Source organism: Mycolicibacterium wolinskyi str. Jessa 2025 (assembly GCF_049241375.1).
Taxonomy (GTDB): domain Bacteria; phylum Actinomycetota; class Actinomycetes; order Mycobacteriales; family Mycobacteriaceae; genus Mycobacterium; species Mycobacterium wolinskyi.
This window is the reverse complement of the sequence record NZ_CP185960.1, coordinates 338,498-788,191: the sequence shown is the minus strand read 5'-3', so window position 1 is coordinate 788,191 and position 449,694 is coordinate 338,498. Positions and strand designations below refer to the sequence as shown.

Sequence of the window (449,694 nt, the reverse complement as noted above, 5' to 3'; positions counted from 1 at the left end):
AGACGCCGAATCGGGCGCCTGCCGCAATGCAGGCGGGAACCAGCGTCAGCGCGACGGCCACCGCGACCAGAATGCCGATGGCGCCCGGAATGCCCAGTGGCTGGAAATACGGCAATCGGGTGAAGCTCAGGCAGGCAATCGCTCCCGCGATCGTGACACCCGACGCCAGCACCACCTTCGCGACACTGCGGTAGGACGTGAAATACGCGTCCACGCGGTCTTCGCCGGCCTGCCGCGCCTCCTGGTACCGGCCCGCGAAAAAGATCGCGTAGTCGGTGCCGGCCGCAATACCCACTGACACAAGCAGGTTGACAACGTACGTGGTGAGTCCGACAAGCCCGTGCATACCGAGGAAGGCGACGACCCCGCGGGCCACCTGAAGCTCGATGAACACCGTGAACAGGATGATCAGGACGATCGAGATCTTGCGGTAGAGCAGAAGCAGCATCACGAAGATCACGCCAATGGTGACCAACGTGATCAGGAGGACGGTCCGGTTCCCACTCAGACCCATATCCGCGACGATTGCCGCGGGACCGGTCACATAGGTCGTCACGCCCTCTGGTGCCGGAGTCCGTTTCACAAGATCTTGAACGGATTTCACCGATTCGGTCGCCTCGGCCTGCCCGAGCGCGCCGGCCAGCTCCAACTGTACGAAGACCGCTTTCCCATCGCGGCTCTCCGCCGCGCCCGCGGTTAGTGGGTCCCCCCAGAAATCCTGCACGTGCTGGACGTGCTTCGTATCCTTCTTCAGTTCGGCGACGAGCCCGTCGTAGTACTTGTGCGCATCGGGGCCGAGGGGTTCCTGCCCCTCCAGGACGATGACGGCCACACTGCCGCCGGTGGACTCCTCGAAGACCCGGCCCATGCGCTCACCGGCCTTGACCGACGGGGCGTCCGCCGGACTGAGCGAGACCGAATGCTGCCTTTCAACCACCTCGAGCGGCGGAACTCCCAGGGTGACGAGAACCGTGATCGCCACCCAGCCGATGATGACCAGTGCCGAAAAGGTCCGGATGAAAGAGGCGATTCGCGGCCGCCGTGTTCTGGTCTCGTCCGATTGCACGGCCGTCATCCGTTCTTCAGGAGACAAGACGTGAATGCATTTACGTTATTGGAGGTTCTCTCGGCCTTTACTTCGCCGTCGACGATGATGCGGCAGCCGATGTTGTCGCTGTCGCCCTGCGCCATGAGACTTCCGATTGCCGTCGTGCTGCCCATGTCGAATTGCAAAGTCCAGGGCAGGCTGATCCCGGTGATGTACTGCGGTTCCGTGTCTTTGTCGAAGTAACTGATGTTCGCAACCGTTCCCGGTGGGCCGAATACCTCATAGATCATCTGCTTCGGATCGTAGGTCTCGGATTCGTCGGCCCTGGTATCGGAGTAGGACGTGTGCTTCTCGGAACCGAAGATCCCGTGCAGCCGAGACACGGTGAACCCAGCGCCACCCACCACCACCAGCACGAGTAGCGGTATCCACAGGCGCTTCAACAATCCGAAAATGGTACGACTCCTCCCCTGCCGCCACACCCCCGAATGTGCTGCGGTCTCCCATATGACCATCGCGAGTGTTCGGCACCCAGTCGGGGTGCCGAACAGTGGCAGAAGAATAACCCATGCCCGAAACCCTTGTATGTGCTTGTGGCGGAACGATATGAGGTTGCGACGATTGCTGGAATGCTGCACCCAAGCATCGATCTTGAGCATCGCAGATGGCGTCAGGAAAAGGCGATTTGCCCATCTCGTCGACGCCTTCGGACTAGCCTGCACAGCCAACACCCAGGCACGATCGGAAGCGGCAGGCCAACCGACGTCAACTTGGTGACAGCCTAGCGAAAAAGGAACAAAACATTCGGTGAATACCTAGCCTGTCACGGTTGAATGCGGCCTCAGTAGCTACGGTGGCAAAGTTTGCCAATTACTGCTTAAACATGGCATCTGGCAATTTGCTGTCAACTAACCGTCGCGAGCGTGAAAGGCAGCACCTCCGGTGCCCCGGCGCCGCGCAGGTGCCGCGCCGCCATCGTCAGCGTCCAACCGGTGTCGGTCACGTCGTCCACCAGCAGCACCGGACCGTCGACGTCGACGTCGGGCCGCTCCCACGCGCCGTCGAGCGCGGCCACCCGATAGGCCGAGTTGGCGGCGGTGACTGGCCGCCGCCCGGGTGCGTACCGCATGGTCCCGAGGTTTTTCAGCCGGCCGAGTTCGGCCAACCGCCGCACGGTCGAGGTGATCAGCTTCGGACGCGTCGCCGAGTCCAGACCCATGACCGCGACCGGCCGCGTCGACCAGCCCCAGGTCTTCAGCACCGCGACCGCCGCACCGATCACCTCGTCGGGCACCTCGGCGTCGGGTTCGTCCAGCAGGCGCCGCAGCCGAACACCCCAGCCGAGGTCGGTCAACCTACCGATGGCCCGCCCGGGAGCGGCCCCGTCGCTGATTCGGCCCGACAACTCAAGGCCCAGCTTGGCGAGACCGGACGGCCACTGTTTACGTGGCGCCACGACGATTCCCGGGCGTCGCAGGCGTTCTGTGGTCGCCGCGAGCGTCGCGTCGTCGACTGCGGTCTCGTAATGACGACCAGTGCAGTTGTCGCACCGCCCACAGCGTTCGCTCGGTTGCAGGTCCGGGTCGTCGAGTTGAGCGCGCAGGAACACCATTCGGCAAACGTCGGTCGCCTGGTAGTCGAGCATGGCCTGTTGCTCGCGACGGCGGGCTTCATCCAGGGCGCGATAACGGGCCTCGTCGTACTCCCACGGCTCCCCCGTCGCGATCCATCCGCCTTTGACCCGGCGCACCGCGCCGTCGACGTCGAGCACTTTGAGCACCATCTCCAGCCGGGAGCGGCTCAAGTCCACGAGGGTTTCCAGCGCGGGCGTGGACTGCGGCCGGTCACTGTCGAGCGCGTCAATAACGTTGCGCACCATCGATTCCGACGGGAAGGCCACCGAGGCGAAGTATCGCCACACGTCTTGATCCTCGATGCCGGGCAGCAGGATCACCTCGGCGCTGTCGGTCGCCCGGCCCGCTCGGCCGACCTGCTGGTAGTACGCGATCGGCGAGGACGGCGCACCGAGATGAACCACGAAACCGAGGTCGGGTTTGTCGAATCCCATCCCGAGCGCCGAGGTCGCGACCAGCGCCTTGACCCGGTTGCCGAGCAGGTCTGCTTCGAGTTGTTCACGCTCCGCGGTGTCGGTGGACCCGGTGTAGGCGGCGACCTTGTGTCCACGCTCGGCCAGCAGCGCGGCGACGTCATGGGCCTGCGCCACCGTGAGCGTGTAGATGATTCCCGATCCGGGCAATGAATCCAATTGCGCGGCAATCCAAGCGGTGCGCTGCGCCGGATTGCCCGCCTTGACGACCGAGAGCCGCAACGATTCCCGGTCCAGCCCGCCACGCAACACCAAGGTGTCGCGGCCGCCGACGCCCAATTGCGCTGCGACATCGTTCACGACGCGGTCGTTGGCGGTCGCAGTGGTGGCCAAAACCGGTATACCGGAACCCAATTCGGCGATGAGCGTGCGGATGCGCCGGTAGTCGGGCCGAAAGTCGTGACCCCAGTCCGACACGCAGTGCGCCTCGTCGACGACGACCAGACCCGCATCGGCGGCGAGCGCGGGCAGGACGTTGTCGCGGAAATCGGGATTGTTCAGGCGCTCCGGACTCACCAGCAGTACGTCGAGATCGCCGTCGGCGACCCGTTGGTGGATCGCGTCCCACTCGGTGACATTGCCGGAGTTGATCGTTGCGGCCCGGACCCCGGCCCGCTCGGCAGCGGCCACCTGGTTGCGCATGAGCGCCAGCAGTGGCGAGACGATCACGGTCGGCCCGTGGCCGGTGCTGCGAAGCAGTTTGGCGGCGATGAAGTACACCGCTGACTTGCCCCACCCGGTGCGCTGAACCACCAGCGCCTGGCGTCGGCCGACGACCAACGCCTCGATGGCCGTCCACTGGTCGTCGCGCAATGTCGCCGTCGGCCCGGCCAACTGTTCGAGAACCGACTGGGCCTGCTCACGGGTCGCCATGGCCACCATACTGCCGGGTCGCACCGACGCCTCAGGAAACAGCATGAAATTGACAGGGGCGCCAAGCGATTCGCTTACCAGCGATCACTTCGGGGTCGCGGAGATGAGCACGCAACCAGATGACGGCCCGGGGGATGGAGCCGCCACCTGGTCACGCTGGCCTCAGAGGTCCTGCAGCGCCTCGGACACCGGCGTCGGATTCACCTCGACGCCGCACTGGGCGGACAGGTCAGCAACCGGCTGATTGATCGTCCTCAGTTCCTGCTCAACTTGCGGGTTCTTGTCGAAGAACGCCTGGTAGAGCCCGTCAGCCTGGTCGTCGGGCTGCTTGGCGATGTCCGACAGCGCCTGGTCCGCCTCGGGATGGGCAGTCAGGTACGTACTGGTCGACGCAGTAACCGAGCTGACGGTGCTGGCGACACCACTCTCGCTGCACTGATCCGGTGCGGCGTTGGCCATCGGCAGCGTGAATGCGGCGGAGACGACGCCGCCGGCGCACATTCCGTACAGGCAACGACGGACTGCGCGTGCGGACATCTTCTTCATCGAACTTCACTCCTTCGGTCGGCGATCGTGGTTGATCGCGCCCCGAGGATTAACGCAAAGCCCCGATGCTAAACACCCCTAGCGAGCGGCAGCGGCGTCCTGCTCGCGTTTGATCTCCAGTGCGATGTCGATGAGCTGGTCTTCTTGGCCGCCGATGAGCTTGCGCTGACCTGCCCGGTGCAGCAGCTGATGCGCCGGTACGCCGTAGCGCTCGGACTGACGGATCGCGTGCTTGAGGAAGCTCGAATACACCCCGGAGTAGCCCATGATCAGTGCGTTGCGGTCGAGCAGGCACTCGGCGGGCATCGCGGGCGCGACGACCTCTTCTGCGGCGTCGGCGATGTCGAAGAAATCGATGCCGGTCTTGACGCCGATCTTGTCGAACACCCCGATCAGGGCTTCGACGGGGGCGTTGCCCGCACCCGCGCCGAACCGCCGGCAACTGCCGTCGATCTGCTTGGCCCCGGCACGCACGGCCTCGACGGAGTTGGCAACCCCGAGCCCGAGGTTCTCGTGTCCGTGGAAACCCACCTGGGCGTCGTCGCCGAGTTCGGCGACCAGGGCGGCCACCCGGTCGCGGACGCCTTCCAGGACCAGTGCGCCCGCGGAGTCGACGACGTAGACGCACTGGCAGCCCGCGTCGGCCATGATGCGGGCCTGCGCGGCGAGCTTCTCGGGCGAGATCGTGTGGCTCATCATCAGGAAGCCGACCGTCTCCAGGCCGAGCTCGCGGGCCAACCCGAAGTGCTGGATCGACACGTCGGCCTCGGTGCAGTGCGTCGCGATCCGGCAGATCGAGCCGCCGTTGTTCTGCGCCTCCTTGATGTCTTCCTTCGTGCCGACACCCGGCAGCATCAGGAAGGCGATCTTGGATTCCTTGGCGGTCTCCGCGGCGAGCTTGATCAGTTCCTGCTCAGGCGTTTTCGAGAAGCCGTAATTGAAACTCGACCCGCCGAGCCCGTCGCCGTGCGTCACCTCGATGACCGGGACACCCGCGGTGTCCAAGGCCGCGACGATCGCGCCGACTTCGTCCTTGGTGAACTGATGACGCTTGTGATGGGACCCGTCGCGCAGCGACGTGTCGGTCATCCGGACATCCCAGATGGGGTTGAAGAAGATGTCTTTGGTGGTCATGCTTGCGCTCCGGATCCTGCGGAAAGGCTTGTTCCGAGTTTTTCTTTGGCGATCTCCTCGCCGACCTTGGTCGCCGCGGCGGTCATGATGTCCAGATTTCCAGCGTAGGGCGGCAGGTAGTCGCCCGCACCCTCCACTTCGATGAACGTGGTGACCAGGTGGTTGCCACCGTTGACCACCGACGGCTCGTCGAACTGCGGTTCGTTGAGCAGACGGTAGCCCGGCACATAGGTCTGCACCTCGGCGACGACATCCTTGATCGACTGCGCGATCGCGTCGTGGTCCGCATCCTCGGGAATCGCGCAGAAAATGGTGTCGCGCATGATCATTGGCGGTTCGGCGGGGTTGAGGATGATGATCGCCTTACCGCGCTGAGCCCCGCCGATGTTCTGCACGCCGGCACTGGTGGTCTTGGTGAACTCGTCGATGTTGGCGCGCGTCCCCGGGCCGGCCGAAGCCGACGACACCGAAGCGACGATCTCGGCATAGGGCACATCCACCACACGCGACACCGCGTGCACGATCGGGATCGTCGCCTGCCCGCCGCAGGTCACCATGTTGACGTTCGGCGCATCGAGGTGCGCGCGCAGGTTGGCCGGCGGGATGACGCCGGGCCCGACCGCGGCCGGCGTCAGGTCGATCGCGCGAATGCCCGCCTCGGCGTATCGCGGTGCGGCGTCCCGGTGCACGTATGCGCTCGTGGCCTCGAACAGGAGGTCGGGCTTCTCGTCGAGACCCAACAACCAATCGGCGCCCTCGGCACTGGTTTCCAGGCCCAGCTTGCGAGCGCGGGCCAGACCTTCTGACTCCGGGTCGATCCCGACCATCCAGCGCGGCTCGAGCCATTCCGAGCGCAGCAGCTTGTAGAGCAGATCGGTACTGATGTTGCCGGATCCGACGATCGCGACGGAGGCTTTGTTGGCCATATCGGCTCCTTATTCGAAACTCAGTCGTACTGAACCTAACCCGGCGAAGTCCGCGACGAAATCGCTGCCGGGAGGTGCATCTATCGCACGTGTGCACGAGCCCGGCAACACGATGTCACCGGCCTTCAAGCGGACACCGAACCCCTCGACCTTGCGGGCCAACCAGGCCACCGCGGTCACCGGATTGCCCAGCACCGCATCGCTACGTCCCTCGGCCACCACCTCGCCGTGGTTCGTCAGAACTGCGTCGATGTTGCGGATGTCCACGTCCTTCGGTGACACCCGGGCTTCGCCGAGCACCCAACCCGCCGACGACGCGTTGTCGGCGATGGTGTCGCACAACTTGATCTGCCAGTTGGTGATCCGCGTGTCGATCAACTCGATCGCCGGCGCGAAGGCCGCCGTCGCCGCCAGCACGTCCTCTTCGGTGCAACCGGCACCCGGCAGATCGTCGGCGAGGATGAACCCCACCTCCACCTCGACACGGGGGTAGAGGTAGTTCGACGACTTGACGGGCTTGTCTTCATAGACCTGCATCTCGTCGAGCAGGTGACCGTAGTCCGGTTCGTCGACACCCATCATGTCCTGCATGGCCTTGCTGGACAGGCCGACCTTGTGACCGATCACCCGCGCGCCTTCGGCGACCCGCTGACGGATGTTGATCAGCTGGATCTCGTAGGCGTCCACGACGTCGATCCCGGGATTCCCGTCGGTCAACGGGGTGATCGGCACCCGGCTGCGTTCGGCTTGTGCCAGGTCGGCAGCCAGTTGAGCACGCACCTCGTCACTGAGCATTGTGGTGAAGTCCCCTCACTTCTTTGACCGGGGCGGTTGTTGGATCGCCGGCCAATTCTATAACGTGTTCTACATGACTGGACAGGAGTACGACGTAGTCGTGGTCGGAAGCGGCGCCGCCGGCATGGTCGCCGCCCTCACCGCTGCCCACCAGGGCCTCTCGACAGTAGTCGTAGAAAAGGCTCCGCACTATGGAGGTTCCACTGCGCGGTCCGGTGGTGGCGTGTGGATCCCGAACAACGAGATTCTCAAGCGTGACGGCGTAACCGACACGGCCGAAGCCGCGCGGAAATACCTGCACGCGATCATCGGCGACGTCGTCCCGGCCGAGAAGATCGACACGTATCTGGACCGCGGCCCGGAGATGCTGTCGTTCGTGCTCAAGCACTCGCCGCTCAAGCTGTGCTGGGTGCCCGGGTACTCCGACTACTACCCCGAGACACCTGGCGGAAAGCCGACCGGCCGGTCCGTTGAGCCCAAGCCGTTCGACGCCAAGAAGCTCGGGCCGGACATGAAGGGCCTCGAACCGCCGTACGGCAAGGTGCCGCTCAACGTCGTCGTCATGCAGCAGGACTACGTCCGGCTCAACCAGCTCAAGCGTCATCCCCGCGGCGTGCTGCGCAGCCTCAAGGTCGGTGCGCGCACGATGTGGGCACAGGCCACCGGAAAGAACCTCGTCGGCATGGGCCGTGCCCTCATCGCGCCACTGCGCATCGGCCTGCGCGACGCCGGTGTTCCGGTGCAGCTCAACACCGCCATGACCGACCTCTACGTCGAGGACGGCGTGGTGCGTGGCATTTACGTCCGTGACACCGCGGCGCCGGAAAGCGCTGAGCCCGTGCTCATTCGGGCGCGACGCGGCGTGATCCTCGGTTCGGGCGGGTTCGAGCACAACGAGCAGATGCGGGTCAAATACCAGCGCGCGCCGATCACCACCGAGTGGACGGTCGGCGCGGTCGCCAACACCGGCGACGGCATCCTCGCCGCCGAAAAGTTGGGTGCCGCACTGGAACTCATGGAGGACTCGTGGTGGGGTCCGACCGTTCCGCTGGTGGGGGCGCCGTGGTTCGCGCTGTCCGAGCGCAACTCCCCCGGATCGATCATCGTCAACATGGCCGGCAACCGGTTCATGAACGAGTCGATGCCGTACGTCGAGGCCTGCCATCACATGTACGGCGGCGAATACGGCCAAGGCCCCGGCCCTGGCGAGAACATTCCGGCGTGGCTGGTCTTCGACCAGCAGTATCGCGACCGCTACATCTTCGCGGGATTGCAGCCTGGACAACGCATTCCGTCGAAGTGGCTGGAGTCGGGCGTCGTGGTCAAGGCTGCGACATTGGATGAGCTGGCCGCCAAGACAGGTCTGCCCGCCGACGCCTTCAAGGCCACCGTCGAGCGGTTCAACGGCTTCGCCCGGTCCGGCGTCGACGAGGACTTCCACCGCGGCGAAAGTGCCTACGACCGCTACTACGGCGATCCGACCAACAAGCCCAACCCGAACCTCGGCGAGATCAAGAACGGGCCGTTCTACGCCGCCAAGATGGTTCCGGGAGACCTGGGCACCAAGGGCGGTATCCGCACCGACGTGCATGGCCGGGCGCTGCGGGACGACGATTCGGTGATCGAGGGCCTCTACGCGGCGGGCAACGTCAGCTCGCCCGTCATGGGCCATACCTATCCCGGTCCGGGTGGCACCATTGGCCCCGCCATGACGTTCGGATACCTCGCAGCCCTGCACCTTGCCTCGGCCGGATCGGCCACATCGAACACGGAGGCCTGATATGCCCATCGATCTCGACAAGGCGCTGGGAGCCGAACTGGAACCCATCGAATTCTCGTGGACCAGTAGCGATATCCAGCTCTATCACCTGGGCCTCGGGGCGGGTGCCGACCCGATGGATCAGCGCGAGCTGCGCTACCTCGTCGACGACACCCCGCAGGTGCTGCCGACGTTCGGCAACGTCGCGGTCAGCTTCCACATGACCGAACCGCCGAAGGTTCAGTTCCCCGGCATCGACATCGAGCTGTCCAAGGTGTTGCACGCGAGCGAGGCCGTCACCGTCCCCGGGCCGATCCCGACCAGTGGGACCGCGAAGTCGGTGCAGCGCTTCACCGAGATCTGGGACAAGGGGAAGGCCGCCGTCATCGTCAGCGAAAGCACGGTGACCGACCCGTCCGGCACGGTGCTGTGGACCACCAAGCGCTCGATCTTCGCGCGCGGCGAGGGTGGCTTCGGCGGCGAACGTGGACCGTCGACGTCAGTCGAAATGCCCGACCGCGCACCGGATATCGAGATCGCTTTGCCGACGCTGCCGCAACAGGCCCTGCTGTACCGGCTGTGCGGTGACCGCAACCCCCTGCATTCCGATCCGGCCTTCGCCGCGGCCGCCGGCTTCGACCGGCCGATCCTGCACGGCCTGTGCACCTACGGCATCGGCTGCAAAGCCATCGTCGACAATCTCCTCGACGGCGATGTGTCCCAAGTGGCTTCATACGGTGCACGTTTCGCCGGCGTCGTGTTCCCAGGCGAAACACTGCAGGCCAACATCTGGAAGGAAGACGGCCGCTTCGTCGGCGTCCTGACCGCGCCGTCACGGGACAACACGGTCGTCCTGTCCGGTGTGGAACTCGTCCCGGCCTGAGTTTGTTTGGTGCGTGCGGTTGGCGGGTGTGCGTGCTCCGAGTCCCGTTGTCACGCCAGAGTGACGCTTGGCTCCCACAGCCACGCTGGCGTGACAAACGCGGGCGACTGCCGTTGTCTGCGAGTCCCATTGTCACGCCAGAGTGACACTCGGCTCCCACAGCCACGCTAGCGTGACAAACGCGGGCGACTGCCGTTGTCTGCGAGTCCCATTGTCACGCCAGAGTGACTCTTGGCTCCCACAGCCACGCTAGCGTGACAAACGGCTGGCACGCGCCGCGTGAATACGGCGAAGAATGTCGCCCCGACGCTCCCCCGCCGATACGCGAACATTGAGCCACCCAGCACGCTGCACCCGCTCAGCCCGCCGCAGATCCCACCGGTACTGCGAGTCATTGAGGCGGTGCTGTTCGCCGTCGTATTCGACGGAGACCATGAGGTCGTCCCACCCCATGTCGAGAAATGCGAACGGATCGCCGGGGCCATCGATTACCGGTATCTGCGTCTCCGGTCTCGGCAGGCCGTCGTCGAGGATCATCAACCGCAGCTGTGTTTCTTTTGGCGATTGAGCTCCGGCGTCCATCAATTCGAGCGCAACCCGTGCCCGTTGAACGCCTTGACGCCCGCGGTGACGCTGCAACAGAAGATCGACATCAGCCGGCTTCAGATCTGTCGCGGCTGCAAGCGCGTCAAGCGATTCCACCGCGAGATCCCTTGAATACCAACACCCCATGTCGAGCGCGGTGCGAGCCAGCGTTGTCACCGGGATGCCGCTGTGAAGCGTGATTTCGTCGTGTTCGATGCGCTCGGTCCGAACCTTCAGTCCTGCCATGGGATTGCGATTCGAGTGCAACATCTCCAGCGGTTCGTCCGGCCTTACCCACTTCGCCCCATAGAGTGCGGCCGCCGATCTTCCAGCGATGATCCCGCGCCGTCGCGACCACAACCATCCGGCGCGTGCACGTACCTCCGGAGTGAGTTCGGTTCCGGGACTTACGTAGACGTCACGAAACACTCGGGTGTATCTGGTGCGCAGCGCGCTCTTGAGCACCTCACCACGGGCGACGGCTGCACTACCGACAAATGGCTCCCCCATAACGAATGAGTGTGTCGGGCAAAGCCGTATCCGTCACATCGGTTATCCACAGGCACCATTGTCACGTTGGAGTGACGATGGTTGTCCACAGCCACGCTGGCGTGACAGTGGACAACAGAGGCCGCAGAAGCTAGCCCGGCCGCCCCGCCATTGTCACGCTAGAGTGGCGTGCGAGCTCGAGAGCCACGCTAGCGTGACAATCGCGGGCAAACTGCAATCGCCGCAGGCAAATCACGCACCCAACGCACGCACGCACGCAAACCAGGCGCAATTACATACGCCGTGCGAGATCGTCGTCGCCACCGCTGTAGCGCGGAGGCTCGTGGGGTGTGACGGGGACAGGTCCGGGTGCGGGCCGGCTTTTCGCTGGGGCCGGCGGCGCCGGCCGGCGGGGCCGTCGCGGCGGGCGGAGCGGACTGGGCCGGCGCCTGCGGTGCCGACGCCGAACTACCGGCTCCCGAGCGGTCGTTCAGCTGAGCCTCGCGGGCGTCCTGGCTGGCTTCGCGCTTGTCCTGAGCGATGTCGCGTTCGTTCTGCCGGTCTTCGCGTTCGTTCTGCTTCGCGTCACGGTCGTTGAGCCGTGCTTCGCGTTCGGCCTGTTGCTGTTGTGGGTTGGCACCCATCGGTGCACCACCTGGCGTGCCGCTGCCGGGTGCGCCGCTGCCCTCCGGACCACCGCCGCCCTTGGCGCTCTCCATGGCCTTCATGAGCGGCTCCATCAGTGAGCCGAACTGTCCGCCCATCTGGCCCGCTGCTTGTGCCGGCGTGGAGGCCATCTGGCCCATCTGCCCGAGCTGACCCATCATCTGGCCCAACTGGCCGACGCCTTGCTGGCCGGCCTGGTCAGCCTTCTCGTACGCGCCCTGCGCATCGCCGAGCTTGCCGTTGAACATGTTCTCTTTCGCCGCGAGCGCGGTGACATTCGTCGTGAGCGATGCGGCCAACGTCGGCAGTATGCCGGCGATGGTCATGCTCATGGCATCCTCGCCGGCCTGGATCGGCGGCATGTCCGGCAGTTGGATCGGGGCGGCATTCCAGTTCAGTCCGCCGGGGGTGGTGAACGGCGTATTACTCACCGGACGTCTCCTTCAGCATTGGTCGTGCGCCGATATGTCGCGGGCTCACCAGTCGTCATCGTCGTCGTCCACGTCGACTTCGTGCTCGAGCGGTGCGGGAACGGCCAGCGTCGCCGACGTGCCTCCGCTCGCGCCGCGCTGGCCCATCATGCCCATCGGCGCGCCCATGCCGCCCATACCACCGGCGGCCACCGGCGCCAGGCCGATCGCGGTGCTTCCGGCCGCCGCGGGATCGACCGAAACCGGGGTGGTGTTGCCACCGACGAGTTTCGACATCAGCGGCGTCTGGGATCCGACACCGCCGGTGCCCGGCAACGATGCGGCTTTCATCATGCCCGCGCCACTGCTCGGGCCCGATCCGCCGGCGAGCGGGTGGTTCGAGAAGGCCGAGAACGGCGACGGTCCTCCACCGGTGCCGCCGCCCTTGCCCACCGAGCCGAGCATCGACGTCAGCTGCTGCAGCGGTTGGGAAAGCTGCTGCAACGGCTGTGAGAGCTGCTGAGGGATCTGCCCGAGCATCTGCGGGATCTGACCCAGCATCTGCGGCAGCTGGCCGGCCATCTGCATCGCCTGCTGCACGCCTTGCTGCATGCCCTGTTGCGCTTGGGCGGTCGGCGGGGTGGTCATCTGCGGCACGTTGGCGACGGTGCCGAGGCTGCTCGCGAGCGAGGTGGTGCTGGCCGTGACGGTCGCGATGTTCTGCGAGAGCCCCATCTTGATGCGGCTCTCGATCAGTTCCTGCTTGTTACCGAACGGCAGCGCCTGTAGTGCCTCGACTTCGTGCTGGACTTCCTGGGCTGCGGCGTTGACGGCCATCTTCGTCTGGACGACGGCGGCGGCCATCTGGGTCAGCTGGGTGGCGATCGCCTGGGCCTGAGCTGCATTGGCCTCGTGGCCGGCGATCATCGTGGTGGCCTCACCCGATGCCGCGAGGGACCCGGCGCCCTGCCAGACCTCGGTCAGCTTCATCAGCTGGCTGGTCTGCTCAGGAACGATGTTGCCGCTGATGTTCGCGGCGAGCTTCTCGTACGACGCTGCCGCAGCCGTCAGCTGCTCTTCATCGACATTCGGCCAGGCCGGCCCCGTCACCGTTTGTGACCCAAACGGGCTGCTGTCGGGCATGATCCCCACGCCACGACCCCCCTTTCACGCGTGCTGCATCTGCAGCAAAGATTACCGTGTGCAGCGGGGGTAAGGACGCGCCTTTAACCGAGGATCAATCCCGAGGTCGGCACGCCGGTGCCAGCGGTGACCAGTACGTGTTCGACGTTGTCGACCTGATTCACCGAAGTGCCCCGCAACTGGCGCACACCCTCAGCTATCCCGTTCATGCCGTGGATGTATGCCTCGCCGAGCTGACCGCCGTGCGTGTTGATCGGTAACCGTCCACCGATCTCGATCGCGCCGTCGGCGATGAAATCCTTCGCCTCACCCTTGCCGCAGAACCCGAGCTCCTCGAGCTGGATCAATGTGTACGGGGTGAAGTGGTCGTAGAGGACCGCGGTCTGGATATCGGCAGGAGACAGCCCCGACTGCGCCCACAGCTGGCGGCCCACCAGGCCCATCTCCGGCAGCCCGAGCTCATCGCGGTAGTAGGAGTACATGGTGAACTGGTCGGCGCCTGCACCCTGAGCCGCGGCCTCGATGATCGCGGGCCGGTGCTTGAGGTCCTTGGCCCGTTCGGGCGTGGTGACGACGATCGCGACGCCGCCGTCGGTCTCCTGGCAGCAGTCCAGCAGTCGCAGCGGTTCGGCGATCCACCGCGACTTCTGGTGGTCTTCGATGGTGATCGGCTTGCCGTAGAAATGCGCCTTCGGATTGTTGGCGGCGTGCTTGCGGTCAGCCACCGACACCGCACCGAAATCCGCACTGGTGGCGCCGTATTCGTGCATGTACCGCTGCGCGATCATGGCGACCGACGCAGCAGGTGTGCTCAGCCCGTGCGGGTAGGACCAGCTGTACTCGACCCCGCGGGAGTCGGCATTGGTGGTCAGGCCCGTCATCACCTGGCCGAAGCGGAACTCCGAGCGTTCGTTGAATGCCCGGTACGCCACGACGACCTCGGCCACACCCGTCGCCACGGCCAGCGCGGCCTGCTGCACGGTCGCGGCCGCGGCACCGCCGCCATAGCCGATCTGGCTGAAGAACTTCAGGTCCCCGATCCCGGTGGAACGGGCGACGGCGGTCTCCAGATTGGAGTCCATGGTGAAGGTCACCAGGCCGTCGACGTCCGACGGCGACAGCCCGGCGTCGTCGAGTGCGTCGAGCACCGCTTCCGCCGCGAGCCTCAACTCGCTGCGGCCGGAGTTCTTGGAGAAGTCGGTGGCGCCGATACCGGCGATCGCAGCCTTGCCGGAGAGCATCAGTTGTCCCCCAAAGAAAGTGTGGCGGTGGCGATGACGTGGTCGCCGAGGCTGTTGCTGCCCACGACTTTCACGGTCGCGACGCCGTCCTCGATGGCCGTGACCTCGCCGGCGAACGTGACGGTGTCATAGGCGTACCACGGCACGCCGAGACGCAGCCCGATCGACTTGATGCGCGCCGACGGCCCCGCCCAGTCGGTCAGATAGCGCTGCACCAGGCCGGTGTCGGTCAGGATGTTGACGAAGATGTCCTTGGAGCCCTTGGCCTGTGCCTTGTCCCGGTCGTGGTGCACGTCCTGGTAGTCGCGGGTCGCGATGGCCGTCGAGACGATGAACGTCGGATCGCCGTAGATCTTGAGCTCGGGCAGTTTGGTGCCGACGACCGGCGTGACGGACGTCCCAGCCGCGCTCACTGCGCCGGCTCCCACGCGTACAGCGTCCATGCCGGACTGACATCGCTGTCGGGAAAATCGATATACGTTGCGCGCACCGGCATTCCGATCTGCACCTTGTCGGGGTCGATGTTGCGGAGCTCGCCGAGCATGCGCACGCCTTCGTCCAGTTCGACAAGCGCGATCACGAACGGCAGGCTGCGTCCCGGGACCTTCGGTGCGTGGTGGACGACGAAGCTGAACACCGTGCCCGTGCCGGACGCGACGACGTAGTCGACGGGCGCTTCTTTGTCCTGCCACACCGCGGGCACCGGCGGATGCTGCAGGGTGCCGTCGGGGCGCTTCTGGATGCGCAGCTCGTGGGCGTTGACGCCGTCCCAGAAGAACTGCGTGTCCCGCGACGCCGCAGGACGCATGAGCTTGTCCGGGTCCAGATCCTCGGGAACGGCCGGCTTCTGCTCCTCGCGTGGCTTGAACTTCATTATCCGCCAAGCCATTTCGGCGACGTCCTCGTCGCCGACCTGCCAGGTGATCTTCTGGTTGATGAAGTAACCCTCGCCGAGCGCGGTCTGCTTCGGGCCGATGACGTCGGTCAGCTCGGCGCTGATCGTGACTTCCTCACCCGGTTGCAGATACCGGTGATACGTCTGCTCACAGTTGGTGGCGACGACGCCGACATAGCCGGCATCGTCGAACAACTTCATCATCTGGCTCAGCGGATCGTCATCCGGCCTGCCCTGGCCCAGCCCGGCCATGGTCCACACCTGGATCATCGCAGGCGGCGCGACAATGCCGGGATGCCCGGCGGCCTTGGCGACCTCCTCGTCGACGTAGATCGGGTTGCGGTCCCCGATCGCGTCGACCCAGTGGTGAATCATCGGCTGATTCACCGGATCCCGGCCCGCGCGCGGCTTGCTGCGGCCGGCGGCCTTGATCTCGTCGACTGCTGCTTGAAGATCGCTCACCTTGGAACCCTCGGCACCTTCAGCCCGGACGCCGCGATCATCTCGCGCATCACCTCGTTGACACCGCCGCCGAACGTGATGACCAGATTGCGTTTGGTCATCTTGTCGAGCCAGTCGAGCAGCTCGGCGGTCTCCGGGTCGGCGGGGTTGCCGTACCTGCCGACGAGTTCTTCGGCGAGCCGGCCGACTTCTTGAATGCGTTCGGTCGAAAAGACTTTCGTCGCGGCGGCGTCGGCAACTGCGATGGTCTCACCCGATGCGGCGACCTGCCAGTTGAGCAGCTCGTTGATACGCCAGATCGACTTGATCTGGCCGAGCAGGCGTCGCGCGTCGTCGTGCTCGATGGGGATGACGCCGTTCGAACCCGGCTTCGACGCCCACGTCCGCACCTGGTCGTAGATGCCTGCGACGCGACCGGCGGGGCCCAGGCTCACCCGCTCGTGGTTGAGCTGCGTGGTGATGAGCTTCCAGCCACCGTTCTCCTCGCCGACGAGCATGTCGGCGGGCACGTGAACGTCGTTGTAGTACGACGCGTTGGTGTGATGGGCACCGTCCGACAGGATGATCGGGGTCCACGAGTAACCCGGATCCTTGGTGTCGACGATGAGGATCGAGATGCCCTTGTGCTTGGCGGCAGTGGGGTCGGTACGGCACGCGAGCCAGATGTAGTCGGCATCGTGGGCGCCGGTGGTCCACATCTTCTGGCCGTTGACGATGTATTCGTCACCATGGCGCACCGCCGTCGTGCGCAACGAGGCCAGGTCGGTGCCGGCGTCGGGCTCGGAGTAGCCGATCGCGAAATGGATGTCGCCGGAGAGGATTCCGGGCAGGAACTTCTTCTTCTGCTCCTCGGTGCCGTACACCTGAAGCGTCGGGCCGACGGTCTGCAGCGTCACCAGGGGCAGCGGCACATCGGCGCGGTTGGCCTCGTTGACGAAGATCTGCTGCTCGATCGGGCCGAAGCCCAGACCGCCGTACTCCTTGGGCCAGCCGACGCCCAGCTTGCCGTCCGAACCCATGCGCTTGATGACGGCGCGATAGGCCTCGTTGTGGCGATCGGACGACATCGCCTCGGCCTCTTCAGGGGTGATGAGAGTCGAGAAGTATTGCCGCAGTTCGGCTTGCAGGGCCCGTTGCTCGGGCGTGAGCTCGATGAACATTAGGCCCCCACCAGGTCCAGGCGATGCGACGGACCGCCGAGCAGTCGCGTCAGATCCTTGATCGACGAGTAGTAGCGGTCCATGGGGTATGTGATGTCCATACCCATGCCGCCGTGCAAGTGATGGCAGGTCCGCATCGCGAGCGGCGCCTGCGAGGTCAACCAGTAGCCGAGGATCGCGAGGTCTTCGTCGGCGTCGAGGCCCTCCGAGAGCCGCCACACAACCGAAGTCGACACCAGATCGATGGTGCGGGAGGCGATGTAGACCTCCGAAAGCTGTGCGGCCACCGTCTGGAATGTCGACAGCGGCCGACCGAACTGCTCGCGCGTCGCGACGTAGTCCGCCGTCAGTCGCAGCGCACCGGCTACGAGACCCGCGGCGAACGCACCCGTCGTCGCCAGCACGTGCTGGTTCACCCGCGTTGTCGTCGCACCGTCGAGCACACCGTCGACCTCGACGTCGGCGAACGTCACCACATACTCGTCCGAACCGTTGGCGGTCGGCGTTTTCGTCACCGCGACGCCGGTTGCCGTCGGCGAAACCACCACGACTGCGCTGTCGGCGGTGACCACAAGCCACTCGGCGGTATCGGCATACGGCACACCGACTTTCGTGCCGTTGATTTTGCCGCCAGAGAACGTTGTCCCCGGCCGGTCCGGAAGCGAGGCACCGGGCTCATTCAGGGCTGCCGACAACACCGAACCCTTGGCCACCCCGGCCAGGTAGCGGTCCTGCTGAGCTTCGGAGGCCAGGTCGAGCAACGACACCAGGCCGAGGCCGAGTGTCGCCAGCGCCGGGCTGATGGTGCCGTGCCTGCCGATCTCGGTGAGCGCCGTGGCCACCTCAAGCAACCCGAGACCGTCGCCACCCAGCCGGTCCGGGACGGCGAGCGCTGTGACGCCACCAGAAACCAGTGCGTCCCAACTGTTGTCCCGCTCCAGCACGGATGTCACCACGTCGGCGACGGCCTGCTGCTCGGGGTTCGGACTGAAATCCACCCGACTCCTCCTTGAGCCTTATGCGGTCAGTGAGCGACCGGGCACTTGCCGGTGTAGTCGACCTGCCAATGCTTGATGCCGTTGAGCCAGCCGGATTTCAGCCGCTCGGGCTGGCCGATGGGTTTCAGGTCGGGCATGTGATCGGCGACCGCGTTGAAGATCAGGTTGATGGTCATGCGGGCCAGGTTGGCGCCGATGCAGTAGTGAGCGCCGGTACCGCCGAAGCCGACGTGCGGGTTCGGGTTGCGCAGGATGTTGAAGTCGTGCGGGTTCTCGAAAACCTCTTCGTCGAAGTTGGCCGAGCGGTACGACATCACGACGCGCTGGCCCTTCTTGATCTGTACACCGCCCAGTTCGGTGTCCTCGAGCGCGGTGCGCTGGAAAGCCGAGACGGGCGTGGCCCACCGCACGATCTCGTCGGCTGCGGTGTCCGGACGCTCTTTCTTGTACAGCTCCCACTGGTCGGGGTGCTGCGAGAAGCCGATCATGCCGTGCGTGATCGAGTTGCGCGTGGTCTCGTTGCCCGCGACGGCGAGCATCACGACGAAGAAACCGAACTCGTCGTCGGAGAGCTTCTCGCCCTCGATGTCGGCCTCGATGAGCTGCGTGACAATGTCGTCGGTGGGGTTCTTCGCCCGCTCCTCGGCCATCTTCATCGCGTAGGTGATGAGCTCGAACGACGACATCGCCGGATCGATGTCGGCGTATTCGGGATCCTCACCCGCGGTCATCTCGTTCGACCAGCGGAACAGCTTGTCCCGGTCATCCTGCGGGACACCGAGCAAGCCGGCGATGGCCTGCAGCGGCAGTTCACACGAGACCTGCTCGACGAAGTCACCGGTTCCGGCCGCCGCGGCCTCTTTGGCGATGTTCTGGGCCCGCGCGTCGAGTTCGTCCTTGAGCCGTCCGATCGCGCGCGGCGTGAAGCCGCGGGAGATGATCTTGCGCAGCCGGGTGTGCTGCGGGGCGTCCATGTTGAGCAGCACGGCTTTCTGCAGATCGATCGCGTCGCGCGTCATGTCCTGCGGCCAGACCGGGATGGCACCGTCGGGCGAGCTGCCGAAGATGTCGTTGCGCTTCGACACCTCTTTGACATCGGCGTGCTTGGTGACGAGCCAGTAGCCCTTGTCGCCGAAGCCACCGGTGCCGCCCGGTACGTCGACCCAGTGGATGGGCTCGGACTTCCGCAACTCGGCAAGTTCTTCGACGGGCAGGCGCTCGAGGTTCAGGGACGCGTCGAGGAAGTCAAAGTCCTTGGGGATGTTCGGGCAGGCCATGTGACTACTCCTAGTGTCTGTAGCAGGCGTGATCTGGCTAATAGCACCTGACACAACGTGGTCTAGTACCGATTACGACCATTGAAACATGCCTTGACCGCAGATCAAAGGCGGTGTCGCATCGTCGCTTGTCAGAGTAATGAAACGTGTTCTAGCCTGGCGACATGGGTAATCCTGTCATCGTCGAAGCCACTCGCAGCCCGATCGGCAAGCGCAACGGCTGGCTGTCCGGCCTGCACGCGACCGAACTGCTGGGTGCCGTACAGAAGGCACTCGTAGAGAAGGCCGGGATCGAGGCGGGCGACGTCGAGCAGATCATCGGCGGCTGCGTCACGCAGTACGGCGAGCAGTCCAACAACATCACCCGGGTGGGCTGGCTGACGGCGGGCCTGCCCGAGCACGTCGGCGCCACCACGATCGACTGCCAGTGCGGTAGCGCGCAGCAGGCCAACCATCTGGTGGCCGGGCTGATCGCCACCGGCGCGATCGACATCGGCATCGCGTGCGGCATCGAGGCGATGAGCCGGGTCGGACTCGGCGCCAACGCCGGCCCGGACCGCAGCCTGATCCGCGCGTCGTCGTGGGACATCGACATGCCCAACCAGTTCGAGGCGGCCGAGCGGATCGCCAAGCGCCGGGGCATCACCCGCGCCGATGTCGACGCGCTCGGCCTCGCATCGCAGCGCAAGGCCAAGCAGGCCTGGGCGGAGGGCCGGTTCGACCGCGAGGTTTCGCCGATCTCGGCTCCGGTGCTCGACGAGAACAAGCAGCCGACCAGCGAATGGGCGCCGGTGACCCGCGACCAGGGTTTGCGCGACACCACTGCCGAGGGGTTGGCGTCGCTGAATCCGGTGCTGGAAGGCGGAGTTCACACCGCGGGCACGTCGTCGCAGATCTCGGACGGTGCCGCCGCGGTGTTGTGGATGGACGAAGACAAAGCCAGGGCACTGGGCCTCAAGCCCCGCGCCCGCATCGTCGCGCAGGCCAACGTCGGCGCCGAAACCTATTACCACCTCGACGGGCCCGTGCAGTCCACCGCCCGGGTGCTGGAAAAGGCCGGGATGAAGCTCGGCGACATCGATCTCGTCGAGATCAACGAGGCGTTCGCGTCGGTGGTGTTGTCGTGGGCGCAGGTGCACGATGCCGATATGGACAAGGTCAACGTCAACGGCGGCGCGATCGCGCTCGGGCACCCGGTCGGGTCGACCGGCGCGCGCTTGATCACCACGGCGCTGCACGAATTGGAGCGCACCGACAAGAGCACGGCGCTGATCACGATGTGCGCGGGTGGAGCCTTGTCCACCGGCACGATCATCGAGCGGATCTGAGCCCGTTCCGTGGCGATCTCAGATGCCGACCGGATCGCGGCGGCGCAGGCCTACATCGATGCACTGGCGACACACCAAGCCGACGCGGTGCCGTTCGCTCCGGACTGCATCCGCATCGAGATGGGACTGAAGACGGGACGGTCGGGAGATCACTTGCGGCGCAGTCTGAACAACGGTCCGCAGTTCAAGTTGATCGAGCAGGTCACGCCTCCGGAGTTCACGGTCGACGGCGACACCATCCGGGCCCGGTTCGACGTTTTGACCAAGCCGCGGCTCTTCGGCAGGCGGGTGTGTTCCCACGTCGACGAAACCTTCCTGATCCCGGCGTCCGATGGCAAGATCCACCACATTCACGCCACGCTCAAGCCGTTCATCAGTCGATAGGTTCCGCTATGGCAAACCCGCCCAAGGCGCTCAATTCGAAGCCCGTCGGCTTCCTCATCAAGCAGATGTCGCGCGCCAACACCTGGATCTTCAAGAAAACCAACGGCAAACTCGGTGACAAGTTCCTGCGCGGGGCACCGGTGGGCATCTTGACCACGATCGGGCGCAAGACCGGCGAGCCGCGCGAAAGCCCTCTGCTCTTCCTGCAAGAGGGCGAGCGGATCGTTCTCGTCGCATCGCAGGGCGGGCGCGCCACCAACCCCATGTGGTACCTGAACCTCAAGGCTAACCCCAAGGTGACCTTCCAGACCAAGACCGAGCACCTGGCCCTGATGGCGCGTGACGCCACGGACGCCGAGCGCGACGAGTACTGGCCGAAGCTCGACGCCATGTATCCCGATTTCGCGGCCTACCGGTCCTACACCGACCGGAAGATCCCGATCGTCATCTGCGATCCGGCCTGACCACGAAGTGCCAGCGGCGCCCCTGACCTGAGAGGTCGGGGGCGCTGCTCGTTTCGACGCAAGCTAATTACGCAACTCCCAGTAGCTGAATTGACGTGTGAACAAATTCTTGATTATGTTCTGTGAGCCCGCACACAGTGAACGGCAAGTGAGCGGCAGCCCACATTTGGTGAACCGATGGAGACCTTATGCAACACCTCAAGCGACGCCGGGCCGCCGGCGCTGCCGCGACCACTCTGACGGCTTGCAGCCTGTTCGCCGCGGCGACCCTGCCTGCCGGCGCGATGACCGTGACGTTCATCCGGCACGCCGAGTCGCAGGGCAACGCCTCCGGGTACATCGACACGAGCACACCGGGGCCGCACCTGACGAATGATCAGGTCAATCAGAACGGCGGTGCGACCGGCGAGGAGCAGGCACAGGCGTTCGCCGATGCTCAATGTCCGAGTGCGCCGTGCGATGCGTTCGATGCGGTCTACGCCTCGACCATGATTCGCACGCAGGAGACCGCAGCACCGTTGGCCGAGAAGCTGGGGTTGCCGGTCACGATCCTGGGTGCGTATGACCCGGAGAATCCCCAGCGGAACTCCGGCGTTCAGGAGATCAGTGCCGGCATCTTCGAGGGCCTGCCCGAAAGCGAAGGCATCGGCCGCATCGGCTACATCCTTGCGCCGTTGGCTTGGACATTGGGCCTGCAATTCGTCTCGATCCCCGGCGGTGAGAGCGGCCTGGCGTTCAACGAGCGCGTGACGAATGCCCTTGCCGACGTTGAATCGGGCACCACAGACACCAACGGCGACGGCGAGATCGACGCCGCGGTGTTCTCGCATGGGGCCACGATCATGATGTGGACGATGATGAACGTCGACAACCCGAATCTGCTGTTGATCGTTGAGCATCCGTTGAACAACACCGACACGGTCGTGGTCGAGAAGAATGCCGACGGCAGTTGGACCCTCAAGGAATGGGCCGGGGAAGAGGTCGGCCCGGCCAACTACCCGACCAAGATGTTCGTCAATGTCCGCGATCTGATCGTGGCGCCGCAAAAGGCCGTCTACGACATGCGTCTGCCCGTCCTGTCGCTTGACGCTCAGGGCATCGTGACGACCGGCGCCCAAGGCGTTCAGGACGTCGCCGCGGCCGGCGTCAAGTTCGTCAAGGATTCGATCACCGACACCGTCGATGCGATCACCGGCACCCCGGGCTCGTTGAACGAGTCCACGCCACAGGTGTCGGACCTCAGTACCCGCAGCGTCACCGCCGACAGCGAAATCACGCCTACAACAAGCGATCTCACCGAGAACGCCGAATCGGCCGGAGAGAACGCTACTGCGTCCGTCGAACAGAAGGTCTCGACGGTCCGGACATCCAACGGCGCGACGAAGCTGACCACCGGCAACAAGGTGGAGCCGGGCAAGGCCTTTTCCGCAGCGCGTGACCGGGTGAACCGGGCGGCAGAAGACGTGCGCGACGGGGTCGAGTCCTCCGTGCAGCAGGTTCGCGACACCGTCAGGAAGCTCGCCGGTGCCGACAAGGACAAGGACAACGCAGCGGACGGCGACGCGAAGGCTGCCTCAGAGGACGCCGCCTAGTTGCACGAGCGGGAAAGCTACGCGCCGTAGACCGGAACGGCCGGGCGGGCCTTGCCGAGGAGATCGGACACAACAGGGCCCAGCTCGGCCGGATCCCAACGCGCGCCCTTGTCGATTTCGGGTCCGTGCGCCCAGCCTTCGGCCACCCGGATCTTGCCGCCCTCTACCTCGAACACCTTGCCGGTGACGTCTTTCGACTCCACACTGCCGAGCCACACCACGAGCGGCGACACGTTCTCGGGCGCCATGGCGTCGAAGTCCTGATCCTGCGTTGCCATCATGTCGGCGAACACGGTCTCGGTCATCCGTGTGCGGGCCGACGGTGCGATGGCGTTGACGGTCACGCCGTAGCGACCCATCTCGGCGGCGGCGACGAGAGTCAGGGCGGCGATACCCGCCTTGGCGGCACTGTAATTGGCCTGCCCGACACTGCCCTGCAGGCCTGCCCCCGAGCTCGTGTTGATGATGCGCGCTTGAAGTTCGTCGGGGCCGGTGCTTCCGCTCTTCACCTGCGCGCGCCAATAGGCCGCCGCGTGCTTCATCGTGGCGAAGTGTCCCTTGAGGTGCACCGCGGTGACGGCGTCAAACTCCTCTTCCGAGGTGTTGGCGAACATCCGGTCGCGCACGATGCCCGCGTTGTTGACGAGTACGTCGAGCCCGCCGAACGCGTCGACCGCGGTCTGGATCAGGCCCTCGGCCTGAGCCCAGTCGGCGACGTTGGCGCCGCTCGTGACGGCTTCGCCGCCGGCAGCGACGATTTCGTCGACGACGCCCTGCGCGGCGCTGCCGCCGCCTGCCGGCGAGCCGTCCAGGCCGACCCCGATGTCGTTGACCACGACGCGGGCACCCTCAGCGGCGAACGCGAGCGCATGCGCGCGCCCGATCCCGCCACCGGCGCCCGTCACGATGACCACGCGGCCGTCGAGCAATCCCATGCTGTGTATCTCCTCTATTTGATCGCAGTTGTGGTCGCGAGGTAATGCGGTGGCTCGCCGCCGCCATGCACCTCAAGTGATGCCCCGCTGATGTATGACGCCGCATCCGAGGCCAGAAAGGCTGCGGCCCAACCGATGTCGGCCGGCTTCGCAAGGCGCCCGAGCGGAACGTTCTTCGAGATGGCCGCGATCGACTCGGCGTCGCCGTAGAACAGTTCGGACTGTTCGGTCTCGACCATGCCGACGACCACCGAGTTCACCCGCACCTTGGGCGCCCATTCGACGGCAAGCGTGCTGGTGAGGTTGTCGACGCCGGCTTTCGCGGCGCCGTATGCCGCGGTGCCGGGCGTGGGCCGGTGCCCGCTGACACTCGAGATGTTGACGATCGTTCCGCCGCCGTCCTGGTTCTGCATCACTGCGTTGGCGTGATGCGAGACCGACAGCGGGCCAAGCAGGTTGAGTTCGATGATCTTGGTGCTGAATTTCGCCGACGCTTCGGCCGCGGGCACATAGGGCGAGCCGCCCGCGTTGTTGACCACTACATCGAGGCGGCCGTGCTTGTCGACGACGGACTCGATGAGCGCCGCGACCGCGAAGTCGTCGCGCACGTCGCAGCTGTGGAACTCGTAGGGCAGCCCTTCGACGGGACGGCGGGCGCAGGTCACCACGGTGGCGCCCTGACCGGCGAAAACGGCGCTGATGCCGGCACCGACCCCGCGCACTCCGCCGGTCACCAGGACCACCTTGCCGGTCAATCCCAAATTGATCGCACCGGGTTCTGGCGTATCGGTCACTGTGCTAGCGTACCAAGCAAGTGCTTGCTTAGGTAGCGACCGCGATCAAGGGACCTCGATGACGATCACATCCACCACAGTCGAACCGGGCATCGTCTCGGTCACCGTGAACTACCCGCCCGTCAACGCCATTCCGTCACGCGGCTGGTTCGAGCTCGCCGACGCGATCACCGCAGCGGGCCGCGACCCGCGGACCCACGTGGTGATCCTGCGGGCCGAAGGTCGCGGGTTCAATGCGGGTGTGGACATCAAGGAGATGCAGGCCACCGAAGGATTCACCGCGCTCATCGACGCCAACCGCGGCTGCTTCGCGGCGTTCAAAGCCGTCTACGAGTGCGAGGTCCCGGTCGTCGCGGCCGTCAACGGGTTCTGCGTCGGCGGCGGCATCGGTCTGGTCGGCAACGCCGATGTCATCGTCGCGTCCGACGACGCCAAGTTCGGCCTACCCGAGGTGGAACGCGGCGCGCTCGGCGCGGCGACCCACCTGTCACGGCTCGTGCCCCAGCACATGATGCGCAGGTTGTTCTTCACGGCCGCCACGGTCGACGCCGAAACCCTGCACCACTTCGGTTCCGTGCACGAGGTGGTTCCGCGGGCCGAGCTCGACGAGGCCGCCCTGCGGGTCGCGCGCGACATCGCCGCCAAGGACACGCGGGTGATCCGCGCCGCCAAGGAGGCGCTGAACCTCATCGACGTGCAGAAGGTGAACTCCAGCTACCGCATGGAGCAAGGCTTCACGTTCGAGCTGAATCTCTCCGGCGTCTCCGACGAACACCGTGACGCTTTTGCCGGAACCGACAAGGGGACCAAATGAGCGACAAGAGAACGACTCTCGACGAGGCCGTCTCGTCGATCCGAAGCGGTATGACGATCGGTATCGGCGGCTGGGGCTCGCGGCGCAAGCCGATGGCCTTCGTGCGGGCGCTGCTGCGCACCGACGTCACCGATCTGACCGTCGTCACCTACGGCGGTCCCGATCTGGGCCTGCTGTGTTCGGCAGGCAAGGTCAAGCGCGTCTACTACGGCTTCGTCTCACTCGATTCGCCGCCTTTCTATGACCCGTGGTTCGCCAAGGCCCGCACGAGCGGTTCGATCGAGGCCCGTGAGATGGACGAGGGCATGCTGCGTTGCGGCCTGCAAGCCGCCGCACAGCGGTTGCCGTTCCTGCCGATTCGCGCCGGCCTCGGCAGCGACGTACGGGCCTTCTGGGGCGACGAGCTCAAGACCGTGAAGTCGCCCTACCCCACCGGCGACGGCTACGAGGAACTGGTCGCCATGCCGGCCCTGACGCTCGACGCCGCGTTCGTGCACATGAATCTCGGTGACGCACAGGGCAACGCCGCCTACACCGGCATCGACCCCTACTTCGACGACCTGTTCCTGATGGCCGCCGAGAAGCGTTTCCTGTCCGTGGAACGTGTCGTTGCAACTGATGAACTGGTCAAAGCCGTTCCGCCGCAGGCTCTGTTGATCAACCGGATGATGGTCGACACCGTGGTCGAAGCCCCGAACGGGGCGCACTTCACCACGGCCGAACCCGACTACAAACGTGACGAGAAGTTCCAGCGGCACTACGCCGAGGCCGCCGGCTCCGACGAGAGCTGGGCCGAGTTCGTCAAGACATATCTGTCGGGCAGTGAGGCCGACTATCAGGCCGCGGTACGGGAATTCAAGTCGGCCCAGGAGGCGAAATGATGTCTGTGTCCCGCGCTGAGGTGTGCGCCGTCGCGTGCGCCGAATTGTTCCGCGACGCCGGTGAGATCATGGTCAGCCCGATGACGACGATCGTGTCGGTCGGTGCCCGGCTGGCTCGGCTGACGTTCTCCCCCGACATCCTGCTCACCGACGGCGAGGCACGACTCATCGCCGACACCCCGGCGATCGGGGCTGCCGCCGCGATCGAGGGCTGGATGCCGTTCGGCAGGGTGTTCGAGACCCTGGCGTGGGGCCGCCGCCATGTGGTCATGGGCGCCAACCAAATCGACCGGTACGGCAACCAGAACCTCTCGGCGTTCGGGCCGCTGCAGCACCCGACGCGCCAGATGTTCGGGGTGCGCGGCGCGCCGGGCAACACGATCAACCACGCGACGAGCTACTGGGTGGGCAATCACTCCAAGCGCGTGTTCTGCGATTCGGTCGACGTCGTCTCGGGAATCGGTTGGGACAAGGTCGATCCCGACAATCCGGCGTACCGCTTCGTCAACGTGTACCGCGTGGTGACCAACCTCGGCGTGTTCGACTTCAACGGTCCCGACCACCAGATGCGTGCGGTGTCGCTGCATCCCGGTGTCGAAGCCGACCAGGTCGCCGAGAACACGTCGTTCGAGGTCCACGGCCTCGCCGACGCCGAGACCACGCGCCTGGCCACCGAAGAGGAGCTCAAGCTGCTGCGCGAGGTGATCGATCCGAAGTCGTTGCGCGACAAGGAAGTCAAGGTTTAGCCGATGGGCAAGCTCAAGACCCCGCTGACCGAATTGGTCGGCATCGAGCATCCCGTCGTCCAGACCGGGATGGGCTGGGTGGCCGGTGCCCGCCTGGTTGCCGCCACGTCCAACGCGGGCGGGCTCGGCATCCTGGCGTCGGCGACCATGACGCTGGAGGAACTGCAAACCGCGGTGTCCAAGGTCAAGGCAGCCACCGACAAACCTTTCGGCATCAACATCCGTGCCGACGCCGGCGACGCCTACGAGCGCGTCGACCTCCTGATCCGCGAAGGAGTCAAAGTCGCCTCCTTCGCTCTAGCTCCCAAGCCCGAGCTGATCGCCAAGCTCAAAGACGCGGGCGTGGTGGTGATCCCGTCGGTGGGCGCGGCCAAGCACGCCAAGAAGGTCGCGGGCTGGGGCGCCGATGCGGTGATCGTGCAAGGCGGCGAAGGCGGTGGCCACACCGGCCCGGTCGCCACCACCCTGCTGCTGCCGTCGGTGCTCGACGCGGTCGCCGACACCGGTATGCCGGTGGTGGCGGCAGGCGGCTTCTTCGACGGTCGCGGGCTGGCCGCAGCACTGTCCTACGGTGCCGCAGGGGTCGCGATGGGCACCCGGTTCCTGCTGACCTCGGATTCCACCGTGCCTGACGCCGTCAAACAGCGCTATCTGCAGGCCGCCCTGGACGGCACCGTGGTGTCGACCCGTGTGGACGGGATGCCGCATCGCGTGCTGCGCACGGGCCTGGTCGAGAAGCTGGAAAGCGGCTCGCGGGCCCGCGGGTTCACCGCGGCGGTGCTCAACGCGCAGAAGTTCAAGAAAATGTCGGGCATGACCTGGCGGTCGATGATCAAAGACGGCATGGCCATGCGGCACGGCAAAGAACTCACCTGGTCGCAGGTGGTCATGGCGGCCAACACCCCGATGCTGCTGAAAGCCGGTCTGGTGGAAGGCAACACCGATGCGGGTGTGCTCGCATCGGGCCAGGTGGCGGGCATCATCGACGACCTGCCCTCATGCGCCGAGCTGATCGAGAACATCGTCGCCGACGCCGTCGGGCATCTTCATGCGGCCGCCGCGCTCGTGCAGTAACAGCGAAATCCGGGCGTCGTCGCCCCGGCATTCCTAGACTCGCCTGGTGAAGATGAACGCGCCCGTGCTGTGGGACGTCAACGGCGACTGGAGCATCGAAGAAGTCGAGCTGGACCCGCCGCGGGACGGTGAGGTCCTGGTGTCCTTCCACGCCACCGGCCTGTGCCATTCGGATCATCACGCACGCACCGGCGACCTCGCCGGCCCGCTGCCGCTCATCGGCGGCCATGAAGGTGCCGGCGTCGTCGAAGAGGTCGGCCCCGGAGTCCGCGATCTACGGCCCGGCGACCACGTGGTGGCGTCGTTCCTGCCGGCGTGCGGCCGCTGCCGGTGGTGTGCACGCGGACGCCAGAACCTGTGCGATCTGGGCGCATTCATCAACACCGGGACGCAGCTCGACGGCACGTACCGCCGTCACATCGGCGACCAGGACATCAACGTCATGCTGCTGTTGGGCACGTTCGCGCCGTACGGCGTGGTATCCGAGGCGTCCCTGGTCAAGATCGACGATGACCTGCCGTTGTCGCGAGCGTGCCTGATCGGCTGCGGCATGACCACTGGCTGGGGTTCGGCGGTCAACACCGCGAACGTGCAACCCGGTGACACCGTCGTGGTGATCGGCTGCGGCGGCGTGGGCAGCGGCGCCATCCAAGGTGCACGCCTGGCCGGCGCGGAGAAGATCGTCGCGGTGGACATCGCTGCGGGCAAGCGGTACAAGGCTTTTGAGTTCGGCGCCACACATTTCGCGACATCGATGGCCGAGGCCGCGTCGCTCGTCGGCGACATGACCAAAGGCAGTATGGCCGATTCGGCGATCCTGGCCGTCGGACTTGTCGAGAGCCACATGGTCGGCGAGGCGCTCGACATCGTCAGCAAGGGCGGGGCCGTGGTGCTGACCGCGCTCGCGCCGGAAACCGATGTGACGCCGACGATGTCGATGGCGGCGCTGACCCTCTACCAGAAGCGCCTGCTGGGCACCCGGTACGGAGAGGCCAATCCGCGCAACGACATCCCGCGGCTACTGAGCCTCTACCGTGCGGGCAAGCTGTTGCTCGACGAGGCCGTCTCCACCGAGTACCAGATAGGCGACATCAATGCCGCCTACGACGACATGCTCGCGGGCCGCATCATCCGGGGCGTGGTCATTCACGAGCACTGATCGGACGCAGGTCGGTCGTGTCGCCCGGCCGGGTGAGGGTCAGGACCGCCCGCACGATCTCGGGGCGTGACTGCAGGGCGTCGGCGATCGCGTTGAGCCGGGTGGCGACGTCGGATTCGGCTGCGTCGCCGGTCAGGTCGACGGCCGCGACGAGGTAGATGCGGTCCGCGCCGACCCACTCCATGTGCAGGTAGCTGACCCGTTCGATGTCGTGGTGGTCGAGCAGTTGCCGCAGCACGTTGTCGCGTCCGCGAGGCGTGACCGCCTCGCCGGTGAGGAAGTCCATGTTGCGCCCGATCAGGAACAGCGCGACGCCACCGAGCAGCAGTCCGACGAGGATCGAGCCGATCGCGTCCCAGATCGCGTTTCCGGTCAGCTCGTGCAACAGAATGCCCGCCGCGGCGATCACGATGCCGATGAGTGCCGACAGATCTTCGGCGAACACCGCGCGCAGCATCGGGTTCGACGTGACCCGGATGTAGCGCAACGGATGGATGCGCCGTCGCACCGCACCCGAGCGGGTCTGCTGCAACGCCTGCGCGAACGACGTGCCTTCGAGCACGAAGGACACCGCGAGCACCGCGTAAGCCCAGCCGTACGACGTCGTCTCCGCCTCGCCGCCCAGCGACGAGATCCCATGCCAGATCGACACCACCGCGCCGACCGTGAACAACCCGAACGCGGCGAACATCGACCAGATGTAACCGGCGCGGCCATAGCCCAACCGGTGCTCGGCGTCTGCGGGCTTCATCGACTTACGGGTGCCGATCAGCAGGAACACCTCATTGCCGGTGTCGGCCCACGAGTGCGCGGCCTCGGCCAGCATGGACGCCGAACCCGTGATCCCCGCGACCACGGTCTTGGCAATCGCGATGAGCGCGTTGGCGCCGAGCGCGATGGCGACGGTGAGGAAGCTCTCGTCCTTGGTGGTGTTCTCGGCCGAGCTCATGTCACCACCCTCGCGCATCGCGCGCGCAGTTGCGAACTAGAGGCGCTCGATGATCGTCACGTTGGCGGTGCCGCCGCCTTCGCACATGGTCTGCAGACCGTAACGACCGCCCGTGCGCTCAAGTGTGTTGAGCATGGTCGCGAACAGCTTGGCACCCGTCGCACCGAGCGGGTGGCCGAGTGCGATCGCCCCGCCGCTGGGGTTGACCTTCTCCGGGTCGGCCTTGAGGTCCTTCATCCAGGCCAGCACCACCGGCGCGAACGCCTCGTTGATCTCGACGGTGTCGATGTCCTCGATCGTCAGGCCGGTCTTCTGCAACGCATACTGCGTGGCCGGGATCGGGCCGGTGAGCATCATGACCGGATCGGCGCCGCGGGCGCTGATGTGGTGAATGCGGGCGCGCGGTGTGAGGTTGTGCTCCTTGACGGCCTGCTCGGAGGCCAGCAGTACGGCGCTCGAACCGTCCGAGATCTGCGACGCCAGCGCGGCGGTCAGCCGGCCACCCTCCACGAGCGGCTGCAGCGAGGCCATCTTCTCCAGCGTGGTCTCGCGCGGGCCCTCGTCCACGCCGAAGTCGCCGACCGGGACGATCTCGTTGTCGAAGTGGCCGGCGCGGATCGCGGCGAACGCCCGCTGATGGCTTGCCAACGCGAACTGCTCCATCTCCTCGCGCGAGATGTCCCAGCGCTCGGCGATCAGCTCGGAGCCGCGGAACTGCGAGATCTCCTGGTCGCCGTAGCGGTGTCGCCAGTTCTCCGATTCCGCTGTGGGCGTGCTGAATCCGAGCTCCTTGCCGACGATCATGGCCGACGAGATCGGCACCCAGCTCATGTTCTGCATGCCGCCGGCCAGGATGATGTCGGCGGTACCGGACAGGATCGCCTGAGCGCCAAAGGATATGGCCTGCTGGCTGGAGCCGCACTGCCGGTCGACGGTGACGCCGGGCACCTCTTCGGGGTAACCCGCGGCCAGCCAGGCGTTGCGGCCGATGTTGCCGGCCTGCCCACCGATGGCGTCGACGCATCCGACGATGACGTCGTCGACCGCGCCCGGGTCGACGTCGTTGCGGTCGAAGATGCTGCGGAACACATGCACACCGAGGTCGATCGGGTGTACCTGCGCCAGCGACCCGTTCTTCTTGCCGACGGGGCTGCGTACGGCATCGATGATGTATGCCTCAGGCATGTTCAGTCTCCTTTGACCTTGTGAGCGGTTATGCCGCCGAGAACGATGGCGAGGTATTGCTGGCCGACCTGCTCGGCCGTCAGCGGTCCGCCCGGTTGGTACCAGCGGACCGAGACCCAGGTGGTGTCGCGGATGAAGCGGTACACGAGGTCGACGTCGATGTCCGGCCGGAACGAGCCGTCGGCCATACCTTCCTGCAGGATGTCGATCCACATCTTGCGCTGCTCTTTGTTGCGCGCCTCGACGAAGCCGAACTGCGGCTGTGACGACAGCCGCTTGGCCTCGTCCTGGTAGATCACGACCTGCGCGTGCCGGTGCTCGATGGCCTCGAACGACGCCATGAACAGGCCCTTGAGCTTGCCGAGCGGCGTCGGTTCGGTGTCGACGATCTGCTGGTAGCGGGCGAAGAGCCAGTCCAGGAAGTCTTTCAGCACTTCCTCGACCATCTGCTCTTTGGACTTGAAGTGGTGATAGAGACTGCCGGAGAGGATGCCTGCGGAGTCGGCGATATCACGGACTGTCGTCGCCTTCAGGCCGCGCTCGGCGAACATCGTCGCGGCAAGGTCGAGAAGTTCGTCGCGTCTGCTAGCCGGTTGGCTGGGCGTATCCGGCGCCATTGACACAGCATAGCAACCAAGCGCTTGCTAGGTCACGCACGGCTCGTCACCGGTACTGCGGATACGACCAGTACGCCGAGCAGTGCTCCGGCAGATCCCGGACCACCGGCCGATCGGCTCGGACGCGCGACAGGTTGAACAGGTACCACGCGTCGTGGCCGGCGCCGTCGGACTTCACGCACGCCCGGACCGACGCCGGCAGCCGGTGCAGCGCCGGATCGATGTCCGAGGACAGCCCGGACAGGTACTCGGCGTCGAGGTGCCCGGTCTGCTCGAAGCGATCGATGTTGCGGTCGGCGATCAACCGCTCCGGGTTGAGGGCAGCCAACCCGAGCAATGCCAGCACACCGGCGACGAGCACCGCACGCGGAAGCCAGCGTCCCGACATCCGGATTCCCGCCACGGCGACGAGCACGAACACCGCGCCCAGCCACACCTCGGTGGTGATGACCATCAGCCGCTCGGTGCTGAAGCCGTAGGCCTGCTGGTAGAGCCACATCCGGTGGATCGCCGAAATCACCACGACAACCGAAGTCGCACAGAGGGTTCCGACGAGGATGCGCAGCAGCCGCCGATCCGAGGCGGTGACGCGTGCGGCCACGCGGATCACGCCGCTGAGCACGAGCAACGTCAAGGCCGAAACCCACAACAACTGCCAGAAGCCCTGCCGCGCATACTCGGCGTAGGTCAAGCCCTCGGTCTCGAGCACATGGGTGTGGCCGCCGAACAGCACGGTCGCCTGCACCGCGACGAACGCGATGAACAACGCGTCGAGAACCCCGAGCGGCACGGCCCACTCCCACCGCGGCACCGGTTTCATGGGCGCCGGGGCCAACGCGTCGAGCCGCGGCGCGAACCGCACGAGGTAGGCACCGCCCAGGACGAAGGCCACGACGATTCCGAACACCACCACTCGTGCGATGAACTCGTCGCCGGCCAGGGACGGCACCAGGTTCTCGGTCAGGTGCGCGAACGCGGGGTCGGCCGCCGCGAACAGTGCGCCGAACACGAACACCAACGCCACCGTGACCCCACCGACGATCGCGACCCGTGCCACGCTCGGCATACCCGACCGGCTCGGCAGCACCCCTCTCACCGATCTGCCCGCCCACCCGCGGACCCGGCCTGCCAGCACCCACGGCACAAACGGTCCGGCGAACACCGCGGTCCACGTGCGGCCACCGACCAACGTGCACCAGCCGATCACCCACGCCGCCATCAGGCACAGCACGCCGACCCACTCGGCCGCCAGCACGCCCGGCACCGCGAGCAGCGCCAGAGTCAACGTGATCCCGAGCCACTCCCCACGCGTGGGGCGACGTTCGGCGGTCCCGTAGACGACACCGAAGACCAGAGCGCCCACGACGTAATAGCCGACGCTCAGCACCGAGGGGCGCCACAGCGCGGTCCCGACGAGACCCGCGACCACCGCGAGCAACATCACCGAACGAGGAGCCGCGGCAAGCGGATCAAGCGGCCAGACCCGGCGCGACCACACCGTCCAACCTGGCTCGCCGTAGCGCGGAAGTGCCGGGCCGACCAGTGGCGGGGGCGGCGGCATGAGCACATGCGGGCCGGGAACCCCTGGAACCATCGTCGTCATGCCAGCTCCTCCGTCGTTGCGGGAATGGTCACCCGGATGCGGCAGCCCACTCCGGAATCCATCACTTCGATTGTGCCGCCGTGTAATTCGACGGCCCAGCGAGCGATCGCCAGACCGAGCCCGGTCCCGCCGTCGGATGTGGCACCGCGGGTGAACCGCTCGAAAACACGCTCTCGCTCCGCCGGTGGGATACCGGGCCCGTCGTCGCTGACCTCAAGCCGTAACCCACCGGCGCGCGATGCCAGCACCGACACTTCACCACCGGGCGGGCTGTGCCGAATCGCGTTGTCCACCAAGTTGACAACCACCTGGCGTAGTCGCGCCGGATCGGCGACGGCCTTCAGGCTCGGCGGTGAAACCCGAACCGACACCTTGACCTCACCGGCCGACAGCGACGCGTGCTCGACGGCGTCGCGCAGAAAATCCTCGACTGCGAAACGCCTGAACTGCAGCGGAATCACGCCGCCCTCGACGCGCGAAAGATCGAGCAGATTCGTCACCAACTCACCCAGGCGCTCGGTCTGCGCGAGCGCCATCCGCATGGTTTCGTCATCGGGCTCGGCCACGCCGTCGGCGACGTTCTCCAGCACCGCCTGTAACGCCGCGATCGGAGTGCGCAGTTCATGTGACACGTTGCCGATGAGCCCGCGCCGGTATTCGTCAGCGGCACCGAGATCCGCCGCCATCTGATTGAACGCGGTCGCCAGTTGGCCGATTTCGTCACGCGACGTGGCACGCACGCGGATGCTGTAGTCCCCGCGGGCCATGGCGCGCGCGGCAGCCGTCATCTCACGCAGCGGTGAAGTCATGCCGTGCGCGAGGAACTGCGTCAAAGCCAGCGAGGTCGCAAGCGCCGCCAAAAGTGCATACCGGAACTGCCAGCTCGCGCCGATCCAGAACGTGAACGACGCCAGCAGAATCGCACCGCCCACGAGAAGTCCGGTCTTGACCTTGAACGACGCGAACGGATCCAGCGGCCGCGGCAGCCGGTCCCACAGTGCAGCCACGTTCATCGGGGCACCTCCAGGGCATAGCCCACACCGTGCACAGTTCGGATCAACTCCGATCCGAGCTTGCGGCGCAGCGCCTTGACATGGCTGTCGACGGTTCTGGTCTCGACCTCGGACGCCCAACCCCAGACGTGCTCGAGCAGCGTCTCCCGGGCAACCGCCGCCCGCGGCCGGCCCGCCAGGAACGCCAACAGGTCGAACTCCGTTCGGGTCAGGTGAATTTCATCCTCACCCTGGTGAACCCTGCGCTCGGCGAGATCGATGCGGTAGTCACCGACGGTGAGGGGCTGCTGGCCGCCGGCCCGCTCCACCCGGCGGAGCAGGACCCGAACCCGCGCGACGAGTTCGCGCATGCTGAACGGTTTGGTCAGGTAGTCGTCGGCGCCGACGCCGAGCCCGATCAGCATGTCGGTCTCGTCGGTGCGAGCGGTCAGCATGAGCACCGGAACCGGACGCTGCGCCTGGATCCGCCGGCACACCTCAAGCCCGTCGAAACCGGGCAGCATGACGTCGAGCACAACGAGGTCGGGGCCGGTGGCGGCCGCCGTTGCTACCGCCGACGGGCCGTCGACGGCGGTATCGACCGCGAATTCCTCGGCCCGCAGCCTCGTGGCCACCGCGGCCAGGATGGTCGGCTCGTCGTCAACCACCAGGATTCGCCTCACACCTCAAAACTGTAAGGGCTGGTTGTGGTGCTTTCGGGCAGCGATTGTGAAGATCCCGTGGAGATCGACCCGCCGGCCCAGGTCTTTGCTGTGCACACACGTCGGCGGATCTCGTTACGCTGGCCTGGGTCAGCACGCAGCGGAAGGATCACGGGTGGATCAGCAAACTGCTGGATGGTCCACCGACGAGGTACGCCAGTTCGCCGGCAAGGCCTATGCCGCCGGTCAGAAGCTGGCCGGAGCTGCCGGTTGGTCCAACACCGGCGCCACCCAGACGTTGCTGTGGGGAGATTTCCAGGGCAGCGGGCGCACTCCGTACCGGGTCCAGATCAACCTGGTGGGCGAAACGTACAAGTGCACGTGCCCGTCGCGGCAGTTCCCGTGCAAGCACGTCGTCGGACTCGTACTGCGGTGGTCCGGCGGCAACGTCGACGCGGCACCCGACGCTCCGGCGCCCGAGGCCCCCGCACCCAAGGCCCCGCGCGAAGTCAGCGCGAAGACCATCGCCGCCCGCGAGCGCAGTGTCGCCGAGGGTCTCGACCAGCTGAATCTGTGGATCGAAGATCAGGTCCGCAACGGTATCGCCGGCATCAGCACCGACCCGTACGGGTGGACCGAACCGATCGCCAAACGCATGATCGACGCGAAGGCGCCCGGATTGGCGCGGTGGTTGCGCAGCCTTCCGGCGCTGCTCACGCACGACGAGTGGCCGCGGATGATCATCGAAGAACTCGGTCTGATGCGATTGCTCATCGACGCCTATCGCAGCATCGCAACGTTGTCACCGGAGACCTCGGCCGCGGTGCGCCGCCACATCGGCTTCACGGTGTCGAGGGCCGAGGTGCTCGCCACCGATCCGGTCAGCGATACCTGGCAGGTGCTCGGCTACGCCGAAACACTCGAGGAGCGCTACACCACGCGGCGAATGTGGTTGAGCGGCAGACAAACCGGCCTGCTGGTCAATGTCCAGTCGACCGCGCCCAGCGGCGCGAGCTTCGACACCCGGCTGACACCGGGACGCGAGTTCACCGGTGGCGTCTACTTCTATCCCGGCGGTCCGTCGAGCTTTCGTGTCGCGATCCCGGACGGCGATGTGCCGACGGTCTCCATCCAGGAGATCGACATCGCCGGAACCCTCCTATCCGAGGCACTGGCCGGCCGGGCCCGCGCGATGACGGTCGATCCGTGGCTGGTGCGGTACCCCGCCGTCGTGACCGCCCGGCCGGTACAACATGGCAAGCCGAAGCGCCGGTATCTGGTGGACGCCGACGACCACGCCCTACCGGCCGTGTGTGACGACGATCGGTGGGCTCGCCTGCAGGCCGCGACCGGCGGGCAGCTCCACCCGATGCTGGTGGAAATCGGCATCCAGGGCGTCGATCCGCTGTCGACGCTGAACGCGGCCGGTCTCGTGGTGAGTGCACTGTGAGCGACTATCAGCGGATCATTTCCGCGGCGACCGTGGGCCTCGGCGCTAAACCCTTGCCCGAGGCGGTATTCGACGCGCCGGTCGACACCAGCGCGGCGACGGTGTGCGACGCCGACGATCCGATCGGATCGGTGCTTCGCATCGCCGGGTTATATGCCGTCGCCAGACGGGCCGGGCAACTTCCTGAACACGTCAAGCCCAACACCGATGCCGCACCGCCCGAGACCCGCCCGCTCATCACCGAAACCCACGCGTTCCTCATCGAACGGGCCGTGAGTGTCCGGCCCGTACTCGACGGTGTCATCGCCGACATCGCCGCGGCCGGTCTGCGCCTGCCACCGCGGCTGATTCCCGAACTGCTCCGGCTACACCAGAGTGCCGGTGTGACACCGGAACTCTGGGCGGCGATCGGTTCCGCCGGTCAGTGGTACGCCTTCGAGCACTACGGTCGCAAACACCGCGCACTGCGACACGTCATGCCTGTGCCCGGCGACGGATGGCCCGATGAGGCGGAGTTCACCCACGGCGACACCGCCAAACGCCTGCATTGGGTCGCTGCGGCGCGCCACATCGACCCCGACCGGGCCCGCGAAGTCGTCATGGCGCACTGGGATGCCGAAGACGCCGAATCCCGCGCGCTGTTGCTGCAAGCGTTCGCGACACCCGAACACGAAAGCGACGAACCGTTCCTGGAGTCGGCCTTGGACGACCGGGCCGGCGGTGTGCGGTCGGCCGCGATCGCCGTCCTCGGCAACCGCAACCGCAGCCGCTACCTGGAACGCATGAAAGAGCGTGCAGCGCAGGTCTTCTCGGTGAAGAAATCCGTGCTCGGAGTCAAGATCACCGCGAACGAACTACCTGAACCCGACGCCGCGGCCATTCGCGACGGACTCACCACCAATCAACCCGACGCCGTCGTCGAACGCACTCCGATCTCGTTCTGGGATGAGTTCTTCGGATCGGTCGGGCCAGAGAAAATGGTTCGCGCCGTGAGCGGCGACGCCCTCCTCAGAGCGATCACCGTGAGCGCGTTGCGGGGCAACGATCCACGCTGGGCAGTGCCGCTCCTACAGCGCTGCCTACCCGCCGACTACCCGAGCCACTACACGCCGGCGACAGCACATCCCGCGATCACCGCCGAGCTGATTCGCGCGGTCACCAACGTTGCGGAAGGTGCCCCGCTCGCCCAGATCGTCGCCGGGCTGCCTCGCCCGTTCGATCCGCTGGTGGCCGAGGCCCTGTTCGCGTCTCTCACCGGCGCGGGGTGGGGCACGCAGCGGCAGCGCCGCGAGGCAGCGGCCCATCTCGCGGCCGGCTATCCGCTCGACTGGCATGGGCGGTTCGCCGATCTGGTCGACCGCACGACCGACGAGGAACTGCACCGGTTCTGCGCGACGGTGTTCGAACTTCTCACCCTGCGAATCGACATTGCAAAGGAACTGCCATGACCCAAGCGTCTGCCCTACTGCGGCCACACGCCGAGCAATTGTTCGCCGCTGAGATCGACGTGCTGCGCGCGGCCGACGACAAACCCGTCCCGCCGAACTGGTCGATGTCACCGCACGCGGTCGTGCGTTACCTGCTGGGCGGGGAAACCGTTGGCGGAGTGCCGATCACACCGAAGTACATCGGCCAGCGCCGCCTCGTCGAAGTGGCGGTCGCGACGTTGGCCACCGACCGCGCGTTGCTGCTGCTCGGTGTGCCCGGCACTGCCAAAACATGGGTTTCCGAACATCTGGCGGCCGCGGTGTCGGGCGATTCGACGCTGCTTGTCCAGGGCACCGCGGGCACCGTCGAAGAGTCGGTGCGGTACGGCTGGAACTACGCCCGGCTACTGGCCGAAGGTCCGTCGGAACAGGCGCTCGTCCCGTCGCCGATCATGACCGCGATGCGTGACGGGAAGATCGCGCGTCTGGAAGAACTCACCCGTATCCCCTCAGAGGTGCAGGACGCGCTCATCACGGTTCTGTCCGAAAAGACCTTGCCGATACCCGAGCTCGGCACCGAAGTGCAGGCGAGCCACGGCTTCAACGTCATCGCGACAGCCAACGATCGTGACCGCGGTATCAACGAGCTGTCCTCGGCGTTGCGGCGGCGGTTCAACACCGTGGTGCTCCCGCTGCCCGCCACGCTCGACGACGAGGTGGAGATCGTGACGCGCCGGGTGGCCGACATCAGCGGATCGTTGCGGCTGCCCGAGGTACCGACGTCGGCCGACGAGATTCGCCGCGTGGTCACGGTTTTCCGCGAGCTGCGCTCCGGTTTGACGGCCGATGGACGCAACAAGCTCAAGCAGCCATCGGGAACCCTGTCGACCGCCGAGGCGATATCCGTCGTCACGCAAGGTATCGCGATGTCGGCGCACTTCGGCGACGGCATCCTGCGGCCTGCCGATACCGCGGCGGGCATCGTCGGTGCGGTGGTCAAGGATCCCGTCAACGACGCGGTCGTCTGGCTGGAGTACCTGGAGGCCGTGGTCCGCGAACGCGACGGCTGGGCCGACTTCTATCGAGCGTCGCGCGACGTGCTGAACTCGTGACTGAAACCCACGTTCTCGGCATTCGCCACCACGGGCCCGGGTCGGCTCGCGCGGTGCTGTCCGAACTCGACCGGATCCAGCCCGACGTCGTGTTGATCGAAGGCCCTGCCGACGCGGACCGCCTCACCGGTGACGTCGCCGACGCCGACATGGTGCCGCCCGTCGCGATCATGGCCTACGCGGTCGATGACCCGGCGATCTCGGCGTTCTGGCCGTTCGGCGAGTTCTCCCCCGAGTGGCAGGCCATGCGATGGGCGGCAAGCCATCGTGTGCCCGTACGGTTCTGCGACCTGCCTGCCGCGACCGTGCTCGCGCAACGCGACGAGCGTCACGGCGAACCTTCCCGCGTGCGTGTCGATCCGATCGCCGCACTCGCCGAGGCAGCGGGTTACGACGACCCCGAACGGTGGTGGGACGACGTCGTCGAATCACGCACCGACGGCACCGGATTCGAGGCCATCACCGAGGCCATGCGGACGGTGCGCGAGCTCGAGCCCGGTCACGACGACAAGGTGGAACGTCAGCGCGAAGCCTACATGCGCCAGGTGATTCGCAAGGCGGTAAAGGAGTACGCATCGGTCGTCATCGTCTGCGGTGCCTGGCACGCACCCGCGCTGACCGGGAAGTTCCCTGCCGCGACAGCTGATTCGGCGCTGTTGCGCGGCTTACCCAAGGTCAAATCCGCTGTCGTATGGGTGCCGTGGACGCATTCACGCCTTGCCGCCGCATCGGGCTACGGCGCGGGCGTGCGCTCGCCGGGCTGGTACCAGCATGTGTTCGCCGAGCGGGACCGCCCCGTGGAAACCTGGCTCACCCTGGCCGCCCGTGCGCTGCGCGACCGCGACATCTTCGTATCCTCGGCCCACGTCATCGAGGGGGTCCGGCTCGCCAATGCGCTTGCGGCGATGCGTGGACGTGCCCACCCCGGCCTCAGTGAGGTCAACGAAGCCACCGAGGCCGTGCTGTGCGAGGGGTCGGACGCCAGATTCGGGCTCATCCTGCGTGAGCTGGTGGTGGGTGAGAAGCTCGGCAGCATCCCCGAACATCTGCCGATGGTGCCGTTGTCGGCCGACATCACCAAGCGGCAGAAATCGTTGCGGCTCAAGCCCGATGCCACCGCCAGACAGGTGACGCTCGATCTGCGCAAGCCGAACGATCTGGCCAAATCACAGCTGCTGCATTGCCTTTCAATCCTTGATATACCGTGGGGGGAGCCTGACGACATCGGTGGACAGGGAACCTTCAAAGAAGCCTGGGTATTGCAGTGGCAACCCGAGTTCGCCGTGCAGATCATCGTGTCCTCGGTATGGGGCAACACCGTCTATCGCGCTTGTAGGGCCAAACTGACCGACAAGGCCGACAACGCCACACATCTGGGCCAGGTCACCGCGGCCATCGAAGCCGCGCTGCTCGGCGGTGTCGACGATGCGGTATCACAACTGCTCACTGTTCTCGAGAACAAGGCCGCGGTGGACCGCGATCTCACCGAGCTCATGGCCGCGCTGCCCGCGCTGGCCCGGTCGTTGCGCTACGGCGATGTGCGCCGCACCGACGCGGGCGCACTGGGCGTGGTCACCACATCCTTGCTTCGTCGCGTGAATGTAGGTTTGCCCGCCACACTCACCGGCCTGGGCCCCGATGCGTCGGCCGAGATGCTGACTCACGTCAACGCGGTCACCGAGACCGTCGACCTGCTCGAGTCGCAGGTCCGTGCCGAGTGGTTGACCACGATCGCGCGCTTGGCCGATCGGGGCGATCTGCACGGCAGTCTGGTTGGCCGGTTCGTCCGGATCTGTGTCGACGGCGGGGTTTTCAGCAACACCGAGGCGGCGGTACGTATGCGCCGGGCCCTGAGCGTCGGCGCGACGGCTGAGGAGAAGTCGGCGTGGATCGAGGGTTTCCTGTCTGGCAGCGGGCTGTTGCTCGTTCACGACGTCGAACTCCTCGGCGTCATCGACGAATGGCTGACCGGCTTGTCCGTCGACGAGTTCACGGATGTGCTGCCCCTCGTACGTCGCACCTTCAGCACCTTCGACGCGGGCATCAAACGCAACATCGGGCATGCGGTGAGCACCGCAGGTGCGGCGCCGCGCGCTCAGTTCGGCATCGACGCCGACCGTGCCCGCCCGGCCGTGCTTGCTGCGGCAGCGATCTTCGCGGGGAGTGTCGACCGTGACCGATGAACGTAACCGCCGCTGGCGCCTGGTGCTGGGGTCTGATGCCGATGCGTTGCCCAAACTCAGTGCGGACGACGTCGAGATGGACAAGGCGCTGGCCGCGCTGTACGACCGCAAGGGCGGGCTCGGTGGCTCGGCGCCCAAGGTGGCTCGCTGGCTCGGCGATATCCGGAAGTACTTTCCCAGCACCGTGGTTCAGGTCATGCAACAGGATGCGATCGAACGCCTGAATCTACGGACGCTCTTGCTGGAGCCCGAGATGATGGAGAGCATCATCCCCGACCTGTCACTGGCGACCACACTCATCAGCTTGGGCGAGGCAATCCCCGACGAGTCGAAATCGTCCGCCCGAGCCTTGGTGCGCCGGGTGGTCGAGGACATTGAGCGACGCGTGGCCGACGGTACGCGCGCCGCACTGCGCGGTGCGCTGTCCCGCAGCGCCCGGACCAACCGGCCACTCACTGCCGACATCGACTGGAACCGAACGATTGCGCGGAACCTGAAAACGTTTCAGCCCGAACTGAACACGATCATCCCGGAGCGGCTCGTCGGATACCGCCGTGCGGGCCGATCGATGACCAAGGACGTCGTGTTGGCGATCGACCAATCCGGATCCATGGGCGAATCGATCGTGTACTCGGCAGTGTTCGGCGCCGTCATCGCGTCGATGCGGTCCCTGCGCACGTCGCTGGTGGTGTTCGACACCGAAGTCGTCGATCTCACCGATCTGCTCGACGATCCGGTGGACGTCTTGTTCTCAACCCAGTTGGGTGGCGGCACCGACATCAACCGGGCTATCGCGTACTGCCAGAGTCTCATCACTCGTCCGGCCGACAGTATCTTCGTGCTGATCTCCGATCTGTACGAGGGCGGCATCCGCGACGAAATGCTCGCGCGCGTCAAACAACTCACCGACGCCGGGGTCCAGGTCATCGTGTTGCTGGCCCTGTCCGATTCCGGCGCACCGTCGTTCGATCGCGAGATCGCCGCCGATCTCGCGGCGATGGAGATCCCGGCGTTCGCCTGTACGCCCGACGCCTTCCCCGAACTGCTGGCGCTAGCCATCAACAAGGGAGACATTCGCGGCTGGGCGGATCGCGCCGGGCTCGCCGAGCGCGGCATGTCATAGTCGCCGCAGAGGGACGGGGCCCGGCGAACGAGAACCTCAGGCCCGCTGACTCGACACCGAGATCACTTCACCGGTCAGATAACTGGAGTAGTCGCTGGCCAGGAACGCGATGGTGGCAGCGACCTCCCATGGCTCGGCGGCACGGCCGAATGCCTCGTCCGACGCCAACTGATCCAGCAACTCAGCCGACGACGTCTTCTCCAGGAACTTGTGCCGCGCGATGCTCGGCGACACCGCGTTGATCCGCACCCCGTAGTCGACGGCTTCGATCGCGCTGCACCGCGTCAATGCCATCACGCCGGCCTTCGCGGCGGCGTAGTGGGACTGCGAATGCTGTGCACGCCAGCCCAATACGCTCGCGTTGTTGACGATGACGCCACCGTGGTCGACGTCGCGGAAGTAACGCAGCGCCGCGCGGGTTGCGCGCATGACCGAGGTGAGCGTGACGTTGAGGACGCGGTCCCACTCGTCGTCGGTCATGTCGATCACCGGCGTCTGACCGCCGAGGCCCGCGTTGTTGACCAGCACATCCAGCCGGCCGGCCTTCGCGACGGTCTCACTGATCAGCGCGTCGACGGCTTCGGTCGAGGTTACGTCGCACACCACCGACTCGACGCGCCCCAGACCGAGGCCCGCGAGTTCGTCGCGGGTCTCCCCCAGGCGGCGCTCGTGGTAATCGGACACCACGACGTCGGCGCCTTCGAGAAGGGCGCGCCGCGCGGTCGTCGAGCCGATGCCGGTGCCTGCCGCGGCGGTCACCAGGACCACCTTGCCGGTCAGGAGTCCGTGCCCGTCAATCTCTTTCGGAACTTCCGAGAGGTTCATCCCTTAGCTTCCCGAGGTAGGCCGAGCACGCGCTCGGCGATGATGTTGCGCTGAATTTCGTTCGAGCCGCCGTAGATGGTGTCCGAACGCGAGAAGAGGTACAGCCGCTGCCATTCGTCGAACTCGCCCTCGGGCAGTGTCAACCCGGCCATGCCCTGCACGTCCATCGCGATCTCGCCGAGCTCGCGATGCCAGTTGGCCCACAGCAGTTTGGACACGTTGTCCTGACCGGGCTGCTCGACGTCCATGGTCGCCAATGCATAGGACCGCATGGCCTTCAGGCCGGTCCAGGACTCGGTCAGCCGCTGACGGATCAGCGGATCGTCGGCCGCGCCGGTACGCTTCGCGAGCTCGACCAGGTTGGAATGCTCACGCGCATAGCGGATCTGTTGACCGAGCGTCGACACGCCGCGTTCGAACGTGAGCGTGCCCATGGCCACTCGCCAGCCGTCGCCGGGCTGACCGACCACCAACGACGCGTCGGTCCGCGCGTCGTCGAAGAACACCTCGTTGAACTCGGAGTCACCGGTCAGCTGGATGATCGGCCGGATCTCAACCCCGGGCTGATCGAGCGGCACCAGCAGATAGGACAGACCGGCGTGGCGCTTTGAGCCCTTCTCGGTGCGGGCGACCACAAAGCACCATTGCGCCCAGTGGGCCAGTGACGTCCATACCTTCTGGCCGTTGATCACCCATTCGTCGCCGACGAGTTCTGCCGTCGTCGACACATTGGCCAAGTCACTGCCTGCATTCGGCTCGGAGTAGCCCTGGCTCCACAACTCGGTGACGTCGAGGATCTTGGGCAGGAACCGCTGCTGCTGCTCGGGGGTGCCGTATTCGATGAGCGTGGGCCCGAGCAGTTCCTCGCCCAGGTGGTTGACCTTGTCGGGCGCGTTGGCGCGCGCGTACTCCTCGTAGAACGCGACCCGGTGTGCGACCGACAACCCGCGCCCGCCGTGCTCGACGGGCCAGCCGAGACAGGTCAGACCGGCGGCGGCCAGATGCCGATTCCACGCGCGGCGCTCTTCGAAGGCTTCGTGCTCACGACCCGGTCCGCCCAGGCCCTTGAGCGCGGCGAATTCACCGACGAGATTGTCTGCGAGCCACTGCCGGACCTCGGCCCGGAACTCCTGGACCTCTATCACCCTTGTAGGCTAACCTACCAAGCACTTGCTTTGTTAGAGGAGCACCATGACGAGCGCCCGCCGCACCGTTCCAGCGGTGCTGGACCGGATTGCCGTGCAGTTTTCCGACCATGACGCCCTGGTCAGCACCGATCGCAGGCTGACTTACTCGCAGCTGCGGGACGAGGTTAGGCAGGCCGCCGCGGCGGTGGTCGCGTTGGGCGTGCAGCCCGGCGACCGCGTCGCGATCTGGTCGCCGAACACGTGGCACTGGGTGGTGGCCTGCCTGGCCACGCACTACGCCGGCGGCGTGGTCGTGCCACTCAACACGCGCTACACGGCCAGTGAGGCCACCGACATCCTGGCCCGCACCGCGGCACCCCTCTTGATCGCGGCCGGCAAGTTCCTGGGCGCCGACAAGACCGCCGACCTCGACCGGGAGGCACTGCCGTCGTTGCGTCACGTCGTGCGGGTTCCGATCGACGAGGACGACGGCACCTGGGACGAGTTCGTGGCGCAAGGCAGCGATCTCGACGAGGTCGACCGGCGCGCCGCGGCCGTCCAGCCCGACGACGTCTCCGACATCCTGTTCACCTCAGGAACCACGGGCCGCAGCAAGGGTGTGCGGTGCGCGCATCGGCAATCGCTCGACGGGTCGGCCGCGTGGGCCGAATGCGGTCAGGTCACCAGCGCCGACCGCTACCTGTGCATCAACCCGTTCTTCCACAACTTCGGCTACAAGGCCGGCATCCTGGCCTGCCTGCAGACGGGCGCGACGCTGATCCCGCAGTTGACGTTCGATCCCGAGCAGGCGATGAAAGCGGTTGCCGAGCAACGCATCACCGTGCTCCCCGGCCCGCCGACCATCTACCAGACTCTGCTCGACCATCCGAAGCGCGGCGACTACGACCTCAGCTCGTTGCGGTTCGCGGTCACGGGCGCCGCCGTCGTCCCGGTCGTGCTTATCGAGCGCATGCAGAACGAGCTCGACATCGACATCGTCCTCACCGCCTACGGACTGACCGAGGCCGCCGGGTTCGGCACGATGTGCCGGCCCGACGACGACGCCGTCACCGTCGCGACCACGTGCGGCCGGCCCATCGCCGATTTCGAACTGCGGCTTGACGATTCCGGTGAAGTGCTGCTACGCGGACCCAACGTGATGCTCGGTTACCTCGACGATCCCGAGGCCACCGCCGCGGCCATCGACGCCGACGGCTGGCTACACACCGGAGACATCGGCACGTTGGACGCCGCGGGGAATCTCACGATCACCGACCGCCTCAAGGACATGTACATCTGCGGCGGGTTCAACGTGTACCCGGCAGAGATCGAGCAGGTGCTGGCCCGGTTGGACGGCGTGGCCGAATCCGCGGTGATCGGGGTACCCGACGACCGGCTCGGTGAAGTGGGTAAGGCATTCGTAGTGGTCAAGGCCGGGGCGCAACTCGACGAGGCAGCTGTGATCGCTTATGCGCGTGAGCATCTGGCGAACTTCAAGGTGCCGCGATCGGTGGAGTTTCTTGACATGTTGCCGCGCAATCCAGGTGGCAAGGTGGTCAAGCCGGTCCTGCGGGAAAGGGTGTAATGGACCTGAGTTTCGATGACGAGACCGAGGCCTTCCGGGCAGAGGTCCGTGAGTTCCTGGAAGCCAATCGGGAGTTCTTCCCGACGAAGTCGTACGACACGCTCGAAGGCTTCGAGCAGCACCGGCGTTGGGACAAGGTGCTCTTCGACGCCGGGTTATCGGTGATCGCCTGGCCGAAGAAGTACGGCGGCCGCGACGCGACCCTGCTGCAATGGGTGGTGTTCGAGGAGGAGTACTTCCGCGCCGGTGCACCGGGCCGGGCAAGCGCCAACGGCACCTCGATGCTCGCGCCGACGCTGTTCGCGCACGGCACCGAAGAACAACTCGATCGGGTTCTGCCGAAAATGGCCAGCGGCGAGGAGATCTGGGCCCAGGCCTGGTCCGAACCGGAGTCGGGCAGCGACCTGGCATCGCTGCGGTCGACGGCGACCAAGGTCGATGGCGGCTGGAAGCTCAACGGCCAGAAGATCTGGAGCTCACGCGCACCGTTCGGGGAGCGCGGCTTCGGCCTGTTCCGCTCGGACCCAGAAGCCCAGCGCCACAAGGGCCTGACCTACTTCATGTTCGACCTGAAGGCCGAGGGCATCACCGTACGCCCGATCGCCCAGCTCGGCGGTGACACCGGCTTCGGCGAGATCTTCCTCGACGACGTGTTCGTCCCCGACAACGACGTGATCGGTGGTGTGCACGACGGCTGGCGCGCGGCGATGAGCACGTCGAGCAACGAGCGCGGCATGTCACTGCGCAGCCCGGCTCGATTCCTCGCGCCGGCAGAACGCCTCGTGGCGCTCTGGAAAGACAACCCGGACCCGGTGTTCACCGACCGCGTCGCCGACGCATGGATAAAGGCCCAGGCCTACCGGTTGCACACCTTCGGCACCGTGACGCGGCTGTCCAACGGCGGCGAGCTCGGCGCCGAATCATCGGTGACCAAGGTGTTCTGGTCCGACCTCGACGTCGCACTGCATCAGACCGCGCTGGATATGCGTGGCGCGGAGGGCGAACTCATGGACTCCTGGACCGAGGGATTGCTGTTCGCGCTCGGCGGACCGATCTACGCCGGTACCAACGAAATCCAACGCAACATCATCGCAGAGAGATTGCTCGGCCTACCGCGTGAATCTGGAGGGAAGAGCAAGTGAACTTCGAGATAGACGAACAGCAGCGCGATTTCGCGGCAAGCATCGACGCGGCACTCGGCTCCGCCGACGTTCCGGCTGCCGTGCGGGCCTGGGCGGCCGGAGACACCGCGCCCGGACGCAAGGTCTGGTCACAGCTGGCCGACCTCGGTGTGACGGCACTGCTCGTGGCCGAGAAGTTCGACGGCATCGAGGCGCATCCGGTCGATGCGGTCGTGGCGTTGGAGCGGTTGGGCTACTGGGCGGTGCCCGGGCCGGTCACCGAATCCATCGGCGTAGCACCGATCTTGTTGGCCGACGACGAGCGCTCGGGAGCGTTGGCCTCGGGCGAGCTGATCGCCACCGTCGCGCTACCTCCCCAGGCGCCGCGTGCCGTCGACGCTCACTTCGCCGGCCTCATTCTGGCGGCCGGCGACGGCGAGGTCCGCGACGGCGCGGCCGGTACACAGCACGATTCGGTCGATCCCGCCCGTAAGTTGTTCGATGTCGACGCCACCGGTGACGCCCGGCCGGCCGACACCGCACGCGCCTACGAGTTCGGTGTGCTGGCCACGGCCGCTCAGCTCGTCGGCGCCGGCCAGGCGATGCTCGACCAGTCCGTCGAATATGCCAAGCAGCGCAGCCAGTTCGGCCGGATCATCGGCTCGTATCAGGCCATCAAGCACAAGCTCGCCGACGTGCACATCGCGGTCGAGTTGGCCCGCCCGCTCGTCTACGGTGCGGCGCTGTCACTTGCGGAGGGTTCGCCGGATACGGCACGCGACGTGAGTGCGGCCAAGGTCGCGGCTTCCGATGCCGCGCTGCTGGCCGCCCGGTCTGCGCTGCAGACCCACGGCGCGATCGGCTTCACGCAAGAGCATGATCTTTCCCTGCTGCTGCTTCGTGTGCAGGCGCTGCGCTCGGCGTGGGGAGACCCGACACTGCACCGGCGCCGACTGCTGGAGGTCCTCTCGTGAGCGAAGAACGCGAACTCTTGCGCGACACCGTCGCCGCGCTGGTCGACAAGCATGCGTCACCGGAGGCGGTGCGCGCGGCGATGGAGTCCGAACGCGGCTACGACGAGAAGTTGTGGCAACTGCTGTGTGAGCAGGTCGGGGCGGCGGCCCTGGTGGTGCCCGAGGAACTCGGCGGTGCCGGCGGCGAAGTCGCCGACGCCGCAGTGGTTCTAGAGGAGCTCGGCAAGGCCCTCGTCCCCACGCCGCTGCTCGGGACCACGCTCGCCGAGTTGGCGCTGCTGGCAACCGATCAAGCCGAGCCACTCGAGTCATTGGTTGAGGGCACGTCCATCGGAGCCGTGGTGTTCGACCCCGAGTACGTCATCAACGGCGACATCGCTGACGTCGTCATCGCGGCCGATGGGGAAAACCTCACTCGCTGGACCACTTTCACCGCCCTGCCCAAGACGACGATGGATCTGACTCGCCGACTGTCTGCCGTCACGCCCGGTGAGACCACACCCCTTGGCGCCGATCCCGGCCTCGCCGACACCGCCGCACTGTTGATGGCCGCCGAACAGATCGGCGCCGCGTCGAGGTGCCTTGACCTGACCGTCGCGTATACCAAGGACCGCGTGCAGTTCGGCCGCCCGATCGGCAGCTTCCAGGCGCTCAAGCACCGGATGGCCGACCTCTACGTCAAGGTGGCCTCCGCGCGAGCCGTCGTGCACGACTCGATCGCCGACCCGTCGCCCACCTCGGCCTCGCTCGCCCGCTACTTCGCCAGCGAAGCACTCTCCGCGGTGACCGCCGAGGCCGTCCAGATGCACGGCGGTATCGCGATCACCTGGGAACACGACATCCAGCTCTACTTCAAGCGTGCGCACGGCAGCGCCCAGCTGCTCGGCCCGCCCCGCGAGCATCTGCGCCGGCTCGAAGCCCAGGTGTTCTAGCCTGGCTGGGATGGACGTTTCGCTGCGCGCCGGTATCCCGCCCTTCTATGTCATGGACGTGTGGTTGGCCGCCGCCGATCGCCAGCGCACGCACGGTGACCTGGTCAATCTCTCGGCCGGGCAGCCCAGCGCCGGGGCGCCCGCACCGGTGCGCGAGGCCGCCGTCGCCGCACTGAACCGCAATCAGCTGGGCTACACGGTGGCGCTCGGCATCCCCGAGTTGCGCGCGGCGATCGCGGGGTCCTACCGCGTCCGGTACGGCGTCGACGTCGGCGTCGACGACGTCGTGCTCACCACCGGATCGTCGGGTGGATTCTTGTTGACGTTCCTCGCGTGCTTCGACGTGGGCGATCGGGTGGCGATCGCCAGCCCGGGTTATCCGTGTTACCGCAACATTCTCACGGCGCTGGGGTGTGAGGTCGTGGAGATTCCGTGCGGGGCCGAGACCCGTTTCCAGCCGACCGTGGCCATGCTCGATGAACTCGATCCGCCCGTGCAGGGCGTGATCGTCGCGAGCCCGGCCAATCCCACCGGCACGGTGATCCCACCCGACGAGCTGGCAGCGATCGCGTCCTGGTGCGATGTGTCAGGCGTCCGGCTGATCAGCGACGAGGTCTACCACGGCTTGGTGTACGAGGGTGCGCCGGCGACCAGTTGTGCGTGGGAGACCTCACGAAAATCCGTGGTGGTCAACAGTTTTTCGAAGTACTTCGCGATGACCGGATGGCGGCTCGGCTGGCTGCTGGTCCCCGCCGAGCTGCGCCGCGCCGTGGACTGCCTGACCGGAAACTTCACGATCTGCCCGCCCGCACTGGCCCAGCACGCCGCGGTGGCCGCGTTCACCCCGGAGTCGCTCGGCGAGGCTGAAGGTCTGCTCGCCCACTACGCCGACAACCGGCGACTGCTGCTCGACGGGCTCCGCGCAATCGGCATCGATCGGCTGGCGCCGACCGACGGCGCGTTCTACGTCTACGCCGATGTCAGCGAGTTCACCAACGATTCCCTGTCGTTCTGCTCGAAACTGTTGGCGGACACCGGTGTTGCGATTGCTCCCGGCATCGACTTCGACACCGTCCGCGGCGGCTCCTACGTCCGGCTGTCATTCGCCGGTCCGACGAGTGACATCGAAGAGGCACTGCGCCGGATCGGGCCCTGGCTGGGTGCCTAGTCGGGTAACGATCACCATCCCGAGATGCGGATGATGTCGGCGGCGATCTCGGCTACGGTGCGATCGTCGGTGGCGATGTGATGAGCCACGTCGCCGCCGGCTTGGAGGCGTGCACTCATCTCTTTGCTGGACGTGAGGTGCCGGTCGAGTGCGGAGCCGATCTCACGTTGCCTCAGACGTTTTCGCGCTGTGGCATCGGTACAGGTGAGCAGGATTGCGGTGATTTTCGGGTTGCCGCCGATGGCGGCGGATAGTCGTTTGATCTCTTCGGGCAGCACGCTCGCGGTGTTGGTGTAGAGCATGCGGTGGTAACCCAGTTCCCGGTAGTTCTGCCACATCGCCGCGAGGTTGCGTTCAGCGAGGTTGTGTTCCTGCGGCGCCGGATAGGCCATGTCGAGGAAGTCGCCGTCGATGAGGCAATGAGCGACCCCCGCGGCACTCAACTTGGCATGGACCTCGAAACCGACGCTGGTCTTGCCGCTTCCCGAACGCCCGCCGATGAACACCGCTTCGCTGACCATGAGATTGCAGTCTGCCCGCCATCGAATGGGAGTTGTCGGTGGGTGCGGGTAGTGTCGTCCATGTGTTCGAAAGTTTGTTCGACATCGATCCGGGGGCATCGGAGCAACAGCTGCGCGCCCTGGTCGAGAAGTACGAACTGCTGAAACCCGCACTCGCGGCCGCCCAGGCCCGCGCGACGGCGTTGTGGGATGCCAAGCGCCGCGCCCGCGAGGCCGCCGACGGAGTCCCGGCCGCCACACGCGGACGGGGTTTGGCCGCCGAGGTCGCGTTGGCGCGGCGCGAGGCACCCAAGAAAGGCGACCAGTATCTCGGGCTGGCCAAAGCACTCGTCCATGAAATGCCCCACACCCTGGCCGCCCTGGAAGCCGGGATGCTCTCGGAATGGCGGGCCACCCTGATCGTGCGCGAATCAGCCTGCCTGGACGTCGAGGACCGGCGCCGGCTGGATGCCGAACTGTGCGCCGACCCGACACGGCTGCAGGGCTGGGGCAACAGTCGGGTCAAGGCCGAGGCCCGCAAGATCGCGCTGCGCCTGGATGCCGCGGCGGTCGTCGAACGGGCGGCCAAGGCCGCCGCCGACCGCGGGGTGTGGATCCGCCCGGCCCCCGACACCATGGCGTATGTGACGGTGCTGTTGCCCGTCGCCCGAGCCGTCGCGGTCTACGCCGCCTGCAAAAACGCCGCCGACACCACCTACGACGAGCGCACCCGCGGCCAGATCATGGCCGACACCGTCTACGAACGCGTCACCGGCCGGCCCGCCCCCCAACCGGTACCGCTCGCCCTCAACCTCGTGATGGCCGACACCACGTTGGCCGGCGACGACGACGCAGCCGCATGGCTGGGCGACTACGGGCCGGTGCCCGCGGGTTTCGTCCGCACCCTGACCGGCGATGCCGTCGCCGACGCCGAGGTGAAAGCGACACTGCGGCGCCTGTACCGCCACCCCGACAGCGCGCAGCTGCTCGCCATGGAGTCGCGGGCCCGGATCTTCCCCAAAGGCCTGGCCAGGCTGCTCGAACTGCGCGACCAAACCTGTCGCACCCCGTACTGCGACGCGCCGATCCGCCACCACGACCACGCCGTCCCCACACATCACGACGGCCCCACAAGCGCACTCAACGGCCTCGGCCTGTGCGAAGCGTGCAACTACGCCAAAGAAGCACCCGGCTGGTCGGTCACCACCACCGACACCCACGGCAACCACACCACCCAATACCGCACACCCACCGGCGCGGTCTACCACTCCACCGCCCCACCACTACCCGGACCACCCATCAGAACGACGGTAAGCATCATCGAAGACCAGATCACCATCGACCTGGTCACCTTCGAAGCCGCCTAAGTCGCCCGGTAACGCCGCCGCGGGCGCCTACCCGCCGCTGAGGAAGACCTGCAAGCCCTCCTCGGGCGCGACAGCGTTGGTGACATTGGCCGCGACGACGACCAACATCAACGCCGACAGCGCAGCTGTCGACGCGGTGAATCCGACCGGCAGACGCCGACGCAAACACACTGCGACCACGACGATCAGGACAGCGGCCACGAGGGCGGCGAGCCCGGCCAATACGGCGTGGTATCGGGCGAAGTCCCCGACCATCACGGCAAGTGCGGTCTCGTGGGCGTCACCGACAACGGAATGGGCCTGCCTGGCTTCGTCTGACAGCATCGGCAACAGCGAGGCGAACGGTGCCGCTGCGCCCTGGACGTTCGCCATTGTCAGGATCGTCGCGCCCACGGCGAGCACTGCCGTCACGGCGCGGCCCCACGTCCTGCGCGACCGAAGGCACAGGACCGCGAGCACGGCCAGCAGGCCCGCGGCGATCGCGGCCTTGGCGACGTGATACCACAACCAGTAGTCGACTAGGTCTTGGAGATCTGATGTGCGTACCCCCGATCGCCAGTACGCGGCAAAGCTCTTGTCGAGCGCGTCGACGAGCGGCTGGTTGTCGTAGAAGCTTCCATATCCGCCGCCGGCCAACACGGCCGGTGCCACGACGAAGGCCACCGCAAGAATCGCGGCGGTAACCATCAACGACCTGTTACCGGCGAACAGACGCATACCAATCCAGCAGAGCCGGGTTGTCGACTGCGCTGCGCTCCACCACTTTTGCCGCGTCGGCGCCCTGGAAGAGCTTCTTGATCGGCACCTCGAGCTTCTTGCCCGTGCGGGTGTGCGGAACACCAGGGGCGACGATGATCTCGTCGGGCACGTGGCGCGGCGACACCTCGGTACGGATGGTCTGCTTGATGCGTTCGGTCAGCTCGTCGGTGAGTTCGACACCGTCGGACAGCACCACGAACAACGGCATCCAGTAGCCGCCGTCGGGTTGTTCGGCTCCGATCACCAGGGCTTCCACGATCTCCGGCAGCCGCTCGACCGACTGGTAGATGTCGGCACTGCCCATCCGGATGCCGTGCCGATTGAGCGTGGAGTCGGAGCGGCCGTGCACGACGATGCTGCCGTGGTCGGTGATCGTGATCCAGTCTCCGTGCCGCCACATGCCAGGGAACATCTCGAAATAGGCGTCGCGGTAACGGGATCCGTCAGGGTCGTTCCAGAAGGCGATCGGCATCGACGGCAGCGGTTTGGTGATGACGAGCTCACCGACCTCGCCCCGGACAGGGTTTCCGGCTTCATCCCAAGCGTCGAGTGCCACACCCAGGTACGGCGCAGACAGCTCCCCCGGCCACACCGGAACCGTCGGCACACCACCGATGAAAGCCGACACCACATCCGTGCCGCCACTGATCGACGCGACCTGGACTCGTTCACCGACGTTGTCGCGCAACCACAAAGCCGACGACGGCGGCAGCGATGATCCCGTGATGCCGACGACCTTCAGCGCCGACAAGTCGTGCTCCTTGCGCGGCACACAACCGGCTTTCGCGCAGGCCAAGACGTAGCCCGGACTCGTTCCCAACACCGTGGCCCCGACGCTGGCCGCGATACTCCAAAGCGCGTCGGGCTCCGGGTAGGTGGGGCTGCCGTCGTAGCAGACGATGGTCGCGCCCACGAGCAAGCCCGCCACCTGGAAGTTCCACATCATCCAGCTCGGGCTGGTGTACCAGAAGAACGTGTCGTCGGCGCCGATGTCGGACTGCAGTGCGACGGCTTTGAGGTGTTCGAGCACGACCCCTCCATGGCCGTGCACGATGCCCTTTGGTAAGCCGGTGGTTCCCGACGAGTACAGGATCCACAGCGGATGGTCGAATTCGACTGCCGCGGTGTTCAGTTCGGCATCGACGGGCGCAGACGTCGCGGCCCAGTCGAGCCAGTCGGATCGCGCCGCGCCCAAACGGGACACCAGCACCGACGCCTTCAAGGTGGGCAGGCCGTCTCGCAGCGCGGTGATGTCCTCGGTCTTGTCGTGCGTTTTGCCGCCGAATCGGTAGCCGTCGGCTGCCACGAGCACCGTCGGTTCCAACTGGCCGAGCCGGTCGAGCGCCGCCTTGGCGGTGTAGTCCTGGCCGCACGCACTCCAGATTGCGCCGATGCTGGCGGTGGCCAGAAAGGCGATGATCGCTTCGGGAATGTTGGGCAGATAGCCGACCACCCGGTCGCCTTGCTGCACTCCGAGCGAGAGCAGGGTGTCGGCGAATGCCGTTGTGCGCTGGAGTAGTTCATCCCAGGACAGCTCGCTGACGGCGCCGCCCTCGGCTACGTACAAAATCGCCGGGCGGTCGGTGCGGGCATTGCGCTTGATCTGGTCGACGTAGTTCAACCGGGCACCGGGAAACCAGCGGGCACCCGGCATCGCCGCGTCGGCGAGCACGGCGCCGGGCCGGTCGCCGAGGTCGAAGTAGTCCCACAGCGCGGCCCAGAACGCGTCGGGATCGTCGACCGACCATTGCCAGAGTGCGTGATAGTCGGGGGCAGCGATGCCTGTCCGCGATTCGACGAACCGGCTGAAGTCGGTGACCCGTGCCTCCGTGCGGTCCCGCTCGGTAGGGACCCACTGAGGTTCGGTCGCTTCGCTCATCTCGCGCTCCACCCGCCATCCATCGTGTACGACGCACCGGTCACCATGCGGGCGGCCGGCGATGCCAGCCAACCTACCAACGCGCCAACCTCTTCGGGCTCGACCAGTTGTTTGATGGCGCTCTCCTTGAGGAGGATCTGCGCGACGACGTCATCCTCGGGGATGCCGTGGATGCGGGCCTGGTCGGCGATCTGCTTGGTCACCAGCGGCGTCCTGACGTAGCCGGGGTTGACGCAGTTGCTGGTCACCTGGTGCGGACCGCCCTCCAGCGCAGTCACCTTGGACAGCCCTTCCAGCGCGTGCTTGGCGGTGACGTAGCCGACCTTGTACTCCGACGCTCGCAACCCGTGCACCGACGAGACGTTGACGATGCGCCCGAACCGTTGGCGATACATGTGCGGCAGCGAAGCTCTGATGAGCAGGAACGGCACCTCGACCATCAACGCCAGCAGCATCCGGAACTTGTCCGGCGGGAACTCCTCGATCGGGTTGATGCTCTGGACGCCGGCGTTGTTGACCAGGATGTCGCAGTCCAGTTCCAGCCGCTCCAACGCTGCCACGTCGAGAAGGTCTACGGCCCAAGGCTTTCCGCCGATCTCGGCGGCCAGCGCGCCTGCCCCATCGGCATCGACGTCGGCCACGGTGACCACGGCCCCGCGCGCGGCCAGTTCGCGCGCACACGCCGCCCCGATCCCGCTCGCCGCGCCGGTGACCAACGCCGTGCGGCCCGCCAGGTCCGTCACAGGACGCCGTGCTTCGCGAGGACCTCACGGTCGGCCTGGTCGATGCTCTCAAGGTCGGTACCCACCGTCTCGCGCATGAAGAGGGCTGCGACGAGCGTGACCGCGGCGGCACACGCGAGATAGATGGCGATGGGCACCCACGAGTCGAACACGTCGAGCAGTTTGACGGCGATGATCGGCGCCAGCGACCCGGCGACGATCGACGTCACCTGATAGCCAAGGGACACACCGGAATAGCGCATCCGGGTCGGGAACATCTCGGCCATGATCGCGGGCTGCGGCGAATACATGAGCGCGTGGATGATCAGGCCGATGATGATCGCACCCATGATCACCAGATAGTTGGCGCTGTTCATCATCGGGAAGGCGAAGAACGCCCAGACCCCCGCGCCGATCGCGCCGACGATGTACACCGGGCGCCGGCCGAATCGGTCCGACAGGCGGCCCACCGTCGGGATGGCAACGAAGTGCACGGCGTGCGCGGCCAGCAGCCACCACAGGATGTCGCTGGTGTCAGCGCCCACCTGAACCTTGAGGTAGGTAATGGAGAACGTGACCACCAGGTAGTACATGATGTTCTCGGCGAACCGCAGCCCCATCGCGGTGAAAACGCCACGGGGATAACGCGTGAGCACCTCGACGACGCCATACGACACCGCTTTGACCCGCTCGACCTCCTGCTGCGCGGCCAGGAAGATCGGCGCATCGGAGACCTTGGTGCGGATGTAGTAGCCGATCAGCACGACCACCGCCGACAGCCAGAATGCGACGCGCCAACCCCAGGACAGGAACGCCGCATCGGACAGTGTCGTCGTCAAGAGCAACAGCACGACGGTCGCGAGCATGTTGCCCACCGGTACGGCCGCCTGGGGCCAGCTGGCCCAGAACCCGCGGCTCTGGTTGGGGCTGTGCTCGGCGACCAGCAACACCGCGCCGCCCCACTCGCCGCCGACGGCGAAGCCCTGGATGAACCGCAACACCACGAGCAGCGTCGGCGCCAGATATCCGATCTGGTTGAACGTCGGCAGGCAGCCCATCAGGAAGGTGGCCGCGCCGACCAGCAGCAGGCTGAACTGCAGCAGCTTCTTACGGCCGTACTTGTCGCCGAAGTGACCGAACACCACCCCGCCGAGCGGGCGGGCGATGAAGCCGACCGCATACGTCACGAACGCCGCGAGAATCGCGTCGAGATCACTCGTGCTCTCGGCGAAGAAGACCTTGCTGAACACCAGCGTGGCGGCGGTTCCGTAGAGGAAGAACTCATACCACTCCACGACGGTGCCGGCCATCGACGCGGCGACGACACGGCGCAGGCCGGTCGGGATGGGCGCGCTCATCGGCGACTCCTTATGACGTGTGCCATCTGCGCCGGGGCTCTGTGATGCCCGCGACAGTTGAGGTGAGTATTCCTGCAGGTTCGCGCAGCTCGCAATGGCCAATTGTGCGCCGTCATTCTGCGAAAATGCAGATATGGACGTAGCTCGACGGCCCAGCGCCGATGACCTGCTGGTGTTGCTCGCCGTCGGTCGGTCCGGCCGTTACACCACCGCAGCCGACGAACTCGGCATCAACCACACGACCATCTCGCGGCGCATCGCCGCGCTCGAGCAGGCAATCGGCGGGCGCGTGCTGACGCGCGGCGCCGGGGGCTGGGAACTCACCGAGCTCGGACGTGCGGCGCTGTCGGCCGCCGAAGCCATCGAGTCTGCGGTGGACTCGCTGTCCGCGGGTGGCCTTCGTCAGCTCGAGGGCGTCGTGCGGATCTCGGCGACCGACGGGTTCAGCGCATACATCGCCGCGCCGGCAGCCGCCCGGGTGCAGCGGCGCCACCCCCTGATCGCCGTCGAGATCGTGGCCGCCACCAGACGCGCGTCGCAGCAGCGCTCCAGCCTCGACCTTGAGATCGTCGTCGGGGCACCCCAGGTACGTCGCGCGGAGGCGATCCGCCTCGGCGACTACTGCCTCGGCCTCTACGGCGCTCGCGATTACCTCGATGAGCATGGCACGCCGGGAAGCGTCGACGACCTCGCCCGGTTCCCGCTGGTCTATTTCATCGACTCGATGCTCCAGGTCGACGACCTCGACATCGCCACGAGCTTCGCGCCGGCCATGCGGGAATCGGTGACGTCGACGAATGTGTTCGTCCACGTCGAAGCGACCCGTGCCGCCGCGGGTCTCGGTCTGCTGCCGTGCTTCATGGCCGACCGGCACGCAGATCTGGTCCGGGTGCTGCCGGATACCGTTGCGGTGCAGCTCAGTTACTGGCTCGTGGCCCGGGCCGAGACGCTGCGCCGCCCCGTCGTCGCGGCCGTCGTCGACGCGATCCGCGACCGCATGGCCGATCAGCATGACGTCCTCCTGGGCGTCGGCTGACAGGTCGCGCAGGCATGATCGGGACATGCCGGACCCGCTTTCCATCCATACGAACCGTCGTCGTGCCGATTCCTTCGGAGCTGCCGCCGACGACTACGACCGTTATCGCCCCCGTTATGCCGGGTCTCTCATTACGAGCCTTGTGACCGGCGACCGCACGTCGGCACTCGACGTCGGAGCGGGCACGGGTATCGCATCCGAACAGCTGAGGGCGGCCGGCGCAGAAGTCCTTGCGGTCGAACCCGATCCGCGAATGGCGCAGGTCGCAGTGGGCAAAGGCGTGACCGTCGAGCAGGCGACCTTCGAGGATTGGGACCCGCGCGGAAGACACTTCGATCTCGTGGTGTTCGCGTCGTCATTCCATTGGGTGGAACCACGGCGCGCCCTTCACAAGGTCGCGACGCTGCTGAAGCCAGGCGGGCACCTGGCGCTGATGTGGAATCGGGTCACGCCGATGACGCCGAGCCGCGCCGAGCTCGACGAGGTGTACGCAGGGTTTCTCGATCCATCCGAGCGGCCCACCGTGGACGCCGACCGTACGCCCGAGGTCACCGCACTCATCGAAGAGTGCGGGTTCGCTGTGGAACTGCGGCGCATCGTCGAGCACCTGCACTATGACGCCACCGAGTGGGTGAACATGGTGGGTACGTACTCCAACGTCCTCACCTTGCCGGCGCACGACCGCCTCCAACTACGGGATCGGTTGGAGCAGCGGATCGGCTCGGCCGGTGTCGATGCCGAGAACGACGCCATCGCGGTTGTCTGCACACCGCGTTGAGGATCGATCAGACTGTTGTCATGCCTTTCATCGAGCACGAACGCGGGCGGGCTTACTACCGGCACTGGGCGGCCGCCGAACCGCGAGCCGCGGTGATCTTCCTGCACGGGTTCGGTGAACACACCGGCGTGTACCACCGCTACGGCTTCACTCTGAACGCGGCGGCCATCGACTTGTGGGCGGTCGACCAGTTCGGCCACGGGCTGAGCCCCGGCAGGCGCGGGGATTTCGGCAGGATCGAGGACAGCTCCTCGCTGGCTGACTCACTCACCGAACTCGCGGCAGCAGAACACCCGGGATTGCCGTTGATCGCACAGGGGCATTCATTCGGTTCGGTCGTCACGCTGTTTCGGCTGTTGGGTGAGCCCGACAAATACCGGGCCGGCGTCATATCCGGCGCGCCGCTCGTCCCGATACCGGAAATGCTCGACGCGGACACGTCTTTCGAGCTACACCCGACCGCGCTGTCGAGCGATCCGTTCTATCTGGATTCCTTGGAGAACGATCCGCTCGCGTTCGTCGACGCCGACGGCGCACCGCTGACCCGCGAGCTGGACCGCGGCTGGGACCGGTTCGGCACGGAGTTGCCGAAACTGACGGTACCGACGCTGGCCGTGCACGGTTCGGCCGATGTCATCGCACCGGCCGGTGCCGTCCGCGCGTATGCCGAGCAGATAGAGCCGTTGCAGTTCAAAGAGTTTCACGGCTATCGACACGACATCCTCAACGAGTCGGTGCACCGTGAGGTCGCCGCGGCGATCATCGACTTCATCGACACGCAGATCGGTCAGCGCGACGCTTCATAACCAGCGGTCAGCCACCGCATGGTGCGATCGATAGTCGGCAGGATGTCGGTCACCTCGATCTCGCCCGCGGCGAAGCGCCCGGTCAAGCCGAACACGAGACTCGACAGGATCGTGTCGAGGTCGGCGATGAACACGTCGTCGACGCCGGTCAGAATCTCCATCGCGGCAGGCACCACGGCGTCGAGACCACGCCGCACCAGACGTTCGCCACCCGGCGCGGACCGCGACCTGAAATACGCCATCAGCATGCCGGGATGCTTCTCCCAGGGTTCGAAGATGGTGCGAAACATGCGCATCATGCCGTCATATAGCGATTCGTCGGCCGGGTGCGGCTGGCCGGCCAGGCCCGAGTAGCGGTTCTCCTCCATCCAGCTGTCCAGCGCAGCGAGGATCAGTTCGTCACGGGTCGAATAGCGCTTGTAGATCGTGGCGAGCGAGGTCTTGGACCGGCGTGCGACCTCACGCAACTGCACGGCGTCATAGCCGTCGGATTCGAGGATCTCCACGACGATGTCGAGGATCCGGTCGCGCTCATTGGCCACTTCGAGAACACCCTTGCCGTCGGTAGATAACCCCGTTACCGTACCGGAGTAACTCAGTTACTGACATTCCCGGTGCGCAACGAAGCGAGGATCAATGGGGCAATTGGACGGCAAGGTCGCCTTCATCACCGGGGTGGCCCGCGGCCAGGGCCGCAGCCATGCAATCCGGCTGGCCGGCGAGGGTGCCGCGATCATCGGCGTGGACATCTGCGCTGACATCGCGTCGAACGGCTACCCGATGGCCAAACGCGCCGAACTCGACGAGACGGTCGCCCTTGTCGAGGCGGCGGGCGGCAAGATGGTCGGCTCGGTCGCCGACGTCCGTGACTTCCACCAACTGAAAGCCGCGCTCGATGCCGGGGTCGAGCAGTTCGGCGGACTGGACATCGTGTGCGCGAACGCCGGGATCGCGACGATGGCGTTCCGCGAGCTCACGATCGAAGAAGACCTCGAGATGTGGACCGACGTGCTCGACGTCAATCTGGTCGGGTCATTCCACACCGCCAAGGCAGCGATCCCCCATCTGATCGCCGGCGGCCGCGGCGGCGCGATCGTGTTCACGAGCTCCACCGCCGGCCTGCGCGGATTCGGCGGCCTGCAGGGCGGTGGCCTGGGCTATGCCGCATCCAAACACGGCATCGTCGGGTTGATGCGCACACTCGCCAATGCGCTTGCCCCTCACAGCATTCGGGTCAACACCGTACATCCGACCGCGGTCAACACGATGATGGCGGTCAACCCGGCCATGACGGCGTTCTTGGAGAACTATCCCGACGGCGGTCCGCATCTGCAGAACCCGATGCCGGTCTCACTGCTGGAACCGGAGGACATCAGCGCCGCGATCGCCTACCTGGTCTCCGATGCCGCCAAATACGTCACCGGGGTGACCTTCCCCGTCGACGCCGGATTCTGCAACAAACTATGACGGGCCGGGTAGCGGGCAAGCGCGTGCTGATCACCGGCGCAGCACGCGGTATGGGCCGAAGTCACGCCGTCCGCCTCGCCGAAGAAGGCGCCGACCTGATCCTGGTCGACATCTGCCGATCCCTGGACGAGATCGAGTACCCGCTCTCATCGCGCGAGGATCTCGACGAAACCGCACGGCTCGTCGAGAAGCAGGGCCGCCAAGCTGTTACGCATGTGGTCGACGTGCGCGACGGGGCGGCACTGGCGGCCGCCGTCGACGACGGTGTCGCACGACTCGGCGGGCTGGACGCCGCGGTGGCCAACGCCGGCGTGCTGACCGCAGGGACCTGGGACACCACCACCGCCGAGCAGTGGCGAACGGTGGTGGATGTCAACCTGATCGGGGCCTGGAACACGTGTGCCGCGGCGCTGCCCCATCTCGTCGAACGTGGCGGCAGCCTCGTCAACATCAGCTCGGCCGCGGGCATCAAGGGCACACCGCTGCACACGCCCTACACCGCATCGAAGCACGGCGTGGTCGGGATGAGCCGCGCACTCGCCAACGAGCTTGCCGCCCGGCATGTCCGGGTCAACACCGTCCATCCGACCGGTGTCGAGACCGGTATGCATCCCGCCTCGCTACACACACTGATCGCCGAACAGCGACCCGATCTCGCGCCCTTGTTTGGAAACGCGATACCCATCGTGATGGCCGAGGCGATCGACATCAGCAATGCGGTGCTGTTCCTGGTATCCGACGAATCGCGCTATGTCACCGGTCTGGAATTCAAAGTCGATGCGGGCGTGACGATCCGATGACAGTATTGGAGGCCCGATCACCCTGTCACTGCGGTGAATTCGATGTGGAGTTCAGTCAGGCCGCGCAGTAGGAACGTCGGCTCGTAGGAGTAGTGACGCTCGCCCGCCGGTCCATGTGCGTCCGCACTGATGGTGATGTCGCGCATGCGGTCCAACAAGCGGTGCACGGTGATCACCCCTTCCACGCGGGCGAGTGGCGCGCCGGCACACGTGTGGATGCCGCGCCCGAACGCGATGTGTTCGCGCACATTCGGGCGTTCGATGTCGAACTCGTTCGGCTCGGGAAACTTTCGCGGGTCGCGGTTGGCGGCGCCGAGGCACAGCATCAGGACGGTGCCGGCTTTGATGTGCACGCCGCCGAGCGTCGTGGTCTTGCGTGCGAGCCGGAAGTCGACCTTGGTCGGGCTCTGCGTCCTCAGCGCCTCTTCGATGAACGCCGGGATCAGCTCAGGCTTGTCGCGTAGCAGCTGTTGGTACTCGGGGCGCTCGCCCAGCGTCTGAACCGCTGCGCTGAGCAGCTTGGTGACGGTCTCCTGGCCCGCCGCGAACAGGAAAGTGGCCGGCCTGACCACTTCGAGCAATTCGGGAGTCGAGCCGTCGGGATAGGTCGCCGAGGCCATCCCACCGAGGACGTCGTTCCTGGGCTCGCGCCGCCGCTCGGCGATGTAACCGCTGAACTTGTCGTCGAGGTACTGCAACGGGTTGAGGCCAACGGGTTCGCCGTCGAGCGCCCCTACCCGGCTGCCCGGCTGCTTGCCCGCACCGAGGGCCAGCCGGAACTCGGCGCGATCCTCTTCGGGCACTCCGAGCAGATCGGTGATCGCGAGGGTCGCAAAGGGTTTGGCGTACTCGCTGAGGAACTCGCACCTGCCGTTGGCGATGAACTCGTCGAGCTGGCGGTCGGCCAGCTGCCACATATAGTCCTCGTTCTCTTTCAGCCGGCGCGGCGTCAGCAGCCTGCTCAGGAGAGAACGCGCCCGCTCGTGTTCGGGTGGATCCATGACGACCATGTGCTCGAAGATCGGGAACTCGTGCCGATGCGCCTCGATCTGCGCAGAGATGTCGTCCCCCTCGGGCTCGAACGGCAGTGGCGGGAACGGTCCACCGATCGCGTTGACCGCGGAGAACGAATCGGTGTCCTTGAACGCCACCATCACCTCCTGATAGCCGGTCACGGCGACGACGCCGTGGTGCGGCTCAGCGAAAACCGGCCCCTGGCTTCGCAGGTAGTCGAAGTACTCGTACGGGTCCTGCGTGATCGCCGGGTCGGAGAAGTAATCCACAGATGCCAGATCGGGCATGCTCAGCGGCCTTTCGTGGGCAGGGTTGAGAATGTGATGGCCTGGCGGGGACAGGCGTCGACGGCGGCTTTCACCCGACCCCACCGCGATTCGGGTGGCGTCGCATCGGCGGCGGCGACCTCGTCGTCGCCCAGTACGAAGACATCGGGTGCCAGGTCGATGCACAATGCGTGGCCTTCGCACAGGCGGCCGTCGACGCGTAGTTCGTGCCAGCTCGGATCTTCAGACATCGGTTCCCTCAGGCGACATCGTTTGATCGATCGATCAAACTGCTAGGATGGCTCATGCTTACCAGGTGCTATCGGGAGCGGTCAAGGGTTCCAAGCCAACCGTCATTTTGTCTGGCCCGCAATGCTTCTGAGAGTATCGGCTGATGCCCGCACCACGCGCAGCCAAGGACAAAGATGCGGGTACGCGACGACGGCTGATCGAGGCGACCGCTCAGGTGATCCGCGACGAGGGCTATGCCGCGGCGACCACCCGGCGCATCGCCGCCGTGGCCGGCGTCAGGTCGGCGTTGGTGTACTACTACTTCGACACCCTCGACGACTTGTTCGTCGCGGTATTGCGAAGCGGCGCCGACGCGGCGCTCACGCGGATGCGCGAGGCCATCGCCGACGAGGACCCACTCCGGGCCTTGTGGGTCCTCAACTCCGACTCGCGCCTGACCGGTCTCAACACCGAGTTCATGGCGATGGCCAACCACCGCAAGGCCATCGGCGCCGAACTCAAGTCCTATTCCGAACGCGTCCGGGACATCGAGACCACCGCCATGGCCATGGTCCTCCGGACACACGGAGTCGACACCGACGAGTATCCGCCCGTCGTGATGTCGATGCTGCTCACCCAGTCGGCGCGCAGCCTCTGCAACGAGGAGGCCGTCGGGGTGATGCAGGGCCACGACGAGTTTCGCGCGTTCATCGAGCGAATGCTGCACCGGTTCGCGACGAAATAGGCTGGGCTACTTCAACATACTGCCGGCGTCGACAGTGACGGGAAGGCCGGTGATGTAGCGCGCCTCATCGGAGGCGAGGAACAACACCGCGTTGCTGATGTCCACGGGCTCCACCCAGCCGATCGGCAGCACGTGCATGAACTGCGCAGCAAGGGCCAGATCGTCGGGTCCCGGGTTTTCCAGGTCGGGACGAAACAACTTCATGGTGCCCTCATTCATGAACATCGGCGTGTTCACGTTGGTCGGATGCACCGAGTTCACCCGGATCGAATGCTGACCCAGTTCGACGGCGAAACTCCGCATCAGCCCCACCACACCGTGTTTCGCCGCGATGTAGTGGCCGGTGTGCGGGTATGCCTTCAGCCCGCCGACCGAGCTCGTGAGAATGATGGATCCCCCGCTTCCTGATGAAAGCAGATGCGGCACCGCGGCTTTCACGGTCTTCCACACGCCGGACAGGTTGACGCCGATCATGTCGTTCCAGTCCTGCTCGCTGGTCTTGTCCAACGTCTCACCACCGTTGCCGATACCCGCATTCGCGACGATGATGTCCAGCCTGCCCAACTGCTCGACCCCGCCGTCGACGGCCGCCTTGAGCGCGTCGAAATCGCGCACGTCCACCTCTGCCGTGACGATCCTTCGGTTCAACGCCTTGACCAGATCGGCCGTCTCCGCGAGGTCGTCGGAGGTCGACGGCGGGATCACGCTGTTGCTGCTGACCTGCCGGCAGATGTCGACCGCGATGATGTCCGCACCCTCCTGCGCGAGTCGCACGGCGTGACTGCGCCCCTGCCCACGTGCCGCCCCGGTGATGAATGCAACCTTGCCTTCGACGCGCCCTGCCATCGCCAGCCTTTCCATGTTTTGATCGATCGATCAAAGATGTCAGCGCGTCGGCCACGCTGTCAATAGGCAATTTGATCGATTGATCAATCGACGGATCGGCGACAATGCGACTGAGCCCCCTCCGCGAGGAGGGGGCCCAGTCTTGTCAACGACATAAAGTTCTAAAGCCAGGTGTCCTGGGTGGTGGCCGTGAGGAACGCCTCCAGATCGTCACGCCACTGCGCCGGGGTGTTCTTGTCGGGTTCGATGCCGGTGTACTCACCGCGGTAGAACAGCAGTGGCCGGGGCTTTCGTTTGGGCACCTCCGACAACGAATGCACTGCACCGAACACCACGAAGTGATCGCCGCCGTCATGCACCGAATCGACCTTGCAGTCGATGTGCGCAAGCGCGCCGTCGATCACTGGAGAGCCGAGCTGCGAAGGCTCCCAATCGATTCCGGCGAACTTGTCGGGTTCTTTTGAGCCGAACCGCGCCGACACGTGCTGCTGCTTCTCGTGGAGGATGTTCACGCAGAACCGTCCGCTGGCCTCGATGGCCTGCCACGACCGCGACTGCTTGGTCGGGCAGAACAGCACCAGCGGCGGATCAAGCGACAGCGCGGCGAAGGACTGGCACGCGAATCCGACCGGCACCTCGTCATGCACGGTCGTGATGATCGTGATGCCGGTGCAGAACTGGCCCAGCACATTCCGGAATGTGCGTGGGTCGATCGGCTCGGGCTGCGTCACTTGAACCCGACGCTGAAGTCATGGCCCCACAGGCTGACTGCGGTCGATTCGCGGGCCACCCAGTCGTTGTCGTCGACTTCGAGTCCCTCACAACCGAATTCGATGTCGAACCCGCCCGGTGTCTTCATGTAGAAGGACAGCATCTTGTCGTTGACGTGGCGGCCCAGCGTCGCCGACATCTTCACCTTGCGGCGCAGCGCACGGTCCAGGCACAGGCCTACGTCGTCGGCCTCGCCCACCTCGACCATGAGATGCACGATGCCGCTTGGCGTCTGGCCCGGCATGAACGCCAGGCTGTGGTGGCGCGGGTTGACGCCGAGGAAGCGCAGCCACGCCGGCTCGCCGTCCGCGGGCCGGCCCACCAGCTGCGGCGGCAGCCGCATCGAGTCGCGCAGGTGAAAGCCCAGCACGTCACGGTAGAAGTGCAGCGTCTCGGCGTCGTCCTTGGTGGTCAGCACGACGTGCCCGAGCCCCTGCTCCTCGGTGACGAACTTGTGCCCGTACGGGCTGACCACGCGGCGGTGTTCAAGCGCGACACCGTGGAAGACCTCGAGCGTGTTGCCGGAGGGATCGTCGAAGACGATCATCTCGTCGACGCGGCGATCGGCCAGCTCGGTGGCAGTGGCTTCCTTGTACGGCGTGCCGTTGGCCTCAAGCCGGGTGCGAATGTCCTGCAGTTCGGCGGCATTCGCGGTTTCCCAGCCCGACTCCAGCAGCCGGTCGTGCTCGCCGGGGACGATCACGAGCCGCGCCGGGAACTCGTCCATCCGCAGGTACAGTGCGCCCTCGGTCTGGCCCTTGCCCTCGACCATGCCGAGCACCTTCAGGCCGTACTCCCGCCAAGCCGCGACGTCGGTGGCCTCGATGCGCAGGTACCCCAGCGACTTGATGCTCATGCGCTAGCCTCCCAGGAAATCGATGGTGAGCTTGTTGAACTCGTCGAACTTCTCCACCTGAGCCCAGTGCCCACACTGCCCGAAAACGTGGAGCTGCACGCGCGGAATCTGCTTGACCGCGACGAGCGCGCCGTCGAGCGGGTTGACCCGGTCCTCACGGCCCCAGATCAACAGCACCGGCTGGCGCAGCTTGTAGACCTCGCGCCACATCATGCCGAGCTCGAAGTCGGGTCCGGCGAAAGATTTCCCCATGGCCCGGGTGGCGGCCAATGATTCCGGTGTACTGGCGATCGCAAAGCGCTCTTCGACCAACTCCGGCGTGACCAGCTTCTGGTCGAACACCATGATGCGGATGAAGGCTTCGAGGTTCTCGCGGGTCGGCTCAAAGTTGAACTTGGCGAGCGCCTTCACGCCCTCGGTCGGGTCGGGCGCGAACAAGTTGACGCTGAGCCCACCGGGCCCCATCAACACGAGCTTGCCCGCGCGGTCCGGATAGTCGAGCGCGAAGCGCACCGCGGTACCGCCGCCCAGCGAATTGCCGAGCAGCGGAATGCGGCCCTGCAGCCCGAGATGGTCGAACAGGCCCAGCAGCGCCTTGGCGCTGTAGCGGTTGTACTGCTCGTGCTCGGTGTGCTTGTCGGAGTGACCGTATCCGGGTTGGTCGACTGCGAGCACGTGGAAATGCTCGGCCAGCACCGCGACGTTGCGCCCGAAGTTGGACCAGGCCGAAGCACCCGGGCCGCCGCCGTGCAGCAGCACGATCGTCTGCGCTTCCGGGTCACCGGCCTCGTGGTAGTGCAGGCGCATGTCCATCTCACCCGCGCGGACCTGCGCATACCGCGACGTGGACTCAAATGTGATCTCTTGCTGCTGTGCAGCTTCGGCGGCGAAGGAAGTCATGTCAGACCATCGTGTCCGCGGGCGGGAGGCCGAACTCGTTGTTGCCGAAGATCAGGTACGCGCGCTCGGGATCGTTGGCGGCATGCACCCGACCGGCGTGCGCATCGCGCCAGAACCGTTGCAGCGGAGCGCTGTTGGCGAGTGCGGTGGCGCCGGCCGACTCGAAGAGCCGGTCGATCGAGGCGATCGCGCGGCCGGTGGCACGCACCTGATCCCGACGGGCGCGGGCGCGCAACTCGAACGGGATCTCCTTGCCTTCGGTGAGCAACGCGTACTCGTCACCGACATTGCCGATCAGCTGACGCCACGCGGCGTCGATGTCGCTGGCGGCCTCGGCGATACGGACCTTGGCGAACGGATCGTCCTTGCCCTTCTCGCCGGCGAACGCCGCGCGCACCCGCTTGCCCTGATGCTCGACGTGCGCGTCGTAGGCGCCGTAGGCCATGCCGACGATCGGCGCCGAGATGGTGGTGGGATGCACTGTGCCCCAGGGCATCTTGTACACCGGAGCGGTGTTGGTCTGATAGCCGCCAGCGGTGCCGTCGTTCATCGACTTGTAGGACAGGAACCGGTGCCGGGGCACGAACACGTCCTTGACGACGACGGTATTGCTGCCGGTGCCGCGCAGGCCGACCACGTGCCACACGTCGTCGATCGTGTACTCGGTGCGCGGGATCAGGAAGCTGCCGAAATCGACCGGCCTGCCGTCCTTGATCACCGGGCCACCGAGGAACGCCCAGGTGGCGTGGTCACAGCCCGAGGACCAGTTCCACGCGCCGTTGACGAGGTAGCCGTCGCCGGACTCGGTCACCACACCCGCACCCATCGGCGCGTACGAGGAGGACACCCGGACCGTCGGGTCCTCGCCCCACACGTCTTCTTGCGCCTGCTGGTCGAACAGCGCCAGGTGCCAGTTGTGCACACCGATGATCGAGCTGACCCAGCCGGTCGAGCCACACGCACTCGCAATACGTCGCACGGCCTCGTAGAAGACCGTCGGATCGCATTGCAGACCGCCCCACTGCTCGGGCTGCAGCAGCTTGAAGAAGCCGACCTCGTCGAGTGCCTTGATGGACTCATCGGGGATCTTGCGCAGATCCTCGGTGGCCTGAGCACGCTCGCGCAGTTGCGGCAACAACTCGTCGATGCCGGCCAGGACCGCCTGCACGTCACGCTGTTCAATGGACGTCACTGAATGCCTCCCAAGAATCGCTTAGTCAGAGATTAGAACACGTTACGATTTGTGTCGAGTAGCGTGTTCATACAGCGGCTGGACCTGGGCAAGTAGGTTTTTGTAACCTGTTCTAGTTATGGCCGAATTGACGAGTAGAGAGGGCCACCGCCCGTGACCGATGAGCCACTGGGTAGCCACGTGCTCGAACTGCAGGTGGCTGCGGTCGTCGAGGAGACGCCCGACGCCCGCTCTCTGGTGTTCACCGTGCCCGAGGGTTCGACCATTCCCGCCGAGCGGTTGCGCTACTCCCCCGGCCAGTTCCTGACGCTTCGGGTACCCAGCGACCGCACCGGCTCGGTGGCCCGCTGCTACTCGCTGTCGAGTTCCCCGGTCACCGACGACCAACTCACCGTCACGGTCAAGCGCACCGCCGACGGTTATGCGTCGAACTGGCTGTGCGACAACGCGCACGCCGGCATGCGGATGCACGTGCTCGCACCGTCGGGCACGTTCGTGCCGAAGAACCTCGACACCGATTTCCTGTTGCTCGCCGCGGGCAGCGGCATCACCCCGATGATGGCCATCTGCAAGTCGGCACTGGCCGAAGGCAGCGGCAACGTCGTGCTGATCTACGCCAACCGCGACGAGAACTCGGTGATCTTCGCGGCCACACTGCGCGACCTGGCCGCCAAGTACCCGGACCGGCTGACCGTCATCCACTGGCTGGAGACCGTGCAGGGGCTGCCGAGCGCCCCCGCACTGGCCGGTTTGACCGCACCGTTCGCCGGCCACGACGCGTTCATCTGCGGGCCGGGACCGTTCATGGCCGCGGCCCAGGAGGCGCTGCGCCAGGCAGGCACGGCCGACGAGCGTATTCACATCGAGGTGTTCAAGTCGCTGGAGTCCGACCCGTTCGCCGCGGTGGTGATCGAAGAAGACGAGGACAGCGACAAGGGGCCGGCCACCGCCGTCGTCACCCTGGACGGTACGACGCATGAAATCCGTTGGCCGCGTTCGGCAAAACTGCTCGACGTACTCCTCGACAAAGGGCTCGACGCGCCGTTCTCGTGCCGCGAAGGACACTGCGGTGCGTGCGCCGTGCTGAAGAAGTCGGGCGAGGTCGAGATGGAGATCAACGACGTACTCGAACCCTCCGACCTCGAGGAGGGTTTGATCCTCGGGTGCCAGGCCACCCCGGCGTCGGATTCCGTCGAAGTCACCTACGACGAATAGCGTGCGGGCTAACATTCGCCGGACCGGAGGGAGAGCCGTGAAGAGGATTCTTGGGGTGCTGGCGGTGTCCGCGGCGGCGGCCGCACTCACGGCCCCGGCCGTCGCCGACGCAGCGGTCAACACTGCGGTGACCTCGATACCGACACCAAGCGGCCTCCTGGAAATGCACGCCACGGCCGACTGCGCCGGCGATCGCTGCAGGTTCAACACCCAGGCCAACCTGCTGGGCCCCAACGGCCCCATCGGGCTTCCCGGCGATACGTGGGCTCGGCAGACCATCACGCTGCGTAGCACCGACCGCAGTGTGTGGCAGGAAGCGTCCTACAGCGCACCGTCCGGTTCGCCGCGAGAGCTGCACAAGGGGGCCAACAACAACAACGTGTTGTCGCGGATGCTGAAGGCCACCAACAACGTCGAGATCTCGGTGACCTACTTCGGCGGCGGCCCCATCGAGCGCTTCCGAGTCGACGGCGATTCGCAACCGATCGACTGGCGCACCGGCCAACCTGACCGGGAGGCCGACTTCATCGCGTGCACCCAGATCCAGATTGTGTCCAGCGGGTGGAACCTCACGACGCCGACTGCCTGCGCCCAGACCAACTTCGGCTGAGCGCAGGCATCGCAGCGTCAGCGCGGCAGGCCCAGCAACCGCTCCCCAGCCAGGGTCAACAGGATCTGCTCGGTGCCGCCGGCGATCGTCAGGCAGCGGGTATTGAGGAAGTCGTGCACCTCCTGGTTGGCCACCACACCGCCGCCCGCGGACAGCTCCATCCGGAATTCCGACAGCGCTTGCCGGTAGCGCACGCCGATGAGCTTGCGGGCACTGGCCTGCGCACCGGGGTCCTGGCCGCCGACCGCGAGCTGTGCGATGCGCTGATCGAGCAGTGAACCCACCTGAGCCGCGAGGATCAGGCTGCCCAGACGATCCTCATCGGCCGGGTCGACGTCGATCTCGCTGACGGTACGCAGCAGTTCTTCCATCGGATTGCCCAGTGCCGTACCGCCTGCCATCGCGACGCGTTCGTTGGCCAGCGTGGTGCGCGCCAACCGCCAGCCGTCGTTGACGGTGCCGACCACCATCTCGTCGGGCACGAAGACGTCGTCGAAGAACACTTCGTTGAACAGCTCGTCGCCGGTGATCTCGCGCAGCGGCCGGATCACGATGCCCGGCGATTTCATGTCGACGAGGAAGTACGTGATGCCCTTGTGCTTTGGCGCATCGGCATCGGTGCGGGCCAAACACACGCCCCAGTGCGCCTTCTGGGCCGCAGAGGTCCACACCTTCTGTCCCGTGAGCTTCCAACCGCCCTCGGTACGAACGGCTTTGGTACGCAACGCGGCCAGATCGGAGCCCGCGCCCGGCTCGGAGAACAGCTGGCACCAGACCAGGTCACCGCGCAGGGTCGGCGGGACGAACCGGTCGATCTGCTCCGCGCTGCCGTGTTCGAGAATCGTGGGCACCGCCCACCAGCCGATGACCAGATCGGGGCGCTCGACCTTCGCCGCGGCGAGCTCCTGGTCGATCAGCAACTGCTCGGCAGGTGATGCGTTGCGGCCGTAGGGCTTCGGCCAATGCGGCGCCTGCAGGCCAGATTCCGCGAGCGCGATCTGTCGCTTCTCCACGGGCTGCGCGGCCACCTCGGCGACCGCGGCGCTGATCTCGGGACGCAGATCCGCGACCGACTCCAGATCGATCGTCAACTCACGGCGCACACCCTGCCGCGTCAGGCCTGCGACACGGCGCACCCACCGGCGTTGCCCACCCAGGAAATGCGCGATGCCGTATGCGCGCCGGAGATACAGGTGCGCGTCGTGCTCCCATGTGATGCCGATACCGCCGAGCACCTGAATGCAGTCTTTGGCATTGGCTTTCGCGGCGTCGACACCGGTGGCAGCGGCGACCGCGGCGGCAACCGACAGCTGAGGGTCGTCGGATTCGCCTGCGGCGCGGGCCGCGTCGGCCGCGGCGACCGAGATCTGCTCGGACCGCAACAGCATTTCGGCGCACATGTGCTTGATCGCCTGGAAGCTGCCGATCGGCTTGCCGAACTGCTCGCGGACCTTCGCGTATTCGGTGGCGGTGTGCAACGTCCACCTGGCCAGACCGGCTGCCTCGGCGGCGAACACGGTCGCCGCGGCGTCGTCGAATCGCTGCCGCGACACCGCGAGCACCTCGACGGGCGCCGAGTCCAGGACCACACGGGCCAACGGGACGGAGAAATCGGTTGCCGCGATGTGCTCGATGGTCACACCCTCGGCACCTGCGTCGACCAACAACACCTGGTCTCCTGCCGGCAACAGCAGCACGCCTGCCGCGTCGGCTCCCAGGACGTGCTCGACGGTTCCCGACACCCGGCCGCCGGCGACCTCGACCGACGCGGCGAGCGCCGCGCCCGCGGTGCGCTCCCCTGACATCAGGGCATCCAGCAGCGCGGCATCGGTGACGAGCAGGGTGGCCAGCGCCGTCGTCGCGACCGGCCCGGGCACCAGGGCCGCAGCGGCTTCGTCGACCATCGCGCACAGATCCTCGACGGTGCCGCCGGCGCCGCCGCGGTCCTCCGGGACGGCGACGCTGAAGATCCCTAGTTCGGCGAGGCCCCGGTACGCCGCCCGCCAGGCCTGCGGATCGTGTTCCATCTCACGTACCGCGGCCACCGTGCCGGCTGCCGCGGCCCAGCTTCTCACCAGCTCGCGGGCGGCAAACTGCTCGTCGGTAATCGTGGCTGACACCGTCAACTCCTAGCCGTAGTGCGAGAAGTCCGTGCTTCCCACTAGAACGTGTTCTAATGGTGACAGTGTTCGACCGTCAAGTCGACCCGAGTTATAGCAGGACACGTCCGTGTCTTTACCGGCCCGGAGGTGAGAAAAAGGAGATCGGCGTGCGTATCGTTTTCGATGAGGTACGCAGTAGAAGGAGTCGCCAACCCCATGGCCGGAGTGTCACAGCCAGCGCGCGACGAGCCAACCGGCTCGGACACGCGACCACGTGAGGTGACGAACGTGTCGGTCCTCGCCGAGTCCGAGCTCGGTTCCGAAGCGCAGCGCGAACGCCGCAAGCGCATCCTCGACGCCACGCTGGCCATCGCGTCCAAGGGCGGGTACGAGGCGGTGCAGATGCGCGCCGTCGCCGAGCGCGCCGATGTCGCCGTCGGCACGCTGTACCGCTACTTCCCGTCGAAGGTGCACCTGCTGGTTTCCGCGCTCGGCCGCGAGTTCGAACGCATCGACGCCAAGACCGACCGCGCGTCGCTGGCCGGTGGTACGCCGTATCAGCGGCTGAACTTCATGGTCGGCAAGCTCAACCGGGCGATGCAGCGCAACCCGCTGCTCACCGAGGCCATGACGCGTGCGTTCGTGTTCGCCGACGCATCGGCAGCAGGCGAGGTCGATCATGTCGGCAAGCTGATGGACTCGATGTTCGCGCGCGCGATGAGCGATGGCGAACCGACCGAGGACCAATACCACATCGCCAGGGTCATCTCCGACGTGTGGCTGTCCAACCTGTTGGCATGGCTGACCCGGCGCGCCTCGGCGACCGACGTGAGCAAGCGACTCGACCTCGCCGTGCGGCTGCTGATCGGCGCAGAGGACCAACCTAAGATCTAGCGGGTGAGCGACCTACCGGCCGACCTGTTGCAAGTTCTGTCCGAGGCGGCGGGGGCCACGCGGCTTTTGGTCACGTCCGACTTCGACGGCACCCTCGCACCGATCGTCAACAATCCCGGCGACGCCCGCCCGTTGGCCGATGCCGCCGATTCGCTTGTCGCGCTGTCCGAATGTCCCGACACCGCGGCTGCGCTGATTTCCGGCCGGGCGTTGACGGTCCTGCGCGAGTTGTCCGGGATGCCGCCGACCGTGCACCTCGTCGGCAGTCACGGAGCCGAATTCACCTCGGGCTTCACGCATGACATCGATCGCGACCTGCTGGACCGCATCACCGCCGAGCTGAACGCGATCGCCGCCGATCGGCCCGGTGTCACGGTCGAAACCAAACCGGCCAGTGTCGCGCTGCACGTGCGCAACGCCTCGTCCGACGACGCCGATGCCGCCCTCGCGGCGGCGCGTGACGCCTCGACGGCCTGGGCCGCACAACTCACCGAGGGCAAGGCGGTCCTCGAGTTCGCGGTCATCCAGACCGACAAGGGCGAGGCTGTCGACATCCTGCGTGATCAGGAAAACGCCTCGGCGGTAGTGTTTTTCGGTGACGACGTCACCGACGAGAAGGCGTTTCGGCGGATGCGGGACGGCGATGTCGGGGTCAAGGTCGGGCCGGGTGACACGCTGGCGGCATACCGGGTCCGGACGCCAGAAGATGTTGCCGCAGCGCTGAAGTACCTGCTGGAAACCCGCCGCGCACGGTGCTGACCGCCGACCAGCTCGCCGACCGCACGGCCCGGGCGGTCGCCGCCGCGACCGCCGCAGGAACCGAACTCGGACTCGACATCGACGAACCCCGCGTGCTCTACGACGTGTTCTCCGTCATCGTGCATCTCGCGCCGTCTCCCGTTGTCGCGCGCGTGCCCACGGTCCTGCCGCGTTCGCTCGTCGCAGATCCGGATCGGCAGACGGCACAGCAGAAATCGGAGTTGGCCGTCACGGGTTGGCTCGCCGACCGTGAGCTTCCCGTCGTACCGCCGAGTCCGCTCGTGCCCTGCGAACCCGTTCGGCGCGACGGGTTCTCGATGACGTTCTGGCAGTTGGTCGAGCAGCTCCCGGACGCCGAGCCGGATTGGGACAGCCGCTTGCGACAGACCGCACGACTGCACGCGGCGCTGCGCGACTACGACGGACCGCTCAGCTTCTGGGCGCCGTTCGGCACCTACATCCCCCAGGGCCTGGCCGAGCTACAGGGCCTGCCCGAACTGATCTCCGGCGCCGACCTCGAACGGGCACAGCGGGAGTGGGCCGTCCTCGCGCCGGTGCTGACGTCTCGCGCGGCTTTCGAATCAGCCTTTCCGGGTGTCGACCTTCAGCCGATCCACGGTGACGCGCCGTACTACAACATGATCGCCACGCCCGACGGCGAACTGTGGTCGGACTTCGAACTCGTCACGATCGGCGCCGTCGAATCCGATCTCGCCATGATCGACGCCGAAGGCATCGCCAGTTACGACGCGGCCGCGACCGAGCTGGGGCTGCGTCCGATCGACGAGCGGGTGCTGCGCGTCACGGAGGCCGCAGGACGTCTCGCGACGATCGCGGCCCTCGCGATGGCACCGGAACTGCCCATGCTCACCGAGCATCTGACGCCGGTGATCGACGCCTGGCGGGACACCCCGCCGGTGACCGAACTCTAGGCCGGCTGGCCCGACGTGCGCCCGCGCACGACCTCGGTGTCCAGCACGTCGATCACCGGCAACCCCGACCGCGGCGGGTTGTGCAGCAACTGTCCAGCGCGGCGGCCCTTTTCGACGCTGGACTGCACGACCGTGGTGAGGCCACGCCGCAACGCCTCCGGCACGCCGTCGAATCCGGTGACCGTCATCTGGCCCGGCACATAGATCCCGCGCGATCGCAGGTAATCCATCGCCGACAGCGCCAGTACGTCGGCCGTGCACATCAGCGCGGTGATACGCGGATTGGCTTCCAGCGCCACCTCGGCGGCCGCCCCACCCGATGTCGGCAGATGCTCGTAACTCTCGACGACGGTCAGCGACGCGGGTGCCAAGCCGGCCGCCACCATCGCGTCGTACACACCGTGAATGCGCTCGCGCTGCACGTGGAAGTGCGGGGACAGCACGCGTTCGGGGTCCGCCAGCGCGGGTTTCGGGCTGCCGTGCGGCCAATCTCGACCCAACCGCATCGTCAGCAGACCGATGTCGCGATGGCCGAGCTCGAGCACATACTCGGCCAGTTTCCGCATGCCGCCGCGATCGTCGATGCCGATCCGGGACACCCCGGGCACATCCTTGGGCTGGTCGACGACCACAACGGGCAGATGCCGCTGCCGCACGACAGGCAGATAGGGATCGTCGTCGGAGGCCGAGTACACCACGAAACCGTCGACCCCGGCCGACAACACCGCCGCCGAGCCGTCCTCGAAACTCCGGTTCGGGCCGACCGCCACCAAGAGCAGCCCCTGGCCGGCCTCTTCACATGATTCGGCAAGGCCCGCAACGAAATCGAGCGCCGCCGGATCGCTGAAGGAGTAATTGAGCGGTTCGGTGATCATCAGCCCCACGGCGCCGGCCTTACGGGTGCGCAGCGACCGCGCCACCGGGTCAGGGCCCGGGTAGCCGAGCCGCTTGGCGGCGTCGAAGATCCGCTCACGCAGATCGGCCGAAAGCTGATCCGGCCGGTTGTACGCGTTCGAGATCGTGGTCCGCGAAACCTTCAGTTCGGCCGCCAACGAGGCCAGGGTGGCCCGACGAGGCGGGTCGGGACTCCTGGACATGCTCTCTGAGGCTAGTGGATGGATCCCATCGCCGACCGCGTGGCACGCTGAGCCGCCCACACCGCAAGCCAGAACACGCATGCGATCGTCACGATGACGAAGCTCGGCGGCATGTTGAAGATCGCGGACACCGCGAGCCCCGCCCACACCGAGACCAGGCTGATTCCGGTGGAGATCGCCATCGCCGCCAAGGGCTGGGCGGTGAGCATGATCGCGGTCGCGGCCGGGGTGACGACGAGGGCGAACAGCAGCAGGGTGCCGACGGCCTGCACGGCCATGGTCACCGCAACCCCGAGCAGCGCCATGAACAACACCGAAAGCGCCCGCACCGGCACGCCCTTGGCCTCGGCCACCTGAGCATTGACCGAGGCGAACAGCAACGGGCGATAGACCAGCACAACCGTCGCGGCCAGCAGCACCAGGAGCGCGGTGAACGTCAGCAGCTGCTGGTGGGTGATCGCGAGGAGGTTGCCGAACAGCACGTTGGTCAGCGTCGACGAGTTCTTTGTCGCCAGCGAGTTGAAAAACAAGCCGAAGCCCGTGGCCAGGGCCAGGACGGTTCCCGTGGCCACCTCGCGGTCGTCGGCCCGCTTCCCCAGGGCGCCGATGACGAGGGCCCCGCCGATACAGAACACGCCGAGCCCGAGGACGACCGGAAGGCCCAGCAGCGCCGCACCGGTGGCTCCGGGCAGGCCGATGTGGGCGAGCGCGTGTGCGGCGAATGCGGTGTTGCGCACGATGATGAAGTAGCCGATCAAGCCGGCCGCGAGCGCGACGAGCGTGCCGCCGATCAGCGCATTGCGCATGAAGGCCGACGTCAGGATCTGCCACCAGTTGTGCTGATAGCCCAGCGCGAGATTGCTCTGGGCGAGCACGTATGTCGGCATCACCCACCGCTCCTCATGTACATCTGCCCCTGCAACGTGTTGGCCACCTGCACCTTGGTGCCGTACAGGTGGGTCAGCAGATCAGCATCCACCACTTCGTCGATCGCGGCGTGGTGGGCATGCCCGTCGAGCAGATAGATGGCGCTGTCGAGCACCGCGAGCAAGGGGTTGAGGTCGTGGGCGACCACCACGATCGTGATGCCGAGTTCGTTGTTCAGCCGGGCCAGCAGCTGCACGATCTCATGCTGGTTGCGAAGGTCGAGCGCGGCCAGCGGCTCGTCGAGGATGAGCAGCTTGGGATGCCCCACAAGGGCATTCGCCAGCGCCACGCGTTGCCGCTGACCGCCCGACAGCTGCGAGACCCGCATGTCGGCGAACTCCGTGGCCTCGACCCACTCCAACGCCTCGGCGACGCGTTCCTTGTCGGAGCGGGTGGTGCGGCTGAAGCCCCAGCGGCGCCCGGTGAGGCCGAGGGTGACCGCGTCGCGGGCACGGATGGCCTCCCCGGCACCGGCGACATAGTCCTGCGGAACGTAACCGATCAGGTCGTTGCGTTCGCCGGGACGGCTGCCGAGCACGCGCACCGAGCCCGATGCGACGGGCAACAGCCCGAGCACCACCTGCAGCATCGTCGACTTACCTGATCCGTTGGAACCGATCAGTGCGACGATTCCGCCTGCCGGGATCTCGAACGTGCCCTCCGACCAGATCAGGCGTCCGCCCCGGACCACGCTGACGTCGTCGAAGACCAGCGCGGGTTCCGATTCAGTGTTACGACTGGACACCAAGGGCCTTGGCGAGCGAGGTGAGTTGGTCCACCTGCCAAGCCTCGAACGAATCGGTTCCCGGCGCCACTGTTTCCGTCACATCGACGACGGGAACACCGGCGGCTTCCGCCGCGGACCGGATCTGCTGCGGCACCGAGCCCTCGGTCTGCGTGTTGTAGATCAACACGTCGACACCCTTGTCGGCCAGCAGGCGCAGGAAAGCGTCGAGATCGGCAGGCGACGGGTCGCTTTCGTTGGACGAGGCCACCTGGTAGCCCTCCGGCGTGCGATTGACCAGTCCGACCGCGGCGGCCATGTCGTCGAACACCGCCTCGGTGGCCGCGTAGGTCTTGCCGGATGCGTTCGTCTTGATGTCGTCGATCAGCTGGTTGTACGGCTTCATCGAGTCGGTGAACGCCGTACGCCGCTGCGCGAAGTAATCCTTTGCGTCCGGCGCCAATTCACCGAGCTTCGCGGTCACGGCATCGGCGACGGAGGTCACCGCCGCCGGGCTGTACCAGGCGTGGGGGTTGGTCCCCTCGCCATGGTCGTGGCCCTCTTCCTCATGGCCGTGGTCGTGAGTCTCGCCTTCGTGGGCCCCGGCGTCCTCGATCGCCGCGACGATCGGGGCGTTCGGAGCGGAGCTTTCGGCGAGCTTGGCGGCCCACTCGTCGTAGTGGCCGCCGTTGATCACCACGAGCTGGGCACCCTCGAATTTCGCCGCGTCCGACGGGGACGGCTCGAAGTCGTGCGGGTCGACCGAGGAGCCCGCGAGCACCGTCGTCACCTTCGCGCAGGCCCCGCCGAGCTCCGAAACGATGTCGCCCCATTGGTCGACGCTGACCACCACGTCGACCGGGGTGGTCGGACAGTCGCCGGCCGGCTCGGCGGTCGAGGTTTCGTCGGAGCCGCAGGCGGCGAGTGCAAGAGGCGCGACAAGGACGAGGCCGGCGGCCAGAGTGCGCAGGTTGAGGGGCGACATCACGCCGATAACGATAACCGTTTGCATTATTTGACGCACATCCGCATGATCCTTATTGAAAATCATTGTCGATAAGGAGCGCGATGCCCGACCTGCTGCCCGTCACCGTCCTCTCCGGGTTTCTCGGCGCGGGCAAGACGACTCTGCTCAACCACATCCTCGCCAACCGTGACGGCAAGCGCGTCGCGGTGATCGTCAACGACATGAGCGAGGTCAACATCGACGCCGCCCTCATCGCGGGGCAAGGCCACCTCGACCGCACCGAGGAGAAACTCGTCGAGCTCACGAACGGCTGCATCTGCTGCACCCTGCGCGAGGATCTGGTCGAGGCGGTCAGCGCACTGGCTCGCCAGAACCGGTTCGACCAGCTCGTCATCGAGTCGACCGGAATCTCCGAGCCCATGCCCGTCGCGGCGACGTTCAGCTGGGAGTTCGAGGACGGCTTCAGCCTCGGGGCGCTCGCCCGGTTGGACACACTCGTGACGGTGGTCGACGCATCGACGTTCCTCACCGAACTGGCGCGCGGTGAGGCGCTCGCCGAACGCGAGATGACGGCCGGGCCCGGCGACGCCCGCAGCGTGGCCGACCTGCTCGTGGATCAGGTGGAGTTCGCCGACGTCATCCTGCTCAACAAGACCGATCTGGTGACCGCCGAACGTCTCGGCGCCGTCGAAGCCGTGGTGCGCCGGCTCAATCCCACGGCTCGGCTGCTCCACACCGACCATGGTGTGGTCGCTCTCGACGAGGTACTCGACACCGGCAGGTTCGATCCGATCGCCGCGGCCGAGGCCCCGGGCTGGGACGAGGAGATCGCCGTCGGCCATACTCCCGAGACCGAGGAATACGGCATCGGGTCGATGACGTTCCGCGCCGACCGCCCATTCCATCCGCACCGCCTGGCCGAGGTGCTCGACAACGTGCGAGGCCTGTTGCGCAGCAAGGGTTTCTGCTGGATCGCGACACGGCCGTCGATCGCCGCGATCTGGTCGCAGGCCGGCCCCAACCTGGTCATCGAGCCGGCCCAGTTCTGGTCGTCGACCGAGTTCGAACCGAGCCAGGAGATCGTGTTCATCGGAATTCGCATCGACCATGACCGGCTCGACGCACAGTTGCAATCAGCGCTGCTGACCGACGCGGAGCTCGCTGCGGGAGAACAGGCCTGGCTGCGCTACCCCGATCCGCTGCCGGCGTGGAACGTCACGCACAGTCACTCGCATTGAGGCTGCGCAACGCCGAATGGCCACTTTTGACACGGGACTTCGATGTACGCGTGTCAGAAGTGGCCACTCGACGTTGTGACGCTAGTGTTCGTGGCCGACCGCGCCACTGAGCTCGTTCGGCGTCTGCTCCAACGTCACCGACTTCGTCACCTCACCCGATTCCACATCGACGAGATGCAGTTCCTTCGTCGCCGGCTCGGTGACGTAGACGTCGTGGCCCCGGGTGAACACAGTCGGCCGGGGCTGCTGCCAGTCGTCGGGTTCGGTCCACTGCTCGGTCACCGCAATGGTTTTGGTGGTATCCCCGGTATTCGGGTCGATGACGTACAACTTGCCATCGGTGCCGAGGATCAACGCTTCGGCATGTGGCCCGCGCGCCAGCGACCGGAACGAGTAGCTGACCGACTGCGGCAGCGTGACAAGGCGAAGCTGGTTGGTGGTGGTGTCGATGAGCGCGAACTGGTTGGGCCGTTCCAGCTCCGCGTCGGGATCGACCTTGAAGTCGCCGAGCGCCACCGGCGACTCCTCATGCCCGCGCAGGTTGCCCACCCTGCCGTACTCACCCGGTGCCGCGATCTTCGTGAACGCGCGGTCCGAGTACGTCAACACCCCGTTCTCGCAACCGAGTACGACGGTTTCCCCCTCGACGACCGTTTCTCCGTGCAAGCCGGGGCACTCGGTGTTGCGCGCGATCTCGGCCTGTCCGGAATCGAAGGCCACGGCGCCCGTGCGCTCATCGGGGTCTCCCTCACTGCGCACCCAGCTGCCGTCGGACAGCACGACCGCCACCCCGTGATGCGGCTTGGTCGACTTGAGTGTCTGGGTCTCGGGCTTGCCACCCTCCAGCTCGTGGGGGTCGAACACGGTGATGTCGCCCGATCCGTCGGCGAACAACGCGGTGCGCTCGCCGTGCGGTACGACGTGGCCGGGCTCGCTCGCCTCGAACGTGGTGTCGGTCAGTTGGCCTGCCGACGCGTCGAGCACCCGGAAGCCCTGGTCGGTCGACACCAGCACGTGTGCGTCGTCACCGGCCGGGTTGACGCGCAGGAATCCTTCCAACGGGATCGTCGACTTGACCTCGAGGTTGTCACCGTCGAGCACGTACAGGCCACCGTCGTAGGTGACCACGAGCGGCTCGACGATCGGCTCACTGGGCGCGTCGGCGGCGTCGGTTTGGCCGCCGCTTCCGCACCCGGCCAGCGCCGCGGCGAGAAAGAGTCCGCCGACTGCGGCGAGTGGTTTTTGCATCCGTTCTCCTTGATCGGTCAATTCAGTTGTTTGACAATGGTTTCGGTGTTGGCGCGCATCATGCCGAGGTACGTGTCGGCCGGGCTGCCCGGTTCGCTCAGCGATTCGCTGTAGAGCGATACGACGTTGACCTGCATGCCGGCCTGTTCGGCGAGGACGCGCGCCAGGCGGTCGGGCTGCGATGAGTCGACGAAGATCGCCGGTACTCCCGCGGTGCGGATCGCGCCGGCCAGCGACTCGAGATCCGATGCGCTCGGCGACGCGAGCGTGGTGCCGCTGGGGATGACCGCGCCGATCACCGTGAAGCCGAAGCGGTCTGCCAGGTAGCCCAGCACGTGGTGGTTGGTGACGAGCTTGCGCCGCTCGGCGGGAATCGCCGCGAACTGTTCGGTCATCGAGTCCGACAGCGCGGTGAGTTCGTCGCGGTACCGCGCCGCGTTGGCGGTGATTGCCGCACCGTCGATTCCGGGCAGCTCGGCAACGCGGTCGGCTATTGCATCGACCGCAAGCACCATGCGCTGCGGATCGGTCCAGAAATGCGGGTCGGGGCCGCTGTGTTCGGATTCCGAGAACTGCAGCGGTTCGACGTGTTCACCGACCGCCAACGTGGGGACACCGTTCTCGGCTGCCGCGTCGACATGGCGCTGCATGGACTCTTCGAGGCCAAGGCCGTTGTAGACGATCAGATCCGAACTGTTGAGCTGAGCCGCGTCCGCCGCCGACAGGCTTGATGAATGCGGATCGGCGTTGGGCTTCATCAGCACTTTCACGTCGGCAGCTTCTCCGACGACCTGCCGCACGACATCCCCGAGAATGGTTGTGGTGACGGCGATTTCCGGACGCCCGCCCGCTGAGTCCGGCGTGCTGCAGGCCCCCAGCAGGAACGCGAACAGACATATCGCGACCGTCATCCATCGCCGGATCATCGCCCGGTCTCCACCATGAATCCCGGCGCGATGGACGTTTTCAAAGTTCGCGCCAACCTGAGCCCGTCCCCGTAATCGACCTCGTAGACCACCCGCGCCGCGGCATCGTTGATGTATGCCCGGTCGGCGTCGACCTCGATTACCGGGCTGGGCCCAGCGGATGGCACCGGGCCACTGAAAAGCGGGACAGTTGCCGTTTGCGTACCGGTTTTCGTATCGAACTGGCGCAGTTCACCGTCGGCGGTGAGTACCAGGACCGAATCTCCCGAGACCGCGTTGGCCGCGATCGCACCGGGCACCCGCACCGACGCCCAGGCACCGCGCCGCCCGTCGAGCACCCACACCTCGTCTGCGGTCACGGCAGCCAAGGTGCTGCCACCGTACCGGTACGACAACCGACCGAGTTTCGTTGCAGGATGCGCATTTCCGAACGGCATCGGGTCGGCCGTCAGTTTCCCGGCTCGTTTCGCGATCCGCACGGCGCCGTCGGCGCAGCCGAAGACCAGCGCGCCGCCGACCATCGAGGCGCCCGTGGCGTCGGGACACTGCCCGAGGGGCTGCGCCGTGCCGTCGGTACCCACGGCACTGATGACACCGGCACGGGTCACCGTCACGAGTTCCTCTCCGAGCGGAGCGATCTCGGCAATATCACGCAGCGGGCCGAATCCGTCGACCGTGGTCACCCGATGCTCACCGAGTGCGTCGCGATCGAGCACGTCGACGGTGCCGTCGTCGCGGCGCAGCACGGTGAGGGTGCGCTGACCGACGGCATCGGCGAACCGGCCGTCGAGGTGACCTGCGAGACCTGCCGGTTCGACGTAGTAGTGCGAATGGTCGCCGTGGTCGAACGTCCACGAACCGCCGTCGACGACGGTGGTCGCGTCCGCACCGCGCAGGTAGGCGAACCGTCCGTCGCCGCTGATGCCGTCGGTCCTGCCGAACTCGCCCAGTGCGGTCTCGGTCTCCTCGGCGGCGTCGAACACCACGGTGGCACCGGTGTCCGGTTCGACCAACACCAGCCGCGTCACCGGATCCTTGCTCTCTTGGGCGTCGATTCCGGTGTCGTCGTGCGCCGCCGAAGTCGTTGACGCAGTGCGGGTTTCCGGTGATCCGCAACCGGCGAGCAGCAGGACGCCCATCATCAGCGCCAGGACCGCCCTCATGCCGTCACCCGCTGAAAGACCGCTGCGGCGATCACCGAGCAGAAGAACATTCCGACCGCGACGGCGGCGATGCTGGCCCCGCCCGCGGTGGCGGCGTGCCAGGACACCAGCAGGCCGAGCCACACCGACACCACACCGATGCCGGCGGCCAGCACCATGATCCGGCCGATCGAGTGGGCCCACAGCGTCGCCGCTGCCGGCGGGGCCACGAGCAGACCCAGCACCAGCAGCGTGCCGACGACGTGGAACGACGCGACGATCGCGACGGCGATCAGGACGGTGAGCGCGATTGCGGCGAGCCGTGGGTTGAGCCGCAGGGTGGCCGCCTTGCGGACGTCGAACGTCGCCGCGACGAAGGCCCGACGGCCGACGAATGCGACCGCGGCGATGAAGGCCAGCGCAGCGCCGAGCACCGCGATGTCGCGTGGCCGCACGCCCAGCACATCACCGAACAGGAAGGCGGTCAGGTCAACGGCGTACGTGCTGGAGTGCGACACCACGATGACGCCGACGGCCAGCATGCCGACCAGCAGCAGACCGATGCTGGTGTCCGAGGAGAACCTGGACGAACGGCTCAGCGCCGCAACACCGTAAGCCATGGCGAGCGCGGCGATCAGCGCGCCGACGAACAGATTCCCGCCGACCGCCGAGGCCAGCGCGACGCCCGGGAGCATCCCGTGCGACATCGCGTCGCCGAGGAACACCGAGCCGCGCAACACGACCCACGTGCCGACGATCGCACACATCAACGCCACCGCGGACCCCGCGATCGCCGCACGCACGACGACCTCGGAGCCGAACGGTGCACCCAACCAGTTCAGCACGGCTAAACTCTTATCATCAATGAAAACCATTTTCAACAAGGAGTTGGCTTGCATTCCATCCGGCTGAACCGAGTGACGTTCGGCTACAACCGAACTCAGGTGTTCACCGATCTCACGGTCGAGTTCGCCGGCGGCGCAACCACCGCCATCGCCGGGCCCAACGGATCCGGCAAATCCACGTTGCTGGGCCTGATCGCCGGATTGCTACGCCCCCAACACGGCTCGGTCGACCTGGCCGGGGCCGACGACATCGCGTTGGCCGTGCAGCGCGACCAGGTCGCACAGACGTTTCCCATCACGGTCGGCGAGGTGGTCGCGATGGGGCGCTGGCGCAGGCTCGGCCTGCTGCGCCGCCCGACGCGGACCGATCGCGACATCGTCGACTACTGGATCGACGAACTCGCACTCGATGGGCTTCGCCACCGCAGGCTGGGCGAGTTGTCCGGCGGGCAGCGTCAGCGCACGCTGCTCGCCCAGGCGTTCGCCCAGCAAGCACCCATCCTGCTGCTCGACGAACCGACCGCGGGCCTCGATGCCGACAGCGCCGAAACGGTCTACCGCCACCTTCAGCGGCTGGCCGCGTCGGGCACCACCGTCGTCGCCGCGACGCACGATCCGGATGCGCACGCCCGCTTCGACCACCACATCGACCTGACCGCCTTCGCGGCGGCGATAGGCTCAGGCTGTGCCTCGACATGCCTTCAGCCCCGCCGAACGGCAGGCCGTCTACCGGGCCATAACCGAGCGCCGTGACATGCGCCGATTCGTGCCCGACAGCACGGTTCCCGCCGACGTCCTCGGCCGGTTGCTGCAGGCCGCGCACGCCGCGCCGAGTGTCGGCCTGATGCAGCCGTGGCGGTTCATTCGCGTCACGGACGCCGCGCTGCGCACCAAGATCCACGCGCTCGTCGACGAGGAACGCGCCCACACCGCGGAGGCGCTCGGCCCGCGCGGTGACGAGTTCCTGGCGCTCAAGGTCGAGGGCATCCTCGACTGCGCGGAACTGTTCGTCGTCGCACTCGGTGAGGATCGGGAGCGCCACGTCTTCGGCCGCCGCACGCTGCCGCAGATGGATCTGGCCTCGGTGTCGTGCGCGATCCAGAACATGTGGCTGGCCGCGCGCGCCGAAGGGCTCGGCATGGGGTGGGTGTCGATATTCGAGCCGCGCCCGCTCGCGCATCTGCTGGACATGCCGGATGGCGCCGAGCCGGTCGCGATCCTGTGCCTCGGCCCGGTCCCGGAGTTCCCGGACCGTCCGGTGCTGGAGATCGAGCACTGGACCGTCGGCCGGCCACTGCCCGAGTTCGTATCCGAGAACGGCTGGCCGGGCTGATGACCACCGTCGACCTCAACGCCGATCTCGGCGAGAGCTTCGGAGTGTGGCAGCTCGGCGACGACGAGGCCATGCTGGGCGTGGTGACGAGCGCCAACGTCGCGTGCGGTTTCCATGCCGGAGACCCGGCGCTGTTGCTGCGCACCTGCCGGACCGCGGCGCAGCGTGGCGTGGCCGTGGGTGCGCAGGTCAGCTACCGCGACCTGGCCGGATTCGGCAGACGCTTCATCGACATCACACCCGAGGATCTGACCGCCGACGTCATCTACCAGATCGGCGCCTTGCAGGCGATTGCACATGCCGCCGGTACGACCGTGGCCTACGTGAAACCGCATGGGGCGCTGTACAACACGATCGTCAGCCATCGCGAGCAGGCCGCCGCGGTCGCGGCCGCGGTGGCGGCGGTCGATGCGGGGCTGCCGGTGCTCGGCCTGTCGAGTTCGGTGTTCTTCGCCGAGGCGTCCGCTCGTGGCCTGCGCACGGTGCCCGAGGCCTTCGCCGACCGGGCCTACCGGCCCGACGGCACCCTGGTGTCACGCCGCGAACCGGGATCCGTCCTGCACGATCCCGCCGAGATCGCCGAACGCGTCAGCAGCATGGTGACGTCGGGCCAGGTGACCGCGATCGACGGGACCACCATTCCGATCACCACGGAATCCATTTGCGTACACGGTGATTCGCCAGGCGCGGTGCAGATCGCGACGACCGTGCGGGAGCGGCTTGTCGCAGACGGGATCGAGTTGGCTGCGTTCACTCACGTTGGTTCGTAGCGGGTTGCCGGATCCTCGGCAGCGTGGACGACCGCCGCGAGCACGATGCGAGCCAGATGATCGTCGACGAGGCGGTACTTCACTTCCCGCCCGACACGTTCACCGGCTACCACCCTGGCCGCCTTGAGAATGCGCAAATGCTGGCTCACAAGTGACTGCGGGGTGTGCAGTGCGTCGACGAGCTCATGGACACAGCGGGGAGAACCGTTCAGTTGCAACACAATCGCAATCCGGACCGGTGCCGATATGACGCGAAGTAGCTCGCCCGCCGCGTTGAGAACGGCGACCGGCGGCTGCAGCGGAGGGTCCGGTTGCGCACACACTGTCGTCTCGACGCCCGCACCTCCTCGCCGTCAACCGCACCTCGTCACTGCGCCAAGTTACCGCGCAGCGTGACGCTTGTCGACAATCATTTTCAATAAGGTGGCGGATGTCAATTCAGCGCGATGGCGCTCTCGGTATCCGACGGCGTGTCACGACATCTCGGACACACTCCGTAAAGGTCGAAATAGTGCGTGACGTCCGTGTATTCGGACCGTCGGCCGAGCTGGCTCGTGTGCTCCTCGAATGCCGGCGCCGTGAAACCCACCGCCCGCCCGCACCGGCGACACACCAGATAATGGCGATGTTCGCTCGTCGTGCGCAATCGGTAGAGAACCTCTCCCTCTTCGGCGCGCTGCGTCTCGGCGATCTCATCATCGACAAGGGATCGCAGGATGCGATACACCGTCGTCAGCCCGATCGGCAGCGACCGGTGCTGGCGTAACTCGCGGTGGATCTGCTGTGCGCTGCGGAAGTTCTCGCTGCTACCGAGCACGTCCAGGAGCTCGCGCCGATTTCCCGTCCACCGCCGACGGCTCGGTGATCCGGCGTGCGCAGCACCGACCGAGTCCGTCACGCTTCGTTGTCCTCGTCGGCGAACTCGCCGGGCACCGACGGCGACACGCCCGCCCGCTCATGCGCGGAGCTACCCTCCAACACCCGCTCGGCCTGAAAAACCGCGAGCGCCACCAGTTCCCGTGCCCGATCGTCGACGAGCTGATAGAACATGCGCGTCCCATCCTGACGCACTCCCACAATTCGCCCCCACCTCAGTTTCGCCAGATGCTGCGATGTGGTCGTCGGCGTCTTTCCCACGATCTCGGCAAGTCGGTTCACCGACAGTTCGCCATGGTCGCGCAACGCAAGGATGATCCTGATCCGCGTCGGGTCCGACAGCAACCGAAACACTTCAGTGGCCAGATCCACATACGCACTCTCGGGCCCAAAGCTGCATGCCTTCTTATCTTCGGACATACGAAGATATTAAGGCAGTAACCTGCCGTTGCCAAGCATCTGCGCGGCGCCGGCAAGACAGCGTTTGCCGATGAGGCAAACCGCCTTGCGCGTGGGTCCGGCGGTCATGAGCATGGACTCATGCAAGGGAATGTGAACCGAACCGCCACACCGGATTACGACCCGGCCGGTGATCCGCAGGAGTTCTGGGAAACCGTCTATGGAGACACCGGCCAGTCGTGGAGTGGTCGGGTCAACCTGCACCTCACCGAGCTGGCATCGACCCTGTCGGCGGGACGTGCCCTGGACCTGGGCTGTGGCCAAGGCGGCGACTCGATATGGCTCGCCCAGCGGGGCTGGCAAGTCGTCGCGGTCGACGTCGCCTCCCGCGCCCTCGAACTCGCCGCACACCGCGCGCGGGAACTTCACGTCGACGGTCTGATCGACTTTCAGCGCCATGACCTCAGCGAAAGCTTCCCGGCAGGCACGTTCGACCTCGTGTCGGCGCAGTATCTGCATTCCCCGGTGCGGCTGCAACGCCCGCAGATCCTGCGGCGTGCCGCCGAGGCCGTCGGTCCGGGCGGAATTCTGCTGATCGTCGACCATGGCTCGGCGGCACCGTGGTCATGGGATATCCCCGAGCATCGGTTCTTGTCACCCGATGAGGTTCTGGACTCGCTGAAACTCGATGACGGTCTGTGGGATCGGCTCCGCGTGGCCGCGATCGAGAAGGTGGCCACCGGCCCGCAAGGGCAGGTCGCTACGGTGACAGACCACGTGATCGCCGTGCGCCGCCGTCCGGCTCAGCCGCGGTCAACTCATACCGGATGAGGCGAGCACTGTTGGCCACCACCGCAACCGAGGACGCGTTGTGGAGTACTGCGGCGAGCACCGGCGACAGCGCGCCGGCAGCCCCGACGGCCAGGCCGATGGCGTTCACCGCGATGGACATCGCATAGTTCTGCTGGATCACATCCACGGCACGGCCCCCGAGGTCGCGCACGTCGAGCAGCCGTCGTAGATCGTCGCTCGCCAGCGCGACATCAGCGGTTTCGACTGCGACGTCGGTGCCGCCCAGACCCATCGCGATACCGATGTCGGCTGCTGCGAGCGCCGGTGCATCGTTCACACCATCGCCGATGACTGCGACGGTGTGCCCCTCGTCGTGAAGCTCGCGTACCACTGCGAGTTTGTCCTCTGGCATCACCTCGGCACGCCACTCGGTGATTCCGAGTTCCTCTGCGACGGCGGCCGCGGCGTCCGGGTGATCTCCGGTCAACATCACCATGCGGCGCACGCCCGTCGCACGCAGGGCATTCAACACCTCGAAAGCCTCTGGCCTGACCTCATCTCGAAGGCTGATGAGGCCGATCAGCTTGCCGTCGACCGCGAGCAGCAGCGGCGTCTCCGCACGCTTGCGCAGCTTGTCCACCCATTCCGAGGCACGCTTGGTCACCCGCACTTTTTCCTTGCTCAGCAGCGACGGACTTCCCAGCAGAAGTGTTCGACCGTCGGCCCTGGTGCGCATTCCCAACCCGACGAGGACTTCGCACTCCTCGTGCGGCGGTATCACGATGTGGCGTTCCTGCGTCGACCGGATCACCGCCTCGGCCAGCGGATGACGAGCGTGGATCTCCGAGCTGGCGGCATAGGCCAGAACTTGCTCGGGCTCCCAATCCTTGTGGAAGGCAACGACGTTGGTGACGATCGGACGGCCGATCGTCAACGTGCCCGTCTTGTCGAACACCACCGCGTCAACCCGGCCGGCTTGCTCCAGATGCGAACCGCCCTTGATCAGGATGCCGCGGCGCGCGCCGTTGCCGATCGCGGCACTGATCGCCGTCGGTGTCGCCAGCCCCACGGCGCACGGGCAGGCCACCAGCAGCATCGTCATCGCCCGCCGCACATCCCGCGTCACGACGAGTGTCGCGGCCGAAAGCAGGAACGAGGCAGGGACGAAGCGTCGCGAGAAGTTCTCGCCGACCGTCTGGATGGGTGCACGATCCTGTTGCGCCTCTTCAACGCGGGTGATGATCCGGCCGATCGTCGTGTGCCGCCCCACCGCTTCTGCCCTGACCACGAGCTCACCACGAACCACGACCGACCCGGCGAACACCTTGCTACCGGCCGTCACTGCGACCGGTAGGTTCTCCCCGGTGATCGCAGACTGGTCGACGATCGCCTCGCCTTGACTGACCACACCGTCGACCGCGAGCGCCACTTGCTCGTGGACGACCACCTCATCGCCGATGCGCACAGTGTCGACGCCGACCTCGACCTCGGTCCCATCGGACATCCGCAGCCATACCGTGTCCTGCGTGCCCTGCAGCAGGTTGGCGATGGCGCGACGGGTTCGCCGCAACGTCAGGTCCTGAAGGTATTCGCCGATGTTGAGCAACCACAGAACCGTGAGTGCCACGACGTTTTCCCGCAGCACCAAGCTGGCCACCGTCGCCGCCGACACCAGCACATCGGTTCCGGCGGCGCGGCGACCGGCGAGAGTGCGCAACGCCCCACGCAGGAACGGATAGCCGGTGATTATGGTTGCCCCCGTGGCGAAGGTGCGGCTGGTCGGCCCGAGCAGCGGGGGACGTGCGAACCCGTAACGGCGAATACCCAGTAATGCCAAGGCGATAGCACCGATCGCCATCCGGACGATGTCGGCGTTGTGGACGTCGGCGGAGCGCGGCGTACGCACGGGCACCAGGTGTCGCGCCACCTCGGCAGCCGTCGTGATGGCAGACAGCACCGCGTCACGATCGCAGCGCTTCGGCGAGTACCACACCACCACCGATGCGGTGCGCGGAAAGGCGTGTACCGCACGCACGCCCGCTACCTGGTCGACGGCGTCCTCGACCGCAACCGCCCGCACCGCATCGCCGCGCAACCACGGAGCGCGCACACGCATCCGGCCCGCGGCATCGGACACCACCGTGAGGCTCGCCACGGGCTCAGTGGTCGTGCGAATGTCCGGCATCACCCACGGCAGGCGGCGGCACTTCCTCGCCGATCCGTTCTCGCGCCTCAGCCATCACATCGGCAACCTTCAACCGAGCGGACTCCGCTCCTTCTTCGGCCTTGCGTGCTCCACGCAACGCCCATGCGGTCGTCGTCACCGCCGCTTCACGAACGGGCGCTTTCGCGACCGCTTTACGAAGTCCCTCATACGCAGCGACCCCGACTGCACCGGTTACCACTGTCGTCGCGGCCTTTGCCAGCAAGCCATGCCACACCATTCGCCAAGCCTAACGCCAATTAGTGAAAATGATTGTCGACTGCCTGCCGCGGCGCGGGCCGATTCCCAAACACGCCTGGCATCATGGCCGCGTGGCCACGGACTCGGCGGTATCGCGCTTGCGGCCGAGTTCTATGCAGATACTCGTCGTCGGGATCATCGCGCTCGCGCTCGCCGGTAGCACGCTGCGCGCGTTCGTGGAAGGTACGCCGGATGTGGCGACCGCCGCGACGGTGTTCTGCGGCGTGTTCGTCCAGGCGCTGCCGTTCCTGGCCCTCGGTGTGGTGATCAGCGGACTGATCGCGGTGTTCGTGACGCCGGACCGGCTGGCCCGCTGGCTGCCCGAGCGCACCGGTGCGGCGATCCTGGCGGCCGGTCTCGGCGGCGCCGCGCTACCGGGCTGCGAATGCGGTTCGGTGCCGGTGGCGCGCAGGCTGTTCGGCGAAGGCGGTGTGGGGGCGGCGGCACTGACGTTCATGCTCGCCGCACCGGCGATCAATCCGGTGGTGCTGGTGGCGACGGCCGTCGCCTTCCCCGGCCATCCGCAGCTCGTGGCCGCCCGGTGTGCGGCATCGTTGCTCACCGCACTGATCATGGGTGCAGCCTGGGCCCGGTTCGGCAGGCCGGAATGGATTACGCGCCAGCTGCCGAAACTCCATGACGGCGACGGCCCACGCTGGGCGGTGTTCACCGAGGCCGCCAGACACGACTTCCTGTCCGCATGCTCGTATCTGGTGGTCGGGGCGGCTGCCGCCGCTGCGCTGCACGTGCTGGTCCCCGCCTGGGTGTACGAGCACCTGGCCGGCCAGATCGTGCTCGGGGTGATCACCATGGCCGTCCTGGCCGTGGTGCTCGCGCTCTGCTCCGAGGCCGACGCGTTCGTGGCAGCAAGCCTGACGATGCTGCCACTGTTGCCCCGCCTGGTGTTCCTGGTCGTCGGGCCTGCCGTCGACGTCAAGCTGTTCGCGATGCAGGCCGGGATGTTCGGTCGCGCGTTCGCGATTCGCTTCGCGCCCGCGACCTTCGTCGTGGCCACGCTGGTGGCCACGGCGGTCGGGCTGATCGTGCTGGGGCCGCGGTGAGCCGCGAGACCGAGAACGCGCTCCTGTTGCTGATCGGGGTCAGCACCGCGATCATCGCCGCCACCGGCGCGTACACGCGCTACGTCAAACCCTCGTTGCTGCCCTATCTGGTGGTCACTGCGGTGCTGCTGATCGCACTGGCGCTCGCGGCGATCGTGCGCGACATCCGGGGGCACGCCGATTCCCACGACCATCAGCACCGGCCCGGTGTCGCCTGGCTGCTGCTCATCCCGATCGCCCTGCTGGCCTTTGTGGTACCGCCCGCGATCCGCCCGGACGCCGCATCGGTTACCGAGGTGTCGACCGATGTGCTGCGCAGGCCGTTTCCGCCGCTGCCGGACGGAGCGGCGCCGGAAGTATCTCTGCCTGATGTGCTGATTCGGGTGGCTCAGGACACCGCGGGCACACTCGATGACCGCACGATCACCGTCACGGGGTTCACGATGCGCGACGGCGATCGCACCGATCTCGCCCGTGTGGTGATCATCTGCTGTGCGGCTGACGCGCAACTCGCCCGCATCCGCCTGTCGGGACCCGCGGCGGCCGACGTGGCGAGCTACCCCGAGAACACCTGGGTCCGGGTCGAAGGAAAAGTGCCTGCCGGACAGAGCGATTCGGGCGGCCGCACGATACCCACGATGACGGTGCAGCGGGTGTCACGCACCGATCCGCCACCCCACCCGTACGCCTATTGACGTCCTGCCAGCGCACAGTCCCGGCAGTGAGTTCCACCCGGCACCCGGTAGTACAGACAGCAACTGCGGCGGCGAAACGTCAGGCCGGTCAGCTCCCCGGTGCCCCGCAGAACGCCCATGTCCAACAACGATTCCGTCAGCGCCACCACCCGGTCACGCAATTCCGGCCGCGCACGGGTCAATTCGTCTGCGGCCGCGACCAGCGCGGCTGCGGCGTTGCCGTGCAGGAGCCGAGGTGCCATCTTGACGCGCATGCCCGCGGCGAGCGGCTCCAGATGGTCTTCGACGACGATCCGGTACAACCGGTTCGGCAGCGCATCGTCGAGGCAAGCGGATTCACCGAACGCGTCGGGCAATCTGAGCTCGGTTCCGGTACCGGACCGTTGGAGATGTGCGAGATCGGGCAGGACGCCATAGCCCGGCGTGCAGGCGAGCAAGGGTGACCACAGCCGTGAGGCATGGCTGAACTGCACAAGAGACGCGCCGATGCGAAGATCCGTCGTCCCACAGCGTTCGGCGGTCGCCCCGATGAGGTCGACGCAGCCGTCTGAGTAGCATTGCCGGACCGGTACCCAGCCGTCGGAATCACCACCCACGACGATCCCGAAAAATCCGCCGAATGTGGCGATTTCGGCGAGAATCTCGTCGACGTTCACGGTGCGGGGATCCTCGGCAGAACCGTGACCCGCGGCATACCCATGGTGTCATCGATCCGAGCGTCGACGCCGTACACCGCGGCGAGCAGGTCGACCGTGAGCACCTCGTGCGGCGTGCCAACCGCGACCATCTGCCCGCGATCGAGCACGCAGATCCGGTCGCAGTAGGCCGCAGCGAGATTGAGGTCGTGCAGCGCGGCGATCACGGTGGCCCCGGTCTCGCGCATCAAGTGCAGGGCGTCGTGCTGATGCCGTAGGTCAAGGTGATTGGTGGGTTCGTCGAGCACGATCACGTCGGTACGTTGAGCCAATGTTCGCGCGATCAGCGCGCGCTGCTTCTGACCACCGGACAACTGATTGAACGGCGCGTGGCCGAGTTCGGCGATGTCGAGGGCCGCGAGAGCCGACTCGATGATGTCGCGGTCGGAGGCGTTGTCGCCTTCGAACGACCGCTTGTACGGTGTGCGCCCCATCGCCACGACGTCGAACACGGTCAACTCGAAATCGCCTGCGATATCTTGCAGCACGGCCGCGATCCGCTGCGCCGCACGCTTGCCCGGGAGCCGCCACACATCGTCGCCGTCGACGAGAATCTGCCCCGCGGTGGGTCGCTGGGCCCGGTACAGCGTTCGCAGCAGGGTGGTCTTGCCCGCGCCGTTGGGCCCTACGACCGCCACCATCTCGCCCGGGGCGACGTCGAGCGAAACGTCGCGCACCAACGCCTTTCCGCGCATCGTCACCGACACCGACTGGATCGAGCACCGCGCCGTCATGCCGGCGCCTTGCGCCGCATCAGCCACAGGAAGAACGGCCCGCCGACGAGGGCGGTGAGAATACCGACGGGAAGCTCCTCTGGCGTGGCCACGGTTCGCGCGACGATGTCGCACGCCACGAGGAACGTGGCACCCAGCAGTGCGGCCGCGGGCAGGGCGCGGCGGTGGTCGGCGCCGACCAGCAGGCGCACGACGTGCGGCATGATCAACCCGACGAAGCCGATCGTGCCGCTCACCGCGACCATGGCGCCGACCATGAGCGCGACGACGACGAACATCGCGCCGCGGAACCGGTGCACGTCGAGGCCCAGCGAGGCCGCGGCCTCCTCGCCGGTGTAGAGCAGGTTCAGTGACCGCGTGACCGCCAAAAGGACGACCACACCGACGAATACGACCGCGGCGGGCACCCAGACCATCGGCCAGGTGGCACCGCCGAGTCCGCCCAGCATCCAGCGCACCGCGGCCTGCGCCTTGTGCGGGTCGTCGGACGTGACGATGATTAGGCTCGCCAGCGCGGACAGCACCTCGGCCACCGCGACGCCCGCCAGGATCAACCGCACCGTAGTCATCCGACCGCCGGATCGGGCCAGGAAGTACACCGCGACAAGCGCGGCCAGCGCACCACCGAACGCCGCGAGCGGAAGCGTGACGATCTGCAGGGCTCCCACACCGAGCACCAGCACGACGACCGCACCGACCGATGCGCCGGAGGACACCCCGAGCAACATCGGATCGGCAAGTGGATTGCGCACCACCGCCTGCAGCGTCATACCGCATGCCGCGAGGCCCGCGCCGATCACCGCGGCCAGCACCACGCGCGGCAGCCTGGCGCCCAGCACGATCGATTCGCGCACTGCCGGCCAGGACTGTTCGGCCAGTCCCGGATGAATGGCATGCGCGACGATCGCCCACACCTCACCCGGCGCGATGGGCACCGACCCGACTGCGACACCCGTGGTCATCGCAGCCGCCAACATCGCCGCGAGCGCCATCAGGACCAACCCGTACGGAATCCCGCGACGGCCGGCAAGGCTCACTAAAACCGCTCCGGATGCAGTTGCCTGGCAAGGGCTTCCACTGCACGGGCAATCCGCACACCCACCACCACCGACGACAGCGGAAGCACGGCGAACCGCTCGTCGCGGATCGCCGGGACATGCTGCAGCAGGGGGTGGCCCATCAGGAACTTCTTCTTCTGCTCGACGGGCTGATCGCCGTAGTCGTAGATCAGGATGACGTCGGGCGACCGTTCGGCGAACTGCTCGAAGGACACATCGGCCCACACCTTCGGGACATCGGAGAACAGGTTCACGCCACCGGCGGCCGTGATCATCTCGTTGCCGATCCCCTTGCCGCCGGACGTGAACACCGTCGCCTCACCACTGTCGTAGACGGCTACCGTGACGGGCGCGGCTCCCCGCACTTTCGACTCGGCCCGTTCGAGGTCGCGGTGCAACTGGTCGACCTGCTCCTCAGCGCGGTCGCTGATTCCGAAAATCCGTCCGATGCCGCGAAGTTCGGCGTCCACCGTGGACATCGTCGCGGGCTCGGACGAGCAGTCCTCGATGTTGAGGTAGGTGTCGATTCCCACATCGGCGAGCCGGTGCCGGGCGCGGCCCTCCTTCTCGTCGAAGGCACTGTCCCACCCGCCGTAGACGAAATCGGGCTCGACCGCCAGCAGTGCCTCATAGGACGGATACTCCTCGGCGAGCACCGGCACGCTGTCGTAGGCGGCCTGATACTCCGGCAGGATCCGGTCGTCCAGATAGGACGTGCCGACCATCGACTTCTCCAGGCCGAGGGCCAGCAGCGTCTCGATCGCATGCTGATTGAGGGCGACCGCGCGGGTCGGCGGCCGATCGTAGGTCGTGGTGACGCCGCAGTTGTCCACTGTCACCGGGAATCCCGGCGGAGTGCCGGCTGTGGTCTGCGTTGCGGCGTTACCGGCACATCCCGACGCCAAGAGCAATGACGCCATCACGACGACCATCCAACGACCGGTCATGGGCTCTCCCATCCTCTCTGGGGAGATCCGCCCCAGTGCTTGCGAGGTGGCGACTGCGGGGTGTGTCTGGCTCTCGCCGGTCAGCGCGCTGACCGAGCGATCACAGTGGCGGGACCGCGCCGGATTCACACCGGCTTCCACGTTCCGCAGTCGCCTATCGGTGTCGATAGTAGGTCAGCGGGTGCCCGCCACCGGCAGCAGTGCCATCTCCCTGGCGTTCTTGATCGCCGTGGCAACCTGTCGCTGCTGCTGTGGGGTGAGTCCGGTGACCCGACGCGAGCGGATCTTGCCCCGCTCACTGATGAAGGTCCGCAGCAGTTGGACGTCTTTGTAGTCGACGTGTGTGACGCCGAGAGCCTTGAGCTGATTGCGCCTCGGCTTCTTGAGTTCAATTGCTGGCGTGCGCTTTCGCGGAGTCTTCTTGGCCATTTACCAGCTCGACTTCCGCACGCCGGGCAGCTCGCCGCGATGCGCGAGCTCCCTGACCCGAACCCGGGAGAGCCCGAACTTGCGCAGGTGCCCGCGCGGCCTGCCGTCCACGGAGTCGCGGTTGCGCAGCCGCACCGGACTTGAGTCACGCGGAAGTCGCTGCAACGCCGAAACCGCCGCGGCCCGTTGTTCTCTCGTGCTCGCCGGATTCCGGATGATGTCCTTGAGCTCGGCCCGCCGTTCGGCGTAGCGCGCGACCAGCTTGTGCCGTTGCTCGTTCTTGACGATCTTGGACACCTTGGCCATCAGCGCTCCTCGCGGAAGTCGACGTGCTTGCGGATCACCGGGTCGTACTTCTTCAGCACGATGCGGTCCGGATCGTTGCGCCGGTTCTTGCGCGTCACGTAGGTGTAGCCGGTTCCCGCAGTGGATCTCAGCTTCACGATCGGCCGAATGTCGGTGCGCGCCATCAGATCTTCTCCCCTCGACTGCGCAGCCGGGCCACGACTGCCTCGATGCCGTCGCGGTCGATCACCTTGATCCCTTTGGCGCTGACCCGCAACCGCACCCGGCGCCCCTCACTCGGCAGGTAATAGGTCTTGTTCTGGATGTTCGGGTTCCAGCGCCTGCTACTCCGCTTGTGTGAGTGCGACACCGTGTTGCCGAAGCCGGGCGATCGCCCGGTGACTTGGCAGTGGGCCGACATTGAATCTCCTTCGCCTCGAGGTACCGTTGTTTAAGCATAATGATAATCGTTTTCAATAGTTAATCGGGAGGCCAGGTGAGAACGCCTGTTGTGCTGGTGGCGGGCCAGGGCGACACCGACCGCGTCGTCGAGCAGTTGAGCCGCAAGCCGGGAACCGTGCTGGTTCGCCACACCTACGACGGCCAGGTGGTGCTGCGGACGGTGGGCACCGCGGCCGACACGTCGGACTGGCCGCTTGAGCTGGCCCACGGCTGCGTGTCCTGCACGGTGCGCGACGACCTGCTCGTGCTCCTCCGCCGCCTGCACCGGCGCAGCGACGTCGCTCGTATCGTGGTGCAACTGATGCCGTGGCTCGAGCCGGAGCCGGTGTGTTGGGCGATCGACAACATCCACGTGTGCGTCGGCCCCGGCTACATCGACGGACCGGCCGCGCGCGACGTGAGTATCGAGGCGGTCGTCAGCTGTGTCGACACCTCGGCGTGGCTGCCTCAGGCGGTCGGCGAGGACGAACTCGATGACGGCCGCACGGCCGCACAGGTGGTGGTAGGCCAAGCCGAGTTCGCCGACGTACTGGTGCTCACCGAACCGGAGGCGACCACGCTGGCGGTGCTGCGCCGGCTGGCACCGCGGGCCCGCATCACGGTCGGATGCGACCGCGTCGAGATGGCGCTCGCGCATCTCGAACCCGACAGCCGGCGTGGCCGCGCCGCCTCTCCCCACGATCCACTGCTGGCCGGCGAGCCCCCACTCGACCGCGACGGCGAGGTCGGGATCGTCGAATTCACCGCAAGACGGCCGTTTCATCCGCTGCGGCTGCACGCGGCCATCGACCTGCTACTCGACGGCGTCGTGCGCACCCGTGGCCGAGCCTGGCTCGCGAACCGGCCCACCGACGTCATGTGGATCGAATCCGCAGGCGGTGGAATGCATTTCAGCAACGCCGGGAAGTGGCTGGCGGCAATGGATTCCAGCGAGCGCGCCTACGTCGACCCCGAACGGCGGGCGATGGCCGCCATCGACTGGGACGACCGGTTCGGCGACCGTCACGTATCCCTGACGGTCCTGATCTGCGGGGCCCGGCCCGACGACATCGTCGACGCGTTACGCGGCGCCCTGCTGACCGACGACGAACTCGGCAGGCCCGGCGAGTGGGCGCACTACCCCGACCCGTTCGGGGACTGGCACGAGGACCCGTGCGACGACCAACCCGGAGCCGGCGAGACCGCCGCACCGGGCCGCCATCAAGGAGAACAGCAATGAAACAAGGAATCCACCCCGACTACCACCCCGTCGTATTCCAGGACGCGGCCACCGGCAAGCAGTTCCTCACCCGGTCGACCGCGACCAGCACCCGCACCGTGGAATGGCCCACGCCCCAGGGCGTACAGACGCTGCCGTTGATCGTCGTCGACGTCACCAGCGACTCGCATCCGTTCTGGACCGGCTCGGCACGGCATATCGACTCCGCCGGGCAGGTGGAGAAGTTCCGCAGGCGTTACGGATAGGCGCCTCTATGGTGGGGCCATGCGGCTCAAACCCGGCAGGCCCGACCTGGCGTCCTACGCACGGTTTTTCGACGCGCCGGCGGCGGCCCCGCAATCCCCGGTCACGGTCACCTGGGCCGGCGTCACCACGCTGCTGGTGGACGACGGATCGACTGCCATCCTGACCGACGGATTCTTCTCGCGCCCGGCACTATTGCGGGTGGGCCTCGGGAAAGTCGCGCCGTCACTGCCCCGCATCGACGGCTGCCTGGCCCGGCTGGGCGTGCAGCGCCTGGCCGCCGTGTTGCCGGTGCACACCCACTTCGACCATGCGATGGATTCGGCAGTGGTCGCCGCACACACCGGTGCACAGCTCGTGGGCGGAGCGTCGGCCGCACAGGTGGGTCGCGGGGGTGGCCTGCCGGACGACAGACTCGTCACCGTGACCCCCGGCGAACCGGTTTCGCTCGGCGCCTACGACGTGACGCTCTTCGAGTCGGAACACTGTCCGCCCGACCGGTTTCCCGGCGTCATCTCCGAGCCGGTGGTGCCGCCGGCGAAAGCCTCGGCATACAAATGCGGCGAGGCCTGGTCGACGCTGATCCACCACCGTGACACCGGCAGGCGCCTGCTGATCGTGGGCAGTGCCGGCGCCGTCGCGGGCGCGCTGACCGGCCAGCGTGCCGACGTCGTCTATCTCGGCGTGGGCCAGCTGGGCCTGCAGCCCGAGCACTATCTGCACGACTACTGGACCGAAACCGTCCGGGCCGTCGGCGCGCGGCGCGTCGTACTCATCCACTGGGACGACTTCTTCCGGCCACTGCACAAGCCGCTGCGCGCGCTGCCGTACGCCGGTGACGATCTGGACGTCTCGATGCGCGTTCTGACGCGGCTGGCCGATCAGGACGGCGTCGCACTGCACCTGCCCACACTGTGGGAAGCGAGCGATCCGTGGGCGTTCAGCTGACCCGGTGATACGCCGGCGGCAGCGGCATACCCAGCTCGGCCATCACCGATCGGAGCCTGGTCGGGTAGTCGGTGATGATGCCGTCGACCCCCAACGCGATCTGCGCGCGCATCGTCTCGACGTCGTTGACGGTCCACGGAATCACCCGCAACCCCAAGCCATGTGCCCGGTCCACGAACGCGCGATCGGTGACCAGGCGGTAGTTCGGCGACAGCACGTTGGCGCCCACCACCATGGCGCCTGCGATGGGATCGCCGACCACGGCGGGATTCACCCCGGCCAGCCAGGGCGAATCGGGGACCCACGTGGTCTCGTCCCACAGGGCGACCCGGGGAATCGACGGTTCGGCCCGCTGCACGAGCGGCAGCGTGCGCCAGTCGAAACTCTGGATGTCGACCTTGTCCACCTTGCCGGCGGCGCGCACCGCGGCCAAGATGACGTCGACGAATTCCTCTGGGCCGGCCGATGTTTCGGGTTTGTCGGCCTCGATCTTCGTTTCGATGTTGAAACGGACGTCGGCCCCGTAGGAGTCGGTCAGCGCGAACACCTCGGGCAGGGTGGCGATTTTGTTGCCGCGCACCACTTCAGCGTCCGGGTAGCCGGACAGCAGTTTGCCGCAATCGAGTGTGCGGACCTGCTCAATCGTGAGATCGTGCACCAATTTGCCGACATAGGGGTACATGGGGTCGCCGGGGAACGCGGGCGCGGTGTCAGAACATTTGGCCGCGTCGATCACCGGGTCATGCCACACCAGTGGCTGGTGGTCCGTGGTGAGCACGATGTCGAGTTCAAGGGTGCTGACACCCAGCTCGAGTGACTTCGCGAACGCCCGCAACGATTCCTCTGTCGTCTCACCGCGACCGCCCCGGTGCGACTGCAGGTCGAACCCGTCGGGCGCGGCGACGGCCCGTGGAACTGACTGGAAGGTGGCGGCCAGTGCGAACAGCATGAGTAACGAGGCGGCCCTACGCATGGTTGACCACGCTATCCACCGGAACCGGTACCTTCAGGACCGCACGGGGCGACCGTGCGAATAGTCACCGAATGTTCGACTGGCCGAAAGGAACTGCCACGTGATTCTGGCGGTGGTGCTGTTGGCCGTCGTTCTGGTGTTCGCGCTGGCTCGACCCGAAGGCTGGCCGGAGGCCGCGGTGGCGGTCCCGGCGGCGGGCCTGTTGATCCTGGTCGGCTCGATCACGGTCGAGCAGGCCACCGACGAGGTGACCAGGCTGCTGCCGGTCGTGGGATTCCTCGCAGCCGTTCTGGTGCTCGCGCACATCTGTGACCGGGAGGGGCTGTTCCACGCCGCGGGAACGCTCATGACGCGCACGAGTGCGGGCAGCCCGCGCCGGCTCATGGCGATGGTGTTCGTGATCGCCGCCGCGACCACCGCCGCGCTGAGTCTCGACGCGACGGCCGTGCTGCTCACACCGGTTGTGCTCGCGAGCGCACGCGCGATGTCGGTCCCGTCGCGGCCGCACGCCTACGTCACCGCACACTTGGCGAACACCGCGTCCCTGGTGTTTCCGGTGTCCAATCTGACCAACCTGCTGGCGTTCACGACCGCGGGCATCTCGTTCATCCAGTTCACCGCGGTCATGTCGCTGCCGTGGCTGGCGGCCCTTGCCGTCGAGTTCGTGATCCTGCGTTGGTTTTTCGCTCGTGAACTGAGCCTCACCCAGCCTGCGGCGCCGCCGCCCGCGCCCGAGCTGCCGGTGTTCGTGCTCGTCGTGCTCGCGGCCACGCTGGCCGGTTTCGTCGGCACCTCGCTGCTCGGCCACTCCCCCGCGTGGGCGGCACTCGCCGGTGCGGTCGTGCTGGGGACACGCAGCCTGGTCAACGGCCGCAGCACCGTCACCGGAATCGTGCGCGCGGTCAACCTGCCGTTCCTGGCGTTCGTGCTGTGCCTCGGCATCGTCGTCGACGCGGTCATGCTGCACGGCCTCGACGAGGTGATGCGGGATGTGCTGCCAGTCGGCAACTCGCTTCCGGCCCTGCTCGGGTTGGCCGCCATCGCCGCGGTGCTGTCCAACGCCGTCAACAACCTGCCCGCGGTCCTCGTGTTGCTACCACTGGTCGCGGCGTCCGGCCCTGGCGCGATCCTCGCCGTGCTGATCGGGGTGAACATCGGGCCGAACCTCACCTACGTCGGGTCCCTGGCGAATCTGCTGTGGCGCGACGTGGTGCACCGCAACGGATTGCGCGCCCCGTTCACCGAATTCAGCTTCGTCGGGTTGTGCACGGTTCCACTGACGCTGGTGGCGGCGGTACTCGGCTTGTGGGCGGGGCTGCGAATATTCGGCGTCTAGCTGACGCTGTTCACTTGGCCGTGCCGCACCGTTCGTGTTGACCGGGTAGCACGGCGCAGGTGACCGACAACTCCGGCGTGAGCAGACGAACGTTGCTATTGGCGGGTAGCACCACCGCGATACTGGGGGCGGGCGTCGGCGTCGCCGCCGACGAGATCGTTCGGGCCACCACGAGCGGACCGGACCTGTGGCAGCGTGAAGACCCCAGCGGCGCACCGCGTATGAGCGGTCTGCATCTGCAATACGGCGCGGACGCCGCGTCCGAGGTGGTGGTGTCCTGGCACACCGACACGGCGGTCGGCAAGCCGCGGGTCATGTTCGGCACCCCGAGCGACGGCCTCGGCGAAACCGCAGAGGCCGACACCGTCACCTACCGCGACGCACAGTCCGGCATCGAGATCCGCGTCCACCATGCCCGGCTCACCGGCCTCCTGCCCGACACCGACTACGTCTATGCGGCCGTGCACGACGGCGCCAGTCCCGAACTGGGCACGGTGCGTACGGCGCCACGCGGCCGGGCTGCACTGCGCTTCACCAGCTTCGGCGATCAGTCGACGCCCACGCTGGACGCCATGGTCGCCGACGCGTTCGGCAGCGACAGCCTCGGATCGCCTGCGGCCGGGGACATCACCACCGCGGTCGAGCGTATGCGGCCGTTGTTCAATCTCGTCAACGGAGATCTGTGCTATGCCAACCTGTCCGGCGACCGCGTCCGGACGTGGTCCAACTGGTTCGAGAACAACTCGCGCTCGGCGCGTTACCGGCCGTGGATGCCGGCGGCAGGCAATCACGAGAACGAGCTCGGCAACGGGCCGATCGGCTACAGCGCGTATCAGACCTACTTCGCGCTGCCCGATTCCGGGGCCGACGCCGAACTGCGCGGCATGTGGTACGCGTTCACCGCGGGCGCGGTACGGGTGATCAGCCTCAACAATGACGACGTGTGTTACCAGGACGGTGGCAACTCCTACGTCCACGGATATTCCGGAGGCGCGCAAAGGCGTTGGCTGGAGCGCGAATTGGAGCGAAGCAGCGGAGACCCCGACATCGACTGGATCGTCGTATGCATGCACCAGACGGCGGTGTCGACCGCGGACCGCACCAACGGCGCCGACCTCGGCATCCGCGAGAACTGGCTGCCGCTGTTCGACCGCTACGGCGTCGACCTGGTGGTGTGCGGCCATGAACATCACTACGAGCGCTCACACCCGATCCGGGGCACGCTGCCGACCGACACGTTGACCCCGATACCGGTCGAACCTGGCGGTGGCACAGTACATCTCGTGATCGGTGGCGGCGGTACGTCGATACCGTCGAACCGCATGTTCTTCGCCGAACCGCGCTGCCGCGTGCTCACCGGGGTCGAGGCGCCCGACCCCGCGCCGAAGAAACGCAAACCGCGATATGTCGAGGAATCCGCACCGTGGTCGGCGTTCCGCGACCTCGACAACGCCTACGGGTTCGTGATGTTCGATGTCGATCCAGGCGTGCCGGGCGGTGAGACGTCGATCGAGGCAACGTATTTCGCGGTGACCGGTCTGTTCGGTGAGACGACGCCGGTGGATCGTTTCACCCTGCGCAAGCCGCGCAAGGCCTGATCTCAGCTGCGGCGCTGACGCGCGATCTCGGCGAGCACCACGCCCGCGGCCACCGAGGCGTTGAGCGACTCGGTCGGCCCGGCCATCGGGATCGACACCACCGCGTCACAGTTCTCCCGGACCAGGCGCGAGAGTCCCTTGCCCTCGGAGCCGACCACCACGACCATCGGGCCCGTGCCGTCGAGTTCGTCGAGCGTGGTGTCCCCACCGGCATCCAGCCCCACGATCTGCAGACCGGCGTCGGCCCAGCTCTTCAGGGTCCGGGTGAGATTCGTGGCGCGCGCCACCGGCGTGCGGGCCGCGGCGCCCGCGCTCGTGCGCCAGGCCACCGCGGTCACCGAAGCCGAGCGGCGCTGCGGGATCACCACACCGTGCCCGCCGAAGGCGGCCACCGAACGCACGATCGCACCGAGGTTGCGCGGATCGGAGATGTTGTCGAGCGCCACCAGAAGTGCGGGGGTGGCGTCCGCCTCGGCCGCCGAGAGCAGATCCTCGGGGTGGGCGTAGTTGTACGGCGGCACCTGCAGTCCGAGCCCCTGATGCAGCGCGTTCGAGCTCATCCGGTCCAGATCGGTGCGCGGCACCTCCAGAATCGAGATGCCGCGGTCTGCGGCGATCTGAACGGCTTCGGTGACCCGCTCGTCGGCGTCGGTGCCCAGCGCGACGTACAACGCGGTGGCCGGGACCTTCGCCCGCAGGCACTCGAGCACCGGGTTGCGGCCGAGCACCAACTCGGTGTCGTCGGTCTTGCGGGGCCTGCCCTGCTGTTGGCGCGCCGCCTTGGCCGCCTTCTTCGCGGCCGGATGGTTCGGCCGCATGTGCGCAGGCGGCGTCGCGCCGCGGCCTTCGAGCCCACGCCGACGTACGCCGCCGGATCCGACCGGCGGGCCTTTCTTCGTTCCCGATTTACGAATCGCGCCGCGGCGCTGTGAATTTCCGGCCATTACTTGGTATCCCGATCGAGTAAGGCCCACTGCGGGCCGTCGGCGGTGTCGGTGACCTCGATGCCGGCCTCTTTCAGGCGGTCCCGGATCGCGTCGGCAGCCGCCCAGTCACGGTTGGCGCGCGCTTCGGTCCGGCTCGCGAGGGCCCACTGCACGAGGACGTCGACGGCGGCCAGCGCGGCCGAGGTCTCGTCGCGCGACTCCCAGCGTTCGTCGAGTGGATCGCAGCCCAGGATGCCCATCATGGACCGGATCGCGGTGGCCTGCGCCATCGCGCCGTCGTGATCGCCCGCGTCGAGCGCCCGGTTGCCCTCGGCCCGCGCGGCGTGCACCTCGGCGAGCGCGATCGGCACCGAGAGGTCGTCGTTGAGCGCCGCCGCGAACTTCGGCGTCCAGTCACCGACCGAGATGCTGCCGACCCGGTTGCGCACCCGGTGGAGGAAATCTTCTATGCCGGTGTAAGCCTTGACCGCATCCTGCAGCGCGGTCTCGGAGAACTCCAGCATGGACCGGTAGTGCGCACTGCCCAGGTAGTACCGCAGCTCGGCGGCCCGGACGCGTTGCAGCACAGCGGGTATCGCGAGCACATTGCCCAGCGACTTGCTCATCTTCTCGCCGCCCATGGTCACCCAGCCGTTGTGCAGCCAGTACCGCGCGAACCCGTCACCGGCCGCGTGGGCCTGGGCGATCTCGTTCTCGTGGTGCGGGAAGACCAGGTCCATGCCGCCGGCGTGGATGTCGAACTCGGCGCCCAGGTAGGCCTCGCACATCGCGACACATTCCGTGTGCCAGCCGGGACGGCCGCGGCCCCACGGGGTCGGCCAGGACGGCTCACCGGGTTTGGCACCCTTCCACAGCGTGAAGTCGCGCTGATCTCGCTTGCCGGTCGCGACGCCTTCACCCTGGTGCACGTCGTCGATCCGGTGTCCGGACAGCTCGCCGTAATCGGGCAGGCTGAGCACGTCGAAGTACACGTCGCCGCCCGCTGCGTAGGCGTGGCCCTTGTCGATGAGTCGTTCGATGAGCTCGACCATCTGGGTGATGTGCCCGGTGGCGCGGGGCTCAGCCGACGGTGGCAGCACCCCCAGCGCCTCGTAGGCGGCCGTGAAGGCGCGTTCGTAGGTCGCGGCCCACTCCCACCACGGACGGCCCGCATCGGCGGCCTTGTTGAGAATCTTGTCGTCGATGTCGGTGACGTTCCGGATGAACGCGACGTCGTAGCCGTTGGCGGTCAGCCAGCGGCGCAGCACATCGAAGGCGACGCCGCTACGGACGTGACCGATGTGCGGCAGACCCTGCACGGTCGCGCCGCACAGGTAGATCGAGGCGTGCCCTGGCCGCAACGGCACGAAATCACGTACGGCACCCGTCATGGTGTCGTAGAGACGTAGGTCGGTGTCGGTCACTCTGGCCGACCGTTCGCTCCGCTCACGACGGGCCAGCTTACCGGGCTATTCAGCGGGAATTACCAAAGCGGTCGCGATGGCGGCCAATCCTTCGCCCCGACCGGTCAACCCGAGACCGTCGGTGGTGGTCGCCGACACCGAGACCGGCGCGCCCACCAACTCCGTGAGCACGCGCTGCGCCTCCTCGCGGCGCGGCCCGATCTTCGGCCGGTTGCCGATGACCTGAACCGCGGCGTTGCCGACGCGGTAGCCGGCCGACTGGAGCAATCCGTGCACGTGCCGCAGCATGTCGGCGCCGCTGACGCCATGCCATTCCGGGCGCCCGGTGCCGAACACCGTGCCGAGATCGCCGAGACCGGCCGCGCTCAGCAAGGCGTCACACAGGGCGTGCGCGGCGACATCGCCGTCGGAATGGCCCGCGCAGCCGTCGGCGTCGTCGAAGTGCAGGCACAGCAGCCAGCACGGCCGGCCCGCCTCGATCGGATGGACGTCGGTTCCCAGCCCGACCCTCGGCAGCATCACGTGTCGCGGGCCAGCACTGCTTCGGCGAGCAGCAGGTCCATCGGAGTGGTGATCTTGAAGGCGAGCGGGTCCCCGTCCACGATTTGCACGGGTGTACCGATCTGCTCGACGAGGGAGGCGTCGTCGGTCACGCCGCCCGCACCCGCCCGCCCGTAGGCGCGGCGCAGCACGTCGGCGTGAAAGCCCTGCGGTGTCTGTATGGCACGCAAACCGGCGCGTTCCGGCGTGCCCAGCACCGCACCGTTGGCGTCGACGGCTTTGATGGTGTCGGCCAGCGGCAGGCCGGGAACCACCGCCGCATGCCCGTCCCGCAGCGCCTGCACGACGCGGGCGATCAGGGCGGGCGGCGTCAACGCTCTCGCGGCGTCATGCACCAGGATGAATTCGGCGTCGCCGGCGGCTTCAAGCGCGAGCCCAACGGACGCGGTCCGGTCGGCTCCGCCGGCGACGATCTCGGCGTCGCCGCCGAACACGAGCTTCGACTCGTCGGTGAGTGCGGGCGGAACCGCAACCACGACCCGATCGATCACCCCGGAAGCACGAAGCCCCGCGAGGGCGTGCTCCAGCAGGGGCGAACCCCCCAATTTGACGAATGCTTTCGGTCGCCCCGCGCCGAGCCGCTCACCAGAGCCGGCAGCCGGGACGACGGCAACCGTTGCCACAGCGTGTCAGGACGCTGCGGCCAGAACCTCATCGAGGATGGTCTCCGCCTTGGCGTCATCGGTGTTCTCGGCCAGCGCGAGCTCACCGACGAGAATCTGCCGGGCCTTGGCCAGCATGCGCTTCTCACCGGCGGACAGGCCGCGCTCCTGATCACGACGCCACAGGTCGCGGACGACCTCAGCAACCTTGTTCACGTCGCCCGAGGCCAGCTTCTCGAGGTTGGCCTTGTAGCGGCGCGACCAGTTGGTCGGCTCTTCGGTGTGCGGCGCACGCAGCACCTGGAAAACCTTGTCGAGGCCTTCCTGGCCCACGACGTCACGAACACCGACATACTCCGCATTCTCTGCGGGTACTCGAACGGTCAGATCCCCTTGGGCGACCTTGAGGACGAGATATTCCTTCTGCTCGCCTTTGATAGTCCGGGTTTCGATCGCCTCGATCAACGCAGCACCGTGGTGTGGATAGACGACGGTGTCTCCGACCTTAAAAATCATCTGATTCGAGCCCCTTTCGCTACTCCATGCTAACACGGGCCTCGATCACACGCGGACCAACGGCGCAGGTCAGGGGCACTGCAGGTGAAGAGTAGGGGTTGACATGGTGACGAAACCGTGCAACCGCACCACCCCCGCCGGGCCCGAAAGAGACCGCCGCGCAAACTCGTTCCGAACATGTTCGACCGCAGATCGGGCCCTCCATCAAGCCCTCGTATTCCGCCTATCACCCCCACCTACTACTCTGCATAGTCGAAGATGGGCGACCCAGTTCAGGAGGCTTGAGTGAACCGCTTGACATTCCGCGCCTCGGCCGGTTTGGCCGCGTGCGGCCTGGCCGCCGCCGTGGCACTCACCGCATGTGGTGCCGGGCAGGTCTCCCAGACAGCCACGCAGGAGCCCGCGGTCAACGGCGTCAACGCCCAGGCCGGTCAGGTCTCGCTGCGTAACGTGCACCTGCGCGCGCCGCAGCAGGGTGACTACGTCGAGCCGGGCTCGGCGGTCGAGCTGCTGTTCGTGGCGGTCAACGACTCGCCCGAAGCCGACAACAAGCTGGTGTCGATCACGTCGGATGTCGGTGAGGTGTCCCTCTCGGGCGACAGCACGGTCCCGGCGAACGGTGTGCTCCTGGTCGGCGAACCCGACGGGCAGCTCGCTCCGGTCGAGGAGGCCGAGTCCGCCGACGCCGTCACGGCCGAGGTTTCGCTCACGAAGCCGATCACCAACGGTCTGCTCTACGACTTCACGTTCAACTTCGAGAACGGTAAAACCACTGTCGCCGTGCCGATCTCGGCGGGCAACGAGCCGCGCCGCGACCAGACCGGCGAGACGCAGGAAGCCGAAGGCGGCGAGGCGGGCGGCCACCACTAGGCCGCACCGGGTGTCCTGACCGGAAGTGTCGGTGCCAGCCGATACTGTCACTGCGTGGCCGGTTCGAAAGTACGTTCGCAGTACCGCTGCTCGGAGTGTCAGCACGTCACGCCCAAGTGGGTTGGCCGCTGCTCCAACTGCGGCACCTGGGGAACCGTAGACGAGGCAGCCGTGCTGTCCTCGGTCGGCGGTTCAGTCCGGCGGTCGGTCGCCCCGAACTCTCCCGCCGTCCCGATCACGTCCATCGATCCCGGCGTCACGCGGCACTACTCCACCGGTGTCAGCGAACTCGACCGTGTACTCGGCGGCGGGCTCGTCGCGGGCTCGGTCACGCTGTTGGCTGGCGATCCGGGGGTCGGTAAATCCACGCTGCTGCTCGAGGTCGCCAACCGTTGGGCGCACACCGGCAGGCGCGCGCTCTACCTGTCCGGCGAGGAGTCGGCGGGCCAGATCCGGCTGCGCGCCGAGCGCACCCGCTGCACCCACGACAACGTTTATCTGGCCGGCGAATCCGACCTGCAGATCGCGCTCGGCCACATCGACGAGGTCCGGCCCAGTCTGGTGGTGGTCGACTCGGTGCAGACCATGTCCACCACCGAGGCCGACGGGGTGACGGGCGGGGTCACGCAGGTGCGTGCGGTGACGACGGCGCTCACGGCCTACGCCAAGATGGCCACCGGAGATCCGGCGGTGGCCATGATCCTGGTCGGCCATGTCACCAAGGACGGCGCGATAGCCGGTCCCCGGTCGCTTGAGCATCTGGTCGACGTCGTGCTGCACTTCGAGGGCGACCACACGTCGAGCTTGCGAATGGTGCGCGGGGTCAAGAACCGCTTCGGCGCGGCCGACGAGGTCGGGTGTTTTCAGTTGCACGACAACGGGATCGAGTGCGTCAGCGATCCGTCGGGACTGTTCTTGGACCAGCGGACCGCGCCCGTCCCCGGAACGGCGGTGACCGTGACACTGGACGGCAAGCGCCCCATGATCGGCGAGGTGCAGGCGCTTGTGGCGGCGCCGGCCGGCCCGCCGCGCCGCGCGGTCAGCGGTATCGACTCGGCGCGCGCGGCGATGATCGGCGCGGTGTTGCAAACCCGGTGTGGTTTGCCGATCGGCGGCAACGACCTCTACCTGTCCACCGTCGGCGGTATGCGGCTCACCGATGCGTCGGCGGATCTGGCGGTGGCCTTGGCCATCGGGTCGGCCTACCTCGGCATCGCCCTTCCGATGAACGCGGTGGCGATCGGCGAGGTGGGGCTGGCAGGCGATCTGCGCCGCGTCACCGGCATGGAACGCAGGCTCACCGAGGCCGCCCGGCTGGGCTTCAACGTCGCCGTGGTGCCGCCCGGAATTAACTCCGTACCCAAGGGGCTGCGGGCCATCACGGTCGACAACATCAGGGCGGCGTTGCGGGCGCTCAAGGACATCGGAGAGGATGGCGCCAAATAGCGGCCGACAATAGGAGGGCTGATGGCCGTGAAGTCCGGCGGCAGAACCGGGCGCAACGTCGTGCACCTGGCCCGGCCGACGTTGCGCGAAACGCTCGGCCGGCTCGCCCCTGGCACGCCGCTGCGCGATGGGCTGGAACGCATCCTGCGCGGTAAGACGGGCGCGCTGATCGTGCTGGGCTATGACGACAGTGTCGAGGCCATCTGCGACGGCGGCTTCGTCCTCGACGTGCGCTACGCCCCTACCCGGCTGCGTGAGCTGTCGAAGATGGACGGCGCAGTCGTACTGTCCAGTGACGGCAGCCGCATCGTGCGGGCCAACGTCCAGCTCGTGCCCGATCCGTCGATCCCGACCGACGAGTCCGGCACCCGGCACCGCTCGGCCGAGCGCACGGCCATCCAGACCGGCTATCCGGTGATCTCGGTGAGCCACTCGATGAGCATCGTGACGGTGTACGTGGCGGGCGAACGCCACGTGGTGCCCGATTCGGCGACCATCCTGTCGCGGGCCAACCAGACCATCGCGACCCTGGAACGCTACAAGGGCCGCCTCGACGAGGTGAGCCGGCAGCTCTCGACCGCCGAGATCGAGGACTTCGTGACGCTGCGCGACGTCATGACGGTGGTGCAGCGGCTGGAGATGGTGCGGCGAATCAGCCTCGAGATCGACGCCGACGTGGTCGAGCTCGGCACCGACGGCCGCCAGCTCAAGCTTCAACTCGATGAGCTGGTCGGCGACAACGACACCGCACGTGAGCTCATCGTCCGCGACTATCACGCGAATCCGGATCCACCGACCGCGGCCCAGGTGAGCGCCACCCTCGACGAGCTGGACGCGCTCACCGACAACGAACTACTCGACTTCACCACGCTCGCAAGGGTTTTCGGATACCCGTCGACGGCCGAGGCGCAGGATTCGGCGATGAGCTCGCGCGGCTACCGCGCGATGGCGGGCATATCGCGGCTGCAGTTCGCGCACGTCGACCTGCTGGTGCGCTCGTTCGGATCGCTGCAGGGTCTGCTGGCGGCCAGCGCCGACGATCTGCAGTCGGTCGAAGGCATCGGGTCCATGTGGGCCCGCCATATCCGAGAAGGGCTGTCGCTGCTGGCCGAGTCGACGATCGCCGACCGGTTGGCCTGAGCCTGCTCAGTTACCGGGGACGGGCGCTTCCACGGCAGGCGCGTCAGCCGGCGGCGGCGCGGGCTGCTGCGGATTCGGCTGCGCCAATATGAACGGCACCGACGCCGATCTCAGGTTTCCGAGTTGCACGATCAGGTTGTAGGTGCCCGGTCCGATCGCCTGTCGCGGGAGCGGGCACTGCGGCGCCGAACCCATCCCGGTCCAGGTCACCTCCGTCGTGACCTGCTCGCCGGGGTTGAAGGTCTTCACCAGGGTTTCGTTGGACGGCGCGCAGTCCAGGTTCGACCAGAGCCGTGTGTTGTCCAGCGAGTAGACGTAGGCGGCGAGCACCGCGGCGCCGACGTCGCGCTGGCACGCGACCAGGCCGATGTTGGTGACCACCATTGTGAACTTCGGCTGATCACCGACCACGTACTCGGGCTGGCTGGTGATGCCCTTGACCGCCAGCGTCGAATCGGGGCAGTCGTCGCCCTCTTTGAGCACCGGCGGCGGCGTCACCGCGGCGGTCGGAGTGGGCGTGGGCGGCGGCGCCTGCTGCGCGGGCGGCACCACCGGGGTCTTGACTTCGGGGTTCTCACCGGGCAGCGGAGTCGGCGGGGCGGCCGTCGCGGTCGGCTGGTCGGCAGATTTGGTCTCGGCGCCCGAGCTGCTGGTGACGATCACCGCGACGATTGCGGCGATGACCCCGATGACGACTACCGCTAGTCCGATAGCCAGCGCCCTGCGCCGCCGGTAAATCTCCGGGGGCAGGGGGCCCTGAGGTTCGAGATCCAACACGACTTTCACGGTAAGCCCAGGTCATCCCTACTCGGCCCAGGCGCCCCGGCGTGTCGGCGGTGAGCTTTGCGTCAGGCCTCGCCGATATCGCCCAGATGGCTGCGCAACTCGACCCGGCCGTCGGCGAGATGGTAGGTCGCGCCGACGATGGCCTGAGTGCCCGCGGCGAGGCCCTGGGCGATCGCGGCCGAGCGCATCTGGAGCTGCGAGACCGTCTCCTTGACGTGCCAGGCCTCGAATTCGTCGACGCGGCTGATACCGGCGTGCCGGCCCATCAGGATCGACGGAGTCACGCGCTCAACGATGTCGCGGACATAGCCGCCGGGCACCTGGCCGTCGTCGAGTGCGTTGATGGCGGCCTTGACCGCGCCGCAGCTGTCGTGGCCCAGCACGACGATCAGCGGCACTTCGAGGATCGACACCGCGTATTCGATCGAGCCCAGCACCGCGTTGTCGATCACGTGGCCCGCGGTGCGCACCACGAACATGTCGCCAAGGCCCTGGTCGAAGAGAATCTCGGCGGCCACTCGGCTGTCGCCGCAGCCGAACACCACAGCGGTGGGCTTCTGTGCGTGCGTCAGGCTGGCCCGACGCGCGATGTCCTGGCTGGGATGCTGCGGTTCGCCTGCCACGAAGCGGGCGTTACCGTCCTTGAGTGCCTTCCACGCGGATACCGGATTCGAGTTGGGCATGCCTGACATTCTGCCTGAGGCGCCGATGAGCATCGACTCCGGTGAACTCGTGCGCTGGTATGCCCACGCCCAGCGTGACCTGCCGTGGCGCAGGCCCGGCGTCTCGGCCTGGCAGATTCTTGTGAGCGAATTCATGCTGCAACAGACCCCGGTCGCCCGCGTCGAGCCGATCTGGCTGGCCTGGATCGACCGGTGGCCGACGCCCTCGGCGACCGCTGCCGCGGGTTCGGCCGAGGTGCTGCGCGCCTGGGGCAAACTCGGCTATCCGCGTCGCGCCAAACGGTTGCACGAATGCGCCGTGGTGATCTCCGCCGAACACGGCGACGTCGTGCCTTCGGACGTCGAAACGTTGCTGACGCTGCCGGGCATCGGCGCCTACACGGCACGCGCGGTGGCCTGCTTCGCCTACGGCGCGAGCGTCCCCGTCGTCGACACCAACGTGCGCCGGGTGGTGGCCCGGGCGGTGCACGGCCGGGCGGACTCCGCTGCGAGCGTGCGTGATCTCGACGACGTCGCCGCACTTCTGCCCGCCGACGCGACCGCGCCGACGTTCTCGGCGGCGCTGATGGAGCTGGGCGCGACCGTGTGCACCGCACGGGCGCCGCGCTGCGGGCTGTGCCCGTTGAGCCGGTGCCAGTGGCGTTCGTCCGGTTACCCGGCAGGCACCGTCGTCCGCCGTGTGCAGCGGTATGCGGGTACCGATCGCCAGGTGCGCGGCAAGCTGCTGGACGTGTTGCGCGACAACAGCTCTCCGGTCACCCGCGCCCAGCTCGACGTGGCCTGGCTGACCGATCCGGCACAACGCGACCGCGCGCTGGACTCACTGCTCGTCGACGGCCTGGTGGAGCAGACCGCCGACGGCCGCTTCGCGCTCGCGGGCGAAGGTGACTGATCAGGCGGTGGCCTCGGCCGGTTCGACCTCGGATTCGTCCGTCGCACAAGCGAACCGGCGGCGATAGTCCGACGGCGTCACGCCGATCACGCGCCGGAAGTGATGGCGCAACAGCGTGGCGGTGCCGAATCCGGCCTGACCGGCGATCCAGTCGATGTCCAGGTCGGTTTCCTCAAGGAGCCGACGGGCGTAGAGCACCCGTTGGTCGGTGATCCACTGCATCGGCGTCGTGCCGGTCTCCTCGACGAACCGGCGCGCGAAGGTCCGCGTCGACATGGCCGCCCGCTTGGCCAGCGTCGAAACGGTGTGCGGCTTGTCGAGGTTGGCGATGATCCAATCAAGATGCGGGGCAAAGCGTTCCGAACATCGGACCGGGATCGGCTGGTCGATGAACTGCCGTTGGCCGCCGTCACGCTGCGGCGGCACCACCATCCGGCGGGCGATCTTGTTGGTGACCTCGCTGCCCAGTTCCCGGCGGACGAGATGCAGGCACGCGTCGATGCCTGCGGCGGTGCCCGCGCTGGTGATGAGATTGCCGTCATCGACGTAGAGCACGTTGCGGTCGACCCTGGCCGTCGGATACAGCCTGGCCAGTTCGTCGGCGTGCATCCAGTGCGTGGTGCACGGCCTACCGTCGAGCAGTCCCGCCGCACCGGCCAGGAACGCACCCGAGCAGACGGTGAGGATGATCGAGCCGGAATCGGCGGCGGCCCGCACCGCGTCCAGCGCCTCGGGCAGGTAGTCCGACCCGCCGATCGCCGGAATCGCCACGAGATCGGCGCCGACCAGGTCGTCGAGACCATGGTCGGGCGTGAGGGTCGCGCCGACCGACGTCCGCAGCGGCTTACCCGGCTCCGGACCGCAGACCTTGAAGTCGAAGTTGGGCACGCCGTCAGCGGATCGGTCGATTCCGAAGACCTCGCAGATCACCCCGAACTCAAAAATCGCTAGCCCATCGAGCGCTAGCGTCGATACGCTTTTAAGCATGGCAGCATTTTATCGCAAGGTGTCAGCGCTGCCACTGTTGGCGGGATATAGGTGCTACAAAAATTACTGCCATGACTGTTGCACTCGCCCTGTTGATCCTGATTTCGCCGTTTGCGGTCGCCGCAGCGCTGAGCTGGGCGGCGCACCGTAACGGCGCCCTGCGGTTACGGCTCGACCAGTTCCGGATGTCCGCGCCGATGGTGGGCCGGCTGTTCGAGAACGACCCGCCGGACTATGAGGCGTATCGCGTCGAACACGACCTCGATGCGATCCGCACACGCTTCGAGCACGATCCGGTCTGGCCGTCGGCCGGCGTCCTAGGTGAGCGCCGCTAGGAAGGCCGTGACGGCGTCGCGGTAGATCTGCGGCTGCTCGTCGTGGATCAGGTGGCCGGCCCCGGCGACGTGCAAATACGTTGTCCGGTGGCCGGTTTCGTCCATCTCACGCATCTGGCCGGCCGGCGCCACCGAGTTGCCCGCCTCCAGGAGCAGGGTCGGCACCTTCACCGAACGCCACTGCTCCCAGTAGTCGCGCCTGCCCCACTCGGCGGCGATGTCGAGCCACCACTGCGGATGGCCGTGCAGCCGCCAGCCCGTGTCGGTCCGGTCGAACGCCTCCAGGAAATACTGGCCGGCCACCGGACCGAACTCGTCGTAAACCTCTTGCGCGGAACGGAATTCGACCGGCAACGCATGCACCCAGGGCTCCCACGGCCCGGTGGTGCGGCCCCGGAAGTCCGGTGCCATGTCCTCGACCACCACCGCGGTGACCAGATCCGGCCGCGACGCCGCGAGACACCACGAGTGCAGTGCGCCCATCGAATGGCCGACCAGGGCGGCCGGGCGCGCCAGCGTGGCGACCGCGTCGCCGAGGTCCGCCACGAATCGCTCGGTGCTGATCGGGTACGGGTCCGGGACCTCACGACCGCGATGCCACGGCGCGTCGTAGGTGTAGACCTCCCCCAGCGCGGTCAGCCACGGCAACTGACGCGACCACGTGCTGCCACGCCCCATCAGTCCGTGCACCAGGACGATGGGGGCGCCGTGACCACCGCGGTGGGTGAGGAGATCTGTGACCATGCCGTTATCTTGCCGACGAGTCACGGTAGCCTGAACGGCATGCCCGTCGTGAAGATCAACGCCATCGAGGTCCCGCCCAACGCAGGCCCCGAACTGGAGAAGCGGTTCGCGCACCGTGCACACGCCGTCGACAATCAGCCGGGCTTTCTGGGCTTTCAGCTGCTGCGTCCGGTCAAGGGCGAAGACCGCTACTTCGTCGTGACGCAGTGGGAGTCCGAGGAAGCATTCCAGGCCTGGGCTTCCGGTCCCGCGATCGAGGCGCACAAGGGTCAACAGGCAAATCCCGTGGCAACGGGAGCGTCACTGCTGGAGTTCGAGGTTGTGTTGGACGTTGCGGGGCCCGGCGCCCAGGCGTAGCCGGGGCCGGGCGTTGCGCCGCGCGGCCGGTCTGGCGACTATCGTCGCGGTCGCCGCAACCCTGGCTTGCGGCTGTTCACACAGCGTGGCCCCAGCGGCCGAGGTGTCTTACGGCGCCCACATCGACACCAAGACCCCTCCGGGCCTGCGGGCAAAGCAGACCATGGACATGCTCAACTCCGACTGGCCCATCGGGCCGATCGGGGTCCGCACCCTGGCTGCCCCGGAGGCGGTCGACGAGGTCGGCACGAAGATGGATTCCATCTGGTGGGACCGCCCGTTCCGGGTGACGTCGGTCGACATCGGCGCCGGCCAGGCCACGCTGCACGTACTCACGTCGTACAACGTCGCCCAGGACATCGAGCTGCGCACCGACGATCTCGGCATGGTGGACCGCTTCGAGGTCAACACCGTGCATCCGACCATCGACAAGTGGTCCGATATCGACGAGGAGATCGCCAAGACCGGCGCCAAGTACTCGTATCAGGTGTCGAAGGTGACCGACGGCAAGTGCGAGACGGTCGCGGGTACCAACACCGATCTGTCGCTGCCGTTGGCGTCGATCTTCAAACTCTATGTACTGCTTGCGGTTTCGGATGCGATCAAGGCGAATACGCTGAGCTGGGACGACAAGCTGACCATCACCAAGGACGGCAAGGCGCTCGGCTCGGCGGGGCTGGACAAGCTGCCGCCCGGCGCCCAGATCACGGTCCGCACCGCGGCCCAGCAGATGATCTCGGCCAGCGACAACATGGCCACCGACCTGCTGATCGCGCGGATGGGCACCGGCGCGGTGGAACGCGCCCTGGTCACCGCGGGCCATCACGACCCGGCCAGCATGACGCCGTTCCCCACGATGCACGAGGTGTTCTCGGTCGGCTGGGGTGAGCCGAACCTGCGCGAGCAGTGGAAGAACGCCTCGCCGGAAGACCGGGTACGGCTGTTCAAGCAGACCAATTCCCGCCCCTATCAACCGGATCCGAACCGCACCCATACCCCGGCCTCCAACGATGGCCTGGAGTGGTTCGGCAGCGCAGCCGACATCTGCCGCGTGCACGCGGCGCTGCAGAAGTCGGCGGTCGGTGAGGCAGCGCCCGTCAAGCAGATCCTGTCGGCGCTGCCCGGTATCGACCTGGACCCGGCGAAGTGGCACTACATCGGCGCCAAGGGCGGAAACCTGCCCGGCGATCTGACGTTCAGCTGGTACGCGGTCGATCACACCGGGCAGCCGTGGGTCGTGAGCTTCCAATTGAACTGGCCGCAGTTCCGCAGCCCCACCGCGGCGGGCTGGTTGCTGTCGATCGCCAAGCGCGCGTTCGCGCTCGCACCGGTGGGTTAGTCGCTGCGCAACGTCCAGGCGTGGCCGCGGAAATGCAGCACAGTGCGGCTGACCGGGGCAATGTCGATGCGCCAGAACGATTTCGGCGGTGCGTCGAGGGCGACGAGGATGGCGGCGCGGATCACAGCCGGGTGAGTCACCGCGACGATCCGGCCCCGTAGCGCCGGCAGGGTGTCGAGCCAACCGCGCACCCGGTCGATCAACTCGACGACGGATTCACCGCCGTGCGGTGCGCGGGTGGGATCTGTCAGCCAGATCGCGAGGTCGGCCGGCAACACCCCGCCGAGCACCCCACCGCGCCACCGCCCGCAATCGAGGTCGGCCAACTTCGGCTCGACCTCGGCCTGCACGCCCAGCAGTTCAGCGGTCTGCCTGGTGCGTTTCTCGGGTCCGCAGAACACGTTGTCGGTGCGGCCCAGATCGATCGACGCGTCGGCCTGCCGGTGGCCGACCGGGTTCAACGGTTCGTCGGTGGGGAATCGTCCGGCTGCCATGGCATCGGTCATGGCGTGCGCCACCAGGGACAGCCGGACGACCTCGCTCACGCCGCGATGTCCGCCTGCCGACGGCTCGGGGCCTCACCGAGCAGCCGGGCCGCAAGCGGTGCGAACACCAACCCGATCGTCGCCCACATGACGAGTTGCGTCAGCAGCGAGTACAGCCGGAACTCGTACAGATCGTCAGCCGGAAACGCCCCCGGCGTCTCGTCGATGGTCGGCAGAACCAACATGACGACAGCCATCGCGACGATGTAGGCGCCACCCGCCAGCAACGTCGCATTCCACGTGCCGAACCGGGACACGAGCTGCCTGCCGAGATAGACCGCGGCCACCAACAAACCCGCCGACACCACGACCATCAGCAGGTACAGCAGCGTGCGCTGCTGGATGGTCTCGTCGAGGCTGACGGCGGGCGGGTTGGCCGGATACTTCAGCGACGGCACGACGTACAGCGACACGAACATCCCGCCGGCCAGCAGCACCGAGAACAGCCGCGGTGAGATCGCTCCGACCCGGCCATAGGCCACGCAGTACGCGACGGCGAACAACGCGCCCATGGCCACCGCGAACGCGATCACGCCGAAACCGAGCCCGATGTTGGCCTGCACCCCGCGGGAGATCAGTTCGACGCCGTGTTCGTGTGCCCCGCCCGCTGCCGCGCCGTGGTCGTGCGTGTGTGCGTGTGCCTCACCGCCGCTCTCCTCGAACGCGATCGCACGATCGATCACGGGCTCGACGAAGATCCGGGCGAAGATGAATGCGAGCAGGCCACCAAGGGCGCCGGCCAGAAGACCGCGCCCGATTATGCGCTTTTCCATTGTGCTGGGGTCTCGTCTGCCGTCAGTGGCAGGGGAAGCCCAGCAGGTGGCGGGCATCGTGCACGAACTCGTGCACGTAGGTGTTGTTACCGAACACCGAGGTGGCGCCCTGGTCAAGCCCGACGAAGTACAGCACCACCAATGCCAGGAAGGCGGTCAGCGACAGCCACAGTGCGGCCTTGGTTGCCGAGAGGTCGAGTGCGGGAGCGACGCTTCGACGTGTCGGAGAAGTCATCAGCAGTCCTTTCTGGGATTTCGCGTCCCAGTCCGAAGAAGTGACAGGCACAGGGTCTGACTGTGACAGTGGCGCGACCGTTCTGGACTTTCACCAGATTCCTTCGCCTGTCGATTACAGCAGTATCGTAAGCCACACAAAAGACCCCCGACGGATAGTCGGGGGTCTTTCGTGAATCAGCTGCCTACTCGCTGGATGCGGCGCCCGGCGAACCGGCCGCGCTCGCGCCCGCGAGATCCGGCTCGGCCGGCTCGGCGCGCTTGGGTCCACCGACGAAGGTGAACTTCGCGTCCTCGCCGGGGCCTTCGCCGTCCCAGCCTTCGACGTCGACCGTCACCAGCTGGCCCGGTCCGACCTCTTCGAAGAGGATCTTCTCCGACAGCTGGTCTTCGATCTCGCGCTGGATGGTCCGGCGCAGCGGGCGGGCGCCCAGCACCGGATCGAACCCACGCTTGGCCAGCAGCGCCTTCGCCTTGTCGGTCAGCTCCATGGCCATGTCCTTGGTCTTGAGCTGGTTTCCGACCCGGCCGATCATCAGGTCGACCATCTTGATGATCTCGTCCTGCGTCAGCTGGTGGAAGACGATGATGTCGTCGATACGGTTCAGGAACTCCGGGCGGAAGTGCTTCTTCAGCTCGTCGTTGACCTTCTGCTTCATGCGCTCGTAGTTGTTCTCCCCGCCGCCCTGGGAGAAGCCCAGCCCGACAGCCTTGGAGATGTCGGAGGTGCCCAGGTTGGAGGTGAAGATCAACACGGTGTTCTTGAAGTCGACCGTGCGGCCCTGGCCGTCGGTGAGTCGGCCGTCCTCCAGGACCTGCAACAGGCTGTTGTAGATCTCCTGGTGGGCCTTCTCGATCTCGTCGAAAAGCACCACGCTGAACGGCTTGCGGCGCACCTTCTCGGTGAGCTGGCCGCCCTCTTCGTAGCCGACGTAGCCCGGAGGGGCGCCGAACAGCCGCGAGGCGGTGAAGCGGTCGTGGAACTCGCCCATGTCGATCTGGATGAGCGCGTCGTCCTCGCCGAACAGGAAGTTGGCCAGCGCCTTGGACAGCTCGGTCTTACCGACACCGGACGGGCCGGCGAAGATGAACGAACCGGACGGGCGCTTCGGGTCCTTCAGGCCGGCGCGGGTGCGGCGGATGGCCTTTGAAACAGCCCGGACCGCATCCTCTTGCCCGATGATCCGCTTGTGCAGCTCCTCCTCCATGCGCAGCAGTCGAGTCGTCTCCTCCTCGGTCAGCTTGAACACGGGGATGCCGGTCCAGTTGCCCAGCACCTCGGCGATCTGCTCGTCATCGACCTCGGCGACGACGTCGAGATCACCCGAACGCCACTGCTTCTCCCGCTCGGCGCGCTGTGCGACCAGTTGCTTCTCGCGGTCGCGCAGGCTCGCAGCCTTCTCGAAGTCCTGCGCGTCGATCGCGGACTCCTTCTCCCGGCGCGCGTCGGCGATCTTCTCGTCGAACTCGCGCAGGTCTGGCGGAGCCGTCATGCGGCGGATGCGCATGCGGGCGCCGGCCTCGTCGATCAGGTCGATGGCCTTGTCCGGCAGGAACCGGTCGTTGATGTACCGGTCGGCCAGCGTGGCGGCCGCGACCATCGCGGAGTCGGTGATCGAGACACGGTGGTGCGCCTCGTAGCGATCGCGCAGACCCTTGAGGATCTCGATGGTGTGCTCGACCGTCGGCTCACCGACCTGGACCGGCTGGAACCGGCGCTCCAGCGCGGCGTCCTTCTCGATGTACTTGCGGTACTCGTCGAGCGTCGTGGCACCGATGGTCTGCAGCTCGCCGCGGGCCAGCTTCGGCTTCAGGATGCTCGCGGCGTCGATCGCGCCCTCGGCGGCACCGGCACCCACGAGCGTGTGGAGCTCGTCGATGAACAGGATGATGTCGCCGCGGGTGTTGATCTCCTTGAGCACCTTCTTGAGGCGTTCCTCGAAGTCACCGCGGTAGCGGCTGCCCGCGACCAGCGAACCCAGGTCGAGGGTGTAGAGCTGCTTGTCCTTGAGCGTCTCGGGGACCTCGCCGTGGACGATGGCCTGCGCGAGACCCTCGACGACGGCGGTCTTGCCGACACCGGGCTCGCCGATCAGGACCGGGTTGTTCTTGGTGCGGCGCGAGAGCACCTGCATGACCCGCTCGATTTCCTTCTCACGGCCGATGACCGGATCGAGCTTGCCTTCCATCGCGGCCGCGGTCAGGTTGCGGCCGAACTGGTCCAGCACGAGCGAGGTCGAGGGGTTGCCCGACTCGCCGCCGCGGCCACCCGTGCCTGCCTCAGCGGCCTCCTTGCCCTGGTAGCCCGAGAGCAGCTGGATGACCTGCTGACGCACGCGGGTCAGCTCGGCGCCCAGCTTGACCAGAACCTGCGCGGCGACGCCCTCACCTTCACGGATCAGGCCGAGCAGGATGTGCTCGGTGCCGATGTAGTTGTGGCCGAGCTGCAACGCCTCACGCAGGCTGAGCTCAAGCACCTTCTTGGCGCGGGGGGTGAACGGGATGTGGCCCGACGGCGCCTGCTGGCCCTGGCCGATGATCTCCTCGACCTGGCTGCGCACGCCTTCCAGCGAGATGCCGAGCGACTCCAGCGACTTGGCCGCTACACCCTCGCCCTCATGAATAAGTCCCAACAGGATGTGCTCGGTGCCGATGTAGTTGTGGTTGAGCATCCGGGCCTCTTCTTGAGCCAGGACGACGACCCTGCGGGCACGGTCGGTGAATCTCTCAAACATCGGTGGTTACCTGCTTCCATCACGTAGCGGTACTGACACGCGGCACTTCGCATGTAATACCTGCCGTCCACTCTAATGGGCGGCGGCTCCGGGTGCGGAGGTTGGCGGTCCGTTCTCGCTAGACAACCCGGTGCTGCAGATGAGCAACGTCGCCGGTAGGCGATTCGTTTCCGGAAATGGCGCGGGTGGGGTTCGCCGCTAGCGAAACGCCGGACCGGTCAGCTGACCCGGCCCGGCGTGCTGGCAACTATCGATTATGTTGCCGCGTGGAACGCATCGATCACGTCGGCGGGGATGCGGCCGCGGGTCGACACATTGTGTCCGTTGCGCCGCGCCCACTCCCGGATCGCCGCGCTCTGCTCGCGATCGATGGCACCGCGGCCCCGTCCGGGGGTGCCCGCCGCGCGGCCGCGCCTGCGACCGCCGACCCGGCGCCCGGCCTCGACCCACTGCTTCAGATCGTTGCGCAGCTTCGCGGCATTCTTGGAGGAAAGGTCGATCTCGTAGCTCACACCGTCGAGCCCGAATTCGACCGTCTCGTCGGCGGTGGCTTCACCATCGAAATCGTCAACCAACGTGACGGTCACTTTTTTCGCCATTACCCCGCACCGAACCCTTCTGCTTGCGCATTGGTGACTACTTAAGAGTATCCGCACCCCGGCCCCAATGTGCCACAGAGACGCGCCTTATTTCAACAAGACGCGTGTCGAAGCAGTTCAGTTGCTCTGGCGCCGAACAATCGGGAACAAAACCGTCTCTCGAATTGACAAGCCGGTCAGCGCCATCAACAACCGATCGATACCCATTCCGGTTCCAGTGGTCGGCGGCATGGCGTACTCCAATGCGGCGAGGAAATCGTCGTCGAGAACCATTGCTTCGTCGTCTCCGGCCGCCGCGGCCCGCGCCTGGGCTTCGAACCGTTCCCGTTGGATTACCGGATCGATCAGTTCGGAGTATCCGGTGGCGAGTTCGAAGTTGCGGATGTACAAATCCCACTTCTCTGTAACCCCGTCAATGCTGCGGTGAGCGCGGGTCAGCGGAGTCGTCTCGACCGGGAAGTCGCGGACGAACGTCGGGGCCCACAACTTTTCCCCGACCGTGTGCTCCCAGAGTTCCTCGACCAATTTTCCGTGACCGAAGCCACGATCGCGCGGAATCTCGAGCTCGAGGCGATCGGCAATCCGCCACAAGTCTTCGGCCGGAGTGTCGGGTGTGATCTCGTCCCCAAGTGCTTCGGAGAGTGACGGATACATTTCGAGCGTCGCCCATTCCCCGTCGAGGTCGTAGATCGTGCCATCAGGCAATGGCACCTGACGGGTACCGATCGCGTCGTCGGCGACTTCCTGAATAAGCTCACGCGTCACGATCGCGGAATCGTTGTAGTCACCGTAGGCCTGATATGTCTCCAGCATCGCGAATTCCGGCGAGTGAGTTGAATCGACACCTTCGTTACGAAAGTTCCGATTCAACTCGAAAACCTTCTCAAAACCACCCACGAGACAGCGTTTCAGGAACAGTTCCGGCGCGATGCGCAGGTACAGATCGACGTCGAGCGCGTTGGAATGAGTGACGAACGGGCGTGCCGCCGCCCCGCCGGCGAGCGTCTGCAGCATGGGCGTCTCGACCTCGAGGAAGCCACGGCGTCCCAGCGCCGACCGCACCGCCCGCACCACCGCGACGCGCTGCCGCGCGATGGTGCGCGCCTCGGGCCGCACGATGAGATCGACGTACCGCTGACGCACGCGAGCCTCTTCGCTCATTTCTTTGTGAGCAACCGGAAGTGGCCGCAATGCCTTGGCCGCCATCTGCCAGGAATCGGCGAGAACCGAAAGCTCGCCGCGCTTGGAACTGATCACTTCGCCGTGGACGAACACGATGTCGCCGAGATCGACGTCACTCTTCCACGCGTCGAGCGACTCCTGACCCACCTGCGCGAGGCTGATCATGGCCTGCAGTTGCGTACCGTCGCCCTCCTGCAGGGTCGCGAAGCACAGCTTGCCGGAGTTCCGGGCAAACACCACGCGGCCGGAGACGCCGACGATCTGCCCGGTCTGGGTGTCGGCGGGCAGCTCCGGGTATGCGCTGCGCAACTCTGCGAGGGTATGGGTGCGGTCGACCTTCACCGGGTACGGGTCACGGCCCTCGGCGAGCAAGCGCTCCCGCTTGGCCTGACGGATCCGGAACTGCTCAGGGAGGCCGGCCTGGGATTCGGACGTTGCGTCGCTGTCGGCTGGGGTCACGAAATGCCAGCTTAAATGAACACGTGACCGCACCATGGAGCGCGCCGAGCCTGGCCGCACTGGCCGAGGAGCCGATCGACTGGCGATTCAAGGGACTGCCCGCCTCGTGGTGGGGCCAGACGCCCGCGCAGATCGCCGCTCGCCGCCCCCGACTGTTCGACGACGACATCGTCGGCCCGGTATGCGTCCTGCGCGAATCCGCGCTCGCGCACAATCTCGTGACGATGGCGAACTGGTGCCGCGATCGCGGCGTCGAATTGGCCCCGCATGGCAAGACCCATATGGCCCCGCAGCTGCTGGCCCGCCAATTCCAGGCCGGTGCCTGTGCGGTGACCGCCGCGACCGTGAGCCAGGTGCGCGTCTTTCGGGCATTCGGCTTTCGCGATGTGGTCCTGGCCAACGAGGTCACCGACACCGCGGGCCTGCGCTGGCTGGCCGCCGAGCTCGATGCCAACCCCGATTTTCACGTGGTGTGCTGGGTGGATTCGGTTGCCGGCGCAGAGTTGATGGCGACGGCGCTGGCCGGGGCCGGGCGTCCGGTGGACGTGTGCGTCGAGGTGGGTATGGCCGGTGGGCGCACCGGATGCCGTAGCTCCGATGAGGTCGACGAGGTCGCGCGAGCCGTAACCGCCAGCCCGAAGTTACGGCTGGTCGGGGTGGCGGGATACGAGGCGGCCACCGGGCATGACGTGACGGCCGGTGCGATCGCCGACGTGCGGGCCTATCTGGGCGAACTGCGGGCAGCCGTGGTGCGGCTGGCCGGCCTCTTCGAGGCCGACGAGGTGATCGTGACCGCAGGCGGCAGTACGTACTTCGATGCGGTCGCCGATCTGCTCACCGGCGGCTGGCCGGAGGGTTTGACGGTGCGGACGGTGTTGCGCAGCGGGTGTTATCTCACGCACGACGACGGTCTGTACGCACGCACGTCGCCGCTGGAGCTGCGGGCCGCGATGCAGGTGTGGGGGCAAGTCGTCTCGCGGCCCGAGCCCGAACTGGCGCTCGTGACCATGGGCCGGCGCGACGTGTCATTCGACGCCGGGCTTCCGGTCCCCCTCGGTCTGCCGGCAAGCTCGGTGACAAAACTCAACGACCAGCACGCGTTCCTGCAATTGGGATCTGCCGATTCGGTGCGGGTCGGTGAATGGCTGCCGTTCGGAATTTCCCATCCCTGCACCACATTCGACAAATGGCAATTGATCCCGCTGCTCGATGACGAGGACCGCGTGATCGATCTGGTGCGGACGTTCTTCTAGGTCAACGCGCGGGCTTGAGCCGACCTCGCTGGTTGTCGCGGTTGCGTTCGAAGACCAGACGAAGCCCGTCGAGGGTCAGGTGGCGGTCGTAGTGTTCGACCGTCCGCAGATCGGGCAGCACCAGCGGAGCGGTATATCCGGTGGCGACGACCGCGACGTCGGTGCCCGCGAAGCCGTCGACGTCCTCTCGGACGCGATTGACCAGACCGTCGACCAACCCGGCGAATCCGAACACCGCGCCGGCTTGCATGCACTCCACGGTGTTCTTGCCGACCACCGAGCGCGGCCGGGTCAGCTCGACGCGGCGCAGTGCCGCCGAACGGGCCGCAGCGGCATCGGAGGACACCTGCACACCTGGGGCGATCGCGCCGCCGAGGAACTCGCCCTTGGCCGAGACCACGTCGACACAGATCGAGGACCCGAAGTCGACGACGATCGCCGCTGACCCGTATTTATGATACGCCGCAAGGCAATTCACGATGCGGTCGGCGCCGACTTCTTTGGGATTGTCGACGAGCAACGGGATTCCGGTGCGCACCCCTGGTTCGATCAGGACGTGCGGCACCGACGGCCAGTACTGTTCGAGCATCAACCGCACCTCGTGCAGCACCGACGGTACGGTCGACAACCCCGCCGCTCCGGTCAAGCGTTCCGAGTCGTCGCCGATCAGGCCGTCGATGGTGAGGGCCAACTCATCTGCGGTCACCTCGGATTCGGTCCGGATTCGCCACTGCTGCACCACCTTTGCGTGATCCCCAGATCCGGAGATCAGCCCGACGATGGTGTGCGTGTTACGGACGTCGATGGCGAGCAGCATTATCGCGGCGACATCAGTTCGGCGGCATCGGCAGGCACGAACGCCGGATCGTGACCGAGGTCGATCTGCTTGTTGTCGGCGTCGACGAACACCACGCGCGGCTGGTAGCTGCGCGCCTCGGCGTCCTCCATCACGCCGTAGGCGATCAGGATGACCAGATCGCCAGGGTGAATGAGATGCGCTGCGGCGCCGTTGATTCCGATGACGCCGGTGCCGCGCTCGCCGGTGATGGCATAGGTCACCAGCCGTGCGCCGTTGTCGATGTCGACGATCGTCACCTGCTCACCTTCGAGCAGATCGGCGGCCTCCATGAGGTCGGCGTCGATGGTCACCGAGCCGACGTAGTGCAGGTCGGCCTGCGTCACGGTGGCGCGGTGGATCTTCGATTTCAGCATCGTGCGCTGCATCAGTTCCTCCAAGGGAGTTCATGGTTGTCGTCAGAGACCCGTGGATGTCCGTCGATGCCCGCGGACGCTCCGATGTCGACGGCGATGTTGTCCAGCAGCCTCGTGCGCCCGAGCCGGGCAGCGACCAGGAGCCGGGCCGCACCTTCGTATGGCGCCGGGCCGAGCATGGGGTCGCGCACCTGCAGGTAGTCGACCTGGATGGCGGGGACCTCGTCGAGCACTGCCCGCGCGGCGTCGACCGCGGCGTCGGCACCGCCCGCGGCGGCATATTTGCCCGCGAGCAACGCCGCCGAGAGTGCACCGGCCTGTTCGCGCTCGTCGGCGTCGAGGTAGCGGTTGCGCGATGACAGGGCCAGCCCGTCGGATTCGCGCACCGTCGGGACGCCGACGATCTGCACGTCGACGTTGAGGTCGGCGACCATCTGCCGCAGCAATGCCAACTGCTGGTAGTCCTTTTCGCCGAAGTAGGCGCGATCGGGTCGCACGATCTGGAAGAGCTTGAGCACGACCGTCAGCACACCCGCGAAATGCCCTGGGCGAGAAGCGCCTTCGAGTTCTTCACCGAGCGGTCCGGGATGCACCGAGGTACGCGGGCCGGTCGGATACATGTCCGAGCCCGTCGGGGTGAACGCGATCTCGACACCTTCGGCACGCAACGCCTCAAGGTCGTCGTCGAGGGTGCGCGGGTACGCGTCGAGATCTTCGCCCGCGCCGAACTGCAGCGGGTTGACGAAGATCGACACCACCACAACCGCCCCGGGCACGCGTTTGGCGGCCCGCACGAGTGTCAGATGGCCTTCGTGCAGTGCGCCCATCGTTGGCACGAGCGTCACTCGTCGACCGCTGGTCCGCAGCGCCCGCGTGACCGCGGCGACGTCGGCGGGTGCGGAGTAGACGTTGAGTTCGCCTGGCGTGAACTTCGGCGCCTTGCTGATTGTCATTGTTCGCTCGCTTCTGCCAGCACGGCAAAGATCTCCTTGGGCGAGTGGGCCTGCTGCGCGGTGCGCAGTGAGTTGGCCCGATACGACTGTGCCAGTTCAGGATCCAGTTCCTGCAGGGCATTCAGATGCGCTGCGACCGCGGCCGCGTCGCCGCGCGCCACGGGTCCGGTGAGGGCGGCCTGCCCGCGTTGCAGCGCGTTCTCCAGCGCCGCGCGGGCCAGCGGGGCCACCACGCGTTCGGCGATGCCGCCCGGCTCGTCACCGACGAGTTCCTGGCCGAGCAGTTCCTGACCGCGCAATGAGGCGCGGAGCGCGTCGACCGAGTCGAGGACGAGCGTGACCAGATGATTGCTGGCGTGTGCGAGGGCCGCGTGGTACTGGGTTCTGGCGTCTTCCCGCACCCGGAACGGCTCACCGCCGATCTCCAACACCAGGGATTGGCCGATCGCGTAGCCGACCTCGTCGGCCGCGGTGATCCCGAAGCAGGTGTCGGGGAGCCGGGCGATGTCCTCGTCCGATCCGGTGAACGTCATCGCCGGGTGAATGGCCAACGGGATACAGCCTTGTTCGGCCAGCGGCGTCAGGATTGCGACGCCGTTCGCGCCGGACGTGTGGGCGACGATGGTGCCAGGACGGACCGCCCCGGTCGTGGCGAGCCCGGAGACCAAACCGGCGAGTTCGGCGTCGGGAACGGTCAGCAGGAGCAGCTCGGACCGCTGGGCGACGTCGTGTACCGGCAGGATCGCGGTGTCCGGGAGCCGGCGCTGTGCCCGCAGCCGGGAGGGTTCTGAGATGGCGCTGCAGGCCACCACGACATGCTCGGCCCGCTCAAGGGCGTAGCCGAGCGCGGTGCCGACGCGGCCCGCGGACACGACGCCGACGCTCAGCCGCGCCGGACGCAGTCCGTCAGGCGGACTCCACCCGCGCGCGGGGGACTGCTCCATTGCAGACGACCTCACAAGTCGAAGTGATTTCATACGTTCCAGTCCCGCGCTGCGGGTACCGGACGGTTGCCACGAGACTAACTCACTCGTCGCGGCGGCGGCGACGCCCGCCTCCCGTCGGTGCGGCCTGGAACCGGGCCAGCAGTTCGGCGGCCGACTGCCCGCCGGCGTGCTGACCACTCGGTTCGTCGTCGCTGCGGTGCCGTGAGGCCCGCTCGGGCTGGGGTGGCGGCGGGGGCTCTGCGGGCTCGGTTGCGAGCACGGGGGCGGGTTGCGCACCGGGGCGGCCGGGATCGCCGGCGTCGGCCGGGGCGGAGTGGCGGCCGCGGGGTGGTTCGGGCGCCGGGGCAGACATCGTCGGCGGAGCCGGCGCAGCGGCCTGGGTCGGCGGGGCGGGCTCGGCGGCGTCGGCAGGCTCCGGCGCCCGGCGCCGACCGACGTACTCGGGTGATGCCCCGTTTTCCTTCACTGGCGCAGACCAGTTGCTGCCCGGTGCACCTGCCGGAATCCACTGGCCCTCGGCTGGTGCGGGCGTCCAGCCGGCCGCCGCGGGTTCGCTGTGTGGTTCGGGCTTCGGTGCGTCGATCGTCGGCGACGGTTGCAGCGGCGGCATGGTCGGCGGCGGCGGGGGCGGCGCCCAGGCTGACTGGGGCTCGGGTTGCCGCGGCTCGGGCCGGGCGTCCACCGCGTGCCTGCGCGCCGCGGGTTCTTCGGCCGGACGCTCGGTCTGGCGTGCGGCGGGTTGCGGAGCGGGCGGTGGCGCGGGCTGTGGTTCGGGCTTGCGCGGCGGCGGTGCCTGCTGTTCTTCGGTCTGGCGCCGCCTGCGGCGTGGCTGCTCGGGGGCGGGCGGGCGCTGCGACGGGAACCGGTGTGCGCCACCGTCGGCCGGTGGCGTCGGCGGCCAGTCGTTCTCCGGCGGATGCGGTTCTGCCGGCACGTCGATGATGGGGCTTTCCTCGGTGCGGACCGAGCGGATGTCGGTGGCTTCGACGTCACGAACCTCGGGTACGTCGAGGCGGCTGGCCTTAACGCGCCCGGCGGATCGCACCGCACTCTTGTCGGTTTCGATCGCGGGACGGTGCGCGAGGTCGGTGTCGAACAGAATTTCCAGATTGGCCCGGAGCGCAGCCAGTTCGGCGCGCAGCGCGGCGACCTCGTCGGCAGCCTGGGCCCGCAGCTCTGAGGCCAGCTCGCGGCGCAGCTGGGTCTCGACGGTCAGCTCGTATTCGCGACGAGCCGAGATCTCGCGATCGAGCTGCAGGTCGTAGACCAGTTTCAGGTCCCGCGCCTTGGCCTGGTCGAGGTCACTCTGGCGGCGGTAGATGACAGAAACGAAGGCGGCCACCACGGCAGCCCACAACGCCAGAATGACGGCTAATTTCAGCAACTCCACACGGTCGGTGAACACCAGCGCCGAACTCGCCAAAATGGCGAGCACCAGCAACACCGTCAAGAGCAGCCAGCCTGGCCTTCGGCCGCCGCGCCGTGGCCGACCACCGCGGGGCAGAACGGTCATGGGCCGACTGTACCTGCCACTGGTCACCTAGCGTGTCGACCGCGGCGGCGATTCGGCGATCCAAGTTCGGCCTGCGTTCACTCCGGCGCCGCGTCACCGTTCTCCGGCGGCTCCTCCGGTGACTTGCAGCAATGCTGCAACCACAGCCCGGCGACGGCGAGCGCGAGCGCGCTGACGGCGGCGACCACCACACCCGCGGTGTCCTCGCCGGCAACGCGGATCGTGGCCCGTCTGGGCAACAGGTAGACCAGCACGCCGATCCACCAGCCCGCCACCAGTGCACCCACCCAGGCCGAGGCCTTGGCGATCACCACCGAGCGGGCCACCGCGAGCGGATGCAGCCTGCCCCCGCCGACCCCGATCTCACCGTCGTTGATCTTGGCCCGGACGTAGAAGGCCCAACCTGCCTCGGCGATCGCGACCGCGAGCAGCGACAGGCCGGTCCACACGGTTATCGGCGGGAACCACCGGTACAGCAAGGTGATCAGCAGATAGCCGAGCACGGCGACGACGACGGCGCCGGCAGTGAGGTCACGTTTACGGGTCGGGCCCATCAGTCGGGTGCCGGCTCTGTTCGCAGTTCGAGCACGAGGTCGGTGCGCGTGACCCCGGCTCGCTCGGCCGGATCGATCTCGGACAGCAGGCGCTGCACGGGACGCTGTTCGCCCGACACGGTCAAGGTGGCGTCGGGATCCACCGCCAGCCATGGAATGAGCACGAAGGCGCGCAGGTGGGCCAGCGGATGCGGCAACGTCAGCCCGTCGTCGCGGGAGATGATCTCGACGTCGCCGTCGTGGCATGTGACCAGGTCGACGTCGAGGGTCCGGGGACCCCAGCGCTGACCGCGCACGCGGCCGGCCGCCTGCTCGAGTTCCTGGCCGCGCCGCAACCAACCGTGACCGTCCAGATTCGGATCGTCGGCGAGGAGCACCGCGTTCAGGAACGGCCCTTGTTCCACGCCGCCCCAGGCCGCGGTCTCATACACCGGCGACACCGCCCGCACAGCCGGGCCGAGCCCGTCGAGCACGGACTGCAGCCGCGCGAGCCGGTCGCCGAGATTCGACCCGATCGACAACACGACGCGGCTCATTTCGTGCCCCGCTCACCCCGCCGCGACCGCCTGGCCACCACCGCGACATCGTCGAAGGTCAGTGGGATCGGCGCGCTCGGTTTGTGGACGACGACTTCGACCGCGTGCAGCCGCTCGTCAGCCATGAGGTCGTCGGCGATCTCGGCCGAGACCGTCTCGATGAGGTTGCGCGGCGGTCCGGCGACGATGTCGGCGGCGCGCTGCGCCAGCGCCCCGTAATCCAGTGTTTCGGCGAGGTCGTCGGTGGCTGCCGCGCAACGCAGGTCCAGCCACACCGTGATGTCGACGACGAAGTCCTGCCCGTCGCGGCGCTCATGGTCGAACACCCCGTGGTTGCCGCGAACCTTCAAGCCGCGCAACTCGATTCGATCAGCCACTCCGACCTCCCGAGTTCCAGGCGTCCAGGACCTTCAGCGCGTCGACGGAAGCTACCACGTCGTGCACACGAACACCCCATGCGCCGTGCAGGCCGGCAAGAGCGGATATCACCGCGGTGGCGGTTTCGCGGCCGCCGGGCGGTCGCGGCTCGCCGTCCGGGCCGGCCAGCAATGAACCGAGAAAGCGTTTGCGGGATGCGCCGACCAGGACCGGGATACCGGTCGCGACTAACTCCGGCAGCGCGTGCAACAGAGCCCAATTGTGCTGGGCGGTCTTGGCGAAACCCAATCCGGGATCGATGATCAACCGGTCGGGATCGACCCCGGCGGCGACGGCGGCGTCGACCGCGCCGAGCAGCTCGGTGCGCACCTCGGCGACCACGTCGCGGTAGCCCGGGACATGGTGCGGTTGGTCTGCGCCCACCGACCGCCAGTGCATGAGCACCCACGGCACGTTGGCGTCCGCCACCACTCCGGCCATGTTCGGATCGGCCAGCCCGCCCGAGACGTCGTTGACGATCTTGGCGCCGCTTTCCAGCGCCGCCCGCGCGACGCCGGCATGCATGGTGTCGATGCTGACGGTGATGCCTTGGGCGGCAAGCTCTCTGATCACCGGTGCGACGCGGGACGCCTCCACGGCCGGGTCCACTCGGACGGCACCGGGCCGCGTCGACTCACCACCGACGTCGATGATCGCTGCGCCCGCCGCGGCCAGCGCGAGGCCGTGTTCGACGGCGCGGTCACGGTCGATGAACTTGCCACCGTCGGAAAAGGAATCGTCGGTGACGTTCACGACCCCCATGACCTGCACGCGCGGTGATCTCACTTGCGCAGGATGAGTTCCAGCGCCTCGGCCCGAGATGCCTTGTCGGTCTTGAACTGTCCGCGCACGGCCGAGGTCGTGGTCACCGCGCCCGGTTTGCGGACTCCGCGCATGGCCATGCAGAGATGTTCGGCCTCGACGACCACGATGGCGCCACGCGGATCGAGCTTGCGCATCAGCGCGTCGGCGATCTGAGCGGTCAGGCGTTCCTGTACCTGCGGCCGCTTCGAGTACAGGTCCACGAGCCGTGCGATCTTCGACAAGCCGGTCACCCTGCCGTCGACCCCCGGGATGTAGCCGACATGGGCCACGCCGTGGAACGACACCAGATGGTGCTCGCACGTGGAGTAGAGCGGAATCTCCTTGACCAGTACGAGTTCGTCGTGGCCTTCGTCGAAGGTCGTGTTGAGCACCGCGTCGGGGTCGGTGTAGAGACCGGCCATCAACTCCTTATAGGCGCGCGCGACCCGGGCCGGAGTGTCGACCAGCCCCTGTCGGTCGGGATCCTCACCGATCGCGATGAGCAGTTCCCGCACCGCCGCCTCGGCCCGCGGCTGGTCGAACACCGGATGGTCCTTGGCGGCGTTGTTTGTCGCGGTGTTGTGCTCGCGAACCGACGTCATGAAGCCTCCGCTCTCGGATCAGCCGTGCGCCGGTGGATTTGACCGGTCACCGGTGTGCCCGCCGTCCTTGCCGGATTCCTCGTGCTGCCGTCCGGAGGGATCCGGACTGCCTGCCTGCTGGCCGGGATGCGGGTAGGGCTGATACGGGTACGGCTGGGGCTGTTGCCATCCCGACGGATGCGGCGGCGGATACCAATAGCCTTGCTGCGGCTGGTATCCGGGCTGCTGCGGTTGCTGTTGCTGCGGCGGCGGTGGCCAGCCGGGGGCATGCCAGCCGGCCGGGGCACCGTAATCGGGCTGCGTCGGATTGGGCGCGCCGTTGCTCGGCGCCCCGTTGGTACCCGCGCCGTTCTTCTGGCGGGCAGCCTCGGCCTCGCGGCTCGCCTGCGCGATCGCGGCCTTGAACGCCGGCTCGGGGACCGGCGGCGGCCACGGTTCGCCGCGTTCGATCGCGAGCTCGCCCGGGGTCTTGATCGGCGGCTTGTCCGACGGCACGCGGCCACCGAAGTCGTCGAACATGGTCAGGCGCGGACGCTTCTTCACCTCGCCGAAGATGGCTTCCAGTTCGGCGCGGTGCAGCGTCTCCTTCTCGAGCAGCTCACCGGCCAACGTGTCGAGCACGTCGCGGTACTCGGTGAGGATCTCCCACGCCTCGGTGTGGGCGGCCTCGATGAGCTTGCGGATCTCGTCGTCGATGATCTGGGCGACTTCGTGGCTGTAGTCGGCCTGAGTGCCCATCGTGCGGCCCAGGAACGGGTCGCCGTGCTCGGTGCCGTACCGCACGGCGCCCAGCTTGGAGCTCATGCCGTACTCGGTGACCATGGCGCGCGCGATCTTGGTGGCCTGCTCGATGTCGGACACCGCGCCCGTGGTGGGCTCGCGGAACACCAGCTCCTCGGCCGCGCGTCCGCCCATCGCGAACACGAGCCGGGCGATCATCTCCGACCGGGTCATCAGACCCTTGTCGTCCTCGGGCACGGCGACGGCGTGGCCGCCGGTGCGGCCGCGCGCCAGGATCGTGACCTTGTAGATCGGCTCGATGTCGGGCATCGCCCAGGCCGCGAGCGTGTGGCCGCCTTCGTGGTAGGCGGTGATCTTCTTCTCGTGCTCGCTGATGATGCGGCTCTTGCGGCGCGGGCCGCCGACGACGCGGTCGACCGCCTCCTCCAGCGCGGGGCCGGTGATGACCGTGCCGTTCTCGCGGGCGGTCAGCAGCGCGGCCTCGTTGATCACGTTGGCCAGATCGGCGCCGGACATGCCGACCGTGCGCTTGGCGAGGCCGTCCAGATCGGCATCGGGCGCGATGGGCTTGCCCTGCGAGTGCACCTTGAGCACCGCGCGACGGCCGGCCAGATCGGGGTTGGACACCGGGATCTGGCGGTCGAAGCGGCCGGGCCGCAGCAGCGCCGGGTCGAGGATGTCGGGCCGGTTGGTGGCGGCGATCAGGATGACGCCCTGGCGATCGCCGAAGCCGTCCATCTCGACCAGCAACTGGTTCAGCGTCTGCTCACGTTCGTCGTGGCCGCCGCCGAGGCCGGCGCCGCGCTGGCGGCCGACGGCGTCGATCTCGTCGACGAAGATGATGCATGGGCTGTTCTGCTTGGCCTGCTCGAACAGGTCGCGCACGCGCGAGGCACCGACGCCGACGAACATCTCGACGAAGTCGGAACCCGAAATCGTGAAGAACGGAACACCGGCCTCACCGGCGACGGCGCGTGCGAGCAGGGTCTTACCGGTTCCGGGCGGGCCGTAGAGCAGAACGCCCTTGGGGATCTTGGCGCCCAGCGCCTGATACCGCGACGGGTTCTGCAGGAAGTCCTTGATCTCGTAGAGCTCTTCGACCGCCTCGTCGACACCCGCGACGTCGGCGAACGTGGTCTTGGGCATGTCCTTGGACAGCTGCTTGGCGCGCGACTTGCCGAAGCCGAAGCCCATGCGGCCGCCGCCCTGCATGCGCGAGAACATCACGAACAAGCCGACCAGCAGCAAGAGCGGCAGCATGTAGATGAGCAGCGAGCCGAGCACGCTGCCCTGGTTGACGACGGTGTTGACCTTCGCGTTCTTGGCGTTCAGCGCGTCGAACAGCGTCACCGCGTACCCCGTCGGGTACTTGGTGATGATCTTGTTGCTGTCTTCGGTGGCGTCGTTGCCGCTCTTCAGATCGAGCCGTAGTTGCTGTTCACGGTCGTCGATCTGCGCACTGTTGACGTTGTCGCTGTTGATCTGGGCGAGTGCCACAGAGGTGTCGACGGGCTTGTAGCCGCGGGTGTCGTCACTGAAATAGAAGAACGACCAGCCCAGCAGCAGCACAACCGCGATCACGGTCAGCGTGCGGATAACATTTTTCCGGTTCATCGATCATCGGCCTTCGTTGGCTTCATCTTTGTCGGCCGCCCGGCCGGGGTCCTTCCTAATACGCGCAGCAAGGCAAGTTATAAGGCTACCGCTAGACCAACGCTCGGCAGTTCCCGACGGTGTCTGGCCCCCAGCCGTCGGCTGTGCTTGGGTGAGATCGTGATCACACCGACCGAACGGTTAGTCGATACCAATGGCGTCACGTTGCGGCTGACAGAAGCGGGTGAGCGGGGAAACCCGGTCGTCGTTCTGGCCCACGGATTCCCCGAACTCGCGTACTCGTGGCGACACCAGATTCCGGTTCTGGCCGAGGCCGGCTACCACGTCCTGGCCCCGGATCAGCGCGGATACGGCGGTTCGTCGCAGCCCAGCGCGATCGAGGACTACGACATCACCAAGCTGACGGCTGACATCGCCGGTTTGCTCGACGAAGTGGGTGCCGAGAAGGCCGTGCTCGTCGGCCACGACTGGGGTTCGCCCGTGGTGACCAACTTCCCGCTGTATTACCCCGACCGGGTCGCCGGCGTCGCCGCGCTGAGTGTTCCCCCGATCCCGCGGTCGCCGGCAGCCCCCACGCAGATCTGGCGCAACATCTTCGGCGACAACTTCTTCTACATCCTGTACTTCCAGGAGCCCGGCGTGGCCGACGCCGAGCTCGGCGGCGATCCCGCCCGCGCCATCCGCAGGATGCTGGGTGGCCTGCGTACCACCGGTGACGAGTTCGCCGCCGAACGCATGATCGCGCCAGGACCGGAAGGATTCATCGACCGCCTGCCCGAACCGGACGGCCTGCCGGACTGGATCACCGCCGAGGAACTCGACCACTACATCGCGGAGTTCAGCCGCACCGGGTTCACCGGCGGCCTGAACTGGTACCGGAACTTCGACCGCAACTGGGAGCTGACCGAAACGGCGCCCGCCACCACCATCGACGTACCCGTCCTGTTTTTGGCCGGCAGCGCCGATCCGGTGCTGAGCTTCACCCCGCGCGACCACGTGCGCGACGTGGTCACCGGCGAGTACCGCGAGGTGCTGCTCGACGGCGCGGGCCACTGGCTGCAGCAGGAGCGGCCCGACGAGGTCAACGCCGTGCTGCTGGAGTTCCTCGGGAGTCTGAAGTGAACAGGCCACTCAACTTCGGCGTCTTCATCACGCCGTTCCACCCCGTCGGCCAATCCCCCACCACCGCGCTGCAATACGACATGGACCGCGTCGAGGCGCTCGACCGGCTCGGCTACGACGAGGCGTGGTTCGGCGAACACCATTCGGGTGGTTACGAACTCATCGCGTGCCCGGAGGTGTTCATCGCCGCGGCCGCCGAACGCACGCGGCATATCCGGCTCGGCACCGGCGTGGTGTCGCTGCCCTACCACCACCCGCTGATGGTCGCCGACCGCTGGGTGCTGCTCGACCACCTGACACGCGGCCGGGTGATGTTCGGTACCGGACCGGGCGCGCTGCCGTCGGACGCCTACATGATGGGTATCGATCCGGTCGATCAGCGGCCGATGATGCAGGAATCCCTCGAGGCGATCCTGGCGTTGTTCCGGGCCGCGCCCGACGAGCGGATCGACCGCAAGACGGACTGGTTCACGCTGCGCGACGCCGCGCTCCACATCCGTCCCTACACCTGGCCATACCCGGAAATCTCAACCGCGGCAATGATTTCGCCATCCGGACCACGGTTGGCCGGGGCGCTGGGCACATCGCTGCTGTCGCTGTCGATGTCGGTGCCAGGCGGCTACGCCGCCGTCGAGACCACGTGGGACGTCGTGCGGGATCAGGCCGCCAAGTCCGGCAGACCCGAACCCGATCGCAAGGACTGGCGCGTGCTGGGCATCATCCACCTCGCCGATACGCGTGAACAGGCGATCGAGGACTGCACGTACGGGCTGCAGGATTTCGCCAACTATTTCGGCGCGGCCGGTTTCGTGCCGCTGGCCAACGAGGCGGAAGTGGCGCCGTCGGCCTACGAGTTCGTGGAAAACTATGCGTCCAAAGGCAATTGCTGCATCGGCACCACGGCCGACGCGATCGCCTACATCCAGGATCTGCTGGACCGCTCGGGCGGCTTCGGCACGTTCCTGATGCTCGGCCACGACTGGGCTCCGCCCGCGGCGACGTTCCACTCGTACGAGCTGTTCGCCCGCGAGGTCATCCCCCATTTCAAGGGCCAGCTGACGGCGGCGCAGGCCTCCCACGACTGGGCCAAGGGCATGCGGGATCAACTGCTGGGCCGGGCCGGGCAGGCCATCGTGAACGCCATCACCGAGCACACGAAGGAAGGGCAGAGCTGATGCGCGCCGCGGTTTTGCGCGACGGCCGGATGGTCGTGCGTGACGACGTGCCCGATCCCGTTCCCGGGCCCGGGCAGGTGCTGGTCGACGTGAAGGCGTGCGGGATCTGTGGATCGGACCTGCATTTCGCCGAGCACGGTGACGAGATGCTGGCCGCCGGCGCGCAGATGGAGGGGCTGCCCGACATCAACGCCGGCATCGACCTGTCCCGCGACATCTTCATGGGTCACGAGTTCAGCGCCGAGATCCTCGACGCCGGACCGGAAACCGAAACGCATGCGCCCGGCACCCTGGTCACGTCGATCCCCGCGCTGATCTCGACGACCGGAGTCGACATGATCGTCTACAGCAACACCACGATCGGCGGCTACGCCGAGAAGATGCTGCTTTCGGCGCCGCTGCTGTTGCCGATACCGAACGGCCTCGACGCGGACCGTGCCGCGCTCACCGAGCCGATGGCCGTCGGCCTGCACGCGGTGAACGCGGCGCGTATCGAGCGGGGCGAGACCGCGCTCGTCGTCGGCTGCGGCCCGGTGGGTATCGCGATCATCGCGGCGCTCAAGCAGCGTGGTGTGGAAAACATCGTCGCGTCGGACTTCTCTCCGGCGCGACGAGAGCTCGCGACCACCGTGGGTGCCCACGTCACGCTCGACCCCGCCGAGGATTCGCCGTTCCACCAGTGCCAGCCCAAGGTGGTTTTCGAAGCCGTCGGCGCACCGGGGATCATCGACGACGTGCTGCGGCGGGCGCCCGCGGGCTCGCGGCTCGTGGTGGCCGGGGTGTGCATGCAGCCCGACACCGTGCACCCCTTCTACGCGATCACCAAGCAGATCAACATCCAGTTCGTATTCGGCTACGACCCGGCCGAATTCGCGAACTCGCTGCGGGCGATCGCCGAAGGCGAGATCGATGTGGCACCGATGATCACCGGTCGTGTCGAGCTCGACGCCGTGGGCGACGCGTTCACCGAGCTCGCCGATCCGGACCGGCACTGCAAGATCCTGGTGACGCCCTAAGCAGTCAGGCGAAGGCCCGGGCATACCGCGGCGGGTGCGGCAGTGCCGCGCCGAGGTGTTGTGCCGCCTGCCACACCCACGCCGGGTTGCGCAGCAGCACCCGGCCCAGAAAGACCGCGTCGGCCTGCTCGCCGGCAACGATCTCATCGGCCTGGTCGGCCTCGGTGATCAAACCCACTGCCGCGGTCGGGATTTCGGCCTCCTTGCGCACCCGGGCGGCGAACGGCACCTGGTAGTTCGGCCCGACCGGGATCTTGGCGTCGGGTGCCGAACCGCCCGAGGACACATCCATGAGGTCCACACCGAGGCGCTTGAGCTCGACGGCCAACTCGATCGTGTCGTCGACCATCCAACCCGGGCGGGGATCGTCGGTGTCCCCACCGAGCCAATCGGTGGCCGACACCCGGAAGAACAACGGCAATTCGGCGGGCCAGCGGGTCCGCACGGCGCGCACGACCTCCAGTGCGAAACGCCTGCGGTTGGCCGGTGACCCGCCGTAGGCGTCGGTGCGATGGTTGGCATGCGGTGACAGGAACTGGTGGATCAGATACCCGTGGGCGCCGTGCAGTTCGAGCACGCGGAATCCGGCGTCCGCCGCGCGTGCGGCCGCGTCGGCGAACGCCCCTACGATCGAGCCGATTTCGCCGACCGTCAGCTCCGACGGTGCCGGCAACCGGCCGAACGATACCGGGCTGGGACCGACCGTGTCCCACCGGTTTTCGGTGCGGCTTGCGTCGGGCCACGGCCGCCCGGTAGACCCTTTGCGTCCGGCGTGCACCAGCTGGATGCCGGGAACGGCACCTTGCGCCGTCACGAAGTCGGTGATCCGCCGCAGTTTCTCGGCCTGGATGGCGTTCCACAGCCCGAGGTCGTAGTCGCTGCTGCGGCCCCGCGGGTCGACCGCGGTCGCCTCGACCATCACCAGGGCCGCACCTGCCGTCGCGCGCGATCCCAGATGGGCCAGGTGCCAGTCGGTGGCGGTACCGGTGTCCGGTCCGTCCGGTACCGCGGCGAACTGCATCATCGGCGACATCCACGCCCGGTGGGCGAACGTGACGTCACGGATTGTCAGCGGTGTGAACAAGTTTGCCATGTTCGGTCTCCTGGTCGGCGGGTGGGTCTTCGGGGAGCGGTGCGCCACGGGTTTCCGGGGCGAATATCAGGCCGAGCACGGCGATGAGCCCGAGCGCGGCCACCGATGCCGTGGCCAGTCCGAGGTTGCCGCCGAACCACGAGGCGGCGATCACCCCGGCGACCAGTGGACCGAATGCCGTGACATAGCGGCCCACGCTGTTGCAGACCGCAAGGGCCGTGGCGCGCACGCTCGCCGGGAACAGTTCGGGGCCGTAGATGAACGTGCCCGACAACGCGCCGAACAGACCGAACCCGAGAATCGGCATGGCGACGAGAAATTCGGTGTAGCTGCGGTCGAACACGAAGGTATAGACGATGGCCGCGGCGGACACCACGAAACTCAGCGCGAAAGTCTTTCGCCTGCCGATGAAATCGGCGAGGAATCCCCACGACGCGTAGCCGACGATGCCGCCCGCGTTGAACAGCATCGACGCGATGGCCACGCGGTGGTCGGCCACCTCGCGGCCGGACCCGGCCGCGATGGTGACCTCCCGGACCAGTTGCGGGTACCAGGTCGAGACGCTCCAGAAGGCGATCAGGGCACCGGTCGCCAGCGCGGTGCTCACCAACATCGGACGAAGCAGCGGCGGGGTGAACAGCCGGCGCAGCACGAACTGGTCGGCAGAGGTGTTGTTACCCAGGCGCTTACGCGCCTTGCGGGCCTCGATGTTGGCACCGACCTCTGGCGGTTCGGGCACGTAGCGGCGGATGAACCAGACCAGAACGGCGGGCAGCACGGCCAGCGCGAGCATCGGGCGCCAGCCGGCCGAGCCGAGCACCGCGTACACCGCGGCGGCGACGAAGAACCCGGCGGCGTAGCCCGACATCATGATGCCGCCTGCCCGGGCGCGGTAGCGGTTGCGCCAGGTCTCGGCGATCAGCGCCGCTCCGACCGGTGCCTCGACACCCGAGCCGAGGCCCGCGATGAAACGCAGTATGCCGAGCTGCCACCACGTGTCGGAGAACGCGGCAAGCGCGGTGAACACCGCGTAGGTCAGAATGCCGAGCGAGAGCACCCGGGTGCGGCCGAAGTAGTCGGCCAAGATACCGAAAAGGATTCCGCCGGTTGCCCATCCGAGTAAGAACAAGCTGACCGTCAGCCCGCCGTAGAATCCGATCGATGCCGGGGCCACGGCGATACCGCTGTGCGGCAGCAGCTCGGTCATGGCGGGCCCGAGGACCAGCACATAGAGGCTGCCGGCGAAGCCGTCCAGACCCCAGCCGAGCGTTGTGCCGGCCAGCACGAGCCACTGCACGCGGCTGATCTGTTGCGTAGGAGGCGATGTCACGTCAGAGCCTTTCAGTTGAGCCGGCCGTTGTCCTGCCGGCCGTACCAGTCGACGGGTTCGGCCGCGGTGCGCACCACGACGGTTTTGACCCAGGAGAAGTCGTCGAAGGACTCGGTGCCCGCGTCCTTGCCCGTTCCGGATTCTTTGACCCCGCCCCATGGCAGCGACGGTTCGAGGCGGTGGTGGTCGTTGATCCACACCATGCCCGCGACGATGCGTGCGGCCACCCGATGTGCACGGGACAGGTCGGTGGTCCACACACCCGCGCCGAGGCCGTAGCGGTTGTCATTGGCCATCGCGACGGCCTCGGCTTCGTCGTCGAACGGGATGACGACGGCGACCGGCCCAAAGATCTCCTCGGTGGCCACCGTCATGTCCATCGTCGCGTCGGCGAGAACGGTTGGCTGCAGGAAGAATCCGTCGCGCAGGGCGCCGGCCAGCTCGGGCACCTCGCCGCCGGTGGCGAGCCTCGCCCCTTCGCTGACCCCGGTGTCGATCAGGCCGCGGACCTTGTCGCGTTGGCGTGCACTGATCAGCGGCCCCATCTGGGTTTCGGTATCGGCCGGGTCACCGATCCGGATCTCGGCCGCCCGCTTGGACAACGCGGTGACGAAGTCGTCGTAGATGGCGCGGTGCACGAGGAACCGCGAGCCCGCCACGCACGACTGGCCCGCGGCGACGAATGCGGCGAACGCCGCGCCCTCGGCCGCGACGACCGGATCGACGTCGCCAAACACGATGACAGGGGTCTTGCCGCCGAGTTCGGCTGTGACCCTGGCGAATCGCGACGCGGTCGCCACCGCGGCCGAACGCCCCGCCTCGGTGCCGCCGGTCAGCGTGATCTTGGCGACCCCCGGGTGTTCGGTCAGCCGCACGCCCGCGTCGCGGCCGCCCGTGACGACGGTGACGACACCGTCGGGCAGGCCCGCGTCGGCCATGATCCGCGCCAGCGCCAGCGTGGTCAGGGGCGTGAGTTCGGACGGTTTGACCACCACGGTGTTGCCGTTGGCGAGAGCTGCCGACAGGCTGCGGGCGAGGATCAGCATCGGATGGTTGAACGGGGTGATGATGCCGCACACGCCCAGCGGTAGCCGCTGCTGATAGGTCAGGTACGGGCCGTCGCCGGGCAGCACACCGTAGCGCTGTGCGGCCAACAGACCGGCGTTGTAGCGGAACCACTCCGGCACTCGCGACAGCTGTGCCCGTGTCTCGGTGATCGGCCTGCCGTTGTTGCGGGTCTCCAGCCGGTACAGCTCCTCGGAGTGTTCTTCGATGGCGTCGGCGATGCGCAGCAGGAGGCGCGCCTGCTCGCTGCGGGTGAGCGCGGGCCACGCGCCGTCGTCGAATGCTGCCTGCGCGCGGGCCACGGCCGCGTCGACGTCGGCAGCGCCGTGCTCTGGAACGGTGTCGATGACCGTGCCGGTGGCCGGGTCGACGATGTTCCTGCTGCCTATCGAAGAAGTCATGGCTACGAGTGTCGGCACGGAGTGTGATGCGCATCAATGTTTTTCGAAACACAACTGCGCGCTCGCTTATGTGACGGGTGACAGCGTGGCTGTGTGACGTGCGACATCGGCGCGGCGGCGGGCCGGTAGGGTGCGGTCATGCCGTTCGCTGCGAAAACGAAGTTGCGGATCCTGGTCGTCGCGGGCCTGCTGGCAGTCGGCGCCACGGCGTGCGATGCGAACTCGGGTCCGGCCGGGTCGGGTGCGGGCGATCCGCGCCAGGTGACCGTCGTCGGCTCGGGTCAGGTTCAGGGTGTCCCCGACACGCTGACCGCCGATGTCGCGATGGAGTTCTTCGCGCCCGACGTGTCGGGTGCGCTCAACCAGTCGAGCCAGCGTCAGCAGGCGGTGATCGACGCGCTCGTCGGCTCGGGCGTCGACCGCACCGACATCGCCACCACGCAGGTCAGCGTGCAGCCGCAGTTCCCGCCCGACGGCACCGTGACCGGAGCGCCGACGGGGTACCGGGCCAGCAATGCGATCCAGGTGAAGATCCGCGACACCGCCAAAGCCTCCGACACGCTCGCGCTGATCGCGGGCACCGGCGGTGACGCCACCCGGATCAACTCGGTGGCCTACTCGATCGAGGACGACTCGGATCTGGTGCGCGACGCGCGTTCTCGCGCCTTCGACGACGCCAAGAGCCGCGCCGAACAGTACGCGCAGCTGTCGGGCCTGAGCCTGGGCAAGGTCATCTCGATTTCCGAGGAGTCCGGCGCCACACCGCCGCCGCCGACGCCGATGCCGCGCGCGGCCATGGAGGCGGTGCCGCTGGAGCCCGGCCAGCAGACCGTGAACTTCTCGGTGACGGTGGTCTGGGAACTGGGCTAGACCTCAGGCTGTGTAGACCTTCGGGTCGAGCGTGCCGATGTAGGGCAGATCGCGGTAGCGCTCGGCGTAGTCGAGGCCGTAGCCGACGACGAACTCGTTGGGGATGTCGAAGCCGACGTAGGCCACGTCGATGTCGGTGCGCACGGCCTCCGGCTTGCGCAGCAGCGTGCACACCTGCAGGGACCGCGGCCGCCGGGTCGCGAGGTTGCGCAGCAACCATGACAGCGTCAGCCCCGAATCGATGATGTCCTCGACGATGAGCACGTCCCGGTCGTTGATGTCGCGGTCGAGGTCTTTGAGGATCCGCACCACACCGGAGGACGATGTCGACGATCCGTACGAGCTGACCGCCATGAACTCCAGCTGCGTGGGCAACGGAATGCTGCGGGCCAGATCGGTGACGAACATGACCGCGCCTTTGAGGACGGTGATCAGCAACAGATCGTCGTCGCCGAGGTCGTCTCGGTAGCGTTCGGCGATCATCTCGGCGAGTTCGGCGGTGCGCGTCCGGATCTGTTCCTCGGACAGCAGTACCGACTTGATGTCCCCCGGATACAGCTCGGCAGAATCGGCAGCCACGTGGACAGCGTGCCATGCGATGTGCCCGCTGACCAATGCGACCGGCTAGACCTCTTCGACGTGCAACGCGAGCACGCCGTCACGACGGGCCGCGATGAGCCGCTGCCTGCGCAGCGTCGACCCGACCGCGACACCGCCCTGGCCACGCCACGCGGTCACCAACCGGTCCACGCCGCGAATCTGGATGTCGGTCAGATCGGTCGCGCCGCCGCCGAGCAGCCAGCCGCGGATCACCCGGCGCCGCACGGCGTCGGGCAGCCCGCTCAGCGCCGCGGTGTCGAGTCCGCCGTCCGGCGTCGTCGACTCCGCAAGGGCGCGCTCGGCGAGTTCGTCGAGGGTGTCGGTGTCCTCGCGCAACGCGGTCGCGGTGCGGCCGAGCGCCTCGGCCACACCGCCGCCCAGTACCTCCTCCAGCAGCGGCATGACGTCGAGCCGCAGCCGCGCCCTGGTGAACCGCCGCTCGAAGTTGTGCGGGTCATGCCACGGCTTGAGCCCGAGTTCGTCGCACGCCGCGTGCGTGACGGTTCGGCGCACGCCCAGGAGCGGCCGGTGCCACGGCGGGTCGTGCGGTCGCATCCCTGCGATGGACCGCGGCCCCGATCCGCGGCCCAGGCCGAGCAGCACGGTCTCGGCCTGATCGTCGAGCGTGTGGCCGAGCAACACCGGTGCACCGTCGCGCGCGGCCCGCAGCGCGGTGTAGCGCGCCTGCCGGGCCGCGGCCTCGGGCCCGCCGGAACGCCCGACCACCACAGGAATCACTTGTGCCGCAGCGCATCCCACTGCCAGCGCCTGCTGGCGCGCCGTTTCGGCCACCGCGCGCGAGCCCGGCTGCAGACCGTGGTCGACGATCAGCGCGGTCGTGGGCCGGTACTCGGCGGCGATCGCGGCCAGCGCCAGCGAATCCGGCCCGCCCGACAGTGCGACGCACCAGCGTTCGCCGTCGACCTGCGCCCCGAACGCCGTCACCACCCGCCGCAGCGTCGCTACAGCACCCGATCGATCCATCGCCGTGGTTCGTCGATTTCGGTTGGCAGCGGCAGCGTTTCGGCGTCGGTCCAGATGGTGTTGAAGCGAGCCATGCCGACGGTCGACACGACCTCGTCGACGAACGCCTTGCCGCGGGTGTACTGGCTGATCTTGGCGTCGAACCCGAGCAGTGCACGCACCACGCGTTGCACCGGGGGCTGTTTGCGTTGCCTGCGTTCGTCGAAACGCCTGCGGATCGTCCCCACCGAAGGCACGACGGCCGGGCCGACGGCGTCCATCACGTGGTCGGCGTGCCCTTCCAGCAACGTGCCGAGCACCAGCAGTTGATCCAGTGCGCGACGTTGCGGCTCGGCCTGCACCGCCCGCATGAGGCCGAGGATGCCTGCCGAGTTCGGATCCGGCGCCGACCCGTTGCGCTGATTGCGGACGTACTGCGCGAGCCGGCCGACGACCGCGGCGACATCCTCCCCCGCGTCCTGGGTGAGCACGGCCAGCGCCTGCGACATGTGGTCGGCAAGCCACGGATTGGCGCGGAACTGGACACGATGCGTGACCTCGTGCAGACACACCCACAGCCGGAAATCCGTTGGGGTGACGCGTAGTTGGCGTTCGACCGCGATGACGTTGGGGTACACCAGCAGTAGTTCGCCGCCGTCCGGACCGAACGGGTCGTACTGGCCGAGGATGCCCGACGAGATGAACGCCAGCACCGCACCGGTCTGCGCGCCGGTGACCCGCCCGGTGATGAAACCGGGCTTGTGGTCCTCGTCCCCGCCCGTCATCACGCGCATCGACCGGGTGGCGGCGCGGATCCACTCGGTCCGGTCGACGATGCGCGCCTCGGGCAACTCGGCGCCCTCGTTGAGGCCCGTCACCTCACGGACCGGAAGTTCTGCGGCGCGGGCACTTTCGGCCAGCTGGTCGATGGCCTGGCGGCGCGTGTAGTCGGTGGCGGCCGGGGCGGGGCGGGCCAGCTTCGCCCCGACCGTCGCGGCGAAGTCCCAGTCGACGGCGCGGCCCGCGGTCATGGTCGGGCTGCTCATGTGCCGCATCCACACGTGCGCAGCACCGCGGCCAGCGCGTCGATCGCGGTACGTCCGGTGGGCCCGGCGTTGTTGGAGATCAGGGCGAACGTCAGCACCCGGCCGTCGTCGTCGGTGACGATGCCTGCGAGCGCGTTGGTGCCGGTGAGCGACCCGGTCTTGGCCCGCAGCCAGCCCGCGGCGGCCTTGCCCCCCTCGGTGTCGAGGTAGCGGTTCGACAGCGTGCCGCTGCCACCGGCGATCGGCAGCAGGTCGACCAGCGGCCGCAGCGCGGGTTGGGTGTGGCCGGCCGCGGCGTTGACGACTTCGTCGAGGGTCTTGGCGGTGAGCCGGTCATCGATCGAAAGCCCGCTCGAATCGACGAGATCGGCGCCCGTGGTGTCGATGCCGATGCCCTCCAGCTGGTGGAGCACCGCGTCGACCCCGCCCTCGAAGCTCTGCGGGCGGTTGAGCTTCTCGGCGACTTCCCGCGCGATCGATTCGGCCATCACGTTGTCGGAGTCGTTCATCATCTGCCGCAGCCGTTCGATCAGCGGGGCGGACTGCACCTCGGCGATCTTGGTGCTGGGGCCGCTCAGCCCCGACGGCAACAGCGTCACGGTCTCGGGGTCGATACGAAGGGCGGCGGCCAGCGCCTTGCCCGCGTCGAGCGCCGGGCTCGTCGACCGCCTCGACTCCACGGTCGTCGGTTGCGTGCGTCCGCCGTCGAGCATCACCGACTCCATCGGCGCGATGTCGCCGCCTGCGATGTCGGCCGGATCCCATCCGGGCGCCATGGTCGGTCCGCTGTAGAGGCTCGTGTCGACGCGCACCGTGGTGGCCCTGACCCCGCTCTGCCTGATCTGGTCGGCGAGGTCGCTGATGCGGGCGGCGCCCTTGTACCAGGTGTCGGTATCGGCGGGGGCGGCCGAAAGCGTCGGATCGCCGCCGCCGTGCAGTACCACCAGACCCGGCTGCGAATCCGAGGCAAGCACGGTCGTGGTCAGGCGCGCGTCACGGTCCAGGGTGAGCAGCGCAGCCGCCGTGGTGAGCACCTTGTTCACCGACGCGGGCTGCATGGGCAGCTCGGCGCCCTGCTCCCACAGCTCGGCGCCGGTGTCGGCATCGGTGATGCGGCCGGTGACCATGCCCAGGTTGGGATCGGCCAGAGCCGGCGCCAACGCGGCTTCCAGACCGCCTTCGGTCGGGGTGGGGGCCGAGATGTCGACGGGGACGATGCCCGGGCTGGCGGTCGCGGGCGCCGGGACGGGCCGGACCGCTTCGGCGGCGTCCGACCGGTGCCCGGTGAACAACGCAGCCACCGCGACGACGGCCGCGACCAGCACAATGACCGCGACGCCTACCGCCACATGGGTGGACCGCCGCCACCGAGTGGGCCGCATATTTCCCCTGCTCTCGATTGTTCCGGACGAGCCACCCCTCATCGCCAGCCTATCGCTCATCTAATGTTGGCCCGGCGGGTCGACCCCGCGTCGTCGTCCGACGACCCCAGACTGAACGAAGATGCGAAGGAGCCGCGACGGTGGAGTTCGACGTCGTCATCGAGATCCCGAAGGGTTCGCGCAACAAGTACGAGGTGGACCACGAGACCGGCCGGGTGAAGCTCGACCGCTATCTCTACACCTCGATGGGCTACCCGGCCGACTACGGGTTCTTCGAGAACACGCTCGGCGAGGACGGCGATCCGCTGGACGCGCTCGTGTTGCTGCCCGAGTCGGTGTTCCCCGGCTGCATCGTCGAGGCCCGCCCGGTCGCGATGTTCAAGATGACCGACGAGGCCGGCGGCGACGACAAGCTGCTGTGCGTGCCCGCCGGTGACCCGCGATGGGATCACATCCAGGACGTGGGCGACGTTTCACAGTTCGAGCTCGACGCGATCAAGCACTTCTTCGTGCACTACAAGGACCTGGAGCCGGGCAAATTCGTCAAGACCGCCGACTGGGTGGGCCGTGCCGAGGCCGAAGCCGAGCTGCAGCGTTCGATCGAGCGGTTCAAGGTCGAGGGCCACTAGTCCGGCACTGATTTAGCGCCCCCGTAACACGGGGTAACGCCGCTGTGCTTTGCGGCTCCGATGATTGCCATGTGTTGATGCATCAGGGCATGGGGCTTGAGGCGTACAACGCATTGCCGATGCGGCGCGCCGTGCACGCCGTCTACGAGTGCTGCTACAGCGTGCCGCTGGCCGCCGACCTGGCTCGGGGACGGCCATACTCCGACCACGAGTCGTTGTTCCGCCAGGCCGACACCCTGCTGTTCAGCCTCGGCGAGGACTCGATCGACGGGGTGCTACAGGCCTATCCGCTCTTCGGCTGCCGCTGGGCCCATCGGCCCGACGCGACGGCGCAACTGGAGACCGCGATGGCCGACTACCGCCGGCGGTTCGGCTTCAGCTTCGTCATGTACACCGCCGACTGCGACGCCGACACCGTGCTGGCATGTATCGCTGACCGGTTACACAACGACCACGAGACCGAACGCAAAGTCGTCCGCAACGAACTCGCCCGCATCAACCGCGTACGGCTCGAACGCATGCTCGGACCCGAGGGCGGCTTCTACAACTGGTAGGCCCTGCTGTCCCGGGCTGTCCGACGTCAGGTTGCTGTGCTCACAGCAGCCCGCGGGCGGCGAGGCTTCGCATCAGGTCGGCGATGCCGAAGGTCCAGCGTTCACAGACATCGCTCGTACGAACCCGGTTGACGAGCGTTCCAAAGTGACTGGCGCTGATGGCAACAACATCGTCGAGGTGGTGCGTGAACCCCTGCCCGTCGGCACCACGGTCCTGCACCGGGGCGAACATCGTGCCAAGGAAAAGCACCGCGCCGTCGGGGTACTGATGGGTGCTCCCCATCATTTGTTGCACGAGATCCTCGGGGTCACGGCTGATCTCGTTCATGGAGGAGGTTCCGTGCAAGATGAACTCGTCGGTACCGCGGACGTCGAGGCGTACCACCGTCTCCCGCACATCATCGAGGGTGAAGGTGTCGTCGAACAGCCGGATGAACGGGCCCAGCGCAGCTGAGGCGTTGTTGTCCTTGGCTTTCGAGAGCAACAGTGCCGAACGTCCTTCGAAATCACGGAGATTGACATCGTTGCCGAGTGTCGCCCCGACGATGCGCCCGCTCGACGAAACGAGCAAGACCACCTCAGGTTCGGGGTTGTTCCACAACGACCCCGGGTGGATCCCCACGTCCATCGCCGTACCGACCGTGGACATCGGCGAGGCCTTAGTGAAGATCTCGGCATCCGGCCCGAATCCCACCTCCAGGTACTGACTCCAGGTCCCGGCCGCGACCATGGCTTCCTTCAGCCGAGCCGCCTCTGCCGAGCCCGGCCTCAGCTCATCGAAGTCACCACCGATGAGGTCCGCCATCTGGACCCGCATCTCGGCCGCGCGGGCGGAATTGCCGCCGCAGCGTTCCTCGATGACCCGCTCGACCATGGACACCACGAACGTGACACCGGCAGCCTTCACCGTTTGCAGGTCGATCGGGCTGAGCAGGTACACCCCTGCCGTCGTGCGGTGTTCGACCGGTGTGGCGGCAAGGATGTCTGCGACCGAGCCGAGCACCCGCCCCTCGGCCGCGTTGACCGCAGCCGCCGGCTGCTCGTGCTCCGCGAGATCTCGGACGGTCGCGAATGTGCTGCTGATGTCGACTACGGCCCGGTCGCGAACGGTGACCACACAAGGGCCTTCGGGCCCGAAGACCCGGCCCACCAGGGTGGCACGCTCATTGTCGACGGGAAGGCACGTCTGCGCATCGGGCGGCCACGCGGTCAGCGCGGAAGATGAGTGATCGGCAGTGTTCGCGACTGTGGTCATTTGTCTCCTACCCGGTGTTGCCGATCAAGGCCGGCGAGGTGCAACCGCGTCAATTCCGCGGCAAGGCGATCGGCGTTGCGGTGACTCAATACAGCCTCGCGAACGCACTCGGCGGCCCTGCGCTGAAAGGAGATCGCGCCATCGAAGCGAGGCCGGATCCATGCTTGGCCGATGGTGTCGGCGGTACGTGAATAGAAACCCGAAGATGCCTTGTCCACGAGGGGGTTTCGCCATGCGGCGAGCGCGGACGGTTGCCCGGCGTGCTCGGGTATGAACGTGGACTGTGTGGAGTCGTCGAGCAGCCAGCGTAAATGCTGCACGAGGTCGTCATCGGGTCGGCACCTGCTGCTGATGGCAATCCCCGTCCCGCCGAGGACCGAACCGCGACGACCACTGCGGCCCTTGGGCGCGTCGGCGAACAGCAGGGGTCTCGGCAGTCCTGCCTGTGCGTAGTTGACGTAGCCGTAGACAAGCGGGCAGTAGACCGGCCCGCCCGGCTGCGACATCTGTTCCAACACGACGATCGGGTTGTGCACCCTTGGCGGTGGCAGGCGTTGGTCGATGAATGCGGTGATCGTCTGCAGCCCTTCGGCTATCGCCTCAGCCGTCAAGAACTCGTCGTGTCGGCCCGGCTCCTCGCCGTTGGCCAAGGCGATCGAGCACAGGGTGAGGAACAGATGAGGGCCACTGGTCGGCAGGACGGTATCGACATCCCGAGCGAGCTCGACTGCGTCGGTCCAGGTCGTCGGTATGTCGATCGCCGGATCAGCGGCTACCGAGACCTGGGTGGCCGCATCCAACGGCAGAGCCCACGACCTGTCGTCCATTTGATAGGAGGCGAACGAGTCCCCTACCGTGCCGCGCTTCCAGTCGTCGAGTTCAGCTGAGTTGAAAACCTCTTCGAGCGGCAACAGCGCTCCGCATCGTAGCGCCTCGCCGAGGTGCGGATGGTCCAGCACCAGCAAGTCGTAACGTGCGGCGTTGTCGCAGATGGGCGCGGACTCGAAACCTTCCAGCGATTGTGTGTCCCAGACGATCTCGCACCTCGGTGCCGCGTCTTCGCGCACGGCCCGACGAAGGGCGTCCACACCGCGCGGGTGGTCCCAGGTCAGACCCCGATACGCGCCCATCATCGGCCAAGCACCGGCGAGAGGAGGTCCGCCGGCATGTTCTGGAATGCCACCGGCCGTGCAAACCGTTGAGCGGCAGCGGTTCCGACCGACGTTGTCGTCGGCGCCGTGGTTGCCGGCCACGGTCCACCGTGCTGTTGCGCATCGCTGACGGTCACACCCGTCGGCCACTGGTTGTAGATCACGCGGCCGGCGAGGTAGGACATCGCTTCGATGAGGCGCGGGGCGTCCGGGTCACCCGCGGTGGTGCCCTGGATTGTCGCGGTCAAGGCACCCGGTACCGCTCCGAGCACTTCGACGGCCTGCGCGATATCGCGGTAACTCACGAGCACCGATGCGGGCCCGAACATCTCGGTCGTCACGATCGCGGGATCTGCGAGAACGGCATCGGCATCGGTGCCCAGAACCGTGGCGGCCGGCGAGTTCGCACCGCGGGGTCCGGTGAGAAGCACCTTCACCGCCTGCCTGTCGCAGAGTTCATGCAGCGTTTGCTCGAACCCACGCGCGATCCGCTCGTCGAGCATCGGGTGAACCGGCTGCAGAGCCATTTTGTCGACGAAGGCGTCGCGATCCGGGACGAGGACGACACCTGGTTTGGTGCAGAACTGTCCGCAACCCATGGTGAAGGACGAGGTGAATCCGTCGACGATGTCGTCAGCTCGTTCCCGCCAACCTGCGGGCGTTATCACGACCGGATTTGTGCTCCCGAGTTCGCCGAAGAACGGAATCGGGTCGGGCCGCGACGCTGCGAGGTCGTAGAGGGCTCGTCCGCCCGCCTCCGAGCCGGTGAACCCGGCCGCCTTTATCCGGGCGTCCTGGATGGCGCGGATGCCGTCCTCTCGTGAGTGAATCGTCCCGAACACGCCGTCCGGAGCTCCTGCCGAGGCAAGCGACGTGGTGACGATGTCGGCGGTCGCCCGTGCCAGTTTCGGGTGCGCCTCATGGGTTTTGACCACCACCGGGCATCCGACCGCGAGCGCGCTGACGGTGTCACCGCCGGCAACCGAGAACGCGAATGGGAAATTGCTCGCCGCGAAGACCAGGACCGGTCCGATGGGGACGTAACCCCGGATCAGGTCGGGACGGGGTCCCATCGGCCAGTCAGGATCGGCTCGGTCGACACGCACATCGAGCAGGTCACCGGATTCGACTCGCTCGGCGAACAACCGGGCCTGGAACGTGGTTCGGGCGACTTCGCCGCGTAACCGCGGCTCGGGCAACTGCGTCTCCTCGGCCGCGAGCGCGACGAGCGTATCGCTGTGTGCGTCAAGCCCGTCGGCGATGGCGCGCAACCAGGCCGCACGCTCGGTCGTGCTCGCTCGTGCCGCCGGGATGCGGGCGATATGGGCTGCTTCAAGAACACTGTCCAGCGTGTTCACATCGGCTCCTCGGAGTTGCGCCGCTCGACGGCGACGATGTGGCGGCAAACCAGCACCGTCTTGCCGTGCTGATTCGTACCGGTGTAGGCCTTCGTGACCAGACCGATCTTCGGATTTCTCGCGTGCGGGCTGACGTCGACGACCTCGGAAACCGCCGCGACCGTGTCACCCGCGAGCACCGGAGCCGGAAAGCGGATCCGGTCGTAGCCGTAAGCAACCAAACGAGGATTGCGTTCCATCGTCAGGCCGACGACAACGGCGAAGCTGAGCACGCCGTGTGCCAGCAGGCCGCCGAAACGTTCCTTCGCGAACTCCGCGTCGGTGTGAGCGGGGTGGTCGTCATGGGTGAGACGGGCGAAGTCAGCGATGTCCGACGCGGTGATGACCGCCGAACCTCCCCGTTCGACCTGCCCGACGGCATAGTCCTCGAACCAGCGTTCCAGGAACGAGTCGGTGCCGGTCATGACTGGCCCTGAAGCGGTGTGCTCACCGCATGCGTGATGTGGTTGAAGCGGTCCGCGTCGTTCTGGTGTGCATCGGACCGGTAGTTCTTGGACAGGTGCACCGAGATGAACGCGATCACCGCCATGAAGACCATCCACACAGCGACGGGCCACCAACTGTCCGCCGCGGCGACGACCGCGGTGGCCACCAACGGAGTCGTTCCACCCAACACCGCTCCGCTCACCTCTCGGGCGAAGGCCACACCGGAGTACCGCTTGGCCGGGGGGAACAACTCGGCAAGGAATGCGGCCTGCGCGGCGTAGCAGGTCGCGACGGCACCGACGAAGCAGATCGACAACGCCGCCACGATGAGCACGGTCTGGCCGGTGTCGATGAGCAGGAACATCGGAAATGCCCAGGCGGCGCCGAATGAACAGCCGAACAGGAACAGGCGTCGGCGGCCGATCCGGTCACCGACGCGGCCGAAGACCGGCATGAACACGGCACCGAGGGTGAGCATGACCGCGTTGATCCCGAGCGCAAGCGATGCGGCGAGCGCGAGATTGTTGGTCAGGTAGCTCAATGCCCATACCTGCGGCACATAGGAGAAGCCGGACAACATGAAGTTCGATCCGAGCGCTACGGCCAGGCGTCCCTTGTCGGTCCGCAGGAGCGACAGCAGTGGTAGAGACTCGAGCTGCTCGGCCTTCGAGGTGTCTTCGAAGCTTTGTGTTTCCTCGACGCTGCGACGGATGTAGAGGCTCACCGCCAACATGGCGATACTGGCGAGGAACGGGATGCGCCAGCCCCAGGTTTCGAAGTTGTCGCCGGTCAGCCAGAGCGACAACTGCATGACGCCAAGGCCGAGCGCCGAGCCCAGCCAGACGCCCGCGCCGGACCAGGATGCGTAGAACCCTCGATGAGTCGGCGGCGATGATTCGGACGACAGTACGATCGCGCCCGCATACTCGGCGCCGGCGCCCAGGCCCTGCAGTACCCGCAGCACGACCAGCAGCACCGGAGCAGCCAGCCCGATGCTCGCGTAGCTCGGCAACAGGCCGATCAGTGCGGTGGACACCCCCATGAGTGCGAGCGTGAAGATCATGACCGGTTTGCGGCCGACCTTGTCGCCGAGGTGGCCGAAGATGATGCCACCGAACGGTCGCGCGAAGTATCCGACGGCGAACGTGGCGAAGGCTGCGAGGAGACCGGCCGTGGGGTTCTCGGCGGAGAAGAAGTAGGACTTGAAGATCAGCGCAGCAGCGGCACCGTAGAGCGCGAAGTCGTACCACTCTATGAGGCTGCCCACCGCGGACGCGGCTGCCGCGCGGCGCGCGTCGACGTGCGAGGGAATTGATGTGCTCATGACTTTCCTGGGACGGTGTGGGTGGCGGTCAGTGCGTCAGCTCGGGCGTGGCAAGGACGGCATCGCGGTGTACCACCCCGGCGCGCTCGAACTCGTCGATGTCGTCGTCGCTGTAGCCGAGTTCGCTCAGTACCTCGTGGGTGTGCTGACCGTTCAGCGGAGCCGGTCGGTAGATCTCCTGCGGCTGTTTGGCAAGGCGGAAGGCGAATCCGGGTGTCTTCACATGGCCTTCGGTCGGATGGTCGTACTCGACGAACGATGCGTTGTGCCGCACCTGTGGGTCGTCGACGACCTGGCGGTAGTCGTACACCGGTCCGACCCAAACGCCTGCCGCACCAAGAACTTCGAGCCAGTGTTGGGTGGTGTCGCGTTTCAGGTTCTCAGTCACCAGCGCGGAGATGGCATCTCGATGGGTGAAGCCGTCGCGCTCGGAGTCGAACGCCTCGAATCTCGGATCGTCGAAGACCTTTGCCAGCACGTCCATCTCGGCGAAAGAGAGCGCGATGAAGTCATCGGAGGTCGCGAAGACGCCGTACGGCGCGCGGATATAGCTGTGCGCGTGGATCTCGTCGGACGGCGTTTGGGCCACCCCACCGACCGTGGCGACGCTGAGTTCCTGCATCTGTGCGGCGATGATGGCATCGAGCATATTGACCTCGACCAACTGGCCCTCACCGGTGCGCTGGCGATGGAACAACGCGGCCATTGCTCCTTCGAACGCCGAGTAGGCGGTAAAGGCGTCGGCGAGAAAGAAGGGCCCGGGGCGTGGCGGCTCGTCGCCTCGCCGCGCACTCGCCAGACCACCGCTCATGGCCTGCAACAGCACGTCCTGACCCGGGCGGTTCGCGTACGGACCCGTCTGGCCGTAACCCGACATGCTCACGTAGATCAGCTTCGGGTTGATCGCGCTGAGCGTCTCGTAGTCGACTCCGAGCCGGTCAGCGACACCTGGCCGGTAGTTCTGCAGGAACACGTCGGCCGTTTCGACCAGGCCGGTGAGTATTCGCCGGCCGGCCGGGGACTTGAGGTTCAGTGACAGCGACCGCTTGTTGCGGTTCAGAGACAGGAAGGAGGCGTTGACGGTGTTCCCGCGAGCGCCGCCGGCGGACACGTGACGCTGCCATTCACCGGTGACCGGCTCCACCTTGATCACATCCGCGCCGAGGTCAGCCAATTTCTGGGCAGCGAACGGTCCTGCCATCGCGATGGATACATCGATCACGCGGACACCTTCCAACACCTTCACGTTGCGCTCCTCATGCTGCTGGCCGATGGCCCGGTTCTGTGGTGGCGGTTACGTTAGCGCTCACGTTAGCGCTAACGCAACCGTGATCGAGTGGCGGAGTGAACGCTCACCTTCACGGCGTGCGCTGCCGTCGACGGCGAGCCCGAGGCGGTAATCTGACGGCAGCGAAGGCGGGCTTGGCGAACGGGTGTCGACAGTGAACGAGCCGAACGGCGGCGTCCGGAGGCGGCGAGGTCGAGGGTCAATAAAGAGCGTGACCATGGCCGATGTGAGCCGGGCCGCCGGATTCTCGATGCAAACCGTCTCGCGAGCACTGAGCCGGCCAGAGACCGTCACCGACGAAACACTCGAACGGGTCACCAGGGCCGTCGCCGAGACCGGCTATGTACCGAACCTCGCAGCAAGCCACCTGGCGTCGAACCGCAGTCGCACCGTCGCGGCGATCCTGCCGGCCATCTCGACATCGGTCTTCTCGGACACGCTGCGGTCAGCGACCACGCGTCTGGCCCCGCACGGTTATCAGCTGATCGTCGGGTACACCGACTATCACCCTGAGCGTGAAGAGGAACTGGTTCGCAGCTTCATCCAACGACGACCCGACGGATTCTTCATCGTCGGCACGCGACACACGCCGGGAACCACTCGCCTGCTGAAGGGTTACGCGCATCCCGTCGTGGAGACATGGGACTGGAACGACTCGCCGACGGACACACTCGTCGGATTCTCCAATCGAAAAGCCCTCGCGGACATGGTTCGTCACCTCGTGACGCAGGGGCACCGGCGCCTGGCCTTCGCCGGGGTGATCACCGGCGGGGACGAGCGGGCACAGCGCCGGTTGGAGGGCTTTCAGGACGCTGTCGCGGACCTGTTGCCCGACGAGCCGGTTCGGGTCGTGGACCTGCCCGGCGAACCGATCGCGATGGACACCGGGGTACGGCTGCTGGAAGTGGCGTTGGAGAGGCATCCCGAGATCACCGCACTGGTGTTCCCGACCGACGTCTTCGCATCAGCCGCTGTGCTGGCTGCGCCGGACCTGGGCGTGGATGTACCCGGGCGGCTCGCCATCACCGGATTCGGCGACTTCGAAATGGCCCGGCATTTGCGTCCCGCGTTGACGACGGTGGCGGTCGACAGTCAGCAGATCGGTTCTCGCGCTGCCGATCTGCTCCTGGCGCGGATGCTCGACCAGCCGATCGACGAGCCGTCCGTCGACATCGGCTACCGCATCGAAGTGCGGCAGAGCGCTTAGCCCGAGCTCAGTACGGCGCACCGGGTAACTCGCTACACCACATTCCGCAGCGGCTCGCCGCGAGCGAGCCTGCCGATGTTGTCGGCGATGTCGGCGGCCCTGGCCGCGAAGGTATTCGTGGTGACACCCGATACGTGCGGGGTCATGAGCACGTTCGGCAGGGTGTGGAACGGCATGTCGCTCGGGCTGCCGTAGCCCGTGGCATCCGGGTAGCGGTACCACACGTCGATCGCCGCGGCCGCGATACCACCTGTCGAAAGTGCTTCGTAGAGGGCAGCTTCCGCGACCAGCGGTCCCCGGCCGACGTTGATCAGGACGCCGGCGGGCCCGAGTGCACGCAGTTCGGCCGCGCCGATCATGCCGACGGTTCGCTCGGTCAGCGGTGCGCACACCACCACGACCTCGGATGCGGTCATCAACTGTTCGAGCCGGTTGGTGTCGCCGGCCCAGGTCAGTCCCTCGGCTGCGGCGTCGACGCTGCCGCTGCCTGTCACCGCGGCGCCCTCGACGCCGAACGCCCGCAGCAGATTCCAGCTGCTGCGGCCGATGTGGCCGAATCCGACGAAACCGACGCGTGCGCCATGCAGCGAACTGGACTGGCCGATCGTGCGGTCATAGCCCGGGGTGGCCCACCGGCCGGTGCGCAATGCGCGGTCCTGCTCGGGCAGGTTACGGCGCAGCATGACGGCGGCCCCGGCGACATATTCGGCGATCGACTGCTCGTGGTTGAACGTGTTGGCCACCTGCACGTCCGGGCCGAGGCTGCCGAAGGCCACCTTGTCGGTGCCCGCACCGTTGACGTGCACGAGGCGCAATCGGCGTGCTGCTGTGGCCATCTCAGGCGTGAAGCGGCTGCCGACGAACACATCGGCATCGCGCAGGTCATCGATGACACCAACGTCGCCCGGCGTATGCCAGTGCACCGACGCGTCCTCGGGCAGGTCGGCTTCCAGCCGCTGCCGGTGCGGCACCAGATACGAATCGGCGATTACGATCTTCATCTCAACCCCGTTGCAGTGCAGGACGTTTGCTGTCGAACTTCCATCCTGGAATCAGGTATTGCATGGCCGCCGCGTCGTCGCGGGCGCCCAGGCCCTTCGCCAGGTAGAGCTCGTGCGCCGCGGCCACCCGCTCGTCGTCGAGCTCGACCCCGAGACCCGGTGTGGCGGGCACGTCGAGGTATCCGTCGACGATCCGGTAGGGCTGCTTGGTGATGCGCTGACCGTCCTGCCAGATCCAGTGGGTGTCGATGGCGGTGATGGTGCCCGGCGCCGCGGCTGCGACGTGGGTGAACATCGCCAGGGACACGTCGAAGTGGTTGTTGGAGTGCGAACCCCACGTGAGACCCCAGGCGTCGCACAGCTGAGCCACGCGCACCGAACCGCTCATCGTCCAGAAGTGCGGATCGGCCAACGGAATGTCCACCGCGCCCGCACGTATCGCGTGGCCCATCTCGCGCCAGTCGGTGGCAATCATGTTGGTGGCGGTCGGCAGGCCGGTGGCCCGTTTGAATTCCGCCATCACCTCGCGGCCCGAGAACGTGCCCTCGGGCCCGACGGGATCCTCGGCGTAGGCCAGGACATCGGTGAGTTGACGGCACGTGTCGATCGCGTCGGCGAGCAGCCAGCCGCCGTTGGGGTCGAGCGTGATTCGTGCGTCCGGGAACCGTTCGGCAAGTGCGGTGACGGCCTTGGCCTCCTCGGCGGCGGGCAGCACACCGCCCTTGAGCTTGAAGTCGCGGAAGCCGTAGCGGGCACGAGCCGCCTCGGCGAGCCGGACGACGGCCTCCGGGGACAGCGCCTCGTCGTGGCGGATGCGCATCCAGTCGTCGGCGCCCGCCGGTTCGTCGGCAGCCGACTGGTAGGGCAGGTCGGTGCGGTTGCGGTCGCCCACGAAGAACAGGTAGCCCAGCGCCTGCACGCGGTCGCGCTGCTGACCGTCGCCGAGCAGGGCCGCGACCGGCACCCCGAGGTGCTTGCCGAGCAGGTCGAGCAGCGCCGACTCGACCGCGGTGACCGCGTGCACCGTCACCCGTAGGTCGAAGGTCTGCGCGCCGCGACCCGCGCTGTCGCGGTCGGCGAACTGTCGGCGGATACTCGCCAGCACCGCGTGGTACTCCCCGATCGACCTGCCCTCGACGAGCCGGCGGGCATCATCGAGCGTGCGGCGGATCGCTTCACCGCCGGGCACCTCACCGACTCCGGTGTTGCCGTCGGAGTCCTTCAGGACCAACAGATTCCGGGTGAAGTACGGCCCGTGCGCGCCGCTGAGGTTCAACAGCATGCTGTCGTGACCGGCGATCGGGATCACGGTCATACCCGTCACGACGGGTGTGGCGGTCTTGGTGCTCATCATCTTCTCCTGGTGTTCATGCGAACCACTTGTCCCCGTTGGCAACCGGCCGGACGACGCGCGAAACCTTGTCGCACACCATGCGCAGGGCGTCGACGATTTCGCGTTCGCGGGCCGGCGTGAGCCGCGACAGCGGCACCGACGCACTGATCGCGTCCTGCGCGGGCTGCAGGTAGCGCAGCGAGACCGCGAAGCACTTTATCCCCGTGGTGTTTTCCTCGTCCTCGGTCGCGTATCCCCTGACCCGAGTCTCGTCGAGCGACGCCTCGAGTGCGGCCCGATCGGTCACGGTGCGCGGGGTGAGCGGGGTCAGCGTCGGCGGGATGTGCGCATCGAGCTCGGCGCCGAAGCGCTCGGCGAGCAGCGCCTTGCCGAGTGCGGTGGTGTAGGCCGGCAACCGGCGACCCACCTTGTTCGTCGTGCGCACGTACTGGCGGGATTCCCTGGTTGCCAGGTACACCACGTCATGGCCGTCGAGTCGGCCGAGGTGAAAGGTCTCGTCGAGGTCGCCGCGCAGATCGTCGAGAAAGGGCGTGATCATCGGCAGGTAGGGGTCGGCGTCGAGGTAACTCGTGCCGACGAGCAGCGCCCGGACGCCGATGCTGTACTGGCTGCCGGCATCGTCGGAGCGGACCCAGCCCTGAGCCACCAGCGTGCGCAGCAGTGCGTGTGCCGAGCTGCGCGGCATCTCCAGTGCCGCACAGATATCCCGGATACGGCACAGCTGGTCCGGCCGGGCCGCCAGGTATTCGAGCAACTCCACGGTGCGCACCGCGGACTTCACTTTCCGCACCGAAACACTGTCCTCGCCGGTCATTTCAGCCCCCGATCAACTGACGGACGATCAGCACCACCGCGCCGAGCGTAGAGATCACGATCGCGGCCCACCGTTGGCGCTGCCGGTCCAGATGGCGATTGACCCACCGCGACAACCCGTAGCCGGCGATGCACGCGGGAATCAGCATCGCGAACACGACGACTGTGTGGCGGTCGATGGATCCGGTCAGCGCGAGCACCACGAGCGACAGCACCGAGCCGACGAGGAAGAATCCGCTCATGGTTCCGCGCAGGCGGGCACCGGTGTTGTTCTGCCACACCAGCGCCATGGGCGGGCCGCCGATCGACGTGGCGGTGCCGAGCAGCCCCGACGTGGCCCCGGCCAGCACCAGATTGCGCCGGTGCGGGGCCGGTATCCAGCCGAAGCTCGTCAGTGCGACGCCACCGAGCACGACCGCGGCCAGCGCATAGGCCAGCGTCCGCTCGGGCAGCACCACGAGCAGCAGCGCGCCTGCGATGGTCCCCGGCACACGCCCGGCGAGTGCCCAGCCCGTGCCTGCCAGGTCGATGTCCTCGCGCTCGCGCACCACGACCATCAAGGTGACCATGGTGGCCAGCATGATCAGGGTGCCCGGAATCAGACCGGGATCGACGATGGCGACGATCGGCGCCGCCAGCATTCCCATGCCGAAGCCGATCGAGGCCTGCATGCATGACGCCAGCACGATGGCGGCGGCGATGATCACATAGCCGGCGATGCTCACGCCGAAACCGGCACGGCCGGCCGCAGTGGGTGATGGCATTCGGACATGTGGTCGGCGGCCTCGGCGTCGAACCGGGGATCGGGCGCCTGCGTCGCGCAGATCTCGGTGGCCTGCCAGCAGCGGGTGCGAAAACGGCACCCCGACGGCGGGTTCAGCGGCGAGGGCACCTCGCCGCTCAACAGGATCCGGTCGTTGCGTTGCGCCGCATCGAGTTTCGGTGCCGCCGACATCAACGCCGCGGTGTAGGGATGGCGGGGATGCTGGTAGACGTCCTCGGTGCTCCCGCTTTCGATCATGCGCCCCAAATACATCACCGTGACGCGGTCGGCGACGTGGCGGACCACCGAAAGATCGTGCGAGATGAAGATGTAGGAGATCTGCAGTTCCTGTTGCAGATCGTTGAGCAGGTTGAGCACCTGTGCCTGCACCGAGAGGTCGAGCGCGGACACCGGTTCGTCGCAGATGATCACGTCGGGGTTGAGCGCCAGCGCCCGGGCGATACCGATGCGTTGCCGCTGTCCGCCGGAGAACTCCTGCGGGTATTTGTTGGCGGCCTTGGCGCCGAGCCCGACCATGTCCAGCAGTCCCCGTATCCGCATCTCGCGGTCTTTGCGGTTCGGGTACAGCGTCTTGTGGGTGCGCCACGGCTCGGCGATGATGTCGCCCGCCGTCATGCGGGAGTTCAGCGATGCGTACGGATCCTGAAAGACCATCTGCACGCGGCGGCGGAACTTCAGCAAGTCCTTGCCGCGCAGGCTGAACGGGTCGATACCGTCGAATGTGACGCTTCCGGAATCGGGGCGCTCGAGCATCATCAGAGTCCGTGCCAGCGTGGACTTTCCGCAGCCGGACTCACCCACGAGGCCGAGCGTCTTGCCGCGGGCGAGGTCGAGGGTGATGCCGTCGAGTGCGGCCAGCCGGTTCTTGCCGACCCGGAACGACTTCCGCAGATGGCGGACGCTCAGCAACTGATCAGACATTGGTGACCTCCTCCGGGAAATGGCATGCGCTGCGCCGGCCGTCGCCTTGCAGCGCGGGCCTCGTGGTGATGCAGATGTCGCGGGCAAGCGGGCAGCGGTCCTGGTAGACACAGCCGGCCGGAATCGAGTGCAGGTCCGGTGGCGCACCGCCGATCGACTTGAGCGTCTCGCCGCGCACCGCGCTGACCGGCACCGAGTTCAGCAGGCCCTTGGTGTACGGGTGGCGGGGGTTGTCGAAAACCTCTGCGACCGGACCGGTTTCGACGACCTGGCCGGCGTACATCACCGCGACCCGGTCGGCCTCCTCGGCGACGAGGGCGAGGTCGTGCGTGATGAGCACGACGGCCATGTCGTACTCGGTGCGCAAGTCACGCAGCAGCGCCATGATCTGGGCCTGCACGGTGACGTCGAGTGCGGTCGTGGGCTCGTCGGCGATCAGGACACTGGGGTTGAGCGCAACGGCCATCGCGATGAGCAGCCGCTGGCGCATGCCACCGGAGAACTGATGCGGATACGAGTTCAGCCGGGTCTCGGGCTGCGGAATCCCGACGCGGGCCATGAGCTCGACTGCTTTGCGTTTTGCTTCCTTGGCGGACAATCCCCGATGGATCCGGAACGGTTCGGCCAGTTGGGTTCCCACGGTATAGAGCGGGTTGAGCGCGGTGAGCGCGTCCTGGAAGACGATCGCCAACTCGGTGCCCGCGATCTCGCGGCGCTTCTTGCGGTCGGCACTGAACAGATCGACCTCGCTATCTTTGCCGGTGAGCTTCGCGGTGCCCGACACGACGTCGGCGACCGGCTCCAGCAGGCCGACCAGGGCCGTCGCGGTCATCGACTTGCCGCAGCCGGATTCGCCGAGCAGCGCCAGGGTTTCGCCCCGCTCGGCCGAGAACGACACGTTGTCGACGGCGCGGACGGTACCGGTGATGGTGCGGATGTCGACGGACAGATCGTCGACCACCAGTGCGGTCATGACAGATCCCTTCAGGAGAGGCGCTTTGCGGCACCGGTGAAGCGGGACAGGCGTTTCTGCGGGACGGTGAGCCGCCAGCGCTGGCCGGGATCGGTGGCGATGCGCGCCCAGGCGGCGAGGATGGTGGCCGAAACCGTGGTGATGACGATGGCCAGGCCGGGGAAGAACGACAACCACCATGCGGTGTGGAGGTAGGTGCGGCCCTGCGACACCATGAGACCCCAGCTGATGTCGGGCGGCTGGATGCCGATGCCGAGGAAGCTCAGTGAGCTCTCGGCCAGCATGACGTAGCAGAAGTCCAGCGTGGCGACCGTGAGCAGGGTGGGCAGCACGATCGGCACGACGTGACGCATGATGATCGAGCTCGCGCCCGCACCGAATGTGCGTGCGGCGTCGACGAATACGCGGCTCTGCAGTTCGGCCGACTCGGCGCGTGCGGTGCGCAGGTAGACCGGGATCCTGGTGATCGCCAGCACCAGGATGATGTTGGCGGCACTCGGTGAGAACACGTAGAGGACCACGACCGCCAACAGCAGCGACGGGAAGCTCATGATGACGTCGGCGACCCGCATCGCGACGGTCTCGCGCCAGCCCCGGTGGAAGCCGGCCCACATGCCGATCATCGACCCGATCACCGCCGAGATGACCACGGCCGGAACGGCAACCGACAGTGTCGTGCGGCTTGCCACGATGAGCCTGGCCAGCATGCTGCGGCCCAGCGGGTCGGTGCCGAGAATGTTGGCCCAGCCGTGGGCGAGCGTGAACGGCGCCTGGTTGGAGTTGTCGAGGTCGATGTCGGTGGCGAGATCGCCGACCAGCATGGGCCCGAAGATGGCGACGAGGAACACCAGGGCCAGCACGGTGGCGGCGGCGGCCGCCACCCGGTCGTTGCCCAGCATCCGCAGCCATACACCGGGGTCGCGGCGGCGCGCCGTCTCGGTGTCCGCCTCACCGACGATCGCCGTCGTCGGCTTCACCGGCACCAGGTCGATTTGTGTGCTCATATCGCTGAACTCCTAAACCTTCGCTGGTTCCCGCACCCGGGCGTCGAGTAGCGCGTAACAGGCATCGATGACGATGTTGAGGATGAAAATGCTGACCGCGGTGAGCAATACGGCTGCCTGCAGGACCGCGAAGTCACGTTGCAGAATCGCGTCGATCATGAGCTTGCCGATACCGGGCCAGCCGAAGATCGCCTCGACCACCACCGCGCCGTTGATCAGGCCGACCGCGAGGTCGCCCGCGACGGTGAGGGCGGGGGCGGCCGCGTTGCGCAGCGCATGGTGGCTGACGACCCGCAGATCGCCTGCGCCCTTGCTGCGCGCGAGCCGGATGTAGGGCGCCGAGAGTGCCGAGACCATCGCGCCGCGCACCACCTGGGTGAGCACGCCGAGCGGGCGGATCATCAAGGTCGCGATCGGCAGGATCCACGACAGCACACCGCTGTCCACACCGGATGTGGGCAGCCAGCCGAGCAGGACCGCGAACAACCACACCCCGGTGATCGCGAACCAGAAGTCGGGGATCGACGCCGCGGTCATGGACAGCAGGCTGGAGAACCGGTCGGCCAGTGAGTTGGGCCGGTAGGCCGCCCAGCAGCCGATGATGACCGCGCCGATGATGGCCAGAAGCATTGTGGTGACGGCCAATTGCAGGGTTGCGGGGAAGGCGCGCAGCGCCATCTCCGACGCCGATTCCCCGGTCCGCAGGGATGTGCCGAAGTCGAGGTGGATGACGCCCTTGAAGTAGTCCATCAACTGGGCGAGCATCGGCTGGTCGAACCCGTTGGCGGTACGGAAGGCCTCGCGCTGCTCGGGCGTGGCCGATTCGGGCAGGTACAGGTTGGTCGGATCACCGGTGAGCCGGGCCAGCAGGAAGACGCCGAGCAGGACGATGATCAACGGGATGGCGCTCGTGTACATCCGGCGCCGGACGAAAGGGAACATTGCTAGGTCCTATTCCTCGTCACTGCTTGTCGGTGCGGTCGGCGGCGAACGTCATCTGCGACACCCGCATCTCGTCACCGGTCGCCGAGTCGGGTTGGTAATCGACACGTGGGGACTTCGCGAGCACACCGGTCATGTGTGCGATGTATGCGAACTGGCCGATCTCGTCGGGTTCGTCGGCGAAGATCTTGGCGTAGGCATCTTGGCGTTGTTGCCCGGTGAGCTCACCGGCCGCCTCGATCTTCTTGTCGAAAGCCGGTGTGCCGTAGGCACTCTGTGCACCGTCGCTGCGCATGTACTGATCCACGCTGAACGCGGCGTCTCCGGCCTGGTTGCCGTGCATGATCAGTGCGATGAACGGTCCGGCGCCGGCCGGGAACGGCTGCAACTGGTACTGCAGCTGTGCGGCGGTGTCCATCATCTCGATCTTGACGTTGAGGCCGATCTTGCTGAGCTCGTTCTGGATCACCTCGACGGTCTCGGTGACACCGGGGAACTGGCTGTTGCGGCCGATCAAGCGGATCTGGCGGTCGACCGGGACACCGTCGGCCCTGGCCTCGTCGACCAGCTGTTTGGCCTTGTCGGGGTCATAGGGCCACAGCTGCAGGTCCTTGTTGTAGCCGACGACACCCTCGGGGATCAGCTGCGAGGCCGGCTCACCCAGACCGCGGTAGATGGCTTTCACGATCCCGGTCCGGTTGACCGAGTAGTTGATGGCGTGGCGGATCCGGATGTCGTCGAGTGGCGCCTCGGTCGCCGTGATGCGCAGCGCCGTGGTCTCGTTGTTGGGGAACGGCACGCCGAGTTCGCCTGCACCGTCCTCGGGCCCCACCGACGTACCGATGTCGGCCTCGTCGTTGACGACCATGGCCGCCCGCACGCTGCCCTCGCTGCGCCACTTGTATTCCGCGCGAGCGAAATCCGGTTTCTTGCCCCAGTACCTGTCGTTGCGCGCCAAGACGAGGTTCTGCCCGTAGTCCCACCGTTCGATGGCATATGGCCCCGTGCCGATCGGCTCGCGCACCTTTTGGGTCATGCTGGTGGTCTTAGGCACGATTTCGACGAACGAAATACGCAGCGGCAGAATCGGATCTGGCTTGGGTGTGCCGACGACGACGGTCTTGTCGTCGGGCGCGGAGACGTCGAGTACGTCGTCGCCGAACACGTATCCGTCGACGTTGCACTGCAGGTCGGAGTTGACGGCCCGGTCGATGGAGAAGGCGGCGTCGGCGGCCGTGAAGGGCGTGCCGTCGGAGAACGTGACTCCCTGGCGGACATCGAAGGTCCATCGATCCGGCGCGGTTTGATGCCAGCCGGTGGCCAGCAGCGGCAGCAGGTCACCGGTCTGCGGATCGCGCTCGATGAGCGGTTCGGTGATGTTGGACCGCACGACCACGCCGGTGGAGGTCAGCGAGCTTTCGCAGGGCTCGAGCGTCGGTGGTTCCTGGGGTAGCACGATCCGCAGCGTGTTCGGGTCGTAGCCGCCATGCGAAGTGTTGGCGACGGTGCAGCCCGCCGTGAGCGAGCACGCGGCCAGCCCGGCAGCCGTAGCGACAAGGACGCGCCTCATGGATCCTCCAGATAGTGACGTCCACGTATGTGGATGCTGGTTGTGACCGCAGACACACGCTATGAATGGCCGCCAGAGGTCGTCAACCCGCCTAGATCGGCTGAAACGGGGGCATCGAGCCGCTGAGCCGGTGGGGTTAGGGCACCGTAACTAGCGCTCTGAGCTGGTATTTTACCGTCAGGAGCACCGGCCGATGCGGGCAATGCACTGGTGTGCGGGCAAATTATGCAGCTTGCGTATCAACCCATGCTATTTCCGTGTTGGACGGGTATTTGCAGGCAGGCTTAGCGTAAGTGCATCCCGACCTAGGAGAACGTGTGCCGACACCCGATTCCACCCGCCGCGTCCTGCAGGTGGGCCCGCTCAAGCCCTCACTGGCCGAGACCCTGCTCAACACCTACGACGCCCTGGTCCTGCCCGACGGCTCCGAGCGTGCGGCGTTCCTGGCCGAACACGGCGCCCGGATCCACGCCGCGGTCACGTCCGGGCGCACCGGCGTGAACGCGGAACTCATGGCGGCGCTGCCGAATCTCGGCGCGGTCGTGAACTTCGGAGTCGGCTATGACACCACCGACGTCGACGCGGCCGCCGCCAGGGGCGTGATGGTCAGCAACACCCCTGACGTACTGAGTGACTGCGTCGCCGATACGGCTGTCGGCCTGTTGATCGACGTGCTTCGCCAGTTCTCGGCCGCTGATCGCTACCTGCGCGCCGGACGTTGGCCCGCCGACGGCAATTACCCTCTGACGCACAAGGTTTCGGGTTCCCGCGTCGGAATCATCGGGCTCGGCCGCATCGGCAACGCGATCGCCACCCGCCTCACCGCATTCGGCTGCTCGATCAGCTATCACAATCGCAACGAACGCACCGACAGTCCATACGAGTACATCGCGTCTCCGGTCGAACTCGCCCGGCAGGTCGACGTACTGGTCATCGCGGCCGCCGGCGGCAACGCGACCCGCAACCTCGTCGACCGAGACGTGCTCGACGCCCTCGGGCCGAACGGCTATCTGGTCAACATCGCGCGCGGCAGCGTCGTCGACGAAGACGCACTCGTCGAAGCGCTGGCCGACGGCCGGCTCGCCGGTGCCGGGCTCGACGTGTTCGTCGACGAGCCGAACGTGCCCGAGCCGCTGCTGACGATGGACAACGTGGTGCTCCTGCCGCACGTCGGCAGTGGCACGGTCGAGACCCGGGCCGCCATGGAGGCACTCACCCTCGCCAACCTCGACAAGTTTCTGCAGTCCGGCGAGCTCGTCACGCCGGTGCCGATGCCCGCCGCGAGCAGGGGTTAACCGACGAAGTCCTCGACGAGGTCGTCGGTCGTCCACTCGCGCTGCGGCAGTACGTCGCGCAACAAGCGCAACAGGGCCGGATTGGTGCTGTCGCCGCGCCACACGGCGTCGAGTTCGACCGGGCGCTCCCGGAACGCGCCGATCGACCGGAACACCACCCCCTCCGGGTGCAGCGTCGCGGCCGACGCGGGCACCAGCGCGATCCCGATGCCCGAGCGCACCAGGACGAGCATGGTGTGCACCTGCGTGACGTACTGGACGTAGCGCGGCGTCGCGCCGGCGATCGTGAACGTGCTGATCAACAGTTCGTTGAAGTACCGGGCCTGCACGGGCGAATACATGACCATGTCCTGGCCGTCGAGGTCGTTGAGGGTGAGCTGGCGGCTCACATCCACCAGCGGGTGCGACGCCGGTAAAGCGGCGATGAGCTGTTCGTGCAACAACGGGCGGGATACGAGGCCGGGGCGCTTGAGCGGCGGCCTGGCCATGCCGAGATCCAGCTCGCCGGTCATGAGGCCCTCGATCTGAACGGCGGTGACCATCTCCCGCAGGTCAAGCTTCACGTCGGGAAGCTGCGCCCGCGCGGCGTCGAGCAGCGGGGGCAGAATCGCGTGCGCCGAGGCGGCGGTGAAACCGATCACCACTGTACCGAGATCGCCTGCGGGAACCCGTTTTACGTTCAGGGCGGCACCTTCGGCCAGCTGCAGGATGCGGCGCGCGTCGGGAAGGAAGGCCACCCCGGCCGGCGTCAGGGTGACCGACCGGGTGGTGCGGTCGATCAAATGCACGCCGAGTTCGTTCTCCAGCTGCTGGATCTGGCGGCTGAGCGGGGGCTGTGTCATGTGCAACCGTTCCGCGGCGCGGCCGAAATGCAGTTCCTCCGCGACTGCGATGAAACACGACAGCCTCGACAGTGAGAACATCGCTGCAGCCTAACGACCGCGCGCCCGATAAATGCGCTAACGGCATGAATCGAGACGGACGCCGCCCTGGCCGGGCATTCACGGGGTCGCGGCGGGAGAACGCGAGGTGTGAGTTTCCGCCATCGGGGGTAAGAAGGTGTACGGCGTCGAGGTCGATAGACTCGTCGCCAGTGCCATCAGGGGCCACGAACACGTCGGAGGTGACGATGACTAGCCAGCCAGACCCGGCCGTTGGAGCCAGCAGCGCTGCAGCGGCGGCCAGCTGTGCAGTCGAAGAACGCCGGATCGGTGAGATCAGCGTGGTATCGGTGGCAGGGACGGTGGACATGTTGACCGCTCCGCAGCTCGAAGAAGCGATCGGCTCGGCCGCGAAGAGCTCACCGACTGCGGTGGTGGTCGACCTGAGCGAGGTGGACTTCCTGGCCTCCGCCGGGATGGGCGTACTGGTGGCCGCACACGGCGACCTCAGCCCCGAGGTGAAAGTCGCCGTCGTCGCAGACGGCCCCGCCACCAGCCGGCCGCTCAAACTCGTCGGGATCGCCGAAGTCGTCGACTTGTTCGCGACGCTCGACGAGGCGCTGTCTTCCCTGGCGACATAAAACCGGTCGCAATCGGGTAGCCACCAGGTCGTTATGACAGACGCAGCCGAGTCAGCGAACTTCAGTAAGGTGGACATCACCGCTGCCCCCGAACGGGCCGCGCAAGTGCGGCATGAGTTTTCGGATTGGCTGCGAAGAAATTTCACTCTCGATCCGGTCAAAACCAGCGATGTGTTGTTGGCCGTCAACGAGGCGCTCGCCAACGCGGCCGAATTCGCCTACGTCGGGGCGGCCGAGCCCGGGGTCATGCATGTGCGTGCCGACTACGACCGGGACGCGGCCACCCTCACCGTCACGGTGACCGACGAGGGCGCCTGGCGGATCAGCGAGAAGACCGAAGACCCGGCCCGTGGCCGCGGCATACCCCTGATGCACGCACTCACCGACCGAGCCGTCATCGACTCGACAGCCGCGGGCACGCGGGTATCCCTGCAGTGGCAAGACATCTCGGCGATACCGACGGCAGTGGACGTGGCGGCTCAGAACTGCGGGAGCCGCACCACCTGAACGAAGAACTCGTCGATCTGGCGCACCGCACTCATGAACTGGTCCAGGTCAACGGGTTTGGTGACGTAGGCGTTGGCGTGCAGTTTGTAGCTACGCAGAATGTCTTCTTCCGCCGACGAAGTCGTGAGCACCACGATCGGGATGTGGCACAGGTCCGCATCGGATTTGATCTGCTCGAGCAGCTGCCGTCCGTCGTACTTCGGCAGGTTGAGGTCGAGCAGGATCAGATCCGGCCTCGGCGCGTTCTCGTACGCGCCGCGCCGGTAGAGGAAGTCCAGGCCCTCCTCGCCGTCGTGGGCGACGTGCAGGTTGTTCTTGATCTTGTTGTGCTCGAAGGCTTCTCGGGTGATGAGCTCATCGCCGGGATCGTCCTCCACCAGCAGGATGTCAATCGCTCGAGTGTCGGGATCGGTCATTCCGGTATTCCTTCCAGTTGGCCCGTGGGAACCTCGTTCGGCTCGGTGGTCGGTGTTGCGGGCAGGGTGAAGAAGAATCGCGTGCCGCCGGTGTAGGACGTGTCGATCCAGATGCTCCCGCCGTGGTATTCGACGATCTTCTTGCAGAGCGCGAGGCCGATGCCCGTTCCCCCGTACACGTCGCGGCCATGTAGCCGCTGGAAGATGACGAACACCTTGTCGACGAACTCCTCGGCGATGCCGATTCCGTTGTCCGTCACCGAGAATACCCAGTTGTCGGAATCGCTACCCGTACCCGACCAGTAATCGATGACGATCCGGGGCGCGACGTCGGCCTGCCGGAACTTCACGGCGTTGCCGATGAGGTTCTGCCACACCATCGTCAGTAGTGTCGGGTCGCCATCGATATGAGGAAGCGGCTGCGCCGGGCGCACGATCTCAGCACCCGACTCATCGATGGCAGTCGACAGGTTGCTCATGGCACGGTCGAGTACCGCGTCGAGATCCACTTCGGTGTTTGTCGCGTTGAGCCGCCCGACGCGAGAGAACGTGAGCAGATCGTTGATCAGCACCTGCATGCGTTTGGCGCCGTCGACGGCGTAGCCGATGTATTCGGCGCCGCGCTCGTCGAGCTTGTCCCCGTAACGCTTTTCGAGGAGCTGGCAGAACGAGGCCACCTTGCGCAACGGCTCCTGCAGATCGTGTGAGGCCACGTAGGCGAACTGCTCGAGTTCGGCGTTGGACCGCCGTAACTCGGCGGCCTGTTCGTCCAGCGCCTCGCTGGCCGATCGCGACGCGTCGAGCTCGTCGACGATCCGCTGCCGCATGTCTTCGACATCTGCCGCGATCGCCCGAATGTCCTTCGGGCCTTTGGGGACAATGCGTTCGCCGAAGTTCCCCTGGGTGATCCTGCGGCACGATGCCGCGAGGCCACCCAGCGGTCGCGTCACGGCGCTGCGCACCGACACCGCGATCAGCAGCGCCATCGTGAAGAAACCCGCGACCATCGCGATCAGCACACCGTCCCGCCAGCCGCGGACCTGCGCGAGATCGTCGATACTCGCGTCCCTGGCCTCGGCGAGGTGGTTGTTCTGGACGTCGAACAACGCACGCAGCCGGTCGAATTCAACCCTGCCGCCCTCTGCCATGCTGTTGTCAATGACGGTGGGCTGGCCGGGGGTCACACTGGCGACGAGGGGCTCGGCATACGTCGTCCGCCACGTGGCGGCGGCCCGCTCGATCGCGTCGAGGTCGGCGATCAGGTCGCTGCGACCGGCCAGTTGCCTCCGGATTTCCTCCGCCGCAGCCGCTTCCGCTTGCCGACCCTCGTCATACGGTCCAAGGAACTGGCGGTCCGCGGCGATCGCGTACCCACGGACCGCGGTTTCCTGGTCCCGCAGTGCCGCCTGCAACTGATAGGCAGCCACCCGGGCAGGCTGAATGTCGTCGATGAGTTCACTGGTCATCGCGTCAGTACGGTTCATCAGAAGGCCGCCTGCCACCGCGCCGGACAGGACGACAGCGCCCATGATCGACAACGCCAGGTTCAGCCAGCCTTGCACCGTGAGTTTCATGTCGATGATCGCTCCACACGGATGACCGCGATGTCGTCGGTGAGCCCGCCGTGCGGTTGCGCGCGGGATTCGGCCTGGCGGATCAGGTTGTCGACGAATTCCGGGCCGGGCAGGTGTGCCAGCGAGCGGGCCATCGTGAGCAGGCCGTCCTCGCCGAGCCGTTCATCCCCGTCTCCCGCGTGCCCCTCGAACAGCCCGTCCGTGAGCAGCACGATGCCGTGGCCCTCGTCGAGTTGCAGCCGGTTCACCGGCCACTCCGTGGCGCCGAGTCCGAGTGCCGCGCCGGCCGGTGGCTCAAGCCAATCCACGGTGCCCGTGCCATGCAGCAGCATGCCGGGGTGGCCGGCTCGGACGGCCGTGAAATGCCCGCTGGACGGATCCAGAGCCACGCTCAGCAGGGTCGCGAAGATCCCGCGGCCAGGACGCTCGGTCGTCAGGATGCGGTCGAGTTGGTGCATTCGTTCGTTGCCGCGCAGACCCGCGAAAGTCAGGGCCCGCCAACCGATACGCAACGCCACGCCGACAGCGGCCTCATCCGGGCCGTGGCCTGACACGTCACCGATCATCACGTGGACGGTGCCGTCGGGTGTCTGAACGACGTCATAGAAGTCGCCGCCGATCAGGGCGTCGCGCCGGCTCGGGAGCGACTGCGTGACGATTTCGACACCTGGGTTCTCATGGAGCAACGGGGACGGCAGCAAACCCCGCTCGAGACGCGCGTTCTCCTGCTCGCGCAGCCGGCTGGCGTGCAGGTCGACCGCGGTGAGTTCGGCACGTTTTCGTTCGATCGCGTAAAGGACAGCGCGCCGCAGCATCTCGGGATCGACACGGCCTTTGACGAGGTAGTCCTGTGCACCTGAGGCGACGGCCGAGATACCGAAGTGCTCGTCATTGAGTCCGGTCAGCACGATGATCGGGATCGTGGAATCGCGCCGGCCCAGCCGGTGCAGGGCGTCGATACCAGTCGCGTCGGGCAGGTTCAGATCGAGCAACACACAGTCGGGCCTGCGGTCGGCCACCATGCGCTCGGCGTCGGAGATCGACTGTGCCCAGATGAAGTCGATGTCTGCGGCGGCATCCGCGATCAGCTCTTCCACCAGCAACGCGTCCGCGCGATCGTCTTCGACCAGCAACAACGACAGCCGGTGGGCACCGGGCGTGCTGAAGACACCCGTGGTGGACGCAGCCATAAGCTGCGGGTCTAGCGGCGCGCGCATGGGAAATCACGTCCTTTACGAAATGCGGTCACCCCGGTCGCGCTGACCCCTGCTTTAGTGACAACTTCTCGACAATACCCAGTCACCGGCGTCAATTCAGCATCGGGAGCGTCTCACCCCGGCCAAGGGGCGGCGCCCTGCGCATGTCTGTATCGACTTCGGGCCGCACCGTCGACGCGACAGACGGTCCGTCAATCCGCGAGGTACAACGTGTAGTGGCCAGGCCCCGTCTCGTAGCAATACGAGTAGCTGTTGCCTGCAGCATTCGCCTGTTTCGCCGCGCTCTTGCAGGCCGTCTGATTCGTCCCGAAGTCGATGTAGTCGTCGGCGCCGGCCACCGCTGCGTCACTCATCGAAATGGCGGCGGCAAAAGCGCCGAAAAGAATCAACGTGCGCAAATGGTTCATCAGCACCTCCCCACGCGGGCCCTTCGGGCGGCGTTCGAGGCACTTTACTGGCAGCGGTAGACCGTGCGGAGCGTTTCAAGAAGCTGAGCGGCGTACCACAGGCCCTCCTGGCCGACCAGAATCACCAGCGCGGTGCGGCCGCCTCAAATGAGGGATCGACGCTGCGCATGTAGCCGGTGTCGTCGCGATCCCGGATGCCGCAACGCACGTACTGCTCGTGCAGCGCGGCCAGGCTGTCGTCGTCGATCTGCACGCCCAGGCCGGGCGCCGTTGGCACCGGCACCGATCCGTCGCGGAACACCAGCGCGCCGTCCTTGACGACATCCTCGGTCTTCCACGGCCAGTGCGTGTCGCATGCGTAGGTGAGATTCGGTGTGGCAGCAGCCAAGTGGACCATCGCGGCCAGGCTGATGCCCAGATGTGAATTCGAGTGCATGGACAGGCCGAGCCCGAACGTGTCGCAGATGCCGGCCAGCAACCGCGAACGCTGCAGCCCACCCCAGTAGTGGTGATCGGACAGCACGACCGACACCGATTTCTTGGCGACCGCGGGCGCGAGCTGGTCGAACGCCACCACGCACATGTTGGTGGCCAGCGGCATGGGCGCCTGCGCGGCAACCTCGGCCATGCCGTCAAGGCCCGGGGTGGGATCTTCGAGATACTCCAGGACACCGGCCAGTCCGGAGGCCACCTTGACCGAGGTCTGCGGCGTCCAAGCCGCGTTGGGGTCGAGGCGCAGCGGGTGATCGGGGAACTCGGCGCGCAGTGCCTCGATGGCCGCCATCTCCTCCTCGGGCGCGAACACGCCGCCCTTGAGTTTGATTGCGGTGAAGCCATATTCGTCGACGATGCGGCGAGCCTGCGCGACGATGCCGTCCGGGTCGAGCGCCTCACCCCAGCCGTCCGGTTCCGCACCGGGATGCCCCGCCCATTTGTAGAACAGGTAGGCGCTGAACGGCACTTCCTCGCGCACCGCTCCCCCGAGCAGATCCGAAACCGGCCGGCCGGTCGCCTGCCCCTGCACATCCAGGCAGGCCACTTCGAACGGTGACAACACCTGATCGACCGCGCTGGCGGAGGTGATCATGCCCGCGGTGCCGACCGCGGCGGTGTCACCGCGCAGCCGATCTGCGATGACCGCACGAATGTTGTTGAGCGCGAAGATATCCTGGCCGACGATGGCGTCTGCCGCCGCGGTGAGCCGCTCGAGATGGCGCGTGTCGGCGTAGGTCTCGCCGAGGCCGGTCAGCCCGGCATCGGTGTCGAGCTGGATGATCGCGCGCAGCGCATATGGCTGATGGACACCGACGGTGTTGAGCAGCGGCGGGTCGGCGAAGGCGACCGGCGTGATCCGAGCGCCGGTGATGCGGATCCGGTTTTCCGCCATCAGTGCACCAGGGCGTCGGCGATCACCGCACGGCCGGCAGCGAGGATGCGCTGCAGTTCGGCGACGTCGTCGGGGCTGGCGTCGACCAGCGGGGGCCGCACCGGCCCGGCAGGCAGGCCTTCCATCGTGACGCCGGCCTTGATCAGCGACACCGCGTAGCCGGGCACCTTGTCGCGCAGCCGTACCAGCGGGTGGTAGAACTCGCGCAGCAGCGCGGCGGTGAGCGCCTCGTTGCCGGTCTCCAGCGCCTGGTAGAACGCGAGCGCCAGATCGGGCGCGAACGCGAAGGTGGCCGACGAGTACAGCGTGACGCCGATGGCGCGGTACGCCTGCTGCGACACCTCGGCCGTGGGCAGGCCGTTGAAGAACTGGAACGGCTTGCCGCTGGGCGCCAGCGCATCGGTCACCGCCCGAACGATACGGGCGACCTGATCGAAATCGCCTGTGCCGTCCTTGAATCCGACGACATTGGGCAGCTGCGCGACCTCGACCGCCGATGCTTCGTTGAAGCGCGCGTTGTTGCGGTTGTAAACGACGAGCGGCAGGTCGGTGACGGAGCTGACCTCACGGGTGTAGCCGACGAGGCCCGCTTGCGGCATCTCGACGAGGTACGGCGGGAGGAGCAGCAGCCCGTCGGCTCCGGCTTCGGCGGCCACCCGCGCGAACGTCTTGGCCGACGCGATCGATCCGCCTGCGCCGGCGTACACCGGAACTCGGCCGGCCACGGCCTCGACAGCGGTGCGCACGACGGTGCTCATCTCGGACGGCTCAAGCGCGTGGAATTCGCCTGTGCCGCAACCGATGAAGACACCACCGGGCCCGGCGTCCACACCCTTGGCGACGTGCTGTGCGAGCCGGTCCACGTCCACCTCACCCGCTGCAGTGAGCGGTGTGACGGGGAAGAACAAGACGCCGTCGAGCATATTTCTACTCCTCAGATTTTCTACGGTGGTCAGTCTTTGGTGAGTTGGCCGTCGATGCGCCGCCACAGCCCGTCGGGATTTCCGTCCGCAACAGCACTGGGCAGCAAGGACTTCGGAGCGTCCTGGTAGCAGACCGGCCGCAGGAACCGCTCGATGGCGCGCGCACCGACCGAGGTGGTACGCGAGTCGGAGGTGGCCGGGAACGGCCCGCCGTGGACCATGGCGTGGCCCACCTCGACACCGGTCGGCCAGCCGTTGAACAGGATTCGGCCCGCCTTGAGCTCGAGGACCTCCAGCAGGTCACCGGCCTGGTCGTGGTCGGACTCGTCGGCGTGGATGGTCGCGGTGAGCTGCCCCTCCACGTTGGCGGCGACCCGGAGCATCTCGGCGGCGTCGGCGCACCGGATCACGACACCCGAGGCACCGAACACCTCGGCCTGCAACGCCTCCGAACCCAGGAAGGTCGGCGCGTCGCTCGTGAACAGGGCCGCCCGGCAGGACACCGCGGGGGCGTCGGCGTCGGATCCGCGGGCGATCAGCACTGCCTCCTTTTCGAGGGCTGCGACACCGGTGCGGAAGCTGTCGGCGATACCCGGCGTCAGCATCGCGGTCGGGGCGGTCGCCGCGACGGCCTCCCCGGCGGCGGCGACGAACGCGTCGAGCTCGGGACCGTCGACGGCGATCACGAGGCCCGGGTTGGTGCAGAACTGTCCGGAGCCCAGAGTGAGGGAGCCGACGAACGCACGGCCCAGGTCGGCACCGTGACTGGCCAGGGCACCCGGTAGCAGAAAGACGGGGTTGATGGCGCTCATCTCGGCGTACACCGGGATCGGTTCGCGCCGGCCTGCCGCGGCGGCCATCAGGGCCATGCCACCGCCGCGCGATCCGGTGAATCCGACCGCCTTGATGCGGGGATCGGTGACCAGCGCGGTGCCCAGCTCCGGCCCGTACCCGTAGAGCAGGGAGAAGGTGCCTGCCGGCAGACCGCACGCGGCGACCGCGTCGGTGATGGCGCGGCCGACCAGTTCGGAGGTGCCGGGATGGGCGTCGTGTGCCTTGACCACGACGGGGCATCCGGCGGCCAGCGCAGAGGCGGTGTCGCCACCGGCCACCGAGAAGGCCAGCGGGAAGTTGCTGGCGCCGAACACTGCGACGGGGCCGAGCGGCACGCTGCGCTGGCGGATGTCGGGACGCGGCAGCGGGGTGCGGTCAGGGAGAGCGGGATCGATGCGGGCCTCGTTCCAGCTGCCCTCGCGCAATACGCCGGCGAACAACCGCAGCTGGCCTGCGGTGCGCCCGACCTCACCGGTCAGGCGCGGGCGGGGCAAGCCGCTCTCGGCGTGTGCGCGGTCGACCAGGGCATCGCTGATCGACTCCAGGTTGGACGCGATGGCCTCCAGGAAGCGGGCCCGCGTTTCGATCGGTGCGCCGCGGTATGCGGCAAACGCTTCGGCGGCAGCGGCGCACGCGGCTTCGACGTGCGAGCTGTCGCCGTACGCGTAGGCGGGTTCGAGGGCGGCCGCGCTCTGCGGATCGATGCCGCGGATCTCGGTGCCGGTGCCGCGCACCGGCTTGCCCGCGATCAACATCTGCCCGGTCAGGTCTGTCGTCTGCACCATGGATGTCATAGTGGCACCGTACGACCCCAATAAATACATGTCCAAGTCAAGTTTGCGGCTTACTGATGCACTGGTTGTATTAGTTGGATTCGCATCGGCAAGCCTCGTCCTTCGCTCATGATGTGGCGATGGAAGACCTCGTGCAGGGCCACTGTGACCGCCGTTTCGCCGCCGTTCGCGACGCGCTGGCCGAGGCCGTTTCCACCGGTGAGGAAACCGGCGCGGCGATCGCCGTCGACGTCGACGGCGAACTCGTGCTCGACATCTGGGGCGGGTACGCCGACGCGGCTCGCACTGTTCCGTGGGCCGAAGACACCATCGTCAACGTCTTCTCGTGCACCAAGACGCTCACCGCGCTGGCGGCGCTGATGGTCATCGACCGTGGCGCGCTCGATCCGTACGCGCCGGTGGCCAAGTACTGGCCCGAGTTCGCCGAGAACGGCAAACAGGCCATCGAAGTGCGGCACTTGCTGTCGCACACGTCCGGGGTGTCGGGCTGGGACGCGCCGTTCTCGATCGACGATCTCTACGACTGGCAGAAGGCGACCGCGCAGCTCGCCCGGCAAGCGCCCTGGTGGCAACCCGGATCGGCCTCGGGCTACCACGCGGTCAACTACGGCCACCTGATCGGCGAGGTTGTGCGGCGGGTGACCGGAAAGTCGTTGAAACAGTTCGTCCGTGAGGAAATCGCCGAGCCGCTCGGAGCCGATATTCAGATCGGGGCGCGCGCCGACGACGACCACCGCATCGCCGAATTGATACCGCCGCCGCCGTTGCCCGTGGCGCTCGACGTGTTGCCGGAGGAGCATCCGGCACGCAAGACGTTCTCCGCGCCGCTGCCGCCCGACGCCAACGGCGCGGCGCTGGCCGAAACCACGGCATGGCGCCGCGCAGATATCGGCGCGGCCAACGGCCACGGCAACGCGCGATCTCTCGCGCAAGCACTGTCGCCAATCTCGTTGGGCGGCAAGCGCGACGGAGCTCAACTGCTCAGTCCGGAGACGATCGATCTCATCTTCGAGGAGCAATCGAACGGCATCGACCAGGTGCTGATGATTCCGCTGCGGTTCGGTATGGGCTTCGGTCTACCCGAACCGGTGAGCGTGCCTGCCATTCCCGACGAGAAGGTCTGCTTCTGGGGCGGCTGGGGCGGCTCGATGGTCGTCATGAACCCCGAGCGCCGCGCCACCAGCTCCTACGTCATGAACAGGATGGGTCCGGGCACCACCGGAACCGAACGCACGAACCGCTACGCCCAGCTGATCTACGAAGCCCTCGCCTGAGAACGAGCTTCCAACCGGCGCAGCACGTCGGCGGCCAATGCGCGCGGATCCGATCCGGGCGTGGCGGGCAGCAGCGTCACACCGTCGGCGACACCGGCCGACTCGATGTCGGCGATCAGGCCCGCCAGCCCGTCGACTGTGCCGACATAGCGCACCGTGGCGTCGGAACCGGCCAGTTCCAAGCCCCGCCGCGCGGACCGGTAGTCCCCAGCGACGGCCACCGTGACATCCAGCACGACCGAGGCACCCGCATCCTCCGATCGGATGCGGGTGCGAAGCCGACGGGCCTGCGCGAGGTCGGGCGCCGAGATCCGGACCGTCGGCTCACCGCCGTCGGTCAGCTCAGTCCAGGTCCCGGCGTCCGCCACAAAAATCCGCACCTCGCCACGCTACGTGCGAATACCGCACCTGCCCAGAGTTGTGCTCAGGCCGAATCCAAGGGACTATTTCGCGTCGCGCACTCGCGTCTTGTAGAGGCTCGCGACGGTCGTCACCAGCAGCGTCACGATGATCACGCCGAGGCTCGCGAGCGTCGGGATCTCGGGCACGTGCACCGGCTCACCACCGTTGATGAACGGCAGTTCGTTCTCGTGCAGGGCGTGCAGGATCAACTTCACGCCGATGAACGCGAGGATGAACGCGAGCCCCTGGGAGAGGTACACCAGCCGCTTGAGCAGGTCGCCGAGCAGGAAGTAGAGCTGGCGCAGACCCATCAGGGCGAACACGTTGGCGGTGAACACCAGGTAGGGCTCCTGGGTCAGGCCGTAGATCGCCGGGATCGAGTCGAGCGCGAACAGCAGGTCCGTCGTGCCCAGCGCGACGATCACCAAGAACATCGGCGTCATCAGCCGCGTGCCGTTCTCGTTGATCCACAAGCGCAGGCCGTCCCACTTGTCGGTGGTGCGCAGGTGCTTGCGGGCGAATCGCACGACCGCGTTGTCACCGTCGTCGTCGTGGTCGGTGTCTTTGACCAGACCGATCGCGGTGTAGACGAGGAACGCGCCGAAGATGTAGAAGACCCACGAGAACTGGTTGATCGCAACGGCACCCAGTGCGATGAAGATGCCACGGAAGATCAGCGCCAGGATGATGCCGACCAGCAGCGCCTGCTGTTGATAGATCCGCGGCACTTTGAAGCTGGCCATGATGATCAGGAAGATGAACAGGTTGTCCACCGACAGGCTGTATTCCGTCAACCATCCGGCAAAGAACTCGAGCCCGAACTGACTGCCGTGGAAGAGCCAAACCCACACCCCGAACAGGACCGCCATGCCGATGTAGATCGACAGATATGTCGCGGTCTCGCGGGTTGACGGTTCATGTGGCCGTCGCCCGATCACTATCACGTCGAACAACAGCACGGCGATCGTCACGGTGAGCGTGATGATCCATTCGAGCTGGGTTACCTGCATGCAAATACCTCCGGTCGCCAAACAACGCCGGAGGTCTCTTCCACCGGCGATCGACGCCGGCCTGCGGCACCGATCGGATCCATGACGACCGACGTGATGACGACACCGCAGCGAAGGAATACTCCCCTCCGCCGACAAGTGTGCCTGATGGTGAGCGCGATCCGAAATCGAGCGGGCACGCCGTGCACTATCGGGCTCCATCGACGCCGGCTTAGTAGTTTGTACCCGTGACAGCACCGGACGACGCAGATCGTGGGCACCAGATCCCCGCTCAATACGTGCTCTCACCGATGGCACCACAACCCCGCACGCTGGTGGACATCCTCTATGAGACGGCGCGCACATTCCCCGACGCGCCCGCGCTCGACGACGGCACGGTGCAACTCACCTACGCCGAATTGATCGCCGATGTCGAGGACAGCGTCGCGTGGCTGGCCGCGCGCGGCATCGGCCGCGGCGACCGGATCGGCATCCGGATGCCGTCCGGCAGCTACGCGCTCTACGTCGCGATCCTGTCGGCCCTGGCAACCGGGGCGGCCTACGTGCCGGTGGACGCCGACGATCCCGACGAGCGTGCCGAGCTGGTGTTCCGGGAAGCCAACGTGGTCGGCGTGATCACCGAGGCCGGCCTGATCCGCGGGCCCGGGTCGTCGCGGGGCTGGCGCGCCGCCGCACCGCTGGGCCGCGACGACGCCTGGATCATCTTCACGTCGGGGTCGACGGGAACTCCGAAGGGCGTCGCGGTGACGCATCGCAGCGCGGCCGCATTCGTCGACGCCGAAGCCCGAATGTTCTTGCAGGACAACCCGATCGGTCCCGGAGACCGGGTGCTGGCCGGGCTGTCGGTCGCATTCGACGCGTCCTGCGAGGAGATGTGGCTGGCCTGGCGCCACGGCGCATGCCTGGTACCCGCGCCCCGGTCACTCGTCCGCAGCGGCATGGACCTAGGCCCGTGGTTGGTCAGCCGCGACATCACGGTGGTGTCGACGGTGCCGACGCTGGCCGCGCTGTGGCCGGCGGAGGCACTCGAGGCTGTCCGGCTGCTGATCTTCGGCGGCGAGGCCTGCCCACCCGAACTGGCGCAGCGCCTCGCGGTCGACGGGCGCGAGGTGTGGAACACCTACGGGCCCACCGAGGCAACGGTCGTCGCGTGCGCGGCTCCGCTGGACGGGCAGGGTCCCGTCAGCATCGGCCTGCCGCTGGCCGGCTGGGACCTGGCCGTCGTCGACAAGGACAGCCGTCCCGTCGCGATCGGCGAGGTCGGCGAACTCGTGATCGGCGGCGTCGGCCTCGCGCGCTACCTCGACCCGGACAAGGACGCCGAGAAGTACGCGCCCATGCCGACGCTGGGCTGGAGCCGTGCGTACCGCAGCGGCGACCTGGTCCGGTTGGAGGCCGACGGCCTGTACTTCCAGGGCCGCGCCGACGACCAGGTCAAGGTGGGCGGACGCCGCATCGAACTGGGCGAGGTGGACAACGCGCTCGTGAACCTGCCCGGGGTCAGCGGTGGCGCGGCCGCGGTCCGCAAAACCGCGAGCGGCACCCCACTTTTGGTCGGCTACATCGCGAGCACGGATCCGTCGTTCGACTTGGCGGCGGCGCGCGCCGCACTGTCCGAATCGCTTCCGGCCGCGCTTGTCCCCCGCCTCGTGCTCCTTGACGAGTTGCCCACCCGCACGTCGGGCAAGGTCGACCGCAACGCGCTGCCCTGGCCGCCACCCGGCGAGACCGAGCAGGATGCGCCCGAACTCGGCGGCACCCTGGGCTGGCTGGCCGGGTTGTGGCGCGACGTCCTCGGCACGCCCGTCGACGGGCCGGAGGCCGACTTCATCGCGCTCGGTGGTGGCTCACTGTCGGCGGCGCAGCTCGTCGCCGCGCTGCGCCAGAAATATCCGCAGGTCACCGTGGCCGACCTCTACGACCATCCACGGCTGGGGTCGCTCGCCGGCTACCTCGACGAACTCAAGCCGCCGCCGCGCGTGGAGACGCGCGAGGTCAAGCCGACGCCGCGGCTCACCCAGGCCGCCCAGGTCGCGCTGTCGCTGCCCCTGGCCACGCTGACCGGTGTGCAGTGGGTGATCTGGCTGGCGCTGCTCAACAACGTGGCCGCCTGGCTCGGCGTGCTGCCGTGGGCGCATCCCGTCAACTGGTGGTGGCTGCTGGTCGGGTTCCTGGTGTTCATCACCCCGCTGGGCCGGATGGGCATCGCGGTGCTGTTCGCCAGGATGCTGCTGAGCGGGCTGCAACCCGGCACGTATCGCCGCGGCGGCCCGGTGCACCTGCGGGTGTGGTTCGCCGAACGGCTGGCCGACGCGAGTGGCGCCGAGAACCTCGCCGGTGCGCCGTGGATGGTGTACTACGCCCGCGCGCTCGGCAACACCGTCGGCAAAGGCGTCGACCTGCATTCGGCACCGCCCGTGACCGGCATGCTCAAGATCGGCCACCGCTCGTCGGTCGAGCCCGAAGTGGACCTCACCGGGCACTGGATCGACGGCGACCTGTTCCACGTCGGGCCGGTGTCGATCGGCAACGACGCCACGATCGGTGCCCGCACGACGCTGTTGCCCGGCGCGATCGTCGGCAAGAACGCCGATGTCGCGCCCGGGTCGGCGGTCGTCGGCAAGGTCAAGAACGGCCAGTACTGGAAGGGCTCGCCCGCGGTGAAGTCCGGCAAGGCGCGCCATCCGTGGCCCGACCACCGGCCGCGCCGCGCTCCCCTGTGGGTGGCGATCTACGGCCTCACCTCGATCCTGCTCGGCAGCCTGCCGCTGGTCGGGTTGGCGGCCGGGCTCGCGGTGATCGGCTGGGGTATCCACGACACCGCGTCGGCCGCCGACGCGATCGTGCCCGCACTGGCGTGGACGCCCGTCGCGGCGATCGCGGCGCTGGTGGTCTACGCGGGCCTGACCGTGATCGGCGTGCGGGTGCTGTCGTTCGGCCTGTCCGAGGGCTACCACCCCGTGCGCAGCCGCGTCGGGTGGCAGTTGTGGGCGACCGAACGCCTGATGGACGCCGCGCGCAACTATCTGTTCCCGATCTATGCCAGCCTGCTCACGCCGTGGTGGCTGCGCCTGCTCGGCGCGAAAGTCGGCAAGGGCACCGAGATTTCGACGGCGCTGTTCACCCCGAAGTTCACCGAGGTGCAGGACGGCGCGTTCTTGGCCGACGACACCATGGTGGCGTCGTACGAGCTGGGCGGTGGCTGGATCCACGTCGCGAAGGCGACCATCGGCAAGCGCGCGTTCCTCGGCAACTCGGGCATCACCCAGCCCGGCCGCAAGGTTCCCGACGACGGACTGGTCGCCGTGCTGTCGGCGACCCCGCACAAGGCCAAGGCCGGGTCGTCCTGGTTGGGCAGCCCACCGGTGCGCTTGCGGCGCAACGCCACCGCCGCGGACGCACTGCGCACGTTCCATCCCTCCACGCGGCTCAAGGTCCTGCGGTCGGCCGTGGAAACCTGCCGGCTGATCCCGGTGATCGTGACGTTCGGGATCGGTATCGCGGTGCTCGGCGTCATCCAGGCGCTGGCCATCCGGTTCGGCTACCTGTGGACGGCATTGGCCAGCGGCGTGGTGCTGCTGGCGGCCGGTGCAGTCGCCGGGGCGATCGCGGTGATCGCGAAGTGGTTGGTGATCGGGCGGATTCGCGCGGTCGAGCATCCGCTGTGGTCTTCGTTCGTGTGGCGCAACGAGGTGTCGGACACGTTCGTCGAGACCGTCGCCGCGCCGTGGTTCGCGCGTGCCGCGAGCGGCACCCCGGTGATGAACCTGTGGCTGCGGGGACTGGGCGCATCGATCGGCCGCGGAGTATGGTGCGAAACCTACTGGCTGCCGGAGGCCGATCTGGTGACACTCGGCACCGGCGCCACCGTCAACCGCGGCTGCGTGGTGCAGACCCACCTGTTCCACGACCGCATCATGCGGATGGACAGCGTTGTGCTGGAGGAAGGTTCGACATTGGGACCGCATTGCGTCGCGCTGCCGGCCGCACGGCTGGGTGCCGGGGCGACCGTCGGTCCGGGCTCGTTGGTGATGCGCGGCGACGAGGTACCGCCGTCGACCCGGTGGCAGGGCAACCCGATCGCCCCGTGGAACATGTTCGGCAAGAAGCGCGCCGCGGCAGCCAAGAAAACCGAAGAAGTACCTGCCGCGTGACGAGATCGAAGAAAGCCGCCAAGAGAGCATTCTCAGCCCCTGTCATCGACCCGTATCTTCCGGGCAACGGCAACTTCGGCTATCGGGTGTCGCGTTACGAACTCGATCTCGAGTACAAGGTGGCGATCAACCGGCTGGCCGGATCGGCGACCATCACCGCGGTGACACTGGCCGCGCTGCGCACGTTCACGCTGGATCTGTCCGACGCGCTGTCCGTGTCGAAGGTTTCGGTCAACGGCCGCAGGCCCACTCAATTCCGATGTTCGGGCGGCAAGCTGTCGATCGCGTTGTCCGCCCCACTGCCCGCCGGCGCGGCCATGACGATCGTCGTGCGCTACAGCGGTGTTCCGCGCCCGATCCGATCCCTTTGGGGCGAAGTCGGTTTCGAGGAACTGTCGAACGGCGCGCTGGTCGCCGGTCAGCCCAACGGCGCGGCATCGTGGTTTCCCTGCGACGACCATCCCAGCTCCAAGGCCAGCTACCGCATCCAGATCAGCACCGACAGCCCCTACCTCGCACTCGCCAACGGTGAGCTGGTGTCGCGCAAGGTCCGCGCCGGCCACACCGTGTGGACTTACGAGCAACCCGAGCCGACGTCGACGTATCTGATCACCCTGCAGATCGGCATGTACGAGATGCACCGGATGACCAAGTCCCCGGTGCCGATGCACGGCGCGGTGCCGCCGAGGCTGCGCCGCGACTTCGACCACGACTTCGGCCGGCAACCGCAGATGATGAAGCTCTTCGTCAAGCTTTTCGGCCCGTATCCGCTGTCCAACGGGTACACCGTGGTGGTGACCGACGACGACCTGGAGATCCCGCTCGAAGCCCAGGGCATCTCGATCTTCGGCGCCAATCACTGCGACGGGCACCGCAGCGCCGAGCGGCTGATCGCCCATGAACTCGCCCACCAGTGGTTCGGCAATTCCGTGACGGCGCGCCGCTGGCGCGACATCTGGCTGCACGAGGGTTTCGCCTGTTACGCCGAATGGCTGTGGTCGGAGAACAGCGGTGGCCCCACCGCTGCCGACTGGGCACGCCGCTACCACCAGGGGCTGCGCGACCTGCCGCAGGATTTGGTGCTGGCCGATCCCGGGCCGCGCGACATGTTCGACGACCGCGTCTACAAACGGGGCGCACTGACCCTGCACGTCTTGCGCAAGCGCATCGGTGACAAGAATTTCTTTGCGCTGCTCAAGGATTGGACCACGCGCCACCGGCACAGCACGGCCTTCACCGACGATTTCACCGGCCTGGCCGCCGGCTACACCAGTGAGTCCCTGCAGCCACTGTGGCAGGCGTGGCTGTACTCGAAAGCGCTGCCTCCGCTGTGACCGACGGCGGTGGCCCGCCCGCAACCGGACCGATAACCCGCAGCAGCGTCGCCCGCGTCGGCGTCGCGACCGCCATCACCGCGATCTGCGGCTACGCCGTGCTGTACCTGGCGGCCCGCAACCTGGAACCGGAAGGTTTCTCGGTGTTCGGCGTGTTCTGGGGCGCGTTCGGTCTGGTGACGGGCGCCGCCAACGGCCTGCTGCAGGAGGCCACGCGCGAGGTCCGGTCGGCTCGGCACATCGATCTCACGACCTCGCCTCGCACACATCCGATGCGCGTTGCCGCGATGGTCGGTGTCGTCTCGGCACTCGTGATCGCGGGCAGTTCACCGCTGTGGGGCGCGCATGTGTTCGCCGAATCGCAAGCGCTGAGCGTCGCGCTGTTGAGCGTCGGCCTGGCCGGGTTCTGCCTGCACGCCACGCTTCTCGGCATGCTGGCCGGCGTCAACCGGTGGACCGAGTACGGGGCGTTGATGGTCACCGACGCGGCGATCCGCGTTGCCGTCGCGGCGGCCACATTCGTGCTGGGCTGGGGCCTGGTCGGGTTTCTGTGGGCGACGGTGGCCGGTGCCGCGTCGTGGCTGATCATGCTGATCGCGTCGCCGGCCGCGCGGATGGCGGCACAACTCGTCACCGCGGGCGGCACCATGACGTTTCTGCGTGGCGCCGCGCACTCGATCGCGGCCGCGGGCGCCAGCGCGATCCTGGTGATGGGTTTTCCCGTACTGCTCAAGGCCACCTCGGCCGATCTCGGCGCGGCAGGCGGCGTCGTCATCCTCGCCGTCACCCTCACGCGGGCACCCCTGCTCGTGCCGCTGACCGCGATGCAGGGCAACCTGATCGCCCATTTCGTCGACCAGCGCAGCGCCCGGCTTCGGGCGCTCGTCGCCCCGGCGGCGGTGGTGGCCGCGCTCGGCGCTGTCGGCGTGGTGGCCGCCGGGCTGGTCGGCCCGTGGTTGCTGAGAGTGGGGTTCGGCGACGAGTACCGCGCCGACGGAACCCTGCTGGCCTGGCTCACCGCGGCGGCCGTGGCCATCGCGATGCTGACGCTGACGGGTGCGGCCGCGGTCGCGGCCGCACTGCACCGCGCGTACGCGCTCGGCTGGGTGATCGCGACGGTCACCGCGGTGGGGTTGTTGCTGCTGCCGCTCGACTTGGAGACGCGCACGGTGGTGGCACTGCTGTGCGGGCCGTTGGTGGGCATCGCAGTCCACCTGGGGGCACTTGCCAGATTGTCCCAGGCCTAGGGGTGTACGTTATGGGCCATCGACACGCGTTACCACGATGTTTGGATCGTCATCCCCGCCTACAACGAGGCGGGGATCATCGGCGACGTCGTCGCTGACATCCGCGCGATCTTCGCCAACGTCGTATGCGTCGACGACGGCAGCCACGACGCCACCGCCGATCGCGCGCTTAGCGCCGGTGCCTACGTCGTGACGCATCCGGTCAATCTCGGGCAGGGTGCCGCAATTCAGACCGGGGTGACCTACGCGCGACGCCGGCCCGGCGCCCAGATATTTGCCACATTCGACGCCGACGGGCAACACCAGGTCAAGGATCTCGTTCGGATGATCGACCGGCTCAGCGCCGACGACGTCGACCTCGTCGTCGGCACCAGGTTCGCGGGTGTTGTCACCCACATCCCGCCCCTCAAGCGCGTGATCCTGCGCACCGCAGCGTTTCTGAGCCCGCGGAGCCGCAGACTCGGCCTGACCGACGCCCACAACGGTCTGCGGGTGTTCAACCGCAAGGTCGCCGACGAACTCGACCTCACGATGAACGGCATGAGCCACGCCGGGGAGTTCATCTCGCTGGCTTACGAAAACCGTTGGCGGGTGGCAGAAGAGCCCGTCGAGATCCTCTACACCGACTACTCGAAGTCGAAGGGACAGCCGCTGCTCAACGGGGTCAACATCGTCTTCGACGGGCTGTTGCGCAGGAGGCTGACGCGATGAACTGGATTCAGGCACTGTTGATCGTCTCGGTGCTGGTGCTGCTGGCCTATCTGTTGCGGTCGCGCACCAGCGCACGCACCAAGGCGTGGGTGAAGGTCGGCTATGTGCTGTTCGTGGTCGCCGGGATCTATGCGATCCTGCGGCCCGACGACACCACCGTGCTCGCCAATTGGCTTGGGGTGGACCGCGGTACCGATTTGATGGAGTACGTGCTGATCATCGCGTTCGCGTTCACCACGCTGAGCACGTACGTGCGGTTCAAGGACATCGAGTTGCGGTACGCGCAGCTCGCCCGTGCGGTGGCGTTGCAGAACGTCCGCGTGCCCGGCGAGGATCCGTCGCGCTAACGGCTGAGCAACGCCGTCAGCAACGCGATCCGCGGACCTTCCAGTTCCGGTTGCGGCAGCACCGACCGCACGATCGCCGCACCGTCGAACGTGTTGATCAGGATGGCGACCGCCGCGGTGAACACGTCTTCCGGAAATTGCTCGGAACCCGGTACGGTCCTGGCGGTTTCGTAGATGTTGGTGGCGTACTCGCCGAGCATGTCGCGAAGGGCGGCCTTGAGCTTCTCGTCGGTGCGCGCCGCCACCATGAGTTCGTACATCACCGTGTTGGTGTCGTTGCCCGTGACATCGCGCAGGATGGTCAGCACCGCTTCGAGTGCGGGCTGCTCGGCGGGAATCTCGGTGACGCGCTTGGTGAACAGCTCGAGCTGACGGCGCATCACCTCGCGGCCGGTGGCCGCCATGAAGTCACCCATCGTGGGGAAATGCCGGAACAGCGCACCGTCGGAGACCGTCGCCCGCCTGGCGATCACGGCCGCCGAAGCTTTCGCATACCCGACGTCGATGATCGTGTCGATGCTGGCGTCGAGCAGGCGCGCGACGGTCTCCTCCCGGCGCTGCTGTTGAGTTCTGGCCATGTCAGACAGGTGTTTTCAGGGGCGTCTCGGAACCCGCACGCAGGTAGCGACCCGACTTCACGGTCTCACCGTAGCCGTCACGGAACTCGCCGTTTCGGAACACCACCGCGCCGTTCACGGCGGTCGCGACGATCGCCTCGTCGTTGCGGTTGACCATCCGGCTCAGGCCGCCGTAGAACGGCACGGACTCTTCGTGATAGGCATCCACGTCGTCATTGAGACCCTTCGGGTCGATCACCACGAAGTCGGCACGGTCACCTTCGCGCAGCGTTCCCGCGTCGACGCCGAACCAGTCGGCGACCTCGGCCGTCAACCGGTGCACGGCACGTTCGGTGGTGAGGAACGGCCGGCCGGCCAGCTGCGCATCGCGGACCCGCTTGAGCAGCCGCAGCGCGTAGTTGTAGAACGCCATATTCCGAAGGTGCGCACCGGCATCCGAGAATCCCATGTGCACCGACGGTTCCTTGGCGAGCTTGTCGAGCTGCTTGGGCCGGTGGTTGGCGACGATCGTGGTCCAGCGGACGTTGCGTTCACCGTTGTCGACCAGCACGTCGAGGAAGGCGTCGAGAGGGTGGATGCCGCGCTCGTCGGCGATCTGGCCGAAGGTCTTGCCGATCAGCGTCTCGTCGGGGCACTCGACGATCGTGGCGTCGTGGAAGTCGCGGTGCCACAACGTCGGTCCGAGCTTGCGGCGGTCGAACGAGCGACGGAACCGGCGCCGGTACTCGGGGTCGGCCAGCAGTTTGTTGCGCTCGAGTTGGTCGCGCAGGTGCAATGCCGCCGTGCCGGCACCGAACTCCTCGAACACCGGCAGATCGATTCCGTCCGAATACAACACGAACGGAACGGGCAGGTGCTGGAAGCGCACCTTCGCGTCGAGGATCCGGTTGAGCAGGCGCGTGCCCGGGCCGAGCACATGCACGGCGCCCGGCGAGGACTTGGCGTCGGCCGAGACGAGCAGGCTCATCTTCACCCCGCGGCGGCGGCCGAACAGGCCGCTGCTCTCCAGGAAGAAGTTCAGTGCCTCTTGCGCTTTGGCGACGTTGGGCGCGCTCTGGAGCATGCGGCCGCGCTTGCGCAGCACCTTGATGAGCCGCCTGCGTTCGCGCCAGGTGGCGAAGGTGGACGGCAGCGCCCGGGAACGGAAGCGGTCGCCGTCGAGTTTGTCGATCGCGGCGTCCATGCCGGACATGCCGAGCATTCCGGCGTCGAGCGCCTCGTCCAGTTTTTGGGCCATGGTCTCGAGTTCGGCGTCGGTCGGCGTCACACCGCGGGTGGTCGCGCGGTCCAGTCCGAGTACCGAAGCCCGCAGGTCTGAATGTCCGAGCAGCGACGCGATGTTGGGCCCGAGCGGCAACTCGTCGATGGCCTTGACGTACTCGGCCGGGTTCGACCACGTCTTGTGTTGCTGTAGCGCGCCGAGCACGTACTGGCGCGGCACCGCCTCGACGCGGCTGAACAGATCGGCAGCATCCTCGGTGTCGGCGTACACCGTCGACAGCGAGCACATGCCCAGCAGCACCGTGGTGACACCGTGCCGCACCGATTCGCGCAGGCCAGGATCGAGCAGGATCTCGGCGTCGTAGTGGGTGTGCACGTCGATGAACCCGGGGATCACCCACTTGCCCGAGGCGTCGAGAACCTCGGGACACCCGGTTTCGTCGAGCGGCTTCGCGGACACCGCGGCGACCACCCCGTCGCGAATGCCCAGCGTACGGACCTGCGGCGGCTTGCCAGTCCCGTCGAACCAGAGCCCGTTGCGGACGATGACGTCATAGGACATGGCGAACCTCCCTGTTCGGTTGCCGCCACGCTAGCGCAGAAAGTGAGTACTCACAATCTTTTCTACCGAGGGTTGTTGCGGAAGAAATCAACCGTCTTCTCGACACCGTCGGCTAGCTCGACCGCCGGCTGCCAGCCCAGCACCGTCCTGGCACGGCTGATGTCGAGCTTCGAGCGCCGCAGGTCACCCAGGCGCGGCGGGTAGAACTCCGGCTCGTCCGCGGCGCCGACGGCCTTCGCGATGGCCGAATGCAGTTGGCGCACCGAGGTTTCCACGCCGGTGCCGACGTTGAACCGCTGTCCTCCGCCCTCGGTCCCGGACGCTTTCACGAACGCGTCCACGACGTCGTCGACGTACACGTAGTCGCGGGTGTCGCTGCCGTCACCGAAGATCTTCGTGGGCCGGCCGGCCAGCAACGCCTGCGCGAAGATCGCGACCACACCCGCTTCACCGTGCGGATCCTGGCGCGGCCCGTACACGTTGGCCGGGGCGATGTGCGAGCAGTCGAGGTCATAGAGGTTGCGGAACATGTTGAGGTACACCTCGCCGGCGACCTTGCTCGCCGCGTACGGCGACGCCGGATCGGTGGGCATGTCCTCGCTGGTCGGATAGGCCGGCGGGGTGCCGTACACCGAGCCGCCCGACGATGTGTGCACGACCTTGCGGACACCGGTCTGCCGGGCTGCCTCGGCCAGCCGCACCGTGCCGACGACGTTGACCGTGGCGTCGAGCTGCGGATCGTCCACCGAGCGCTTCACCGAGATCTGGGCGGCCAGGTGGAAGATCACCTCGGGCTTGATCTCGCCGAGCAGTCCGATCAGATCGGCGTCGACGATGTCGCCCTTGACGAACTCGAAGTTCTTGTCGTTGTCGGCGTCGCTGAGGTTGTCGACGCGGCCCGTGCTGAGGTCGTCGAGTCCGACGACGCTGTGCCCGTCCGCCAGCAGTCGATCCACCAGGGCCGATCCGATGAAGCCCGCGGCTCCTGTCACCAGTGTTCGCACGGGCACACCATACCGACGGCGGCTGTGGCGCACCTTTGTCCGTACAGTCGGCAAGAGTGAACTGGGTTGCCCGTACCGCCGCCGCGCTGATCGCGCTGCAACTGGTGGTCCGGGCGGTGCTGGCTTTCGGGGGCTATTTCTACTGGGACGACCTCATCCTCATCGGCCGGGCCGGAACCCAGAGTCTGTTCTCGCCGTCCTTTCTGTTCGACGATCACGACGGCCACGTCATGCCCGCGGCGTTCCTGGTATCCGGCGCCGTCACCCGGCTGGCGCCGTTCTCGTGGGTATGGGCGGCGTTGAGCCTGATCGTGCTGCAGTTGCTGGTCTCGTTGGCGCTGCTGCGGGTGTTGTGGGTGATCCTCGGCTGGCGCCCGGTGCTGCTCGTGCCGCTGACGTTCGCGTTGTTCACGCCGCTGGGCGTGCCCGGGTTCGCGTGGTGGGCGGCGGCGCTGAATTCACTGCCCATGCTGGCCGCGCTCGCCTGGGTGTGTGGTGAGGCCGTGCTGCTCGTGCGCACCGGGCGGCCGCGTCATGCGGTTTTCGGTGTGCTCGTGTACTTCGGCGGGCTGTTGTTCTTCGAGAAAGCTGCGGTGATCCCGTTCGTCGCGTTCGCGGTGGTGGCCTTGCTGGGGTATGTCACGTCGACGTTCGGCCTCGCCGACGTGTGGCGACGCGGCGTCCGGTTGTGGGTGGCGTGCCTGGTGCTGACGGTTGCCTGGATCGGGGTGTACCTCGTCGTCGTCGACCAGAAGCGCTGGAGCTTCGACGTCGGCATGACGTGGGATCTGTTGAGCCGGTCGGTGACGCACGGCATCGTGCCCGGGTTGGTCGGTGGACCGTGGTCGTGGCAGCGGTGGGCGCCGGCCTCGCCGTGGGCCACGCCGCCGGTTGCCGTGATGGTGTTGGGGTGGGTGTGCCTCGCGGTCGCGGTGGCGGTGGTGCTCGTCCGCAAGTCGCGGATCTGGCCGGTGCTCGCGGTGGCCGCGGGCTATGCGATCGCTTGCCAGATACCTATCTATCTGATGCGCTCATCGCGGTTCACCGCGCTGGAGTTGGCGCAGACGCTGCGCTATCTGCCCGATCTGGTGATGGTGCTGGCGATTCTGATGGCCGTCGGGTTCTGCGCGCCGAACCGGTCTGCGCGGTTCTCGGCATCGCGTGGGCGGACTTTCGCGGTGGTCGGCGTCGCGGTGTTGTTCGTGGCAAGCAGCCTCTATTCGACGGCGACGTTCCTGCGGGTGTGGCGTGACAGCCCGGTGCCGTCGTACTTGAACAATGCGCGCGCCAGCCTGGCCGCCACGTGGGATGCACCGCTGCTGGATCAGGAAGTCGATCCGTTGATCCTGCAGCGCGTGGCCTGGCCGGAAAATCTGGCCAGCCATTTGTTCGCCCTCGCCCGGCCCAGACCCGAATTTGCCTCGGCGACAACAGATTTGCGGATGTTCGACCGGACCGGCACGCTGGTCGACGCGAAGGTGACGTGGGTGCGCACGATCGTCGAAGGGCCCGAGCCGCAGTGTGGTTTCCTGGTGCAGCCCGACGCCCCCGTCGTCATGCCGCTCGACGGCCCGCTGCTGCCCGCGGACTGGACCGCCGAGATCAACTACCTCGCCAACAGTGACGGGTCGCTGACGATGTCGCTGCCCGAAGGACCCGAGACCAAGGTGCCGGTGCGGCCCGGGCTGAACCGGGTGTTCGTGCGGCTGCCCGGGGCGGGCCAGCAGATATCCGTGCGGGCGAACACCTCGGCGCTGTCGGTGTGTATATCTCCAGGGCCCGTCGGATTCCTGGCACCGAGGTAGCGAAGTGTCGGTGATACTTCATCGGTGAGCCTGCTGGACGCGTTCCACACGACGTGGTCGCAGGCACGTGAGACGTTCGGTAAGGGTGATCCCGACGACGGTTTGCGTTCGATCAGCGGCCCGGCGGTCGGCTTCGGCGGCTGCGCCCGCACCGGCGCAAGCAGCCCCAGCGCTTTCGGAGCGACGTGGATGTGGTCCTGGTGCGGGTCGAGCCTCCGGACGATGCGGTTGAGCGCCCGGCAATCCTGCGCCTCACGATGCGTCCCGGAGGGTTTCGGGAGCAATCGGCAGGCGGCCGATCGTTCCGGCGCCGGCCTGCAGGTTGATGCGCCAGCTGTCAGGATCGGCGTTGTTGGGAACGCCGCCGGCCTTGCCGCAGGCGGCGTACCGGGATGCGGTTGCAAGGTTCGCAGACTCGTAGGTGTTTCAACGGCATTGGCCAGACTCCGTGGACTGAGGGCTGATTCAGGGCGCTTCCTCGGAGCGGGGAAGCTGATCGCAGAGCCAGTCCAGTCGGCGCTGGCTGGTGCACACGTCGCATCCGACATGCCAGTTCCCGTAGGGGATCTCATGCTCGGGTTGACGAGCCGAGCGAGGCGTCGCCGGGCCAGGGTGGCGTCAAGGCCGGAAAGGAATTGAGGGGGGCGGGTTTGATTGCGGCCATGGTGACCCTCGATCCGCTAAACGAGGCAACGCTGCCCGCAGGGGTGCGTGACGGCGTCCAGAAATGCGAAATGCGCCACCGAGTTGTAGAGACACGTGTAGCGCGAGACCCCCTGCCGGATGTTCTTGATGGCGGCAAGGACATCGTGATGCGTGTCGGTGCGGCGTGTGATCGCCCGTCCGACCACTAGCGTATGTATTACAGTTGTAATACACTAATGGCATGGCGATCACCTGGGAGAGCGACCGGGGCGAACACCTCGCGCGTCACGGCGTCACCATCCCCCAGGCCGAAGAGGCGTTCTACGACGTCGACGCCGTCGTCATCAACCCCGACTACGCCAGCAAGTCAGGCAAGAGCGTCCGCACCATCGGCTACTCGCCCAGCTTCGGCGACCTGCTGGCCGTCATCACCGTTCTGCACGGAGGCAACACCTACGGCGCAACCGCGTTCCGCGCCGAGGGACGCGACCGCCGCTACTACGAGGAGGCATAGAAGATGAGCAGCAAGGAACTGCACGCACTACTCGATGAAGAGGCCGCGGCCGCCGAGGCTGCGCGCAACCAGGATGATGACGCACCGCTGCCACCGCATGTGAAGGTGAGCCGGCCAAACCAGGCCCGCAGCAAGGTGCTACAGGTGCGCCTGACCGATGACGAAATGGCGACGGTGGAAGCGATCGCGAAGGCTCGAGGTCTACCGCCGTCGACGTTGGCTCGGGACTGGCTGCTGCAGAAGATCCGAGAGGACCAGGCGCAGCCGGGAACTGCGGCCGCATTGATTGACCAGGTGCTGTCAGCGGCAACGCAGTTGCGGGACCTACAGTGCGCCAGCGCGATTTCGCCTCTGGGGGTCCACGCCAGCACGATCAGCCCGACCTGATCGCTCACGGCCTTAAGTCAGCCTTCTAAATCATCCGAACCCGGAGACGCTGGAGCGGCATATGACAGATGACGACGATTCATGGGACGACATAATCGACGCTGCCGGGGAGCAGGTCGATAAAATCCGAATAACCATTGCGTCGCGCTACGAAGAAGACTCGCCTCTGTTTGTCGGACCCGAAGCACCTTTACTCGAAGCTGAGAATGGCTCACGTCGGCTACTTGCCGCCTACGTCGAACTACCCTGCGGAACTCAACGCGTTAATCGAAGCGCCCTCAGCGAACGAATTAGGAAGCTCGCCGCGGCCACCGCAGACGAATCAGCACCGACTCCGCCGGCGACCAACGTCCACACCGAGGTCATCCCCTCTGGAGGCGGATTTTTTGCCGACCAAGCTCTCCAGTTCGTTATCGACCTAGGTGACAATGCGTGGGACGGGATAGTCGGTGCACTCGCGTACGACTGGCTCATGAGAGCCCGCCAGAAGCTGGCAAAACCGCTCAAAGTTCCCGAAGCAGAAGTGAAACTACTGCGACACCAAGAAGCGATACAGAAGGGCCAAGATGCTATTGCAGAGCGCTTTGAGACAGCCAAGGATGAGCTCGGACCTGGGCCTGCAGTGATCGGAGAGTCATCCGTCAGCATCGTGTTCACGACCAAAGACAAGGCGAAGACGTTCGTCGTTCACTTCGAAATGGACACCGCAGGCAACACAGAAATAACCGTCATGCAGCTGTGAGCCGATGATGGTGATTCTCTGCCGATAAATGCTCACTACGTTCGGGGGCGACGGTGTCGCCCTCGGTATGTGCGCCGTCCTGATGTGCGCAGTAGCAGCGCATCGCAATTGGTGCATTCGGCGCCGTTGGCGTACATGAACCAATGGTGTCTGAAGCAGTCACCGGGCTGTCTCACTACGAGTGTTGATTGCTGGTGAACCGGGACCGCTGAGTCCGTGCGCATGGCTATTCTCACTACGTCAGGGATCTGGCGAGAACGGATTCGACTGTGTGCCCGTTGATCGTCATCTTCGAGGCGAGGCGCTTGGCCAGCGCGATCGCGTCGTCGAGGCTGTGGCGGTATGTCTGCTTGAACGCGTCGGTCCGGCTCGACGGGTTGGGTTCGTAGCGTTGCCGTCCTGTTTTCGAGTAGCAGTAGGCGCCGTTGGTCACGCACCAGCGGTCGCCCGGGCCGCGCCATTCAATGCAACCGAAAGACGTTGAGCCCGAGTCGCAACAACAAGCTCCAGGCCAGCACACCTTGCTTCCCGGGCACCATCGCCCGGGACGATGTCGACTTCCCGATGCAACTCGAGGCATAGCCGCCGATTAGTGTCTCTGCCGTAGCTTGACGTCGGCGATACTGAGGTTAGCTGTCCTGGCGAGGGGGTTTCCGTGAGTGCGCTTGATGGGTTCTATTCGACGTGGAACAAGGCCCGCGAGACGTTTGGGCAGGGCACTCCCGACGACGGCACCCAGTTCGACGGTAGCTCACGGCTGATGGAGATGAAGGCCAACGTCGACGCTGCCGCACCCGATGACCGCTGGCAAGGCTCCGGATCCCAGGCCTACGCGGCGGCCAACAAAGAACACGCCGCGGTGTACGAGAAACTCGCCGAACTCGACAAGAAGATGGCCGGCGAGGTCAAGAAGGCCGCCGATGTGGTGACTGTGGGACGGATCAACCTTGATACGTCCAAGGGCTGGGTCGAGAGCATGGTCAACTCACTGCCTGCCGGCCTGTCCGACACTGATCGCGAGAACAAGTTGATCCCGATCGCCAAAGCGGGCATCACCAAGGTCGACGACATCGTCAAGTCGGCCACCGACGACATGACAACCATCAAAGGCAACGTCGACAAACTCAAGGGTGAGTACGAGACGCTCACCAAACAGAAATTCGGGCCAGGGACGGAAAGACCCGACGAGAACAAGGACGGCAAACCGGATTCGATTTTCGGGATTGAAGACGATCCAGAGGCACGCAAGCGCGCGGAGGAGGACGTGCGTAATGCCCTCGCCGGTGACCAAGAAGCGGCAGGTCGGGTCGAAAGTGTTCTCGATTCATTGAGCCCTGAACAGCGTTCTGGAGCCGAAGACCTATCGTCGGAGCAAGGGTCCTACGTCAGCCAGCTCAACGCCCAGATGAAGGGCATGTCCGTCGAAGAACTCCATCGGGCAGAACAGCGGCTGGGCGACCACAAAGACATCATCGGCGATTCCTGGCAGCTCATGAGCAGCGACGACATCTGGTTCCCGACCACAGAGACCGAAGTGGGTGCATTGGACGACCCAGCCCACCGGACTAAGGGAGGTTTCGATCAGCTGCCAACAAGTGTGCAAGACGCGATACGGAATGCGGATTCGGTTTGGCATACCGAAGAAGGCAACCATCTATTTAATGCTGGTGAGCTAAGCAAGATATCTGAAATCGTCCAAGATGGCGACAAATCCCTGCAAACTGGCACCGAATTGGACCGAGAACTTATCCGCGCCGCCGACCGCATAATGGATTCGGATGCGAGCGCCCCGGCGCCAGTCGTCCAAGACATTTTCGATGCAGTAGGGAGAGATCACCAGATCGTTCATGATCATGTTGTCTATGGCGACGATCCAGATGACTTTCTAAACGATGTGAACCGAATGGAATGGACGGACAACGGAACCGCGGCCGGTTCGTTGTTCAGCTGGACAAACGAATCGCACGCAGGTACAGAGGAAACGATTGCCGCCGCAACAGCCGAGAAGTATGCCGCCTATATAGGCAATCATAAAGATCCCCTCATGGACATAAACGGCCAGACGGTTGGCCAGTTGAATCCAGAGCTGGTGCAGGCTTATGCGCACGGATTAGCTCCTTACGTCCCAGACATCGCCGGATTGTCCAATGCCGAGAAAGGCGACCCATTCGGCCCGATAGAAAACGAGGGAGCCGCTGAGCGGTCGGTCGCAAAGGGCATTTACTCGGTGCTCGCCACAGACAAGGATGCGTATGCGGAATTCAAAGGCGCCACAAATGCGAATGTGATGGCTTTGAGCCAATCATGGGCAGCAGACGCGAAGGATGGCACGGTTCCCGAGTTTGACAAACGCCTCTCCGATTGCGCGACATTAATGGCACTCGATTCAGTCGGTACTACAGAGGCTGTAAATAGGCTCCATTTAAATGCCCAGGAACTATACGATCAGAAAAAGGCCGCCTACGAAATTGGCCTTAAAATGCTGGCCGGTGTTGGTGGCGCAGCCCCTGCGGTCGGACCGGGACTTGGCCCGAGCGTGGACGTCGTAGGAACAGCTATGGAGAACATGTTCTTAGGCCCTGAGCCGAAAGACGGGTACGCGCCCGCAACCGTAACTCCTATGTTTGCAGAGGATCCAGCCCGCTTAGCCCTGAACGCCCTTTATGCCCAGGGAGCACAAGTCCAAGGAATTCCCGACAATTGGCTGGTTGATGTTCCCGTCGACCCAAATAATCCCGATGGACCAACGGTCAAACAGGTACAAACATTTGATGCCCTTAATCGCGCATACGAGGTGAGCCATGGTGATATGCAGCAGGACCTCAACGAAGTTTTGAATACGATCGTCGGCGAAGACGACAATCCGACGATAGCGATGATTCTTCAGTATAATGGAATTGCCGAGAATGCCGTACCAAACTCCTAGGGATCATGAGATATTCACGAGCGCTTGTATGCTGCCTGTTGATTGTTAGTAGCGTTGCCGGATGCCGCTCCGATGGCGGCCGCCAATCAGGCGATCTTGGATGGCCGGAAATCTTCAAGGAGCTTCGAATCCAGTGGAGCGCCGAACCCGGTATCGAACTAGTATCTGGTGTGGCGGTGCCCGCACGTGCTTACTTCGAGTCGAGGCTGCTGCTCCAATTTACCGGCGATCCCAACTATGCGTACCCTGGGTTTAGCGAGGCGGTCGCCCCCAACGAAGCAGCAGATAGCCCGAACATCGCCGCTCGCGATCGTCGGCCAGATCTGACGAATAACGAGTCGTCGCGGACCACAGTCGGCAATATTCGATTTCATGTTTTGTCGGATGAAGAAGCGCAAGGCACAACCACCGTTACCATATGCCGATACATTTATGCGGCGGGGGAACAGCGCAACGCGGACAACTTCGTCAGCGTCGTCGACTGGGGTCCCTCGGAAAGTCGGGGGATAACCGCAATGCGCGCGATGATCGCGCCTGTAAGTGAACCGACTGATTTTTCTGAACCTCAAGCTGGCCCGGAACCATCGCCTCGAACGGATGTATTTAAAGGTTGGAAGGTCACCGGGTTTCTTGCGTCGTCAGGATCCGACTATGTGAGCCAAGCATGGCCGGATTATCAAGCTGCGGACGCTGCGTGTCTCAAGAAGGCTCCCGATCCAACCGAACGACGCGAGTTTCTCACCACTGGCGAACACCCGCGCAGCGACTTCCCCACGTCACCACCAAGCCCCGGCTGGCCGGAGGCCCCAACCGAATAACCATGCCAAAGCTGGCACGCATGACAGATGTCCGTGAAGTGGGTCTTCAGGTCTTTCGTGAGCTGCTGCCGGAGGCGGTGCCGGAGAACGTCGAAGGGGATGGCTCATTCGGTGATGAGTTGTTGGGTATCGGGATCGACAACATCTTCGGCCGGTTGTGGAGTCGTGAAGGCCTGAGTCGTCGTGATCGCAGCCTCGTCACGATGGGGATCCTGATCGCCTCGCGCGCGACCGATGAGTTCGAGGCGCATGTCATGATCGCCCGCAACAATGGCCTCACCGAAGACGAGATCGCCGAGGTCATCTATCACGCCAGCGGCTATGCCGGATTCCCGAACGCCAACTCCGCGATGAAAGTGGCCAAACGGGTACTAGAAGAACCGTGAGCCCCGTAACCCACCACCGGATCACCGTCGACGGCGTCGACACGTTCTACCGCGCAGCCGGGCCCGTTGACGCCCCGGTCCTGCTGCTCCCCCACGGCTACCCGGCCTCGTCGTACGTCTATCGCAATCTCATGGCGAGCTTGAAAGACTGGCGGACAGTCGCTCCGGATCTCCCCGGATTCGGTTACAGCGCAACGCCTTCCGTCGATGACTTCGGCTACACGTTCGCCGCCTACAGTGAGTTCCTGCAGAGCTTCGTCGATGCCATGGGCCTGGACCGCTATGTGATCTGGTTGCACGACTACGGTTCTCAGTTCGGGTTCCAACTCGCCATCGCCAAACCGGAACGCGTCGCGGGCCTGATCATTCAGAACGGCGACATCTACGAAGACACGTTCGGCCCGAAATACGACTTCCTCAAGGAGTCGTGGAACAACCCCGGGCCGGACGCCCGGCGCAGGATCGCCCAGCACGTGACGCTGCACGGCTTCGAGACCGAGTTCCGCGGTGAACTACCCGCCGACGTGGCGGACCGCATCAGCCCCGACCTGTGGACCTTGCACTGGTCGCTGATGTCGACGCCGGAGCGCATCGCGAACCTGATCCGGCTCCTCGAAGACCAACCCAACACGCTGCAGTGGTTCCCCGCCGAACAGGCCTACCTCCGCGAGCACCAGCCGCCGGCGTTGATCGTGTGGGGGCCACATGACGGCTACATGCCGGAAAAATCGGCCAGGGCATATGAGCGTGACCTGCCCGGCGTGCCGATCCATCTGCTCGGCGGCGGGCACTGGCTGCTGGAGACCCATCTCGACGAGGTGCTGCCGCTCGTCGAAGGCTTCCTGACCCAGGTTTACGGCGATTGACGGTCCCACTGTCACGGCAGAGTGGCGGTGGATGCCGAGAGCCACTCTCGCGTGACAATCACGCCGCGGACGCGCCGCAGAAGCGCAAAAATATTGAGCCGCCCAGGGGAATCGAACCCCTGACCTATTCATTACGAGTGAATCGCTCTGCCGACTGAGCTAGGGCGGCGTGCTCGGCGAACCGGGCGGGACGAGTCTACGGCAGACGCCCGGCACCGCCAAAGTCAGTTCCCCCGCAGCGCCTGCCCGACGGTGGCGACCATCGCGTCGACCGCGAATTTCGGCTTGACGTTGACGGCAAGGGCTTCGCGGCATTCGAGCACCGCTTCGATGCAGCACAGCAGCTTGTCGGGCGGTGCGTGAGCAGCGAGCGCCGCGACTTTCTCGGCCATGTCGGGATGGTTGGCCGTGACGGCAGATGCACCCGAGGACACCAACAACGCATCCCGGAAGTAGGTCGCCAAGTCGATGAGCGCCCGGTCCAGCGCGTCGCGTGATGCGCGCGTCTGGCGGGATTTCTGCCGCTTCTCCAGCTCTTTGAGCGCACCGGCGGCCCCGCGCATCGTCGCGGCGGTGCCTTTACCGGTGCCACCGGCGCCGAGCGCGGTCTTGAGCTCCTCGGTCTCGGTCTCGTTGCGCCCCGCGGTCAATGCGAGGGCCTCCGCCTCGGCGACCGCGACCATCTCTTCAGCGGCCGCATACGCCCGTGACGGCGTCGCGGCATCCCGGGCCAGCCCGAGGGCCCGTTTGCGGCGCTCACGGGCCTCAGGATCGGTCGCGAGGCGGCGCGCCCGGCCGACGTGGCCCCCGCTGACCGACGCCGCCCAGCGCGCGTCCGCCTCGGGCAGCCCGTCACCGGAGATCAGCACGTCGGCGATGGCGTCGACCGACGGTGTCGTCAACGCCACATGCCGGCACCGCGACCGCAGCGTGATCGCGATGTCCTCGGGATCCACCGACGGCGCGCACAGCAGGAACACGGTCGACGGCGGCGGCTCCTCGACCACTTTGAGCAGCGCGTTGGCCGCGCCCTCGGTGAGCCGGTCGGCGTCCTCGATCACCACGATCTGCCAGCGCCCGGTTCCGGGCCGCCGCGACGCGATCTGGACGATCTCGCGCATCTCCTTGACCGCGATGGACAGCCCTTCGGGCACGATGCGCCGCACATCGGCGTGTGTGCCGGCCATCGTCGTCGTGCACGCGCGGCACTGCCCACACCCCGGCACCCCGTCTGACGTGCACTGCAGCGCGGCCGCGAAACACAGCGCCGCCACCGAGCGGCCCGAGCCGGGCGGGCCGGTGATCAGCCACGCGTGTGTCATCGTCCCGGTCGCCGTACCGTTGTGGGCAGAGTCACCACGAGCGGCCGCAGCCGCGGCCACCAGCTCCTGTTCGACCGCGTGCTGGCCCACCAGACGCGAAAAGACACCGCTCATCACCGCCAACACTAGTGGTCAAGCCGACACAACCTCCTGACAGCGGCGCTGAACGTCCCCGCGGCCCGATACGGTAAACGGGTGACCACGCAGCCCATCCCCATCGCGCGAATCGGTGCATTCGCGCGATGGGTGGCGCGTACGCCGTGGCCGGTGTTCACCCTGGGCATGCTGCAGGCCGACATCATCGGCGCGCTGTTCGTGCTCGGCTTCCTGCGGTTCGGCCTGCCGCCGGAGGATCGCATCCAGCTGCAGGACCTTCCCGCCTACAACCTGGCGATCTTCCTGGGCTATCTGTTCGTGTCGTTCATCATCGGCGCGTATCTGAGCCTGCGGCTGCTCATCCCGGTCATCCGCTGGCAGCGGCGCGACACGCTGCTGGCCAAGGGCGACCCGGGTATCACGGCCCTGGCTCGCGCCCGCGCGCTCAAGATGCCGTTCTACCGGACGCTCATCAGCGTCACGAACTGGTGCCTGGGCTCGATCGTGTTCATCGTGGCGAGCTGGCCGGTGGCCAGCCAATCCGCACCCGTCGTGGCCGTCGCCACCGCTCTGGGGGCGACCGCGACGGCGATCATCGGGTATCTGCAGTCCGAGCGCGTGCTGCGGCCGGTCGCGGTGGCCGCACTGCGCGGCGGGGTGCCGGAGAATTTCCGTGCGCCAGGCGTGATCCTGCGCCAGGTGCTCACGTGGGTGCTGTCGACGGGCGTGCCGATCCTGGCGATCGTGCTGGCCCTGGTCGCGAGCAAGTTCTCGATCCTGACCGCCCCGGCCGACCGGCTCACGACCCCGATCCTGCTGCTGGCCGTCGCCGCGCTGGTGATCGGGCTGTCCGGCACGGTGCTGGTGGCGATGTCGATCGCCGATCCGCTGCGCCAGCTGCGCTGGGCGTTGGGCGAGGTGCAGCGCGGCAACTACAACGCGCACATGCAGATCTACGACGCCAGCGAGCTCGGCCTGCTGCAGGCCGGCTTCAACGACATGGTGCGCGATCTGGCCGAACGGCAGCGGCTGCGCGATCTGTTCGGCCGCTACGTCGGTGAGGACGTGGCCCGTCGCGCTCTGGAACGCGGCACCGAGCTGGGCGGCCAGGAACGCGACGTCGCGGTGCTGTTCGTCGACCTGGTGGGTTCGACGCATCTCGCGTCGACGATTCCGGCGGCCGACGTGGTGAACCTGCTCAACGAGTTCTTCCGCGTCATCGTCGACACCGTCAACAAGCACGGCGGGTTCGTCAACAAGTTCCAGGGTGACGCGGCCCTGGCCATCTTCGGCGCGCCCATCGAGCATCCCGACGCCTCGGGTGGGGCGCTGGCCGCCTCCCGCGAACTGCACGACGAGCTGGTCAAAGTGCTGGGCACCGAGACCGAATTCGGCATCGGCGTCTCGGCCGGCCGCGCGATCGCCGGCCACATCGGCGCGAAGGCCCGATTCGAGTACACGGTGATCGGCGACCCGGTCAACGAGGCCGCCCGGCTCACCGAGCTCGCCAAGCTGGAGGAAGGCCACGTGCTGGCCTCGGCGATCGCGGTGAGCGGCGCGCTCGACGCCGAAGCGTTGTGCTGGGACGTCGGCGAGATCGTCGAGCTGCGCGGGCGCACCGTGCCCACGCAGCTGGCCCGGCCGGTCAATCTGGTGTTGCCGCGCGACCTCGCGAACGACATCAGCCAGAGCGACCTGACGGGCTAAGCCTTCTTGGCGGCTTTTTTCGCCGGGGCTTTCTTGGCGGGCGCCTTCTTGGCCGCCTTCTTCGCGGCTTTCTTCACCGGCCCGCGGGCACGGCGATCGGCCAACAGCTCCGACGCCCGCTCGTCGGTGATCGACAGCACGTCGTCGCCCTTGCGCAGGCTCGCGTTGGTCTCGCCGTCGGTGACGTACGGCCCGAAGCGGCCGTCCTTGATCACCATGGGCTTGCCCGACGCCGGATCGGTGCCCAGCTCACGCAGCGGCGGTGCGGCAGCCGCCTGACGGCCACGGCGCTTGGGCTCGGCGTAGATCTTCAACGCCTCGTCAAGCGTGATGGAGAAGATCTGATCCTCGGTCGCCAACGAACGAGAATCCGTGCCGCGCTTGAGGTATGGGCCGTAGCGGCCGTTCTGCGCGGTGATCTCCTCGTTGTTGGACGGGTCGACACCCACCACCCGTGGCAACGACAGCAGCTTGAGCGCGTCCTCGAGCGTCACCGTCTCGATGTCCATCGAGCGGAACAGCGAACCCGTACGCGGCTTGGGACCCGTCGGCTTCTTGCCCTTCTTGGCCGGGGTGCCCGCCTCGGGATCCTCCGGCGGTTCGGGCAGCACCTCGGTGACGTACGGCCCGAATCTGCCGTCCTTGGCGACGATTTCGTGTCCGGTCTCGGGGTCGACGCCCAGCGAGCGGCCCTCTTGCGGTGTGGCGAAGAGCTTTTCGGCGAGTTCGAGCGTCAGCTCGTCGGGCGTCAGCTCGTCCTTGAGGTTGGCGCGCTGCGGCTTGAGCTCACCGGGATTGTCCGGATCGGCGATCATGCGCTCCAGGTACGGACCGTTGCGGCCCACCCGCACCACGATCGCCCGGCCCTCGGAATCGTCAAAGAGCTTGATGGAGTTGACTTCTCGCGCGTCGATGCCTTCGAGGTTGCCACCAACCAGCTTCTTCAGACCACCGGCGCGCGCGATCGAACCCTCGACGCCGTGATCGCCGCCGAAATAGAAGTTGTTGAGCCAGTTGGTCCGTCGCTCCTGACCGTTGGCGATCTCGTCGAGCTCGTCCTCCATGGCGGCGGTGAAGTCATAGTCGACGAGCCGGCCGAAGTGCTGTTCCAGCAGGCCGACGACGGCGAACGCCACCCACGACGGCACCAGGGCGCTGCCCTTCTTCTGCACGTAGCCGCGGTCCTGGATGGTCTTGATGATCGAGCTGTAGGTCGACGGCCGGCCGATACCCAGCTCTTCGAGGGCCTTGATGAGCGAGGCCTCGGTGTAGCGCGCGGGCGGGCTGGTCTGGTGCCCGTCGGCGGTCAGGTCGGCGGCGTCCACGCGCTGACCCTGCGTGAGATTGGGCAGGCGGCTCTCGGCGTCGTCGGACTCGCCGCCGGCCAGCTCGTCGATGCTTTCGACGTAGGCCTTGAGGAAGCCCGGGAACGTGATGGTGCGGCCGGACGCGTTGAAGACCACCTGCTCGCCCGAGCGCGCGGCCCCGGCGATGCGCAGCGACAGCGTCGTGCCACGCGCATCGGCCATCTGCGAGGCGACGGTCCGCTGCCAGATCAGCTCGTAGAGCCGGAACTCGTCGGTGTCGAGCTGCGCGTGCAATTGGCCCGGCGTCTGGAACACGTCACCGGCGGGCCGGATGGCCTCGTGCGCCTCCTGCGCGTTCTTCACCTTGCGGGTGTACTGGCGCGGCGTGGGATGCACGTACTCGTCGCCGTAGAGCTGGCGGGCCTGGTTGCGGGCGGCGTTGATGGCCGACTCCGACAGCGTCGTCGAGTCGGTACGCATATAGGTGATGTAGCCGTTCTCGTACAGCCGCTGCGCGATGCTCATCGTGCGCTCCGAGGAGAACCGCAGCTTGCGGGCGGCCTCCTGCTGCAGCGTCGAGGTCATGAACGGCGCATAGGGCCGACGGGTGTACGGCTTCTGCTCGACGGAGCTGACGGCCAACTGAGCGCCCCGCAGGCCCGTCGCGAGCGCCCCGGCGCTGGCCTCGTCGAGCACCAGCACCTCGTCGGGCTTCTTGACCTGGCCCAGCGAGTCGAAGTCGCGGCCCGTGGCGACCCGGCGGCCGTCGACGGTGTTGAGCTTCGCGGTGAACTTCGGCGGCGTGGCCTGCGGATCGGACACGCTGGCGTCGAGCTCGGCGGTGACGTCCCAGTAGCCGGCTGTGCGGAACGCCATGCGCTCGCGCTCACGCTGCACGATGATGCGCGTGGCCACCGACTGCACCCGGCCCGCCGAGAGCTTCGGGGCCACCTTCTTCCACAGCACCGGGCTGACCTCGTAGCCGTACAGGCGGTCGAGGATGCGCCGGGTCTCCTGCGCGTCGACGAGGTCGTTGTCCAGGTCACGCGGGTTTTCGGCGGCGTTGCGGATCGCAGGCTCGGTGATCTCGTGGAACACCATCCGCTTGACCGGGATGCGGGGCTTGAGGGTCTCCAGCAGGTGCCAGGCGATCGCCTCGCCCTCGCGGTCACCGTCCGTCGCGAGATAGAGCTCGTCGACGTCCTTGAGCAGGCCTTTCAGCTCGGTGACGGTGCCCTTCTTGTCCGGGCTCACGATGTAGAGCGGTTCGAAATCCGCATCGACGTTGACCCCGAGGCGGGCCCACGGTTCGGATTTGTACTTCGCGGGCACGTCGGCAGCGGCCCGCGGCAGGTCACGAATGTGGCCGCGCGAGGACTCGACGATGTAATTGGAGCCGAGGTAGCTGGCTATTTTGCGTGCCTTGGTCGGCGACTCGACTATTACGAGTCGCCGGACATTACTCGTTCCCCTGCCGCCACCGCGGTCCAGGTCGTCGCCAGCCAACTGTGCCTACGCTCCACTTCTTTAGCTGTCCCGCCTTGCGAGACAACTGCCAATTTCGCATTCCGCGAGATCCTACGCAAACTGGCTCTCCGCTCACGCACTATTAAATACGTGGCCAATGCGCTAACGCCGCGGCGTCCCCCGGCGGTTCCCCCACGTTCTCGACCAGGCGCGACAGCCGTCGTCGACCACTGATCCGCAACGCAGGGCGCGAGCCGCGGGTGCCGATCAACGTCGGTGCGATACCCACTCGCATCATGGCCGATGCCAGCGGCGCGTGGGTGTCGGGGGCATGCGGATCCAGTCCGAGCAGATAGCGGTCGTCGGCTTCGGGCGTTCCGGCCGCCAGGGTCCACGCCCGCAACTCGCGCGATCCGGGCAGCCACTGCACGGGCACGGTCTTCACCGCGCCCCGCGTCCAGTCCCGCGCGATCGGCACCAGCTGCGGATCGAGCGCGGTACGCACCAGCGGCGTGTTCTCGTCGGTGCGGGCGATCTCGGGCTCGAGACCGGCCTGCGCGATCATGTCGGCCAACCCCTGGGCACGCCAGGGCTCGTCGACCACCACCGAAATCCGCGCCGCCTGTTCGGTGGAGCTACCCACCAGAACGATTTGTCCGGGGCCGGCCAGCATCCCGGTCAGGTCGGGTACCGCGGGCGGCACCGACTCGGCCGAGAAGAACGACAGCTGGCTCACGAATCGACACTAGGCCAGCCGAGGCCCCAAAAACGAGAACACCCCCGCGGTGTCCGGTGCGGGACTCTCGCGGAGGTGTCTGCGTTGAGTTTTTGTTGCTTGGCTCAGATGGCCCGAACACCCGTGGCCTGCGGCCCCTTGGGGCTCTGGCCGACCTCGAACTCAACCTTCTGGTTCTCCTCCAGGGTGCGGAAGCCGCTGCCCTGGATTTCCGTGTAGTGGACAAACACGTCCGCCGACCCATCTTCGGGCGCGATGAAGCCGAAGCCCTTCTCCGCGTTGAACCACTTCACAGTTCCCTGTGGCATTTCTTGATCTTTCCTTCTCTTCTTACCGGGTGCGGTCCACCGACTTCCGGCGTACCGGGCCCGTTCCGACCGCCATACCTTCGTGGAGTCGTCGGAACTTGACCCGACCTACAACCCTCGCAGGAACCGCGATCGCAACGACGATCCTGCGAGTGCGAGTACAAACACAGAAGCTGCGACCGTCGTAAGTCAATCATGTTCAGGGCTGCCGCGACAGTCTCGACTTGCAGTGTGTGGTGAACAATTCGTTTACAAACCCGAGCAGGCCCCGCCGGGATGGATGACAGGAGGTCGCGACGTGTCGGATCGGGGGCTGGATTTCGGCCGTGAGCTGCTCGCTTGCGCGGTCGAGGGCACGCCGGCCGACGAAGAACCGCTACGCCATGTCGCGGATTTACCTCCGCGTCAGGGCAAACCCCTCACCTGGCCGGACTGGGCACACCCAGATGTGGTGCGCGCGTTGCATGATCGGGGCATCACCGCGCCGTGGTCGCACCAGCTCGAGGCAGCACAACTCGCGCACGACGGACGCCATGTCGTGATATCGACGGGCACGGCCTCGGGGAAGTCGCTGGCCTATCAGCTGCCGATCCTGTCCACCCTCGCCGCCGATCCACGGGCCCGCGTGCTGTATCTGTCGCCGACCAAGGCGCTCGGCCACGACCAGCTGCGCACCGCGCAGGCACTGACCGAAAGCGTCACCGCGCTAGGGGATGTCGCGCCCGCGCCCTACGACGGCGACAGTGCGCAAGAGGTGCGGCGATTTGCCCGCGAGCGGTCGCGGTGGATTTTCTCCAACCCCGACATGATCCATTTGTCGCTGCTGCGCAACCACGCCCGCTGGGCGGTGTTCCTGCGCAATCTGAAATTCATCGTGGTCGACGAATGCCATTACTACCGCGGCATATTCGGGTCCAACGTGGCAATGGTGCTGCGCCGGTTGCTGCGGTTGTGCGCGCGGTATTCGCCCGACGAGGCAACGCCCACGGTGATTTTCGCGAGCGCCACCACCGCCGCGCCCGCCGAGACCGCCGCCGAGCTGATCGGCCAGACCGTCGTCGAGGTGACCGAGGACGGGTCACCGCAGGGTGCGCGCACGATCGCCCTGTGGGAGCCGGCCCTGCTCGCCGACCTCACCGGTGAGAACGGCGCCCCGGTGCGGCGTTCGGCCGGCGCGGAGGCCGCGCGGGTGATGGCCGACTTGATGACCGAAGGCGCGCGGACGCTGACGTTCGTGCGGTCGCGGCGCGGCGCGGAACTGACCGCGCTCAGCACCCGGGCCCGGCTGACCGAGACCGCGCCCGATCTGGCCGAGCGGGTGGCCTCCTACCGCGCCGGGTACCTCGCCGAGGATCGGCGCGAACTCGAACACCAACTGGCCGACGGCCGCCTGCGCGGCCTGGCCACCACGAACGCGCTCGAGCTGGGCATCGACATCGCCGGCCTCGACGCCGTCGTCATGGCGGGCTTTCCCGGCACCGTCACGTCGTTCTGGCAGCAGGCCGGGCGGTCCGGACGACGCGGCCAGGGGGCGTTGATCGTGCTGATCGCGCGCGACGACCCACTCGACACCTATCTCGTCCACCATCCGGCCGCGCTGCTGGACAAGCCGATCGAACGCGTCGTGATCGACCCGACCAATCCGCACGTCCTCGGCCCCCAAATACTCTGCGCTGCCGCCGAACTCCCCCTCACCGAGGCCGAGGTGCGGCGGTGGGACGCCGAATCGGTGGCACAGTCCCTAGTCGACGACGGGCTGCTGCGCAAACGACCGAGCGGGTACTTCCCCGCCCCTGGCGTCGATCCGCATCCCGCCGTCGACATCCGCGGCTCGATCGGCGGCCAGGTCGCCATCCTCGAAGCCGACACCGGCCGCATGCTGGGCAGCACGGGCGCCGGGCAGGCTGCTTCGTCGGTACATCCCGGCGCGGTGTATCTGCATCAGGGCGAGAGCTATCTGGTGGATTCGCTGAGCTTCGAAGACGGCGTCGCGTTCGTGCACGCCGCCGATCCCGGCTACACGACGTTCGCCCGCGAACTCACCGACATCGCGGTCACCGGCCCCGGCGAGCGAATGACGTTCGGCCCGGTCAGCGTTGGCCTGGTGCCGGTTTCGGTGACCAACACCGTCGTCGGCTATCTGCGCCGGGCCTTGGACGGCGAGGTGATCGACTTCGTCGAGCTCGACATGCCGACACAGACGCTCGACACCATGGCCGTCATGTGCACCATCACGCCAGAGGCACTGCAGGGCAACGGCATCGACCCGCTCGCGGTTCCCGGATCATTGCATGCGGCTGAGCACGCCGCGATCGGCCTGCTGCCGCTGGTGGCCAGTTGCGACCGCGGCGACATCGGTGGGGTGTCGACGGCCGTCGGACCGGTCGACGGATTGCCAGCGATCTTCGTCTACGACGGGTACCCGGGCGGCGCCGGATTCGCCGACCGCGGCTATCGGCGGCTGGCGACGTGGTGGGGCGCGACGGCCGCGGCGATCGAGGCGTGCGAGTGCCCGCACGGCTGCCCGTCGTGCGTCCAATCGCCGAAATGCGGGAACGGCAACGACCCACTCGACAAGTCGGGCGCGGTGCGGGTACTCCGCCTGGTGCTCGGCGCGCTGAGCGAATCCCAGCGCGACCCCCGACCGCGTTGACGACCGACCCCTCGACGGCCGACTACACGGATCGACATGAACTTCGGGCACGCCGAGCACACAGGCGTTGCGATGAACGGTCGGACAACGCGATCCGTTCCCAATCCCGGAGGCCGGGTGCAGTGGCAAATTACGTGAACTCACTCATGTTTGCAACTCCTGATCGCTCGGCGCGCCAGCTCGAAGGCACCGGAAGCGGCGATATGGTGCGGATTTCGTCGTCCTAAGGAGTGCGAACGACGACCTTACCGCCGGGTAAAATAACGCCCATGACCCACGACTGGCTGCTCGTGGAGACACTGGGCAGCGAGCCTGTGGTGGTCGCACGGGGCTCTCAAACGAAGAATCTCGTTCCGATAAGCGCGTTTCTACGCCGAAATCCGAACCTGATGGCCATCCAGAGTGCGATTGGCGAAACCGTACGCGCAGGTCAAGGCCTGTCCAGCATCACCCCGAAGAACGACCGCGTAATCCGCACCGAAGTGGTGCAGATGACCGACGGGCGCATTCACGGCGTGCACGTGTGGATCGGTCCGCTCCACGTAGAGCCACCGGAACGCCCGATCCCCGGCCCTCTCAAATGGGACCTCTCGACCGGCATCGCGACCGATACTGCGGAATCCATACGCAACAGCGGGCTGAACCCGGAAACCGAGGCCACCGAAGGGCGCGCGTTCGCCGATGATCTGCCGACGCGCGACCTCAATCCGAGCGAGGCCAAGGTGTTGTCGATGACGATCAAGCCGCAACCCGGCAACACGATCTGCACGACGTGGGACGTCACCGATTTCCGGGGTGAACCGATCACGGTGGGCTTCGTGGCGCGCGTCGCGCTCGAACCCCAAGCCGATGGCCGCGACCGGTTGATCTGCCGCGCGATGAACTGGCGCAGCGATCGCGTGGGACCCGCCGTCCCGGTGGACTACCTCGCACAGCGGATCCTCGACGGGCTCGCGCAGCCCGGCGTGCACCGCGCGCTCGTCGACCTCAACAACTGGAAATTGCTGAAGTGGCTCGACGAGCCGGCGCCGTTCTTCGACTGGCGCAGCCGCGAAGGCGGCCCCGCCCGTATCCATCCGGCCGACGCACGCCACATGGTCACGATGACAACCGAATTCGCGAGCGGCGTCACCACTGCCGTGTTGCGGATGCGGACGACCGACGGCGGCTGGTGCCCGGTGCACATGACGATCAACCGGGTCGAGCTGGAACCCGACACCTTCGCCGGGCTGCTCGCGTTGCGGCTGCCCACCGAAAGCGAGATCGCCGCGGCCGACCTCGACGAGGTGGACTAGGTCTCGACCGGACCCGCGCGGGCCACGGCACGAGCCGAGCCCGTGCCGAAGCGGCCGAGGCTGACTTGCACCTGCACGTCGAGCACCACATCGAGTCCGTCGACCCGGCACGCGGTGACGCTGGTGCGCATCGCCGAAGCGATCTCGCTCGCCCGAGCGCACGCCGCCGCCGGCCCGCCCGCCACGACGCCGGCCGCGGCGAGCGCCGCGAGATCAGCGGCCGCCTGCGCGCGATGACGAGCGATCACGGCGGCCCCGAGATACGCGGCGCCCGTCGTGAAGGCCAGCAGGATCGCGATCAGCGCGACGGCCAGCAGGCTCGCCGACCCCCGGTCATCGCACGCCCGGTTCGACAGCGGCGGCCGCCTCGGCCGAGATGGTGAGCCCCGGCAGGGCGGCGCGGGCGCTGACCTGGGCGAGGACCAATCCGCCGTCGCGACGCAGGTCGACTGCGGCGCCCCGGGGCGCGATGCGGCGCGCGGTGTCCGCCGCGGCGCGGTCATCGCCGCGAGCAGCCAGCCGGGCGGCCTCGCGTGCCGCGTCGACGCACCGAACCTGCATCGAAACCGCGCTGAGCCCGCCAACGCACAACACAAGGACGACCACCAGCGCCGCGATCGCGAAGGCCGCCTCGACGGTGACTGCACCTCGGTCATCTAGACGTTGGTGTTCAACGCACGGGTGATGATGTTGCTCAACGCGCTGACAATCGAATCCCCGGTCACCACCGTGTACAGGATGGCCCCGAATGCCGCCGCGGCGATGGTGCCGATCGCGTACTCGACGGTCGACATGCCCGACTCGTCGATCATCAACATCGTCATGCGCGCCTGGGCCCGCTGAAACACTTTGCCTGCCATTGGTTTTCCTCCCTGTTCTCACAACAAACCCGAACCGAGTACGTCGCCGGCCAGCCCGACGACCACGGGCACGATCCCGAGGCACAGAAACGCGGGCAGGTAACACAGCCCGAGCGGGCCGGCGACGAGCACCGACGCCCGTTCGGCGGTGGCATCCGCCGCGGCCGCCGCATCATGGCGGGATTGGCCGGCCAGCTCGGCCACGCCATGCGCGAGCGCGGTGCCCGACGACGCCGACCGCCGCGCCAGCCGCAGCAGCGCATCGACGTTCTTGTCATGCGGCAGAGCGTCGTTCGACCAGGCAATTGCGGGGTCCGCGCCGAGCGCAAGCAGATCGGCCGCCCGCGTGAGCAATGCGGCAAGTGACGGTGGGGCGGACGGTGCGGCAGCCGCCGCCGCATTCGACACGGCCATGCCCGCACTCAGGCATGCGGCGAACAGATCGAAGGTCGAAGCGGCCGCGAGTGGATCGTCATTGCCAGACCGCCGCGGTGCGCGTGCGTGAACCGTCGCAGGCGCCAACCGATTCCGCGTCGGACTCACTCCGATCATCAACGCTACCGCGAGAAGCAATGCCGCCCAGCTCATCTCATCGCCCCATCGGTTATCCGGTCGGACCAGAGCAACCCGCCACACGCCAGCAGCACACCGATGACCAGCAGCCAGCCGCCGACTCCGGGCGCCAGCAGAAAACCGATCGGATCGGCACCGATCAACTGTCCGAGCCCGATGCCGACGACCGGCAACCCGGCCAACACGGCCGCGGTGGTTCTCGGCCCTGCCATCGCCGCGCTGACCCGCGCCGAAAACCGTTCCCGCTCAACGATGTCCTGTTGTGCGGTGCGCATCAGCGTGGCGATCGACAGTCCGTGCGCCTGCGCCAACCGCCAGCACGCCGCGAGCCGTTCCCAATGCATCGGCAGCTGAGAGTCGCCTGCGACATCGTCGAGACCTACGGCCACGTCGGCGCCGAGGCGGGCACGGGCCGCAACTGCCCGCATGCCCTCGCCGACCGGCCCGGATACCTCGCCTGCGGCGGTGTCGAACGCGCTCACCGGATGGGCGCCGATGCGCAGTTCACCGACCAGTACATCGAGTGCGGCCTGCATTGCCGTGGATTCCCGCTCACGTCGTGTGCGCGTGGCGCTGCGGCATCGGCGCAACGCCACTGTCCCCGCGACTGCACCGGCCGCGAGCGCGATCGACACCGGCACCGTCAACGCAAGACCCACGCCGGCGACCACCCCGATCGGCCACGCGCGCAGGCGCCTCGACTGCACGCGCCTCATCTCGCTGAGCCGCCGCGGCGCGGCGGGCCAGATCAGCAACGCGGCCGCCAGGGCCAGTGCCGCCGCGGTCACCGGGCACCCCGATCGACGATGAGCTGCTGCAGAATCTCGGCGCCACAACCGAATCCGGTATCCGCGTGCCACGCGGTCAGAACGTCCAGTGCACCATCGCTGGTGCGGCGCAACACCGCGATCTCGGCGAGCCGGCGTCGCCCGGTGCGGTCACGGCCGACATGCAAGAGCACCTGCACCGCGGCCGCCAGCTGGCTGGAGAGCGCGGGCCGATCAAGACCGCCGAGCGCGCCGAGCGCCTCCAGCCGCGCGGGCACCTCGGCTGGACTGTTGGCGTGCACAGTGCCTGCGCCGCCGTCATGGCCCGTGTTGAGGGCGGCCAGCAGGTCGACGACTTCCGCGCCGCGCACCTCACCGACCACGATTCGGTCGGGCCGCATCCGTAGTGCCTGCCGGACCAGATCGCGCACCGTGATCTCGCCGACCCCTTCGACGTTGGCGCCGCGGGCGACCAGTTTCACGACGTGGGGATGTGCCGGCGCGAGTTCGGCCGCGTCCTCGACACATACGATGCGCTCGTGCTCGGCGACGCCACCCAGCGCAGCGGACAGCAGTGTCGTCTTGCCACATCCCGTGCCACCCGAGATCAAGAACGCGAGCCGGGCCGCGATGATCGCCCGCAACAGCTGGGCAGCCGGCGGCGCGATGGCCCCGGACCGCGTCAGGCTGTCGAGATTCTGGGTGGCCGGGCGCAACACCCGCAGTGATACGCACGTACCACCCGTGGCGACAGGTGGCAGCACCGCATGCAGACGCACCGTGAAAGCCCCGATACCGCTGAGCTGCCCGTCCACCCAGGGCTGTGCCTCGTCGAGGCGGCGGCCGGCCAGCAATGCGAGCCGCTGCGCCAGCCGTCGCACGGCGGCTTCGTCTGCGAATCGAATACCGGTGCGGCGCAATCCGTCCCCGTCATCGACCCAGACCGCATCGGGTGCGGTGACCAGGACGTCGGTGGTTCCGTCGGCGTACAGCAGCGGCTCCAGGATGCCGGCGCCGGTCAGTTCGGTCTGCAGGACCCGCAGATTGCTCAACACCTCGGTGTCACCGAGCAGCCCGCCGGATTCGGCCCGGATGGCCGCGGCCACCACGTCCGGACTCAGCGGTGCGGTCTCGGCGACCAGCCGCTCACGCACGCGGTCGATCAGCGACGTGCTCATGCGGCCTCCAGCGCGGGGTTCTGGGCCAGCACACCGAGGACCTGGCGCGCGGCAACGGCGAGCGGTGATCGTGGGCGCAGCCGCAACCCGCCGCGCTCCAGTGTGTCGTGCAGGCCAGGCTGCGGCCGCATGGCGGCCAGTAGCGGCAGATCGACGATGCGGGCGACCTCGGTTGCGCGCAGGCCGCCAGGGGCCGGGCCGCGCACCACCACGCCCGCGTTCGGGTTGCACGCCACGACCCACGGCCGGACAGCCGCGGCCGCCGCACACGACCGCACGTCGGCCGGCGTGACGATCACGACGAGATCGGCGGCATCCAAGGCGGTTTCGGCTGCCGCTGTGCAACGCCGCGGCACGTCACACACCACCGTCACTCCGCCGCGACAGCCCGCGTCGACCACCGCGCCGAGCGGCCCGGCCTCGATGTCGACACCGGTGCGCCCGCTCGACAGGACGCTGACCGCACCACGCCGCGGCAATGCGTCACGAAGAGCGGGATAGCCCAGCCGGCCCCCTTGCAGCGCGAGATCTGGCCAACGCAGGCCCGGCTCGTCCTCACTGCCGAGGACGAGGTCGATGCCACCGCTCCACGGGTCACCGTCGACGAGGAGCGCGGCGGGCGCCGACCGGGCCAGCGCGACCGCGAACACCGACGTACCTGCGCCGCCCCTGCCCCCAACCACGGCGACCGCAGGGCCGCGCCCGTCGTCGTCGCGATGTGCCGCGTCGGACAGCGCCGCGACCAGCTCGGTGTCGCCGCCTGGCAACGTCACGACTAGTTGCGCGCCGACCGCTATCGCCGCCTGCCAATCCGCCGGTTGGGGGTCCTCGTGGCCGATCAGCACCACCCGCTCACGGCGCGGCAGGGCCCTCTCGGCACACCGCCGCGCGGCCGCCGCGTCGAGCAGCACACCCGCTGCGGCGAGCCACACCTTGCGGCTCGATGGGTCGTCGACGTGCACGAGGCCGACGCCGGCGGCCGCGGCCGCCCGATCCACGTCCGCACGCAGCAGCGGGTCGCCGATCAGCGCGAGCACGGCGCGGGTCGAACTGTGTGACGGGGCCATGTCCCCACCCTGCGGCCACGTGGCGCGCCGGCACCATCACCAGATCGCGGATTGTGGATGAAGGACAGGCTGGGGATAACTGCTGACAGGTGTTAAAACAACGTTCCGCAACCGCCACGGCAATCCTGGCGGTGTTTGCGGAAGTGATCCTCCCCGGAAAAGAAGACGACCCCCGCCAGGGGGGGAGGAGGCGGAGGTCGTCGCGTATCAGCCCCGGGGGGTCGGGCTGATACACCCTCGGCATAAGCCGAGTAATGCTCACTATACACACGGAACTGCCAAAACATGCAAGGGATCGATCTGCGGGTTACCGCGAGCCGTTCCGCCGCGGACATTCCGCCGAATGTGTCGTGAACTGCCATTTTGTACTGTCGGTCGGTTATCGCCGTCCGGGTGCCTCTATGCTGGCGCTTGTGACCGCATCCGATCCGGCTGCCGGGGAGTCGATCGCAGTGCAATCCGGGCAGGACGTCGGCCGACCGGTGCGCACAGCGGCCTTCTTCGATCTTGACAAGACGGTGATCGCCAAGTCGAGCACGCTCGCTTTCAGCAAACCTTTCTTCGATCAGGGCCTGTTGAATCGCCGGGCTGTGCTCAAATCGACTTATGCACAGTTTCTGTTCTTGATGTCGGGCGCCGACCACGACCAGATGGACCGCATGCGCAGCTACATCACCAACATGTGCACGGGCTGGGATGTCGAGCAGGTCAAATCGATCGTCGGCGAGACGCTGCACGACATCGTCGACCCGCTCGTGTTCGCCGAGGCCGCCGAGCTCATCGCCGACCACAAGCTGTGTGGACGTGACGTCGTGGTGGTCTCGGCGTCCGGCGAGGAGATCGTCGCGCCGATCGCCCGGGCCCTCGGTGCGACGCACGCGATGGCCACCCGGATGGTGGTCGAGGACGGCCGCTACACGGGCGAGATCGCGTTTTACTGTTACGGCGAGGGCAAGGCCGAAGCGATCCGAGCGCTGGCCGCCCGCGAGGGGTATTCGCTCGGCCATTGCTACGCGTATTCGGATTCGATCACCGACATCCCGATGCTCGAGGCCGTCGGCCACCCCACCGCCGTCAACCCCGATCGCGCACTCCGCAAGGAGGCCGCCGCGCGCGGTTGGCCCGTACTGACTTTCACCAAACCGGTGTCGCTGCGGGACCGGATTCCCGCGCCGTCCGGCGCCGCCGTCGCCACCACCGCGGCCGTCGGGATCAGCGCGCTGGCGGCCGGCGCGCTGACGTATTCGTTGCTGCGCCGGTTCACCCTCTGAGCTACCGCCGGTAGTAGCTGGAGCCCCGGCGTAACGATCTGAAATCTGGGTGGCGTTGGGCCTTGATGTGACTGTGGTCACGTAGTACAAAGGAACCACGGAAGCTTGGCGAGGCCAAGATCTAGCCGGAAGAGAAGGCTAAATCTCCTGAACCAGGCTCCTAGCACGGATCCCGGCACCCACGCGGAGCACATGCCGCGGAATAGGCAAAAGTGTTGCGGGCCTGCGTGATTGCGAGAAGGCGGACGGCCACGACGGCTCCTTGGGTGGAGTTGCAGCCGAAGCGCATCGCAAGGACGCCGAGGCCACCCACGCAACCCACATTGCACGCTTGGTAACCGGGCATCCGTGCTAGCGGGCGGCGAGCCGAACATCGTTCGGAGCGCCGCCCGCTTCGCGTTGCTGGGGGTCTTCTATGACTGCGGCCCGTCGCGGTAGCCCATGGCCGATGAGATACGACCGGCGGCACGCCGCACGACGGGAACCAGACCACGCATCCGGGCGGCCGGCATGTACGGCCGGGTCGCCGAAACACTGATCGCGCCGACGATGGCCTTCGACGCGTCGCGCACCGGGGCAGCGACACACCGGATGCCGGGCTCGTTGTCCTCGAGGTCCATGGCGGCGCCCATCTTCGCGTAGGCGTGCATGCGGGTGCAGAACTCGGACCCGTCGGCACGCTTGGCCGTTACCGGCACCGGCACCCGGTCGGCGTCGAGCACATAGAGCGTTTCCCACCGGTCCGGCGAGTCGAGCAGCAGCGCCATGCCCACGCCGGTGCGCGTCAGCGGCATGCGGTGCCCGATCCGGGAGCGCATCTCTGCACCACGAGTTCCCGGCAGCTTGTCGAGGTACAGAACCGAGTCGCCGTCGATCACGCCGAGATGGACCGTGTCGTGCACTTGTTCCGACAATTCCTCGAGCACGGGACGCGCGACAACCGGCAGCGGATTGCCGTGCAGGGCCTTGAATCCGAGTTCGATCAGCGCAGGACCGAGCGTGTATCCGCCGTCTCCGTGACGCAGGAACTCTTCCCGCACGAGCAGTTGCACGAGGCGGTGCGTCGTGCTGCGGCCGAGGCCCGTGCGTTCGACCAGCGTGCGCAGATCGCGAGCGCCATCAGCGACGATCCGGATCACCGACAGCCCGCGGGCCAGCGTCTGTGTGCCGGGCGGGATGTCCGTGGGTGCGTTCATGACCTCAGAGTCCCACATATAGGGACGCTGTTGGAAATTTTGGGACCGCTTCCGCATTCTGCTCCTTGTGATGCACAACACGTCCCCCCGGCTGATCGCCCTGGACTGGGGCACCTCAGCCCTGCGGGCGTGGCTGTTGGCCGACGACGGGCGCATCGTCGACGCACGTCAGCGCGGTAGCGGGCTGCTCAACGTGACGGCGGGTGCGGATGCCCAGACCCGGGCTCGCGACTACGCGACCGCCTTCGCCGACATCTGCGCCGACTGGCTGCAGGCCTATCCGGGCCTGCCCGCGATCGCGTGCGGCATGGTGGGAAGCGCGCAGGGCTGGCGCGAAGCCGGCTATCTGACCGTGCCGACCGCGCTCGTGATCGACGCCCAATCGATGACGGCCGTGCCCCACGAGCGCGGGATCCTGCACTTGATTCCCGGGCTGCGTGTCGAGCACGACGGCACCGGCAACCCCGCCGACGTCATGCGCGGCGAGGAAACACAGCTGATCGGCATCATGGAGATGCTCGACCAACCGGCAGGCGAACAACTCATCGTGCTGCCCGGAACCCACACGAAATGGGTGAAAATCTCTGACCGACAGGTCATCTCGTTCAGTACGGCCATGACCGGCGAACTGTACGGGCTGCTCATGCACCACGGGATCCTGGCCCGCACCGCCACGGCCGGGACCGCCGACGCCGACGCCGCCTTCGCCCGCGGGCTCGATGCCGACCGGTCGCGTGGATTGTCCAGCGCGCTGTTCGGCGCGCGTGCGCTTGTGCTCGAAGATCAGCTCGAAGCCGCCGCATTGGCCGACTACGTGTCCGGCTTGCTCATCGCCGACGAGGTCGCGCACCTGCTGCCCGAGAATCTCGCCGAGCAGCGAATCATCCTGTGCGGCAATCCCGCCCTGTGCCGTCGGTACGAGTCCGCGCTCGCGCGCCACAACGTACGCCCCGCCGCGTCGGTCACCGAGGAAGCGGCTGCACGCGGCCTGTGGACCGTCGCCGTCGACGCCGGGCTGCTCAGCCCGGCCGACCCCAATGCCCAGCGCATCGAGGAGGTTTCATGAACGACAAGCCAACCGGGCTGGTGGCCATTCTGCGCGGCATCACCCCGGACGAGGTGCTCGCCGTCGGCAGCGCCCTGGTCGAGGCCGGCTTCACCGCGATCGAGGTGCCGCTGAACTCGCCGCAACCCTTCGACTCCATCGAGCGTCTGGCTGCCGCGACGCCCGCCGCATGCGCGGTCGGCGCGGGAACGGTGCTCACTGTCGACGACGTCGCCCGGGCACAAGACGCGGGAGCGCGAATCATCGTCGCGCCCAATGCCGATCCCGACGTGATCTCGGCTGCGGCAACCCGGGGCCTGCGCCCGTATCCCGGGGTGGCGACACCGACCGAAGCATTCCGGGCCGTCGCCGCAGGCGCCCGCAGCCTCAAGCTGTTCCCGTCCGACGCCGTCGGCATCTCCGGCATGAACGCGTGGCGCGCGGTGCTTCCGGCCGACGTCGAGATGCTGCCCGTCGGGGGCGTCGACGAGCACAACCTGGCCGACTGGGCCACGGCCGGTGCCGGTGGCGCGGGCCTCGGCTCGAATCTTTACCGCCCGGGAGACGACGCCGCCGAGGTCGGCCGACGCGCCCGCACCCTGCAGAACATCTGGTCGAAGGCAGAGAGGACCCTCCGATGAAGATCAAATCGGTGACGACTTACACCGTGCCGCCGCGGTGGTTGTTCCTGCGGATCGAGACCGACGACGGGCTGGTCGGCTGGGGTGAGCCGGTCTTGGAGGGCCGTGCCGCGACCGTCGCAGCCGCCGTCGAAGAACTCTCCGACTATCTGATCGGCCAGGCCCCGGCGCAGATCGAGGACATCTGGACAGTGCTGTACCGGGGCGGGTTCTACCGCGGCGGCGGCATCCACATGAGTGCGCTCGCGGGCATCGATCAGGCCCTGTGGGACATCAAGGGCAAGGCCTTCGGGGTGCCGACGTACGAGCTGCTCGGCGGCCGTGTCCGCGACCGCATCAAGGTCTACTCCTGGATCGGCGGCGACCGGCCAGCCGAAACCGCCAGGGCCGCAAAAGAAGTGGTCGACCTCGGCTTCACCGCGGTCAAGATGAACGGCACCGAGGAGATGCAGTACGTCGACTCGTGGGACAAGGTGGACCGCGCGGTGGCCAGTGTCGCGGCGGTCCGCGACGCGGTCGGCCCGAACATCGGCATCGGCGTGGACTTCCACGGCCGGGTGCACAAGCCGATGGCGAAAGTGCTGCTGCGCGAACTGGAGCCGTACCGGCTGATGTTCGTCGAGGAACCCGTGCTCAGTGAACACGTCGACGGTTTCGTCGATGTGCTGCGCCAGTCCCCCATCCCGATCGCGCTCGGTGAGCGACTGTTCTCACGCTGGGACTGCAAGACCATCCTGGCGTCGGGTGCGGTCGACATCATCCAGCCGGATCCGTCGCACTGCGGCGGTATCACCGAAGCCCGCAAGATCGCGCACATGGCCGAGGCGTACGACGTCGCGCTCGCGCTGCACTGCCCGCTGGGCCCGATCGCACTGGCGGCCTGCCTGCAGATCGACGCCGGCTGCTACAACGCCACCATCCAGGAGCAGAGCCTGGGCATTCACTACAACACGACCAACGATCTGCTCGACTATCTCGTCGACCCGGCCGTGTTCACCTACTCCGACGGCCAGGTGCGGATCCCGTCCGGGCCCGGCCTCGGCATCGAGATCAACGAAGAGTACGTGGCCGAACGGGCGGCCGAGGGACATCGATGGCGCAATCCCGTGTGGCGCCACACCGACGGATCCGTAGCGGAGTGGTGAGGCACATGACGCAGAACAAGACCGCAGAGGCCCCGAGTCTGGCCACTCAGGCATCGCGGGCGCGGTGGCTCATCGCGGTACTGCTGTTCGTCACCGTGGTGATCAACTACATGGACCGCGCGAACCTTTCGATCGCGATGCCGGCGATCGCCGACGAGATGGACCTGTCCAAGGCACAACAGGGCCTGCTGCTGAGCGCGTTCGGTTGGACCTACGCCGCACTGCAGATCCCGGGCGGATGGCTCGTGGATCGCGTGAAGCCGCGTGTCCTCTATCCCCTGTGCCTGGTGCTCTGGTCGCTTGCCACGCTGTTCATGGGTGTCATCGGCGGCTTCGTCGCGCTCATCGCGCTGCGCCTGCTCGTCGGCATCTTCGAGGCGCCGGCGTATCCGATCAACAACCGGGTCGCGACGGCATGGTTCCCCGAACGCGAGCGGGCCTCGGTGATCGGCTTCTACACGTCGGGCCAGTTCATCGGCCTGGCGCTGCTGACCCCGGTCCTGTCGTGGCTGCAGTCGGTGCTGAGCTGGCATTGGGTGTTCATCGTGACAGGCGCGATCGGCGTGGTGTGGGCGGCGATCTGGTACCTGAGCTACCGCGAACCGCGAGAATCCCGTGCCAACGACGCCGAGATCGAGCTCATCGAAAGCGGCGGCGGGCTCGTCGATGTCGTCGACGATCAACCGCAACGCGCAGCGGTGACCCGTGCCGACATCGCGACGGTGCTCGGCAGGCGCAAGCTGTGGGGCATCTACCTGGGTCAGTTCTGCCTGACCTCGACGCTGTGGTTCTTCCTGACCTGGTTCCCGACCTATCTGGTCGAGTACCGCGACATGGACTACATCAAGACGGGATTCCTGGCGTCGCTGCCGTTCATCGCTGCCCTCGTCGGGGTGTTGTTCTCCGGTGTATTCTCCGATTTCCTGCTGCGGCAGGGTGTTTCGCTGGGAGCGGCGCGCAAAGGCCCGATCATCACCGGGTTGCTGCTGACCATGGCGATGCTCGGCGCGAACTTCACCGACTCGACCGCCATGGTGGTGCTGTTCCTGTCGATCGCGTTCTTCGGCAACGGCCTGGCATCGATCACGTGGTCTCTGGTGTCGGCCCTGGCGCCGAAGCGGCTACTGGGGCTCACCGGTGGCATGTTCAACTTCATCGGCAATCTGTCGTCGATCGCCACACCGATCATCATCGGCCTGTTGGTCACCGACGAGAGCTTCGCGCCGGGCTTCGTCTACATGTCGGTGGTGACCGCGATCGGCATCGCGAGCTACGTGCTGCTGGTGGGCCGGGTCGAGCGAGTACCGGACTAGCCGGGTCGGTCGAGTGAGGCCTGCGCGATCTGCAGCGCTTCGCGCGCGCCGGCATGCAGGGCCTCACAGCTGAGCAGCAGCCAGGCCGTCAACCCGTCCGACGTGCCCGCGGCGAATCCACGCGCGGCCGCGCGGTAGTCCCCGGACTTGCGCATCCAATGCACCTCGGGCACACCGAGACCGTGCGGGTCGAGGCCGCTGGCGATCGTCACGAGCCTCGACACCGCCCGGGCCACCACGCCGTCCGCGGATCCGAACGGCGCCAACGTGAGAAGTTCGCCGTGGGCGACCGCCGCCAGGATCGGCGCGGGCACGCGCGAGCCACCGGTCAACATCTCGGTCAAGAGTTCCAGCCGGGGACCGACCTCGGGGTCGGTGCGGGGACGGCCGAGATGTTCGTCGTCGGCGAGGTCGGCGGCCGCGAGGGCATGCAGCCGGGCCAGCGCCTGCAGCGGCGCGCGCTGCCACACCCCCACCAGGCTGGTCGCGCCGCCCTCAAGCGCTTCGGCCACCCGGATCGCACCCGCGGTCACCGGATCGGGCTCGCCGTTCTCGGACAGTGCCGATCCCCCGGTCGCTGCGCTCCTGCCCACCGGAAGGATCGACCCGCCGTCCAGAACCGCCGACGCCTTCGCGGCCCGCAGCGCCGCCTCGGCGGCGGTCTGCGGCCAGCCCCGCAGATTCACCTTGTGCCGATGCGCCCGGCCCAGCGCGTCGCGGGCCTCGTCACTGGCGGCCGCCACCCCTGGCAGAGCGACGAGCGGCGCTAGTGGATCGCTGCTTGTCGACTCCTCGCGCGAGCGCTCGTCGGTCATAACGGTCACGCTAGCCGACCGCTGAACTCACGATCTCCGACCGTTCATCGCAGCAGGAGCGCCGTCCGGCAACCGGCATGTGAGGTCCCAACGCCAGTGCAACGTTTGGTGACTAGGCTCACAACCATGTCGAACCCGTCAGTGACGCACGCCGAAGTTCCGTCAGCCTATCCGCCGCCTGCCGATTTCGCGGCCAATGCCAACGCGACGGGCGAGTTGTATGCCGAGGCCGAAAAGGATCGGCTGGCGTTCTGGGAGAAGCAAGCCAACCGGCTGACTTGGCAGACCCCGTTCACCGAGGTTCTGGACTGGTCGGACGCCCCGTTCGCGAAGTGGTTCGTGGGCGGCAAGCTCAATGTCGCCTACAACTGCGTCGACCGCCATGTCGAAGCGGGCAACGGCGACCGGGTGGCCATTCACTGGGAGGGTGAGCCGGTCGGCGACAGCCGCTCGCTCACCTACGCCCAGCTCAAAGACGAGGTCTGCAAGGCGGCCAACGCGCTGACCGATCTCGGCCTGGTCGCCGGCGACCGTGTCGCGATCTACATGCCGATGGTGCCCGAAGCCATCGTGGCCATGCTGGCGTGCGCGCGGCTGGGGGTCATGCACAGCGTCGTGTTCGCCGGCTTCTCGGCGTCGGCCCTCAAGGCGCGCATCGAAGACGCCGAGGCCAAGCTCGTCATCACGACCGACGGCCAGTACCGGCGCGGCAAGGCCGCCTCGCTCAAAGCCGCGGTCGACGAGGCGGTCGATGGCCAGAAGTCGGTTCAGAACGTGCTCGTGGTGCGGCGCACCGGCATCGACGTCGCCTGGACCGAGGGCCGCGACCTGTGGTGGCACGAGACCGTCGATCCGGCCTCGACCGACCACACCCCCGAGGCGTTCGACTCCGAGCAGCCGTTGTTCCTGCTCTACACCTCCGGCACGACCGGCAAGCCCAAGGGCATCGTGCACACCTCGGGCGGCTACCTGACGCAGTCGTCCTACACCCACCACAACGTGTTCGACGTCAAGCCCGAGACCGACGTGTATTGGTGCACAGCCGATATCGGCTGGGTCACCGGCCACACCTACATCGTCTACGGGCCGCTGTCCAACGGCGTCACGCAGGTGGTCTACGAGGGCACCCCGACGTCACCGACCGAGCACCGCCATTTCGAGGTCATCGAAAAGTACGGTGTCACAATCTATTACACGGCGCCCACGCTGATCCGCACGTTCATGAAGCTGGGCCGCCAGATCCCGGCCGAGCACAACCTGTCGAGCCTGCGGCTGCTCGGCTCGGTCGGTGAGCCGATCAACCCCGAAGCCTGGCGTTGGTACCGGGAAGCGTTCGGCGCCAACAAGACTCCGATCGTCGATACCTGGTGGCAGACCGAGACCGGGGCCATCATGATCTCGCCGCTGCCCGGCGTGACCGCGGCCAAGCCCGGTTCGGCCATGACCCCGCTGCCCGGCATCTCGGCCAAGATCGTCGACGACGACGGCAACGATCTGGTGCCCGGCGCCGACGAAGCCGAGCACGTCACGGGTTACCTGGTGCTCGACAAGCCGTGGCCGTCGATGCTGCGCGGGATCTGGGGTGACCCGCAGCGGTTCAAGGACACCTACTGGTCGCGGTTCGCCGAGCAGGGCTGGTACTTCGCCGGCGACGGCGCGCGCTACGACTCCGACGGCAACATCTGGGTGCTGGGCCGCATCGACGACGTCATGAACGTGTCGGGTCACCGCATCTCGACCGCCGAGGTGGAGTCGGCCCTCGTGGGCCACTCCGGCGTGGCCGAGGCGGCCGTGGTCGGCGCGTCCGACGACACCACCGGTCAGGCGATCTGTGCGTTCGTCATCCTCAAGGCCAGTGCCCACGGCGGAACCGAGACCATGGTCGAAGAACTGCGTGCGCAAGTGGCGCAGGAGATTTCGCCGATCGCCAAGCCCCGCGAGATCCACGTCGTGCCCGAGCTGCCCAAGACCCGCAGCGGCAAGATCATGCGTCGCCTGCTGCGCGACGTGGCCGAGGGCCGCGAGCTCGGTGACACCTCGACACTGGTCGACCCGAGCGTGTTCGAGGCGATCCGGGCCAGCAAGTAGCGCAGCCGGGTCAACCGACCGGGACGAAACCCGTTCCCGGTCGGTTCTTGGCCGTGATGTCGGCCAGCTGGGTGTTGAACGACATCGTGACGGCCGGGGTGTGCAGGGGCACGAATTTCACGACGCAGGTCGGCAGGTCCTCGGTGAACGCGCCGTGGATCATGCCGACGAGTCGGTTGTTGACGGTCACCGGGGCGCCGGAATCCCCCGGCTGGCCGCACACCTGATTGACGATCGTGCCCGGATCCTTGCCGGGCCCCCACGTCACGCCACACGAATAGCCTGTGGTGCGGCCCAGCTTGCAGGCGACCTCGCCGAACACCGGATCGGGCCCGAGGCCGTCGATCTGGAAGCCGTTGACGTTCTTGGTCGGCGTGACCTTCGCCGGGTCGAACTGGATCACCGCATAGTCCAACGCGTCGTTACCGGCCACCATGGTGCCCAGCACGCCCGCGTTCTGGGCGCTTTCCGCGGCGACCGTGGCACCGGGACCGCCGCAGTGCGCCGACGTGAAGCCGATGAGCCGGCCCGCGTTGTCATGGCCGATCGTGGTGAGCGTGCAGAACGACTCGCCGTTGACGATGATCCCCGAGCCTCCGCCGAGGACGACCGGCGGTTCGGCGTGCGCAAAACCGGGAGTCAGCATCGCGACGAGAGCCATGATCGGTGCACCAACGAGCAACTGCCAGCGGCGCCTGGTCGCCAAGTGTCCTCCAATCGACGCGCCCGACCCGCGTAACCCAAGGGAATATCGGCAGTCTACTTGGGACCGGTTCGCTGGCCGGGATCTCTTACCTCGCGCCCGCATGGCAACATGAACCGCGATAACGCATTGGATCCGGGGAGGAAGTTTCCGTGAGCATTGGCGACCGCAAGAACGGCGTTCCGGCGACGGTGACCTCGATTCCGTTGGTAGATCCGCACGCCCCGAAGCCGGACCCGTCGATCGGGGATCTGGTCAAAGATGCCACCGCGCAGGTGTCCACGCTCGTGCGCGCCGAGGTCGAGCTGGCGAAAGCCGAAATCACCCGTGACGTCAAGAAGGGGCTCACCGGCAGCGTCCTCTTCATCGCGGCCCTGGTGGTGCTGTTCTACTCGACGTTCTTTTTCTTCTTCTTCCTGGCCGAACTGCTCGACACGTGGCTGTGGCGCTGGGTGGCGTTCCTGATCGTGTTCGGCATCATGGTGCTGGTCACCGCCGCGCTCGCGGTGTTCGGCTATCTCAAGGTGCGACGCATCCGCGGGCCTCGGCAAACCATCGAGTCGGTCAAGGAGACGCGCGAAGCGCTGACCCCCGGCCACGACAAGAACCCCGCGATCGGTGCCGGCCAGCGGCCCGCCACCGACCCGTCAGGCTGGTAATGCCGCCACCTGACCCGTCGATCACCCGCATCGACGGGCCATGGCGTCATCTCCAGGTGCACGCGAACGGCATTCGGTTCCACGTCGTCGAAGCAGCGGGCGAGAGCTCGGATGCGGTGGCCGGCACCGACCGGCCGCTGGTGATCCTGCTGCACGGCTTCGGCTCCTTCTGGTGGTCGTGGCGCCATCAACTCAAGGCACTGACGGGCGCGCGTGTGGTCTCGGTAGACCTGCGCGGCTACGGCGGCAGCGACAAACCGCCCCGCGGCTACGACGGCTGGACGCTGGCCGGCGACACGGCCGGTCTGGTACGCGCGCTCGGGCACAAGACCGCGACACTCGTGGGTCACGCCGACGGCGGCCTCGTCTGCTGGGCGACGGCCCTGTTGCATCCCCGCGCGGTGCGCGCGATCGCCGTGGTCAGCTCACCGCATCCGATCGCGTTGCGCGCGTCGGTGCTCACCCGGCGCGACCAGGGCCGGGCACTGCTGCCGTGGATGCTGCGCTACCAGGTGCCCATGTGGCCCGAGCATGCCCTCACCCGTCACGATGCCGCCGAACTGGAACGGCTCGTCCGCAGCCGGGCCGGCGCGAAATGGCAAGCTACTCAGGATTTCTCCGAAACGATGCGTCACCTGCGCAAGGCCATCCAGATACCGGGTGCGGCGCATTCGGCCCTGGAGTACCAGCGCTGGGCGGTGCGCAGCCAGCTGCGCGGGGAAGGCCGGCGGTTCATGAGGTCGATGAAACGCCCCGTCAACGTGCCCGTCCTGCATCTGCGCGGCGACGCCGACCCCTACGTGCTCGCCGACCCGGTGTACCGCACCCAGCGTTACGCGCCGCACGGCCGCTACGTATCGATCACGGGCGCCGGCCATTTCGGCCACGAGGAAGAACCCGACGCGGTCAACGAGCAGCTGGGGCGATTCCTGTCCCAGGTGCACCGCAGCTGATCAGGAGTTGATGCACGTCCCGGTGGCGACGCGCTGCGTGTTGCCGATCTTGGCGAGCTGGCGCTCCACTTCCTTGGCGGTCAGCACGAAGCCGGTGTCGACATCGTCGACCGCGGCACCGAACACCACGCCGAGCACCTTGCCGCTGCGGTTGATCATCGGACCACCCGAATTGCCTTGGCGCACGGTGCCCCTGACGGTGTAGACCTCGCGCGTGACGGTGGTGGTCCGGTAGATGTCGGGACCGTTGAGCTCGATGATCTCGCGTACCCGCGCCGGGGTGGCGAGGAAATCGCCGCCGCCCGGGTAGCCCATCACGACCGCATCGGTGCCCTGCGGCGCGGGGTCCTCGGCGAACGGCAGCGGCGTCGACGGCAGGTTCGGCACGTCGAGGATCGAGATGTCGGCGTTGGGGTCGTAGGACACCACGCCCGCGTCGTACGTCTGCCCGTCGACCTCGACGGTCACGCTGTCGGCCCCGGCCACCACGTGCGCGTTGGACATCACGCGGTTGGGTGCCACCACGAATCCGCTGCCCTCCAGCACCTTCTGGCAGCTCGGCGCGATACCGCGGATCTTGACGACACTGGGCCGCGTCGCGGCCACGACGGCGTCGGTGGCCAGCGCGGCGTCCGGGGCGTCGACGTTGACGATCGGCGTGCGGCCGAACGGCTCGAGCACGTCGGGCAGGCCCGAGGTGTCCAGCAGGCCCGACAGCCGGTTGGGCACCGAGCGCAGCCAACTCGGCGCGACCTTGTCGACCTCGGTCAGCACACGCGAACCCTTGACCGCCGCGGCGAGGTTCGGCTGATCCGACGACGTGAGCAAACTTCCCAGCAGCCACGCGGCCACCAGCACCGCGACGAGCATCAAGCTGACCCCGACCGCCGAATCGAACACCCGCAGCACACGGTTGCGGATGGTGCCCCGCACCGCGCGGCCCAGCACGACGCCGGCGATCTCGCCCACCACGACGAGCGCGAGGATCAGGAACAACGTCGCGAACAGCTTGGTCCGGTCACCGCTGATGTGCGGAATCACGTGCGGTGCCAGCAGCACCCCGGCCACGGCGCCGAGGACGACGCCGATGAACGACATCAGCGAGCCGAGCGCCCCGGAGCGCCAGCCCGAGATGGCCGCGACGAAGCCGATGGCCAGGACGGCGAAATCAAGCCAAAGAGAAGGTGTCATCAAATTCCAGTTCCACGGTGGGCTTCACCGTAGCCGTTCTCGTGCCCGACGAGCGCCATTGCGGCGTCGAGTTCACGTACATCGTCGGTGTTCCACGGTTTTGCCCAGCCCGCGACATCGAGGATTGCCGAGATGACCTGACCGGTGAAACCCCACACCAACATCTCGTTGAGCAGGAAAGCCGGCCCGGCGAAACGGCTCGTATTGGCGTCGCGGTAGACCATGAGCCGATTCTCCGGATTGACGAATGCCCGCACCGGAACGCGTGCCACGACCGCTGTCTCGGATTCGTCGACGACGGCCACCGGGCCGGGATCGGGCGAATACGCGAGTACCGGGACCACATGGAAACCCGACGGCGGGATGAACATGCGCTCCAGTGTGGCCAGCGGGTAGAGCCGTCCGGTGTCGATGCCGGTCTCCTCGGTGGCTTCCCGGAACGCCGTCGACACCGGCCCGGTGTCTTCCGGATCGGTGGCCCCGCCGGGGAAGGCGGCCTGCCCGGCGTGGTGGCGCAGTGTCGAGGCCCGCACGGTGACCAACAGGTCGGCATCGTCGGGCAGCGCACCCGGCGGCGCATCGGGCGGACCGGAGAACAAGACCAGCACGGCGGCGTCGCGGCGCGCACCGGCCTGCGCGGCCTGGTTGTTCGCCTCGACGATCGTCGCGAGCACGTCGGGCGGCACCCGACGGCGATAGGCGCGCGGCACGCCGTCGAGATTGTCGACGAGCGGCTTGAGCCACGCCGGGGCAGCATCGGGCCGCAGCCCGTCGGGCGTCGAACTCACCCCGCATGCTCCTGTCGACTCGGGCGAATCTTGTCATCGACCGCCGCCGCGATCTCGTCGGCGCTGACGAACGAGCGGGGCAGGATTTCGGCAACGCTACCGTCCGGACGCAGGGCCACGGTCGCAGGCATGACATTGGGCACCTTGAGCGCGGCCGCGACGAGCCTGCGCCCGTCCTGCAGTGTCGGCAGGCGCACGCCGAGTTCGGCCAGCCGGATCAACGCGGCCGTCTCGTTCTCGTCCTGGTGCACGGTCAGCACCAGGACGTCGGGGTTTCTGCGCTGGTATTCGGCCATCGCGGGCAACTCGTCGGCGCACGGCCCGCACCAGTAGGCCCACAGATTCAGCACGACCGCCCGACCGGCGAGCGCAGCGGCCACGTCGACGGGCTTGCCGTCACCGGCGCATTCCAGCGTGATCCCGCGCAAAGCCTCCGGGCCGGGACCCGTCCCCGGGCCGGGACAGGGCGGGAGGTCGGCGCGGGCGCGGGGGCCTTCGAGTGCCTCGGGGGTGTCGGCGTCGCGGTGATCGCGCGCGGTGGCGGGCCCGGTCCCGGGCGTGGCCGACGGATCGTCACGCAGCTCGAGCCAGAACGCGGCGCCCAGCGCCACGAGGACCACCAACACCGCTGCTGTCCAGCGGGCCGAAACGCTCACAACCCGGCCAGCGCCAGCAGATGCTCGGTTTCGGGGCCTCTGACCAGCGCCGCGGCGGTCGGCGGATCGGTGGGGCCGGTGCCGTAGGACGGGCAGTCCTTGGCCAGCACGCATATCCCGCACGCGGGTTTACGTGCGTGGCACACGCGCCTGCCGTGGAAGATCACGCGATGGCTGAGCAGGGTCCACTCGCTGCGCTCGATGAGCTCACCGACCGCGAACTCGACTTTCACGGGATCTTCCTCGGCCGTCCAGCGCCATCGGCGGACCAGCCGGCCGAAATGGGTGTCGACGGTGATGCCCGGGATGTCGAACGCGTTACCCAAGATGACGTTGGCGGTCTTGCGGCCGATGCCGGGCAGCGTCACCAGATCGTCGATGTTGTTCGGCACCTCGCCGTCGAACCGGGCGACCAGTTCCTGCCCGAGCCGGATCAGCGACGTGGTCTTGTTCCGGTAGAAGCCCGTCGGCCGGATCAGCTCCTCCATCTCGGTGCGATCGGCCTGCGCGTAGTCCAGCGCGGTGCGGTACTTCTTGAACAACGCGGGCGTCGTGAGGTTCACCCGCTTGTCCGTACTCTGCGCGGACAGGATCGTGGCCACCGCGAGCTCGAGCGGGTTGGTGAAATCCAGTTCGCAGTACACGTGCGGAAAGGCCTTGGCCAGTTCACGATTCATCCGGCGGGCACGACGAACCAGGCCGAGGTGTGTCTCGGTATCCCATTTCTTGGGACGCGCTGTCTTCCCCGCTCGGGCGGCACCCGCTGTCACGCATGTCAGCGTACTGATCCGCGCCGACAAACCGCGGATCCGACCGGTGACAATTCGTGACCCCGCTGAGACCTCCGGCGTGTTTACTACTGCCTTGTGTCGTGGTTGCTGGTGGCGCTCATCCCAGGGTTGCTCATGCTGGCGACGTTCGGGCTCGACCGACTCGAGGCCGACCTGGCCCGCGAACGAACTCCTGCCCGCGGTGTGCAACGGCGCCCGCAGCCGCCGCCCGCAGTCGTTCAAACCTTGCCCGCAGACCTCGACAGTGACCGTTTGCCGACGCTGCGGTACGTCGAGCACACGATAAATCCGGAGTTTCGGGCGACTCGACATGCCAATCGTGTGTAGCGTGAGCTAGTCGTAAAACCGCATACCTCTAGACTGATCAGGAATTATCAGTTTGAGGTAACTACCACCCAATAGCTTAAGAGGGGCAACGTGGACGAGATCCTGGCCAGGGCCGGAATCTTCCAGGGAGTCGAACCCACCGCCGTATCGGCGCTGACCAAGCAGTTGCAGCCCGTCGACTTCCCGCGCGGGCACACCGTGTTCGCCGAGGGCGAGCCCGGCGACCGGCTGTACATCATCATCTCCGGCAAGGTGAAAATCGGCCGCCGCTCGCCGGACGGCCGTGAGAACCTGCTGACCATCATGGGTCCGTCGGACATGTTCGGTGAGCTGTCGATCTTCGACCCGGGCCCCCGGACGTCGAGCGCCACCACGATCACCGAGGTACGTGCGGTGTCGATGGACCGTGACGCGCTGCGCGCGTGGATCGCCGACCGGCCCGAGATCGCCGAACAGCTTCTGCGCGTGCTCGCCCGCCGCCTGCGCCGCACGAACAACAACCTGGCCGATCTGATCTTCACCGACGTGCCCGGTCGCGTCGCCAAGCAGCTGCTGCAGCTGGCACAGCGGTTCGGCACCCAGGAGGGCGGCGCGCTGCGCGTGACGCACGACCTGACGCAGGAGGAGATCGCTCAGCTCGTCGGCGCCTCCCGCGAGACCGTCAACAAGGCACTGGCCGACTTCGCCCACCGCGGCTGGATCCGGCTGGAAGGCAAGAGCGTGCTGATCTCCGACAGCGAGCGGTTGGCGCGGCGCGCGCGATAGCTCGCCTACCGAAGCGCACTTTCAGGCCGCCGACGAAAGTTGGCGGCCTGAAAAGTTTGGTCAGCCGCGCAGGTAATCGAGCTGGGCTTGGACGCTCCACTCGGCGGCGTCCCATAGTTTCTGGTCGACGTCGGTGTACACGTGCTCGACGACCTGGCGGGCGCTCGCATCCTCGCCAAGGTCGCGTAGCGCACCGCGGACCTGGTCGAGCCGCTCTTCGCGATGCGCCAGATACATCGCGGCCACGGCCTCCAGGTCGTCGAGTTCGGGGCCGTGTCCGGGCAGCACGGTGCGGGCGCCGAGACCCTTGAGCCGGTGCAGCGAATCCAGGTAGTCGCGCAGGCTGCCGTCCTCGGAGTCGATGACGGTCGTGCCACGGCCCAGCACGGTGTCGGCGGTCAGCACCGCATCGTCGAGGACGAACGACAACGAGTCGGCGGTGTGACCGGGCGTGGCCATCACGGTGATCCGCAGCCCGGCGGCCTCGATCACCTCACCGTCGGTCAGCGGGCCGCCCAGTCCGCGCAGGAATCCGCTGCCGACCGAGCGGACCACCGCGCCGGTGCGGTCGACGATCTTGTCGATGCCCCCGGTGTGGTCCTCGTGCTTGTGGCTGATGAGCACGAGCGAGATCTTGCCCAGTTCGGCGACGCGGGCGATGTGCTCGTCATCGTCGGGGCCCGGATCGACCACGACCATCTCGTCGCTGGCCGGGGCACGCAACACCCAGGTGTTGGTGCCCTCCAGCGTCATCAGGCCCGGGTTGTTGCACAGCAGCACCGAGGCCGACATCGTGTCCGTTTCGACGACCGGCCTCAACAACCCGTAGGCCGGGTGCTGCAGCTCCGCCCCAGCGGTCACGCGACCTCGGCGATGATCTCGACTTCGACCGGCGTATTACGTGGGAGCTCGGAAACACCGACCGCGGAGCGGGCATGCGCGCCTGCCTCGCCGAAGATCTCACCGAAGAGTTCGGACGCGCCGTTGATGACGCCGGGCTGGCCGCCGAATCCGGGAGCCGACGCGACGAAGCCGACCACCTTGACGATCTTGACGACGGAATCGACGCCGACGAGGGCATGAACCGCGGCGAGCGCGTTGAGCGCGCAGACCCGCGCGAGCGCCTTGGCGTCCTCGGGACTCACCTCGGCACCGACCTTGCCGGTCGCCAGCAGTTCACCGCCCTGGATGGGCAGCTGGCCCGAGCTGTAGACGAGATTGCCGGTGCGCACCGCGGGCACGTAGGCCGCGAGAGGCGCCACCACCTCGGGCAGTTCGATGCCGAGTTCGGTCAATCGCTCAGACCATGCCGGCGCGCTCACTTGGCCCGCTTCAGGTAGGCGACGTGCTGCTCACCGGTCGGCCCGGGGAGCACGGAAACAAGCTCCCATCCGTCGGCTCCCCATTGGTCGAGGATCTGTTTGGTGGCATGGGTCAACAACGGCACCGTGGCGTATTCCCACCGGGTCGGTTCGGTCATGGGTCGAGCCTATCGGTCGGCGGGGCAAGCTTGGTTAGCATGCACTGGTGGCTACCACAGAGAGCGGCGCCAAACATGTCGGCTGGCCGTCGCGGCTGACGAAGGCGCGACTGCATTTCGTGACCGGCAAGGGCGGTACCGGCAAATCCACGATCGCCGCGGCGTTGGCTCTAGCGCTGGCCGCGGGCGGCCGCAAGGTGCTGCTCGTCGAAGTGGAGGAACGCCAAGGCATCGCGCAGCTTTTCGACGTGCCGCCGTTGCCCTACGAAGAAGTCAAGATCGCCACCGCCGAGGGCGGCGGACAGGTCAACGCACTGGCCATCGACATCGAGGCCGCGTTCCTCGAGTACCTCGACATGTTCTACAACCTCGGCCTCGCGGGCCGGGCCATGCGCCGCATCGGCGCCATCGAGTTCGCCACCACGATCGCACCCGGTCTGCGCGACGTGCTGCTCACCGGCAAGATCAAAGAGATCGTGGTGAGAAGCAACAAGGACGCAAAGCCTGGCAAGTCCGGGCGCACCGCCTACGACGCGGTCGTCGTCGATTCGCCGCCCACCGGGCGCATCTCGCGCTTCCTCGACGTCACCAAGGCGGTATCGGATCTCGCCAAGGGCGGGCCCGTGCATTCGCAGGCCGAGGGCGTCGTCAAGCTGTTGCACTCCGAGCAAACCGCGATCCACCTGGTGACCCTGCTTGAGGCACTGCCGATCCAGGAGACGCTGGAGGCCATCGATGAACTCAACGAACTGGGCCTGCCCATCGGCAGTGTGATCGTCAACCGCAACATCCCGGCCTACCTCGCGCCCGAGGACCTGGCCAAGGCCGCCGAAGGCGACGTCGACGCCGACGCCGTACGCGCCGGCCTCGCCGAATCCGGAATCACCTTGTCCGACAACGACTTCGCCGGTCTACTCACCGAGGCGATCCAGCACGCGACGCGGATCGCCGCCCGTGGCGAGAGCGCCGAAGTGCTCGACACGCTCGACGTACCGCGCCTCGAACTGCCCGCGTTGACCGACGGTGTCGACCTCGGCAGCCTGTACGAACTCGCCGAAGAACTTGCCGCCCAGGGGGTCAGATAAGCGTGAGCACCAAACCGCCGGCCCTCGACATGGGCGCGATTCTCTCCGACACCGCCAACCGCGTCGTAGTGTGTTGCGGCGCAGGCGGAGTCGGCAAAACCACCACGGCAGCCGCGATGGCGCTGCGGGCAGCCGAGTACGGCCGCACCGTCGTGGTCCTCACGATCGACCCGGCCAAGCGGCTCGCCCAGGCACTGGGCATCAAGGACCTCGGCAATACGCCGCAACGGGTTCCGCTCGCACCCGAGGTGACCGGTGAACTGCACGCGATGATGCTCGACATGCGTCGCACGTTCGACGAGATGGTGGTCCAGTACTCCGGCCCGGATCGTGCCGACGCCATCCTGGAGAACCAGTTCTACCAAACCGTGGCGACGTCGCTGGCCGGCACGCAAGAATACATGGCGATGGAAAAGCTCGGCCAGCTGCTGGCCGAGGACAAGTGGGATCTGGTGGTGGTCGATACGCCGCCGTCGCGCAACGCCCTGGACTTCCTCGACGCCCCAAAACGGTTGGGCAGCTTCATGGACAGCCGGTTGTGGCGCATGCTGCTCGCTCCCGGCCGCGGGATCGGCCGGCTCGTCACCGGCGCCGTCGGGCTCGCGATGAAAGCGCTCTCCACCGTGCTGGGTTCTCAAATGCTTTCTGACGCAGCAGGTTTCGTGCAGTCACTGGACGCCACCTTCGGCGGCTTCCGGGAAAAGGCCGACCGCACTTACGAATTGCTCAAGCGCCGCGGCACCCAGTTCGTCGTCGTCTCGGCCGCCGAGCCCGACGCGTTGCGCGAGGCGTCGTTCTTCGTCGACCGGTTGTCGACCGAGCGCATGCCGCTGGCGGGGCTGATCCTCAACCGCACGCACCCGACACTGTGCGATCTGCACGCCGACAAGGCCGAGGAAGCCGCCGACGAACTCGCGGCCGAGGATCCGGAGTCGCTGCCCGCCGCGGTGCTGCGCATCCACGCCGACCGCGCACAGACAGCCAAGCGCGAGGTGCGGTTGCTGTCGCGGTTCACCGGCGCCAACCCGCACGTGGCGATCGTCGGGGTGCCGTCACTGCCGTTCGACGTGTCGGACCTCGAAGCGCTGCGGGCGATCGCCGATCAGATCACCGGCGTCGCAGAACCTGCCTGAGCAGTTAGCTCAAACGGCGCTTCGATGTTTGCGCTGGGCGGCGAAGAAGTCCGCCCACGAGCTCACCTCGGGGTGTTGCTTGAGCAGCGCACGGCGTTGCCGTTCGGTCATGCCTCCCCACACTCCGAACTCCACGCGGTTGTCGAGGGCGTCGGCCCCGCACTCCAGAATCACCGGGCAGTGCCGACAGATAACTGCGGCCTTACGCTGCGCGGCCCCCCGCACGAACAATTCATCAGGATCAGCCTGCCGGCATCGCGCCTGCGACACCCATGCGATTCGTGCTTCGGCTTCACCGCTGTGGACCAAATTGGAGGTCGGAGTGGGAATGCTCATCTTGCCTGCGACAGTCCGTGTACCTGACACCAGCGATCCCTTCGTTCCAGCCATCTACCCCTGATGGCGGGCTGCGAGCCCTCCGGTGTAGAACGCGGATGCGATCTACGCCACATTGCGACAAGGTGTGTTACCTGGATCGCACTGTGTGTCCAAGCTAGGTGGTCAGAGGGGATTCACGCAACAGTTTGCGACCGACTTTTTTGGGACGACCGTGCCGTCTGACGACCCTTCTGGCCGTTGTCGGCGTTTTCCAGCGGGAACTCTGATAAGGCGATGGACCCGCTCGCCGGGAAAGGGCCTCAGCAAGCTCGTTACTCTGTACCCATGCCGGAGCCGCCGACTCGACCGCCAACCGCGGTCACGGTCATCAAGCTTGCTTGGTGCTGCCTGTTGGCCAGCGTGCTGGCGGCCACCTTGATGTTCCCCGTCGTGGGTGGATTCGGGTTGATGTCCAACCGGGCTTCCGATGTGGTTGCCAACGGTTCGGCGGCCCTGGTCGAGGGTGAGGTACCGCAGGTGTCGACGATGGTCGACGCCAAGGGCAACACCATCGCGTGGCTGTATTCGCAACGCCGGTTCGAGGTGCCCAGCGAGCAGATCGCCAACACCATGAAGTTGGCCATCGTCTCGATCGAGGACAAACGGTTTGCCGAGCACAACGGCGTGGACTGGCAGGGCACCCTGACCGGCCTGGCCGGATACATGCGCGGGGACCTCGACACCCGCGGCGGTTCGACGCTCGAGCAGCAGTACGTCAAGAACTATCAGCTGCTGGTGATCGCGCAGACCGACGCCGAGCGGCGCGCCGCGATCGAGACCACCCCGGCGCGCAAGCTGCGTGAGATCCGCATGGCGCTCACGCTCGACAAGACCTTCACCAAGCCGGAGATCCTCACCCGCTACCTGAACCTGGTGTCGTTCGGCAACGGCTCCTACGGCATTCAGGACGCCGCGCAGACCTACTTCGGCGTCAACGCCTCCGAGCTCAACTGGCAACAGGCCGCGCTGCTGGCCGGCATGGTGCAGTCCACGAGCGCGCTCAACCCGTACACCAATCCCGACGGTGCGCTGGCCCGGCGAAACCTGGTGCTGGACACCATGATCGAGAACATCCCGCAGGAGGCCGAGGCGCTGCGGGCGGCCAAGGAACAGCCGCTGGGCATCCTGCCCCAGCCCAACGAACTGCCGCGCGGCTGCATCGCCGCAGGCGACCGGGCGTTCTTCTGCGACTACGCACTGGAGTATCTGGCGCGGGCAGGCATCAGCAAGGAGCAGGTGGCCAAGGGCGGCTATCTCATCAGGACGACGCTCGACCCCGACGTGCAGGCCACCGTCAAGTCGGCGATCAACCAGTACGCACCTGCCGACATCGACGGCATCGCGAGCGTCATGAGCGTCGTCAAACCGGGCAAGGACTCCCACCCCGTGTTGGCGATGGCGTCCAACCGGACCTACGGCCTCAACACCGACGCGGGCGAGACCATGCAGCCGCAGCCGTTCTCACTCGCGGGCAACGGTGCCGGATCGGTGTTCAAGATCTTCACGGTCGCCGCGGCCATGGAAATGGGCATGGGCATCAACACCCAGCTGTCGGTCCCGGCCCAGTTCCAGGCCAAGGGCCTGGGCAGCAGCGACCGTCCCGGCTGCCCGGCGGCGACCTGGTGCGTCAGCAACGCCGGCGGATACCGCGGGTCGATGAACGTCACCGATGCGCTGGCGACGTCACCGAACACCGCGTTCGCCAAACTCATCTCACAGGTCGGCGTGCAGCGCGCGGTCGACATGGCGGTGCGGCTGGGCCTTCGGTCCTATGCGCTGCCGGGAACGGCGCGCGACTACGACCCCGAGAGCAACGAGAGCCTGGCCGATTTCGTCAAGCGGCAGAACATCGGCTCGTTCACGCTCGGGCCCATCGAGGTCAATGCCCTTGAGCTGTCCAATGTGGCCGCGACGCTGGCGTCGGGCGGCACCTGGTGCCCGCCGAGCCCGATCGCCCAGGTGGTCGACCGCAACGGCAACGACGTGTCGGTGACCACCGAGACGTGCGAGCAAGCCGTTCCCGAGGGGCTGGCCAACACGCTCGCCAACGCGCTCAGCAAGGACGACCAGAGTCCGGGCACCGCGGCGGCCGCGGCCGGGTCGGTCGGCTGGGATCTGCCGATGTCGGGCAAGACCGGCACCACCGAGTCCAACCGCTCCTCGGCCTTCCTCGGCTTCACCAACCAGTACGCCGCGGCCAACTACATCTACGACGACTCCACCGAACCGAGCGAGCTCTGCTCGTTCCCGCTGCGCCAGTGCGGATCGGGTGGACTGTTCGGCGGTAACGAACCGGCCCGCACGTGGTTCGCCGCGATGAAGCCGATCGCCAACAGCTTCGGGCCGGTCGCACTGCCACCCACCGATCCGCGCTACGTCGACGGCGGACCGGGTTCGCAGGTGCCCAGCGTCTCCGGGCTGGACGAGAACGCCGCCCGTCAGCGGCTGCGCGACGCCGGCTTCCAGGTCGCCGACCAGGCCGCCATGGTCAACAGCAGCTCGCGCTACGGCACGGTCGTCGGCACCAACCCGAGTGGGCAGACCATCCCCGGCTCGATCGTCACGATCCAGCTGAGCAACGGAATAGCGCCGCCACCCCCGCCGCCTCCGGTCGGATTCCCGGGCGGTCCGCCGCCCGAGATCGGCCAGACGGTGGTGAACATCCCCGGTCTGCCGCCCATCACGGTGCCGGTTCTCGGGCCGCCGCCGCCGGCGCCGCCTCCGCCGCCGTGATCGGCCTTCATGATCACCGCGCCATGATGTGCAGTTGCCCACGCTGACGCTGCGAGAATCGGTCAGCCACAGCATGTGGCAGTAGGCTGCGTGCATGTCAGCCGCATCGGTAGTCAAGAAGACAGCCGCCGTCGCCGCCGGCTCACTGGTGGCCGGGGTCGGCTACGCGTCCCTGATCGAGCGCAACGCGTTCGTGCTCCGGGAGGCGACCATGCCGGTACTGGCCCCGGGCTCGTCGCCACTGCGTGTGCTGCACCTCAGCGATCTGCACATGCGACCGGGCCAGCGCCGCAAGCAGGCCTGGTTGCGCGACCTGGCGCGCCTTGAGCCCGATCTTGTCGTCAACACCGGTGACAACCTGGCGCACCCGAAGGCCGTGCCTGCCGTCGTGCAGTCACTCGGCGATCTCCTCTCGGTGCCCGGCCTGTTCGTCTTCGGTAGCAACGACTACTTCGCTCCGCGGCTCAAGAATCCGCTGAACTACGTGACCAATCCGCAGCACCGCGTACACGGCGAGCCGCTGCCCTGGCAGGACCTGCGCGCGGCGTTCACCGAGCGGGGCTGGCTCGACCTCACCCACACGCGTCGCGATGTCGACGTCGCCGGACTGCACATCGCGGTCGCCGGCGTCGACGACCCGCACCTCAAGCGCGACCGCTACGACACCATCGCGGGCAAGGCGAATTCCGCCGCGAACCTGACGCTGGGCCTCACGCACTCCCCCGAACCGCGCGTGCTCGATCGCTTCGCGGCCGACGGCTACCAGCTGGTGCTGGCCGGGCACACGCACGGCGGCCAGCTCTGCCTGCCGTTCTACGGCGCGATCGTCACCAACTGCGATCTCGACCGGTCGCGGGCCAAGGGCGCGTCACGCTGGGGCGCCAACATGCAGCTGCACGTCTCGGCCGGCATCGGCACGTCGCCGTTCGCCCCTGTGCGGTTCTGCTGCCGCCCGGAGGCGACCCTGCTGACCCTCGTCGCCGCGCCCACCGGAGGCGGCCACGTCGGGACCCGAGCCGGGCAGTCCTCGCCGACCGTATCGGCGCGGTGAGCGCACAGGCCTCCAACATCAGCGTCGACGCGGCCCGCCCTCAGCCACGACAGTGGGTCGACAACGCGGTACGGCTGATCGAGGCCGACGCCAAACGCAGCGCTGACACCCACCTGCTGCGGTATCCGCTGCCGACGGCGTGGTGCGACGGCGTCGACGTCGCGCTCTATCTCAAGGACGAATCCACCCACATCACCGGCAGCCTCAAGCACCGGCTGGCGCGGTCGTTGTTCCTGTACGGGCTGTGCAATGGCTGGATCGGCGAGAACACGACGGTGATCGAGGCGTCGTCGGGCTCGACGGCCGTCTCCGAGGCCTACTTCGCGGCGCTGCTCGGCCTGCCGTTCATCGCGGTCATGCCGTCGTCGACCAGCGCCTCGAAAATCGCGCTCATCGAAGCCCAAGGTGGCCGTTGCCATTTCGTCGCAGAATCGTCCCAGGTGTACTCCGAGGCGCAGCGCCTGGCCGAGGAGACCGGCGGGCACTACCTCGACCAGTTCACCAATGCCGAACGCGCAACGGACTGGCGCGGCAACAACAACATCGCCGAGTCGATCTACGAGCAGATGCGGCTGGAGAAGCATCCGATTCCGGAGTGGGTCGTGGTCGGGGCGGGCACCGGCGGCACGAGCGCGACGATCGGCCGCTATATCCGCTACCGCAGGCATGCGACGCGGCTGTGCGTCGTCGATCCCGAGAATTCGGCCTTCTTCCCCGCGTACGCGCAGGGCCGCGACGATGTCGTCACGGGCGCGTCCTCCCGTATCGAGGGCATCGGGCGTCCGCGGGTCGAGCCATCGTTTCTGCCCGACGTGGTGGACCGCATGATCGCGGTTCCCGACGCCGCATCGATCGCGGCGGCACACCACGTCAGCGCGGTGCTGGGCCGCCGGGTGGGACCGTCGACTGGCACCAATCTGTGGGGTGCGTTCGGATTACTGGCAGAGATGATCGAACACGGCCGCAGCGGGTCGGTGGTGACCCTGCTGGCCGACAGTGGCGACCGCTACGCGGACACCTACTTCGACGCCGAGTGGCTCGCGAGCCAGGGGCTCGACCCCTCCGGGCCTGCCGCGGTGCTGTCCGAGTTCGAACGGTCGGGCGCCTGGTCCTGATCGGCCGTCAGGAACAGCCACAATGCGGCGACGGCGAAGAACCCCAGGTAGATGGCGGCGCCCAACGCGGTCATGTCTAGCTCCAGTCGTTTCCGATGATGGTCGTTCGATGAACGTTTGGTTGAACTCAGTCTGTACAACACCACCGACACCCTCGTTCAATCCCGATCCGCCGCAAGTCGCAGCGTGAGCTACGCCGCGGCGCGGATGCCGAGCCGTCGAACCGCCGACTAGGTTCTCGGATATGGACCTCCGCCGCCCGGTGGTGTGGCTGGTGCCGTTGGTCGTCGCCGTCATCCAGGTGCTCGGCAGCACGGGGATGCGCCACCGCGGGCCCGACCCGCACTGGGTGCCGCTCAACTGGTTCGGTTACCTGCTGCTGATCGCCGGGCCGCTGGTCCTGCTGGCCCGCGTCCGCCACCCGTACCCGGTGCTGCTTGCCGTGCTGGCCATCACGATGACCTACCTGCTGGCCGGGTTCGGCCCTGGGCCGGTGTTCTTGTCGGTCGTCGTGGCGTTCCTGCGCGCCGCCACCGTCGGCCCGCGATGGTGGACCTACCCGCTGCCGGTGCTCGGCTGGGTGGCCGCGTGGCTCGTGCCGTGGCTGCGCGGCATGCCGGGTCCTCCGCTGGAGGCGGTCGGCGCGTTGGGTTCATGGCTGCTGGTGCTGATCGCGATCGCCGAGGGGCTGCGGCAGCGCCGCTCGGTGCTCGTGGCGCGCCGCCAACGCCGCGATGCGATGGCCCTGCAGGCCCGGTCCGAGCAGCAGCGGCAGGCGTCGGCGGCCCGGCTGGCCATCGCCCGCGAGTTGCACGACGTGCTCGCCCACAGCCTGTCGATGATCAACGTGCAGTCATCGGTGGCCCTCGAGCTCATCGACGAACAGCCCGAGCGGGCCGGACCCGCACTGGCTGCGATCAAAGAGGCCAGCCGCCAAGCCATTTCGGATGTGCACTCCCTGGTCGCGGCGCTCCGCACCGAAGGCGGCGAGCCCACCGCGCCCACACCGGGCATCGCCGATCTCGATGCTCTGCTGGTGCCGGCCCGGGCAACCGGGCTGACTGTCGCGACCACGATCCACGGTGACCCGCGGCCCCTGCCCGCGGTGATCGACGTCGCGGCCGCGCGCATCGTGCAGGAATCGCTGACGAACGTCGTCCGCCACTCCACGGCGGCCCACGCGGAGGTGACGGTCGCGTATGAGGCTGCGCAGCTGCGGGTTTCGGTGGACAACGACGGACGTCCGCTCAACGACGGGCCATCGGAGGGCGGCAGCGGCATCACCGGTATGCGCGAACGCGTCAAGGCACTCGGTGGCACGTTCACCGCCCGGCGGATTCCCGGTGGCGGCTTCAGCGTGCGGGCGACGTTCCCCCTCGACGAAAGCGACGCTGTGCCATGACGATTCGCGTGATTGTCGCCGACGACCAGGCTTTGGTCCGCGCCGGTTTCGTGGCACTGCTCGACGCGCAGGACGGTATCGAGGTGGTCGCCGAGGCCGCGACCGGGGCACGGGCACTCGCGGCCGCCATCGAGCAACGGCCCGACGTCGTGCTGATGGACATCCGGATGCCGGAGATGGACGGCCTGGCCGCGACCCGAGCCATCGCCGACGACCCCGCATTGACCGGGGTCCGCGTGGTGGTGCTGACGACGTTCGAGCTCGACGAGTACGTGTTCGAGGCGATGCGGGCGGGCGCCAGCGGATTCCTGGTCAAACACACCGAGCCGGCCGAGCTCGTGCGGGCGGTCCGGGTCGTGGCGGCCGGTGACGCGTTGCTTTCGCCGTCGGTGACCCGGCGCCTGGTGGCCGAGTTCGCCGCGCACGCCAAGATCCCGGCCGCCCCGGCCCTGCCGGATCTGACCGCACGCGAGCGCGAGGTGATGACCCTGGTGGCCGAAGGGCTGACCAACTCCGAGATCGGCGAACGCCTGTTCATGAGCCCGGCCACCGCCCGGACCCACGTCAGCCGCATCCTGACCAAGCTCGGCGCGCGTGACCGCACCCAGCTGGTGGTGCTCGCCTACGAGAGCGGGCTCGTCCGGCCGGGATGGCAGGGCTGAGGGGTACGCGCCCGCACGTATGCCGATTCACGCCTGCGGGCCGATGCCACAGGCACGTGAGCACAGCACGCTTGATGCATGAACATCTACGAGATCACCCCCACCGCAACGACATTCCTGGCCGAACACGGCGGGCGCTTCGCCGATCACGACTGGAACCCATGGTTCGTCCTCATCCCCATCACGTTCTGGACGCTCGTGATCGTCGGCATCGTCTACCTGCTCCGGCGGTTCCGCGGCCGGCAAGGCGAACGCACCCTGCGCGACGCCTACGCCAAGGGCGAGGTCAACGAGGCCGAGTACCGCGAACGCCTGGCCGTCCTGCGCGAGACCCGGCGCTAGGCGGGAGGTGTCGATTTTGACACCAGGGTCGTGAATCCGCGCCATCAACGACCCTGGCGTCAATCTCGGCGGTGAGGTAACCGTTTGGCTTTCGACCACCCTCGTGCGATACGCTGTCGTGGCTTCACACGGGGTGTGGCGCAGCTTGGTAGCGCGCTTCGTTCGGGACGAAGAGGTCGTGGGTTCGAATCCCGCCACCCCGACTCACGTTGGTAGCAGTCAAAGGCCCTGCCTGGTTGTCCAGGTCAGGGCCTTTTCTGTGCGCGCAGCCCCGATATCACGCAACGCACCTCATGCGCGGAATTGAGGTAGCTCACTACTCGTGTCACCGCCGCGGCCGGGTCCGACACTGTCTGCACGGGTCAGAGGAGGCGCAATGGATCACGACAGCGACATGGGGCAACACCACGACCAGGCGGTTGTGATTCGGCTCGACGAGCACCGCCCAGCCGAAGCTCGCACCGCGCCCGCCGGAGGCTCTGACCTCGATGATTGGCATACCTGTGGGGCCATCTTGTGCTGGTAGCAGCGAGCTGAACACAGGTCGGTGAACGTGAAGGGCAGACGATCTCGATGAGCATCGCAACATTGACCACCCTGGCCGAATCGACCGACGCGGTCCTGACCGCCGGAAACAAGCTTCGCGGCGGGCAGGCAGATGCCGACTATGCCGTCGAGCTGTTGACGCGGCGGCTCGAAGACTGCCTGGACCGATTCGGGCAGACGCGCATGCAAGGCTTCGACGGTACGGGTGAGCCGGCAGCCGTCGATTCGGTCGAGGACTCACTGACGATCGCCGCGAGTCAACTGAGCATGGCCGCGGTAGCGCTTGCCGCAGACAACGGGGGCGACATGGGTGTCGGGCTCGACGCCGCATTGGACGACCTGACGGTGACGAACGCCACGCTCCAACAGCTGACCGCGCCGAGCGTCGCACAAGGATTTGAAACCTCAATCGTTCGTTCCGCCGACACCCCGGCCGCGGTGAAGGGGCTGCGCGCGGCCACCGAGGCGACTCTGGAGAGGGTGGCAACCGACGGCGGCGAGCTCTGCGACCGGGTGATACGAGCGCTGCCCGAAGTACTGCCCGCGATCAGCAACACTTGGGAAGCGATCAAGAAGGCCCTCAATCTCGAAGTGTTGGGTGAGTACTTCAGCCGCCTGGCCAGGATCGCACTCCGGCTCGTGGCAGCTGCGCTCGACCGGTTGGCCACCTTGATTCCCAGCGGCTTCATCGACGCTGCAAGAGATCGGCTTCGGACGCTCGCGGACCGACTGGAGGAAAATGAGCCGACCGTTGCGGTCTTCGCCTCGATTCTCGGTATCGCGGTCGTGGAGCGAGACACTGTGGTCCGGCTCGCGCGCGAGGGACTGGACAAGTCCAAGCTCGACAGAGCCACAGGGCAGCTCACCGCACTGGGTGAACAGTACGGCAGATACATCGGAATCGCGTCCAACGTCGCGGGAGCGTTGAAGGTGCTGCACAGCTTCAGTGGCCTACTGGTGCCCGTCGCTCCTCAGCTCGCCGTTGCGACCGCAAGTGCACACGTTCTGATCCTCGTCGCGGTCGTCGCTATCAGTCTCGACTTCCTCGATGCCGGAACCCAATTCGGCATCGTCCGCGGCGTCCGACTTACGGTCGAGGACGCGACGGGATGACGACCGTACCCGTGACCGCCGAAGATGTGTTCCAGGTTCGCAAGAAGCAGGAGCTCGACAATCTGCGCAGTTTGCAGGCCACCTTGGCGACGGAGGTGGCCGCTGAGACGGCGACCCAATCGATCCGGGACCGGATCGAACTCCAACTCGCCGCGCGGGTCGAGCAGATCACCAGCCAGGCAAGGGATTGCGCAACCCTGCGCGACATAGTGGACAACGCCGTGCGGCCGATCACCGGCGAGGTGCAGACCTATCTACAGGGAGTGCTCTACCGCAGAGCCGGCCTCGACAACGGCACGGGCGCGGTCGCGCAGTGGATGCTGAACGACATCGCCGATCGGGCGGGCGTCGGCACTCAGGTGTTGGTGGCCTTCGACGATGCCGAGCACATCGTGCACACGTTCGGCATGATCCGGATGCGGCAGCAGGACACCACGGTGTGGCGGCTGCCGATCCTGGTTCATGAGCTCGGCCATCACGTGGCCCACCACCTCCGCAATCTCGAATTCGGGGCCTTCGACAAGTTTCCGGTAATGCGGTATCTGGAGAATGCCGCCAACAACGACCGTGACCTCCGCCATCTCCACGAGCTGTTCGCCGACATCTTCGCAACCTATGTGCTCGGCGCGGCATACCCGACATGCGTGCTGATCCAACAGGCGCGAGGCGACCAGGATTTCGATGATCATGACGACACGCATCCGTCGTGGCCGGCCCGCGTACACGCAATGCTCACCGCGCTGCGGGCGATGGCGTCCATCGACCCGAAAGACCCGACGTGCCACGCGTTCGCGAACCTGGCCGACCGGGAGGTCGAGCCATTATGGTTCGCTTTGAGCAATGGCGGCACCCCGGCGAGCACCGGAGATCTGGCCCGGCTGCAGCAGGTCGCCGCCGATGTGGTCGGTTTGCTCGGTAAGCATTGTCCGTCCAGGCTGCGGTGCGATTTCGGGCCACAACACCACCTCTACAAAACCCTCACCGCCAAACCTGCCGTCGCCGCGCCGGACGGCACCACCATCGCGCATGTACTCGATGCCGCGTGGCGATGGCGCGCAAACAACATCGCCTGCGACGAGCACCTTTTGACTGTCGTGAGTAACAACGCGCTGCGCTGGTGCGCGGCCGCTACCAGATAGGTCGACCGATGGCGAAAGACGAACTGTTGAGCATCCGCCTCCAGGAGATGAAGGAGGATGTCGCGCTTGTGGTGCGGATGCTGACCCGATCGAAATCGCGAGGTGAGCCGCTGAACAGCATCGGCTCACTCGTCAAGGTGGCAGGCGATGGCACCATCGGGGAATCGGTGTTCGAGACGACCAAACAAATCAACACTCTCGCACGCACTCTCAGTAATGAGGCCGACGACATCACGGCGCTCATGACCGACATCCAGGCCAATCTGACCGAACTCGACGCACGATTGAAAAAGGCCGCACAGGCAGCGACCGTCATCGGTCAGCGCATGCAGGAACTTGATCGCATCGTGGATGCCGAAACTCAATCGATCGAGGACAGCCTCCAGGACTGCAATGAGCTGATCGACAAGATCGACGGCGTAATAGGCGATCTCAACGAAGGTGCCGACCAGGAAGCCGCCTGGGATGCGTTCGACGACCTCATGGCCGAATGCGAACCGCTGTTCGCCGACTACGTGGACTTTCTGAGCGGTGTGACGTTGCGCGACTACCAATTGGACAACGGTGTCGCCGCGCTGGCCGAGCTGGTGTTCAAAGAACTGAGGGCCGAAGGCATCGCGATGCCGGCCCGACAGGGGCACCTCCCGACAAAGATGCGCAGCCTGGCGAAATTCCAGTTTCCGGAGTGGACACTCTGGGATGTTCCCCTCGCGGGCTATCACGCGGGTTTGTGCCGCAGCGAGCGCATCGCAGGAGCGATCATCGACCAAAGCCTGGATGCGCACCCGGAAACGTTCCCCAGTGCGCTATTCGCCGAGAAGTTGTTCGCCGATATCTATGCATCCTGCATGGTAGGGCCGGCGTACGGCTATGCCGCACTGCTATTGCATGTACACCCTCGCAAGACCACCCGCACAAAGGACTGTCCGTCGGCTGCCGATCGGGCGCACGTCATTCTCGCTGCGCTGGCCCACAGCGGCAAGACTGCGCCCGACTTCGCCGGCCACATCGATCTTCTCGCGCAGTGGTGGGACGTCGCCGCTGAGGGCGGACGAGCAGCGCCCGCACGAGATGCCGACGCGCTGGACATATTTGTCACGCAGGTGATGGCAAGGCTGGAGAACCGCACTTCGCCACCCCCTTACGACCCTGCGCGTTGGAAGGAAGTGATCACCGGCCTCGAGACAACCGATGACGTCAGGGCGCAGGTGCTGCCACTGGATCGACTCAATGCCGCCTGGCATCTGCGAATCACCAACCCAGCCATCGTCGCCGAACTGAGTGCCGAAGACCTCATCCCGACGCCCAAAGGCAGCAAGACGATGTCCGGCTCCAACACTGCCGCGACGGGCCGCTTTCCGAAGGCAGGTTCTCGGTGAAGATCAATAGGTCTGACCACAGTTCCCATCTCGACCTGGAGATAGCCTCCAGTAGGCACAATACGGGGCGCGTTGCGGCGGTGCGTAATTCGGCCAGCGAGTCGACCCTTGCGCCGTTGCGCATCAATCTCGAGAAGGCTCGTAAGGCATTTCGCGACGGGGACTTGCGAACCACCGGGCAGCACGCGTCGAAAGTCATAGCCGCGGTCGATGACACCGAGACACGATCAGAAGCCATCGCCATCGCCGGTTCTGCTCAGGTGCTGGCCGGCCACGTTGCCGACGCCGCGGGGGACACCGACGCCGCGGACGCCGCCTACCGCACTGCCATCCACCTTCTGCGAGCGGCGCGGGAAGTCGTCTGGGCCCGCGGTGATCATGTGGCCGACCTGGGCGCAGCCATGGTGATGCTCGGGCTGCCTGACGCCGACGACCCGCTGCGACGCGCGCAGCAGTTGGGTGAAGACACCGTCGTCGTGCGCCGATATCTGGGCCTGTACCAGCTGAGTATCGGGCGCCTCGCTGAAGCCAAGAAGCTTCTCTCGGACGTTGCGCGCCGAGTTCCATCCGACTGGCGCGCTTATCGCGGATTAGCAACTATCGCGAAGAAGGAGGGGCTGGTCGATGAGGCCACCGAGCTTTGGTTGCAAGCGGCCACAGCCGCTGAGGCGGTGGGGCGGCTCAGGGACGCACTTGCCGCGTACCGTGCCGCCGACGAGCTGGCCCCGTCGCTGGATGCCAAGCGCGGCATCGCCGCCGTGCTGCCGCGACTGAACCTGTTCGACGAGGCGAAACAAGCCGCCGAGGACATCCTGGCCGTCGATCCGGATGATTACGACACCCGGATCGTCTACGTCGAAGCGCTCCTCGGTTTGAAACTCCCGCACGACGCGGCAGCTGTAGCACGCGAGCTGGCCGTCAGTCATTCACAGGATCCGGTCCCGCATGCCTACCTCGGCATGGCACTGCGCGAGATCGGCGATAACGGCGAGGCAGTTGACGCACTGTCGACCGCGCATCAACTGCGGCCCGACAGTGGGCCGATCCGGTTGGAGTTGGCTGACGCGCTGCGCGCAGCGAACAGAATCGATGAGGCAATTCATGTGCTGGATGAAGGCTTGGCACAGGACCCCCGAGATGTCAATCTGCATCTACTCCGTGCGGAGGTAGCGGCCGACAGTGGCGACCTCGATATCGCCGAGTCGCACGTCGTCACCGTTGACGAGATCGACCCGGCGAGCGCGCCATGGCTGTGGTTGAGCCGGGTCATCACTGCGCACGGCGATGTCGCGCGGGCGTTGTCCGCTGTGGATCACGCGCTACGCGTCGATCCCGACGACTCCTCAGCGTTGGGTATGCGCGGAGTGCTGTTGGTCGACCAGGGTGAAATCGAAGACGGCATAACCACTTTGCGAGCAAGCCTGGGCGTCCAACCGCTCCCGCCGACGATTTACGACCTCGCCAGTGCTCTGCTCCGGCGCGGCAGGGATGAAGACAAACTGGAGGCCGAGGAGTTGGCTCGGCGGTACATCGTCATGGAACCGGAGGACCCTGACGGTGCGATTTTGTTGGCACGGGCACTGTGGTTGGCGGATAGGACCCCGGAAGCAGCAACGGTTCTCGACGACGCTGCCCAGAGATTCTCACCATGCGGGACCGTGGAACGACTGCGGATGTGGGTCCTGCTGGACTCGGGGCGCACATCGGAAGCCGTCGAGGCAGCTGAACGCGCCAAGGAACTGCTGTCCGATGACGCGCAGACACTCGCTCAGGTCGGTAGGTTCTTTTGCGGTCTGGTCGACAGCGAACCCGACGCCTCTGATCGCTATGCTTCGGCGGCCATCGACTCTCTCACGCGTGCAATCGAACTCGACTCGGACGACTTCGATTCGATGGGACACCTCGGACGGCTCCAGTGGCGACGCAACGACTGTGTTCTCGCCGAAAAGCTCCTCGCCGATGCCATCGCACTGCGCGAAGCAGCGGGCGTCGAGCCTGATGTCGAGCTGCTCAATGTGCTGGCCCGTATCTGGCTCGACCGTGACGATCCCGAACGTGCACTGTCGACAGTCGAAGCCATTCTGGCACTGGACCCCGAATACCACGATGCGCTCGCCACCCGGGGTGAAGCGCTCTACTTCCTAGAGAGGTACGCGGAGTCGGCCGATGCGTTTCATCGAGCGCTGGCTGCCGGCGGGAAGAACTCCTATGTGCTGGGATGGCTGGGCGAGTCGTATCGAATGCTCAACAACCTCGATGCTGCCGACCGGGCGCTGAACGAAGCGTTGGAGTACCAACCCGACAACCTGTCCGCGCTGACAAGCCGGGGCGCGCTCAACAACGAGCTGGGGAACGTCGAAGCGGCGGCGGCCGACTTGTACGAGGTGATCGAAAAAGCTCCCACGTATATGTTCGCGCTCTCGCAGTACAGTGGCCTACTGCTGGAGCAGGGGCGCGTTCGAGATGCCGTGCCGGTCTGGCGGACCGCGGTCGACAAGGCCCCTGGCTCCGTCGAGATCCGGATCCAGTACGCGGACACGTTACGCCTCGCCGGAGAATTGGCCGACGGGCTCGAACAAGCCGAGAAAGCGCTCGAAAGCGAACCCACGAATGAGCTCGGGTTGCGGGTTCTCGGTCGCACTTTGGTTGCCCTCGGCCGAATCGACGAAGGCGCAGCGCAATTCGAGAGAGCACAAGCGCTACATCACGACTCGGTGAGTGTCGCAATTGATCTCGCCGAGGCTCGTGACCGGCAAGGCCGGCCTCTCGCGGCTCTGCACACGATCCAGGAGGCATTGGACCGCGAGCCCCGCATCGACCTTTTCATCGACAACGGGTGGCGATACGCACGGCTCGCGGCATGGGAACACGCGAGCGCATGTGCGAAGCGCGCGCTCGAGATGGCCCCGGCCCACCACGCCGGGTACGGCCTCTCTGGATGGGTGCTCCTGCTTCAAAACCGAATCGAGGACGGGCTTGCCGCCGCGGAAGAAGCCCTACGCCTTGCGCCCGAGTTCATGTGGAACCACAAGCAACTCGGCAATGCTCTGTGGGCAGCAGGACGAATCGACGATGCCATTCCTGAATTCGAGTGGGTGGCAGAGCGCGAGGAACGCGTCACCGACAACGACGCGCACGGTCTGCACAACCTCGGCTGGTCACTGCTCTGCCTCGGGAAACACCGACGCGCCGCCACGTGCCTCACGAAGGCTCGCGCCCTCGGGTTCGACGAGATCTCGGTACTGATGGACTTGGGACTGAACGCGATGGTCGCCGGACAGACGACCGAAGGGATCGACACATATGGCGAGGCCCTATCCATGATCGACCGCGCCCGATCAGGACGCCGCAAGAACAGCGGGGAGGCGGCACTGCTCTTCCGCGGTTCGATCGCCGTGGCGATCTACGACCTGGAGACCTTCCTCGGCACCGAGCGGCTGGAGGCTTCACCTGAGATCGAGACGGTGATCGGGAGCCTTCGTGGCCGGTTGGATGCACTACCACTTTCGCTATAGGGGCCCGCTGGTCGCGTGGCCCGTGACCGCGGCGTCTGGCACCGCCAGAGGTGATTGAACACTTGACCAGTCGACTGGTCGAGTGTTTAAACTACTGAACATGCGTCCAGTCGAGGATGTCACCGCCCGCGCGCGTATCCGGGATGCCGCGATGCGACTGTTCGCCGAGCATGGCGTCAAGGAAACGACGATCCGCACGATCGCCGCCGAGGCGAACGTCGCGCCCGGCCTGGTCTCACATCACTTCGGCAACAAACAGGGACTGCGTGAGGCCTGCGACGGGTTCGTCATGGATTACCTGCGGCGCGTGATCGCCGAAGGGGTGGACGGCGAGGCGATCGCCGATCCCGGTTACCTGGCTGACGTCTACCGGGGCGCACCGATCGTGCTGCGGTACGTGTCGCGGGCGCTGGTCGATGAATCACCCGGTGCGACAAGGCTCTTCGACAACCTCGTCGCACTCACCGAGGATTACCTGACGACCCATCCCCCGCAGGGCCGCGCGGCGCAGCAGGACTTGCGGACGCTGGCCGCCGTGCACGTCGCGATGCGGCTCGGGGTGTGGGTGATGCATCCGCATCTGATCCGCGTGCTCGGCGCCGACGCACTCACACCCCAGGTACTGACCCGGATCAGCGCGGCGGTGCTCGACGCGATGTCGCCCGATTTGGCAGGCGCCGATCTGATGTCGTTGGCGCGCAATGGTTTGAACCGCTATCAGCAGGAGGAGCAATGACCGAGAAAGTCGCACTCACCGGAGCGCAGGAGACGACCCTTGCCACGCTGTACGGCAAGGCCATGGAAAGCCGCCGTCCCGATTCGATCCTGCAGGACACCGAGGCCTTCGCCGCGCTGCAGCGCATCGACTACGACTTCAGCAAGCTGCGCGTGCGCCGCAGTGACCACCTGTCGCTGGCGGTCCGTGCCAGGGCGTACGACACGTGGGCCCGCCAGTTCATCGACGCCCACCCGCGCTGCACCGTCCTGCACCTCGGGTGCGGCCTGGACACACGCGCTTTTCGGGTGGCCCCGCCCCCGTCGGTCACGTGGTACGACGTCGATTTCCCTGACGTGATTGCCTTGCGCCGCAAACTTTTCGCCTCGGATTACGCCATGATCGCCAAGTCCGTGACCAATGCGACATTGCTCGACGACGTCGCCGGGGACACGCCGGTGCTCGTCGTGGCCGAGGGCGTGACCCCGTACCTGCCCGCCGAGGAAGGCCTCGCGCTGTTGCGCCGCATCACGGGCCACTTCCCGTCAGGCGAGCTGCTGTTCGACGGCTACGACAAACGGGGCCTGTGGTTCCTGCAGCGCTACGGCTGCGTCAAGGCGTCGGGCGCGCGCCTCGGCTGGAGCATCGGGGATCCGCACGACCTCGAGCGCGCGGTGCCCGGTCTGCGGTTCGACACCGAGCTCTGGTATTCGGAGGCGCCCGGCATGGATCAGCGCCTGTCCGGGCTCACCCGCCAGTTCCTGCGGGGCATGTACCGGATCCCGGCCCTGCGCCGGCTCGGCCGGCCGCTGCGATACACCTTCGGGAACTGACGCGCTGGGGCAAATCTGTGACTTCCGCTGCCATCGAGCATGTTCCGCACCGGTCAGGCCGGGCGTCCGTCCGAGCGCGGCGGTTCAGGGTCTGGTGCGAAGGCCGTCCAGAAGGACATCCAATAGACGAGTCGCCCGGGCGCCATGCTCGGGCGGCTTTGCCACGGTGAAGACCCCAATGAGTGCGGCGGCGATGTCCTCGGCGTTGACATCGTCGCGCAGCTCCCTTGTTTTACGACCGGCGTCGAGAATGGTGTCGATGGCCGCGAGCAGCTCCGTGCGGGTGTGGGCGTGGGCGATCTCGCCGGATTCGACCATTGCGACCAGAGTGTCGAGCATGCCGTTCTTCGTCGCAATCCAATCACCGAACAGGTCCATCCAGCGTCGCAGCGCCGCCGGCGGGGGAAGCTGAGCGAGCAGGTCGCGGGCACCCGTGGTCAGGCGCGTGACTTGATCGCGGTAAACCGCATCGACCAAGGATTCGCGGTTCGGAAAGTGCCGGTAGAGGGTGGCGATGCCGACCCCGGCTTCGCGCGCGATCGCGCGCATCGACGGCTCGGTGTCGGCGGACGCGAACACGCGCGTCGCCACATCGAGGAGTTGGCCACGGTTGCGGGTCGCGTCCGCTCGCGGCCGACGGTCCTCCAAGGCATCCAAAACGGATCACGCTCCGGTTGTGTTACGGTGATTTACGTAAACGGAGCATAGTCCTTTTCGTTTCCAGTCATCGCCTGCCGAAGGAGAGACCAGGGTGAGCATGCAGGAACAGCACGTCGACACGTCCCTGACCACCGGCCGCGCAGTCCGACTCGAGTCGTTCGGCGGCCCCGAGGTCTTGACCGTGCGCCAGGTGCCGGCACCGCAGGCCGGCGCGGGACATATCCGCGTGCGGGTCAGAAACGCGGGACTGAACCCGATGGACTGGTTCATGACCACCGACGAGGACACCGCCGCCCGCTTCGGGTTGAGCCTGCCGTGCGGGTTCGGCACCGACTACGCCGGTGTCATCGACCAGGTCGGTGCCGGTGTGACCGGCTTCGCGGTCGGCGACCGGGTGTTCGGCGGCGCCCTGTCCCGCGCGTTCGCCGACTACGTAGTTGTCGACGTCGCGGGAACCGTCGCGGCGGGCGGCGACGCCCACCACACCCCCGACGGCGTCGATGACCGCACCGCCGCCACCCTTGCCATCGCCGGGTCCACGGCTGCCGCCGCACTCGCCGTCGTCAATCCCAATCCGGATGACACTCTCCTCATCGGGGGCGCCGGAGGCGGGGTCGGTGTGTTCGCTGTTCAGCTCGCGCGTATCGCGGGCGCTCGGGTGCTCGGGACGGGATCGGCGTCGTCGGCCGAGTCCCTCCGCGCCCTCGGGGCGGAGCCGGTCGCCTACGGCGACGGACTGGTCGAGCGGGTTCGCGCCATGGCTCCCGCAGGCGTCACCGCCGCGATCGACCTGCACGGGGTAGAGACGGTCCAGGCGGCACGGGAACTCGGCGTGCCCGACGAGCGGATCACCACCATCGCCGCGCAGGTCGACGGCATCACCCCGGCCAACGGCGCCAACGCCGCTCCCGGCGCAATCGAGGAGATCGCCGGTCTTGTCGCGTCGGGTCGGCTTCGAGTGCCCATCGCGGCGAGCTTCCCGATGGACCAGATCCGCGCCGCGGTCGAGCTTCAAGCCGGCCGGCACGTACACGGCAAAGTCGTCATCGACATCTAAGAAGACGAGGTGCGTCATGACTGACGTTCTCATCGCCGGGGCCGGGCCGAACGGCCTCATGCTCGCGTGCGAACTCGCCCTCGCCGGGGTCAGACCTGTGGTGCTCGACCCGACGAGCGGACCGAGTCTGCAGCCAAGAGCGGCCGGGGTAACCGGCCAAGGGCCCCGCCTGCTTGATCACCGGGGGTTTTATGAGGAGCTCTCCGGCACCTCCGATCGCCCTCGTCCGATCGCGGAATTCTCGTTCGGTGCACTCCCGGTGGATTTCACCGAAGCGGCGGACTCGCGGATGTACATGCTCGCTGCGCCGCAGGCCGAACTCGCTCAAGCGTTGGCGCGGGAGGCCGGCGAGCGCCGGGTCGACGTCCGGTGGGGGCACCGCCTCACCGGCTTCGCGCAGCGCGACGGCGTGGTCACCGCTCAGGTCCAGGGACCGGACGGCCCATACGAGCTGACCACCCGCTATCTGGTCGGCGCGGACGGCGGGCGCAGTCTGACGCGCAAGCTCGCCGGAATCGACTTCCCGGGCATGTCGAGCCAAGACGTGGTCACCCGTCTGGCGTTCGGTGTGCTGCCACCCGAAGATCGACCGGACGATGCAGGCGGCCCGCTGCCATTCCGGCGCGGCGTACGCGGCTTGTATTTCTGGGGTGAACCGCCAGGCAAACCGCCCATGGTCGGCACCTTGGAGCTCGATCCCGTAGCACGAGACGAACGCGCCCCCGACGACGAAACCGCGCCGATGACGCTGGCAGACCTACAAGAAAGCCTCGAACGCGTCACCGGCGCTCCGTTCCCGGTGCGGCTCGCCGGGCCGGAAGCAGACGTGGAGTTCCGCCGCTTCATCGGCATCAACTCGCGCATCGCGTCCCACTACCGGGCCGGCAACGTTTTCCTCGTCGGCGACGCCGCACACGTGCACTTCACCATGGGCGGGCCCGGCCTCAACCTGGGTTTGCAGGACGCGGTCAACCTGGGCTGGAAGCTCGCCAAAGTGGTACGCGGCCAGGCGAATCCGGCCCTTCTCGACACCTACGAGGAAGAACGCAGGCCGATGGCGCTGCGCGTGCTCGCCAGCAGCAGAGCACAGCTCGCGCTTATTCGGCCGGGGCCCGAGATGACCGCATTGCGCGAAATCTTCGGCGAGCTGCTCGCCGACTCGCAGACGGCCAGACGCATCAGCGATCTGCTCTCCGGAGCCGACGTCCGCTACCCCGTGCCGGAAGGTGCCCACGACCTCGCCGGCTGGTGGGCGCCCGACCTGACGATCGAGACCCCGGCTGGGCACAAGCGGCTCGCCGAGCTGGCCCGCGACGGCAAACCGATCTTTCTCGACTTCACCGGCAACGGCGTATCCGGTCTCAACAGCGAACTTGCCAAAGACTTGGCAATCGTGGTCGGCAGCCCAATCGAGCCGCTCGCCGCCAACCGCATGCTCATCCGGCCAGACGGTTTCGTCGCGTGGGCGGGCACGCCCGAGCGACCCGACCACGACGGCCTCGCACACGCCCTGCGGCACTGGTTCGGCGTTGAACTCACAGGGCTTGCCTGCGTACCACCTGACCTTTCCAGCCCCGAATCCCCCACCCCGCCAAGACATCCCAAGAGGCCGGAGGAGAGACGATGAGCCCAGAACGACAAATCGAAGAGGTCCTCGCCCGCTATGTGCGCGCCAGCGACAACCGCGACGGCGCCCCCGAGCCGCCGGTCCGTCCGGTCGAGTCCGGGTATTTCGAGATAGACCTTCAACTGCGCGACACCGCCTGGAAGATCGTCCGCAGCGACGTCAAGATGGACTTGCCGCTCCAGTGACACTTCGCCCGGCGGGCGTGACGAGAGTCTCAACCAAGCGGTCGGTAGCGTCACAGCGATGACGGCCTCCACCACGAGCTGGATAAGCAAACTGCTGCGGTTCGACCGCGTCGACGCAGATGGGGACGTCTTCCGAATCCGCGAGCCGCGGCGCGGCGCCGTCGAGCGGTTGTTCGGCGGGCTGATCGCCGCCCAGTCGTTGGCGGCCGCCGGCGCGACGGTCGATGCCGACAAGCTGCCGCAGTCGCTGCACGCCTACTTCGTCCGCGGCGGCCGATACGACGCCGACGTCGAGTTTCGCGTCGAGCGCACGCGCGACGGCCGCGCCTTCGCGACGCGCCGCGTCACGGCGGTGCAGGACGGCGCCGTCATCCTGGAGATGATCGCGTCGTTCCACCAGCCCGAGCCCGGCGTCGACTGGCAACCCGGCCACACGCCGGCGCTGGATTTCGACGCCGCGGTCACCAAGACCAATGTCCTGGACTTCGGCGACCTCTTCGAGCTGCGCACCAGACCCGATGACGATTCGGAGTTCGCGGTTCCGCCGTTCTGGATCAGAACCCGCGAGCCCGTCGAGGACGACCCGCTGGTCTGCGCCTGCACGCTCGCGTACATGTCGGACCTCGGGCCGGTCCCGGCCGCGCTGCCGCCGAACGTTCCGCTGTCCGCCGACCTCGGGTTCGCCGCGAGCCTCGACCATTCGATCTGGTTTCACCGCGCGTTCCGGCCCGACGCGTGGCACCGCTACGAGGTGCGTTCGGTCAATCACAACGATTCCCGCGGGCTTGCGGTCGGCTCGCTCTACGACGAGTCCGGCTCCCTGGTGGCGAGCGTCAGCCAGGAAGCGCTCTGGCGGATCTGACTTGACTTGACAACTGTCAAGTTTGTGACGAACGACGCGTTGACGCATCAAAGGTGCAGCTCAGACAATAAGGACCATGAAGACACGATCTGAGGGCGAATTGATCGCCGACGTGCAAGACCGTCTGGTGAAACGTTTCAATACATTTCCGGCCGAACGCGTATCTGCCGCGGTCGAGACCGCACACCACCGCTTCGAGGGCAGCGTGATCCGGGACTTCGTGCCGCTGCTCGTTGAACGCCGGGTGACATCCGAACTCGAGAGCCTCAGCACTGCCGCGCCGGAACTCGTCAGCGCTTAATCCTCACGTTTGTCGTCGGGTCGCTGCGGGCAATCCGTGGCAGTGAAGCTTTCCGATGCCGTCACCCTGCCGGTCCAGCTCGGCGCCTCGCTGCGGCACCGCCGGTTCTTCCACCCGACCGGGGTGCTGGCGCAGGGCACGATCGAGCGGACCGCGCCGGACGGTGACGGCTTACCGATCCGATCATGCGAGATCGTCGGGCGGGTTTCGAAAGGGATCGGCCTGCCCGGTTCCCTGCCCGACATCGTCGGGCTGGCCTGGCGAATGCCGCCCCAACTGTCCGGGACGCCATGGGACATCCTGCTCGCGTCGACGTTCGCCGGTCAACGAATCCTGTTGTGCCCGGCGACTTCCTGGCGGAACGTCACGCTGTCGAGCCTGATGCCGCTCAAGTACGAGGACACGCACTGGTGGCTGCGGGCTCGGCTGACGACGCGCTTCGACGGCGGCGGCTTGGCGCTGGCCAGCGTCGACGATCAACTCGGCCGGACCGGCCTGGAATTCGAGCTCGAACAAGCCCCGGGCACCGAGGGCTTTCGCCCGCTGGCGCGTATCGCGCTGCGGAAGAAGGTTCCTCACGGCCGCGACGTCCCCTTCGATCCCGCGTTGCACATCGTTCCCGGCGTGAGCCTGACGCCCCACTGGCTGGCCGAGTTCCGCCGCGCCGCATACGAACGGAGCCGAACCGGCCGCGGGGCCGAGTGACCTCAGTCCGGCGGCTCCTGTGTGGTGCCCTCGCCGGTATCCACGTCCGGGGTGTCCTCCGGCACCTCTTTTCCCGCCGGGCGTTGGCCGGCCTTGTCGGCCTTCTCGGGCTTGTCGGCATGTTCCTCGTCGTAGATCCCGTCACCGCGTGGCATGGCATTCGAAGTACCCGGAGCCACCGGGTTTCAACCCGATCGCCTGGGGTATGCGCACCCAACTGTTTTCCGCAGAAGGGCTTTGGACATGGATGCATTGACGTTTCTCCGCCAGGACCACAAGAGTGTGCTCGGCATGTTGGAGGTACTCGACGGCGCACCGACCGGATCGGGTGCCGAACAGAGCGGGTTGGCCACCATGGTGACCAATCTGGTCATCGCCGAATCACAACATGAGTCAATCGAGCAGCAGATCTTCTGGCCGGCGGTGCGTGACGCGCTCGACGACGGCGACGAACTCGCCGACGAGGCGATCGAACAGGAGCAGGCCGGCAAGGAACTGCTCCAAAAGCTGGAGGACGGCCAGCCAGGTGAGACCGAATACCACGACGCGCTAAGAGAATTCGTGAAGGTGGGCCGCGAACACATCGCCTACGAGGAGGATGTCGTGTGGCCCAAGTTCGAGGCCGTCGTCAGCCGCGAGGAGCTGAGAAACTCGGCGCCAAACTCGAACAGGCCAAAAAGACCGCTCCGACCCGGCCACATCCCGACACCCCGTCGAACCCGGCCGTCCAGAAGACGATGGGCGCCGCGGCCGCGATGGTCGACCACGTCCGCGACGCGGCAACCGGCCGGGAGAAGGACAACCCGCCCGATCCGCAGATCCACTGACCGACGGACAGACCAGCGGCCGACGCCCTCGCCGGCGTCGGCCGCTGGCGTTCGATCAGGAAGTGGCGGTGTGCTGTTCATGGGTGAACGGCTTCTCGCTGTCCACCGCAGGGGCGCCCTCGGGGTTCTTCTTCGCACCCTGGTTCTGGCGCAGCCGGCCACCGAGCCATTCTTCCTCCGGCTTGTTGACGTACTTCCACTTCATGCCCTCGGGCCACGGGCCCTGCCCCTGATTCCACGGCCCGCGCGCGTCACCGGCGCCGTTGGACATGTTGAACGCCACGTTCTGGAACCGGTCATCGCCCGGCAGCTGCCCGGGCGGGAAGTTGACCGGCAGCTCGTTGAGGGCCGCGGTGAACTGCTGGTAGTGCGCGACCTCGCGGGTCATCAGGAACGTGAGCGTGTCCTGCACACCCGGATCGTCGGTGAACTGCTTGAGGTACTCGTACACCACCTTGGCGCGCGACTCGGCGGCGAGGTTGCTGCGCAGGTCGACCGACGGGTCGCCGTTGGCGTTGACGTACGAGCCCTGCCATGGCACGCCCTGGGAGTTGCTGACGTCCGGGCCCCCGCCGGTCAGGACGAAGTACAGCGGATTGACCGCGACGCTGTGCATGATCTGGTCGCGGCCGTCGGCGCTGCCGACCGCGGGCATCCAGTCACACCGTTCGTTGGCCATCTTCAGATCGTCGTTGAGCCCGTCGAGCAGCATCGTGATCATCGAGCCGACCATCTCCAGGTGCGACAGCTCCTCGGTCGCGATATCCATGAACAGGTCATACATTTTCGGGTTCTTCTCCCGAAGCACGAATGCCTGCGTGAAGTACTGCATGGCGGCCTTCAACTCCCCGTTCGCGCCGCCGAACTGCTCCTGCAGCAGCGTCGCGAAGCGTGGGTCGGGCTCGGTCACGCGGACCTCGAATTGCAAGTCTTTGTTGTGGATGAACATCCGGGGTACCTCCAGGGCTGTCTTGGGACTGCAGATCGGTGGCGGGTACCCGGCGCCATCGATCTCAAACGGCTGGGAGAAGGCAATTTTCAGGTCGTGAACATGCGCCCCGACGCGGTTTCGTGACGCATCGCCCAGATCTCGAGCTCCGGGGTGGTCGAATGCATGTCGTCCAGCGGCGTGGCCAATGCCAGCGTGGCCATCTCCACCATTTGCCGGCGGGCGTCGAGCAATGCACGTTGCGCCCGGATGGGCCCGAGCCGGCCCAACCGGACAGCGGCACTCAACACCCCGGCGTAGCCGGACCTGATCGAGCCCAGCGCCGCGTCGAGTCGACCGATGCCGAGCTCGCGCTGCACCACGGCCTCCACGACGGCCAGGTTGCCGTCGGTGTGACCGCCCGTCACCGCACCCAAAAACGGCGCGCATACGCCGACCTGCTGTGCGACCAGTGCGAGCTGCCTGCCGCAGCCGTGTGAGGCCGCGCGGGCGTTGGCGGTGAGCTTGTAGGACGTGGTCAACGCATCCAGCCTCGTCAGGGCGGACAGCTCCGCGACCGCCCAGGTATGTGCGACCACGACGGCGTCGAGTGTCGCCACGCTCTGGCGTACGAAAGACTCTGCCAACCGGCAGATCTCGCTGTCGGTCGCCGCGGGATGCGCCTGCAGCCACGACTCGACTCCGTAGCTGTGCACGAAGCGCCCGGCGGGAAACGCGTTGTCGTGCAGTTGCAGCCAGGCCAGCGCGGCGGCCGGATCAGTCATGGTGATGGTGATGGTGATGGTCGGCCGAGGTGGTGGTCCAGCCGCCCGCGGCCAGTTCGACGGCTCTCACCTCGCCTGCCAGCCGCAGCCGCTGCAATGTCTGCAGGGCGGTTTGGGCTCCGGTGAACAGCGGTGTCCGTAGCTGTTTGTCCGAAACCTCCAGCGGTGCATGCTGATTGCCCAACCAGTAGCCCAGCAGCAGCGCGCCTCGCACACCGTCGACTCCGGCATTGTCGGCGAAGTCCAGCACGATCGCGTCCTCTGCCGGACGCCGCACCACGCCGATCTCCTGGCCGTCATCCCACAACACCGCGCCGTCGTACAGGAAACTTCCCCGCGCCAAACGGATTTCGATGTCCCGCCCGTCAGCGGCGGTGACCACCTGGCGGTGCTTGCGGGCATCGCCCCAGCCGATGTCCACCGGGCAGATCCGCCGTCCGGCCAGGGCCGGATCGGTCACGTCGCCCAGGATCGTCTCCACCGTTGTCATCGTCACATCCTCACCATCGGTTCACTGAGCCGCGCCAGCGCACACTTCGCCGCGGTGCGCAGCGCCTGTTCGGCCTCGGCGAGCACGGGCGCGCGGTGCGCCAGCACCCGCACCGTGGCTCCCACGTCGCCCGGCAATGCGCTCACCCCGCAGAGCACCTCGTCCGTGACGGCCGCGCGCAGTGTCTCGATGAGCCCGGCCGCATCGCGATCCGGCGCGACGACGGTCATGACCGCGAAATAGTCGTATCCACCGAGCATTCCGGCACCGGTGACGTCCGCCGCGGTGGGGCACAGCAGCATCCGCTCGCGTGCCAGCACGGCGTCGCCGCAATGGACCGTCGTGCGCAGATCGTAGCGGTGGTAGCGGAACCGCTCGCCGTGGCCGATCCGGCCCGCGGCCACCGACTCCCAGCCGATGAACACCCCGCCGGTCTCGACCGAAACCGATGTCTCCTGCCGATACCGCGACGACGACTGCGGGATGACGGTTTTCGGGACATACTCGACCACCGCGGCTTCGCCGACACGGAAGTCGAAATCGGCGCGCGCCACGTCGTCGGTGCTGCCGGCGTGCGGTGCGAACACCTGTGTCGCCGATTGCGAGGTCAGATACAGCCGCGTGCCCGGGCCGGCGCTCACCCGCGTGCTGAGCCGATCTCCCGGGAACACACCCGCGCTGGGGTTCTGCACACACAGGTAGGCGCGGCCCGGATCGTCGGGGTCGAGGTACATGGGGGCGGTGACGCGCTGCGGAAACTGCTGCACGAGCCGCGCCACGCGGGTGCGCCCCGCCGGGTCGCCGATCAGATCGACGTGCAGCGCGCCGGCCGTCATACCCGGTGCGGTTCCAGCATCGCTCCCCGGCAGACCGTGGTGAACACGTCGTCCAGCCCGGTCCCGCTGCGCAGGTCGGTGAACACCGTGGGCTTGGTCGGCCGCGCAACCGCGCAGTCGGCCCGCATCCGGTCCAGGTCCGCACCCACCATGGGCGCCAGATCGATCTTGTTGATCACCAACAGGTCTGCCTGCAGCAGCCCGATGCCCTTCTTGCGCGGGATGTCGTCGCCGGCTGCGGTGTCGATGACGAAGATCCAGTAGTCCACCAGGTCCGACGTGAAGGTCGCGGCGAGGTTGTCGCCGCCGGATTCGATGAGCACCACGTCCAACCCGGGATATTCGCGTTCGAGCTCGAACACCGCGGCGAGGTTGGCCGACGGGTCCTCCCGGATGGCGGTGTGCGGGCACGCGCCGGTCTCGACCGCCAGCACGCGGGCCGGATCGATCACGCCGCTGCGCCGCACCCGCTGGGCGTCCTCATCGGTCACGAGGTCGTTGGTGATGACGGCGACGTCGATCCCGTTGCCGGACAAGATCGGAACGAGTCGCTCGACCAGCCGGGTCTTACCGGATCCGACGGGTCCGCCGATACCGATCCGCACGCTCATGGGGCCTCCTACTTGATCGTGTACCGACGGCCGAGCGGTACTCGCGCCATCGGCGTGGACGTGCACAGTTCGCCGTCGACCTCGACGCGGTAGGTGTCGGGGTCGATCGTGATGTGCGGCAGGTAATCGTTGTGCAGCAGACCGGCTTTCGTGAGCGCCCGTGCACCGCGGCAGGCCCGTAGCGGTGTCGCGAGGCCGAGCCGGCCACCGAGGTCGGCATCGATCGCGGCCTGGGCCACGAAGTTCACCGACACGTCGGCGGGCGCTTGTCCGAAGGCCGTCCACTGGGGCCGGTACCGCAGCGGTTCGCAGGTCATGAGCGACGCGTTGGCTTCGCCCATCACCGACCACGCCGGGAAGCCGCCCTTGAACACCACCTCGGGATGGATGCCGAAGAACTTGGGTTCCCACAGCACGATGTCGGCCAGCTTGCCCGGCTCCAGGGAACCCACCACGTGGTCGATGCCGAACAGCCGCGCGGGGTTGATCGTCAGTTTTGCGACGTAGCGCAGGATCCGCGCGTTGTCGGCCCCGGTGCCTTCGTCGGCAGGCAGCGCACCCCTGGTGGCGCGCATGTGCGATGCGAGTTGCCATGTGCGCGCGACGGTCTCGCCGATGCGGCCCATCCCCTGCGAATCCGAACCCATGGCCGAGATCGCGCCGAGATCGTGCAGGACGTCCTCGGCGGCGATGGTCTCGCGCCGGATGCGGGATTCCGCGAACGCGACATCCTCGGGTATCCGCGGGTTGAGGTGATGACACACCATCACCATGTCGAGATGTTCGTCGAAGGTGTTGAGCGTGTAGGGATTCGTCGGGTTGGTCGACGAGGGCAGGCAGTGTGGCTCACCCACCACCCGCATGACGTCCGGCGCGTGGCCGCCACCCGCGCCTTCGGCGTGGTAGGTGTGGATCGCGCGGCCCGCGATGGCCCGCATGGTGTCCTCGTAGAACCCGGCCTCGTTCAGTGTGTCGGTGTGGATCTGGACCTGCAGGTCCAGCTCGTCGCCGGCGTCCAGCGACGCCCGGATGGCGGCCGGGGTGGCGCCCCAGTCCTCGTGGATCTTGTACCCGATGGCGCCGGCCAGCCCTTGTTCGACGATCGGGGCCGGGTCGGCCGCGCTGCCGTTGCCGAGAAACCCGAAGTTCATCGGGAAGCCCTCGGCCGATCGCAGCATGCGGGCCAGGTTCGTCGGCCCGGACGAGGTGATGCCGACCGTGACCGGACCGAGGCCACCGCCGATCATCGTGGTGATGCCTGCCGAGATCGCTTCTTCCACCAGACCGGCGCTGTCGAAGTGGACGTGCACGTCGATGGCGCCCGGGGTGGCGATCATGCCTTCCCCGGAGCGCACGTCGGTGCCCGCGCCGATCACCATGCCGGGGTCGACACCGTCCATGGTGAGCGGGTTGCCCGCTTTACCGACCCCGGCGATGACGCCGTCCTTGATGCCGATGTCGGCCTTGCGAATTCCCAACACCGGGTCGATCACGAGCGCGTTGGTGATGACGAAATCCAGTGCGCCGTCGGCATTGGTGATCGCGTTGTGCACCGCCATGCCCTCGCGCATGGTCTTGCCGCCGCCGAACACGGCCTCGTCGCCGTACACGGTGTGATCGTGTTCGACCATGGCAAGCAGCTCGGTGTCGGCCAGCCGCACCCGGTCACCGACGGTCGGTCCGAACAGCTCGGCGTAGTGCTTGCGCGATATCCGGATCGCCATTACGCGTCCTCTCCACTGTCGGCGAACCCGTTGTCGCGCAACCTGATCAGCGCTTCGTCGGGACGGCCCATCAGCCCGGTCGCCATGTCGTTGAGCCCCGAGATCTCGCGGGCACCGCCGAACTGCGTCAGCGTCACCACCCGTTCCTCGCCCGGCTCGAAGCGCACCGCGGTGCCCGACGCGATGTCGAGGTGCATACCGAACGCACGAGCCCGGTCGAACCGCAACGCGCGGTTCACCTCGAAGAAGTGGAAGTGCGATCCCACCTGCACCGGCCGGTCTCCGGTGTTGACCACCGACACCTCGGTCACGTCGCGACCGGTGTTGAGTTCGATGTCCCCGTCGGCGACGATCACCTCGCCGGGTTCCGGTTCGGCCGGAAGGTCTTGTGTCCCTGGGCGGATCGGGTCGTGGATAGTGACGAGTTTCTGCCCGTCCTCGAAGAATCCCTCGACCTGCACGGTGCCGACGAGCGTGGCGACCCCGGGCAGGATGTCGTCGTCGGTCAGGACGGCCGCCCCGATCGCGGCGGCCTCGGACACGCTCGCCCCGGCCCTGGCGGCCTCCATGACCTCGTCGGCGATCACCGCACGCGCCTCGGCGTAGGTGAGCCGCAAGCCTTTCGCACGGCGCTTGCGTGCCAGTTCGGCCGCCAGGAACAGCAGGAGCCGGTCCTCTTCCTTGGGTGTCAGATGCATGGCCCGCCCGTCCTACTTGGGCGCGATGTCAGTGGCCCACGGGTAGGTCTTGAGGTACGGGTCGGGGTCGATCGGCGTCTTGGAATCCCACACCTGATAGATCAGACCGTCGGGCCGGATCTCACCGATCCGCGCCGTCTTGGTGATGTGGTGGGTATCGCCGTCGACGGTCACGGTGCCCTCCGGACCGTCGAAAGTCGTGCCGTCCGCCGCACTTTGGACGGCGGGCACGTCGAATGCGCCGGCCTTCTCCACCATGGCCTTCCACAGGTACACGCCGGTGTATGCCGATTCCATCGGGTCCGAGGTCACCCGGTCCGCCCCGTAAGCCGTCTTGAACGCCGATACGAACTTCTGGTTGGCGGGCGTGTCAAGGGTCTGGTAGTAGTTCCAGGCCGCGAGGTGGCCCGCGACGTTCTGCACACCGATGGCCTTGACCTCCTCCTCGCCAACACACATCGACATCACCGGCATGTCCTTGGCGGTCAGGCCGGCGTTCGTGAACTCCCGGAAGAACGCCACCAGGGAATCACCGACGACGACGTTGAACACCGCGTCCGCATCGGCGGTGCGGATCTTGTTGACGATCGTGGAGAAGTCCGTCGAACCCAGCGGGGTGTAGTCTTCGCCCTTGATCTCAATTCCGTTGGCCTCGGCGTATTTTCGCACGATCGCATTGGAGGTCCTGGGGAACACATAGTCGCTGCCGACCAGGTAGAGGGACTTGACGCCCTGCTCTTTGAGATAGTCCAGCGACGGGATGATCTGCTGGTTGGTGGTGGCGCCCGAGTAGAAGATGTTGCGGGAATCCTCGAGTCCCTCGTACTGCTGGCCGTAGAACAGCAACGCGTTGTTGTCCTCGAACACGGGCAGCATCGCCTTACGGCTGGCCGAGGTGTAGCCGCCGAACACCGCTGCGACGCAGTCGCTGTTGATGAGTTTGGTCGCCTTCTCCGCGAACACCGTCGGCTCGGATGCGCCGTCCTCGGCGACGAGTTGGAGCTGCTTGCCCGAGACGCCGCCCGAGGCGTTGATCTCGTCGACCGCGAGCTTGATCGCGTCGCGGATGACGGTTTCGTTGATCGCGGTCGGCCCCGACAGCGAGTTGATCGCCCCGATCTTCACGGTGGCACCCGAGGTGTCGACGCACGAACTCGCTGCGGGCGTGGCGGTTTCGTCGCCCACGCGCGATCCGCAACTCGTCAGCGCGAGCGCGGTGGTCAGCGCCAGAACGCAGGCGGGCAGGACAGATATGCGGCGACTCATCGGTTGCCTCTCGTGAATCAAAGTGTATTGACAGTAGACATCGGTAGGCCAAATGTAGTTAGTGCCGCTGCGTTGTCAAATCGAAGCAGATACGCCCAGGTGGGCGAAAAATGTTGCGGTCTACCGTGATTGGGATGTCACGTCGCCGTAACGCCGATGACACACGGAAGGTGCGGGACGGTTAGAGCCGCGCCTTCACCGCCGCCGACAACCTCGCACCGTCGGCCTTGCCCGCGGCGATCGTCGTCGCGGCCTTCATCACCTGGCCCATCTGACGCATGCTCGGGCGTTCCCCGAGCTGTTCGGCCACCTGAGCGATCGCGGTGTCGGCGACATCGGCCAGCTCGGCCTCGGTCAGTGGGGTGGGCAGGTACTCGTCGATGACGCGCGCCTCGGCGTGCTCGTTGGCGGCCAACTCGCCGCGGCCGTTCTGGGTGTAGATCTCGGCCGACTCTCCGCGCTTCTTGGATTCGCGCGCCAGCACCGCGATCACCTCGGGATCGGACAGTTCACGGGCTTCTTTTCCGGACACCTCTTCGGTCTGGATCGCGGCCAGCAGCATCCGCAACGTGGCGGTGCGCAGCTTGTCCTGCGATTTCATCGCACTGGTCAGATCCGCACGCAGCCTGTCCTTGAGTTCGGCCATACGGCCAACCTACGCCGACCCGGCCTCCGCGCCGGCGTGAAACCGCGCATCCACCGACACCGAGACCTCGATGTCGGCGGGCGCCAGTTCGACCTCCGGGGCCGCCTTGACGGCCATGGCCCGCATCGCGACGGGGGCCGACCCGTTGACCGGCGCGCTGCCGAGCATCCCGGCGTCGGCGATCGTGACGGGTCGCACCGGCCCGAGCCCAAGGGCATCGGCGTAGCGCTGGGCCCGCACGACCGCGTCCTGTACCGCTCGCGTGTGCACCTGGCTCACGAGCTCATCGCGGTGCCGGGTGGTCAACGCCCACTCGATGTGCGACAGCTGGAACCCGCCGGTGTTCGTGATGTGCCCGCCCACCCAGCGCGACAATTCGGTGAAATCGCTGAACTTCACCTCGAGTCCGACGCTCGCGTGGTGCACCAGCGGCAGTTGTTTGCCCTCGTTGTTCCACGGCCGGTGCGCCCACGTCCGCAACTGCTGCGTGGACCACCACGTGACCGGGCCGCCGTCAGGGTTGTGCAGCGGCTCGATCGAAGACTTCACGACATCCAGATCGCGCACCACCCGCTCGTAGACCGACTCGATGGCCGGGCCCTCATAGGCGACGCTCGCGTGCACGGTCCCACGTTCGGGCGGTTCGAATGCGGAGAATGACCCGCGCACGATGATCTCGGTCGGCATACATATCACGGTATCCAAAGTGGATTCCATGGCGGTCGGGACAAACCGGGGCACGTTGTCAATTTGCTCGGTCATGGACAGGATGGTGGGCATGAGCAACCCCTCCCCATGGGCTGCCCGGCGGTCCCCTGCCTTATCCCCCGCCGCCACCGGGCCCCAGTTATCCGGGGTATGCCCCAGCCGGATATCCGCCGCCGCAGGCGTATGGCGCTCCACCTCCCGGCTACTACCCGCCGCCCGGCTATGGGCCGCCACCCGGCTATTACCCGCCGCCGGGATATCCGGCGTACCCGGCGGTGCTCAAACCCGGTGTCATCCCACTGCGGCCGCTGAGCCTGTCCGACGTCTACAACGGCGCGGTCGCCTACATCCGCACGAACCCGAAGGCGACACTCGGGCTCACCACCATCGTCGTGGTGGTCGCACAACTGATCGCCCTTCTGCTGCAGATCGGGCCGTTGACCGCGATGGGCGGGTTCGAATCGGATGCGCCGGGCGAAGTGCCGTCGACGGGCGCGATCGCGTTGTTCTCGGGGGCGACGATCGTCGGCTTCCTCGTCACTCAGCTCGCCTCGGTCCTGCTGACCGGCATGCTCACCGTCGTCATCGGCCGATCGGTGTTCGGCGGGTCCATCACCATCGGCGAAGCCTGGCAACGGTTACGGGGCCGGTTCCTGGCGTTGCTCGGTCTCACCGCCCTGCAAGGGTTCGTGGTCGTCATGGTCGCGGTCCTCATCGTGGTGGCGGTCGTCGCGGCCGACGCGGTGGGCGGCGGGCTCGCGGCATTCCTCGTCGGAGCTCCGCTCATGGTGGCGGCGTTGCTCGGATTCCTGTACGCAGTGACGGTGCTGTTGTTCGCGCCCGCATTGATCGTGCTGGAGCGGTTGGGGGTTTTCGCCGCGATCGCGAGGTCTTTCACGTTGGTGAAAAAGGATTTCTGGCGCGTGCTCGGCATCTGGCTGCTGGCCGCGATCGTCGCCAGCGTGGTCGCAACGGCCGTCGGCGTCCCGTTCAGCCTCGTCGGCCAGCTGCTGTCGTTGGAGCCCGAACGTGTCGGCATGTTCGTGGGCGGGCTCATCCTGGTCGCGATCGGCGGCATGATCGGACAGATCATCACCGCGCCGTTCGGCGCCGGCGTGGACGTGCTGCTCTACACCGACCGGCGCATCCGCGCCGAGGCCTTCGATCTGGTGTTGCAGACCGGCGCCGCGGGCCCTGCCGAATCCACCGATCAGCTGTGGCTGACCCGGCGGTTCTGAGGTGAAATCTGAGTGACGGGTTTGGAGATCGATCGCGATGCTGCGCATGACGCTGCGCAGAACGAGCTGAACAAGCCGATCTATCCGCGCGCGTCGCCGACCGAGCAGTTCATGGACTGGATCAACGAACTGCTGTATCGGCTGGCGTTCGAGGGCTCATCGGTGCCGGGTGGCTGGTTCACAATCTCGGTACTCGCGATCCTGGTGATCGTGGCCGTCTGGGTCGCCGTGCGGATCGCCCGACGCACCATGCGTACCAATCGAAGCGATCAACACTCCTTGTTCGGCAACCGCGAGCTGACTGCAGCCGAGCATCGTGCCACCGCTGAACAGCACGCGGCACAAGGGAATTGGGCTGCCGCCATCCGGCACCGGCTGCGGGCCGTGGCGCGCCACCTTGAGGAGACCGGGGTGCTCAACCCCGTGCCGGGCCGCACGGCCACCGAACTCGCCAGCGACGCGGCGGCCGCGCTACCGGCCCTCGCCGATCAACTGGCCACCGCGGCAACCACATTCAACGACGTCACGTACGGCGAACAACCCGGCACCGAGTCCGCGTACCGGATGATCGCCGAACTCGACGGCAGGCTGCGCGAGCGTGCGCCGGGACCGGTCGGTGCGTCGGCGGCCCCGGCCACCACCGACGGCTGGGCGCAGATCCGATGAGACAACGCATGCGTACTGCGCGCTGGGTCGTACTCGGCCTCGTCGCGATCGTCGTGGTCGCCGCGGTGGGCACCTATCTGACCGCGCCGAGACCGGGCGGACGGATGGACGCCGAGTCGACGTCGCCCGACGGCGCCCGCGCGCTGGTCACCCTGCTCCGTGAGCACGATGTCGAGGTGATCACCGCGGCGACGGCCGAGGACGCCCACCGCGCCGCGCAACCAGGAAGCCTCGTGGTCGCCGCGCAGACGCTGTTTTTGTCCAGCGACAAGCAACTGGCCCAGCTCGCCGACGCTCCCGGCGACCTGCTGCTGCTCGAACCCGTGACCAAGACCAGGGAGGCACTTGCCCCGCACCTGAAGGCCGGAGAGGCGAGCGCGTTCGGTGGCGGCGAACCGGATTGCGAACTGACCGAGGCCAACCGGGCGGGTGAGGCCCAGTTCGGCCTCACCGACACCTTCGAGGCGGCCGGTGACGTACCGGTGACGCGCTGCTACGGCGGAGCGGTGGCCCGCTATCACGATGAGGGCCGCACGGTCACGGTCGTCGGGACCGCCGACTTCATGTCCAACTCCGGCCTGCTCAAGCAGGGCAACGCCGCACTCGCGATGAACCTGGCGGGCACCGCGCCCCGGGTGATCTGGTACGCGCCGCAACGGTTCGAAGGCGAGACATCCGCTAGCGCAACACTGTCCGATCTCATGCCCGACCAGGTCAGGTGGATCGTCTACCAGCTGGTGCTCGTGGTCGCCCTGCTGGCGGTGTGGCAGGTGCGGCGTATCGGGCCCCTGGTCGCCGAATCGCTTCCGGTGGTGGTGCGCGCCTCCGAGACCGTGGAGGGGCGCGGCAGGCTGTACCGGTCGCACCGGGCCCGCGACCGCGCGGCCGACGCCTTGCGCACCGCGACGCTGCAACGCCTGCTGCCACGCCTGGGCCTGACCGCGGCCGCCGAGCCGCCCGCCGTCGTGGCCGCCGTAGCCGCCCGCTGCGGCGGGGACAACGGGTCGTTGGGCCATCTGTTGTTCGGCCCGCCCCCCACCACCGACTCCGAACTCGTCCATCTCGCCCATCAACTCGACGACATCGAAAGGCAGGTCGCCCAGTCGTGACTCAGCCAGCGTCCACCATCGATCCCGATACCGCACGAAACGCGTTGTTGGCCTTGCGCAATGAGATCGCGAAGGCCGTGGTCGGCCAGGACGCGGTGGTCAGCGGCCTGGTGATCGCCCTGTTGTGCCGCGGGCACGTATTGCTGGAAGGCGTGCCAGGCGTCGCGAAAACACTGCTGGTGCGCACCCTTTCCGCGGCTCTGCAGCTGGAGTTCAAACGCGTGCAGTTCACGCCCGACCTCATGCCAGGCGATGTCACCGGCTCGCTCGTCTACGACGCGCGCACCGCCGAGTTCGAGTTCCGCGCCGGCCCCGTGTTCACCAACCTGTTGCTCGCCGACGAGATCAACCGCACACCCCCGAAAACCCAAGCCGCGCTTCTGGAGGCGATGGAAGAGCGTCAGGTCAGCGTGGACGGTGAGCCGCGCCCGCTGCCCGACCCGTTCATCGTCGCGGCCACCCAGAACCCGATCGAGTATGAAGGCACCTATCAGCTGCCCGAAGCCCAGCTCGACCGCTTCCTGCTCAAGCTCAACGTCCCGCTGCCGCCGCGGGATCAGGAGATCGCGATTCTCGGCCGCCACGCGCACGGCTTCGATCCGCGCGACCTGTCCGCCGTGCAACCGGTGGCGGGCGCGGCCGAGCTGGCCGCGGGCCGCGAAGCCGTCCGTCAGGTGCTGGTCGCCGACGAGGTGCTCGGCTACATCGTCGACATCGTGGGTGCCACACGGCATTCCCCGTCGCTACAGCTCGGGGTGTCCCCGCGCGGCGCGACCGCGCTGCTGGCCACCGCCCGGTCCTGGGCCTGGTTGTCCGGCCGCAACTACGTGACCCCCGACGACGTCAAGGCCATGGCCCGGTCCACGCTGCGGCACCGGGTGGCGCTGCGGCCGGAGGCCGAGCTCGAAGGCGCCACGCCCGACGGTGTGCTCGACGGCATCCTGGCGGCTGTGCCGGTACCGCGCTGATGGTTCTCACCGGCCGTGCCGGCCTGGTCGCGCTGATCTGCGTGCTGCCGATCGCGTTGGCGCCTTGGCCGGCAATCGCTTTCACCGTGCTGCTGGGCTTGCTGGTGGCCGCCGTCATGATCGATGTCGTGCTGGCGGGCAGCCCGGGAGCGCTGCGGCTTGAGCGCAGCGGCGAGCGCGCGGCCCGGCTGGGGCAGACGGTCGAGGCGGTGCTCACCGTGCACAATGCGGGACGCCGTCGCGTGCGCGGCCGGATCAGGGACGCCTGGGCGCCCAGCGCCGTCGCCGAACCGCGCACCCAGCCGGTGAATGTCGCTGCGGGTCAGCAGGTTCGGATCGTCACGCGGCTGCGCCCGGTACGCCGGGGCGATCAACGCTCGGAGGTGGTCGCCGTCCGGTCGGTCGGTCCGCTGGGACTGGCCGGGCGGCAGCGGGTCCACCGCATCGCCGGTGAGGTGCGCATCCTCCCGCCGTTCCTGTCGCGCAAACATCTGCCGTCCCGGTTGGCACGCCTGCGCGAGCTGGACGGCTCGATTCCGGTGCTCATTCGCGGTCAGGGCACCGAATTCGACTCGTTGCGTGAGTATGTCGTCGGCGACGATGTGCGATCGATCGACTGGCGGGCGACCGCGCGGCGCGCCGACGTCGTCGTGCGGACCTGGCGACCGGAACGGGATCGTCGCGTCGTGATCGTGCTCGACACGAGCCGGACGTCGGCGGGCCGGGTCGGGGTCGATCCGACCTCCCGGGACCCGGGTGGCTGGCCCCGGCTCGACTGGTCGATGGACGCCGCACTGTTGTTGGCGGCGTTGGCCTCCCGCGCCGGTGATCACGTCGACTTCCTGGCGATCGACCGGGTGACTCGCGCCGGGGTGTTCAACGCGTCGCGCACCGAGCTGCTCGCGCAACTGGTCGGGGCCATGGCGCCGTTGCAACCGGCACTGGTCGAATCCGATGCGACAGCTCTGGTCTCGGCGGTCATCCGCCGGGTGCGGGGTCGCGCGCTCGTGGTGCTGCTGACCGATCTCAACGCCTCAGCCCTCGACGAGGGCCTCATGAAGGTGCTGCCCCAGCTGTCCACGCGTCATCAGGTGCTGCTCGCGGCGGTGTCCGATCCGCGCGTCGACCAGCTTGCCGCAGGCCGGTCCGACGCCGCGCAGGTCTATGACGCCGCCGCGGCCGAGCGGTCCCGCAACGATCGTCGCGCGATCGCATCGCGGCTGCGCCGCCACGGGGTCGACGTCGTCGACGCTCCCCCGGAGGATCTCGCGCCGGCGCTGGCAGATCACTATCTGGCCATGAAGGCCGCGGGCAAGCTCTAACCCGTGGGCACCACGTCCGGCGCGTCTTCGACGTCTCCGGTCTCGCCGGCCCGAACCGCCTTGCGGCCGAAGTAGATGACATAGGCCAGGAACGCGACCTCGACGGCGACGCCGATCGCGATCCGCACGAACGTCGGTAACGGCGACGGCGTGACGAACGCCTCCACGATTCCCGAGATCAGCAACACGACCACCAGGCCGATCGCGACCGACACCACGGCCCGGCCCCGCTCGGCGAGCACCTGACCGCGGGGCCGGTCCCCGGGTGAGATCACCGACCAGCCCAGCCGCATGCCCACCGCGCCGGCCAGGAACACCGCCGTCAGCTCCAGCAGCCCGTGCGGCGTGATCAACCCGAGGAACAGATCGCCCTGACCGGCGTGGAACATCAGGCCCGCGATCAGGCCGAGGTTCGCCGCGTTCTGGTACAGCACGTACGGGATCGGCAGGCCGAGCAGGATCGCGTACACGATGCACTGCGCGGCGACCCAGGCGTTGTTGACCCACACCTGCAGCGCGAACGATCCGGCCGGGTGCTCGCTGTAGTACGAGGCGAAGTCATGGTTGACCAATTCCTCGATCTCGCTTGGGGTTCCGATGGCCGAGTGCACCTCGGGGTTGCCCGACACCCACAGCGCCAGCGCGACGGTCACGATGAAGAACCCGATGGCGGTACCCAGCCACCACCGCCACGCCTGGTAGGCCACCACGGGGAACGACACCGTCCAGAAGCGGACGAACTCACGCCAGAGCGGCGCGTGTGCGCCCGTCACCGCAGCGCGTGCGCGGGCCACGAGCCCCGAGAGCCGGCCGACGACGACGGAATCCCCGGAAGCCGACCGCACCATCGAAAGATGCGTGGACACCCGCTGATAGAGGTCGACCAACTCGTCCACCTCGGCGCCGGTCAACCGGCGCCGTCGTTTCACCAGCTGGTCCAACCGATCCCAGGTGGCTCGATGGGCCAGAACGAACGCATCGACATCCACCCGGCAAATCGTAGTCGGTAGCGTGTGACGGTATGGTCTCCCAGCCTGAGCCGGTGGTGACCGGGGATGCCGTGATCCTCGATGTGTCGATCGCGCAGCTGCCGGTGCGGGCACTGGCCGTACTCATCGACATCGTGGTCGTGTTCGTCGGTTACCTGGTCGGGGTGATGCTGTGGGCGATCACGCTGAGTCAACTCGACGACGCGCTCTCGGCGGCCATCCTGATCATCTTCACGGTGCTCACGATCGTCGGTTATCCGGTCATCATGGAGACCGCGACGCGTGGCCGCTCGCTGGGCAAGATGGCCTTGGGGCTGCGCGTGGTAGCCGACGACGGCAGCCCGGAACGCTTCCGGCAGGCCCTGTTTCGGGGTCTGTCCGGGTTCATCGAGATCTGGATGTTCACGGGCGGCCCCGCGGTCATCTGCAGCCTGCTGTCCCCCAAAGGCAAACGCATCGGCGACATCTTCGCGGGCACCGTGGTGATCAGCGAGCGCGGCCCGAAGTTGACCCCACCCCCGGCGATGCCGCCGACGCTGGCGTGGTGGGCCTCGTCGTTGCAGCTGTCCGGTCTGCGCGCCGAGCAAGCCGAGCTCGCGAGGCAGTTCCTGTCCCGGGCCAACCAGCTCGATCCGCGTGTGCGCGACGACATGGCCTATCGAATCCTCGGTGAGGTCGCCGCCCAGATCTCCCCGCCACCGCCGCCGGGTGCGCCACCGCAATACGTGCTGGCCGCAGTGCTGGCCGAGCGGCACCGCCGCGAACTGGCCCGGCTGACACCGGCCGGGCCCCCGCCGCCGCATCCGGCCCCGCCGCCCACGTTCGCTCCGGTGCCGCAGCCTCCGATCCAGCCGCCGCCCGCACCACCGGTCCAGCCGCCTCACCCGGCACCACCGACCAGCGGATTCACTCCGCCCAGCTGAGATTTGGGACACCACTGTCTCATTTTGGTCAATTCGTGCTATATTTTGACGCATGACCAGCCAGGTATCGATGGAGAGCGGTGTGCGCGAACGCACCCGTAAGGCGATCCTCGATGCCGCGATGACCGTGCTCGCAGACCAGCCCGCGGCGGCGCTGAGCGATATCGCCGCGGCGGCGGGCGTCGGCCGCAGTACCGTGCACCGGTACTTCGCGGAACGCACCGATCTGCTGCGCGCGCTCGCCCGCCACGTGCACGAGCTCAGCAATGCCGAGATCGAGCGTGCCGACCCCACCCACGGACCGGCCGACGCGGCGCTGCGCCGGGTCGTGGAGAGCCAACTCGACCTCGGGCCCATCGTGCTGTTCGTCTACAACGAGCCGACGATCCTGGCCGACCCCGAGTTGGCGGCCTACCTGGACACCGGGGACGAGGCCATCGTCGAGGTGCTCAACCGGGCTTCGACCGAAAGACCCGAATACCCCCCTGGATGGGCCCGACGAGTGTTCTGGGCGCTGCTGCAGGCCGGCTACGAAGCCGCCAAGCAGGACGGCACCCCGCGCCACCAGATCGTCGACGCCATCATGGCCAGCCTGACCACGGGCACCATCCACCTGCCGCGCGCCTGAATCCGCTGATTCGCAAGCGCCACAAAACTTTCCGAAACCAGGAGACCCTTCTCATGTCGACCTGTATCGACGGTGCGCCGTCGACTCCGACCCAAACGCCCAGACGGGCGTGGCTCGCGCTGGCCGTACTCACACTGCCAGTGCTGCTGATCGCCATCGACAACACCGTGCTGGCGTTCGCGCTGCCCTCCATCGCCGAGGACTTCCGCCCTGCGGCATCCACCCAGTTGTGGATCGTCGACGTCTACTCACTGGTCCTGGCCGCACTGCTGGTCGCGATGGGCGGCCTCGGCGACCGGTTCGGCCGGCGCAGGCTGCTGCTGATCGGCGCCACCGGTTTCGCCGTCGTGTCGGCGCTGGCGGCCTTCGCGCCCAGCGCCGAGTACCTCGTGGCCGCGCGCGCCCTGCTCGGTGTGTTCGGCGCGATGTTGATGCCATCGACGCTGTCACTGATCCGCAACATCTTCACCGAAGCCTCCGCGCGGCGGCTCGCGATCGCGATCTGGGCCTCGTGCTTCACGGCCGGATCCACGCTCGGTCCCATCGTGGGCGGTGCACTGCTGCAGCATTTCCACTGGGGCTCGGTGTTTCTCGTCGCGGTACCGATCCTGCTGCCGTTGCTCGTCCTCGGGCCCAAGCTCGTCCCGGAATCCCGTGACCCGAATCCCGGCCCGCTGGACCTGACCAGCGTCATGTTGTCGTTCACCGCGATGCTGCCGGTGGTCTGGGCCATCAAGACCGCGGCACACGACGGCCTGTCTATCGCCGCCGCGGCAGCCTTCGCCGCGGGCATCGCGTCGGGCGCGTTGTTCGTGCGGCGCCAGAAGCGCAGCGCGACGCCGATGCTCGACATCGGGCTGTTCTCCTATGCTCCGTTCAGCTCGTCGATCCTCGCGAACTTCCTGTCGATCGTCGGCCTCATCGGGTTCATCTTCTTCATCTCGCAGCACCTGCAGCTGGTGCTCGGCTTGTCGCCGCTGACCGCGGGTCTGGTCACGCTGCCGGGCGCGGTGGTGTCGATGATCGCGGGCCTGGCCGTGGTGAAGGCCGCCAAACGCTTCGCGCCGCAGACGCTGATGATCTTCGGCCTGGTGTTCGTCGCGGCCGGGTTCATCTTGATCCTGCTGTTCCGCCACGACCTCTCGGTGGCTGCGATCATCGCGTCGTTCGTGGTGCTCGAGCTCGGTGTCGGCGTATCGCAAACAGTGTCCAACGACACCATCGTGGCGTCCGTGCCTGCGGCGAAAGCCGGTGCGGCTTCCGCGGTCTCGGAGACGGCGTACGAGCTCGGCGCCGTGGTCGGCACGGCCACCCTCGGCACGATCTTCACCGCGTTCTACCGCGCGAAGGTCGAGGTTCCGGCCGGGCTCACGCCTGAGCAGGCCGGTGATGCCGCCGAGAGCATCGGCGGGGCGACCTCGGTCGCCGCGGATCTGCCCGCCGCGACGGCCGCCCAGCTAATGGACTCGGCACGGACGGCGTTCGATTCGGGTATCGCGCCGACGGCGATCATCGCCGCGACGCTCGTGCTGACAGCCGCGGCGGTCGTCGCGATCACGTTCCGGGGTCAGGGACGGACGTCGGCCCGGTAACCGCTTGGCGTCGTGCCGAACCACCGTCGGCACGACCGGGTCAGCACGCTCTGTTCGGCGTACCCGAGCTGGCGGCAGATGTGGTCGAGGGTCAGCTCGTGGTCCAGCAGCAGTTTCTCGGTGATGTCGCGCCGGGTTTGATCGGCGATCTGCTGGAACGTCGCACCCTCGGCACGCAACCGCCGCTGCAAGGTCTTGGGGTGCAGGCCCATCTGGAGTGCGATGTCGGCCAGCGTGGTCGCGCCGGTCGGCAGCAGCTGACGGATGAGCGTGCGCACCACATACGTCGTCGGATGCGAGCGACCGGCGCGGGTCCTGGCGAGGTAGTCGACGGCCGTTTGGTGGGCCAGGCGGTCGGTGGGCAGTGCGCGCTGCAGGTCGACGGCGCGCAGGGTGAATCCCGCGACCGGCTCGGAAAAGCATGGCGCACAACCGAAATAGTCCTGGTACTGCGCCGTGACGGTGAGCGCCGGGTGCGGCAGGTGCACGGACACCGGCCGGTACCGGCCACCGAGGAAGTGGTGTAAGACGCGCAGGGTGACACCCAGCGACAGCTCGATGGCCTGCGCCTGCGGCGGGGCCGGATCGAGGAGATACTCGAACTCGAGCCGGCGCAACGCCGGGTCGGGGTGCGCGGCGATGCGCACGCTGATGGCCGGGCTGTAGGCGGCCATGAACGTGTCGAAGATCGCGAAGGCCTCGGCCACGTTCGCCGCCGTGCGGGCCGCGAGCCCCACCGGACCGAGGATGTCGATGCCCTGGCGCAACGCGAGCTGACGGCCGAAGTCGGGCGTCTCGAGCTCGACGGCGGTCTCCTCGAGCAGTCGAGCGCCGTTGGCCAGTGAGATGAACCGATCGTGCCTGCCGACATTGCCGAACGGGATGTGAACGCCGGCCAACAACCGCTTGCTGTCACCGCCGAGTTCGGCAACGAGTTGGTGGTAATTCGTCAGTGCAGTCCCACGGATCACCGCCATGTCCCAGACTGTCAATTATCTGTCCCCAAGTGTCAAGACGGGAGTTTGCCGCGTCCTGCAGAGTTGTACGTTCGGTCGCCAGGGATTCGCCAGGGAAAGGAACACAGTTGTCTGACGGTGTAGATGTGGTTGCGCCAGTGCTGCCGGGCGGAGGAGTCTTGCCGTTCGCGCCGATTCCGTCGGCCAGCATCGCGGGCCGGACCCTGCAGGAATCCACCTACGCGCAGCGCGCCACCCCGCGCCGGCTACACGAGGACACGCCCAACATCGTCATCGTCCTGATCGACGATGCCGGGCCGGGGCTGCCGTCGACGTTCGGCGGCGAGGTGACCACCTCGACACTTGACCGGGTGTGCGCGGAAGGCGTGTCCTACAACCGTTTTCACACCACGGCGATGTGTTCGCCGACGCGGGCGTCCCTGCTGACCGGCCGCAACCACCACGAGATCGGCAACGGGCAGATCGCCGAGCTCGCCAACGACTGGGACGGCTACGCGGGCAAGATCCCGCGCAGCAGCGCGACCGTTGCCGAGGTGCTCAAGCAGTACGGCTACGCGACGTCGGCATTCGGCAAGTGGCACAACACCCCGGCCGAGGAAACCACCGCGGCGGGCCCGTTCGAGAACTGGCCGACCGGGCTCGGTTTCGAGTACTTCTACGGCTTCCTCGCCGGTGAGGCGTCGCAGTACGAGCCTCATCTGGTTCGCAACACCACGGTCGTGGCCCCGCCCAGGACACCGGAAGAGGGCTATCACCTCTCGGAGGATCTCGCCGACGACGCGATCGGCTGGCTGCGCCGCCACAAGGCGTTCAACGCCGACAAGCCGTTCTTCATGTATTGGGCCAGTGGATGCCTGCACGGGCCGCACCACATCATGAAGGAGTGGGCGGACCGCTACACCGGCAAGTTCGACGACGGTTGGGATGCGTACCGGGAGCGAGTCTTCGTACGCGCCAAGGAGAAAGGCTGGATTCCGGAGAACTGCGCCCTGACACCGCGCGACGCGGCGATGGCGGCATGGGAGGACATCCCCGACGACGAGAAGCCGTTCCAGCGCCGCCTGATGGAGGTCGCGGCCGGATACGCCGAGCATGTCGACGTCCAGGTCGGCCGGATCGCCGACGAACTCGAGCAACTGGGATACGCCGAGAACACCCTGTTCTTCTACATCTGGGGCGACAACGGCTCGTCCGGTGAAGGGCAGAACGGGACCATCGCGGAACTGTTGGCACAGAACGGGATTCCGACGACCGTGCGCCAGCACATCGACGCCCTCGACGAGCTCGGCGGCCTGGATGTGCTCGGCTCACCGCTGGTCGACAACCAGTACCACGCCGGCTGGGCATGGGCGGGCAGCACACCGTACAAGGGGATGAAGCTCCTGGCCTCACACCTCGGCGGAACCCGTAACCCCGTCGCGGTGAAATGGCCGAGGAAGATCACGCCGGATCCCACCCCGCGCGACGTGTTCCTGCACTGCAACGACATCGTCCCGACGATCTACGAGATCCTCGGGATCGAGGCGCCGCGCGTCGTCAACGGCGATCCGCAGATCCCGCTGGCCGGCGCGAGTTTCGCGCGCACCCTGGTCGACCGCTCGGCGCCGGGCGGCAAGAAGACCCAGTACTTCGAGATCATGGGCAGCCGAGCCATCTATCACGACGGATGGGTGGCTTGCGCACGTGGCCCCCGATTGCCGTGGGTGCCGGGCACACCCCCGGGAATCGCGACGTGGACGCCCGACAACGACACCTGGGAGCTCTACCACCTCGACGAAGATTGGTCGCAGGCAAGCGATCTCGCCGAGCAGGAGCCGGAAAAGCTCATCCAGATGCGCGAGATGTTCGCGATCGAGGCCGCCCGCAACTCCGTGCTCCCCGTCGGTGGCGGGCTGTGGGTGCCCGTCTACCATCCCGAGCTCCGCATCGCTCCGCCGTACAAGGAGTGGGAATTCACCGGCGACATGGTGCGAATGCCCGAGTTCTGCGCACCCGCACTCGGCAACAAGAACAACACGGTCACCATCACTGCCGACATCCCGGCCAACGCAAACGGGGTGCTGTACGCACTCGGTGCCGCGGCGGGCGGTTTGACGTGCTACTTCGACGAAGGTTATCTCTGCTACGAGTACAACCTGTTCATCCTGTCGCGCACCAAGATCCGCTCCGCGGCCAAGGTGGCGCCGGGCACGGCGACCATCACGGTGCGCACCCGGTACACCGAGCAGCGCCCGGCCGGACCACTTGACATCACGATGTCGGTGGGCGACGAGACCGTCGCATCCGGCCAGGTACCGATCAGCGCCCCACTGCTGTTCACCGCCAACGACTGCCTCGACATCGGCACATGCCTCGGTTCGCCGGTGTCACTGGATTACCGCGAACGCGCGCCGTTCCCGTTCGAGGGGCGTATCCACCGCGTCCACGTGGCCTACACCTGATCAGCGGTACGCGAGGCCGGCCAGCATCAGCACCGCACCGATGAATCCGGTGCCGGTGCGGACGTGGTTCCACGCCGTCCAGGCGGTGAAGTAGGACTGCCACTCGGCCGCCGCGTCGGCGATGTCGGCGCGGTCGAGCCGGTTGTTGAGCGGCACGTTGAACACCATCGTGATGACGAAGCCGAGGATGCCGAAGATCGCGCCCGCCAGCAGCAGCCAGCTGCCCGGCCTGCCGATCTGAATCAGCGCGACGACCCCGACGGCCAGCGCCAACAGGGCCGATCCGACGAAGAACAGCAGGAACGCCGGGTTGGCGTTGGCCTCGGTGTTGATGCCGCGCATGGCCGTGAACGCGTCGGTCGGTCCGGTTCGGTTGAGGCCGCGCATGACGAAGGTCGAGAACGCGTAGAAGATACCGCCGACGGCGGCGCTCGCCAGAGCGGCGACCGCGGTCAGCACGATGACTGGGCTCGGATTCATGTCTGCAGTCAACTGTTCATCGGCCGGTGACTCCATGGCCTGCCGTCCCGTTTCCATACGCGGCCGTCTTGGCACGATGGGACCATGACGCGCGATTTCGATGCACTCGTCGCCGAGGCCGCAGCGGCTCCCGTCGATGGCTGGGATTTCTCCTGGCTGGCCGGCCGAGCCACCGAGCAACGGCCGTCGTGGGGCTATCAGCGGCTCATGAGTCAGCGCCTGGCGCACGTTTCGTCGGCCCTCGACATCCAAACCGGCGGAGGTGAGGTTCTGGCCGGGGCAGAGAAGTTTCCGCTCACGATGGCCGCGACCGAGTCCTGGCCGGCGAACGTCGCGCGGGCGACGCGGCTGTTGGGCCCACGCGGCGTCGTGGTCGTCGCGACGCCCGATGACCCGCCGCTGCCCTTCGGCGACGCGGCGTTCGACCTCGTCGTCAGCCGCCATCCCGCCACGGTGTGGTGGGCGGAGATCGCCCGCGTCCTCGCGCCGGGCGGCACCTACTTCGCCCAGCACGTCGGGCCCGCAAGCGTTTTCGAACTGGTGGAGTTCTTCCTCGGGCCCCAGGAGCAGGCCCGGATGAAGCGTCATCCCGACGATGAAACGGCGGCCGCGCGCACGGCGGGCCTCGACGTCGTCGACGTGCGATCCGAGCGGCTGCGGATGGAATTCGGTGACATCGGCGCCGTGGTGTACTTCCTGCGCAAGGTGATCTGGACCGTGCCGGATTTCACCGTCGAGGCCTACCGCGACCGTCTCCATGCGCTGCACCGCCGGATCGAGGCAGGCGGGCCGTTCGTCGCGCACTCGTCGCGTCATCTGATCGAGCTACGAAAACCGCGGTGAGCGCTACGCTACCGACGTGGACGCCCTGGCCGGACTGCTGGACGGGGTGCGGGCGCGCGGCGCCTTCGTGCTGCGGCTGCGCATGGATCCGCCGTGGTCGATGCGGATCGAGGACGACGCACCCCTGACCCTGATCTGTCAGACCGCGGGCAGTGCGGTGATCGTCGGCGACACCAGCGGCATCACCCGGTTGGAGCCCGGCGACGTCGCGTTGACGCGCGGCACCGATCACTATGTGTTCGCCGACGATCCGGCGACGCCGCCGACCGTGGTGATCCATCCCGGTCAGCGCTGCACGACGCTGTCCGGCGAGAGTCTGCGCTTCGAGATGTCGCTGGGGGTGCGGACGTGGGGCAACTCGGCTTCCGGTGCGGCGCAGGCCATCGTGTGCGCCTACGAAGGTCGCAGCGCGGTCAGCGCGCGGTTGCTCGACGTGCTGCCGCCCGTACTCGTGGTCCGCTTCACCGAATGGGATTCGCCGCTGGTCGGGTTGCTCGCGGCGGAGGCCGGGCAGGACGGGCCCGGCCACGAGGTCTATCTCGACCGGATGCTCGACCTACTGCTCATCGCGGTGCTGCGCTGCTGGTTCGGCCGCGACGGCAACGCCCCGGCGTGGTGGCTGGCCGAGCAGGATCCGATCGTCGGGCCCGCGCTGCGGCTCATCCACCACAATCCCGCCCACCCCTGGACCGTCGCCAATCTCGCGGCGGCCGTTGGATGTTCGCGTGCGGTGTTCGCGAGGCGGTTCACCGAACAGGTCGGTGAACCGCCGATCGCGTTCCTGACCGGGTGGCGGCTCGCGCTGGCCGCCGACCTGTTGCAGACGAGCCGGGCCACGGTCGCGTCCGTGGCCCGGCAGGTCGGCTACTCGACACCGTTCGCGTTGAGCAGCGCGTTCAAGCGTGCCTATGGCATCAGCCCTAACGAGCACCGCGCACTGGCCGGTTAGGCGCTGATCCAGTTGCCGTGGAAGCCGTAGGGAACACGCTGCGGCAGTTTGATTCTCGCGACCGGCTTGCCGCTGAAGTCCGAGGCGTCGAGGATCACCAGATCGCTGCCGTTGCGGGCCGGGTCGTACACGTAGCCGAGATACCAACCGTTGCTCTCGTCGGCCGGGCCGGACCCGGGGACGAACACCGCTTCACCCGGTCCGCCCGATCCGAGTTCGTGGCGGACCGATTCACCGGTGGTCAGGTCGTAACGGACCCAGGTGTTGTCCCCCACCGCGATCGAGTACCGGGCATTGAGCCCGGCGAGCCGATCGTCGATGCGCGGGAACTCCACGCCGTAGTCGTCGAGCTGGCGTTCGGTGACCGTGCCCGCCGACAGGTCGAGGGTCCATTCCCACATCACCGCGGGCACATCGAAATCACCGTCCTTGCGCCACAGCTCGGGATACCGAACAGCTTGCAGCACAACCTTGTTGCCGTGCTCGTAGGCATTGGCGACATGGAACACATAACACGGGTCGATGTCGAACCAGCGGATCTCGCCGAACGGATCGTCGCGACGCAGCAGCCCCAGCCGGGCACCGTAGCTGTCACTCCAGCGGTAGGGCATGTCGCCCCCGTTGATGGCGATGTCGAGGTCGAACACCACAGGCAGGTCCATGAAGATCACGTGCCCTGCGGTCATCGCGAAGTCGTGCATCATGGTCTGCGCCTTGACGTCCACGGGCCGGTTGATGGTGAGCTCACCGTTCGCGTCGGCCCGGTGATAGGTCACATACGGCTCGAATATGCTTCCGTAGCCGAAGAAATGAAGTTCGCCGGTGGTCGGACAGATCTTGGGATGCGCGGTCATCGAATCGACGAGCTTGCCGCCGAAATCGTAGGCCCCCACGGTCTCCAGATCGTTGGTGACCTCGTAGGGCAGCGAGGATTCCACCAATGCGAGCGTCTTGCCCGCGTGGTTGACCACATGCGTGTTGGCGAGTGAGGACCGCAAGTTGCGTGTGCCGTCCGGGTTGTAGACCGGGAAGTCCTTGATGAAGCTCTCGGTTCGCACCCACCGGTTGCGATACCACTTCGCCGCACCGTTTTCGATGCGCACGCCGTGGATCATGCCGTCACCGGTGAACCAGTGCGCGCTGGCCTGGCGGGGATTGGGACCGTTGCGCAGGTACCAGCCGTCGAGCTCGGGCGGTATCGCGCCGTCGACGGGCAGGTCGTATTCGGTGAGCTCGTCGGCGACGGGTGCGTAGTTGCCTTTCGTGAAGAACGCACCTTCGCCGGGCAGTCCGTTGTTGATTTCGGTCTCGGTCATCCGGGTCTCCTGAGGCTGGGCGGGACTGCCCCAACCCTGACATTCCACAACTGACATGTCAAGAGTGGAAGCTAAGATGCCCGCATGAGTTTGCGCATGGCGGCCCTCGGCCTGCTCGTCCAGCACCCAGGCAGTGGATATGACCTGCTCAAGCGGTTCGAAAAATCCATGGCCAACGTGTGGCCGGCGACGCAGAGCCAGCTCTACGGCGAGCTCAACAAGCTCGCCGCAGCCGGGCTCATCGAGGTTTCCGACATCGGGCCGCGCGGCCGCAAGGAGTATCGGGCCACCCCCGCGGGCCGCGCCGAACTGCTGCGCTGGATCGCCAACCCGCAAGACGATCCGCCCGAGCGCAGCGCCGAATTGTTACGGGTCTTCCTACTCGGAGAGCTACCGGTCGACGAAGCGCGCAGCCACCTCGCGGCCCTGGCCGACTACTCCGACCGCGAGGCCGAACGCCTGAAGGCGCTGGAAGCCTCGGTCGACTGGACCGATGCCGACGACTTCTTCGGGCATGCCGCGCTGGAGTACGGCCTGCGCATGAACGCCATGCAAGCCGAGTGGGCCCGCTGGGTGGTGTCCGAGCTGGAGAAGCGCCGAACCTGACTTCATCGTTGCATCGCGATAGTTTTCGATATATCGTCAACGTATCGGAAGCGCAGCCAGTGCTTCCTCCGACAGTGAGGACATGCCATATGAGCACCCCATTCACCCCACAACCAGGCGGTTTCGGCTTCGGTTTCGGCCCGGGTTTCGGGCCGGGCGATCGCCGGGCCATGCATCACCAGCGCCGCGCAGCGCGGCGTGAGATGCGCGATCAGATGCGCGCGCACTTGCACGAAGCCCGCGAACAAGGCCTCGACCCGCGCTGCGAGACCGGCTTCGGCGGCCCGGGCTTCGGTCCCGGCCGCGGCTTCGAGTTCGGATTCGATCCGCGCGGCGGCTTCGGATTCGGATTCGGCGGCCCGCGCGGCGGACGTCGCGGTGGCCGCGGCGGGCGCGGTCGGCGCGGGGATGTCCGTGCCGCCATCCTGACGCTGCTCGCCGAGCGGCCGATGCACGGCTACGAGATGACTCAGGAAATCGCCGCACGCAGCAACAACCTGTGGAAGCCCAGCCCCGGCTCGGTCTACCCGACGCTGCAGCTGCTGGTCGACGAGGGACTGATCGTCCCCGCCGAAAGCGAAGGCAGCAAGAAGACGTTCGAACTCACCGACGAGGGCCGCGCGGCCGCCGAGAAGATCGCGACCGCGCCCTGGGACGAGATCGTGGAGGACGCCGACCCCAACGCCGTCAACCTGCACGGCGCGGTCGCTCAGCTGATGGGCGCGGTCGCCCAGTCCGCCCACACCGCCAACGAGGATCAGCAGCAGCGCATCCTCGACGCCGTCAACAACGCGCGCCGCGAGATCTACCAGATCCTCGGCGAGCAGTGAGCTGCCCGTAGGCTGCCCACGTGGACAGCCTCGTCACAATCGTCGTGCCGGCGCTCGTCGCGGTCCTCACCGCGGCGGGCGCCGTCATCGGAATCCAGTTCCGCGATGTCGATGCCTACGAACGCAGGCGCGGCGTCTGGCAGTGGTTGCTGGTGCTGCTCGCAACGGTGGCCACGATGGGCGCGACCAGCTCTGCGTCCGGTGTCGGGCAGCTGATCGAGGCCGGCGTGATGGCGGTGCTCGCGGTGGCCGCGATCGTCCTCGCGCACGTGATGTGGCGGCGGCGCGTCCCCGACGCCGAACCTCGAACCCTGGCCATCGCGACGGCCGCCGCCATCTCCGCGGTCGTGGTCGTCCTCGGCTCGACCGCGTTCGCGTACGTCTCAAACAAGAGCTGCCGTCAGGTCGAACCTCTCGTCGGGCTGAGCCATCAAGCCTTCATCCTGCCGGTCTTCGACACCAACCGGGGCCCCACGGCCGGCGATTTCGGCGACTGGGCCAAGGCCGTCCGTGACCAGGCGCAGCAGGTCAGCCCCGGCGAAGTCGCCGACCAAGCCGGCAAATTGGCCGACTTGGCCGACCAGATCGCCGACACGGCCCGCAACAACGACAAGGCCAAACACGCGATGCTCGGCACTCAGTACTACGAGGAACTCAAGCCCGTCCTCGCCAAGTGCCACATTCAGATGTGATTTGTGCACATCCACCGGCGCTGACCGCCTGTCGATGTGCACAAATCACTCGATGTCGACCCAATCAAGCGTGCGGCCAACGGCTTTCTGCCAGCCGGCGTAACCCGTCGACCGCTGTTCATCGCTCCAGTTCGGCGTCCAGCGCTGGCCTTCCTGCCAGTTGGCCCGCAGATCGTCAGGGTTCTCCCAGAAGCCGACGGCCAGGCCGGCCGCGTAGGCCGCGCCCAGCGCGGTCGTCTCGGCGACGACGGGTTTGACCACATCCACGCCGAGCACGTCGGCCTGAATCTGCATACACAGCGAGTTGGCCGTGATCCCGCCGTCGACCTTCAAAACCTCAAGGTGCACACCGGAATCGGCTTCCATGGCGTCGACGACGTCGCGGCTTTGGTAGCAGATCGCCTCCAGCGTCGCGCGGGCCAGGTGCGCGTTGGTGTTGTACCGCGACAGCCCGACGATCGCGCCGCGGGCATCCGAACGCCAGTACGGCGCGAACAGCCCGGAGAACGCGGGCACGAAATACACCCCGCCGTTGTCGGAAACCTGACGGGCCAGTGCCTCGCTCTGCGCGGCTCCGCTGATGATGCCGAGCTGGTCGCGCAGCCACTGCACGGCAGAACCGGTCACCGCGATCGAACCCTCAAGGGCGTAAACGGGTTTCGCGTCCCCGAACTGGTAGCACACCGTCGTGAGGAGTCCGTTGTCCGAACGCACGATCTTCTCGCCGGTGTTGAGCAGCAGGAAATTGCCGGTGCCATAGGTGTTCTTGGCCTCACCCGCGTCCAGACACACCTGACCGACCATCGCGGCCTGCTGATCGCCGAGGATGCCCGTCAGCGGCACCTGCCCGGCCAACGGGCCGTCATCGCGCGTGATCCCGAACGAGGCCGGATAGGACGAGGGCTTGATCTCGGGAAGCATCTGGCGCGGAATCCCGAAGAACGACAACAGTTCGTCGTCCCAGTCGAGCGTCTCCAGGTTCATCAGCATCGTGCGGCTGGCGTTGGTGACGTCGGTGACGTGCACGCCGCCGCGATATCCGCCGGTGAGGTTCCACGTCAACCAGGAGTCGGTGGTGCCGAAGATCGCGTCACCGTTCTCGGCATCGCGGCGGACACCGTCGACGTTGTCGAGAATCCACTGGATCTTTCCGCCCGAGAAGTACGTTGCGGGCGGCAGGCCGGCCTTGCGCCGGATGACGTCGCCGCGGCCGTCGCGATCGAGCGCTGCCGCGATCCGGTCGGTGCGCGTGTCCTGCCATACGATGGCGTTGTGATAGGGCCTGCCGGTGTGCTTGTTCCACACCAGCGCGGTCTCCCGCTGATTGGTGATGCCGAGGGCGGCCAGATCCGACGCGGACAGATTGGTCCGGTTGAGCGCGGTCATGATGACCGACGCAGTCCGTTCCCAGATCTCGACGGGATTGTGTTCCACCCATCCGGCCCTCGGCAGGATCTGCTCGTGTTCGAGCTGATGACGGCCCACCTCGGCACCGTCGTGGTCGAAGATCATGCATCGGGTGCTGGTGGTGCCCTGGTCGATCGCTGCGACAAAGTCGGCCACTGTGTTCCTTTCCCGGGTCGCGTCGCTCCTGCCCTCCGAAACGTCCATCATGGCCTACATGGGTAGCGAGACCGCCGATATCGAGCACATGCCCCGTGGCGGACCGAAGGCATCCTGCCTGGACCGGCTGCTGGAGACCGATCGGCTGGAGTATCTGGATCGCGACGACGTCGACGAGGCACGCAAGCGCAGCGTGATCCGCGCACTCGAGTGGACCGGCGAATTCTTCGGCAACCACGAGAAATTCGCGGCGATCGCCCTCGAGCTGGTGGCCGACGCGCCGGACCCGGCAATCCTCGAGCTCGGTGCCGGCCACGGCGGTGTGTCGCGCAAGCTGCTGGAGAACCACCCCACCGCACGGGTCACGGTCACCGACGTCAATCCGGTTTCGGTAGCCGACATGGTCGCAAGCGATTTGGGCCGCCATCCGCGCGCGGTGGTACGCGAGATGGATGCGACCGCGATCGACGCCGCCGACGCAAGCTTCGACCTGGCGGTCTTCGCGTTGTCCTTCCATCACCTGGCCCCCATCCAGGCCTCTCAGGTGTTCGCCGAGGGCACCCGGGTGGCGCGCAAGCTGCTGATCATCGACCTGCCGCGGCCGCCTGCCCCGTTGCACCTGCTGCGGCTGGCCACGATGCTGCCGCTGGCACCGGTGGTGCCGTTCGTGCACGACGGCGTGATCAGTTCGCTGCGCTGTTACAGCCCGTCCGCGCTGCGCGCGCTCGCCGCCCACGCCGACCCCGCCATCAGCGTGGAATTGCGCGGCGGCCTTCGGCTTCCGCAGATCGTGATCGCGGGCCGCGGCTAGCGTCGTGGCCGGGTCAACCGGTGCAACAGCCAAGCCAACGGCACCGTGAACACCAGTGTCACCCCGAAGAGCACCGCCGCCGATCCGGTGTAGATGTGCCAGCCAAGTACCAATTCCATGACCAGGCCCATCACGACCACGTGCAGCAGGAAGATCTCGTAGGAGATCTCGCCGAGCCACACCATGGGCCTGCTGCCCATCAGCCGCCGGTACCGGCTCTCGTCGCGAAGTGCGAGCGGGGCCACGACGAGTGTCGCGATCACCGCGTAGAAGATCGTCTTGAAAAGCTCCTCCGACAGACCGAGCGTTCTCGCGGTCGTGGTTCCGGCGATCGGCGTCGACACCACCAGATAACACGCAAGCGCCAAGGGCAGCGCGGCAAGCGCATAGCACCGCACCCCCATGGCGGCCAGCACCGCCAACATCATGCCGCCGACGAACCAGCACAGGTAGTGCGGCAACCACGATCCGGCACCCACCGGCAGCAGGTCGGTCGCGTGCAACACCACCAGCCAGGCCGGGCTCACCGCGGCGAGCGCGCCCAGGCCGGTGAGCAGCAGTACGGGCCGAAAACGTCGGCGGCACAGCACCACCAACAGCAGATAGGCGAGTAACGGCAGCACCGCGTAGAACGCGACCTCGACTGCCAGGCTCCACATCTGCGACAACCCCTGGTGCAGGTAGACCGTGAAGTAGTCGTCGCTGTAGATCTGGGTCAGGGTCAAATTGCGCACCAGACCTGCCCAGGTGTGGCCGGGATTCGGCGTCACGGGGCGCAATTCGTACACGCCGTACACCACCAGCACCGTCACGACATACGCAGGCATGATGCGGCGGAAGCGATTTCGCGCGTACCGCCATACGCTCGGCCCGTCGCTGCCCTCTACAGCGGCCTGCACCCACGGGCGGAACAGCAGCAGACCCGACAGCACGAAGAAGATCGCGACGCCGATCTCCAGCCGGGCACTCATCAGGCCGACATAGCCCGCCGTCAGCAGTCCCGTGCCGTAAGCGGCGTGGGTGCCCATCACCGTCAGTGCGGCCACGGCACGTACCCCGGTCAGTGCCGCTATTCGGTCAGCGCGCGAAACCTGTTCGAGCCCGCCTTGATCTGCCTCCGCCGATGAGGTCATCGCAAGTTCCGACACTACCGGGGTCGATGACCCGGCCCGGTCTGATTTCACAGGGTTGTCGACGCGCCGCGCTCCAGTTCGATGATGCGGCCGCCCATGCCCCGGTGCTTCATGTCGTCGACGAAGTCGGACAACGGCGACGCGAAAACCCCGTAATCGTCGAAGTGCACCGGGATCACCCTCGGCAGGTTCAGCCGCTCGACCAGATCGGTGCCCTGGCGTCCGTCCATGGTGACGGTCAGGCCGAACGGCAGGTGCCTGCCGAACGGCAATCGGGTGCCGCCCAGATGCAAGACGCCGGCATCGATCGACGAGAATCGGGTCGGTATCTCGTCGAGTTCCTCGACCAGCAGGGTGTCCCCCGAAATGTAGAGGCGCCGTACGGCCGTTCCGTCGGTGAACTCGAGCATGGATCCCATCACCGGCGGCAGCAGCCGGTCCACCGGAGTGGGGGCATGCCGCCCGGGCAGCGCCGTGACGGTGACCGACGAACCGCCTTTGGCAATCCGGTGGCTCTGCCACGTCGACATGCCGACGGCGTGGACGAATCCGCGGCGGGCCAGCCGTTTGGCGGCGTGCGGCGTGGTCAGGATGGGTAGCGTACGGTCGAGTCTGCGCTGCGTCACCCGGTCCCAGTGATCACCGTGCATGTGCGAGAGCACGACCGCGTCGACCGGCGGCAGCCGCTCGATCGACAGCGCAGGCTCACGCAGGCGCTTGGATACCAAGCCATATCCGAGATACGCGTGCTGGCCTTGGTGCAGGAAGTTCGGGTCGGTCAGCAAGGTGATGCCGTCGGCGGTGACGAGCGTGGTGGCATTGCCGACGAACGTGACGGTGATCTGCATGGGACCCGGCTACCCGCCGTGACGATGATTATTCGCGATTCTGTTGCGCGAAGGCCGCTCGACGTTGTTGCATCGCGGTGTGGGCGAAGAGGTCAAGCGGACCGAGTACACGCGGGCGCACCGGCAGGAGTACCGCCGCAAGGTGCAGCTGTGCCTCGACGTGTTCGAAACCATGCTCGCCCAGTCGAAATTCGAGTTCGAGCGCCCGCTGACCGGCATGGAGATCGAGTGCAACCTGGTCGACAGCCAGTACCAGCCGGCCATGTCCAACCGCGAAGTGCTCGATTCCATCGCCGATCCCGCGTACCAGACCGAATTGGGCGCGTACAACATCGAATTCAACGTGCCCCCGCGGCCGCTGCCCGGCCGCGCCGCCCTTGAGCTGGAGGACGAGGTCCGGGCCAGCCTGAACGCGGCCGAGGCCAAGGCCAATGAGGACGGCGCGCACATCGTGATGGTCGGTATCCTGCCGACGCTTATGCCCGAACACCTTTCGGGTAGCTGGATGAGCGAATCGACCCGATACCAGGCACTCAACGACTCGATCTTCACGGCCCGCGGCGAGGACATGGCGATCGACATCGCCGGGCCCGAACGGCTGAGCATCCAGGCCGCGTCGATCGCGCCGGAGTCGGCGTGCACCAGCATGCAACTGCACCTGCAGGTCTCCCCCGCCGATTTCGCCAGGAACTGGAACGCCGCCCAGGTACTTGCCGGGCCGCAGCTCGCGGCGGGCGCCAACTCGCCGTACTTCTTCGGTCACCAACTGTGGGCCGAGACCCGTATCGAGTTGTTCACGCAGGCCACCGACACCCGGCCCGACGAACTCAAGACGCAGGGCGTGCGGCCGCGGGTGTGGTTCGGCGAGCGGTGGATCACTTCGATATTCGATCTGTTCGAGGAGAACGTCCGGTACTTTCCGTCGCTGCTGCCCGAGCTGTCCGACGAGGACCCCGTCGCCGAGCTCGCCGCGGGCCGCGCCCCAACGCTGTCCGAGCTGCGGCTGCACAACGGCACCATCTACCGGTGGAACCGTCCGGTGTACGACGTGGTCAACGGCCTGCCGCACCTGCGGGTCGAGAACCGGGTGCTGCCCGCCGGGCCGACGGTGATCGACATGATGGCCAATTCCGCGTTCTACTACGGGTTGCTGCGGACCCTGTCCGAAGAAGACCGGCCGTTGTGGACGAAGATGAGTTTCGCTGCGGCGCACCACAATTTCACGGCAGGCGCCCAGCACGGGATGGATGCCCGGTTGTACTGGCCCGGTCTGGGCGAGGTGACACCCGACGAGCTGATCCTGCGCCAGCTGCTGCCGCTCGCACACGACGGCCTGCGGCGCTGGGGTGTGTCCGGCGAGGTGTGCGATCGCTATCTCGGCGTGATCGAGGGCCGGGCCAAGACCGGCCAGACGGGCGCGGCGTGGCAGGTGTCCACGGTGCAGGACTTCCAGCAAAGCGGACGGTCGCGACCCGAGGCGTTGGCCGAAATGTTGCGGCTGTATGTCCAGCGGATGCACAGTAACGAGCCCGTCCACACATGGGACTGAGACGCGTACGTTGGTTGGCATGACATCACAAGACGTCTTGGACTGGGATGGCGCCTACCGGGGAGAATCCGGTTTCGAAGGCCCGCCGCCCTGGAACATCGGTGAGCCGCAGCCCGAGCTCGCGGCGCTGCACCAGGCCGGGAAGTTCCGCAGCGATGTGCTTGACGCAGGTTGCGGGCACGCCGAGCTGTCGTTGGCGCTCGCGGCCGACGGCTACACCGTCGTCGGCATGGACCTGAGCCCGACCGCGATCGCCGCGGCCAACCGCGCCGCCCAGGAACGCAACCTGAGCACCGCGAGCTTCGTCCAGGGCGACATCACCTCGTTCACCGGCTACGACGGCCGGTTCAACACGGTCATCGACTCGACGCTGTTCCACTCGCTGCCGATCGAGGGCCGCGACGGCTACCTCAGCTCGATTCACCGCGCGTCGGCACCGGGCGCCAGCTACTTCGTGCTGGTGTTCGCGAAGGGCGCGTTCCCCTCCGAGATGGAGGTCAAGCCGAACGAGGTGACCGAGCAGGAACTGCGGGCGGCGGTCTCCAAGCACTGGGAGATCGACGACATCCGGCCTGCGTTCATCCACGCCAACGCGATCGCGATCCCCGATGCGCCGTTCGATCCGCCGCCGCACGGCGTCGACGAAAAAGGCCGCATCAAGTTCCCGGCCTTCCTGCTCACCGCGCACAAGGCCGGCTAGGCATCCCGTAGGCGCTGAACCCGTCCGGGACAGCCGCCTACAGCAGTTCGCGCGTCAGGCGCACGTCGCGTACCCGCTTGGGCCGGGCACTCACCACGCTGGTGGGAGGCAACGGGTCAAGCGGGGCGTGGCTTGCGGCGTGTTGTCCGGTGTCGGCGGTGTCTACCTCGACGGCATCGTTGCGATCGGACATCAGGACCTCCCGGCGTCACGGATACCGCCGACGCTATAACAGCTCACCGCCGGACAACACTGGCCGAACGGGCAGTTGCAGAACCACCCGGTCAGACGACGTTCACGACCGATTGGGGCGGGCTACCCCACGCCTGACCCGAATAGCGTTGTCCGGCATGGCCGTTACCGTACTCGGGCCGGCACCGGTCGATCCGCTGGCGCCGGCACCGCGGGGTGTGTGGAGCGGCAACGGGGTGCGGGTACGCCGGCGTCGTGGGCCACACCGTGACCACACCGGCACGGTCTGCACACCACGGTTCTGCGCTCAGCGCCGCGGCGGCGCCCTGACCGTTGAACACGATCTCACGCCGGATGAGCTGTCCGACGAGCTCGCCATCCTGCTGACCGACGAACTCGGCGCGAGCGGAGTACTGCGCGGGCAACCCGACTTCGAGCTCGTGTTCACCGGCATCGTGCGCTCCACGGTCGACGGCGGAATGCCCGCGTGGTCACGGTTCTACCGCAACTCGCTGGCCGCGCTCGAATCCGGCCGTGCGGCATTCGCGCCGGTCCACGAGCGGGCCATGCAATTGACCGCCGGCTCACAGGTACTCGACCTCGGCTCGTGCTTCGGGTTCTTTCCGCTGCGCATGAGCCGGGCCGGATTCGAGGTGACCGCAACAGATCTCAGTGCGCCCACGATGGATCTGCTCAGCCGCGTGAGCTTCCAGTTGTGCCGGCCGGTGCACACCTTGGCCTGCGACGCCGCGCACGTGCCAATTGCCGACGGCGCGGCCGACACCGTCACCGCCCTGCATCTACTGGAGCACCTGAGCCCGGCGGCCGGCGATGCGGTTCTCGCCGAGGCGCTACGGCTGGCCCGGCGCCGAGTGATCGTCGCGGTGCCCTTCGAAGACGAACCGCAGGCCTGCTACGGGCATGTGCGCCGATTCGATGTCGCCGAGCTGGTTCGGTTGGGTGAACGGCTCAGCCACACTCATCCGGGTGTGCACGTCACCGTCTCCGAGCATCACGGCGGTTGGCTTGTGCTCGATCAGGCGACGAAACGGTCGAGGGCCCGCACGCCCAATTCCCCCATCGCCCCACCGGATTCATGTCCCATGCCCGGCACGATGTGAAGCTCGGCGGCCGGCCAACGCTGGGCGAGCTGCCACGCGATGTCGGGTGGACCGCTGACATCGAGCCGACCGTGAATCAACGCCGCCGGTATGTGCGCGATCTTGTCGACGTCGCGGAGTAGTTCGCCCTCGGCCCGCCACGCGGCGTGGCACCAATAGTGAGTGACCAAGCGCGCGAAGCACATCCGGTCCTCGGGCGCCATCTCGACGTGCCATGGCCGAGGCTCGGGACCGAGGTTGATGTGCGAGTCCTCCCATTCACACCAATCCCACGCCGCCTTGTCCCGCACGCCCGGGTCGTCGTCGGCGAGCAGCCGTGCATACGCGTCGACGAGGCTGCCGTCCCGGTCGGCCATGGGCACGCCGTCACGAAACCGCGCCCACTCGGCCGGAAACAACCGCCCGACATCGCGCGTGATCCACCGCACCTCGCTCGGCGTCGTGGTGGTGACCGCCGTCAACTTCATCGCCGCGACGCGCTCGGGATGCCGTTCGGCGTAGGCCAACGCCAGCGTCGTACCCCACGACCAGCCCGCGACCACCCACCGATCCACGCCCAAATGTGTTCGCAGCACCTCCATGTCGGCGATCAGGTGATCGGTCGTGTTGACTGCGAGATCAACCGATGGATCGCCTGCGTGGGGTGTGCTGCGGCCGCTGCCCCGTTGGTCGAACAGCACGATGCGGTACCGCTGTGGATCGAAATACCGCCGCATGCCGGGCTTCGAACTCGACCCCGGACCACCGTGCAGTGCGACGGCCGGGAAGCCGGACGGGTTCCCACAGGCCTCCCAGTAGATCGAGTTGCCGTCGCCGACGTCGAGCATGCCGGACTCGTACGGTTCGATCGGCGGGTACCACTCGCGACCTTGCCCCATGCCGCCGACCGTACTAGATCGCTAGATCAACCCGCGCTTGCTGGCGGCGTAGACCGCCTCGGCCCGGCGGCTGACGTCGAGCTTGCGCATGATGTTGCTGACGTGGAATTTCGCCGTCGTCGCGGAGATGAACAGCTTCTCGCCGATCTTGATGTTGGACAACCCCGCCGCCAACAGCCGCAACACTTCGATCTCGCGGTCGGTGAGCTGCTCGCGGGGCTCGGTGCGTCCGCTCAGCGAGCGCACGACCGCGGCCGCGCTGCGGGAATCGAACGCGCTGTCGCCGGACGAGATCGCGCGGATCGCGCGCACGAGTTCGGTGGTGTCGACGTCCTTGACGACGTAGCCGCGGGCCCCGGCGTGCACGGCCCGTACCACGAGATCCTCGTCGAGGAACGTCGTCAGCACCAGCAGACCGACCTCGGGATGCGCGGCAGACAGCTTGGTGCACAACGACAAACCTTCGAAGTCCGATCCGGCGGACAGTTTGAGGTCGAGCAGCACGACATCGGGTTTGACGGCCGCCACCATCGCCTCGGCCTCGGGTTCGCTCGATGCCTCGCCGACCACGATCAGGTCCTGTTCGCGTTCCAGCAGTGAACGCAGGCCCTGCCGCAGGATGGCGTGGTCGTCGACGAGTGCCAATCGAATCACGTCAGTGCCTCCTGGGTATCGTCGCGACCACGCGGACCCCGCCGATCCGGGACCGCTGCACCGCGAACGTGCCGCCGTGTTCCCGGCAGCGGGCAAGCATGTTGGCCAGGCCGCGGTGGTGGCCGTCGACATCGGTCGCGTCGGCAAGCCGCAGCATGAGGCGCAACTTGTCCGGATCGCCGGTGCCGTCGTCGGAGATCGACAGTGTCACCACGTCCTGCCGGTAGCGCAGCCGGACGATCGCGCGGGTTGCGTTGCCGTGCATAGCCGTATTGAACAGGGCCTCGCCCGCCACGCGCAGCAGTGCATGCTCGACCTCGCTGGGCAGTTCGGCAACCGCGCCCTCGACGCGCAGCGTCACGCGCAGATCCTCGGGCATGTGCACGGTCGCGAGCTGTTCGAGCAGTTCGGGCAGCGTGGAGCGGCTGGCGTCTTCGGGATGGTTCAGCGCGTAGATCGCCGACCGCAGCTGCTCGGTCGCCGACCGGGTCAGGGTCTTGGCCATGTCCAGTCGATCGACGAGATCGCCCGCGCCCAGCGACATGACCTCGCTGCGGCACACCTCGATCTGCATGCCTGCCGACAGCACGGTCTGGGTCACGCTGTCGTGCAGTTCGCGCGCGATGCGGTGGCGTTCGTTGTCGAGCACCTGATGCCGTTGTGCCGCACCGAGTTCGCGCTGGGTGGCCAGCAGCTCGGCGTTGCGGGCCTCCGACTGCGCGAGCAGGGTCTGCGAACGCTGGAACAGTTCGCAGTTGTGCAGCGCGACGGCGGTCTGGCTCGACAGGATGCGCATCACGGTCTCGTCGGTGCCGTCGAGGGTGCGGTGGCTCGGCGTCCATGCCGCGAACGCGCCGATCACGCCGCCGTCGAGTTCGATCGGCACATGCGCGTGATGTGGTTCGATGACCGGAAGCCGGAACTGGGCCAGCTGGCCACGCAGAATGTCGTTGAGCCGATTGAGCACCGCGTCGGGCAGGTGCGGCACCGGATGCTTTGCGCCGGAGAGCCCTTCGAACGAGTAGGCATGGCCGTCGGCGTCGAGGATCAGGTGGCGCGGCCGGGCTTCGGGCAGGGCGCCGTCGGCGAGAGCGAGCAGCACCCAGTCGGCACCGAGATGGGTGCGGGCCGCCTCGGCGACCGCACGCACGAGTTTCTCGGGACCGTTGACGGTCTGCACGAGCGCGCGCGATATCGCTTCGAGCGCCGCGATCACCCGCTCGGTGCGCTGCGCGGCGACCCGGAATTCGGGATAGAACGTGGGCTTGCCGGACCGAACCCCGGTGAGCCGCTCCAGATCCGGAGCCCTCATAGCGCGGCCCGGAACAGCGCACGCAACTGGGCCTCGTCGGCCGGGCGAGGGTTGGTGGTGATGCACGCGTCGGCCATGGCGTTGCGCGCGAGCACCGGCACGTCCTCGTCACGCACACCCAGATCGCCGAGCCCGCGCGGCACCCCGACCTGCCGCGCGAGCTCTTGGATCCGATCCGCCAGCGCCAGCGCGGATTCCAGCTCGGGTGCGCGTTTGTCGGCGATTCCGAGACAGGACGCGATGGTCGCGAACGGCGCCGGGTCGGCCTCGGCGTTGAACCGCACCACGTGCGGCAGCAGCACCCCGTTGATGACGCCGTGCGGCAGGTCGAGCAATCCGCCGACCTGATGACTCATCGCATGCGCGGCGCCGAGGATGGCGTTGGTGAACGCGAGGCCCGCTTCCAGCGCGGCCTGCGCCATCAGCACGCGGGCAGGCATCTCCTGCGGGCGCTCGATGGTGGTCACGAGGTTTTCGGTCACCATGACCACCGAGCGCAGTGCGTGATGGTCGGTGAGCTGGTTGTGCCCGAGCGAGACGAATGCCTCGATGCCGTGCGTCAGGGCGTCCAAACCGGTTGCGGCGTTGAGCCATTCGGGCATGGTCGTGAGCAGCCGGGGATCGATGACGGTGATGTCGGGCACCAGCGCGCGGCCCAGGATCGTGATCTTGGTGTTGCGCGTGGTGTCGGTGACGATGCAGAACTGCGAGACGTCGGCCCCGGTGCCCGACGTCGAGGGCAGCACCACGAGGGGCGGGATCGGCATGGTGGCCTTGTCCACGCCGGCGTAGTCGAGGATGGCGCCGCCGTTGGCCGACAGGATCGCGATGCCCTTGGCCGCGTCGATCACCGACCCGCCGCCGAGCGCGATCAGGACGTCGCAGCCGTGCGACCGGTAGAACTCGTGCCCGGCGGTGATCTCGTGATCCTTGGGGTTCGGGGTCAGCCCGCTCCATACATGCGCCGTCACGCACTGCGCACGCAGGTGCCCGACGAGTTCGTCGACCCAGCCGGCCTCGATGAGCCCGGGATCGGTGACGAGCAGCGGCCGCAACCCGCCGAGCCGCACCGCGGCGTGCGCGGCTTCGGCCATCGAGTCGATGCCGAACACGATCTCCGGCGCGTGAAATTTCAACAGCCGGGTCGGCACGCCCGACCTACCCACGGGCACCGTCATCGGCGCGATCTCCGCCTGCGCTATCACGTCGCGCACTCCCTGCTGTGTGATCCACGTAACACGACCACCCTACGTGGGCCGGCAGGCACAACCAATGTGCAGGTGGGCAGGTGCGTACCTACCCGATCGGGTAGGTAGTGCGGTCAGGACAGGGCGTGTGCGAGTTCCCCGGCGCGAGCGGTGAGCTGCTCGGCATCGCGCGCGACCACAACTTTGTCGCAGACCTGCGCGTACTCGGGCATCGCGCAGGTCGCCTGGCGCCAGTACCGGATCGGCTCGGGCGTCACCCACGCCAGCCGGTGTACGCGGCGGCGCAGCGCCCGCAGCCGCTCGACGCCGGACTGCAGCCCGCCGCTGCGGCCGTCGCCGACCACCAGCACCGCCGTCCGGGAATCCAGCGCGCCGGCCTGCCCGTCGAGCATCTCGTCGAACACCTGCCCGTAGTCGCTGCTGGCCTCCAGGTCCAGCTGCGCCTCGGCGAGTACCGCGGCCAGCGCGTCGTCGCCGCCGGCGCGCAGCAGGATCTCGGTGACGTCGACGGGACGGTCGACGAATGCCATCACCCGGCACCGGTGCGCCCGCCGGTGCATGGCCTGCGCGAGCCGCAGTGTGAACGCGGTGACCGGCCGCACCGACAGCGACACGTCGGCGATGACGAGCAACCGGATGCGGTCCGGCAGCGGCGTGCGCATCACCAGGTGGAACGGGACGCCGTCGGTGCGCAGGCTCGCCCGCGTCGTGCGGCGCATGTCGAGCCGGCCCCGCCCGCGCTCGCGGGGCCGCGGTCGCGGCGCACCCCGCATCCGGCGCAACACCTCGTGGCAGGCCAGGTCTATGTCGGCGGCGAGCCCCACGTCGGCGGGCCCGTCGGGACCCTCGGGCTCGGCTGCAAGCCCGCAGCGGTCGGCCAGCGCAGCGACGAACCCCTCGACCGCCTGGCTGAGCTGGCTCAGTTGTTCGGCCGTCAACGGTTGATCGCCGGCGTCCTCGCCGTACGTGCGGGTGGGATCGTAGGCGTCCAGCCACGCCAGGATCGATTCCGGATCGTCCCAGTGCAGGCCCCCGGCGACGACGGGTGCCACCGAGTCGGCGAGGTCGCCTGCCATGCTCGACGCCGCCCGGTTCACCTCGACGGTATAGCGCACGCCCCTTCTGCCGCTGTCGGTTTCGGCCGACACGGTCAGCTGGTTGTCGGCGCCCGTCACACTGAAATCGTCGTCGTCCTTGTGCGGATTGAAGCCCTTGTCGGCCTCCGGGGTGTCGAAGTGATCGCCGACTTCGGCGGCGCGTTCGTTGTATTCGGCGTAGCGCCCGATCTCTTGGTTCTCATCGATCTCGAGCTGGTCGGGCAGGCCCGAGCCGGTGTGCGCACGGCTCGGGACCGCCCCCGGCTCGTGATGTGCCACGTCCACGGCGCCGAACATCGCGTCGAAGGCGCGGTCGAATCCGCGTTGTTCGCGACCGTATTTCGCGCAGGTGGCACGCAACGCGGCCCGCAGGGCCGTCAGATCCTTGGCGCCGAGGAGGCCCAGGACGCGACGCACCTCGATCACCTCGGCGGGCGAGGTCGCCACGCCGGCCCGCCGCAGCAGCTGACCGAATGCCGCCGCGGCGATGTCGAGGATCTGAGCCGGTGTCACTTTCGGCCGCCGCGTCCGCGGAACGCCGCGGTGGTGGTGTTGGCCGGCCGCGACGCCACGGTGACTCGCTCGTGCACTTCGGTTGCGACAGTGGGTGTTTGCGTGAGGTGACGCAGCGCGATGTCGCGGTCGCTCGTGAACTTCACCAACGTCGACAGCAGCAGGTCCTGCGGCACGTCCCCGCCGAGCAGCGCAGCCGCGCGTGCCCCGTCGATCACCTCGGAGATCGACGGGCTCTTGCGCAGCGGAAGCTCACGCAGGGTTCGCGCGAGTTCGACCACGTCGGCCACCACCGCGGGTTCGACGTGCGGCGCCCGGACGCCGACGATGTCGCGTTCCCGTTGCGGCGTAGGGAAGTCGAGATGAAAGTGCAGGCAACGACGCTTGAGCGCGGCCGACAACTCGCGAGTGTCGTTGGAGGTCAACACGACCCACGGCACCGTGCGGGCCACGAACGTCCCGATCTCGGGGATCGTGATCTGCCGCTCGGCGAGCACCTCAAGCAGCAACGCCTCCATGGCTTCCTCGGTGCGGTCGACCTCGTCGATCAGCAGCACGACGGGCTGCTCGGACAGCACCGATTCCAGTAGCGGACGCACCGACAGGAAGTCCTCGGTGTAGAGGTTCCCGGCGATCTCGTCAATGGCGCTGGCATCAGCGGCGATTCGATCACGCAACATCTGTACGTGCAGCAGCTGTTTGGCGTAATCCCATTCGTAGAGCACGCGGTTGTCGTCGAGTCCCTCATAGCACTGCAGCCGGACCAACTTACGGCCGCCCGCCGCGGCGAGCGCCTTCGCCAGTTCGGTCTTGCCGACACCCGCAGGGCCTTCCAGCAACAGCGGCCGGTCGAGTGCGGTCGCGAGATGCACCACGGTGGCGAGGTCGGTGTCGGCGATGTAGTCCTGCTCGCGCAATGCGTCGGCGAGTTCAGCGGCGCTGTCGAACGAGATCGGCTCGTCGTGCATGGGAATGGTCACGGTGGTCACGGCTGCCTCCAGGGGGTGGGGCAGAGCAGGGGCGTGCTCGGATGGGGGCGACAGCTCCGCCCCTGCTCTGCCACCGGGTCAGTAGGACTCGTTGATCGCGTGGCCGACGACGGGGATCATCGACTCGACGGTGACCTCACGCGGATTGCCCGGCGTGCACCAGTCGTCCTGGATGTGTTCGGAGATCGCGAGGACCGTCTTGTCGTCGCCCTTGATCACCTCACCCCGGCCCGCGTACTTTCCGGTGTTCATCCGGTTCTTGTCGTACGAGTCGGTGCGAATCTGGCTGAAGTTGTCGGGGATTCCGACGTCCTGTGACAGCCGGATGGCGGCTTCCACCGCGGCGTCGGCAGCCTGCACGGTGGTCATGTTGCGCGTGTCGACGCCCATGGCCGTGGCCAACTGCGCATAGCGCTCGTAACGCGCCGGCAGGTTGTACTCCCACACACGGGGCAGCGCGATCGCGTTGTTGAGGCCGTGGTGGCTGTCGAAGAATGCGCTGACGGCGTGGCTGATCGAGTGCACGATGCCAAGGCCACCGGAGTTGAACGCCTGCCCGGCGATGTACTGCGCGTTCATCATGCCTTCGCGGGCCTTGAGGTTGCGCGGTTCGAACACCGCCTCCCGCAGGTGCTTGGCGACGAGTTCGACCGAGTACAAGGCGTTTCCGAGCGACGGCGCGAAGTCCAGCCGCGACACGAACGGCTCACTGCCGTGCGCGAGGACGTCGAAACCGCAGTATGCGGTGAAGTGCTGCGGGCAGCTGTAGTACAGCAGCGGATCGTCGATCGCGAGCGTGACGATCGTCGCCTCGTCGAATCCGACCCACTTGTGCGGGTGGTCCATGTCGGAGGTGTCGGTGATGACGTAGGCCCACGACGTCTCCGAACCCGTTCCGGCCGTGGTGGATACCGCGATGTGGGGCGGGTTCTGCTTGTTGGTGGACTTCGCGAAACCTTCGAACTCGTTGATGTTGCGGCCGTCGTGGGCGATCACCACGCGGGCGCCCTTCGCGGCGTCATGGCTCGAGCCTCCGCCGATCGAGATGATGCTGTCGCACTTCTCCTGCTGGTAGAGCGCGGCGGCTTCCATGACGTTGTAGTCCTTGGGGTTGGACTCCACCTTGTCGTAGAGCACGACCTCGACGCCCTGGTACTCGATCTTGCCGGTGAGTTCCTCGATGATGCCCGAGCCCCGCAGGCCCGTGGTCATCAGCAGCGTGCGCTTGAAGCCCAGGTTCTTGGCCTCCACGCCGATGATGTCGTGTGCGCCGACGCCGAGCAGCGCGCGCGGGAACGGATGGAACTCCTTGATCGGAAAGTCCCAAATCTGGTTCAGCTCAATGGCCATTGGATCCTCCTTCTGTCGTGTGACACCACCGTGAACGTTGGTGTGGCGCGTCACAACGATTCGAAGGCGTTACCCGCCGACCGGCATGCCAGAACTGTCCGATCGGGTAGGTCGCGGCCCACTCGTAACGGTGGGTCGCCGTGTGTGGCCGTTCGGCGCCCGGGGATCCGTCCGGTTCAGTCGTTGATGCGCGTCGGTGGGTCGGCGAAAACGAAATCAAACGGATACTCGTGGCCGGGACCCATCACATCGCATCGTTTGACCGGCACCAGGTGGGAGCTGAGGCCACTGGGCACGTACTGGAAAACTCCCACACAACGTTCCCACGTGCCGTCGGGCTGAATGGGCCCGTCGCACTTGCTGATAACAGGTCCGCCGTAGAGGCAGCCCGCGCTCGCCGGCGGCGCTGTGGCAGTCAACCCTCCGGCAAGCAGCACGACAGACAGCCCTCCGATGATGCAGAGCTTCATGGGGCTCTCCCGTCACATCGCCGCCCGGCACTTGGCTGGCTAGTACCGTCGGCAACACCGCGAACAACCGTTGACGTTACCGCTTGCGCACGTGGTTTGTGCGCGCAGTTCAGAAACCGAAGTCACTCAGGCCGGGGTGGTCGTCCGGTCGCCGGCCCAGCGGCCAGAAGAACTTACGGTCGTCCTCGGCGATCGGCGCGGTGTTGATCGACGCGTGGCGCGTGTGCATGAGCCCGTACTCATCGAACTCCCAGTTCTCGTTTCCGTACGACCGGTACCAATTGCCCGCATCGTCATGGTTCTCGTAGGCGAACCGGACGGCGATGCGGTTGCCGTCATACGCCCACAGTTCCTTGATCAGCCGGTAGTCGAGTTCGGTGTTCCACTTGCGGGTCAGCAGCGCGACGATTTCGTCTCGGCCCGTCGCGAACTCCGCGCGGTTGCGCCAGCGCGAGCCGACGGTGTACCCGAGTGACACCCGCAGCGGGTCCCGCGTGTTCCATGCGTCTTCGGCCAATCTGACCTTCTCTATTGCACTTTCACGGGTGAACGGCGGCAACGGCGGCCTGGCGGATTCCGACATTCGACTCGCTCCCTTCAGCGGAGAACGATCGTTCTCCTTCATCTGCTACCGTAGAGAACGTTGGTTCTCCGCGCAAGGAGCGAAGGGTGTTGGATCAGGAAACGGCCCAGGAGCGGGCTCTCGAAGCAGCCGAACAGCTCTTCTACAGGCGCGGCATCCAAGCGGTCGGCATGGATGCCGTGCGCACCGCATCCGGGATATCCCTCAAGCGCCTGTATCAACTGTTCCCGTCGAAAGAGGAACTGGTTCTGGAGTTTCTGCGGCAGCGCGATTCGCGATGGCAGCGCGCGCTCGTCGACCATGTCGAAGCCCAGAAGCCGGCCGAGCGAGTCACCGCGGTGTTCGACTGGCTCTACAACTGGTTCTCCGAACCCGACTATCGCGGGTGTGCCTTCATCAATTCGTTCGGCGAACTCGGCGGCGTCTCACCCGCGGTCGCCGAACAGGCACGCCACCACAAGCGCGTCTTCCATGACTACCTCGCCGACCTCGTCGAAGCCGCCGGCCGACCACGCGCTCTCGGCGGTCAGCTCGCGCTACTCGCCGAAGGCGCGATCACCACAGCCGCGATCTTCGGTACGCCCGATCCCGCACACCAAGCACGGGAAGCCGCACAAGTCTTGATGCGGGCGTGATCGCGCGTCAGTGTCCGTTAGGGCCTTCGCCCAGCGCCGTCGCGAAATGCTCCAGGTCGTCGAGTGTCGTGTCGATGTGCGGCGAGATCCGCAGCACCGGCTTGGTCATCTCGAACGGCGCACGCATCACCTCGCAGGCCGTGGTGACGATGCCGCGTTCGGCGATCAGCCAGGCCCGGACCGTGGTGGGATCGGCACCGTCGGTCGGTTCCAGGGTGGTGATCGCGGTGGGCTCGTCGACAGGTTCGATGACGCGCCAACCGGATACATCGGCCAGGACCCTGCGGGCAGTGCGGCCCACCTCCGCGAGCCGGGCCCGCACGAGGTCCGGCCCGGCCGCCAAGTGCTCGCCGATGGCCACCGAGAACCCGATCCGGGCCGCCGCATTGTGTTCGCCGTGCTCGAAGCTCTGCAGCAGGTTCACCGGCACATCCCAGTCCACCGGGGGAAGCTGTCGTTGCAGCCGTTCGGCGAGTTGCGGCCGCACAGCCAGGACTCCGACACCGCGCGGCCCCGACAACCACTTGCGGGACGACGAATACAGCGCATCGGCGCCGACATTGCAGTCCAGATGCCCGAGCGCCTGCGCGGCGTCGACCACGATCGGGATGCCTTCGGTGCGGCAGGCCGCGACGAACTCGGCGACCGGCTGCGCAACACCCCGGTGGCTCGCCAGCGCAGTGAAGTGCACGAGCGCCGGGGGATTCGCCGCTAACTCACGTACGGCCTCGTCGACAACCACCCGGCCGTCGCCATCGACCGGCAGTGCTCGCACCTCAAACCCGTTGGCCGCCATGACCGCAAGGTTGGGCCCGAATTCGCCGGGCAGACACGCCAGTGTCCGCTCCCCCGGCCAGCTCGCGAGCAACAGACCCAACGAATGGTTGGAGCCGGTCGTGTAGACGACATCCGACGCATCGAACCCGGTGAGCGCCGCGACCGCGGCCCGCCCGGCGTCGAGTACGGGGGCGGCGGCTTCGAGCGCGACGTATCCGCCCACCTCGGCTTCGTGGCGGGCATGCGCGGTGGCGGCGTCGATCACCGCGAAGCTCTGCCGCGAGCACGCGCCGCTGTCCAGATGCAGGCCGGCGACTTTGGGGCGGGCATCCCGCCACTGCTGCGCGAGACTCATTTCACCGCCAGCGACAAGCCGAAATCGTCTGCCGAATCGGTCCACCAATGAGTCTGCCGCAGACCGGATTTCGCGAGCTCGGCGGCGACACCATCCGGCCGGAACTTACACGACACCTCGGTGAGCATCTCCTCACCGGCGGCATAGGCAACGTCGAGATCCAGCGCCGCGATCCGGACCTGCTGCGGGGTGCGCGCGCGCAACCACATCTCGATCCGCTCCTCGACGCTGTTCCACTTCGCGACATGGTCGAAGGCGTCCAGGTCGAAATCGGCGTCGAGCTCGCGGTTCACGACGGCCAGCACATTGCGGTTGAACGCGGCCGTGACACCCGCGCTGTCGTCATAGGCCCGCACGAGCCGCTCGGAGTCCTTCACCAGATCGGTGCCGAGCAGCAGGCTGTCGCCGGGTTGAAGCGTGTCGGCGAGGGCGCTCAGGAAATCCATCCGCGGGCCGGGTGTCAGGTTCCCGATCGTCGAGCCGAGAAACACGACCAGCCGCCGCCCGACGCGCGGGATCTTGCCGAGGTGTTCTTCGAAATCACCGCACACCGCGTCGATCTCGATGCCCGGATACTCGCGGCCGATCGCGTCACCGGCGGCGCGCAGCACCCCGGCGTCGACGTCGAACGGGATGAAGCGGCGCAACGACCCGCCCGCACGCATGGCGTCGAGTAGCATTCTGGTCTTCTCCGAGGTCCCGCTGCCGAGCTCGACGAGAGTGTCGGCTCCGGCCGCGGCCGTGATCTCGGCGGACCGCTCCCGCAGGATCTGCGCCTCGGTGCGGGTCGGGTAGTACTCGGGCAGCCGAGTGATCTGGTCAAAGAGATCACTGCCCACCGAGTCGTAGAACCATTTGGGTGGAAGGGTTTTCGGGGTCTGCGTAAGTCCGTCGCGCACATCGCGGCGCAACGCGGCGGCCGCGGAATCGGCCGCGAGGTAGTTCGACAGCGAGAGCGTCATGCCGGTCCTTTCAGAGGTGTCAGCTCGACGTGAGAGTCCTGCACATGGACGAGATGGCGGTCCGGGATGTCCTGCCAGCCGGGATCGTCGTCGTAGGGCTCGCTCGCCAGCACCACGCCGTCAGAACAGCGCAGCAGCGACAGGGTGTCACCCCAGGTCGTGGCGAGCATACGAGAGCCGTTGGCGGCCAATATGTTCAGCCGGGCATTCGGGTCACGACCACCGACCTCGACGATCGTGTCACCCAGCGCGTCGAGGCCGCGCTCGAAGATCAGTGCCGCGAGCACCGCGCTGTCGACCGCGGATTCGGCACGCGCCGTGAGCGGCAGAACCGCACGGTCGACGAGGCCGTTGTGCGACAGCAGCCACTGGCCGTCGCTGAACGGAGCCGATGCCGACGGTTCGATCGGCATGCCGATGGTCGCCGACCGCACCGCGGCCACGATGCAGCCGCTGCGCAGCGCGGGGGCGACCGACGCGAACGAGGCATCGCCCCACAGCGGTTTGTCGCTGCGCCAGCGCGCGGGCGTCGGCAGATCAGGCGAGAAAAAGCCCGCACCCCAACCGTCGGCGTTCATCAGGCCGTGCTTCTGGCGCCGTGGCGCATAGGACTGCACCAGCAGCGCCTGCGGCGGTTCGAGCACGAGCGAGGCCACCGACCGGGGTTCGCCGAGCCAGCCCAGGTGCCGGCACATTACGAGGCGTCCCAGGCCAGCCGGACGCCCGAGAAGATCTGCCGCCGGATCGGATGGTCCCAGTTGCGGAAGCTGGGCCGCAGAATGCTGGGCGCGACCGCCCACGAACCGCCACGCAGGACCTTGTAATCGCCGTCGAAGAACGGCTCGGTGTAGCGGTCGTACACCATCGGCGTGAAGCCGGGCCACGGACGTAACGGCGAGCTCGTCCATTCCCAGACGTCGCCGAGCATCTGCTCGACGCCGTAGGCCGACGCGCCGTTCGGATACGCCCCGACGGGTGCGGGCCGGAGCGCATCGCCGCCGAGGTTGACCAGCATCTCGGTCGGCTCCGAAGCGCCCCAAGGGAATCGGCGCCGGCTGCCGGCGACGGGATCCCACGCGCAGGCCTTCTCCCATTCGATCTCGGTCGGCAGTCGCGCTCCCGCCCAAGCCGCATAGGCCTCGGCTTCGAAGTACGTGACGTGCTGGACGGGTTCGTCGGGCGGGATCGCTTCGGTGTGGCCGAACCGGGTGCGGGTGCCGTCGGCGTTCCAGAACTGCGGCGCCGTCAGACCCGCCTCCTGCCGGTGGGACCACCCGCGTTCGGACCACCACCGCGGTTGGTCGTATCCGCCGTCGGCGATGAACTCACGCCATTCCGCGTTCGTCACCGGGACGCGGCCGATGCGGAACGAGGCCACGTCGACGACGTGCGGCGGCCGTTCGTTGTCGAGCGAATGCGGTTCGGTGAGCTCGTCCACCCCGAGCACGAACGGTCCGCCCGGTATCAGCACCGAGGTGCCCGCGAGCCCGGACCGCCCGGCGGGCAGGGCCGCTCCGGCGTCGAGTATCGCCGGGCCTTCGCGCAGGCTCAGCGCCTGCAGCATGGTCTCGTCGTGCTGGTTCTCGTGGCTGATCACGAGCCCGAAGTTGAACCCGGGATCCTCGTCGTGCAGCGCGTCGAGCGCGTCGAGGGCCTTGGACCGCACGGTGGCGCAGTAGGCCCGTGCGTCAGCGGGCGGCAGCAGCGGCAGGTCGACTCGGCTCGCGCGCGAATGCACGAACGCGTCATACAGCCGGTCCACCTCGGGCGTCAGCATCCCGGGCCGGTTCGGATTGCCGTCGCGCAGGAGCCACAGTTCTTCCTGCTGGCCGATATGGGCCAGATCCCACACCAGCGGACTCATCAGCGGGTTGTATTGGCGGTGCAGTTCTGCGTCGTCGAAGTCGACGAGGCGCAGGGTTCGCTCCCGGGCTCTCGTGAGCTCTCGGGCCAGCATCTCGCGTGTGGTCAAAGCTCACCTTTCGCCAGTTGGCTCACCGCGGCGGCGATCCCGTGTTGCACTGCCCGATCGGCGAAGTCGTCGGCCGGGCACCGTCCCTGTTCGACCGAACGCACCAAATGCCGCATCGATTCCTCAAGCTCGGCCGGTGCCCGCTCGGCCGCGGCCTGTACGCACGTCAGCGCGGCGGCATGCAGGTGGCGATCGGCCAGGCCGGCCTGCGCGGCGCGATCCCACGCGGTGGCGACCGATTCGGTGGCCTGTGCGGCGATCTCCGCGGCGGCCGGATCATCGAGCAGCGTGGTGAGGGTGAACACCGCCGCGGGCCACAGCGCGTCGGACACGCTGTCGAGATAGCGGATCTCCAACCATCGACGCGGCCGCACGGGCGGGAACAACGTCGTGAGGTGGTAGTCGAGGTCGGCTTCGGTGGGCCGGCGGCCACCCAAGACGGCCCGGCCGTCGGCCCAGTCGGCGAACGGCACCCAGTTCGTCACCGGAACCGCACCGGGCGAATTCACCAGCATCACGGGCGCCCGCATCGCATAGCGCGCCCAGTCGCTGGCCGGATCATCGCCGTCCACACCGAGGATCGGCCCGCACCGGGCGGAATCCAGCTGGCCCCACACCCGCTGGCGCGTCGAACTCCAGCCGGTGAACTGACCGCCCAAAACCGGCGAATTCGCCGTGATGGCAATCATCATCGGCCCGAGCGCATGCGCGAGCCGCACGCGATCGGCCCAGCCGTCGCGCGGTCCGGCATCGAGATTGACCTGGACCGAAGCCGTCGACGTCATCATCGCGGCACCCGGTTCGGACGATCCGCTGGCCGCGAAGAACTGCTCCATGGCCTGATAGCGCTGCCCGGGGTTGACGCGCTGCGTCGGCCGCAACGGATCGGTGCCGAGCAGCACGAGCCCCAGACCTTCGCGCGCGAACGCCGCGCGCAGCACGGCCCGGTCGGCCAGCAGCGCGCCGATGGCTGCCATCGGACCGTCGAACGGCGGACCGGACAGTTCAACGGCGCCGCCCGGCTCGACCGTGATCCGGCTACCGCCCGGCAGTGGCGGCACGGTCGCGATCACCGCCGAAAGCTCATCCCAGCCCGGACGCCGCATCGGATCGGCGAGGTCATAACAGTGCGCCTCGATCTCAAGACCGACCCGCCCGGTCGGCCCGTCCTGCAGGCAACCGGCGCCGACATGTGCTGCGGCCTGCTCTGCGCTGGTGAACTCCTTGGGTGGTAGGCGGCCTGGGTCAACTCTGATGGGTACGGCCATGGCAACACCCCTCCCGGTCCTCACCGGTGTCGGACCGTCTGGTGTCCTCTATCTTCCAGATGGCACCGACAAGTCGCGACCCTGTTATTGCCCGAGCGTGTTCTGCATCGCGCCGGCCAGCACGTTGACGGCGGGGCCGCCGTTGCCGGACTGACACACTTTGGCCTGCAGCAGAACATTTTCGCGCTTGCGCGTGGTCGTGAAGCAGCGGCGGTCGGTGCCGGCCTCCTGTTTGACCCAGTCGGCATCGGTCGCCGAGGCCGGGCCACCGGTGAACGTCCACACCTCGTTGACGAAGTTGTCGAGATGCATCGCCGTCGTCTGACCCGAGCAGCCCACTGTCCGGTCGACGACACGGTGGAACGCCCGGTCGGCCGCGTCGGGGTTCGCGAAGACTCCGACGGCCTGCTTGACGAGGTGGGTGTCGTCGCCCGCGGCGGTCTGGGTCGTCGCGCCGTTGAACGACGCCAGATCCGGATCGTTGTACACCTCGGGCAGCCCGATGTCGGCCCAGTTGTTGCACACCGGGTTGTCCACCGAGAACCCCTGGAACGGTTCGGTGAACTCGGCTTCCCATCGCATCGGGGCGCCGACGATGTTGCTCACCGAACCCTTCGGCATGACGGCGTAGGACACCACACCCGGATCGGACGGACGTGCACCCGCAGGTGCCGCCAAGGCCAACGCGAGACCGGCCACCCCGAGACCCACAGTCACGGCACGCATGGGCTCGATCATGCCAGTCAGTACACGGTGCGGGTGCAATAGGTCCGGGCGGGCGACGGGTACGGCCACGCGAATTGTCCGGCCGCCGTTGGGCATGCGGCCTGGTCACGGACATCGAGCCGCTGCGTCACCTGCACCAGGACGCCCTGGCCGCGATCCGAGCAGTCGGCCAGTTCGACGACGCCGGCAGGCAGCCCGAGTTCGTAGCAGTGATCGGCGACGAGGTTGGGCACAAGGCACAGCCGGGCGGTCGACGGATCGGCGTACTCGGCGGGCAGATGCTGGTATTCGCTGCTCGGGCAGGTCCCGCTGCCGTCGGCGATCGCGCCGACCGTGTAACTGGGATCGGCGCTGCAGTCGACCTCGGCGGCGCGGACCACCTCGGGCGCCTGTGGCGTGCCCGCGGGCACGCTCACGCAATCTCCGACGGCAAAGACCATCACCGCGCCGCGTTGCGGTTCCGAGCCGCGCAGGCCGCAGCCGCTGGCGACAAGCAGGACCGCCAGCAGCGCAACCAGAACCCGACCGCGCGTCATGGTTAGCGAGAATCTCACGATTCCGGCCGCCGTGCCCAGGGCTTCGGACGAATAGCAGACCAATAGCAGAAGCCCCGGCCACCGAGGGGTCGTGGCCGGGGCGTCCTGCGGGCTGCAGATGTGGTCTAGACGGTGCTGCCGTTCGCCTGGCAGTCGGCGCAGACTCCCCAGAAGACCACCTCGGCCTCATCGACCGTGAAGCCGGCGAGGTCGGAGGGTTCCAGGCACGGGGTCTCCCCCACTGCGCAATCGACGTCCGCCACCCGGCCGCAGACCCGGCACACCAGGTGGTGGTGGTTGTCGTCCGTTCGGGTCTCGTACCGAGCGGACGATCCGGCAGGCTCGATCCGCCGGACGAGACCTGCGTTGACGCAGGCCCGAAGCACGTCGTACACGGCCTGCGTGGACACCGATCCCAGGTTCTGGCGAACTCGCCCGGCCACATCGTCTGCAGTCGAATGCGGCTCGGCGGCGAGCGCCTCCAGCACCGCGACCCGCGGCGCAGTGACCCGCAACCCGACGGCCCGCAACAGGGCCTTCGGGTCGTGGTCATGCACCGTGGTCACGAATCCAGTATGCGCGCATTTTCTGGAATCGGTCAAAAAGAGCGGCTGTGATTATGGTCGCGCCGGTGACGTGGGCGTCGGCGCCTCCGGACGGTCCGGTGCTGACGGCGGACGGAACTCCGGTCCACCGCCCGGCCCGAACGGGGGCATCATGCGCTCGGCCGGAGCCATCATCGGCGGCGGTCCGCCGCGGTGGAACATCATGACGCCGTGCCGATCGCCGTGACCGCCGCGGTGGTGGTCACCACCACCGGAATGGGCGCCGAGGACGAACCCGGTCCCGAAGATCACGGCGACGATGAAGACGACGCCCGCAACGATGCCCACCCATGCGGCGGCTTGGACGACACGGCTTTGGCGGCGCTCGGGCACCACCGGCGCGACGGGCGTTTGCGCAACGGGTTCAGAGGTCACGACCGGACCGGTCGCGGGCTCGGACGTGGCTGGTGTTTCTGTCATGTCACGAGCATGCGAGCGCTGTTCAGGTGCCGATCAAGAATCAGCTATGAATCAGCTGTGAAAGGCCGGTAGCGGCCCCCGGCTGCCGTACGGAAACGCAGCGCCTCCAGCGCCCGCCCGGACCGCAGTGCCCCTCCGCCCGCCTATGCGCGACAATGTCGCGGAAATCGCCTCGCAGGCAACATCAGCCTCAGGGGCCTCGCGCCGCTGAACCCTTCTGTCCCATCGGTCCAATTGGTCACTCACACCACAGAAATCGGGCTGCCCGGCTACGAGCGACTTTGTCGCTGCAAGGCGGGCAGCCGAGAATCCGTTTCGGGAGTGAAAGACGAGGCCAGCGTGACAGTCGCGGTCCGCGACCTGGGTCCAGAGTGAATGACGTTGCCTACGAGGCTTGTTCAGCGACATTGTCGCGCATAGGCGGGCACGACCATAGGTGCCCGGGACCGGGCGTCACTCCCAGGGTTTGATCGGGTTCACGACGTACTGCAGCACGCGGTACGGCGTTCCGCCGCGCGGCGTGGTGTTCCACTGGCTGACGAACACGCGGACCTCATCCAGGGTCGAGCCGGGCGAGATATAGCCGCCGTACGGTTGGGCCAGTCGGTTGACCTCGGGTGGTGGCAGCGCCTCGGCGGGCTCGGGCCACTCGCTCGCGACCACGACAGTCGTCACCGGCGCAGTCCCGAGCCCGGTCGGATCGTCGGCGACGCGCATCTCCATGTTTCCCGTGCTCGCGTTGAAGTACGAGAGCACCGACTTGCCGTCGATCTGCCGGATGCTCATCTCCCCCACCCGATCGGCCCACAGTGCGGTCGGCGGCTTACCCCAGCCGCCACCTGGCGCCGCGGACCAACCCTGCCAGGCCGCCCGGTCGGTGAATGCCTGTGGAGTGGCCCGGTACAGCAACACCGGACCGCTCCGGTCGAAGTTGTTGGCGACGATGTAGACCCACCCGCGCGGCGAATCGGGCGTGGGAATCGGGTCGTAGTACCCGCTGATCTGGGATTGCGCACCGCCCAGATACGACGCGTCGCGCGCCGAACCGGCAATCGTCGGCCAATTACCTTGCGCCGCATCGGCTTTCACCAACCGAGAGGTCTGCGGCACCAGGTTCCGGGTGGTGGTCACCATCATGTAGTTCTCGCGGTTGATGGCCACGACACCCGCGGGCAGTTGCGATCCACCCGGCGGCGTCGCATCGGCGAGCAGCGGTTTGTCGACCCCGCTGACGCCGTCGTAGCGGACCCCGGCCGGATCGTCGATGGAATCGGACTCGACGTGCAGCGCGATGGGTGAATACCAGCCACCGAATCCGACGGCCTGCCCGGCGAAGCTGTCACCACACACCTGCAGCACCCGGCTCGGGAACTCCATGAACTCACACAGATCGGTGGCGCCGATACCGTAATCCCCTGTCGGCGTGCCGGTTCCGGCTATCGGCCCGATCCGCAGCACCTGGCCGGGCGCCAGCTTCGGCAGAACCGGCTCAGGCCACGGCTCCGGCGGATTGGCGTGAAGCACCGGTGCCTGCCACACCGACGCAGCGATCAGCACCGCGGCAGCGGAGAACCAGCGGGCCACCCGAAGGGGTCAGAGCTCGGCGGCCAGCAACTCGGCGATCTGAATGGTGTTCAGCGCCGCACCTTTTCGCAGGTTGTCGCCGGACACGAACAACGCGAGACCGCGGCCGTCGGGCACACCGGGATCTTGGCGGATGCGGCCGACCAGCGACTCGTCGACACCGGCGGCGGCCAGCGGGGTCGGCACGTCGACGAGCTTGACCCCAGGCGCCGAAGACAGCAGCTCGGTCGCCCGTGACACCGAGAGCGGTTCGGCGAATTCGGCATTGATCGAGAGCGAGTGTCCGGTGAACACCGGAACCCGCACACACGTGCCCGACACGAGCAGCTCGGGGATGCCGAGGATCTTGCGGCTCTCGTTGCGCAGCTTCTGGTCTTCGTCGGTCTCGCCCGAGCCGTCGTCCACCAGGGAACCGGCCAGCGGAACGATGTTGAACGCGATGGGCGCGACGTACTTCACGGGCGCGGGGTAATCGAGCGCCGACCCGTCATGGACCAACTGCTCGACGCCGTCGATCACCGCACGCGCCTGCGAAGCGAGCTCATCGACGCCGGCCAGGCCACTGCCCGAGACGGCCTGGTAGCTCGACACGATCAGCCGGGTCAGGCCCGCTTCGTCGTGCAGCGGCTTGAGCACCGGCATCGCGGCCATGGTGGTGCAGTTCGGGTTGGCGATGATGCCTTTGGGACGTCGTCCGGCGTCGCGCGCGAAGTTGACCTCGCTGACGACCAGCGGCACGTCCGGGTCCTTGCGCCAGGCCGACGAGTTGTCGACGACGACGGCGCCGGCCTCGGCGAATCGCGGCGCCTGCACGCGCGACATCGTCGCGCCCGCGGAGAACAGCGCGATGTCCAGACCGGACGGATCGGCCGTCTCGCTGTTCTCGACCTCGATCTCCTGGCCGCGGAACGGCAGCTTCTTGCCCTCGGACCGTGCCGAGGCGAAGAACCGGACCGAGCTGGCCGGGAAGTTGCGCTCTTCAAGCAGGGTGCGCATGACCTGGCCGACCTGACCGGTCGCACCGACGACTCCGATGTTGACCATCTCTAACGCCCCGTTCCGCCGTAGACCACGGCCTCGTCGTCGCTGCCAAGGCCGAACGCCTCGTGCAACGCCGCGACGGCCTTGTCCAATTCGGTGTCCTTGATCAGCACCGAGATGCGGATCTCGGAGGTCGAGATCAGGTCGATGTTGACGCCGACCTCGGCCAGCGCCTCACAGAACGTGGCGGTGACGCCGGGATGGCTGCGCATGCCCGCGCCGACGAGCGACACCTTGCCGATGTGATCGTCGTAGAGCACCTGGCTGAACCCGATCTCTTCCTTGAGCGCGGTCAGCTTCTCCACCGCACCGGGACCGCTCTCGCGCGAGCACGTGAAGGTGATGTCGGTCTTGCCGTCTTCGATCTTGGAGATGTTCTGCAGCACCATGTCGATGTTCACGTCGGCCTCGGCGACCGCGCGGAACACCTGGGCGGCGTAGCCGGGCACGTCGGGCAGCCCAACCACCGTGACCTTCGCCTCGCTGCGGTCGTGGGCTACTCCGGTCAGGATGGCGTCTTCCATGGGGATGTCCTCGATCGATCCTTTGACGATGGTGCCGGGCTTGTCCGAGTACGACGAGCGGACGTGTATCGGCACGTTGTACCGGCGGGCGTATTCGACGCAGCGCAGCATCAGCACCTTGGCACCGCAGGCCGCCATCTCGAGCATCTCCTCGAACGACACGGTGTCGAGGTGGCGCGCGTTGGGCACGATGCGCGGATCGGCGGTGAAGATGCCGTCCACGTCGGTGTAGATCTCGCAGACGTCGGCGTTCAGCGCGGCGGCCAGGGCCACCGCGGTGGTGTCGGAGCCGCCGCGGCCCATGGTGGTGACGTCCTTGCTGTCCTGGCTGACGCCCTGGAAACCGGCGACCAGCACGATGACGCCCTCGTCCAGCGCGTCGCGCAGGCGACCGGGGGTGACGTCGATGATCTTGGCGTTTCCGTGGGTGCCGGTGGTGACGATGCCGGCCTGCGATCCGGTGAAGGAGCGGGCCTGCGCGCCGAGCGACTCGATGGCCATCGCGACCAGCGCGTTGGAGATGCGCTCACCGGCGGTGAGCAGCATGTCCATCTCCCGCGGCGGCGGCGCGGGCGAAACCTGGCGCGCCAGGTCCAACAGGTCGTCGGTGGTGTCGCCCATCGCGGAGACGACGACGACGACGTCGTTGCCCGCCTTCTTGGTCTCCACGATCCGCTCGGCGACGCGGCGGATCCGCTCGGCATCCGAAACCGAGGATCCGCCGTATTTCTGTACGACGAGCGCCACTGTCTGCCCTTCAAAAGCTGGGAATGAGTCGCATCAAGGATAAGGGAGACACGCATCCGATTTTGTCCGCCGGTAACTTGGCGGACGTGCCCGACGCCCCGAGCGATCGGCGGGCCGCCACGAGCGTCCCGATCCATCCCGATCTCGCCGCCCGCTGGAGCCCGCGGGCCTTCGCCCCTCAGGCCATCGTCACTGGTGAACAGCTCACCGCCGTGCTCGAAGCCGCGCGGTGGGCCGCCACGTGGGGCCATCGGCAGCCCGTGCGTTTCGTCGTGGGCGCACGGGGCGACGAGACGTTCGCCACACTCGCCGGCGTGCTCAAACGCGGCAACGGCTATGCGCACGCCGCCGGTGCGCTGATTCTCGTGTGTGCCGACGAGGGCGAAGATGACCGCACCGCGCTCTATGCCGCCGTCGACGCCGGGGCCGCGATCGCCCAGTTGACGGTCGAAGCCGTCTCACGCGGGCTGATCGCGCACCCGATGGCGGGGTTCGACGTCGACGGCGCCCGGGCCGCGTTCGCCATCCCCGACGGCGTGCGACCACTGGCCGTCGTCGCACTCGGCACGCTGGGCGACTACGCGACCGTCGATGACGCCATCGCCGAGCGCGACGGCCGGCCACGCGAACGGCTGCCGCTCGACGAGATCGCGTTCACCGGCCGCTGGGGCACGCCTGCGGAGCTCATCTCCACAACGCCTCAAGAGAGGTGACCGACTGTCCGAGGGATTGGGCGCTCAACGCGCGCAGTGCGCGCCGCTCGACCACCTCGAAGCTCGCTCCGACGTGTTCGTGCAGAGCCGCACGGCCCGCCGCGAGTTCGTCGTCGAGTAGGAGGTCAACGATGTCGAGATGCTCGGCGATCGTCGCCGCCACGCGTTCCTCGGACACGAAGTCGTACATACGGATGAGCCTGATGCGCCGATTGATGTTGTCGAGCGTCGCAACCATCGCCCGGTTTCCGGACGCCGCGCACAGTTCGATGTGGAATGACTCGTCGCGGAGCACCATGTCGCCGTCCGCCGCGGGCGGTGCGGCGCGCAGTTCGAGCCATTCCGACCGTAACGCGGCCAACCGGTCCTTGTCATAGCGCAGTTCGTCCGTCTCTAGAATTCTGGTGATGCCGCGGAGTTCGATGGTGATGCGCAGCTCGTACAGATCGCGCACACCTGGGATATCCAGTGCCACTGGGTAATAGCCGTCAGCCCTCCGTTCGAGCATGCCGTCTGCGTGCAGCCGTACCAGCGCCTCCCGAAGCGGCGTGCGGCTGACGTTGAGCGTCTCGCACAGCTGGGACTCGACCAGCCGGGTGCGGTGGTCCATTTCCCCCGCCATGAGCTTCTTGCCGAGATCGAGGTACACCCGGTCCCGAAGCGAGACGGGTTCGTCGACGTGAACGCCGCTCACACGAGCCCTTTCAGCGCGGCCACGACGTCTGCACTGGCGGCATGCGCACCGAACACCCCGCCCTGCATAGTGATCATGTTCAGCGCCGCGACATGGTTGGCGTAGTCGGTGGCACCGGTGGCGTCCGACACCACGAGGCACTCGTAGCCGCGATCGTTGGCATCTCGCATCGTCGTGTGCACGCAGACATCCGTGGTTATGCCGGTGAAGATGATGTGCGTGATGCCGTTGCCGCGCAGGATCAAATCGAGATCTGTCGCATAGAAGCTGCCCTTTCCCGGCTTGTCGATGACGGGTTCTCCAGGCAGCGGCGCCATCTCGGGTACCAGCTGCCAGCCCGGTTCCCCGCGGGTCAGGATGCGGCCGCATGGGCCGGACGATCCGATCTCAGCGCCGATCTGGGCCGACCGCCAACGCTTGTTCGCCGGCAGGTCTGACAGGTCGGGCCGGTGCCCTTCGCGGGTGTGGATCACGAACAGCCCCGCGGCACGGGCCGCGGCCAGCACTTCTCGGGCCGGACCGAGCGGTGTCCGAACCAGCGACAGGTCATAGCCCATGGCGTCGACGTATCCGCCTTCGCCGCAGAAGTCCACCTGCCAGTCGATGTTGATCAGCGCGGTTCTCCCTGAAGGGATGTCGCCGTCATATGGCCACACGTACGGGTTGGCCGCGATTGTGATGCTCATGCGGGTTCGCCACCCAAGGCGGGTTGCGCAGTGCGGGCGGGCAAGTAAGTCAGCGCCGTGAATGCCAGCCCTCCGACGACCATCGCCACGACGGCGTCCGAGAGTTGAGGTGCGTACCAGTGCGTCGCCAGCGCAACCGCCGCGCCGACGGCCCACGCCGCGAACGGCTTCCAGTGCAGCCCGCCCGTTGACGCCCGACGGTGGGCGAACACGAGCTGGTCGAGGATGAGGACGATGCCGATCGGCGGCACCAAGACTCCGAGGATATTGAGCCACGTCGCGAAGTAGGACCAGATGCCTGCGACCGCGGCGATCGTACCGACGATGCCGAGCACTATCGTCAACTGGCGCATCGTCTTCCCGGTGATGTTGCCGAAGCCGACAGCGCCGTTGTACAGGCAGTGCGCGCACACGCTGCCCAGATTGACGAACACGAAGGCGATGGCGAGCGGCACCAGGATTCCACCGCCCCCCACGAGCACATGCAGGAAATCTCCGCCCGCGGTGCCGGGGGCAGCCGCAGCACCGAACGCAACGATCAGCGCGCCGGCGAGTTGTGCGACGAAGTAGGCAACCGGGAATGCGGCGAACGCGGCCAGTGCACCTTCCTTACCGTTGCGGGCCCAGCGGGTGAAATCAGCGGTCATGGTGCCCGAGTCGACGAAGCACGCGAACACCATCGTCACCGCGACACCGAAGCTGAATGCGGCAGCGCCCGCGCCGCCGCCGTACGAGACCGCAGAGCCCAGCCCGTCGGATGCGGACGCCGCCAAGATCACAGCTACCACCCCGAGCGGGATGAACAGAGCCGATGCCACGACGCCGATCCATGAGATCGCCCGGATGCCGACGAACGTGAGCGCGACGAACAGGACGCCGGCCAGCAGGGTGATCCAAGCCGCGCTCCAACCCATGGACAGGTTGAGCGTGGTTCCCACCATGCCGGTCTGGAACGCGAACCAACCGATCACGAGTGTCGAGAGGAATGCCGACACGACACGGAATCCCTTGGTGCCGAATGTATCTGCCGCAGTAAGCGCGAAGTTCTTTCCGGATCGACCGGCCAGGTAGCTCAACGTGCCGACGTAACCCATCAGGATGAGGTCGCCGACGATGATCGCGAGCATCCCGGTGACGAAGCCCAGGTTGTAGACCACGATGCCGGCGAACACGGCCGACGTCATGATCATCGGGAATCCCACCCAGACCGCCGACACCGAGAACAGTGATTTACGCGCGGACGGCGGGACAGGTTCGTTCTCGTACTCCTCGCCGAGTCCGGGCTCGTGGCGCCCGGCCGGCGGTGCCGAAGTCTCGACAGCGGTTGTATCCATGGCTGTATACGGTGCGGTACACGGATTGCCACGCGATTTCGCGTAGTGAACTTCCCGTTACGGAGTCCTCACAACGGCATGGGACGGTTCCGTCAGACGGTCCACCAGTTCTGCCCGTCGGAGATGACATCGACGGCATCGTTGCGGCCGAGCCTGACATGGCGGCCACCGTCGACCTCCTGGCCGTTGGGGGCGATCAACCGGCTCGCACCGATGGCGAGGTTCTTGACGGTGTAGCGGTTGGTGTTGCCGACCGCCGTGGGCAGCGTGGCCTCGGCACCGCGATCGAGCAGGTACACGTAGTCGGTGTCGGATGCGGCGGCCATCGTGACGTCGTCGCTGACGGAAATCACCACGCGCGTCGGCAGGTTCGCCGAGGTGTTGCCGGCGATGCCGACGTTGCGCCCGGATGCGCGCACCGCCGCGACACTGAATCCGTTGTTGTCCCATTGGTTTCCGGAGATCGCGAGGTCGTCGACCTACTCGGCGTCCACCGCGTACGACCAGCCGGCGCCCTCGTCCTCATTGGCGATGAAGTTGCCGGTGATGTTGAAACCCTTGGTGCGGTGGTCGGCGTCGCGGGAGTAGATGCCGATCGCCGGGTACGCGTCGGGCGCGCCCTTGCCGCCGTTCGTGATGTTGTTCGCCACGATCTGCACCTGCGGGCTGTCGGCGTCGAGGAACGACGGCATCGTGTAGATGATCGCCTCGCGCCGCGCCCCTTCGCAGATGTTGCCGACGATGGTCAGCGACTTGTTGCCGCGCAGCTCGATGTTGTTCTCCGGCGCCCCGTTGAGGTGATTGGCCAGGATGCGCACCGGCCCGCTCTCGACCGACAGATTGGGCCTTGTCGATCCCACGTTGTTGTTGACGATCCACGAGTCGTAGAACCGGTACGTCGTGTAAATGCCGTAGCCCGTGCATTGTTCGACGAAGTTGTCGTCGATCCAGTTGAGCAGCCCCTCGGTGGTGGCGTTGAGCCGGATGCCGTAGTCGGTCCAGCCGCGCACCCGGCAATGCCGGACGTAGCTCTTGTCCAAATCCACGTCGAGTCCGGGGCCGCCCCGAAAATCCGCGTCTCTCACCAGGTTTTCGATGCGGCTTTCGATCCACCGCCCGGAGATGGGGGCGGAGTTCCCGGTCGCCAGCAGGCGCGCGGCCCGCTCACCGTCCCCGAGCAGCCAAACTCTTGTCAGCCCCGCCTGATCCCCCAGCGAAGCCGACAGCGCGTAGTCGCCCGCGGGGAAGAACACCGTGCCGCCGATGTCGGCGACCGTGCGGATCGCGGACAGCACCGCCGGGTAGTCGTCGGTCACCCCGTCGCCGGTTGCGCCGTGCGAGCGGACATCTACGACTGCCATTGGCCAATGGTAGATACGCGCGCGTCAAATCAGGTTTAACGCGCCCGCAACACGCGATGACTGTCCACGTAACAGAAACATCGGTTACTGCCGGTGATCGGCCCGTCGGGGCCGCCACCCCCAGGAGATGTTTGATGGATACAGGAACCACGGCATTCATGCTGTGCTGCATCATCGGCCTCACGCTGATGATTCCCGGCCTCGCGCTGTTCTACGGCGGCATGGTCTCGGTCAAGAGTTCGACCAACATGATGATGATGACCTTCGGCGCGGTCGCGGTTGTCGGCCTGCTCTGGGTCCTGTTCGGCTTCTCGATGGTCTTCGGCACGTCCTACGGCGGATTCGTCGGCAGCTTCACCGAATTCGCGGGCATGACGAACCTCACCGAACCGATGACGACGATCGACGGGCTGCCCATCAGTTTGTTCTCGCTGTTCCAAGCCTTGTTCGCGGCGATCACCGTCGCGCTCATCTCCGGAGCCGTCGCCGACCGGATGAAGTTCGGCGCCTGGATGATCTTCGCCGCGGTCTGGGCCGTGCTCGTCTACTTCCCGGTCGCACACTGGGTGTTCGCCTTCGACGGTGTCGTCACGGAGAACTCGGTCGGCGGTTGGATCGCCAACAAACTCCACGCCATCGACTTCGCCGGCGGCACCGCGGTGCACATCAACGCGGGCGCGGCCGCCCTGGCCGTCGCGATCGTGCTCGGCAAGTCGGCCATGTTCGGTCAGCTGCGCAAGCCGCACAACGTTCCGCTGACCCTGCTCGGTGCGGGCATGCTGTGGGCCGGCTGGTACGCGTTCAACGGCGGATCCGCGCTTGCCGCAGGCAATTCGGCCGCGATCGTCATGGTGACGACGTTCGTCGCGACCTGCGCCGCGGTGCTCGCCTGGCTGGCCGTCGAGAAGTTCAAGACCGGCCATGTCACCGGTGTCGGCGCGGCCTCCGGCGCCATCACCGGCCTGGTGGCGATCACGCCCGCGTGCGGTGCGGTCACCCCGATCGGCGCGATGTTCGTCGGCGGCATCGCGGGCGCGGTCTGCGTGTACGCGGTCGGCCTCAAGGACAAGTTCGGCTATGACGACTCGCTCGACGTGGTCGGCGTGCACCTGGTCGGCGGTGTCGTCGGCACGCTGTTGATCGGCTTCTTCGCCAGCGAAGGCATGCCCAACGCCGTCAACGGCCTGCTCTACGGCGGCGGCATCGACCAGCTGTGGCGGCAGGCGGTCGCGGCCGCCGCGGTGATGGCCTACTCGTTCGTGGTCGCCTACGCCATCGCGTTCGCGATCAAGAAGACCATGGGCATCCGCATCTCGCCCGACGAGGAGGAGAAGGGCATCGACGCCAAGTTCCATCGCGACTCGGCATACGAGCTCGAATTCGCCTGATCTGAACGATGATTCCCCGGCCCGGTCGCCGCGGACGGTTTTCGCGGCGACCGGTCACCGGGGTTTCGTCGGCTTGCTGAAGTTTCCCACTGTGATACATTGATTCCCGACAAGAGACGAAAGTTCTGGAGCCATGACCCTCGATCTCGCCACCCTCGCCGAACAGTCCGGCACGAAATTCATCCTCGCCCTGTTCGTGGACCTGCGCGGAAAGCCTTGCGCCAAATTGGTTCCCGTTGAAGCCATCGACATGCTGGCCACCGAGGGCGTCGGCTTCGCGGGCTACGCCGTCGGCGCCATGGGCCAGGAACCCAAGGATCCCGACCTGATCGCCATCCCGGACCCCGCCTCGTTCACCCCGATCCCGTTCATCAAGGAGGGCCTGGCCCTCGTCCACTGCGATCCGCATGTGGAAGGCAAACCGTGGCCGTACGCGCCGCGCGTCATCCTCAAGGGCCTGATCCAGCAGGCCGCCGACGCCGGCTTCGAGCCGTGGGTCGGCGCCGAGGTCGAGTATTTCCTGTTGCGCCGCAACGCCGATGGCAGCCTGGTCACCGCCGACACCGACGACACCGCCGCGCAGCCGTGTTACGACGCGCGCGGCGTGACGCGGATGTATGACCACCTCACCGCGATCTCCACGGCGATGAACCAGCTCGGCTGGTCCAACTACGCCAACGACCACGAAGACGGCAACGGCCAGTTCGAGCAGAACTTCAAGTTCGCCGATGCACTGACCACCGCCGACCGCGTGATCACCCTGCGCTACCTGCTGTCGATGATCGCGGCCGAACGCGGCATGGTGGCCACGTTCATGCCCAAGCCGTTCTCCGACCGCACCGGCAGCGGCCTGCACTTCCATCTGTCGCTGACCAGCGGCGGCAACCCGGTGTTCCCTGGCGAGACCGACGAGCGGGGGCTGGGACTGTCCGAGACGGCGTACGCGTTCATCGGCGGCGTCCTCGACCATGCGTGCGCGCTGCAGTCCGTCGTCGCGCCAACAGTCAACTCCTACAAGCGAACCGGTGCGGTCAGCACCGCATCGGGCGCCTCGTGGGCGCCGCGCAAACCCAGCTACGGCGGCAACGACCGCACGCACTACATCCGGGTACCCGACAACCAGCGCATCGAACTGCGCGGCGGGGACGGGTCGGCCAACCCGTATCTGGCGATCGCGGCCACGCTGGGAGCCGGGTTCGACGGCATCAAGCGCAGTATCGACCCGGGCGCCGTCGGCAGCCAGGGCACCACGGCCCTGCCGCCCACCCTGCTGCACGCGGTCGACGCGCTCGAGACCGATCCGGTGGTCGCCGGTGTGCTCGACGTCGCGGGCGACGGTGTGGCCACCTATTTCGCGAACATCAAGCGCGAAGAGTTCTTCACCTACCACGGCGCCGTCACGCCGTGGGAGATCGACTCCTATCTGACGGCCTTCTGAGAGGACAGCAAGAATGTGCGGGATCGTGGGGTTGCACCTGCGCACACCGGAGCTCTACCCCCGGTTGGGTGAACTACTCAGCGGCATGCTGGGTGAGATGTCGGACCGGGGCGCCGATTCGGCGGGCGTCGCGGTGTACGGCGACCCGGTATGGTCACCACCCGGGCGCGGGTGCGTATCGGTGACCGACCTGCCCGGGCAACCCGACCTCGGGCCGGATGTCGGTGTGGTGCAGGTGGATTCGACCTATCTGCTGTCATCCGACGAGAGTTCCGAGGCTCTGCTCAAGCGCGTCAAAGCCGCATATCCGGACGCGCTCGTAGCGGGGTTCGGCGCCGATCTGGCCGTGCTCAAGGGCGTGGGCCACCCCCGCACGCTCACCGACGCGTGGGGTCTGGCCAAGGCCCAGGGCTGGCAGGGCGTGGGACACACCCGGATGGCCACCGAGTCGGCGGTGACGCCGTCGGGCTGTCACCCGTATACGGTTGGGCCGCAGCAGTGCCTGGTGCACAACGGTTCCTTCGCGAACCACGCCACGATCCGGCGCGATCTCCGCCGCGCCGGTGTCGAGTTCGACAGCGAGAACGACACCGAGGTGGGCGCGCGGTTCGTCGCACAGCAGCTGGCGGCGGGCCGCGATGTGGAGACCGCGTTGAAGGAACTGTGTGTCACGTTCGACGGCTTCTACACCCTGCTGGTGTCCAACCACGATTCGTTCGCGGTCGTGCGCGATGCGATCGCGTGCAAACCTGCGGTGATCGCCGAGACCGCCGACTGGGTGGCGATGGCGAGTGAGTATCGCGCGCTGTCGGGGCTGCCCGGCGTCGAATCCGCCAAGATCTGGGAACCCGAACCGGAGGTCGTCTACGCATGGACCAGGTAACTCTCACCGCGACCGGATTCGACCTTCGCACAACGCCTTTGCGTGAGGTCAACACCGCGCTGCACCGGCCCGGCATCGACGGCGAGTTCGTCATCGAGCATCCGGCAGGCGCGCACAACGTGGCGGTCGGCCTCAACGCACCGGTCACGGTGACCGTCGAGGGACATGTCGGCTACTACGCCGCCGGGATGAATCAACTCGCCGACGTCACCATCAACGGCAACGCGGGCACCGGGGTGGCCGAGAACATGATGAGCGGCACCGTGCGGGTCAAGGGCAACGCGTCGCAGTCGGCCGGCGCGACCGCGCACGGCGGTCTGCTGGTCATCGAGGGCGACGCCGCGGCGCGCTGCGGCATCTCCATGAAAGGCGTCGACATCGTGGTGGGCGGCGACATCGGGCACATGAGTGCGTTCATGGCCCAGGCCGGCCGACTCGTCGTGCGCGGCAACGCCGGTGAAGCACTTGGTGACTCGATCTACGAGGCCCGCATCTACGTGCGCGGGAGCGTCGCGTCGCTCGGCGCGGACTGTATCGCCAAGCCCATGCGGCCCGAGCACCATGCCGAGCTCGCGGATCTGCTGGCAGCTGCCGGTTTCGACGACGACACCGCCGAATACACCCGCTACGGCTCTGCCCGAAACCTCTACCACTTCCACGTCGACAATGCGAGTGCTTACTGATGACGTTCACGACCGATGATCGCGCCCGGCTCGGCCTGCGCGAATCCGCCACATTCGACCGCCCGACGATCGCGGCGATCCAGCGTGCCGCCGAGACCGGCATCTACGACATCCGGGGCTGGGGCGCCAAACGGCCCCTTCCCCACTTCGACGATCTGCTGTTCCTGGGTGCGTCGATGTCGCGCTATCCCCTGGAGGGTTACCGCGAACGCTGCGGCACCGACGTGGTGCTCGGTGACCGCAACGCCAAACACCCACTGCACCTGGACATCCCGGTCACCATCGCCGGTATGAGCTTCGGCGCATTGTCCGGCCCGGCCAAGGAGGCGCTGGGCCGCGGGGCCAGCGAAGCAGGCACGTCGACCACCACGGGCGACGGCGGCATGACGCCCGAGGAGCGCGGGCAGAGCAAGCATCTGGTCTACCAGTACCTGCCGTCCCGTTACGGCATGAATCCCGACGACCTGCGCAAGGCCGACGCGATCGAGGTGGTGCTCGGCCAAGGCGCAAAACCGGGCGGCGGCGGAATGCTGTTGGGCCAGAAGATCTCTCCACGCGTCGCGGGTATGCGCACGCTGCCCGAGGGCATCGACCAGCGAAGCGCCTGCCGGCACCCGGACTGGACCGGGCCCGACGACCTCACCATCAAGATCAATGAACTGCGCGAGATCACCGACTGGGAAAAGCCCATCTACGTCAAGGTCGGCGCCACCCGCACGTACTACGACGTGAAGCTGGCGGTGCACGCCGGCGCCGACGTCGTCGTGGTCGACGGCATGCAGGGCGGCACGGCCGCCACCCAGGATGTGTTCATCGAGCACGTCGGCATCCCGACGCTCGCGGCGGTGCCGCAGGCCGTGCAGGCACTGCAGGAACTGGGAGTTCACCGAGCCGGGGCGAGCGGAGCTTGCGGAGCGACGGGAAAAAAGGGTGTGCAGTTGATCGTGTCGGGCGGGATCCGCTCGGGCGCCGACGTCGCCAAGGCCCTCGCGCTGGGCGCCGACGCCGTCGCGATCGGCACGGCCGCGCTCATCGCCCTCGGCGACAACCATCCGCGGTATGCGCAAGAGTACGAAAAGCTCGGCAGCGCAGCCGGTTTCTACGACGACTTCCAGGACGGCCGGGATCCGGCCGGCATCAGCACGCAGGATTCGGAGTTGGCTGCGCGGTTCGACCCGGTCGAAGGCGGCCGGCGGCTGGCCAACTATCTGCGGGTGCTGACGATGGAGGCTCAGACCATCGCGCGGGCGTGCGGCAAGGCGCACGTCTGCCACCTGGAGCCCGAAGACCTCGTCGCGGTCACCATCGAGGCGGCCGCGATGGCGCGGGTTCCGTTGGCGGGCACGAATTGGATTCCGGGCTCGTGAACACTGCAGACGTGGTCATCATCGGCGGTGGCCTGGAAGGGGCCGCCGCGGCATGGGCACTCAGTCAGCGTGGCGTGACCGATGTGCTCGTCGCCGAACGCAACACCGTCGGCTCGGGCATGACCGGCAAGTCGAGTGGGATCGTGCGCTGCCACTACGGGGTCAGCTCGCTGGCCGCGATGGCTGCCGTCGGGCTCGAGGTCTTCGAGAAAGCCGAAGAGATATTCGGTGACGACATCGGATTCCGCCAGACGGGTTACGTCGTCGGCGTCGGTGAACCCAACGTCGACGCCCTGCGCAAGAGCCTGGCCGCGCAACGTGAGGTCGGGGTGCAGACCGAGGAGATCGACAAGAGCGAGGTCGCCGAGCTCTGGCCGTGGGCCGATCTGAGCCCGTTCGCGGCGTTCGGCTGGGAAGCGCGCGGCGGCTACGGTGACGCGTATCAGACTGCGCAGGCGTTCGCGATGTCGGCGAGGGCGGCCGGGGTGCGAATTCGCCAGGGCTGCAACGTCACCGACTTGCTGATCGACGGGGACAAGGTCACCGGGGTCCGGTTGGCCGACGGCACCGAGGTCTCGGCGCGCACCGTCGTCGTCGCCACCGGAGCGTGGACCCGCCCGTTCCTGGCGCCCTACGGCGTCGATGTGCCGATCCGGGTGGTGCGTGAACAAATCGTCACCATTTCCCCCGGCCTCGATATTGGCAAGGTCCCCGTGTTCTCGGATCTGGTGTCGCTGCAGTACGTGCGCCCCGAGCTGGGTGGGGAAATCCTGTTCGGCAACAGCGATCTCGCACACTGCGAGGAGACCGATCCCGACAACTACCTCAACCGCGCCACCGACGACTTCGTCGACCTCACCGTCGAGAAGGTCAGCGGCCGCTTCCCCGGGCTGCCGAACGCGTCCATCACCGGCAGCTACGCCGGCTGCTACGACGTCACGCCGGACTGGAACCCCGTCATCTCGGCGACCGGTGTCGATGGCCTCATCGTCGCGGCGGGCTTCAGCGGGCACGGATTCAAAATCGCGCCCGCGGTCGGCAGGCTCGTGGCCGATCTGGTGATCGACGGACGCAGCGGCGACCCGCGGATTCCCGAGACCGATTTCCGATTGAGCAGGTTCGCCGAGGACAATTTGCTGAAGAGCCCGTATCCATACGTCGGAGCGGGAGAGATGCGCTGAGGACAAGGGGGCACAGATCGCATGAGCGACGTTCCGCTACTCCGTAACAAGTCGGGAACGGCACGTGACCGCGATCCGCACGAACCGGTCGAGGAACTCGAGTTCGAGGCCGCGATCGGACGCAATGTCCGTCAGCTCCGTCAGCAGCACGGGCTCACGGTCGCCGAGATGGCGGCCCGGGTCGGCATCTCCAAGGCGATGATGAGCAAGATCGAGAACGCGCAGACCTCCTGCAGCCTGTCGACCCTCGCGCTGCTGGCCAAGGGGCTCGACGTACCGGTCACGAGCCTGTTCCGCGGCGCCGACGTCGAGCGCCCGGCGGCGTTCGTGAAAGCCGGCACCGGCCCCGAGATCGTGCGCAACGGCACCAAGCAGGGCCACGAGTACCAGCTGCTGAGCTCGCTGCGCGGCGAGCACAAGCGGCTGGAATGCCTGCACGTCACGCTCACCGAGAAGAGCCAGACCTATCCGCTGTTCCAGCACCCTGGCACCGAGTTCATCTACATGCTCGAAGGGGTCATGGACTACAGCCACAGCCGTTCGGTGTACCGACTCCAGCCCGGCGATTCGCTGCAAATCGACGGTGAAGGCGCACACGGGCCGGTCGACCTGGTCGAGCTACCGATCCGCTTCCTGTCGGTGATCGCGTTCCCCGATTCTCAGGTCTGACGAGAAGGCTTACCCGGCCTCTATTTTCGCGCGCGTTAAGGATTTGATTTCCGCCACGCGCCGGTGGCGACGTCGCTAAAGTCACACCCGACAAAGGGGACCGCCCATGAGCACAGCCGCCGAACGCGCAGCACACCTCGACCTTGTCGGACGACTGAAGTCGGGCTATCCCGAAATCCCCGACGCGCCAACGCCGGATCTTCTCGATCACGAGCACTTCCTGGCCTACATGAAGACCGTCCACGACGTGGGCGGCGAGCCTGATGCTCCGATGAAGTACGAGAACAAGGACTACGAGTACTGGGAGCACATGACGTATGTGATGTGCGAGGTGCTCGGATGGCGTGGGATCTGGCTGTCCGAGGAACGCCGCCGGATCGGCAACGTCGACGTCGGGCGCGCGATCTACCAGGGCTTCCCGTACTACGGGCGCTGGCTCTGGGCCGTCGCACGCGTCCTGGTGGAAAAACACCACATCAGCCTCGGCGAGCTCACGTCCCGGATGGCCGAGGTGAAAGGTCGCTACGAGGGCGGCCTGAACGGGCGCAAGCTCGAGGCGCAGCCCAAGTCCGAGGGCGACGGCGCCGACGTCAAGCGCAACGAGCACCACATCCGCGCGGTCGGTATCGGCGATCCACAGGTCTATGCCGGCAAGGCCGGCCAACCCAAGTTCAAAGTCGGTGACGCGGTCGTGGTGCGCGAACTTCCGGTGCTGCTCTACACCCGCACCCCGGAGTACGTGCGCGGCGCGCGCGGCGAGATCGCCGAAGTCACCTACGAGAGCCCGGCCGCCGAGGACGAGACGTGGGACCGCGCCGATGCCCCGCCGGAGTGGTTCTACATCGTGCGGTTCAACCAGGCCGAGCTGTGGCACGGCTACACCGGAACGACCTCCGACACCCTGCAGACCGAGATTCCCGAGCGCTGGCTGGAGAACGCATGAGCGATCATCACGACCACGATCACGACCGCACGGTCAAACCGATGGTCGACGAGATCACCGACTTCGAAGTGCTCGAGATCGCGCTGCGCGAGCTGTGCATCGAAAAGGGCATCTTCACGGCCGAGGAGCACCGCCACTTCACCGAGTTCGCCGAGCAGATCGGGCCGACACCTGCCGCGCGCCTGGTCGCCCGGGCGTGGCTGGACCCGGATTTCAAACAGCTCGCGGTCACCGACGCGCTCGCGGCCAGCAAGGAGGTAGGGGTCGACTGGCTTGAGCCGACGGGCTTCGGCACGCCGAGTGACTTCGTCGCATTCAAGATCCTCGAAGACACCCCGACGCTGCACCACGTGATCGTGTGCGCGCTGTGCTCGTGCTATCCCCGGCCGATCCTGGGCAATTCACCGGAGTGGTACCGCACCCCGAACTACCGCAGGCGCCTGGTGCGCTGGCCGCGGCAGGTGCTCGCCGAGTTCGGGCTCTACCTGCCCGACGACGTGGCGGTCCGGGTCGAAGACTCCAATCAGAAGCATCGCTTCATGGTGATGCCGGTGCGCCCGGACGGCACCGAAGGCTGGAGTGAGGATCAGCTCGCCGAGATCATCACGCGGGACTGCCTCATCGGCGTCGCGCTGCCCAAGCCCGGCGTCACCACCAACGTCATCGTGGACACCCGGGCCGCGATCCACCCGGCGGGGTAGGCGATGGCCGACGAGATCGCGACGCTCAAGCACATCGCCGAACGCAATCAGGTGTGGCCGCGCATGGCCGCCAAATACGGCGTCGAGAATCCGGTGCCGCCGTGGAAGTCGAGTCTGGACGGCCTGTGCGATGCCCTCGACCACTCGGCCTGCGGCGATCAGGTGCTGACGTTCAAGGAGCGGCGCGACGAGGAGGATGCGCTGTCGGCGACGGTCTACGCCGATCTGCCGTATCCGGAGAACCAGCTGATGGCGTTGGCACACTCGCTGCTGGTCCGCGGGGTCATCGACGAGGCGGAACTGCAGCGGCGGCTCGAAGTGGTCAGGGCCCGGCTCGAAGCCTGACCGGCCCCGTTGTCACACGGGCCCCTGGCGTACCCATTTTTGGGCAGGCCAGGGATGCGGAGTACAGTGGCCCTCGATGTTGACTGTGCAGCGGGTGCTCCTTCTCGGACGCCGCGACGGGGTCTGATCCAGACTGGCCTCCCGTCGCGGGTTTTCGCGATGCGCCGGTCTGAATCCACAGGGTTGATCCCCAAGACTCCGGAGCAGAAATCATGACCACCCCCGACATCTCTTCCGACGCATTCAACTCGGTACGCACCATCAACACGCCTGCCGGCGCACCGCACCCCACCCAGCCGTCCTGGAACACCCAGCGCGGGTCCTCGATGCCGGTGAGCCGGTACCGCAGCTTCGACGAGGAAGTCCAACCGATCAGGCTGCCGGACCGGACGTGGCCCGACAAGGTCATCGACACCGCACCGATGTGGTGCGCGGTCGACCTGCGCGACGGCAACCAGGCCCTGATCGACCCGATGAGCCCGGCCCGCAAGCGCCGCATGTTCGACCTGCTGGTCCGGATGGGTTACAAGGAGATCGAGGTCGGTTTCCCGTCGGCGTCCCAGACCGACTACGACTTCGTCCGCGAGATCATCGAGCAGGGCGCGATCCCTGACGATGTGACGATCCAGGTGCTGACCCAGTGCCGTCCCGAGCTGATCGAGCGCACCTTCGAAGCCTGCCAGGGCGCGCCGCGCGCCATCGTGCACTTCTACAACTCGACGTCGATCCTGCAACGCCGCGTGGTGTTCCGCGCCGATCGGGCGGCCGTCAAGAAGATCGCGACCGACGGTGCCCGCATGTGCGTCGAGGAAGCCAAGAAGTACCCCGGCACCAAGTGGCGCTTCGAGTACTCCCCCGAGTCCTACACGGGCACCGAACTGGAGTACGCCGTCGAGGTGTGCAACGCCGTCAGCGACATCGTGCAGCCCACCCCCGAGTCGCCGCTGATCGTCAACCTGCCCGCGACGGTCGAGATGGCCACGCCGAACGTCTACGCCGATTCCATCGAGTGGATGAGCCGTAACCTGGCTCGCCGCGATTCCATCATCCTGAGCCTGCACCCGCACAACGACCGCGGAACTGCCGTTGCCGCAGCCGAATTGGGCTACGCGGCCGGGGCGGACCGGATCGAGGGCTGCCTGTTCGGCAACGGCGAGCGCACCGGCAACGTCTGCCTGGTGACGCTGGGCCTGAACCTGTTCAGCCGAGGCGTGGATCCGCAGATCGACTTCTCCAACATCGACGAGATCCGGCGCACCGTCGAATACTGCAACCAGCTGCCGGTGCACGAACGTCACCCCTACGGCGGCGATCTGGTCTACACCGCGTTCTCCGGCAGCCACCAGGACGCCATCAACAAGGGCCTGGACGCCATGAAGGTGTCGGCCGACGAGCAGGATGCGGATGTTGACGACATCCTCTGGCAGGTCCCGTATCTGCCGATCGACCCCAAGGACGTCGGCCGCACCTATGAGGCCGTCATCCGGGTGAACTCCCAGTCCGGCAAGGGCGGCGTCGCCTACATCATGAAGGCCGACCACGGCCTGGTGCTGCCGCGCCGGTTGCAGATCGAGTTCAGCCAGGTGATCCAGCACATCACCGACGGCGAGGGCGGCGAGGTCTCGCCCAAGGAGATGTGGGACGCGTTCTCCGAGGAGTACCTGGCCCCCATCACCCCGCTCGAACGGATGCGGCAGAAGGTCGTCGCCGCCGAGGTCGACGGCGGAACCGACACCATCACGGCGATCGTGAAGATCAACGGCGAGGAGCGCGAGATCGTCGGCGCCGGTAACGGTCCGCTGGCCGCATTCGTCGACGCACTCGGCGCGGTCGGTTACGACGTCAACGTCCTGGACTACTCCGAGCACGCCATGTCGTCGGGTGAGGAGGCGCAGGCCGCGGCCTATGTCGAGGCATCCATCGGTGGGCAGACCGTGTGGGGCGTCGGTATCGCGACGTCGATCACGACTGCATCACTTCGTGCCGTCGTGTCTGCCGTCAACCGGGCAGCGCGTGGTTAACTGACGGTCGCGCAGGTTGCTGCGCGACCGTCAACTCAAGGAGTGACCCATGGACTGGGGCCCCACCTGGGATTTTCTCTGGCACTTCCTGATCATCTTCGCCTGGATCGCCTACCTGCTTGTGCTGTTCCAGATCCTCGGCGACCTGTTCTGGCGGGATCACAAGACCTCGGGCTGGGTCAAGGCGGTCTGGGTCGTCTTCCTGATCCTGTTCCCCTGGCTGACGGCGCTGGTGTACCTCATCGCACGCGGCAAGGGCATGGCCGAGCGCGCCCGGGACGCCGCACTGGCGGCGAAGCGTGACACCGACGCCTACATCCGGGAAGCGGCGGGCCGGTCGCCGGCTCAGGAGATCGCCGACGCGAAAGCGCTCCTCGAAGCGGGCACCATCACCGCCGACGAATTCGAGGCGTTGAAAGCCAAAGCCCTGCGCTAGGTTTCGCGATTCAGAACAACGTGTACTGATCGCCGTCGACCGTGGTGTCGGTGAACTCCTCGACGTCGGCGCCGCCGAGCACGTGGCCGAGCAGGCCCATGAAGTCCTCGTCGGTGACCAGCGGGACACCCAGCTCGCCGGCCTGGTAGCCCTTGCCCTGCTCGGGCGTGGGCTCGTTGCAGATCACCAGTGACGTCTGCTGGTCCACCAGATCGCTGTAGGCCAGGCCGGCGTGCAGGATGCGCTCGATGAGCTCCTCATGCGTGCGCGCCACCTCAGCCGACAGCGCCACCCGCATGCCCTGTACGAGGGGGCGGCCGGGTACGTACGGACCCGGGTTCACATACGGGCACGGCAGCCGGGAGGCCAGAACCTTCAGCGGCCGCAACTCCTCGTGCGTGATCAGTCCGTTGGGCCAGCGCTTGCGGCTGACCTCACGCAGCGGCAACCACACCTTGCGTTCCCGGGCCCGCGCGAGCGTGGGCTTGAGGATCTGGGCGAGCACCTGCGCGTCGTCGAGCGCGTCGTGCGGCTTCATCTGACTGACACCCCAGTGTGCGGCCAGGGTCTCCAGCCGCAGGTTCTCGGTGCCCAGCGCGAGGCGGCGTGCCAGCTCCACGGTGCACATGACGCTGTCGATCGGCAGTTCCGCGCCGACGAGTTCGGCTTCGGCAGCTAGGAAGCTGTAGTCGAAGCCCACGTTGTGGGCCACCAGGGTGCGGCCGCGCAGCACGTCGATCACGTCGCCGACGACGTCGCCGAAACACGGCTGGCCTTCCAACATCTCGGCGGTGAGCCCGTGCACGTGTGTGGGGCCGGGATCGACGCCGGGATTGAGCAGTGACGCGACGCTGTGCTCGACGTTGCCGTCATCGCCGACCGCAAGTGCCGCGATGCTGACGATGCGAGCCTGGCCTGGCCGAAAGCCCGTGGTCTCCACGTCGACAACGGCCCACCCGGCGCCTGCTTCGCCGGCCGGTCGGCCCCATGGGTGGCTCATAACCCGAGGATGGCACGGTCCTCCGACAACCTTGGATCGCAGCACCGCGTGTCGGGCCCCTAAAATCCCGGGAATGCTGACCGTCCGTGGGCGCGCCGCACTGGCCGCCGGAGCAACCGCACGCTGGGCGTCGCGGGTCACCGGCCGCGGCGCCGGCGCGATGATCGGCGGCTTGGTCGCGATGACGCTGGACCGCTCGATCCTGCGCCAATTGGGCCGAGACCGTCGCACCGTGGTGGTGACCGGGACAAACGGCAAGTCCACGACCACCAGAATGACCGCGGCCGCACTGGCCACGCTGGGTCCGGTGGCGAGCAATTCCGAGGGCGCCAACATGGACGCCGGTTTGGTCGCGGCGCTGGCCGGGGCCAGGGATGCCGAGCTGGCCGCGCTGGAAGTCGACGAGATGCACGTCCCGCACGTGTCCGATGCGGTCGATCCCAGCGTGATCGTGCTGTTGAACCTGTCGCGGGATCAGCTGGACCGCGTGGGTGAGATCAACCACATCGAACGGACCCTACGGGCCGGGCTGGCCAGGCATCCCGACGCGGTGATCGTGGCCAACTGCGATGACGTCCTGATGACCTCGGCGGCCTACGACAGCCCCAACGTGGTCTGGGTCGCGGCCGGTGGCGGCTGGGCCAACGACTCGGTGAGCTGCCCGCGCAGCGGCGAGATCATCGTGCGTGACGGCGGGGAAAGCCGCGACTGGTACTCGACCGGTAGCGACTTCAAACGCCCCAGCCCGCACTGGTGGTTCGACGACACCCACATCCACGGCCCCGACGGCCTGGTACTCCCGATGACGCTGGCGCTGCCCGGCACCGTCAACCGCGGCAACGCCACCCAGGCGGTCGCGGCGGCCGTCGCCCTCGGCGCGGACCCGGCCAAGGCCGTGGCCGCGGTGTCGCGGGTCGACGAGGTCGCAGGCCGCTACCGCACCGTGCAGATCGGCTCGCACACCGCCCGCATCCTGCTGGCCAAGAACCCGGCAGGCTGGCAGGAAGCGCTGTCGATGGTCGACAAACACGGCGCAGGCGTCGTCATCTCGGTGAACGGTCAGGTGCCCGACGGCGAGGATCTCTCATGGCTGTGGGATGTGCGCTTCGAGCACTTCGAGGACACCCAGGTCGTCGCGGCCGGTGAGCGCGGCACCGACCTCGCGGTCCGCCTCGGGTACGCCGGCGTCGAGCATTCCCTCGTGCACGACACCGTCGCCGCGATCGACTCGTGCCCGCCCGGCCACGTCGAGGTCATCGCCAACTACACGGCGTTCCTGCAACTGAATCGGCGGATCTCATGACGGTGCGAATCGGTCTCGTGCTGCCCGACGTGATGGGCACCTACGGCGACGGCGGCAACGCGGTCGTGTTGCGGCAGCGGCTGCGGCTGCGCGGAATCGACGCCGAGATCGTCGAGATCACGCTGTCCGAGCCGGTGCCCGACTCGCTCGACCTCTACACCCTTGGCGGCGCAGAGGATTACGCCCAGCGGCTGGCCACCAAACACCTGATCCGCTACCCCGGCCTGCAGCGCGCGGCCGAACGCGGTGCACCCGTGCTGGCGATCTGCGCGGCCATCCAGGTGCTCGGCCATTGGTACGAGACCTCGGCCGGTGAGCGCGTCGACGGCGTTGGCCTGCTCGACGTCACCACCTCACCGCAGGAGTCCCGCACCATTGGCGAGGTTGCCTCCAAGCCGCTGCTCGCCGGGCTCACCCAACCGCTCACCGGCTTCGAGAACCACCGGGGCGGAACGGTTTTGGGCTCGGACGCACGGCCGCTGGCGGCTGTCACCAAAGGTGCGGGCAACCGGGCGGGCGACGGCTACGACGGTGCGGTGCAGGGCAGCGTCATCGCCACCTATCTCCACGGCCCGTGCCTGGCCCGCAATCCCGAGCTCGCCGACCATCTGCTGTCGCGAGTCGTGGGCGAACTCCCGCCCCTCGAGCTACCCGAGGTGGATCTGCTGCGTCGCGAACGGTTGGCGGCGCCGCGCCGGGTCTGACCGCGCTAGATCGTGTCGCCCAAGCCCGCGAGCAATGCCTGCCTGCTGGCCCGCACGTGTTCGCGCATGACCCGCTCGGCGCTGTCGCCGTCCTTGGCAATGATCAGGTCCAACACGACGTGGTGCTCCCGGTCTGACTGCAGTGGCCGGCCGGGCTGACTGAGCGACGTGTGGACCAGCCGTGCGTAGGCGAGCTGGTTCATGAGCATGCGGTAGTGCGCCTCGAGCTTGTTGTTGTCGGCGCCGACGATCAGCAGATCGTGGAATTCCTCGACGAGTTCGGCGTAGCGGGCCCGGTCGTCATTGGCGACGGCGTGGTCGGCCTGGCGGAGGTTTTCCTCCAGCTTGTCGATCTCGGGTACCCGGCCGCGCTGCGCCAGCAGCCGGGCCGCCGCACCCTCGAGCAGTTCCTTCATCTGGAACAGCTCGGTGATCTCGCGTCGCGACGGCGTGGTGACGAATGTGCCAACGCGCGGCCGGATCTCGATGAGTCCTTCGGTCTGCAGCTGCTTGAAGGTCTCGCGGACCGGGGTGCGCGATACGCCGAACTCTTCGGCGATCGCAAGCTCGGAGATGTTCACACCCGGCGAGATCTCCCCGGCGATGATCCGGCGGCGGATCTCCTCGATCAGCCGACCCTGAATCGAGCCATTACTGCTGCTCACCGCCACTCCCTACGTCGCTATCCCAATGCGGGCAGGCTGCCGCCATCGAAGAACCTACCGGCGCTGTAGACCATCGGGTCACGATCGCCGACCGAAGCATGGACCACCCGGCACATGAAGACGGTGTGGGTGCTCGCCTGCAGCCGTTCGCGGATCTCGACCTCCATGGTCGCGGCGCTGCGGTCGATCAGCGGGCTGCCGAACGGCCCCGGACGCCAGTCGAGGCCGGAGAACTTGTCGTCGGACTTCGCCGCGAAGCGATTCACCACATCGAGTTGGTCGGTCGACAGAATGTTGATCGCGAGATGGCCGGCGCGGAACAGACAGTCGTGGGTCGACGAGGTGTGTTGAACCGCGACCATGACCGTGGGCGGCTCCAGCGAGATGCTGGCGAACGCGTTCACGGCAAGGCCGCGAGGCTTGTCCCCGTCCAGCGCCGTGACGACGGTGACCCCGGTGACGAACTGCCGATTGACCCGCTTCATCAGGTCCAGGTCGGGCACTACGGGTGCGGTCACCGGTCCTGCCCCACCGCGATGATGCCGAGCGCGGTCAGCAGTGAGCGGGGATCCCACGTCACGTGCTCTTCGACGATTCGGTCGTTTTCGAAGCGCGCGAAGGTAGCCCCACTGACCTCGACCTGGCGTTTGGTGGCGGGCACACCGAGGAACGAGTGCTCGTGGCTGCCCGTGCTGTGCCACCGGATGGCGGCCCGGTCGCCTTCGACCACCACCTCGTCGACGACCGTCAGCAGATCGGGGAACGCCGAGCGGGTCGCGGTGATCGAAGCCTTGAACTCGTCACGCCCGTGGCTGGTTCCGGTGCCGCTGATGCGCCGGTACCCACCGGCGAGCAGGTCGTCGAATGCGTCCACGTCGCCCCGGTCCCACGCCGCCTCCCATGCGGACGTGATGCGGGCGCGGCGGGAATCGTTGTCGGTCATGGCTTTTCCTTTCGGCTAATCGTCGATGAGTTCGACGAGCGGGGTCTGCGGCGTCGTGTGGCGATTGTCGGCGATCAAGTCTTTCCAGAACGACACCGCCAGGCACGCGATGATGATCAGGAACGGCAGTGACGCGACGATCACGGTGTTCTGCAACGCGTTCAGGCCGCCCGCGAACATGAGCACCACCGCCGTGATTCCGGTGAGCACACCCCACAGGACGAGCACGCCGCGCCGCGGTGTCAGGGTTCCGTCGCTCGTCATCATGCCCAGGACGAAGGTGTTCGCGTCCGCGCCGGAGATGAAGAAGATGAGCACCAGCAGGATGGCGACGACCGAGGTCACCGATGCGAGCGGGAAGTGTGCCAGCGTCGCGAAGAACGCACTGTTGATATCGGCCGCGGTCTGCTCGCCGATGTCGCCGCCCTCGAACATGTCGATGTGGATGGCCGTCCCGCCGAACACCGTGAACCAGGTGAAGAAGACCACGCTCGGCACCACAAGCACACCGACGATGAACCCACGAATGGTGCGGCCCTTCGAGATTCGCGCCAGGAACACCCCGACGAAGGCTCCCCACGACACCCACCACGCGAGCATGAAGTAGGTCCACCACTGCATCCATTCGAGGTCGCCGAAGGCCGTGCCCTGCAGGCTCATCCGGAAGAAATCGGTTGCCCACGTGCCGAGCGACTCGATGTAGAGGTTGGCGATGAACACGCTGGGCCCGACGACGAGCATGAAGACGAACAGCGCCACCGCCATGACCGTGCTGCCCTGGCTGAGGAACTTGATGCCCTTGCTCACCCCCGTGACCGCCGACATCGTGAATATCGCGGTCACCGCGGCGATGATGACGACCTGGGTGGCATTGCTGACCGGGACACCGAACAGCGAGAAGAGGCCGTTGTTGACCTGAAGTGCGCCCAGCCCAAGGGAAGTCGTGGTGCCGAACAGCGTCGCGAACACCGCGAGGACGTCGATCAACTTACCGATCGGCCCGTTGACCCGATCGCCGAGCAACGGGGTGAACAGCTGGCTGACCAGCGTGCGACGGCCCATGCGATACGTCGAATAGGCAATGGCGAGGCCGAAAACCGCGAAGATCGCCCAGGCGTGCAGGCCCCAGTCGAAGTAGGAGTACTGCAGTGCCCGCACCGCGGCCTGCGGCGTGCCGGGTTCGGCGAGCCCGTGCGGTGGTGTGGTCAGATGTGAGATCGGTTCGGCGACACCGTAGGACACCAGGCCGATGCCCATCACCGCACTCAGGATCATCGCGAGCCACGTGATCGTCCTGAACTCCGGCCGGTCCGTGTCCTTGCCGAGGCGCGTGTCGCCGTACGGGCTGAACGCGAGGAAGACCAGGAACACCAGGATGCCCAGCGTCACGACCAGGTAGAGCCAGCCGAAGCTGCCCGTCACCCAGTTGAGCGACGCGGCCGTCACCTTGTTGAGGTTCTCGGTGAACAGCACGGCCCATGCGACGAACACGGCCGAGATCGCCACCGACGTCCAGAAGACCGAACCGAGCCGCCCGGATGGCCGAGGCGGTTTCTCTGCGGCCGCGGGCGCAGCGGGCGTTGCGCTGAGGTCACTTGTCATGGGGAGCTCCCGGGAACGTCGCCGAGCAAGTACTGGCATACAACAGAATGTAAGCGCAGTCACAAAGCAGTGTCAACGGCTTCTCGGTCGCACCATTGGCGAGTGCCCACCGGAACTGCGTCTTTACTGCGATTTTACGTCGCCTCAAGCCATCCGGCCGCCGGCCTGCCGGCTAGCGCACCGCGACCGCTTGACCTACGTCACAGTCGCAAACTATCGTCTGTGGCATGCAAGAGCGCATCTCCGGCGTCAGCCTTGGACTCCGCAAGGTCGTGGTGTACCGCGAAACCGTGGTGACGGAGGCCGGTGTGCGACCCGCCTGTCCGGCCCTGCAAGCCAGCGTCGCCGCCGTGGTGCGCAACCCGTGGGTGGGCACCGGCCCGGCACGTGATCTGTCGCCGGAGGTGGCCCGCATCGCCCCGGTGCTGGCTCAGTTGGTGACGCGCCGCCTCATCGACACGCTCGGCGGCGTCGATGCTGTCGAGGCATTCGGCAAGGCCGCGATCGTCGGGCTCGACGGCGAGATCGAGCATGGCGGCGCCCTGATTCACACGCCGTACTTCGGCAACCTGATGCGCGAGTTCCTCGACGGCGAATCGATCATCTGCTTCGCCGACGCCCGCGCCGAGGCCGGCGACCCGCTCGTCGTCCCGCTCTGGCACAAAACCCATGCCGCGACACGCAGCCACTATCAGACCGTGAGCACCCGCGTGCCCGACGGTCCGCGCGCCGACGAGATCGTCATCATCGCCGCCGGGTCAACCGGCCCTCGGCCCCATCCCCGCATCGGGGACCGCACCACCGACCCCGCCGTCACCGTCAAGAGTCTGGAGAGTGTCCTGTCATGAAACTGCGCAAGATCGTCACCGTGGTCGAGGAGATCCGTACCGAGGGTGGTCGTGAGGTCAATCCGCCGGCGCGCGTCGCCATCGTCGCCGCTGTGATCGAAAACCCATGGGCTGGACAGGGGTTCGTGGAGGATCTGGCGCCTGGTATCGACAGCACCGCGTCCGATCTCGGCGCCCTGCTGGCACCGCTGGTACTCGAGGCGCTCGAAGAGCCCGCCGAGGCTTACGGCAAGGCCGCGATCGTCGGGCTCAACGGCGAGATCGAGCACGGCTCGGGCCTGATCCACACGCTGAAGTTCGGCGATCACTTCCGCAAGGCCGCCAACGCCACGACCCTGCTGCCCGCGGTCGAGAAGCGCGGCCCGGCGGGTGTCATCTTCGACATCCCGCTCAAGCACATCACCGACGCCACCATCCGGTCACACCATCAGACCGTCGAAGTCCGCATCGCCGACGCGCCGCATGCCGACGAGATCGTGATCGCTCTCGCCGCCGCGTCGCAGGGCCGTCCGCAGCAGCGCCTCGCACCGCTCAGTAGCGAGAAGTAAGCCGATGTCCCGGCCGACGCTTGTGTTCCTGCACGGAGTGGGCTTGGACCACACCGTGTGGGGCCCGGTCACCGAACTGCTGCCCGGATTCGAGGTCATCACACCTGACCTACCCGGACACGGCGCCCGGCCGGCCGCTCCCGCGGGAGTGACGTTGGCGGACTTGGCCGATGGCGTCGCCGACGAGATCACGGCCGGGTCGCACCTGGTCGGGTTCTCGCTCGGCGCCCTCGTCGCCCAGCACCTTGCGGTGCACCGCCCGGAGCTGGTGGCGTCGTTGACGTCGGTGAGTTCGGTGTGCCGGCGCACCGACGAGGAGCGGGCCGCGGTCCTCGGCCGGCTTCGCACGGCTGAGAAGGATTTCGCCGCGAGCGCGGCTGCGTCCCTGCGCCGTTGGTATGACGGCACCGACGTCGGCCCCGAGCACGTCGCACGCACGGAAGCGACGCTGTTGGCCAACGATCCGGCGAGCTTCGTCAACTGCTACCGCGTATTCGCCACCGCGGATGCCGAGATCGCACCACAGTTAAGCCGCATCGACGTGCCCGCGCTCGCGATCACCGGATCCGACGATCCCGGCTCCACCCCGGAGATGACCTATCGGCTCGCGGCGGCCATACCCGAGTGCGAAGCCGTCGTCGTCACCGGTGCCCGCCACATGCTCCCGGTTCAATGCCCACGCGCACTCGCCGACGCCCTCACTTCTTTCATCGGAAGGTCCGTCCATGTCTGAATCCCCAAAACTGCAACACTTCATCGGCGGCAAACCGGTCGCCCCGTCGTCCGGGGAGTACTTCGAGAGCACCAATCCGGCAACCCGCGAGGTGCTCTATCAAGCCGCGCGCGGCAACGCCGCCGACATCGATGCCGCCGTCGCGTCGGCCACCGAGGCCTTCGACGACCCGCGGTGGCGCGATCTGAGCCAGACCAAGCGCGGGCACCTGCTGCGCCGTCTCGGTGACCTGATCGGTGAGCACGGTGAGGAACTCGCACGCTCCGAATCGCTCGACAACGGAAAGTTGTTGCGCGAGATGCGCGGCCAGCTCACGACGCTGCCCGAGTATTACTACTACTACGCCGGTCTGGCCGACAAGATCCACGGCGATGTCATCCCCACCTCGGACCGGCAGGTCCTCAACTACACGGTGCGCGAGCCGCTGGGCGTGGTCGGCGCGATCACGCCGTGGAATTCGCCGCTGACGCTGACCACCAGCAAGCTGGCCCCGGCGTTGTGTGCCGGGAACACCGTCGTGATCAAGCCGTCCGAGTACACCTCGGCGACCGTGCTCAAACTGGCCGAGCTCGTGATCGAGGCGGGATTCCCGCCGGGTGCGGTCAACGTGGTCACCGGGTTCGGAGCCGAGGCGGGCCAGCCGCTAGTGGATCACCCTGGGCTGGCGAAGATCTCGTTCACCGGCAGCACCGCGACCGGGTCGCGGATCGCGTCGGCGACAGCGGGCCGGTTCATCGGGTCGACGCTGGAGCTGGGCGGCAAGTCCCCCAACATCGTGTTCGACGACGCCAATGTCGCCAACGCCGCGACGGGTGTGGTCGCGGGAATCTTCGCGGCCGCGGGACAGACCTGCATCGCGGGCAGCCGGGTGTTCGCGCAGCGCGCGATCTACGACGAACTGCTGGAACGCGTGTCGGAGCGGGCCCGCAGCATCCGGATGGGAAATCCGCTCGACGATGCCACCGAACTCGGCCCGCTGGCTTTCGAGGACCAGCGCGACAAGGTCGCCTCCTATGTCGACCTCGGGCGGTCGGAAGGCGCGCGGGTGCTCACCGGCGGGCGTGCCACCGACGGCGGCTTGGGCGGATTCTTCTACGAGCCAACGGTTCTGGTGGACGTGAACAACCAGATGCGGGTGGTCCGCGAAGAGATCTTCGGCCCGGTCGCCGCGATCATGCCGTTCGACACCGAGGACGAGGTCGTGGCCTTGGCCAACGACACCGAGTACGGCCTGGCCGCGGGCGTATGGACGACCAACCTGGCCCGGGCGCACCGGATGGCCGGGCGCCTCGATGCTGGCACCATCTGGGTCAACACCTACCGGGCGATGTCCCCGATGTCGCCGCGGCAGGGGTTCAAGAGCAGCGGCGTCGGCGTCGAGCACGGCACCGAGACCATGAAGGAATACACCCGGCTCAAGAGCGTGTGGATCAACACCGACGAGGGCCCGGTGCCCGATCCGTTCGTGATGCGGAGCTGATATGCCGAACGTCGAAGTCACCATCGCGCAAGGCCGTTCGCCCGAGCAGATCCGCGCCATGATGCACGAGGTGCACGAGGCCGTGCTGCGGACCGTCGACACCCAACCTGAGCACATCCGCGTCATCGTCCGCGAAGTGCCCCGCACCCATTGGGCCACAGGCGATCTCACGATCGCCGAGATGAAGGAGCAATCATGAGATTTTCGTTGTTCGTCCACATGGAGCGCTGGGACGAATCGGTGCCCCACCGCGAGCTCTTCGAGAATCTCACCGAGCTGTCCCTGATGGCCGAGGCCGGTGGGTTCAGCACGGTGTGGATCGGCGAGCACCACGCCATGGAGTACACGATCTCGCCGAGCCCCATGCCGCTGTTGGCCTATCTGGCCGGTCAGACCACGACGATCCGTCTCGGTGCGGGCACCATCATCGCGCCGTTCTGGAATCCGATCCGGGCCGCCGGTGAGTGTGCGCTGCTCGACGTGATCAGCAACGGCCGCATGGAGGTTGGGCTGGCCCGCGGCGCGTACCAGATCGAGTTCGACCGGATGATGCCCGGACTGCCCGCCTCCGAGGGCGGCAAATACCTGCGCGAGCTGGTGCCTGCCGTGCGCAAACTGTGGCAGGGCGACTACGCACATGACGGCGACATCTGGCAGTTCCCGACATCGACGAGTGTGCCCAAACCCGTGCAGCAGCCGATGCCGCCGATGTGGATCGCCGCGCGCGATCCCGATTCCCACGACTTCGCGGTCGCGCAGGGATGCAACGTGATGGTCACCCCGCTCATGAAGGGCGACGAAGAGGTCGTCGACCTCAAGCGCAAATTCGACACCGCGGTCGAGAACCATCCCGAGGTGGCCCGACCGCAGCTCATGGTGTTGCGCCACACCCACGTTCACGCCGCCGAGGATCCGGACGGCTGGCGCCCGGCCGCCGAGGCGATCTCGAAGTTCTACCGCACGTTCGACGCCTGGTTCGGCAACAAGACCACCCCGGTCAACGGGTTCCTGGAGCCCAGCCCGGAATCCAAGTTCGCCGAGCGCCCCGAGTTCGAGCTCGAGTCACTGCACCGCACCGCGATGATCGGCACCCCCGAGGAGGTCATCGAGCGCCTGCGGTTCTATCAAGAGCTCGGCGTCGACGAGTTCAGCTTCTGGTGCGACAACAGTCTGCCGCACGACGAGAAGCGTAAGTCCCTTGAGCTTTTCATCAAGGAAGTCGTCCCGGCGTTTCAGTGAGGAGCCAGCCATGGATGGGATAAGAATTCACGCCGTCGATCTGCAGGACGCCCAGCGGCGCGCCGACAAGCTGCGGGCCGACGCGCCCGAGCTTCCGGTGCTGCTCGACATCGAGGTACTCATCGACCGCGATATCCACGCCGCGTTCGCCGCACTCGACGGTGTGCCGTCCGGACATGCGCTGCGCTACATCGGAACTCCGCGGGGGCTGGCCGGTTTGATCGCCGACGTGCAACGCCTCGGCATCGCCGACGGCGTGGTGCTCAAGCCGTTGGCAGGCAGCCCCGTCACCGACCTGATGCTGGAGGAGCTGGCGCCTGGCCTGTGCGCCTGACGGCGACACGCCCAAAGCGACGCAATGGCTGAGATACCAAGGAAATTCCCACCACAGCGTCGCTCTCGAGGAGGTCAGGCCGCGAACGGATCCGTCGCCGCCGCGATGCGCGCGGCCGCGTCGGTCAGCACGGCCTCGCCGTGGCCGAAACCCGCGATCTGCGCACCGGTCGCGGCGATCCGAGCCAGTGACTCGACGGCGGCCTGACGGTCGGTGTTGAAGACGCCGAGGATGACCTGCCCGTGGAACTCGGCGACGGTATCGCCCGTGAGAACCGCGTCGGCGGCGGGCAGGTACAGCGCGATGCTGCCCGGCGTGTGGCCCGGCACGCCGATAACCCGTGTCCCGCCCGCGAAGTCGAGCACATCGCCGTCGCACACCGCGCGATCGACCCGGCAGGCCGGGCCGTGCGGTGAGGCGTCGAGGTCCGGGCGGATCTCGCGCTCGCGGTCGGTGAGCACGGGCAGCGGGCCGGGTTCGTCGCCGCGAACATACGAGGCGTCGCCGGCCCCCGCGACCACCTCGATGTCAGCCCAGTCCGCGATCTCGGCGGCAGACCCGCAATGGTCCTCGTGGAAATGCGTGAGCACGATGCGCTTCACGTGCAGGCGGCGCATGCCCAACGCGGCCAGCGCTTCGGCGATCAAGCCTGCGCTGCCGGGCCAGCCGGTGTCGATGAGCGTGACACCGTCCGGCTCGAGCCACAGGTAGCTGTTGAGCAGATGCGCCTGGCCGCCGGGGATGCGCAGCCGGTACAACGAGGGCGTCAGCTGGAGGAGGTCGGCCATGACACCCGACGGTAGTGATCATGACCCGCGCCGGTCGAGGTGTTTCGCTCTCGCCGAAATCCCTCAGTCCCCGCGAATCAGGCCACCGCGGCTGAGCCGCGAATCAGGCCACCGCGGCTGAGCCGCGAATCAGGCCATCGCGCGACGGCCCGCCAGGGCGCGGCCCAGCGTCAGCTCGTCGGCGAACTCCAGATCGCCGCCCATGGGCAGCCCGGACGCGATCCGTGTGACCGTGAGGCCCGGGATGTCGCGCAGCATCCGCACCAGATACGTGGCGGTGGCCTCGCCTTCGGTGTTGGGGTCGGTCGCGATGATCACCTCGGCGACGTCGACGCCGTCGACGCGTTCGCCGATCCGGTTGAGCAGCTCGCGGATGCGCAGTTGCTCGGGCCCGATGCCCGACAACGGGTCCAGTGCCCCGCCGAGCACGTGGTAACGGCCGCGGAACTCCCGGGTGCGTTCGACGGCCTGCACGTCCTTGGGTTCCTCGACGACACACACCAGTGAGGCGTCACGACGCGGATCACTGCAGATGCGGCAGCGTTCGTCGTCGGACACGTTGCCGCACACCGCACAGAACGTGACACCGTCGCGGATGCGGCCGAGCACGGCCGTCAGCCGGTCGATGTCGGGTGGCTCGACCGACAGCAAGTGAAAAGCGATCCGCTGCGCGCTCTTGGGCCCGATGCCGGGCAGCTTGCCGAGCTCGTCGATCAAATCCTGGACGGGACCCTCAAACATTGCGGTACAACTCAGACCCCCGGGATACCGAAGCCGGAGAGACCGCCGGCCAGCGGACCGAGCCGGCTCTGCGCGAGGATTGTCACCTGCTTGGACGCGTCGGCCAACGCGCCGACGATCAGGTCCTGCAGGGTTTCGACGTCGTTCGGATCGACGACCTTGGGATCGATGCGCACGGCGACCACCTCGCCGCTGCCTTTCACGGTGACCTGAACCAGCCCGCCGCCGGCCTGGCCCTGCACCTCGGAGTTGGCCAGCGCCTCCTGCGCCTCCATGAGCTGTTGCTGCACCTGCTGCGCCTGCGCGAGGAGTGCCGACATATCGGGCGTGCCTCCGGGTTGCATGACAGTCCCCTTCACGTATTCGTTGCGACCTGGTCTCGACTTGGTTGCTCTCGCCCGTCGGTGGCGGTTTGGCCTTTCAGCCTAGTCGGCGCGCGGGCTACGGTGGCGGCCGTGCGAGTCCCAGCCTGCCTGCGTGTCGGCGCCGCGGTGGTATCGAGTGTGCTCATCGCCGTGACTGCGCCCGCCCTCGTGAACAGTCCACTGGCGAATGCCGCCCCGAACGTCGCCGGGATGATCGTGTTCCTCGATCCCGGGCACAACGGGGCCAACGACGCCTCGATCAGCAGACAGGTCCCGACGGGCCGCGGCGGCACCAAGAACTGCCAGGAGAGCGGCACCTCGACCGCGGACGGCTATCCCGAGCACACCTTCACCTGGGACACCACGCTGCGCGTCCGTGCCGCGCTGACCGCGCTCGGTGTCCGGACCGCGATGTCGCGCGGTAACGACAACGCCCTCGGCCCGTGTGTCGACGAGCGCGCCGCGATGGCGAACTCACTGCGGCCGAATGCCGTCGTGTCGATCCACGCCGACGGCGGTCCGGCCAACGGCCGCGGCTTCCACGTGCTCTATTCGTCGCCGCCGCTCAACCAGGTGCAGGCCGGACCGTCCGTGCAGTTCGCGAAGACCATGCGCGACCAACTGTCGGCGTCGGGCATACCCCCGGCGACCTACATCGGCTCGGGCGGGCTGGATGCCCGCTCGGACATCGCCGGGCTCAACCTGGCTCAGTTCCCGTCCATCCTGGTCGAGTGCGGCAACATGAAGAACCCGGTCGACTCCGCGTTGATGAAGTCGCCGGAGGGCCGCCAGAAGTACGCCGACGCGATCGCCCGAGGCATCGTCGGTTACCTCGGCTCGCAGACCGCCGCCGCCCCGGCGCGCTAAGCGCCCTCGAGCTCCTTCTTGAGGTTCGCCAGCACCTCATCCTGGATCTTGCGCAGCCCCAGCGGTGCGAACGTCTTCTCGAAGAAGCCCTTGACGCCGCCGGCTCCGGTCCAGCTGGTCTTCAGGTTGACCGTCGACCCGGTGCCCGCGGGCGCGACCGTCCAGTTCGACACGAGTGTCGAATTGGCGTCCTTCTCGATGACTGTGTGCCCGGCCACGTCGACGGTCGCCTTGACGTCGCGTACGCGGGACTTGGTGGCCTGCAGCTTCCAGGTGACGACGGTGCCTGCGCCCTGCCCGCCCTCGAGCACCTGATAGCCGCTGTAGTGCGAGGAAAGGATCTTCGGGCGCACGGTCTGGTAGTCGGCGATCGCTGCGAGCACCGCGGCCGGATCGGCGTTGATCAATACGGTACTGACCGCGCTGACCTGTCCCATGGGTGAAAACTCCTTGTGCGAGAGAATGCTACGGGGTATCAACCCGGGCATATTTGGGTTACTGCGGTCGCATCGGGTGCAACCGCCGACTAGCGTATATGTGTGTCTGTTGCTTCGACTGACGCACAAGCTGTCCACGCTGCGGGGGTAGAGCGGCTTCTCGATAGCTATCGCGCCATACCGCCCACCGCGACAGTGCGGCTTGCCAAACCCACGTCCAATCTGTTCCGGAAGCGGGCCAAAAGCACCGCAAAAGGCCTCGACACCTCGGGTTTGACCGGCGTGATCGGTGTCGACGCGGTAGCTCAGACCGCGGACGTGGCCGGCATGTGCACCTACGAGGATCTGGTTGCGGCAACGCTCCCGTACGGGCTGGCTCCGCTGGTGGTGCCACAGCTCAAGACCATCACGCTGGGCGGCGCGGTCACCGGGCTCGGCATCGAGTCGACGTCTTTCCGTAACGGCCTGCCGCACGAAAGTGTCCTGGAGATGGACATTCTGACCGGCTCAGGTGAAATCGTCACCGCGTCGCCGCACCAGAACGCCGACCTGTTCCGTGCATTCCCGAATTCGTACGGAACGCTTGGTTATTCGACGAGACTGCGCATCGAGCTCGAACCGGTAACCCCGTTTGTCGCATTGCGGCACTTGCGTTTTCACACACTCACCGACCTGATCTCGACGATGGACCGCATCATCGAGACGGGCGGCTTGAACGGTGAGCGCGTCGACTACCTCGACGGCGTGGTCTTCAGCGCCGCTGAGAGTTACCTGTGCGTTGGCTTCAAGACCAAAACCGCAGGGCCCGTCAGCGATTACACGGGTCAACAGATCTACTACCGGTCCATTCAGCATCCTGGCAGCAACGGTGCCGAGAAGCACGACCGCCTCACGATCCACGATTACCTGTGGCGGTGGGACACCGACTGGTTCTGGTGCTCGCGCGCATTCGGCGCACAACATCCGCTGATCCGGCGGTTCTGGCCGCGGCGGTACCGGCGCAGCAGCTTCTACTGGAAGCTGATCGGCTACGACCAGCGGTTCAACATCGCCGACCGCATCGAGAAACGACATGGCCGCCCACCGCGGGAACGGGTGGTGCAGGACATCGAGGTGCCCATCGAACGGTGCGTCGAATTCCTCGACTGGTTCTTGGAAAACGTGCCGATCGAGCCACTCTGGTTGTGCCCGCTGCGCTTGCGCGACGACAGCAACCAGGGTGCGGCATGGCCGCTGTACCCGCTGCGCGCGCACCACACCTACGTCAACGTCGGCTTCTGGTCGTCGGTGCCCGTCGGCCCAGAGGAGGGTTACACGAACCGCCGCATCGAACGGAAGGTCGACGAACTCGAAGGGCATAAATCGCTGTACTCCGATGCTTTTTATTCCCGGGAGCAGTTCGACGATCTGTACGGCGGTGAGGCCTACAAGACCGTGAAGAAGATGTACGACCCCGATTCACGTCTCCTGGACCTGTATTCGAAGGCGGTGCAACGGCAATGACGACATTCAAAGAGAACGCGGCCCATGCTTCTGACCGGAAGCTGAGCCTGGCCGAGATTCTGGAGATTTTCGCCGCGGGCCAGTTGCCGCTGAAATTCACCGCGTACGACGGTAGTTCGGCCGGTCCCGACGATGCCACGCTCGGGCTGGACCTCAAGAGCCCGCGCGGCACGACGTATCTGGCCACCGCGCCAGGCGATCTGGGGCTCGCCCGTGCCTACATCTCCGGCGACCTGGACACTCACGGTGTGCATCCGGGCGACCCGTATCCGCTGTTGTGCGCGCTGGCCGACAAGATGAACTTCAAACGCCCGCCCGCCCGGGTGCTGGCCAATATCGTGCGGTCCATCGGGTTCGAACACCTCGTGCCGATCGCCCCGCCGCCGCAGGAAGCGCTGCCACGGTGGCGTCGCATGGTAGAAGGTTTGCGGCACAGCAAAACCCGCGACGCCGAGGCGATCCACCACCACTACGACGTGTCGAACACCTTCTACGAGTGGGTGCTGGGCCCGTCGATGACCTACACGTGCGCGTGCTACCCCACCGCCGACGCCACGCTCGAGGAGGCGCAGGACAACAAGTACCGGCTCGTGTTCGACAAGCTGCGCCTGCAGCCCGGCGACCGCCTGCTCGACGTGGGCTGCGGCTGGGGCGGCATGGTGCGCTACGCGGCGCGGCACGGTGTCAAGGCGCTGGGTGTCACGCTGTCGCGTGAGCAGGCGACCTGGGCCCAGAAAGCCATCGCCGAGGAGGGCCTCGGCGAGTTGGCCGAGGTGCGCCACGGCGACTACCGCGACATCGTCGAAACCGGTTTCGACGCGGTGTCCTCGATCGGTCTGACCGAGCACATCGGCGTCCACAACTACCCGTCGTACTTCGGTTTCCTGAAGTCGAAGATGCGCACGGGAGCCCTGCTGCTCAACCACTGCATCACCCGCCACGACAACCGGACCGGCGCGGCGGCCGGTGGATTCATCGACCGCTACGTGTTCCCCGACGGTGAGCTCACGGGTTCGGGCCGCATCATCACCGAGGTGCAGGATGTCGGCCTCGAAGTGCTGCACGAGGAGAACCTGCGCCACCACTACGCGATGACGCTGCGCGACTGGTGCGCGAATCTCGTCGAGCACTGGGACGAGGCGGTCGCCGAGGTGGGCTTGCCCACCGCGAAGGTGTGGGGCCTTTACATGGCCGGCTCACGGCTGGGCTTCGAGACGAATGTGGTTCAGCTGCACCAGGTCCTGGCGGTCAAGCTCGACGAGCACGGCCATGACGGAGGGCTGCCGCTGCGCCCGTGGTGGGAGCCGTAGACCGGGTCAGATCACCCGGACCGCACCGCGAATGGTGCGCAGCACCGCGTCCAGGTCGGCAAGCGGCGGGTTGGCGAGCGCGATGCGCAACGCGTTCGGTGGGTTGGGCGCGACCGCGAAAGCGTCCGCGGTCTAGATCAGGACGCCACTGTCGGCCAGCCGATGGGCGACAATGTCGGCCCTGATGTCGTCGGGCAGTGTCAGCCAGCCCCAGTAGGCGCTGGGATGTGCGCGGTAGCCGAGGTCGGTCAGCTCCCGTGCGGCGATGAGCTGGCGGCGGCGCGCGTCGTCGCGACGCTGCGCCTGCAGGCGTTCCACGGTGCCATCGGCGAGCAATCGGGTCGCGAGTGCGGTGACGATGCTGGATGTCCCCCAATGCGATGCCCGCAGAACGCGTTTCACCGCATACCGCTGCCGGGCGGGGGCCGCGACGTAGCCGAAGCGCAGCCCGGTGGCCAGGTTCTTCGACAGGCTGCCGACGTGGAAGGTCCGCTCCGGGGCGAGTGTGTGCAGTGGTGGCGGCGCGCCGGGTTCCAGAAAGGCGTACGTCGAGTCCTCGATGAGCAGGCAGTCGTGGCGCCGTGCGATGTCGACGATCCGGGTTCGGGCGGCCTCGTCGAGCACGAAGCCGAGCGGGTTGTGCAGCGTCGGCACGAGGTAGATGGCGGCGACGGCGCGGGCCCGGCACACCGCGTCGAGATCATCGACGTCGGTACCCGCCGCCGTCACGCCCACCGGCACGAGCTCGACGCGCCGGGTGTCGGCGATGAGCTTCAGCCCCGGATATGTGAGCGCGTCCACCGCGACCGCCCGCCCCGCCGGTACGACACCGGCGATGACGGCGTCGAGAGCGTGTTGCGCGCCCGACGTGACGAGCACGTCGTCCCGGCCCGCGTCGACTCCGACGGTCCGCAGATACTCGGCGACCGTTGCGCGGTCGGCGCCGCGACCGCCGGGCGGATGCTGCGTGAGCAACGACGTGAGATCGCCTTCGGCGGCGAGTTCCCGCAGCGCGTGCCGGAGCTGGTCGTCCTGTCCCGGGGCAAGCGGCTGGTTGAACGACAGGTCGGCGATCCGCGCGCCGATCGGAAGCCGGCGCGAATCGAGTCCGCCGAAGCCGCTGAGGTCACGCACGAATGTGCCGCGGCCCCGCTCGCCGACCACGAGGCCCGTCGACGCGAGCTCGCGGTAGACCTTGGTCGCGGTGGCCAGCGCAACCCCGTACTTCGCGGCCAGCTCACGATGTGTCGGCAGCCGGGTGCCCGCGGGGATCGACCCGTCGCGAATGGCCGTCGCGAAGTCCTGCGCGATCAGTCGGTACCGCTCGGCCCGCACAGCCACTCCTGTATCTAGGACAATTTGTTGATTGCATCATTTTGCCGTCCCTACAGTCCACCCTGTGACGACGACTGATACGACGCTGCCCGTGCTGGAGTACTTGCAGAGGCTGATCGCCGGGACGCTAGGGGCCGACGACCGCACGCACATGCGTTACCCGACCGCCATCTCCGAGCTTCTCGCGTTCGCGGTCGCCGACATCGGCCCGGGAACCGCGGCCATCCGCGTCGAGACCGACCCCGCCCGGCACGGCAATCAACAGGGCACGATCCACGGCGGGTTTCTCGTCGAGTTGGCCGACGCCGCGATCGGCACCGCCCATTCCACGCTCATGCAGCCCGGCGAATCGTTCACAAGCATCGACATCAGGGCGACATTCCTGCGGCCGGTGTGGGCCGACGTCCTCGTCGCCACCGCGCGGCCCGCGCACTCCGGCCGGACGATCACCCACTACACGTGTGACATCGTCCGCGGGGACGGCAAGACGGCCGCGACCGTCACCAGCACCGTGATGACATTGCGCGGCGCGCAGGCCGCCGGGCGCTAGCTCTCGATCTTTCGCGCACCCAGTTCGTTCTGCAGCAGCTCGAGCGCAACCTCTTCCGGGTCGCGACGCGGCCCGGCCTCACTCTGCCCGGCCTCGGCGAGCATCTCTTCCTCGTCGTCCACGGGCGGTTCGGGGTCCGGCACCGGTTCCGGCTCGGGGATGGAACGTCCCGGCCGGCTGGGGATGCGTGGCGGGGGCTTGCTGGCGCGCGGCGGCGGGGCCGCGACGGCCTCCGCGGTGCCGACCTCACACCGAATCTGCCAGTCGACGCCGAGCGCATCCTTCAGCGCGTCCCGGATCACGTCGGCATTGCGCGACTCGGTGAGCCGCTTCGCCAGGGGCGGTGATTCATGCGACAGCACAAGGGTTTTGCCCTCGACGGCACGCACGATCGCCCCCGACAACATGACCTCGGTGGTGCGGCTGCGTTCGCGCACCTTCTCGCGCACCGTCGTCCACATCGAACGCACCGCGGCGGCGTTGGGTTCGCCGCCGGGGGTGGCTGACGCCTGCACCGGCTCGGGAGCCGGTTCTGGCTCCGGTTCCGGCGTCGGTTCCGGTGGTGGCGGCGGGGTCGGCTCCGGCTCTGGCACGGGGTCGGGTTCGGGGGCGGGCGCCGACACGGGTTCCGGCGCAGGCGGTGGTGGCGGTGGCGGCTGCGGAACGGGCGGTGGGGCCGGTGCGGGTTCGGGGGCCTGCGCCTGGCTGCGCCGCGTGTAGGTCTTGACCGGCTCGGCGGACGGCGCGACGGCTTGCGCTTCGCCGGCCGGGATCGACATGTCGAGGCGGGTCTCGATGCGTTCGATGCGCTGCAGCAACGCCGATTCGGTATCGCTGGCCGACGGCAGCAGCAGCCGCGCACACACCACTTCGAGCAGCAGCCTCGGCGCGGTCGCCCCGCGCATCTCCCCGAGCCCGGCGTGGACGACCTCGGCGTAGCGGGTCAGCGTCCCCGGACCCAGCCGCGCCGCTTGATCGCGCATACGGTCCAGCACGTCGGCGGGGGCGTCGACCACACCGCGCGCCGCGGCGTCGGGCACGGCCTGCAGCACGATCAGGTCGCGGAACCGCTCGAGCAGGTCGGTCGCGAAGCGCCGCGGGTCGTGCCCGGCGTCGATGACCGCTTCGACGGCGCCGAACAGCGCGGCCGCGTCACCCGCGGCCAGGGCCTCGACGGCGTCGTCGATGAGCGCCATGTCGGTGGCGCCCAGCAGCGCGAGTGCGCGTTGGTAGGTGATGTGGTTGCCGGTGGCACCCTGTTCGGAACCCGCCAGCAGCTGATCGAGCACCGACAGCGTGTCCCGCGGTGACCCGCCGCCGGCCCGGATGACCAGCGGGTACACCGCGTCGTCGACGTTGACGTTCTCCTCGGCGCAGATGCGCTCAAGCAACGGCCGCATGGTGCGCGGGGCCAGCAGCCGGAACGGGTAGTGATGCGTGCGCGACCGGATGGTCGGCAGCACCTTTTCCGGTTCGGTGGTGGCGAACACGAAGATCAGGTGCTCGGGCGGCTCCTCGACGATCTTGAGCAGCGCGTTGAAGCCGGCCGTGGTGACCATGTGCGCTTCGTCGATGATGAAGATGCGGTAGCGCGACTGCGCGGGGGTGAAGAACGCACGATCGCGCAGTTCTCGGGTGTCGTCCACACCGCCGTGGCTGGCCGCGTCGAGCTCGGTGACGTCAAGATTGCCGGGACCGTTCGGGGCGAGCGCGACACACGAATCGCACACCCCACACGGCGTCGGCGTGGGGCCCTGCTCGCAGTTGAGCGACCGCGCGAGGATGCGTGCCGAAGACGTCTTACCGCAGCCACGCGGCCCGGAGAACAGGTAGGCGTGGTTGGTCCGGCCCGCGGTGAGCGCAACCGACAGCGGCTCGGTGACATGCTCCTGCCCAACCACTTCCGCGAAGGTTGCCGGGCGATACTTGCGGTAGAGAGCCACGGGAGAAGGCTACCGACCGATGCCGACTAGTCGGACCCCAGCAGGTGCTCGGTCGCCGCGAGCAGTGCACATGTCGCCAGACCGTCGATCGCCTCGCGCACATCGGGCAGCGACGGGAACGTCGGCGCGATGCGGATGTTCTTGTCCTCCGGGTCTTTCCGGTAGGGGAACGCCGAGCCGGCCTCGGTCACCGCGATGCCGGCGTCCTTGGCCAGCGCGACGGTGCGCTTGGCCGTGCCCGGCCACACATCGAGGCTCACGAAGTAGCCGCCCTTGGGATCGGTCCACGACGCGATCTTGGACTCCCCCAACCGGTCCTCGAGGATCTCGGCCACCAGGGCGAACTTCGGCGCGATCAATTCGCGGTGGCGCTGCATCTGCAGGCGCACACCGTCGGCGTCGCCGAAGAACCGGAGGTGGCGCAGCTGGTTGACCTTGTCCGGGCCGATCGACTTCTTGCCGGCATGCTGCAGGTACCAGGCGATGTTGCCCAGCGAGCCGCCCAGGAAGCTCACGCCGGCACCCGCGAAGGTGATTTTCGACGTCGACGCGAACACGAGTGGCCGGTTCGGGTTGCCGGCCGCCTCGGCCAGCCCCAGCACGTCGACCTGGCGGACGAAATCGTGCGTCAACGTGTGGACGGCGTACGCGTTGTCCCACATCAACCGGAAATCGTTTGCCGCAGTACGCATCTGGACCAAGCGGCGGACGGATTCCCAGGAGAACGTGACCCCGGTCGGATTGGAGTACACCGGCACGCACCACATGCCCTTGATCGCCGGGTCGGCGGCGACGAGTTCCTCGATGAGGTCGACGTCGGGGCCGTCCTCGCGCATCGGCACGGGGATCATCTCGATGCCGAACGACTCGGTGATCGCGAAGTGCCGGTCGTAGCCGGGTGCTGGGCAGAGGAACTTGACGACGGGCTCCTGGCTCCACGGCCGCGCCGAATCGACCCCACCGTGCAGCAGCGAGTAGACCACGACGTCGTGCATCATCTCGAGGCTCGAGTTGTTGCCTGCGATCAGGTTCTGCACCGGGATGCCGAGCAGCTCGCCGAAGATCTCGCGGAGCTCGGGCAGGCCGTGCAGCCCGCCGTAGTTGCGCGTGTCGGTGCCGTCACGGTCGCGGAAGTCCTCGCCGGGCAGGCCGAGCAGCGCATTCGACAGGTCGAGCTGCGCGGGCGCGGGCTTACCTCGGGTCAGGTCCAGGCTGAGCTTCTTCGCCTGTAGCTCGGCATAGTTGCGTTGCTGGAGCTCGTGCTGCGCGAGCAGATCGTCGCGGCCGAGGGACTGGAACGACACCGCGCGCCTTTCACCTGTTCGGATTCCCGGAGATCACCGGGCAAAAATAGGGGACCCCGCGCACCCGCCAGAGCCCATTGACCCTTGCTGCCTTCCGGCCCTGGGGGAGTTCACAGGATGGACGCCGCGCGGGGTCCATGGGTGAGTGTAGTACCTGCCCTGCCCCCGACTGGACGGGAGCGGTCTCGGCTTCGGTTACCATTGCCGACGGAGGATTCGCCTAGTGGCCTATGGCGCTCGCCTGGAACGCGGGTTGGGTTAATAGCCCTCAGGGGTTCAAATCCCCTATCCTCCGCACTCGGGTCCGGGGTGCGACCTGCTGATCACCAGCCCGGTCGCACCCCGGCCCATAGATACCCGAGGAGGAGTATGGGCCGCACCGTCGCGGTGATCTGGCACGCGTCGTTCTCAATCGTCGCTGCAGGCCTCTACTTCTTCTTCGTCATCCCGCGCTGGCCCGAGCTGATGGGCCAGACCTCGCCGACCGTCGGGTTGGTGCTGCGCATCGTCACCGGTGTGCTGATCGGTCTGGCCGCGCTTCCCGTGGTGTTCACGCTGCAGCGGACCCAGCGTCCCGAGTTCGGCACCCCTCAGCTCGCGCTGCGGCTGCGGTCCTGGTCGATCGTGCTGCACGTGCTGGCCGGCCTGCTGATCGTCGGCACCGCGATCTCCGAGATCTGGCTGTCGCTCGACACCGCCGGGCAGTGGTTGTTCGGCATCTACGGCGCAGCCGCGGCCATGGCCCTGCTCGGTGTGTTCGGCTTCTACCTGGCGTTCGTCGCCGAGTTGCCCCCGCCGCCGCCGAAACCGCTCAAGGTTCGCGAGGCGGGCAAGCGTCGCGGTCGCGGCAAGACCGACGAGAAGACCGAGGCCGAAGACGAGCCGGCAGACGAAGCCGACAAGGACGAGGCCGAGAAGTCCGAGGCCGATGAGGTCGAGGACACCACCGACGCGGACGAGACCGAGAAAAAGCCCGCCGAGGTGACGGCCGAAGAGACCGACACCCCCGCCGAGAAGACCGCTGAGACCGCCGACGACACCGCTGAGGACGATGGGACCGATGAGTCCAGTGCGTCCGATGAGGACAAGAACTCGAACGGCAAACTGCGCAATCGCCGGCCGTCGAACAAGGGCGGTAACTCCAGGTTGCGGTGGCGTTCCCGCGGCGGCGTCGCGGTCGAGGACTGACCCTGCGCGTCGACAGCGGGCGAACTCACAGCCAAGATGGGTTCATGGGCAAACTGCGCTCGCGACCCGTCACGTCAGTACTTCTGGCGGCATTCGCCACCGCCGCGGCGCTGGTCATCCCGTCCGCACCGGCCGCGGCCGCACCGGCTGATCCGGTCGCAGCCGCGGCTCAGGTCGAGCCCGCGGTAGCGCGGATCGACACCGTCGTCGACTACCAGCAGGCGTACGGCATCGGCACGGGCATCGTGCTGTCACCGGGTGGCGAGGTGCTCACCAACTACCACGTCGTCCAAGGCGCGAACTCGATCAACGCCACGGTCGCCGGTCAGTCTTTCGCCGCCGACCTGGTGGGGTACGACCGGCGCAACGACATCGCGGTGCTGCAGTTGCGCGGGGCAGGCGGGCTGCCCGTCGCACCGATCGGCGATTCCCGCGCCCTCGCCGAAGGGGAACCCGTCGTCGCGCTCGGCAATGCCCATGGCACCGGCGCCCCGCTCACCCGCGAAGTCGGTACCGTCACGGCCTTCGGCCGCACGGTCAATGCCGAGGACGAGCTGACCGGAAGCACCGACGAACTCAACGGACTCTTCGAATTCGCCGCGCCGGTTCGCGCCGGTGATTCCGGTGGCCCGGTGGTCAACAGCGCCGGGCAGGTGGTCGGCATGACGACGGCCGCGTCGGTGAACTTCCGGATGGGGCCAGGCGGCAAGGGGTTCGCGATCCCGATCAACGATGCGATGGCCGTCGCAGGCCAGATCCGCTCCCGCACCCCGTCCGATCTCGTGCACATCGGACCTCCGACCCTCCTCGGCGTCGGGGTCCGCACCGCACCGCGCCAGAACGCCGGCGTGATCATCCAGGACGTGCTGCGCGGCGGCCCGGCCGAGGCCGCCGGCCTGATGCCCGGCGACACCCTCACCGTGATCGACGGCACGCCGCTCGACTCGGCCCGCACCCTCACGCTGGTGCTGGACCGGCGCTACCCCGGTGACGTCATCGACCTCACCTGGCTGGACCGCTCCGGGCAGGAACGCACCGGCAAGGCCACGCTGGCCGCCGGGCCGTAGGAGCCTGACTACGCTCGATCCGTGGTCACACTGGACCGGCTGATCAACGTGCTGGGTGGCTATGGCGTCCACCTGCAGTACTGCTCGACGTCGCGGTCGACGGAGTTGCGCAGCGTCGTGATGCACGAGCCGGGCCAGGTGATCGGTGACGTCCTGCTCGCAGTCGGTGCCGCTTCCGTGGCCGAGGCGATCGAATGGGCGGCGGCGGCCCGGGCCGTGGTCGTGCTGGTTCGCAGCGATGCCGAACCCGACGGTGGGACCGTACCCGGTGAACCGGATCGCATCGCAGTCATGGCGGTGGATCCGGAAGTGTCATGGAGTGACCTCGCAGCGGTGGTCTACGGCCTCGTGCTCGAAGGCCGCGAAACCGAATCCGGCCGGGGCCCAACGGATTTGTTCGCACTGGCCGACAGTCTCGCCGAGGCGGTCGGTGGCGCGGTGACCATCGAGGACCGGCATTCGGCCGTGTTGGCGTACTCGCGGCTGCAGCAGCACGCCGACCCGGCGCGGGCCGAGACGATCCTCAGCCGCCAGGCACCCGAGCGGCTGCGGGCGGTATTCGCCGAGCGCGGCGTGTTCCGGCACCTCGCCGAATCGGACGATCCCATGTTCGTCGACGGCGATGCCGACCATGGCCTGACCGGGCGGATGGTCGTGGCCGCCCGCGCCGGCCGCGAACTGCTGGGGTCGGTGTGGGTGGCATCGGCCGAACCGCTGCGCGACGAACGCCGCGCCGCACTCGCCGACGGTGCCCGCATGGTCGCCATGCATCTGCTGCGCTCGCGAGCAAGCGCCGACCTGGAGCGACAAGTCGAATCCGAGTTGGTGATCCGGCTGCTCGAGGGCGCCGCCGATGCGACGACGGTGGCGAGCAGGTTGGCGTTACCGCAGACGCCGCTGCGGGTGATCGCGCTGCGGGCCCACACCACCGATGAACGGCACGCCGCACTGCTGCTGGCCTTCGAGCGGGCCACGGCCGGGTTCGGGTGGTCGCGCCCCGGGCGTAGCGCGCTCGCGGGCAACACCGTCTACACCGTCCTGCCCGGCGCCGAGCCCGCGGCGGCCAGAGCCTGGGCGGCTGGATTGCGCGCCGCCCTGCCCGAACCGGTCATGGTCCTCGCCGGGGTCAGCGGTCCGGCGACGGTAGCCGAGCTGGTGCTGGCCCGTCGCGAGGCCGACGAATGCCTGGCGCTGCACGAGGTGCGACGCGGTGGCGCCGTCCCGGTCTACGACGAGGCCTGGGACGACATCCTCCTGCAGCGGCTCCGCATCGCCGCGCAGTCGGGCCGCGCACCCAAGCGCGGCCCGGTGGCCGAACTGCGCGAACATGACCGGGCCAACGGCACCCACTATGCGCACACGCTGCGGGCCTGGTTGGAGGCGCAAGGCGACCTCGCCGAAGCGGGCCGGGAGTTGGGCGTGCACGAGAACACCGTCCGCTACCGGCTCCGCAAGATGGCCGAAGTGACGACCCTCGATCTGGACGATGCGCGCAAACGGCTCGCAATGATGATCGAACTGGCCGCCAGCGAGGATTTGTCGTAAACCGACAAGCCACCCCGCTCTGATTGTCGGCTAGGCGCAAACGGTCCGGCGACGATCGCCCGCACCATGGAAGTTCAGACAACTTCGGGTGTGGAGGTGGCGTCATGGTCGGCGTCGATCGGATTGACGGCGGACCGCGTTCGGCGATCGTCGTGGGTGCGGGCATCGTCGGCTTGTCGACTGCGTGGTTCCTGCAGGAGCGCGGGGTCGAGGTGACCGTGGTCGATCGCACCGGCGTGGCCGCGGGTGCGTCGTGGGGCAACGCGGGCTGGGTGTCGCCGACGCTCACGATCCCGCTCAACGATCCCGGTGTGCTGCGGTACGGCCTGCGTTCACTGCTCAGCCCGACGGCTCCGCTGCACATCCCGGTCACGGCCGATGTCGGGCTGTGGTCCTTCCTGACGCGGTTCGCCTTGAACTGCCGGCTCTCCTCGTGGAACCGCGCGGCCAAGGCCAACCTTCCGCTCAACGAGGAATGCCTCGAGGCTTACGACGTCCTGACCGCGAACGGCGTGGCGGTGCCCACCACCGACGGGCCGATCACGGCATTGTTCGAGAACGCTCAGCGGGCCGAACATCTGATGACCGAGCTGCGCCGGATGGCCGCCGTCGGCCAGACGGTGACGGTGACCGGCCTCTCGGGAGATGCGCTGCGCGAACAGGTTCCGCTCGCCTCCCGCGCCATCACTGCGGGGATCAACATCGAAGGCCAGCGCTACGTCGATCCGGGCCGGTTCGTCCACGGGCTCGCGGATTCCGTTGCCGCGCGGGGCGCGACGATCCGCACGGGCGAGGTCACCGACGTCGAGCCGTCCGGTGCCGGTGTCCGGGTGCACCTGCGAGGTGAGTCGCTGCATGCGGACGCCGTCGTCGTCGCCACCGGGGCGTGGCTGTCGCGCCTCGTGGGCCGGTGGGTGCGCACCCCGGTGCGGGCCGGACGTGGCTATTCGTTCACCGTGCCCGTCGACCGCCCGGTGCCGGCACCGATGTATCTGCCCGACGTCCGGGTCGCCTGCACGCCGTATCAGGGTCAGCTCCGGATCGCAGGCACGATGGAGTTCCGCGCACCGGACGAGCCGCTGCAGCTTGCCCGCGTCGGTGCGATCGTCGCATCGACCGCCCCGCTGCTCGACGGTGTGCGCTGGGATGAGCGCACCGATGTCTGGGTCGGGCCGCGTCCGGTCACGCCCGACGGGCGGCCGTTGATCGGTGAGGTGGCCCGTGGCGTCTATGTCGCAGGCGGACACGGGATGTGGGGTCTGGCGCATGGCCCGGTCACGGGGCGGCTGTTGGCCGAATACCTCACCACCGGCAAACAACCCGAAACGTTGCGCGAATTCAATCCGCTCCGTTAGGGATTCACACGCCATGCCCGCAACGGGCACACCCGTCGTCGGGGGCGGTGCACAGTCCCGCCCCTGACGACAACCATCCTGCACCATAGGAGGACAGAAATGACTACGAGCCAACGCATTTGGATGTCACCGCAAGCACATGAGCGGCTCCAGGAGGAACTGAGCACCCTGCGCGACCTCATCGCGACGGAGGCCGCCCAGGACTCCGATGAGAACCAGGTGGCGATCCAGCGCGCCCGCCAGGCCCGCATCCAGCACATCCATGACCTGCTGCTCAACGCCGTCGTGGGTGAGGACCCGCCTGACGACGGAATCGCCGAACCCGGCATGGTCTTGACCGTGCGCTACGACGAGACCGGCGAGACCGAGACTTTTCTGCTCGGTGTTCGCGGCGCCGAATACGCCGACATGGAGGTCTATTCGGTCCAGTCCCCGTTGGGCAGCGCCATCGTCGGCGCCCGCCCCGGTGAGCAGCGCACGTACGAGGCACCCAGCGGTGCTCTGATCGCCGTGACCCTGCTGGCGGCAATGCCTTACGGGCTGCACCAGCCCGCCGATCTCACCGCGTAGCCACGCCTTCTTCGCCCTGGCTGTCCCGGTTCCGGGCGCGGCGCGGCCCACGCGCCTTAATCTGATCGGATGGCAGGTGACCGCCGCGGCGCGCCCGGCAGCTTGACCGCGGACGACTGGCTGCAGGCAGGCTACGAACTGCTGGCCACCGACGGCCTGCGGGCGCTCAAGATCGAACGGCTGTGTGAGCAGATCGGGGCGACCCGTGGCAGCTTCTACTGGCACTTCACCGACATGAAGGGTTACCGATCGGCACTGGTGGCGTCGTGGAACTCATTCTTGGAGAACGACCGTCGCTCACTGGCAGAGATCGAGCATCTACCGCCGCGCGAGCGGTTGTCGAAGATGATGGAGGCGCTGGTCAGCCCCCAACACTGGACCCTGGAACGCGCGATGCGGGAGTGGGCGCGCTCCGACGATGTGGCCGCGGCCAACATCCGCGCTGCTGACCACCGCGTGCTCGTCGTGGTGAGCAAGGCCTACCTCGACTACGGCTTCAGCCCCGAGGAAGCACGACTGCGCGCCGAGTCGACCTTCGCGGCAGGAATCGGGATGCTGCACTTGATCGACTCCACGGCCCAGCTCGCGACGTCCGACCGCCACGAGCGTTTCCTGGACTTGATGTTGGGGACGTAACCTGCGGAGGCAGGCGGTACCCGGTTTTGGAGGATTCGGCTGATGTGGACGCTGACCAAGTCAGTTGAGCTCGAAGACGGGGCCGTGCGCTGGGACTCCTTCGGCGAAGGGCCCCCGATCGTGCTCGTCCATGGCACGCCGTACTCGTCATTTCTGTGGCGCGACGTCGCCGGCGCGCTCGTCCGCCACGGACGGCAGGTCTACGTCTTCGATCATCTCGGCTACGGTCAATCCGACAAACGAGACGGTCAGGACCTCACCATCGCAGGCCAAGCACGCAATTTCGCAGAGCTGCTTGGTCATTGGAATCTCCAGCGCCCCAGCGTCGTTGCCTGCGACATCGGCGGGGCGATCGTGCTGCGGGCGTTGTTGCTCGAAGACGCGACGTACTCAGACCTGACACTCTTCGATGCCGTCACCGGCGGAAGTTGGGAGCACGGCCTGTTCGCTCTCATCCGTCAACACCATGGCGTCTTCGAACAGCTTCCCGCCTACGCGCATGAGGCTTTGGTGACCGCGCACCTGCGCAACGGCACTCATCAGGGCTATCGCCCGGGAATCCTCGAGGCGTATCTGACGCCGTGGCTGGGTCCCGACGGACAGGCCGCGTTCTACCGGCAATACCGACAGCTGAGCCAAGACGACACCGCCTCGTACGAGCACCTACTGGACACGATCGATATCCCGGTGTGTTTGTTGTGGGGACGCGACGATCAGATCTTGCCCCCACACCACGGGGAGTGGATCGAACAACGGGTCACCCATCAGGGATTCACCTGGATCGATGAGGCAGGCCATCTGCTGCCAGAGGACGCGCCTGCCCAATTGGTCGAGCGACTCGTCGAGTTCTCGAATTCCCGGTAGTCATCCCTCACTGCGCAGCGTCAACAGCGTGATCTCGCTCGGCGCGAACACCCGGAACGGTGGACCCCAAAACCCGGTGCCGCGACTCGTGTAGAGCTGGGTGCGGTCGCCGTGTCGGCTCAACCCCTGTACGACGGGCTGCTCGAGCCTGACCAGAAAATTGAACGGCCAGATCTGACCGCCGTGCGTGTGCCCGGAGAGCTGGAGGTCGACTCCCGCGGCCACGGCCGTGACGACTTGCTTGGGCTGATGCGCGAGCAGCATCACCGGAAGCGCCGGATCGCTACCCGCAAGCGCCGCTTCGAGATTCGCCCCGTGCCCGGCGACGCCGGACGCCTGGGCGGTCGCATCGTCGACGCCCGCGATGATCAGCTTGTCCCCGTTGCGTTCGACGACGATGTGGCGATTGTGCAGCGCGTCCCATCCGATGCCGTCGATGTAGTCGAGCCAGCCTTGCGCCTCACTGAAGTACTCGTGGTTGCCCGTGACGTACACGCGGGCGAGCCGGGCCCGCGCCGCGGCAAGCGGTCTGGCCTGTGCCTCACGGACGTCCACGGTTCCGTCGGCGATGTCGCCGACGTGGCACACGACATCGGCGTCAAGCTCATTGACGCGATCCACCACCGATGCCGACCAGCGGCTGCGGTCTATCGGCCCGTAGTGGGTGTCGGTGATCACCGCGACGCGCAGGCCGTCCAGTCCGCTGCCCAGCCTCGCGATGTCGACGTCGACGCGTCTGATGCGCGGCACTCGCATCGCTTCGGCATAACCCCACGCCAGCACGGCGACGACGACGATCACGACCGCGCCCGCCACGATCCGTGACCGATCGGGGTCGGGCACGCCGAACACGAACAGCGCCAGCCTCACTAGTTGGGCCAGCACCGACCACACGAACAGCACCCACATCACGCCGAGCAGCGCGTCGCCCGTGGCGGCCGCCCAGTCCCGGTGCCGACGGCCGTGGCCGAGGGTCATCATCAGCGGCAACCCGATGAACGCGCACGCGAAAACGACTGTCCCAGCGATGATCACGGCGGGAGGCCACTGGGTGCCCGACGACAACAGCGTCCACCACGGCGGCCCGAGCAGCAGCAACATGATGGCCGCCACGACAAGCAGCCGGCGCCATCGGCGACGGGGGCGCGTACGGGCAACTGTTTCGACCTCGGCGGCCGGGGTGTCTTGCATCAGATCGACGGTACCGACCGGCGCCGCAACGTGACGACCGTGACGTCATCGTCGGCGTCGGCGGATTCCATCGCCTCGGAGATCCACGAAGCCGTCACATCGCCTGCGCCGGCGAGCACCGCGGCCAATCGGTCGAGTCTGTCGTCGATCGCCTGCCCGCGGCGTTCCACCAGACCGTCGGAGAACATGACCAGCCCGGTCCCCTGCTCGACGGTGAACGTGCTGGGCGCGTAGTCAACGCCCCGGACGCCGATCGGTGGGGACAGCCGCAGTGGCGCCGGAACTGCCGCCGACCCCGAATCCACCAGGTACGGCATGAGGTGCCCGGCACACGCGGCGTCGACGTGCCCGGTGCTCAGATCGACGCGGGCCGCCAGCACCGTCGCGAACGCCCTCGACACCATGTTGAGGCTGAAATCGTTGAGGTGGTTCAACGCTTCCGCGGGCGTGGAACCGGCGAACAGATACGCGCGCAAGGCATTTCGCAACTGGGCCATCGTGCCGGCCGCGGTGATGCCGTGGCCGGCGACGTCGCCGATCAGGACGATCAACCGGCCGTCGCGAAGTTCGAACGCGTCGTACCAATCTCCGCCGACGCGACCACCGGCGGCCGGTTCGTAATGCGCCGACAGTTGCCAGTTGTCGGGCGTCGGAATCGACTGCGGCAACAGGCTGCGCTGCAGGGTTTCGGCCATACGCAACTCACCGCGCGTGCGGCTGTAGAGCGATTCGACCAGATGGCGCCGCAGCGCTTCGGCGGCTTCGCTCTCGATCGCGGTCCAGGGTTGGCTGCGTCGACGGACGATCTCGCGCCACCGATCGAACGACTTGCGCGGGCTGAGCCGGACCTCTCTGCCGTCGCGCCCCTCGCTGATGGCGATCGCCTTGTTGTGCGGGTCGCCTCCCCAGTCCACCGAGCGCAGGACCTCACGCCGGAACCAGACGGCATGCTGCCCGTCGGGCAGGTCGAGCACGAGTGCGCCGGCGGCAACCTGCGGATCGAGCTCGATGTCGGGCAGCGAGTGCGACAGGCATTCGCTGCTGGCGACTTCTTCGCCTGCACCGCGCGCCCAGTCGATCACGGCCGACACGATTGCCGGTGGCGGAACCGTCCCGAGCACCTGTCGCTCGCCTTGGATGTGGACGACGACGCCGTCGGCGGGCACCAAGTCGAGCAGATCGGGCCCGCCGAGCAACGCGGCCGCGATCGGGGCGCGGTCATCGATCGTGGCTGCCATGAGTTTCGCGAGCACCGCCTGCGTGCCCAGCCGCTTGTTCAGCTGGTCTTCTTCGAACTGGTCGACGAGCCGCAGTGACAGGGTCGAGCCGAGAAACTCGGCTGCCGCTCGAGCACCGAATGGCGGGAGGTGCGGCCCGGAGTAGTGGTGGCACGCGATGAGTCCCCACAGTCGGCCGTGCCGCAGCAAGGAGATGGACATCGAGGCGTGGACACCCATGTTCTGCAGGTACTCGATGTGGATGGGCGAGACGCTGCGGAGCGTCGCATACGTCAGGTCGGTCGGTGTGCCGATCGCCGGGTCGACGGCCGGCACGAGCTTGGCGGGCGTGTAGTTGACGTCGGAAATGAGCCGAAGCCAGTTCTTTTCGTAAAGCGCCCGCGCCTGCGCCGGGATGTCGGTGGACGGATAGTGCAGGCCGAGGAACGGATTGAGGTCGTCGCGCTTGGACTCGGCAACGACCTCGCCGTTGTAGCTGTCGTCGTAGCGGTACACCATCACGCGGTCGAAGCCGGTGAGGTCACGGACGGCGCGCGCGCTCGCGTCATAGAGTTCGAAGAGCGTGTCAGCCCGGTTCAGTTCCTCCACCGAGCTGCGCACGGCCTGGTACGTGTTCGGATACGAGTACGGACGCTCGCCGTACGCGATCTCCAATTCGACCAGCAGCATCCCGTTCGGCTCACGGTGCAGGATGACGTCGAACTCGCGCGGTTCACCGCCGACGTCAATGACGCACTCGACCGGATTGCGCTGGCGCAGATCGCGGAATGCCGACACGACACCTTCGACGCGGGCGGCTTGGTCGGCGCCCATGAGCGCTGAGAGGTGCCGGCCGAGGACGGCATCGACGGGCCGCGCGAGCAGGTCATCGACGTTCGCGCTGACCTGGCGTACCTCGAAGTCGGACTCCCGCACCACCGCGAGCACACCGCGCGGCTGAATGCTGCCGGGAATGTGAATGGGCTCGCGGGCGCAGTTGTCGAGGTCGATCGTCGTTCCGGGTGGAACCAGGGCTTCCGGGTTGGTCAAGCAACACGCTCCATCGGTTCATAAACAGGCAGCAGTCGATACTGCGGACCGTTCGAGGTGGTCTCGCCACTGCTTGACCGTCCCAACCTCTGGCTGTCGGCATGGCCGCCGACGTTCGCATCATCACACGATAGTGAGGGCTGGGCCAACCGCTGTTGCAGCCGCGGCCACACCGCGCCGACTCTTACTGCTAGCCCTACCGACGGACTCCCGCCAGCCCGGTAGTTGCGTCCCCCGGGCCACCCGAGACTTCCCTCATGACCGAGACCACGCCACACGAGGCGCACACGACGGCCGTCACGCCCCGCCGCCCAGCACCGCCGCGCAACAGTCCCATCGTCACCGCCCTGTCGGGATGGAGACTGACGTGGGCTCTCGTCTTCGCGATCGCGATCTTCGCCACTATCGCCGCGACCGCGGTCGGCGGTGCCGGCGGGGCCAATCTCGGGATCCGAATCACCGCCCGCACCTCAGCAGTCCTCTTCTTGCTCGGGTTCACCGCGTCATCGCTCTACCAGTTGTGGCCGACCGCGACCACGAAATGGATTCGGCGCAACCGTCGTTATCTCGGCGTCGCCTTCGCCGGATCTCACGCTGTCCACGCCGTGTTCATCGTCGCCACGATCATCTTGAACGCGCAGCGGTTCCAGACGGGCGTCGACCACACTCCGCACGCGATCTATGTCGTCGACTTCATCGCCTACGGGTTCATCATCGCCATGACGATCACCTCATTCGACGGCGTCGCGCACCGGATGCAGTACCGGCATTGGAAAGCACTGCATCTCACGGGAAGTTACGTCATCTGGTTCGCGTTCTTCATCGCCTACTGGCGCCGCGGCGTCACCTACACGGAGTTCTACGGGCCGTTCCTACTGATCGTCCTCGCAGCGTTGATCATCCGGTTCATCGCGAAAGCTCAGCGGCTCAGAACTTGTCGTACCCCTCTGCCATGATGGCGATATGTCCGCTAGCGCAGCATCTTTCGCCGCTGAGGGGTCACCCTGCGAGCGGCTGGAGGTGTTGTTCGGCGAGGTCGCGCAGTTGTGCGGTCAGCGCAACGCCATCGATGCGCGCCTTGTCGAGATTGTCGCCGAGATCGAGCGTGACGAGCTGTGGGGCGCCACCGGGGCCCGGTCGATGTCGGCGCTGGTGGCCTGGAAAACCGGCGTGACACCCCGCAACGCCGACACGATGATGGCGGTCGCGCGCCGCCTCGACGAGTTCCCACGCTGCACCGAAGCAATGCGCGACGGCAAGCTGTCCCTCGATCAGGTCGGGGTCATCGCCGAACGCGCCGCCGACGGATCCGATGCGCACTACGCGCAACTGGCCGCCGTCGCCACCGTCAACCAACTACGCACCGCCGTCAAACTCGAACCCCACCCCGACCCGAAACCCCCGCCCGAACCCAAACGCGAAATCACCAAAGACGTCCACGACGACTACACCACCTACCGCATCACCCTGCCGCGGGTCGAAGCCGCGAAACTCGACACCGCCATGCAGTCCCATCACGACGCCCAAATCGCCAACTGGAAACGCGACCACGAGAACTCCGAGCAGGCCCCGCCGTTCCCGAACACCGTCGATGCGTTCATGAGCCTGATCGAAGCGGGCTGGGACACCGACGTCGCGGCCCGACCCCACGGCCAACACACCACCATCGTCGTGCACCTCGACATCGACAAGCGCATCGCCGCCCTACATCTGGGCCCACTACTCACCGACGCCGAACGCCAATACCTGACCTGCGATGCCACCTGCGAGGCCTGGTTCGAACAACACGGCCACGTCATCGGCGCAGGACGAACCACCCGCACCGTCAACCGCCGGCTCCGCCGCGCACTCGAGCATCGCGACCGCTGCTGCGTGGTCCCCGGCTGCGGCGCCACCCGCGGCCTGCACGCCCACCACATCATCCACTGGGAAGACGGCGGACCCACCGAACTGTCCAACCTCGTCCTGGTCTGCCCCCACCACCACCGATCACACCACCACGGCGAAATCACCATCACCGGACCCGCCCACCAACTCATCGTCACCGACCATGCCGGCCAGCCCCTGCACGGCGGCTCACTCGCCCAACCACCAACCACACCCCCACCCGCAGTACCACCCTGCCCCGGACCCACCGGCGAACGCGCCGACTGGTGGTGGTACGAACCCTTCCAACCACAACCACCACCGACAAACGGCGACGGTTAGTCCTGGCGCCGGTTGCCTTGCTCGTCCCAGTGCTCGGCGACCTTCTTGCTGGGCTGCACCCGCGGCGGTTCGCCGGGCATCTTGGGATAGCTTGGCGGATAAGGCAAATCGCCGAGGCCGCGTTCTTCATCGGCGGCGACCATGTCGAGCAGTGGCTTGAGCGATTGCTTCTTCGAATCGATGTCGGCCCACGGATCCTCGCGTCCGGCAAGGAAATCCGGCACGGTCGCGATCGTATAGTCGTCCGGGTCGGCGTCGCGTAGTTCGTCCCAGCTCAACGGTGTCGACACCGTGGCGATCGGGGTCTTGCGGGCCGAGTATGCCGAGGCAAAGGTGCGGTCGCGCGCGTTCTGGTTGTAGTCGATGAACAACCGCTCGCCGCGTTCCTCCTTCCACCAGGATGTGGTCACCGCGTCGGGGGCACGACGCTCGACCTCGCGGGCGAGTGCGATCCCGGCCCGGCGCACTTCGATGAAGTCCCAGTCCGGCTTGATCCGCAGGAACACATGCACACCGCGGCCACCCGAGGTCTTCGGGTAACCGATCAAGCCGAGTTCGTCGAGCAGCGGTTTGAGCACGTCGCACGCGATCGTGCGGGCCTCCTTGAAACCCGTCCCGGGTTGCGGGTCGAGGTCGATGCGCAACTCGTCGGGATGCTCGGTGTCGGGGCAACGCACCTGCCAAGGGTGCAGCGTGACCGTGCCCATCTGGGCGGCCCAGATGATCGACGCCGGATGCGTGACCTTCAACGCGTCGGCCGTGCGGCCGGACGGAAAGGTGACGACGCAGGTCTCCAGATAGTCGGGATGCTTTTGCGGCACCCGCTTCTGGTAGATCTCCTCCCCCTCGATGCCGTCGGGGAACCGCTGCAGGTGCGTGGGCCGGTCTTTCAGCAGCGCGAGCATCGGGCCGGGGGCGACGCTGAGGTAGTACTCGACCAGCTTGCCCTTCGTCCCGGCCTTGCCCAGCTTCGGGAAGTACACCTTGTCCGGGTTGGTCAGCCGGACCTTGACCCCGTCGACATCGAGTTCCGTTGCAGGCGTTGGCATTACTGTTTCTCCAGAACGTCGTAGAGGTCGTAGTTCAGCGGGGTGTCCAGCTGGTCGAACGTGCAGCTCGACGGCTCGCGGTCCGGGCGCCACCGGAGGAATTTCACCGCGTGCCGGAACCGTTGCCCATGGCCTGATGTCGCCGGCAGCCCGGCTCCGTGTTCGGTGTTGCCTTCCATCTGGTCGTAGGCGACCTCGCACACCTTTTCCGGCCGCACCGGGATCCAGCGCTTGTCGGCTGCCGAGTTCCACCGGCTCGGATCGCCCTCCCGCACCCCGTCGCCTTCGCGCAGCGGTTCGAGATCGGCCAGCAGCTTGAGGCGGTCCTTGGCGGTGAACGACGCTGCGCCGCCGACCATTTGGAGTTCACCGTCGGCACGGTAAAGGCCGAGCAGGATCGACCCGATGCCTTCGCCGCTCTTGTGGATGCGGTATCCGATCGCCACGCAGTCCGCGTCGCGGTGATGTTTCACCTTGACCATCTCGCGCTTGCCGGGCAGATACGGTCCGTCAAGCCTTTTGGCGACGACGCCGTCGAGCCCGGCACCCTCAAAGGTCTTGAGCCACTGCGTGCCCAGTTCCGGGTCCTCGGTGGTGCGCGTGACGTGGCACCACTGCTTGTTCTTGACAGCCTCGGCCAGCGCCGCACGCCGCACCCGGAACGGCTCGCCCATCAGTGAGCGGTCTTCCATCGCCAGCGCATCGAATCCGATGAAGTGCGCGGGCGTCTGCTCGGACAGCATCTTGATCCGGCTCGCGGCAGGGTGGACGCGTTGCGACAGTGATTCCCAGTCGAGCCGGATACGACCGCCGATCTCGCGCGGCACCACGATCTCGCCGTCGAGCACACAACGGTCGACGAGTTCGTCGCGCAGCGCATCGAGAAGCTCAGGAAAGTACCGGCCGAGTTCTTTTCCGTTGCGGGATTGCAGCACCACGTCGTCGCCGTCGCGGAACACCAGCGCGCGAAAGCCGTCCCACTTCGGCTCGTACGACCACACCCCTGCCTCATCGGGCACCTTCACTTGCGCCTTGGCAAGCATCGGTTCGATCGGCGGCTGCACTGGTAAGTCCACGGGTTCCATACTCACGTAGACCAGCAAGCCGGGGCAATATCATCGAAGTTGGCGAAGGCGGGCCTCATGACGTCAATCTCGACCATGACCTGACTTGGGTCAGGTTCTGCGTTGCCAGCAGCCGGAGCTCTCCGCCCCGATTTGCCTGCCTAGTTTCGCCTCACGGTGCAGATGGGGACGCTTGTTGCAGTTGGGCCTTGATGGCCGGGGTGAGCTTGTCGGCGAGGACAACTTGGCCGGCGTCGGTGGGATGGATGCCGTCAGGCTGGATCAGTGCGGGATCACCGACCAGCCAGCCCTCGGCAAGGGGGTCAAGGAATGTGGCTTTGGCGGCGGCGGCTTGTTCGCGCACGACGTTTCGCACTGCTTCGATCTCGGGGGGCGCTGGGGCAGTGGGCCAGGCGGGTCCGATAACGAGCAATCGGGCGGCCGGTGCGATCTGTTTGGCTTCGGCATAACTCGATCGCACGGCTTCACTGAGCTTGTCGGCGGGCACGCCGCGGTCGTTGCGCGAGCCGAAGAATACGATCAGCGTGTCGTCGGGTCGCACGGTAGTCGCGACGCGTTGAGCGAAAGTAGTGCCGCCGTCGCTGCCGGGCGTGACGTAACCCGACCCCCCTTGGCCCTTGACGACGGCGTCGACGTCGATGTCGTCTTCGCTAAGGCGATCCCACACAATCTGCGGCCACGGCTGTGCGCCAGCACCTGAGGTGTAGGAGTCACCAATGACTGCGATCCGTTTCGTAGCGGCCAACGACGGTGCAGCGACCGCCGAGGACTGCCCTCCAGGCGGGGTGAGTGTGACGTGTGTCGGCTCGGGCATGGTTGGCGCTTGGCGGCAGCCTGTCAACGCGACAAGCAATAGCACCAAGCCAGCAAGAGTCCCCCTCATGGCTGCAGCCTAAACCGCTGTCAGGTCCGCCGCCATCCACAGATCAAAGTCACGGCTTGGCTCGAAATTAACTGCTGGCGGCGGCTTTTCGCTGGCATGACCGTAATTGACCGAACCCGCAGAAAAGGGGGACGCCTCTGCACCCAGTGATGGTTCGCCAGTCCTGCGCCATCTCGTCACGCTACGGAATGTCGGTCGGTCGAAGCGTGTCTGCTGATGGCGCCGGACCGGCGACTCATGTTGATCGCTCTACGGCGACGTCGCTGTGGCGTTCTACCAAGCACTCAGAGGTGTGCGTTTCCACTGGTTGGCAGCTATGCACTGGTAGAGGTAGTTGGCATCCCACGCGATCTGGCCGGGTGTTCCGGGCGAGGTTGCACTTGCCGGCGGGATGCTGGCGCTGATGCCGATGATTCCGCCGTCGACGGTTGTGTTGGTGACGGTTGCCCCGGTGAGGGTGCCGCCGAAACCGGTCCGGCCGGCGCCATAGCCAGGCAGGAGGCAATCGGTGATCTTGGTGGTGTTGTTGGCGCTCCAGATCGAGTACGTTTGCGCGGTCCCGGTTCCTTTGGGGATGTAGCAGCCCTGCACGACAGTGCCGGTCGCGGCCTCGGCCGTGCTGCCCAACCTGATCCCGTAGCCGGTCACACCAGTGCCATAGTTCTCATAGATGGCGCAGTCTTGGATGATCGCATTGACCGCGGCGTTGTAGGGCCCGAAGATTCCGCTGTCGAAGTTGTGGTGGATGCGGGCTCCCTGGATACGGTTGTTGGACCCCCGCAGCACGATGCCACCCAGGGTGTTGTAGGCGAACTCGCCGCCGTTGATGGTGACATTGCTGCAGGTCGCTTGCAGCTGCACCCCGGCCGACGGCAGGTGTACCGCGGTGCAGTTGTTGAGCTCGACGTATTGGGCGCGGATCTGAAACCCGGCGGCGATCTTTCCGATCGCATCGTCGCCGCCCACAGCCATGCAGTTGTTGAACTTGATATGGCGTCCATGTTCATGGGTGTCAAAGACCGCGGTACCGCCTTTATTGCCGGCGAACCCGATCGCGTTGTTGATCTGGACGAACATCGGCCCGCCCCAGTTCAATCCGTCGGAGATGTCACCGGTGGTGGTCACGACATGACGGCATTCCCGGCCGAACAGTCGATCGACGATGAGGTTGGTGGTCGAACCGATCAGCGCGAGCACATAGCCCGACGACGTAGCGCCTTGCTCGGAATCCTGCTTGGGCAGCCGGTCACCGATCAACCCGTCAATCTGAGTGTCGTAGCAATCCCACAGGTGCACACCGCCGGTCATGTTGTGCAGCTCGATGTTCTCCAGACGGCAGTCGAGGCTGCGACGCAACTTGATGGCGTAGGTGGTGTCATCGCCGCTTGTTGGGTCGACGTCAGGACCCGGCTCGAACCGCATTCCCTCCAACACCACATCTTTGATCGGGTTGATCTTCCAGAACTGCGAGTAAGAAGCGTCACCGGACTGCAGCCCGTAGTCATACTCAAACGGCGCGTCCACAATCAGGTTGTTGCCTTCGACGTACTCGACGCGCCGGATCTCACGCGCTTTCGCCACCGCTGTGCGCCCCGGAACATCTGGGGTAACATCAAGTTTCGAGCGTAGCCCGATCAGGTCACCAACAACGAAAGTCGTGACCGCGTCGCCTGGCAGCGTCACAATCTGCGTGCCCGCGGCAACCGCAGCCTGCAAGTTCTCCTTGGGTTCCTCGGTGCCTACGCCCTGGAACAACGAGGTTCCCACGGAAGTATCTGGGCTGTTGATCTCGAAGACCGCGCCCGGTTCAGCCAACAGATGCGTTCCAGATAGCAACGTGATCTGGTTTAGGCCGGCTTGACCGCCAGTCGATGTCGCCTGCAGACGGTACCGGCCTTTCGGGAACACGATCGTGTCCTGGCCCGCGTAAGTGGCGATCACTGTGTTGATTGCCGGACGATCGTTGGTGACCCCGTCACCGGTCACCCCATGGTCGAGAACATTGATCACTGCACGCCCCTATCGTCAGCCAGAAACTGCGGAATATGTTGCGGGACAGGACTTTATATGGACGCACCGACACATGCCCGGCCAAGCTCGGTCACGATTTCCTGCGATGGCACGACACGTTCGATCCCGGTGTTCAGGAACGACGAAATTAACGCACCTACTTAGCCGCCAATGAGTATGACGAGCCTGGCAGCATGTGGAAGCGTGGGCGAAGAGTGCGGACAGCGAGAAGCCAGAGAAGACCGTCCCAATTCGGGTTGGTAGGACCTCGGCAGGGTCATCGCCGCACGCCACAATGGCTCCATGCACCTGCCCGTCATGCCGCCGGTCTCACCGATGCTGTCGAAACCGGTGAAGAACATTCCCGAGGGCATGTCGTATGAGCCGAAGTGGGACGGGTTTCGGACGATCTGTTTCCGTGACGGCGACGACATCGAGTTCGGCAGCCGCAACGAACGGCCGATGACGCGGTACTTCCCGGAACTCGTCGCGGCGGCCAAGGCCGAGCTGCCGAACCGGTGTGTGATCGACGGGGAAATCGTCATCGCGACGGGCGACGGCCTGGATTTCGAGGCCCTGCAGCTGCGCCTGCACCCCGCCGCCAGCCGGGTCACCATGCTCGCCGAGCAGACGCCCGCGGCGTTCATCGCGTTCGACCTCCTCGCGCTGGGCGACGAGGACTACACGCCACGCCCGTTCGCCGAGCGCCGGGTCGCGCTCGGCGAAGCGCTCGCGCAGGCGGGCCCGAAGATCCACGTCACCCCCGCGACGACCGACGCGGAGATCGCGCAGCGCTGGTTCGACGAGTTCGAAGGCGCGGGCCTGGACGGCGTGATCGCCAAGCCGCTCGACCTCGTCTATCAGCCGGACAAGCGGGTCATGTTCAAGATCAAGCACGAACGGACCGCCGACTGCGTGGTCACCGGGTATCGCGTGCACAAACAGGCCGACGACGCGATCGGCTCGCTGTTGCTGGGCCTGTACACCGCCGACGGCGAGCTGGCTTCCGTCGGCGTCATCGGCGCGTTCCCGATGGCCAAACGCCGGCAATTGTTCAGCGAACTACTGCCACTCGTCACGAGCTTCGACGAGCACCCGTGGAACTGGGCGGCACAGGTGGCGGCCGATCCGGACCTTGCGCGCAGGTACGGCGGCGGATCGCGCTGGAACGCAGGCAAGGATCTGTCGTTCGTACCGCTGCGGCCAGAGCGGGTGGTCGAGGTGCGTTACGACCACATGGAGGGCCGTCGCTTCCGCCACACCGCCCAATTGAACCGGTGGCGCCCCGACCGGGATCCGCGGTCGTGCACCTACGAACAACTCGAGCAGCCCGTCACCTTCAGCCTCGACGACATCGTGCCCGGGCTCAGCCGGTCGACGGCGGGAGCAGCGAATCGGCCAGGGCCTGCGTGACCCAGCGCTCGTAGCTCCGCGGCGGCCATTCCCGGTCGACGACCATCAGCCGGTACACCTCGGGTGACATGAGGGTGTAGACGATGTCGATCGCGTCGCGCTCGGCCAGGCCGGCTCGCAGAGCGCCGGACCGGGCCAGTGCCCGCACGATCTGCCCTTGGCCTTGGCGCCGTTGGCTGTTCAGGTCGTCGAGCAGCGCGGCCGCGTCGGCGTCGGAGCTCGCCGCACCGACGAGGATGCGGTAGACGGGCGCGGTCCTGGAGTTCACGTCCGAGGCGACGGCAACCAGGCCTGCCAGCTGGTTCTTCGGGTCCGGATCCGCGACGAGCGCCTGGATCTTCGGCCGTTCCGGCAGCGACACCGGCTCGTCGTCACCGGCGATCGACACGTCGAGTATCGCCTTGAGGATTCCGCGTTTGGACGAGAACAGCCGGTACACGGTAGCCGGCGGCACGTCCGATTCCGTACTGATGGCCTCGATCGTCGTCGCGCCGTAACCGCGTTCGAGGAACAGGGCGCGGGCCGCCCCGATGACGGCGGCCCGCGCCAGACGGGTCCTGGCCTGACCGGGTCTCCTGGCGGTCGTCACTCGTTGAGACTACTACTCTCAATTTGAGAGTGTTACTCTCAAAACCGACGGGGTCGTTCCAACGATGAAAGGAAGCAGGTCATGAGCCGCATCGAGTACGTCACGATCGAAACGCCCGACCCCGCCGCGACGGACGCCTTCCACAAAGCCGCGTTCGGCCGCGACCTGCCGGTGCGTACGCGCCAGTCCGACGCGCCGACAAACGGTTTCCGCGGGTTCACGCTGTCGCTCGTGGTGCCCCAACCGTCGACCGTCGACGCGTTCGTCGGCGCGGCCCTCGAGGCAGGTGCGACGGAGTTGAAGCCGCCCAAGAAATCCTTCTGGGGTTACGGCGGTGTCATCGCGAGCCCCGATGGCACGATCTGGACGGTCGCCGCGTCGTCGAAGAAGAACCGCGGGCCGGAGACGCGCCAGATCGACGAGTTCGTCCTGCAACTCGGCGTCGCCGACGTGGGCGCAAGCAAGCAGTTCTACGTCGAGCGCGGGCTCGAAGTCGCGAAGAGCTACGGCAGCAAGTACGTGCAATTCGCCGGCCCGCCGATCACCTTGGCGCTCTTCGGCCGCCGCAATCTGGCCAAGACCGCCGGCGTGTCACCGGACGGCGCTGGCGCGCACCGTATCGTCGTCGCCGGGTCGGCCGGACCGTTCACCGACCCCGACGGCTTCACCTGGGAGACACCGTGACTGAGCCGAAGTTGCTCTCCGGCGGCAATCCACAGATTCCCAAGGGCGAGGGCAACGGCCCGGTGCGCGACTACATCTCGGCGATGCCCGACTGGAAACACCAGGTCGGCAAGCGCCTCGACAAACTGATCGTGCGCACGGTTCCCGGCGTGCACAAAGCCGTCAAATGGAACCAGCCGTTCTACGGCCACAAGGACGAGGGCTGGTTCCTGTCGTTCCGGTGCTACACGCACTACGTGCAGGTGCAGTTCCTCAAGGGCGCCTCGCTGGATCCTATGCCGCCGAAGCCCTCCAAGCATCCCGAGGTGCGCTACCTCGACATCCGCGAGGACGACGAGCTCGACGAGAAGCAGCTTCGGTCGTGGATCGAGCAGGCGAGCAAGCTGCCCGGCGAAAAAGTGTGAGGCCGCGGATCACCCGAATCGCAGCGACGCAGCGGGTAACGACTCCACGCCCCGGTGCGCGAATTGCGTCCAGCACGTGCGCATTTCCACTGCCAGCCGCTCGTCGATGATCCGGTTCGGCCCGAGCATCGAGGCATCCGACCATGCCTGTGTCGATCCGAACAGGAACGGCAGCTCCATGCAGTGGCAGGAGCCGAGTGGCGCTTGCTCGGGGGTCCAGTCGAAACGGTATGTCGCCGCCCGGCCGCCGTGCGCGGACCAGGCCTCGACGAACCTCCGCGTCGGATCGGCGAACGCGAACTTCGTCAGCGCCTCTGCACTGGCCTCGGGAGCAATCACGACGAACGGGGCACCGTCGTCCTTCGTCCACCCGGCCAGCAGCTCAATCCGGCTGGCGGCGTGGGCGATCCGCCCGGCCACCTCGTCCGCGGGAGGTAGGGGTGCGCGGCCCAACCGCGGCGCGAACGCCAGCCCGGCGAGGAAACCGAACGGTTGCGCCGCCTGCACGGCGGCGGCCTCCGCCAACAGCAGCCGGTCGACCGACGCCTGCACCGGGTCGATGCCGGCCAACTCCTGCGCGAGCGCGGACTGCATCGCCTGTGCCATCTCGTCGCGACCCTCGTCCATCTCCAGCGGGGCGCTCTGCACGATCGCCCGATGGAACAGATCTGGCTCGCAGAGCATCAACGACATGACGGAGTGACCTCCGGCGGACTGCCCGAACGCCGTCACGTTGCCGGGGTCGCCACCGAACTCGGCGATGTTGTCGCGCACCCAGCGCAGCGCCAAGATCTGGTCCCGCAGACCCAGGTTGTCATCGCCGACCGGGCCGAGGTAGCCGAAAATGCCCACCCGGTAGGTCACGTTGACGACGACCACATTGCCTTCCCGGACAAGCAGCGTCGGATCGTACTTCTGTGACTCCCCGCTGCCCGATACGTAGGCACCGCCGTGAAACCACACCATGACCGGCAGATCGCGGGCTTCGGCGGGCGCGGTGACGCTGAGCACCAGGCAGTCCTCGCTCGTCGTCAAACCGTCCAGCACCGACCCCGTCACCCACGCTAGCCGAGAAGGCCGTTGCGGGCAGGCCGGTCCTGGTCGGGTCGCGTCGCGGACGCCTGACCAGACGGCCGGCTCGCGACTGCGAATCGCGCGGCAGTCCCGTAGGGAATGCCGCGTGCACGCACGAGCCCATCTCGTTCCTCGACTCGGATGGTGCCGCCGGTGATTCGCCGTTCTGTCACTTTCCGAACGTTAGCGGGTTTGACTAGTTGCCGTTCCGGGCACGCCAACCACATGTCCGTAACCGCATTTCAGGACCTGCCCCTCGCTGATCGCGACCGTGAGTGGGACGGCGATGCCGCCGACAAGCGTGTCCGGAAGTGGGCCGATGCGCAGGACGAACCCAACGAGAAGTACCGCGACGCACACGTCTGGTACGACAAAGACAACAAGGACAACTTCACCGCATACAAGCTGCTCATCGCCGACGTGGTGAACGGCAAGCTGGAGGTTGTGCCCCGCGGCGTGATGGCCGCCGGCGGCATCATGGACGGCGCCCGCGGTGGTATCGACCTGCCGAAAGACGACATCGAGCGCGTCAAGAGCCACCTCGCGAAGTACTACAAGAAAATGGGCGAGACGGCGCCCTGGGAACGCGATTAGCTAGATTGCGGGCGTGAACCTCTCCCCCGCCGGACGGTTCGCGCCGAGTCCGTCGGCCGATCTGCACATCGGTAACCTGCGCACCGCGGTGCTGGCGTGGCTGTTCGCCCGCTCGACCGGGCGCCGGTTCTTGCTGCGCGTCGAGGACCTCGATGACCGCACGTTCACCGACGTCGGCGCGCGGCAGGTCGAGGATCTGGCTGCCATCGGCGTGACGTGGGACGAGCCCGTGGAATGGCAGACCACCCATCGGGCCCGCTACGACGCGGTCATCGGCCGGTTGTCCGCCGACGGACTGCTGTACGAATGTTATTGCAGCAGAAAGGACATCGCGCAGGCACCACGGGCGCCACATGCGCCGCAGGGTGCCTATCCCGGCACGTGCCGCGATATCTCCGAGGCTGAACGCGCTCAGCGCCGCGACGAAACCGGGCGGCCACCGGCGTTGCGCCTGCGCACCGACACGTTCGTGTACACGGTCACCGATCTCATCCACGGTTCGTACATGGGGATCGTCGACGACTTCGTGGTGCGCCGCGGCGACGGCGTCCCGGCCTACAACCTCGCCGTCGTGGTGGACGACGCGGCCAGCGGGATCGACCAGGTGGTACGAGGAGATGACCTGCTGAGTTCGTCGCCGCGGCAGGCCTATCTGGCGCGCCTGCTGGGTTATCCGGAGCCGACGTACGCGCACGTGCCGTTGGTCCTCAACGAGGACGGCGCGCGCCTGGCCAAACGGGACGGGGCGGTGACCTTGGCCGAGATCGGAGTCGAGCGGGCCTTCGCACAGATCACCGAATCGCTGGGCTGGCCGGCCACGACCATGGACGAATTGTTGGCGCAGTTCGATCCGGAGCGGCTGCCGCGCCAGCCCTGGATCTACCGGCCGGACTGAGCAGAACCCTTCACCAACGGGCGTGAGCTTGTTAGCGTCCGGCGATGCGCTTCCTACGAAGATGCCTGCCCGCGGTCCTGCTGCTCACCATGTTCGTGTTGTCGGCGTGCGGCAGCCAGGCAGCCACCACCGAGGACCCGTTGAAGTCGGCGGGCGTGCTGCGAGTGGGCACCGAGGGCGTGTACGCACCGTTCAGCTATCACGACGCCGCGACCGGCCAACTGACGGGATATGACGTCGACGTGGCCCGTGCCGTCGCCGACAAGATCGGTGTCCGCGTCGAATTCGTTGAGACACCGTGGGATTCGATATTCGCCGCGCTTGAGGCGAACCGGTTCGACGTGGTGGCCAATCAAGTCACGATCACGCCCGAGCGGCAGGCCAAATACGACCTGTCGCAGCCGTACACGGTGGGCGAAGGCGTCATCGTCACGCGCGCCGACGACAACTCCATCAGCTCGCTCGACGATCTCAAGGGCAAGGTCGCCGCCGAGAACGCCACCAGCAACTGGTCGGAGATCGCCCGTAACGCCGGCGCCCGGGTCGAGGCGGTCGAAGGGTTCACCCAAGCCATCACGCTGCTCAACCAGGGCCGCGTCGACGTCGTGGTCAACGACAGCATCGCGGTGTATGCATATCTCGCCGAGACCAACGACCAGTCGGTGAAGATCGCAGGCAAGGTCGGCGAGAAGAGCGAGCAGGGATTCGCCGCACGCAAGGACAGCGGCCTGCTGCCCGAACTCAATCGGGCACTCGACGAACTGCGTGCCGACGGCACGCTGGCCGACATCTCGCAGCGCTACCTCAAGGCGGACGCGTCGGGCTCGCCGGCACCGGCGGCCGAAGACGCCGCGGCGCCGCGTTCGACGTGGCAGTTGATCGCCGACAACCTGTGGCCGCTCGCGAAAGCTGCGATCACGATGACGATTCCCCTGACGATCATCAGCTTCGCCATCGGCCTGGTGATCGCGCTCGGCGTGGCGTTGGCCCGGCTGTCGTCAAATATGGTGCTGAGCAACGTGGCCCGACTGTACATCTCGATCATCCGGGGAACGCCGCTGCTGGTGCAGCTGTTCATCGTGTTCTTCGCGCTTCCCGAATTCGGCGTGAAGATCGACCCGTTCCCGGCGGCCGTGATCGCGTTCAGCCTGAACGTCGGCGGCTATGCGGCCGAGATCATCCGCTCGGCGATCCTGAGCATCCCGAAGGGGCAGTGGGAGGCCGCCGAGACGATCGGGCTGAGTTACGTCGGCACGTTGCGGCGCATCATCCTGCCGCAGGCCACTCGGGTGGCGGTGCCGCCGTTGTCGAACACGTTGATCTCATTGGTCAAAGACACGTCGCTCGCCTCGACCATTCTGGTCACCGAGCTTCTCCGGCAGGCCCAGATCATCGCCGCACCCACGTTCGAGTTCTTCGCGCTGTACGGCACGGCGGCCGTGTACTACTGGGTGATCTGCTTGGTGCTGTCGTTCGGCCAGAGCCGCATCGAACGCCGACTGGAAAGGTACGTGGCCCGATGACCGAGAATCGGATCGACGCTCGAGACGTCCGAAAGGCGTTCGGCGACAATGAAGTACTCAAGGGCGTCTCATTCACCGTGCCGCGTGGAAGCGCGACGACGATCATCGGCCCGTCCGGCTCCGGGAAGACGACGCTGCTGCGAGCACTCAACGCCCTGGACCCGCCCGACACGGGCGTGATCCGGGTCGGCGATGTCGAGCTGGACTTCTCCGCGCCCGTGCCTCGTGACCAGCTGCGCCGCTACCGGGCGCAGAGCGGGTTCGTCTTCCAGGCCCACAACCTGTTCCCGCACAAGACCGTGCTGCAAAACGTCACCGAAGGCCCGCTGGTCGCTCAGAAGCGCCCACGCGACGAAGTGGAGGCCGAGGCCGTCGAGTTGCTGAACCAGGTGGGCCTGGCTGACAAGCGCGACCAGTACCCATATCAGCTGTCGGGCGGTCAGCAGCAGCGCGTCGGCATCGCCCGGGCCCTGGCGCTGCGCCCCAAGGTGGTGCTGTTCGACGAGCCCACGTCGGCACTCGATCCCGAGCTCGTCGGTGAAGTGCTCGGGGTGATCAGAGATCTCGCGGTCGAAGGCTGGACGCTCGTGATCGTCACACACGAAATCCAATTCGCAAAGCAGGTCTCCGATCAGGTGCTGTTCACCGACCAGGGGGTGATTCTCGAGCAGGGGCCGCCGGCAGCGGTGATCGGCGACCCGAAAGAGGAACGCACCCGGCAGTTCCTACAGCGGATCCTCAACCCGCTGTAGCGCGGGGGCACTGCATCGTCCGAATTCCGCCAGCACCCGCGGGGTTCGCGCCCATAGCGTCGCGAGCATGAAAACAGCTCCCGACCCAGGTCTGCGTAACACCACCGTGTGGTTCATGGCGTTCGCCGCCGCGCTCGGCACGGCCACGATCTATCCGCTGCAACCTGCGATCGCGGACGTCGGTGCGTCACTCGACGTTTCGCTGTCCGAGGTCGGTTTGGCACTGGCGTTCGGGCCGCTCGGCTATCTCGTGGGACTGGCCGTGCTGGTGCCGCTGGTCGATCGATTCCCGCCGAGGTATGTGCTTGCCGCACAGTTCGGCATGCTCGCCTGCGCGTTGGTGGCCAATGCCGCCGCGGGCACGACTTGGCTGCTGGGTCTGACCGTCGGGCTGGTCGGCGCGGGCTCGGCGGTCGGTGCGCAGCTGAGTTCGGTGGCCGGCCGATTCGCGGCCACATCGCGGCGAGCCACTGTCCTGGGAATCGTCACCGCAGGTATCTCGGCGGGGATCATCGCCGGTCGCATCGTGGGCGGCTGGCTTACCGAGGTGTTCGGTTGGCGGGGAACACTTCTGGTGTTCGCAGTGCTCTGCGTGGCGTTCTCGTTGTTCGCACTCAGTGTGCTGCCGGGCGCGCCAGGCAACATCACGACCGGCTACCTTGCGGTGCTGCGCGGGATGCCCGGGCTGTATCTGCGATTCCCGGAGCTGCGGCTCGCAGCGGGACGCGGTGCACTGTGGTTCTTCGCGTTCTGCGCGGTGTGGTCGGGGATCGCCGTTGCCCTGGCGCAGCCGCCGTTCTCGTACTCGGCCGAACAGATCGGCCTGTTCGCGGTCGCCGGACTGCTCGGCATGGTCGCCACACGCGTCGCGGGCTCATGGACCGACCGTGTGGGGGCACGGGTCGTGATACTGGTCGGACTCGTCATCGCGGGCCTGTCGGCGGCCATGCTCGCGTGGTGCTTGTCGAACACCGTCGCCACCCTCATCGGCCTGGCGCTGTTCGATGCGGGCTTGTTCGCGGCCCAGGTCGCGAACCAAAGCACGGTCCTGGCAATCGAACCCGCCGCACCGGCCCGGTTCAACAGCGCCTACATGGTCGTGTACTTCATCGGCGGCAGCCTGGGGACCGCGTTCGGAGCGGCCGCCGTGGGGTGGCTGGGCTGGCCGGGCACGGCCGCCGTCACCGTCGCGATGATCGCGGCTGCCATGGTGCTCACCGCGGTACCGACGAAACGTGACGTACGCGAAACGGCCGCTCAGAGTTCCTTGATGCCCCATGGCGAGCCGTAGTCCTTGAGCAAGTCGAGGAACGGCACGGCGTCGAACGCCTCTGGGCCGAGCACCCCCGCGCCGCCCCACGCACCGGTGCACAAGAGTTCAAGGGCGACAACAGGATTGATCGCGGTCTGCCACACCACGCACTGGTGCCCGTATTCGGCCATCGACCACTGGTTGTCGACGACGTGGTACAGGTAGGTCGAGCGCGGTTGGCCATCTTTCCCGGTGCCGGTGACCCACAAGCCGGCACACGTCTTGCCGTGCATCTGCGGGCCGAGGGTCGCGGGGTTGGGCAGGCAGGCCGCGACGACGTCGCGCGGGCTCACCTCGACAGAACCGCTCGAGCTGCCGACGCGCACCTTCTCGGTCCGATCGAGGCCGAGCTTGTGCAACGTCTTGAGAACGTCGATGAACTCCGCGCCGAGGCCGTACTTGAACGTCGCGCGTTTGCACTCGACCCAGCGCGGCATCAACAGCACCTCTTCGTGCTCGACGTTGACGCACTCAACCGGACCGATACCCTCCGGAAAGTCGAAAACCTCGGGCTCACTGAAGGGTTCGGTGACGAACCAGCCGCGATCGTGCTCCCAGACCACCGGCGGGTTCAGGCATTCCTCGATCGTGGTCCAGATCGAGAACGACGGCGCGAAGTCATACCCGTCGACCACGAGGTTGGACCCGTCGCGGGTACCGAGTTCGTCGATCTCGGAGAACAAATGGTCGGCGGCGTAGCGCGCGAACACATCGGAGAGCCCGGGTTCGACGCCGATACCGACCAGTGCGAGCCGGCCCGCGGCGGTCCAGTCGTCGGCTACCGCGAACTGTTCGTCGCCGAGTTTGACGCCGGTGAGTTCGTACGGCCGGTCGGGGTGGCGTTGCGACAGACTCATCGCCATGTCGAGATAGTCGGCACCACCGGCAAGGGCGCCGTTGAAGATCGGCATCACGAACCGCGGGTCGACGGCATTCATCACGTGCGTGATGCCGTGCCGGCGGACCAGTCCGGCGACCGCCTCGGCCGACGTCGCATCCACCTGCGCGGCGCTAAACCGCGCGTCACCGACCGCGTCGACGGCTTGCCGCGCCCGGTTCTCGTCGTAATCGCACACCACGATCTGATCGAAGAAATCGCGCCGCGCCGCGATCGCACAGAATGCCGAGCCCACGCCACCGGCGCCCACCAACAGGATGCGCATGCGGACGACCGTACCGCTGACATACGGTATCCGTCGGGTTTGCCGGATTCTGATACGCGATCAGCGCAAGAAGCGCTATATGGCTACGGAAAGCGTCGACATACCCCGCAAGGTCAGATTTCGTTTGTACACCGGTTCCTCAGTGAGCCGGGCCTGCGGAAAGCGCCTCGTCACGGCAGACAGCGCGACCGCGGCCTCCAGCCGGGCCAACGGCGCGCCCAGGCAGAAGTGCGGCCCCTTGCCGAACCCGAGGTGGCGGATCGCGCCGCGGTCCGGGTCGAACTCGCCGGGCCGGTCGGTGACCGCGGCGTCGCGGTGCGCGGCAGCCAGAAGCAGCAGCATCGTGTGACCCTTGGCTATCGCGGTGTCGCCGATTGTCATGTCGTCACCGGCAATTCGCGACACCAGTTGCACCGGCGGGTCGTACCGCATGGTTTCCTCCACCACGGCCGGGGCCCGGGCCGGGTCCGCGGCGAGCGCCGACCACTGGCCGGGGTGACGAAGCATCGCCAGGATCGCGTTGGCGATCAGGTTCACCGTGGTTTCGTGGCCCGCGATCAACAGCAGGTTGCACGTCGCGATGATCTCGTCCTCGGTGAGCTGGTCCCCGGACTCCTCGACCGCGATCAACCCGGACATCAGGTCGTCACCCGGTGCTCGCCTGCGTTGTTCGATGAGCTCGCGCAGATACTCTCGCAACCACTGTCCGGCCTTCATCTGTTGATCGAACAGATCGGACGATTCACCGGTCACGGTGAAAAACGGGTCAAGAGCCGACGCCAACAGCTCCGAGGCGTGGCTGAACTTGGGCTCGTCCTCGATCGGGACACCGAGAAGCCGGCAGATCACCGCAACCGGCAACGGGTAGGCGAGATCAGCGATCGCCTCGAACCGGCCCCGCTCCTCGACGGCGTCCAGCAGCCCGTCGACCAGTGCGGTGATATCAGGTTCGAGCGCGTTGATCACCTTGGGCACAAAGGCTTTGCTGACCAGCTTGCGCAGCCGCGTGTGGTCGGGCGGGTCGAGGAACAGGAAGCTGGTGGTCCCCCGCGGCCGGGGTTCGGCCTCCTCGGCCATCTGGCGTTGCGTCATCGTCGACTTCATCGGGTCGCTGCACGACGAGGGATGCCGCAACACCTCGTCGCAGTCCGGGTAAGAACTGAACACGGTGAGAGCCGCGTCGGCCAGATACAGCGGCCCGCAGGCCCGGATCCGGTCGTACAGCGGATACGGATCGGCCCGGTTCGACGGGTCCAACATCTGAAGCATCAAGGCCTGTGCGGCCTCACCATCCGCGATGGTCGTCATCTCTTTATTGTGCACACGTCGAAGAGGGCGCCAGGTCAGCGCTACCGCACGGGCGTCCCGTAGTAGCGCCCGAGCACATGCGCGCGGAGCTCGTCGAATTCGCCCGCGACGATGGCGGCCCGGATCTGGTCGACGAGCCGGATCACGAACCGCTCGTTGTGGATCGTGCACAGCGTCGCCGACAACATCTCCTTGGCCTTGAACAGGTGGCGGATGTAGGCGCGCGAGTAGTTGGCGCACGTGTAGCAATCGCATTCGGCGTCGATCGGCGTGAAGTCCCGTTTGTACCGCGCCCCGGTGATGTTGAAGCGCCCGGTCGCCGAATACACCGCGGCGTTGCGGGCCACGCGTGACGGCGACACACAGTCGAACGTATCGGCGCCGGCTGCCACCGCGTCGAACAGATCATCGGGCTCGCTGATCCCGAGCAGGTGCCGCGGCTTGTCGGCGGGCAGCTCACTGCTGACCCATCCGACGATGGTCGCGAGGTTCTGTTTCTCCAGCGCCCCGCCGATGCCGTAGCCGTCGAAACCCTCGCCGTTCGGCCCGACGATCGTGGTCAGCCCGTGCGCGGCCTGGCGCCGCAGATCCTCGTATTGCGCGCCCTGCACGACACCGAACAGCGCCTGCCGCGGCCGCTCCGGCGTCGACTCCTGCAGCCGCTGATGCTCGGCCAGGCATCGCACCGCCCACTCATGCGTGCGTTGCACCGAACGTTCCTGATAGCCACGGGTGTTGACGAGCGTGGTGAGCTCGTCGAACGCGAAGATGATGTCGGCTCCGAGCTGATGCTGGATGCCGATCGAGACTTCCGGCGTGAACCGGTGGGTCGAGCCGTTGAGATGCGACCGGAACGTCACGCCGTCGTCGTCGACGACCGCGAGGCGTTCCTTGCCGTCGGCGATGATGTCGTCGGCCTGCACGCGCTGGGTGTCCATGGCCAGCACTTTCTTGAATCCGACGCCCAGCGACAGCACCTGGAACCCGCCACTGTCGGTGTACGTCGGCCCCGGCCAGTTCATGAACGCGCCGAGGCCGCCCGCCTCGGCCACGATGTCGGGGCCCGGCTGCAGATACAGGTGGTAGGCGTTGGCCAGAATTGCTTGGGCGCCAATCTGTTTCATCGTTTCCGGCAGCACCGACTTGACGGTCGCCTGGGTGCCCACCGCGATGAACGCCGGGGTGTGGATGTCACCGTGCGGAGTGTGGATGGTGCCGACCCGGCCGAGTCGGCCGGCTAACTCGGCCTCCACGGTGAAGTACGGCTGGTCCACAGCAGGTATTCAACCGGATGCGCGTCCGATTTCCGTCATCGGGGCGGACGCGACCATACTGCTGCTCGTGAAGCACCGATTCGCCATCACCACCGCTGGGTGCGCGGCCATGCTGGCCGCCGTTGTCGGGTGTTCGTCCGAGGAGTCCGGTTCGGCGGGCGGCTCGCAGTCGGGTGAGGCCAAGGTGACGTTCGGCAGCAACGATGCTGGGCCCGTCACCTCGGTCGGCTGCGAGACGAAAGATGGTTTCACCACCATCAACATCGAGGGCAGCCTGCACACCACCGTGATCGTCACCGACGGCGAGGCTCCTGCGGTGGAGTCGGTGAGTATCGGCGAGGTGGGAACCGACAAGCCGTCACTCGCCTACATCGAAGGGCTCTCGAGCCAGCCGGTGGTCGCCTCGCGCGACGCCAAGAGCTATACCATCACCGGTACCGGCGCGGGCACCGATGCGGCGAACCCCGGCACGCCCGTCGACATGCCGTTCGACATCGCGGTCACCTGTCCCTGAGAAACGCCACGATCGCCGCGGCGAGTTCCTCGCCGGCATCCTCTTGCAGGAAGTGGCCGGCGTCGGCGATCACCGGATGCTCGATGCCTCGCGCGCCGCGCATCTCGCGCTGGAAGATCGCGGCCATCGGCCCGGTGATGGGATCGCCGTCGCTGAACGCGACCAACATCGGAGTTTCGCTCGCGGACAACGCTTCCCACGCCGAGCGGTTGGCCGCGGCGGCGGGGTCGTCGGGCGTGGTGGGCACCAGACCGGGCATCGCCCGCGGCCCGGCACAGTACGAATCGTCGGGAAACGGGGCGTCATAGGCGGCGCGGACCGCATCGCTCATGGGCCGCAGGCATCCCGACGCGACGAACCTCCCGACTTCGATCGTGGGCAGACCTTGGATGGCCGAACGGAACTGCCACCAGATCTCCGGCATCGGGATGTCGCCGGTGGGCAGCCCGGTGTTCGCCACGACGATGTTGGCGAACCGCTCGGGGTGTTCGGCAGCCAGCCGCAGCCCGATCAGGCCGCCCCAGTCCTGACCGACCAGGGTCACCCGGTGCAGGTCCAACACGTCGAAGGCCAGTGCGCGGACCCATTCGACGTGCCGCGCGTAACTGTGGTCGTCGATCCGCGCCGGTTTGTCAGATCGACCGAACCCGACCAGGTCGGGGCAGATGACCCGGTGGCCGGCCGCCACGAGGATCGGAATCATCCGGCGGTACAGGTAGGACCACGATGGTTCCCCATGCAATAACAGCACCGGTTCGGCGTGTGCCGGACCCTGTTCCACCCAAGCCATCCGCAGCGTTCCACCCTCGCCGTCATCGACCTCGCAGTACTTTGGGGCATAAGGGAATTCGGGTAGGTTGGCGAACCGTTCGTCCGGCGTTCGCAGTGTCTGCATGAAGGCGAACTTACGGGCCGGCACCGCCCCGCCCGAGCAATTCGCGCAATCGGGTACCGGACAACGGAGCTGACCCCATACTTTCCGAGACGGTCTGCTGATCTTGACGGGCCGCACAACCGTGAGGAGAACAGTGGTGAAGCGTGGGTTTCTGGTAGCTGTCGGCGGCGCCGCGATCGTCGTCGCCGGCCTGTCTGGCTGTTCGTCTGATGAGAAGGGTTCGGATTCGACCGAGGCGTCACCGACGGCGACCGCCTCGGTTTCGCCGTCGGCATCGGTGCAGGCAGGTGATGCCACAGCAACCACCGGCTCGGGTACCGCGCGGGTCGTCATCGACGGCAAGGAAACTCCGGTCGAAGGCAGCGTCGTGTGCGCGACCGTCGCCGGCAATGTCTCGGTCACGGTCGGCCAGGGCATGTCAGCCGTCACCGCCACGCTCTCCGAAGGTGACCAACCGACCGTCAGCGCGGTCGCGCTCGGCAACATCGACGGCGTCAGCCTCGGTTACACGCCAGGCGTGCCAGGCGGCAGCGCCGAAGCCACCAAGGACGGCAACAAGTACACGATCAAGGGCAACGCGACCGGCGCCGACATGGCCAATCCGATGGCGGGCGCGGTCACCAAGCCGTTCGAGCTCGAAGTCACCTGCCCGTAAGTTTTTCAGCCGAGTGTGGGCCCGGGGCCATCCCGGGCCCACATCCCATTTCCGTCCATTCGATCCGAGGAGCACGGTGGCAAGGCATCGCAAACGTCAGCGCCGATCCGCAGTCATGGTGGCCGGGGCCACCGCAGGCATCACCACGGCACTGGCATTCGGCCACGCCCCCAGCGCCACCGCAATCGCGATTCCGCCCAACGACGTCGTCGTCGGGGTGGGCGGCGCCGGCAATACGACCAGCGACCGCATCAAGAACAAATTCCAGGGCCAACTCGTCGCGAACGATCATCCATTCGTCGGCGTGCAGTATCCGGCTCTGCTGCCGGTCGATCCGAGCGTGGAAGCCGGGATTCCCGCCCTGCGCGACGCCGTCGACGCCGAGATCGACGGCGACAGGACCGTGCTGATCGTCGGCTACTCTGAGGGCTCCCTGGTCGCCGAGAGGTACAAGCGCACACTGCTGTCGGACCCGGGTGCGCCGGCTCCCGCCGACCTCAAGTTCTTGTTCCTCGCTTCGCCGTTCGTACCCAACGGCGGGATCTACTCCCGCTTTCCCGGCATGGCATTCCCCGGCTTCGTCAGTACCGGCGCCGCGGTCCCGTCGCCCTACGACGAAACCTTCGTATCGCTCGAATACGACCTGATCGCGGATTTCCCGGCCTACGCCAACCCACTGTCGATCGCGAACGCGGTGGCGGGCATGAAATACGTGCACGGCGACCACGGGCCCGACAACGTCGACCTCGACGACGACGACCAAGCGGTGCTCGTCGTGACGACCCCCGAAGGCGGTACCGACACCTACGTGCTGATCCGGGCCGAACACCTTCCGCTCCTGCAACCGGTGCGCGATTTCTCCGCCGCACTGCAGACGACCGCACTGACCGAGCCGGTGCTCGGCGCCATCGAGCCGACGCTGCGGGTCGTGATCGACATGGGCTACACCGATCGCGACTACCAGAATGCGGACAAGCCGACGCGGTTCTCACTGTTCACTCCGCACGACCGCATCGCCGACGCCATCGAAGCGCTGCCCGAGGCCATCGACGAGGGCGTCGAGAACTTCCGCAACGGATTCCCCACGGCGCCTTCGACATCCGCCGACCGTGACGAGGAGCCGGCCGACAAGCCCGAGCTGCGGGCCGTGCCTGAACAGGATGAGCAGGCCGAGCCTGACGAACGCGAGGAGTCGAAGCCGCAGGACGACACATCTGACGCGGCACCCACCAAGCCGGACAAGCCGAAGAAGCCCAAACTGTCCGAGCGGCGCGACACGCTGCCCAAGGCGGTGTCCCGTGCAGTCGACAAACTGAAGAAGGACCTCAACCCGAAGAAGCACGACGCCGACGCACCCGCCGAGAAACCCTCCGACGACGACGGCGTGTGATCTGCTTGGGCCATGGCTGCCAAGCGAATCCTGTGTTTCGGTGACTCACTGACCTGGGGCTGGATCCCCGTCGAGGACGGCGCGCCAACGGACCGGTTTCCGGCCGACGTGCGCTGGACCGGGGTGCTGGCCGAGCAGCTCGGCGCCGAATACGAGGTGATCGAGGAGGGCCTGAGCGCCCGCACCACCAACATCGACGATCCGACCGACCCGCGCCTCAACGGGGCCGGTTATCTGCCGTCGTGCCTCGCGAGCCACCTACCGTTGGACCTGGTCATCATCATGCTGGGCACCAATGACACCAAGGCCTACTTCCGGCGTGAACCACTCGACATCGGGGTGGGCATGTCGGTTCTGGTGACGCAGGTCCTGACCAGTGCCGGTGGGGTGGGGACGTGGTATCCCGCCCCGCAGGTGCTGGTCGTGTCGCCGCCCGAACTCGCCCCGATGCCCCACCCGTGGTTTCAGCTGATCTTCGAAGGCGGCCAGCGCAAGTCGGCCGAACTGGCCAAGGTATACAGTGCGCTCGCGTCGTTCGTGAACGTGCCGTTCTTCGACGCGGGCTCCGTTATGACGACTGACGGCGTGGACGGAATCCACTTCACCGAGGACAACAACCGCGATCTTGGCGTGGCCCTGGCCGAGGAGGTCCGGGCACTGCTGTAAAGCTGGAGGGATGAATCGTCTCGCGTGTGCGTGGCTGCTGCTGTTCGGCCTGCTTCTGTCGGTCGTCGGTTGCTCGTCGTCCCCTGACCCTGCCGACCGCTTCGCCGCGTTCGCCGATGCGCTGCAACGCAAGGACGCCCACGCCGCGGCGGCCCAGACGAGCGATCCGGCGGCGGCTGAACCGGTGATCGCATCGATGTTCGACGGCATGGGCGAGGCCGCGACGGTCAAGGTCAGCGCCCAACCGCAAGAGGACGACGAGGCCGCCTCGACGCTGAAGTACCAGTGGTCGTGGGGCGAAGGACACGATTTCGGCTATGGCACCACCGGAACCGCCGCCAAGAGCGGTGACGACTGGCTGATCACCTGGGCGCCGACGCTGCTGCACCGCGATCTGCAACCCGGTCTGACGTTCCAGTACAGCCAGGACAGCGAGTTGCAGACGCCGGTGCTCGACCGGACCGGGCAGCCGCTGATGACCTGGCAGACCGTGGGGGTGATCACGCTCGACCGCACCCATCTGGCCTCGGCTGGGCCGCTTGCCGCGGTGCTGACGCGGTTCGATGCCACGACCACGGCGGAATCGATCGGCGCGCAGTTCAATTCGACGTCCGACGACCGCGTGACCGTGATGAAGCTGCGCGAAGACGACCTGGCACAGGTGCGCGATCAGCTCGCCCAGATCGCGGGTGTCACCGTCGCCGAGCAGGGTGAGCTGCTGACGGCCGACCGCCAGTTGTCGTCACCGGCGATCAGCGGGCTCGGGGAGCTGTGGCATGACCGGATCACCAAGAACGCCGGCTGGTCGGTGTACCTGGTCGACGGCGAAGGCGCTCCGGCGCAGCAGCTGAAATCGACTCCGCCCGCCCAGACCGATCCGCTGCGCACGACGCTGGACCTGCGCCTGCAGCTGCTCGCGCAGCAAGCCGTCGCGCAGGAGAGCCGGCCCGCGGTTCTGGTCGCGATCTCGGGTTCCACGGGCGGCATCCTGGCGGCCGCACAGAATCCCGCCGCGGATCCGCAAGGGGCGATCGCGTTCTCGGGTCTGTATCCGCCCGGGTCGACGTTCAAGACCATCACCACCGCCGCGGCGCTGGAGGCCGGCCTGGCGACTCCGGACAGCCCGGTGGCCTGCCCCGGCCAACTGACGATCGAAAACCGCACGATCCCGAACGACGACAACTTCGATCTGGGCACGGTGCCGCTGACGTCGGCGTTCTCGCACTCCTGCAACACCAGCATGGCGGCGCTGTCCGACAAGCTGCCTGCCGACGCGCTCACCAACACCGCCCGCGACTTCGGCATCGGCGTCGACTTCGCCATTCCGGGCCTGACCACCGTGACGGGACGAGTTCCCAACGCGGACAATGCCGCTCAGAAGGTCGAGAACGGCATCGGGCAGGGCACCGTGACGGTAAGCCCGTTCGGGCTGGCAGTCGCCGAGGCGAGCCTGGCCCACGGCTCGACGATCCTGCCGACCCTGGTCGACGGCGAGAAGACGACGGCCGACACGGAGTCGGTGTCGTTGCCGCCGAACGTCGTCGAGGCGTTGCGCGCGATGATGCGCATGACGGTGACCGAAGGGACGGCCAGCGAGCTCAGTGACATCGCCGATCTCGGCGGCAAGACCGGCACGGCCGAGTTCGGCGACAACACTCATTCGCATGGGTGGTTCGCCGGTATCGCCGGTGATATCGCATTCGCGACGCTCGTCGTGGGCGGAGATTCGTCGGCTCCGGCAGTCAAGATCTCCGGCGATTTCCTGCGCCCCGCTACCAGCTAGCCATACCCGCGAAATGGACGTCAGCAGTGGCGACTACAAGTGGCCGCGGCGCGATAGTTGGTATCGCAAACGCGACAACCGACTCAGGAGACCATCATGAAGATGCCACTCAAGTTCATCGCACCGTGGCTGGCCGCAGCGGCAATCGGCGGGGCCGTTGCCTTTGCACCTGTCGCCAGTGCTGCCGATACAAATACTCATTCACAGGTCTCCGGTACCGACCCGCTGGTGCCCGTCGGCACCGACCCGGTGATCCCGTACCGGCTGGGCTATGTCGACTCCAACCACGACGAAGCCAACACCACCGGCGGCGGAGTCGACCTGCCGTTCTAATGTCCGGCTGCGGACAGATGCACGAGGCCGGACGCGACCGCGAACCGAGGTCCGTGAATGCCGTCGATGTTGGCCCGCCCCACCACGATCGCAACCGCCCGCAGCGACTCCCCCACCGTGCGCAGCAGTTCGTCGTCGAGTGCGCCGCCGCCCGCGAGTACCAACGCCGTCGGCGGCTTCTCGAACGCCTTCATGCACCGCGCGATGTTCGCCGCCACGGTTTCCTGTTTGATGGCCAACCGCAGACTGCGCCATTCTTCGGCGGCCAGCTTGTTCGAGAACGGCACCAGACCGACGGTGCCGCGCGTACACAGCCGTCCGATCGCCTCTGCGGGTGCCGGAGAATCCAGAAACAATCGCCGCCCGTCTTCTTCGTGGGCGACATGTGGCCCTTCGACCCGGATGGCCGGGGTCCTCTTGACGCGCTCGGCAAGCGCGCGAGGTATGTTCAGCATGCGCGAGACCGCCACGGTGATGGTCTCCCCCGCGCCCGCGGCCGTCACAATGCGGTCATCACCGACGAGATCGATTGTCCCGCCGCCGATGTCGCACACCACGGAATCCGGTGGCAGGCCCGGTGTGGTTCGCGCACCCCAGGCCGCGGCCTCGGGTTCGGTCGCGATGGTGCGTGCGGGCCGGTCGGTGAGTTCACCCAATGTGGCCGCAGCGTCCTCGACATGGTCGGCAGCCAGCAGGGCGACCACCGTACCGCGCGCGTCGGCGACCCCACGGCGCAGCCATGCCCCGTTGTCGAGCGCGGACAGGTCGGTGAAAAACGCGTCGTCGACCGCCATTTCGTGATGCGGTAGCGACCGCAACCGGATCCGCACCACGTTGCCCGGAGGTTCACGGCGCAGGATGCTGTGCGCTTGCGCGGGTGAGTAACGCACCGTCGGCGGTGCCGACAATTCAGCCTTGGCCTCCCCGTCCACCCTGAACTCCACGTAGTCGTCGTCCACGGCAGGCGGACGGGGCGGTCCGGTGCGCGGCGTGACGGCGATGGCAGGCGAATCGGAAAGCTCCCTGGTGAACTCGGCGACCTCGCGGATCTGCTCATGTCCGAGTTCGAGCGCGGCACAGAGTGCGATTGGGTCGGCCAACGCGCGGTACGCGCGCCCCGCGGCCACGACTTCGAGGGCGACCAGCACGCCGGCCTCCAGACCGGCGAGATCCACCTCGTCGACCACGGGCACGTCGACCGGGATGCGGTTGCGGATCAGCACCGCATCGTCCTGTGCGGCCAGCACGCCGACGATGTCCCAACCCCTGGCCACCGCGTCGCCGATCGCCGCAGCCGCGTCCTCGAAATCGGTGTCGCCGTCGACGGAAACGATTGTTGCGCCGGTTGATACGGCACCGTTCAGGTCGGCCAATGGCACATGGTGGCCAACCGCGTAACCGGTACCGGCCGGGGTACTGGCATCGGGCCTTCGCAGGCTGCGCACCGGCGCGTGCGGCGTCGCGGCGGGCGCGAGGGGCGCCGTCTCGGTGTCGACCGGCCGGATCGCCGACAACACGAGTTCGTCGGCCCGGGTGCCGGATTCGACCTCGATGCGGTGCAGCAGCGCGGCCGCACCCGCGAGCGAGTCCCGCGAGCCCTTGCGACCCCGCGTGGGCGCCTGCCCGTGTCCGACGGGATGCACGGCACCGCCGGCGACGCGGGCGAGCACGATTTCGGTGGTGTGGTTGCCGACGTCTATGCCCGCGACGGTTCTGGCGCCACCGCTCACCGCAACAGGCCCCGGCGCGCGTAGACGTCGGCGGCCTGGCGCACGAGCTCGGCGCATCGCGCCGCACCACGCCCCTCCAGGGAGGCCTGCAGCGCAGCCAGATCCTCGGCGGTCGACCGGTGTGGACGCAGCGCCTCGTAGAGGTTCATCACGTCTTCGTCATCGATCGTCGCCAATTCGGCTGCGCGCAGGAAGTTCTCGGCGAGTTGTGGGTTGCCGTTCTCCTCGGCGATCACAGCCTGGTGGGCGAGAACGGCAGGATCCATCCGCAGATCGGACAGTTCGAGCTTGCCGTCGACTGCTGCCTCGACAGTGAACTTCTCGCTCATTTCCGGGTGACCTCCACCGTGACGGGCGCCTGGCCCGGTTCGCTCGCGTCGCGTTCCAACGCTACGAGCGCGACGGCCCGCGCGTGGTAGCGCGCCGATATCGATTCGTCGGTACCACCGGTCAGGATCGGCACCGGGGCCATGCCCTTGGCGTGGCGGGCCGCGTTACGGCCGAGCTCGCGATAGTTGCGCGCGGTGAGCAACGGGGCGACGCTGAACAGTTCCAGGTTGGCCAGCGGCGCCAGGTCGCGGCGGTGGATCAGCGCAGTGCCCTTGCCCTGCAGGCCTATTCCGATGCCCGAGCCCGACAGCTTGGCGGCGGTCAGCCCGATGAGGCCGACGTCGATGGTCGAGCGGATCCGCACGAACCGCGGCACACAGCCTTCTTCCTCCAGCCCCGCCGAGATCTGCCGGATCACCTCCCCGATCGGCAGCCCACACAGCGTGAGCCACACACTGCGACCCAGCGCCGGCGACAACCCGATGCACACCTCGCGCGGATCACTGCCCTGCCGGGCCGGCTCCACGTCGGTGACGACGAGGTGTCCGGCATGCTCGGCCTGATCGGCCGTGAGCTCGGCCGCGCTGCGTTGCTGGCGGATGTTGTCGATCTCGGCGCGGCGCTCGTCGCTCAGCGTGTATCCGGTTCCGGGCCCGGCATAGTCGTTGGGGTCGGTGATCTTGGACAGCACCCGGAACTGTTCGTCGAATATGGCCGAGGTCTGCAGTTGATCGCCGCGCAGGCGTTCGGCGGTCAGCCGCATGATGGCCTCGGCTTCCTCGCCGTAGCCGGTGCGCTTGAGTGAGGCGACGATGTCGAACACCGTGAGCTGCTTGGCCTCGATGGCGTTGGCGGCCTCGGCGACGGCCTTGGGGTCACCCGGTGGGAGATCGCGGGATCCGTTGGCCAGTACCACGTCGTCGATGTGGCTGTCGTCGAAATCGGCCAAGCCCAGGTCCCGGTAGACGGCTTGCACGGCCGTGGCCGCGCGGCGGCGCACCGCGGCCAGATGTTCGGCCGATACCGTGCGCAGTCCGCCGTCGGCACCCCAATCCCGTTGCAGCACAAGGAAGTCGTCCATGTCGTCAGAGTTGAAGTTCGACAGCGCGAACGCGTTGTCGTACCGCGGGATGGAGCCGAAGCCGGAGAAGATGAAGTCGGCTCCGGCGAGCAGCACGGGCAGCGTGTGGGCGCTGCGGCGGATGTCGGACTCCGAAATGAGATTGTCGTTGCCCGCGCATGATTCGAGATCGCGCATCATAACCATGAGGTTTTCGGCCAGCAGCTCCTTCATGCCCTCCGGCACCGAGGCCACCACGCCGACACCGTCGATACCGCCGTTCTGCACGCCCTGCGAGCCCAGCGCCCGCGCCAAGGACACACAGCGCGATTCGAGGTAGAGGATCGAGCACTTCTCGGCGGCACCCATCAACACCTCGGCCCCGCCGCCGCTCGTCACCCGCATCTTGAGTCCGCGCGACGCGTAGGCCGACGTGAGGATGGCCTTGGAGAACGGCGTGTCGTCGCCGTCGACGAACACCTGCTCGGTGCCGTAGATCGAAATGGTCTCGGCGTAGCTGGTGAGCCCGCGCAGCCCCAGCCGCAGCTCCATGGCTTCTTCGATGGAGCACTGCGCCATCGCGCCGGGCACCCCTACCTGCGAACCGATCAGCAGCGCAACGGCATTCGACGGCGCGTCACCCAGCACGGGCACCGTCGTCTCGACCTCCCGGAAGCCGTAGGCCACCGCGCTGGCGGCATCGGCGGCGATCAGCATCGGATCGTCGAGTTGATTGGTCACGTGAGCCTGGTTGCTCGGCGTGCGACGGGCCCGCATCTTGGCCATCGCCATCTGCATCTCGACGGGCGTGAGAACCGCGACGACCTTGGCCAGTTTGGCCGGGGTGGTGCCGCCGATCAGTCGCACGACCTCAGCACGTGGCACGGACAGATCGACGGCCATGCGGGCGAGTTCGACGTCGGAGAGCGCCATCGCCTCCGGCGCGACGTCGAGGTCGATGCCGTAGCGGGCGATGAACTCGTCGATCACGTCGAAGTCCTCGGCGGCCTTGCCGTCCATTTCCACGACGCGCCCGTCGCGCACCACCAATGACGGGTCCGGGTCGTTCGGGCTGCTCATCGCGGCCAGGCCGAGGTCGGGGTTGGCGACACTGAAACCATCGAGATTCACGGGTTTCGCGTCGAGAATCCGCATCCGACCGAGGGCGTCGGCGCCGTTATCCGTCACGGCAACCATTTTGCGTTATTGCACCTATTTGGTCTACCCATTACGCCTTTGGGTCACGCACCACTGGCGAGCTCGAGTGCTTTGAGCGAGCTCTCCAGGTGGCTGAGCATGCGCTGCAGGTGCGGAACGCTGCGGCGGCAGCCGACGAGCCCGAAGTCCAGGTTGCCCGCGTTGCTGACCACCGTGATGTTCATGGCCTGGCCGTCCAACGCGATCGACAGCGGATAGTTTCCGTCGAGGCGCGCGCCCCGCCAGTACAACGGCTTACGCGGGCCCGGCACGTTCGAGATCACGATGTTGAACGGCGGCGCCGTCGCACGCGTGAACCCCGGCACGCCGGCCAGTCCCAGCGGCGCGATCATCAGCGCTGACAGCGCGAGGGCCTGTACGCGCGGCAGTTCGGAGAAGATCTTCTTGTTGTCGCGCATCGACTGGCTGATGACCGCGAGCCGGTCGGCGGGATCCTCGCGATCGGTGCCGAGATTGCACAGGATCGTTCCGACCATGTTGCCGCCGGTGTCGGCCTCGCTCTCCGAGCGCAGGCTCACCGGAACCATTGCGACGAGTGGGCGGTCCGGCAGCGCGTCCTGCTCGCTCAAGTAGGCGCGCAGCGCACCGGCACACATCCCGAGCACCACGTCGTTGATCGTGACGCCGGCCGCGGCCTTGACCCGGTGGAACCGCTCGAGCGGCCACGACTGGGCGGCGACGCGGCGCGCGCCGCCGATCTTGACGTTGAACATCGTCTTCGGGGCGCCGAACGGCAGTGTGAGTTGCTGTTCGAGAAGCGCGGCGCGCGCCAGCTTGAACGTCGACGGCGCGAGCCCGACGGCTGAGGACGCCACGTCCGTCACGGTGCGCAGCACCGACGATCCCTGGCGGTCGCGCTTGTGGCGCGGCAGCGTCCACGGCACGCGGAGCTCGGTGTCGTTCGGGTCCTCGGTCAGTGTGCGCTGGATGAGCTTGATGGCCGAGACTCCGTCGATCAGTGCGTGGTGCAGCTTGGTGTACACCGCGAAGCGACCGTCCTGCAGACCCTCGATCAAGTGGGCCTCCCACAGCGGGCGGTGCCGGTCGAGCAGGCCGCCGTGTAAACGCGACGTGAGCTCCAACAGATCACGTACCCGTCCCGGCGACGGCAGCGCCGAGCGGCGCAGGTGGTAGTCGAGATCGACGTCGTTGTCGAAAGCCCAGCCCACGTTTGCGATCCCACCGAGAATCGTCGCCGGATGCTTGCGGAACACCGGCTGGAAGTCGGTGTGGGTGATCATCTCCTCGTACAGTTCGCGCACGAAGGTCGGGCCCGCATCCTGCGGCGGCTCGTACAACGCCAGCCCGCCGACATGGAACGGATGCTCACGCGTTTCGGCGATCAGGAACATCGAATCGGTCGGCGACATGAGCTCCATGCGCCCATTCAACGCGGATCCGGTCCGGGCCGGGCGAAAACAGGTAGCCCACTACTCGTTCGATCATCCGGAAACCGGCGCAGGATCGGCCCATGCTGAGCCCAACGGCCGCACGCAAGACGCTCGCGGTGATCAGGATTCTCAACGGCACGGCGGGGCTGCTGGCCCCGGAGAAGGTGCTGGCCCGGTTGGGCGTCGACACCACCGAGGACCGGTCCGGCATGTACCCGTTCCGGATGTTCGGCATCCGAACCGTTCTCATCGGGCTCGACCTGCTGCTGCTCACCGGCGACGAACTGCGTCGGGCCGAAAAGCTCGCGGTACTCATCCACGCCACCGACACTGTGTCTGCCGCCGTCACCGCAGCCCGCGGCGACCTGCCACGCAAACAGGGCCGGGTGGCCGTCGTCATCTCCGCAATCAACACCGCACTTGCCGTCACCGCTTGGAAAGGAGGCCAGGATGCCATCACTGCTCACGAGGTGGTCCATCAAAGTCAGTGAGGCGGTCGACCGCCGGATCGGTTGGGACAAGCTGCCACCGTGGCTCGGGCTCGGCGCACTCATCGGGATCCGCGACGCGCTGCGCGAGCACAACCTCTACGACTCCTACCAGGGCAAGCCACCGGCGGCGCCGGACCACAAGCCCGCCGAGTACCTGACCGTGCGAACGGTCGACGGCTCCTACAACGACCTGGCCGCGCCGTCGATGGGGATGGCCAACACGCGGTTCGGGCGCAATGTGCCGCTGGACAAGGGACATGCGGAGGCGATGCCGCGGCTGATGGACCCCAACCCGCGCGTCATCAGCAATGAGCTGCTGCGCCGTCACGAGTTCAAACCGGCAGAAACCCTGAATGTCCTTGCGGCGGCCTGGCTGCAGTTCGAGACCCGCGACTGGTTCAGCCACGACACCGACCCCAAGAAGATGATCGAGATCCCGGTGCCCGAGGGCGACACGGAATGGTCCGGGGACACGATCAACATTCCGTCGACGCCTGCCGATCCCGATCCGACGCCGGGGCACACGACGTTCGTCAACACCGAGACCCACTGGTGGGACGCGTCGCAGATCTACGGCAGCAATCCGGAGTTCCAGGCAGCGATCCGCACAGATCGCAACGACGGCAAGGTCCGCATCGACGCCGACGGCTTCATCGAGCTCGACCCGAAGCTGCTCGGGGCGTCCGGCGGTGCGGACGGCTGGTGGCTGGGCCTGGAACTGATGGGCACGATCTTCCTGCGCGAACACAACGCGATCTGCGATCGGTTGAAGGCCGCCTATCCGACGTGGACCGGCGATCAGATCTTCAACAAGGCGCGCATGATCAACGCCGCGCTGATCGCCAAGATCCACACCATCGAATGGACCCCGGCGATCCTCGGCCATCCGACGCTGCAGATCGGGATGCGCGCGAACTGGTTCGGCCTCGCGGGCGAGCGGGTCAAGGAACTGTTCGGCCGGGTGAGCTCGAGCGAGGCGGTCAGTGGCGTCCTCGGATCGGCCACCGACCACCACTCGGCGCCCTATTCCATCACCGAGGACTTCGTCACCGTCTACCGCATGCATCCGCTGGTGCCTGACGATTACGAGTTCCTCAGCTTGTCGGGAGCCGCTGAACCGCAACAGCTTCCATTCGACAGCATCCGCGGTGGTGCGAATTCGCGAGGTGTGCTCAAGAGCGTTGGGGTGGCGAACTGCCTGTACTCGCTCGGCGTCGCACATCCGGGCGCGGTCTCCCTGCACAACAGCCCCAACTTCATGCGCCGCTTCGACCGCACCGACAACCTGGTCATCGACCTGATCTCCACCGATCTCATCCGCTCCCGCGAGCGAGGGGTGCCGCGCTACAACGAGTTTCGCCGGCAGCTGCGGCTCAAGCCGGCCACGTCGTTCGAGGAGATCAGTGGCGGCTGCCTGGAGACGGCGGTGAAGATGCGTGAGATCTACGGTGGTGACATCGAGAAGGTCGACGCCATGGTCGGCATGTTCGGCGAGAAGCTGCCGAAGGGTTTCGGTTTCAGCGACACCGCGTTCCGCATCTTCGTGCTGATGGCGACCCGCCGGCTCAAGAGTGACCGGTTCTTCACGGTCGACTTCACCCCGCGGGTCTACACGCCGGAGGGCATGGCGTGGATCGACGAGAACGACATGTGCTCGGTGCTGATCCGGCACTATCCCGAGCTCGAACCCGTGCTGCGCGGGCAGAAGAATGCGTTCGCGCCGTGGGCGCGCCTGAGCAAGGCCAAGCGATGACAAGCCATGGGCCGGAACTGAACCGGGCGACGCCACTCAACGAGGCGGCGTTGCTCCAGTACAACAACCGCATGCTCGACGCGCTGTTTCGGCAGTCGCCGGCCGGCCCCATACCCGACGGGGACACCCGCGGCACGCTGCTGGCTTGGCCGGGCACGTGGCTGACCAAACCGCTGGCGCTGCTGGTACGGATCATCGTGTGGCAGGGCAAGGTCCTCGACCGTCGCGAGGCCGTGCTCCGCAACAAGGTCACGCCGTTCGGTCTGCGTCTCGTCAAGGCCCGGCTGTCGGTCGCCGACAGCTGGGTCGACGGCGGCGACTGCGTTCTGATCGACTACTCCAAGACCTCGTGGCTCGCCCGGATGGTGCGTGACGAGATCCGGCTGGTGAGCCCCGGCCTCTACCTCGGCGTCGTATGGCTCTGGCGAAAACGCGTCGGGTGGTTCGCCATTCGTTCGACCGGGTGATCACGATGCCGCACCAGGAAGCCTTCACCGTGCTCGCCGAGGTCTCCGGCGGTCGGCTGAGTTCGCTGCGGGAGCTGCTCGGGCGCATCCCCGACCACGTCGAGCGATGGGAGGTCATCCCGTTCGAACGGCTGAGCGGCGTGCACTTCGCGCGGCTCGTGCTGTTCGACCCGACCGAGGATCTCGACGGCACGCCCGTTCCGGCACAGCTCGCGTTGTTGACCGACGTCGACGCGCCGCTCGGCAGGCATATCGACGAGCTGGCCACGGTCTGCGGATCCGGGCTCGACGCGGTGTTCTCACACTGTGTGGGTTATCCGGGTACGGGCTCGGCAGCCGACCGGCGGGCGTTCCTGCGGGCCCACGCCGTCAAGGCCGCCGCGGCTCACATCAACCGCCGGGGCCGCGCACTGGTACAGATCCAGCAGGAAGATCTGCTGCAGCGCGAGATCAACGCGTTCCTGGACGCCAACGACTTCGGCTCGCTCGACCCGGGCAAGATCAAGAGCGCGATCGTCGACTTCGTGCGCGACCGGGACGATCTGGCCTGGGCGCTGCGGCCGGCCTCGCCCCCATCCCTGGCGTGGCGCGCCAAAGAGACTGCCCACCAGTATTTTTGGCTCGCCGCACTCTCGTTGGTGACCGTGCTGTTCTTGCCGCTGGTGATCCTCGGGCTCGGCGTATTCGGGGTGCTGCTGCGCTACCACGAGAAGCGCGACGTGCCCGACACCCGCGCGGCCGCACCCGACGCGGTCCAGAAATTCCGTGACGACGAGGATTTCTGGGCGCACAACCAGATCGTCGCGGTCGGTTTCCTCAAACCGGGACTCTTCCGGCGGCTGACCACCACCGCGATCCTGTTCCTCACCGACTACGCGACCCGCCACATCTACAACCGCGGAACGCTTTCCGGGCTCAACACGATCCATTTCGCGCGGTGGGTGCGGATGAACGACAACCGAGGCCTGTTCTTCTCCAGCAACTACGACGGCAGCCTGGAGAGCTACATGAACGATTTCATCGACAAGGCCTTCTGGGGACTCAACGCGATCTTCAGCAATGGCGACGGCTTCCCGCGCACGCGGTTCCTGTTCTTCGGCGGCATCACCGACGAGAAGGCCTACAAGCGGTTGTTGCCCACCCGCCAGGCCCCGAGCAACGTCTGGTACAGCGCCTACCCGCACCTGACGACCAAGAACATCGCGAACAACGAGGCGATCCGGCAGGGCCTGTCGGAGAAGACCGACGAGGCCGGGACCCGCCGCTGGCTGCGCCGATTCGGTTGCGGCAACGACCTTCCCGAATCCAACTGGGTGGCCAAACGGCTCGACAGCATTCCCTGGGACCGGCTATGACGCTGCAACTCGACGACATTCAGGGCATCATCCTGCACGGCTACGGCGCCTTGGACAACGCGGCCTTCGTGTTGTTGGCGATCGACGATGTCGCGGCCGCCAAGGAATGGCTCACGCGGCTTCCCCTGCGCGACAGCGCGGTTCGGCCCGAGGCCACCGACACGTGCACGAACATCGCCTTCACCCCGGCGGGATTGAAGCGGTTGGGGCTGCCACCCGAGCACGTCGGCATGCTGGCAGGCGAGTTCCGGGAAGGCATGACCGGCACCGAGCATCGCCGCCGCATCCTCGGTGACTACGACGGAAGCTCGCCGTCCCGTTGGCGCTGGGACGGCGGTGGCGTCGATGCGCTCTTGCTGCTCTACGGCCGTGACGCCGGCGCGGTCGCCGACCTCGAAGCCCGTCACGACCTGTCCGGCAACGGGCTGCGCGTCGTCTCACGGCTCGATTCGCTGACCCTGCCGGGACGCAAGGAACACTTCGGTTTTCGCGACGGCATCTCGCAACCATTGGTCGACGGCTACGACGTGGGCGGACCGCCGGGCAACACCGTGGCGGCGGGCGAGTTCGTGCTCGGCTATCCGAATGCCTACGGTCAGTTCACCGACCGGCCGCTCGTCGACCCCGCCTCCGACCCCCGCGGGCTGCTGCCCGAGGCGGCCGACGCCCCCGGCAGGCGCGATTTCGGTAGGGACGGCAGCTACCTCGTCTTCCGTCAGCTCAGACAGGACGTCGCCGGTTTCTGGAACAGCTTGGCCGACAGGTCCGGTGACGCGCTCGACCGGGTGCCCGCGTGCGTCGGGCTGGCGGCCAAGATGGTCGGCCGCTGGCCCAGCGGCGCACCGCTCGTGAAGGCGCCGACCGCCGACGATCCAACGTTGGCGGACGACAACGACTTCATGTACTTCCGGTCCGCGGACCCGGACGGCCTCAAGTGCCCGATCGGCTCACACCTTCGACGGTCGAACCCACGCGACGCGCTCGACCCGTTCCCCGGCTCCGACCGCTCGATCGACGTCGGCAAGCGTCATCGCATCATCCGGCGCGGCCGCGCCTACGGGCCGCCGCTGGCGCCGTCGATGGAGCCCGCCGACCTGATCGCCGCCGCCGACGACAGTGTCGACCGCGGTCTGCACTTCATCTGTTTCAACACCCAACTCGGCAGGCAGTTCGAGTTCATCCAGCACACCTGGGTCAACAGCACCAAGTTCGACGGCAGCTACCGCGAGGACGATCCGATCACCGGCCCGCGCGGCAACGGGCACGGTGAGGCCGGCGGCACCTTCACCGTGCAGCAGGACCCGGTCCGTAAGCGCGTCACCGGACTGCCCCGCTTCGTCCACACGGTCGGCGGCGCGTACTTCTTCATGCCCGGCATCGCGGCCACGCGCTATCTCGCGGCACTGCCATGACCGCGTGGCGGGATTGGGCGCCGCTGCCGCTTCGGGTGTTTCTCGGCGGCGGGCTCATCCTGCACGGCGGCATCAAACTGTTCGTCCCGGGCGGCCACGCCAACATCGCCTACCTCGTCGGGCAACTCGGCGTGCCGTTCGCCGACTTCGTGGGCTGGGTGGTCGGCGTCGTCGAGTTCGGTGGCGGGCTCGGCATCCTGCTCGGCCTTTTCTTCCGCGTCGCGACCATCGTCAACGCGCTCAACGTAGGCGGCCTGCTGGTGCTCGGGTTCATCGCGGGCGGCATCCCCGAGCCACTGCCGGGCGGCGATCCGCTGCCCGAGTTCCGGGAGGCACTCCTGATCCTCGCGGGCGTGCTGAGCCTGCTGCTGAGCGGACCCGGGCGGTTTGCGGTGGACACGAAGTTGGGCGGCCACAAAAAACTCCTCACCAGTGAAAACCGGTGAGGAGTTATGGCGGTGGCGGAGGGATTTGAACCCTCGGACGGGGGTTACCCGTCACACGCTTTCGAGGCGTGCTCCTTAGGCCGCTCGGACACGCCACCGTGTGGCAGCTTACCGGGCGAGCCGCGTAGGCCCTAATCGGCGAGTGTGAAGAAGATGGCGAAGATCGGCGCGAAACTCGCAAACATGTTCACACTCGGCGCCGAGGATCCACGCGATCAGCGCTGACGCGCGAAAAACTCCTCGAGCAGGCCCGCGCATTCGTCGGCCAACACCCCGCCGACGACCTCGGGCCGGTGGTTGAGCCTGCGGTCGCGGACCACGTCCCACAGCGAGCCGACGGCCCCGGTCTTGGGTTCCCACGCCCCGAACACGACGCGCGCCACGCGGGCCAACACCAATGCGCCCGCGCACATCGTGCATGGTTCGACGGTCACGGCCAGCGTGGTGCCTTCGAGCCGCCAGCCGTCGCCGAGGACGACGGCCGCGGCCCGCATCGCGACCATCTCGGCGTGTGCGGTCGGATCGCCGAGCAGCTCGCGCGCATTGCCCGCCCTGGCGAGCTCGGTGCCGTCGGGTGCGAACACCACCGCACCGATCGGCACGTCACGCGGGCCCGCCGATCGGGCGGCGTCGAGCGCGGCACGGATCAGCTGTTCATCGGACCTCACCGATTGAGGCGGTCCAGCACGGCCGACAGCTCGTCGGCGAAACCCATCTCGCGGGCGATTCGGCCGATCTGTTCGTCGGCATAGAGGTCGGTTTCGTCGAGGATGACGCTGAGCACCGCGTCGGGCAGGCCGATGTCGGACAGCAGCCCGAGATCGCCTTCCTCGAATGGCTCGGCGTCGTCGAGGTCGTCCGGTTCGATGTCGGCGTCGAGTTTCTCCAGGACCTCGGCGGCGATGTCGTAGTCCAACGCGGCCGTGGCGTCCGACAGCAGCAGCCGGGTTCCGGCGGGCGCGGGCCGCACGATCACGAAGAACTCGTCATCGATGTCGAGCAGCCCGAACACCGCGCCGGCACTGCGCATCTCGCGCAATTCGGTCTCGGCCACGCTCAAACTGTTGAGCGCGCCTCGGCGCATGGGCATACACCGCCACTTGCCGTCCTCTCGGACAACTGCCACGCCGAAGCCGTCGGGCAGGTCTGCCGGCGCGCGCTGTGCTCCCATGAGCGCCTACGGTAGTCGCCGACCAGCGAGTTTGACCAGGGATCACCCTCGGCCCCGGCCGGAGCGATGTGCCAACCTTTAATCGTGACGAACACTCCCGTGTGCGTGCTGGGGCTCGGACTGATCGGCGGCTCGGTGATGCGTGCCGCCGCGGCGGCCGGGCGGGAGGTCTTCGGCTACAACCGCTCGATCGAGGCCGTGCAGGCCGCCCGGTTCGACGGCTTCGATGTCACCGAGCACCTCGGCGAAGCCCTCGACCGGGCCGCAGGCAGTGATGCGCTGATCGTGTTGGCGGTCCCGATGCCCGCCCTGCCGATCCTGCTGGGCCACATCCGCGAAGCCGCCCCGGACTGCCCGCTGACCGATGTGACCAGCGTCAAAGGCGCGGTACTGCGTGAGGTCGCGCAGTACGGGCTGCTGGACCGCTTCGTGGGCGGCCATCCGATGGCCGGGACCGCGCACTCGGGCTGGGCGGCGGGAAATGCGGGTCTGTTCATCGGCGCCCCGTGGGTCGTCAGCGTCGACGACCATGTCGACGCGCAGGTGTGGACGCTCGTGACGCAGTTGGCGCTCGACTGCCAGGCCGTGGTGGTGCCGGCCCGCTCCGATGAACACGACGCCGCCGCCGCGGCCATCTCACACCTGCCGCATCTGTTCGCCGAGACCCTGGCCGACATCGCCGGTGAGGTGCCGCTGGCGTTCGCGTTGGCCGCCGGATCCTTCCGGGACGGCACGCGCGTCGCGGCGACCGCACCGGACCTCGTGCGGGCGATGTGCGAGGCCAATGCCGGGCAGCTGCTGCCTGCCTTGGAGCAGGGCATCGAACTGCTGACCCGCGCCAGGGATGCCTTGGCGAGCAGCGGCTCGGTCGCCGAACTGATCGAGAAGGGCCACGCCGCGCGCATGCGCTACGACAGCTTCAGCCGCCCGGAGATCATCACGACGGTCGTGGGCACCGAGAACTGGCGCGAAGAACTCGCTGCCGCCGGACGGGCCGGCGGCGTGATCAGATCCGCTCTGCCAGTCCTGGGTAGTCAACGATGAAGCCGTCGGAGTCGACGGTGATGGTCGTCTCGGCCACCGGCGAGTGCAGCTTGATGCCGGCTTCGAGATCCGCTCCCGCGCTGCTGTAGCTGATGGTCGCGGTTTCGACCGTGAGCTCGGGCAGCCGCACGTACGCCACCGGCAGGGTGACCGAATCGGCCCGCTGATGCAGGCCCATCCGCCGGATCGGCAACGCGTTGAAGAACGGGCTGAAGATGACGTCGACATCGACCGCGCCGCCGTAGTCGGACCGCTTGGTCTGGGTGTGATCCTGCACCAGCCACATGCTCTCCTCGTCACGTGCGATGGAGAGCTGGCGTTCCCGCTCGGCGAGGGTGACGGTGAGCGAAAGCCGCTTGGTGGCGCCGCTCTCGTCGGTGACCAGGTCGTAGGACGCCGAGAACGCCGGGTGAGACGTGGTGGCGGCGGCCACGATGCGGCCGTAGGCCTTGATGCGGTTACCCGACAGCTGCACGCGTACCGATTCCATCCTCGGCACGTCGTGCGCCCGCCAGGTCAACACCGCCGGCCAGGCACTTTCCGTCTCGCTGGTGCGCGCCTCTTCACTCACCCTTCTACCGTATGCGACGGGGGTCTGCCTTCGTAGCCGACTCCGGAACTCCCGCCCGACCGGGCCGGAGAGCGCGATTCCAGCGCGATCTCGTCGTCGAGCAACGGCTGCGGCAGCCGGCCCCCTCCGGCACGCCAGGACCGCAATCGCCCGGTGCCCGGCACCGACAGCCACACCGCGAAAGCCAGCGCGGCGTCGAGGATCAGCGCAAGCGCCGTCACCATGAGCGCACCGACGAGCGCGATGTGGAACTGCCGGACCTTGATCCCGTCGATGAGGTAGCGGCCAAGCCCGCCGAGGCTCGCATAGGCGGCGACCGTCGCGGTCGCCACGATCTGCAGCGTCGAGGTCCGCAACCCGCCCAGGATCAACGGCATCGCGTTGGGCACCTCGACGCGCAGCAGCACGCGGCTCTCGGTCATCCCCATCGACCGTGCCGCGTCGACGACCGAGCGGTCCACGTTGGCGATGCCGGCGTAGGTGCCTGCCAGCAGCGGCGGGATGCCCAGCAGCATGAGCGCGACCGTGGGCGGCACCAGCCCGAGGCCCCACAACAGCACGCCGAGCAGCAGCACACCGAGCGTCGGCAGGGCACGCAACGCGTTCACCCCGGTGACGACGAGGAACGTGCCGCGTCCGGTGTGTCCGATGAGCATTCCGACGGGCACCGCGACCAGGACGGAGAACAGCACCGCGACGACCGTGTACTGCAGATGCTCGACGATGCGGACGCCGAGCCCGGCCGGGCCCGTCCAGTTCGCGGCGGTGAAGATGAACGTGAGCGCCTGCTGCAGGAAGTTCATGCGGCCGCCTCCGCCTTCGACGCGCGCGGTTGCCGGGTCCATGGCGTGATCGCCTTGCCGATCAACATGATCAGCGTGTCGATGACGATCGCCAGCACGAAGATCGCGATGATCCCGGCGATGATCTGATCGCTCTTGTTGGACTGATAGCCCTCGGTGAACCAGGTCCCGAGCCCGCCGATCCCGATCACCGAGCCGACCGACACCATCGAGATGTTGGTCACCGCGACGACCCGCACCCCGGCCACCAGGACGGGAATCGCCAGTGGCAGTTCGACTTTCAGCATCCGGACCAGTGGGCGGTAACCGATGGCGGTCGCCGCGTCGCGCACGTGCTCGGGCACCGCATCGAGCGCCTCCGGTACCGCGCGCACCAGCAGGGCGGTGGTGTAGAGGGTCAGCGCCACAATGACATTCGCCTCGTCGAGGATCCGGGTCGGGATGATGAGCGGCAGCACCACGAACAGCGCGAGCGACGGGATGGTGAAGATGATGCTCGCGGTGACGGTGGTCAGCCGGCGCAGCGTGGTGGTGCGCTGGACCAATGCGCCGAGCGGGACGGCGATCAACAGACCCAGCACGATCGGCACGAGCGACAGCCGCAGGTGGATCACCGTCAACGCCCACAGGTCGTCGAGGTGGGCCAGCAGATACTGCATGCGCTATCCCAGCTCCGGCACGCGGCGCTGTTCCTTGAGCGCCTCGAGCACGTCGTCGGCACGAACCCCGCCGATGAGCCTGCCGTCGTCGTCGACGGCCACCCCCAGCCCGCTCGGCGACGACAACGCGGAGTCGAGAGCCTGTCGCAGGCTGCCGTCCGGCGGGAAGAACGAACCGCCGCCGATGGTGCAGTCGTAGAGCACGTTGCCCTTGCGGTGCACCTCGACGCCCTCGGCGTTAATCCACGCGTACGGCGCACCGGACTTGATGACGAGCCGCCACTCGCCCGGATTCAGGTTGAGTGCGTCGATGTCGTTCTCGTCGACGTGCGCGATCTCGTGCAGCGGCAGCCCGGTGGCGTGGAAGAACTGCAGCCCGCGGTATCCCCGGTCGGCCCCGACGAATCCCGATACGAGTTCGTTGGCCGGGTTCGACAGGACGAAGGCGGGATCGGCGTATTGCAGGAGCACGCCGCCGCGGCCGAACACCGCGACTTTGTCGCCCAGCTTGACCGCCTCATCGATGTCGTGCGTGACGAACACGATCGTCTTGCGCAATTCGCTTTGCAGACGCAGGATTTCGGTCTGCAGGTCCTCACGGACGACGGGATCGACGGCGCTGAACGGCTCATCCATGAGCAGGATCGGCGGGTCGGCTGCCAGCGCACGGGCCACCCCGACGCGCTGCTGCTGACCGCCCGACAGCTGCGCCGGATACCGATCGGCCAGCTTGGGGTCGAGGCCGACGCGCTCCATCACGCCGATCGCGGCTTTGCGTGCGCTGCGCCGGGATTCGCCCTTCAGCACCGGCACCGTCGCGACGTTGTCGACGACCCGCAGGTGCGGCATGAGCCCTGCGCTCTGGATGACGTAGCCGATGCCGAGCCGCAGCCTCACCGGATCGACCTTGGTGACGTCCTCACCGTTGACGGTCAGCGTGCCCGACGTCGGGTCGATCATCCGGTTGATCATCCGCATCGAGGTGGTCTTGCCGCAGCCCGACGGTCCGACGAACACCGTCAGCGTGCCCTGCGGCACCTCGAGGCTGAGGTTGTCGACGGCCACCGTGCCGTCCGGATAGCGCTTGGTGACGCCTTCGAATGTGATCACTTCACCACCGGCTTGTCGAATCCGTTGTCCTGAACCCACTTCCGGGCCGCCTCGTCGGGATCGACGCCCTGGTTGCCCTCGACCGCGGTGTTCAATTCGATCAGGGCCTCGGTGGTGAGCTTGGCCGACACCGCGTCGAGCACGGTCTTCAGATCGTTGGACATCTTCTGCGAGGCCACCAGCGGAACGACATTGGCGGCAAGGAAGGTGTTCTTCGGATCCTCGAGCACCACCAGGCGGTGCTGCTCGATCGCCGGCGACGTGCTGAAGATGTTGGCGGCCGTGATCGCGCCGCTGTTCAGCGCCTGCACAGTGGCGGGCCCGCCGCCGTCGCTGATCGCGACGAAATTGGCCGGCGCGATGTCGAGGCCGTATTTGTCCTTCAGGCCGACGAGACCGGTGACCCGGGTCTGGAACTCCGACGGCGCGCCGACTTTCACCTCGGCCGAGTGCTTCGCGAGGTCGTCGATGGTCTTGAGGTTCCAGCGCTGCGCGGTCGCCTCGGTGACCGCGAGGGTGTCCTTGTCCTCGGCGGGCGACGGATACAGGATCGACAGGTCACCGGGCAGCGCCTTCAGTAACCCGATCAGCACCGCGTCGGGGGTGGTCGCGGTGGTCTCCTCGTCGAAGTACTGCAGCAGGTTGCCCGTGTACTCGGGGATGAGATCGATCGAATGATCCTGCACGGCAGGCACGTAGGTTTCCCGGCTGCCGATACCGAACTGCCTGCTGATCTGAAAGCCGTTGGCTTCCAGCGCCTGGGCGTAGATCTCGGCGATGATCTTGGACTCCGGGAAGTCCGCGGACCCGACGGTGATTTCCTTGAGATCACCCGATATCGGCCCGCCGCCGAGTGGATTGGAGCTGCCGCAGGCCGACGCGAATGGCACCAGCAGGGCGAGCAGGAATGCGAGTAGTGCCAGTGATCGGTGCCGCATGCACACGTCCTTTCGGCGTCACGAGCCTTTGTCGACCCTAACGGCACACCCGACATGCCGCCGCGCTTTACCTCATGGTGGTTTGCTTTGGCACCGATACGGGCAAAGATGGCAGCATGACCAGCGATCAGTCAGCATCGCCCGATTTGCCCGAGCCGATGCCCGGCTCGCCGCTCCCGCCGGAGACCGGCAAGCCGACGAAACCCGAAGCCCAACCCAAGTTCACCCGCGCCGCAGCGCTGTGGTCAGCGCTGATCATGGGTTTCTTGGTGTTGATCGTCCTGCTGATCTTCATCGCGCAGAACACCACATCGGCCGAGTTCGCGTTCCTCGGCTGGCACTGGACCCTGCCGTTGGGCGTGGCCATCCTCGGCGCCGCGGTGGCCGGTGGGTTGCTCACCGTCGCCGCGGGCACCGCGCGGATCTTCCAGCTGCGCCGGGCCGCGAAGAAGAACCTCAAGGCCGCCCTGCGCAGCTGACGCTCGTGCCGATCAGCCGAGCGCGCTCAGACCTGCGGCGATGAGCGGTGCCACGGCCTCGCCGACCTGCTCCGGCCCGTCGGCGCCTTCGCGACGGCGGAAATCGATCCCGGCCGCGATGATCGCAAGCTTGAAATAGGCCAGCGCCATGTAGAAATCCCAGTGCGCGAGTTCCTGCCCGGACTGCACCGAGTAGAGCTGTGCCATGTCCTCGGCCGACGGCAGCTTCGACGAGGTCCAGGCGGCGTCGGAGTGGACGAACTCGAACATCGGGCTGCGGTAGACGCACATGAGGGCGGCGTCGCTGAGCGGATCGCCCAGCGTCGACATCTCCCAGTCCAGCACCGCACGGACTTTCGTGGCGTCCTCGGCGTCGAGAACGGTGTTGTCGATGCGATAGTCGCCGTGCACGATCGAGCTGCGGCTCTGCGGGGGAACCGCCTGCCCCAGCGCCGCATGGAGCCGGTGGACGTCGTCGTCGCGCGCGTCGTCGGGCAGCCTGACGTGCTCCCACTGCGATCCCCAACGCCGGACCTGACGCTCCAGATAGCCGTCGGGCTTGCCGAAGTCGGCGAGACCGACCGCGGCCGGGTCGACCGCGTGCAGGTCGGCGAGGACCTTGATGAGCGCATCGACACAGCCGTCGATCACGGCCTGATCGCCGAGTGCGGCGAGCTCGTCCTGGGTGCGGACGACTCGTCCACCGACGTGCTCGACCATCTGGAACGGTGCGCCCAGCACCGAGTCGTCGTTGCGCATCGTGACCGCGCGGGCCACCGGAACCGGCGTATCGGCCAGCGCCGCGACCACCCGGTACTCGCGCGCCATGTCGTGTGCCGACGGGGTCAGCCCATGCAGCGGCGGGCGCCGCAGAACCCATTTCGAAGCGTCGTCGAACACCAGGAAGGTGAGGTTGGAGCGGCCGCCGGCGATGAGCTCGGCATGCAGTTCACCCGTGCGGGATATGCCCTCGGCCCGGAGGTGGCGGTCCAGCGCGGCGAGGTCGAGGCCTTCCAGTGAAGTCACGGTCATTGTCTACCACCGGACATTTCTGGGCAGCAGGTCCCATACGTGTTCCGTGCCGTTCACCGACGCCACCGCCAGCTTTCCGGAGCGTGACGCCAGCAACCGCGTGACCGACGCGTAGTCGACGTGAAAGGACAGCAGACGCTCGGTGTCCAGGATCTCGTGCAGAAGCACGTTGATCACCCCGCCGTGGCTGAACACCGCCACGGTGTCGTCGTGGTCGCCCGCGGCCACGAGGTCGGCGACCGCCGCGTTGATCCGCGCCTTGAACGCACCCTCGTCGACCCCGCTGGGCAGGTGCCCGTTGACCAATCGGGCGAGCTCCTCGGGATTCTCCTTGGCGATGTCCTCGATCGGCACGTAGTGCGACATGTCGCGGTCGTACTCGGCGAGTCGGTCGTCGGTCTCCACCGAAAGCCCCAACGCGGCCGCGACCGGGTCCGCGGTCTGGATGGCGCGGCGCTGCGGGCTGCTCACGACGCGCGAGACGGGGAACCGGGCCAGCGCTGCCGGCAGGCGGCCGGCCTGTTCGGCACCGGCCTCGGACAGCACGGGATCGGATCCTTGACCGGGTTCGCTGCGCAACGGCAGCGCATGTCGGACCAGAAGCAGTTGCACCGTGACACCATATGGCCGCAGGAGCACCGGCCCGAGCCGGGCCGGAGAAAGGTGAGGTTATGGGCTACGCCGACGAATTGTTCGACCTCACCGACAAAGTCGTGCTGGTGACGGGAGGCAGCCGCGGCCTCGGCCGGGAGATGGCGATGGCGGCCGCGCGGTGCGGGGCCGACGTGATCGTCGCGAGCCGCAACATGGAGTCGTGCGTGCTGGCCGCCGAGGAGATCGCCGCCGCGACGGGCCGGCGCGCATTTGCCTATCAGGTGCACGTCGGACGCTGGGATGAGCTCGACGGCCTGGTCGACGCCGCCTATGACCGATTCGGCAAGGTCGACGTGCTGGTGAACAACGCCGGGATGTCGCCGCTGTACGAGTCACTCGGATCGGTCACCGAGAAGCTGTTCGACGCGGTGTTCAACCTCAATCTCAAAGGGCCGTTCCGGTTGTCGGCGTTGATCGGTGAACGCATGGTGACCGACGGCGGCGGCTCGATCATCAACGTCAGTTCATCCGGATCGCTGCGACCAGACCAGTACATGCTGCCGTATGCGGCCGCCAAGGCCGGGTTGAACACGCTGACCGAGGGGCTCGCGAAGGCCTACGGCCCCACGGTCCGAGTCAACACGTTGATGGCAGGCCCGTTCCTCACCGATGTCAGCAAGGCGTGGGACATGACCGGCGAACCCTTCGGGCATCTGGCGTTGCAGCGGGCCGGCGACCCGGCCGAGATCGTCGGCGCGGCACTGTTTTTGATGTCTGACGCGTCGAGCTTCACCACCGGCTCGATCCTGCGCGCCGATGGCGGCCTGCCCTAGGGTGTGACGATGTCGAAGTTGGGGTCGGGTCGATCGAGTACGGCGACGACCGAAGCCAACGCCGAAGCGTCGCCCACGATCTCCAGCCCCGCCGAGTCGCTGTCACCGCCGATGAGCGTGAGCAACCGCAGCTTGTCGGCCAGCCGGACCGTCGCGGTGGCCGTCGATTCGTCAGCCGCGACCTTGCGGTACACCAGCACCCCGTTCCGCAAGGTCACGCGATAGTTGTCGCCGGTGTCGGCGAACGTGAAATCGAGCGCGACGTCGAGATCCCACGCCCGCGGCCCGTTGATGCTGATCGCGATGGTGTCGAACATCTGCTCCGGCGAGAGCTGCGCGAGCATGGTCGGTGACGCGACTTTGCCTGCGGTACCGAACTTTCCGTCCCGCAACTCGGTGGCCCCGGACAGGAAGAAGTTGCGCCACGTCGCGTTCTCGGCGCCGTACGCGAGCTGCTCCAGGGTGTCGGCGTAGAGCGCACGCGCGGCCAGATGGTCGGCGTCGGTGAACATGGCGTGGTCGAGGAGGGTTGCTGCCCAACGGAAATCGCCCTCCCCGAAGGCGCGTTGCGCAAGTTCGACGACGCGATCGATACCGCCCATCGCGGCGACGTAGCGAGGCCCGAGCGCTTCGGGCGGATGCGGCCACAACCGGCCCGGGTTGCCGTCGAACCAGCCCATGTAGCGCTGGTAGATGGCTTTCACGTTGTGGTTGACCGAGCCGTAATACCCGTGGGTGTGCCAGACCTTCTCGAGCGCGGGCGGCAGCTGGAACTGCTCGGCGATCTCGACGCCGGTGAAACCCTGGTTGAGCAGCCGCAATGTCTGGTCGTGCAGATAGGAATACAGATCGCGTTGCAGCGAAAGGTATTCGACGATGCGTTCGCGGCCCCATGTCGGCCAGTGGTGCGAGGCGAACACGACGTCCGCGCGGTCGGCGAACGTGTCGATGGCCTCGGTCAGGTAGCCCGCCCAGGCGTGCGGGTCGCGCACCAGCGCGCCGCGCAGCGTCAGCAGATTGTGCAGGTTGTGCGTCGCGTTCTCGGCCATACACAACGCGCGGTATCCCGGGAAGTAGAAGTGCATCTCGGCGGGCGCCTCGGTGCCGGGCGCCATCTGGAATTCGATCTCGACTCCGTCGATGGTGTGCTTCTCACCGGTGCGGCGGATGTCGAGCGTCGGCACGATCATCGACACCTCGCCGGTGGACATGTTCTGCCCGAGCCCGCAACCGACCTGCCCCTGCGGACCGCGATCGAGAAGCGGGCCGTACATGTAGGAGCCCCGGCGCAGCATCGCGGTGCCTGCATAGACGTTCTCCTGCACCGCGTGCTCGACAAATCCTTCCGGGGCCAGCACCGCGACCTTGCCTGCCTCGACGTCTGCCTGCGACGTGACGCCGAGGACACCACCGAAATGGTCGCCGTGACTGTGCGTGTAGATCACGGCGACGACAGGACGCTCGCCGCGGTGCTCCCGATAGAGCTTCAGTGCCGCGCCGGCCACCTCGGTCGAGATCAGCGGGTCGATGACGATCAGACCGGTGTCGCCCTCGACGAAGCTGATGTTCGAGATGTCGAACCCACGCACCTGATAGATGCCCTCGACCACCTCGTACAGCCCCTGTTTGGCGCACAGCTGCGACTGTCGCCACAGGCTCGGGTGCACCGAAGTTGGGGCGTCCCCGGCCAGGAACGCGTACGCGTCGTTGTCCCACACGACCTGGCCGTCGGCGGATGTGACGACGCACGGGTCGAGCGCGGTGATGAAGCCCCGGTCGGCATTCTCGAAATCACCGGTGTCGTCGAATGGCAGGGCCTGAAGGTGGTCGCGGTGCGCGGACTCGATGGTTGCGGTGGGTGGCTTCTGCTCCATGCCTACGAGCCTGCCACTGCCGCGCTGGGCCGGCTTTCGATTCGAGCTGACTACTATGCGTAGTGAACTTGTCATGACAACCGGCCGGGAGGGTGATACGGGGATGACCTCGTCCACTTCGCAGCCGCGTCACATCCACGTCGCCGGTGAGCTACGTCAACGCATCATGCGGCGGGACTACGCCATCGGTCAGTCGCTGCCGGCCGAGAGCGCGCTGTGCGCCGAGTTCGGGGTATCGCGGGGCCCGGTACGGCAAGCCCTAGCCACGTTGAAAAACGAAGGCCTGATCCAACTCTCGCAGGGCAAGCCGGCCGTCGTGCGAAGCCACGACGCCACGCAGACCCTCGACACCTTCACACCGTTCACCCAGTGGGCGCGACGCAACGGCCGGACGGCGGGCAGCCGGACGCTCGAAGTGGCGCGGCGCCGGGTGTCCGAGCCGGCGATGGTCGCGCTGGACCTGAACGCCGACGATTTCGTGGTCGACGTCGTACGCGTCCGCCTGCTCGACGGTGAACCGGCGATGATCGAGCGCAGCACCTTCATCGACTCCGTTGGTTCGTTGTTGTTCGAGTTCGACACCGATTCCGGTTCTATGACCGACTATCTCGCGAGCCGTGGCGTCTACTTCGACTCGATGGAGCATGTCCTCGACGCAGTCGCGGCTGCCCGGGTCGACGCCGAGAATCTCGGTATCGACCCGGGCAGTCCGCTGTTGCGCGAGCGCCGCACCTCACGGGATCAGGACGGGCGGGTGTTCGAGTACGCCGACGATCGGTACCGACCGGATCTGGTCGCGTTCAGCATCGTCAACGCCCGAACCATCGACGCCCGCTCCTAATCGGCGGCAGGCATCCGGTTCCAGTGCGGGATGAGCAGCAGCATCGCGACGAATGCGGCTGCTGCGAAACCGTAGAACAGCGCCGAGGTGCTCAGGTATCCCGGAAGCAGGCCGCCGAGAATCGCACCGGTGGAGCCGCATCCGTTGATCAGGCCGCTCGCGGTGCCGGCGTGCTTGGAGGTTCCGAAGTCGACCGCCGCGACACACGAGATCATCGCGTCGGCGCCGTAGATGCTCAGCCCGATGACGCCCAGCACCGCCGTCATGATCCACGCGTTGCCGGTCGCGGTCAGCGGTGCGAACAACGCGAGCACCGCCACGAGCACCGCGAGGCTCAGCACGCACGCCGGGATACGGCGCGCCTTGAACACCCGGTCGGAGACGCGGCCGAGCAGGATCGGGGCCAGGATGCCTGCCACGCCGAACGCCACCGGGATGGTGACCGCCTGGAACTTGTCGCCGTCCTGCAGTCGCTCCGCCACGATCACCGGACCCCACAGCAGAATCGCGTAGCGGGCCGGTTTGAGCAGAAAGTACGACGCACCAAGGGTTCTCACCATGCGATCGCGCAGCACGACCGCAAGCGATTCCCGCCAGGACGGCGTCGGCTCGGCGACGGCCTCCGCCACCGGTGAATCGTCGAGCTTCGCGATCTCTTCCTTGGCGTGGTACTCCTCGATCGGCGGCAGGCCGACATCCTGCGGCCGGTTGCGCTGGAACAGCAGCACCACGACGAATACGCCGACCACGATGGCCGCACCGGTGAAGAACGCCGCCCGCCAGCTGCCGAACACCGTGTAGGCGGCCCAACCCAGCAGCGGTGCGGCGACCAGGCCGCCGAACGCGTAGTTGGTGCTCCACAGGCCGAGAACCCGGCCCCGCTCCCCGATCGAGAAGAACTGGGCCATGTTGTTGAGCGTCCCGGACCATCCGGTCGACTGGGCCAACCCTTGCACGATCATCAGCGGGAGCAGGAACACCAGCGCGGGCAGCAGGCCCATGAACAGGGTCGCGATCGCCGAGATCGCCAGCCCGCCGAGGACGACCACGCGTGGGCCGTACCGGTCGGACACCTGCCCCCAGACGAACTGGCCCACGGCGTAGGCCGCCAGATAGGCCGCGTCGAGATTGGCCATCGTGCTCTTGGTGAGAGTCATGCTCAGTACCGGATCCTCCAGGATCCCGAGCTTGGCCACCGAGAAGGCCTGACGGGTGAAATAGAAACCGGCATATGCGATCCAGGTGACGGCGAATATCTGGAAGCGCCAGCGCTCATAGCGTCGGATGGGGGTTTGGGCCTTGAATGTCGTTGCGTGGGACATGAAATGCACCTTTGATAGGTGTGATGCAAATGCTGCGCTGGCGCGACAGCGGCAGGTTCCTCAGGCGAGAACGGAAGGCTGGGAAGCGATCAGCGCAGGGTTGCGAGCAATGACGGCAAGTCGGCAACGCTGTCGATGATGTGGGTGGCTCCGGCGTCGGCGAGCTGGCCCGTGTCGTGTGCACCGGTGAGGACGCCGATCGAGGCGCGGGCGCCGGCACGCAGACCGCTGATGACATCCGACGAGGTGTCACCGAGGACGACCATCGAACGCACCGAATCGGTTTCGGTGCGCATCAGCGCGGTCAACGGCATGTCGGGGTACGGACGGCCACGCATGCCGGGCTCGGGGCACAGCACGAGGTCGGCGAGATCGTGCCAGCCCAGCGCGTCGATGATCGCCGTCTGGGTCTCCCGGGCGAAGCCCGTCGTCAGTGCGGTCTTGATTCCGCGGGACCGCAACGAGGTGATCGCGTCTTCGGCGCCGGGGATGGCGCTGCAGTTGCCCTCGGCGACGAGCTGGCTGTAACAGCGTTCGAATTCCTTATTGGCGGCCTGCGCCTGCTCCTCGTTACCGCGGGCGAGGTGACGGAAGACGACGATCTTCGATTGCCCCATGGTGTCGGAGACGTAGCGCAGCATCTCCTCGCGGTCGGCATCGGTCTTCGATAGGCCCGCGTGGCTGTCGGCGGCCAGGAAGGACTGCTGGACCAGGCCCGAATCCTCGACGGTGGTTCCCGCCATGTCGAAGACGACGAGGCTGATCGGCTCATTGGTGTTGGTACTCATCGGTTTTCCTCTCGGGTTAAACGTGTGCGACGACGCCGTCGCGGGTGAGTGCGTTCTCGACGCTGTCCTGGGCCAGGCCCATGCTCGTGGTCATGCCGATCCCGGTGGTGACGGTCACGACATGGGTCCGCTCGATCGGCTCCTCGATCAGGAACTCCTGGCCGGGTGCCGAGCTGTAGACGCCCTGCCATCGCTCGCTGATCTCGATGTCGTTGACTCCGAAGAGTTTCCGCGCTTCCTCGACGAGCACGGCGAACCCTTCCTCCGATTGGAACGGCGATGTGGAGACGTCGCGGTAGTGGGTGTCGCCGATCAGCAGCGATCCGTCGGGTTGTGGCGTGTACATCTGGTGGAGATCGATCGCGACGTAGTCGGGGTGTTCGGCGCGCAGCCGCTCGGCGAGCGCCGCGGTGGATGGCAGGTTCTCGAAACCCGAGTAGCGCACCAGGGACCACCCGGTGAAGAGCGGGGCGGGAAGCGCGAAGGCCAGCGGCAGCCGGGCGCGCAGCATGTGCAGGCGGCAGCGCAACAGGCCGTCGCGCTCGGCCAGCGCCGGGAAGAGCCGGTCGATGTCGTAGTTCACGGTGACAAAGGTGGTTCCGCCACGCAGGGGGCCGCGTGAGGTGTGGACGACTCCGTGTGCGAAGCCCGTTGCTGCCGTGCGCCAATAGAAGTCGACGCCCACCGAGGACAGCCAGCGTGCGATCGACGGCGCGGCCGTGCGCGGGTCGACCTGCAGGTCGTTGGGCAGATACATACCGCCAGTGACGTTCGCCGCGCGGACCGGGATCCGGTCGAGGATCTGCTCGCGGTCCAGCAGGATGACTTCACCCGCGGGCCGCGTGGTCGCGAACTCGTTCATCACGGCGAGTTCGTCGTCGTGGCGGGCCACGCAGAAGGTGCCGGCCTCGGCCGACCAGAACCCGGCCTGGCGCGACAGGTTCAGCCAGTGGCTCCGGCCCTTGCGGGCATACGTGAGCGCGACGCCCGATTGTGCGGTGATGCAGGCGTGGCCGAAGTTCTGCACGGAGGCGCCGACGACGCCGTCGGCGTGGTCGATGACGGCAACCGTGAACCCGCGCTGGTGTGCGTGATACGCGTGCGCGAGGCCCACGATGCCGGCGCCGACCACGACGACGTCGTAGTGCTGTTGATTTCCCATGCGGACACTGTGGTCCACGCCACCTTACTTGTCAATACAAGTGTGGGAACTTCTTTACTCGTATACCTATGTGGCGAGCGACTCGCCTGCTCGGGCCCGCCGCACCGGAGCGATCCGGCTGATCTCGTCGGCGCCGTGCCCGGCCTCGACTGCGACGTCGACGTAGTCCCGGAACGCCTCGAGCGCGGCGGCGTCGAAGCCGGCCGCATGCGACGCCGCGATCAGATGCCGAACCGAGGCGGCCACCGACGACACCGGCGCGCTGGCGTCGTCGTGGCGTCCCGCCTCGACCCGTTCGGCGATCTCGCCGAAGATCGGCGGCAGGATCGCGGCGATGCCGTTGGCGTGCGGCAGCAACTCGCTCGGGGTGATGCCGTTCGACCCCGCCACCGCCAACGCGTGCACGAACCCGCTCACCGATGTCCAGAACAGGTCGAGCAGCGCCATGTCGAATGCGGCGGCACGTCCGACGTCCGCGCCGACCCACGTGCTGATGGCCAGCGTGTCGAACACCGGACGATGAGCATCGAAGATGTCCTGCGGGCCCGCGAAAAGGATGCTGGCGCTGGATGTTCCGATGGTGTCGGTGGGTGTCATGATCGCACCGTCGAGATAACGGCCGCCGCGGGCGGCGACGAGCTCCGCAGTGCGGTGCGACGCATCCGGGATGTCCGAGGAGAGCCCCACGATCACCCGGCCTGCCATCGCGTCGCCCGCATCGCCGAGCACCGCGTCCACCACGGCGTGGTCGACCACGTTCACCAAGGTGACATCACTGGCGGCGACGGCGGCGGCCGGCGTGTCAGCCCACACCGCTCCGCGAGCCAGCAGCGGGTCCGCTTTCGCCGGTGTCCGATTCCACACGGTCGTGCGATGGTCCGCGGCCACCAGGGCGCCGGCCAGCGCCTGCCCCATCGGGCCGAGTCCGAGCACGCTCACTGTCGCGGTCATGCGGCACGGATGCTTTCGAAGATGCGGGCGAAGCCCTCGTTGCCATGGCCTGCGTCGATCTGCCGATGGATGAGCCGTTGCACGACGTCGACGACTTCGGTGCTGATGCCCTGGTCGCGGCTGGCGTTGACGATGTCACTGATGTCGGAGAAGTAGAGGCTCTGCTGGCCGGGGACGCCGTAGTCACCGCCGTCGATGACCGCCGCGTACTCCGTGATCACCGGCACGACGGTGGCCAGCCAGTTGGCCGCGCGGGCCGCGAACTCCTTGGCGGGCACACCGGCTGCCGCGACCATCGCCGCACCGTGGAAGAACCCGGCGAACATCACGTACATCCCCGAGAGCAGGGCCAGGTCATACAGCGACGCCATGCCGGCGTCCTCACCGAAATACTCGGCAGTGCCCCATATTTCGAACAGTTCGCGATAGTCGTCGAACAGGGCTTGTGAACCGCTGTAGAGGATCGCGGACTGCGGCGTCGCGATCATCTCCGGCGTCGCCATGATGCCGCCGTCGAGATAGTCGGCGCCGAGCCCCGAGGCCCAGGCGGCGAGCTCACGAGCTCCCTCCGGGGACGTGGTGGTCAGGTTGACCACGCGCCGCCCGGCCAACTTGCCCGCAACCGGGTCGAGCACTTCGTGCACCGAGGCGTGATCGAACAGGCACACCACGACGACGTCGGCATCCAGCGCCTCGACCGGGGTCGGCACTGCGCTCGCGCCGTCGGCGACCAGGGCGGCGGCCCGTTCCGGGCTGCGGTTCCAGACGGTGACCGGGTGGCCGGCATTCAACGCGGTGCGGGCGAGCTTCGAACCCATCTCTCCCAGTCCGAGGAAACTGATCGTGTGCGGTGTGGTTGTCATGTCACCATCGTTCAAGCGACACTGACTTCACGACAAGTACCCACTTTAAAGTGCGATACTTACCTATTCGTAACTATTGGCCCTGAGCTGCAAGGACGACGAGATGAGTCAACTCGGCAAGTACACCTGCGGATTGGATGCGGCATTCGCGGTGGTGGACGGCAAGTGGAAACCGCTGATCCTGTGGGAGTTGCAGGCCGGCCCGAAGCGGTTCAACGCGTTGCACCGCAGCCTGCCCGGCGTATCGCAGAAGATGCTCACCCAGCACCTCAAGGAACTGCAGCGGCACGGCGTCGTGCATCGGGAGAGCTACCACGAGGTGCCGCCCAGGGTCGAGTACTCCATGACGCCCGCCGGCGAAGCTCTGCTGGATGCGCTTGAGCCACTGGGCGATTGGGCCACCAAACACATCGAGCTAATCTGCGCGGCCGAGGCCGGTTAGCGTCAGCCGCCGTGCTCGGCGAGCCATTTCTCCGCACGCCGTGACGAGGCCCGCGAAAGCCAGGCGTCCTGGATCAACTCGGCCAACTCGCCACGGCTGATTTCGCCTAACCGGCTCGCGCGCAACAGAACCGACGGATGGTCGTCGAATCGATCCGTGGTGAAGAACGGCGATCGCGGATCCTGCACGAGCGCGAGTTTGTCGCTCGCGCTCTCCACCCAGATCATGATCACGTCGGGGTAGCGCTCACCGGTGTCGGGGTCGACCGCATCGGGTTGGGGCGTGCGGAAGAAGACGAACGACTTACCGCCGACCTGATAGATCGGGTTGCCTTTGGGACCCTCGATCCGCTTGACGTAGGGCATCGAAGCGGCGATCTCGTGCACATCGTCCAACCGCGCGCGATCGCGTCGCGTCATCGCCGATCCAGCGCATGCAAGGTGACGTCGGAGAGCACACCGCCCGCCACCTGCGCCGTCATGTACGTGCAGTACGGTTGGCGCCGCCGATCGGTCGGCGAACCCGGGTTCAGCAGGCGCAGTCCGGTTTTCGCGGTGGTATCCCACGGAATGTGGCTGTGGCCGAACACCAGCACATCGGTGTCGGGGTAGTCCCTGGCCACTCTGGCCTCACGTCCGGTGGCAGCGCCGGTTTCGTGAACGACCGTGAAACGCAGGCCCGCCAACGTGACGTCCGCGCGCTCCGGGAGACGCCTGCGTAGTTCGTCGCCGTCGTTGTTGCCCCAGCAGGCGACGACACGGGCCGCACGCGCACTCAGCGCGTCGAGGAGGGCCGGCTCCACCCAGTCACCGGCGTGGATCACGACGTCGGCGTGGTCGACCTGATCCCAGACCTGCGCCGGGAGATCGCGGGCGCGCTTGGGCACGTGAGTATCGGCGATGAGCAACAGCCGCACCGATCCCACAGTACGTGACGTCGGTTGCGCAGACGCGCCACAGCAGTTATGACGAACCCTGGAATATGAACTGGTTCAGGTTTACTCTGGGCCGAAGTTGGCGCGTTTCGCTCCTTTCCCTAGCTGAGCGAGGCGCGCCGACCCTTGCGTGGCCCAGTGCACACCCTAGAATCCGGCCATGGATCTACTACGCAACGTAGTTGTTTACTTGCATCTGATCGGTTTCGCCGTGATGGTCGGCGCCTGGGTCGCCGAGGCGGCAGCCCGTCGCTTTCAGATCACCAAGGTCATGGACTACGGGATCACCCTGTCGTTGGTGACCGGCTTGGCCCTGGCAGCACCGTGGCCGGCAGGCATCGAACTCAACTACCCGAAGATCGGCGTCAAACTCGTCATCCTGATCGCCCTCGGTGCGGTGCTCGGCATCGGACGGGTGCGCGAGCGTCGCGCCGGACGGCCGGTGATGCCGCTGTTCATCGCCGCGGGCGTCTTGCCACTGCTCGCCGCCGGGATCGCGGTCCTGTGGACGTGAACCCGCACCAATCCTGATCTTGATCCAGCCTGTGCCCTGACGTTCACGTAAAGTCGGTTGCACAACGGTATTTGTCGGGGCAGGTACGGGTTGATGGGTCATAGACACGCGATGGCGACCGCCAAGGTCATGCGGACGGCAGCATTCACGGGTTGCGGTGCGCCGCATGGCGACGTCCGGGTTCGCGCCCGGCTCCGGCCCATTGAGCTCCCCCGCCAGTCGCACCACAAGTCGGTGCAGAGCCCGTGGCGGGGCCGGTACGCCGGGCAGATGCGGACGTCGGCGACGGCGGTGACCGGACGCTCACCGTGGATGAACGACCGCGTCTCGGTGCTGCTGCGACTCCTCGAAGAACACCATGGCCTGCATGTGCCGTGGGAGCTGGCGCGCGTCCAGGTGACCTGCCACATCGACCTGCTGTCGTCGGTGTTCCGGCTCAACCGCCAGGCCGCGCGGAAACATGTCACCGACGCGGTGCTGTACGAGATCGCCTGCGAGATCGCGGCGACCGTCACCTCGGAGTGAAAACCCCGAGCATCGGGTATCCCGCTAGTGCTTCAGTCCGAGTCGACATGCAATAGGGGGCCCACCATGGGCACGAACGACAAGATCAGCAACAAGCTCGATGACGTGGCCGGCAAGGCCAAAGAAGGAGTCGGGCGGGCTACCGGCGACCGCGACACGGAGAACGAGGGCAAGCTCGACCAGGCGAAGTCGAACCTGAAGGACGCCGGCGAGAAGATCAAGGACGCCTTCAAGAAGTAGCGAGTTCCGCTCAAAAGTCGATGAGCGCAAGGGTATAGAGCACCGCAACCGATGTGGGATCGAGCAGGCCCTGCCCCAGCACGGGGTAGACCTGATCATCGATCGCGCGTTGTGCGAGCGCAGCCCGCGTCGCGTACCAACACGTGGGGCACAAGCGGCCCAGCACCGCCAGCTCGTCGCCGTCACCGCTGATGAGTGTGTCGCCGTCGGCGGCCACGGTGACCGAATCCGCAACGAGCGCATCCAATTTGGCGCATACCAGGTCACGCATCGCCGCGGCGGCACGTGACAGGTCACGCATATCGGGCTCGCCGAGGCGGACGCGTTCATCGCGCGCAACGGACAGCAGGTAATCCTGCCCGTTGGTGAGGGCGACGCTTTCGCCCAGCGGCAAGGCGGTGTTGATCATCGCCAGCATCGACGTTTCCCGACGCACCGCGTGATAGCGCGCGACATCGCGAGCGAACCGCTCCGCATCGAGGCGCCCGGCCTCTTCGTCGAGGAGATGGCGATCCTCATCGGCATGGCGGTGGTCGTCCTTGGCCAAGTGGGGCAGTAACGCTTCGCTCGTCGTGTATCCGCTCAGGATGTCAGGAAACTGAATCGTCTGCCGGGCGGGAAGAAACAGGCCGCACTCGAATGCGTCGCCGACTCCGTCACGCTGCATGGCCATGCCCCTCCTCGCATTCCGAACCATCTCTAGGAGATTTGCTGATCACGCTGCGCCAGTTTCCTAGAGCTGCACATACGCGCTACACGTTCCACCGCACAGCAAATTTGTTCAGTGGCGTGACGATACGCTAAGTATCGGTGCATCAATCTGTCAATGCTCGGCTGTTATCACCCAATGATCGTGCGTGAACAGCTAGCTTCGAGCCATCGACCAATGGCAATTCCGGGCGTTTCAGCAATCCTCACCTGACTTGAAGACGGTCGACGCGCGCGCAGCAAACCATGTAGCTATGATCCATCTTTCAGATAACTGAGACCCAGGGGGGTTAGCTCATGATCGAGAACCAGACACCGGCACCGGCCAAGCAGCGCTGGTGGCGCAACAAGAAGGTCCGCATCGCGCTCGTCGTCATCGGCACCGCACTCATCCTCTTCGCCAAGTTCGGCCTCGCCGAGAAACGCGAGGAGCGCCGCGCGGCGTCGGAGGCCAAGCAGGAGATCAGCAGCTTTTCCGTCGGGGACTGCGTGACCATCAGCCCCGGCAAGCCGGAGACCGGCACGGACATCCACCGCAGCCCGTGCACCACCGATCCCAGCTACACCGTGGGCGCCGTGATGGAGACCGACCAGCCGTGCGCCAACACCAACTACATCGGCTACACATGGAGCATCGGCGACACCGACACCGTCGGCCGGCTCTGCCTCGTCGAGAACCTCACGGTCGGCCACTGCTACCACCCGCAGCCGGGCACCGACCTACTCGAACAACTCGACTGCGCCACGACCGACGACAAGGCCTACAAGGTCGTCCAGAAGCTCGACAGCGACGACGCGCAGGCGTGCCCGCCCGACACCAGCGCCTACAACTATCCGCTGCCGCCACGCACCTACTGCCTGGGCAGCACGCACTGAGACAAAACGAGGCGCGGTCGATGACCGCGCCTCGTTTTCGTGTGCGCGCCCGAAGGGATTCGAACCCCTAACCTTCTGGCGTATCTGACAGGACATCGAAAGTCCGTCGTAGTATGCGGAAGTATTGCAGCACTCCACTTTTCGCGGATTGCCGTTCACTATCGTTCACCGAAATTCGTGTCGATATGCTGGCGTTTGTGACGGGAAAGTAGCAGTTTCACTGGCGGTTGAGCACTCTCATCACTGGGTCGCACATGAATCCCTTCGCTCCGTACGCGAAGGTTCCAGACATTTCCCTCAATGCACCGAGTTCCACGAGTGTGGCGATGGCGTTCTTGGCCGGCGGATAAGTCACCCCATGCAGCTCAGTAACCATCGGGACCGTAATGATGGGGTATCCGAGGAGACTGTCTGCGACCGCGTTAACAACTCCACGCGCCTTCGCGATGCTGAGCCGCTGACGCAAATCAGCCTGAAATGCCAAAAGCTCTTCGATGCGTGCAACCCCGTCCTCAGCCTGGTGGTGCACCGCCTCACAGAAGAACCTGATCCACGCATCGAAGTCCCCGGTTGCGCTTATACGCAGGAGCAGGTCCTTGTACTCATCCTTCCGATCCTCCAACCAGGACGACAGGTTGAGCAGCGGGTAGGTCAAGGCGCCCTCGGTTACCAGCTGGAGAGTCACGATGAGCCGACCCAAGCGGCCGTTGCCGTCAGAAAAGGGGTGCAGCGTTTCAAACTGGTAGTGCGCCATCGCGATCTTCACCAGTAGCGGATACTCGTCTTCAGCGTGAATCCACTTCTCCCAATCGGAGACCCCTTCGATGAGAGCATCACCATGCGGAGGAGGGACAAACCGAGACGCTTCGATGCCTTTTGATCGCTCACCGATGTACACGTTCGATTCTCGAAGTCGGCCTCTATCCCAGCCATCTCCGCGAGTCCCCTTTACCAACGTCGCTTGGAGGGGCGCGATCACGTTCAGGCAGATCGGCTTGGATCGGATCAGATCCAGAGCAAGTTCAGCTGCGCGCACGTAGTTGAGAACCTCGCGCACCTCGGCCCGTCGATTCTCCTCTTCGATGTAATCGGCCTCTAGAACCTCTTCCAGCGTGGCGTGGGTTCCTTCGAGGGCTGAGGTGCTCTGCGCTTCGCGGCGCAACGCGGGCCGCACCAACAGACCTGGGTCGGGAAGGCGCTTAACAGCGAAGTCGAGGCGGCCAACCGACATGCTTGCCTTATCCGCCAGCTTGTGTGCACCCATCGAGAGCTGAATACTCGACGGCAGGGGCGCTGGCACGAAGGCGAAGTGGTTGTAGTCCCGATTGAGGAAAGCGTCGTGACCTGAGATCGCAACCAACTTGCCCACCGGCGAATTGATGAAGTCTTCTACCTGCACGAATATACCTTTCGCCAAGATCCTCTAACAGAACCAGATCCGTTATAGGTTAGGCGGCCAGCCGACCAACCTGCTATAGCTTTTCCCAAGAAACTATAATAGATGAACTAGGCGTTATACCTTCTGCGCACTTAAATCACGGAACGGTCACGGTCCCCATGCTCAGCGGGACACCCCTTGGCGGGATGTCTCTCGAACCTCGAACCCCGATCCCGCCCGCCACGACCTGGAGCCGTTCTGCTATCGCCAGAACGGCTATTCGCCCTGCTCTATCCAGTACTCCTGAAGTCGGGCAACCGCCTGCTCTGCGGTCATCTGACCGATGTCTTCCCACTCCAGCCCCACCAGGCGGTGCAACTTCTCTGCGACACCAGCAGGGATTTCGCGAGCGCTGTCCGATTCAGGTTCTACCCCAGACGGGCGAGGGGGCAGAACCCCTTCGCTCACGCACCGCCAGAACGATTCCTTAGTGACGCAGAGTTGGTCACGAAGGATGTGGGACCACAACTCGGATCCATACTGCTCGTTGCTAATTGGTCGCGAGATCCTTGTGCGGAGGACAGTGCCGTCCGCAAGTTCCAGCTCGTAGGTGGCATGGTGACGCACCTTGCGGCCTTTAGCGTTGGTGACGACTGACCATCGTTCAGTCAGGCAGAACTTTTGGTGATCCGCGCTTGATCCGTTGGGGTAGCTGGTCACCGTTCAGCCGAATAGATCCATTCGCGCAACTGCTCATCGTTGGATAGCTTCACAAAGTGTGCGAAGTACTCGTTCGCCTCGTGGTTCGGAGCGGCGTGCAAGTGGTCGGCCCAATCATCGGCGTATTCGCGCATCGCTTCGATGAGGTCCGCCGACGCTTCGTCGAAAGAGGCACCTTCGCCTAATACCGGCAGTCCAGGAAGGCGGATGCACCAGCGCCCATCCTCACTGCTTGCAACCGCCATGTGGGGTTCGATCAACCGCGCCAACATGTGACGAAGACGCCCCAATTCCACTAGTGCCGTGGCAGGGCGTGAGCCTCTCTCCTCCACGATGGCCACGCCACCAGCCTCGGCCAAGTTCAGCAGATTGCCCATCGTGATTCCGCGCGCCAGAGAGCGGCGGTAGCTCTCAACCTCGGGATGTCTGTCGATTACGGCGCTCACCAAACCACCTCCCGATCAGAACTTTCATCGCTTGTTGACAAGCTACCCAAGAGAACGTAGAGCAACACTGCGATGTTCCGCGAATCGTAACGGACGAATACGAACAACCATGGCATTACGTATTCGGCAGGCATGTCCTTTGGCCTTATCAGCGGACTCACCGGAATTCTCCGAGCCAGGAGGATGCCCAACGTCACGATGCAGTCGCGATATATCGAAGGCGGGCGCGTCGTCCTGGTCTTGTTCGTCTTGCATCTGTGCGTGCAGGATCCAGTCCGCTTGCCGCAAGTTGTCGTCGCCGACGAAGGGGGATCGACCCCACGCTTATCGCTCGTCCGGTTCGTAGAGCACGGCTGCGAGCTGTTTCAATATCTGCTCCTCAACGAGATCGGTGTTGTCTTCAGCCCGCGACAACGCCAGCCCATGGACAGTGCCGGCAAGAACGGAGGCGATCCCCCGCCAACAGGCGGCGCAGTCGCCGACTTCGGCTTTGATCTGTGCCTCGGCGTCATCGTCGTCTCGGACGTCGGCCAGGACGAGCCTCAGCGCGCGTGGCACGTCATAGCGGATGGCGATGCGTTCGGGATCTTGCTCGGCGCAACGGTCGTCGGTCATGTTGTGTTCTCCTTGCCGGGTAATCATCACGGGCGTCCTTGGTATTGCAGGGCATTTCGGCGTTGCAGCCTGGTGAGTTCGTCGACAACACCTGCGGGGTCCATGCCGTTGATGCCGCCGTGGATGGTGATGCCGCCACCTTCGGCGGGGTGCAGGTCTTCAGGGTTGGGGGCTTGAATGTTGACCTGCGGTGGCGTCTGGAGTTGGGGCGGGGCCTGGGTCCCTACGGGTTGCTGGCCTGCGGCTTCCGGTTGTTGGCCAGGCTGCAGGGCCTTTTCGAGGGTGGTGGTGGCGGCCGGCATCAACCCTTGCGGCATGAACGCTGTCGGGTCAGTCGACAGCCAGCGCGGCGCACCGAACGGGGTCAACTGCTCAATCAGAGCGTCCGTACCGATACCGAGCATCTCGAAGCCGTAGGAGACGCCGCGTTTGGCGGCGTTGGCGCCCAACCCGATCGCGAACGCCGCCGCGGGCCCGGCGGCTTGACCACCCGCACCGAACGATCCCGCTGTGGCGGCAGCGGACGCTGCAGTAGCAGCTGCGGAGGCTGCTTGGTCGATGAGCCCGTTGATGGCCTCAGCGCCCATGTTGTACAGACCAGACACGAAGCTGGTACCAGCAACACTGGTGTTGCCCGCACCGGCGGGAATGTAGCCCTCGGTGCGGACGAGGTCCGAGGGCTGAGCACCGGCTGGGCCTGCGATGTCGCCGCCGAGGGCGTGCAGTTGTTCTGGGGTGGGTCCGGGCATGTAGTTCGGGCCGGCGGTGCCGTGCTGCATGGTGGCCGGGTCGATACCCTGCTTGGCGAGTTCCTCAAGTTGTTCGGCCGTCAGGATCAGCTCCGGTTTGCCGGTCAAGTTCTGCGCCAACGTCATACCGGGTTGCAGCCACCCGCCCTGGTCGAACTTCGCCCACGCGATGTGGACGTGATCACCGTGGTATCCGGCTTGATCCATCGTGTACACGTTGCCGAACGGACCGGTGACCTTGCCGTTCTTGACGTTTCCGGCCCACCCGTCAGCATCGAAGATGATCTCAGCCAGGCTGCTGCCGAAGTTCTGCGACATGTACGCGGCGAACGCGCGCATCTTGTCGACGGGGCCGCCATAGTCCCCAGCCTGCCCGGATCCGTGATACCCGTCGTCACCCGGGCGAGTGCCTGACGTCTTGGTGAGCCCGAATCTCGCGGCGATCTGATCAACGACCGCCCCGGTCAACCCTGCTGCCGGTTTCACCAGCGACTGGCCCGGCGCCGGTCGTCCCCCTGACGTGCTGCCAACCCCGAGGAGCCCGCCCAGGTCGCTGGGGGCAACAACCTGGGTGCCCGAGGGGACGCCGCCCAGCACACCGCCTGGACCGAAAATGTCGCCGCTGCCCGATACCGGGCCCTGAATCTTGGTGGGATCCGGTGGCGGCGGACCTGCCGGGACGCCAAGCAGCCCGCCGAGGTCTTCGGAACTCTGCTGCGAGGGAACAGGATTCAGTCCGGGCAGATTGATCCCGGCGGCCCCGACCCTGGCCAGCCAGGCGTCCAGTGATTCGCCCTGCCCGCGGGCGGGCACGTCGGGCCCGCCCATCGAGAAGAGTGCGAACAGTCCCGCCGACGCGGCGGCGATCGCCCCGAGAAATGGGCCCAAGGCAACTGATGCTGCGGTCGCTCCAGCCGCGGCGGACGCTGGGAGTGTTGTCCGCAAGAGGGTGCTGATGCCGGTCAGTGCCGTGGTGACCGACGAAATCGCGCCGGCCCCGATAGTCAGCGCTTTCCACGACGCGAACGCAATCACCGCACCCTGAATCAGGCCGGGATGCTGCTTGAGGAAACCGGCGACGTTGCCGAGCGCGCCAGCGAGATCCCTAGCGACGTCAACCCCGACATCGAAGTACTCCCTGATGTCGTCCTGGTGCGCGACCACCCAGGCGCCCATCTCGTCGAGTTCGTCGGTGATGCGCTGCACCGCGGCCGCGGCGTCGGATCCCTCCTTGAGTGGATCCATGCCGAGGATGGGGCTGAGGAGGTTGGCGCCGAGTCGGGCGATGGAGGCTTTCATGTTCTCGATCGACCCGGACAGGCTTTCGCCCATTTCCTTTGCGGCGCCGCCGATGTGGGTTTCGATGGCGGCCTGAAACGACGCGGCATCAACCTCGCCGTCCTCCACCATCTTGGAGAATTCTTCGGCGGTCACCCCGTACTGTTCGCGCAGCCACGTGAAGATCGGCAACCCGCGGTCGGCGAGCTGCTGCAGATCATCGGTGTAGGCCTTGCCGTTGGTCTGCACCTTGTTGAAGATCGACGCCATATCCTCAAAGCTGGTGCCCGCCACCGCGGCAGCATCCGCCGTCACGGACAGATACTTGGTCAACTCCTTGCCCGGTTTGATACCGGCCGCCACCGACGACGCAGCAGCATTCGCCGCCTTATCCAACGAAAACGCCGTTCCCTTCACCGATTCCGTGGCGGAATCCATGATGGTATTGACTTCCTCGACGGAGTTGCCCAACGCTTTCAGCTTGAACCGGGCATTGTCGATGTTCTTGAGTCGCTCGAAACCCGAAGTGAGCGAATACGTCAGGGCACCGACCGCGGCGGTAGCACCGGCAGCGGCAGCCGTGATACCGAGTTTCATGCCCGCCCCGATGCCCTTGCCGATGGGCCGGCCGATCGCCTCACCGATCCGCTCCCCACGAATCGAGGACTTCAGGGCCCGCTCGTACGCCTGGGCGGCTTCAGTGCCCGCACGGGCCGCCGAGCTCTTGGTGCCGGAAAGGCCCGATTCGAGATTCCGGCCGATCGTTTTCGCGGACCGCGCCGCCGACTTATCGGCCTCGGCGAACGCTTTGTTGATGTCCCGGACAAGCTGCCGGGTCTCCCCGGTCAGGCTCACGTACGCAACCGCAAGCTCGATACCGTTCGCCATTACTGTGACCTCCAGGTACTTTGGCTGGGCCTGAAGGGAATTCGTTTCCTCTACGCTTTAATCAACTTCCTGACTTGCGAAACCGCGAGGCGTCAAAAGGGCAGTAACCATCAACCTCATACGGCGCCAACACCGCGCCCACATTCTCCTGAGCCCACGCCTCACGAGCAGCGCAAAACTCAGCGAACGCCGCCCCCCACGCCTCAGATGTCCGGTACCGAAACCCCTCGAACACCACCAAATCCGTGCTCACCACGTCGACACCGCGGCGACGACGCCTCACGAGACTGCCCCCCGGATGCCATACCGCCGGCCAGCTCCGGAAGCAGCCTCGTCAGCCGGAATAGCCAACGCAGCCAGCAATTTAGTCAGCGCCAACCGCTGCTGCCGAAGCTCAACCAACCCCGGATGCACCCGCAAACCCTGCGGAGACTCATTCAGCACCCCATCCCGGTCCACCCGAGCCTGCAACGCGTCGATGCCGTTGACGGTTCGGCACGCCTCACGAAGAATCGCCAACTCGTGCTCATCAAGCTCGAAGTCGGCAACCACCGAATTCCACAACAGCAACCCCGAACCCGACAGGCCAGCAGGCGTAACGGGCAGTTCAGGCTTCTTCTCCGCCATCAGCTACCTCCATCCAGCAAATAGGGTCGATTTTTTTGAGGTGACCCACACACACGGCCGTCTATGCCCTGAGGGGCGCGAGACGGGGGCTGGTCGGGGGACCCCGCCCTGGGTGTTGTTCGGGTGCGGCGGTGGCGCAGGTAAACCTCTAGGCGTTTCAGCAGTGTTGTTGCCATTGTGAAGGTCCTTGCCCACGGAATGCCCGTGTATCGGTGGGTTTGACGCCGGTCCGCCGCAAGCCATTAGGACAGCCCGAGGCGTTGGGCCATGACGTCGCCGAGCGAGGGGACGCCTTGTGGTGTGCCGTGCTTGTGCTGCTGTGTGTTTGGAAAGCCTGCCGAGAACGGGAGGTCCAATGCTGGCGCCGCGTACCTCGCGACGTTGGCCAACGCGTTGTTGGAGTAGCGGGCGAGCGCGGCGAGGTCTTCCAGGTCGTCGCGCGTGGTTGCGTTGCGGCTGAGGAAGTCGTCTTTGATCGAGGACCATCCTCGAACGAGCGCTTTCTCCAAGACTGCCGTCGCGAGGATGTTGTCGCCGCTGCGCAGCGCCGATTGGTAGAGCTGCTCGGCTTCGTCGTTGTCTTCGAGTTCGCGGGCGCGGGCTTGTGCGTCGCGGAATGACACGATCTTGGCGGGGTCGCTGCTGGCTGAGGGTGAGAGCCCGAACACGCGTCGCTCGAGTTTTTCCTTGGTGGATTTGACGGCGGCTTTTTCGCGGGCGTGCAGGGCGCTCATCTGTTCGGTGAGTTGGTGGTGGAGGGGTTCGAGGCGTTCCCGCTTGCCGACGGGTGTGAGGTTCGGGTCGTCGGCGACTTCGGCGTGGATCCGGGAGAACTCTTCGGCGAGTTGTCCGGCTTCGTCGCGGTACCCCTCAACTTCGGCTTGCAGAGCTTCGAGACTCATATCATCTTCTCCTTCAGGCGATTAGAGCGATGCTGTTGGGGTTGACGAGCCAGCGGGCTCCTACGAATTCGGCGTGGAGTCGGCCGGTTGCGCACCACTTGCGGACGCACCGGTCGGTGACGTTCAGCGCTTGGGCTGCTTCTTTGGTGCTCATCCACATATCTGATTGTGTCGTGTTCTGTTGCCCTACAGTATGATTCGTTCCGCAGTCGGAACGGAGCGCTGATAGATGGAGTGCGGCGAACGCGACGTAGGCGTCAGGGTCGGTGTCGCGCAGCTTGATTCGCCGGTCGGCCGTCATGCCGGCTTGCTCGTTGAGCAAGCGAGCGATCCGGGGCGGGATGATGACGGATCCGTCGGCGGTGATGCGCTGGGCGATCCGCACCTCCAGCGACGGGGCCGGGTGTCGGGGTTGTGTCACCGCGGCTCACCGCCCTGTTTGGCAAGCGTGCTTGCCATTCTGGCAATCGCGTGTGTCCAGCGAATGCGGCTGGTGCTGCCAGCCGTGCCGCGGGCAGCCTGCGTGACAGAACGGATTGCGGTCACTGACGGTGCACACCAGCTGCTTGACGCTCACGCGGTTGCCTCCTGGTGTTTGAGAATTCGGGTGACGGTGGAATATCCGACGCCGAGTCGGCGGGCGATCATGCTCGGAGCGGTACCAGCAGACTGTTCGGCGAGGACTTCAGCGACACGCTCGGGTGCGATGCGCACGACGCCTAGCGTGACGAGGCGCTGGGCGATGGCAAGGTGCGCACCGTTGTGCACAGGGACGTTGGGGGTTTCTTCACATGCCACGGGCTGGTCGTCTGCTGGCGCGATGACCTCGTTGAGAATGTCCGCAGCGGCGGTGTCCTGCATGTGTAGCTGTGCAGCACGTTGAGCATTGGTGAGCGCCAAGAGTGCAACGGTGCTGCCGGTCATGCCCAAATCGATGATCAGTGGCGCGATCCACGCGACGACGGGGGCGATGCCGGCCCAGGTGATCACGAGGTCCTGCAGTGCGATGAAGTTGAGCACGAATGCGCCGAGGGCGAGCGCAACCACGATGATCAGAGCGCAGCGGTATGCGGCGCCGACGATGCGCGCTTGCACCAGGACATGCACTCCGTAGGTGGCGCACAGTTGGATCATCACGATGACAAACGCGAGCACTGACGCGATCACGGGCGAGCGGGCGCTGCCGAGGATGGCGTGCGCGACTACACCGAGGATGGACACCGCTGCGGAGCCGAGGAGCCAGGTCCAGAAGAATCGGCGGGCGGCATGGTCGGCATTCATGCTGACTGCCCTTCTGTCGATTCCGGCGCCGCGAGGGCCCAGATCCTTTTGACGGCGCTGTCCCCTTCGGCGGGTATCGATGAGACGCGATCGTGGGCGAGGGCGGCGTGACGGACAGCGGTCCAGGAGTATCCGGCGGTCTGGGCAGCCGCCCGAAAGGCTTCCCGGTCTATCTCGGTGGTGTCCTCGGGTAGCCCGTCGATGTAGTTGCTGACCCACTCTGTCGCCGGCTGGAAGGTTGCGGGCCGGTTGCCGCTGATGTCCCAGACTGATGTGCGGGGCGTGCGCTTGATGACTTTCACGTCGGGGTGCCGGCTGGCGGCGGTGCGGAGGGCTTCGATCGGGTATCCGGCAGCCTGCCCGGAGGTGAAGACAGCAAACGAATCGACGGTCTCGTGGCCAGCGTTCTGGAGTTCGGCGATGTGGTTGGCGAACCATTGCCGAGCAGACAGGGTCGGCTCTTGGATCCCCAGCGACCTGCGGGAATCAAGGTCAGTGACGGTAGCGGGCTGGTCATGGGTGACCGGAGTGCTCACGCATTCTGACCTGCTGTTTTCATGGGTGACCGGAGTGGTCACGCATGACCAGTAAGTGAAGGTTCGGCCGTTGTAGTCACCCTCCCGTGACGAGACGCTCCCCTCGGCCGCCAGCAAAGCTATCGCTTGATCGAACAGTTCGCGCTTCTCCTTGCGGCCGAGGCGGCGACGTAGATCGCCCTCGGTCACTTCGCGGTCGCGTTCGAGCATCCGCAGGATCGATCGCTTCACCGTCTCCAGGCGGCTGGCGTCGTAGAAGTCCTCCCCGGCTGCTCGGGCAATCGCCCGGTCGCGCACCTTTGCTCGTTCGGCGCGCTTGGCCTGATCGAGGATCCAATCGCGGGTGCTGTCTGAGACCTCCATGACGGACTCAGAGAGCTGCCAGTCCGTCTCGCTGACGACCATCCGGTGGTGCATGACAGCCAGCACCGCGGCCACCTTGAGGCGGGTCAGTAGTCGATGCCCGTCGAGGGCCTCACTGTCGCCTCGTTGGCGGGCGATGTGGGCGGCGATCACGGTCTGGGCGATTTCCTCAGGGCCGTACTCGATCTCCACCGGCTCGGTGCTCAGGCGCGCCCACGAGGGCAACGCGGTGTTGAGCGGGTCCGGATCGGCGGCCGGGGTGGCCGGCATGTCCGGGTCGGTGGTGGGGAACCACAGGAACCGCTGGGGGGTGCCACCACTGGTGTCCGAGAAGATCACTCCGCAGTGACCGGGCTGGGCGCCGACCGATAGGCAGCAGCGATAACTGTGGGCCTGGACGATCCGAGTGGTGGCATCACTGGCGTTGGACTGTCCGAGCAACTCGCCCATCGCCATGCTCTTGAGCTGAGCCAACAGGATGGAGCCTTGCCTGCCCGCGATACCGGCCAAGGTGTCGATCTCAGGGACGCTGAAGATCGCCCGCGTAATCGCCTCCTGGCCTTCCTTCTTCGGGGGCATGAACGTGGCGGCGATACCCTCACCGGACCCGATCGGACGCTCGATGATCGGGGCTGGCCAGACTTCGCGAGCGACCTTGTCGGAGATGCCCTTACCTCCACCTGACGGGGAGACGAACGCGGCCAGCAGGTTCAAGCTCGCGCGGCCACCGATGATGCCGGGCAACTGCACCTCGGGTCCGGTGGACGCAGCGACTCGGAGCAGGACCGCACCGAACACGGCCCACGGGGCGGCGTAACGGGCGCGTGCCCAGTGGTAGATGGCGGTCAGTTCGGGTGTGGCGTTGAAGAACTCGGTCTCATTGGCCTCGGTCATGCAGACCTCTTTCGGGGTAGGTAGGCGGTGCCGCGGCCGGATTGGATGCGTTGTGCGAGGGCGTTCCAGTCGGCGCTGGCGGCGATCTTTTTGCCGGCGTCGGCAAGATGTTCCTGTCCGATCTCTGTGCGCAGCACGTGGTGTTCACCGGCGACGGCCAACGACAACAGTTTTCGTGGGTCGGAGTCGGACAGTGCGCACCATGAGGGCGTGCCTGCCACGGGGATATCGTTGGCGTTGGCGACCATCGCGGTGATGAATTGGTGGACTGGCCACCAGGCGACCTGGCGTGAGTCGGTGTTCCATTCGAGAACAGCTTCGGAAGTTGTTGTTGCGGGAGTGCCCGCCCCAGCGTTGGGGCGGGCCTCCAGATTCCGATCACCGGTCACGATGCTCCCGGCAGTGCTCGCGCCGCGTACTCGTTGAGTACCTCGATCATCTCGGGGTTGACGTCGTCGATCACCGCAACGAGCTTGATCAACATTTCGGCCAGGGCCTTGCGCTGTTGCCTCAGCAGGCTGGCGTGCCGCTGACGCAGGCAATCGAGGCAATCTCCTGGCGTCCACCACAGACCGGTGTCGGGATCTTCGTATTCCTGCTCATAGAGATCGTCGTTTCCGACCTGTTTGGGAGCGCGCTGCTGCGTGATATCGACACCATCGCGGCGGACCTCGGGAATATCGATCCACTCGCCACACATCGCCTGGAACCGCTTCTTACCGGCCTCGCGTGCCCTGTCCTCGTAGCCCTTCCACCAGATGTGTTTCGTGAGGGGATTGCGTGGGAGCCCGTGCCGGTACTCGTCGCGAATCCTCTCGCGGTATTCGAAAGACCAGCCACCGATCTCGTCGTCCCCTAGGGCTACGAGCTGCTTTTTCTCGTCCCAGTCGTTGGCGTCGTCCAGGAGGGCGTGGGTTGTGACCTTGTTGCACACCGGGCATTTGAGGTCACCGAGAGAACGTTCCCAGTTCCGGTCGCCCCAATCGCCGCGCAAGTTCCGGGCCCTTTTGTAAGCCCGGAGGTTTCCGCACGAGCAGCAGAGCGCTTGTCGCCGCAGATCGCTGGTCATCGGGTCACCTCGATCGCGTCTGCGATGGAGTCCAGCGCGGCACGCAAGTAGTCACCAGCATTGCCTGGTACCAAGCGGAGCGCGTTGTATGCCTCAAAGACGGCGTTTTTCGCCGCAGCGAGCCTGCTGTCGGTGTTCGGAGTGTTTCCCGCCCACGTGTCGGCGAGGTCGGCGCCACTGTTCAGCAGGGCGGCGAGCTCGCGGGCCTGCGTGGCGGAAAGACCGTTGTGCAGAACGTCGACATCGATTAGGACGTCGATGCAGCCGAGGGTGCCGTCCTGGCGCTGTTCGGCCAGCACCGTCACGCAGGGATTCAGCAGCAGATCGTTGGTGAGGGGAATCGTGCCGACTTCTCGGTAGACGTCGCGTTGGCCGCCGATCCACAGGTCGGGTTCGCCGCCGGGAGGTACCGGGAGGTCGGTGGGTTGTGTAATCATTGGTAGTACCTGCTTTCTTCAAGGGATTTGTGGGTGTGAGCGGCCTCCGCCAGGTGTTGTCGCACCTGGGTTTCCGGGGGCCGTTCTGATTGGGCGAAGATCCTCGGTGGCGTCGTCGTTCGACCAAGCCGAGGTCATCGAGTGCATCGCGGGCACACTGATCCCGAACCGGCCCGATCACCTGCGCACCTGCGCCTTGCACTTGCGGACAATATTTGCGCGGGACAAATCGCCCTCGGACCTGGCCTCAGCGAGCGCTTCCTCGAATTGCTCATCGGAGACGCTGGCCATCACGGTGATGTCCTGCAGCTCAACAGGATCGGGAACGAGTTCCTCGACAGTGATGACCGGCCGGTCAACGTGAGACGGACGCCTACGGGTGCCCCTGTCAACGTTGTTGGCCGCCGTCTCCCCAGTGGGATCGCTGTACGAGATGACTCGGGCGATATCCGGGTTGGCCAGCATCTGGCGGCGCTGCTGGGCGGTCAGCTGCACCGTGTTGACCAAGAACGCTTCGAACGGGAAGCCGTTCTTCTCGACACGGCGCTTGTACTCGCGGACCATGCGGCTGACCTTGGACGGCGATATGGATACACCGCAGTTGGCCAGCAGCTTGTGCGCATGAGTTACCAGGGCCTCGGCGCTCGTGGTTCCGCCGATCGGGGCTTGCATCTGCAGAGCAGGTGGGGACATCAGGCCGCGTTCTCAAGCTTGGCGATGTACTCGGCGATCTGCTTGTCCGTGCTGCGCCGGAGCTTGCCGATGCGCACAGATCCCAGTTCACCGCTCGCCCACAGCGCAAATACCGTGCTTCGACCGACGCTGAGCTTTGCCGCGACGGCCCTCCAATCGTTCATTGCCGCTCCTAGTTGTCTTGTGTGTGTTGAACGCGTTCATCTGCGTTCTATGTCTAGTTCTAACATGAGTTGAATCTGGCCGCAAGCAGTGCGATTCTGTGTTTGATGAACATATGGGAGCTCGACCATGCTCACCGAGTTGGCAAGGAAGTCCAGCGGCTCAGGAAGTCCAGCGGGCTCACCGCGCAGCAACTTGGGGACAGGACCGAGAAACTCGGTTTGAAGATGACCCGTCAGGCGATCAGCGATCTAGAGAACGGGCGGCGCAGGTACGTCACGACGGCCGAGCTGGTCGTCCTCGCGGCTGCGCTGAACACATCTCCGGTGGTATTGATCTATCCGGCCCCATATGACGAAATGATTGAAGTTCTACCAGGGGTCGAGGCGTCGAAATTCACAGCAGCCGAATGGTTTTCTGCAAAGACGTGGTTCGGAGTAGCCGAAAAACCGGGGGATGATCCCGTGGCGAAATGGCAGGATGCGGTCAACAAGCTCAACTTAAATCGGCGACTGGCTGACTTGCAGCAGCAGCGCACCCGGGCGCAGCTAGAGGCCATGGATACCGATTCCACGCCTGAGAATCTGACTTTGTACCACAGCCGACTCAAGCTGCTCGATGACTCCATTGCAGACATCCGGTTGCGCCTGGGGATCGATGGCGATGCCTAGGCAGCGTATGGCCCCCGGTGAGCACGGACGGATCACCGAAAGATCGAGCGATGGAAGGTTTTTCGCAACGACATACGTGCGGGATTCAGACGGGCGACGACGCCGAGTTGAACGGTCCAGTCTGAAGTCCGCCGAGGATGCGCGACGGCTTCTGCAGCGTCACCTGAAGGACCGCAGGACGCCAGTCGTGGACCAGGAGATCAACGACAAGACGACGGTGTCTGAGTTGTTCGACGTATGGATTCTGGCGAAGGCTGCCGAGGATGGCGTGTCGCCGCAGACGGCCGACCAGTACCGCCAGGTCTGGGCGAAGCATGGCGCGGCCCAATTGGGTGCATTGCGGGTGGCGGAGGTCGATCCGCTTCGGGCACAACGACACCTGCAGAGCATGGGTCCGACGACTCAGGCCAAGCGGCTGCGGATGATCCTCGTGGGTATGTTCTCTCTCGCCGTACGTTTCAACGTGGTGGCAGTGAACCCTATCCGGGAAGCGCGGCCGACGAAGTCTGTGCCGAAGACTGTGACCCGCGAGATCCGCCCCGACGATCTCGTCAGGGTACGTGAAGCCGTCCGCACCTACGCGGATCGGGAGGGGCCGGGCCCGCGGCCGGGTCGACTGCTGCCGGCGTTCGTCGATCTTCTGGTGGCGACGGGAGCGAGGCCGAGCGAAGTTCTGGCGTTGCGGTGGTCAGATTGCGATTTGGGCGCGGAGCCTCCGACTGTGACGGTCCGGGGCACGCTGATCGACCATGGCCGTGTCGCGGGGCAGCCGCTGCATCGTCAGGACAAGCGGAAGGGTGGCGCTCCGGAGCACACCGTTGTTCTCCCCCGGCTCGGGGTTGAGGCGCTGGAGGGGCTTAAGTCTGATGCTGCCGCCGATGACAGCCCGGTGTTCGCGAACCGCGACGGTGGGTGGGTGTCGCTGGCGAACATGCGGCGGTCTCTGCGGGCCGCGCTGCCCGAGGATCTCCAGACAACGATCACGCCGCACACGTTTCGGCGAGCGGTCGCCACGGTGGTGAGGAACGCTCTCGGTCCCGACAAGGCCCAACAGCAGTTGAGTCACGCGAAGCTGGCCACGACCGAGAAGCACTACCTTCAGCGCCACACTCACGGCCCGGATGTACGGAACGTGTTGGACGAGTACGCAGGCGTCCGGGCGATGAATGTGGCGGGAAAGTAGCGGCTCCCGGGCGTGTTGCCTGTGCCGCGGGAGCCGTTCGTACTGCTAGAAAGCGCGCCCGAAGGGATTCGAACCCCTAACCTTCTGATCCGTAGTCAGATGCTCTATCCGTTGAGCTACGGGCGCAGTGCATATTCAGTTGTTCGGTTGACGGATCAACCGTGGCGGAGGCGAGAGGATTTGAACCTCCGGTCCCCGGTAAGGGGGACAACTCATTAGCAGTGAGTCCCATTCGGCCGCTCTGGCACGCCTCCTTTGAACTTCTGTGAGGGTACCGGACTCCGTCCTGGTGCCCGAAACCGCCGAGGGCACAGCGTACACAGCCTCCCCTATGCTGGCCAAATGAGTATCCGGTTGCGACCCGAAATGGCAGACCTTCCTGCCTACACACCAGGCAAAACAGTACCGGGCGCAATCAAGATCGCCAGCAATGAAACCGTGCACGGTCCGCTGCCGAGCGTGCGCGATGCGATCGTCAAGGCGACCGAGAACATCAACCGCTATCCCGACAACGGCTACCAGGACCTGCGCGAACACCTCGCCAAGCACGTCAACTTCGCGCCCGAGAACATCTCGGTGGGCTGCGGTTCGGTGAGTTTGTGCCAGCAGTTGATACAAATCACATCGACCGTCGGCGACGAAGTGCTGTTCGCGTGGCGCAGTTTCGAGATCTATCCGCTGCAGGTGCGCACCGCCGGCGCGACCGGCGTCCAGGTGGCGTTGCGTGACCATACTCACGATCTCGACGCGATGCTCGCCGCGGTCACCGACCGGACGCGGCTGATCTTCGTCTGCAATCCGAACAATCCGACCAGCACCGTGGTCGACCCGGACGAGTTGGCCCGGTTCGTGGCCGCGGTGCCACCGCACATCCTGATCGTGCTCGACGAGGCCTACGTCGAGTACATCCGCGACGGCATGGCGCCGGACAGCCTCGGACTGGTGCGGGCCCATCCCAACGTCGTCGTCCTGCGCACGTTCTCGAAGGCCTACGGGCTGGCCGGGCTGCGCGTCGGCTATGCCGTGGCCGACCCGGACATCGTCACGGCCCTCGGCAAGGTGTACGTGCCGTTCAGCGCGACCAGCATCTCGCAGGCCGCGGCCATCGCGTGTCTCGGCGCCGCCGATGAACTCCTGACCCGTACCGACGCGGTGGTGGCCGAGCGCACCCGGGTCAGCGCGGCGCTGCGCGAGGCCGGGTACGAGCTGCCGCCCTCGCAGGCCAACTTCGTGTGGCTGCCGTTGGCCGAACGCACGCTGGATTTCGTCGCGAGGGCTGCCGACAGCCGCATCGTGGTGCGGCCGTACGGTGAGGACGGCGTGCGCGTCACCATCGGTGCCCCGCACGAGAACGATGCGTTCCTGGAATTCGCACAGCGCTGGATCTAGCCCCCCGCCGAGGAGATGACACATGGCCGACGCACGCGCCACGTTCGACGATTTCACCAAGCGGGAGGGGCAGATCCCCGATGCCGAACTCGACGCGCTCTGGGCCGTTCTGACGCCCGTGAGCATCGATTTCATGATCGGTGAGTGGCAGGGCGGCGAGTTCCAGACCGGACACAAGGCCAACGGATTCATGAAGCGGCTCAACTGGTTCGGCAAGACCTTCAACTCGCCGTCCGACGCCAAGCCGCTGGTGTGCCTCGACGCCGACGGCAACAAGTTCTCCAACACCGAAGCGATGAACGGCGAAGCCAGCCTGTGGCTCGAGGAGTTCCGCGGTGAGGTGACCGCGACCATGGTCTACGACGGCCGCCCGGTCCACGACCACTTCAAGAAGGTCGACGACAACACCGTCATGGGCATCATGAACGGCAAGGGCGCCGTGGTTGACGGGCGCTACCTGTACTTCTACCTGCAGCGCGTCTAAGGCCGGCGGCCGGTGAAGGCCAACAGCCGGTCGAGCGCCGACGCGTCGTCGGGCACGTCGGCCGGGTCGTCGAAACCGGCGCGTACCCGCCCCTCGGGCGTGATGATCGCCCGCGCCCACTCGAGCACACGCTCCGACTGCTCGTCGGATGGGGGCACGGTCTGACCGGTCGCAGCCGCGTAATCCCAGGCGTGCACCAGGAATTCCAGTGACAGGATGCGGGCCATCATCGCCGCGGGCGCCTCACCCGATCCGAACGGCACCATGCCGTCCAATCCGCGCCGCCGCCATGCCGCGACCGCGGGGCGCGCGGCACTGACGACCTGATCCGCCACCGACGCGGCACGGTCACGCTCGGGGATCTCCGCACCGGCCGCCGTGCCGATCAGGGTGATCGAGTTCAGGAGGTGGTCGGTCAACGAAGCCACGTCGAATTCGCGACACGGCGTTTGGTTACCGAGGTCGTCGTCACCGATGCCCTGGAGTACCTGCTGCAGCACGTCGAGCGTCGACTCGGCGCATTCGAGTTCGTCCATGCTGAGTAGTGTCGCCTGCATGGCTGACACGTACGAGTCCGTTACCGTCGAGATCTCCGATCACATCGCGCAGGTGACGCTCATCGGACCCGGCAAGGGCAATGCGATGGGCCCGGCGTTCTGGGCCGAGATGCCCGACGTGTTCGGCTCGCTCGACGCCGATCCGGACGTGCGCGCGATCGTGCTCACGGGTTCCGGGAAGAACTTCAGCTATGGCCTCGACCTGCCCGCGATGGGTGGCGAGATGCCGGGCCTTGATGCGGGCGCCAAGTCACGTGCCGACTTCCACAAGCGCCTGCAGAAGATGCAGGGCGCCATCACCGCGGTGGCCGACTGCCGTACCCCGACCATCGCCTCCATTCACGGCTGGTGCATCGGCGGCGGTGTCGACCTCATCAGCGCGGTGGACATCCGCTATGCGAGCGCCGACGCGAAGTTCTCGGTGCGCGAGGTCAAGCTCGCGATCGTCGCCGACGTCGGCAGCCTCGCCCGGTTGCCGTTGATCCTGACCGACGGACACCTGCGCGAGCTGACCTTGACCGGCAAGGACATTGACGCGGCACGCGCCGAGAAGATCGGTCTGGTCAACGACGTCTATGACGACGCCGACGCCTCGCTCGCCGCGGCACGCGCGACTGCCGCCGAGATCGCCGCCAACCCGCCGTTGACCGTCGCAGGGGTCAAGGACGTGCTCGATCAGCAGCGCATCGCCCGGGTGTCGGAGAGCCTGCGGTACGTGGCCGCATGGAACTCGGCGTTCCTGCCGTCGAAGGATCTGGCCGAGGCGGTCACCGCGATGTTCCAGAAACGGCCGCCGCAGTTCACCGGGGAATAGGCGTCCAGCCCAGTTCGGCTTTGGCCTTCGCGTTCGACAGCGGTAGCCATGTCGTGCCGAATGCGGTTGCCGCGTACGGTGCGACGGGTCGGACCAGGCGGTGCGAGATCGGCCACGGCCGTGGGCGGTTCAGTTTCGCGTTGAGCTCGCGGACGTAGTCGCCGAACGACTGGGGCCGGTCGTCGACGATGTTGTAGATCTCGCCGCCGCGCCCCTTCTCGAGCGCATCGGCGGTCGCGCGTGCGACATCGTCGATGTGCACCCATGACACGATGCCGTTTCCGGTCATCGCGGGCAGCAGCCACCATTTTGCGAGCCGGCGGAACATGTCGTCGTGCGTCACTCCAGGACCGTAGAAAGCGCCGTAGCGCAACACGATTCCCTCGGTGTCACTCTTCTGACCCGACCCGAGGACGTTGCGTTCCATGCCGCGCAGTGCGGCAAGTACCTCGGCGCCGCCGGGCGGCGGAGGTCCCGGGTACGGGTCGGACTCGTCCATCACGTCCGGTCCGGTGGAGCCGTAGCCGTAGGCGAAGATCACCGATTCCGCGACCACTCGGCGTACGCCAGCCCGCTGGGCGGCCGCGACAAGGTTGCCCGCGCCTCGGCTCCACAGCTCTTTTGCCGGATCGAAATCCTTGATCCGCAACGGACCCAACTTGGGCAGCGTCGTCAGCAGGCTGACCACCACCTCAGGGGTGAATTCGCCTACCACAGCGTCGATCTGGCCGGCGTCGAGCACGTCGGCCACCACCGGCTTGGCCCGGGCCTCGGAAATCTTGGTCGTCTTCGCGGCCGAACGGGTCACCCCGATCACCTCGTGACCGCGCGAAATCAGTTCCCGCAGCAGTGGTATTCCCGGAACACTGGTCGCACCGGCCACCAGAACACGCATCATCAAGCCCCCGTTTTCTCATCGGACATGCCGGCCCGCAACGCGATTGCCAGCAGGACTGTGGTGAACACCAAACCGCCAGCTTCCAGCCAACCGACCCAACTGCCCGCGGCATGGTCGGTATCGACAAGGTGACTCACGGCGTGCAGGCCCCAGTGCGCGGTCGCGAATGCGAGCGCAGGCACGCGCCACGCCGGCCACCGGACCGCGCCGAGCATCAACAGCCCGAGGGGCAGTTCGAAGGATGCGTTGTCAAAGATGTAGTGGTCATTTCGGACACCGAACGCGCCGAGCGTGTCGAAGAACGTGCCGGGCGCGACGAGCATGAACAGCCCGAGCAGCACCGAGTAGATCCCGAACACGATCAGCACCACTTCGGCATACCGCGAACGCGTCCGTGTCGCCGTGGTGGACATGTCTTCACGCTAGACCCCTGGTGGACTCCGAGTAGGCTCCAATTCCATGACGATTTCGGGTACCACTTCCGGTCCTGAACTGCTCGTCGAACTGGACCGCACGAGCAGGACTCCGCTGCACCGCCAACTCGCTGACGGGTTGCGCGACGCGATCCGCACGGGACGGCTGGCCCCGGATGCGCGGATGCCGTCGACGCGGGTGCTGGCCACCGATCTCGGGGTGTCGCGCCGGCTCGTGGTCGAGGCGTACGGGCAGCTGTCCGCGGAAGGTTTCCTGCACAGCACCCGGGGCGCGGGCACGCGCGTGGCCGCGGTAGGTGCCGCACCGGAATCGTCGCGGCCCCGGTTCGACGTTCCACACCGGTACACGATCGATTTCGCGCCCGGCTCACCGGATCTCGCGAGTTTTCCGCGGCAGGCATGGCTACGGGCGTTACGCCAGGGCCTGGCCGAGATCGAGTCCAGCGCATTCGGTTACGTCGCGCCGCACGGACTGCCCACCGCACGTGCCGCGGTGGCCGACTATCTGCGGCGCACCCGGGGCGTCGTCGCCGACCCGAGCCACATCGTGCTGTGCTCAGGGGCGAGCCAGGCCGTCGCGTTGCTCACCCGGTGCGTGCAGACACCCGTCGCGATGGAAGAACCCGGCTTCTGGCTGCATCGAAAGATACTGGAGCACAACGGCATCGAGCCCATCGCGATCCCGATCGACACCGATGGGCTCGACGTCGCAGCGCTGGCCGACAGCGACGCCGCCACCGTGCTGACCACCCCGGCCCACCAATCGCCGACCGGTGTGGTGCTGTCGGCGGCGCGCCGTACCGCCCTGCTGGAGTGGGCGCGCGGTGGCCACCTGATCATCGAGGACGACTACGACGCCGAATACCGTTACGACCGCGCACCCGTGGGCGCGTTACAGGGCGTCGCACCCGATCGGGTGGTGTATGTGGGTTCGACGAGCAAGACCCTCGCGCCGGGTCTGCGGATCGGCTGGATGGTGCTACCCGACGAGCTCGTCGCGCCGGTCCGGGCCGCCAAAGCCTTTGCCGACACCGGTAGTTCGGTGATGGATCAGATCGCCTTCAGCCACATGCTGAGTTCGGGCGCCTACGACCGCCACCTGCGCCAGATGCGACGGCGCTACCTGGGCCGCCGCAACACCTTGCTTGAGGCACTGTCGGCATACCTGCCCGAGGCAACGGTGCTCGGTACGGCGGCGGGCGTTCACCTCACCGTGCGATTCCCTTCCGGTTTTCCGATCGACGAAATGGTCCGGCGGATCACCGACCTGCGCGTGCGGGTCGAGCCGCTGGCACCGTGCTACTCCGATCCGGCGACCGCGCCGCCGGGCCTGATCCTCGGCTACGCGAACCTCACCGAATCGCAGATCGTCGCCGGAGTGCGGATGTTGAGCCGCGCGGCGGCCGGCCTGTGAACTAAACCACACAATCGGGCGGTTTCGATCAGTGCGATCGCGGCAACAGACGCTACGGTTAGAAGTGCTAGAGAATTCTCATCCTGGTCGCTCGCGCATTGCTGGAGTCGACCAGCCGATTGGATGGGAACTACCGGACCGAGGGGTCGACAATGAGCTCAAGCTCAGGTCTGCCGCGGCTAGCTGTCGCGGTGGCGACGGGGGTTTTGTCTGGGGCGTTGGCGTTCGTGTCGCTGATCGCCGCCCCGTTGGCCGGGGCTGCGCCGCCCTGCCCTGATGTACAGGTGGTGTTCGCGCGCGGCACGTTCGAGCCGCCGGGTGTCGGTGTCACCGGCCAGGCGTTCGTCGATGCGCTGCGCGGAAAGCTCGGCGACCGATCGATGGATGTGTACGCCGTGAATTATCCAGCGTCGCTGGACTTTCCGAGAGCCGCCGACGGGGTCATCGACGCCAGCAACAAGGTCCGCGACGTGGCGGCCAACTGCCCCAACACCAAGACGGTGCTCGGAGGCTACTCACAGGGCGCCGCGGTCGCGGCCTACATCACCGCGGATGCAGTGCCGGCGAACTTCGTGCTGCCGCCCGGTATCACGGGTCCGATGCCGCCCGACGTCGCCGACAGCGTGGCGGCGGTGACACTGTTCGGCAAGCCGTCGACCGGGTTCATGAACATCGTCCAATCCACCGCGCCGCCGATCAACATCGGTCACCTGTACACGGACAAGACCATCGACCTGTGCATCAACACCGATCCGGTCTGCTCAGCGAGCGGCGGCGATGCGGGCACACACAACCTGTACGCGACGAACGGGATGGTGGACGAAGCCGCCACCTACGTCGCGCAGCGCGTGCAAGCGCGCACTTGATGCGGTTCGAAACCGTCTATCGCACAGGCGGTATCGGTGATGACTACGCCGGCCCACCGAGCGTTCCACGCAGTGCGGTGAGCCGCGCGTAGCCATCGAACTCCGCGGTAACCGAGTTGCCCGTCACCGGATCCGACACTTGGGCGCGGCCCCAGTCCTCGGTCCAGTCGATGGCCCATCCCGCCATCTCCGCGAGACCGTGGAGCGCGGCACGGTGGTCCTCGATCGTGCCCGCGCCCAACGCCATCGGCACCCTGGTCAGGAACCGGTGGTCGATCCTGGGTTTCGTGAAATCGAGGTCGCCGAGTAACAGCACGGCGAGGGTGCCACCGCCGACCCCGACGATGTAGGTCAGCCCGCCTCCCGTCACCGAAGCCACCACCGCACCAACCTCGAGCGCCGCGTATTCAGCTGCGGTATCCGCATCGTCGCCGACCGCGAAGGGCACCTCGTCGTTCAGCAAGCTCGGCAGCCCGTCCGCCCGACCGCGCTCGAGAATCATCTGGGCGCCCGCGCGGCCGCCGTTGGGCAACGCCCGACCCCACATCATGGACTGCGGCCCCGGCGCAACGCTGGCCATCAACTCGACGCTGGTCTCGATCGTCGCGCCGGTGCCCTTGCCCGTGAAGACAAATGAATCGCTGACGAGATCCGCCGCATAGTCGAACTCACCGCCAAGCCGCTCCTGCACTCCCTCCTGGAGCGAGAGCTGAGTCAGCGCGGCGTACAGCGCGCCACGGTCGTGCAGTACTCGCAAGTCGTCGAACGCGATCGCCACATCGACGACACTAGAGGCCCATCACCGCCGCGGCGACACCAACGACCAACGCTACGATCACCACCGCATAGTGAATTCCGCCGATCGACAGCACATCTGGAGGCCAGCGCCGTGAGCGCACTGTTGTACCCCAACACCATTCCCGACTACGCGCTGCTGCCCGATCTGCCACTCGACGCCGACGAGCGCACCGAACTGATCGGCAACATCTGGGAACAGCTGGTGACCGGCAACGGCGACGTCGAGGATTTCGTCGAGGTGTTCGCCGAGGACTACGACCTGACCGAGGAGCAACTCAGCGCGGCCTTCTTCGCGCTCCGCGACGCACGGCTGCGCCAGCAGGCGGAGATCGGCGACTACCGGTCCCGCACGCGCGCGGCCTTCGACGAGCTCAACGCCAACGGCGTGATCGCCCGTGCCGACTTCACGTGCTGCGGAACGTGCGCGTCCGCCGAGATCGGCGACGAGCGCGATGACAGCCGGCACTGGCGCGGCTTCGTCTATTTCCACAGCCAGGACACCGATCGTCTGATCGAGGACGGTGCGACCTACATCGGCTATGGAGCATTCGAACCGGAAGACTTCGATGAGGACGCGTACAACCGGCTCAGCGACGACGCGAAGCGGGATCTCTATTTCGGGGACGTCATCCGGATGCTCGACGAGGTCGTGTTTCCCATCGTGCGACGCCATGGCATCGAACCGGAGTGGAACCGCGATCTGGGGACACGAGTCCTGCTCACCAACGCCGACTGGTACGCGCCGATCGAGAGCTGACGTGTGGCGGTGGCGGAGGGATTTGAACCCCCGGACGGTGTTAGCCGTCTCTCGCTTTCAAGGCGAGTGCATTAGGCCGCTCTGCCACGCCACCGTCGACAAGAGTACGGCCTTCACACCCGGCCGATCTTGGCGGGCGGTGCTCCGTTCTTCAACGCGGCGCTGATGCGGCGACAGTTCTCGCCCATCGCGGCCATCTGCGGGCGGGAAAGCCGACCGAGGAAGTGCGCGCGTACGCCCTGTCCATAGGTCACCATCGCCTCACGGACGGCGGTCCTGCCGTCGTCGGTGATCGTGGCGATCACGCCGCGACCGTCGTCAGGGCTCGCACACCTGGTCACCAGGTTCTGCACTTCGAGCCGACGGATCTGCCGGGTCACCCGGCTGGGCAATGACATCAACCGCTCGGCGAGATCCCCCATCCGCGCCGAGCCGGTCGGTGACTTGTCCAGAATGTCGAGCAGACGCACATCGTTGAGCGTCAGGTGATGCGCGTCGACCAGCGAGCGGTTCAACGTCGCATACAAGCGCAGGGCCGAGTCGAGGTAGTTCTGCCACGACCTCTGCTCGGCGATATCGAGACCCGGCATGTCACCAGCCGTGCGCCCCGCGATCATCCCCTCCATGCGCGCAATCGTAAGGGACGTAAGTATTGCTGCGCGGGCGAAATTGCAGGGTTGTAGCGTTGATTTAATGCATGCAATCGCGGCCGCCGCAGACGGACAACTGACCTGGGAAAACGTCGCCGATATCACGGCAGCAAATTCTGAAATCCTGATCGAGGTTCACACCGCGGGCATCAACCGCGCGGACTTGCTACAGGCCGCCGGTAAATATCCGCCCCCGCCGGGCGCCAGTGACATCATCGGCCTCGAGGTTTCCGGCACGATCGCCGCACTCGGTGACGGTGTGACCGGATGGTCGATCGGGCAACCTGTGTGTGCATTGCTGGCCGGGGGTGGCTATGCCGAGTACGTTTCGGTGCCCGCGGCCCAGGTGCTGCCGATCCCCGACGGCGTCAGTCTTCGCGACGCGGCCGGCCTCCCGGAAGTCGCGTGCACGGTCTGGTCCAATCTCGTGATGACGGCCGGGCTGTCCGCCGGCCATCTGGTGCTGCTGCACGGCGGTGCGAGCGGCATCGGCACCCACGCCATCCAAGTCGCCCGCGCGATCGGCGCACGGGTCGCGGTCACCGCGGGCTCCGCCGACAAGCTCGATCTGTGCCGCGATCTCGGGGCCGAGATCGCCATCAACTACCGGGACGAGGATTTCGTCGAACGACTGCGTGCCGAGAACGGCGCGGACGTGATTCTCGACATCATGGGCGCGGCATACCTGGACCGCAACGTCGACGCACTCGCGGTCGGTGGCCGGCTGGTGATCATCGGCATGCAGGGCGGCATCAAGGCCGAACTCAACATCGGCAAGCTGCTGGCCAAGCGGGCCGGCGTCATCGCGACCTCGTTGCGCCCCCGGCCCGTGGACGGTCCTGGCGGTAAAGGCGAGATCGTCGCGGCAGTGCGGGACAACGTCTGGCCGCTGATCGCCGAGGGCCGGGTCAAGCCGATCATCGGCGCCGAACTGCCCATCGAGCAGGCCCAGCGGGCCCACGAACTGCTGGCCTCGGGCGAGGTGTCGGGCAAGATCCTGCTGACGGTCTAACCGAGCGATGCGAGTGCGCGCACGAGCTGGTCGACCTCGGCGGTGGTCGAGTAGTGCGAGAGCCCGACGGTCACCGCGCCGCCGATGTCGTTGACGCCGATCACGTCGAGCACGCGGGAACTGGCGTTGGAGATCGCGAGGATCCCGTTGTCGGCCAGGCGCTGCACGACGCGCTCGGCAGGCACGTCGCGCACGGCGAAGCTCAGCACCGGAACCCGGGTCTCCGGGTTTCCGATCACCATCACCAACGGCAACGACCGCAGCGAGGTGAGGAGGTATTCGAACAGCCGGCTCATGTACGCCGCGGCCGATTGCATTGAGACAGCAAGTCTTTCGCGTCGGGTGCCGTTCGCGGACTCATCGAGGTTGGACAGGTACTCGATGCTGGCGACCACGCCGCCGAGCAGGCCGAACTGGTGCACGCCCATCTCGAGGCGCGCCGGGCCGGTGGCGTAGGGATTCAGCGACACCGAACCGAACGAATCGATGAGCGAGGGATCCCGGAACACCAGGGCACCGATCGGCGGACCGCCCCACAGCACCGCGTTGAGCGCGACGACGTCGGCGTCGATCTCGTCGAGGTCGAGCAGCCGGTAGGGCGCGGCGGCCGAATGATCGACCACCACGAGGCCACCCACCTCATGGGTCAGTTTGGTCACCTCACGCAGATCGGTGACGGTGCCCAGGGTCGACGACGCCGACGCGATCGCGACGAGGCGGGTCGGCTTGTCGATCAGCCCTTCCCACTGCCAGGCCGGCA

General features: G+C 66.9%; 459 protein-coding genes, 7 tRNA genes, 1 other RNA gene, 3 pseudogenes and 1 riboswitch (2 of these 471 only partly in view). Of the genes and pseudogenes, 205 read left to right on the top strand and 265 right to left on the bottom strand.

Translation table 11 applies throughout. From position 1 onward, the window contains the following. The 7 genes and pseudogenes from ACOI2T_RS04060 to ACOI2T_RS04030 form a co-directional block, all read right to left on the bottom strand. Positions 1-1,075 (bottom strand): annotated as a pseudogene (locus ACOI2T_RS04060) (MMPL/RND family transporter); it reaches 1,812 nt to the left of the window's first position. After that, positions 1,072-1,563, bottom strand: a complete 492-nt coding sequence (locus ACOI2T_RS04055) for an MmpS family transport accessory protein (protein ID WP_409502765.1) — start codon at positions 1,561-1,563, stop codon at positions 1,072-1,074. Before ACOI2T_RS04055 ends, ACOI2T_RS04060 begins: the two are co-directional and overlap by 4 nt. A gap of 389 nt (positions 1,564-1,952) precedes the next feature. Beyond that, positions 1,953-4,028, bottom strand: coding sequence for a RecQ family ATP-dependent DNA helicase (locus tag ACOI2T_RS04050; RefSeq protein WP_409502731.1), 2,076 nt, complete (start codon positions 4,026-4,028; stop codon positions 1,953-1,955). A gap of 162 nt (positions 4,029-4,190) precedes the next feature. Next, positions 4,191-4,574, bottom strand: coding sequence for a heme-binding protein (locus ACOI2T_RS04045; RefSeq protein WP_067858474.1), 384 nt, complete (start codon positions 4,572-4,574; stop codon positions 4,191-4,193). Positions 4,575-4,652: 78 nt separating this feature from the next. Then, positions 4,653-5,708, bottom strand: coding sequence for a 4-hydroxy-2-oxovalerate aldolase (gene dmpG / locus ACOI2T_RS04040; RefSeq protein WP_067858477.1), 1,056 nt, complete (start codon positions 5,706-5,708; stop codon positions 4,653-4,655). After that, positions 5,705-6,634 (bottom strand): acetaldehyde dehydrogenase (acetylating), encoded by a 930-nt coding sequence (locus tag ACOI2T_RS04035; protein WP_067858480.1) that lies wholly within the window; start codon positions 6,632-6,634, stop codon positions 5,705-5,707. Before ACOI2T_RS04035 ends, dmpG begins: the two co-directional genes overlap by 4 nt. Positions 6,635-6,643: 9 nt before the next feature. Next, positions 6,644-7,429 carry a 2-keto-4-pentenoate hydratase gene (locus ACOI2T_RS04030; RefSeq protein WP_085143400.1) on the bottom strand — a complete coding sequence of 262 codons (786 nt, stop codon included), beginning with the start codon at positions 7,427-7,429 and terminating at the stop codon, positions 6,644-6,646. A 73-nt stretch (positions 7,430-7,502) separates the two neighbouring features. Here ACOI2T_RS04030 and kstD point away from each other — a divergent pair, with 73 nt between their 5' ends. Both kstD and ACOI2T_RS04020 read left to right on the top strand, forming a co-directional pair. Then, positions 7,503-9,209, top strand: coding sequence for a 3-oxosteroid 1-dehydrogenase (gene kstD, locus ACOI2T_RS04025; protein ID WP_409502730.1), 1,707 nt, complete (start codon positions 7,503-7,505; stop codon positions 9,207-9,209). A 1-nt stretch (position 9,210) separates the two neighbouring features. After that, complete coding sequence (locus tag ACOI2T_RS04020; protein ID WP_409502729.1) at positions 9,211-10,071, top strand: enoyl-CoA hydratase ChsH3; 861 nt, start codon at positions 9,211-9,213, stop codon at positions 10,069-10,071. 249 nt (positions 10,072-10,320) lie between these two features. On the opposite strand, the gene ACOI2T_RS04015 is transcribed toward ACOI2T_RS04020, so the two are convergent. The 9 genes from ACOI2T_RS04015 to ACOI2T_RS03975 form a co-directional block, all read right to left on the bottom strand. Then, entirely contained in the window at positions 10,321-11,166 is an 846-nt protein-coding gene (locus ACOI2T_RS04015) for a type IV toxin-antitoxin system AbiEi family antitoxin (protein ID WP_409502728.1), read from the bottom strand. Between the two features lie 188 nt (positions 11,167-11,354). Beyond that, entirely contained in the window at positions 11,355-12,242 is an 888-nt protein-coding gene (locus ACOI2T_RS04010) for a hypothetical protein (protein ID WP_421875872.1), read from the bottom strand. Between the two features lie 45 nt (positions 12,243-12,287). Further along, positions 12,288-13,373, bottom strand: a complete 1,086-nt coding sequence (locus tag ACOI2T_RS04005; protein ID WP_409502726.1) for a hypothetical protein — start codon at positions 13,371-13,373, stop codon at positions 12,288-12,290. 74 nt (positions 13,374-13,447) lie between these two features. Then, positions 13,448-14,605, bottom strand: a complete 1,158-nt coding sequence (locus tag ACOI2T_RS04000) for a 17-hydroxy-3-oxo-4-pregnene-20-carboxyl-CoA lyase (protein ID WP_409502725.1) — start codon at positions 14,603-14,605, stop codon at positions 13,448-13,450. Then, positions 14,605-15,048, bottom strand: coding sequence for a MaoC family dehydratase (locus ACOI2T_RS03995; protein ID WP_409502724.1), 444 nt, complete (start codon positions 15,046-15,048; stop codon positions 14,605-14,607). Before ACOI2T_RS03995 ends, ACOI2T_RS04000 begins: the two co-directional genes overlap by 1 nt. Further along, positions 15,015-15,962 (bottom strand): bifunctional MaoC family dehydratase N-terminal/OB-fold nucleic acid binding domain-containing protein, encoded by a 948-nt coding sequence (locus tag ACOI2T_RS03990; protein ID WP_409502723.1) that lies wholly within the window; start codon positions 15,960-15,962, stop codon positions 15,015-15,017. Before ACOI2T_RS03990 ends, ACOI2T_RS03995 begins: the two co-directional genes overlap by 34 nt. Beyond that, positions 15,959-17,122 carry an acyl-CoA dehydrogenase FadE29 gene (fadE29, locus tag ACOI2T_RS03985; RefSeq protein ID WP_067858507.1) on the bottom strand — a complete coding sequence of 388 codons (1,164 nt, stop codon included), beginning with the start codon at positions 17,120-17,122 and terminating at the stop codon, positions 15,959-15,961. Before fadE29 ends, ACOI2T_RS03990 begins: the two co-directional genes overlap by 4 nt. Further along, positions 17,122-18,120: an acyl-CoA dehydrogenase family protein gene (locus ACOI2T_RS03980; RefSeq protein WP_409502722.1), complete on the bottom strand. Its 999-nt coding sequence runs from the start codon at positions 18,118-18,120 to the stop codon at positions 17,122-17,124. Before ACOI2T_RS03980 ends, fadE29 begins: the two co-directional genes overlap by 1 nt. A gap of 26 nt (positions 18,121-18,146) precedes the next feature. Then, positions 18,147-19,397: a cytochrome P450 gene (locus ACOI2T_RS03975; protein WP_067858514.1), complete on the bottom strand. Its 1,251-nt coding sequence runs from the start codon at positions 19,395-19,397 to the stop codon at positions 18,147-18,149. A 164-nt stretch (positions 19,398-19,561) separates the two neighbouring features. Between ACOI2T_RS03975 and ACOI2T_RS03970 the strand changes: the two genes are divergently transcribed. The 4 genes from ACOI2T_RS03970 (at position 19,562) to ACOI2T_RS03955 (ending at position 23,165) form a co-directional block, all read left to right on the top strand. Further along, positions 19,562-20,725, top strand: a complete 1,164-nt coding sequence (locus tag ACOI2T_RS03970) for a steroid 3-ketoacyl-CoA thiolase (protein ID WP_085143394.1) — start codon at positions 19,562-19,564, stop codon at positions 20,723-20,725. 9 nt (positions 20,726-20,734) lie between these two features. Beyond that, entirely contained in the window at positions 20,735-21,109 is a 375-nt protein-coding gene (locus ACOI2T_RS03965; protein WP_409502721.1) for a DUF8021 domain-containing protein, read from the top strand. Positions 21,110-21,117: 8 nt separating this feature from the next. Continuing rightward, on the top strand, positions 21,118-21,573 hold the full coding sequence (locus tag ACOI2T_RS03960) for a nitroreductase family deazaflavin-dependent oxidoreductase (RefSeq protein ID WP_409502720.1): 456 nt from the start codon (positions 21,118-21,120) through the stop codon (positions 21,571-21,573). A gap of 188 nt (positions 21,574-21,761) precedes the next feature. After that, on the top strand, positions 21,762-23,165 hold the full coding sequence (locus ACOI2T_RS03955; protein WP_409502719.1) for a histidine phosphatase family protein: 1,404 nt from the start codon (positions 21,762-21,764) through the stop codon (positions 23,163-23,165). Between the two features lie 17 nt (positions 23,166-23,182). On the opposite strand, the gene ACOI2T_RS03950 is transcribed toward ACOI2T_RS03955, so the two are convergent. Together ACOI2T_RS03950 and ACOI2T_RS03945 are read right to left on the bottom strand one after the other, a co-directional pair. Then, complete coding sequence (locus ACOI2T_RS03950; RefSeq protein ID WP_067858530.1) at positions 23,183-24,100, bottom strand: SDR family oxidoreductase; 918 nt, start codon at positions 24,098-24,100, stop codon at positions 23,183-23,185. A gap of 14 nt (positions 24,101-24,114) precedes the next feature. Next, a complete protein-coding gene (locus ACOI2T_RS03945) occupies positions 24,115-24,894 on the bottom strand; it encodes an SDR family oxidoreductase (protein ID WP_067858533.1) in 780 nt (259 codons plus the stop codon). Positions 24,895-24,952: 58 nt separating this feature from the next. Between ACOI2T_RS03945 and echA20 the strand changes: the two genes are divergently transcribed. The 5 genes from echA20 to ACOI2T_RS03920 are packed head-to-tail and all read left to right on the top strand — an operon-like array spanning position 24,953 to position 29,568. After that, positions 24,953-25,708, top strand: coding sequence for a (7aS)-7a-methyl-1,5-dioxo-2,3,5,6,7,7a-hexahydro-1H-indene-carboxyl-CoA hydrolase (gene echA20, locus ACOI2T_RS03940; RefSeq protein WP_409502718.1), 756 nt, complete (start codon positions 24,953-24,955; stop codon positions 25,706-25,708). Continuing rightward, on the top strand, positions 25,705-26,589 hold the full coding sequence (gene ipdA, locus ACOI2T_RS03935) for a cholesterol ring-cleaving hydrolase subunit IpdA (RefSeq protein ID WP_067858539.1): 885 nt from the start codon (positions 25,705-25,707) through the stop codon (positions 26,587-26,589). The genes echA20 and ipdA overlap by 4 nt, the downstream gene beginning before the upstream one ends. Further along, positions 26,586-27,335 carry a cholesterol ring-cleaving hydrolase subunit IpdB gene (gene ipdB / locus ACOI2T_RS03930; RefSeq protein WP_409502717.1) on the top strand — a complete coding sequence of 250 codons (750 nt, stop codon included), beginning with the start codon at positions 26,586-26,588 and terminating at the stop codon, positions 27,333-27,335. The genes ipdA and ipdB overlap by 4 nt, the downstream gene beginning before the upstream one ends. Before the next feature lie 3 nt (positions 27,336-27,338). Beyond that, complete coding sequence (gene ipdC, locus ACOI2T_RS03925) at positions 27,339-28,409, top strand: (3aS,4S,5R,7aS)-5-hydroxy-7a-methyl-1-oxo-octahydro-1H-indene-4-carboxyl-CoA dehydrogenase (RefSeq protein ID WP_409502716.1); 1,071 nt, start codon at positions 27,339-27,341, stop codon at positions 28,407-28,409. Between the two features lie 46 nt (positions 28,410-28,455). Further along, positions 28,456-29,568: an NDMA-dependent alcohol dehydrogenase gene (locus ACOI2T_RS03920; protein WP_409502715.1), complete on the top strand. Its 1,113-nt coding sequence runs from the start codon at positions 28,456-28,458 to the stop codon at positions 29,566-29,568. Here the strand turns inward: ACOI2T_RS03920 and ACOI2T_RS03915 are convergent. Genes ACOI2T_RS03915 through ACOI2T_RS03890 form a run of 6 tightly spaced genes read right to left on the bottom strand, consistent with a single transcriptional unit; the run spans position 29,552 to position 35,597 of the window. After that, positions 29,552-30,517 (bottom strand): cation diffusion facilitator family transporter, encoded by a 966-nt coding sequence (locus tag ACOI2T_RS03915; RefSeq protein ID WP_085143453.1) that lies wholly within the window; start codon positions 30,515-30,517, stop codon positions 29,552-29,554. The two genes, ACOI2T_RS03920 and ACOI2T_RS03915, sit on opposite strands and share 17 nt — an antisense overlap. Positions 30,518-30,553: 36 nt before the next feature. Continuing rightward, a complete protein-coding gene (gene fadA6, locus ACOI2T_RS03910) occupies positions 30,554-31,702 on the bottom strand; it encodes a steroid 3-ketoacyl-CoA thiolase FadA6 (protein WP_409502714.1) in 1,149 nt (382 codons plus the stop codon). 2 nt (positions 31,703-31,704) lie between these two features. Further along, the gene (gene kstR2 / locus ACOI2T_RS03905) at positions 31,705-32,319 is read right to left on the bottom strand and encodes a TetR family transcriptional regulator KstR2 (RefSeq protein WP_067858555.1); all 615 of its coding nucleotides are present in this window, start codon (positions 32,317-32,319) and stop codon (positions 31,705-31,707) included. A 46-nt stretch (positions 32,320-32,365) separates the two neighbouring features. Beyond that, complete coding sequence (locus tag ACOI2T_RS03900; protein ID WP_409502713.1) at positions 32,366-33,922, bottom strand: DUF4153 domain-containing protein; 1,557 nt, start codon at positions 33,920-33,922, stop codon at positions 32,366-32,368. Further along, a complete protein-coding gene (locus ACOI2T_RS03895) occupies positions 33,919-34,929 on the bottom strand; it encodes a HAMP domain-containing sensor histidine kinase (protein ID WP_409502764.1) in 1,011 nt (336 codons plus the stop codon). Before ACOI2T_RS03895 ends, ACOI2T_RS03900 begins: the two co-directional genes overlap by 4 nt. A gap of 2 nt (positions 34,930-34,931) precedes the next feature. Beyond that, entirely contained in the window at positions 34,932-35,597 is a 666-nt protein-coding gene (locus ACOI2T_RS03890; protein WP_409502712.1) for a response regulator transcription factor, read from the bottom strand. Positions 35,598-35,751: 154 nt separating this feature from the next. Between ACOI2T_RS03890 and ACOI2T_RS03885 the strand changes: the two genes are divergently transcribed. The 5 genes from ACOI2T_RS03885 to ACOI2T_RS03865 are packed head-to-tail and all read left to right on the top strand — an operon-like array spanning position 35,752 to position 42,871. Next, the gene (locus ACOI2T_RS03885) at positions 35,752-37,026 is read left to right on the top strand and encodes an SWIM zinc finger family protein (RefSeq protein WP_409502711.1); all 1,275 of its coding nucleotides are present in this window, start codon (positions 35,752-35,754) and stop codon (positions 37,024-37,026) included. Further along, positions 37,023-38,474, top strand: a complete 1,452-nt coding sequence (locus ACOI2T_RS03880; RefSeq protein WP_409502710.1) for a DUF5691 domain-containing protein — start codon at positions 37,023-37,025, stop codon at positions 38,472-38,474. Before ACOI2T_RS03885 ends, ACOI2T_RS03880 begins: the two co-directional genes overlap by 4 nt. Then, a complete protein-coding gene (locus ACOI2T_RS03875) occupies positions 38,471-39,565 on the top strand; it encodes an ATP-binding protein (protein ID WP_409502709.1) in 1,095 nt (364 codons plus the stop codon). Before ACOI2T_RS03880 ends, ACOI2T_RS03875 begins: the two co-directional genes overlap by 4 nt. Next, positions 39,562-41,748 (top strand): DUF5682 family protein, encoded by a 2,187-nt coding sequence (locus ACOI2T_RS03870; RefSeq protein ID WP_409502708.1) that lies wholly within the window; start codon positions 39,562-39,564, stop codon positions 41,746-41,748. Before ACOI2T_RS03875 ends, ACOI2T_RS03870 begins: the two co-directional genes overlap by 4 nt. After that, positions 41,738-42,871 (top strand): VWA domain-containing protein, encoded by a 1,134-nt coding sequence (locus ACOI2T_RS03865; RefSeq protein ID WP_409502707.1) that lies wholly within the window; start codon positions 41,738-41,740, stop codon positions 42,869-42,871. Before ACOI2T_RS03870 ends, ACOI2T_RS03865 begins: the two co-directional genes overlap by 11 nt. 36 nt (positions 42,872-42,907) lie before the next feature. Here the strand turns inward: ACOI2T_RS03865 and ipdF are convergent, their stop codons facing one another. Continuing rightward, on the bottom strand, positions 42,908-43,696 hold the full coding sequence (gene ipdF / locus ACOI2T_RS03860) for a (5R,7aS)-5-hydroxy-7a-methyl-1-oxo-2,3,5,6,7,7a-hexahydro-1H-indene-carboxyl-CoA reductase (RefSeq protein WP_067858578.1): 789 nt from the start codon (positions 43,694-43,696) through the stop codon (positions 42,908-42,910). Then, positions 43,693-44,841 carry an acyl-CoA dehydrogenase IpdE1 gene (ipdE1, locus tag ACOI2T_RS03855; RefSeq protein ID WP_409502706.1) on the bottom strand — a complete coding sequence of 383 codons (1,149 nt, stop codon included), beginning with the start codon at positions 44,839-44,841 and terminating at the stop codon, positions 43,693-43,695. The genes ipdF and ipdE1 overlap by 4 nt, the downstream gene beginning before the upstream one ends. A 46-nt stretch (positions 44,842-44,887) precedes the next feature. On the opposite strand from ipdE1, the gene fadD3 reads away from it, so the two are divergent. From fadD3 to ACOI2T_RS03830, 5 genes are read left to right on the top strand one after another with little or no spacing between them, the layout of a single operon-like run. Beyond that, positions 44,888-46,408 carry a 3-((3aS,4S,7aS)-7a-methyl-1,5-dioxo-octahydro-1H-inden-4-yl)propanoate--CoA ligase FadD3 gene (gene fadD3 / locus ACOI2T_RS03850; protein WP_409502705.1) on the top strand — a complete coding sequence of 507 codons (1,521 nt, stop codon included), beginning with the start codon at positions 44,888-44,890 and terminating at the stop codon, positions 46,406-46,408. Beyond that, positions 46,408-47,550 (top strand): acyl-CoA dehydrogenase family protein, encoded by a 1,143-nt coding sequence (locus ACOI2T_RS03845; RefSeq protein ID WP_409502704.1) that lies wholly within the window; start codon positions 46,408-46,410, stop codon positions 47,548-47,550. The genes fadD3 and ACOI2T_RS03845 overlap by 1 nt, the downstream gene beginning before the upstream one ends. Further along, the gene (locus tag ACOI2T_RS03840) at positions 47,547-48,503 is read left to right on the top strand and encodes an acyl-CoA dehydrogenase family protein (protein ID WP_409502703.1); all 957 of its coding nucleotides are present in this window, start codon (positions 47,547-47,549) and stop codon (positions 48,501-48,503) included. Before ACOI2T_RS03845 ends, ACOI2T_RS03840 begins: the two co-directional genes overlap by 4 nt. Then, positions 48,500-49,435, top strand: coding sequence for an acyl-CoA dehydrogenase IpdE2 (gene ipdE2 / locus ACOI2T_RS03835; protein ID WP_409502702.1), 936 nt, complete (start codon positions 48,500-48,502; stop codon positions 49,433-49,435). Before ACOI2T_RS03840 ends, ipdE2 begins: the two co-directional genes overlap by 4 nt. A 10-nt stretch (positions 49,436-49,445) precedes the next feature. Further along, a complete protein-coding gene (locus tag ACOI2T_RS03830) occupies positions 49,446-50,603 on the top strand; it encodes a pyridoxal phosphate-dependent aminotransferase (protein ID WP_409502701.1) in 1,158 nt (385 codons plus the stop codon). Between the two features lie 11 nt (positions 50,604-50,614). On the opposite strand, the gene ACOI2T_RS03825 is transcribed toward ACOI2T_RS03830, so the two are convergent. Continuing rightward, on the bottom strand, positions 50,615-51,124 hold the full coding sequence (locus ACOI2T_RS03825; RefSeq protein WP_409502700.1) for an adenylyl-sulfate kinase: 510 nt from the start codon (positions 51,122-51,124) through the stop codon (positions 50,615-50,617). 62 nt (positions 51,125-51,186) lie between these two features. Here ACOI2T_RS03825 and ACOI2T_RS03820 point away from each other — a divergent pair, with 62 nt between their 5' ends. Then, positions 51,187-52,470 (top strand): HNH endonuclease, encoded by a 1,284-nt coding sequence (locus ACOI2T_RS03820; protein ID WP_409502699.1) that lies wholly within the window; start codon positions 51,187-51,189, stop codon positions 52,468-52,470. Between the two features lie 27 nt (positions 52,471-52,497). On the opposite strand, the gene ACOI2T_RS03815 is transcribed toward ACOI2T_RS03820, so the two are convergent. The 4 genes from ACOI2T_RS03815 to ACOI2T_RS03800 are packed head-to-tail and all read right to left on the bottom strand — an operon-like array spanning position 52,498 to position 57,188. Then, positions 52,498-53,157 carry a hypothetical protein gene (locus tag ACOI2T_RS03815; RefSeq protein WP_409502698.1) on the bottom strand — a complete coding sequence of 220 codons (660 nt, stop codon included), beginning with the start codon at positions 53,155-53,157 and terminating at the stop codon, positions 52,498-52,500. 10 nt (positions 53,158-53,167) lie between these two features. Continuing rightward, positions 53,168-55,108 carry an acetoacetate--CoA ligase gene (locus tag ACOI2T_RS03810; RefSeq protein WP_409502697.1) on the bottom strand — a complete coding sequence of 647 codons (1,941 nt, stop codon included), beginning with the start codon at positions 55,106-55,108 and terminating at the stop codon, positions 53,168-53,170. Beyond that, the gene (locus ACOI2T_RS03805) at positions 55,105-55,851 is read right to left on the bottom strand and encodes a 3-hydroxybutyrate dehydrogenase (protein WP_409502696.1); all 747 of its coding nucleotides are present in this window, start codon (positions 55,849-55,851) and stop codon (positions 55,105-55,107) included. Before ACOI2T_RS03805 ends, ACOI2T_RS03810 begins: the two co-directional genes overlap by 4 nt. Further along, positions 55,848-57,188, bottom strand: a complete 1,341-nt coding sequence (locus ACOI2T_RS03800; RefSeq protein ID WP_409502695.1) for an MFS transporter — start codon at positions 57,186-57,188, stop codon at positions 55,848-55,850. The genes ACOI2T_RS03805 and ACOI2T_RS03800 overlap by 4 nt, the downstream gene beginning before the upstream one ends. A gap of 94 nt (positions 57,189-57,282) precedes the next feature. Between ACOI2T_RS03800 and ACOI2T_RS03795 the strand changes: the two genes are divergently transcribed. Genes ACOI2T_RS03795 through ACOI2T_RS03785 form a run of 3 tightly spaced genes read left to right on the top strand, consistent with a single transcriptional unit; the run spans position 57,283 to position 59,808 of the window. Further along, complete coding sequence (locus ACOI2T_RS03795; protein WP_409502694.1) at positions 57,283-58,224, top strand: LysR family transcriptional regulator; 942 nt, start codon at positions 57,283-57,285, stop codon at positions 58,222-58,224. A 43-nt stretch (positions 58,225-58,267) separates the two neighbouring features. Next, entirely contained in the window at positions 58,268-59,002 is a 735-nt protein-coding gene (locus tag ACOI2T_RS03790) for a class I SAM-dependent methyltransferase (RefSeq protein ID WP_409502763.1), read from the top strand. A gap of 20 nt (positions 59,003-59,022) precedes the next feature. Then, positions 59,023-59,808, top strand: a complete 786-nt coding sequence (locus ACOI2T_RS03785) for an alpha/beta fold hydrolase (protein WP_409502693.1) — start codon at positions 59,023-59,025, stop codon at positions 59,806-59,808. Here ACOI2T_RS03785 and ACOI2T_RS03780 read toward each other — a convergent pair. Beyond that, positions 59,790-60,350, bottom strand: coding sequence for a TetR/AcrR family transcriptional regulator (locus ACOI2T_RS03780; RefSeq protein WP_409502692.1), 561 nt, complete (start codon positions 60,348-60,350; stop codon positions 59,790-59,792). The genes ACOI2T_RS03785 and ACOI2T_RS03780 overlap by 19 nt on opposite strands. 94 nt (positions 60,351-60,444) lie before the next feature. On the opposite strand from ACOI2T_RS03780, the gene ACOI2T_RS03775 reads away from it, so the two are divergent. Continuing rightward, positions 60,445-61,275 carry a mycofactocin-coupled SDR family oxidoreductase gene (locus ACOI2T_RS03775; protein ID WP_067850527.1) on the top strand — a complete coding sequence of 277 codons (831 nt, stop codon included), beginning with the start codon at positions 60,445-60,447 and terminating at the stop codon, positions 61,273-61,275. Further along, entirely contained in the window at positions 61,272-62,075 is an 804-nt protein-coding gene (locus ACOI2T_RS03770) for a mycofactocin-coupled SDR family oxidoreductase (RefSeq protein ID WP_409502691.1), read from the top strand. The genes ACOI2T_RS03775 and ACOI2T_RS03770 overlap by 4 nt, the downstream gene beginning before the upstream one ends. A gap of 17 nt (positions 62,076-62,092) precedes the next feature. Here the strand turns inward: ACOI2T_RS03770 and ACOI2T_RS03765 are convergent, their stop codons facing one another. Both ACOI2T_RS03765 and ACOI2T_RS03760 read right to left on the bottom strand, forming a co-directional pair. Continuing rightward, on the bottom strand, positions 62,093-63,376 hold the full coding sequence (locus ACOI2T_RS03765; protein ID WP_409502690.1) for a cytochrome P450: 1,284 nt from the start codon (positions 63,374-63,376) through the stop codon (positions 62,093-62,095). A gap of 2 nt (positions 63,377-63,378) precedes the next feature. Next, positions 63,379-63,606: a ferredoxin gene (locus tag ACOI2T_RS03760; RefSeq protein ID WP_409502689.1), complete on the bottom strand. Its 228-nt coding sequence runs from the start codon at positions 63,604-63,606 to the stop codon at positions 63,379-63,381. Between the two features lie 143 nt (positions 63,607-63,749). Between ACOI2T_RS03760 and ACOI2T_RS03755 the strand changes: the two genes are divergently transcribed. Further along, entirely contained in the window at positions 63,750-64,331 is a 582-nt protein-coding gene (locus ACOI2T_RS03755) for a TetR/AcrR family transcriptional regulator (RefSeq protein ID WP_409502688.1), read from the top strand. Between the two features lie 6 nt (positions 64,332-64,337). Here the strand turns inward: ACOI2T_RS03755 and ACOI2T_RS03750 are convergent, their stop codons facing one another. The 5 genes from ACOI2T_RS03750 to hsaA all read right to left on the bottom strand — a co-directional run bounded on the left by ACOI2T_RS03750 (position 64,338) and on the right by hsaA (position 68,896). Next, complete coding sequence (locus ACOI2T_RS03750; protein WP_409502687.1) at positions 64,338-65,177, bottom strand: mycofactocin-coupled SDR family oxidoreductase; 840 nt, start codon at positions 65,175-65,177, stop codon at positions 64,338-64,340. A gap of 161 nt (positions 65,178-65,338) precedes the next feature. Continuing rightward, positions 65,339-65,908 (bottom strand): 3-hydroxy-9,10-secoandrosta-1,3,5(10)-triene-9,17-dione monooxygenase reductase subunit, encoded by a 570-nt coding sequence (hsaB, locus tag ACOI2T_RS03745; RefSeq protein WP_067850513.1) that lies wholly within the window; start codon positions 65,906-65,908, stop codon positions 65,339-65,341. Continuing rightward, positions 65,905-66,804, bottom strand: a complete 900-nt coding sequence (hsaC, locus tag ACOI2T_RS03740) for an iron-dependent extradiol dioxygenase HsaC (RefSeq protein WP_067850511.1) — start codon at positions 66,802-66,804, stop codon at positions 65,905-65,907. Before hsaC ends, hsaB begins: the two co-directional genes overlap by 4 nt. A gap of 3 nt (positions 66,805-66,807) precedes the next feature. Next, complete coding sequence (gene hsaD / locus ACOI2T_RS03735) at positions 66,808-67,704, bottom strand: 4,5:9,10-diseco-3-hydroxy-5,9,17-trioxoandrosta-1(10),2-diene-4-oate hydrolase (protein WP_409502686.1); 897 nt, start codon at positions 67,702-67,704, stop codon at positions 66,808-66,810. 1 nt (position 67,705) lies between these two features. After that, positions 67,706-68,896, bottom strand: coding sequence for a 3-hydroxy-9,10-secoandrosta-1,3,5(10)-triene-9,17-dione monooxygenase oxygenase subunit (gene hsaA / locus ACOI2T_RS03730; protein ID WP_409502685.1), 1,191 nt, complete (start codon positions 68,894-68,896; stop codon positions 67,706-67,708). Between the two features lie 153 nt (positions 68,897-69,049). On the opposite strand from hsaA, the gene ACOI2T_RS03725 reads away from it, so the two are divergent. Further along, entirely contained in the window at positions 69,050-70,111 is a 1,062-nt protein-coding gene (locus ACOI2T_RS03725; RefSeq protein WP_409502684.1) for a 2Fe-2S iron-sulfur cluster-binding protein, read from the top strand. Positions 70,112-70,148: 37 nt separating this feature from the next. After that, positions 70,149-70,721, top strand: coding sequence for a hypothetical protein (locus tag ACOI2T_RS03720; RefSeq protein WP_409502683.1), 573 nt, complete (start codon positions 70,149-70,151; stop codon positions 70,719-70,721). A 17-nt stretch (positions 70,722-70,738) separates the two neighbouring features. On the opposite strand, the gene ACOI2T_RS03715 is transcribed toward ACOI2T_RS03720, so the two are convergent. Continuing rightward, complete coding sequence (locus tag ACOI2T_RS03715) at positions 70,739-72,841, bottom strand: acyl-CoA dehydrogenase family protein (protein WP_409502682.1); 2,103 nt, start codon at positions 72,839-72,841, stop codon at positions 70,739-70,741. A gap of 198 nt (positions 72,842-73,039) precedes the next feature. Here ACOI2T_RS03715 and kstR point away from each other — a divergent pair, with 198 nt between their 5' ends. Genes kstR through ACOI2T_RS03700 form a run of 3 tightly spaced genes read left to right on the top strand, consistent with a single transcriptional unit; the run spans position 73,040 to position 75,408 of the window. Next, positions 73,040-73,717 carry a cholesterol catabolism transcriptional regulator KstR gene (gene kstR, locus ACOI2T_RS03710; protein WP_085143349.1) on the top strand — a complete coding sequence of 226 codons (678 nt, stop codon included), beginning with the start codon at positions 73,040-73,042 and terminating at the stop codon, positions 73,715-73,717. Positions 73,718-73,720: 3 nt separating this feature from the next. Next, entirely contained in the window at positions 73,721-74,476 is a 756-nt protein-coding gene (gene otsB / locus ACOI2T_RS03705) for a trehalose-phosphatase (protein ID WP_409502681.1), read from the top strand. Further along, positions 74,470-75,408, top strand: coding sequence for a phosphotransferase (locus tag ACOI2T_RS03700; protein WP_409502680.1), 939 nt, complete (start codon positions 74,470-74,472; stop codon positions 75,406-75,408). Before otsB ends, ACOI2T_RS03700 begins: the two co-directional genes overlap by 7 nt. Here ACOI2T_RS03700 and ACOI2T_RS03695 read toward each other — a convergent pair. From ACOI2T_RS03695 to ACOI2T_RS03680, 4 genes are read right to left on the bottom strand one after another with little or no spacing between them, the layout of a single operon-like run. Next, on the bottom strand, positions 75,405-76,505 hold the full coding sequence (locus tag ACOI2T_RS03695; RefSeq protein ID WP_067850494.1) for an Rv3575c family transcriptional regulator: 1,101 nt from the start codon (positions 76,503-76,505) through the stop codon (positions 75,405-75,407). The genes ACOI2T_RS03700 and ACOI2T_RS03695 overlap by 4 nt on opposite strands. 11 nt (positions 76,506-76,516) lie before the next feature. Then, positions 76,517-77,392, bottom strand: coding sequence for a metal ABC transporter permease (locus ACOI2T_RS03690; protein ID WP_409502762.1), 876 nt, complete (start codon positions 77,390-77,392; stop codon positions 76,517-76,519). Next, positions 77,392-78,177 carry a metal ABC transporter ATP-binding protein gene (locus tag ACOI2T_RS03685; RefSeq protein WP_409502679.1) on the bottom strand — a complete coding sequence of 262 codons (786 nt, stop codon included), beginning with the start codon at positions 78,175-78,177 and terminating at the stop codon, positions 77,392-77,394. The genes ACOI2T_RS03690 and ACOI2T_RS03685 overlap by 1 nt, the downstream gene beginning before the upstream one ends. Next, positions 78,164-79,141, bottom strand: a complete 978-nt coding sequence (locus ACOI2T_RS03680) for a metal ABC transporter solute-binding protein, Zn/Mn family (RefSeq protein WP_409502761.1) — start codon at positions 79,139-79,141, stop codon at positions 78,164-78,166. Before ACOI2T_RS03680 ends, ACOI2T_RS03685 begins: the two co-directional genes overlap by 14 nt. An 83-nt stretch (positions 79,142-79,224) precedes the next feature. Between ACOI2T_RS03680 and ACOI2T_RS03675 the strand changes: the two genes are divergently transcribed. Beyond that, entirely contained in the window at positions 79,225-80,361 is a 1,137-nt protein-coding gene (locus ACOI2T_RS03675; RefSeq protein WP_409502678.1) for a GTP-binding protein, read from the top strand. Positions 80,362-80,442: 81 nt separating this feature from the next. Here ACOI2T_RS03675 and aztD read toward each other — a convergent pair whose 3' ends face one another. From aztD to aztB, 4 genes are read right to left on the bottom strand one after another with little or no spacing between them, the layout of a single operon-like run. After that, positions 80,443-81,609: a zinc metallochaperone AztD gene (gene aztD, locus ACOI2T_RS03670; protein WP_409502677.1), complete on the bottom strand. Its 1,167-nt coding sequence runs from the start codon at positions 81,607-81,609 to the stop codon at positions 80,443-80,445. A gap of 17 nt (positions 81,610-81,626) precedes the next feature. After that, a complete protein-coding gene (aztC, locus tag ACOI2T_RS03665) occupies positions 81,627-82,535 on the bottom strand; it encodes a zinc ABC transporter substrate-binding protein AztC (RefSeq protein WP_409502676.1) in 909 nt (302 codons plus the stop codon). Continuing rightward, on the bottom strand, positions 82,532-83,698 hold the full coding sequence (locus ACOI2T_RS03660; protein WP_409502675.1) for an ABC transporter: 1,167 nt from the start codon (positions 83,696-83,698) through the stop codon (positions 82,532-82,534). The genes aztC and ACOI2T_RS03660 overlap by 4 nt, the downstream gene beginning before the upstream one ends. Next, positions 83,695-84,522: a zinc ABC transporter permease AztB gene (aztB, locus tag ACOI2T_RS03655; RefSeq protein ID WP_409502674.1), complete on the bottom strand. Its 828-nt coding sequence runs from the start codon at positions 84,520-84,522 to the stop codon at positions 83,695-83,697. Before aztB ends, ACOI2T_RS03660 begins: the two co-directional genes overlap by 4 nt. Positions 84,523-84,570: 48 nt before the next feature. On the opposite strand from aztB, the gene aztA reads away from it, so the two are divergent. Genes aztA through ACOI2T_RS03640 form a run of 3 tightly spaced genes read left to right on the top strand, consistent with a single transcriptional unit; the run spans position 84,571 to position 86,625 of the window. After that, the gene (aztA, locus tag ACOI2T_RS03650) at positions 84,571-85,275 is read left to right on the top strand and encodes a zinc ABC transporter ATP-binding protein AztA (protein WP_409502673.1); all 705 of its coding nucleotides are present in this window, start codon (positions 84,571-84,573) and stop codon (positions 85,273-85,275) included. Continuing rightward, complete coding sequence (gene bluB / locus ACOI2T_RS03645; protein WP_409502672.1) at positions 85,208-85,855, top strand: 5,6-dimethylbenzimidazole synthase; 648 nt, start codon at positions 85,208-85,210, stop codon at positions 85,853-85,855. Before aztA ends, bluB begins: the two co-directional genes overlap by 68 nt. Further along, a complete protein-coding gene (locus ACOI2T_RS03640) occupies positions 85,855-86,625 on the top strand; it encodes a LamB/YcsF family protein (RefSeq protein ID WP_409502671.1) in 771 nt (256 codons plus the stop codon). The genes bluB and ACOI2T_RS03640 overlap by 1 nt, the downstream gene beginning before the upstream one ends. Here ACOI2T_RS03640 and ACOI2T_RS03635 read toward each other — a convergent pair. From ACOI2T_RS03635 to ACOI2T_RS03625, 3 genes are all read right to left on the bottom strand, one after another. Next, positions 86,610-86,948, bottom strand: coding sequence for an ArsR/SmtB family transcription factor (locus tag ACOI2T_RS03635; protein WP_409502670.1), 339 nt, complete (start codon positions 86,946-86,948; stop codon positions 86,610-86,612). The genes ACOI2T_RS03640 and ACOI2T_RS03635 overlap by 16 nt on opposite strands. Positions 86,949-87,058: 110 nt before the next feature. Next, a complete protein-coding gene (locus tag ACOI2T_RS03630; RefSeq protein ID WP_085143337.1) occupies positions 87,059-87,523 on the bottom strand; it encodes a Fur family transcriptional regulator in 465 nt (154 codons plus the stop codon). Then, the gene (locus ACOI2T_RS03625) at positions 87,520-87,921 is read right to left on the bottom strand and encodes an ArsR/SmtB family transcription factor (RefSeq protein WP_409502669.1); all 402 of its coding nucleotides are present in this window, start codon (positions 87,919-87,921) and stop codon (positions 87,520-87,522) included. Before ACOI2T_RS03625 ends, ACOI2T_RS03630 begins: the two co-directional genes overlap by 4 nt. A 120-nt stretch (positions 87,922-88,041) precedes the next feature. Here ACOI2T_RS03625 and ACOI2T_RS03620 point away from each other — a divergent pair, with 120 nt between their 5' ends. Next, a complete protein-coding gene (locus ACOI2T_RS03620) occupies positions 88,042-88,731 on the top strand; it encodes a class I SAM-dependent methyltransferase (protein ID WP_409502668.1) in 690 nt (229 codons plus the stop codon). Here ACOI2T_RS03620 and ACOI2T_RS03615 read toward each other — a convergent pair. Next, a complete protein-coding gene (locus ACOI2T_RS03615) occupies positions 88,661-90,808 on the bottom strand; it encodes a heavy metal translocating P-type ATPase (RefSeq protein WP_409502760.1) in 2,148 nt (715 codons plus the stop codon). The two genes, ACOI2T_RS03620 and ACOI2T_RS03615, sit on opposite strands and share 71 nt — an antisense overlap. 43 nt (positions 90,809-90,851) lie before the next feature. Continuing rightward, on the bottom strand, positions 90,852-91,136 hold the full coding sequence (locus tag ACOI2T_RS03610; protein WP_085143334.1) for a DUF1490 family protein: 285 nt from the start codon (positions 91,134-91,136) through the stop codon (positions 90,852-90,854). A gap of 133 nt (positions 91,137-91,269) precedes the next feature. On the opposite strand from ACOI2T_RS03610, the gene ACOI2T_RS03605 reads away from it, so the two are divergent. Then, positions 91,270-92,217 (top strand): permease, encoded by a 948-nt coding sequence (locus tag ACOI2T_RS03605; RefSeq protein WP_409502759.1) that lies wholly within the window; start codon positions 91,270-91,272, stop codon positions 92,215-92,217. Further along, positions 92,214-92,912 carry a TIGR03943 family putative permease subunit gene (locus ACOI2T_RS03600; protein ID WP_409502667.1) on the top strand — a complete coding sequence of 233 codons (699 nt, stop codon included), beginning with the start codon at positions 92,214-92,216 and terminating at the stop codon, positions 92,910-92,912. Before ACOI2T_RS03605 ends, ACOI2T_RS03600 begins: the two co-directional genes overlap by 4 nt. Here the strand turns inward: ACOI2T_RS03600 and ACOI2T_RS03595 are convergent. The 8 genes from ACOI2T_RS03595 to rpmB form a co-directional block, all read right to left on the bottom strand. Next, entirely contained in the window at positions 92,906-93,568 is a 663-nt protein-coding gene (locus tag ACOI2T_RS03595) for a (2Fe-2S)-binding protein (protein WP_409502666.1), read from the bottom strand. The two genes, ACOI2T_RS03600 and ACOI2T_RS03595, sit on opposite strands and share 7 nt — an antisense overlap. Then, positions 93,565-94,341, bottom strand: coding sequence for an ABC transporter ATP-binding protein (locus tag ACOI2T_RS03590; RefSeq protein ID WP_409502665.1), 777 nt, complete (start codon positions 94,339-94,341; stop codon positions 93,565-93,567). The genes ACOI2T_RS03595 and ACOI2T_RS03590 overlap by 4 nt, the downstream gene beginning before the upstream one ends. Continuing rightward, on the bottom strand, positions 94,338-95,333 hold the full coding sequence (locus ACOI2T_RS03585) for a FecCD family ABC transporter permease (RefSeq protein WP_409502758.1): 996 nt from the start codon (positions 95,331-95,333) through the stop codon (positions 94,338-94,340). Before ACOI2T_RS03585 ends, ACOI2T_RS03590 begins: the two co-directional genes overlap by 4 nt. A gap of 44 nt (positions 95,334-95,377) precedes the next feature. Beyond that, positions 95,378-96,346: an ABC transporter substrate-binding protein gene (locus tag ACOI2T_RS03580; RefSeq protein WP_409502664.1), complete on the bottom strand. Its 969-nt coding sequence runs from the start codon at positions 96,344-96,346 to the stop codon at positions 95,378-95,380. Positions 96,347-96,386: 40 nt separating this feature from the next. Continuing rightward, positions 96,387-96,551, bottom strand: a riboswitch (cobalamin riboswitch). Beyond that, a complete protein-coding gene (gene rpsR / locus ACOI2T_RS03575) occupies positions 96,521-96,775 on the bottom strand; it encodes a 30S ribosomal protein S18 (protein WP_067850458.1) in 255 nt (84 codons plus the stop codon). (Overlaps the previous riboswitch by 31 nt.) Then, a complete protein-coding gene (gene rpsN, locus ACOI2T_RS03570) occupies positions 96,776-97,081 on the bottom strand; it encodes a 30S ribosomal protein S14 (RefSeq protein ID WP_409502663.1) in 306 nt (101 codons plus the stop codon). It abuts the gene before it with no gap. Continuing rightward, entirely contained in the window at positions 97,081-97,245 is a 165-nt protein-coding gene (gene rpmG, locus ACOI2T_RS03565) for a 50S ribosomal protein L33 (protein ID WP_067850454.1), read from the bottom strand. Before rpmG ends, rpsN begins: the two co-directional genes overlap by 1 nt. Further along, positions 97,245-97,481 (bottom strand): 50S ribosomal protein L28, encoded by a 237-nt coding sequence (rpmB, locus tag ACOI2T_RS03560; protein ID WP_067850452.1) that lies wholly within the window; start codon positions 97,479-97,481, stop codon positions 97,245-97,247. Before rpmB ends, rpmG begins: the two co-directional genes overlap by 1 nt. Before the next feature lie 75 nt (positions 97,482-97,556). Here rpmB and mrf point away from each other — a divergent pair, with 75 nt between their 5' ends. The 3 genes from mrf to ACOI2T_RS03545 are packed head-to-tail and all read left to right on the top strand — an operon-like array spanning position 97,557 to position 99,932. Continuing rightward, positions 97,557-98,741, top strand: coding sequence for a ribosome hibernation factor-recruiting GTPase MRF (gene mrf, locus ACOI2T_RS03555; RefSeq protein ID WP_409502662.1), 1,185 nt, complete (start codon positions 97,557-97,559; stop codon positions 98,739-98,741). Beyond that, positions 98,738-98,986: a type B 50S ribosomal protein L31 gene (locus ACOI2T_RS03550; RefSeq protein WP_085143326.1), complete on the top strand. Its 249-nt coding sequence runs from the start codon at positions 98,738-98,740 to the stop codon at positions 98,984-98,986. Before mrf ends, ACOI2T_RS03550 begins: the two co-directional genes overlap by 4 nt. A 19-nt stretch (positions 98,987-99,005) precedes the next feature. Then, positions 99,006-99,932, top strand: coding sequence for an MBL fold metallo-hydrolase (locus ACOI2T_RS03545; RefSeq protein ID WP_409502661.1), 927 nt, complete (start codon positions 99,006-99,008; stop codon positions 99,930-99,932). On the opposite strand, the gene ACOI2T_RS03540 is transcribed toward ACOI2T_RS03545, so the two are convergent. After that, entirely contained in the window at positions 99,925-100,905 is a 981-nt protein-coding gene (locus tag ACOI2T_RS03540; protein WP_409502660.1) for a glycerophosphodiester phosphodiesterase, read from the bottom strand. The genes ACOI2T_RS03545 and ACOI2T_RS03540 overlap by 8 nt on opposite strands. Before the next feature lie 100 nt (positions 100,906-101,005). On the opposite strand from ACOI2T_RS03540, the gene ACOI2T_RS03535 reads away from it, so the two are divergent. Together ACOI2T_RS03535 and ACOI2T_RS03530 are read left to right on the top strand one after the other, a co-directional pair. Further along, positions 101,006-102,241 carry an SLC13 family permease gene (locus ACOI2T_RS03535; RefSeq protein WP_409502659.1) on the top strand — a complete coding sequence of 412 codons (1,236 nt, stop codon included), beginning with the start codon at positions 101,006-101,008 and terminating at the stop codon, positions 102,239-102,241. Positions 102,242-102,300: 59 nt separating this feature from the next. Then, positions 102,301-103,839 carry a purple acid phosphatase family protein gene (locus tag ACOI2T_RS03530; RefSeq protein WP_409502658.1) on the top strand — a complete coding sequence of 513 codons (1,539 nt, stop codon included), beginning with the start codon at positions 102,301-102,303 and terminating at the stop codon, positions 103,837-103,839. Between the two features lie 2 nt (positions 103,840-103,841). On the opposite strand, the gene rlmB is transcribed toward ACOI2T_RS03530, so the two are convergent. The 5 genes from rlmB to carD all read right to left on the bottom strand — a co-directional run bounded on the left by rlmB (position 103,842) and on the right by carD (position 107,868). After that, positions 103,842-104,783, bottom strand: coding sequence for a 23S rRNA (guanosine(2251)-2'-O)-methyltransferase RlmB (gene rlmB / locus ACOI2T_RS03525; RefSeq protein ID WP_067850438.1), 942 nt, complete (start codon positions 104,781-104,783; stop codon positions 103,842-103,844). Beyond that, positions 104,783-106,156 carry a cysteine--tRNA ligase gene (gene cysS, locus ACOI2T_RS03520; RefSeq protein WP_067850575.1) on the bottom strand — a complete coding sequence of 458 codons (1,374 nt, stop codon included), beginning with the start codon at positions 106,154-106,156 and terminating at the stop codon, positions 104,783-104,785. Before cysS ends, rlmB begins: the two co-directional genes overlap by 1 nt. 78 nt (positions 106,157-106,234) lie before the next feature. Next, positions 106,235-106,708 (bottom strand): 2-C-methyl-D-erythritol 2,4-cyclodiphosphate synthase, encoded by a 474-nt coding sequence (gene ispF / locus ACOI2T_RS03515; protein ID WP_409502757.1) that lies wholly within the window; start codon positions 106,706-106,708, stop codon positions 106,235-106,237. Next, the gene (gene ispD, locus ACOI2T_RS03510; protein ID WP_409502657.1) at positions 106,708-107,373 is read right to left on the bottom strand and encodes a 2-C-methyl-D-erythritol 4-phosphate cytidylyltransferase; all 666 of its coding nucleotides are present in this window, start codon (positions 107,371-107,373) and stop codon (positions 106,708-106,710) included. The genes ispF and ispD overlap by 1 nt, the downstream gene beginning before the upstream one ends. Positions 107,374-107,379: 6 nt before the next feature. Continuing rightward, positions 107,380-107,868, bottom strand: a complete 489-nt coding sequence (gene carD, locus ACOI2T_RS03505) for an RNA polymerase-binding transcription factor CarD (RefSeq protein ID WP_003921720.1) — start codon at positions 107,866-107,868, stop codon at positions 107,380-107,382. A gap of 285 nt (positions 107,869-108,153) precedes the next feature. Between carD and ACOI2T_RS03500 the strand changes: the two genes are divergently transcribed. The 3 genes from ACOI2T_RS03500 to disA are packed head-to-tail and all read left to right on the top strand — an operon-like array spanning position 108,154 to position 111,324. Then, positions 108,154-108,738, top strand: coding sequence for a copper chaperone PCu(A)C domain-containing protein (locus ACOI2T_RS03500; RefSeq protein WP_409502656.1), 585 nt, complete (start codon positions 108,154-108,156; stop codon positions 108,736-108,738). Positions 108,739-108,792: 54 nt separating this feature from the next. Next, entirely contained in the window at positions 108,793-110,184 is a 1,392-nt protein-coding gene (radA, locus tag ACOI2T_RS03495; protein ID WP_409502655.1) for a DNA repair protein RadA, read from the top strand. Positions 110,185-110,205: 21 nt separating this feature from the next. Beyond that, on the top strand, positions 110,206-111,324 hold the full coding sequence (disA, locus tag ACOI2T_RS03490; RefSeq protein ID WP_067850428.1) for a DNA integrity scanning diadenylate cyclase DisA: 1,119 nt from the start codon (positions 110,206-110,208) through the stop codon (positions 111,322-111,324). A gap of 6 nt (positions 111,325-111,330) precedes the next feature. Here the strand turns inward: disA and ACOI2T_RS03485 are convergent, their stop codons facing one another. Both ACOI2T_RS03485 and ACOI2T_RS03480 read right to left on the bottom strand, forming a co-directional pair. Next, a complete protein-coding gene (locus tag ACOI2T_RS03485) occupies positions 111,331-112,101 on the bottom strand; it encodes a hypothetical protein (RefSeq protein WP_198538882.1) in 771 nt (256 codons plus the stop codon). Positions 112,102-112,172: 71 nt separating this feature from the next. Beyond that, positions 112,173-112,793, bottom strand: a complete 621-nt coding sequence (locus ACOI2T_RS03480; protein WP_067850424.1) for a carbonic anhydrase — start codon at positions 112,791-112,793, stop codon at positions 112,173-112,175. Between the two features lie 25 nt (positions 112,794-112,818). On the opposite strand from ACOI2T_RS03480, the gene ACOI2T_RS03475 reads away from it, so the two are divergent. After that, on the top strand, positions 112,819-113,685 hold the full coding sequence (locus ACOI2T_RS03475; protein WP_409502756.1) for an iron-sulfur binding domain-containing protein: 867 nt from the start codon (positions 112,819-112,821) through the stop codon (positions 113,683-113,685). On the opposite strand, the gene ACOI2T_RS03470 is transcribed toward ACOI2T_RS03475, so the two are convergent. Continuing rightward, positions 113,686-114,672, bottom strand: coding sequence for a helix-turn-helix domain-containing protein (locus ACOI2T_RS03470; protein ID WP_409502654.1), 987 nt, complete (start codon positions 114,670-114,672; stop codon positions 113,686-113,688). It abuts the gene before it with no gap. A gap of 71 nt (positions 114,673-114,743) precedes the next feature. On the opposite strand from ACOI2T_RS03470, the gene ACOI2T_RS03465 reads away from it, so the two are divergent. After that, complete coding sequence (locus ACOI2T_RS03465; protein WP_067850418.1) at positions 114,744-115,007, top strand: hypothetical protein; 264 nt, start codon at positions 114,744-114,746, stop codon at positions 115,005-115,007. On the opposite strand, the gene ACOI2T_RS03460 is transcribed toward ACOI2T_RS03465, so the two are convergent. Next, on the bottom strand, positions 114,990-115,751 hold the full coding sequence (locus tag ACOI2T_RS03460) for an alpha/beta fold hydrolase (protein ID WP_409502653.1): 762 nt from the start codon (positions 115,749-115,751) through the stop codon (positions 114,990-114,992). The genes ACOI2T_RS03465 and ACOI2T_RS03460 overlap by 18 nt on opposite strands. Before the next feature lie 39 nt (positions 115,752-115,790). On the opposite strand from ACOI2T_RS03460, the gene mhuD reads away from it, so the two are divergent. After that, positions 115,791-116,108: a mycobilin-forming heme oxygenase MhuD gene (gene mhuD, locus ACOI2T_RS03455; protein WP_085143313.1), complete on the top strand. Its 318-nt coding sequence runs from the start codon at positions 115,791-115,793 to the stop codon at positions 116,106-116,108. After that, positions 116,083-117,447 carry a serine hydrolase gene (locus ACOI2T_RS03450; RefSeq protein ID WP_198538881.1) on the top strand — a complete coding sequence of 455 codons (1,365 nt, stop codon included), beginning with the start codon at positions 116,083-116,085 and terminating at the stop codon, positions 117,445-117,447. The genes mhuD and ACOI2T_RS03450 overlap by 26 nt, the downstream gene beginning before the upstream one ends. On the opposite strand, the gene ACOI2T_RS03445 is transcribed toward ACOI2T_RS03450, so the two are convergent. The 6 genes from ACOI2T_RS03445 to lysS all read right to left on the bottom strand — a co-directional run bounded on the left by ACOI2T_RS03445 (position 117,444) and on the right by lysS (position 124,010). Next, complete coding sequence (locus ACOI2T_RS03445; RefSeq protein ID WP_409502652.1) at positions 117,444-117,992, bottom strand: histidine phosphatase family protein; 549 nt, start codon at positions 117,990-117,992, stop codon at positions 117,444-117,446. The genes ACOI2T_RS03450 and ACOI2T_RS03445 overlap by 4 nt on opposite strands. After that, positions 117,989-118,765, bottom strand: a complete 777-nt coding sequence (locus tag ACOI2T_RS03440) for a CbtA family protein (protein WP_409502651.1) — start codon at positions 118,763-118,765, stop codon at positions 117,989-117,991. The genes ACOI2T_RS03445 and ACOI2T_RS03440 overlap by 4 nt, the downstream gene beginning before the upstream one ends. Positions 118,766-118,787: 22 nt before the next feature. After that, on the bottom strand, positions 118,788-119,000 hold the full coding sequence (locus ACOI2T_RS03435) for a CbtB domain-containing protein (RefSeq protein ID WP_067850407.1): 213 nt from the start codon (positions 118,998-119,000) through the stop codon (positions 118,788-118,790). Positions 119,001-119,184: 184 nt separating this feature from the next. Beyond that, positions 119,185-121,734 (bottom strand): ATP-dependent protease ATP-binding subunit ClpC, encoded by a 2,550-nt coding sequence (gene clpC1 / locus ACOI2T_RS03430; protein WP_409502650.1) that lies wholly within the window; start codon positions 121,732-121,734, stop codon positions 119,185-119,187. Positions 121,735-121,988: 254 nt separating this feature from the next. Then, positions 121,989-122,333, bottom strand: coding sequence for a histone-like nucleoid-structuring protein Lsr2 (lsr2, locus tag ACOI2T_RS03425; protein WP_067850404.1), 345 nt, complete (start codon positions 122,331-122,333; stop codon positions 121,989-121,991). A gap of 117 nt (positions 122,334-122,450) precedes the next feature. Beyond that, positions 122,451-124,010, bottom strand: coding sequence for a lysine--tRNA ligase (gene lysS, locus ACOI2T_RS03420; RefSeq protein ID WP_409502649.1), 1,560 nt, complete (start codon positions 124,008-124,010; stop codon positions 122,451-122,453). On the opposite strand from lysS, the gene ACOI2T_RS03415 reads away from it, so the two are divergent. Continuing rightward, positions 123,998-125,227 (top strand): alanine racemase, encoded by a 1,230-nt coding sequence (locus tag ACOI2T_RS03415; protein WP_409502648.1) that lies wholly within the window; start codon positions 123,998-124,000, stop codon positions 125,225-125,227. The genes lysS and ACOI2T_RS03415 overlap by 13 nt on opposite strands. A gap of 1 nt (position 125,228) precedes the next feature. Here ACOI2T_RS03415 and ACOI2T_RS03410 read toward each other — a convergent pair whose 3' ends face one another. From ACOI2T_RS03410 to ftsH, 11 genes are all read right to left on the bottom strand, one after another. Next, on the bottom strand, positions 125,229-126,044 hold the full coding sequence (locus ACOI2T_RS03410) for a type III pantothenate kinase (protein WP_409502647.1): 816 nt from the start codon (positions 126,042-126,044) through the stop codon (positions 125,229-125,231). Beyond that, positions 126,044-126,451: an aspartate 1-decarboxylase gene (panD, locus tag ACOI2T_RS03405; RefSeq protein WP_067850395.1), complete on the bottom strand. Its 408-nt coding sequence runs from the start codon at positions 126,449-126,451 to the stop codon at positions 126,044-126,046. Before panD ends, ACOI2T_RS03410 begins: the two co-directional genes overlap by 1 nt. Next, the gene (gene panC / locus ACOI2T_RS03400) at positions 126,451-127,392 is read right to left on the bottom strand and encodes a pantoate--beta-alanine ligase (protein WP_085143307.1); all 942 of its coding nucleotides are present in this window, start codon (positions 127,390-127,392) and stop codon (positions 126,451-126,453) included. The genes panD and panC overlap by 1 nt, the downstream gene beginning before the upstream one ends. Further along, positions 127,389-128,336 carry a Rossmann-like and DUF2520 domain-containing protein gene (locus ACOI2T_RS03395; RefSeq protein ID WP_409502646.1) on the bottom strand — a complete coding sequence of 316 codons (948 nt, stop codon included), beginning with the start codon at positions 128,334-128,336 and terminating at the stop codon, positions 127,389-127,391. Before ACOI2T_RS03395 ends, panC begins: the two co-directional genes overlap by 4 nt. Positions 128,337-128,418: 82 nt before the next feature. After that, positions 128,419-129,852, bottom strand: coding sequence for a DUF6779 domain-containing protein (locus ACOI2T_RS03390; RefSeq protein ID WP_409502645.1), 1,434 nt, complete (start codon positions 129,850-129,852; stop codon positions 128,419-128,421). Between the two features lie 77 nt (positions 129,853-129,929). After that, positions 129,930-130,406, bottom strand: a complete 477-nt coding sequence (locus ACOI2T_RS03385; RefSeq protein ID WP_067850386.1) for a DUF3180 domain-containing protein — start codon at positions 130,404-130,406, stop codon at positions 129,930-129,932. Continuing rightward, positions 130,406-130,942 carry a 2-amino-4-hydroxy-6-hydroxymethyldihydropteridine diphosphokinase gene (gene folK, locus ACOI2T_RS03380; protein ID WP_409502644.1) on the bottom strand — a complete coding sequence of 179 codons (537 nt, stop codon included), beginning with the start codon at positions 130,940-130,942 and terminating at the stop codon, positions 130,406-130,408. Before folK ends, ACOI2T_RS03385 begins: the two co-directional genes overlap by 1 nt. Continuing rightward, positions 130,939-131,319, bottom strand: coding sequence for a dihydroneopterin aldolase (folB, locus tag ACOI2T_RS03375; RefSeq protein ID WP_409502643.1), 381 nt, complete (start codon positions 131,317-131,319; stop codon positions 130,939-130,941). The genes folK and folB overlap by 4 nt, the downstream gene beginning before the upstream one ends. Beyond that, the gene (gene folP, locus ACOI2T_RS03370; protein WP_409502755.1) at positions 131,312-132,121 is read right to left on the bottom strand and encodes a dihydropteroate synthase; all 810 of its coding nucleotides are present in this window, start codon (positions 132,119-132,121) and stop codon (positions 131,312-131,314) included. The genes folB and folP overlap by 8 nt, the downstream gene beginning before the upstream one ends. 20 nt (positions 132,122-132,141) lie before the next feature. Next, complete coding sequence (gene folE / locus ACOI2T_RS03365) at positions 132,142-132,765, bottom strand: GTP cyclohydrolase I FolE (RefSeq protein WP_067850380.1); 624 nt, start codon at positions 132,763-132,765, stop codon at positions 132,142-132,144. An 18-nt stretch (positions 132,766-132,783) separates the two neighbouring features. After that, the gene (ftsH, locus tag ACOI2T_RS03360) at positions 132,784-135,120 is read right to left on the bottom strand and encodes an ATP-dependent zinc metalloprotease FtsH (protein ID WP_067850378.1); all 2,337 of its coding nucleotides are present in this window, start codon (positions 135,118-135,120) and stop codon (positions 132,784-132,786) included. Positions 135,121-135,279: 159 nt separating this feature from the next. Here ftsH and ACOI2T_RS03355 point away from each other — a divergent pair, with 159 nt between their 5' ends. Genes ACOI2T_RS03355 through ACOI2T_RS03345 form a run of 3 tightly spaced genes read left to right on the top strand, consistent with a single transcriptional unit; the run spans position 135,280 to position 138,433 of the window. Further along, positions 135,280-136,242 (top strand): alpha/beta fold hydrolase, encoded by a 963-nt coding sequence (locus ACOI2T_RS03355; protein WP_409502642.1) that lies wholly within the window; start codon positions 135,280-135,282, stop codon positions 136,240-136,242. After that, positions 136,239-137,417, top strand: a complete 1,179-nt coding sequence (locus ACOI2T_RS03350; protein WP_067850376.1) for an LLM class flavin-dependent oxidoreductase — start codon at positions 136,239-136,241, stop codon at positions 137,415-137,417. The genes ACOI2T_RS03355 and ACOI2T_RS03350 overlap by 4 nt, the downstream gene beginning before the upstream one ends. Next, positions 137,417-138,433, top strand: a complete 1,017-nt coding sequence (locus ACOI2T_RS03345) for a zinc-binding dehydrogenase (protein ID WP_409502641.1) — start codon at positions 137,417-137,419, stop codon at positions 138,431-138,433. Before ACOI2T_RS03350 ends, ACOI2T_RS03345 begins: the two co-directional genes overlap by 1 nt. Positions 138,434-138,437: 4 nt before the next feature. Here ACOI2T_RS03345 and ACOI2T_RS03340 read toward each other — a convergent pair whose 3' ends face one another. Genes ACOI2T_RS03340 through ACOI2T_RS03330 form a run of 3 tightly spaced genes read right to left on the bottom strand, consistent with a single transcriptional unit; the run spans position 138,438 to position 142,322 of the window. Continuing rightward, positions 138,438-139,526: an NADH:flavin oxidoreductase/NADH oxidase gene (locus ACOI2T_RS03340; RefSeq protein WP_409502640.1), complete on the bottom strand. Its 1,089-nt coding sequence runs from the start codon at positions 139,524-139,526 to the stop codon at positions 138,438-138,440. Next, on the bottom strand, positions 139,492-140,856 hold the full coding sequence (locus ACOI2T_RS03335) for an MFS transporter (RefSeq protein ID WP_409502639.1): 1,365 nt from the start codon (positions 140,854-140,856) through the stop codon (positions 139,492-139,494). Before ACOI2T_RS03335 ends, ACOI2T_RS03340 begins: the two co-directional genes overlap by 35 nt. A gap of 11 nt (positions 140,857-140,867) precedes the next feature. Then, positions 140,868-142,322, bottom strand: a complete 1,455-nt coding sequence (locus ACOI2T_RS03330) for an aldehyde dehydrogenase (protein ID WP_409502638.1) — start codon at positions 142,320-142,322, stop codon at positions 140,868-140,870. Between the two features lie 138 nt (positions 142,323-142,460). On the opposite strand from ACOI2T_RS03330, the gene ACOI2T_RS03325 reads away from it, so the two are divergent. Beyond that, the gene (locus ACOI2T_RS03325; RefSeq protein ID WP_085143298.1) at positions 142,461-143,192 is read left to right on the top strand and encodes an SIMPL domain-containing protein; all 732 of its coding nucleotides are present in this window, start codon (positions 142,461-142,463) and stop codon (positions 143,190-143,192) included. A gap of 3 nt (positions 143,193-143,195) precedes the next feature. Here the strand turns inward: ACOI2T_RS03325 and hpt are convergent, their stop codons facing one another. Genes hpt through dacB form a run of 4 tightly spaced genes read right to left on the bottom strand, consistent with a single transcriptional unit; the run spans position 143,196 to position 147,183 of the window. Further along, the gene (gene hpt / locus ACOI2T_RS03320; RefSeq protein WP_207626291.1) at positions 143,196-143,771 is read right to left on the bottom strand and encodes a hypoxanthine phosphoribosyltransferase; all 576 of its coding nucleotides are present in this window, start codon (positions 143,769-143,771) and stop codon (positions 143,196-143,198) included. 45 nt (positions 143,772-143,816) lie between these two features. Further along, on the bottom strand, positions 143,817-144,776 hold the full coding sequence (gene tilS, locus ACOI2T_RS03315) for a tRNA lysidine(34) synthetase TilS (protein WP_409502637.1): 960 nt from the start codon (positions 144,774-144,776) through the stop codon (positions 143,817-143,819). Further along, positions 144,755-145,801: an Rv3626c family coenzyme F420 biosynthesis-associated protein gene (locus tag ACOI2T_RS03310; protein ID WP_409502636.1), complete on the bottom strand. Its 1,047-nt coding sequence runs from the start codon at positions 145,799-145,801 to the stop codon at positions 144,755-144,757. The genes tilS and ACOI2T_RS03310 overlap by 22 nt, the downstream gene beginning before the upstream one ends. Next, positions 145,798-147,183 (bottom strand): D-alanyl-D-alanine carboxypeptidase/D-alanyl-D-alanine endopeptidase, encoded by a 1,386-nt coding sequence (dacB, locus tag ACOI2T_RS03305; RefSeq protein ID WP_409502635.1) that lies wholly within the window; start codon positions 147,181-147,183, stop codon positions 145,798-145,800. Before dacB ends, ACOI2T_RS03310 begins: the two co-directional genes overlap by 4 nt. Before the next feature lie 140 nt (positions 147,184-147,323). On the opposite strand from dacB, the gene ACOI2T_RS03300 reads away from it, so the two are divergent. Both ACOI2T_RS03300 and ACOI2T_RS03295 read left to right on the top strand, forming a co-directional pair. Beyond that, the gene (locus ACOI2T_RS03300) at positions 147,324-147,812 is read left to right on the top strand and encodes an inorganic diphosphatase (protein WP_067850208.1); all 489 of its coding nucleotides are present in this window, start codon (positions 147,324-147,326) and stop codon (positions 147,810-147,812) included. A gap of 71 nt (positions 147,813-147,883) precedes the next feature. Then, positions 147,884-148,366 (top strand): 2-oxo-4-hydroxy-4-carboxy-5-ureidoimidazoline decarboxylase, encoded by a 483-nt coding sequence (locus tag ACOI2T_RS03295; protein WP_110774910.1) that lies wholly within the window; start codon positions 147,884-147,886, stop codon positions 148,364-148,366. Positions 148,367-148,406: 40 nt separating this feature from the next. Here ACOI2T_RS03295 and ACOI2T_RS03290 read toward each other — a convergent pair whose 3' ends face one another. The 6 genes from ACOI2T_RS03290 to ACOI2T_RS03265 are packed head-to-tail and all read right to left on the bottom strand — an operon-like array spanning position 148,407 to position 155,162. Further along, entirely contained in the window at positions 148,407-149,621 is a 1,215-nt protein-coding gene (locus ACOI2T_RS03290; protein ID WP_084356644.1) for a fumarylacetoacetate hydrolase family protein, read from the bottom strand. Then, on the bottom strand, positions 149,618-150,754 hold the full coding sequence (locus ACOI2T_RS03285; protein WP_421875809.1) for a hypothetical protein: 1,137 nt from the start codon (positions 150,752-150,754) through the stop codon (positions 149,618-149,620). Before ACOI2T_RS03285 ends, ACOI2T_RS03290 begins: the two co-directional genes overlap by 4 nt. Next, on the bottom strand, positions 150,751-152,130 hold the full coding sequence (locus ACOI2T_RS03280; RefSeq protein ID WP_409502633.1) for an aldehyde dehydrogenase (NADP(+)): 1,380 nt from the start codon (positions 152,128-152,130) through the stop codon (positions 150,751-150,753). Before ACOI2T_RS03280 ends, ACOI2T_RS03285 begins: the two co-directional genes overlap by 4 nt. After that, positions 152,127-152,594, bottom strand: coding sequence for a MaoC family dehydratase (locus ACOI2T_RS03275; protein WP_409502632.1), 468 nt, complete (start codon positions 152,592-152,594; stop codon positions 152,127-152,129). Before ACOI2T_RS03275 ends, ACOI2T_RS03280 begins: the two co-directional genes overlap by 4 nt. After that, positions 152,591-153,940 carry an MFS transporter gene (locus ACOI2T_RS03270; protein ID WP_409502631.1) on the bottom strand — a complete coding sequence of 450 codons (1,350 nt, stop codon included), beginning with the start codon at positions 153,938-153,940 and terminating at the stop codon, positions 152,591-152,593. Before ACOI2T_RS03270 ends, ACOI2T_RS03275 begins: the two co-directional genes overlap by 4 nt. Before the next feature lie 28 nt (positions 153,941-153,968). Beyond that, positions 153,969-155,162: a CaiB/BaiF CoA transferase family protein gene (locus tag ACOI2T_RS03265; RefSeq protein ID WP_421875805.1), complete on the bottom strand. Its 1,194-nt coding sequence runs from the start codon at positions 155,160-155,162 to the stop codon at positions 153,969-153,971. Between the two features lie 283 nt (positions 155,163-155,445). On the opposite strand from ACOI2T_RS03265, the gene ACOI2T_RS03260 reads away from it, so the two are divergent. Then, entirely contained in the window at positions 155,446-156,435 is a 990-nt protein-coding gene (locus ACOI2T_RS03260; protein ID WP_409502630.1) for a LacI family DNA-binding transcriptional regulator, read from the top strand. Between the two features lie 32 nt (positions 156,436-156,467). On the opposite strand, the gene ACOI2T_RS03255 is transcribed toward ACOI2T_RS03260, so the two are convergent. The 9 genes from ACOI2T_RS03255 to ACOI2T_RS03215 are packed head-to-tail and all read right to left on the bottom strand — an operon-like array spanning position 156,468 to position 165,797. After that, entirely contained in the window at positions 156,468-157,436 is a 969-nt protein-coding gene (locus tag ACOI2T_RS03255; RefSeq protein ID WP_409502629.1) for a 2-hydroxyacid dehydrogenase, read from the bottom strand. A gap of 1 nt (position 157,437) precedes the next feature. After that, positions 157,438-158,787, bottom strand: a complete 1,350-nt coding sequence (gene gudD / locus ACOI2T_RS03250; protein WP_409502628.1) for a glucarate dehydratase — start codon at positions 158,785-158,787, stop codon at positions 157,438-157,440. Positions 158,788-158,803: 16 nt separating this feature from the next. Further along, complete coding sequence (locus tag ACOI2T_RS03245) at positions 158,804-159,604, bottom strand: IclR family transcriptional regulator (protein WP_421875801.1); 801 nt, start codon at positions 159,602-159,604, stop codon at positions 158,804-158,806. A 1-nt stretch (position 159,605) separates the two neighbouring features. Further along, positions 159,606-160,367, bottom strand: a complete 762-nt coding sequence (locus ACOI2T_RS03240) for a sulfite exporter TauE/SafE family protein (protein WP_409502626.1) — start codon at positions 160,365-160,367, stop codon at positions 159,606-159,608. After that, a complete protein-coding gene (locus tag ACOI2T_RS03235; protein WP_409502625.1) occupies positions 160,325-161,308 on the bottom strand; it encodes an ABC transporter ATP-binding protein in 984 nt (327 codons plus the stop codon). Before ACOI2T_RS03235 ends, ACOI2T_RS03240 begins: the two co-directional genes overlap by 43 nt. Further along, on the bottom strand, positions 161,301-162,281 hold the full coding sequence (locus tag ACOI2T_RS03230; RefSeq protein ID WP_409502624.1) for an ABC transporter ATP-binding protein: 981 nt from the start codon (positions 162,279-162,281) through the stop codon (positions 161,301-161,303). The genes ACOI2T_RS03235 and ACOI2T_RS03230 overlap by 8 nt, the downstream gene beginning before the upstream one ends. 11 nt (positions 162,282-162,292) lie before the next feature. Beyond that, positions 162,293-163,285, bottom strand: a complete 993-nt coding sequence (locus tag ACOI2T_RS03225; RefSeq protein ID WP_067850229.1) for an ABC transporter permease — start codon at positions 163,283-163,285, stop codon at positions 162,293-162,295. A gap of 12 nt (positions 163,286-163,297) precedes the next feature. After that, positions 163,298-164,227 carry an ABC transporter permease gene (locus ACOI2T_RS03220; RefSeq protein WP_409502623.1) on the bottom strand — a complete coding sequence of 310 codons (930 nt, stop codon included), beginning with the start codon at positions 164,225-164,227 and terminating at the stop codon, positions 163,298-163,300. A gap of 19 nt (positions 164,228-164,246) precedes the next feature. After that, entirely contained in the window at positions 164,247-165,797 is a 1,551-nt protein-coding gene (locus ACOI2T_RS03215; RefSeq protein ID WP_067850233.1) for an ABC transporter substrate-binding protein, read from the bottom strand. Between the two features lie 317 nt (positions 165,798-166,114). Between ACOI2T_RS03215 and ACOI2T_RS03210 the strand changes: the two genes are divergently transcribed. Then, positions 166,115-167,092: a 2-hydroxyacid dehydrogenase gene (locus tag ACOI2T_RS03210; RefSeq protein WP_409502622.1), complete on the top strand. Its 978-nt coding sequence runs from the start codon at positions 166,115-166,117 to the stop codon at positions 167,090-167,092. Here ACOI2T_RS03210 and ACOI2T_RS03205 read toward each other — a convergent pair. Next, entirely contained in the window at positions 167,089-168,015 is a 927-nt protein-coding gene (locus tag ACOI2T_RS03205; protein ID WP_067850237.1) for a LysR family transcriptional regulator, read from the bottom strand. The two genes, ACOI2T_RS03210 and ACOI2T_RS03205, sit on opposite strands and share 4 nt — an antisense overlap. Before the next feature lie 206 nt (positions 168,016-168,221). Here ACOI2T_RS03205 and ACOI2T_RS03200 point away from each other — a divergent pair, with 206 nt between their 5' ends. Beyond that, entirely contained in the window at positions 168,222-168,614 is a 393-nt protein-coding gene (locus ACOI2T_RS03200; protein ID WP_409502621.1) for an STAS domain-containing protein, read from the top strand. Positions 168,615-168,647: 33 nt separating this feature from the next. After that, positions 168,648-169,121 (top strand): ATP-binding protein, encoded by a 474-nt coding sequence (locus ACOI2T_RS03195; RefSeq protein WP_409502620.1) that lies wholly within the window; start codon positions 168,648-168,650, stop codon positions 169,119-169,121. On the opposite strand, the gene ACOI2T_RS03190 is transcribed toward ACOI2T_RS03195, so the two are convergent. The 7 genes from ACOI2T_RS03190 to ACOI2T_RS03160 form a co-directional block, all read right to left on the bottom strand. Continuing rightward, a complete protein-coding gene (locus tag ACOI2T_RS03190) occupies positions 169,094-169,537 on the bottom strand; it encodes a response regulator (protein ID WP_067850241.1) in 444 nt (147 codons plus the stop codon). The genes ACOI2T_RS03195 and ACOI2T_RS03190 overlap by 28 nt on opposite strands. Continuing rightward, a complete protein-coding gene (locus tag ACOI2T_RS03185; RefSeq protein WP_409502619.1) occupies positions 169,534-171,111 on the bottom strand; it encodes a sensor histidine kinase in 1,578 nt (525 codons plus the stop codon). Before ACOI2T_RS03185 ends, ACOI2T_RS03190 begins: the two co-directional genes overlap by 4 nt. Continuing rightward, positions 171,108-172,328 (bottom strand): PP2C family protein-serine/threonine phosphatase, encoded by a 1,221-nt coding sequence (locus ACOI2T_RS03180; protein ID WP_409502618.1) that lies wholly within the window; start codon positions 172,326-172,328, stop codon positions 171,108-171,110. Before ACOI2T_RS03180 ends, ACOI2T_RS03185 begins: the two co-directional genes overlap by 4 nt. 191 nt (positions 172,329-172,519) lie before the next feature. Further along, positions 172,520-172,735, bottom strand: a complete 216-nt coding sequence (locus ACOI2T_RS03175) for a hypothetical protein (RefSeq protein ID WP_409502617.1) — start codon at positions 172,733-172,735, stop codon at positions 172,520-172,522. Between the two features lie 121 nt (positions 172,736-172,856). After that, positions 172,857-174,122: a glucarate dehydratase family protein gene (locus ACOI2T_RS03170; RefSeq protein WP_409502616.1), complete on the bottom strand. Its 1,266-nt coding sequence runs from the start codon at positions 174,120-174,122 to the stop codon at positions 172,857-172,859. After that, positions 174,122-175,045 (bottom strand): 5-dehydro-4-deoxyglucarate dehydratase, encoded by a 924-nt coding sequence (locus tag ACOI2T_RS03165; RefSeq protein ID WP_067850260.1) that lies wholly within the window; start codon positions 175,043-175,045, stop codon positions 174,122-174,124. The genes ACOI2T_RS03170 and ACOI2T_RS03165 overlap by 1 nt, the downstream gene beginning before the upstream one ends. 29 nt (positions 175,046-175,074) lie before the next feature. Continuing rightward, complete coding sequence (locus tag ACOI2T_RS03160; RefSeq protein ID WP_409502615.1) at positions 175,075-176,673, bottom strand: aldehyde dehydrogenase (NADP(+)); 1,599 nt, start codon at positions 176,671-176,673, stop codon at positions 175,075-175,077. A 119-nt stretch (positions 176,674-176,792) separates the two neighbouring features. Here ACOI2T_RS03160 and ACOI2T_RS03155 point away from each other — a divergent pair, with 119 nt between their 5' ends. Continuing rightward, positions 176,793-177,947 (top strand): serine hydrolase domain-containing protein, encoded by a 1,155-nt coding sequence (locus ACOI2T_RS03155; RefSeq protein WP_409502614.1) that lies wholly within the window; start codon positions 176,793-176,795, stop codon positions 177,945-177,947. On the opposite strand, the gene ACOI2T_RS03150 is transcribed toward ACOI2T_RS03155, so the two are convergent. Continuing rightward, the gene (locus tag ACOI2T_RS03150; RefSeq protein ID WP_409502613.1) at positions 177,929-178,327 is read right to left on the bottom strand and encodes a hypothetical protein; all 399 of its coding nucleotides are present in this window, start codon (positions 178,325-178,327) and stop codon (positions 177,929-177,931) included. The two genes, ACOI2T_RS03155 and ACOI2T_RS03150, sit on opposite strands and share 19 nt — an antisense overlap. 63 nt (positions 178,328-178,390) lie before the next feature. Further along, a complete protein-coding gene (locus ACOI2T_RS03145; protein ID WP_409502612.1) occupies positions 178,391-179,359 on the bottom strand; it encodes a TerC family protein in 969 nt (322 codons plus the stop codon). Between the two features lie 290 nt (positions 179,360-179,649). Here ACOI2T_RS03145 and ACOI2T_RS03140 point away from each other — a divergent pair, with 290 nt between their 5' ends. The 5 genes from ACOI2T_RS03140 to ACOI2T_RS03120 are packed head-to-tail and all read left to right on the top strand — an operon-like array spanning position 179,650 to position 187,152. Then, a complete protein-coding gene (locus tag ACOI2T_RS03140; protein ID WP_409502753.1) occupies positions 179,650-183,513 on the top strand; it encodes a Pls/PosA family non-ribosomal peptide synthetase in 3,864 nt (1,287 codons plus the stop codon). Further along, the gene (locus tag ACOI2T_RS03135; protein ID WP_409502611.1) at positions 183,510-184,847 is read left to right on the top strand and encodes a M1 family metallopeptidase; all 1,338 of its coding nucleotides are present in this window, start codon (positions 183,510-183,512) and stop codon (positions 184,845-184,847) included. Before ACOI2T_RS03140 ends, ACOI2T_RS03135 begins: the two co-directional genes overlap by 4 nt. Then, positions 184,814-186,094 (top strand): hypothetical protein, encoded by a 1,281-nt coding sequence (locus ACOI2T_RS03130; protein WP_409502610.1) that lies wholly within the window; start codon positions 184,814-184,816, stop codon positions 186,092-186,094. The genes ACOI2T_RS03135 and ACOI2T_RS03130 overlap by 34 nt, the downstream gene beginning before the upstream one ends. 18 nt (positions 186,095-186,112) lie before the next feature. After that, complete coding sequence (locus ACOI2T_RS03125; RefSeq protein ID WP_409502752.1) at positions 186,113-186,805, top strand: polyprenyl-phospho-N-acetylgalactosaminyl synthase PpgS; 693 nt, start codon at positions 186,113-186,115, stop codon at positions 186,803-186,805. Continuing rightward, the gene (locus ACOI2T_RS03120; protein WP_067850277.1) at positions 186,802-187,152 is read left to right on the top strand and encodes a DUF2304 domain-containing protein; all 351 of its coding nucleotides are present in this window, start codon (positions 186,802-186,804) and stop codon (positions 187,150-187,152) included. Before ACOI2T_RS03125 ends, ACOI2T_RS03120 begins: the two co-directional genes overlap by 4 nt. Here ACOI2T_RS03120 and ACOI2T_RS03115 read toward each other — a convergent pair. The 3 genes from ACOI2T_RS03115 to ACOI2T_RS03105 form a co-directional block, all read right to left on the bottom strand. Beyond that, positions 187,149-187,730: a TetR/AcrR family transcriptional regulator gene (locus tag ACOI2T_RS03115; protein WP_409502609.1), complete on the bottom strand. Its 582-nt coding sequence runs from the start codon at positions 187,728-187,730 to the stop codon at positions 187,149-187,151. The genes ACOI2T_RS03120 and ACOI2T_RS03115 overlap by 4 nt on opposite strands. Position 187,731: 1 nt before the next feature. Continuing rightward, positions 187,732-189,513, bottom strand: a complete 1,782-nt coding sequence (locus ACOI2T_RS03110) for an N-acyl-D-amino-acid deacylase family protein (protein ID WP_409502608.1) — start codon at positions 189,511-189,513, stop codon at positions 187,732-187,734. A gap of 62 nt (positions 189,514-189,575) precedes the next feature. Then, on the bottom strand, positions 189,576-190,517 hold the full coding sequence (locus ACOI2T_RS03105) for a GDP-mannose 4,6-dehydratase (RefSeq protein WP_409502607.1): 942 nt from the start codon (positions 190,515-190,517) through the stop codon (positions 189,576-189,578). Between the two features lie 56 nt (positions 190,518-190,573). On the opposite strand from ACOI2T_RS03105, the gene ACOI2T_RS03100 reads away from it, so the two are divergent. From ACOI2T_RS03100 to ACOI2T_RS03085, 4 genes are all read left to right on the top strand, one after another. Next, positions 190,574-192,322, top strand: a complete 1,749-nt coding sequence (locus tag ACOI2T_RS03100) for a hypothetical protein (protein ID WP_409502606.1) — start codon at positions 190,574-190,576, stop codon at positions 192,320-192,322. A gap of 886 nt (positions 192,323-193,208) precedes the next feature. Next, positions 193,209-193,481, top strand: coding sequence for a BrnT family toxin (locus ACOI2T_RS03095; protein ID WP_409502605.1), 273 nt, complete (start codon positions 193,209-193,211; stop codon positions 193,479-193,481). 3 nt (positions 193,482-193,484) lie between these two features. Beyond that, entirely contained in the window at positions 193,485-193,868 is a 384-nt protein-coding gene (locus ACOI2T_RS03090; RefSeq protein WP_409502604.1) for a YlcI/YnfO family protein, read from the top strand. A 61-nt stretch (positions 193,869-193,929) separates the two neighbouring features. Continuing rightward, on the top strand, positions 193,930-194,610 hold the full coding sequence (locus tag ACOI2T_RS03085; RefSeq protein ID WP_409502603.1) for a hypothetical protein: 681 nt from the start codon (positions 193,930-193,932) through the stop codon (positions 194,608-194,610). Between the two features lie 235 nt (positions 194,611-194,845). On the opposite strand, the gene ACOI2T_RS03080 is transcribed toward ACOI2T_RS03085, so the two are convergent. Further along, positions 194,846-195,043 (bottom strand): hypothetical protein, encoded by a 198-nt coding sequence (locus tag ACOI2T_RS03080; RefSeq protein ID WP_409502602.1) that lies wholly within the window; start codon positions 195,041-195,043, stop codon positions 194,846-194,848. A gap of 222 nt (positions 195,044-195,265) precedes the next feature. Between ACOI2T_RS03080 and ACOI2T_RS03075 the strand changes: the two genes are divergently transcribed. From ACOI2T_RS03075 to ACOI2T_RS03060, 4 genes are read left to right on the top strand one after another with little or no spacing between them, the layout of a single operon-like run. Continuing rightward, positions 195,266-197,536 (top strand): TPR repeat domain-containing protein, encoded by a 2,271-nt coding sequence (locus ACOI2T_RS03075; protein WP_409502601.1) that lies wholly within the window; start codon positions 195,266-195,268, stop codon positions 197,534-197,536. A 38-nt stretch (positions 197,537-197,574) separates the two neighbouring features. Next, positions 197,575-198,354, top strand: coding sequence for a hypothetical protein (locus ACOI2T_RS03070; RefSeq protein WP_409502600.1), 780 nt, complete (start codon positions 197,575-197,577; stop codon positions 198,352-198,354). 20 nt (positions 198,355-198,374) lie between these two features. Then, positions 198,375-198,740 (top strand): carboxymuconolactone decarboxylase family protein, encoded by a 366-nt coding sequence (locus ACOI2T_RS03065; RefSeq protein WP_409502599.1) that lies wholly within the window; start codon positions 198,375-198,377, stop codon positions 198,738-198,740. Further along, complete coding sequence (locus ACOI2T_RS03060; protein WP_409502598.1) at positions 198,737-199,606, top strand: alpha/beta fold hydrolase; 870 nt, start codon at positions 198,737-198,739, stop codon at positions 199,604-199,606. The genes ACOI2T_RS03065 and ACOI2T_RS03060 overlap by 4 nt, the downstream gene beginning before the upstream one ends. A 96-nt stretch (positions 199,607-199,702) precedes the next feature. On the opposite strand, the gene ACOI2T_RS03055 is transcribed toward ACOI2T_RS03060, so the two are convergent. Then, positions 199,703-199,775, bottom strand: a tRNA-Thr gene (locus tag ACOI2T_RS03055). Between the two features lie 55 nt (positions 199,776-199,830). After that, positions 199,831-201,042, bottom strand: coding sequence for a DNA polymerase III subunit delta' (locus ACOI2T_RS03050; protein ID WP_409502597.1), 1,212 nt, complete (start codon positions 201,040-201,042; stop codon positions 199,831-199,833). An 81-nt stretch (positions 201,043-201,123) separates the two neighbouring features. On the opposite strand from ACOI2T_RS03050, the gene ACOI2T_RS03045 reads away from it, so the two are divergent. After that, the gene (locus ACOI2T_RS03045) at positions 201,124-202,731 is read left to right on the top strand and encodes an adenylate/guanylate cyclase domain-containing protein (RefSeq protein ID WP_409502596.1); all 1,608 of its coding nucleotides are present in this window, start codon (positions 201,124-201,126) and stop codon (positions 202,729-202,731) included. Here the strand turns inward: ACOI2T_RS03045 and topA are convergent. From topA to ACOI2T_RS03030, 3 genes are all read right to left on the bottom strand, one after another. Continuing rightward, a complete protein-coding gene (gene topA / locus ACOI2T_RS03040; RefSeq protein ID WP_409502595.1) occupies positions 202,728-205,544 on the bottom strand; it encodes a type I DNA topoisomerase in 2,817 nt (938 codons plus the stop codon). The genes ACOI2T_RS03045 and topA overlap by 4 nt on opposite strands. Before the next feature lie 103 nt (positions 205,545-205,647). Continuing rightward, entirely contained in the window at positions 205,648-206,241 is a 594-nt protein-coding gene (locus ACOI2T_RS03035; RefSeq protein WP_085143223.1) for a hypothetical protein, read from the bottom strand. A gap of 104 nt (positions 206,242-206,345) precedes the next feature. Further along, positions 206,346-206,549, bottom strand: coding sequence for a cold-shock protein (locus tag ACOI2T_RS03030; protein WP_003882601.1), 204 nt, complete (start codon positions 206,547-206,549; stop codon positions 206,346-206,348). Positions 206,550-206,847: 298 nt separating this feature from the next. On the opposite strand from ACOI2T_RS03030, the gene ACOI2T_RS03025 reads away from it, so the two are divergent. Both ACOI2T_RS03025 and ACOI2T_RS03020 read left to right on the top strand, forming a co-directional pair. Then, a complete protein-coding gene (locus ACOI2T_RS03025; RefSeq protein WP_409502594.1) occupies positions 206,848-209,202 on the top strand; it encodes a DNA 3'-5' helicase SftH in 2,355 nt (784 codons plus the stop codon). 269 nt (positions 209,203-209,471) lie between these two features. Continuing rightward, positions 209,472-210,497: a PAS domain-containing protein gene (locus ACOI2T_RS03020; protein ID WP_409502593.1), complete on the top strand. Its 1,026-nt coding sequence runs from the start codon at positions 209,472-209,474 to the stop codon at positions 210,495-210,497. Here ACOI2T_RS03020 and ACOI2T_RS03015 read toward each other — a convergent pair. Genes ACOI2T_RS03015 through ssd form a run of 7 tightly spaced genes read right to left on the bottom strand, consistent with a single transcriptional unit; the run spans position 210,494 to position 214,942 of the window. Next, complete coding sequence (locus ACOI2T_RS03015) at positions 210,494-210,784, bottom strand: Rv3654c family TadE-like protein (RefSeq protein ID WP_409502751.1); 291 nt, start codon at positions 210,782-210,784, stop codon at positions 210,494-210,496. The two genes, ACOI2T_RS03020 and ACOI2T_RS03015, sit on opposite strands and share 4 nt — an antisense overlap. A 46-nt stretch (positions 210,785-210,830) precedes the next feature. After that, positions 210,831-211,115: a TadE family type IV pilus minor pilin gene (locus tag ACOI2T_RS03010; RefSeq protein WP_409502750.1), complete on the bottom strand. Its 285-nt coding sequence runs from the start codon at positions 211,113-211,115 to the stop codon at positions 210,831-210,833. A gap of 38 nt (positions 211,116-211,153) precedes the next feature. Then, positions 211,154-211,357 carry a DUF4244 domain-containing protein gene (locus ACOI2T_RS03005; RefSeq protein ID WP_409502592.1) on the bottom strand — a complete coding sequence of 68 codons (204 nt, stop codon included), beginning with the start codon at positions 211,355-211,357 and terminating at the stop codon, positions 211,154-211,156. 18 nt (positions 211,358-211,375) lie between these two features. Continuing rightward, entirely contained in the window at positions 211,376-211,945 is a 570-nt protein-coding gene (locus tag ACOI2T_RS03000; RefSeq protein WP_409502591.1) for a type II secretion system F family protein, read from the bottom strand. Continuing rightward, complete coding sequence (locus ACOI2T_RS02995) at positions 211,942-212,718, bottom strand: type II secretion system F family protein (RefSeq protein ID WP_409502590.1); 777 nt, start codon at positions 212,716-212,718, stop codon at positions 211,942-211,944. Before ACOI2T_RS02995 ends, ACOI2T_RS03000 begins: the two co-directional genes overlap by 4 nt. Next, positions 212,715-213,875 (bottom strand): TadA family conjugal transfer-associated ATPase, encoded by a 1,161-nt coding sequence (locus ACOI2T_RS02990; RefSeq protein WP_421875779.1) that lies wholly within the window; start codon positions 213,873-213,875, stop codon positions 212,715-212,717. The genes ACOI2T_RS02995 and ACOI2T_RS02990 overlap by 4 nt, the downstream gene beginning before the upstream one ends. After that, entirely contained in the window at positions 213,872-214,942 is a 1,071-nt protein-coding gene (gene ssd, locus ACOI2T_RS02985) for a septum site-determining protein Ssd (protein WP_409502584.1), read from the bottom strand. Before ssd ends, ACOI2T_RS02990 begins: the two co-directional genes overlap by 4 nt. Positions 214,943-215,343: 401 nt before the next feature. Here ssd and ACOI2T_RS02980 point away from each other — a divergent pair, with 401 nt between their 5' ends. Further along, positions 215,344-216,213, top strand: coding sequence for an HAD-IB family hydrolase (locus tag ACOI2T_RS02980; protein ID WP_409502583.1), 870 nt, complete (start codon positions 215,344-215,346; stop codon positions 216,211-216,213). 413 nt (positions 216,214-216,626) lie between these two features. On the opposite strand, the gene ACOI2T_RS02975 is transcribed toward ACOI2T_RS02980, so the two are convergent. Beyond that, positions 216,627-217,409: an IclR family transcriptional regulator gene (locus ACOI2T_RS02975; protein WP_409502582.1), complete on the bottom strand. Its 783-nt coding sequence runs from the start codon at positions 217,407-217,409 to the stop codon at positions 216,627-216,629. 70 nt (positions 217,410-217,479) lie between these two features. On the opposite strand from ACOI2T_RS02975, the gene ACOI2T_RS02970 reads away from it, so the two are divergent. From ACOI2T_RS02970 to ACOI2T_RS02955, 4 genes are read left to right on the top strand one after another with little or no spacing between them, the layout of a single operon-like run. After that, on the top strand, positions 217,480-218,475 hold the full coding sequence (locus ACOI2T_RS02970) for a 2-dehydro-3-deoxygalactonokinase (protein WP_409502581.1): 996 nt from the start codon (positions 217,480-217,482) through the stop codon (positions 218,473-218,475). Then, positions 218,472-219,095 (top strand): 2-dehydro-3-deoxy-6-phosphogalactonate aldolase, encoded by a 624-nt coding sequence (locus ACOI2T_RS02965; protein ID WP_409502580.1) that lies wholly within the window; start codon positions 218,472-218,474, stop codon positions 219,093-219,095. The genes ACOI2T_RS02970 and ACOI2T_RS02965 overlap by 4 nt, the downstream gene beginning before the upstream one ends. Then, positions 219,092-220,240 carry a galactonate dehydratase gene (gene dgoD / locus ACOI2T_RS02960; protein WP_409502579.1) on the top strand — a complete coding sequence of 383 codons (1,149 nt, stop codon included), beginning with the start codon at positions 219,092-219,094 and terminating at the stop codon, positions 220,238-220,240. Before ACOI2T_RS02965 ends, dgoD begins: the two co-directional genes overlap by 4 nt. 5 nt (positions 220,241-220,245) lie before the next feature. Then, complete coding sequence (locus ACOI2T_RS02955) at positions 220,246-221,553, top strand: MFS transporter (RefSeq protein ID WP_067850327.1); 1,308 nt, start codon at positions 220,246-220,248, stop codon at positions 221,551-221,553. Here ACOI2T_RS02955 and ACOI2T_RS02950 read toward each other — a convergent pair. Further along, the gene (locus ACOI2T_RS02950; RefSeq protein WP_409502578.1) at positions 221,550-222,368 is read right to left on the bottom strand and encodes a Fic family protein; all 819 of its coding nucleotides are present in this window, start codon (positions 222,366-222,368) and stop codon (positions 221,550-221,552) included. The two genes, ACOI2T_RS02955 and ACOI2T_RS02950, sit on opposite strands and share 4 nt — an antisense overlap. Before the next feature lie 126 nt (positions 222,369-222,494). On the opposite strand from ACOI2T_RS02950, the gene acs reads away from it, so the two are divergent. Further along, the gene (gene acs, locus ACOI2T_RS02945) at positions 222,495-224,456 is read left to right on the top strand and encodes an acetate--CoA ligase (protein WP_409502577.1); all 1,962 of its coding nucleotides are present in this window, start codon (positions 222,495-222,497) and stop codon (positions 224,454-224,456) included. 10 nt (positions 224,457-224,466) lie between these two features. Here the strand turns inward: acs and ACOI2T_RS02940 are convergent, their stop codons facing one another. Beyond that, entirely contained in the window at positions 224,467-225,117 is a 651-nt protein-coding gene (locus tag ACOI2T_RS02940) for a S1 family peptidase (RefSeq protein ID WP_409502576.1), read from the bottom strand. 194 nt (positions 225,118-225,311) lie between these two features. On the opposite strand from ACOI2T_RS02940, the gene ACOI2T_RS02935 reads away from it, so the two are divergent. Together ACOI2T_RS02935 and ACOI2T_RS02930 are read left to right on the top strand one after the other, a co-directional pair. Continuing rightward, complete coding sequence (locus ACOI2T_RS02935) at positions 225,312-225,818, top strand: phage holin family protein (protein ID WP_409502575.1); 507 nt, start codon at positions 225,312-225,314, stop codon at positions 225,816-225,818. After that, the gene (locus ACOI2T_RS02930) at positions 225,818-226,771 is read left to right on the top strand and encodes an alpha/beta fold hydrolase (RefSeq protein WP_409502574.1); all 954 of its coding nucleotides are present in this window, start codon (positions 225,818-225,820) and stop codon (positions 226,769-226,771) included. The genes ACOI2T_RS02935 and ACOI2T_RS02930 overlap by 1 nt, the downstream gene beginning before the upstream one ends. On the opposite strand, the gene marP is transcribed toward ACOI2T_RS02930, so the two are convergent. Genes marP through nth form a run of 4 tightly spaced genes read right to left on the bottom strand, consistent with a single transcriptional unit; the run spans position 226,772 to position 230,176 of the window. After that, on the bottom strand, positions 226,772-227,962 hold the full coding sequence (gene marP, locus ACOI2T_RS02925; RefSeq protein ID WP_409502573.1) for an acid resistance serine protease MarP: 1,191 nt from the start codon (positions 227,960-227,962) through the stop codon (positions 226,772-226,774). Then, positions 227,962-228,750 (bottom strand): NUDIX hydrolase, encoded by a 789-nt coding sequence (locus ACOI2T_RS02920; RefSeq protein ID WP_409502572.1) that lies wholly within the window; start codon positions 228,748-228,750, stop codon positions 227,962-227,964. Before ACOI2T_RS02920 ends, marP begins: the two co-directional genes overlap by 1 nt. Next, on the bottom strand, positions 228,747-229,406 hold the full coding sequence (locus ACOI2T_RS02915; protein WP_067850342.1) for a TlpA family protein disulfide reductase: 660 nt from the start codon (positions 229,404-229,406) through the stop codon (positions 228,747-228,749). Before ACOI2T_RS02915 ends, ACOI2T_RS02920 begins: the two co-directional genes overlap by 4 nt. Further along, positions 229,403-230,176: an endonuclease III gene (gene nth, locus ACOI2T_RS02910; RefSeq protein ID WP_409502571.1), complete on the bottom strand. Its 774-nt coding sequence runs from the start codon at positions 230,174-230,176 to the stop codon at positions 229,403-229,405. Before nth ends, ACOI2T_RS02915 begins: the two co-directional genes overlap by 4 nt. A 96-nt stretch (positions 230,177-230,272) precedes the next feature. On the opposite strand from nth, the gene ACOI2T_RS02905 reads away from it, so the two are divergent. Both ACOI2T_RS02905 and crp read left to right on the top strand, forming a co-directional pair. After that, positions 230,273-230,524 (top strand): hypothetical protein, encoded by a 252-nt coding sequence (locus tag ACOI2T_RS02905; protein WP_409502570.1) that lies wholly within the window; start codon positions 230,273-230,275, stop codon positions 230,522-230,524. A 90-nt stretch (positions 230,525-230,614) separates the two neighbouring features. Further along, on the top strand, positions 230,615-231,289 hold the full coding sequence (gene crp, locus ACOI2T_RS02900) for a cAMP-activated global transcriptional regulator CRP (RefSeq protein WP_003883807.1): 675 nt from the start codon (positions 230,615-230,617) through the stop codon (positions 231,287-231,289). Positions 231,290-231,349: 60 nt separating this feature from the next. On the opposite strand, the gene ACOI2T_RS02895 is transcribed toward crp, so the two are convergent. The 3 genes from ACOI2T_RS02895 to ACOI2T_RS02885 all read right to left on the bottom strand — a co-directional run bounded on the left by ACOI2T_RS02895 (position 231,350) and on the right by ACOI2T_RS02885 (position 232,769). Then, positions 231,350-232,081: an MBL fold metallo-hydrolase gene (locus ACOI2T_RS02895; protein WP_409502749.1), complete on the bottom strand. Its 732-nt coding sequence runs from the start codon at positions 232,079-232,081 to the stop codon at positions 231,350-231,352. A gap of 65 nt (positions 232,082-232,146) precedes the next feature. After that, on the bottom strand, positions 232,147-232,611 hold the full coding sequence (locus ACOI2T_RS02890) for a RidA family protein (RefSeq protein WP_085143193.1): 465 nt from the start codon (positions 232,609-232,611) through the stop codon (positions 232,147-232,149). Then, the gene (locus tag ACOI2T_RS02885) at positions 232,608-232,769 is read right to left on the bottom strand and encodes a Sp36 family protein (protein ID WP_110774909.1); all 162 of its coding nucleotides are present in this window, start codon (positions 232,767-232,769) and stop codon (positions 232,608-232,610) included. The genes ACOI2T_RS02890 and ACOI2T_RS02885 overlap by 4 nt, the downstream gene beginning before the upstream one ends. Before the next feature lie 44 nt (positions 232,770-232,813). On the opposite strand from ACOI2T_RS02885, the gene bagA reads away from it, so the two are divergent. Then, the gene (bagA, locus tag ACOI2T_RS02880) at positions 232,814-233,854 is read left to right on the top strand and encodes an ATPase BagA (protein WP_409502748.1); all 1,041 of its coding nucleotides are present in this window, start codon (positions 232,814-232,816) and stop codon (positions 233,852-233,854) included. A gap of 2 nt (positions 233,855-233,856) precedes the next feature. After that, positions 233,857-234,987, top strand: coding sequence for an ATPase BagB (gene bagB, locus ACOI2T_RS02875; RefSeq protein WP_085143189.1), 1,131 nt, complete (start codon positions 233,857-233,859; stop codon positions 234,985-234,987). A 9-nt stretch (positions 234,988-234,996) separates the two neighbouring features. Here the strand turns inward: bagB and ACOI2T_RS02870 are convergent, their stop codons facing one another. Next, positions 234,997-235,323, bottom strand: coding sequence for a WhiB family transcriptional regulator (locus ACOI2T_RS02870; RefSeq protein ID WP_067850356.1), 327 nt, complete (start codon positions 235,321-235,323; stop codon positions 234,997-234,999). Positions 235,324-235,650: 327 nt separating this feature from the next. On the opposite strand from ACOI2T_RS02870, the gene ponA2 reads away from it, so the two are divergent. From ponA2 to ACOI2T_RS02805, 13 genes are all read left to right on the top strand, one after another. Then, the gene (gene ponA2, locus ACOI2T_RS02865) at positions 235,651-238,098 is read left to right on the top strand and encodes a transglycosylase/D,D-transpeptidase PonA2 (RefSeq protein WP_067850358.1); all 2,448 of its coding nucleotides are present in this window, start codon (positions 235,651-235,653) and stop codon (positions 238,096-238,098) included. Positions 238,099-238,192: 94 nt separating this feature from the next. Further along, on the top strand, positions 238,193-239,149 hold the full coding sequence (locus ACOI2T_RS02860) for a metallophosphoesterase (protein WP_067850360.1): 957 nt from the start codon (positions 238,193-238,195) through the stop codon (positions 239,147-239,149). 17 nt (positions 239,150-239,166) lie between these two features. Beyond that, positions 239,167-240,264: an L-cysteine desulfhydrase Cds1 gene (gene cds1, locus ACOI2T_RS02855; protein WP_085143427.1), complete on the top strand. Its 1,098-nt coding sequence runs from the start codon at positions 239,167-239,169 to the stop codon at positions 240,262-240,264. A 244-nt stretch (positions 240,265-240,508) separates the two neighbouring features. Continuing rightward, the gene (locus tag ACOI2T_RS02850) at positions 240,509-241,666 is read left to right on the top strand and encodes a sensor histidine kinase (protein ID WP_409502569.1); all 1,158 of its coding nucleotides are present in this window, start codon (positions 240,509-240,511) and stop codon (positions 241,664-241,666) included. Then, positions 241,663-242,328, top strand: a complete 666-nt coding sequence (locus ACOI2T_RS02845; protein ID WP_409502568.1) for a response regulator — start codon at positions 241,663-241,665, stop codon at positions 242,326-242,328. Before ACOI2T_RS02850 ends, ACOI2T_RS02845 begins: the two co-directional genes overlap by 4 nt. 78 nt (positions 242,329-242,406) lie before the next feature. Next, positions 242,407-242,670, top strand: a complete 264-nt coding sequence (locus ACOI2T_RS02840) for an SHOCT domain-containing protein (RefSeq protein WP_067850366.1) — start codon at positions 242,407-242,409, stop codon at positions 242,668-242,670. 129 nt (positions 242,671-242,799) lie between these two features. Then, positions 242,800-242,873, top strand: a tRNA-Pro gene (locus tag ACOI2T_RS02835). Positions 242,874-243,243: 370 nt separating this feature from the next. Then, positions 243,244-244,329, top strand: a complete 1,086-nt coding sequence (locus ACOI2T_RS02830) for a hypothetical protein (RefSeq protein ID WP_409502552.1) — start codon at positions 243,244-243,246, stop codon at positions 244,327-244,329. Further along, positions 244,326-245,468: a hypothetical protein gene (locus tag ACOI2T_RS02825; RefSeq protein WP_409502551.1), complete on the top strand. Its 1,143-nt coding sequence runs from the start codon at positions 244,326-244,328 to the stop codon at positions 245,466-245,468. The genes ACOI2T_RS02830 and ACOI2T_RS02825 overlap by 4 nt, the downstream gene beginning before the upstream one ends. A gap of 8 nt (positions 245,469-245,476) precedes the next feature. Next, complete coding sequence (locus ACOI2T_RS02820) at positions 245,477-246,847, top strand: hypothetical protein (protein ID WP_409502550.1); 1,371 nt, start codon at positions 245,477-245,479, stop codon at positions 246,845-246,847. A 116-nt stretch (positions 246,848-246,963) separates the two neighbouring features. Then, entirely contained in the window at positions 246,964-250,362 is a 3,399-nt protein-coding gene (locus ACOI2T_RS02815) for a tetratricopeptide repeat protein (protein ID WP_409502549.1), read from the top strand. A gap of 100 nt (positions 250,363-250,462) precedes the next feature. Further along, complete coding sequence (locus tag ACOI2T_RS02810) at positions 250,463-251,098, top strand: TetR/AcrR family transcriptional regulator (protein ID WP_421875758.1); 636 nt, start codon at positions 250,463-250,465, stop codon at positions 251,096-251,098. Then, a complete protein-coding gene (locus ACOI2T_RS02805; protein ID WP_421875756.1) occupies positions 251,095-251,910 on the top strand; it encodes a class I SAM-dependent methyltransferase in 816 nt (271 codons plus the stop codon). Before ACOI2T_RS02810 ends, ACOI2T_RS02805 begins: the two co-directional genes overlap by 4 nt. Positions 251,911-251,994: 84 nt before the next feature. On the opposite strand, the gene ACOI2T_RS02800 is transcribed toward ACOI2T_RS02805, so the two are convergent. Next, positions 251,995-252,558: a TetR/AcrR family transcriptional regulator gene (locus ACOI2T_RS02800; RefSeq protein WP_409502747.1), complete on the bottom strand. Its 564-nt coding sequence runs from the start codon at positions 252,556-252,558 to the stop codon at positions 251,995-251,997. A gap of 109 nt (positions 252,559-252,667) precedes the next feature. Here ACOI2T_RS02800 and ACOI2T_RS02795 point away from each other — a divergent pair, with 109 nt between their 5' ends. The 6 genes from ACOI2T_RS02795 (at position 252,668) to ACOI2T_RS02770 (ending at position 257,307) form a co-directional block, all read left to right on the top strand. After that, the gene (locus ACOI2T_RS02795; RefSeq protein WP_409502746.1) at positions 252,668-253,627 is read left to right on the top strand and encodes an NADP-dependent oxidoreductase; all 960 of its coding nucleotides are present in this window, start codon (positions 252,668-252,670) and stop codon (positions 253,625-253,627) included. 16 nt (positions 253,628-253,643) lie between these two features. Beyond that, complete coding sequence (locus ACOI2T_RS02790) at positions 253,644-255,254, top strand: FAD-dependent monooxygenase (protein ID WP_409502546.1); 1,611 nt, start codon at positions 253,644-253,646, stop codon at positions 255,252-255,254. Further along, positions 255,251-255,439 carry a hypothetical protein gene (locus ACOI2T_RS02785; RefSeq protein ID WP_409502545.1) on the top strand — a complete coding sequence of 63 codons (189 nt, stop codon included), beginning with the start codon at positions 255,251-255,253 and terminating at the stop codon, positions 255,437-255,439. Before ACOI2T_RS02790 ends, ACOI2T_RS02785 begins: the two co-directional genes overlap by 4 nt. A 58-nt stretch (positions 255,440-255,497) precedes the next feature. Continuing rightward, positions 255,498-256,301 carry an acyl-CoA thioesterase gene (locus ACOI2T_RS02780; RefSeq protein ID WP_409502544.1) on the top strand — a complete coding sequence of 268 codons (804 nt, stop codon included), beginning with the start codon at positions 255,498-255,500 and terminating at the stop codon, positions 256,299-256,301. Between the two features lie 76 nt (positions 256,302-256,377). Next, positions 256,378-256,602: a three-helix bundle dimerization domain-containing protein gene (locus ACOI2T_RS02775; RefSeq protein WP_409502543.1), complete on the top strand. Its 225-nt coding sequence runs from the start codon at positions 256,378-256,380 to the stop codon at positions 256,600-256,602. Between the two features lie 36 nt (positions 256,603-256,638). Beyond that, positions 256,639-257,307, top strand: coding sequence for a phosphodiesterase (locus tag ACOI2T_RS02770; RefSeq protein ID WP_409502542.1), 669 nt, complete (start codon positions 256,639-256,641; stop codon positions 257,305-257,307). Between the two features lie 2 nt (positions 257,308-257,309). Here the strand turns inward: ACOI2T_RS02770 and ACOI2T_RS02765 are convergent, their stop codons facing one another. Further along, positions 257,310-257,462 (bottom strand): hypothetical protein, encoded by a 153-nt coding sequence (locus ACOI2T_RS02765; protein WP_409502541.1) that lies wholly within the window; start codon positions 257,460-257,462, stop codon positions 257,310-257,312. A gap of 88 nt (positions 257,463-257,550) precedes the next feature. Here ACOI2T_RS02765 and ACOI2T_RS02760 point away from each other — a divergent pair. After that, a pseudogene (locus ACOI2T_RS02760) lies at positions 257,551-258,134 on the top strand (hemerythrin domain-containing protein). Positions 258,135-258,189: 55 nt separating this feature from the next. Here the strand turns inward: ACOI2T_RS02760 and ACOI2T_RS02755 are convergent. From ACOI2T_RS02755 to ACOI2T_RS02710, 10 genes are all read right to left on the bottom strand, one after another. Beyond that, positions 258,190-259,083 (bottom strand): manganese catalase family protein, encoded by an 894-nt coding sequence (locus ACOI2T_RS02755; RefSeq protein ID WP_067850169.1) that lies wholly within the window; start codon positions 259,081-259,083, stop codon positions 258,190-258,192. An 89-nt stretch (positions 259,084-259,172) separates the two neighbouring features. Next, positions 259,173-259,847 (bottom strand): urease accessory protein UreF, encoded by a 675-nt coding sequence (locus tag ACOI2T_RS02750; protein WP_409502539.1) that lies wholly within the window; start codon positions 259,845-259,847, stop codon positions 259,173-259,175. Continuing rightward, entirely contained in the window at positions 259,840-260,337 is a 498-nt protein-coding gene (locus ACOI2T_RS02745; RefSeq protein ID WP_409502745.1) for an urease accessory protein UreE, read from the bottom strand. The genes ACOI2T_RS02750 and ACOI2T_RS02745 overlap by 8 nt, the downstream gene beginning before the upstream one ends. Positions 260,338-260,339: 2 nt before the next feature. Beyond that, positions 260,340-261,173, bottom strand: coding sequence for an urease accessory protein UreD (locus ACOI2T_RS02740; protein ID WP_409502538.1), 834 nt, complete (start codon positions 261,171-261,173; stop codon positions 260,340-260,342). Continuing rightward, positions 261,170-261,784: an urease accessory protein UreG gene (ureG, locus tag ACOI2T_RS02735; protein ID WP_409502537.1), complete on the bottom strand. Its 615-nt coding sequence runs from the start codon at positions 261,782-261,784 to the stop codon at positions 261,170-261,172. The genes ACOI2T_RS02740 and ureG overlap by 4 nt, the downstream gene beginning before the upstream one ends. Positions 261,785-261,792: 8 nt before the next feature. Next, positions 261,793-263,508 (bottom strand): urease subunit alpha, encoded by a 1,716-nt coding sequence (ureC, locus tag ACOI2T_RS02730; protein ID WP_409502536.1) that lies wholly within the window; start codon positions 263,506-263,508, stop codon positions 261,793-261,795. Next, entirely contained in the window at positions 263,508-264,206 is a 699-nt protein-coding gene (gene ureB, locus ACOI2T_RS02725; RefSeq protein WP_409502535.1) for an urease subunit beta, read from the bottom strand. The genes ureC and ureB overlap by 1 nt, the downstream gene beginning before the upstream one ends. Positions 264,207-264,218: 12 nt before the next feature. After that, on the bottom strand, positions 264,219-265,472 hold the full coding sequence (gene urtA, locus ACOI2T_RS02720) for an urea ABC transporter substrate-binding protein (RefSeq protein ID WP_409502534.1): 1,254 nt from the start codon (positions 265,470-265,472) through the stop codon (positions 264,219-264,221). Positions 265,473-265,653: 181 nt separating this feature from the next. Then, positions 265,654-266,118, bottom strand: coding sequence for a GatB/YqeY domain-containing protein (locus tag ACOI2T_RS02715; protein WP_409502533.1), 465 nt, complete (start codon positions 266,116-266,118; stop codon positions 265,654-265,656). A gap of 9 nt (positions 266,119-266,127) precedes the next feature. Continuing rightward, positions 266,128-266,805: an SIMPL domain-containing protein gene (locus tag ACOI2T_RS02710; protein ID WP_421875744.1), complete on the bottom strand. Its 678-nt coding sequence runs from the start codon at positions 266,803-266,805 to the stop codon at positions 266,128-266,130. A 113-nt stretch (positions 266,806-266,918) separates the two neighbouring features. Here ACOI2T_RS02710 and ACOI2T_RS02705 point away from each other — a divergent pair, with 113 nt between their 5' ends. The 5 genes from ACOI2T_RS02705 to ACOI2T_RS02685 are packed head-to-tail and all read left to right on the top strand — an operon-like array spanning position 266,919 to position 272,129. Continuing rightward, complete coding sequence (locus ACOI2T_RS02705) at positions 266,919-268,064, top strand: DUF7847 domain-containing protein (protein ID WP_421877205.1); 1,146 nt, start codon at positions 266,919-266,921, stop codon at positions 268,062-268,064. 12 nt (positions 268,065-268,076) lie between these two features. Next, a complete protein-coding gene (locus ACOI2T_RS02700; protein WP_409502531.1) occupies positions 268,077-268,730 on the top strand; it encodes a DUF4129 domain-containing protein in 654 nt (217 codons plus the stop codon). Further along, entirely contained in the window at positions 268,727-269,839 is a 1,113-nt protein-coding gene (locus tag ACOI2T_RS02695; RefSeq protein ID WP_409502530.1) for a DUF4350 domain-containing protein, read from the top strand. Before ACOI2T_RS02700 ends, ACOI2T_RS02695 begins: the two co-directional genes overlap by 4 nt. After that, complete coding sequence (locus ACOI2T_RS02690; RefSeq protein ID WP_409502529.1) at positions 269,836-270,807, top strand: AAA family ATPase; 972 nt, start codon at positions 269,836-269,838, stop codon at positions 270,805-270,807. Before ACOI2T_RS02695 ends, ACOI2T_RS02690 begins: the two co-directional genes overlap by 4 nt. Beyond that, positions 270,807-272,129, top strand: a complete 1,323-nt coding sequence (locus ACOI2T_RS02685; RefSeq protein WP_409502528.1) for a DUF58 domain-containing protein — start codon at positions 270,807-270,809, stop codon at positions 272,127-272,129. The genes ACOI2T_RS02690 and ACOI2T_RS02685 overlap by 1 nt, the downstream gene beginning before the upstream one ends. Here the strand turns inward: ACOI2T_RS02685 and ACOI2T_RS02680 are convergent. After that, positions 272,126-273,118 carry a stage II sporulation protein M gene (locus ACOI2T_RS02680; RefSeq protein WP_409502527.1) on the bottom strand — a complete coding sequence of 331 codons (993 nt, stop codon included), beginning with the start codon at positions 273,116-273,118 and terminating at the stop codon, positions 272,126-272,128. The two genes, ACOI2T_RS02685 and ACOI2T_RS02680, sit on opposite strands and share 4 nt — an antisense overlap. A 32-nt stretch (positions 273,119-273,150) precedes the next feature. Between ACOI2T_RS02680 and ACOI2T_RS02675 the strand changes: the two genes are divergently transcribed. From ACOI2T_RS02675 to lfrA, 3 genes are read left to right on the top strand one after another with little or no spacing between them, the layout of a single operon-like run. Continuing rightward, positions 273,151-274,041, top strand: a complete 891-nt coding sequence (locus ACOI2T_RS02675; protein ID WP_409502526.1) for an RDD family protein — start codon at positions 273,151-273,153, stop codon at positions 274,039-274,041. Positions 274,042-274,093: 52 nt separating this feature from the next. Continuing rightward, a complete protein-coding gene (locus tag ACOI2T_RS02670) occupies positions 274,094-274,669 on the top strand; it encodes a TetR/AcrR family transcriptional regulator (protein WP_067850137.1) in 576 nt (191 codons plus the stop codon). A gap of 53 nt (positions 274,670-274,722) precedes the next feature. Next, on the top strand, positions 274,723-276,261 hold the full coding sequence (gene lfrA / locus ACOI2T_RS02665) for an efflux MFS transporter LfrA (protein ID WP_409502525.1): 1,539 nt from the start codon (positions 274,723-274,725) through the stop codon (positions 276,259-276,261). On the opposite strand, the gene ACOI2T_RS02660 is transcribed toward lfrA, so the two are convergent. Beyond that, the gene (locus tag ACOI2T_RS02660) at positions 276,237-277,238 is read right to left on the bottom strand and encodes an AraC family transcriptional regulator (protein WP_409502524.1); all 1,002 of its coding nucleotides are present in this window, start codon (positions 277,236-277,238) and stop codon (positions 276,237-276,239) included. The two genes, lfrA and ACOI2T_RS02660, sit on opposite strands and share 25 nt — an antisense overlap. A 107-nt stretch (positions 277,239-277,345) precedes the next feature. Here ACOI2T_RS02660 and ACOI2T_RS02655 point away from each other — a divergent pair, with 107 nt between their 5' ends. After that, entirely contained in the window at positions 277,346-279,679 is a 2,334-nt protein-coding gene (locus tag ACOI2T_RS02655) for an arylsulfatase (RefSeq protein WP_409502523.1), read from the top strand. Here ACOI2T_RS02655 and ACOI2T_RS02650 read toward each other — a convergent pair whose 3' ends face one another. Beyond that, entirely contained in the window at positions 279,680-280,159 is a 480-nt protein-coding gene (locus ACOI2T_RS02650; protein WP_409502522.1) for an anthrone oxygenase family protein, read from the bottom strand. Between the two features lie 84 nt (positions 280,160-280,243). Here ACOI2T_RS02650 and ACOI2T_RS02645 point away from each other — a divergent pair, with 84 nt between their 5' ends. Together ACOI2T_RS02645 and ACOI2T_RS02640 are read left to right on the top strand one after the other, a co-directional pair. Next, on the top strand, positions 280,244-281,002 hold the full coding sequence (locus ACOI2T_RS02645; protein WP_409502521.1) for a class I SAM-dependent methyltransferase: 759 nt from the start codon (positions 280,244-280,246) through the stop codon (positions 281,000-281,002). A gap of 16 nt (positions 281,003-281,018) precedes the next feature. Then, positions 281,019-281,951 (top strand): AraC family transcriptional regulator, encoded by a 933-nt coding sequence (locus ACOI2T_RS02640; RefSeq protein ID WP_409502520.1) that lies wholly within the window; start codon positions 281,019-281,021, stop codon positions 281,949-281,951. Here ACOI2T_RS02640 and ACOI2T_RS02635 read toward each other — a convergent pair. Continuing rightward, positions 281,948-283,267 (bottom strand): carotenoid oxygenase family protein, encoded by a 1,320-nt coding sequence (locus ACOI2T_RS02635; protein ID WP_409502519.1) that lies wholly within the window; start codon positions 283,265-283,267, stop codon positions 281,948-281,950. The genes ACOI2T_RS02640 and ACOI2T_RS02635 overlap by 4 nt on opposite strands. An 84-nt stretch (positions 283,268-283,351) precedes the next feature. Here ACOI2T_RS02635 and ACOI2T_RS02630 point away from each other — a divergent pair, with 84 nt between their 5' ends. The 3 genes from ACOI2T_RS02630 to ACOI2T_RS02620 all read left to right on the top strand — a co-directional run bounded on the left by ACOI2T_RS02630 (position 283,352) and on the right by ACOI2T_RS02620 (position 285,395). Then, positions 283,352-283,873: a PadR family transcriptional regulator gene (locus ACOI2T_RS02630; RefSeq protein WP_409502518.1), complete on the top strand. Its 522-nt coding sequence runs from the start codon at positions 283,352-283,354 to the stop codon at positions 283,871-283,873. A gap of 89 nt (positions 283,874-283,962) precedes the next feature. Continuing rightward, a complete protein-coding gene (locus tag ACOI2T_RS02625; protein WP_409502517.1) occupies positions 283,963-284,703 on the top strand; it encodes a PadR family transcriptional regulator in 741 nt (246 codons plus the stop codon). 20 nt (positions 284,704-284,723) lie between these two features. Then, positions 284,724-285,395 carry a hypothetical protein gene (locus ACOI2T_RS02620; protein ID WP_409502516.1) on the top strand — a complete coding sequence of 224 codons (672 nt, stop codon included), beginning with the start codon at positions 284,724-284,726 and terminating at the stop codon, positions 285,393-285,395. Positions 285,396-285,440: 45 nt separating this feature from the next. On the opposite strand, the gene glpK is transcribed toward ACOI2T_RS02620, so the two are convergent. Beyond that, on the bottom strand, positions 285,441-286,958 hold the full coding sequence (glpK, locus tag ACOI2T_RS02615) for a glycerol kinase GlpK (protein WP_067851792.1): 1,518 nt from the start codon (positions 286,956-286,958) through the stop codon (positions 285,441-285,443). Positions 286,959-287,007: 49 nt separating this feature from the next. Here glpK and ACOI2T_RS02610 point away from each other — a divergent pair, with 49 nt between their 5' ends. Beyond that, on the top strand, positions 287,008-287,769 hold the full coding sequence (locus ACOI2T_RS02610) for a methyltransferase domain-containing protein (RefSeq protein ID WP_409502743.1): 762 nt from the start codon (positions 287,008-287,010) through the stop codon (positions 287,767-287,769). Here the strand turns inward: ACOI2T_RS02610 and ACOI2T_RS02605 are convergent. Then, positions 287,766-288,902: an acyltransferase family protein gene (locus tag ACOI2T_RS02605; RefSeq protein ID WP_409502515.1), complete on the bottom strand. Its 1,137-nt coding sequence runs from the start codon at positions 288,900-288,902 to the stop codon at positions 287,766-287,768. The two genes, ACOI2T_RS02610 and ACOI2T_RS02605, sit on opposite strands and share 4 nt — an antisense overlap. Positions 288,903-288,949: 47 nt before the next feature. Next, the gene (locus ACOI2T_RS02600) at positions 288,950-289,750 is read right to left on the bottom strand and encodes an MBL fold metallo-hydrolase (protein ID WP_409502514.1); all 801 of its coding nucleotides are present in this window, start codon (positions 289,748-289,750) and stop codon (positions 288,950-288,952) included. 79 nt (positions 289,751-289,829) lie between these two features. On the opposite strand from ACOI2T_RS02600, the gene ACOI2T_RS02595 reads away from it, so the two are divergent. Both ACOI2T_RS02595 and ACOI2T_RS02590 read left to right on the top strand, forming a co-directional pair. Next, positions 289,830-291,299 carry a glutamate-cysteine ligase family protein gene (locus ACOI2T_RS02595; RefSeq protein WP_409502513.1) on the top strand — a complete coding sequence of 490 codons (1,470 nt, stop codon included), beginning with the start codon at positions 289,830-289,832 and terminating at the stop codon, positions 291,297-291,299. Positions 291,300-291,318: 19 nt separating this feature from the next. After that, the gene (locus ACOI2T_RS02590; protein WP_409502512.1) at positions 291,319-291,999 is read left to right on the top strand and encodes a class I SAM-dependent methyltransferase; all 681 of its coding nucleotides are present in this window, start codon (positions 291,319-291,321) and stop codon (positions 291,997-291,999) included. Between the two features lie 37 nt (positions 292,000-292,036). Here ACOI2T_RS02590 and ACOI2T_RS02585 read toward each other — a convergent pair whose 3' ends face one another. Next, complete coding sequence (locus tag ACOI2T_RS02585) at positions 292,037-292,192, bottom strand: hypothetical protein (protein ID WP_409502511.1); 156 nt, start codon at positions 292,190-292,192, stop codon at positions 292,037-292,039. 157 nt (positions 292,193-292,349) lie between these two features. On the opposite strand from ACOI2T_RS02585, the gene mftM reads away from it, so the two are divergent. Continuing rightward, on the top strand, positions 292,350-293,312 hold the full coding sequence (gene mftM, locus ACOI2T_RS02580) for a mycofactocin oligosaccharide methyltransferase MftM (RefSeq protein ID WP_409502510.1): 963 nt from the start codon (positions 292,350-292,352) through the stop codon (positions 293,310-293,312). Here mftM and pip read toward each other — a convergent pair. From pip to ACOI2T_RS02535, 9 genes are all read right to left on the bottom strand, one after another. Further along, positions 293,228-294,190 carry a prolyl aminopeptidase gene (pip, locus tag ACOI2T_RS02575; RefSeq protein ID WP_409502509.1) on the bottom strand — a complete coding sequence of 321 codons (963 nt, stop codon included), beginning with the start codon at positions 294,188-294,190 and terminating at the stop codon, positions 293,228-293,230. The two genes, mftM and pip, sit on opposite strands and share 85 nt — an antisense overlap. 21 nt (positions 294,191-294,211) lie before the next feature. Next, on the bottom strand, positions 294,212-294,844 hold the full coding sequence (gene mnoR / locus ACOI2T_RS02570; RefSeq protein WP_067851786.1) for a two-component system response regulator MnoR: 633 nt from the start codon (positions 294,842-294,844) through the stop codon (positions 294,212-294,214). Between the two features lies 1 nt (position 294,845). Then, complete coding sequence (locus ACOI2T_RS02565; protein WP_409502508.1) at positions 294,846-296,156, bottom strand: MadS family sensor histidine kinase; 1,311 nt, start codon at positions 296,154-296,156, stop codon at positions 294,846-294,848. Further along, the gene (locus tag ACOI2T_RS02560; RefSeq protein WP_409502742.1) at positions 296,153-297,334 is read right to left on the bottom strand and encodes an iron-containing alcohol dehydrogenase; all 1,182 of its coding nucleotides are present in this window, start codon (positions 297,332-297,334) and stop codon (positions 296,153-296,155) included. Before ACOI2T_RS02560 ends, ACOI2T_RS02565 begins: the two co-directional genes overlap by 4 nt. Before the next feature lie 143 nt (positions 297,335-297,477). Further along, positions 297,478-298,974 (bottom strand): MadC family VWA domain-containing protein, encoded by a 1,497-nt coding sequence (madC, locus tag ACOI2T_RS02555; protein WP_409502507.1) that lies wholly within the window; start codon positions 298,972-298,974, stop codon positions 297,478-297,480. Then, entirely contained in the window at positions 298,971-299,942 is a 972-nt protein-coding gene (locus ACOI2T_RS02550; RefSeq protein WP_409502741.1) for a MadB family AAA-type ATPase, read from the bottom strand. Before ACOI2T_RS02550 ends, madC begins: the two co-directional genes overlap by 4 nt. Before the next feature lie 99 nt (positions 299,943-300,041). Continuing rightward, complete coding sequence (gene mdo, locus ACOI2T_RS02545; RefSeq protein WP_409502506.1) at positions 300,042-301,313, bottom strand: NDMA-dependent methanol dehydrogenase; 1,272 nt, start codon at positions 301,311-301,313, stop codon at positions 300,042-300,044. Between the two features lie 176 nt (positions 301,314-301,489). After that, on the bottom strand, positions 301,490-301,783 hold the full coding sequence (locus ACOI2T_RS02540) for a CDGP domain-containing protein (protein WP_409502505.1): 294 nt from the start codon (positions 301,781-301,783) through the stop codon (positions 301,490-301,492). A 109-nt stretch (positions 301,784-301,892) separates the two neighbouring features. Further along, positions 301,893-302,366 (bottom strand): nuclear transport factor 2 family protein, encoded by a 474-nt coding sequence (locus tag ACOI2T_RS02535; protein WP_409502504.1) that lies wholly within the window; start codon positions 302,364-302,366, stop codon positions 301,893-301,895. A gap of 86 nt (positions 302,367-302,452) precedes the next feature. Between ACOI2T_RS02535 and ACOI2T_RS02530 the strand changes: the two genes are divergently transcribed. Further along, positions 302,453-303,001, top strand: coding sequence for a TetR/AcrR family transcriptional regulator (locus tag ACOI2T_RS02530; RefSeq protein ID WP_409502503.1), 549 nt, complete (start codon positions 302,453-302,455; stop codon positions 302,999-303,001). Between the two features lie 7 nt (positions 303,002-303,008). Here ACOI2T_RS02530 and egtE read toward each other — a convergent pair whose 3' ends face one another. From egtE to ACOI2T_RS02470, 12 genes are all read right to left on the bottom strand, one after another. Continuing rightward, positions 303,009-304,133 carry an ergothioneine biosynthesis PLP-dependent enzyme EgtE gene (egtE, locus tag ACOI2T_RS02525; protein WP_409502502.1) on the bottom strand — a complete coding sequence of 375 codons (1,125 nt, stop codon included), beginning with the start codon at positions 304,131-304,133 and terminating at the stop codon, positions 303,009-303,011. Then, positions 304,130-305,095 carry an L-histidine N(alpha)-methyltransferase gene (egtD, locus tag ACOI2T_RS02520; protein ID WP_409502501.1) on the bottom strand — a complete coding sequence of 322 codons (966 nt, stop codon included), beginning with the start codon at positions 305,093-305,095 and terminating at the stop codon, positions 304,130-304,132. The genes egtE and egtD overlap by 4 nt, the downstream gene beginning before the upstream one ends. Then, positions 305,092-305,790 (bottom strand): ergothioneine biosynthesis protein EgtC, encoded by a 699-nt coding sequence (gene egtC / locus ACOI2T_RS02515; RefSeq protein WP_067851776.1) that lies wholly within the window; start codon positions 305,788-305,790, stop codon positions 305,092-305,094. The genes egtD and egtC overlap by 4 nt, the downstream gene beginning before the upstream one ends. After that, positions 305,790-307,067: an ergothioneine biosynthesis protein EgtB gene (gene egtB / locus ACOI2T_RS02510; RefSeq protein WP_409502500.1), complete on the bottom strand. Its 1,278-nt coding sequence runs from the start codon at positions 307,065-307,067 to the stop codon at positions 305,790-305,792. Before egtB ends, egtC begins: the two co-directional genes overlap by 1 nt. Beyond that, complete coding sequence (gene egtA / locus ACOI2T_RS02505; protein ID WP_409502499.1) at positions 307,064-308,335, bottom strand: ergothioneine biosynthesis glutamate--cysteine ligase EgtA; 1,272 nt, start codon at positions 308,333-308,335, stop codon at positions 307,064-307,066. The genes egtB and egtA overlap by 4 nt, the downstream gene beginning before the upstream one ends. An 84-nt stretch (positions 308,336-308,419) precedes the next feature. Beyond that, complete coding sequence (locus tag ACOI2T_RS02500; RefSeq protein WP_165765911.1) at positions 308,420-309,061, bottom strand: sensor domain-containing protein; 642 nt, start codon at positions 309,059-309,061, stop codon at positions 308,420-308,422. 17 nt (positions 309,062-309,078) lie between these two features. Beyond that, positions 309,079-309,597 (bottom strand): hypothetical protein, encoded by a 519-nt coding sequence (locus tag ACOI2T_RS02495; protein WP_409502498.1) that lies wholly within the window; start codon positions 309,595-309,597, stop codon positions 309,079-309,081. Between the two features lie 125 nt (positions 309,598-309,722). Next, complete coding sequence (locus tag ACOI2T_RS02490; RefSeq protein ID WP_409502497.1) at positions 309,723-310,163, bottom strand: Fur family transcriptional regulator; 441 nt, start codon at positions 310,161-310,163, stop codon at positions 309,723-309,725. Between the two features lie 51 nt (positions 310,164-310,214). After that, positions 310,215-310,622 (bottom strand): hypothetical protein, encoded by a 408-nt coding sequence (locus tag ACOI2T_RS02485; RefSeq protein ID WP_409502496.1) that lies wholly within the window; start codon positions 310,620-310,622, stop codon positions 310,215-310,217. Between the two features lie 453 nt (positions 310,623-311,075). Further along, positions 311,076-312,179 carry a DUF4185 domain-containing protein gene (locus tag ACOI2T_RS02480; protein WP_409502495.1) on the bottom strand — a complete coding sequence of 368 codons (1,104 nt, stop codon included), beginning with the start codon at positions 312,177-312,179 and terminating at the stop codon, positions 311,076-311,078. 36 nt (positions 312,180-312,215) lie between these two features. Next, the gene (locus ACOI2T_RS02475) at positions 312,216-313,250 is read right to left on the bottom strand and encodes an aspartate-semialdehyde dehydrogenase (RefSeq protein WP_409502494.1); all 1,035 of its coding nucleotides are present in this window, start codon (positions 313,248-313,250) and stop codon (positions 312,216-312,218) included. A 2-nt stretch (positions 313,251-313,252) separates the two neighbouring features. Continuing rightward, complete coding sequence (locus tag ACOI2T_RS02470; protein WP_067851769.1) at positions 313,253-314,518, bottom strand: aspartate kinase; 1,266 nt, start codon at positions 314,516-314,518, stop codon at positions 313,253-313,255. 86 nt (positions 314,519-314,604) lie between these two features. Here ACOI2T_RS02470 and ACOI2T_RS02465 point away from each other — a divergent pair, with 86 nt between their 5' ends. Next, positions 314,605-315,231 carry a nitroreductase family protein gene (locus ACOI2T_RS02465; protein WP_409502493.1) on the top strand — a complete coding sequence of 209 codons (627 nt, stop codon included), beginning with the start codon at positions 314,605-314,607 and terminating at the stop codon, positions 315,229-315,231. Here the strand turns inward: ACOI2T_RS02465 and ACOI2T_RS02460 are convergent. The 5 genes from ACOI2T_RS02460 to ACOI2T_RS02440 all read right to left on the bottom strand — a co-directional run bounded on the left by ACOI2T_RS02460 (position 315,203) and on the right by ACOI2T_RS02440 (position 319,306). Continuing rightward, positions 315,203-315,925: a GntR family transcriptional regulator gene (locus ACOI2T_RS02460; RefSeq protein ID WP_409502492.1), complete on the bottom strand. Its 723-nt coding sequence runs from the start codon at positions 315,923-315,925 to the stop codon at positions 315,203-315,205. The two genes, ACOI2T_RS02465 and ACOI2T_RS02460, sit on opposite strands and share 29 nt — an antisense overlap. Beyond that, a complete protein-coding gene (gene biuH, locus ACOI2T_RS02455; RefSeq protein WP_409502491.1) occupies positions 315,922-316,611 on the bottom strand; it encodes a biuret amidohydrolase in 690 nt (229 codons plus the stop codon). The genes ACOI2T_RS02460 and biuH overlap by 4 nt, the downstream gene beginning before the upstream one ends. Continuing rightward, positions 316,608-317,945, bottom strand: a complete 1,338-nt coding sequence (locus tag ACOI2T_RS02450) for a cytosine permease (protein ID WP_409502490.1) — start codon at positions 317,943-317,945, stop codon at positions 316,608-316,610. The genes biuH and ACOI2T_RS02450 overlap by 4 nt, the downstream gene beginning before the upstream one ends. A 92-nt stretch (positions 317,946-318,037) precedes the next feature. Beyond that, positions 318,038-318,364 (bottom strand): hypothetical protein, encoded by a 327-nt coding sequence (locus ACOI2T_RS02445; RefSeq protein ID WP_409502489.1) that lies wholly within the window; start codon positions 318,362-318,364, stop codon positions 318,038-318,040. Positions 318,365-318,424: 60 nt separating this feature from the next. Next, positions 318,425-319,306 carry a glycosyl hydrolase family 28-related protein gene (locus ACOI2T_RS02440; protein ID WP_409502488.1) on the bottom strand — a complete coding sequence of 294 codons (882 nt, stop codon included), beginning with the start codon at positions 319,304-319,306 and terminating at the stop codon, positions 318,425-318,427. 134 nt (positions 319,307-319,440) lie between these two features. Here ACOI2T_RS02440 and ACOI2T_RS02435 point away from each other — a divergent pair, with 134 nt between their 5' ends. The 12 genes from ACOI2T_RS02435 to ACOI2T_RS02380 all read left to right on the top strand — a co-directional run bounded on the left by ACOI2T_RS02435 (position 319,441) and on the right by ACOI2T_RS02380 (position 331,361). Next, a complete protein-coding gene (locus ACOI2T_RS02435) occupies positions 319,441-320,694 on the top strand; it encodes an ammonium transporter (RefSeq protein ID WP_409502487.1) in 1,254 nt (417 codons plus the stop codon). A gap of 133 nt (positions 320,695-320,827) precedes the next feature. Continuing rightward, a complete protein-coding gene (glnT, locus tag ACOI2T_RS02430) occupies positions 320,828-322,132 on the top strand; it encodes a type III glutamate--ammonia ligase (RefSeq protein ID WP_409502486.1) in 1,305 nt (434 codons plus the stop codon). Between the two features lie 13 nt (positions 322,133-322,145). Further along, a complete protein-coding gene (locus tag ACOI2T_RS02425) occupies positions 322,146-323,015 on the top strand; it encodes a class II glutamine amidotransferase domain-containing protein (RefSeq protein ID WP_409502485.1) in 870 nt (289 codons plus the stop codon). Further along, a complete protein-coding gene (locus ACOI2T_RS02420) occupies positions 323,003-323,698 on the top strand; it encodes a GltB/FmdC/FwdC-like GXGXG domain-containing protein (protein WP_409502484.1) in 696 nt (231 codons plus the stop codon). Before ACOI2T_RS02425 ends, ACOI2T_RS02420 begins: the two co-directional genes overlap by 13 nt. Then, positions 323,698-325,065: an FMN-binding glutamate synthase family protein gene (locus ACOI2T_RS02415; RefSeq protein ID WP_409502483.1), complete on the top strand. Its 1,368-nt coding sequence runs from the start codon at positions 323,698-323,700 to the stop codon at positions 325,063-325,065. The genes ACOI2T_RS02420 and ACOI2T_RS02415 overlap by 1 nt, the downstream gene beginning before the upstream one ends. Beyond that, entirely contained in the window at positions 325,062-326,246 is a 1,185-nt protein-coding gene (locus ACOI2T_RS02410; RefSeq protein ID WP_409502482.1) for an NAD(P)/FAD-dependent oxidoreductase, read from the top strand. The genes ACOI2T_RS02415 and ACOI2T_RS02410 overlap by 4 nt, the downstream gene beginning before the upstream one ends. 21 nt (positions 326,247-326,267) lie before the next feature. Further along, complete coding sequence (locus tag ACOI2T_RS02405; protein ID WP_067851752.1) at positions 326,268-326,915, top strand: type II toxin-antitoxin system RelB family anti-toxin; 648 nt, start codon at positions 326,268-326,270, stop codon at positions 326,913-326,915. A 106-nt stretch (positions 326,916-327,021) separates the two neighbouring features. Further along, positions 327,022-327,858: a nitrile hydratase subunit beta gene (locus tag ACOI2T_RS02400; RefSeq protein WP_409502481.1), complete on the top strand. Its 837-nt coding sequence runs from the start codon at positions 327,022-327,024 to the stop codon at positions 327,856-327,858. Continuing rightward, on the top strand, positions 327,855-328,559 hold the full coding sequence (scnC, locus tag ACOI2T_RS02395) for a thiocyanate hydrolase subunit gamma (RefSeq protein WP_409502480.1): 705 nt from the start codon (positions 327,855-327,857) through the stop codon (positions 328,557-328,559). Before ACOI2T_RS02400 ends, scnC begins: the two co-directional genes overlap by 4 nt. A 3-nt stretch (positions 328,560-328,562) precedes the next feature. Further along, positions 328,563-328,904, top strand: a complete 342-nt coding sequence (locus tag ACOI2T_RS02390; RefSeq protein WP_085143061.1) for a thiocyanate hydrolase — start codon at positions 328,563-328,565, stop codon at positions 328,902-328,904. A gap of 212 nt (positions 328,905-329,116) precedes the next feature. Further along, positions 329,117-330,925 carry a 2-isopropylmalate synthase gene (gene leuA, locus ACOI2T_RS02385; RefSeq protein ID WP_085143059.1) on the top strand — a complete coding sequence of 603 codons (1,809 nt, stop codon included), beginning with the start codon at positions 329,117-329,119 and terminating at the stop codon, positions 330,923-330,925. A gap of 49 nt (positions 330,926-330,974) precedes the next feature. Next, entirely contained in the window at positions 330,975-331,361 is a 387-nt protein-coding gene (locus ACOI2T_RS02380; RefSeq protein ID WP_409502479.1) for an SHOCT domain-containing protein, read from the top strand. A gap of 10 nt (positions 331,362-331,371) precedes the next feature. Here ACOI2T_RS02380 and ACOI2T_RS02375 read toward each other — a convergent pair whose 3' ends face one another. Next, positions 331,372-332,361, bottom strand: a complete 990-nt coding sequence (locus tag ACOI2T_RS02375; protein ID WP_409502478.1) for a DEDDh family exonuclease — start codon at positions 332,359-332,361, stop codon at positions 331,372-331,374. Between the two features lie 73 nt (positions 332,362-332,434). Here ACOI2T_RS02375 and ACOI2T_RS02370 point away from each other — a divergent pair, with 73 nt between their 5' ends. Both ACOI2T_RS02370 and ACOI2T_RS02365 read left to right on the top strand, forming a co-directional pair. Beyond that, the gene (locus ACOI2T_RS02370) at positions 332,435-333,664 is read left to right on the top strand and encodes a MurT ligase domain-containing protein (RefSeq protein WP_409502477.1); all 1,230 of its coding nucleotides are present in this window, start codon (positions 332,435-332,437) and stop codon (positions 333,662-333,664) included. After that, the gene (locus ACOI2T_RS02365) at positions 333,661-334,368 is read left to right on the top strand and encodes a type 1 glutamine amidotransferase (protein WP_409502476.1); all 708 of its coding nucleotides are present in this window, start codon (positions 333,661-333,663) and stop codon (positions 334,366-334,368) included. The genes ACOI2T_RS02370 and ACOI2T_RS02365 overlap by 4 nt, the downstream gene beginning before the upstream one ends. Before the next feature lie 5 nt (positions 334,369-334,373). Here ACOI2T_RS02365 and ACOI2T_RS02360 read toward each other — a convergent pair whose 3' ends face one another. From ACOI2T_RS02360 to ACOI2T_RS02345, 4 genes are read right to left on the bottom strand one after another with little or no spacing between them, the layout of a single operon-like run. Further along, a complete protein-coding gene (locus ACOI2T_RS02360; RefSeq protein ID WP_234790908.1) occupies positions 334,374-335,033 on the bottom strand; it encodes a GntR family transcriptional regulator in 660 nt (219 codons plus the stop codon). 17 nt (positions 335,034-335,050) lie between these two features. Further along, complete coding sequence (locus tag ACOI2T_RS02355; protein ID WP_234790907.1) at positions 335,051-335,551, bottom strand: flavin reductase family protein; 501 nt, start codon at positions 335,549-335,551, stop codon at positions 335,051-335,053. Then, positions 335,548-335,976, bottom strand: coding sequence for an ester cyclase (locus ACOI2T_RS02350; protein ID WP_409502475.1), 429 nt, complete (start codon positions 335,974-335,976; stop codon positions 335,548-335,550). Before ACOI2T_RS02350 ends, ACOI2T_RS02355 begins: the two co-directional genes overlap by 4 nt. A 15-nt stretch (positions 335,977-335,991) precedes the next feature. Beyond that, a complete protein-coding gene (locus tag ACOI2T_RS02345) occupies positions 335,992-337,578 on the bottom strand; it encodes a BCCT family transporter (RefSeq protein ID WP_409502474.1) in 1,587 nt (528 codons plus the stop codon). A gap of 227 nt (positions 337,579-337,805) precedes the next feature. Here ACOI2T_RS02345 and ACOI2T_RS02340 point away from each other — a divergent pair, with 227 nt between their 5' ends. The 7 genes from ACOI2T_RS02340 to ACOI2T_RS02310 are packed head-to-tail and all read left to right on the top strand — an operon-like array spanning position 337,806 to position 342,760. Further along, positions 337,806-338,426 (top strand): amino acid synthesis family protein, encoded by a 621-nt coding sequence (locus ACOI2T_RS02340; RefSeq protein WP_409502473.1) that lies wholly within the window; start codon positions 337,806-337,808, stop codon positions 338,424-338,426. Then, entirely contained in the window at positions 338,423-338,974 is a 552-nt protein-coding gene (locus ACOI2T_RS02335) for an amino acid synthesis family protein (RefSeq protein WP_067851705.1), read from the top strand. The genes ACOI2T_RS02340 and ACOI2T_RS02335 overlap by 4 nt, the downstream gene beginning before the upstream one ends. A gap of 4 nt (positions 338,975-338,978) precedes the next feature. Then, positions 338,979-339,707 carry an alpha/beta fold hydrolase gene (locus tag ACOI2T_RS02330; RefSeq protein WP_409502472.1) on the top strand — a complete coding sequence of 243 codons (729 nt, stop codon included), beginning with the start codon at positions 338,979-338,981 and terminating at the stop codon, positions 339,705-339,707. Beyond that, complete coding sequence (locus ACOI2T_RS02325) at positions 339,700-341,187, top strand: aldehyde dehydrogenase (RefSeq protein WP_409502471.1); 1,488 nt, start codon at positions 339,700-339,702, stop codon at positions 341,185-341,187. Before ACOI2T_RS02330 ends, ACOI2T_RS02325 begins: the two co-directional genes overlap by 8 nt. A 1-nt stretch (position 341,188) precedes the next feature. After that, positions 341,189-341,386, top strand: coding sequence for a tautomerase family protein (locus tag ACOI2T_RS02320; protein ID WP_067851699.1), 198 nt, complete (start codon positions 341,189-341,191; stop codon positions 341,384-341,386). Continuing rightward, a complete protein-coding gene (locus ACOI2T_RS02315) occupies positions 341,383-342,426 on the top strand; it encodes an LLM class flavin-dependent oxidoreductase (RefSeq protein WP_409502470.1) in 1,044 nt (347 codons plus the stop codon). The genes ACOI2T_RS02320 and ACOI2T_RS02315 overlap by 4 nt, the downstream gene beginning before the upstream one ends. A gap of 10 nt (positions 342,427-342,436) precedes the next feature. Then, positions 342,437-342,760 (top strand): hypothetical protein, encoded by a 324-nt coding sequence (locus ACOI2T_RS02310; protein WP_409502469.1) that lies wholly within the window; start codon positions 342,437-342,439, stop codon positions 342,758-342,760. Between the two features lie 74 nt (positions 342,761-342,834). Here the strand turns inward: ACOI2T_RS02310 and ACOI2T_RS02305 are convergent, their stop codons facing one another. The 3 genes from ACOI2T_RS02305 to ACOI2T_RS02295 form a co-directional block, all read right to left on the bottom strand. Further along, entirely contained in the window at positions 342,835-343,548 is a 714-nt protein-coding gene (locus ACOI2T_RS02305) for an MBL fold metallo-hydrolase (RefSeq protein ID WP_409502468.1), read from the bottom strand. 129 nt (positions 343,549-343,677) lie between these two features. Beyond that, a complete protein-coding gene (recR, locus tag ACOI2T_RS02300; RefSeq protein WP_067851691.1) occupies positions 343,678-344,289 on the bottom strand; it encodes a recombination mediator RecR in 612 nt (203 codons plus the stop codon). An 11-nt stretch (positions 344,290-344,300) separates the two neighbouring features. Beyond that, positions 344,301-344,633, bottom strand: a complete 333-nt coding sequence (locus ACOI2T_RS02295) for a YbaB/EbfC family nucleoid-associated protein (protein WP_067851689.1) — start codon at positions 344,631-344,633, stop codon at positions 344,301-344,303. A gap of 102 nt (positions 344,634-344,735) precedes the next feature. Between ACOI2T_RS02295 and ACOI2T_RS02290 the strand changes: the two genes are divergently transcribed. Continuing rightward, complete coding sequence (locus ACOI2T_RS02290) at positions 344,736-345,521, top strand: Rv3717 family N-acetylmuramoyl-L-alanine amidase (protein WP_067851687.1); 786 nt, start codon at positions 344,736-344,738, stop codon at positions 345,519-345,521. Here the strand turns inward: ACOI2T_RS02290 and ACOI2T_RS02285 are convergent. After that, entirely contained in the window at positions 345,518-345,958 is a 441-nt protein-coding gene (locus ACOI2T_RS02285) for an SRPBCC family protein (RefSeq protein WP_085143011.1), read from the bottom strand. The two genes, ACOI2T_RS02290 and ACOI2T_RS02285, sit on opposite strands and share 4 nt — an antisense overlap. 102 nt (positions 345,959-346,060) lie before the next feature. Here ACOI2T_RS02285 and ACOI2T_RS02280 point away from each other — a divergent pair, with 102 nt between their 5' ends. Further along, a complete protein-coding gene (locus ACOI2T_RS02280) occupies positions 346,061-347,461 on the top strand; it encodes an FAD-binding oxidoreductase (protein WP_409502467.1) in 1,401 nt (466 codons plus the stop codon). Then, complete coding sequence (locus tag ACOI2T_RS02275; RefSeq protein ID WP_409502466.1) at positions 347,458-348,771, top strand: class I SAM-dependent methyltransferase; 1,314 nt, start codon at positions 347,458-347,460, stop codon at positions 348,769-348,771. Before ACOI2T_RS02280 ends, ACOI2T_RS02275 begins: the two co-directional genes overlap by 4 nt. A 6-nt stretch (positions 348,772-348,777) precedes the next feature. Here ACOI2T_RS02275 and ACOI2T_RS02270 read toward each other — a convergent pair. After that, positions 348,778-350,106 (bottom strand): annotated as a pseudogene (locus ACOI2T_RS02270) (aminotransferase-like domain-containing protein). Between the two features lie 151 nt (positions 350,107-350,257). On the opposite strand from ACOI2T_RS02270, the gene ACOI2T_RS02265 reads away from it, so the two are divergent. Next, the gene (locus ACOI2T_RS02265; RefSeq protein ID WP_409502740.1) at positions 350,258-350,656 is read left to right on the top strand and encodes a PaaI family thioesterase; all 399 of its coding nucleotides are present in this window, start codon (positions 350,258-350,260) and stop codon (positions 350,654-350,656) included. Here the strand turns inward: ACOI2T_RS02265 and ACOI2T_RS02260 are convergent. The 3 genes from ACOI2T_RS02260 to ffs form a co-directional block, all read right to left on the bottom strand. Then, positions 350,653-352,599: a DNA polymerase III subunits gamma/tau gene (locus tag ACOI2T_RS02260; protein WP_409502465.1), complete on the bottom strand. Its 1,947-nt coding sequence runs from the start codon at positions 352,597-352,599 to the stop codon at positions 350,653-350,655. The genes ACOI2T_RS02265 and ACOI2T_RS02260 overlap by 4 nt on opposite strands. Before the next feature lie 26 nt (positions 352,600-352,625). Beyond that, positions 352,626-353,903 carry an aspartate aminotransferase type Ic gene (locus tag ACOI2T_RS02255; RefSeq protein ID WP_409502464.1) on the bottom strand — a complete coding sequence of 426 codons (1,278 nt, stop codon included), beginning with the start codon at positions 353,901-353,903 and terminating at the stop codon, positions 352,626-352,628. Between the two features lie 45 nt (positions 353,904-353,948). After that, positions 353,949-354,043: signal recognition particle sRNA small type (gene ffs / locus ACOI2T_RS02250), an RNA gene on the bottom strand. Positions 354,044-354,112: 69 nt separating this feature from the next. On the opposite strand from ffs, the gene ACOI2T_RS02245 reads away from it, so the two are divergent. The 8 genes from ACOI2T_RS02245 (at position 354,113) to ACOI2T_RS02210 (ending at position 361,128) form a co-directional block, all read left to right on the top strand. Beyond that, positions 354,113-354,198 (top strand) — tRNA-Ser (locus ACOI2T_RS02245). Between the two features lie 74 nt (positions 354,199-354,272). Further along, complete coding sequence (gene lucA / locus ACOI2T_RS02240) at positions 354,273-355,091, top strand: lipid uptake coordinator LucA (RefSeq protein ID WP_409502463.1); 819 nt, start codon at positions 354,273-354,275, stop codon at positions 355,089-355,091. A gap of 44 nt (positions 355,092-355,135) precedes the next feature. Then, complete coding sequence (locus ACOI2T_RS02235) at positions 355,136-356,158, top strand: S1C family serine protease (RefSeq protein ID WP_067851673.1); 1,023 nt, start codon at positions 355,136-355,138, stop codon at positions 356,156-356,158. A gap of 21 nt (positions 356,159-356,179) precedes the next feature. Then, complete coding sequence (locus ACOI2T_RS02230) at positions 356,180-357,703, top strand: PucR family transcriptional regulator (protein ID WP_409502462.1); 1,524 nt, start codon at positions 356,180-356,182, stop codon at positions 357,701-357,703. Between the two features lie 104 nt (positions 357,704-357,807). After that, positions 357,808-359,058 (top strand): NAD(P)/FAD-dependent oxidoreductase, encoded by a 1,251-nt coding sequence (locus tag ACOI2T_RS02225; protein ID WP_409502461.1) that lies wholly within the window; start codon positions 357,808-357,810, stop codon positions 359,056-359,058. A 99-nt stretch (positions 359,059-359,157) separates the two neighbouring features. Further along, complete coding sequence (locus ACOI2T_RS02220; protein ID WP_409502460.1) at positions 359,158-359,628, top strand: GreA/GreB family elongation factor; 471 nt, start codon at positions 359,158-359,160, stop codon at positions 359,626-359,628. Between the two features lie 69 nt (positions 359,629-359,697). Further along, a complete protein-coding gene (locus ACOI2T_RS02215) occupies positions 359,698-360,264 on the top strand; it encodes a TetR/AcrR family transcriptional regulator (protein ID WP_409502459.1) in 567 nt (188 codons plus the stop codon). A 42-nt stretch (positions 360,265-360,306) separates the two neighbouring features. After that, complete coding sequence (locus ACOI2T_RS02210; RefSeq protein ID WP_409502458.1) at positions 360,307-361,128, top strand: alpha/beta fold hydrolase; 822 nt, start codon at positions 360,307-360,309, stop codon at positions 361,126-361,128. Here the strand turns inward: ACOI2T_RS02210 and ACOI2T_RS02205 are convergent, their stop codons facing one another. Together ACOI2T_RS02205 and ACOI2T_RS02200 are read right to left on the bottom strand one after the other, a co-directional pair. Continuing rightward, positions 361,129-362,319 carry a metallophosphoesterase gene (locus tag ACOI2T_RS02205; protein WP_409502457.1) on the bottom strand — a complete coding sequence of 397 codons (1,191 nt, stop codon included), beginning with the start codon at positions 362,317-362,319 and terminating at the stop codon, positions 361,129-361,131. After that, on the bottom strand, positions 362,319-364,586 hold the full coding sequence (locus ACOI2T_RS02200) for a SpoIIE family protein phosphatase (RefSeq protein ID WP_409502456.1): 2,268 nt from the start codon (positions 364,584-364,586) through the stop codon (positions 362,319-362,321). Before ACOI2T_RS02200 ends, ACOI2T_RS02205 begins: the two co-directional genes overlap by 1 nt. A gap of 257 nt (positions 364,587-364,843) precedes the next feature. Between ACOI2T_RS02200 and ACOI2T_RS02195 the strand changes: the two genes are divergently transcribed. After that, positions 364,844-365,542 (top strand): hypothetical protein, encoded by a 699-nt coding sequence (locus ACOI2T_RS02195; RefSeq protein WP_409502455.1) that lies wholly within the window; start codon positions 364,844-364,846, stop codon positions 365,540-365,542. 7 nt (positions 365,543-365,549) lie between these two features. After that, positions 365,550-366,794, top strand: coding sequence for an HNH endonuclease signature motif containing protein (locus ACOI2T_RS02190; protein ID WP_409502454.1), 1,245 nt, complete (start codon positions 365,550-365,552; stop codon positions 366,792-366,794). On the opposite strand, the gene ligD is transcribed toward ACOI2T_RS02190, so the two are convergent. The 4 genes from ligD to ACOI2T_RS02170 all read right to left on the bottom strand — a co-directional run bounded on the left by ligD (position 366,791) and on the right by ACOI2T_RS02170 (position 371,821). Continuing rightward, positions 366,791-367,843: a non-homologous end-joining DNA ligase gene (gene ligD / locus ACOI2T_RS02185; RefSeq protein WP_409502453.1), complete on the bottom strand. Its 1,053-nt coding sequence runs from the start codon at positions 367,841-367,843 to the stop codon at positions 366,791-366,793. The genes ACOI2T_RS02190 and ligD overlap by 4 nt on opposite strands. Continuing rightward, a complete protein-coding gene (locus ACOI2T_RS02180; RefSeq protein ID WP_409502739.1) occupies positions 367,843-368,928 on the bottom strand; it encodes an ATP-dependent DNA ligase in 1,086 nt (361 codons plus the stop codon). The genes ligD and ACOI2T_RS02180 overlap by 1 nt, the downstream gene beginning before the upstream one ends. A gap of 151 nt (positions 368,929-369,079) precedes the next feature. Beyond that, positions 369,080-369,595, bottom strand: coding sequence for an SGNH/GDSL hydrolase family protein (locus ACOI2T_RS02175; RefSeq protein ID WP_421875699.1), 516 nt, complete (start codon positions 369,593-369,595; stop codon positions 369,080-369,082). Between the two features lie 489 nt (positions 369,596-370,084). Continuing rightward, positions 370,085-371,821 carry a right-handed parallel beta-helix repeat-containing protein gene (locus ACOI2T_RS02170; RefSeq protein WP_409502451.1) on the bottom strand — a complete coding sequence of 579 codons (1,737 nt, stop codon included), beginning with the start codon at positions 371,819-371,821 and terminating at the stop codon, positions 370,085-370,087. A gap of 303 nt (positions 371,822-372,124) precedes the next feature. On the opposite strand from ACOI2T_RS02170, the gene ACOI2T_RS02165 reads away from it, so the two are divergent. Further along, positions 372,125-373,234 (top strand): ATP-dependent DNA ligase, encoded by a 1,110-nt coding sequence (locus tag ACOI2T_RS02165; RefSeq protein ID WP_409502450.1) that lies wholly within the window; start codon positions 372,125-372,127, stop codon positions 373,232-373,234. On the opposite strand, the gene ACOI2T_RS02160 is transcribed toward ACOI2T_RS02165, so the two are convergent. Next, positions 373,188-373,823, bottom strand: a complete 636-nt coding sequence (locus tag ACOI2T_RS02160) for a TetR/AcrR family transcriptional regulator (protein ID WP_409502449.1) — start codon at positions 373,821-373,823, stop codon at positions 373,188-373,190. The two genes, ACOI2T_RS02165 and ACOI2T_RS02160, sit on opposite strands and share 47 nt — an antisense overlap. Positions 373,824-373,904: 81 nt before the next feature. Between ACOI2T_RS02160 and ACOI2T_RS02155 the strand changes: the two genes are divergently transcribed. Both ACOI2T_RS02155 and ACOI2T_RS02150 read left to right on the top strand, forming a co-directional pair. After that, positions 373,905-374,507, top strand: coding sequence for a glyoxalase (locus ACOI2T_RS02155; protein ID WP_409502448.1), 603 nt, complete (start codon positions 373,905-373,907; stop codon positions 374,505-374,507). Beyond that, positions 374,504-374,911 (top strand): DUF1801 domain-containing protein, encoded by a 408-nt coding sequence (locus ACOI2T_RS02150; RefSeq protein WP_409502447.1) that lies wholly within the window; start codon positions 374,504-374,506, stop codon positions 374,909-374,911. The genes ACOI2T_RS02155 and ACOI2T_RS02150 overlap by 4 nt, the downstream gene beginning before the upstream one ends. Positions 374,912-374,920: 9 nt before the next feature. Here ACOI2T_RS02150 and ACOI2T_RS02145 read toward each other — a convergent pair whose 3' ends face one another. Next, positions 374,921-376,063 (bottom strand): carboxylesterase family protein, encoded by a 1,143-nt coding sequence (locus tag ACOI2T_RS02145; protein ID WP_409502738.1) that lies wholly within the window; start codon positions 376,061-376,063, stop codon positions 374,921-374,923. Continuing rightward, positions 375,976-376,158 carry a hypothetical protein gene (locus ACOI2T_RS02140; RefSeq protein WP_409502446.1) on the bottom strand — a complete coding sequence of 61 codons (183 nt, stop codon included), beginning with the start codon at positions 376,156-376,158 and terminating at the stop codon, positions 375,976-375,978. Before ACOI2T_RS02140 ends, ACOI2T_RS02145 begins: the two co-directional genes overlap by 88 nt. Before the next feature lie 52 nt (positions 376,159-376,210). Here ACOI2T_RS02140 and ACOI2T_RS02135 point away from each other — a divergent pair, with 52 nt between their 5' ends. From ACOI2T_RS02135 to ACOI2T_RS02115, 5 genes are all read left to right on the top strand, one after another. Further along, positions 376,211-376,579, top strand: coding sequence for a hypothetical protein (locus ACOI2T_RS02135; RefSeq protein ID WP_409502445.1), 369 nt, complete (start codon positions 376,211-376,213; stop codon positions 376,577-376,579). 13 nt (positions 376,580-376,592) lie between these two features. Beyond that, positions 376,593-377,474, top strand: a complete 882-nt coding sequence (gene gluQRS / locus ACOI2T_RS02130; RefSeq protein WP_409502444.1) for a tRNA glutamyl-Q(34) synthetase GluQRS — start codon at positions 376,593-376,595, stop codon at positions 377,472-377,474. A gap of 44 nt (positions 377,475-377,518) precedes the next feature. Further along, positions 377,519-378,997, top strand: a complete 1,479-nt coding sequence (locus ACOI2T_RS02125) for an ABC transporter permease subunit (RefSeq protein WP_409502443.1) — start codon at positions 377,519-377,521, stop codon at positions 378,995-378,997. Continuing rightward, positions 378,994-379,749, top strand: a complete 756-nt coding sequence (locus ACOI2T_RS02120; RefSeq protein WP_067851597.1) for an amino acid ABC transporter ATP-binding protein — start codon at positions 378,994-378,996, stop codon at positions 379,747-379,749. The genes ACOI2T_RS02125 and ACOI2T_RS02120 overlap by 4 nt, the downstream gene beginning before the upstream one ends. 67 nt (positions 379,750-379,816) lie before the next feature. Beyond that, a complete protein-coding gene (locus tag ACOI2T_RS02115; RefSeq protein WP_409502442.1) occupies positions 379,817-381,040 on the top strand; it encodes an MFS transporter in 1,224 nt (407 codons plus the stop codon). On the opposite strand, the gene ACOI2T_RS02110 is transcribed toward ACOI2T_RS02115, so the two are convergent. From ACOI2T_RS02110 to tgt, 3 genes are all read right to left on the bottom strand, one after another. Beyond that, positions 381,007-382,224, bottom strand: a complete 1,218-nt coding sequence (locus ACOI2T_RS02110; protein WP_409502441.1) for a saccharopine dehydrogenase family protein — start codon at positions 382,222-382,224, stop codon at positions 381,007-381,009. The two genes, ACOI2T_RS02115 and ACOI2T_RS02110, sit on opposite strands and share 34 nt — an antisense overlap. A 75-nt stretch (positions 382,225-382,299) precedes the next feature. Further along, entirely contained in the window at positions 382,300-383,532 is a 1,233-nt protein-coding gene (locus ACOI2T_RS02105; RefSeq protein WP_409502440.1) for a cytochrome P450, read from the bottom strand. 41 nt (positions 383,533-383,573) lie between these two features. Continuing rightward, positions 383,574-384,806, bottom strand: a complete 1,233-nt coding sequence (gene tgt / locus ACOI2T_RS02100) for a tRNA guanosine(34) transglycosylase Tgt (RefSeq protein ID WP_067851589.1) — start codon at positions 384,804-384,806, stop codon at positions 383,574-383,576. Positions 384,807-384,873: 67 nt separating this feature from the next. Between tgt and ACOI2T_RS02095 the strand changes: the two genes are divergently transcribed. After that, a complete protein-coding gene (locus tag ACOI2T_RS02095; protein WP_234790901.1) occupies positions 384,874-385,320 on the top strand; it encodes a lipoprotein LpqH in 447 nt (148 codons plus the stop codon). Here the strand turns inward: ACOI2T_RS02095 and ACOI2T_RS02090 are convergent. Beyond that, the gene (locus ACOI2T_RS02090; protein ID WP_409502439.1) at positions 385,307-386,215 is read right to left on the bottom strand and encodes a haloalkane dehalogenase; all 909 of its coding nucleotides are present in this window, start codon (positions 386,213-386,215) and stop codon (positions 385,307-385,309) included. The two genes, ACOI2T_RS02095 and ACOI2T_RS02090, sit on opposite strands and share 14 nt — an antisense overlap. A gap of 136 nt (positions 386,216-386,351) precedes the next feature. Between ACOI2T_RS02090 and ACOI2T_RS02085 the strand changes: the two genes are divergently transcribed. The 5 genes from ACOI2T_RS02085 to ACOI2T_RS02065 all read left to right on the top strand — a co-directional run bounded on the left by ACOI2T_RS02085 (position 386,352) and on the right by ACOI2T_RS02065 (position 391,042). Beyond that, a complete protein-coding gene (locus ACOI2T_RS02085; protein WP_085143413.1) occupies positions 386,352-386,870 on the top strand; it encodes a lipoprotein LpqH in 519 nt (172 codons plus the stop codon). A 76-nt stretch (positions 386,871-386,946) separates the two neighbouring features. Continuing rightward, on the top strand, positions 386,947-388,260 hold the full coding sequence (locus tag ACOI2T_RS02080) for a PE-PPE domain-containing protein (RefSeq protein WP_409502438.1): 1,314 nt from the start codon (positions 386,947-386,949) through the stop codon (positions 388,258-388,260). A 12-nt stretch (positions 388,261-388,272) separates the two neighbouring features. Then, complete coding sequence (locus ACOI2T_RS02075; RefSeq protein ID WP_409502437.1) at positions 388,273-388,926, top strand: SGNH/GDSL hydrolase family protein; 654 nt, start codon at positions 388,273-388,275, stop codon at positions 388,924-388,926. A 10-nt stretch (positions 388,927-388,936) separates the two neighbouring features. Next, the gene (locus ACOI2T_RS02070; protein WP_409502436.1) at positions 388,937-390,709 is read left to right on the top strand and encodes a penicillin-binding transpeptidase domain-containing protein; all 1,773 of its coding nucleotides are present in this window, start codon (positions 388,937-388,939) and stop codon (positions 390,707-390,709) included. Between the two features lie 96 nt (positions 390,710-390,805). Next, on the top strand, positions 390,806-391,042 hold the full coding sequence (locus ACOI2T_RS02065) for a hypothetical protein (RefSeq protein WP_067851581.1): 237 nt from the start codon (positions 390,806-390,808) through the stop codon (positions 391,040-391,042). Here ACOI2T_RS02065 and ACOI2T_RS02060 read toward each other — a convergent pair. The 4 genes from ACOI2T_RS02060 to ACOI2T_RS02045 form a co-directional block, all read right to left on the bottom strand. Next, entirely contained in the window at positions 391,039-392,829 is a 1,791-nt protein-coding gene (locus ACOI2T_RS02060; protein ID WP_409502435.1) for a diol dehydratase reactivase ATPase-like domain-containing protein, read from the bottom strand. The two genes, ACOI2T_RS02065 and ACOI2T_RS02060, sit on opposite strands and share 4 nt — an antisense overlap. Continuing rightward, the gene (locus ACOI2T_RS02055; protein ID WP_409502434.1) at positions 392,769-393,101 is read right to left on the bottom strand and encodes a diol dehydratase small subunit; all 333 of its coding nucleotides are present in this window, start codon (positions 393,099-393,101) and stop codon (positions 392,769-392,771) included. Before ACOI2T_RS02055 ends, ACOI2T_RS02060 begins: the two co-directional genes overlap by 61 nt. After that, positions 393,098-395,317: a propanediol/glycerol family dehydratase large subunit gene (locus ACOI2T_RS02050; RefSeq protein WP_067851803.1), complete on the bottom strand. Its 2,220-nt coding sequence runs from the start codon at positions 395,315-395,317 to the stop codon at positions 393,098-393,100. Before ACOI2T_RS02050 ends, ACOI2T_RS02055 begins: the two co-directional genes overlap by 4 nt. 86 nt (positions 395,318-395,403) lie before the next feature. Continuing rightward, positions 395,404-396,759 carry a WS/DGAT/MGAT family O-acyltransferase gene (locus ACOI2T_RS02045; RefSeq protein WP_409502433.1) on the bottom strand — a complete coding sequence of 452 codons (1,356 nt, stop codon included), beginning with the start codon at positions 396,757-396,759 and terminating at the stop codon, positions 395,404-395,406. A gap of 92 nt (positions 396,760-396,851) precedes the next feature. On the opposite strand from ACOI2T_RS02045, the gene ACOI2T_RS02040 reads away from it, so the two are divergent. The 6 genes from ACOI2T_RS02040 to ACOI2T_RS02015 are packed head-to-tail and all read left to right on the top strand — an operon-like array spanning position 396,852 to position 402,695. After that, positions 396,852-397,262: a hypothetical protein gene (locus tag ACOI2T_RS02040; protein WP_409502432.1), complete on the top strand. Its 411-nt coding sequence runs from the start codon at positions 396,852-396,854 to the stop codon at positions 397,260-397,262. Continuing rightward, positions 397,222-399,015 (top strand): peroxidase family protein, encoded by a 1,794-nt coding sequence (locus ACOI2T_RS02035; RefSeq protein ID WP_409502431.1) that lies wholly within the window; start codon positions 397,222-397,224, stop codon positions 399,013-399,015. Before ACOI2T_RS02040 ends, ACOI2T_RS02035 begins: the two co-directional genes overlap by 41 nt. Continuing rightward, on the top strand, positions 399,012-399,482 hold the full coding sequence (locus ACOI2T_RS02030) for a hypothetical protein (protein WP_409502430.1): 471 nt from the start codon (positions 399,012-399,014) through the stop codon (positions 399,480-399,482). The genes ACOI2T_RS02035 and ACOI2T_RS02030 overlap by 4 nt, the downstream gene beginning before the upstream one ends. Positions 399,483-399,487: 5 nt before the next feature. Next, positions 399,488-400,837: a hypothetical protein gene (locus ACOI2T_RS02025; RefSeq protein ID WP_409502429.1), complete on the top strand. Its 1,350-nt coding sequence runs from the start codon at positions 399,488-399,490 to the stop codon at positions 400,835-400,837. Beyond that, entirely contained in the window at positions 400,834-402,249 is a 1,416-nt protein-coding gene (locus ACOI2T_RS02020) for a Dyp-type peroxidase (protein WP_409502428.1), read from the top strand. The genes ACOI2T_RS02025 and ACOI2T_RS02020 overlap by 4 nt, the downstream gene beginning before the upstream one ends. After that, on the top strand, positions 402,246-402,695 hold the full coding sequence (locus ACOI2T_RS02015) for a DoxX family membrane protein (protein WP_409502427.1): 450 nt from the start codon (positions 402,246-402,248) through the stop codon (positions 402,693-402,695). The genes ACOI2T_RS02020 and ACOI2T_RS02015 overlap by 4 nt, the downstream gene beginning before the upstream one ends. Positions 402,696-402,702: 7 nt before the next feature. On the opposite strand, the gene ACOI2T_RS02010 is transcribed toward ACOI2T_RS02015, so the two are convergent. The 3 genes from ACOI2T_RS02010 to ACOI2T_RS02000 all read right to left on the bottom strand — a co-directional run bounded on the left by ACOI2T_RS02010 (position 402,703) and on the right by ACOI2T_RS02000 (position 403,866). Next, positions 402,703-402,793 (bottom strand) — tRNA-Ser (locus tag ACOI2T_RS02010). A 117-nt stretch (positions 402,794-402,910) separates the two neighbouring features. Beyond that, positions 402,911-403,363, bottom strand: coding sequence for a nucleoside deaminase (locus tag ACOI2T_RS02005; RefSeq protein ID WP_409502426.1), 453 nt, complete (start codon positions 403,361-403,363; stop codon positions 402,911-402,913). Next, positions 403,360-403,866: a tRNA adenosine deaminase-associated protein gene (locus ACOI2T_RS02000; RefSeq protein ID WP_067851561.1), complete on the bottom strand. Its 507-nt coding sequence runs from the start codon at positions 403,864-403,866 to the stop codon at positions 403,360-403,362. Before ACOI2T_RS02000 ends, ACOI2T_RS02005 begins: the two co-directional genes overlap by 4 nt. Before the next feature lie 99 nt (positions 403,867-403,965). Between ACOI2T_RS02000 and ACOI2T_RS01995 the strand changes: the two genes are divergently transcribed. Beyond that, complete coding sequence (locus tag ACOI2T_RS01995; protein ID WP_409502737.1) at positions 403,966-404,910, top strand: prephenate dehydrogenase; 945 nt, start codon at positions 403,966-403,968, stop codon at positions 404,908-404,910. Here the strand turns inward: ACOI2T_RS01995 and ACOI2T_RS01990 are convergent. Genes ACOI2T_RS01990 through ACOI2T_RS01970 form a run of 5 tightly spaced genes read right to left on the bottom strand, consistent with a single transcriptional unit; the run spans position 404,873 to position 408,991 of the window. Then, positions 404,873-405,481, bottom strand: a complete 609-nt coding sequence (locus tag ACOI2T_RS01990; protein ID WP_067851557.1) for a putative glycolipid-binding domain-containing protein — start codon at positions 405,479-405,481, stop codon at positions 404,873-404,875. The genes ACOI2T_RS01995 and ACOI2T_RS01990 overlap by 38 nt on opposite strands. Next, positions 405,478-406,284: an ABC transporter permease gene (locus ACOI2T_RS01985; RefSeq protein ID WP_409502736.1), complete on the bottom strand. Its 807-nt coding sequence runs from the start codon at positions 406,282-406,284 to the stop codon at positions 405,478-405,480. The genes ACOI2T_RS01990 and ACOI2T_RS01985 overlap by 4 nt, the downstream gene beginning before the upstream one ends. Then, complete coding sequence (locus ACOI2T_RS01980) at positions 406,281-406,943, bottom strand: ABC transporter permease (protein ID WP_409502425.1); 663 nt, start codon at positions 406,941-406,943, stop codon at positions 406,281-406,283. The genes ACOI2T_RS01985 and ACOI2T_RS01980 overlap by 4 nt, the downstream gene beginning before the upstream one ends. 3 nt (positions 406,944-406,946) lie before the next feature. Next, on the bottom strand, positions 406,947-408,053 hold the full coding sequence (locus ACOI2T_RS01975; protein WP_409502424.1) for an ABC transporter ATP-binding protein: 1,107 nt from the start codon (positions 408,051-408,053) through the stop codon (positions 406,947-406,949). Beyond that, on the bottom strand, positions 408,050-408,991 hold the full coding sequence (locus tag ACOI2T_RS01970) for an ABC transporter substrate-binding protein (protein ID WP_067851549.1): 942 nt from the start codon (positions 408,989-408,991) through the stop codon (positions 408,050-408,052). The genes ACOI2T_RS01975 and ACOI2T_RS01970 overlap by 4 nt, the downstream gene beginning before the upstream one ends. A 116-nt stretch (positions 408,992-409,107) precedes the next feature. Between ACOI2T_RS01970 and ACOI2T_RS01965 the strand changes: the two genes are divergently transcribed. Next, complete coding sequence (locus ACOI2T_RS01965) at positions 409,108-409,470, top strand: LapA family protein (protein WP_067851547.1); 363 nt, start codon at positions 409,108-409,110, stop codon at positions 409,468-409,470. A gap of 12 nt (positions 409,471-409,482) precedes the next feature. Here the strand turns inward: ACOI2T_RS01965 and ACOI2T_RS01960 are convergent, their stop codons facing one another. Further along, positions 409,483-410,502: a phosphotransferase family protein gene (locus tag ACOI2T_RS01960; RefSeq protein WP_409502423.1), complete on the bottom strand. Its 1,020-nt coding sequence runs from the start codon at positions 410,500-410,502 to the stop codon at positions 409,483-409,485. A 3-nt stretch (positions 410,503-410,505) separates the two neighbouring features. Next, complete coding sequence (locus ACOI2T_RS01955; RefSeq protein WP_409502422.1) at positions 410,506-411,114, bottom strand: histidine phosphatase family protein; 609 nt, start codon at positions 411,112-411,114, stop codon at positions 410,506-410,508. A gap of 59 nt (positions 411,115-411,173) precedes the next feature. Between ACOI2T_RS01955 and ACOI2T_RS01950 the strand changes: the two genes are divergently transcribed. Further along, positions 411,174-411,929, top strand: coding sequence for an SDR family NAD(P)-dependent oxidoreductase (locus ACOI2T_RS01950; RefSeq protein WP_409502421.1), 756 nt, complete (start codon positions 411,174-411,176; stop codon positions 411,927-411,929). On the opposite strand, the gene ACOI2T_RS01945 is transcribed toward ACOI2T_RS01950, so the two are convergent. Continuing rightward, entirely contained in the window at positions 411,926-413,803 is a 1,878-nt protein-coding gene (locus ACOI2T_RS01945) for an alkyl/aryl-sulfatase (protein ID WP_409502420.1), read from the bottom strand. The two genes, ACOI2T_RS01950 and ACOI2T_RS01945, sit on opposite strands and share 4 nt — an antisense overlap. Before the next feature lie 103 nt (positions 413,804-413,906). Here ACOI2T_RS01945 and ACOI2T_RS01940 point away from each other — a divergent pair, with 103 nt between their 5' ends. Continuing rightward, on the top strand, positions 413,907-414,644 hold the full coding sequence (locus tag ACOI2T_RS01940) for a GntR family transcriptional regulator (RefSeq protein ID WP_067851539.1): 738 nt from the start codon (positions 413,907-413,909) through the stop codon (positions 414,642-414,644). Here ACOI2T_RS01940 and ACOI2T_RS01935 read toward each other — a convergent pair. From ACOI2T_RS01935 to ACOI2T_RS01915, 5 genes are all read right to left on the bottom strand, one after another. Next, entirely contained in the window at positions 414,641-415,966 is a 1,326-nt protein-coding gene (locus ACOI2T_RS01935) for an MFS transporter (RefSeq protein WP_409502419.1), read from the bottom strand. The two genes, ACOI2T_RS01940 and ACOI2T_RS01935, sit on opposite strands and share 4 nt — an antisense overlap. Positions 415,967-416,055: 89 nt before the next feature. Continuing rightward, a complete protein-coding gene (locus tag ACOI2T_RS01930; RefSeq protein WP_409502418.1) occupies positions 416,056-416,754 on the bottom strand; it encodes a phosphonatase-like hydrolase in 699 nt (232 codons plus the stop codon). Positions 416,755-416,770: 16 nt separating this feature from the next. Further along, complete coding sequence (locus ACOI2T_RS01925) at positions 416,771-417,916, bottom strand: TIGR03364 family FAD-dependent oxidoreductase (protein ID WP_409502417.1); 1,146 nt, start codon at positions 417,914-417,916, stop codon at positions 416,771-416,773. A gap of 66 nt (positions 417,917-417,982) precedes the next feature. Beyond that, positions 417,983-418,867, bottom strand: coding sequence for an NAD(P)-dependent oxidoreductase (locus ACOI2T_RS01920; RefSeq protein ID WP_409502416.1), 885 nt, complete (start codon positions 418,865-418,867; stop codon positions 417,983-417,985). Then, positions 418,864-419,730, bottom strand: a complete 867-nt coding sequence (locus ACOI2T_RS01915; protein WP_409502415.1) for an NAD(P)-dependent oxidoreductase — start codon at positions 419,728-419,730, stop codon at positions 418,864-418,866. The genes ACOI2T_RS01920 and ACOI2T_RS01915 overlap by 4 nt, the downstream gene beginning before the upstream one ends. A gap of 103 nt (positions 419,731-419,833) precedes the next feature. On the opposite strand from ACOI2T_RS01915, the gene ACOI2T_RS01910 reads away from it, so the two are divergent. Continuing rightward, complete coding sequence (locus tag ACOI2T_RS01910) at positions 419,834-420,172, top strand: winged helix-turn-helix transcriptional regulator (protein WP_067851531.1); 339 nt, start codon at positions 419,834-419,836, stop codon at positions 420,170-420,172. Between the two features lie 2 nt (positions 420,173-420,174). Here the strand turns inward: ACOI2T_RS01910 and ACOI2T_RS01905 are convergent, their stop codons facing one another. After that, positions 420,175-420,591 (bottom strand): MmcQ/YjbR family DNA-binding protein, encoded by a 417-nt coding sequence (locus tag ACOI2T_RS01905; protein WP_409502414.1) that lies wholly within the window; start codon positions 420,589-420,591, stop codon positions 420,175-420,177. Further along, positions 420,588-421,088 (bottom strand): metallophosphoesterase family protein, encoded by a 501-nt coding sequence (locus tag ACOI2T_RS01900; protein ID WP_409502413.1) that lies wholly within the window; start codon positions 421,086-421,088, stop codon positions 420,588-420,590. The genes ACOI2T_RS01905 and ACOI2T_RS01900 overlap by 4 nt, the downstream gene beginning before the upstream one ends. Positions 421,089-421,266: 178 nt before the next feature. Between ACOI2T_RS01900 and ACOI2T_RS01895 the strand changes: the two genes are divergently transcribed. From ACOI2T_RS01895 to ACOI2T_RS01885, 3 genes are all read left to right on the top strand, one after another. Further along, positions 421,267-421,620, top strand: coding sequence for a Fe-S protein (locus ACOI2T_RS01895; protein ID WP_409502412.1), 354 nt, complete (start codon positions 421,267-421,269; stop codon positions 421,618-421,620). Positions 421,621-421,731: 111 nt separating this feature from the next. Then, positions 421,732-422,145 carry a hypothetical protein gene (locus tag ACOI2T_RS01890; protein ID WP_409502411.1) on the top strand — a complete coding sequence of 138 codons (414 nt, stop codon included), beginning with the start codon at positions 421,732-421,734 and terminating at the stop codon, positions 422,143-422,145. A 66-nt stretch (positions 422,146-422,211) separates the two neighbouring features. Then, positions 422,212-422,385 carry a CsbD family protein gene (locus tag ACOI2T_RS01885; protein WP_067851523.1) on the top strand — a complete coding sequence of 58 codons (174 nt, stop codon included), beginning with the start codon at positions 422,212-422,214 and terminating at the stop codon, positions 422,383-422,385. Between the two features lie 10 nt (positions 422,386-422,395). Here ACOI2T_RS01885 and ACOI2T_RS01880 read toward each other — a convergent pair whose 3' ends face one another. Then, positions 422,396-423,058: a hypothetical protein gene (locus ACOI2T_RS01880; protein WP_409502410.1), complete on the bottom strand. Its 663-nt coding sequence runs from the start codon at positions 423,056-423,058 to the stop codon at positions 422,396-422,398. Positions 423,059-423,390: 332 nt separating this feature from the next. Here ACOI2T_RS01880 and ACOI2T_RS01875 point away from each other — a divergent pair, with 332 nt between their 5' ends. After that, entirely contained in the window at positions 423,391-423,969 is a 579-nt protein-coding gene (locus ACOI2T_RS01875; RefSeq protein WP_409502409.1) for an LppU/SCO3897 family protein, read from the top strand. Positions 423,970-424,186: 217 nt separating this feature from the next. Here ACOI2T_RS01875 and ACOI2T_RS01870 read toward each other — a convergent pair whose 3' ends face one another. The 14 genes from ACOI2T_RS01870 to ACOI2T_RS01805 all read right to left on the bottom strand — a co-directional run bounded on the left by ACOI2T_RS01870 (position 424,187) and on the right by ACOI2T_RS01805 (position 437,009). After that, positions 424,187-425,368, bottom strand: a complete 1,182-nt coding sequence (locus ACOI2T_RS01870; protein ID WP_409502408.1) for a Fic family protein — start codon at positions 425,366-425,368, stop codon at positions 424,187-424,189. Positions 425,369-426,063: 695 nt separating this feature from the next. Next, the gene (locus ACOI2T_RS01865; protein WP_409502407.1) at positions 426,064-426,513 is read right to left on the bottom strand and encodes a prevent-host-death protein; all 450 of its coding nucleotides are present in this window, start codon (positions 426,511-426,513) and stop codon (positions 426,064-426,066) included. A 324-nt stretch (positions 426,514-426,837) separates the two neighbouring features. Beyond that, the gene (locus tag ACOI2T_RS01860; protein ID WP_409502406.1) at positions 426,838-427,128 is read right to left on the bottom strand and encodes a hypothetical protein; all 291 of its coding nucleotides are present in this window, start codon (positions 427,126-427,128) and stop codon (positions 426,838-426,840) included. A 26-nt stretch (positions 427,129-427,154) separates the two neighbouring features. Further along, positions 427,155-430,043 carry a tape measure protein gene (locus ACOI2T_RS01855; RefSeq protein ID WP_409502405.1) on the bottom strand — a complete coding sequence of 963 codons (2,889 nt, stop codon included), beginning with the start codon at positions 430,041-430,043 and terminating at the stop codon, positions 427,155-427,157. Between the two features lie 279 nt (positions 430,044-430,322). Then, on the bottom strand, positions 430,323-430,670 hold the full coding sequence (locus ACOI2T_RS01850) for a terminase (protein ID WP_409502404.1): 348 nt from the start codon (positions 430,668-430,670) through the stop codon (positions 430,323-430,325). Between the two features lie 242 nt (positions 430,671-430,912). After that, entirely contained in the window at positions 430,913-431,572 is a 660-nt protein-coding gene (locus ACOI2T_RS01845; RefSeq protein ID WP_409502403.1) for a hypothetical protein, read from the bottom strand. Positions 431,573-431,585: 13 nt separating this feature from the next. Continuing rightward, on the bottom strand, positions 431,586-431,993 hold the full coding sequence (locus ACOI2T_RS01840) for a helix-turn-helix domain-containing protein (protein ID WP_409502402.1): 408 nt from the start codon (positions 431,991-431,993) through the stop codon (positions 431,586-431,588). A 152-nt stretch (positions 431,994-432,145) separates the two neighbouring features. Continuing rightward, positions 432,146-432,853, bottom strand: coding sequence for a DUF2637 domain-containing protein (locus ACOI2T_RS01835; protein WP_409502401.1), 708 nt, complete (start codon positions 432,851-432,853; stop codon positions 432,146-432,148). Beyond that, positions 432,850-434,646: a hypothetical protein gene (locus ACOI2T_RS01830; RefSeq protein ID WP_409502400.1), complete on the bottom strand. Its 1,797-nt coding sequence runs from the start codon at positions 434,644-434,646 to the stop codon at positions 432,850-432,852. Before ACOI2T_RS01830 ends, ACOI2T_RS01835 begins: the two co-directional genes overlap by 4 nt. After that, complete coding sequence (locus ACOI2T_RS01825) at positions 434,643-435,035, bottom strand: DUF2742 domain-containing protein (RefSeq protein ID WP_409502399.1); 393 nt, start codon at positions 435,033-435,035, stop codon at positions 434,643-434,645. The genes ACOI2T_RS01830 and ACOI2T_RS01825 overlap by 4 nt, the downstream gene beginning before the upstream one ends. Further along, positions 435,032-435,640, bottom strand: a complete 609-nt coding sequence (locus ACOI2T_RS01820) for a hypothetical protein (RefSeq protein ID WP_421875668.1) — start codon at positions 435,638-435,640, stop codon at positions 435,032-435,034. The genes ACOI2T_RS01825 and ACOI2T_RS01820 overlap by 4 nt, the downstream gene beginning before the upstream one ends. Positions 435,641-435,711: 71 nt before the next feature. Then, positions 435,712-436,152, bottom strand: coding sequence for a hypothetical protein (locus ACOI2T_RS01815; protein WP_409502397.1), 441 nt, complete (start codon positions 436,150-436,152; stop codon positions 435,712-435,714). 177 nt (positions 436,153-436,329) lie between these two features. After that, positions 436,330-436,845 (bottom strand): hypothetical protein, encoded by a 516-nt coding sequence (locus ACOI2T_RS01810; protein ID WP_409502396.1) that lies wholly within the window; start codon positions 436,843-436,845, stop codon positions 436,330-436,332. Continuing rightward, entirely contained in the window at positions 436,845-437,009 is a 165-nt protein-coding gene (locus ACOI2T_RS01805; protein WP_409502395.1) for a MerR family transcriptional regulator, read from the bottom strand. The genes ACOI2T_RS01810 and ACOI2T_RS01805 overlap by 1 nt, the downstream gene beginning before the upstream one ends. Before the next feature lie 105 nt (positions 437,010-437,114). Between ACOI2T_RS01805 and ACOI2T_RS01800 the strand changes: the two genes are divergently transcribed. After that, positions 437,115-437,678, top strand: a complete 564-nt coding sequence (locus ACOI2T_RS01800; protein WP_409502394.1) for a helix-turn-helix domain-containing protein — start codon at positions 437,115-437,117, stop codon at positions 437,676-437,678. Further along, a complete protein-coding gene (locus ACOI2T_RS01795; RefSeq protein ID WP_409502735.1) occupies positions 437,671-438,861 on the top strand; it encodes a tyrosine-type recombinase/integrase in 1,191 nt (396 codons plus the stop codon). The genes ACOI2T_RS01800 and ACOI2T_RS01795 overlap by 8 nt, the downstream gene beginning before the upstream one ends. 53 nt (positions 438,862-438,914) lie before the next feature. Here the strand turns inward: ACOI2T_RS01795 and ACOI2T_RS01790 are convergent. Together ACOI2T_RS01790 and ACOI2T_RS01785 are read right to left on the bottom strand one after the other, a co-directional pair. Next, positions 438,915-438,987 (bottom strand) — tRNA-Arg (locus ACOI2T_RS01790). A 36-nt stretch (positions 438,988-439,023) separates the two neighbouring features. Continuing rightward, positions 439,024-439,115: transfer RNA gene (locus tag ACOI2T_RS01785), tRNA-Ser, on the bottom strand. A gap of 88 nt (positions 439,116-439,203) precedes the next feature. Here ACOI2T_RS01785 and hisC point away from each other — a divergent pair. Both hisC and ACOI2T_RS01775 read left to right on the top strand, forming a co-directional pair. Continuing rightward, a complete protein-coding gene (gene hisC, locus ACOI2T_RS01780; RefSeq protein WP_409502393.1) occupies positions 439,204-440,250 on the top strand; it encodes a histidinol-phosphate transaminase in 1,047 nt (348 codons plus the stop codon). A gap of 22 nt (positions 440,251-440,272) precedes the next feature. After that, on the top strand, positions 440,273-440,734 hold the full coding sequence (locus tag ACOI2T_RS01775; protein ID WP_067851517.1) for a DUF4334 domain-containing protein: 462 nt from the start codon (positions 440,273-440,275) through the stop codon (positions 440,732-440,734). Here the strand turns inward: ACOI2T_RS01775 and ACOI2T_RS01770 are convergent. Then, entirely contained in the window at positions 440,731-441,270 is a 540-nt protein-coding gene (locus ACOI2T_RS01770) for a TIGR03086 family metal-binding protein (RefSeq protein WP_110775067.1), read from the bottom strand. The genes ACOI2T_RS01775 and ACOI2T_RS01770 overlap by 4 nt on opposite strands. A gap of 19 nt (positions 441,271-441,289) precedes the next feature. On the opposite strand from ACOI2T_RS01770, the gene ACOI2T_RS01765 reads away from it, so the two are divergent. Continuing rightward, positions 441,290-442,105, top strand: a complete 816-nt coding sequence (locus ACOI2T_RS01765) for a crotonase/enoyl-CoA hydratase family protein (RefSeq protein ID WP_067851513.1) — start codon at positions 441,290-441,292, stop codon at positions 442,103-442,105. Here the strand turns inward: ACOI2T_RS01765 and ACOI2T_RS01760 are convergent. Both ACOI2T_RS01760 and ACOI2T_RS01755 read right to left on the bottom strand, forming a co-directional pair. After that, the gene (locus ACOI2T_RS01760; protein WP_409502392.1) at positions 442,092-443,003 is read right to left on the bottom strand and encodes an NAD-dependent epimerase/dehydratase family protein; all 912 of its coding nucleotides are present in this window, start codon (positions 443,001-443,003) and stop codon (positions 442,092-442,094) included. The genes ACOI2T_RS01765 and ACOI2T_RS01760 overlap by 14 nt on opposite strands. Continuing rightward, on the bottom strand, positions 443,003-443,416 hold the full coding sequence (locus ACOI2T_RS01755; protein ID WP_085144499.1) for a hypothetical protein: 414 nt from the start codon (positions 443,414-443,416) through the stop codon (positions 443,003-443,005). Before ACOI2T_RS01755 ends, ACOI2T_RS01760 begins: the two co-directional genes overlap by 1 nt. Before the next feature lie 46 nt (positions 443,417-443,462). Here ACOI2T_RS01755 and pdxR point away from each other — a divergent pair, with 46 nt between their 5' ends. Both pdxR and ACOI2T_RS01745 read left to right on the top strand, forming a co-directional pair. Next, positions 443,463-444,851, top strand: coding sequence for a MocR-like pyridoxine biosynthesis transcription factor PdxR (gene pdxR / locus ACOI2T_RS01750; RefSeq protein ID WP_409502391.1), 1,389 nt, complete (start codon positions 443,463-443,465; stop codon positions 444,849-444,851). Between the two features lie 152 nt (positions 444,852-445,003). Beyond that, the gene (locus tag ACOI2T_RS01745; protein ID WP_409502390.1) at positions 445,004-445,717 is read left to right on the top strand and encodes a cutinase family protein; all 714 of its coding nucleotides are present in this window, start codon (positions 445,004-445,006) and stop codon (positions 445,715-445,717) included. A 43-nt stretch (positions 445,718-445,760) separates the two neighbouring features. Here ACOI2T_RS01745 and ACOI2T_RS01740 read toward each other — a convergent pair whose 3' ends face one another. Next, the gene (locus tag ACOI2T_RS01740; protein ID WP_409502389.1) at positions 445,761-446,495 is read right to left on the bottom strand and encodes a DUF6882 domain-containing protein; all 735 of its coding nucleotides are present in this window, start codon (positions 446,493-446,495) and stop codon (positions 445,761-445,763) included. Between the two features lie 111 nt (positions 446,496-446,606). On the opposite strand from ACOI2T_RS01740, the gene ACOI2T_RS01735 reads away from it, so the two are divergent. Then, complete coding sequence (locus ACOI2T_RS01735; RefSeq protein ID WP_409502388.1) at positions 446,607-447,272, top strand: DUF6891 domain-containing protein; 666 nt, start codon at positions 446,607-446,609, stop codon at positions 447,270-447,272. A 4-nt stretch (positions 447,273-447,276) separates the two neighbouring features. On the opposite strand, the gene ACOI2T_RS01730 is transcribed toward ACOI2T_RS01735, so the two are convergent. After that, a tRNA-Ser gene (locus ACOI2T_RS01730) sits at positions 447,277-447,366 on the bottom strand. Positions 447,367-447,385: 19 nt separating this feature from the next. Beyond that, positions 447,386-447,898: a MarR family winged helix-turn-helix transcriptional regulator gene (locus ACOI2T_RS01725; RefSeq protein WP_067851500.1), complete on the bottom strand. Its 513-nt coding sequence runs from the start codon at positions 447,896-447,898 to the stop codon at positions 447,386-447,388. Between the two features lie 67 nt (positions 447,899-447,965). Between ACOI2T_RS01725 and ACOI2T_RS01720 the strand changes: the two genes are divergently transcribed. Then, positions 447,966-448,934, top strand: coding sequence for an NAD(P)H-quinone oxidoreductase (locus tag ACOI2T_RS01720; protein ID WP_409502387.1), 969 nt, complete (start codon positions 447,966-447,968; stop codon positions 448,932-448,934). Here the strand turns inward: ACOI2T_RS01720 and ACOI2T_RS01715 are convergent. Next, positions 448,931-449,694, bottom strand: partial view of a cysteine desulfurase-like protein gene (locus ACOI2T_RS01715; RefSeq protein WP_067851496.1) — the 3' portion only. 433 nt of this gene lie beyond the right edge of the window; only the last 764 of its 1,197 coding nucleotides appear in the window; its start codon lies off the right edge, out of view — the gene reads right to left on this strand; the stop codon is at positions 448,931-448,933. The genes ACOI2T_RS01720 and ACOI2T_RS01715 overlap by 4 nt on opposite strands.

Excerpts from the sequence above, each read along its gene's own strand:
- ACOI2T_RS04055 (WP_409502765.1), bottom strand. The coding sequence starts at position 1,563 with ATGGTCATATGGGAGACCGCAGCACATTCGGGGGTGTGGCGGCAGGGG.
- ACOI2T_RS04050 (WP_409502731.1), bottom strand. The coding sequence starts at position 4,028 with ATGGCGACCCGTGAGCAGGCCCAGTCGGTTCTCGAACAGTTGGCCGGG.
- ACOI2T_RS04045 (WP_067858474.1), bottom strand. The coding sequence starts at position 4,574 with ATGAAGAAGATGTCCGCACGCGCAGTCCGTCGTTGCCTGTACGGAATG.
- dmpG (WP_067858477.1), bottom strand. The coding sequence starts at position 5,708 with ATGACCACCAAAGACATCTTCTTCAACCCCATCTGGGATGTCCGGATG.
- ACOI2T_RS04035 (WP_067858480.1), bottom strand. The coding sequence starts at position 6,634 with ATGGCCAACAAAGCCTCCGTCGCGATCGTCGGATCCGGCAACATCAGT.
- ACOI2T_RS04030 (WP_085143400.1), bottom strand. The coding sequence starts at position 7,429 with ATGCTCAGTGACGAGGTGCGTGCTCAACTGGCTGCCGACCTGGCACAA.
- kstD (WP_409502730.1), top strand. The coding sequence starts at position 7,503 with ATGACTGGACAGGAGTACGACGTAGTCGTGGTCGGAAGCGGCGCCGCC.
- ACOI2T_RS04020 (WP_409502729.1), top strand. The coding sequence starts at position 9,211 with ATGCCCATCGATCTCGACAAGGCGCTGGGAGCCGAACTGGAACCCATC.
- ACOI2T_RS04015 (WP_409502728.1), bottom strand. The coding sequence starts at position 11,166 with ATGGGGGAGCCATTTGTCGGTAGTGCAGCCGTCGCCCGTGGTGAGGTG.
- ACOI2T_RS04000 (WP_409502725.1), bottom strand. The coding sequence starts at position 14,605 with ATGCTCTCCGGCAAGGCTGCGATCGCCGGTATCGGCGCCACCGACTTC.
- ACOI2T_RS03995 (WP_409502724.1), bottom strand. The coding sequence starts at position 15,048 with ATGGACGCTGTACGCGTGGGAGCCGGCGCAGTGAGCGCGGCTGGGACG.
- fadE29 (WP_067858507.1), bottom strand. The coding sequence starts at position 17,122 with ATGTTCATCGAGCTCACGCCCGAGCAACGGGCCCTGCAAGCCGAACTG.
- ACOI2T_RS03975 (WP_067858514.1), bottom strand. The coding sequence starts at position 19,397 with ATGGCCTGCCCGAACATCCCCAAGGACTTTGACTTCCTCGACGCGTCC.
- ACOI2T_RS03970 (WP_085143394.1), top strand. The coding sequence starts at position 19,562 with ATGGGTAATCCTGTCATCGTCGAAGCCACTCGCAGCCCGATCGGCAAG.
- ACOI2T_RS03960 (WP_409502720.1), top strand. The coding sequence starts at position 21,118 with ATGGCAAACCCGCCCAAGGCGCTCAATTCGAAGCCCGTCGGCTTCCTC.
- ACOI2T_RS03955 (WP_409502719.1), top strand. The coding sequence starts at position 21,762 with ATGCAACACCTCAAGCGACGCCGGGCCGCCGGCGCTGCCGCGACCACT.
- ACOI2T_RS03950 (WP_067858530.1), bottom strand. The coding sequence starts at position 24,100 with ATGGGATTGCTCGACGGCCGCGTGGTCATCGTGACGGGCGCCGGTGGC.
- echA20 (WP_409502718.1), top strand. The coding sequence starts at position 24,953 with ATGACGATCACATCCACCACAGTCGAACCGGGCATCGTCTCGGTCACC.
- ipdA (WP_067858539.1), top strand. The coding sequence starts at position 25,705 with ATGAGCGACAAGAGAACGACTCTCGACGAGGCCGTCTCGTCGATCCGA.
- ipdB (WP_409502717.1), top strand. The coding sequence starts at position 26,586 with ATGATGTCTGTGTCCCGCGCTGAGGTGTGCGCCGTCGCGTGCGCCGAA.
- ipdC (WP_409502716.1), top strand. The coding sequence starts at position 27,339 with ATGGGCAAGCTCAAGACCCCGCTGACCGAATTGGTCGGCATCGAGCAT.
- ACOI2T_RS03915 (WP_085143453.1), bottom strand. The coding sequence starts at position 30,517 with ATGAGCTCGGCCGAGAACACCACCAAGGACGAGAGCTTCCTCACCGTC.
- fadA6 (WP_409502714.1), bottom strand. The coding sequence starts at position 31,702 with ATGCCTGAGGCATACATCATCGATGCCGTACGCAGCCCCGTCGGCAAG.
- kstR2 (WP_067858555.1), bottom strand. The coding sequence starts at position 32,319 with ATGGCGCCGGATACGCCCAGCCAACCGGCTAGCAGACGCGACGAACTT.
- ACOI2T_RS03900 (WP_409502713.1), bottom strand. The coding sequence starts at position 33,922 with ATGACGACGATGGTTCCAGGGGTTCCCGGCCCGCATGTGCTCATGCCG.
- ACOI2T_RS03875 (WP_409502709.1), top strand. The coding sequence starts at position 38,471 with ATGACCCAAGCGTCTGCCCTACTGCGGCCACACGCCGAGCAATTGTTC.
- ipdF (WP_067858578.1), bottom strand. The coding sequence starts at position 43,696 with ATGAACCTCTCGGAAGTTCCGAAAGAGATTGACGGGCACGGACTCCTG.
- fadD3 (WP_409502705.1), top strand. The coding sequence starts at position 44,888 with ATGACGAGCGCCCGCCGCACCGTTCCAGCGGTGCTGGACCGGATTGCC.
- ACOI2T_RS03845 (WP_409502704.1), top strand. The coding sequence starts at position 46,408 with ATGGACCTGAGTTTCGATGACGAGACCGAGGCCTTCCGGGCAGAGGTC.
- ACOI2T_RS03830 (WP_409502701.1), top strand. The coding sequence starts at position 49,446 with ATGGACGTTTCGCTGCGCGCCGGTATCCCGCCCTTCTATGTCATGGAC.
- ACOI2T_RS03825 (WP_409502700.1), bottom strand. The coding sequence starts at position 51,124 with ATGGTCAGCGAAGCGGTGTTCATCGGCGGGCGTTCGGGAAGCGGCAAG.
- ACOI2T_RS03815 (WP_409502698.1), bottom strand. The coding sequence starts at position 53,157 with ATGGTTACCGCCGCGATTCTTGCGGTGGCCTTCGTCGTGGCACCGGCC.
- ACOI2T_RS03810 (WP_409502697.1), bottom strand. The coding sequence starts at position 55,108 with ATGAGCGAAGCGACCGAACCTCAGTGGGTCCCTACCGAGCGGGACCGC.
- ACOI2T_RS03800 (WP_409502695.1), bottom strand. The coding sequence starts at position 57,188 with ATGAGCGCGCCCATCCCGACCGGCCTGCGCCGTGTCGTCGCCGCGTCG.
- ACOI2T_RS03795 (WP_409502694.1), top strand. The coding sequence starts at position 57,283 with ATGGCCAATTGTGCGCCGTCATTCTGCGAAAATGCAGATATGGACGTA.
- ACOI2T_RS03785 (WP_409502693.1), top strand. The coding sequence starts at position 59,023 with ATGCCTTTCATCGAGCACGAACGCGGGCGGGCTTACTACCGGCACTGG.
- ACOI2T_RS03775 (WP_067850527.1), top strand. The coding sequence starts at position 60,445 with ATGGGGCAATTGGACGGCAAGGTCGCCTTCATCACCGGGGTGGCCCGC.
- ACOI2T_RS03770 (WP_409502691.1), top strand. The coding sequence starts at position 61,272 with ATGACGGGCCGGGTAGCGGGCAAGCGCGTGCTGATCACCGGCGCAGCA.
- ACOI2T_RS03765 (WP_409502690.1), bottom strand. The coding sequence starts at position 63,376 with ATGCCCGATCTGGCATCTGTGGATTACTTCTCCGACCCGGCGATCACG.
- ACOI2T_RS03760 (WP_409502689.1), bottom strand. The coding sequence starts at position 63,606 with ATGTCTGAAGATCCGAGCTGGCACGAACTACGCGTCGACGGCCGCCTG.
- ACOI2T_RS03755 (WP_409502688.1), top strand. The coding sequence starts at position 63,750 with ATGCCCGCACCACGCGCAGCCAAGGACAAAGATGCGGGTACGCGACGA.
- ACOI2T_RS03750 (WP_409502687.1), bottom strand. The coding sequence starts at position 65,177 with ATGGCAGGGCGCGTCGAAGGCAAGGTTGCATTCATCACCGGGGCGGCA.
- hsaC (WP_067850511.1), bottom strand. The coding sequence starts at position 66,804 with ATGAGCATCAAGTCGCTGGGGTACCTGCGCATCGAGGCCACCGACGTC.
- hsaD (WP_409502686.1), bottom strand. The coding sequence starts at position 67,704 with ATGACTTCCTTCGCCGCCGAAGCTGCACAGCAGCAAGAGATCACATTT.
- kstR (WP_085143349.1), top strand. The coding sequence starts at position 73,040 with ATGGCCGGAGTGTCACAGCCAGCGCGCGACGAGCCAACCGGCTCGGAC.
- ACOI2T_RS03695 (WP_067850494.1), bottom strand. The coding sequence starts at position 76,505 with ATGTCCAGGAGTCCCGACCCGCCTCGTCGGGCCACCCTGGCCTCGTTG.
- ACOI2T_RS03690 (WP_409502762.1), bottom strand. The coding sequence starts at position 77,392 with ATGCCGACATACGTGCTCGCCCAGAGCAATCTCGCGCTGGGCTATCAG.
- ACOI2T_RS03680 (WP_409502761.1), bottom strand. The coding sequence starts at position 79,141 with ATGTCGCCCCTCAACCTGCGCACTCTGGCCGCCGGCCTCGTCCTTGTC.
- ACOI2T_RS03675 (WP_409502678.1), top strand. The coding sequence starts at position 79,225 with ATGCCCGACCTGCTGCCCGTCACCGTCCTCTCCGGGTTTCTCGGCGCG.
- aztD (WP_409502677.1), bottom strand. The coding sequence starts at position 81,609 with ATGCAAAAACCACTCGCCGCAGTCGGCGGACTCTTTCTCGCCGCGGCG.
- aztC (WP_409502676.1), bottom strand. The coding sequence starts at position 82,535 with ATGATCCGGCGATGGATGACGGTCGCGATATGTCTGTTCGCGTTCCTG.
- ACOI2T_RS03660 (WP_409502675.1), bottom strand. The coding sequence starts at position 83,698 with ATGAGGGCGGTCCTGGCGCTGATGATGGGCGTCCTGCTGCTCGCCGGT.
- ACOI2T_RS03640 (WP_409502671.1), top strand. The coding sequence starts at position 85,855 with ATGACCACCGTCGACCTCAACGCCGATCTCGGCGAGAGCTTCGGAGTG.
- ACOI2T_RS03625 (WP_409502669.1), bottom strand. The coding sequence starts at position 87,921 with ATGTCCGAAGATAAGAAGGCATGCAGCTTTGGGCCCGAGAGTGCGTAT.
- ACOI2T_RS03620 (WP_409502668.1), top strand. The coding sequence starts at position 88,042 with ATGCAAGGGAATGTGAACCGAACCGCCACACCGGATTACGACCCGGCC.
- ACOI2T_RS03615 (WP_409502760.1), bottom strand. The coding sequence starts at position 90,808 with ATGCGTGTGCGCGCTCCGTGGTTGCGCGGCGATGCGGTGCGGGCGGTT.
- ACOI2T_RS03610 (WP_085143334.1), bottom strand. The coding sequence starts at position 91,136 with ATGGTGTGGCATGGCTTGCTGGCAAAGGCCGCGACGACAGTGGTAACC.
- ACOI2T_RS03605 (WP_409502759.1), top strand. The coding sequence starts at position 91,270 with ATGCAGATACTCGTCGTCGGGATCATCGCGCTCGCGCTCGCCGGTAGC.
- ACOI2T_RS03590 (WP_409502665.1), bottom strand. The coding sequence starts at position 94,341 with ATGACGGCGCGGTGCTCGATCCAGTCGGTGTCGGTGACGATGCGCGGA.
- ACOI2T_RS03585 (WP_409502758.1), bottom strand. The coding sequence starts at position 95,333 with ATGGCGCTCGCGGCGATGTTGGCGGCTGCGATGACCACGGGTGTCGCA.
- ACOI2T_RS03580 (WP_409502664.1), bottom strand. The coding sequence starts at position 96,346 with ATGACCGGTCGTTGGATGGTCGTCGTGATGGCGTCATTGCTCTTGGCG.
- rpsR (WP_067850458.1), bottom strand. The coding sequence starts at position 96,775 with ATGGCCAAGAAGACTCCGCGAAAGCGCACGCCAGCAATTGAACTCAAG.
- rpsN (WP_409502663.1), bottom strand. The coding sequence starts at position 97,081 with ATGGCCAAGGTGTCCAAGATCGTCAAGAACGAGCAACGGCACAAGCTG.
- rpmG (WP_067850454.1), bottom strand. The coding sequence starts at position 97,245 with ATGGCGCGCACCGACATTCGGCCGATCGTGAAGCTGAGATCCACTGCG.
- rpmB (WP_067850452.1), bottom strand. The coding sequence starts at position 97,481 with ATGTCGGCCCACTGCCAAGTCACCGGGCGATCGCCCGGCTTCGGCAAC.
- ACOI2T_RS03550 (WP_085143326.1), top strand. The coding sequence starts at position 98,738 with ATGAAACAAGGAATCCACCCCGACTACCACCCCGTCGTATTCCAGGAC.
- ACOI2T_RS03545 (WP_409502661.1), top strand. The coding sequence starts at position 99,006 with ATGCGGCTCAAACCCGGCAGGCCCGACCTGGCGTCCTACGCACGGTTT.
- ACOI2T_RS03540 (WP_409502660.1), bottom strand. The coding sequence starts at position 100,905 with ATGCGTAGGGCCGCCTCGTTACTCATGCTGTTCGCACTGGCCGCCACC.
- rlmB (WP_067850438.1), bottom strand. The coding sequence starts at position 104,783 with ATGGCCGGAAATTCACAGCGCCGCGGCGCGATTCGTAAATCGGGAACG.
- cysS (WP_067850575.1), bottom strand. The coding sequence starts at position 106,156 with ATGACGGGTGCCGTACGTGATTTCGTGCCGTTGCGGCCAGGGCACGCC.
- ispF (WP_409502757.1), bottom strand. The coding sequence starts at position 106,708 with ATGCTGCCGAGGGTCGGGCTGGGAACCGACGTCCATCCGATCGAGGCG.
- carD (WP_003921720.1), bottom strand. The coding sequence starts at position 107,868 with ATGATTTTTAAGGTCGGAGACACCGTCGTCTATCCACACCACGGTGCT.
- disA (WP_067850428.1), top strand. The coding sequence starts at position 110,206 with ATGGCCGTGAAGTCCGGCGGCAGAACCGGGCGCAACGTCGTGCACCTG.
- ACOI2T_RS03480 (WP_067850424.1), bottom strand. The coding sequence starts at position 112,793 with ATGCCCAACTCGAATCCGGTATCCGCGTGGAAGGCACTCAAGGACGGT.
- ACOI2T_RS03475 (WP_409502756.1), top strand. The coding sequence starts at position 112,819 with ATGAGCATCGACTCCGGTGAACTCGTGCGCTGGTATGCCCACGCCCAG.
- ACOI2T_RS03470 (WP_409502654.1), bottom strand. The coding sequence starts at position 114,672 with ATGCTTAAAAGCGTATCGACGCTAGCGCTCGATGGGCTAGCGATTTTT.
- ACOI2T_RS03465 (WP_067850418.1), top strand. The coding sequence starts at position 114,744 with ATGACTGTTGCACTCGCCCTGTTGATCCTGATTTCGCCGTTTGCGGTC.
- ACOI2T_RS03460 (WP_409502653.1), bottom strand. The coding sequence starts at position 115,751 with ATGGTCACAGATCTCCTCACCCACCGCGGTGGTCACGGCGCCCCCATC.
- mhuD (WP_085143313.1), top strand. The coding sequence starts at position 115,791 with ATGCCCGTCGTGAAGATCAACGCCATCGAGGTCCCGCCCAACGCAGGC.
- ACOI2T_RS03440 (WP_409502651.1), bottom strand. The coding sequence starts at position 118,765 with ATGGAAAAGCGCATAATCGGGCGCGGTCTTCTGGCCGGCGCCCTTGGT.
- ACOI2T_RS03435 (WP_067850407.1), bottom strand. The coding sequence starts at position 119,000 with ATGACTTCTCCGACACGTCGAAGCGTCGCTCCCGCACTCGACCTCTCG.
- clpC1 (WP_409502650.1), bottom strand. The coding sequence starts at position 121,734 with ATGTTTGAGAGATTCACCGACCGTGCCCGCAGGGTCGTCGTCCTGGCT.
- lsr2 (WP_067850404.1), bottom strand. The coding sequence starts at position 122,333 with ATGGCGAAAAAAGTGACCGTCACGTTGGTTGACGATTTCGATGGTGAA.
- lysS (WP_409502649.1), bottom strand. The coding sequence starts at position 124,010 with ATGGTGCGGTCACGTGTTCATTTAAGCTGGCATTTCGTGACCCCAGCC.
- ACOI2T_RS03410 (WP_409502647.1), bottom strand. The coding sequence starts at position 126,044 with ATGCTGCTCGCCATCGACGTCCGTAACACGCACACCATCGTCGGGCTG.
- panD (WP_067850395.1), bottom strand. The coding sequence starts at position 126,451 with ATGCAGCGCACGATGCTGAAATCGAAGATCCACCGCGCCACCGTGACG.
- panC (WP_085143307.1), bottom strand. The coding sequence starts at position 127,392 with ATGACAATCAGCAAGGCGCCGAAGTTCACGCCAGGCGAACTCAACGTC.
- ACOI2T_RS03395 (WP_409502646.1), bottom strand. The coding sequence starts at position 128,336 with ATGGAGCAGTCCCCCGCGCGCGGGTGGAGTCCGCCTGACGGACTGCGT.
- ACOI2T_RS03390 (WP_409502645.1), bottom strand. The coding sequence starts at position 129,852 with ATGACCGTTCTGCCCCGCGGTGGTCGGCCACGGCGCGGCGGCCGAAGG.
- ACOI2T_RS03385 (WP_067850386.1), bottom strand. The coding sequence starts at position 130,406 with ATGGGCCCGACCCGTAAACGTGACCTCACTGCCGGCGCCGTCGTCGTC.
- folK (WP_409502644.1), bottom strand. The coding sequence starts at position 130,942 with ATGAGCCGCGTCGTGTTGTCGATCGGGTCGAATCTCGGCGACCGGCTC.
- folP (WP_409502755.1), bottom strand. The coding sequence starts at position 132,121 with ATGGGGGTCGTGAACGTCACCGACGATTCCTTTTCCGACGGTGGCAAG.
- folE (WP_067850380.1), bottom strand. The coding sequence starts at position 132,765 with ATGACGTCGGTTCGCGAGCACAACACCGCGACAAACAACGCCGCCAAG.
- ftsH (WP_067850378.1), bottom strand. The coding sequence starts at position 135,120 with ATGAACCGGAAAAATGTTATCCGCACGCTGACCGTGATCGCGGTTGTG.
- ACOI2T_RS03345 (WP_409502641.1), top strand. The coding sequence starts at position 137,417 with ATGCGCGCCGCGGTTTTGCGCGACGGCCGGATGGTCGTGCGTGACGAC.
- ACOI2T_RS03340 (WP_409502640.1), bottom strand. The coding sequence starts at position 139,526 with ATGGCAAACTTGTTCACACCGCTGACAATCCGTGACGTCACGTTCGCC.
- ACOI2T_RS03330 (WP_409502638.1), bottom strand. The coding sequence starts at position 142,322 with ATGACTTCTTCGATAGGCAGCAGGAACATCGTCGACCCGGCCACCGGC.
- ACOI2T_RS03325 (WP_085143298.1), top strand. The coding sequence starts at position 142,461 with ATGCCGTTCGCTGCGAAAACGAAGTTGCGGATCCTGGTCGTCGCGGGC.
- tilS (WP_409502637.1), bottom strand. The coding sequence starts at position 144,776 with ATGGATCGATCGGGTGCTGTAGCGACGCTGCGGCGGGTGGTGACGGCG.
- ACOI2T_RS03310 (WP_409502636.1), bottom strand. The coding sequence starts at position 145,801 with ATGAGCAGCCCGACCATGACCGCGGGCCGCGCCGTCGACTGGGACTTC.
- dacB (WP_409502635.1), bottom strand. The coding sequence starts at position 147,183 with ATGCGGCCCACTCGGTGGCGGCGGTCCACCCATGTGGCGGTAGGCGTC.
- ACOI2T_RS03290 (WP_084356644.1), bottom strand. The coding sequence starts at position 149,621 with ATGACCACAGTCGCGAACACTGCCGATCACTCATCTTCCGCGCTGACC.
- ACOI2T_RS03285 (WP_421875809.1), bottom strand. The coding sequence starts at position 150,754 with ATGATGGGCGCGTATCGGGGTCTGACCTGGGACCACCCGCGCGGTGTG.
- ACOI2T_RS03275 (WP_409502632.1), bottom strand. The coding sequence starts at position 152,594 with ATGACCGGCACCGACTCGTTCCTGGAACGCTGGTTCGAGGACTATGCC.
- ACOI2T_RS03270 (WP_409502631.1), bottom strand. The coding sequence starts at position 153,940 with ATGAGCACATCAATTCCCTCGCACGTCGACGCGCGCCGCGCGGCAGCC.
- ACOI2T_RS03260 (WP_409502630.1), top strand. The coding sequence starts at position 155,446 with ATGGCCGATGTGAGCCGGGCCGCCGGATTCTCGATGCAAACCGTCTCG.
- ACOI2T_RS03255 (WP_409502629.1), bottom strand. The coding sequence starts at position 157,436 with ATGAAGATCGTAATCGCCGATTCGTATCTGGTGCCGCACCGGCAGCGG.
- gudD (WP_409502628.1), bottom strand. The coding sequence starts at position 158,787 with ATGAGCACCAAGACCGCCACACCCGTCGTGACGGGTATGACCGTGATC.
- ACOI2T_RS03245 (WP_421875801.1), bottom strand. The coding sequence starts at position 159,604 with ATGACCGGCGAGGACAGTGTTTCGGTGCGGAAAGTGAAGTCCGCGGTG.
- ACOI2T_RS03240 (WP_409502626.1), bottom strand. The coding sequence starts at position 160,367 with ATGCCATCACCCACTGCGGCCGGCCGTGCCGGTTTCGGCGTGAGCATC.
- ACOI2T_RS03235 (WP_409502625.1), bottom strand. The coding sequence starts at position 161,308 with ATGTCTGATCAGTTGCTGAGCGTCCGCCATCTGCGGAAGTCGTTCCGG.
- ACOI2T_RS03230 (WP_409502624.1), bottom strand. The coding sequence starts at position 162,281 with ATGACCGCACTGGTGGTCGACGATCTGTCCGTCGACATCCGCACCATC.
- ACOI2T_RS03225 (WP_067850229.1), bottom strand. The coding sequence starts at position 163,285 with ATGAGCACACAAATCGACCTGGTGCCGGTGAAGCCGACGACGGCGATC.
- ACOI2T_RS03220 (WP_409502623.1), bottom strand. The coding sequence starts at position 164,227 with ATGTTCCCTTTCGTCCGGCGCCGGATGTACACGAGCGCCATCCCGTTG.
- ACOI2T_RS03215 (WP_067850233.1), bottom strand. The coding sequence starts at position 165,797 with ATGAGGCGCGTCCTTGTCGCTACGGCTGCCGGGCTGGCCGCGTGCTCG.
- ACOI2T_RS03205 (WP_067850237.1), bottom strand. The coding sequence starts at position 168,015 with ATGTTCTCACTGTCGAGGCTGTCGTGTTTCATCGCAGTCGCGGAGGAA.
- ACOI2T_RS03200 (WP_409502621.1), top strand. The coding sequence starts at position 168,222 with ATGACTAGCCAGCCAGACCCGGCCGTTGGAGCCAGCAGCGCTGCAGCG.
- ACOI2T_RS03195 (WP_409502620.1), top strand. The coding sequence starts at position 168,648 with ATGACAGACGCAGCCGAGTCAGCGAACTTCAGTAAGGTGGACATCACC.
- ACOI2T_RS03190 (WP_067850241.1), bottom strand. The coding sequence starts at position 169,537 with ATGACCGATCCCGACACTCGAGCGATTGACATCCTGCTGGTGGAGGAC.
- ACOI2T_RS03185 (WP_409502619.1), bottom strand. The coding sequence starts at position 171,111 with ATGAAACTCACGGTGCAAGGCTGGCTGAACCTGGCGTTGTCGATCATG.
- ACOI2T_RS03180 (WP_409502618.1), bottom strand. The coding sequence starts at position 172,328 with ATGCGCGCGCCGCTAGACCCGCAGCTTATGGCTGCGTCCACCACGGGT.
- ACOI2T_RS03175 (WP_409502617.1), bottom strand. The coding sequence starts at position 172,735 with ATGAACCATTTGCGCACGTTGATTCTTTTCGGCGCTTTTGCCGCCGCC.
- ACOI2T_RS03170 (WP_409502616.1), bottom strand. The coding sequence starts at position 174,122 with ATGGCGGAAAACCGGATCCGCATCACCGGCGCTCGGATCACGCCGGTC.
- ACOI2T_RS03165 (WP_067850260.1), bottom strand. The coding sequence starts at position 175,045 with ATGCTCGACGGCGTCTTGTTCTTCCCCGTCACACCGCTCACTGCAGCG.
- ACOI2T_RS03160 (WP_409502615.1), bottom strand. The coding sequence starts at position 176,673 with ATGACATCCATGGTGCAGACGACAGACCTGACCGGGCAGATGTTGATC.
- ACOI2T_RS03155 (WP_409502614.1), top strand. The coding sequence starts at position 176,793 with ATGGAAGACCTCGTGCAGGGCCACTGTGACCGCCGTTTCGCCGCCGTT.
- ACOI2T_RS03145 (WP_409502612.1), bottom strand. The coding sequence starts at position 179,359 with ATGCAGGTAACCCAGCTCGAATGGATCATCACGCTCACCGTGACGATC.
- ACOI2T_RS03140 (WP_409502753.1), top strand. The coding sequence starts at position 179,650 with ATGGCACCACAACCCCGCACGCTGGTGGACATCCTCTATGAGACGGCG.
- ACOI2T_RS03120 (WP_067850277.1), top strand. The coding sequence starts at position 186,802 with ATGAACTGGATTCAGGCACTGTTGATCGTCTCGGTGCTGGTGCTGCTG.
- ACOI2T_RS03115 (WP_409502609.1), bottom strand. The coding sequence starts at position 187,730 with ATGGCCAGAACTCAACAGCAGCGCCGGGAGGAGACCGTCGCGCGCCTG.
- ACOI2T_RS03110 (WP_409502608.1), bottom strand. The coding sequence starts at position 189,513 with ATGTCCTATGACGTCATCGTCCGCAACGGGCTCTGGTTCGACGGGACT.
- ACOI2T_RS03095 (WP_409502605.1), top strand. The coding sequence starts at position 193,209 with ATGGCGATCACCTGGGAGAGCGACCGGGGCGAACACCTCGCGCGTCAC.
- ACOI2T_RS03090 (WP_409502604.1), top strand. The coding sequence starts at position 193,485 with ATGAGCAGCAAGGAACTGCACGCACTACTCGATGAAGAGGCCGCGGCC.
- ACOI2T_RS03085 (WP_409502603.1), top strand. The coding sequence starts at position 193,930 with ATGACAGATGACGACGATTCATGGGACGACATAATCGACGCTGCCGGG.
- ACOI2T_RS03065 (WP_409502599.1), top strand. The coding sequence starts at position 198,375 with ATGACAGATGTCCGTGAAGTGGGTCTTCAGGTCTTTCGTGAGCTGCTG.
- ACOI2T_RS03050 (WP_409502597.1), bottom strand. The coding sequence starts at position 201,042 with ATGAGCGGTGTCTTTTCGCGTCTGGTGGGCCAGCACGCGGTCGAACAG.
- ACOI2T_RS03030 (WP_003882601.1), bottom strand. The coding sequence starts at position 206,549 with ATGCCACAGGGAACTGTGAAGTGGTTCAACGCGGAGAAGGGCTTCGGC.
- ACOI2T_RS03020 (WP_409502593.1), top strand. The coding sequence starts at position 209,472 with ATGACCCACGACTGGCTGCTCGTGGAGACACTGGGCAGCGAGCCTGTG.
- ACOI2T_RS03005 (WP_409502592.1), bottom strand. The coding sequence starts at position 211,357 with ATGGCAGGCAAAGTGTTTCAGCGGGCCCAGGCGCGCATGACGATGTTG.
- ACOI2T_RS03000 (WP_409502591.1), bottom strand. The coding sequence starts at position 211,945 with ATGAGCTGGGCGGCATTGCTTCTCGCGGTAGCGTTGATGATCGGAGTG.
- ACOI2T_RS02990 (WP_421875779.1), bottom strand. The coding sequence starts at position 213,875 with ATGAGCACGTCGCTGATCGACCGCGTGCGTGAGCGGCTGGTCGCCGAG.
- ssd (WP_409502584.1), bottom strand. The coding sequence starts at position 214,942 with ATGGCCCCGTCACACAGTTCGACCCGCGCCGTGCTCGCGCTGATCGGC.
- ACOI2T_RS02980 (WP_409502583.1), top strand. The coding sequence starts at position 215,344 with ATGCTGGCGCTTGTGACCGCATCCGATCCGGCTGCCGGGGAGTCGATC.
- ACOI2T_RS02975 (WP_409502582.1), bottom strand. The coding sequence starts at position 217,409 with ATGAACGCACCCACGGACATCCCGCCCGGCACACAGACGCTGGCCCGC.
- ACOI2T_RS02970 (WP_409502581.1), top strand. The coding sequence starts at position 217,480 with ATGCACAACACGTCCCCCCGGCTGATCGCCCTGGACTGGGGCACCTCA.
- ACOI2T_RS02965 (WP_409502580.1), top strand. The coding sequence starts at position 218,472 with ATGAACGACAAGCCAACCGGGCTGGTGGCCATTCTGCGCGGCATCACC.
- dgoD (WP_409502579.1), top strand. The coding sequence starts at position 219,092 with ATGAAGATCAAATCGGTGACGACTTACACCGTGCCGCCGCGGTGGTTG.
- ACOI2T_RS02955 (WP_067850327.1), top strand. The coding sequence starts at position 220,246 with ATGACGCAGAACAAGACCGCAGAGGCCCCGAGTCTGGCCACTCAGGCA.
- ACOI2T_RS02950 (WP_409502578.1), bottom strand. The coding sequence starts at position 222,368 with ATGACCGACGAGCGCTCGCGCGAGGAGTCGACAAGCAGCGATCCACTA.
- acs (WP_409502577.1), top strand. The coding sequence starts at position 222,495 with ATGTCGAACCCGTCAGTGACGCACGCCGAAGTTCCGTCAGCCTATCCG.
- ACOI2T_RS02940 (WP_409502576.1), bottom strand. The coding sequence starts at position 225,117 with ATGGCTCTCGTCGCGATGCTGACTCCCGGTTTTGCGCACGCCGAACCG.
- ACOI2T_RS02930 (WP_409502574.1), top strand. The coding sequence starts at position 225,818 with ATGCCGCCACCTGACCCGTCGATCACCCGCATCGACGGGCCATGGCGT.
- marP (WP_409502573.1), bottom strand. The coding sequence starts at position 227,962 with ATGACACCTTCTCTTTGGCTTGATTTCGCCGTCCTGGCCATCGGCTTC.
- ACOI2T_RS02895 (WP_409502749.1), bottom strand. The coding sequence starts at position 232,081 with ATGTCGGCCTCGGTGCTGCTGTGCAACAACCCGGGCCTGATGACGCTG.
- ACOI2T_RS02885 (WP_110774909.1), bottom strand. The coding sequence starts at position 232,769 with ATGACCGAACCGACCCGGTGGGAATACGCCACGGTGCCGTTGTTGACC.
- ACOI2T_RS02870 (WP_067850356.1), bottom strand. The coding sequence starts at position 235,323 with ATGAGCATTCCCACTCCGACCTCCAATTTGGTCCACAGCGGTGAAGCC.
- ponA2 (WP_067850358.1), top strand. The coding sequence starts at position 235,651 with ATGCCGGAGCCGCCGACTCGACCGCCAACCGCGGTCACGGTCATCAAG.
- ACOI2T_RS02860 (WP_067850360.1), top strand. The coding sequence starts at position 238,193 with ATGTCAGCCGCATCGGTAGTCAAGAAGACAGCCGCCGTCGCCGCCGGC.
- ACOI2T_RS02850 (WP_409502569.1), top strand. The coding sequence starts at position 240,509 with ATGGACCTCCGCCGCCCGGTGGTGTGGCTGGTGCCGTTGGTCGTCGCC.
- ACOI2T_RS02845 (WP_409502568.1), top strand. The coding sequence starts at position 241,663 with ATGACGATTCGCGTGATTGTCGCCGACGACCAGGCTTTGGTCCGCGCC.
- ACOI2T_RS02840 (WP_067850366.1), top strand. The coding sequence starts at position 242,407 with ATGAACATCTACGAGATCACCCCCACCGCAACGACATTCCTGGCCGAA.
- ACOI2T_RS02830 (WP_409502552.1), top strand. The coding sequence starts at position 243,244 with ATGAGCATCGCAACATTGACCACCCTGGCCGAATCGACCGACGCGGTC.
- ACOI2T_RS02825 (WP_409502551.1), top strand. The coding sequence starts at position 244,326 with ATGACGACCGTACCCGTGACCGCCGAAGATGTGTTCCAGGTTCGCAAG.
- ACOI2T_RS02820 (WP_409502550.1), top strand. The coding sequence starts at position 245,477 with ATGGCGAAAGACGAACTGTTGAGCATCCGCCTCCAGGAGATGAAGGAG.
- ACOI2T_RS02810 (WP_421875758.1), top strand. The coding sequence starts at position 250,463 with ATGCGTCCAGTCGAGGATGTCACCGCCCGCGCGCGTATCCGGGATGCC.
- ACOI2T_RS02805 (WP_421875756.1), top strand. The coding sequence starts at position 251,095 with ATGACCGAGAAAGTCGCACTCACCGGAGCGCAGGAGACGACCCTTGCC.
- ACOI2T_RS02795 (WP_409502746.1), top strand. The coding sequence starts at position 252,668 with ATGCAGGAACAGCACGTCGACACGTCCCTGACCACCGGCCGCGCAGTC.
- ACOI2T_RS02790 (WP_409502546.1), top strand. The coding sequence starts at position 253,644 with ATGACTGACGTTCTCATCGCCGGGGCCGGGCCGAACGGCCTCATGCTC.
- ACOI2T_RS02785 (WP_409502545.1), top strand. The coding sequence starts at position 255,251 with ATGAGCCCAGAACGACAAATCGAAGAGGTCCTCGCCCGCTATGTGCGC.
- ACOI2T_RS02780 (WP_409502544.1), top strand. The coding sequence starts at position 255,498 with ATGACGGCCTCCACCACGAGCTGGATAAGCAAACTGCTGCGGTTCGAC.
- ACOI2T_RS02775 (WP_409502543.1), top strand. The coding sequence starts at position 256,378 with ATGAAGACACGATCTGAGGGCGAATTGATCGCCGACGTGCAAGACCGT.
- ACOI2T_RS02765 (WP_409502541.1), bottom strand. The coding sequence starts at position 257,462 with ATGCCACGCGGTGACGGGATCTACGACGAGGAACATGCCGACAAGCCC.
- ACOI2T_RS02755 (WP_067850169.1), bottom strand. The coding sequence starts at position 259,083 with ATGTTCATCCACAACAAAGACTTGCAATTCGAGGTCCGCGTGACCGAG.
- ACOI2T_RS02750 (WP_409502539.1), bottom strand. The coding sequence starts at position 259,847 with ATGACTGATCCGGCCGCCGCGCTGGCCTGGCTGCAACTGCACGACAAC.
- ACOI2T_RS02745 (WP_409502745.1), bottom strand. The coding sequence starts at position 260,337 with ATGACAACGGTGGAGACGATCCTGGGCGACGTGACCGATCCGGCCCTG.
- ACOI2T_RS02740 (WP_409502538.1), bottom strand. The coding sequence starts at position 261,173 with ATGACGGCCGGCGCGCTGCACGTCGATCTGATCGGCGACCCGGCGGGG.
- ureG (WP_409502537.1), bottom strand. The coding sequence starts at position 261,784 with ATGAGCGTGCGGATCGGTATCGGCGGACCCGTCGGATCCGGTAAGACC.
- ureC (WP_409502536.1), bottom strand. The coding sequence starts at position 263,508 with ATGGCGATCCGGATATCGCGCAAGCACTACGCCGAGCTGTTCGGACCG.
- ureB (WP_409502535.1), bottom strand. The coding sequence starts at position 264,206 with ATGCATCTGACACCCAAGGAAGAGGACCGGCTCCTGCTGTTCCTGGCG.
- urtA (WP_409502534.1), bottom strand. The coding sequence starts at position 265,472 with ATGAGTCGCCGCATATCTGTCCTGCCCGCCTGCGTTCTGGCGCTGACC.
- ACOI2T_RS02715 (WP_409502533.1), bottom strand. The coding sequence starts at position 266,118 with ATGGCCGAACTCAAGGACAGGCTGCGTGCGGATCTGACCAGTGCGATG.
- ACOI2T_RS02710 (WP_421875744.1), bottom strand. The coding sequence starts at position 266,805 with ATGCCGACCGAGATCATCGTGCGCGGGTCATTCTCCGCATTCGAACCG.
- ACOI2T_RS02695 (WP_409502530.1), top strand. The coding sequence starts at position 268,727 with ATGAGACAACGCATGCGTACTGCGCGCTGGGTCGTACTCGGCCTCGTC.
- ACOI2T_RS02685 (WP_409502528.1), top strand. The coding sequence starts at position 270,807 with ATGGTTCTCACCGGCCGTGCCGGCCTGGTCGCGCTGATCTGCGTGCTG.
- ACOI2T_RS02675 (WP_409502526.1), top strand. The coding sequence starts at position 273,151 with ATGGTCTCCCAGCCTGAGCCGGTGGTGACCGGGGATGCCGTGATCCTC.
- ACOI2T_RS02670 (WP_067850137.1), top strand. The coding sequence starts at position 274,094 with ATGACCAGCCAGGTATCGATGGAGAGCGGTGTGCGCGAACGCACCCGT.
- lfrA (WP_409502525.1), top strand. The coding sequence starts at position 274,723 with ATGTCGACCTGTATCGACGGTGCGCCGTCGACTCCGACCCAAACGCCC.
- ACOI2T_RS02660 (WP_409502524.1), bottom strand. The coding sequence starts at position 277,238 with ATGGCGGTGATCCGTGGGACTGCACTGACGAATTACCACCAACTCGTT.
- ACOI2T_RS02650 (WP_409502522.1), bottom strand. The coding sequence starts at position 280,159 with ATGAATCCGAGCCCAGTCATCGTGCTGACCGCGGTCGCCGCTCTGGCG.
- ACOI2T_RS02645 (WP_409502521.1), top strand. The coding sequence starts at position 280,244 with ATGACGCGCGATTTCGATGCACTCGTCGCCGAGGCCGCAGCGGCTCCC.
- ACOI2T_RS02635 (WP_409502519.1), bottom strand. The coding sequence starts at position 283,267 with ATGACCGAGACCGAAATCAACAACGGACTGCCCGGCGAAGGTGCGTTC.
- ACOI2T_RS02630 (WP_409502518.1), top strand. The coding sequence starts at position 283,352 with ATGAGTTTGCGCATGGCGGCCCTCGGCCTGCTCGTCCAGCACCCAGGC.
- ACOI2T_RS02625 (WP_409502517.1), top strand. The coding sequence starts at position 283,963 with ATGAGCACCCCATTCACCCCACAACCAGGCGGTTTCGGCTTCGGTTTC.
- ACOI2T_RS02610 (WP_409502743.1), top strand. The coding sequence starts at position 287,008 with ATGGCCTACATGGGTAGCGAGACCGCCGATATCGAGCACATGCCCCGT.
- ACOI2T_RS02605 (WP_409502515.1), bottom strand. The coding sequence starts at position 288,902 with ATGACCTCATCGGCGGAGGCAGATCAAGGCGGGCTCGAACAGGTTTCG.
- ACOI2T_RS02600 (WP_409502514.1), bottom strand. The coding sequence starts at position 289,750 with ATGCAGATCACCGTCACGTTCGTCGGCAATGCCACCACGCTCGTCACC.
- ACOI2T_RS02590 (WP_409502512.1), top strand. The coding sequence starts at position 291,319 with ATGACATCACAAGACGTCTTGGACTGGGATGGCGCCTACCGGGGAGAA.
- ACOI2T_RS02585 (WP_409502511.1), bottom strand. The coding sequence starts at position 292,192 with ATGTCCGATCGCAACGATGCCGTCGAGGTAGACACCGCCGACACCGGA.
- mftM (WP_409502510.1), top strand. The coding sequence starts at position 292,350 with ATGGCCGTTACCGTACTCGGGCCGGCACCGGTCGATCCGCTGGCGCCG.
- pip (WP_409502509.1), bottom strand. The coding sequence starts at position 294,190 with ATGGGGCAAGGTCGCGAGTGGTACCCGCCGATCGAACCGTACGAGTCC.
- ACOI2T_RS02565 (WP_409502508.1), bottom strand. The coding sequence starts at position 296,156 with ATGAGGGCTCCGGATCTGGAGCGGCTCACCGGGGTTCGGTCCGGCAAG.
- ACOI2T_RS02560 (WP_409502742.1), bottom strand. The coding sequence starts at position 297,334 with ATGACGGTGCCCGTGGGTAGGTCGGGCGTGCCGACCCGGCTGTTGAAA.
- ACOI2T_RS02550 (WP_409502741.1), bottom strand. The coding sequence starts at position 299,942 with ATGCACGACGAGCCGATCTCGTTCGACAGCGCCGCTGAACTCGCCGAC.
- mdo (WP_409502506.1), bottom strand. The coding sequence starts at position 301,313 with ATGGCCATTGAGCTGAACCAGATTTGGGACTTTCCGATCAAGGAGTTC.
- ACOI2T_RS02540 (WP_409502505.1), bottom strand. The coding sequence starts at position 301,783 with ATGAAGCTCTGCATCATCGGAGGGCTGTCTGTCGTGCTGCTTGCCGGA.
- ACOI2T_RS02535 (WP_409502504.1), bottom strand. The coding sequence starts at position 302,366 with ATGTCGGAATCCGCCAGGCCGCCGTTGCCGCCGTTCACCCGTGAAAGT.
- egtE (WP_409502502.1), bottom strand. The coding sequence starts at position 304,133 with ATGAGTCTCGCGCAGCAGTGGCGGGATGCCCGCCCCAAAGTCGCCGGC.
- egtD (WP_409502501.1), bottom strand. The coding sequence starts at position 305,095 with ATGACGCTCTCGCTGTCGAACTACCTCGCGGCCGATTCCGCGGCCGCC.
- egtC (WP_067851776.1), bottom strand. The coding sequence starts at position 305,790 with ATGTGCCGGCACCTGGGCTGGCTCGGCGAACCCCGGTCGGTGGCCTCG.
- egtA (WP_409502499.1), bottom strand. The coding sequence starts at position 308,335 with ATGGCCGTACCCATCAGAGTTGACCCAGGCCGCCTACCACCCAAGGAG.
- ACOI2T_RS02500 (WP_165765911.1), bottom strand. The coding sequence starts at position 309,061 with ATGCGTGCCGTGACTGTGGGTCTCGGGGTGGCCGGTCTCGCGTTGGCC.
- ACOI2T_RS02495 (WP_409502498.1), bottom strand. The coding sequence starts at position 309,597 with ATGACGCGCGGTCGGGTTCTGGTTGCGCTGCTGGCGGTCCTGCTTGTC.
- ACOI2T_RS02485 (WP_409502496.1), bottom strand. The coding sequence starts at position 310,622 with ATGACAGAAACACCAGCCACGTCCGAGCCCGCGACCGGTCCGGTCGTG.
- ACOI2T_RS02475 (WP_409502494.1), bottom strand. The coding sequence starts at position 313,250 with ATGGTCAACATCGGAGTCGTCGGTGCGACCGGTCAGGTCGGCCAGGTC.
- biuH (WP_409502491.1), bottom strand. The coding sequence starts at position 316,611 with ATGAGCATCACAATCGCGGCCAACCCGTACGTGTGGCCATATGACGGC.
- ACOI2T_RS02450 (WP_409502490.1), bottom strand. The coding sequence starts at position 317,945 with ATGGATACAACCGCTGTCGAGACTTCGGCACCGCCGGCCGGGCGCCAC.
- ACOI2T_RS02440 (WP_409502488.1), bottom strand. The coding sequence starts at position 319,306 with ATGGCAGTCGTAGATGTCCGCTCGCACGGCGCAACCGGCGACGGGGTG.
- ACOI2T_RS02435 (WP_409502487.1), top strand. The coding sequence starts at position 319,441 with ATGGATACAGGAACCACGGCATTCATGCTGTGCTGCATCATCGGCCTC.
- glnT (WP_409502486.1), top strand. The coding sequence starts at position 320,828 with ATGACCCTCGATCTCGCCACCCTCGCCGAACAGTCCGGCACGAAATTC.
- ACOI2T_RS02425 (WP_409502485.1), top strand. The coding sequence starts at position 322,146 with ATGTGCGGGATCGTGGGGTTGCACCTGCGCACACCGGAGCTCTACCCC.
- ACOI2T_RS02420 (WP_409502484.1), top strand. The coding sequence starts at position 323,003 with ATGGACCAGGTAACTCTCACCGCGACCGGATTCGACCTTCGCACAACG.
- ACOI2T_RS02415 (WP_409502483.1), top strand. The coding sequence starts at position 323,698 with ATGACGTTCACGACCGATGATCGCGCCCGGCTCGGCCTGCGCGAATCC.
- ACOI2T_RS02405 (WP_067851752.1), top strand. The coding sequence starts at position 326,268 with ATGAGCGACGTTCCGCTACTCCGTAACAAGTCGGGAACGGCACGTGAC.
- ACOI2T_RS02400 (WP_409502481.1), top strand. The coding sequence starts at position 327,022 with ATGAGCACAGCCGCCGAACGCGCAGCACACCTCGACCTTGTCGGACGA.
- scnC (WP_409502480.1), top strand. The coding sequence starts at position 327,855 with ATGAGCGATCATCACGACCACGATCACGACCGCACGGTCAAACCGATG.
- ACOI2T_RS02390 (WP_085143061.1), top strand. The coding sequence starts at position 328,563 with ATGGCCGACGAGATCGCGACGCTCAAGCACATCGCCGAACGCAATCAG.
- leuA (WP_085143059.1), top strand. The coding sequence starts at position 329,117 with ATGACCACCCCCGACATCTCTTCCGACGCATTCAACTCGGTACGCACC.
- ACOI2T_RS02380 (WP_409502479.1), top strand. The coding sequence starts at position 330,975 with ATGGACTGGGGCCCCACCTGGGATTTTCTCTGGCACTTCCTGATCATC.
- ACOI2T_RS02375 (WP_409502478.1), bottom strand. The coding sequence starts at position 332,361 with ATGAGCCACCCATGGGGCCGACCGGCCGGCGAAGCAGGCGCCGGGTGG.
- ACOI2T_RS02370 (WP_409502477.1), top strand. The coding sequence starts at position 332,435 with ATGCTGACCGTCCGTGGGCGCGCCGCACTGGCCGCCGGAGCAACCGCA.
- ACOI2T_RS02365 (WP_409502476.1), top strand. The coding sequence starts at position 333,661 with ATGACGGTGCGAATCGGTCTCGTGCTGCCCGACGTGATGGGCACCTAC.
- ACOI2T_RS02350 (WP_409502475.1), bottom strand. The coding sequence starts at position 335,976 with ATGACCGACAACGATTCCCGCCGCGCCCGCATCACGTCCGCATGGGAG.
- ACOI2T_RS02345 (WP_409502474.1), bottom strand. The coding sequence starts at position 337,578 with ATGACAAGTGACCTCAGCGCAACGCCCGCTGCGCCCGCGGCCGCAGAG.
- ACOI2T_RS02340 (WP_409502473.1), top strand. The coding sequence starts at position 337,806 with ATGCAAGAGCGCATCTCCGGCGTCAGCCTTGGACTCCGCAAGGTCGTG.
- ACOI2T_RS02335 (WP_067851705.1), top strand. The coding sequence starts at position 338,423 with ATGAAACTGCGCAAGATCGTCACCGTGGTCGAGGAGATCCGTACCGAG.
- ACOI2T_RS02330 (WP_409502472.1), top strand. The coding sequence starts at position 338,979 with ATGTCCCGGCCGACGCTTGTGTTCCTGCACGGAGTGGGCTTGGACCAC.
- ACOI2T_RS02325 (WP_409502471.1), top strand. The coding sequence starts at position 339,700 with ATGTCTGAATCCCCAAAACTGCAACACTTCATCGGCGGCAAACCGGTC.
- ACOI2T_RS02320 (WP_067851699.1), top strand. The coding sequence starts at position 341,189 with ATGCCGAACGTCGAAGTCACCATCGCGCAAGGCCGTTCGCCCGAGCAG.
- ACOI2T_RS02315 (WP_409502470.1), top strand. The coding sequence starts at position 341,383 with ATGAGATTTTCGTTGTTCGTCCACATGGAGCGCTGGGACGAATCGGTG.
- ACOI2T_RS02310 (WP_409502469.1), top strand. The coding sequence starts at position 342,437 with ATGGATGGGATAAGAATTCACGCCGTCGATCTGCAGGACGCCCAGCGG.
- ACOI2T_RS02305 (WP_409502468.1), bottom strand. The coding sequence starts at position 343,548 with ATGGCCGACCTCCTCCAGCTGACGCCCTCGTTGTACCGGCTGCGCATC.
- recR (WP_067851691.1), bottom strand. The coding sequence starts at position 344,289 with ATGTTTGAGGGTCCCGTCCAGGATTTGATCGACGAGCTCGGCAAGCTG.
- ACOI2T_RS02295 (WP_067851689.1), bottom strand. The coding sequence starts at position 344,633 with ATGCAACCCGGAGGCACGCCCGATATGTCGGCACTCCTCGCGCAGGCG.
- ACOI2T_RS02285 (WP_085143011.1), bottom strand. The coding sequence starts at position 345,958 with ATGGGACAGGTCAGCGCGGTCAGTACCGTATTGATCAACGCCGATCCG.
- ACOI2T_RS02275 (WP_409502466.1), top strand. The coding sequence starts at position 347,458 with ATGACGACATTCAAAGAGAACGCGGCCCATGCTTCTGACCGGAAGCTG.
- ACOI2T_RS02265 (WP_409502740.1), top strand. The coding sequence starts at position 350,258 with ATGCGTTACCCGACCGCCATCTCCGAGCTTCTCGCGTTCGCGGTCGCC.
- lucA (WP_409502463.1), top strand. The coding sequence starts at position 354,273 with ATGGGCCGCACCGTCGCGGTGATCTGGCACGCGTCGTTCTCAATCGTC.
- ACOI2T_RS02235 (WP_067851673.1), top strand. The coding sequence starts at position 355,136 with ATGGGCAAACTGCGCTCGCGACCCGTCACGTCAGTACTTCTGGCGGCA.
- ACOI2T_RS02225 (WP_409502461.1), top strand. The coding sequence starts at position 357,808 with ATGGTCGGCGTCGATCGGATTGACGGCGGACCGCGTTCGGCGATCGTC.
- ACOI2T_RS02220 (WP_409502460.1), top strand. The coding sequence starts at position 359,158 with ATGACTACGAGCCAACGCATTTGGATGTCACCGCAAGCACATGAGCGG.
- ACOI2T_RS02215 (WP_409502459.1), top strand. The coding sequence starts at position 359,698 with ATGGCAGGTGACCGCCGCGGCGCGCCCGGCAGCTTGACCGCGGACGAC.
- ACOI2T_RS02210 (WP_409502458.1), top strand. The coding sequence starts at position 360,307 with ATGTGGACGCTGACCAAGTCAGTTGAGCTCGAAGACGGGGCCGTGCGC.
- ACOI2T_RS02205 (WP_409502457.1), bottom strand. The coding sequence starts at position 362,319 with ATGCAAGACACCCCGGCCGCCGAGGTCGAAACAGTTGCCCGTACGCGC.
- ACOI2T_RS02195 (WP_409502455.1), top strand. The coding sequence starts at position 364,844 with ATGACCGAGACCACGCCACACGAGGCGCACACGACGGCCGTCACGCCC.
- ACOI2T_RS02190 (WP_409502454.1), top strand. The coding sequence starts at position 365,550 with ATGTCCGCTAGCGCAGCATCTTTCGCCGCTGAGGGGTCACCCTGCGAG.
- ligD (WP_409502453.1), bottom strand. The coding sequence starts at position 367,843 with ATGCCAACGCCTGCAACGGAACTCGATGTCGACGGGGTCAAGGTCCGG.
- ACOI2T_RS02180 (WP_409502739.1), bottom strand. The coding sequence starts at position 368,928 with ATGGAACCCGTGGACTTACCAGTGCAGCCGCCGATCGAACCGATGCTT.
- ACOI2T_RS02165 (WP_409502450.1), top strand. The coding sequence starts at position 372,125 with ATGCACCTGCCCGTCATGCCGCCGGTCTCACCGATGCTGTCGAAACCG.
- ACOI2T_RS02155 (WP_409502448.1), top strand. The coding sequence starts at position 373,905 with ATGAGCCGCATCGAGTACGTCACGATCGAAACGCCCGACCCCGCCGCG.
- ACOI2T_RS02135 (WP_409502445.1), top strand. The coding sequence starts at position 376,211 with ATGTCCGTAACCGCATTTCAGGACCTGCCCCTCGCTGATCGCGACCGT.
- ACOI2T_RS02125 (WP_409502443.1), top strand. The coding sequence starts at position 377,519 with ATGCGCTTCCTACGAAGATGCCTGCCCGCGGTCCTGCTGCTCACCATG.
- ACOI2T_RS02120 (WP_067851597.1), top strand. The coding sequence starts at position 378,994 with ATGACCGAGAATCGGATCGACGCTCGAGACGTCCGAAAGGCGTTCGGC.
- ACOI2T_RS02115 (WP_409502442.1), top strand. The coding sequence starts at position 379,817 with ATGAAAACAGCTCCCGACCCAGGTCTGCGTAACACCACCGTGTGGTTC.
- ACOI2T_RS02110 (WP_409502441.1), bottom strand. The coding sequence starts at position 382,224 with ATGCGCATCCTGTTGGTGGGCGCCGGTGGCGTGGGCTCGGCATTCTGT.
- ACOI2T_RS02105 (WP_409502440.1), bottom strand. The coding sequence starts at position 383,532 with ATGACGACCATCGCGGATGGTGAGGCCGCACAGGCCTTGATGCTTCAG.
- ACOI2T_RS02090 (WP_409502439.1), bottom strand. The coding sequence starts at position 386,215 with ATGCAGACACTGCGAACGCCGGACGAACGGTTCGCCAACCTACCCGAA.
- ACOI2T_RS02075 (WP_409502437.1), top strand. The coding sequence starts at position 388,273 with ATGGCTGCCAAGCGAATCCTGTGTTTCGGTGACTCACTGACCTGGGGC.
- ACOI2T_RS02070 (WP_409502436.1), top strand. The coding sequence starts at position 388,937 with ATGAATCGTCTCGCGTGTGCGTGGCTGCTGCTGTTCGGCCTGCTTCTG.
- ACOI2T_RS02065 (WP_067851581.1), top strand. The coding sequence starts at position 390,806 with ATGAAGATGCCACTCAAGTTCATCGCACCGTGGCTGGCCGCAGCGGCA.
- ACOI2T_RS02060 (WP_409502435.1), bottom strand. The coding sequence starts at position 392,829 with ATGCGCCGAGCTCGTGCGCCAGGCCGCCGACGTCTACGCGCGCCGGGG.
- ACOI2T_RS02055 (WP_409502434.1), bottom strand. The coding sequence starts at position 393,101 with ATGAGCGAGAAGTTCACTGTCGAGGCAGCAGTCGACGGCAAGCTCGAA.
- ACOI2T_RS02050 (WP_067851803.1), bottom strand. The coding sequence starts at position 395,317 with ATGCGGATTCTCGACGCGAAACCCGTGAATCTCGATGGTTTCAGTGTC.
- ACOI2T_RS02045 (WP_409502433.1), bottom strand. The coding sequence starts at position 396,759 with ATGGAGCTCATGTCGCCGACCGATTCGATGTTCCTGATCGCCGAAACG.
- ACOI2T_RS02040 (WP_409502432.1), top strand. The coding sequence starts at position 396,852 with ATGCTGAGCCCAACGGCCGCACGCAAGACGCTCGCGGTGATCAGGATT.
- ACOI2T_RS02035 (WP_409502431.1), top strand. The coding sequence starts at position 397,222 with ATGCCATCACTGCTCACGAGGTGGTCCATCAAAGTCAGTGAGGCGGTC.
- ACOI2T_RS02030 (WP_409502430.1), top strand. The coding sequence starts at position 399,012 with ATGACAAGCCATGGGCCGGAACTGAACCGGGCGACGCCACTCAACGAG.
- ACOI2T_RS02025 (WP_409502429.1), top strand. The coding sequence starts at position 399,488 with ATGCCGCACCAGGAAGCCTTCACCGTGCTCGCCGAGGTCTCCGGCGGT.
- ACOI2T_RS02020 (WP_409502428.1), top strand. The coding sequence starts at position 400,834 with ATGACGCTGCAACTCGACGACATTCAGGGCATCATCCTGCACGGCTAC.
- ACOI2T_RS02015 (WP_409502427.1), top strand. The coding sequence starts at position 402,246 with ATGACCGCGTGGCGGGATTGGGCGCCGCTGCCGCTTCGGGTGTTTCTC.
- ACOI2T_RS02000 (WP_067851561.1), bottom strand. The coding sequence starts at position 403,866 with ATGGGAGCACAGCGCGCGCCGGCAGACCTGCCCGACGGCTTCGGCGTG.
- ACOI2T_RS01985 (WP_409502736.1), bottom strand. The coding sequence starts at position 406,284 with ATGAACTTCCTGCAGCAGGCGCTCACGTTCATCTTCACCGCCGCGAAC.
- ACOI2T_RS01980 (WP_409502425.1), bottom strand. The coding sequence starts at position 406,943 with ATGCAGTATCTGCTGGCCCACCTCGACGACCTGTGGGCGTTGACGGTG.
- ACOI2T_RS01970 (WP_067851549.1), bottom strand. The coding sequence starts at position 408,991 with ATGCGGCACCGATCACTGGCACTACTCGCATTCCTGCTCGCCCTGCTG.
- ACOI2T_RS01965 (WP_067851547.1), top strand. The coding sequence starts at position 409,108 with ATGACCAGCGATCAGTCAGCATCGCCCGATTTGCCCGAGCCGATGCCC.
- ACOI2T_RS01960 (WP_409502423.1), bottom strand. The coding sequence starts at position 410,502 with ATGACCGTGACTTCACTGGAAGGCCTCGACCTCGCCGCGCTGGACCGC.
- ACOI2T_RS01950 (WP_409502421.1), top strand. The coding sequence starts at position 411,174 with ATGGGCTACGCCGACGAATTGTTCGACCTCACCGACAAAGTCGTGCTG.
- ACOI2T_RS01945 (WP_409502420.1), bottom strand. The coding sequence starts at position 413,803 with ATGGAGCAGAAGCCACCCACCGCAACCATCGAGTCCGCGCACCGCGAC.
- ACOI2T_RS01940 (WP_067851539.1), top strand. The coding sequence starts at position 413,907 with ATGACCTCGTCCACTTCGCAGCCGCGTCACATCCACGTCGCCGGTGAG.
- ACOI2T_RS01935 (WP_409502419.1), bottom strand. The coding sequence starts at position 415,966 with ATGTCCCACGCAACGACATTCAAGGCCCAAACCCCCATCCGACGCTAT.
- ACOI2T_RS01930 (WP_409502418.1), bottom strand. The coding sequence starts at position 416,754 with ATGAGTACCAACACCAATGAGCCGATCAGCCTCGTCGTCTTCGACATG.
- ACOI2T_RS01925 (WP_409502417.1), bottom strand. The coding sequence starts at position 417,916 with ATGGGAAATCAACAGCACTACGACGTCGTCGTGGTCGGCGCCGGCATC.
- ACOI2T_RS01920 (WP_409502416.1), bottom strand. The coding sequence starts at position 418,867 with ATGACCGCGACAGTGAGCGTGCTCGGACTCGGCCCGATGGGGCAGGCG.
- ACOI2T_RS01915 (WP_409502415.1), bottom strand. The coding sequence starts at position 419,730 with ATGACAACCACACCGCACACGATCAGTTTCCTCGGACTGGGAGAGATG.
- ACOI2T_RS01910 (WP_067851531.1), top strand. The coding sequence starts at position 419,834 with ATGAGTCAACTCGGCAAGTACACCTGCGGATTGGATGCGGCATTCGCG.
- ACOI2T_RS01905 (WP_409502414.1), bottom strand. The coding sequence starts at position 420,591 with ATGACGCGACGCGATCGCGCGCGGTTGGACGATGTGCACGAGATCGCC.
- ACOI2T_RS01895 (WP_409502412.1), top strand. The coding sequence starts at position 421,267 with ATGGATCTACTACGCAACGTAGTTGTTTACTTGCATCTGATCGGTTTC.
- ACOI2T_RS01890 (WP_409502411.1), top strand. The coding sequence starts at position 421,732 with ATGGCGACCGCCAAGGTCATGCGGACGGCAGCATTCACGGGTTGCGGT.
- ACOI2T_RS01885 (WP_067851523.1), top strand. The coding sequence starts at position 422,212 with ATGGGCACGAACGACAAGATCAGCAACAAGCTCGATGACGTGGCCGGC.
- ACOI2T_RS01880 (WP_409502410.1), bottom strand. The coding sequence starts at position 423,058 with ATGGCCATGCAGCGTGACGGAGTCGGCGACGCATTCGAGTGCGGCCTG.
- ACOI2T_RS01875 (WP_409502409.1), top strand. The coding sequence starts at position 423,391 with ATGATCGAGAACCAGACACCGGCACCGGCCAAGCAGCGCTGGTGGCGC.
- ACOI2T_RS01860 (WP_409502406.1), bottom strand. The coding sequence starts at position 427,128 with ATGACCGACGACCGTTGCGCCGAGCAAGATCCCGAACGCATCGCCATC.
- ACOI2T_RS01855 (WP_409502405.1), bottom strand. The coding sequence starts at position 430,043 with ATGGCGAACGGTATCGAGCTTGCGGTTGCGTACGTGAGCCTGACCGGG.
- ACOI2T_RS01850 (WP_409502404.1), bottom strand. The coding sequence starts at position 430,670 with ATGGCGGAGAAGAAGCCTGAACTGCCCGTTACGCCTGCTGGCCTGTCG.
- ACOI2T_RS01845 (WP_409502403.1), bottom strand. The coding sequence starts at position 431,572 with ATGAGTCTCGAAGCTCTGCAAGCCGAAGTTGAGGGGTACCGCGACGAA.
- ACOI2T_RS01835 (WP_409502401.1), bottom strand. The coding sequence starts at position 432,853 with ATGAATGCCGACCATGCCGCCCGCCGATTCTTCTGGACCTGGCTCCTC.
- ACOI2T_RS01830 (WP_409502400.1), bottom strand. The coding sequence starts at position 434,646 with ATGACCGAGGCCAATGAGACCGAGTTCTTCAACGCCACACCCGAACTG.
- ACOI2T_RS01815 (WP_409502397.1), bottom strand. The coding sequence starts at position 436,152 with ATGATTACACAACCCACCGACCTCCCGGTACCTCCCGGCGGCGAACCC.
- ACOI2T_RS01810 (WP_409502396.1), bottom strand. The coding sequence starts at position 436,845 with ATGTCCCCACCTGCTCTGCAGATGCAAGCCCCGATCGGCGGAACCACG.
- ACOI2T_RS01805 (WP_409502395.1), bottom strand. The coding sequence starts at position 437,009 with ATGAACGATTGGAGGGCCGTCGCGGCAAAGCTCAGCGTCGGTCGAAGC.
- ACOI2T_RS01800 (WP_409502394.1), top strand. The coding sequence starts at position 437,115 with ATGAACATATGGGAGCTCGACCATGCTCACCGAGTTGGCAAGGAAGTC.
- ACOI2T_RS01795 (WP_409502735.1), top strand. The coding sequence starts at position 437,671 with ATGCCTAGGCAGCGTATGGCCCCCGGTGAGCACGGACGGATCACCGAA.
- hisC (WP_409502393.1), top strand. The coding sequence starts at position 439,204 with ATGAGTATCCGGTTGCGACCCGAAATGGCAGACCTTCCTGCCTACACA.
- ACOI2T_RS01775 (WP_067851517.1), top strand. The coding sequence starts at position 440,273 with ATGGCCGACGCACGCGCCACGTTCGACGATTTCACCAAGCGGGAGGGG.
- ACOI2T_RS01770 (WP_110775067.1), bottom strand. The coding sequence starts at position 441,270 with ATGGACGAACTCGAATGCGCCGAGTCGACGCTCGACGTGCTGCAGCAG.
- ACOI2T_RS01765 (WP_067851513.1), top strand. The coding sequence starts at position 441,290 with ATGGCTGACACGTACGAGTCCGTTACCGTCGAGATCTCCGATCACATC.
- ACOI2T_RS01760 (WP_409502392.1), bottom strand. The coding sequence starts at position 443,003 with ATGATGCGTGTTCTGGTGGCCGGTGCGACCAGTGTTCCGGGAATACCA.
- ACOI2T_RS01755 (WP_085144499.1), bottom strand. The coding sequence starts at position 443,416 with ATGTCCACCACGGCGACACGGACGCGTTCGCGGTATGCCGAAGTGGTG.
- pdxR (WP_409502391.1), top strand. The coding sequence starts at position 443,463 with ATGACGATTTCGGGTACCACTTCCGGTCCTGAACTGCTCGTCGAACTG.
- ACOI2T_RS01745 (WP_409502390.1), top strand. The coding sequence starts at position 445,004 with ATGAGCTCAAGCTCAGGTCTGCCGCGGCTAGCTGTCGCGGTGGCGACG.
- ACOI2T_RS01725 (WP_067851500.1), bottom strand. The coding sequence starts at position 447,898 with ATGGAGGGGATGATCGCGGGGCGCACGGCTGGTGACATGCCGGGTCTC.
- ACOI2T_RS01720 (WP_409502387.1), top strand. The coding sequence starts at position 447,966 with ATGCATGCAATCGCGGCCGCCGCAGACGGACAACTGACCTGGGAAAAC.